The sequence below is a fragment of the Paenibacillus sp. J23TS9 genome (genome assembly GCF_018403225.1).
Classification (GTDB): domain Bacteria; phylum Bacillota; class Bacilli; order Paenibacillales; family Paenibacillaceae; genus Paenibacillus_AQ.
In genome coordinates this window covers 2,589,619-3,050,991 of the sequence record NZ_BOSG01000001.1, presented here as the reverse complement: position 1 = coordinate 3,050,991, position 461,373 = coordinate 2,589,619, and the positions used below count along the sequence as shown (strand labels likewise).

The following is a 461,373-nucleotide window of genomic DNA, read 5'->3' as shown; positions in this document are numbered from 1 at the left end:
TTCCTGGGAATCGAAGGCGTAAAACAAGCATACAGGGGAGGAAGATATGAAAGTATTTGTTGAACGGGTGAGCCGGTTCTTACAATTGGCCCATGCGCAGAGCCGTACCGTTACGATTGACCAAAGCGTAGAACGGGGAGGCGGCAACATGGGTTTTCGCCCCACCGAGCTTTGGCTTGTTGGATTATCGTCATGCTCTGTGATGACACTGCTCCGGTACGCGGAGCAGAAGGAGCTTCTTCTGACGGATGTATCCGTAACGGCTGAGGATACGGTAGATGATCAAGGCGATATATCTGCGATTGATTTTAGAGTGACCTTTGCAGGGGGGCTGACCGCACAGCAGAAAGCAGAACTGCTTTCACATGTCAAAAGCAACTGCAAGGTTTTGCGGACCGTAGGGCCTCATATTGCGATCCGTTATAGAGAGGCTGATCCGGATGCAGCTGTGCATACCGGCACAAGCTGTACATTAGAAGGCGGAAATTGCTGTATGTAATCATAAATCGTCAACACATAAAAAAGAGATGGCTTCTGATCCAGTCAGAAGCCATCTCTTTATTTTTTTAGCGGTGATTCAACGGTCTGTTATTCGATCGGAAACTGATAGAATCCTAGCATCGGCAGATACGTCGCATTATCCAGAGGTAGATGAGCGGCAGGATTCTCCTCAAAGGCACCATGTAAGCAGGCACGGCCTCTCACGCTGCGATTTAGCTGAACTTGGATGGTATTGGAGCCAGTAAGGGTACATTCAGATGCATGGATCAGACCTTCTTCATCCTCCACGGTGAAGACGGGTTGGAGCGGACCGGTTGTCAGGAGATTGCCTTTGACATGATTAAAGGCAATCTCAAGGATTGCTATATCCTGTGATCCTTCCGGAAGCAGCCTTGCGGATTGGATTTCCGGAGCCTGATAGTGAACAGGCATACCATAAACCTCCGACAGGGCAGCACGTGCTAACCGCTCACCGATCAGAAGATTACCCGCCGGGCTATTATGAATTTCATCCGAGAGCGGGCAGTCGAGAGCCGGAATAACCGTCACATGAGGTATTTCGTGAGCGGCCTGACGCTGATGCTCACGTAGCGTTCCCCAGGAAATATCTCCTTCCGTCGACGGATTGGACGAGGTATGACGGTTCAGTTGAACTGTCAGTACCGGCAGAGTATCTTGGCCCAAATCTCTCCGGATCGATTCGACCATCGTACGGAAACGGGATAAATACGTCGGCGACTCCTTGGGTGTACAGTCTGTACAGCCTTGATACCATAGGATGCCGCGAATATCGCCGCCGGTGGACAGGATCGTATCCATCATCACCCGATACAACATGCCATCCTCCTCGGGGTTCCATTTACTAAGCGGAGAACCGCCGTGAGCCACCGGGATTAAACCGATTGGCCAGCCGGTGTCCCTTTTGACGATCCGGGCGAAGGAGAGGAACGGGGAATGACCCGGGTTGGCGTTCTCCCGGTTCTCCATATGAAGGGACTGAGTCGAATCGCTAAAAGGATGCGTCGCCAGATCCCATCGTCCGTTATGACGAAGCAGGTGAATTCCGAGTTCGGGCGGGTCGTTTACGGGACCTCTGCCATAACCTGCGGCATTGCTCTGCCCGGCAATGACCCAGAGATCACCTACTCCGAGGTGATGGACCATGTCGCCGCGCGTAAACCATTCCATTGCAGCCTTGCCGTCCATCTGAAGGGAGGTCTCCAGGCGGTACAAGCCGCCGGCTGGAATATTCACCAGGTGGAGTGACCATGTATGCGATGCCTGATCGGTCAGGGCAGGAGTCCATCCCATCACATTTTCTGAAGAGTCCTCCTTAACAATCCTTACATATACCTGGCCGTAACTACTTCCATCCCCAGGTGGGGTCCAGGCTCCGTTAAGCTCTATAGAAGCAAAGCCTTCTCGCTGCTGAATGATAGTCCACGGCTGGGGTCCCTGCTCAATAGTAACGCCGATTTGATGATGCATCCGTTATGTAACAACTCCTTTATCGCAGCTGCAGCAGCGTTATTCGTTAACCATCTGCTTTTTCTTTCTACTTTGGCTGCCGGATTCCTGCTTGATAGAACCAAACCATCCCGTCGAAAATAGATTCATTCTACCATGCGACAATTTCCCCGGAAATATTTAGCGAATATGGTTTGATTAACGAGAGTGTTCCGTCATTCTTATATTTTAGAAATAAGAAGGAAGTTGTCGAAATCAACAAAATGTCTGGAAAATTTTGCTTGTATTAGAGAAAAAGAGAGGTCATGAAATTGAAAAAGACATTATTATTTTTTTTCGGACTGATTAGCTTACTTTGTGGATTCAGTTTAATCAATTGGACAACAGGTACAGCCTATGCTGAAGAAAGCCAGCTTCAGATTAAAGACATTGCTGGGAAGGATACCTATTTAATGAGTGATGGTTCGATGTGGTCCACGGTCGACGGGTCTCGAATCGTCCACACACCCGGAGCCATAGCTACAATTAGTGGCAATGTGTATCATGGTAGGGGAATAACCCAGGATGGACGGTTGATTTCATGGGAATTCGGTGCTCCGGATGTTCTCGAAGGCAAGACAGGGGTGAAGCAGGTTTCAGGAAGCTACTGGCTGAAGACGGACGGTACAGTATGGTCCGGAGACAAGCCAATGAAAAATCTAAACAGCATATTACTCATTGCTGATGGCGATAAGAGTTTTGCGGCGTTGTCTTCAAATGGAGATGTGCTCTTTGAAGAACCTTACAAACCAGGGCAGTTCAAAAAGCTTGGCATGGTGGAGCAAGCATCTTCGATCAAGTCTATGGCGGTTCATGATGGTCGTGTTGCCTTGCTATATGACAGCGGTAAAGTTGTTGTCTATGAAACATCCAATTTTGATGATAACGGCCGTATTATTCCAGTCACGGTCACACAGGATGCTATTCATATCGTGTATGTTTCAAGATATCCTACGGATGCCCTCATTGTTACGCTTAAGGATGGTACCGTGTGGGTGACGGGAGAATATAAGGATCGCTGGAAGCTTAAGGACCCAATAGCCGGTCTTAGCGGAATCGTAAAAACGGCTGTGGATTCGTATAAAGATGATCTGTCCGAAGGGATTTACGCTCAGCATAGCGACGGGAGCTGGGTCTTGTACAAAAATGGTGAAATTTCACCGGTCGATGTGCCGGTCGTTACGGACTTGGCGGTTTCAATATCCGATACAAAGCCTTTTGTAGGGGACAGCTTGAAGGTAGACATCCAGGAAACCTATTCGAACAAAGCAAAGATTAAGGTTCCGGTTAGTGATGCCAAAGTGGATGTCGAAAAACCATACCTGGTGAAATTGCAGCCGGATGGAACGCTGAAAGCGGCTGGAGTTGGCAAGACACAGGTCACGGTAACTTCAAGTGGAGTATCCAGTACAGTGACGATATCCACCAGTCTCCGTAATAATCTGAAATATGCTAAGCAGGTAAATAGCAATGTATTTGTTCCAGCCAAAGCCGTTATCCAAGCGCTGGGAGGCACGGTTTCAGGTGGAAGCGAAGGCATGGATGCAAAGTTCGGTGAGACGGCGATCTCATTCAAAGCGGGCAGCAGTCAAGCTTCACTTAACGGAAATATGATCCGGTTAAAGGCTTCTCCTATCCTTGATAAGGGAGAACTTCTCATCCCTGCTTCGATGTTGACCGACGCGCTGGGAGCAAGTGTGAGCTGGGATGCCAAATGGAAGCAAGCGCAGATTTCCTTTGGAGATGCCAGTATGACCATCGTTTCCTCGGAAACGGCGGGATTAATCAAAAAAGCGATGCAGGGCAGCCTAGCCAAATTTATCGGTAAGACCTATTGGGTGAATGATTTTGAGGGCTGGGAACGTTTCTCTAAAATTACGGTAACCGATGTGCTGCCTGACGACAAAGGAGAGTTCTCCATTGTATTCAAATCGGGTGGGGGTCAAACACTGCGAAGCTACCCCATGAACTCGTCCGAAGTCATGCAGTTGTTTGCGGACCGATCTTCGTTATTAAATTACGACCCTTATCAAAAATTCAAATGGTCCGCATCCGTCTGGAAACAGATCAAAGCAGGCAGCGTTTCTCTCGGGATGACCAAAGAACAAGTACAGCTCTCCTGGGGGAATCCTGTGGCCAAGGATATTACGACTGGTGGCGGCAAAACCATCGAAACATGGGGTTACTCTAATTTCGACGTTGTTTCTTTCGTGGATGGAAAAGTGATATTGATTATTATGTAATGGACAGTATACACCCTTCATAACATGTATTTAAAATTAAATCGCCCTTTGCTGGAATGGATGATCCTTCGCACCATTCCTGCAAAAGGCGATTTTTTTGCTTGTTTAATCACTTTATTTATTACACTTCTTCATACATCCCCTTCAAAAAAGCAATGCTTTCTTCCAGATGTATCTCGGGAGTGCTTTCCAGAATGCCTTGAATATGAGGGCGCTGATATTTCATATAACGAAGAATCGGTGCGAAATGAAGCCAGCCCTGACCTACGGGGACGATGTGAATGCGGCCTTCCTTCATCATAAAATCTTTGAGATGGATCACGGCAATCCGGTTGCCCAGAATCTCAAGTGCTTCCTCGATCACAGATTCCTGCTCCAAGTAATTGTCTGGACTCATGAGGTTGGCACAGTCCAGAATAACCTGCAGATTAGGTGAAGGGACCAAATCGAGAAGCCTGCGAGTCAATGGAGCCGTATGCAAAGGATGATTCAAGCCGGCTTCGATACCCACCGTCATGCCAAAACGCTCGGCTTCGGCAACCATGACCCTCACAGAAGCAACAACCTTCTGAAATGCATCCTCTGTAAAGTTGTCTGACGTATAGCCATTTCCCACACTGCCCGTTTCCGTTCCTACCAGACTGGCGCCAAAATCTCTTGCCAGACGTAAATGGATGTTGAAATCAGACAATGCCTCCTCACGCTTATGTGGATCGGAGTCCACAATATTGACATAACATCCAAGCACCGCAATCCGAATTCCCGCCTGCCGGAATGCTTCACCATAGTGAGCGGCCGTACCTGGGCTTAGGGCAGACAGACGGGGAACACTTTCGGGAAAGGATTTTTTTAAGGCGAACTGAATATGTGAAAATTCATATTTTTGAAGCTTTAAAGTCAGCTCATGCAACGGGATCTGCCCAAAATCATGTGCACGGATGCCCAAATGAAGCGGAATACTCATCATTTAAGCCTCCTTCACACGGAGCTTTCTATGCAGATGAGACAATGCACTGGACTGTGCAATTGCCTGTACCACAAGCCCGGCTATACGCTGCGCGCCTTCTTCTGAAAAGTGGGTATCATCCGAAATGCCCTCGGGATAGTTGGGATGCATCTTCTCTGGTAAATGCATGAACAATTCCTGTGATCCTGTATGTCCTAAATCTCGATAAAGCTGTTGTGATGCTGCGAAAATATCAAGCAGGGGGGTCCCGGATTCCTTCGCAACCTCTCGCATGGCAGAGGGGTAAAGCCCAACGGCAGCAGGATCCGGAAACCCATCGCTGGTGAAACGGCGCCGGCTGACGGAGGTCAGCAGTACGGGAATGCCCCCGCAGCGGCGGGTCGATTCAATATAATGCAGCAGATTGTAACGATACTCCGCAGCAGGATCGGTATACCGCAAAGGGTCTTCCTTTTTCTCATCATTGTGCCCGAATTGAATGAAGACGTAATCTCCAGGCTGAAGCTCTTGCTCTATGGCAGCATAGTGACCTTCCGAAAGAAAGGACTTGGTACTGCGACCGTTGATCGCCCGGTTGTCTACACGAATGGACGGGTCCAAGTATCCCTGGAGATATTCTCCCCAGCCGGCCATCGGTTTCTTGGAACCTTCCTTTCGAGCTGCGGTGGAATCGCCGGCAATAAACAGGGAATGTGTCATTTAGATTCCCTGCTTAACAAAGTGATGTTGTTGCAGCCAATTCGCACAGCAGCCAAGCCATTGCTGGCAATGGGCGTTGTCTTCTGAAAGCCCAAGGCCATGACGGCCATCCTCAAACACATGCAGTTCAAAAGGAACTCCCGCTTTGGACAGTGCGCCGGCGAACAGCAGGCTGTTCTCCACCGGAACGCCTGCGTCATTGGCCGTTGTCCATATAAAGGTTGGCGGTGACGAGGAGTCTGCTTGCCGATCGGAAGAAAAGGTGTGAAGCTTCTCCGGTTCCGGATGCTCACCCAAGAAGTTCAGCCGGCTCCCTTGATGGGTATAAGGGTCTTCGAAAGTAATGACTGGGTATCCGAGTAGTAATAAATCCGGCTTTACAGTTCCAGTAACGGCAGTGATCGAAGCTAAATGTCCGCCGGCCGAGAATCCAATCATACCGACCTGCTGCGGGTTAATCGCCCACTCCTCAGGAGCTTGCCGGGCCCAGGTGATTGCATCCTGCACGTCTTGAATCAAGGCAGCAGGTTCGAATTTTCCAAGCTGATAATGGAGCACACCTGCATGAATACCGAGTCCGTTTAACCACCTAGCAACCGGCTCGCCTTCATGTTCAGCCAAGTTTTGGTACCCGCCGCCAGGCAGAACGAGTATAAAGGGGAGAATTTCTCCATTAGTCTCACCAACCGGATAAAGAGTGAGAAGAGAGGAGCTTCGGGAAACAGATTCTTCCGATGCTCCTTCTGTGAAATGACATACCTGCAGCATATTTGTATTCCTCCTTAATCAGCGGATTGAAATCCAAAGTACTCCGAAGCGTTGTGATATGCGATACTTTCTACCATCCGACCGAGCAGTTCCATGTCGTCGGGTGCTTCGCCGCGTTCTGTCCATTCACCGATCAGCTCGCATAATACCCGGCGGAAATACTCATGGCGCGTATAAGACAGAAAGCTGCGGGAATCCGTAAGCATACCTACGAATCGGGCGAGTAGGCTGTTGTCGGCAAATAGGGTTAATTGCTGGCGCATGCCGTTTCGGGTATCGTTATACCACCAGCCAGAGCCTAATTGCAGCTTACCTGGCGTGTCTTTTTGATAGCAGCCCATTAATGCCAGCAGCGAAGGATAATCGTTAGGATTTAAAGAATAGAGAATGGTTTTGGGCAGCCCCTGCCCGCTTTCGGCGCGGTCGAGCAGTTGTGATAATGACCCGGTCAGCGGCAAATCATTCAAACCATCGTAGCCTGTATCCGGTCCCAGCCGATTAAACATCGGAGTATTGTTGTTGCGGTAAGCATGCAGATGCAGCTGCATCGTCCAGTCCTTTTCATGATAGAATCCGATCAGCGTGTTTAAGAGCTCGGTTTTGTAGATGGTAACCTCTTCTTGGGATAATCCCTCCTCTGCAAGTCTTTTAGCAAAAATCTTCTCCACAGCTTCGGAATCACCTGCTTGATAGCGCAAAGTATCCAGCGCATGATCGGAGAGCCGGCAGCCTTGTTCATGAAAAAAGTCCACCCGCTGCTTTAAAATATCGACGAGGGATGCGTAGGAAAGGACCTCTTTTCCGGCAGCCTGTTCTAAACGCCGCAGCCAGTCGGTGAAGCCAGGGGCATCGATGCCTAGCGCTTTGTCCGGACGAAACGCGGGAAGTACCTGGAAATCCTGCTCTTCTTTTTTCAGAAGCTGGTGATATTCAAGGGAATCCGCGGGATCGTCTGTGGTGCAAACGATTTTGACATTGGCATTCTTAATGATGTTTCGGCGCTGAAATGCAGATGTGGCAAGCTTGGCATTTACTTCCTCCCAAATGCGTGGTGCCGATTCCTCATTTAACAGCTCATCGATACCAAAAAAACGGCGGAGTTCCAGATGCGTCCAGCTGTATAGGGGGTTGCCTACCGTCTTGGGGACGGTTACCGCCCACGCCATAAACTTATCGTAATCTGAAGCGTCGCCTGTAATATGTGACTCCGGAATGCCATTGGCACGCATGAGCCGCCATTTGTAATGATCCCCGGAGAGCCAGGCCTCGCACAGATTGCGGAAATGCTTATTTTCATAAATTTCTTTCGGATCCAGATGGCAGTGATAATCAATAATAGGCATATCCTTGGCATATTGATGGAACAGGGTGCGAGCTGTGTCAGTAGATAATAAAAAGTCATCGTTTAAAAACATATGGAAGGCTCCTTTGCATGATGGGATTTTAGGATTGCAAAAATGAGCATAGCGGTCTGTCTGCGATGAGAGCACGGTTAGATATTCCTTTACAGAGTAACTCCGGTTTTGAAGATAGCCAGCTCGCGGACTTCATTATGTTCATTTCGGGTCTTCCGGCCGCTGGCGACCTCAATAATGTAAGCTATAAATTGCTCCAGAACCTCGGTCATCGGTTTTTCCAGCAGCGGACCGGCATTGAAATCCATCCAGTGGCCTTTTTTGGCGAACAGCTCATTGTTGGTCGCGATCTTCACCGTTGGGACAAAGCTGCCAAAAGGCGTGCCGCGTCCGGTTGTAAACAAAACCAGATGGCAATCGGATGCCGCAAGTGCGGAAGAGGCTACGAGATCATTGCCTGGAGCTTGGAGCAGGCTGAGCCCCTTTTTGCGGAGCTTCTCGCCGTATTGCAGCACGTCGACTACCGGCGCGCTGCCAGCCTTTTGTGTGCAGCCCAGCGATTTGTCCTCCAGGGTGCTGATGCCGCCTGCTTTATTGCCCGGGGAAGGGTTCTCATAAACCGGTTCGCCATACGACAGGAAATATTGCTTAAAATCATTAATCAAAGAAACAATGTCATGATAAACCTCTTGGCTTTGCGCGCGTGCCATCAGCATCTTTTCGGCACCGAACATCTCAGGAACCTCGGTTAAGATCGTTGATCCACCTTGAGAGATGAGAAAGTCGGAAAAAGCGCCGAGCAGCGGATTGGCCGTAATGCCGGAAAATCCATCGGAACCGCCGCATTTCAGACCTACATTTAATTCACTCACGGGAACCGGCTCACGATGATCGCCTTGTGCGGTCACGTAGAGCTCTTCCAGCAGGTTCAGCCCCGCCTCGATTTCATCGCCAACCTCCTGCGCCACCAAAAATTTCACGCGTTCCTCATCGTAATCTCCCAGCATGGTGCGAAATTCAGTTACGATATTGTTCTCGCAGCCAAGCCCGAAGACCAATACACCGCCGGCGTTAGGGTGGTTCACCGCATCGAGCAGTATGCTGCGGGTCTGGCGATGATCGTCGCCGAGCTGTGAGCAGCCGTATGGATGCTTGAGGATTGTGATATTATCAAAAGCCCCAAAATCTGGATGCCGTGCTTTGAATTCCTGGAGGATCTGCTCGGCTATGCCATTTACGCATCCAACTGTCGGAACAATGTACAGATCGTTCCGGATACCGACTTTGCCGCTGGCCCGGCGATACCCCTCAAAGGTTAAGCTGCGGACCGGATAGGTAACCGGGTGCAGCTCCGGCTGGTATTCATACGCTTCTTCTCCTGCCAGATTGGTTGCGATGTTATGTGTATGCACCCACTCACCGGGCTCAATGGCAGCCGTTGCATGACCGATCGGGTAACCGTATTTGGTAATCATTTCTCCGGGTACAAAGCGGATCAGCGCAATTTTATGACCTTGCGGAATGTCCGAAGCGATAGTAAGTGCTTGGTCATCGACAATCATTTGTTCCCCGGCTTCAATAGGTCGTAAGGCAACGGCGACCGTATCCCGGGGGTTCATTTTCAGCCATGGTTTCATATGAATCCTCCCTAAACCCGTTGTTGCAGAGCAGCACGGCTGCCTGCGTGATCCAGCTGATGGATATGCTCACCGATCACCTGGACAAGATGTGGAACTGTCGACAAGTCTTCTCCCCACAGACTTTCCTCTTTCAAAATTGTAGTGACGAAGGAGGAAGGGGTGCTCCAAGCTTTATCAAAGATCGCAAGTACATCGGGAACATCCTGCCGGGTCAATCGGTCTCCCCGGTAGCTAAGCAGTAATGCGGCAAAGGAGAGGCTGATGAGGGGAGGGAGCTCTCCTTTTACCCGCTGATAACGGAGAAGAATCGGCAGCAGACGCGCTTTGAACTTGGAAATGCTGTTCAGCGAGATCGACGTTAATTCATGCCGGATAAAGGGATTTTTAAAGCGCTCCTGAATGTCCTTGGCGTAAGAGAGAACATTCTCCCGCGGCATATCCAGCATGGGAGCAAGCTCGTTCTCCATGAGCTCTTGCACATAACGGGAAAAGCATTCATCCTGCATGATCTCCTCAACGGTTTCGAGTCCTGCTAACAGGCCAAGGGGCACCATAGCCGTATGGGGGCCGTTTAACAGGTGAACCTTTCGCTCCCGGTAAGGCGTCATATCATCGGTGAATATCACGCTCAGCCCCGTCTTATGAAGAGGAAGTCGTTCGGACATCCATTCGGGACCTTCAATGACCCATAAGAGATAAGGCTCGGCAGTGACCATTAGTTCATCCAGGTACCCCAGCTTGATTTCCAGTTCCTTGGCGGTATTTCGCGGATAGCCAGGAACAATCCGGTCCACGAGGCTGCAGCAAAAGGTATTTTCCTCATCAAGCCAGATTGAAAAAGCTTCCCCAAGCTGCCATTCCTGCGCATACTGCTGTACAAGGTGCTTCAATTTTTCGCCGTTACGGTCAATCAGTTCACAGGGGATGATCACAAATCCCTTTTTTTTAAGTTCGAACCGCCTAAAAAGCAGCGCCGTTAATTTGCCTGGAAAGCTATTAGGAGGCATATCTCCCGATCGGTCCCCGGCATGATAGGAAATCCCGGCTTCGGTGGTGTTGGATGTAATAAACTCCAGCCCGTCGTCTTCAGCCAATGCCAAGTAATCATCATATTGGGTATAGGGATTAATAACACGACTGATGCTGGTCACAATTTCATGGGAACTCACGGGCTCGCCCTGGAAAATGCCGTTTAAAAGCACGGTAAACAGACAATCCTGCTTGGCCATCAGCCCGCTAAGCCCATGTTCGGTCGGCTGCACGACAACGGCGCTGCCTTGAAAAAGTCCCTGATCGTTCATCTGCTGCAGCTGCCAGTCTACAAAGGCACGCATGAAATTCCCGCCTCCAAATTGAATGATGCGCTCCGGATAAGAGGGGAATTGGGGATAAGTGCTTTTAGAAAGTTGTTGCGACATCCTGCATAATCTCCTTTTCATGAAGTTATGGTAATTTGCACACGTTAACATTTTTGTATAAAAAAAGAGGGGTTCCTCTTTTTCAGATAAGAACTTGGTGTTATACCGAGGCCACGCTTTGACGCACCATTAACGCCGTTTTGACAAACAGCTGCTCAGTAACGGCAGACGGCTCTTGCATGAGCTCGATCAACTTCGTCGTCCCCAGCTTGCTGATATCGGCAACCGGTTTATGAACGGTCGTAAGAGCGGGATTCGTGTAACGGGCAAATAAAATATCATCGAATCCGATCAGCGACAGCTGTGCGGGAATCGTAATTCCCTTGGCATAGCAAGCGTTCATGGCACCAATCGCCATGTCATCATTTGCACAGAACACGAGCGAGGGAGGCTCTGGCAGAGCGAGTAAAGTGCACATCGCCGAATAGCCGCTCTCTACACCATAATCCCCTGCTGCAAAATATTCAGGCACGAGCGGAAGGCGGTGGGCAATTAAGCTGTCCATAAAGCCTTGCTTGCGTTCCGTTGATGATTTGAAACCGGCTTTCCCCTCAATGATTGCAAAACGACGGTGACCCTGCGTGATTGCATAATCCAGGGCTTCTTTCACGCCAGCGCGGTCATTGGCCACGACATTCATAATGCCCGGATCCTCCAAATGACGGTTCAATACGACGAGTGGAATGCCCATTTTTTTGACGTGATAAATAAAGGCATTATCCGCGTCACTTTGGCTCATGACCAGAATTCCATCAAAGCGCTGGGGCAGAATCGCATCGAAATGATGAATCCCGTCTATCCCATGAACCGTCAAGCTGTAGTTTTCATCCAGGACAAGATGGATCCCCTTAATGACGTCGACGAGAAAGCTGGCGGAGGTTCCCTGATCAATACTGGAGAAGAACAATCCGATCGTATACGATTTTTTCATCACAAGACTTTTGGCGCTGTAATTAGGGATGTAATTCATTTCGGCAGCAATTTTTTCGATTTTGTCCCGGGTTTCCTTCTTGATGAGCGGGTTGCCGTTTAGCGCTCTGGACACGGTTGTGTGGGAAACTCCGGCGACGCGTGCAATATCTTTTATCGTAATCATCTTGACCTCTTGTAAGGAATAATGTTGTTCACGATTTTAGTTTAAGTTCTGATTTTTCCGAAGTCAAGAAATTCCAAGAAAAATGCACACGTGAAAAATGTTTGTCAACTTCACAATGTAAACGCTATAATTGGATAATGATAACGGGTTAAAGGAGCATTTCTGATGAAAAAAGGGCGCATGTTTTACAAAACCTTCATTCCTATTCTTGTACTTGGAATCGGACTTGTCGTCAGTTTCGGAAGCTATATTTATCTGAATACCACCCATTCGGTCATCGACCGGGTCGCGAACAGCAAGCAAAGCTTTATATCCCAAACGAAGAATACCCTGGAACAAAAAATCCAAACGATTGAGTACGCCTTCAATACATACAGCACCACCAGCTCGTTTGAGTCCGTGGTAAAGAACCCGATTACAGAACAGGATTTTGAAGCCTATCGTAATGTGAATACACAGCTGAACTATATCGCAACCATGGGTCTTGAGGGAACGGAATATTCGCTCATCAGCTTGGATCAGAACTGGCAAATATCGGACGGCAAGCTGTCTTATTTGACAGACAATGACCGTAAGAACTTATATGAAACCTATATTAACGGTCAGGACCGGGGATTATTTTGGATGAAAACGAATAATGGCATCCGTTTTGTGAACACATTGCCTGTGTTTTCAAAGAAAAAGCAGGCGATTGCATTATCGGATATTTCACTGCAAACTCTTGACCATACGCTCAAAACGGAAGAGAACACCCCCGTTTTCATTCTGAACAAGCAGGGAGAGCTGATGTATGAAACAGGACCAGACGATAACCGGCTAACCCGGGAGCAGCTCCAAGGCATCTTGGCTTCGATCGGCACAGAGCACCGGACAGGCATGGTGACGATCAGCAACCCCAAATCCCAGTCGGTCAAAGCCATCTACTCCAGATCCACTTATAACAACTGGATTTATGTCACGTTACTGGATCAGAAGGAAATTTCGGGAGCGCTTGTAACGACCAAATACGGTTTGATCTTGATGGGACTTGTCATCACGGTATTCATTATTGTGATCGCTTATTTGATCTCCGTTTATTTTAATAAACCCATACAACAGATTCAGCGGAGCCTGCCCAAAAATTCGCATTCATCCTTTAAAAATGAAGTCGAGTGGATTCTTCACTCCATCGATACGATCGTCACCGAGAAAGAAAATCTGGAGAGCCTCATTGAAGCTGAGCTGCCGCAGCTGGAAACCCAATTGATTCTGAATCTGTTCCGGAACCGGATTTCACCCGAAGAGCTGGAGCGGATCATGCCGCGTTTCGGTTATGAGAAAATCAGGGATCCCCGTTATGTAACAATGCTGATCCAAATGGACAGTTATGGTGACCGTGAAGCGTCGGATAAGGATCTGCTGCTTTTGGCCATTAACAAAATGATAGAAGAAATCGTACCAAAAGAGTCGCGGCTGCTGCCGATTATTTTGAATGACAAAACGCAAGCGACCATCCTGGTGTTCGCGGGAAGCAATGAACAGGAGATCCGAAAGCAGGTTCTGGATGATGCCAAGGCGATTATGAAGACTGTGAGGGAATACCTGAAGGTATCCGTCAGTTTTGGCATCAGTCAAACGTACGAGCATCTGTGGGAAAGCAAGGAAGCCTGCGAAATGAGCAAGCAAGCACTGCATCACCGTTTAAACTTAGGCAAGGAATCCATTATATTCTATGAAGATATTTCGATGGTCGTGTCCGGTCCGGTACTGCTCCATTATCCGGCTGAGCTGGAGTCCCAATTGTTTGATGCGATCCGGTTAGGGGACGAAGAACAGGTTCCGCGATTTCTCTATCCCTTACTGGCTCAAATGATGACGAAGAACAAAAACTCCATGAACTTTGAAGTGGCGCTGGTGCGTTTTGTGAATAATCTGATTCAATTGGAGCAGCTTCTGGGTGTAGAAGTGCTGATGACGCAGGATAATCATGCCTTATACCACCGGCTGCTCGATATTCGTAATCCGGAGGAAATTGAACGCATATTGGTGCAGGAAGTCATTTTGCCGATGGTCAAAAGCATGAAAGAAAAGACCAATCAGCAGTTCCGTTCCCTTTCAGAAAAAATAGCTGCCATCGTCCGAGCGGAATACGATCAGGAGCTTTCGCTGGAGTGGATCGCTGACCGCCTCCATTACAATCCCAACTATTTGAGCAGTATTTTCAAGAAAGAGTTTGGCATGACGTTCAGTGAATATGTGATGAACTACCGGCTTGAAATGGCCAAGAAATGGCTGATTGAGACGGATATGACTATAAAGGATATCGCCGAACGTTTGCAGTACCATAACTCCCAAAATTTTATCCGGTCATTCCGCAAGAAGGAGCAGGTTACTCCCGGCTCTTACCGCAAAGTGAAGCAGGCCCAGTAGGAGAGCAATGATTCAAGAGCGGTGAAGGATTATCCCTCTGACCGATAACGCTTTTGTTACTTCAGTACGATTCCGCTCTCTCCATTTAGAACGAATCCCCATGTCCTTGAGCCGGATAACGAAGAAGTCTTGTTTTCTGCAGAAAAAGACTGCGGAAACAAGACCTCTTTGTTTTTAAAGGGTTTAACCTTTGACCGAGCCAAGCAGTGCTCCTTTGACGAAGTGTTTTTGTACAAAAGGATAGGCGATCAGCATCGGAAGCGTTGCGACCATGATGACCGCCATTTTAATGGTTTGGGCAGGAGGCACCACATCGACGGATGTGCTCTCTGCCTGCATGCCGCTGGAGACAATAACGATTTGACGGAGCAGAACCTGAATTGGCCATTTGTTTGAGTCTGTAATATAGAGAATAGCATTCATATAGGTGTTCCAGTAAGCCACACCATAGAAAAGAGAGATGGTGGCAATCGATGGCAGCGCCAGCGGCAGCATGATTTTAAAGAACACTCCAAAATCATTGCAGCCGTCAATTTTGGCGGATTCCTCCAAGCTGTCCGGCAGAGCCTGGAAGAAGTTTCTCATGATGATCATATTGAAGGCATTAATCGCGACAGGAAGTATTAAGGACCAATAGGAATCGATCAATCCCATGCTTTTGACAACCAAAAATGTAGGGATCATTCCGCCGCTGAAAAGCATCGAGAATACGACAATAAAGTTGACCGCAGTTCTTCCATATAGATACCGGCGTGATAAACCATAGGCCATGAGAGCTGTTAAAAACATACTCACGAGCGTACCTGCTAAGGTAACTCCAATCGAAACTCCCAATCCTTTAAAAATCGTCGGCGTCGAGAGAATATACCGGTAAGCATCCAAAGAGAAAGTGGTAGGAAACAATATGAACTTTTTGGCCACCACTTCCTGGGTTGAAGCAAACGAGCTGGCCAGTACATTGATGAAGGGCAAGAGACAAGCCAGGGCTATCAGGATCAATAACGTGGTATTTACAATGGTAAATAGAATACTGCCTACGGATTCTTTTTTTCGTAAGGATTGTGGCATATGTTTGTCCTCCTTGTAGTCGAATACATGGCAACTTTATCAAGGAGAAGGAGTTACGTATATAATCACATTCTGAGGTGTTGGCAATCGGGCAAATCCGAGGATGAAATCTGTAAATAAGGAACATAATCATTATCTTGTATCGTGATCATTACATGAGATGAGGATGCGATAAACGGCGTGGTTATGCCGTTTTGTAATCGCTATCATGAAATGATTATGTACGGAATATTCAAAACCGCCTAAGCTAGGAATCGTACAGAACAACAAGGAGGTCGACTTGGTGAAGGATACAAGTACTGCCGCAGTGAACATGAACATTAAACCCGCGAAAAAGGAACGTTTAACACATCTGGAAGGGCTAAAACGGAATAAGCTGCTGTATCTTATGATTCTGCCTGGCGTGCTTTATTTTATGATCTTCAAATATTTGCCGATGGGAGGACTCGTGATCGCCTTTCAGGATTACCAGCCCTATCAAGGAATTACAGGCAGCCCGTGGGTGGGATTCAAGCATTTCATCCGATTGTTTACAGAACCAACCTTCTTCATGCTGCTGAGCAACACATTAGTTCTATTTGCACTGAATATTGTCATCTTCTTTCCGCTTCCGATTATTCTGGCTTTGATGCTGAACGAAGTCAGGCACAAGCTGTTTAAAAATGCGATTCAAACGATCATCTACATTCCTCACTTTATGTCATGGGTCATCATCGTTTCGATCACCTACGTATTCATGACGGTGGACGGCGGATTGTTGAATGAAGCGCTTGCCGCACTCGGCTTTCACAAGATCAGCTTTCTGACTTCACCCGAATGGCTGCGGACCGTATATATCGGACAAGTCATATGGAAGGAGCTGGGATGGTCAACGATCATTTATCTGGCGGCCATCACGGTCGTAGATACACAGCTATATGAAGCCTCAGAGATGGATGGCGCAGGGCGACTGCGAAAAACCTGGCATGTGACACTGCCTGCGATCCGTCCAGTTATCATTACGCTCCTCATTCTGAAGATCGGCAGCACGCTTGATCTGGGATTTGAACATATGTATCTGCTGCTCAATTCCTTAAACCGCGAGGTTGCGGAAATCTTTGATACCTACATCTACACAGCCGGTCTGAGGAATGGCCAGTTAAGCTTCAGTACGACTGTGGGTCTCTTCAAAGGCGTGGTGGGCCTGATTCTGGTGATGGCCTCCAATAAGCTTGCCAAGAAACTTGGGGAAGACGGCGTGTACTAATGACTGGATTCACTTTGCTTCACATAAAAAGGATTTTGCAAAATCCTGAGAAAAGGGGAAATGTAAATGAAACTCATGGTAAAGAAAATGGCAGCGCTCACAATCTGCTGCGGACTGCTGCTAACTGCTTGTGGAGATAAGGGTAAAACGGGTGAGGCTTCCGGCAATGCCGCCGATCCCAACGTAAAAGCAAACATCTCTTGGCTGAACATTCTACATACCGCTTCACCCCCGACAGACACAGTCATTAAAAAAATTGAGGAAAAGACAAACGCTGAAGTTAAGTTCTCCTGGGTTCCGGATGCTTCCAAAGAGGAACGTATCAATACGTCGCTGGCTTCGGATTCCCTTGCAGATATTGTTACATTGACCATACTCGATAATTCCTCGGTGAGAAATGCTTTGAAGTCAGGCATGTTCTGGGAAGTTGAGTCTTATCTCGATGAGTTTCCTAACCTGGCAAAAATATCGCAGGATACCCGGACATCCGCTTCCATTGGCGGCAAATTGTACGGAGTACCATTCCAAAAGGATCTGGCACGGAATGGGGTAGTCATCCGGAAGGATTGGCTGGATAAGCTTGGCCTTGCCGTCCCCAAAACTACAGATGAGCTGATGGCGGTAGCCAAGGCATTTACCGAACAGGATCCCGACGGCAACGGTAAAAAGGATACAACCGGCTTCATGGACCGCAGCGATTTGATTTATGGCGCTTTCAAAACCTTAAGTTCATACTTCGGCACACCAAACAACTGGAAAGTCAGTGACGACGGTAAAATGACGCCGGAGTTTGACACCGAGGAATATGTAAAAACGATGGACTACATGAAGCAGCTGTACGATAACGGCTACATCAATCAGGACTTTGCCGTTACTGCGAAGACAGATCAGCAGCAGAAATTTGCGCAGGGCAAAGCCGGAATTTACGTTGGAGCCTTGTTTGACAGCAAAAACCTAAAAAACATGGCCAAAGGCGTTCAAGATAACATGGAGCTGGTATTGGTCAATAACATTACCCCTACCGGCAATGAGGCTGACCGTGCGATCTGGGCTGCCAACAATGGAATCGGAGGCCTGCTGGCTTTCCCGAAATCCGAGGTGAAGGACGAAGCGGAGCTGAAGCGGGTTCTGAAATTCGTAAACGATTTGATGGATGATGATATGTATGCCCTGTTGACGTACGGCATTGAAGGAGTTCACTATTCTGTGGACGCGAATGACGCGGCAACGATCACCAACCAGGATTTGTGGCAGCAGGAAGTACAGCCGTTTGCTTCTTCCCGTCCAAACGAAACCGGCTATAAGATTCATGATGCGGATCCGTTAAAAGCAGAGTCGGATAAGCTCATCAAGGAAAATGCAGAACATGCGGTTCTCAACCCGGCCTATTCCCTGGAATCGGAAACCTACACAACCCAAGGCTCGGAGCTGCAAAAGATCATTACCGACGCTACGTATAAATACATTCTCGGCAAAATCAAAATCGATGATTTCAAGGCAGCGGTGGAAAACTGGAAGAAATCCGGCGGCAGCAAAATCATCTCCGAATATGAAGCTGCTTACCAAGCCGTGAAGAAGTAAGAGGAAAATGGAGCAGTCACTATTACTTATATCAAATTAGAAAATACGGTCCTATCCGCCTGGCTTGGGGTTAGGACCTATTTATTCACTCAGGAGGTCATCATGGAAAAAACAAGCTGGGCCCTCAGAGCGGCCGAATCCATTATGGAACGCACACCCAAGCTATACGAGGACAGAGGTTATCAAGGCAAATGGTCTTATGATTACGGAGTGGTGCTCAAAGGCTTTGAGCTGCTGTGGAATCAAACCGGCGATCGCAGATACTTCCAGTTTATCCAGGACAACATGGACTATTTTGTTCAGGAAGACGGCATGATCAAGGGCTACCGCCTGGATGAATATAATATCGATCATATCAATAACGGGAAAATGCTGTTTGTCTTGTACAACGAAACGAAGCAGGAGAAATATAAGCAGGCGGCCGTCCTGTTAAGGAGTCAGCTGCAGTCGCATCCCCGGACATCGGAAGGGGCGTTTTGGCATAAGCAAATCTATCCATACCAAATCTGGCTGGATGGTCTTTACATGGGTTCACCGTTCTATCTGGAGTATGTGCTCGCCTTTGAAGATGGCAAGAATGCGGAGGATGTCACGAGGCAATTCATCCTTTGTGAACAGCATACGAAGGATGCGGAAACAGGACTGCTGTTTCACGCATGGGATGAGAAGCGGGCTCAGCCGTGGTGTCATCCGGAAACGGGACTGTCGGAGAATTTCTGGGGGCGTTCCTTGGGCTGGTTTGTCATGGCGCTGGTGGATGTGTTAGCACTGCTGCCGGAGAGCCATCAGGATTATAAGGAGCTGTCTCGTATATTGAATGATACGTTGACCGCAATCCGCAAATACCAGGATGCTGACAGTGGTGTCTGGTATCAGGTGCTAAATCAAGGGAGCCGTAAAGGAAACTACCTGGAGGCTTCCGCTTCCAGCATGATCGTGTATGCCTTAGCCAAAGGTATCCGCTTGGGTGTGCTTGATGACAGCTGGTATGAAACATTGGACCGGGCATATCACGGATTGATTGCGGAATTTGTACTCGAAACGAAAGAAGGCTGGGTGAATCTGAATAAAAACTGCCAGGTGGCAGGTTTGGGCGGTGCTGATCAGCGGGATGGCACCTATGCCTATTATATTAGCGAGCCTATCGTGACCAATGATCAAAAGGGTCTGGGAGCTTTCCTGCAGGCATGCGGTGAATATGAAGCGCTGAAACGATAAAACGATTGTCATGGATGAATTCTGAGGAAGAGGAGGAACGGGCATGCATTTTTACAATATTACGGATTTCGGCGCTCGAAGAGACAGTACGGAGCCTGTCACGGAGGCCATTGCGGCGGCGATTGCAGCGGCAAGCGAAGCAGGGGGCGGTACTGTATACATTCCGGCGGGCACCTACCACACAGGAGCTATTCTCTTGAAAGATCATATTGAACTCCATCTGAGTCCAGGCGCGGTGCTTTCCTTCAGCTCGAATCCTGAGGACTATCCCGTTGTGGAATCCCGGTGGGAAGGCGTACTGCAGGAAGTGCATGCTTCCTGTATTTACGGTAAGGGCCTGGAAAACGTATCGATTACCGGAAGCGGCACTCTGAATGGGAACGGCCAGCCGTGGTGGGATAAGAAACGGAACCGGCCGGAGGAGCTGCGTTATCCAAGACCTAAATTAATCAGTCTGGATCACTGCAGCCGGATCACAATCAAGGATGTGACATTGAAGAATTCCCCGAGCTGGACCGTGAATCCGATCTGCTGCAGCAATGTCACAATTGATAATATATCGATTCTGAATCCCGCCGATTCACCGAATACAGATGGCATCGACCCGGAATCCTGCAGCCATGTCCGTATCAGCAACTGTCACATCGATGTAGGAGACGACTGCATTGCCATAAAGGCAGGAACCGAGGATACAGTGGAACGCATCCCTTGCGAGAATATTACGATTACCAACTGTACCATGGTCCACGGGCACGGCGGCGTTGTGATGGGAAGCGAAATGAGCGGAGATATCCGTAATGTCACGATCAGCAACTGCATTTTCAAGCAAACCGACCGCGGTATCCGATTGAAGTCCAGACGCGGCCGCGGAGGAATCGTCGAGGATATCCGGATCAGCAATATCGTGATGGAAGACGTCATTTGCCCGTTTATCCTGAACCTTTACTATTTCTGCGGACCCCGCGGCAAAGACAAATATGTCTGGGATAAGCATCCATATCCGGTTACCGATGAGACTCCGGCGTTTCGGCGGATCCATTTTGCTAATATAACGGCACGTAATGTCCATGCGGCAGCGGGCTTCATTTATGGATTGGCTGAGCAATACATTTCTGAAATCACGTTTTCGGATATTGATATTTCGATGGCGAAGAATGCGATTCCGGGACGTCCAGCGATGATGTCAGGCATTCAGGACATGAAGAACCGGGGCTTTTATTTAGGCAATGTGCGGGATGTGGGATTCCGGCAGGTGACGGTTGAGAATCACGAGGGTCCGGCTTTCTATATCGAAAATGGGGAAGCTGTCGAGGTTATGCAATGCCGTTCGAGGAACACGCGCAGGGCTGAAACACTCGTGGAACGGGTTACGATGGCTCCTTCAGACGAAGATCTGAGTGAACAGGAAGCTTAAATGATGGAACAGGATCAGCTTAAGAAGCTATTAGGCGAACAGCCGGAAGACAGCCCCATTTCAGCAGAGCTGCTGAAGCGGGAAGAATACGACGGATACCTGTTGGAATCTCTGCTGCTGGATCTAAACGGTATTGAGCGGGTACCGGCGTATTTCGCCAAGCCGCAATCAGGCACAGGACCTTTTCCATTAGTTGTTTTTAATCATTCCCATGGAGGGAATTACACGAATGGACGTAAGGAAATGCTTCATGGCAGCTCATATCTGCAGCAGCCTTCCTTTGCCAAAGTGTTAACGGATATGGGGTATGCCGTCTGCTGCATCGACATGTGGGGCTTTAACGAACGCGGCGGCAAGACGGAGAGTGAGCTGGTGAAGGAGATGCTGTGGCAGGGCCAAGTCATGTGGGGCATGATGCTGTATGACAACCGCCGTATGGTCGATTATATGTGTTCACGGGACGACATCGATGCTTCACGGATCGCGACCCTGGGCATGTCCATGGGCGGACTCATGGCATGGTGGCTGGCAGCATTAGACGCGCGGATTCAGGTCACGATCGATATATGTGGACAGGTGGACGCCCATACTCTAATTGCCAAAAGGGGATTGGACCATCATGGCTTCTATTCCTATGTTCCGGGACTGCTCAAGCATTTTACAACGCTGGATATTCAGGCTAGAATTGCGCCCCGTCCACGGATGAGTCTGGTCGGACGAAGTGACCGGATGTGCCCCATTGACGGTGTAAAACATTTGGCGGACGGATTGCATGAAGCTTATCAGGCTGCAGGGAAAACGGAGCATTGGCAGCCTGTGATCGCCACTGGTGGACACATGGAAACCTTGGAGATGCGGACGAAGTGGCAGCAATTTTTAGCAAAGCATCTGTAAAGTCCGAAACATTACCGATGAGTGATTAAGGTAAAAGAAAGGAACCAACAAGCCATGCTCGTAGGAAAAGAAGCCTATTGCGATTTTCATACGATCCAGGAGGCAGTAGATGCACTGGAGCGGCTGCCTTCCGGTGTTACAGAAACATTGTTCATCTTATCTGGCGTATATAAAGAGGCGGTACGGATCTATCGTTCAAATCTGCGGATCCTCGGCATTGGACTGGTTGAAATCACCATGAACCGTTACGCCAAGGAGAAGGATGAAAAGGGCGAAGAAATCGGGACATTTGCGACGCCTACCTTATTTCTGGGCGGCAGCCGGCTGGTTCTGGAAAATCTCGTGATCGCAAATACAGCGGGGCAGGGAGATCAAGTAGGTCAGGCGGTTGCGGTATATGCGCACTGCGACGAAACTATTTTTCGCAGCTGCAGCTTCAAAGGACATCAGGATACCTTGTTTACAGGTCCGCTGCCTCCGGCGCCCAAAGAGAGGAAGACATTTGGCGGAGTTCCTATAAAAGAAAGCCATGTCCAATACCGCCAGCTGTACCAAAATTGCTGTATCGAAGGAACGGTCGATTTTATATTCGGCGGAGCAACAGCATATTTTGATCAATGTGAAATCCGCAGTCTACGCCATAAAAATAATCATAGCGCAGGATATATTACAGCGGCATCTACACCCCGTGGGGAAGAGTTTGGTTATGTGTTCAGGGATTGCTGTCTGACAGCGGAGCAGGGCGTGACCAACGTTTACCTGGGACGCCCATGGCGTGAGCATGCCAAAACGGATTTCGTGAACTGCCGATTGGGCAGGCATATTCATCCGCTTGGCTGGGATAATTGGAATCATCCGGGCAATGAACAAACGGTTCGTTACAGGGAATATGGTGTTCATGTCACAGGAGCTGTACAGGAGAAGCGTGTTTCGTGGGTGGTATGCTCGGATTCAGAAGATGTACCATTAGATAAAGGGCATGTGTTTTCCGGCACGGATTTTTGGAAATGGGGAGGACAGTAGACCATGGCAGTTATAACAAAAAGCGGTATGATTCAGAACCCGATCCTGAAAGGTTTTAATCCGGATCCATGTATATTGCGTGTAGAAGACATCTACTATATCGTAGTGTCTTCGTTTGAATGGCTCCCGGGTTTGCGGGTATATCAGTCACAGGATTTGGCGCATTGGGAGCACTGCACGGATCTTCTGACCGAACAGGTCGATTTGCGGGGGAATCCGAAAAATTGCAGCATCTGGGCACCGCAGCTCAGCTTTCATGATGATTTATTTTATCTGGTCTATACGGATGTAAAAAGCACCAAGCGTCCGTTTAAGGATGTACATAATTACGTGATGACGGCGCCAACCATACAAGGGCCTTGGTCAGAGCCTGTTTACTTGAACAGCAGCGGGTTTGACCCTTCCTTGTTTCATGATGAAGATGGACGCAAATGGCTGCTGAATGCATTATGGGATTACCGCATAACGGAAGGCAACAAATCCAGCGGCATTGTCATCCAGGAATATGACCCCGATCTTCAGTGCCTCGTAGGCGAGCCGCAGAAGCTGTTTGATTGTACATGGCTTAAGAAAACAGAAGCACCCCATATCTATAGGCAAAACGGGTACTATTATCTGATTACAGCAGAAGGCGGGACCAGTTCGGGGCATGCCGTGACTGTCGCCCGTTCGAAAAAATTGCTGGGAACGTATGAGGTAGATCCGCAGAATCCGATGCTAACCTCCCGGGACCAGCCGGACCTGATGCTTCAATGCGCGGGACATGGCAGTCTCGTACAGACTCCGGGCGGTGAATGGTACATGGCACATTTATGCACGCGTCCCATTGAAGGCCAATACGCCATTTTGGGACGGGAGACGGCTTTGCAGCAGGTGTACTGGAATGAAGACGGCTGGCTGCGTTTAACCTCTGGTGGCCATGAACCGCAGTTGAAAGTGCCTGCGCCGCTTGAAATCCAGGATGTGGAGAATGCGGACCCGGTAACCGTTTTTGAGGATATATTCGGCGGATTAGAGCTTAGAAGAACTGGAATACGCTGCGGATCCTGGCGGATGACAGCTGGTGCTCGCTCCGCGCGCGGCCAGGACATCTGCGAATCATGGCCGGGGAATCACCTCAAAGCCTGTTCCGCCATCATCTCGTGGCGATCCGGCAGACGGACATGCGATTCAGGGCGGAGACAGCTCTGGAATATGCACCCGCAAGCTATTTGCAGCTGGCCGGTCTGCTGCTGTATTTGAATGAAGACAATTATGTATATGCCTATATCAGCCATGATGAGGGACAGGGTAAAGTACTGCGAATGATGCGGTGTGCAGCGGATGAGTTCGTTCTGCTGCCTGAGATGACACCGCTTGAAAACAATGTGCCAGTGCATCTGGCGGTCGACGTTGACGGAACGAAGGCACAGTTTCATTACCGCATGTCCAATGAAGAGGGTTGGAGACCGCTGCAGGAAACGCAAAATATCAGCTTCCTGTGTGGAGGCTTTACGGGGAACTTCGTAGGAATTGCAGCCCATGACATGAATCAGTACCGGGGAAGCCATGCCGATTTCTCCTATTTCCGTTATGAGGGTACAGAGTAATAGATGAAGAGAAGCGAATGACAATTCCAACCGTCAAGCACATCGAACCGGATGTGCTTTTTTTGCATTTGCGTGAATGAATATTAAAAATGACAAAATAGTAATTTTTCCTGCAAATCCATATTACAGGAATAAAAAGGACTAAGGGCCTATGTTTAACCATAAATTGGAGCGGTATTACGCGAAAAAAGCCCTATGAAAACATGTTTCAGCTTTGAGATAATGAGGGACATAGAACGGTAGCTATCCTGCTTGTGGCAGAGGTATATCTACTTGGTTACAAAATTGTAATTTTTAAGGAGGAACAACATGATTAACATCAAGAAAAGCCTGCTCGGCTGCCTGGCGATTACCGCAGCGGTGTCGGCAGCCCTCATTCTTCCATCCCCCTCTCACGCAGCAGCCTCCAAGGCAGTCGTACAATCGGCTTCGACTTCGCAAACGGGCGTTATTCAAGCAACGGTAAGATTAAGAGACAAGCCTTCCTTGTCCAGCCATGTTCTCGGCTACGTCAAAGCTGGCGAACAGGTGAAAATACTGGAGAAGAGCACCTCTTATTTTTATAAAATCAAAACCGCGGCCGGCAAAACCGGATATATCAGTACGGCCGATAAATATATTCGCGTCGGAAAGGCATCTTCAGGTTCATCGTCTTCGAACTCGTCTTCAGGATCTTCGAATTCGCAAAATAACGGCTCTTCGTCTGCGTCCAAACCTGCTCAATCTGCTTCGGCAGTCATTGAAAAAGTGATCCAAAAAGGGATGAAATACTTGGGAACGCCGTATGAATTCGGATCGGACCGCAATACGACAACGACCTTCGACTGCTCCGATTTCATCCGGCAAATCTTTAAAGAAGGCGCGAGCCTTACGCTTCCTGCCGATTCCCGTCAGCAGGGCTCTTGGATCAAGGAAAAAAGCAGCCCCGTGTATTCCACGAACCAGCTGAAGCGCGGCGATCTCGTCTTCTTCATGAGCTACAAAGGTTCCAGCAGCTCCGCATACAAAGGTATCGACAAATCCAAGCAGCGGATCACGCATGTGGCTCTCTATTTGGGGGATGGTAAGCTCCTGCATACATATTCCAAGAAAGCCGGCGGCGTCGTCATAACGGACTTTACGAATTCGTGGAAGTATCGCTTCTTATATGGAGGCAGCGTGCTGAAGTAATTTCGAAAGTAAAGGGACCTGGGGAAACCCCGGTTCTTTTTTTGCCATGTGTGGAGCTGCATCGTTCTAGTACATAATGGAACTGAAGTACACTTGCATAAAAGATTATACTGCCCCTATAATTGAAATCTGGCATGATATCGCTTACAAATCACTAAAATTCAGTCTGCAGCAAGTCAAAGGGAGCGAGTACGATGGGAAACCTGAAAAAAACATGGAGCCGTTTGAATTCGATCCGTAATAAGATCTTCTTCTCCATACTGCTGTTTCTGATTATCCCCTTTCTACTAACCTTCTATTTTATGGATAAGCCTCTGGAAAAGGTCATTGAAAGTAAAATCGGCCGCTCTGCCCAAGACGCGCTGTATCTGGTGAATTTCAACGTCCAGCTGTTTCTGGAAGAGATGCTGCAATCCTCCGTTAATATTACGATCAATCCGAGTATCACAAAGCTGCTTAAGGATCCTGAATCCTACAGTAAATATGAAAAGCTCCGTTTGAATGACACCGTACTGAACCGGCTGTTCAGCTCTTATTTTTCCAATACGTATGTCACTCTTTTTGACCGGGAAGGCAACTGGATCAGTACAAGCTACATGTTTGATCCGCTGCTGCATGGTTATTTAGACTCGAAATGGTATCAGGACATGATGGGAAAGCCATATCAACTGAAATGGATGTTTAACAATAAGGAATTGATGTATGCCGACCGGAAGCCGCTCATTACGCTGGTGAAGACCATTACCGAGCTTCAAACCAACAAAAATACCGGCATGATCGTGTTCAGCGTAAGGGAGGAGGACATCCACAAGTATCTAACCGGACTTGAAGGGGATACCTATTTGGTGGACAGCAGCGGAACGATCGTCTCCAGTCCGAATAAGAATCAAATTGGGCAAAGCTTGTTGCAGGAAGCTTATATGCCGAAAGTGTGGAGGTCCACACGGGGGCAGCAAATTATCGAAAAAAAAGGGCAGAAGTGGATTGTCAACTACGATACGGTACGAATCAACGGCTGGAAGATCATTCAGATTGTGCCTTATGACACGGTATTTAAAGAGATCTTTGATATCCGTAAAGCGAACATACTGATCTTTTTTGCGATCTTTGTCGTCTTTTCATTCATCACGATTTCGATTGCGTACAGCATATCCAAACCTTTAAAGCTGCTTCGAAAGAAAATGAGGGAATTGGAGGACAAAGAATTTTACTCGAACATTGCTGTTACCGGTCCGCAGGAGATTTCATCTCTGATCGAGACATACAACAAAATGGTCAAAAAAATACGCGGACTGCTGGGACGGGTCAAGGAGGAATACGAGCAGAAGGAAGACATGCGCTTCCGAGCGCTCCAAGCCCAGATCAATCCCCATTTTCTGCTGAATACGTTGAACAATATCAAATGGATGGCGTATATACGCAACGACAAGGATGTGGGTGATATGCTCTCGAACCTGGGAGGCATCCTGGAAGGAAGCATTGGCAGGGGAGGCAGCCTGATCATGCTGCGGCAGGAGCTCGATTATATCGAGAATTATATGGCTTTGATGAGAATGAGCCACCCTGATACAATATCCCTTAATATCAATGTTCCCGACGAGCTGATGGATCAGGAAGTCATCAATATTATGCTGCAGCCGATTATTGAAAACTGCCTGGTACACGGATTGCAGAACATGACGGGAATGGGCTTGATCACGATCCAGGCATGGCATGACGGGGACGATTTCGTGCTCCGGGTTGCGGATAACGGCACCGGGATTCAACCGGAGAAGCTGGAGGAGATCCGCGGCAGGCTCGAAGCCGGCTCGGCGGATCCCCTGCCGGAGCGGATCGGCGTCAAAAATGTCCATGACCGGATCCGGCTCCAGTATGGAGATACCTATGGCGTACGTCTAGATAGCGAACAAGGCGAAGGAACGACCGTTGAGTACAGGCTGCCGATAAGAAAAGTTCAGAAGGGGATTGGCGATGACACTTAAAGTGATGCTGGTTGATGATGAACTGCTGGTCCGTTTAGGAATCAAATCGTTAATCGATTGGGAAAAGCATGATTTCGAATTTATCGGGGACGCTCCCGATGGGGAAAAGGCACTGGAGCTGATCGAGCAGAACGTGCCCGACATTCTGCTTACGGATATCGTGATGCCGCGGATGAACGGGCTTCAGCTGATCGAACAGGTGAGGGACAAATACCCGAGAATGCTAATCATCGTACTGAGCAGCCACAACGAGTTCGATTACGTGCGAAGCGCGATGAAGCTCGGCGTCGAGGACTACATGCTGAAAACCTCCATGAAGCCGGATGAGCTGCTGAACCTCTTAGTGGAATCTGCCGGGAAAATCGGACGCGGCAGCGGAAAGGCGAAGCCAGATGCCGCTTATGCCGCCGAAAGTCTGAATTTACGCTCGGATGAGGTAACAGAATGTGTTCGCGGCTTTCTGGCAGGGAATCCGGCGGATGTCGCCGTGCCTGCGAGTCTTCAGCTTCGGCCGCAAGGCATGCTCCTGCTGCTGCATGTGCTCAATACGCGCGACGGGGGTCCGGAAGCATCCGCCATGAAGCTGCTTGAGCATCTGGTCCAAACCGAGCTGGAAGCCCTGCTGGACAGCCACCCGCTTGCAATGGACAACCGCGACATCGCCGCGCTGCTGGCGGTGCCGGAAGAGCAGCTGCCGGATTTGGGAAGGCAGATTAGCGGGCTGGTGAGCTCCGCGCAGGTGCTGCTCGGCATTACGCTCCGGGCAGAAACAGCGGGGCCTCTCACGGCATGGGAGGAGCTTCCCGCCGCCTACAATAGGGCAAAATCCGGCATATTGGAACAGGGCATGCAGCTGACATCCCGCGAGGATATCAATTCGCTGCTGACCTATCTCAAGGACAATCTGACCCGGGATATTTCGCTGAAGGAGGCGGCCGAACGGATCAACATCAGCGAAACCTACCTGAGCACGATTTTCAAGAAAGAAACGGGCATGGGGTTTACCGACTGGATCAACACGATGCGCATTGATCAGGCGACGAGCCTGCTTATGGAAACAAGCCTTCCAAGCTATCTGATTGCCGAGCAGGTAGGCTACGAGAACATCAATTATTTCGGGCGTATCTTCAAAAAGCTCAAGGGCGTGAGCCCGCAAAAATACCGCTCCCAGTTCCAGAAAACGAAAGCATAGCGCGCTTATCTGACCCTCCTGCATCCGCAGGAGGATTTGTTTTTTCTCACCTATCCAAAAATAGTGAACATCCTTTCCTAAAAAAATGAATGTGTGCGTCACCTCCATGTAAGCGTTTTAAAAATCTTGAATATAAAGCTGATAATTTTGTTCCTGTTTGTTCGTTTTCTTCACGGCTATACTTTTCCTATAAGCCTTTCACCTCAAGGCAGGACCTTGAAAGGCCTTAACTCAGCCAGAAGGAGGAATCCCGCAGCATGATCGTCGGATCGTTAGAGCATTGGGCAAAGGAACGAGAATTCGCGCATCCGGTACTTCGAAAGGCGATTGATTACCTGCAAGAGACGGATTACAGCATTCTCGAAGAAGGAAAATATCCGATTTGGGGACAAGACATGTTTGCCATCATTTCGAGAATCCAAACCAAGCCGGCTTCGATGCAATTCGCAGAGAAACATGAGTGCTTCCTCGACATTCATTATGTGATTGAGGGTGAGGAAACAATCGGTTGGCAGCTGCAGAATGATCGAACCGAGCCGTTTGAGAGCAGTCCGGAAGAAGATTATTCCTTGTTTACGGAGCTGGAAACCGAATCCATGATCAGGCTGAAGCCAGGTATGTACACCGTCCTGTTTCCGGAGGATATACACCGGCCGGGCTTGACCGATGCCGAGCCATCCGATGTCAGAAAGGTCATCATCAAGATCAATCGGAACTTATTTTAAAGTCTAATACACTTAAACGACAAAGATTTAAAGGGGGCATTATTCGATGTTAAAAAAACGTATGTTATCGGCAACAACAGCATTGCTGGTTGTGATGTCGCTTCTTGCTGGATGCTCTGGCGGCGGACAAAAAGATGCAGACAGCAGCAGCGGGGACAGCTCCTCCGGCAAAAAAGATAAAGTAGAGCTGAATCTGTGGCTGACTCCGCAGTGGAAGGGCGTTATGGATGCTTCGGAGCAAAACGCGGATTATGACAGCTTTTTCAAATATGCGGCAGACAAATTCTCGAAGCAGTATGACAAGCATGACGTGAAGGTGAATGTTCAGGTCATCGCCGGAGATCAGCGTGATGAAATGCTGAACGTAAACCTGAATGGCGGAACGCCGCCGGACATCTTCTTTGAAAGCGTATTCGCTATGGGCGATTACGTGCATCGTGGAGCGCTGGAGCCGCTCGATGATATCGTCGACGACGCAGCGAAGAAGGATATCGACCAGAAGTACTGGGACAACGTAACCTTCGGCGACAAGGTGTACTTCTATCCGTTCGCCCATAATCCGGGCACGCTGGCTTACAATGCGGATATGTTCAAGGCTGCGGGCCTCGACAGCTACGTAGGTGACACGAATGCGATCCAGACGTGGACGATGGACGATTACGACAAGATCCTGAAGACCTTGAAAGAAAAGCTGCCGAAAGGCTCATACCCAATGGGGCTGTACGCGCTGAACAATCAGGGCGATACTTGGAACCTGGCTTATCTGCGGATGTTCGGCAACAAGTTCTTTGATGACCAGGGCAACATCACCGTAGATGACGAGAATGGCATCAAGGCGGCCGAATGGCTGAAAAAGGTCTACAGCGAAGGTTACACGAACCCGGGTGCGGAATCCGTATCCTCGAACGATGCCAATGCGATGTTCCAGAACCAGCAGCTTGCGATCAGCTTCACCAATCCGGTGCTGTTCAACAACTCAAAGGCAGATATGGAAGCTGGAAAAGCACCAAAATTTGATATCCGTCTTGCGAACATTCCGTCCTCAAGCGGATCGCCGCTTTCCTTCACTTATGTCATTGGTGCATCTGTATTCAAAACTGGGGATGCAGTGAAAACCCAGGTGGCCAAAGATTTCGTGAAATTCTTCTCCACCGATCCAGAGCTCGTGAAATCTTCCAAGAACAGTATTCCTGTAAGAAGTTCTGTGGCAGCTGAATTCAAAGATAAATACCCACTGTTTGCCGCGTATGATGCCAATGCTTCCAACCTGTTCAACTTCACGGGCAATGTACCTGGCTACAGCGAACTGAGACAAGTGCTGTATCCGGAGCTGCAAGCGATGTACATTGGTGAAAAAACACCTGCCCAAGCGATCAAGGATTACCAGACGAAAGGCAACGCAGTCATCCAGAAGGCCAAAGAAAGCTCTGTTATTTTCAAAAAGTAACTTAGTAAAATGTAAACAACCATATCCAGACATATAAACAAGATTCGGTCCCTGCCGCTTACCAGCAAAGGCTGCGGCGGCAGAGGAAACCGGATTGGAAAGGTAACGGATAACCATGAAACTGAGAAACTATCACTGGAAAGAAAATGTGACCGGCTATCTGTTCATTTTGCCACAATTCTTGATGTTCCTGATTTTTATCGTATATCCAATCATTGAAGGCATCAGGCTCAGTTTGTACAAGGTTCAATTCAATCAGGAAACGTTCGTCGGTTTCGACAACTACGTGACGTTGTTCCATGATCCCGTATTTTTCAAGTCGATTTACAACACGGTTATATTTGTCGTCTTCATTGTTCTTCTAACAGTCGCTTTTTCGATATTCGTTGCTTCCTCCGTATTCGATAAAAACGCGAAATACGTTTCGTTTATCCGGGGAAGTTATTACATCCCTGTCATGGTTTCCATGGTCGTCATGAGTATGGTTTGGGGATTCCTGCTGAATCCGGCTAACGGTCTCATCTCATATGCGGCAAGGGAAATGGATTTTTCGATCGTCAATTTGCTTGGAAATAAACACACGGTTCTGCCGGTGATCATATTTGTAACATTTGCAACCAACGTCGGTCAGGCGATCATTCTATACATTGCGGCGATGATTGGCGTGCCGAAAGATTTGTTCGAAGCAGCCGAGGTGGACGGGGCGAGCCGGGTTCGGATTATTTTCCAAATCCTGATTCCGCTGGTCAAGCCGACCACGATCTACATCACGATCATCAATATCATCGCTGTGCTGAAAATCTTCGTCGTTATCCAGCTGCTGACGGGCGGGGGCCCGAACAACGCTTCCGTCACCATGATGTATTATCTCTACAACAACGCGTTCAAGTATAACCAGCTGGGCGTTGCTTCCGCGGTGGGCGTCATCATGTTCCTGATTACGATGCTTTTGTCCATTCCGCAGCTCAGAGCAATGTTCAAGGGGAAGTGAGGGATAAATCATGCTTCAAACGAAAGAGAAGAAAAAGCGAGAGAAGTACGATGTTGTCTCGAATGTCATCATTATCGTCTTCGCCCTGCTGAATTTGTTTCCTCTGTACTGGTTGTTTACCAGCTCGCTCAAAAACAGTTCCGATGTCATCAAAATGCCGCCGGACTGGTGGCCGAAAACATTCTCGTTCAGCAATTACATTGATGTTTTCAATAATCAGCCGGCTCTGCGCTGGACGCTGAACAGCCTGTTCGTTGCCGGAGTCAGCACCATTCTGGTCGTCATAGCCAGTTCGATGGCCGCATATGCATTCTCCAAGCTGAATTTCTTCGGTAAAAACATGTTGTTCGTTGTCTTTATCTCAAGCTTGATGGTTCCAAAAGAGGTTATGATCGTTCCTCTGTTCCGGATTACGCAGGATCTTGGCATGGTGAACTCGCTTTGGGGCATGATCTGGCCCAACGTCGCCACGGCTTTTGGCGTGTTCCTGCTCAAAGGCTTCTTCGACAGCGTGCCGGACGCGCTCCGGGAAGCGGCCCGAATCGACGGCGCCGGCGAAGTGAGGACATTCCTGCAAATCTTGCTTCCGATCGTCAAGCCGGGCATTGGCGCCTTGTTCATTCTGAACTTCGTTCAGGTATGGAATGATTATCTGTGGCAGCTGGTTATCGGTCAGGATAAAAACGTCAAAACGCTGATGGTCGGCATTGCCACGCTGATGCAGGATTTGAATCCGAACTTTGCTTATAAAATGGCAGGTGCAACCGTAGCGGCCGTACCGATGCTTCTGATATTCCTCTTGTTCCAGAGATACTTTACAAGAGGGATTGCCGGCGGGGCCGTGAAGGAATAAGGATACAAGCGGGGTTAAAAGGATGGAGCAAGTCATAGGAATTGATGTGGGCGGTACAGAGATCAAGGCAGCCGTATTCGGCCCGGATGCGCAAATTATTTATCATCAAAAGGTTCCGACGCCTGCAGGGGAAGCCAATATCCGGATACCCGAAGCCGTGTTCGGCATCATGAACAATCTGATGAGCCAATACGGGGATATCCGTGGAGTGGGGATCAGTACGGCAGGGGTCGTGGATACGTGCAGCGGTGAAATTATTTTTGCGGGCGGGACCATTCCTTCCTACAAGGGCACGAATTTGAAAAAGCTGATCGAGGAGCGTTATGGAATTTCCGTAGCTATTGCTAATGATGTGAATGCCGCAGCACGCGGCGAATGGTGGAAGGGCGCTGCCCGCGGCAGCGATCACTTTTTCTGCATGACGCTTGGCACGGGCATCGGAGGCTGCATGTTCAGCAGCGGCGAGCTCGTGCTGGGAGCTCACTACAGAGCTGGTGAAATTGGGCACAGCTTATATGACAAGAGCACGGGCACTACGTATGAGCAACGGGCATCGATGTCCGCTTTGATGAAAAGAGCATCGCAGGAGATCGAAGGCTTTACGGGAGACGGCTTTGAGCTGTTCGAGCGGGCCCGGAAGGGCGACAAGGCAAGCGGTTTTCTGATCGACAGCTGGACGGAGGAAATCGCGAGAGGCATCGCGGAAATGATTTTGTACGCGGATCCTTCGATCATTGTCATCGGCGGAGGCGTATCGGAGCAAAAAGAATTTTTACTGGATCAAATCAACGCGCATTTGGCCGCCTATTTGCCGCCGGGCTTTTCGCAAACGAAGCTTGTCGTGGCGGAACTTGGCAATAAAGCGGCATTATACGGCGCGGTTTATCCTTACTTTGAATAAGAGATGGAGTGCATACCCATGACGACAGACATTGTTTCTCAATACCAAGGCATTTATATCGCCATGTATTCGGCTTACGACGAAGCAGGCAACGTGGATCAGGACCGCGTAAGAAAGCTCGCAAGATATTATGTAGGCAAAGGCGTCAAAGGGTTGTATGTTGGAGGCAGCTCCGGCGAAGGCATTTTGCAGAACGTGGAAGAGCGCAAGCAGGTGCTTGAAGCGGTCATGGAAGAAGTGAAGGGCGAGCTGACTATCATCGTGCATGTCGGAGCGAACTCGACCCGGGAAGCCGTTGAGCTTTCGAAGCATGCGGAGAAGTTTGGCGCGGATATCATTTCGGCGGTGCCTTCGATTTACTACCGTCTGCCTGAGACGGCGGTGGAAACCCACTGGCAGCACATGATCGACAGCACGAACTTGCCGTTTATCATCTACAATATTCCCCAGACGACGGGCTTCACGCTCAGCACAAGCCTGCTTGCCAAGCTGGCGAAACAGGACAAGGTCATCGGCGTAAAAATGTCCGGGGAAAGCACCTTCGAGCTGCAGCAGTACAAGGAAACCGGCGGCAGTCAGTTCATTGTGTTCAACGGACCGGATGAGCAGTTTCTTGCGGGCCGCATCATGGGAGCAGACGGCGGCATCGGCGGAACTTATGGCGTTATGCCGGAGCTGTTCGTGAAGCTGAACAGCCTGTTCATCGGCAATCGCATCGAAGAAGCACAAGTGCTGCAGACGAAGATCAACGGCATCATCAAAAAGCTGCTGGGCTATCCATCCCTGTACGGAGCCTGCAAATATATCCTTAGTCTCCGCGGCATCGAGACAGGAGCACCTCGTCTTCCGCTGCTGCCGGTCCGTCCGGAACATCATGCTTCCCTGGCCGAGCTGAACAAGGAGATTGAGGAAACGGTTGCCCATTACACGGGAGTATAGAGGAGGCAAGCAGCAATGATTGAACAAATTAAAGGCGGGCTTGTGGTATCATGCCAGGCGTTGGATCAAGAGCCCCTGCACAGCTCGTTTATTATGTCGAAGCTGGCATTGGCGGCCATGGAAGGCGGCGCAGTCGGCATTCGGGCCAACAGCAAGGAAGACATTATCGCGATTAAGCAGGAGGTGCCGCTGCCGGTCATCGGTATCTTAAAACGCGATTATCCGGATAGCGAAGTGTTCATTACGGCGACGAAAAAGGAAATCGGCGAGCTGCTCGAAAGCGGCTGTGAGATGATTGCGCTGGATTGCACGAAACGCGACCGTCCGAACGGAGAAACAATCGCCGGCCTGGTTGCCTACTGCCGGGAGCAAAATCCGGCCGTGGAGCTGATGGCGGATATTTCGACGGTTGAGGAGGCGATCCTCGCGCAGGAGCTAGGCTTTGACTGCGTATCCACGACGTTGCATGGGTATACGCCGTACACGTCGGCAACGAAGCTGTACGACAACGACTTTGAATTTCTGAAGTCGGTGCTCCGCGAAGTGGACATTCCCGTCATTGCCGAAGGCAATGTCATCACACCGGAAATGTACAGCCGCTGCCTGGAGCTGGGAGCTTATTCTGCCGTCGTAGGCGGCGCGATTACGAGACCGAAGGAAATCACGGCACGTTTCGTGCAGGCTGCCGCGAAATAGAGATCGGAATGATAGGCTGCCGGAGTCGGATATCCATCAGCAAGTACCCCTTGGACGGGGGATCATGACGGGTTCATCGGACATGTGGAACATTGAAAAGCCGCTGACACAGGTAATGTGTCAGCGGCTTTTTTACAATACGTCCCGCTCCAATGCCTCCACGTATTCCTTGGCTTCCTTGAGGCCCATAGGACGAGCTTCCCGAAGCTCCTTGATGGCTTTAATCTTTTGACCGGATCGAAGCAGGTAGAGGAGCCTTTCATCCAGATCTGAAGAGCCGGAGGTTTCCTGCTTTTCAGAGGGAGGAGGGGAGGTTACAGCCGAGGCAGGAACGGACGGTGAACCGGCCCGGTTCCGCATCCATTCCAGATCGGCTTTGAGGTTATTCATCTGGCTTTGCAAGCTCATGACTTTGATGAAGAGAAAAAGAGAAAAAACAATGGCAATAACCGCTAGTATTCCGCTCGTTTCCATCAAGAATCAACTCCTCTTTTCAATAAATCTGTGCCGCTAACGAAGTAATAACACCGAGGCGGAGTCACCTAATCATAGCATAATCATCTTCGCCTAATAACCTCAGCCTTTCAGCCGTGAAAAAGCCAGCGCTGTCAATTTGGGCGAATAGAGCCAGGCCAATTCGGCATATCCATTATGGATTCAAGAAGACTGGAGAGGATGCTGGCGGGCGTCGCCGTCGATCATATTCAGGTTAACCTCCATGACCGCTCCCTTCATTATCCGGATTTCCCAGATCGTTTATTTCGAAGGATCGCTGGCGTCCTACCGTCCAGACGTCGGTCCTTAAGAAAAGAGGTGCTAGCCTTGTACCCTTCCTATCCGTATTACGGTTCAGAAGTGCAGTGCAAAAACGTCCCGCTGTCGTTTCCGCCACAGCATCAATCGCGGCAGCCGGGCATGGAGTATTTGATGGTGCCCAGACCCATATCAGAAAATCCGGCATATCGGGGCTCGGGCAAGCTGCAAGGCAAGGTGGCGCTGGTGACGGGCGGAGACAGCGGCATCGGACGCGCCGTGTCGATCGCTTTTGCCAAGGAAGGCGCGGACGTAGTGATCGTTTATCTGGAAGAGCGGCAGGATGCGGCGGAGACCAAGCAGCGGATCGAGCAGCTGGGACGGCGCTGCCTGAATATCGCCATCGATATGAGGAACGAAGAGTCACCCGCCTGGGTCATGCAAAAAACGTTGGAAACCTTCGGCAAGCTGGATGTGCTCGTCAACAATCATGGCGTCCAATATCCGCAGGAGAGCATTTTGGACATTTCGAACGAGCAGCTGCTGAATACGTTCCAGACGAACATATTGTCTTACTTCCGCATGGTCAAGGCGGCTCTGCCGCATCTTCCGGCGGGAAGCTCCATCATCAATACCGCATCGGTCACGGCCTATCAAGGGGAAAAGACGCTGCTGGACTACTCCTCCACCAAAGGCGCGGTCGTGACCTTTACGCGATCGCTGTCCTTGAATCTGGTGGACCGGAACATTCGCGTGAACGGGGTGGCGCCGGGACCGATCTGGACGCCGCTCATTCCGTCGAGCTTCGACGCGGAACGGGTCAAGACGTTCGGCACGGACGTACCGATGAAGCGGGCCGGGCAGCCGTTTGAGCTTGCGCCGACCTACGTATATCTGGCCTCCGACGATTCGGGTTACGTCACGGGCCAAATTCTCCACGTGAATGGCGGCACGATGGTGGATTCCTGAAGAAGGCCCCTATAATCTTAAGCATCTAGGCATTGTCATCGCTATGAGGGGAAAGTGGGCTGCATCGCTCTGCTTTGGATCAGCTCGATAAAATGCTGCGCGGCCGCCGATAAATGATGGCCTTTTAGCGATATCAATCCCGTCGCGCCCGTCAGATCGTCATCCGCAATGCGGAGGGCATGAATGCCCGTACCCGCAAGCCGGGAGAGAACGGTCTTTGGCACGATCGCAGAGCCGAAGCCGGAGGATACCAATTGCAGTAGCAGCGGAACGTCCGAGCATTCGGCGATGATGTTCGGCTTGAAGTGCCGGGCGGAAAATGCCATTTGAATCGTGTAGTGAACCCCAAGGCCTTCGGTGCTCGGAAGCATCAGCGGGGTGTCCTTCAGCTCGGAGAGGGCCGTTTCGGAGCGGGCTGCGAATGACTCCTGCGCGGTGATGAAATAAAACGGCTCGGTCCGCAGGTGAAGCACGGAGAATTCGTCCAGCTCCAGCGGCAGCCGGATGATCGCAAGCTCCAGCACCCGGCTTTTGACCAGCTCGCACAAGCGTGAGGACTCATTTTGCTGGATTTTATAGGTCACGTGAGGATACCGCAGTTTGAACTGATGGAGCAGACCCGGAAGCTCGGGCGAGGACAAGGTGTTGATGCCGAGATTCAGGCTGCCCTTCACGCCGTTCCCCACTTCCTTGACCTCGGATACGGCTTCCTCCATCAGCTGCGTCATCTGCAGCGCATAGCGGTACAAGGCTTTTCCCGACTCGGTCAATTCGAGGAGCTTCCCGGTCCGCTCAAGCAAGAGAGTTCCAAGTTCGTCTTCCATCGCTTTCAGCTGCTGGCTGAGCGGCGGCTGGGACATATGAAGCCTTTGGGCCGCTGCCGAAATTTTTCGCTCTTCCGCAATGGCAATGAAATACCGCAGCTGACGAATGTCCATAAATTTCTTTCCTCCTTGTATATGATAAACCTTAGCGAATGCAACGATATTAATATTTTTCATATAGACATCCCCATGGTAGCATACTCTATACGGAGTCTCAAAGACTCATTGTTCACGCACCTACCATGGAGAGGAGACGAGGAAAAAACATGCAGAATTACTGGTTAACCGATGTCAGGCTGGAGACAGGCTATCGCTATGAAAACGGAGCCGTGTCCGGCACGGAAACAGGGCTTTTTCATATCCGGATCACGGATGGGAAAATCGCGGACATAACGGCCGCCTCTGCCGCATTGGAAGATACGCTGCCCAAGAAAGCGATGCACGGCCGATTGATGCTCCCTTCGTTTCGCGATATGCACATTCATTTGGACAAGACTTATTACGGTGGACCATGGAGGGCTCCATCGGTCCCGGCCAACGGCATTTTTACGAGATTCGAAGAAGAACGCGAACTCCTTCCAAGGCTGCTGCCGGTGGCGCGGGAGAGAGCGGGCAAGCTGATCGAACTGCTGCTTCGGGCCGGCACGACGCGCATCCGCAGCCATGTGAACATCGATCCCGTCATCGGTCTGCGAAACCTGGAAGAGACGCTGAAAGCGGCAGAGGACTATCGGGACAGGGCCGAGATCGAGCTCGTCGCTTTCCCGCAGCATGGGCTGCTGGGAGGTCAAACCGTATCGATGATGAGGGAAGCCTTGCGAAACGGTGCTTCCTTGGTTGGGGGCGTGGATCCGGCGACGGTCGACGGCGATATCGAAAAATCGCTTTGCACCATCATGGACCTCGCCGTGGAGGCGGACGCGAATATTGACATCCATCTCCATGACGGAGGCCATTTGGGCTTGTTCACGATCCAGCGTTTGGCGGATTTGACCGAGCAGGCGGGCTGGCAGAAGCGGGTCACCGTAAGCCACGCGCTCGCGCTGGCCGATCTCGCGCCGGAGAAAGCGGCCGAGACGGCAGACCGTCTGGCGCAGCTGGGCATTTCGATTGCCTCTTCGGTTCCGCTCGGTCGGACCATACCGATTCCGCTGCTGCAGGCGCGTGGTGTGGAAGTGATGCTTGGCGATGACAGCATCATGGATCACTGGTCCCCGTTCGGCAAAGGAGACATGCTGGAGAAGGCAGGCATTCTGGCAGAGCGCTTTGGCCTTTCAAACGAAAGGGCGCTTGGCCAGGCGCTTGGATACATTACCGGAGGCATCACCCCGCTGAACGGCGAGGGCGAGCAGGCATGGCCGCGGATCGGCGACGAAGCCAGCGCAGTCTTAGTCGAAGCGAGCTGTTCGGCCGAGGCGGTTGCCCGAAGATCGGAACGCCAGGCGGTCCTGTTCCGGGGGAATCTCGTGTCGGGATCGCTGGATCCGAAGTAAAACAAAGAAAGGGAGATGCAGGATGAAACAACGCTTTTGGCTTATCAATGCCCGCCTCGAATGCGGGTACCGGCTGCAGCAGGACGTGATTACCGGAACGGAAACCGAAATCAAACATTTGCTTATTGAGGATGGGAATATTACGAAAATCATTCCGGCCGACCAGCCGATAGGTGATCAGCTGCCGCAGATGGACGCGGGGAATCGGCTCGTGCTGCCATCTTTCGTGGAGAAGCACTGCCACCTGGACAAGACGCTGCTCGGCGGGAGCTGGAGGGCGGTGACGCCGGTAAGCTCCATTATGGGCAGATTGGAGGAGGAGAAAGGCTTCGATCCTTCCCGTTCCTTGCCGATTCGGGAAAGCGCGGCTCATTATTTGCAAGCGTCGCTCAGATCAGGGGCGACGCATATCCGAACCCATGTGGATATTTTCCCGGAAGTGGGACTGTCGCATCTGGATGAGGTTCAGGAGGCGCTGCGAGCGTATGAAGGCAAGCTTTCCCATGAAATTGTCGCTTTTCCTCAACAGGGTTTGCTGCGCTCTGGCTCGGAGCAGCTGGTGAGGGAGGCAATCCGCAAGGGTGCGGGTCTGGTCGGCGGGGTGGACCCGGCGACCGTTGACGGGGACCTGGAGAAGTCGCTGCAGGCCATGGTGCGGATTGCGGCTGAGGAGAATGCCGGGATCGATCTGCATCTGCATGATCCGGACCGTCTTGGCATATTCACAATCAAACGGCTGGCAGAGCTGGCCGTGGAAGCCGGGCTGCAGGGAAGGGTGTCCGTCAGCCATGCATTCAGCCTCGGGGACATCGCGCCGCAGCAGGCGGCAGAAATGGCCGACCTGTTGGCGGAAGCCGACATGACCATCATTACGAGTGTTCCAATGGGACGGAAGTTCCCGCCTGTGCGGCTGCTGCATGACCACGGGGTGTCCGTCGCCGTCGGATGCGATAACGTCTATGATATTTGGTCGCCGTTCGGGAACGGGGATATCCTGGAACGCGCCGGACGGCTCGCGGAAATCTCCCATTGGGCGGACGAGCGCTCCCTGGGGCAGACGCTTGGGTACATCACGGACGGGCTGACTCCGCTGGACCCAACAGGCGTCCAGGTCTGGCCGAAGCCCGGCGACGAGGCCAGCCTTGTGCTCGTGGAAGCTTCATGTTCGGCCGAAGCCGTAGCCCGAAGAGCTACACGGTCGGCTACTCTGTACAAAGGGCAAGTGGTTGCCGGTTCGCTTGCGAGCCCGGCGGAATAAACCGCACGAAGCCGCTTGATATCATAACAAAAGCCGCATGATGCTATGACGTCATGCGGCTTTTGTTGCGACCGGAAGCTTGAAAATGACGGAGCCAGGTCGTGACGGCTATTTACTGCAGGAATGGCGAGCGATGAAGACAGACTAGCTCGATACGAACACATCGTTCCTGTTTAATGAACTGAGAAGAGATCGATATGCGCCCTAGTCCTCCGTCTCGGAGAAGCTCAAGCTGACTTTATGGAGCAATTGCAGCAGCTGCTCTTCCTCGTCCGGGCTTAAATGGATTGCCATGCGTTTATTGGCGTCGTCCAAAATGGTTTGGAGTACGGGCTCGAACGCCTTGGCCTTATTCGTCGGATACAGCAGCAGCGACCGGCGGTCCTCCGGATCTGGAATCCGCTCGATATAGCCGGCATGCTCCAGCTGCTTTACGGAGCGGGCCGTGGTAGCTTTGTCGAACTTCAGCTCCTGCGTCAGCCGGTCCTGATTGACACCGGGATTGTGCAGGACGTTTTTGAGGAAACTGTGCTGGCCGCCGCTGCCGATCCCGTACGGGGCAAGCTCTTTGGCGAGCATTTTTTGATTGGAACGCTGAATATAAGAAATCAATTTGCCGATAGGTTCCTTTTTCACGAGGTGCACCTCTTTTATAGGTTGGATAAGCAATAGGGCAAACAGGGAAAGTAAGATATAAATCTTTCGCTCCGGGACGGATCCCTGACGTAAATAGTGGATGCGCAAAGGCATAAAAATATCTTATCTCAATACGGTTGCGCACGCAACTAATATGCGTTACACTGGTTACGATCTTTAGTTGCAGGCGCAACTAAAACCACTTCGAGATCAGGAGGTTGCCATGAGTGCTTCTTTTGCATCGTATCAAGAGGATGCCGCGATTCAGAAAAAACGCTGGCTGATTCTTGTTGTACTTAATTTATTCACCTTTATGTCGACGCTGGATGGCAGTATCGTCAATATTGCGCTGCCCGTGCTGTCCAAGCAGCTTGGGCTGCCGATCGCCCAGATCGAATGGGTGACGACCGGCTATCTGATGGCGATCTGCACGGTCATCCTGTTTTTCGGCAAGCTGGGGGACATGGTCGGGAAAATCCGCGTGTTCCGCCTAGGCACTTATATTTTCATCTTCGGCTCCTTGTTATGCGGGTTCAGCAGCTCGCTGCCGTTCTTGATCGTTTCCCGAGTCATACAGGCGCTGGGAGCATCGATGACGATGGCGAACAGCCAAGGCATCATCACCGATATTTTCCCCGCGAAGGAGCGGGGCAAGGCACTGGGCCTCATCGGCACGTTCGTGTCGCTCGGCAGCATCGCAGGGCCAAGCGTCGGAGGCATTATCATTTCCTCGCTCGGCTGGGAATATATTTTCTGGGTGAACGTGCCGATCGGCCTGATTGCCGTGTTCATCGGATGGAAGGTCCTTCCGGCGGATCTGGTCAAGGTCAAAGCGAAGGTGGATGCGCCCGGCAGCCTGCTGTTCGCCGTGTTCATCGTTGCGTTGTTCTCCGGCTTGCTTCTGGGGCAGCAGGCAGGCTACGGCAATCTCTGGATCATCCTGTCGCTGGTACTAGCCGCCGCGGCGTTTATCCTGTTCCTCCGCGTGGAGACGAAACGCGAGCAGCCGCTGCTGGAGCTGTCGCTGTTCAAAAATCCGCTGTTTTCGGTCAGCATTTTATGCGGCTTCCTCGTCTTTTCGGCGAACTTTTGCTTTAATATCATCGCGCCGTTTTATGCCCAGAACATGCTGAACCTTTCGCCGTTCTCGGCCGGCTTCCTGCTGATGCTATTCCCGATCTGCATGGTCGTCGTGGCACCGATCAGCGGCGCCCTTTCGGATAAGTTGGGCTCCGAACCGCTGACCTTTGCGGGGCTCATCGTCATGGTCATTGCGCAGTTTGGCTTAGCCGCGCTTCATGACGGCAGCTCGCTCTGGGTCGTGGGGACATGGATCGGGATGCTCGGCATCGGCAGCGGCCTGTTCCAATCCCCGAACAATTCGCTCGTGATGTCGCAGGTTCCGCGCACCCAGCTGGGTTCGGCGGGCAGCGTCAATTCGCTCGTCCGCAACGTCGGAATGGTCGTGGGGATCACGATCGCGACGACGACGCTGTTCCATGTGATGAGCAGCAAGGCCGGGCACCGAGTCACCGGACTCGTTTCGGGACATCCGGAAATTTTCCTCAGCGGGATGCATACGGTGTTCACGGTATCTTCCTGCATCTGCCTGGCCGCCGCGCTGCTGACGGGCTGGCGGATGTACCATGCTTATGCGGTCCGGCACAAACAGGCGGCTTCCAAAGGATAAAGCCTGACTCAAACCGGTTTGGACAATTCCGACCATATAGGTATACAATGAAGGAATGAAAGCTGCAGAGGGGAGAGTTGCCGCATGAATTCCATCCTTACGGATCCGTTTGTACGAACGGAGCGCGAAGCGGATATCGCCGCCCGTTCCGACCGGCTTGCCGTGACGTTTGCTGAGCGTGCCGCCGAGCATGACCGCGACGGATCGTTTCCATTTGAAAATTTCGATGACCTGCGGGAGGCCGGATATTTGAAGTTGACCGTTCAGGCCAGCTACGGGGGAGAGGAAGCCTCGCTGTACGAAATGCTGCTCGCGCAGGAGCGGCTCGCCAAGGGAGACGGCTCGACGGCCCTGGCGGTCGGCTGGCATGTCAGCCAGGTGCTGCAGCTGCGCATGAAGCAGTCGTGGCCGCCAAAGCTGTACGAGGAGTTTTGCAGACGGGCCGTGGACGAAGGGGCGATGATCAACCAGTTCGCGAGCGAGCCATCGACCGGCAGTCCGAGCCGCGGGGGGCGTCCGCAGACGACTGCGGTCAGAACGGAGGGCGGCTACCTGCTGACCGGACGCAAAACCTTCAGCTCGCTGCTTCCGGTGCTGGACCAGTTTACGGTTACCGCCTATGTGGAGGACGAGGAGAAAATTGGTACCTTCTACGTCCGCAAAGGACCCGGGGTGGGCATGGAAGAGACATGGAACACGCTGGGTATGCGGGCGACGGGAAGCCATGATCTGCTGCTGGAAGACGTGTTCGTGCCGGAAGAGGAGCGCCTCGACCGATGGGAAGGCAGTGACGGGTCCGCCCTTGGATCAGGGATGTCCGACCATGGCGGCGCTCTGCTCCATATTCCGGCCTGCTACCTTGGCATCGCGTGGGCTGCGCGCGACTTCGCGGTGAAATTCGCCGCGGAATACCGCCCGAGCAGCCTGCCGGGGCCGATCGCCGATCTGCCGCATATCCGGCACAAAATTGGCGAGATGGAATCGGAGCGGATCACGGCGCGGACGCTGTTGTACAGCGTGGCCGACCGCTGGGACCGGCTGCCCGATGCGCGTCCGTCGATGAAGCCGGAGCTCGGGCTCGCCAAAACGGTGGCGACCAACGCGGCTGTGCGCATCGTCGACCTCGCGATGCGGATCGTGGGCGGATCGAGTCTGTCGCGCACCCTGCCGCTGGAGCGGATGTACCGCGACGTCCGCGCAGGGCTGCATAATCCGCCGATGGAGGACGCGGTCGGCGCGATGCTGGCGCAGCGGGCGATCGGGGAAGCGACTAGCGTCTAAGCATGCTATAAAAGACAGAGAAAAACACCGGATGCTTTTGATCCGGTGTTTTTTGTTATCGTCCTCCAAGATGGCATTCACAGAATCCGGCCCGCATGATAAGATATACATTTCTCGGCGGGTTCCGGATATGCATGAGGCTTGCTGATTGATTTTGACGGAAAGGACAAGGTTTTACGGATATGCTGACTGCCATCATTCACGGTATTCTGCTTGCGCTGGGGCTTATTTTGCCTTTGGGCGCGCAAAATGTGTTTATTTTTAACCAAGGGGCCTCGCAGCCCAAATTCAAAGGGGCCATTCCGGTCATCGTCACGGCAGCCTGCTGCGATATGCTGCTAATCCTGCTTGCAGTACTGGGCGTGTCGGTCGTAGTGTTCACGATTCCCGCGCTGCAGACAACGATTTTCATCATTGGCCTGGCATTTTTGTTATATATGGGCTGGTCCATCTGGAAGAGCAAGCCAGCGAAACTGGACCGGCGCAAGGCGTCGCTGCCCGCGAAGAAGCAGATCATGTTCGCCATGTCGGTGTCGCTTCTGAACCCGCATGCGATTTTGGATACGATCGGCGTCATCGGCACGAGCTCGCTCGGCTACACAGGAATGAACAAGCTGGCGTTTACGGTCTCCACGATGGCTGTCTCCTGGATCTGGTTCTTCGCCCTTGGCTATGCCGGCAAAAAAGTCGGAGACGCGGACCGTGGCGGCAGGGTGCTAGGCATCATCAACAAGCTGTCCGCTCTTGTCATTTGGGGCGTGGCTGTCTATATTGCGCTGAAACTGTTTCATGTGGCTTAACACTAAGGGATGAGGAGGGATCGATCCGATGAGAGATCCGAAAAAACAGCTGCTGCTGAATCTCTTCGCCTGCTCGCCGATCCTTGCCTTGGCATGGGCCGTCGCCGCAACGCAGATGGAGGATGATTCCCTCATAGATATGGGGCCTTTCGTTCCCGCCGTACTCGTTTTTCTCGTATTGTTTCCTTACTATATTTGTTTAAGCCTGCTGCATCATGGAGTCATGCGGTTATTTCGCAGCACAGCGGTTGTTGTGGCGGTCATGAATACGGCCGGACTGCTGTTTTCAGGGATCGTCGGCATGTTCATTTTCAAAGATGCCTTTTGGCCGCTATACTCTGGCGTTTTCCTGTTTTCCGCGGTCACACTGAACGGATTTTTGCGCTGACGGGGAATTGGGAAATTATACTCTTTCTACGTTCATATTATATTAAAGCAAACGGTCTGATGAAAGCATCAGGGCCGTTTTTTTGCGTTCAGCGACTACCACAATCACGGCGGGCGATTCATTTCAGCTTGGTCAACACCACGCCTCCAATGATCACCGCAAGTCCAAGCCATGTTTTCCAGGACGGAATTTCTTTTAGAAACAAAAAGCCCATCGCGATGAAGATGAAGATCTCCAGGCATTTGGCCGCGATCAGGACGAAGCTCAGCTGGCCCGACGCTTTGAAGCCGAAGCGGATGCCATAGCCGATGCTTAAGTTCGCGGCCAGCATAAGTGGAAGCATCAGCAGCTGGAACTTGAACGTGGACCAGAATTGGGGATCGATATGCTTGCTTTGGTAGGAGAACACGACTATTTGACGATCGACAAGCCGCCGATCAGCAGTGATAGGCAGTATACATAGAACATGGCAGCCTCCGTCAAAAGAATCGGTATGTACCTTTATGTTTCGCAAGGCCAACAATTTTATACGGAGTAAAAATAAGGCGAACGCTCAGAATCTACTCCAGAAAAGGGTTTGGCGAACCCATTGGCCTGCCACTTGGGTATATTTGTATATTTTTTTTTGACATATGTTTATAGTGACTTAACAGAGGGATAATCTTGTGTTTACAAAAGTTAATATAATTAACAATGTCGGCTGAGTCTGTGTGCGGATTCAGTTGGTACAACGACGAGGAACTCTTCATTGGCCGTGCTCGCTGGAGGCATGCTGCTGCTGCAGGACCGGATCGCGCTGGGAGCTATTGGTCAGCCGAAATCTCTTGCCGCCGCCATCGATGAAGACAACGACATGCAAGTGGCCACGATCGAGGTATCTGCAGCCGGATTCACCCCGGCAAACACTGACTTTGAGGCGAAGAAAATGATCAAGGTTGTCGTTGACGTGAAGCCCAGAGCCGGCACCGGATTAAAGCTCGTATCCCAAAACCTGAACGTTGATGCAGATTTGAAGGAAGGCGAAAACATATTTCTGCTGAGCAACCCGCAGCCGGGCACGTACGATATTGCGATTCCCTCCAAAAATTTCAATGGGACGCTTACAGTGAAGGCAGCCCATTAGCTGCTTTTGACACTGAGCGTCTTTTTTTTATTTTCTGCTGACCGGAAGTATTGCGAAAAAATAGGGATGTATGATATATTTAACTCACTTTTTTAAAGCAACTGATATAAAATAACTGAGTGGATATTGATTGAAAAAACATACATAAGGGAGATATTATCATGAGCCAGTTTCAGGAGCTCGTCCAAGCCAGAAGATCCGCCAATAAGTTCCAAACCGACGTTAATATTAGCGAGCAGGAGCTCGCCGAAATGTTCGGCCTCGTGAAGTTCGCTCCTTCCGCCTTCAATTTGCAGCACACCCACTACGTCGCGGTGACGGAGAAGGAGCTGAAGGAAAAGGTGTACGAGGCGGCTTTCAAGCAATATAAAGTGCTGACAAGCTCTGCGGTGATCGTCGTGCTGGGAGATTTGGATGCCTATCACAACATTGGTCCGATCAACGAAGGTTTGCTGAATCTCGGAGTCATCGACCGGCGCGAATTCGACGAAACAGTCAGCAGCGTCATCGGCATGTACGAAGATGGAGGCGATGCGTTCAAAAGGGACGAAGCCATTCGCAACGCAAGCTTGTCCGCGATGCTGTTCATGCTGATCGCCAAGGACAAAGGTTGGGATACCTGCCCGATGATCGGCTTCGATCCCGAGCAGCTTCGCCGGGCGTTGAACATTCCGGACCGCTACGTACCCGCAATGCTGATTACGATCGGCAAAGAGGACACCGGCAAGCAAAGACCCCGCGGTTACCGCAAGCCCGTAGGGGAGTTCGTGACGTTTAACGGTTTTTAAGCGTAGACAACGCCATTGAATCGTAGTCGAAAGATAATTGCGTGTAGAGGACGGCCTGATGAGCAGGCCGTTTTTTGTGCATGTTTTCAGGAGCTCAGCATCCCTTATCGCCTAATGACCGGAATATTGGAGATCCAGCTCCGAATTTGTTACGATGATAAGCAAATCATTTCAGCCGGAAGGAGTGAGTATTTTTATGCCAAGATGGAACCCATGGATTACGGCAGCCTTGATCTGCGGGCTGTTGTCCGGCTGCACGGCAGACGGGCAGGCGGACAAGCAGGCAAGCGGAGCCGCAAACGAACCTATGGAACCGCAAGAGCAGGCGAAATCCGGTCAGCAGGTGTCCGGTGGCGAGAGCTCCATTCAGACGTATTTCGTTCAAAACGGAGATCATCCGGAGCAGGCCATCACTGGCTTGATCAACGATGCCAAGAGCACGCTTGACGTTGCGATATACAGCTTGAATTACGACCCGATCGTCGACGCAATCGCGGGCGCCGCCGGCAGGGGAGTTCGCGTGCGTCTCATCACGGATCAGGAGCATGCGGAGGGGAAGGAGAAGCAGCAGGATGCGCTCAAACAGATCATGAAAGCAGGCGTTCCGGTCAAGGTTAGCAGCCATAAGGGAAAAATGCATCTTAAAATGCTCATCGCGGACGGAAAAAGCGTGGAGGCCGGCTCGTTCAATTACCTGAAGTCCTCCGTGAAGGAGAACGACGATGTCGCTTTGATCATCCATGATGCTGCGGTCGTTCGGACTTTCGAGGATACCTTTAACCGGATGTGGGACGACAAGGACCGTTACCAGAACTATGAATCTCGATAAAGCGAGGGAATAATGCGCCTTCCATTGGCTAATCCTAACTTCAAACGCATGAAAAATATACCAGGGCTGGATATGGATCGTGGAAAGGGGCTATGCGATGAAATGGCGTACATGGAGGCTTACATGGATAGCAAAAGGGCTGCTGGCTGCGGTATTGGTTGGCGGGGCCTTGTCCGGCGGCTTATCAACTGCTTTTGCGGATTCGTATATTGAAAAGCTCGGACATGAGCCGACGGCAGAGCTGCCTCATCGGGCACAGGCACAGACCGGCATGGGAGCGCCAGAACTCGAACAGCTGGCTTATTCACTTGGCGTACAGGCATATATATACGGCTATCCACTCGTCGTGATGGAACAAACAAAGGAAAAAATACTGAGGACGAGAGCACCGCTCAATCAGTTTTACTACTCCACTACGCTGGCTTCACCGGCGTATAAAGACATCGTCACACCCAATAGCTCCACGCTTTATTTTACCGCCTGGCTGGATCTCTCCAAGGGGCCTGTAGTACTGAAAGTGCCGGCAAACCCTGACAACCGCTATTACACCGTCCAAATGCTGGATGCCTATACGAACACCTTCCAAAATGTATCTAACCGCACGACCATGGATAAGGCAGGAAAAGTTGTCATTGCCGGTCCATCATGGCATTGGAAAACGAGTTACCCGAAAATCCTTGCGCCAACGAATACGGTCTGGTTGGTCGGGCGCGTTGAGGTGAACGGCAAGGAGGATGAAGCAAAGGCAGCTGCGTTTGAACAGCTATTTACGCTCAACTCCTTGTCTCATCAGCCGTTGAAGGCAGAGCAGCCAGGAGTCTCTTTACCTCAATTAGAGAGCCACCCCTTAGCATTTTTCAAAATCATGACAGATGCCATGAAGAAAAATCCGCCTCCGTCAAGCGAACAGGTTCTGCTGGATCAATTCAAGCTCATCGGAATCGATGCAGCGAAGGGATTTGATGCAAAAGGGCTGGATCCGGCCACCATCGCCGGGTTGGAACGGGCGGCGCGTGATGGACGGAATATCATTGAAAAAGCGGGCTTTTGGGTTCCCAAAGAAAACGGCTGGGTTGTCGGTTACGACGTTGGCATGAATGGGGATCATTTTCTTGTGCGCGCTTTAGTTGCATATTCCGGTCTCGCCGCCAATGTTCCGTCTGAAGAGCTGTATGCCCGCACCTTTGAAGATGGAAATGGGAAGCCATTAACCGGCTCGCGTGAGTACATGCTTCATTTTGACAAGGATCAGATCCCAGCTGCGGACGGCTTTTGGGCGCTGACCATGTACGGAGCTGATTTTTACCTGGTGCCTAACCCGATACAGAGATATGCCATTGGTGATCTGACGAAAGGACTGCAGTATAACCCGGACGGATCATTGGATATTTATATTCAACAAACTCCACCGCAGGGCAAGCAGTCAAACTGGCTTCCAGCACCTGACGGTAACTTTAATCTGGTTCTGCGGGTATTTGCCCCCAAACCGGAAATGCTGGAGAAGCGATATCAAGTGCCTCCAGTCATGCCTGAAAATTAGATATGCGATAATCGTTTGACATCTACCATGAGTTTTGTTTTAACTATATTAAATAGACCTCTTATTATAGGAGCAATAAGCTATAGCAAACTCTCATGGAGATTGGAGTTAAACCATTGTACCGGAATCTAGAAGAATGTATAACAGACCTTGAACAACATGGACATTTGGTTCGCATAAAAGAAGAAGTAGATCCCTATCTGGAGATGGCTGCTATACATCTGAAAGTTTATGAAGCTGGCGGCCCTGCTTTGTTATTTGAAAATGTGAAAGGCTCGAAGTTCAAAGCGGTCTCCAACCTTTTTGGCGATATCGAGCGCAGCAAGTTTATTTTCCGGAGCACCTGGGACAGAACACAGAGCATTATCGCCCTGCGCGACGACCCGATGAAGGCGGTTAAGCATCCTTTTCAAAATATCGGCAGCGGATTTGGGGCTATTAAGGCTCTGCCGATGAAAAAACCGGGGCGCGTTCCCAGTGCATTTCAAGAAATTCAGATTTCGGATTTGCCGCAAATTCAGCATTGGCCTATGGATGGGGGCGCTTTTATTACCCTGCCGCAGGTATATTCGGAGGATCCGGAAAAGCCGGGACTGATGAATTCCAATCTGGGGATGTACCGTATTCAGCTCAGCGGCAATGAGTATGAAATGAATAAAGAAATCGGATTGCATTATCAGATCCACCGCGGTATCGGCGTGCATCAAGCGAAGGCGAGTAAGAAAGGCGAGCCGTTAAAAGTAAGTATCTTTATTGGCGGACCTCCTGCCCATACGCTTTCGGCCATTATGCCTTTGCCGGAAGGACTGAGTGAGATGCTCTTTGCCGGATTGCTATCCGGACGCCGGTTCCGGTACAGCTATGTTGATGGATATTGTATCAGCCATGATGCTGATTTTGTGATTACGGGTGAAATTCACCCGGATGCAACCAAACCGGAGGGACCTTTTGGCGATCATTTGGGCTATTACAGCCTGACGCATCCTTTTCCGGTTATGAAGGTTCATAAAGTGTACGCGAAGAAAAATGCGATCTGGCCTTTTACCGTCGTCGGGCGTCCACCTCAAGAGGATACCTCATTCGGAGAGCTTATTCATGAGCTAACGGGCGATGCCATCAAGCAGGAAATTCCAGGTGTCAAGGAAGTTCATGCCGTGGATGCTGCAGGGGTACATCCCTTGCTGTTTGCCATCGGCAGTGAACGCTATACACCCTATCAGCGGGTGAAGCAGCCGACCGAGATTCTGACACTGGCTAACCGGATCCTGGGAACGGGACAGCTGAGTCTCGCCAAATATTTGTTTATTACGGCCGAAGAGAGCCAAGCGCTGGATTCCCATGATATCGTTGGTTTTATGAACTATATTCTGGAGCGGATGGATCTTCGCCGGGATATTCACTTTTATACGAATACGACAATCGATACCCTGGATTATTCAGGCACGGGGCTTAACAGCGGCAGTAAAGTCGTCTTGGCGGCTTATGGGGACAAGAAGCGGGAATTATGCCGCGAGGTGCCGGAAGTGCTGAAGGAATTACGCGGATTTAAGAATGCCCGTCTGGTCATGCCGGGAGTCGTAGCGATTCAAGGCTCTGCATTTGCAGATTACGAAACGGCGCAGCAGGAGCTGAAAGGATTAAGTGAAGCCATTGCTGAAAAAGGGCCGCTCGAGACATGCCCGATGATCATTTTATGTGATGATAGCACCTTCCTTAGTGAAACGATCCATAATTTCCTATGGGCTACCTTCACGCGGAGCAATCCTTCACATGATATTTATGGTGTGAACAGCAGCTACGAGAACAAGCATTGGGCTTGCGATAATATGATGATCGATGCCCGGATCAAACCGCACCAAGCTCCGCCTCTGATTCCCGATCCGGCAGTGGAAAAGAATATAGAGCGAGTTTTTGCTAAAGGCGGCAGTTTAAGCGGCGTAAAATTGAAGTGATTTCATAACATAGGCGAAGGGAAGATTCCATGGAGGTTAAACTCCATGGAATCTTTTTTTTGGATATCCGAAAGTATAGCGGCGTTTTTTACGTTCATGAAACAAAAGAACTCCTCTCCATTAACATTCAGCCGGAACAAAATTAACATTTGGTCTTTAAGCTAGAAGAGTACAAGCGAGGTAAGGGGGCTAAGACAACATGACAGTTCATCATCACTAATTTGGTATCGATACCAATGATGGGCGTGCTCGGCTTTTTTGAAAACAAGAAATCATTATTGTGCAAATTGGTATCGATACCAATTTGGATTCCGGAGGTGACGTTTGTTGAGTTGGTATTTTAAAAGGCTGGGAAGCCGAAAAATCATAGAGTTTATCATTTTTGCCCTATTTATTTTCTTTTTTCTTGGGCCACTGATCAATCTGGCTTTGCTGGCCTTTTCAGGGAAATGGCAGTTTCCTGCCGCACTTCCCCAAAGCTGGTCCTTGACTTGGTGGAAGTACGTCTTATCCCAGCCCGAAATTCTGAAATCGATCAGTTTGTCCTTTCTGATTGCGATTGTGGTTACAGCATTGTCGATTATTATCTGTGTGCCGGCAGCTTATGCTTTTGCGCGTATACGGTTTCCGCTGAGCCGATGGTTCCTGTTCTCGTTCCTGCTGACGAACGCTTTTCCCAAAATGGGCTTATATGTTGCCATTGCGGTGCTCTTTTTCAAAGTCGGCTTGATGAACACCTTTATGGGTGTTGTCCTGATTCATATCGTTAACACGCTGATGTATATGACATGGATTCCGGCTGCCTCGTTCAAAAGCGTGCATAAAGCACAGGAGGAAGCTGCGAGGGATGCAGGCGCCGGACCGCTGCGCGTATTTTGGAATGTTACGCTGCCAATGGCGCTGCCAGGCATTATCGTTGCTTCGATCTTTACGTTCCTTTCTTCGCTTGATGAAGCACAGGGGACATTTATGGTCGGTATGCCCGATTATAAAACGATGCCGCTGATCATGTATGGGGCTGTACAGGATTATCCGGCAACAGCGGGGGCGGTGTTCTCGATCCTGCTCACGCTGCCAACCATTATTCTGCTGTTCGTATCACGGCGTTTTGTCAGCGCGGACGTCATGTCCAGCGGCTTCACCATGAAATAGCAAGGGGGCAAGGGAATGACTGCACAAGTTCAATTATCGATCCAAAATTTAACGAAGCGTTATAAAACAGGCGATGGCGTGAGCGGGATATCGCTGGATATCGCCCATGGAGAGCTCGTAACGCTGCTGGGGCCTTCCGGCTGCGGCAAGACGACGGTGCTCCGTTCGGTCGGAGGCTTTCTGGAGCCGGATTCGGGTGATATTCAAATCGCAGGCAAAAGTGTGCTGCATCTTCCGCCGGAGAAACGACCGACGGCGATGGTATTTCAAAGCTATAATCTCTGGCCGCATATGACCGTTTTTGAAAATTTGGCCTTTGGCCTCAAGATCCGGCGCCAGAGTAAGGAACAGATCCTGGAAGCCGTGGACCGGGCACTTCGTCTGGTACGGCTTCCAGGATCGGAGAAGAAACGTCCCGGCGAGCTGTCCGGCGGGCAGCAGCAGCGGGTGGCCGTAGCCCGGGCATTGCTGCTGGAGCCGGCGGTGCTCTTGCTTGACGAGCCGTTCTCCGCGCTGGATGCCAAGCTGCGCAGCGAGCTTCGCGAGGAACTGCGCGAAATTCAGTCTGCTGCGAAATTGACGATGATGTTCGTGACGCATGACCAGGAAGAGGCGCTATCGCTGTCGGACCGGATCATCGTCATGAACCGGGGAAATATCGAGCAGTCTGCATCCCCGCAGGAAATCTACGACGCGCCCCAATCACTTTTCGTGGCCAATTTTATCGGACGCATGAACATGCTGAATGGTAATGCAGACGAAAGCGGTATCCGGCTGAACCATCTCGAAATGTCCAATCCGAAGGAGCTGCGGGGAGAGGTCGTTGTTGCGGTACGCCCTGAGGATATCAGATGGAATGATGCTTCTCTTCCCGGTCTGGCCGCTGTGGTCAAGCAGGTTATGATCTTGGGGCACTACGCAGAGATTACGCTGCTGACGGAAGCCGGTTTGGTCAGAATGTTCCTGCCCCGTGAGGAGTCGGACCAGTTATCCGGAGGACAATCGGTTTCTTTAACCTTCGCCAAACACACTGCATATTCGAAATCATCCATATAAACGAGCGATTAGGAGGAATACACATGAGTATTAACCGTGGATTCAAACATAAAGGGAAAACGCTGCTTCTCACCTCATTGGCTGTCTTTACAATTCTTGCCGGCTGTTCTTCAGGTGCGGGGAAAAGTGATCCGAACGCCTCAGCAGCAGGGGATACGGCAGGCGGCAGCGCCAGCGGCCAGACGGAAATTGCTTTCTATTTCAGCGGTTCCCAGAATGTGCAGGAGCTGTGGGAGCATTTGAAGGAAATGTATGAAAAGGAACAAGATAAAGTGAAGGTTAAGCTGGTGTATATACCTTCCGGTCAAGGGGAGCAGGCGACGATGAACCGTATCGTTGCAGCTAAACGTGCGGGTAAGGACAGTGTCGATGTGGATTTGTATGAGGCAAACGGAGGCTCTGATATGGCTGCTGATAAGAAAGACGGAGTCTTTGAGTCACTGAGTGAGCAGCAAATTCCGAATCTTAGTTTGATGGATCCTGTAAACATGAAGGATCTGAACAATAAAGCCATACCTTACCGTTCTTCATCCGTTCTTCTCGCATATAACAGTGAGAAAGTACCTGCACCTCCTAAAACACTGGATGACCTGTACACATGGATCCATGAGCATCCGGGGCGGTTTGCCTATAATGACCCTTCAACCGGAGGTTCCGGAGAATCCTTTGTGCTGACCACGTTGTATAAATCCTTGCCGGATGATGCGATCCACAATCAGGATAAAAGCATCATGCAGCAATGGGATCAAGGATTCGAACAGCTGAAGGCTTTGAGCAAAGACATGTACCAGCAGGGCGTGTATCCGAAGAAAAACCAGGGAACGCTGGATCTTCTCTCGAACGGAGAAGTGGATATGGTCCCTGCCTGGTCTGATATGGCGCTGGAGCAAATCAACAAAAAGCTTCTGCCTGAAACGACCAAGCTGGCCCAGATAGAGCCTGCTTTTACCGGAGGACCGGGACTTCTTACTGTTCCAAGCATGTCCAAGCATAAAGAGGCGGCTTATGATTTTATTAATTTCGTGCTCAGCCCGGATGCCCAGGCGGAAGTGGTTAACAAAATTTATGGATTCCCGGGTATTGAATGGTCTCATATGCCTAGCGAGCTGCAGGATAAATTCAAAGGTGTTTCCGTGAGCTACCGTTCCTTTAATCTTGGGGAGCTGGAGTCCGAAGCGATGAAACGCTGGCAGAGGGAAGTAGCAGGTCAATGAGCGGACAAGGATTAAGTCCATCTCTGGAAACGCGCAAACCGCTGAAATCGGCCTGGAACAGCCGCGGAGTCAAGCACTCCGCGCTGGGCCTGCTGATGGTGATCCCTTCATTTTTATTGCTGTTATTTATGATTGTTGTCCCGATAGCTACTTCGGTTCAAGAGAGCCTGACTGGAAATGACGGACAGTTCACCTGGGATCATTACAAGTATTTATTCACCGATCCCGCGATGAAGGCGAACATCATGTACACACTGAACTTGACTGTGGTGTCATCGGTGATCGTGCTGTTTATCGCATATTTACTGGCTGTATTCCTGAGATTTTCTACCGGCAAGCTTGCAAAATGGATCGAGAAGCTGTATTACATTCCGATGTTCATTCCTTCGGTGATCGCAACGTACGGCATGATCAATATGTATGGCAATCATGGCTGGCTGGCACGCATTATGCTGCATTTTACGGATGCGCCATTCATGAAGATACTCTACGATTACAAGGGACTTCTGCTGGCCAATTTGTGGTTTAATATCCCTTTTGCGGCCATGCTGCTGAGCTCGGCCCTGTCGGGGATTCCGAATGCCGTCATCGAAAGCGCCAAGGATATCGGAGCAGGTAAAATCCAGATTTTCTTCCGCATTATCTTCCCGTTATCCTTTAAATCCATGCTCGTTGCGGCAACTTTTGTCGTCATGGGTGTGATCGGCAGCTTCACGGCGCCATTCCTTATCGGGCCGAATGCGCCGCAGGTGCTCGGCGTAGCGATGCAGCAGCAGTTCTCGGTTTACTTTGAAACCGGGATTGCAAGCGCCTGTGCCGTATTTATGTTTGCCATCTGCTCTCTTGTAGGATATTTCTACATTCGCAACATGATGAAGGATGAAAGATAGAAAGGTGGAATGAACATGAGGGAACTGTTGACTGTTGCAGGCAAATTGACGCCGCTTAGCTCCAAGACTCATATCACATACCAATTGTATATTCCCGAAGGGATAAATGCCCTGCACATTGAGTTTGAATACGGTCCGAAAACCTTGGATGATCGGGATGACTCAAAACAGATGATTGAGGAAGCGATTCGCAAATACGTGAATCCGGCGCTTCAAAACGTGTATCTAGAACATTGGGAGAAATTTCATCCCTTGCAAAACCTGCTGACGCTCTCCGTCGATGACCCGGATGGATTCAGGGGTTCTGCGCACCGCCATCCCAATCATCAGCAGCACATCCTATCACGGCATGAGAGCTCCCCGGGGTTCTTCTCCGGGCCGATTCGAAATGGCGTATGGAAAGTGACGATAAGCGTTCATTGCATTGTGACACAAGAATGCGAGTATCAACTGCGTATCCGGGAAGGAGAAGTGGATCATGAGATGGCTTCCGTTTGAACTGCATACTCATACGCCGCATAGTGACGGCACGCATACGCTGTTCGAGATGTGCATGAAGGCCAGGGAACTGGGACTCTCCGGCATCGCGCTGACCGATCATAATACGACCTCCGGCATGGCTGATGCGGCTGCTGTCACGGAGGAAACCGGAATTTCTATTATCCCAGGTTTGGAATGGACGACTTTTTACGGCCATATGCTGACCCTTGGCGTGCCTTATTCCGAATGGCGGGATTTGGGACCTTCTGATATTCATAAAGGCATCAATAGGGTGCATGAGCAGGGGGGGATTGTCGGGATCGCACATCCGTTCAGTCTGGGGAGCCCGATATGCACCGGATGCCACTGGGAATATGTCGTCGAGGATTGGAACGATATCGATTACATGGAGGTATGGCATGAGACGCTGCCACCCATGCGGAATCATAACGCACCTGCGTTTGAACAGTGGACCAGCCTGTTAAATCAGGGATATCGGATATCGGCTACGGCGGGCCGGGACTGGCACCGTTCGAGCGAGGAAGATGATCTACCGGCATATACCTACCTTGGGCTGGAGAATGAAGAGGGTATGCCGAATACGGAATCTGTGGTAAATGCGATTTCTTCCGGCAGGATCTGTGTAAGCATGGGACCGCGGCTAGAGCTTCAGGTTGAGCGAGGTGTAAACAGGTACGGGATTGGAGACATCGTAGAAGTGGGAACCCCGGGTGAGAACGGAAACTGCGAGATGACTGTGCGAGTGATTCCATCCCATCATCCGGATCGGCAATTAGAAACGGATGAACAAGGGCTGATGATCATCATCGAATCGAACCTTGGAGAATTGACGCGCTATTCTTTAGCGGAAGAGCAAGATGAAATCCAATATTCATTTCGGGCGGACGGACTTCTCTGGATGCGGGTCCGTCTTTATGGGATGCTGAATGGGGCCTTGTCGACACTTGCTTTTACTAATCCGGTTTATTTTAAGGAGGCGATCCATTGAAACAGCCGCTGATCATTGCCCATACGGGCTGCGAGGGCACGCCGGACAACACACTGGAATCATGCCTGGCCGGGAAAAATGCAGGATGCGACATTTTGGAGGTGGATGTCCAGACAATGAAAGACGGGGTATGTGTACTATTCCATGATGATCACCAGGCATTTTCATCATTCACGTATGAGGAGCTCATGCAGCAGAATCCGCTGCAGCTTGAGGCGGGAAAACATCTCGAAAGGCTGGAGAACGTACTGCTCGAGTGGAAGGGGAATCCGGTATCATTCAACCTGGATATCAAAAATGACGACGCTGCCCTTCCTGCTTTAGAGCTGCTTAAGTCTTTGAATATGTGGGATCAAATCTATTTTACCGGAGCGACAGACCTGATTATGGCTACACCATTTCACTCCAGAATCATGTGGAATACCCCATCGGAGCTGGGGAAGATGGAGTCAGCTCAGTACGAAGCTGCAGTACAGGACATATGTGCAAGGGTGAAGCAGGCAGGCTGCGCAGGAATTAATGTGGATTATTCTTCCTGCCGCGCATCTCTGGTGCGAATTGCACATGAACATGATTTGCAGGTATGGATTTATACCCTGCCGGATGGAACGGGCTTCGAGACTTTCGCCGATATGAACGTCGATGCGGTGTCGACGTTAGATGTATCGGGACTGGTTGCACTCCGAATTCAGATGCAGCAGGATCAACAATAACAATCTTTTATTACTGAGGAAGTTACCATTATGGGTGTGGAAATATGGGTGTGAAAATTAAAGATGTGGCACGGGCAGCAGGAGTTTCCGTGACCAGCGTCTCGCGTGTCCTGAACAAAAGCGAGCATATAAGCGAGAAGCTGGAGAAGAAAGTGCTTAGGGCGATCGAGGAGCTAAACTACTCGCCAAGTCTAATCGCGAAAAGTCTAAAAAGGAATAAAACGTATTTAATCGGTGTCATCATTCCGGACATTACGTCCAATTTCCAGGCGATGATTCTAAGCAGGATTGAGGAGATCGCAGGCCGGAGAGGCTATAACCTACTTGTATCCAATATCGTGGAAGATACCGGGAAAGTCGTAAAATATTTAAATATATATCAGGAAATGCGTGTGGACGGCATTGTCCTGATGCATGAAAAATTAAATCAGGATATCGGACTTTTCTTGGACAAAACGCAGATTCCGCTTGTCGTTCATGCCGATTTGGGCATGAATCTCTCCACGGTCATTATTGATGACTTTAAAGCAGGCTATGATGCGACCAGCTATCTGATCTCACAAGGCCATCGGAGAATTGCGATGATTGCCGGAGATAAGAGGGACTTATGCGCGGGGCTGAAACGGCTTGAGGGATATACTGCCGCATGCATGGATCATGGAATAGAGGTCAATGAAGCAATAATCCGGTATGGCGATTATAAGCTGGCCAGCGGTTACAGGCTGATGAGTGAGCTGCTGAGGGAGGCGCGGGAGGAATTCACCGCCGTCTTTGCGGCCAGTGATGATATGGCGGCTGGGGCTGTGAACTGTATCCAGGACCATCAGCTGCATGTTCCCGGGGATCTATCCGTCATCGGGTTTGACGGCAGTCAGATTGCTGACATTGTACGGCCCAAACTCACGACAATCAAGCAGCCGGTGGATCGGATCAGCGAGTGCACCGTCGATTTGCTGCTGGAAATGATCGAGGCGAATGAACAATCATCAAGTACGCACACGATGAGAACGATTGTGCTGGAACATGAACTTGTGGAGCAAGGCAGCTGTCGCGCGTACGAGCCTTGAAGAGTCTCTTCTAAAATCGAAGGCGGGCTTAATGGATAAACAACAACAGGACAAACCCTTAACTTTACTAGGACTCACTTGGCCCATCTTTCTGGAACAATTTTTACAGACCATTATTTTAAATATCGATACCCTGATGCTCAGCAAATATGCAGACAGTGCGGTGGCTGCCGTGGGTGTTGCGAATCAAATCATTACTGCGGCATACTTCCTGTTCGGATTTGTGAATGTAGGACTCAGTGTACTGATTTCCCAGCTTCTTGGAGCGGGCAAAGACAAGGAAGCGGCCCAAATTGCCTCATTATCCATCGGATTGAATATGATTATGGGAGTGGTAGTCAGTATCATATTGGTTGTATTCGCCAAGCCGCTCCTGCATATGCTGAAGCTGCCCCCGGAACTGATGGCGGACGGTGTTACCTTCCTGACCATGATCGGGATGTTTTCTTTTACCGCTGCGTTTATCAGTACGGCAGATACCATCCTGCGGATGCATGGTTTCGTGAAGCAAATGTTAACGCTGACCTTTACGGTCATTTTACTGAATATTTTCATGAATTACTTATTTTTGTACGGTCCTTTCGGGATTCCAGTCCTTGGCGTAAAAGGAGTTGCGATTGCCACGGATATCAGCAGGTTGATCGGAGTGGTTATTGCAGTATATATGCTGGTCAAAATCATGCGCTATCCATTGTCTATACGGAACATGATCCGTATGCGCCTGAAAGCCGCATGGGACCTGCTCCGGATCGGGATTCCTTCTGCCGGGGAGAACATTTCGTATAATGTGTCCCAAATTTTCATCACATATTTGGTGACCCTATTAGGGACGTCTGCGCTAACAACTAAAATTTATACGCAGAATATCACCACATTCGTATTCCTCTTCTCGATATCCATCGGACAAGCCACATCCATACTGATCGGACGTTTGATCGGAGCGGGGAGGCAGGATGAAGCCTATCATGCCTGCTTCCGTAATCTTTGGATTGGACTGGTGATTACGTCCGGAGTTGGCTGTATACTTGTTATCTTCTCCAAGCCGCTTCTGGGACTGTTCACATCCGATCCTGCCGTGATTCATCTCGGTCAGACTTTGATGCTGTTGTCTCTTGTTCTGGAAGCGGCCAGGGCATGCAATGTCATTGTTATCGGGGCTCTCAATGCAGCGGGGGATGTTAAATTTCCGGTGTATGCCGGAGTGATCTCCATGTGGGGAATCAGTATTCCGCTTGCCTATCTGCTTGGAATTGTTTGTCATCTCGGTATTCCCGGCATTTGGCTGGCCTTTATAGCAGATGAGTGGCTGCGGGGAATCGCCATGGTGCTGCGCTGGCGTTCACAAAAGTGGAGGCGAATCCGGTATGCGATTGTTAACGGCGACGCCTCGATATAGGAGAAGACGGTTTTCCAAGTTCTGAAACGGGTATGGCGACGAAATCAAATAGAAGTGATGTATACGAACTAACGCAGCCTATTGGGCCGCGTTTTTTTACTTAACGACAGGCCATTTTTCCTTACGCAGTGCATGAAGCAGTTCAGGACTCGCATGCAGATTATCTTGGACAAGCTGGCGCGGAGTGAGCGCCATCCACTGATTTAAGGAAACATCGACAAACCGGTCGCTTTTGAACATCTCCAGGAACCATAAAGTCTCCGTGCCTGTATTCTGAATGTAATGACCAGAGGCAAACGGTACATAACCTACATCTCCGGCTCTGTAATTAAAGGTTCGTGCCGCCCCATTACCGGAAAAAACAGTCATTCGGCCCTGACCCGTCAGATAATACTGCCATTCATCCTGATTGGGATGCCAATGCATCTCTCTCATGCCGCCAGGCTTGATTTCAACCAAAGCGGCAGCAATGGTTTTGGCGATGGGGAAGTTCGAGGAATCAACAATCCGCACACTTCCTCCAGGCGTTACAATAGGTGCTTGTGCCAGCAGCCGGTGCTTGAAGCTGAGCGGAACGGTGCCATAAGGGGAGTCCACATGCTGACTTGCCAGGGAACCGGGGACAGTAGCCTGAAACATATAAACCTGATGATCCGGCAGGCTGTTAAAAGCATCCGCTGGAACGCCGAAATTGGCGGAAAGCACGTCTTTGGGCGTGTGTGCTAACCAATCCGAAATCGATAGTGTGTTCATTTCAGAAAAACTTCCGTCATCGAAAACAAGCAGGAATTCACAGCCTTCCGCGAGCCCTTGGATGGAATGCGGCAGCCCCGCGGGGAAATACCATAGATCTCCCGGACCAATATCGGCTATGAAATTGCGGCCATTTTGGTCCACAGAAGTGACCCGGGCTTCACCTCGGATCATATAAGACCATTCCGCCTGCTGATGCCAATGCATTTCACGGACTCCTCCCGGTGCCAGGTACATATTGACGCCGGAGAGCGTTTTCGCAACCGGAAGCTCCAGCACAGTGATCTCTCTAGACCAACCGCCCTGATTAAGCTTCATATGGGTATCGGAGAAAGAAAATTTGAGGTTTGGCAATAATCCCGAATCGGTGGCAGGCGGAACGAACATGTCCGGATTTTCCATATCCCGCAGCACATCACGAGGACCCCAGTCCACACCACCTGCACCGTCGCTGCGGATAGGTTGGGGGATATTTAAGGGATTCTCTTCATGATCCCTGGGAATGCTTTTCATCGAATTGATTCCTCCATATTTGAAATGTGCCTACTATATGCAGGGCATATTTAAAGATATGTATGAGTCTAAGCTTGGTTTTTATGATGTACATTAACGATGCTGTCAGGAGTTTGGCATTTCTCCAATAAACTATCCTTTGCAAAATCCGGCAATTGATGGCATCATTACGATAATCAAACTTTCAGGATAGGAGGTGGACGAACCATGGAAGAAACGAAGATGTGCGTTAATGAAGTCATGGTACAGCCTGAGGAATGGGGCTCGGAGAAAAGTATCGAGTACTATGCTCGCAATGGAGCCGGTGAGAATCTGCTGCTCAGACCATGGACGAAAGCCCCTAATGAAGTGATTAGGCGACCGCTGCCTAAGTGAATTCCTCCGCATTATGACCGTTTTGAAATAGATCCGAAAAATATAAACCTTGCGAAGGATGTGCTCCGGAATGTTCCCGAAAATCGAGACGGAAAGATTAGTTTTAAGAGAGATTACGCAGGAAGATACGGAAAGTATCTTTGCTTGTTTCTCCAATGATGAAGCTATGCGGTATTATGGCCAGGAGGCATTTGAGAATATCGAACAGGCTGAAAAACTCGTATCATTCTTTGCAGACAGCTATCGTGAGAATCGTGGAATCCGGTGGGGAATAGAGCGGAAGGGAAAGCCTGGATTAATAGGCACGATGGGATTTAATGCCTGGTCCCCCAAGCATCAAAGAGCTGAAATCGGATACGAAATTCATCCGGAGCATTGGCGTAAAGGATATGCTACAGAAGCGGCGGCAAGCATTCTGACGTATGGGTTTGAATTTATGAATCTGGCCCGCATTGGCGCCATTGTATTCACAGAAAATGATGGTTCCAATGAGATGCTGATCAAGCTTGGCTTTCAGAAGGAAGGCGTCCTGCGGAATTATATGGTTCAATCGGGTGTATCTCATCATACTCATATGTATTCAATCCTGAAAATGCGTGGCAGGTAGCCTCACGTAACGGAAAATGAAAATAAAAGCACCCTCCGGAAATCCGGCGGTTCAGCCTTGATGGTTGAGCCGCCATTTTCCGTATGGGTGCTTTTTATTTAGTTAAACAAAGCTTACTTATTATTCTGAGCTCCCCACTCATCGAGCTGTTTTAATACGGATGCATCCGGATCAGCTCGACCAGATTGCGGGCGGCTGCACTTAGCGGCTCATCCTTGCGAGTGCAGATGGCGATCACATTCCGGAGCTCGATGCCCTTCACATATACGCGGCATAACTCGCCACGGGATACGTATTCGCGGACGACTAGGGAGGAAACAAAGTTGGCTCCGTAGCCGGCAATTACGGCTGTAATGGCTTCATGCAATCCATTAAATTGCAAGGCGATCTTTGGTGCGGTCGCATTATACGTCCGGCACAGTGCGAATAGCCTTTCTCTTGTAGAGCTGCCTTCCTCACGCATGACAAAAGGCTCCTTCATCATTTCTTCCAGCGAAACATGCTGATTCGCATACTTGTGACTGGGGGCAACGACAAACCACAGCTCATCTTGAAATAATTCCTCGGTCTGCACCGTATCCGGATACGCCTCCGGCAGTCCGCCATAAATCGCCAAATCCACATCCACATTCAAAAGCTGTTTCAGTGCTCCGCTGGAGTTGGTTGTCGTGATGGACATTTCGACATGTTCATACTGCTGTTTGAACTTGGCCAGCCAGGATGGAAGGAGAAAATGTGCCGGCAGATAGGTCGCTGCAAGGCGGATAAGACCATAGGCTCCGTGGCCGTAGTCGTTTGCGAACTGCTCGATCTGCTGCTCGACTGCAAATAAACGTTTGGCAAGCACAGCGATTTGCTCCCCCGCATCAGTCAATGCAATTCCTCGGCCTTGAGGCATAAGGAGCGGCAAAGAGATTTCCTTTTCGAATTTCTTGATCTGGGCCGTAATGGCTGGTTGACTGATATTCAGCAGCTCTGAGGCACGGGTTACACTGCCGGTAGAGGCAATCACATGGAACAGACGCAGGGCATGTAAGTTCATCGGTTTCGCTCCTTGAGTAATTCATATATTTTATATATGAATTACGAATAAAGATATATTATTAATATCATTATAATCCAACTACAATAGAACCAGAAACATCAATACCAAATAAGGAGTGAATTGAAATGAAACAAACCTGGGAACAAGTTGATGAGTATATTACGGATCTGCTTTGCCCGAATGACCCTATCCTTGATGACGTGCTGACAGCGAACCGGAAAGCGGATTTACCGGAGATTGATGTCACTGCGAACCAAGGCAAGCTACTGCAGCTGCTCGTTCAAATGAAAGGCGCCAAGCGGGTTCTGGAAATCGGAACGCTCGGTGGCTACAGCACCATCTGGATGGCCAGAGGCCTGCCTGCAGATGGAAAAATCATTACACTGGAGCTTGATTCCCATCATGCAGATGTTGCAAAGGCTAATATCGCTCATGCCGGCTTGGAGCATATGATCGAGGTTCGGACCGGTGATGCCTTGGGGCAGCTGGCCATGATGGCAGAAGAGGAGATGGAACCATTCGATCTGATTTTTATCGATGCGGATAAGCCGAATAACCCGCATTACCTGAACTGGGCCTTGCAATTTTCCCGCCCCGGAACCGTCATTATCGGAGATAATGTGATCCGTGAAGGGGAGATCATAAACAAACACAGCACGGATCCCCGCATACAGGGTGTAAGAAAATTTAATGAGATGATTACAGGTAATCCCAAAATATCGGCAACCGCCATTCAAACGGTGGGCAGCAAGGGATATGACGGCTTTATGATCGGGATTGTAAAGGGATAGGAATGAAGAGCAGAAACGGAAGTCCTTGTTCGACTATGCGAACGCGGAACCCCGGAACTTTCGGGGATCCGCGTTTATTTGTGGTTCATGATAGAACCATGTTCATGATCCGCGGCTTAAGACCCATCGCTTGCTTTTCGTTATTTTTGCATCGAGACAAAAACCCGTTCAATCGGCATACGTATTTATGAAATTAGAGGGATAGGAATCCAAACCGATTCCATCGATAATTGGAATATATTGTTACGAAGCCAGTATCGATGTAAATACGGGAGGAGAATACCAGTGTCCAGAATACGATCACGCCTACTGTCTTTAATCATTGCGCTTATGATAGCGCTCACCGTACAAGCCGGAACGACTCACGGGGAAGGCGCCCCGCTGCCTGATATCGATTGGTCGAAGGAATATGGAGCCTGGTCTGCGGGCGAAGGGGTCATTCCGACGTCGGATGGAGGATATTTGGCTTTGGGAAGCCTGACGGAGCAGGAGATGAGGGGGGACTGGGAGTCCTATTCCCAGAAGGCCTATATCGTCAAGCTGGATGCGGAAGGAACGGCCGATTGGGAGCAGAAGCTGGACCATGCAGGCTCCGAGACGAATGCGGCCTACCAGGCGATCGAAACTAAAGACGGGGGATACTTCGTGATCGGTTCCACGACGAGCACCTCGGGTCAGCCGTTCAGCCAGCTGCTTATGATCAGGCTTGATGGTTCTGGCCGGGTATTGTGGGAGCAGACGAAAGAAGAGGACGGGATTCACAGCACTCCACAGGCGGTGATCGAAGCGGAGAACGGCGATTTTTTAATAGGCGGAAAAGGGATCTCTAACATGAGTTACAGCACAGCCTATATTCTAAAAGTGGATGGAAGCGGGCAAGAGATGTGGTACAAAAAATACCGCTTTGGCGACAGCCAATACATCAACGATCTCATACCCGCGGTAGATGGCGGATATATTGCCGTCGGGGGCATTGACAGCCCCGATTATGAGCCGGGTGACCAAGATGCGCTCCTGATGATGAAAATCGGTGACGAAGGCGAACAGCTCTGGATGAAACAAATCGGCGATCCGGGCACCGATTGGGGAGCGTTCGCGGTGACGCCCTCCGGTGACGGCGGCTATGTAGTCGGAAGTCAAAAGGTGATCAACCAGCAACGGATCACGGTGCTGACGAAAACCGATGCGGACGGGCAGGTGCTGTGGCAAAAAACGTATACGGCCGGCGCCGACGTCGAAGTGTTCAACCGTCTCGTCAAAACGGGAGACGGATACGCCCTCCTCGGAGGAAATGCTTCCGGGGACTATCTGAACCGGAAAACCCAATACGACTTGCTAAGCGTTAATGGCTCGGGAGAAGAGCCGCAGCGCACGCTTTTCAAAGGCGCGCAAATTTCCCGTTATGGTAAGGGAAGTGCTGCACATGATGGAGGGTTTATTTTTCCGGGGACGGTGAAGCTCGGGGAAAAGACGAAGCTTCAGCTGATGAAGCTGGCTCCGGTGGGCAACCAGCCTGCGGCGGGAGAAAAGAGCCTCACGGGTATCGCTTTCTCGGAACAGGCGAAAATGCTCAAGGAAGGCACGAGCGTACCGACGGTGCTGCAGGCGGTATACACCGATGGATCGAAAGAGGACTTGTCGAGCGCAGCAGCTTACCGTTCCGAAAATCCGGATGTAGCAACCGTGGACGCGACAGGACGGATCACGGCCCATTCACCGGGGGAGACCAATATTGCTGCGAGTTACCAAGACCGGAGCGCATCGTTGAAGGTGACCATTCTCCCGGAAAATTCCGAGGAATTCGAGCCGGCATACGGCCGGATCCAGTTTGATTCAAAAGAGTACTCGCTTGCGGCCGGTGCCCTGATTGATGTCCATCTGATTTTTAAGGATGATGTCTCAGGAAAGGAAACGAATGTGACCGAGAAGGCATCGTTCCGCAGCGATCATCCCGATATCGCCGATGTGGACGCAGAAGGGAATCTGACAGGGTACCGCGCCGGGACGACCCGGATTTATGCCTCGTATAAAGGCAAGTCCGTGTCGGCGAACGTACAGGTTATGCGGGCATCGAGTCCGAAGCCGGGTGAGCGAGAAAGCTCGCCGGCCTCCGATGCCAAGGGCACAGCCCCTGATGCGAAATAATGGATGATCGTTATCATAGGATTGTTGGAACACAAAGAGCAGCCGAAAGGCTGCTCTTTGTCATGTCCCGGACCCGAAGCCAGTCTGGGCCAAACGACGGTAGACGGGGGCTTCAGCCCTTTTTGCATCCTCAGACAGGTAAGACGCCAGAAATTTCTTTAAAAACAAATTGACAAAGAAGAAGTATTCGCATATATTGAGGTTAGTTACTTGAGTAATTAACCAGTTGGGTGGTGAAGACGTGGGGCCGATTATGGATGATGGGCGTCCTATTTTTATACAAATCGCGGAGAAGATCGAAGACGACATCATTGGGGAAGGCATGCCAGAGGAAACCCAGGTCCCTTCGACCAATCAGTTTGCATCCTTTTATCAGATTAATCCGGCGACAGCAGCGAAGGGAGTCAATCTTCTGGTTGATCAAGGCATTCTGTACAAGAAGAGAGGGATCGGCATGTTTGTCGCGTCTGGGGCAAGAGAAAAGCTGGTGGAGAAGCGGAAGGAACAATTCTACGAGCAGTATGTCATCACGATGATCCACGAAGCGAAGAAGCTGGGGATTACGACCGACCAATTAACGGACATGGTCCGGAGAGGGGATGGCTTGAAATGAATCCGATCGTCGAAGTGAATCGGCTGAATAAAACCTATGGCAAGGATACGGTGATCCGGGATGTCAGCTTTGTCATCGAGCAGAACAAAATTTATGGCTTGCTTGGCAGAAATGGCGCAGGCAAAACGACCATCATGCATATACTCACGGCCCAGCTGTTCCCGACAAGCGGTGACATGCTGGTGTTCGGGGAGAAGCCTTACGAAAATAACCGGGTGCTCAGCCAGCTGTGCTTCATCAAAGAGAGCCAGAAGTATCCGGATAGCTTTCGAATCGTGGATGTTTTGGCGGTCGCCGCGTCCATTTACCCGAACTGGGATCAAAAGTATGCGCTGCAGCTCGTGGAGGATTTTCGCCTTCCGCTGAAAAGAAGAATGAAGAAGCTGTCCAGAGGGATGCTCTCTTCCGTGGGTGTTATCGTCGGGCTGGCCAGCCGAGCACCGCTGACGATTTTCGATGAGCCTTACCTGGGCCTCGATGCGGTCGCCAGAAATCTGTTCTATAAAAAATTGATCGAAGATTACGCGGAGTATCCAAGGACGTTCATTTTATCCACGCATTTGATCGATGAGGTCAGCAATCTGCTGGAGCATGTCATCCTGATAGACGACGGAAAGATTCTAATTGACGAGGATGCCGATGAGATCCGGGAAAAAGCTTATACGGCCGTTGGCGCGGCACAACACGTCAGCAAGCTTACGGCAGGCAAAACAATCATTCACCAGGAATCCATTGGCGGCATGATGACCACGACGGTGCTCGAGCGCTTGAATGGAGCGCAAAGACGCGAAGCGGAGGCGCTGGGTATCGAAATTGCGCCAGTGTCCCTGCAGAAGCTCATTGTTCATCTAACAGGTAACAAAGGAAACGGAAAGGTGGCTGAATGCTGATGAATCGGACAACAGGCGTATTAAAAATGCATTGGCGCGATAAATGGGTTTGGATTTATGTGCCGTGGGTCGTATTATTGTTCAGTTTCGCCATAAACGTGATCATCGGAATCTTGATGAACGGACAGGAGCATATTAACTCGGGCGGCATTGCCTCTATCTATGTATATATGTTTATCGCCATTCTCATCGTACAGGCGCAGACATTCCCTTTTTCGCTCGGAATGAGCATCCGCAGAATGGATTACTTCATAGGCACGTCCTTGATGTGCATCCTTGTCAGCGCTGGCTCGAGCGCGATATTATTTTTGCTTTCGGTGGTGGAGGACCTGTCGGACGGCTGGGGTGTGAACCTCGGTTACTTCTACATGCCGTTTATGAGCGACCTATCCCCGATCGCGCGGTTTGGAATTTACTTCGTCGTCATGATGCAGATGTTCTTTCTCGGGTTCGCTATTTCAAGTATTCACCGCAGATTCGGGAAAAACGGCTTGTACGTATTTTTTACCGTCTTGCTGCTGCTCAGCAGCATCGGCAGCTTTGCGATGACTTATTATGAGCGGTGGATGGACCTGTTCATCTGGATTTCGCATCATTACATGGAACTGTTCGTCTGGATGATTCCGTTGATCGCGGTCTATGCGCTGCTGTCCTACAGTATGCTCCGCAGGTCCACGGTGTCGTAAGGAATCCGAAGTATGTCGTTATTTCATGCATGTTTAGGGTCCCAGTTTCTTGGTCGTGACCGAGAAATTGGGATTTTTTTGTGGAATAAAAGGCCTATGAAGCAGTCCTAATCATGTTCTCCAATTTATGAAAGCGCTTCAAAAAAAGTTCTTGCCAATGGGTATCTCCCTTGTTATAATCGCTTTGAAAAGGTTTTCTTGCAAAGGAAGTTTTAAACTATGAAGCCAACAATTAGAGATGTTGCCAAAATGGCGGAGGTATCCATCAGCACCGTATCGCGGGTGATGAATGCGCCTGAATCGGTCATCGAGAGCAAGCGGGTTCGCGTTTTGGAGGCAGTTGAGAAGCTTCAATACCAGCCTAACTCGTTTGCGCGCGGGCTGATTTACAAGAAATCCTTTACCCTGGGGCTGCTTATTCCGGATATCGAGAATTTTTACTACACCGGAATTATCCGGGGAATGCAGGATGCGTGCATTAAGCTGGGGTACAGTTTGATGATCTGCAACACCGACAGGGACAAGAACAGGCTTCTCTCGTACATTGACGCATTTCATGAGAAGCAGGTGGATGGAATTGTGTTTGCAAGCGACATCATGTTTCCTGAATACTACGAGAAGCTGGTCCGCTGCAGAATTCCATTCGTGCTTCTGTCGACGCATTCCGATGAGTACGATGTTCCAAGCGTGGAGATTGATGATGAAGCAGCGGCGTACGATGCGGTGAAATTTCTGATTGATCTCGGTCACGAGGAGATTGGAATGATCGGCTTCAATCATGAAAACTCCATTTCCGGACCGCCCCGGTACCAGGGGTTTATCAGAGCTTTGAACGAGGCCGGACTTGAGCATAACGGGAATAAAGTCAAGAATGCTACCCACAGATTCGAGCATGCTTACCATGCGGCTCATGATTTGTTTACGGATTATCCCGAGATAACGGCGGTGTTTTGCGTTGCCGATGAATTCGCCATGGGGGTGATTTCCTATCTGAAGGATCGCAATGTTCTGGTTCCGGGTCAAGTATCGGTTGTTGGTTTTGACAACTTGCGAATTGCGAATATGTTCATTCCGAAGCTGACGACCATTGCTCAACCGATGTATGATATGGGATACCGTGCGGCAGAAAAGCTGCATGAATGGCTGACGACAGGCTCCGTCGAGGTTCTAAGGGAGCGAATGGCGCATAAATTGATTGTCAGGGAGTCCTCGCGTCAAAGATGAGAATTCATCTTCCGGTATTTTGAAAAGCTTTTCAGATTGTGTCCAATGGTTTGCTTAGAAGCAGCTATGGGTAATGAATTAAATTCATATAACAACAAGAAATCAAACTAATATAGAATATTAGCCTGTTTTTGAAAACGCTGTATTTTGAATAAAAGCTTGATTCTGTAAGGAGGTGATCCGCACACCCGCTGAAACCGTTGATTGGTGTTTGTTGGGACGAAATGAACTTTTTTAATCATTATAAAAAAAGGGGATGTATATGTATGACAAAAGCACGCAAAGTCAGAACATCATTGCTGCTCTCGCTGTGCCTGTCCTTTACCATGATGCTCAGCGCTTGCGGCGGATCGGGTGATGCAGGTCCTACGAAAGAGCCTGCGGCTTCCGGAGGCGACACCAAAGAAACAACCGCGACAACCACACCAGCCGATGACAATTCCGGCTCTCCGCTGGAACTCGCTATGAAGGGCAAGTATAAAGGGACCAAAGTAACGATGTTTGGACCATTCGTGGATGCCGACCAGAAGAAATTCGAGGACAGCATTAAGGAATTCGAAGATAAGACCGGGATTGATATTCAATATGAGGGCTCCAAAGAGTTCGAAGCGACAATCAACGTGCGAGTGGATGGCGGAAGCGCTCCGGATATTGCCGACTTCCCGCAGCCGGGTCTGCTGGCTTCCATCGCCAAGACCGGGAAAGTGGTGGATCTGACCAAGGTTCTGGATCAGGATAAACTGAAGAAAAACTACAACCAGAGCTGGCTCGACATGGGTACGATGGACGGCAAGGACGGCAAAATCATGGCCGGCATCTGGAACCGCAGCAACGTGAAGAGTCTGGTGTGGTATCCGAAAAAGCAATTTGATGAGGCCGGTTATAAAGTGCCTGAAACTTGGGATGACATGATGGCGCTGACCGAGCAAATCGCCAAGGACGGCGATCCTGCCTGGGCCATCGGCATTGAGAGCGGCGCGGCAACAGGTTGGCCTGCAACTGACTGGGTTGAAAACATCATGCTGCGTACCACAACACCTGAGAACTATGACAAATGGGTAAAAGGCGAGCTTCCATTTACATCGCCTGAAGTAAAAAACGCGGTTGAAATCATGTCCAAGATCTGGATGAACAAAGACTATGTATACGGTGGAACCAAGTCGATCGTAACGACTGCTTTCGGTGATGCACCTAGGCCTATGTTCGATAATCCACCGAAGGCCTGGTTCAACCTGACGGGCAACTTCATTACAAGCTTCTTCCCTGAAACAGCGAAGGTGGATCAGGACTATGACTGGTTCTACCTGCCGTCCATTGATGAGAAGTATGGTAAGCCTGTTCTGGTAGCCGGCGACATTTATGCTATGTTTAATGACCGTCCTGAGGTTCGTGCAGTCATGGAATTCTTCACCACAGGTGAATCCATTAAGAAGTGGGTGCAATCCGGTGGTGTCATCGCACCAATGAATGATGCATCGCTTGACTGGTACAATTCCGAATCCGACAAACGGATGGCGAAGCTGGTTCAGGACGCTACAACGCTCCGCTTTGACGGCTCCGACCTGATGCCGGGTAAAGTCGGCGCAGGTTCCTTCTGGAAAGGCATGACTGACTATGTCAGTGGAACGGTGAAGCTGGACGATGCGCTGCAGCAGATCCAAAAAGGCTGGGATAACTAAAAAAGTTCTTGAATTGATTATATAGGCTGAGAAAGAGGCAGTGCCGAGAACCTGCACTGCCTCTTTTTTCAGATATTGAAGGGTAGGGATTACCTATGGATACACAAGCTAAAACCAAATCCGGTTTCACAGCGGTGCTGATCTTTCTCGTTGTGCTGGTGTTTAACCTTATCGTTCATGGATTAATCTTCATGTTCTTCCGGGATTCCACGCTCAATCCGCTGGTGACAGCGCTGGCTGCGGTCATATGGGGAGTTGTGGGCGTTTATTTTCTGTATCTTTCATTCAGCTGGGCAGTGGAACAGTTTCCGCAGCAGATCAGCCGAAAGATTCTTCCGTATATTTTTATTGGGCCAGCGGTTCTTTTACTTGGCTGGTTGTTGGTACTGCCAGCGCTGCGGACATTATATTTAAGTTTCTTCAATGCATCTTCTGATAAGTTCGTCGGTCTTGGGAACTATCTTGCAATCTTCAGCGACCGGCTGCTCGCGACCGCTCTGCGTAACAATCTGCTGTGGGTTTTCGTCGGTACACTGGCTTGTGTGGCTTTCGGGCTGCTGATTGCCATTCTTGCAGACCGGAGCAGTTATGAGCGGATCGCAAAATCCATCATTTTCATGCCGATGGCCATTTCGTTCGTGGCCGCGGGCGTCATTTGGAAGTTCGTGTACTACTACCAGCCTGGAACCGAGCAGATTGGCCTGCTGAATGCAATCGTCATTGCACTTGGAGGAGAACCGCAGGCCTGGGTGACCATGCTGCAGCCGTGGAACAATTTTTTTCTCATATTAATACTAATTTGGATGCAAACAGGCTTTGCGATGGTCATTTTTTCGGCAGCAATCAAGGGCGTTCCGGAGGATATTCTGGAGGCTGCACGAGTTGACGGCGCCGGAGAAATCCGTATCTTTTTCCGTATTATCATACCGTTCATTTCGACGACATTGCTGACCGTTACCACAACGATTATTGTGTTCACACTGAAAATATTCGATGTCGTTATGGTCATGACGGGCGGCCAATACGATACCGAGGTTGTCGCGACACAATTCTACCGGCAGTTCTTCATGTACCGCAACTTTGGGTACGGCTCTACGCTGGCGATTGTGCTGCTGATTGCGGTCCTGCCTGTGATCTATTTTAATCTTCGTCAAATCCGCAAGCAGGGGGGATTCTAATGGCCGGAAGAAAAAGAAAAAAAGGGAAAAAGTGGATCGTTAATCTTGTATTGGGCGTCATTTGCTTCATATGGCTGATACCAACTGTAGGACTGCTGGTTTCATCCTTCAGGCCTGCTGCGGATATACTGCAGACCGGTTGGTGGAAAGTATTTCCACATCAGGAATGGAAGGCAGCGGATACGATCAAGCTGTCCAAGGATGTAGATTTACGCCAGCCGATTGAGGTGAAGGGCAAGACGTATACTGATGACCAGCTGAAAGCCGGCGTGAAGGCGGGCGATGACCGCCTGATCTGGGAAAATCGCAGAAACCGGGAGATTAGCGTCCAAGAGCAAGGCTGGGTTGCCAGCTCCACACTGACGCTGGACAACTACAAGAATGTTATCTCGGGTAAGGAATACACGTTGAAAGGGGCAGACGGCAGCGAAACGAAGGAAAAGGGCACAGGTCTCTCGCAAGCTTTCTGGAACACGCTGACCATTGCTATACCGGCCACGGTCATTCCTATTCTGATCGCATCCTTTGCCGCTTATGCTTTTGCTTGGCTTCGTTTTCCGGGAAGAAAAACATTATTCGTCGTTATTATTGCGATGCTGGTCGTTCCGCTTCAGGTTGCACTGATTCCGGTGCTCAAAGATTTTACTTCGCTTGGACTGAACGGAAGTTATCTCGGCATCTGGCTTGCGCACTCAGCTTTTGGACTTCCGCTGGTCACCTATTTTATGTATAACTTTATCAGCCAGCTGCCGAAGGATCTGTTCGAGTCCGCCTTTATGGACGGAGCAAGCCATTTTACCATCTTCAGTAAATTGATTTTACCGCTTTCGGTGCCAGCGCTAGCCTCCATCGGGATCTTCCAGTTCCTGTGGGTATGGAATGATTACCTGGTATCCCTGATCTTTATCGGCAACCAGCCTGGTGTACAGGTAATGTCGATGAAAATTGCCGATCTCGTGGGTTCGCGCGGAAACGACTGGCATTTGCTCACATCCGCTGCATTTATCTCCATGCTGATGCCGCTCGCCATTTTCTTCCTGCTGCAAAAGTATTTCGTCAGAGGATTGATGGGTGGATCGGTCAAAGGTTAATATGCACTCCATATTCAAGTGCCCTTTTTAGATAGGAGGACAAGACAGATGAAAATGAAAGCATACCAGCGTCCAGAGGCACTGTATCCTTTCCAGGCATGGAGCCTGGCTGAGGAAGCCTATGATGATGAAAATAATCAAAGAAGTGAGAGCGTATTCGCTCTGGGGAATGGATATATCGGAATGCGCGGCAATTTTGAGGAAGGTTATCAGGGAGTAAAGGGCAAATCCGTCACAGGCAATTACATCAACGGATTCTACGATTCCAAACCGATTGTTTATCCGGAAGGAGCCTACGGCTATCCTTCCCGGAATCAATCCATGCTGAACGTGACCAACGCACAGTGTGTCGGGGTGCTGGTTGGGAATGATCCCTTTCATCTCCATTCGGGAAACGTGATCTTGTATAAGCGGGAATTGGATATGAAACGTGGCTTTCTGCAGCGGCAAGTGGAATGGGAGTCCCCTTCAGGGGGGCATGTGCTGCTAAGCTTCAAGCGCCTGGTTTCACTGCCGCATAAGCATCTGGCTGCGATACAGGTTGAAATCGAATCTATCAGCTATACGGGGGATATCCGCCTGAACTCTATCATGGACGGAAAAATCGAGGAAGCGGAAGTAACGGATGATCCTCGTCTTGGTTCTGGAGGCGGTGAGCCAAGTCTAATCCTTGAGCAGTTGGCGCATGTCAGTGATTTGTCACTGCTGAAGCAGAGAACCCGTCATACAGGCTTTGAGCTGCTTACCGCCATCAGTCATCAGTTAGCGGGTGCAGCCTTTGAGACCGAGAATATGATGGGCGAGGAAAAAATCGGAACCAGCTTCACAGTCAAACTGTCTCCTGGTGAAAAAGTATCCTTAACCAAGTATATTTCTTATCACACCTCAAGGGATGAGGCAGGCGGGGATCTTGAGAAGCTGGCTGCCGAGACACATCTTTTGGCCTCCAGTCTGGGCTTTGAGAGACTTTTGGCCGAGCAGGAGAAGTATTTGGACGCTTTCTGGCAGCATGCCGATGTGGAAATCGAGGGAGATCCCGCACTACAGCAGGGAATTCGCTTCAATGCCTTCCAGCTGCTGCAGTCGGTGGGGCGGGACGGTAAGACGAACATCGGTGCCAAGGGTTTGACCGGCGAAGGATATGAAGGGCATTATTTCTGGGATACGGAAATGTATATGATGCCGTTCTTCACTTACACCCAGCCTCAGATTGCCCGTTCGCTGATGGAATTTCGTTATGCCACGCTGGATAAAGCGCGCAGCCGCGCGGCCGTGATGTCCCAAAAAGGGGCACTGTATCCGTGGCGTACGATTGATGGCGAGGAGAATTCGGCTTATTTCCCGGCGGGAACGGCACAGATGCATATCAATGCGGATATCGCATACGCGATCAGACAGTACGTTCAGGCTACGGGAGATGAGGAGTTTCTGGTCAGCAAGGGAGCTGAAATCCTGTTTGAGACTTCAAGATTCTGGTTTGATCTTGGTTACTTTAATGATGCCAGAGATGGTGCCTTCTGCATCGATGGTGTCACAGGCCCGGATGAGTACACGGCTATCGTCAATAACAATACCTACACGAACCTGATGGTGCAAAGCCAGCTGAGATATGCAGCAGAAACTGCAAATCTTCTGCGCCGGGATTATCCGGCAGAATATGAGAGGATCCAGCAGGCCATCGGCCTGGATGAGGCCGAAATAGAGGGCTGGCAAGAAGCTGCCTCCCGTATGTTTGTGCCTTATGATGAACGGATGGAGATTTATGCGCAGGACGACACCTTTTTAATGAAGAAAAAGTGGGATTTTGAAAATACGCCGGATGACAAGTATCCGCTGCTGCTTCATTATCACCCGCTCGTCATTTACCGGCATCAGGTGCTTAAACAGGCGGATACGGTAATGGTGATGTTCCTGCTCAGCGAGCTGTTCACTCTGGAGGAGAAGATCAGAAACTATCAATATTACGAACCGCTGACCACCCATGATTCATCGTTGTCTCCTTGTATACACAGCATTGTATGTGCGGAAATCGGTGATCTGGAGGGCGCATATGCCTACTTCGACCGGACCGTTCGAATGGATCTGGATGACATTAATCGTAATGCCAAGGACGGCTTGCATACCGCTGCGATGGCAGGCTCATGGATGTCGATCGTCCATGGCTTTGCAGGCATGCGTCTGACGGATGGCTCGCTCAGCTTTAGTCCTGTGCTTCCGGAACAGTGGGATAGCTGCAGCTTCAAAGTGATGTACCAAGGACAGCTGCTCAAGGTCAGCATGGGACGGCAGAATACAAGCTACACCTTGCTTTCAGAGGACTCCGTTTCGTTCAGGCACAGAGGAGTAGTCATAACTCTATCATCGAAGGAAACCATCGTAGTAGAATCATAGAATTCGTTTTAGAGAAAAGATAAGAACGGCATGGCCATTAGTGCTGCAAAACTGCAGTCGTAAACGGGCCTGTGCCGTTTTTTTTCAAGCGGAAGAGGTCATTTGTCATCTTTAAAACTTTTTTTGTGAAAATGCTTGACGCTAACTAGCTTGCCATGGTAAGATCTATCTTGTCGCCGCGAAAGAGTGCTTTCGCAAAAGACATTCGCCAATATGCGGTCGTGGCGGAATTGGCAGACGCGCACGGTTCAGGTCCGTGTGGGCTAACCCCCGTGGAGGTTCGAGTCCTCTCGACCGCATAACATGATTTACAAGACTGTCGTATCCAATAGGATACGGCAGTTTTTGTTATTAAACTTAGAATTCTTATGAGAGGAGCCGGAGCAAGTTCACGGCTGTTTATAAACATAGTAATAAAACAAACGGGGCATCTCTTCAGGATCTAAGTGATCTGAGGAGAATGCCCTTTATTTATTGAATCGGTATTTACAAATTGACGCACATATTGTTTGAACTGTTCCCGGAGCGGAGAGCGCGGCTGGTCTTCTGCATACGCGAGTACACCATGCACGGCCGGTTCGGGTTGTCCGGGCAGCGGCAGCGACTTAAGAACAGCGGTTGCGAGTTCTTGCTGTATGCCAGATGCCGGGAAGATACTGATAAAATCACCGGATTGCACAATGCTTTTAATAATCTCCGGAGAATCGGAGACCGCCCGCTCCCATAGATGAATGTTGCAGGCAGCTGCATAGGAGCGTGCATACTCCATCATAAACGATCCTTCGCCATGCTGAACGAAAAACTGCTGGGCTATCAGCTGCTGCGTCAGCGATTTGAGACCGCCAAAGGCATGGGTTCCGGAAAAAATTACGGCTATATCTTCTTTTATAATTGTTTCTTCGGTTAATGCCTTTACCGCTTCCGTTGGGGATTGCCCTGAATAATAGAAAGCCAAATCGACTTCCTGGCCCAGCAGCAGCTCCCGGATCCTACGGGTAGGCTTGATGCTGAGCTCGATCTGAATGCCCGGATACTGGCTGCAGAAGCCGCTGATCAAAGGGGGAAGGATATAAGTACCCATCATGCTGTCTGCCCCGATATGCAGATGCCCCTTGTTCAGATCCGTGTAATCCTGTACGGCTTTTCTGGCCTCAGCAGCCATGGCAGTCATCTTAACCGCGTAAGGATACAACGCTTTGCCGGCCTCCGTTAACAAAATTCTGCCTCTTTTTGCCTCAAACAGCGCGACTCCGAGATCTTCCTCCAGGCTTTTCATATGAAAGGTTACGGTGGGCTGCTTCATATTCAGTTCTCTTGCCACATCCGTGACCTTTTTAAGCTTCTCTATGAATACAAGAATCTGTAGTTTTAACAAATTCAATGATATTCCCTCCTTAAATCACGTCCTATACCTTAATTATAGAATTAATCTATGTTTATATAAACATTTTGTATAGATTTTTATTTTTAAGTTAACAAAACACGTCATTTTACAAAATGATAGAGAACTACAATGAATTTGTCGGTAACGTAATAGAGTTGCCATGACAAACACAGAACAGGGGGAAACAAAAGATTATGAAACTCAAAAAACCATTACTTATGATTTGTACGTTGGCACTGGTGGTTATGCTGGCAGCCTGTGGTAGCAAGAATACCCAAGAGGACAGCAGCGCTTCGGGAACGGCGAATAACGATAAATCTTCTGAGCTTAGCGGCTCTGTATTGGCAGTAGGCTCGACGGCGCTTCAACCACTGGTTGAACAAGCGGCACAAAAGTTCATGGCTGAATCCCAGTATTCCAAAATTCAAGTGCAAGTGCAAGGCGGCGGCAGCGGTACTGGCTTGACTCAAGTATCCGGCGGCCAAGCTGACATCGGTAACTCCGACGTATTTGCAGAAGAGAAGCTGAAGGATGAAGCGAAAGATCTGGTTGATCATCAAGTAGCTGTCGTGGCTATGGCTGCGGTGACCAATCCGGATGCAGGCGTGGATAACCTGACGAAACAACAGCTGGTAGATATTTTCACAGGTAAAGTGACGAACTGGAAAGAAGTTGGCGGTAAAGACGAAGCGATCGTGATCGTAAACCGTCCATCGAGCTCCGGCACCCGTAAAACTTTTGAGAAATACGCCCTGGGTGCATCGACAGAAGATCTGAAGGGTTCTATTCAAGAAGAGTCTTCCGGTACGGTTAAGAAAATCGTGTCTGAAAGTCCTGGCGCAATCGGATACCTGGCACTGTCCTACCTTGATGATAAAGTTAAAGTCGTAAAATACGATGGTGTGGAAGCTACTGTCGAAAATGTAACATCCGGCAAATATCCGGTATGGGCTTACGAGCACATGTATACAAAAGGCGAGCCTAAGCCAGCCGTAAAAGCATTCCTTGACTACATCGCTTCGGATGCCGTTCAAAATGGTGACGTGGTTGAGCTTGGATATATCCCGGTTTCCAAAATGGAAGTTAAACGTGACGTAGACGGCAACGTTTCGAAATAAGCCTTAAGTGAACTTCTAAATAAGCTTGAAAGAGGCGGAGTAGTATTCTGCCTCTATTTTCACTTTAGAAAGAAGGACAACGATGAAAGTTATAGATGAAGGGCCTGTTCAGGTTCAACCAGCACGTTCTGCCCGCTGGAAAAAACATCATGCTGAAGATCTTGCGGGCCGGAGCTATACGTTTATTTGTGTGGCTTTGCTCATTGTCATCATCATATCTATTATATATTTTGTCGCGTCCAAGGGACTGGCGACATTCTTTCGTGATGGCGTTAGTCTTGGCGATTTTCTATTTGGTACCACATGGGACCCGGAGGGCAATCAGGGAGAGCCGCAATACGGCGTACTGCCATTTATCTTTGGTTCCTTTGCCACATCGCTGCTGGCTGCTCTGATCGCAAGTCCGCTCAGCATCTGTGCTTCACTTTTTATGACCGAGATTGTTCCCGGCTGGGGGAAAAAGCTTCTGCAGCCTGTCATTGAGCTGCTTGCAGGTATCCCGTCGGTTGTATACGGCTTTATCGGATTGACAGTCGTTGTGCCCTTCATGCGCAATGTGTTCCCGGGACAAGGGATCGGGATTGCAGCGGGAGCGCTTGTGCTCTCTGTCATGATCCTGCCAACGATTACGAGCGTGGCTTCGGATGCTTTGTCATCGCTGCCGCGTGGCCTGAAGGAATCTTCGTTTGCACTCGGTGCTACACGCTGGCAAACGATCTCCAGAGTTATTTTGCCAACTGTTCTGCCTTCTATTCTTACCGGTGTTGTTCTAGGGATGGCGCGGGCGTTTGGTGAAGCGCTGGCCGTACAGATGGTTATCGGGAATGCGCCGCATATTCCTCGGTCTCTGTTCGAATCTGCTTCGACGCTGACCAGTGTCATCACATTGGATATGGGTAACACGGTTTCGGGCTCCGTGCACAGCAATGCGCTGTGGAGTATGGCGCTCGCACTGATGTTTATGACCTTTATCTTTGTACTCATCGTTAGGCTCTTGGAAAGGAGACATCGGATTTGAAAGCGAAACTGACCGACAAAATTGCAACCTTCCTCATCGTGGTGCTTTCTTTACTCATCGTAGCCGTGCTTGTGGGACTCATCGGATTTATTCTGGTGCGGGGTTTGAGCCATATTAACTGGTCGTTCCTGACATCAGTGCCTCAAACGATTCGCGCGGGAGGCGGCATCGGGCCGCAATTGTTCAACTCCTTGTTTTTGCTGGTTCTGACATTAATCATTACGATTCCACTGGGACTTGGCGCCGGCATTTATATGGCTGAGTATGCGAAACCCGGCAAAATTACCGGCACCATCCGTCTCGTCGTTGAAGTGCTGTCTTCATTTCCGTCGATCGTCGTTGGCCTTTTCGGCCTGCTGCTAATCGTGAATACATTCGGCTTTGGCTTCTCGCTCTTTTCCGGTGCATTGGTCCTGACGATATTTAATCTTCCTTTGATGGTACGTATTACGGAGCAGGCATTCCGCAGCGTTCCGAAGGAGCAAAAGGAAGCGGGGCTTGCGCTCGGACTTACCAAGTGGAAGATTATTTCCTCAGTCCTGTTCCCTGTTGCGCTGCCAAGTATTGTGACAGGCACAGTTCTGGCGGCAGGCAGAGTGTTCGGCGAAGCTGCTGCACTGCTCTTTACAGCAGGAATGTCCACACCGCGTCTTGATTTTACAAACTGGAATCCGCTCAGCCCGACTTCACCAATCAATCCATTCCGTCCAGCGGAAACGCTCGCGGTGCATATCTGGAAAATCAACAGTGAAGGTCTCGCCCCGGATGCCGCGCAAATCGCAGCTGGAGCTTCGGCTGTACTCGTGATTCTGGTGCTGCTGTTCAACCTGTTCGCCAGATGGATCGGCGGCGTGCTGTACAGAGCCATGACAGCTTCCAAACGTATGGGATAGGGGGATATCAATATGCAAACAACATCGTTTCGTACAGAGCATCTCAGTGTGTTTTACGGACAATATGAAGCGGTTAAAAATATCAGCCTCAACTTTCCGGAGCAGAGCGTAACGGCCCTGATCGGTCCATCCGGATGCGGCAAATCAACATTTCTGCGCTCGCTCAACCGGATGAATGATGAGATCTCGCAAGCCAAAATTAAGGGGCGTATCTGGATAGAAGGGGAAGATATCAATGACCCGTCCACTGATGTCATCCAGCTCCGGCAAAAAATCGGAATGGTATGGCAGAAGCCGAATCCGTTCTATAAATCCATTTACGAAAATATCGCCTTTGGACCTAAGTATCATGGGATCAGGGATAAAAAACAGCTTGATGAAATCGTCGAGTCCAGCCTGCGCAAAGCGGCTCTGTGGGATGAGGTCAAGGACCGTCTGAAGCAGTCCGCGTTGTCTCTTTCCGGCGGCCAGCAGCAGCGCCTATGCATCGCGCGTGCCCTATCGGTAAAGCCGCGCATTCTGCTTCTGGATGAGCCTGCATCGGCGCTTGATCCGGTATCGAGCTCCAAGGTCGAGGAACTGATTGTCGAGCTGAAGAAGGAACTGAGCATTGTTATCGTAACGCATAATATGCAGCAGGCGGCACGCATCTCGGATTACACCGCTTATTTCTACCTTGGCACTCTGATGGAGCATAATGAAACGGAGATCATCTTCACCAATCCCGAGAACGTGATGACCCAGGAGTACATTTCTGGACGGTTTGGCTGAATCCATATGGGTAAACAGCTGCCGGATGATCAGGTCTTGCTGCACAAAAGAAAAAGGGTATCCTCAAAGGTTCATTCAACCTTTAGGGATACCCTTTTTAGTTACGTTTTATAATCAATTATCTGACAATCATAACCGGACAATGGGCATGCTGCACGACACCGTGACTGACACTGCCGATCAATAGCTCGGACATGAGTCCGATGCCGCGGCTTCCCATTATAATGAGATCCACATGCTGTTCCTCTGCAGTTTTGCAGATAGCAGAGGAGGGATCTCCCGTCTTGCTGAAGGTCTGATAGGAGACGCCAAGCTTGGAGAGAGCTTCCGTAGCTGGAGCCAGGATTTTCTCACCCTCTTCCCGAATGCGTTCCTCCAGATCTATGCCAACTGGGGGCTCGTTAATCGAAATAGAGGGATTTACATGCAGTACCGCTAGCTCCGGTTCATTTTTTAAGCTTTGAATCAGGGCTACGGCTGCATCTAGAGCACGCTGGGCGTGCGTGGACCCATCGACTGGAACAAGAATTCGGTTATACATTTTGTTTACCTCCTTAGTGGCCTTCCGCTTTGTCTATATGAGTAAGATGACGGCGGCGGACAAGCAATGTAACTACACCTAGAAATACCATCAATGCGCCAAAATAAAACGGTGTTTCTGCATGATACCATTCTGACAGCTTACCTGCGAGCCAGGGAGAGACCGCGCCGCCAAGGAAACGGACGAAGCTGTATGCTGCCGAAGCCACAGAGCGTTCAACGGGAGCCGCCTGCATCACTGCTGTGGTGATCAGAGTGTTATTGATACCCAGGAAGATACCGGCCACGATTACGCTAATAATGACGGTTTTTGGTGAGTGGTTGTAGGTTCCGATACCCATGATGATCAGTACAATGGTAAACAAGGTGAGTACGGTACAAATCGATTTAACGACACTGAAACGCTTCTGAAGTCTTGGTGCAACGAATACGGACGTGAAGGCAAGCAGAATGCCCCAGCCGAAGAAGACATAACCCAGTCCATGTTCATCCAGATTCATTACATACGGTGAATAAGCCATCAATGTAAAGAAGCCGAAGTTATAAAGAAATGCAGTAATACCAAGGGTCAGCAGTGCCGGATACGATAAAGCCTTGAACGGATCAGCAAGCGTACTGGCTTTTTTAGGCTTAGGAACAGAAGGAAGCATGAAGATGACAAAGATAAATCCGATCGCCATCAATACGGCGACACCGAAGAAAGGTCCGCGCCAGCTGATGGAACCAAGCTCACCGCCAAGTAAAGGTCCAACGGAAATGCCAAGGCCCAGTGCGGCTTCATACAAAATAATGGCCTTGGCTGTACCGGAAGTGGACAAGCCTACAATAGCGGACAAGGCAGTTGCGATAAAGAGCGCATTACCCAAGCCCCAGCCGCCGCGGAAGCCGACAATTTGGCCAATAGAGCCGGACATGCCCCCAAGCGCAGCGAAGACAATAATCAGAAGAATACCGGCAAGCAGTGTTTTCTTAATGCCAATCCGGCTGGAAATGACGCCGGTAATGAGCATCGCGATACCAGTAACCAGGTTATAGCTGGTGAACAACAGCGATACCTGGCTTTTAGTGGCGTTCAGCTGTTCAGCAATAGCCGGAAGGATCGGGTCAACGAGGCCGAGACCCATAAAGGAAATAACGCAGGCAAAGGCAATAGCCCATACGGCCTTGGGCTGCGACAACAGCCCTGAATTCCTTTGTTCAAGTTCTAGGGGTTGCGAAGCTGGGGATTTCATAAAATTAATTACCTCCACTTGTGTAAGTTATTTTCATTTTTTCAAGACTGCCCATCAAAAATACGCCCGTCCTAGTTCATTCGTGGCGGTGAAAGACATCGTTATGATTGTGAGTCCGTATTTTAATCGGTTGAGGCAGCTTCTTCGTCAAACTTTTGAATGAAACCTTTCAGTCGGACTCGGGTATTTTCAAGCTCGCTTTGCATGGTTTTCATTCTTTCGATCTTGGTATAGATCATCTCAATTTGCTCATCCAGCATCTGCTCCATGTGCGTAAGCTTGTTTTTCTGCTCTTCACGGCTTTTCACGTCGTGATAAGCTTGGTGATTCAACTTGTACGCATCAGAAACGGACAGATACTGTACAAGCTCCTGCAAGCTGAAGCCGAGGATTTCTTTGGCGGTGACGATTTTCTTCAGGTAATCGATATGCTCCCGGGTATAAATCCGGATACCGCCTTCGCTCCGATCAGGGGCAGGAAAGACGCCGAGCTCTTCATAATACCGTATCGTTCTCTTAGTCAAGCCGCATTCCCGGGCTACGTCGTCGATTTTGTATTCATCCATGTCTTTCCTCCCTTGCTTATATTTTTTGAAAGATAAAATGATATATTTCTGCGAAAGAACGTCCACCGGACGTCATTCTTATGACATACACTATTCTATTCCTGTTTAACGTTAACGTCAACGTTAACTTTGAGATAAATTATTCACTTTTCATAAGTACAGCAGCAGTTATTCCCGCTGTTGCCCCGGCTGCTCCGCCAATACTCACTGTACAAATCAGTGAAAAGGGCTCTAAGCCCAACAGAAATGCGATCCCGCTTGCCATCGTTGTTCCTGCCAGCATTCCAAGCGCAAGTCCAATGTCTTTTCCCATTCTCATACCGGCACATCTGCCTCCATTGTGATTGGTTATTGATACAGGCTGATGCTTACTATGCCCAAAATAAAACAGCTCTATAAGCCGGATCAGTACCGGATCATAGAGCTGTTTGCCATGTTATGGCTTATGGAGCAGGATGCAGATAAATCATGAATCATGAAGAATGCAATCCGCGAACAGGATGAATTTTGGGATACGGAAAAAGAGCTCTGCCCGGTCCTGAAAGCTTGGTGAAGGCAGGGTTCCCTGGTGCAGCCACTTTCGGAAAGTTCCGGGATGGATATGCATCCATTCACTCACATCGCTTACTGACAGATCATGCACCATGCAAAGACCGGTCAGGATCTTGTTATCTACAGGCGAACGTGTCAATGTTCTGCGCATAAACCGGGATGATGACGGCTGGCAAATGATCGGACTGTTTGCTGTAACGGTGCGGTTAAAGAGAATATGATGCGGATAGCCGAGGAACTGGCAAACCTTATCGAGATTCTTTTTGCCGGGAACCCGTCCCTCATAGACCCAAGCGCTGACACTCCGTGATGAAACGCCGAGCTCCTCGGCCAGTTGAGAAAGCTTGATATCATTTGCCATCAATACTGCTAATAATACCCGGTTGCGGATCTGGCAGCGGGAAGGCTTGCGAAAGCGCTTGACACGTATACCTTTACCCAAATATTTGCGGTTGATCAGAGACCACGCCTGAATTGAATGCTGTTCTTGTTGTCTAGGCATATTTCCTCCGAAGTTTTTCTTAAAATTCTACATTTTTATAGCTCTTATTTCAATAGTAACTATCGCCCATTTATCCACCTTTACTCCTAGCAAAATGCAGGTTACAACGCAGAAACCAGGCTGTTTGGCATAGGCCACCCCCTATCATTCTCCTTTATATCCTTAAATTACCGAATAGGTTACAAAAATGGTTACTGAATTGAAATTGAAACGGCTCCCGGATTCAAGGTACAATGCAATGGAACTATTATAAATTGATATAAAGCATAGAGTAGACCATCTCGTAGAAAACAAAACGGATTATGATGATCATAGAACAAGCTTTATTTCATTTTATACTAGATTACTAGATTCTATTGAATAGATTTGATAGGGAAAAGAGGAGAAGGTTTTCTCTTCCGGCAAATCTATGCAAAATACGCAGAAAAAGGTTGGTAGATGAGATTGAGAAAGTTATTGCAATGCTCCAAATGGATTTTATCGTTTGTACTTATCTTCGGCTGCGTGCTTTCCACAGGGGAAAACAACGCAACTGCAGAAGGAAGCTCGGCGGATTCGGCTAAATATTCCGTATTTGCTGCCGTAAATGACAACCTTGTCACTTATCCGATGTCACCGGTCATACATAAAGGCACTTTATATGTTCCTATCGTTCAAACAGCGGCAGCCATGAATGTAACCGTGCAGTATGCGAAAGGAAATGTCACACTGACGCATAGCGGAGGACAGTCTGTAACACTGGCGGCTGATGGCAAGAATACATTTGTGAAAAACGGCAGAACGTTCATCTCGTTCCGTGTGATTAGCGAGAAATTCGGATTCCAGTTATCCTATCTTCCCAAGCAAAATGTATATCGCGCCTTGAACGGCGGAGCGTCGTTGTCAGATGCGCAGTTTGCTGATAAATACAGCAGCTACATCAAGGAGCACAAGGCTCAAACGCCGACGTCATCCAAGCCGAATGCCGGCTCCAAAACGATATATATTACTTTTGACGACGGCCCGTCTCCATATACACCGCAGCTTCTGAATGTGCTGGATCAGTATAAGGTGAAGGCAACGTTCTTCATGCTCGGCAACCAGATCGCAAGCCATCCTGCCTCGGTAGCACGTATCGTTCAAGACGGGCATGGTGCAGGTCTACATGGCATGACACATCAGAAGAACAAGTTCTACGCATCGCCATATTCGGCGCTGAATGAGATGAATATGGATAACAACAAGCTGCATGATGCAGCCAAGGTATATACGAAGCTGATACGCGTGCCATACGGCAGCAAGCCTTATTTTACAAAAGCTTACCGTGATCAGACCGCGGCTTACGGATACCATCTGTGGGACTGGAACATTGACTCTAATGACTGGAGATATCAGAACAGCCCGCAAACGATTTATAATAATGTAATGAGAGATATTAAAAATATGGAGAAAAAAGGAATCACACCGATTGTCCTTTTCCATGATCAAAAAGCAACGGTTACCATTCTTCCCAAGCTGATCAAAGCAATTCAGGCGGAAGGCTATACGTTCAAGCCGATTACGAATGAAATGACACCGAAGAATTTTTGGGAAGACGAGCGTTAAAAGAGGTGATTCCAAGGCCCCGGATTCCGGGGCCTTTTTTACATAGCTGCTTCAACTCTATGAAATGGGCTTCAAACGGGTGACGTCCGGCTTCGCCGTCTTGTTTATCCTTTCATACTATGAAATCAGAAAGGTATGAAGGGGGAGCAGATAATGAATTCACCTGTAGCAAGCGGTATAAGTGCCCTCACCGGAGGTTTTATCACAATAGCGTTTGGAAAATGGGATCAACTGTTGTGGGTTTTTCTCTTCACTATCGTTATCGATTATGCAACAGGTGTACTCGCCTCGATCAAGGAAGGAACCGGACTGAAAAGTGAAATTGGATTTTGGGGTCTGACACGTAAGGCGCTCATGCTTGTGGTTATTGTGCTGGCTCACCAAATGGATCTGCTGTTTAGCGGCGGTACAGATGTGATTAAATCGGGTGCCATATACTTTTACATGTCCAACGAGCTGATTTCAATCACGGAAAACTACGGACGGCTGGGCCTGCCCATGCCCGCGAAATTGCGCCGGATGATCGCTGTCTTGCAAAATAAAGATAAATCGGACGACAAGCCGGAGAGCTAGATAATATACTTCTCTTTTCCTGTGCGGATGGATATGGTATATTTTTTTTGTAACCTTACGAGTTGGACAAGGAGAATGTATGCCATGATTAAACATATTGTCTTCATTAAATTAAAAGACAGAAGTCCGGAAAGCATTGACAAGACTGCAGCGGTACTGCGCGCTATGGAAGGTCGGATTCCACAGCTGATTGCCATCGAGGTTGGCGTGGATGTGATTCATTCGGAGCGTTCATTTGATATTGCTCTTGTAACCGAGGTATCTTCTCTGGAAGATTTGCAGGCTTATCAGGTGCATCCTGTTCATCAGGAAGTCGTTCTTCATTTGAACGAAGTGAAAGAGTTATCCGTTAGCGTTGATTACGAAATCTAGCAGATAGGAAGACTGATTATGAGCGATTTGGAATACCCAATGGAAACATTGACTTTGCTTGTCGTGTTTATCGTGGCTATTTTTGTGATGTTTTTCTGGTTGAAACGCCGCGGTAAAAGAGGCAAATAATATCTGCAGCTTGGAGGAACAGGCCTTGTATTATGTAAATCAGGAACAGATTCAACACCGGCTGGATGCGATTCCGCAAATCGTCCAAGGCTTAACGGAAGCAGCCGAGTCTTGGGATGGAGGCGTCGCGCTCGGTATGGTGCAGGAGCGGGCACTTCATTTGGCGATTGAGGTCGTAACAGATGTAGGGAGCTATTTGATCGACGGCTTTATTATGCGTGACGCCAGCAGTTATGAGGATATCATGGAGATCAATCATGAAGAAAAGGTGTTTGACGGGGAGATTTACAGCGTGCTTCTTGAGCTGGTGAGTCTTCGCAAGCCTTTGGCACAGGAGTATTATTCGTGGAACCGAAGTGAACTTCATCGGCTGACACCGGTTCTTCCCGATATACTGAACAAGTTTGCAGTCCAGGTTCGGGAATATATCCAGCAAGAGCTCCTATTGTAATTTTTAATTGAATCTCAGGTTTGTTCAATCTGTAAGCCCATCCTGAATGTCGGATTGGGCTTGTTGTTTTTTTTTGGCGTGCTCATATTCATAAAAAAATAAAATGCTGTCCTTTGTGTCAGGACAAGCTCCCCCTGCTTATAATATCCTACAAATAGGCATTAGCCCGTAAGGGTGAAGGGAGTGACACACCATGGCGGAATGGGGCGCTGTATTAATCGCTTGCGGATTTATCATGTTTGCCGCTGTAGCAATGATTCTTCTACATACATTGAGAAGAGTGCTGCTGCGGACAGAAGACGTACTTGGGAAAGCTGGACTTGAGATATCGCAGCTGGCTTCCGAATCCAAAGAGCTGCTCGTGCAGGCTTCGGCGACATTGTCGCTGCTTCAGGACAGAGTGGAGGAAGTGGAGCCGTTCTGCGAATCGCTAAGACTGGCAGGAGCAAGTCTGTCGAATACGCTGCAGCGGGCCGATTCCATTACACAGGTCGTAACCGACTCCGCCATGGAACGCTTGGAAAGAGCCCACCGGGAGAATGAGCTCCGCTTTGCGGAGGCTTTCCGGTGGCTGGATGCCGGAATATCGGTATGGCATTCCTTCAAGCGTCAGTCTGGGCCCTCTGCGGACGATCATGCCTGAGCCGAAGGAGAGATGAGCGATGAAGGAAAAGAACAAAAGCTTGTTGTGGGGCGCTTTGATCGGTAGTGTGGTAGGTTCGGTAACAGCTCTGCTGCTGGCGCCGAAATCCGGCAAGGAGCTTCGTCAGGATATCGCTGAAGGCGCGAAGACGGTTGGCAGTAAAACGACAGAGCTGGCAGGTAAGGTCGGAGAACAGAGTGTCATTTTGATTGAAAAGGTCAAAGATACGGCCGGCAGCGTGATTCAGGATATCCGCGGCTGGCGCAAGTCGGAAGCAGACCAAGAGGATAGCGATGAAGCCTTCGAGATGGCTCAAATTTCTTCGTTCGGGGACGACGGGGAACAGGATTTGTTCTTTGAAAAGGACTCCAAGCAGGATGCAGGAGATTTGTAAAACGCAACTTTAATCCGGCGGGCTCTTATTCCTCTTAGGAGGAAGACAGGGCCTGCTTTTGCGCGTATAAATTCAGGCTTCGGTCATTGATAGCCGTGTGGAATTGGTTTAACATGTGAGGTACGTTTGATCTTGATTTTTCATATATTAGCAAAAGAGAGAGCATAAATCGACAAGAAGGAAGCGGTGTGTTCGTGCAGCAAGCAATCGCAATATTAGACTCGGGTGTAGGGGGCTTAACCGTTGTCAAAGAAGTAATGAGACAGCTCCCACGGGAGAAAATCATCTATTTTGGAGACACTGCCCGCACACCTTACGGACCCCGTACGTCCGAAGAAGTGAGAAGATTTACGGAACAGATCGTGGATTTTCTGGCCCAATTCAATCCAAAAGCCATTGTGATCGCCTGCAATACAGCAACGGCGGCAGCACTGGATTATATTTCAGAGAAGGTGTCCATTCCGGTTATAGGTGTGATTCATCCGGGAGCGAGGGCGGCAATCAGCGCGACGAAGACCGGAAATATCGGTGTCATCGGTACTATTGGCACGATCGGCAGCGGGGCATACACGGCAGCTCTTCAGCAGCTCTCGCCTTATGTGCATGTGGTGAGTGAGGCTTGTCCGGCATTGGTTCCTCTGGTGGAGCAGGGGCAGTTTCGATCGGAGGAAACGACGGCTGTGGTTGAAGATTCTCTCCGCGGCATGAGAAACTCCTCCATTGACTGCCTGATCTTGGGTTGCACCCACTATCCGTTTTTAAAAGACACGATTCAAGCGGTTATCGGTGAAAAGGTGAAGCTGATCAGCTCGGCAGATGAAACTGCGCGGGAAGTGAGTACAATCCTGTACGACAAGGGACAGCTGGCCAGCGGTAATGAAAGCCCGGTCCATCAATTTTTTTGCAGCGGAGACGCGGATATGTTCCAAAGAATAGCCAAGACTTGGCTTGGAGAGCAAATTCAACGTACTCCGGTGGTATGGCAGGTTTCCAGATTTGTTGAAACATAATGTAAGTGGGACTCCGGATGGATCGGGGTTCTTTTTTTTCGCATGGGCCAAGGCATCGGCATCATAGAATCTTCAAAAGAGCAACGTTTAGCAGCGGTCGATGTTTGAGCCGCGGGAAAGGAAGACGCCATGCAGCAATATACCGTATGTAAAGGGGATACCCTGGAGCGGATCGCCGCAAGCAGGGGATTGTCCCGGGCCCATATTATCAATGCCAATCCTTGGGCAGGAGAGCAGCCGTATCTGGTGCCGGGACAGATTATTTTTTTACCGTCCTCCCCGAGAAGAAGATATGTTATACAGGCTGGTGACAATCTGGATAGGGTAGCAGCAGCTTTTCATGTCAGTGAAACTTCATTGCTTGAAATGAACCCGGGTCTATCCGCAAGTTATTTCCCTGAAGGGCGAGTGCTGGTGCTGCCCCATGCCGAGAGGGACCGGATCGTGTACCCCGAGGGTGAATATGGATACCAACATTTAAGTCATGACATCAGCTTGTTGACGCAGTCTCATCCGCAGATTACGGCGGGTATGATTGGAGAAAGTGTACTGGGCAAGCCGATTCCATATCTGAGGATAGGTGAGGGCGGCAGAAACATTCATGTGAACGCTTCCATTCATGCCAATGAATGGATAACCACCCCTTGTATTATGCGTTTTGTCGAAGAATACGCCTGCGCTCTTAAGGAAGGCAAACGCTGGAACGGTTATGATCCAAGACTTTGGTTTGCCCAGTGTACACTATGGATCGTACCGATGGTAAACCCGGATGGCGTTGAGCTTGTGCAGGAAGGTGTCCAGCCGAATAACCCATACTATGACCAGCTGACGGAATGGAATGGAGGACGCAGTGATTACCGCCACTGGAAGGCCAATATCAACGGGGTGGACTTGGGGGACCAGTTCCCGGCACATTGGGATGAAGAGGTGCAGCGCCGAGGAAAAAAAAGCCCGGGGCCAAGAGATTATGCGGGAACTTCGCCGCTCAGTGAACCTGAAGCGGCTGCGCTCGCAGCATTTACCGTGAAGACATCACCGGATGCAGCGATTTCTCTCCATAGCCAGGGGCAGGAGATATATTGGAACTACCGCAATTACGAGCCGAAGGAAAGCCGGGAATGGTCGCGTAGGCTGGGCCAGGCAAGCGGATACCGTCCCGTTAAGCTGGAGGGCAGTGATGCGGGGTACAAGGATTGGTTCATTCAGGAATTTCGGCGCCCGGGCTTTACGGTCGAGATTGGTCTAGGCAAGAATCCGCTGCCTCTGGATGATTTTGAGAATGTAAGCCTTGAGACAGGACTTGTGGTGGCTGAACTGTTATCGTTATGAAAACACTTTGAAACATTTTCTGTAAATATACGTATAATACAATAGAGGAACGGCCGTCGAATTCATTTCACGATCGTTTCCTCTTTTCACGAAAATTTCATATTTGAATGACAGGAAGGAAGTGGATGTGCATGAAATGGAGAAGATTGCTTTCGATCCGGCGCTGGTCACAGATGACAGGCCAATTGTGGCTTTATCTCAAATCCTCACAAGTTTCCATTGGGGACAAGCTTCTTTTTCTGGTTCCAGTGCTGCTGTACTGGGTTTTACCGGATGTCATGCCCTTTGTTCCGATTGATGATATAGGAGTCACGCTGATCGTTATGGGATGGTTCGTTTCCCGTATGGAAAAGAAATATCCTTCTTTGTCTGCACCGAGCCTGCCTGCATCCCCAAAGGGGAGAAACAAATAAAGCTGTCTTGCGAAGCGCTGCGGGTTTCTTTACAATAAAAGGAGCTTTTATATAAAGTGAACTGAAACGAAGGATTTACAGAAATCCTAATCACTTAAAACAGGAGATGTAGTTGCATATGAAATGCAAAATTACACGTAATGCTGCCAAGGTGCTCCAAAAAGAATTGGATAAAGAAGAAAACCGCGATTTGAAGCTGCGTGTGCTGGTCACTCATGCACATGGAGATCATGCCCATTATGGTCTGGACATGGACAAGCCCGGTGAAAATGATGAGATTGTAAGCACGGACAAGGGTATCGATGTTCTTCTGGACCGGGGCGAACCGCTGCTGGACGGAGTGAAAGTCGATTATTTGTATTTTCCTAATGAGGGCTTCGTCATCACGAACCCTTCCCAAGGGAATCACGGGGACCACTAACCGTTTTTCGGACATTTGAAGAAAAGGGTGCGACTTATGGCCAATGATATCCGTATATGTGACAAGTGTAACCATATAAAGCTGAAAAGCATTGTTCCGAAGCTGCAGAAAATGGCCCCGGATACCGAAATCAAGATCGGATGCAAATCATACTGCGGTCCCTGCGGCAAAAGAGCGTTTATTTATGTGAACGGGCGTTATGTCAGTGCGCCGACGGAATCGGAAGTGCTCACGAAGATGGAGCCTTTTATCAAGTCCTAGGTGACATTTGGAAAATGCTTACGGAATACCCGTGCATAGATCCTTACAGGAAGCTCCATCCTACAAGGTGGATAGGAACTTTCGAGTAAAGGAGAGAGCAGCCCATGGTATCCAGATATGATTCCAGTCTGCAATCGCAAAATCCGATTTCCCAAGCACAAAATTCGGTGGAAAAGCTGCATTACGCGGTTTCACAGGCTTTGTCTCATCCCAATGAGCAAATGTTGCAGCAGGCCAAGAGCCGGCTCGCCCGTACGGAACAAGCAGTACAACAAGCTGGTGAAAGCTTGAATGTACAAGCCGTCGAATTGGCAGAAGAAATGCTGGCAGAGGAGAAGGGCCGTTTGGCTTCCCTAACCTCTGACTCGGATGGAGAACTAACGAAATAAGTGACCTGTCTAATCCTGCAAAGAGCCCCTCTTTGCAGGATTTTTTGCATGATTGCAGGAGGGGCTTTTTTGGGAATTATTCCTCACTATGCTATAATGGACATGCTTTCTTTATCATGCATCTCATTATACATGGAAGGTTGTGAAGAACATGAAACATATTACAGATTGCACCATTCTGAACAACGGAGTTACCATGCCATGGCTTGGTTTCGGTACATACCAGGCGAAAGGCAATGAAGTGTATGAAGCCGTCAAGGTTGCGCTCGAGACAGGCTACCGCAGTATCGATACCGCTGCCGTGTATGGCAATGAACAGGAAGTAGGCAAGGCAATTGCCGAAAGCGGCATCGCCCGAAATGAAATTTTCGTCACGACCAAAGTATGGAACGATGATCAGGGTTTTGATTCCACGCTGCGTGCTTTTGAAGAAAGCCAGAAACGCCTTGGACTCAATGTCATTGATCTTTATTTGATTCACTGGCCGGGAAAAGATAAATTTAAGGATACATGGAAGGCGATGGAGCGGCTGTATGATGAAGGCAGCATCCGCGCGATTGGCGTCAGCAATTTTCATGTGCATCATCTGAAGGAACTCATGAGCGGCAGCAATGTGGTGCCGGCTGTGGACCAGGTAGAACTGCATCCCGGAATGATTCAACAGGAGCTGCAGGATTATTGCGGTGCGCAGGGCATCCAGATCGAGGCTTGGAGCCCTCTCATGAAAGGGAAATTAACTGATAATACCACACTCCTCGGCATTGCCCAGAAGTACGGAAAAACGCCGACACAAGTCATTTTGCGTTGGGACATTCAGAACAAAATCGTTACTATTCCGAAATCCGTAACGCCTTCGCGAATTCGTGAGAATGCAGGAATTTTTGATTTTGAATTAACCCAGGATGAGCTCAAGCAAATCGATGCGCTTAATGGCAACAAGCGGGTCGGTACGGATCCTGATAAGCTGATATTTTAAATTCAAAAAACCCGGTTTGCCAGGTATGGCGAGCCGGGTTTTTCTTATACAAATTTGGGGTGTTTGCAATCATATTATCGTTTGCGCGGAGGAAGAGGTCCCAAGAACTGCAAATATTGGCACTCAATTCGTCCATTGTAAAGCTTACGTCTTTTATCCGCTTTCCGTCCAAAATAATGCTCGAACTGCTTGGTCGGGCTAATCGCAAAAAAGGACCAGGTTGGAAGCTGCGCAGCAGTATTTCCTAATTGGCGGATCAGCTTCTCGACTTCGTTTTTCTCGCTCAGACGTTCCCCGTATGGCGGATTTGTAATTAAGCAGCCATATTCGCCTTCAGGCTTGGCTTTGGCGGCAGGCAGGACGTTGAAAGTGATTTCCCGTCCGAAGCCGGCGCTTTTGGCAGCCGCTTTGGCAACTTCAATGGCCTGCGGGTCGATATCACTGCCTGTAAGCTGCAGGGGTTCGTCATCCTGAACCGAGTCAAAAGCCTCCTCGCGCGCTTCAGCCCAAAAATTTTCGGGAATAATACGCCAATGCTCGGAAGGAAAAGAGCGGCGCAGACCCGGTGCAATATTCCAGCCCATCAAAGCCGCTTCGATCAGAATGGTGCCTGAACCGCAGCATGGATCATATAGTGGACGCGAGGCATTCCAGCGGCTGAGCTGAAGCATCGCAGCGGCCATTGTTTCCTTGATCGGCGCTTCCGTCACGAGTTTGCGGTAGCCACGCTTATGCAAGGCAGGACCCGTCGTATCCAGTGTAAGCAGAGCCATATCTTTATGAAGATTAACCTCGATGACATAACGTGCGCCAATTTCCTGAAACCAATCCGTGTGATAGCTTTGCTTCAGCTTTTCCACAATGGCTTTCTTCACGATCCCTTGGCAGGCAGGAACACTGCTTAGCTGGGAATGATGCGAGCGTCCTTCAACAGGGAATTCCCCGTCTGCGGGAATCCAGTCCTCCCAAGGTAGGGCCTTGGTTCCTTCAAACAATTCATCAAAGGTTTTGGCCGGGAACTCTCCGATTTTCACGAGTATCCGGTCCGAGGTGCGCAGCCACAGGTTGCAGCGGCAGATATCTTTGAGATCTCCTGCAAAAGTGACTCTGCCGTTCTCAACCTCCAGGTCGTTGTATCCTAAATCTTTAAGTTCACGCGCGACGATGGCCTCAAGGCCCATCGGTGCGGTTGCTATCAATTGCAAGCGGGACATAAGTAGTTTCAACTCCATTTTCAGCCTTTATTTCAGTTTGTACGATTATAGGTTAACATCTGCTTAGTGTTTGACAAGATCTGAAGGCAGCGGAGGGGACGGAATCGATCGGAAGAACGATCCTTAACCATAGCAGTCTCGCCGCATTATTGTCATGGACTAATACTAATGTTGTGCCTCTTTTTAACAAATGGATTGAAGCTCGAATAAGTCTTCAATTCATTCTATAATAGTATAGGTGAATGTGAGTTCAGAAACAAACCAAAAGTTAACACCATCAATCATTAAATGATGAGGAATGTAAAGGGGAGTCAAATGATGAGTCCTGAAGAATATGCGGACCATTTTCTCGAAAATGACGGGCTGCTTGCCCGGGTACAACAAAATATTGTCGATAAGGGTATGCCCGAGATATCCATCGCACCGGGTTATGGCCGTCTGCTGACGATGCTGGTGGCGGCAACCAAAGCATCACAGGTGCTGGAAATCGGTGCGCTTGGCGGCTACAGCGGCATTTGTCTGGCCAGAGGCTTGACATCCGAAGGTCTTCTAACATCACTCGAGCTTAAACAGGAGTTCGCGGATGTGGCGCTCGAGCATCTGACCGAGGCCGGATTTGGAGATCAGGTGAAATACATGATTGGCCAGGCGGCGGACAATTTGGAAAAGCTCAAGCTCGAAGGCCGGAAGTTTGATTTCTTTTTTATCGATGCGGACAAGGAGAACTATCCGGTTTACCTCGAATATGCGATAGAGCTTGCGAATCCTGGAGCCATGATTGCAGGAGATAATACATTTTTGCGGGGGAGAACCCTCAATCCGGACAAAAATGGACCTTCGGTCCAGGCGATCCGCCGTTTTAACGAACAGATGGCGACCGATGAACGTTTGATCGGAACAATTTTGCCGGCTTACGACGGACTGGCTGTAGCGATGGTTAAGCCGCAGGGGAAGTGAGTCCCGGCTCAAAAAAAGGTGGCACAGGATTTGATCCTGCCCACCTTTTTTGCTTTATAGCCTATGAATCTCCGGGGTCCCCGCAGAGAACCTGAATGGACTTCGGGGCATGGCTCCACTTTGGAGGGTTATTGTGCGGTTTAACGGAATTGTGGAGCCTTACGGTTTTTGTACAGCTTGAGCCGCACCCACACCATATTCAGCAGGAGCAGGCAGCCGGAAATGATAAACAATCCCTCGATGCCGATAAAGCCGGATAAAAATCCGCCGACGAGTGCACCCAGCATATTACCTAGTGCAAGCGTACTTGTATTGAAGCCGAAGGCTCTGCTTTCCATGCCGTCTGGCGTATAGGAGCGGATAAGTGCATTGACGCTGGGCAGCAAGCCGCCCATGAAGACGCCCATCAGAAAACGTATAATAATGAGCTGCCAGACCGACTGCACGAAAGCCTGCGGAATCAGCATCAATCCGGCCCCAATCAAGGCAAAGGTCAAAATACGATGCGCCCCGACCTTATCGCTTACTTTTCCGAGAATCGGTGAGGTAATCATATTGGACAAGCCGGTGACGGCGCTCACCATGCCAGCCCAGAAGGCGATGTTAACCGAAGAGGCATGCAGCTTCTCGACATAGAGCGGCAGCAGCGACATCGGACTCATCATGGCAAACTGCAGCAGAAAAGTCACAGCGAAGAGAGCTGGAAGCTGAGGAATCTGTGTCAGCTCTTTGAACCCCGCAAGCACGGAAATTTGCGGCGTTTTGGCTGCTTCTTCGCGATTGAAGTTCTCTTTAACCATGAACAGTGCAAGAAGCGAGGCTGCAAAGATCAAGATCCCGATGATGTAGAAAATAGGGCGGAAACCGAATAAATCCGCGAGTCCGCCACCAATAAGCGGTCCGAGGATCGTCCCTGCCACGGAGCCGGACTGCATGATACCCATCGCAAAACCCATCTTCTCTTTCGGGGTTGTGCTGGATACCAGCGAGATCGAAGCAGGGTTAAAGCCGGAAATTGTACCGTTCAGCAGCCGGAGCAGCAGAAGCTCCCAGGGACTGCGGGCGAAGCCCATCAGCGTAATGACAATCGCCATACCGAAGCCGGAGCGCAGCAGCATAATTTTGCGCCCGTATCGGTCAGAGAGTTTGCCCCAAAGGGGCTGGAAAATAAATGAGGTCAGGAAGTTCGCTGCAAATATCAATCCTGCCCACATACCGATCTGATGCTCACCCTGAACTCCCAGATCCTTTGCCAGATACAGGGACAGGAACGGAGTGATCATCGTCATTCCGGAGTTAACCAGAAATTGGCCAACCCAAAGCACAATTAAATTCACTTTCCACGATTTCAATGTGCTTTTCACTTCCTTTCTTGTGACTGAAATAGCATGATGAAAAACACAGATTACACCAGTATAACATATTTACCCAAGCCCTCTGATCAGCAGATGTCATACTATTGTCATGGGATGTAAGGGGCAGCCAGTTGTTACTTACTTTTAAAAAGGGCATAATATAGATTAGAGAAATTCTAAAAAACATTGGAGGCCTCTTCATGACCTACAACGATACACTCATACGAGCCAGCTATAAACAGAAAGTGGATCATCTTCCGGTCTGGTATATGAGACAAGCGGGCAGGTACGACCCTGAATACCGCAAAATCAAAGAAAAATATACGCTTCTTGAAATTTGCCGGCAGCCGGAGCTTGCAGCGGAAATCACCATGATGCCGGTGCGCAAGCTGGGTGTGGATGCGGCTATCCTGTATTCGGATATAATGAATCCGGTGGCATCGCTTGGTGTGGATTTTGATATCGTCAAAAATATCGGACCTGTGATCGATAACCCGCTCCGCAGTAAAGCCGATATAGAGAAGCTGCGTCCGATTGACATCGACAAGGACCTGTCCCATATTATGGAGACGATCCGCATTTTGGACCGCGAGCTGGAGGTTCCGCTGATTACATTTGCGGGAGCGCCATTTACGATTGCCAGCTATCTGATTGAAGGACGCCCTTCCAAAAGCTATATTTTGACAAAGACGCTAATGTACAGCGAACCCGAGGTTTGGAACCTGCTGATGGACAAGCTGGGCGACATGGTCATTACATATGTTCGTGCCCATATCCAGAACGGCGGCAAAGCATTCCAACTCTTTGACAGCTGGGTCGGGGCACTTGCGCCGAAGGATTTTCAGAAATATGTGCTGCCAACCATTACCCGTATCTTTGCCGAACTTTCAGATTTGAATGTACCCAAAATATATTTCCCAGGCGTAAGCTCCGGCGAGCTCCTACCGACACTCACACAGCTTCAGACTGACGTTATTGGCCTGGACTGGAGAGTTTCCATTGCAGAGGGACGCAAGCGTACAGGCGGCAAATTTGCGGTACAGGGGAATCTCGATCCGTATATTTTGACGGCTCCGATGGATATCATCAAGCAGTATGCCAAAGACATCATAGATGAAGGCATTCAGGAGCCTGGATTTATTTTTAATCTGGGTCATGGTTTGTTCCCTGAAGCATCGCTGGACAAGCTGAAGGAGCTCACGGCCTATATCCATGAATATTCGGCCACTGCATTGAACAACGGGAAATAATAAAGAACAAAAAGCCAAGACCAACACTTATAATGAGGTGATCGTTTCGTGAAAACAAAAGTAGGCGTGCTCGTTATGTCCTATGGAACTCCTGAAAGCATTGAAGGCGTTGAAGCGTATTATACGCATATCCGCCGCGGAAACGCTCCATCTCCAGAGCAGCTCGAAGAGCTGGTTGACCGATATAAAGCTATCGTAGGCGGTGTTTTCCCACTGCGTGAAAATACAAATCATCAGGTAGACAGCCTGCAAAAGGCGCTGAATGATGATACCCGTCTGCCTGATGTTGAGTTTGTCTGCTACCAGGGGCTGAAGCACGCAAGTCCGTTCATTGAAGATGGTGTGGAGGAAATGGCTAAAGACGGCATCAAAAAGGCAGTCGGCATCGTGCTGGCTCCCCACTACTCGACGATGAGCGTAGAAAGTTACGTAAAACGTGCTCAGGCCAAGGCCGATGAACAGGGGATCGAATTCACCTTCGTGAAGAGCTACCACCTGCATCCGCAGCTGGTCGAAGCGCTCACTAGCCGGGTTAATGCGAAGCTTGACCTCTTTAAGGAATCCGGGGCGGAGCGTGATGAGGTGCGCGTATTATTCAGTGCACACAGTCTCCCGGAAAAAATTCTGGAGCTTGGTGATCCGTATCCTGAGCAGCTGCTGGAAACCTCTCGTGCGATTGCCGAGAAGGCCGGAATTACCTCTTGGCAGTTTGCTTGGCAAAGCGCCGGCCGCACGTCAGTACCTTGGCTCGGTCCGGATATTCTGGATACGCTCCGTAACCTCAGCAAGGAGCAGGTCAAGAATGTATTAGTGGCTCCTATCGGCTTTGTCTCCGACCATCTTGAAGTGCTCTACGATCTCGATATTGAAGCTCAGGAAGTTGCGAAGGAACTTGATATGCGCCTGATGCGAATCGACATGTTGAACAGTGACCCGTTGTATATGGAGACGCTGTGTGATACTGTCATTGATCAGCTCCAAAAATCAAATATGGCTTAAGATCCGGCCATTTACCAATAGAACTCCCCGCGGCAGCGGGGGGTTCTATTTGCTTGTGATAAGCTGATATAATAGTATGGATTCTGGAAAGGAATCTACTAAAATATGAAAATCATTAAGGAGGAACGATGTATCCGCCGAGATCACAGAAAAAACGTTCCGGTCAGAAGAACCGGAAATTAAGGCAAAGGCGTCTGTGGCTGACCATGAATGCCGCATTGCTTTTGTTAATCGTCATTTTACTCTCTTATTATTTTATCAACGACCAACAAAATGCAGCGGGGGTTCAGCCGCCAAATCCGGCTCCTGCTGATATAGAGAACAACGTGAACAAATCGCAAGATCAAGGCATGACTCCTGATTCTTCCACACTGCCGGACGGTAAGGGGACTGGAGAGAATCAATCGAAACAAGAGCCGGTAAAGGAACCCACAAAAGAACCTGAGAAATCAGGCGTTGATACCAAGGAGCAGGGTTCGAATGAGAACGGAAAGATGGAAGTCCCTGACGGGACCAAGGATCAACCCCCGGCCAAAGAAAAAGAAGATGGAAATACGGCAGAAGGCAACAAGATGGAGGACTCGGAGAGTCCAGATGATCATAGTATAGCTTCAGATAACGGTAAGGCAGTCACCATTAATTTCGTGGGTGACATGATCTTCTCGGGCAAGGTGGAAACTTTGCTGGAGAAGAAAGGCTATTCATATCCTTTTACTTATTTGGGAGATACCTTCAAGAAGGATGACCTTACGCTCGGAAACCTTGAAACTCCGGTTACAACGGGTGGCATAGGCGCACAGAACAAGCAGTATGTCTTTAAGTCTTCGCCGAAAGCTCTCGAGGCGTTGCGCGCAGCTGGCATGGATGTGGTCAATTTGGGCAATAACCATATACTCGATCAGGGCGAAGTAGGATTGCTTGATACGATCAAACATCTGGATCAAAGCGGCATTCAGTATGTAGGCGCAGGTAAAAATGCGGCACGCGCTTATGAGCCGCTGTTTATCAAGCGGGGAGGCATGACCATTGCCGTGGTCGGGTGCAGCCGGGTATATCCTGAACCTGGTTGGGCTGCTGGAGATAATAAGCCTGGTGTAGCAAGTGCGTATAACGGAGGGGGATACCGTGATCGTGTCCTTTCCACAATTACAAACGCCCGTAAGAAGGCGGATCTGGTCATTGTTATGACCCATTGGGGCATTGAACGCTCCCTTACACCGGATGGCAATCAGAAAAAGCTGGCACATGATTTTGTTGATGCCGGAGCAGATTTGATTATCGGCGGACATCCGCATGTCCTGCAGGGTCTGGAACAGTATAAAGGTAAATGGATCGCATACAGCACAGGGAATTTCATTTTCACAAAATCAAGCACCCAATCCACTTGGAAAACGGCTGTATTCCAGGCAACCTGTAAACCAAAAACCGGCTGCAGCATGAAGCTGGTGCCGTACCATGCAGAGCTAGGGCAGCCCGTGCCAATGAATGCACAGGATGGCGGCCAGCTGATGAAAGAGCTGCAGAGCCTGTCCGTCGGCGGTGTGAAGATTTCCGGTGATGGTTTAGTTACACCTGGCTCTTAAACGATAATAATAAAAATAACGATCATTCTAAAGTTTGGGGGAGAAGGATGAATAATCTATGTGTGGCGCATCGCGGTTTTTCCGGGAAAGCCCCGGAAAATACGATGGCAGCTTTTCGAATGGCCATAGCTGAACCTTTTGTGCAGTGGATGGAAATTGATACGCAGCTTACCGCAGACGGGATTCCTGTGGTCATACATGATTTTAGTCTGGATCGAACGACGAACGGTAGCGGCAAGGTCAAGGATCATACCTGGCAGCAGATTCACCGACTGGATGCGGGAAGCTGGAAGAGCAGAGACTTTCTTGGGGAGCGTGTCCCCTCATTGGAAGAGGTGCTCCGTCTTAGCTGCGGCCGCGTGCGCCTGAACATTGAGCTTAAAACATCGGGGAATATGTACCCTGGTCTTGAAAAGGCGGTCATTGACCGGGTCGTTTCTTATCATATGGAGCAGGATGTCGTTCTGACTTCATTTGACTCGGGAGCGCTGATCAAGGTAAAAGAAATTAATCCGGATATCAAAACAGGCCTGATTATTGATGCACGGCCAAAGGATTTGGTGGAGCGGCTGCAGTCGCTGCAATGCTCATTCTTGTCGATTGGACATCTTAATCTGGATCATGATCTTGCCGAAAAGCTGAAAGCGGCAGGAATGACAGTTATGGGCTGGACGGTGGATGATGCCAGACGGATGAAACGACTGGCCGATATTTCGCCGGAAATTTTGATTTGTACCAACCGTCCCGATGTGTGGGGAAAAACATTCATGCGCAGCAACAGCATACTAAACGACAAAAGGATGAGATGACTTATGATTCATAACGTATATTGTGTTGGCCGTAACTACAAACTTCATGCAGCTGAACTTGGAAATGACGTACCCGAAGAACCGATGATTTTTATGAAGCCGTCCCATGCGGCTGTTGAACTTGGGGGGCAGACCCTAAACCTTCCGCAGGAGAAGGGGGAGGTTCATTATGAGGGAGAACTGGTTCTGCGCGTGGGCCGTTCCTATGAACCGGGAACCAAGGTGGAAGATTTGGTCAATCAAATGGCGTTAGGCATCGATTTTACCTTGCGTGATGTACAGACGGTGATCAAGAAAAAAGGCCATCCATGGACAGCTGCCAAGGGCTTCAAGAATTCTGCACCAATATCCGAATTTATCCAATTTCCCGGCGTAGAGGCAGCAGGGACTCAAGACTTTACGGTACATAAAAACGGATCAGAGGTACAGCGCGGAAATATAAAGGATATGATTTTTCCGCTGCAGGAGATTGTCGACTATATCGGTATGAACTACGGCCTCGGTGAAGGCGACATCATTTTCACGGGTACACCTGCCGGTGTGGGTCCATGCGTTCAAGGGGACGAGTTTAAACTCTACTGGGGAGAACGGCTTATGGGAAGCTGCGTGATCGGCTGATTATGGCCTGGCTCATCGGTGGATTATGTGGCCTGATTGTCGCCGGAGGGGCGTACTGGAAACGTTCGCTTACCATTTCAGGAGCGGCAGCAGCTTTCATCATGGGTACGATCTACTTTGGCGCGGGAAATTTGCTATGGTTTGGTATTCTGCTTGTATTTTTCATCAGCTCTTCGCTGCTGTCGAAGTTCAAGCAGGCGAATAAGTCAGAGCTAGAGAAGTCCTATGCCAAAACGGGTACGCGGGACGCCGGCCAGGTTTTCGCGAATGGCGGAGCCGGGATGCTTTTATGTATCCTGAACGCGGTGTGGCCGCATCCGGGATGGGTGTACGCTTTTGTTGGCGTGATGGCGGCTGTAACCGCTGATACTTGGGCAACCGAATGGGGAGGACTCAGCCGCAGACAGCCGCGGTCCGTGCTTACGGGGAAGGTGGTACCACCGGGAACCTCCGGGGGCGTCACAATGCTTGGAAGTACAGCAGCAGGGCTCGGAGGGCTCATGATTGCGTTGTTTGGATGGTTGTTTGCAGATTTAACAGGGATGGAGAATCTGTTTGTTGCGTTCGTACTGGCAGGCATCGCCGGGGGACTTGTTGGCGCATTTGCCGACTCCTTTCTGGGAGCGACCTTGCAGGTTATGTACAGATGCGATGCATGCGGCAAGGATGTCGAAGTGCTGACACATTGCGGACAGCCTACCCGGCGTATCCGGGGGTTGCGCTGGATGAATAATGACGCGGTGAATTTCTTGTCGTCATGCGTAGGCGGGCTTGCTGCTTGGGCATTGGCTCTTTTAGCCTGAATTTATAAGAAGAGCGCTTAGTCGGAAGATGTATTCATGTCAGTAGGAGGGGATACCATGGGCAGTATACATAGGGACAAGCACGAAGCCATTCTCGATGCGGGCTATACGCTTTTTGGAACCCAAGGCTTCTATGAGACGAAAATGTCCGATATCGCCGAGTTTGCGGGCATCGCCAAAGGTACGTTGTATTTGTATTTCAACAGCAAGGAAGACCTGTTCCTGGCCGTCACGCGCAGGGATTGCGATGAGTTTCTGGATCGGCTGCAAGCGGGGCTTCATCGCTTAGACACTGTCCAGGAGCAGCTGGAATGCGTGTCTGCCCATCATTTGGAATACTATTACCGCTGCAAGCAGCATACCAAGTTGTTTTTTATGGCACCCAACAATCATGCCGAGCTGAATGAGTATCTGAAGCAGTTTATGGAAATGTACACCCGAATGGTCGCCGCTATCCTGGAAACGGTTAGCAGTGAGGATACGATGCTTTTCGCTCAGACTTACATCGGAATGCTGGACCGGCTAAAAATGGATATTTTATACGATACGAATTTTAAAGAGGATGATTTGAGAAAAAGAATCCGTTTCGCTTCAAGTCTTTTCATCCATGGATTTATGTCTGCCAAGCCTGCGAATGAGGTCTAGCTTGAAGAAATCATGATTATTAAAACCGTCTATTGCAGACGGTTTTTTTGTTTGAAACGGGTTGCTTTGAATCTTAACACGCCTCTGCTTGTTTATATTGAACCGGGCCATATGCTAAAATAGTATTAAGCATTCCAATTCAGATAGATAAGTAGGGAAAACACATATGAACATTATGACAGTTGAACATATATCCAAAAGCTACGGCGAAAAAATCCTGTTCGAAGATGCATCCTTCGGTATGGAGGATCAAGACAAAATCGGCATTATTGGTGTAAACGGGACGGGGAAATCCACGTTTTTACGCGTCATTGCCGGTTTGGAGCAGCCTGATGGAGGCGGAATTTCGATCGGAAATCAGGTTAGAGTCCGTTTTCTGTCGCAAAATCCGGAGTATAATCCCGGGAATACGGTGCTGCAGCAGGTGTTTGAGGGGAATGATCCCAAGCTGAAGGCGGTAAGGGATTACACCGAGACCATGGAGCTGATTGAACTGAACCCCGGGGATACCGGGCTGCAGGAGAAGCTGCTGAAGCTGAATCAGCAAATGGATACTTTGCAGGCTTGGCAGATGGAGAGCGAAGCCAAAATTATTTTATCCAAGCTCGGGATAGTCAACTTTGAGGCAGTCATGGACACGTTATCAGGAGGACAGCGCAAACGCGTTGCCCTGGCACAGGCTTTGATCGAGCCCTGCGAGCTGCTGATTCTCGATGAGCCTACAAACCATATTGACAATGATTCTGTCATTTGGCTTGAGCAGTACCTGCAAAAGCGCCGTGGGGCGCTGCTGATGATTACACATGATCGATATTTTCTGGACCGGGTAGCGAATGTGATGCTGGAGCTGGATCAGGGCAGATTGTTCCGATACGAGGCCAATTATTCCAGATTTCTTGAGCTGAAGGCGGAGAGAGAAGAGCGTGAAGAGGCATCCGAGCAAAAAAGGCAGAACTTGCTGCGCAATGAGCTGGCGTGGATCCGCCGTGGAGCGAAAGCCAGATCCACCAAGCAGAAGGCGCGTATCGACCGTTTCGAATCACTGAAGGACCAGCAGGGACCGACACGGAGCGGTACTGTTGATATGTCAGCAGCCTCCTCGCGTTTGGGACGAAAAATTGTTGAGCTTGAGCATCTCGGTAAAAAGGCTGGAGACAAGATATTGATCCATGATCTCAACTATATTAGTGTTCCCGGAGACCGAGTCGGCATTGCTGGCCCGAACGGAAGCGGGAAATCAACGCTGCTGAATATGATTTCCGGAAGACTGGAGCCGGATGAAGGAGAGGTTATCACAGGTACAACAGTGAAAATCGGCTACTTCACCCAGGAGCATCAGGATATGGACGGCAGCATGCGGGTGATTGAATACATCAAGGAAGAGGCTGAAGTCATTCGTTCCGAAGACGGCAGCAGTTATACAGCTTCTCAAATGCTGGAACGATTTTTGTTTCCGCCGGCTGCGCAGTGGACGCCGATTTCCAGACTCTCCGGAGGCGAAAAACGCCGACTGTATTTACTGCGTGTATTAATGTCTGCACCCAATGTCCTTCTGCTCGATGAACCGACCAATGACCTTGATATCCAGACACTTTCCGTCCTGGAGGATTACCTCGATGATTTTCCGGGTGTCGTCTTTGTGGTATCCCATGATCGTTACTTCCTGGACCGGACTGTCGATAAAATCATGTCCTTTGAGGGTGAAGGACGCATACGTGTTCATGTCGGTAATTACACGGAATACAGCGAATGGATGGCTAAAAACATGGAGCCCGCAGTCCAGGTTCGGATGTCTGAGAAGTCGGCACAGGCTCCACAGACCTCAACTGATGCAGCTCCGCGTGAAAAGCTGAAATTCAGCTATAAGGAACAACGTGAGTATGAGCAAATTGACGCCATGATTGAGGCTTGCGAAAATAAACTGGCCGGTATACAGACCAAGATGGAGGAATCGTTCAGCGATTCGGCGCTTCTGCAGGAGCTGATGCTCAAGCAGCAGGAAGGCGAGCAGGAACTGGAGCATCTGATGGAGCGCTGGACGTATTTGAACGAGCTGGCAGAGAAAATTGAAGCAAGCAAAAATTAAGAATATGCGAATGGGTATTACTAAAACACGCTGAATCTGCAGATTCAGCGTGTTTTTATTACTCTGAAGCTTCAGACAGAATCAGAAAAATAGACCCATGCTTGGTTGACATACGAGATTACATATGTAATATTAGATGCGTGGATTACAACTGTAATCAAAAGGGGGAATACGTTTGAATAAACTGCCCGTCATTTCCGAGGCGGAGTGGGAAGTAATGAAAATACTATGGCAGAGCTCTCCGATGACAGCCAATGAAGTCATTGATGCGCTCGCTTCCCATATGGACTGGAGTCCGAAGACCGTACGGACTTTGCTGAACCGTCTGGTTGCTAAAGAAGCCATTGCCTATCATCCCGATAGCCGGCCTTATTCCTATTTTGCATTGATTACCGAGGTGGAGTGCCAGAAGGCAGAGACCAAGAGCTTTTTGAAACGGATCTACAGCGGTTCATTCAAACCGCTTATGGTGAATTTTTTGAAAGAGGAAGAGCTGTCTTCTGCCGATATCGAAGAGCTTAGGAAGCTGCTGGATGAAAAGTCGGATCCGAAAAGGAGGGGATAGGCATGCAGATGCTCTCTGACCCTTCGTTGAACATTTTTTTTGATTGGGTAATTAAAACAACCCTGCTTGCCAGTATCATGACCGGTCTTATACTGGTGATTAAGGCGGTTCTGAAAAATCGGCTGAAGCCAGGCTGGCATTATGCCTTATGGCTCCTTTTGATGTTGAGACTGCTCATTCCAGCCGGACCGCAAACTGCTTTTAGCATTTATAATCTATTTTCGTGGACGGAAACCGCTTCAGAAAACGCAGCTGTTCCGCTGCTAAACACCGCAGGGAGTGATACTGCAGCATCTTCCAAACATACGGAATTATCGTCCATTGATTCGGAAAATTCCGGAACGTTAACGGTGTATCCGGATCAAAGCAAAGGCAGTGCATGGTCTATTAAACAGGTGCTTATAGGGATCTGGATGGTTGTGGCTGTCCTGCTACTGATCCGCCTCCTGGCTGTGAATATCCGTTTTTCTATGAAGCTCCGCACATACGCGGTTGCTGCGAAGCGGGCGGATGTCATTTTACTAGCACAGGCAAGAAGAAGGATGGGAGTTAAACGGCGGGTACGGCTCAGCTTCTCCTCTGCCGTATCCACACCGACGTTGTTTGGCTGGATTCGCCCCCATTTGATTATGCCCACAAGCAGTAGAGAACTCGATGTAGACCGTCAGAATCACATTTACCTGCATGAGCTTGCACACATGAAGCATGCCGACATTCTTGTGAATTGGCTGATGCATCTGCTGCTCGTTTTGCATTGGTTCAACCCGCTGCTCTGGTACGCTCTATACAAAATGAGGGAAGATCAGGAGCTTTCAGCGGATGCACTTGCACTTCGGAAGATTCATCCTTCGCAGGTATCCGAGTACGGGTACACCATCATTACACTTCTGGAAAGAACCAAGCTTAGAGCATATGTTCCGGGTGCTGCAGGATTGTCTGGTTCCAAGCAGCAGCTGAAAAGGAGGATTCTTATGATTAAAAACTTCAAACGTAAATCCATAGGCTGGACAATGGTTGGGCTTGCCTTAGTGGTGGCATTAAGCGGATGTGCGCTTACCAATGGGAAAACAGCATCTGACGGTAATTCATCCACTCCTGCTGCCGGAGAGACGACTCCTGCAGAATCGGTAACACCGGATACTGCCGGGCCAAATAACGCCGGAGATAAGTCCGGAGACACCGTATCAAACGATGATACGAAGAACGGATCCGAAACAGGCGTGAATAATACAGCTTCCACGGATTCCAATACGAAGTCCCAACCGTCTGACCGCAACAAAGGTGGCAGTTCTTCGGGAAGCTCTGCACAAGCTTCCGTAAACGTGACTGAAACCAAAGGACATGAACAGCAAATCAAAGATATTGCAGCGCTGGCCAAGAAAGGGAAAGTGAAAGGTGCCGATTTCGTGGCAGGCAAGACGATTATCGATGACATTCACGCTTCCTGGGGTGAACCTGACCGTCCTTGGCAGCCATCAGACAGCTACGCATATGATTCATACTCGCCTGGAGCAGGTAGAGGCACATATGCCTTTGGTATCGGCCGAGGAGAGGTCGTCTACGATATCCGCTACTTTGGTTCTCCAATGGATGAAAACCAGGCTTTTAATCAGATCAGCTTTGCGGAGATCAAAAAAACGCTTGGTAAACCAAGCTCCATAAAGACAAACAATACGGATGATATATTGACCTACAAGCTGGGGGAATACGAGCTAAAATTCGTTGGCCCGCATAAAACACAGCGGCTTGATCATATTTCGGTATACTCACCAAAAGCAGCAGCTCCAATGGGAGGCTCGGTGAAATAATCAGTAGATGAATAAAAACAGCTATCCCGGTCATAGTGACCAGGATAGCTGTTTTTTTGGAAATATGATCCGTAGGTGAATGCTATACTCTGATTATGCTCTTACGTATGCTGCAAGAAGCTTGGTTGTGTTGAATACGGCCTGTTTATGGGTACGCTCCATGGCATGGGAAGCGTGAACTCCGGGTCCGATCAGGGCGGCACGGATGTTGTTTCCGGCAGATAATGCTGCAGAGGCGTCGGAACCGTAATGCGGGTAGACATCAACTGCAAATGGAATGTTCTCCGCTTTGGCCAGATCGATTAATTTGCTGGTCATATCGTAATCATAAGGTCCGGAAGAATCCTTGGCGCAGATCGAAACATCGGTTTCCTTGCAGCTGAGGTCATCACCTATGCAGCCCATATCCACAGCGATCATTTCATCAATGTCAGATGGGATGTAGGCAGCGCCATGTCCGACTTCCTCGTAATTCGAGATCAGGAACTTGAGCTTTGTTTTGGGCTTCCAGTTTTCGCGCTTCATGGACTCCAGCAGACCGAAGAGGGCTGCAACACTTGCCTTGTCATCAATATGGCGTGATTTTACAAAGCCGCTCTCAGTAATAACCGCGCGGGAATCGAACGAGACGAAGTCACCGACGGCAATGCCGAGCTTCAGCACATCTTCCTTGGAATGAACCAGCTCGTCGATACGGACCTCCATATGGTCCTCCTGGCGCTTGAAATCACGGGCATCACTGTATACATGAACCGAAGGGTGGGTGCTTAGGATGGTACCTGTATACGTTCTACCGCTGCGTGTATGGATGATGCAGTATTCATTTTCGATGCTGTTCATCATAAATCCGCCAACGGATGTAAGCCGCAGCGTGCCTTCGGATTTCACTGCTCGGACCATGGCACCTAGCGTATCCACATGAGCGCTTAGTCCAATGGTACGTGAGTTATCTTCGCCCTCGACCTCCAGAATTGCACCACCCTTTTGGTTCCATGACAGCGAAACACCGAGGGAAGAGGCTTCCTGTTCAACGAGCTTCATCACCTGTGCGGTAAAACCGCTCGGGCTTGGAGTATCGAGAAGCTTTTTCATAAAAGTTAATATGTATTCTTCATTGGGTTGTATTGACATGATCATGTCCTCCTTGCAGCATTAAGTTGGTAGTTGACCGTTTTCTTCGGAATCGTTGACACTTGCTTCTGCCGGTACAGGTGCTACATAGCCTGTTTCGTTCTGGATATGAGTGAGCTGTGCGGAAAGAAGCTTGATCTGTTTCTGCAGCTTGTATTGTCTGAAGATACCGTAAGACCCGACAATGATTCCACCGATGAGCGTACAGCCGACAATCAGCAGAATCAGCGGGATATTAACTTCACTGAACATAAAATTTACCTTCACGGGATCCACGTTAATGACAGCAAATATCGCAGTCAAAAGCGCAAATACCAGTCCGGCAATAAGTGACCACTGGATTTTCATACGGACACCTCCTCTACAGACAGTATAAAATCCCCTGACCGACGCGGACAAGGGATTTTATACCACTTCACTGCATTATTTCGTCAATTGTTCCAATTGTTCAATTACATTTTCGAAAACGCTCATCGCTTCACGAATTGGCTGAGGCGAAGACATGTCAACGCCGGCCTTTTTCAGGATATTAATGGAGAAGTCGCTGCCACCGCTCTTCAAGAAGCCGAGGTAACGGTCAACCGCAGGCTGGCCTTCTTCAAGAATCTGCTTGGAGAAGCTGGTCGCTGCCGAGAATCCGGTCGCGTACTTATACACATAGAAACTGTTGTAGAAGTGAGGGATCCGAGCCCATTCCATTTCAATATCCTGATCCACAGCCATTCCTTTGCCGTGGTATTTTACGTTCAAATCATAATAGATTTCCGACAAAGCTTGTGGTGTCAATGCTTCACCTTGTTCGGCACGCTCATGGATGAGCTTCTCAAACTCGGCGAACATGGTCTGACGGAACACGGTTGTACGGAACTGGTCTGCGTAGTAGGTAAGCAGATACATTTTTTCCTTCGGATCCGTCGATTTCTTCAGCAAGTAATCCATCAGCAGTGCTTCGTTCGTCGTTGATGCGACTTCTGCAAGGAAAATGGTGTACTGTGCATCCCGGTAAGGAAGCGTGTTGTCCGAGTAGTAGGAATGCAGGGCGTGGCCCATTTCATGCGCAAGCGTAAACATGCTGTTCAGGTTGTCCTTATGGTTCAGCAGCACAAATGGATGCGTGCCAAAGGCTCCCCAGCTGTATGCGCCTGTTCGTTTGTTTTCATTTTCATATACATCGATCCATTTGTTGTCAAAGCCTTCCTGCAGGGACTTCAGATAGTCCTGGCCCAAAGGCTTGAGTCCATCGGAGACCGTTTGCTTCGCTTGATCATACGTGATATCCATTTTGTATTCATCCACAAGCGGAGCAAACAGATCATACATATGCAGCTCGTCGACGCCCAGCAGCTTCTTCCGCAGGTTCATGTATCTGTGGAGAAGCGGCAGACTCTCGTGAATTGTGTCAATCAGGTTCGTGTACACTTCCTGCGGAATATTGTCGCCATAGAGGGACATCTCCAGTACGGAAGGGTATTTTCGCACATTCGCATAGAATATGTTTTTATTGACGTTAGCATTTAGTGTTGCGGCAATGGTGTTCTTTTGCTTGGCGTAGGTAGCGTATACCGCTTTGAAAGCGCGCTCCCGTACTTCACGGTTCGGGCTCTCCAGGAACTGGATATAGTTGCCGTGCGTCAGCTCGACTTCCTTGCCTTCTTCGTTTTTGATCTTCGGAAACTTAAAATCGGCATTATTGAGCATACCGAAAATCGTCTGTGGTGCTTGGGCAAGGTTTCCGACCTGAGCAAGCAGCGCTTCTTCGTTTTTGGAAAGAATATGCGCTTTCTCTCGCTTCATTTCGGTCAGAGTGAATTTATAAGCGGCAAGCTCAGGATCGGCAATGAACGCATCCAGCTTGTCGTCAGGCAGGGACAAAATTTCCGGCGTAACAAAGGATAGTGCCTCGCCGATTTGTACGCTCATTTTTTTTGCCTTTTGAGAAAGAGCCTGATATGTAGGGTTTGCTGTATCTTCGTCGTGATGCAAATGCGCGTAAACATAAAGACGTTCGGTTTTGAGAGAAATATCATCCTCTAGGGTGAAGCAAGCTTTTACAGATTTCGCATTATCAAGCTTGCCCTGGAATTCAGCCATTTTCTTCACTTCCTGCTGAAGATCGGCATAAGTCTGGTCCCAGGCTTTCTGGCCGTCGAACAAGTCCTCCACATTCCATTTGTTCTCTTCTGCTACTTCAGAGCGCTTCAATAATTGTTCCATGGGAATCCTCCTTAAATTGTGGGATGAATACGAATGGGTTCCATTTGACGAAACCGCCGGAGGAAAGAGGGAAACCGCACCCACGGTGAACGTGAACACGATGGCAAGTTTGAACGTCTTGTTGAAGTTCACAAGCAGGGACTCCTTTTTTAAAAAATAGAATGTATAGGCTTTCAGCGAAGCTGAACAATTCTATATTTCGCAAGAAAAACATCCGCTAAACATGGTCCATCTTCTGTGAAGATCCTTTTATGGACGTTTTTCTTAAGGAAATATCCCCCTTAGTATGAACTTTTCCCCGAAAGAATATTTATTCTTTCCCTCAAGGGCTGGAACCCATGGTGAAGAGACTGTATAGAATAAGAAAAAAGGCAAACAGGATCATGACGACAGCAATGCTCGCAAGACCCCGTTTCAGCTTCTGCGGAACCGAGTTTCTCATCATGATGAGAACGGCTCCGAGACAGAAGGCCGAAATGATAAAAATTAGAGTGCTGTTGTATTCCATTGGATGGATTATACTCCTTTAAAAGCGGCCATGATTGAGCGCCATTCTTCCATATTATCTTCGTATTCTTCCTTGGGAAAGCGTGTAGTTGCCCACTGCATGAGAGCCGGGCGGCTCATGAATGTGTGGGTTTCCTCGCCCCATTGATCGGAGATTTCCCGAAGGACGATATATCTTCCTTGTACCTCGACAGTCATCATGTTCCATTTGTCTTTTTTGTATATTTCATGTTTTTTGATCATATGCATTCTCCGTTTAGTCTTTTGGTAAAATGATACCCTAGAGGCAGCTCCAAAAGCAAATGAAAAGATGGATTTCGCCCAAAAGAGCGATTGCATTGTCAAATGGCATGAAGTATAATGTACTTATTCGCCACATATGGCGGTATTTTTAGGAGGTTGTTCATTTGAAAGGTACAGTTAAATGGTTTAACGCAGAAAAAGGCTATGGCTTTATTCAAGTTGAAGGCGGCGAGGACGTATTCGTACATTTCTCCGCAATTCAAGGAGACGGCTTCAAAACTTTGGACGAAGGTCAAGAAGTTGAATTCGAAATCACTGAAGGCAACCGTGGACCTCAAGCTGCAAACGTAACTAAATTATAAGATCGACTCCGTTAACGGATTTCTTATAGCTTTGGTTAATTAAAAAGCCTATAAAAGCACAGTTCTCGATGAGAACTGTGCTTTTTTGTATCTTTTTTGAAGAGCTGCAATTATGTATGAAGCTCCGTTCTTCCTTCGTTCCCCAAGTCAGAAATCGCGGGCTTATTCCGGATACTGCTTGCAATCAGAAACTGAGCAGAATAATAGGTTGTCATGATCAGAATGCCTGAATATGAGATATCTGAGATAAACATATTCCAGGACAAAATGGAGTCGGAGGCGATGAAGAGGAGAGCGCCGCAGCTGGCCAACAGATTGCCTGACATGACGGCAAAGAACCCCATCAATGAGATCACAATCAAATACATTAAGACAGGAACAGCCATAGCTGCATTACTGCCGTTCTCGAGTCCCTGAAGCAGCCTCCAGCCCATAAAGCCTGCAAAACAAGCAACGGGGATGATAGAGTACAAACGGATGGAGGAGAACTTCCACCGGGTGATAAAGGCGGAAAGGTAAAATAGATGTCCTATGAGAAAAGCGGAGAGACCAATCAAAAACCAGTGTAAGAGGCCGTCTCCCAGCATACAGAAGAAGAGCCCTGCCAATACCAGCAAAGCGTGTCTCTTTTTGGAGGCAGGCATTTGCAAATAAGCATAAATTAGAATCAAACACATTGGGATAAGCTTGAACAACATGCTGTGCAGCAGGAAAATATACAGCAGTCCCATGATCAGAATAATGATGGGCAGCAGCCGTTTTATCATACTTTAGGCCTCCTTGAGCTCTAATCTGTCAAAATTTAAATATATTCTAGAAGAAGAGAAAAGAATCCTTTTTTTATTTATGAGAACGCTTACACGCAGGTTCTAGGGGAATGTAAACCCTTTCTTAATAATGTATTACAGGCTTAGACCTTCCATAACGTGATCTAGTTTATTTGTGCTATTTTATGGTCCATATTATAATAAGGAGCATTAGGATAGATACAAGTAGACAACAATGTGGAGGCACCGTCTTGAATGAAAATGGGCAAAGTCAATATCAAGTTCCCCGGAACCCTATAAGCTTAATGGGACGAGTGTATAAGCATATTCTGCCTGAAGTACGGAAGGCATTGGACGGATGGCGCAGGGCGGCAGCCCAGATTCCTGATCCAGAGCTTCGAAAGCAGGCACTTGCCAGCATTGAAACCAAGCAGTTTCATTGTGAAGGCGGGGGTATATATGCTGCTGTCCCTTTGCCGGACAGGCTTGTTCTGATCAAGCTGATTGTTGCCTATCAGACGATCAGCGACTATCTGGATAATTTATGCGATCGCAGTACCTCCATGGATCAAGATGATTTCAGGCTTCTTCATCAATCCATGCTGGATGCCACCGATCCGGATGCAGAGCCGGTAAATTATTATGCGCTGCGTGAGGAGCAAAATGACGGAGGTTATCTCAGAAACCTGGTGATAACCTGCCAGAGCTGTATCCGTCAGCTTCCAGGCTATTCAGCTGCTATGCCTTACATCCGGGATTTAGCGGGCCTGTATACCGACCTGCAGGTCTACAAGCATATTAAGCCCGAACGAAGGGAGCAGGCGCTGCTGGATTGGTGGGAGCTTCACCGTGAACGGACGCCCCATCTCCAGTGGAATGAATTCGCTGCGGCCACAGGCTCGACACTGGGCGTATTTATGCTGTTCCTTGCCGCGAGTGACAGGCACTTGAACGATACGGCTGCGGCCTCCATTCATGCGTCATATTTTCCACATGTTTGCTGTCTGCACATTATGCTGGATTACCTGATTGATCAGGAAGAGGATCGGCTTGGCGGAGACCTTAATTTTTGCAATTATTATGAATCTCCCGAAGTCATGCTGGACCGGATTGCCTTGATTGTGGAATCGGCGCGCAAGGATGTATTATCCATTCCCGTGCCGCCGTTTCACCGGATGATCATTGAGGGACTACTGGCAATCTATTTGTCCGATCCGAAAGTCAGCGAGCAGCAGGAAGTTCGCTCCGTATCCAGACGCTTGATGAAGGGAAGCCCGCTGACTAGGCTCTTCTTTTTCGTCAACAGCCGCTGGATCCGCAAACATTTGTATGAGTGATTACGAGGAGGAATTTTTCATGACAGTGAAAAAGATTGCAGTACTAACCAGTGGCGGGGATTCCCAAGGGATGAACGCGGCGGTTCGCGCGGTTGTTCGCAGCGGACTTTATTTCGGCCTTGAAGTATATGGCATTCAGCGTGGTTACCAAGGACTTTTAAATGATGATATTTTCTCTATGGATCTGCGCAGTGTAGGTGATATCATCCAGCGCGGGGGAACGGTTTTACAGTCGGCTCGCTGCAAGGAGTTCATGACTTCAGAGGGTCAGGAAAAGGGTGCTGAGATTTTGCGCAAGCATGGTATCGACGGCCTTGTTGTTATTGGCGGCGATGGTTCCTACCATGGTGCGAATAAGCTGAGCAAACTCGGGATTAAGACCATGGCGCTGCCTGGAACGATTGACAATGACATTTCTTTTACGGACTTTACGATTGGCTTTGATACTGCCGTAAGCATTGTCGTGGATGCAGTGAACAAGCTTCGCGATACGATGTCCTCTCATGAACGTTCCTCAATCGTTGAGGTTATGGGTAGACACTGCGGTGATATTGCTCTCTATGCAGGTCTCGCTTCCGGAGCGGAGACGATTCTCGTGCCTGAGGTTCCGCATGACATGGACGAGATTACAGAACGGATGAAACAGAATTTTGCACTGGGCAAACGCCATAGTATCGTTATTGTTGCTGAAGGTGTAGGAAGCGGTGAAGATGTGGCCAAAGCACTCACAGACCGCTGTCCGACGCTCGAGCCGCGTGTTACGGTGCTCGGTCATATCCAGCGCGGCGGTACGCCGACGCCTGCTGACCGGAATCTTGCCAGCCGTCTTGGAGATTTTGCAGTGCGCAAGCTTATTGAAGGCGAGTCTGATAAAGCATGCGGCATCATTAAAGGCGAGCTTGTTCTTACGGATATTGACAAGGTGGTTAACAGTAAAAAAGCGTTTAATATGGAAATCTATGAATTGGCATCCCGGCTTTCGCAATAATCAGGTGCCCTCATAAGTTAAAGCAAAAGCCATGCAGAGAAATTCTCTGCATGGCTTTTTATGGTTTAACATTCTATAGCTGCTGAGTCAGATACACTTTGATTCTTCCGCTGGACTTTAACCAGTCTTCCGAGAAGAAGTGTCGCACCGACTGCAAGTCCGGTGATCAGCCCGATCCAGAATCCATAAGCATCAAGCGGTGTGCTGGTGGCCAGCAGATATCCTACAGGAAGGCCGATGACCCAATAAGAAATAAAGGTAATGATAAAGGCCGGATTTACGTCTTTGTATCCACGCAGGGCACCTTGAACGGGCGTCGCAATGGCATCGGATATTTGGAAGAATATCGCATAGATCAGAAAATGCTGTGTCAGTGTGATGACGCTGCTTTCGTCTGAGTAGAGACCTGCCACGTATTTGCCCGCCACGAGCAATACGACAGCCGTCACAAGTGATAAAGCCACTGCGGACAGGATGCCAAGAATGCTGTACTGCCGCGCATCCTTCAGCCGGCCCGAGCCCTTTTCAAAGCCAACGAGTATGGTCAACGCCATGCTGATGCTAAGCGGAATCATGTACAGCGTTGTGGCGAAATTCATGGCTGCCTGATGCGCAGCGATGGTGAGCGTATCGAAGCGGCTCATCAGCAGTGTAACGGCTGCAAAGACGGCTGTTTCAAAGAAAATGGAAAAGCCGATCGGTACTCCAATTTTCAGAAGATCCTTCCATACCTTTAAGGAAACACCGTGAAAAGCTCGGAAAAGACCGAAGTCTGCAAAGCGCTTGAGCCGTGTGACGAAGACGACCGCAATCATAAAAACGCACCAATAGGTGATGGCGGAAGCAATGCCTGCACCGGCGCCGCCCAGACGCGGAAATCCCCAGTTGCCGAAGATGAGCAGGTAGTTCAAAAAGATATTGATCGGCAGCGATATCAGCGTAACCAACATGGAAATCCTCGTTTGACCAAGAGCGTCAATATAGCTTCGAAGTACCGTATATCCGAACATCGGAATAATGCCAATCGACAGATAACTCAGAAAGCGGAATGCAATGGTACGGACACCCGCTTCCAGATTCATGCTGTCCAGAATTGTTGGAAGAAGTAGACTTCCCAGCGCAAGAATAGCTACGGCCAGCAGGAGTGCAAGCCATAATCCCTGCATGACATGGTAAGCTACTTTTTTCGTCTGGCCACCGCCCATTAGATGGGAAACAATGGGGGTCATGCCCATCAGTATTCCACTTAGTCCAGTTTGCAGTGGTATCCACAGGCTGGAGCCTATGGCGACGCCGGCCAGATCTGTGGAGCTGGCTTTACCCGACATGTTCGTATCAAAAAAGGTAATTGCAGAAAGGGCAATCTGGGTAATCAGAATGGGCAGTAGAATAACCAGAAACTGTTTTGATTTCTGTTGCAGCGTTAAGGTTGGTTTCATAGCAGGCAGGCCTCGCAGTATTTGAATTCTCACATCAAATGTGACAGTAGTCTATTGTAGAATATAAGCTCGCATTTGAACAGGGATAACTCCAGAAAACCTTTCAATGCATGTGAAAATGCGATTATCGCTTCTTCTTTTGTGACACAAGAAACCCCGGCTTTGTCAGCCGGGGTTTCATATGGTGGTTGCAGAAATTCGGTTATTTGTAATTTACACCCTGGGAGTAGCGATTGGTTGCATTCCATAGCAGGTATTCATCGATATTCATATCCTTTAATGCACGGATCTGCTCTTCGACTTCAGCCTTACCGTATTTGACGTAGTGCCCGCTGCCAAGCCAACTGGCGGTAAAGTCCTGAATCCACGGACGCACAATCGGTTTTTGATCCGCGAGCGGAGTCAATTTCTTAAAAGTATCGGTCATCGAGCCTTTGATCGTTTTATAAGGCTCTTTATCCGGATCCTTTGCTCCGAACCAGCCTGTGGTGTAGTGGCTCGGATAAACCATCGGGCTGATGACATCCACGTTTTCAGAAATTTTATTAAAGTCTTGTCCAATTCCCTCAGCCGCCGGTACGGATGCCGCATAACCGAAAATATCAACCGATACGCGTATCCCGAGTGGTGACAGCTGTTTACGGGCATATTGGACGAATTCGGCAACAGTATCTACACGGGATTTGCCGTTCTTGATGTATTTCAGCGAATCGGCACGTTTCTCAAATCCTTCCGGAAAGCGAACGTAATCGAATTGGATTTCCTTAAACCCAAGCTTGGCCGCTTCTTTGGCAATTTCAATGTTGTAATCCCAAACTTCTTTACTGAACGGATTCACAAAGCTATCGCCTTTGCCGTTTTTCCATACGGTTCCATCGCTTTTAACAAATGAAAGATCAGGACGTTTTTTGGCAAGAACCGTATCTTTAAATACGACGACGCGTGCAATCGGATAAACATTATGTTTTTTCAGACGGTCCATTAGTCCGTTAATGTCATGGATGAAGGGTTGTGGATTACCCTTTTTGATCAAGTCGGGGTTGTCCGTCTTATAAGTTATGTATCCGGCGTCATCCTTAATATCGATAACCATCGAGTTCAGGTCCGTGTTGTCCAGCAAATCGAGAAGCTGGGTCATCCGGGAGCCTCCGGCACTGTATGCAGTCACGTACACACCTTTTACCTTGGGAGCGGTCACCTGGGGATCTACTTTGGCGGGCGGATTATCCGCACTCACGGCCACGTCTTTTTGCTGAGAAGCGATGATGGCTGAATTAATGGAAGACTCGATAATTTTTGCAACATGATGATTGTCGTTCTGCGGATGATGAGCCGCACTGCTGCCCAGAATCATCAGCAGAGCCCAGATGATATTCATAAACATTTCTCTCCCTTGTTAGCGTTCACATTATGATTATATAAGAACAAATTAGCTTAAAAACAACAGGTTTGTAACAATTTGGCGGAATTCTGCGAATAGTGACAACCCTCCTTGTCTTTAAACGGATCGATGCATTATTAAACCCGTTATATATGATGTAGCTTTGCCTGTATGCCAGGTAAATACATATACATCAAGGGATTGGCAAGATTTTTACAATTTTGCGAACATAGGAAGAAACAAAAATGCCGCCTGCTTTTCAGTATGAACCAGGGACTGAAAAACGGACGGCATGATTAATCATTGTGTTACCAAGCAACGTTCATTATTGGAGAGGCGCAGAGCTTTGATGTTCACAGATACTGTACTGAATAATCTCCATGGCATCATTTTGTTCCAGAATACCGAGTCCGTCCCGTAGTACAATGAGTGAATTCAACTCATTGTTCTTTAAGAAAGGCATCATATCGGGAAACCACTTCATGACGATTTGGGACAATTTTACCGTTTCCATTTCCACAAAAATCACCCTTTCCTCTCGAGATTCTTTATAAGACGAATACTCTAAAGCCAAGGAGAATCGGAAAAGCGTTTAAGTGCTAGGAAAAACCGGATCAATCCTAATCTCATGGAACTAATGTAGGAACCGCGCACCATTAATATACCACAAAACACATCTTTTTTACACAGCGGTCCTAAAAATCAGCTTCTGCGGAAGGAGCCCATTACGCCGACCGTTTCGACGATGTTGACGAAAGCCTTCGGGTCCGTCTGCTTGATGATCCGTTTCAGCTCCTGAAGATCATAACGGGTGGTCACCGTCATGAGCATATCTTTTTCCTCATGGGAGAATGCACCTTCGGTTTTGATTTTGGTTACGCCGCGGGGCCGTTCGAGCAGTTGGGCAAGAATTGCTTCAGTTTCATTGGTGATAATGTATACCGTTACCTTGAAATGGCTGACATGAATCATGTCGACGACTTTGCCCGTCACAAAAATCGATACCATGGAGGCCAAGGCGAGATTCCAGTCATTCTGCATATAGCCTGCTGCGAGGATGACGAGTCCGTTCATTGCAACAAGCACGTTGCCGACAGGAAAATCACGATAACGTGTAACGATGGAGCCAGCGATGTCAAAACCGCCTGATGATCCTCCTGCCCTGAAAGAAATGCCTGCTCCGACACCGACCAGGACACCTCCAAACACGGACGCCAATAGCGAATCCGAGGCCAGAGCATTTACCGGAACGATGGCGATAAACCATGTGGTTGCCACAACCGACAAAATGCTGAGCACAATAAAACGTTTGCCCAGCATGAACCAGCCCGCAGCCAGTATAGGTACATTAAACACAAAGTACAGAATACTGAGATCCACGGGTGTAAAATAATTCACTAGCATGGACAGGCCGGATACGCCGCCGCTGAGGAGCTGATGGGGAACCAGAAAAAGATTGAACCCGCAAGCGATTAAAGCGGCGCCTAGGATGACTACAAGATATTTCCAGATATTGTTGAGCCGCAAAATGCTACACCTCTATTTCATATGTAATGTCGTTTATTAAAAAGAGAATTCACCTTTGTTTCTAAGTCGCTGGTTTTTGTATTTTGATTTGTGATATAATGTATTAGATGTTCTTGAGTAGGCTTGTACAATAGTATTATTCTAACATTGTTTCAGGAGAAAAATTACCGTTTACTAAAATCTGTAGGCTGTTTTTGCCCTGGATAAACGCTATAGAGAATATAAGCCATGCAATTATTTTTGAAGATTGGCTAACCTATATAATGTTTACCGCTACTTAAGAATACAGACAAGATTGTGGAATGTCCACTATATAGAAGGAGTATGAATATTTTGAAAAATTTCGCAGAATTAGGCCTTGAACCAAAGGTTCTCCAGGCCATCACAGAGCTTGGATTTGAGGAAGCAACACCGATCCAGGCGCAGTCGATTCCGATTGCCATGTCCGGACGCGATATGATCGGCCAGGCACAGACCGGTACAGGTAAGACTGCAGCTTTTGGTATCCCTTTGATCAACAAAATTTCCAAGGATACGGATAAAATTGTAGCGCTGATTATGACACCAACCCGTGAGCTTGCCATCCAGGTTGCAGAAGAGATCGGAAAGCTGACACGCTTCAAGGGTATTGGCTCGCTTCCAATCTACGGTGGTCAGGATATCGGCCGTCAAATTCGCGCTTTGAAGAAAAAGCCACAAATCATCATCGGTACACCGGGTCGTTTGCTTGACCATATTAACCGCAAAACCATTCGCCTTGACGACGTCGAAACAGTTATCTTGGACGAAGCTGATGAAATGCTGGACATGGGCTTTATGGAGGATATCCAATCCATCCTGAAGCTGGTTCCGGAAGAACGCCAAACGATGCTCTTCTCCGCAACAATGCCGCCAAACATTCAAAGACTGGCTCAGCAATTTTTGAAAAATCCAGAACATGTATCTGTTGTACCTAAACAGGTTAGCGCACCGCTAATTGACCAAGCATATATTGAAGTGCCTGAACGTCAAAAATTCGAAGCCCTTTGCCGTCTGATCGATATGGAATCTCCTGAGCTTGCGATCGTGTTCGGACGTACGAAGCGCCGTGTAGATGAGCTTTCCGAAGCCTTGCAAAAACGCGGATATTCCGCTGACGGCCTTCATGGTGACTTGTCTCAGAACCAGCGTGATACTGTAATGCGCAAATTCCGTGACGGAAGCATTGATGTCTTGGTAGCAACCGACGTGGCTGCACGTGGTCTCGACGTATCCGGCGTGACTCACGTTGTGAACTTTGACCTTCCACAGGATCCTGAGAGCTATGTTCACCGTATCGGCCGTACAGGCCGCGCGGGTAAAGAAGGTACTGCATGGTCCTTCGTAACGCCTCGTGAAATAGATCATTTGCACCTGATTGAACGTGTTACGCGTCACCGTATTACACGCAAACCGCTTCCTACACTGGCTGAGGCTATTGAAGGAAAACAACGGATTATTGCTGAACGTCTGATGGAGACGATTGAATCTGGCGAGCTTAACGAATATAAAGGCCTTGCAATCCAGCTTCTTGAACAATACGATTCCGTACAACTTCTTTCTGCTGCGATGAAAATGCTGACTGGCGAAAAACGCGATTCCGAGATCCAGCTGACTCCAGAGGATCCGATTCGTGTGAAACGTCGCTACAACAATGGCGGTAAACCTGATCTGCGCAACGGTCGCAAGCCTTCCGGCAACTACGGTGGATTCCGCGGCGGTAACAGCAGTGGTGGTAGCGGAAGAGGCGGATATAACCGTGACCGTGATAACGGTGGACGTGGCGGATACAACCGCAGCACCAGCGGCGGCCGCAGTGAATCTTCATCGTCGTCATCATCATCTTCTTACGGAGACCGCAAGCCCCGCACGAACAGCGGTGAAGGAAGACGTCCTTCCAAGCGTGATGATTCCTACAATAAATAAACGATTGAATAGATGAAAAGAGACGAAGTGAGCCCAGCGCACACTTCGTCTCTTTTTTATGCATAAGATGAACCTAATTCTCTAGATGGCATGTTGAGCTTCGTTTCTTCAATTAGAAAATGAATGCGCGGGTGATGATGACCAGCAAGATGAACAATACCAGTATCGCTCCAGTGGAACCCCACATACCCATACCAGCACCATAACCGTATCCGCCAACGTTAGACATTTAGAATTACCTCCTTAAGTGTTTGTTTCCTTTGGGTTACTGTGTATCTTATGAGGAGAGATGACTGGCGGTATAGACCTTTACCCATATCCCGGAAATTAGGCTCTGGCAATCTAAGGCTAAAATGCGGTATATTATTATGTACAGGCATGAAAGTGGAGGAGGAGGCTTTTTCTTGGAATTTAAAGGTGCAATGGGCGGTATTTACAGAATTACAGAATGGATTACCCGCTTTGCTTACAGTAACATCCTCTGGATGTTATGTTCGTCCCCGTTTTTCTTTTTCCTGGTAACCAAAATGCTGGTAACCGGTGCAAATGAATCGCTTCAGATGAACTGGGCCATGGGTATCGTGGCACCGTTTACATTGTTCCCGGCTACGGCCGCACTTTTTGCGGTTGTACGCAAATGGGTGATGGGCGATACCGACGTGAAAATCTTCAGTTTGTTTTTCAGGTCCTATAAGGAAAATTACAAGCAAAGCATGATCGGCGGCGTATTCTACGTCCTTCTGCTGGTTATCATGCTGGTCGATTATACCGTTTATATGACGCAGTTCAGCAATCTGCAGATCATCGGTATTGTGATGTTGATTTTGCTGATTGTACTGTTCATATCATTATTTAATTTCTTTTCGATGATTGTGCATTATCATATGGGAATCCTGCAGATCCTGAAAAACGCGGTCCTGATCACAATTATACGGCCGCTGCGCGTCATTACGACGGTTCTCGGAAGTGCTGTCGTGCTGTTTGTAGGCTCCAAGTATCCGGCATTGATCTTCTTCTTTGGCGGTAGTTTGATCGCCTTCTGGGCGTTCTTCAACTTCTACGCAACGTTCACCAAGATGCAGGAGCAGGCCGAACGTATCAAGCAGAAGGAACTGGAGGAGCAGGAAGCGGCTGCGCTTGAAGGGGATTCGCAAGATGATCCGGATGATGATTCATGGAATAAGGAAGCGGTTAAAAAAGGCTAACAGGATATCCAATCATTGTGGAATATTCTCCAGCAACATTTACATTCTGATAAAATGGGTCTATAATAAGACTACATCCTGCGATGTTCGCCACGGTTAATCGTTGTTTTGAACCAATGATAATGTCTAGGGAGATCATTACGAAGCGCAGCTGAAAAGCCCTGTCTATATGACATGGGGACTTCAAAAGCGCATCCGAGGTCACCCACCTGCTCAAGCAGGTTCAGAAGACAATTTAATCGGACGGCATAGGCGGGTTTCCTTATCAAATTTACATGACACTCCATTTTCGGAAGATCTCCGGAATTTGGGGTGTTTTTTGTCTATAACGGGACATTTTACCCTACTTACTCTTTTGTTCTGCCCCTAACAATGATACACTGTTAAGTATTGATGATGCTTACTACAAAGGGGGAAAGGTCTTGTCGTTAAAGAGAGTTCTAGTGGGGATCGTTCGTAGCCAGGAGGGTACAAGCGACCGGGCGAAAGATCCTAAGATGAAGACGCGCTATTACAATTTATCGAAAGACAAGGCATGGGAGGAAATATCCTCGACACTGAAGAAGATTCCCGGATATAAGGTGCTTCATGAGGTTTCTTCCGTCGGAGAGATTACGCTGGAGAAAAGAACGTCTTTCGGACGCACGGTAGATATCACGGTATCCGTGTTGTCGGTTGGTCCGGTACGCAGCGCAGTTGACATGTACTCGGCCTCCAGAGGCTCTATGGGTGATCTAGGTGCGAACTACCGCATTATAATGAATCTGTTTTCAGCACTCGACAAGAAATTGGCTAAATACAAAACGAACCAATAATATGAATGGAAAAGCGAGAGAAAGGACAAGGCTCTTTCTCCCGCTTTTTTTAAGGAATCAGAAAGCTATACGCTTCATGGAGCAGCTTCCTTGATCTCTTGATAAAATTTTCAGTTTGATTTTGTTAAAGCGGTTTAAAGCATATACTACAGATAGGAACCAAGTAAACGGTTCTAGAGCAGTTCCTTTACAGCGGTTACCGCTTTTTCATAATCCGGATGTTCTGTCATTTCAGGCAGATACTCCACGTAAGTAATTTTGTCGTTTTTATCGACAACGAAAATGGAGCGCATGTCCAGACGGAATTCCTTGATCAGGACTCCGTAGGCCTGTCCGAAGGACATATCCTTGTGATCGGAGAGAGTGACCACGCGGTCTACACCGGCTGCACCGCACCAGCGTGCCTGCGCAAACGGAAGATCGGCGCTGATGGTCAACACGATGACATCGTCTCCCAGAGCTCCTGCTTCTTCGTTAAAGCGGCGTGTCTGTGCGTCACATACGCCGGTATCGAGGGAAGGAACCACGCTAATCAATTTGATTTTGCCTGCAAAATCCTGAAGAGATGCTTGTTCAACCAAGTTTTTGCTGACGGTAAAATCCGGAGCCTGGTCGCCTGCTTGAAGCTGTGGTCCCACCAAGGTAAGCGGATTGCCTTTAAAAGTAGCAACACCTGTACGTTCTTGTGCCATGATGATTCTCCTTTCGGTAATTGGAAATTGGTGAATCGTGCCAAGGATCATTATAATCTTTTTAAAAAGGCATTGTCCAATCTGTTTGCTTGGTTTACCAGAGGCTTTTGCAAAAATAAGGTGAGCGATCATTCGAGATTGGCGCAAATCCTGACTAGGTAAAGCAAAGGAAGTGTAACATGTTATTTGTACGTTATGAAAACTGGAAAAGTTATTTAAGATATTATCCCATTACGACGATATTATTTGTGGCTAATATCATTATGTTTCTTGTCCTGGCTTTTAATGGGGGCGCCTCTAACAATCAAACGCTCGTCAAGTTCGGGGCTCTGACCAATGTTGATGGCTACAACGAGTGGTGGAGGTATGTATCATCCATGTTCCTGCATGGGGGCTTTTCGCATCTTTTGTTTAATGATTTTGCGATCCTTGTGTTTGCCCCACCCCTGGAGCGGCTTCTGGGAGCCTGGAGATATGCATTATTGTATCTGCTCAGCGGCGTAATTGGCAATATCCTGTCCGTGGCGCATTACAACCGGATTGGAGAGACGTTGATTACGATCGGAGCGTCAGGAGCAATCTACGGCGTCTACGGGGCGTTTCTGTATATTGCCTTGCTGCAGCGAAATTGGATGGATGATTCCTCGCGAAAAACGGTGTATGCCCTTCTGATGTTTGGTATTATCTTCTCTCTGGTATCACCGGGGATGAACATCAACTGGATGGCCCATCTGGGCGGACTCGTCGGTGGATTCTTTATTTATGGTTTAATGGCAAGAATTGTGAAGAAACGGGTTAAAAGGTCGTAACGACATAAATTGAACTAAAGAATGAGTGAAGTCATCTCCTGTATTCTAATGAATGCAGGGAGAAGGAAGATTAAACTTTAGTTCATTTTATACAGCGGATAGCGTAAAAGCAGAATGGAGCGAGTAACAGGTGGAATTAAGACAGTTGCAGTATTTTTTGAAGGTAGCGCAGAAAGAGCATGTCACCCAGGCGGCGGAAGAGCTGCATGTGGCCCAGTCGGCGGTTAGCCGCCAGATTCATCAGTTGGAGGAAGAGCTGGGAGTTCAATTGTTTATGCAAAAGGGCAGAAACCTGCAGCTGACGCCAGTAGGACAATTGTTCTGTAAACGGGTGGACAGCATTCTGAAGGATCTGGATAAGGCTGTCTTAGAGGTTCATGAATTTTTGGACCCGGAGCAGGGAGAGATTCGGATTGGTTTTCCGCACAGTTTGGGTATCCATCTTATCCCGTCTGTCGTTGCTGAGTTCAAGCGGCGGTATCCGAACGTGAAATTCAGATTCAAGCAAGGCATGTTTCCTTCGTTAATTCGGGATGTGATCTCCGCGGAGGTTGATCTAGCTTTTATTTCCCCGTTCCCGGAGAAGCATGAGCAGGTCGAGGGCGAAATTATGCTGACAGAGGAGCTGTACGCGATTCTGCCTCCGAATCATCCGCTTGCAGGGGAAGAGAGCATTACCTTGAATCAGCTGAAGGAAGACAAATTCGTTCTGTTCAGCAAAGGATATTCCTTGCGGCCGATCGTGTGGCATGCCTGTCTTGAAGCCGGGTTTACGCCGAAAATCGCTTTTGAAGGGGAGGAGACAGATACCATCCGCGGGCTGGTGGCTGCCGGTATGGGCGTCAGTATTTTACCGGAGATGGCTTTGTTCCAGACGAACCCCTTGCAGCCGGCGAGAGTAAGTATCTCGGAACCGAAGGTGACACGCACCATTGGACTAATACACCGTTCTGATGACAAGCTGCCGCGGGTTGCACAAGCCTTTCGCTCCTTTCTGCTTAGCTATTTCGGACTGCAACAACAAAATGGAAATCAAAAAAACACCCCGGTCGGTTCTTAACCGATCAGGGTGTTTTTCTTTATGTGAAGCTTAGTCGCGATTGCTGTTCGTAAAGATCATAATGTAGCGCAGCAGCTCCAGAACGGAGATCAGTGCGGCAGCCACATAGGTAAGCGCGGCAGCGTTCAGAACCTTGGCTACGCCTCTTTCCTCATCATTGGAGATATAACCTTCGGATACCATGATGTCCCTTGCACGATTGCTTGCATTAAACTCGACAGGCAGTGTAATGAGCTGGAAGGCTACGGCGACGGAGAAGAAGATAATCCCGATACCAAGCAGCCCCATCCATTGAAACAAAAAGCCTGCGATAATCAGCAGAGGTGCGATTCCTGAAGCGAAATTCACGACTGGGAAGATCCGGTGGCGGAGCACGAGCATTGGATAATGCTGCTTATGCTGGATTGCGTGTCCGATCTCGTGGCAGGCTACCGAGATGGCTGAAATTGAGCTTTCGTAGTAGACCGGCTCAGACAATCGGACAACCCGGTTGATCGGATCGTAGTGATCGGATAATGCGCCTCGCACCGGTTCGATCGGAATATCATGCAGGCCGTTGCTGTCGAGCATATGCCGCGCTGCATCATAACCGGTCATACCGCTGGTTGCCGGTACCTCAGACCACTTTTTAAATGTTCCCTGGACCCGGAATTGAGCCCACAAGGAAAATCCGAATGCAATAATAATTAGAATATACATTCCCATGTTACACCCTCCTGCTTGTCATAAAATGATACCTGTTATGATGAGGCCTGCTAAAGTGTAGGCCCCTGCTCAAGGAAGAGTCTGATTGCTTCTATGCATGCCGCTCCCTGTGGCAGCAAATTCAGCAGCAGATGGCGAGCTTGCCCGGGTTTCATCTTTTGGATAAGGGGGCTGAGCTCATTTACCTCGCGTTCAAGCTGCTGCATATGCAGTTCCAGGTAGGTAAGCTTGTCGGAAACCTGATGGACTTCAGGTCCCGCATCCCACTTGTCAAGCGTTTGCCGTATCTCTTCCAGAGTATATTTCTCTTGTTTCAAATCATTAATACGTTGGAGACGAAGTAAGGTTTCATGGCTGTACAAACGATAATTTTTAAGAGTCCGCTTTTCAGGAGAAATGAGCCCCAATTTGGTGTAATAATCAATCGTGCGTTCGCTGACACCTCCAGCTTTAGCCAATTCACCGATACGATACAGCTTTATATCCCCATCTAAAATCACCTCACCGGAAAATGTACGATTTTGTATAGAGTGAACTAAAGACCTAAGACAACTACAGTTCAATCTATGTAACTCATTTTAATATGAGATTTATGAAAATATGATACATGAAGTTTAACCATACAGTCAAACGTCACGCTTTATTATATTACAATTGATGTAAAGTTAAATTACATTATATAATTTTACGAAAAAACTCTTGTCATTTCTGTCCCTTTTTGCTTATAATGTGATTAATAATTTCGTTATGTGTTAGATAAACTGACATTAAAGAGGAGTGGGATTATGAAAAGAAAGTGGTTTGGTGGTGCTTTGGCATTTCTTGCATTAATGGCTTTTCCGGCTACGGTGTTTGCGGATGATGGGCCGACGAATGTACAGCTGCAAGCGGGACTCAATACCTTCTTTGTATTCATGGCAGCCATGCTCGTATTTTTTATGCAGGCAGGTTTCGCGTTACTGGAAGCCGGTTCGGTGCGGATGAAGAATGCAGGTCATATTGCGGGTAAGACCGTATTGACGCTGGGAATATCCATTATCGTATTCTGGGCTTTCGGATTCGGGCTTGGGTTCGGTAATGGTAACAGTCTGTTCGGAACAACCGGCTTTTTCATGACGGGTGATTCCATGGCCCAATCATTTGATGCCTTGTCAGCATCAGATGTATCCCTTTCAGTTAAGTTTTTATTCCAGCTTTCTTTCGCGGCAGTATCACTTGCGATTGCCTGCGGCGGGATGGCCGAACGTGCCAAGCTGAGTGTATATATCGTTTTCGGTGCATTGTTTATGATGGTGATCTATCCGGTTGTAGCGCATTGGGTATGGGGCGGCGGCTGGCTTGGACAACTGGGAATGCAGGACTTTGCGGGATCTACAGTTGTACATCTGACTGGAGCTACAGCAGCCCTGGTAATTACCTATATGCTCAAACCGCGGCTTGGTAAATACAATAAGGATGGAAAGCCCAACAGCATTCCGGGGCACAATCAGGTCCTCTCGGTCCTTGGCGTCTTTATTCTCTGGATTGGCTGGTTCGGATTTAACCCTGGAAGCACGCTGTCGGCCATGATGGATGGTTTCTTCGGTTATGTAGCACTTACGACCAATATTGCGGTTGCGGCAGGGGCTATCGCTGCCCTGTTGATTTCCTGGGCTGTATTCGGCAAGGCAGATATTCCAAGTATGCTGAATGGCGTATTGGCTGCACTCGTGGCCATTACAGGCTCTTGTGCTTTCGTGGACGCATGGGCTGCCGTTGTCATCGGCGCAGTAGCAGGTATTGTAACCTTCTTTACTGCACAATGGTTTGAAAGAGCTGGAATTGACGATCCGATTTACGCTTTCTCCGTTCACGGTATTGCAGGAATCTGGGGTGCCATCTCCACGGGCTTGTTTGCAACTCCTAAACTGGTAGAAACAACAGGGGTAGGTAAACCAGGGCTCTTCTATGGAGGCGGACTGGAACAGCTTGGTGTTCAGCTTCTGGGTGTACTGGGAGCATTCGTCTTCGTTTTCGTTATCTCATTCATTATTATCGGTATTATGAAAGTAACGATGGGGATCCGCGTTTCGGAGGAAGAGGAAATGATGGGTCTGGATATCAGTGAGCACGGCACATACGGTTATCCGGAGCAAATGAAGCTGATTGCCGATGCTGCTTCAGCAAAGACTGGACCTGAGCTCTCATCCGTCAAACCCGCAGTTGGAACAAACGAATCGTTTTAATTGAGAATATCCCAATATACTACATTAAATCATAAGCTCCAGCAGCGGTTTGACAGGGAGGTGCAGCGATGGAGCCGATGAAATACGCCGAAAGTGAGCCGGATTTGGAAGGCATCAGATATGCAGCTTCGCGTGAACAATTGAAAAATAAACGACAGGAATGCCAAACGCAGCTGGAGCATCTGTATACACTGCTGCCGATTGAGGCATGGACCTCGCTTGTGAATGACATGCATGATGATGTTGCAGCCAGAGCGGCGGCATTATGTGAATATGAACTGGAAGCGGCGGGTTACGGCCCGCCCCCTGTTCCTTATGCTTTTGTGGTGTTTGGAAGCTCTGGACGCCGTGAATCCACACTTTGGAGCGACCAGGATAACGGGCTGATCCTCAGTGACGAAGTCCATGAAGAAAAAGAGATGTACTTCCACACATTTGGACGTCATCTGTCCAATTTGCTGGAATATTTGGGATACGAAAAATGCAAAGGGAAAGTCATGTGCTCCGAGCCGCTATGGCGCAAAACGCTAGCGGAGTGGAAGGGGCAAATGACAAGCTGGCATCAGGATTTCAGCTGGGAGCCTGTCCGCAACCTGATGATAGCTTCGGATATGCGATTTATTTCGGGGGAACGTCCGCTTGTCGTGGCATGGAAACAGTTTTTTGAACGCAGCATGAATGAATCTCCTGAGATGGCGACAGCTATTTTGAGGAATACCGTCAGGCATAAGGCGACGCTGAATGTTCTTGGACAGGTAGTAACCGAACGTTTTGGAGAGCATGCCGGGGATTTTGATGTGAAATATGGTGTGTATATCCCGCTGGTGAACAGTATCCGGTACATGGCTTTACAAGAAGGGATTGGCGAGACATCCACGCTGAAGCGTCTGGAAAAATTATCTTTGCTTGATGGGGGGAACATGCTGTTTGAAAACTGCCAGCGTGCTTTTCTGACAGCTTTGACGCTTCGCGCAGCGGCTTCCTTTACTGTGAAGAACGGCGTTTACTCCAGCAGTGGATACCTGCCGCAATCCGAATTGAAGAAAAAACCGCTGCTCTATAAGCTTCGTGATAGCCTTACGACCGTGAGGCGCACCCACCGGGCACTGCAGAGACGTCTGCGGTTTGCTGAGAGGAGAAGGTCATGAAAACCCCGGAGCGCGGAAATGGCGGCTTCTGGAGCATGCTGCGCCAGGGAGGAGTACCATCTGCTATATCATCCGTAATGGGAGGTACTTCAGCTCAGCAGATGGCCTTTATCCGCTCTCTGATGCGGGAACAGCGCAGACCGGAAACGCTTCATACACCACTGCATAAGCTTAAAACGGTCATTTTCGACTTGGAAACCACCGGGTTTCATGTTCAGCAAGGGGATGAAATACTATCTATTGGGGCGCTGAAGGCAGACGGCGAATACATCATGGAAGAAGAACAATTTTACACGCTGGTTCAAGCCAAACGGCCGGTACCCGGGCATATCACCGAGCTGACAGGCATTACGCAGCCGATGATTGATCAGGCGCCGCCCCTCATTAGCGGTCTGCATGATTTCATGAATTTTATCGGAGACAGGGTGTTGGTAGCTCATGCCAGTGCGCATGATAAATCATTTCTGAATGCAGCTCTCTGGAAAACATCCAAGGTTAATCTCAGTCATCGCCTCATTGATACGATGATGATCGCACGATGGCTGGACCCTAACCGTCAGAGCTATTCGCTGGACTCGTTGTTGTCAGGGAAGGGCATTCCGATTGAAGGAAGACATCATGCGCTAGAAGATGCGAAGATGACGGCTCAGCTCTGGACTTCATATCTTAAGGAAATTGCAGAGAGCAGAATGGCCGATACGCTGGGTGATCTATATGCCTGTCTCAGCCATGCTTAACAATTGCAGGCTGCAGCGTGTACAGACCATCCATTCCTTTCAAGATAGAATACCCGTTTAACTGCACTTTCTCATTCGTCTCGTCCGGACTGCCGATCATATAGACCCTGAGCAGATCCGCGAATAGAGGCAGCTGCTGCAGATCCTCTTCGGAGGGAACAGGCAGCGAGTGGGGATGGGAATGGAAAAGGCCGACGAGGCCATCACCCCGCAAGCATTCTCTTACCCAGTCTTCGGGATGTAGGACAAAACGGTGCAGCGGGTCAGGCGCTACGTTGCGCATTGGAACGAAGGTATCGATCCGCATGCCGCCCGCTGTAGCTTTACCCCGCAATACACCGCAGGCTTCATATGGTAATCGGAGAAACAGATGCTCGGCTATCTGCCTTCCGCACAAGGCGCTGAGCGAAATTTCTTGCCTGGTTCCATGAGGCTCTGTCAACCGTAGTTCTCCCCTCTCGTATGGCCTCTGCTAAGTAGCAGAGGCATTTTTTTGTGATTATTCCTGAACGTTACAAAGTCACTGAAATAGATCTTCGGTGTGTAATTTTCTTTTTATAGGGTTATTTTGTTCTTTTTGCAAATTTCCTGCAAACCATTTGTAAGTTACGGTGAAAAGAGGGTACAATACAGGATAGAAACTCTATGAAAAGGAACGAAAACAACCATGAAGCGTAATCTATATATTCTTCTTGGCGTGATCGTATTAATCGGTATCGCGGTTTATCAAAATGCGGGACCCGGCATCCAGTCGGTATTCCAGCATGAAAAGGCGATGCCGACCGAGACGGGACCCAAGGCGGGGCTGCTAGCCCCGGCGTTTACAGCACAAGGTCTGGACGGAAATGATTATCATGTCGGCGGACAGCAGGATAAGGCAATTTTGCTCAATTTTTGGGCGTCCTGGTGTAGTCCATGTCAGCAGGAAGCTCCTGAGCTGAACGCTCTTGCCGAGAAATATAAGGACAGCCTAAACATCTACGGCGTTAACGTTACCAAATACGATAATAAAAAGAATGCCCAAAAATTTATCGAAAAATATAGCGTGAATTTCCCGGTGATGCTGGACTTGAAAGCTGATATTTACGAAACACAGTATAAGGGGATCGCCTTTCCAACTAATGTGCTGATCGACAAGCGCGGAGTCGTCCAGGAAGTTGTGCTTGGTATTTTGCCGCCCAAAGATTTGGAGAAGAAATTGAAGCATTTGATTAAATCATGACCTCATGAAAAAACCTCGGTGTCCTGACAGGACATCCGAGGTTTTTTTGAGGTTACTAATTAATGATTGACGAGACCCCGGTGTTCCGCAGACGGCCCATCCAAGTCACGTTCATTGCTCAGGATTTGCCCGAGCAAAGCATACCGCATACTGTCCACAAGCGCTTCCCAGCTTGCTTCGATGACATTTTCGGATACCCCGACCGTATTCCAGGAATTGTTAATATCCCGTGATTCGATCAATACACGTACTTTGGCCGCTGTTGCGTCCTTTTCGTCCAGCACACGAACCTTGTAGTCGGACAAATGCATTTCCTTAATGGTTGGGAAATATTGAACCAGGGCTTTCCGCAGCGCATTATCCAGAGCGTTGACCGGACCGTTGCCCTCAGCGGCAGTGTAAACATTGTTGCCCGCTACATTTAGCTTCACAAAGGCTTCGGAGACAACCGGCCGCCCAGCTGTTTTTTCAACCAGCATTTTAAAGGATTCAAAGGTAAAGAGCTCTTTCATTTCTTCACCAGTTTCGCGCAGCAGCAGCTCAAGGGAGGCATCCGCGGCCTCAAAAGTATAACCTTGATGCTCAAGATCCTTGATCTTGTCAATGACCTTGCGGGATGATTCATTCGTGGAATCGAAGTCCAGACCCATGTCATGTGCCTTGGAGACAATGTTGCTCTGCCCGGCCAGATCCGATACCAGCACCCGCTGCTTGTTGCCAACCCATTCAGGAACGATATGCTCGTAGGTTCTGGAATCCCGGAGAATTGCAGATACGTGGATACCGCCTTTATGGGCGAAAGCCGCATTTCCGACATACGGTTGATTCACCGGCATGTTTACGTTTGCAATTTCACTAACATAACGCGCGGTGTTGGTCAGCTGCTTCAGGCGTTCCTCGCCGATACACTCATATCCGAGCTTGAGCTGCAGATTCGGGATAATCGAGCAGAGGTTAGCGTTGCCGCAGCGCTCTCCGTAGCCGTTGATGGTTCCCTGTACCTGACGGGCACCGGCCTGTACCGCGCTAAGCGTGTTGGCAACCGCGAGCTCGCAGTCGTTATGGGTGTGTATGCCGAGATTTGCTTGCGGCAGACCCGTATGAAGGGTGGTGACGATGCCGCTGATTTCATGTGGGAGCGTTCCACCGTTGGTGTCGCACATAACGAGCCAATCCGCTCCGGCTTCATGTGCTTTTTTCAATACGGAGACTGCATACTCGGGATTATTTTTGTATCCGTCGAAGAAATGCTCTGCATCGAAAATCACCTCAAGACCCTGCTGCTTCAGATAAGCGATGGAATCATAAATCATAGCCAGATTTTCTTCAAGCGTTGTTTGAAGTGCGGTATGCACATGAAAATCCCATGATTTGCCGACCAACGTTGCGGCTTGGGCACCGGACTCGATCATCCGCTTCAGGTTCGCGTCTTGGTCTGCCTGGCTGTCTTTACGTCTTGTGCTTCCAAATGCCGTGATTTTGGCGCTGAGTCCGAGCTGCTGCACTCTTTTGAAAAATTCAATGTCTTTGCTGTTGCTTCCCGGAATCCCACCTTCAATATATTGAACACCAAGATCATCGAGCTTTTTGGCAATTTTGAGTTTATCGTCCGCCGACAAGCTGACTCCTTCGCCTTGGGTGCCGTCGCGCAGGGTAGTGTCGAAGATGGATATGGACTTAGACATGAAGCGTCCTCCTTTGGAAGTCTTATGAATTCGATTATTTATAGTAAATTATTATAGCATTTTTACGCGGGAATGTAACAAAGAATTCCGTGAATTACCGGCATGCTGTTTTCTTGACCTCCTTTTCAAGGAACGTTATGCTGGAAATAATGAAATTTTGCGAAGGTGTGAAGGATTCATGAAGACTGACATTGACGCTTATTATCCATCGAACGGCAGGGTCATTTTACATGTGGATATGAATGCATTTTACTGTTCGGTCCATGAGGCGGAAGAACCGGAAAAATACCGAGGCAAGCCAACGGCGGTGGCTGGAAGCATTGAGCTGCGCAAAGGAATCATTGTGACCTGCTCCTATGCTGCCAGGCAGATCGGAATATCCACCGGAATGCATGTGAACCGGGCGTTGAAGCTGTGTCCGGATCTGATTATCATTCAGCCTGATTTCCATTTATATCGTAAATACTCGTCCGCATTTATGAAAATAGCGTATTCCTATACACCGCTCATGCAGGCAACTTCCATTGACGAATGCTACCTGGACATATCTGGTTCGAGGCAGTTCGGGACGCCGCAGCAGATCGCGGAGGAAATCCAGCGGAGAATTGAAGAGGAGCTGGCTTTGCCATGCTCGGTGGGGATCGCACCCAATAAGCTGCTTGCCAAGATGGCATCGGATATGAAAAAGCCGCGGGGGATCTCTGTCCTTCGTATCCGCGATGTGCCCCGTATATTATGGGATCGCCCATGCGGTGAACTGTTTGGCATCGGAGGCAAAACAGCTGAAAAGCTGCGCAAGCTCGGAATTTACACGATCGGGCAGCTGGCAAAAACCGAGGAAGAGATACTCATTCGGGTCTTCGGTGTAGTCGGTGCTTGGATGAAGCAGGCGGCCAACGGTATCGATCACTCCCCCGTCCTGGAAGAGCGAGAGCAGAACAAATCGATCGGCCATACAACGACGCTTCCGACCGACATTCAGGCCCGTGAGGATGTAAACCGGGTCCTGCTGAACATCAGTGATCAGGTCGCACGGAGGCTGCGGCGTCAGGAACTTGTAGCGGGCGGGGTACAGATTACGATCCGCACACCGGATATGAAAACCATTACCCGCAGCCATGCGCTGGCTACACCTACTGAGAATGCGGCTGATATCTATGAAGAAGCCCGCCGTCTGTATGTGGAGCACTGGAGCTGGGATAAGCCAGTGAGGCTCCTGGGAATAACGCTCCAGCATTTGATTCCGAAGAGCGAAGCGGCGATTCAGCTGGATCTTTTCGAATATGAAAAGCATCCCAAAAAGGAGTCATTAACGCAAACGATGGATATGCTCCGCAACAAGTTCGGAGAAAATGCAGTGGTCACTGCAGGCATGCTGGGAGATGATCCATCGGTTTTGCTTCGTAATCACAAGGTAAGAGGAACCTCACTGCAAATGGATTTTGTAAACAAAGAAGGCCTTGATCTTCCTTAATCATTCAATATATACAGGCTGAACATGAAGTATAAGTGATTTTTGTCATAGGCTTCTAACGGGTAGATGCTATACGATTAGGCTTGCGGCCATATCATGGCCGGATGAAATACTCGTTACTTGCAATAGGAGGTAGAGAGAACATCATGGCAAAATACTGCTGGGTTGATAAGGATACATGCATCTCCTGCGGGGCATGCGGTGCTACGGCGCCAGATATTTACGACTATGATGACGAGGGGCTTGCGGAAGTCGTGTATGATGGTGACGACAACCGGGGCGTAACCGAGATCCCGGAGGAAATGTTTGATGATCTCCAGGATGCGGCAGACGGCTGCCCGACGGATTCCATCCAGATTGCAGATACTCCTTTTCAGGTCGTAGTTGAACAATAGAGAGAAACCAAGAAGACATCCTTACATCGGATAGGCCCGATGGAGGATGTTTTTTTGTTCTTCTTCAACCGATATATATAGAAAAAGACAATTGTAATGATGGAGGATCCCGTGGCAAATTCGCATTACCTTAAAAAATATGTGCAGATGCACCCGGATAATAAAATGGGCTGGTATTTGCTTGGCAAGGAATATGAAAAAGCCGGGCAGCACGGCAAGGCGAACTACTGCTTTAATCAATCCGGTGGCATATTTGAGGCTTTTGAAACCAGTAAAATGCCTTCAGATATTTGGAAAGAGTATGAATCCAAGCTGCTGCAGCAGGCCCAGGAAAAAGACCGCAGATCTGTTCGAATGCGCCGTGCGCTCATCGTATTCATGCTGCTGCTGCTTGCATTGGTTCCGTCGGTGGATGCGCCGGGCCAGAGCAAGAAGGCAGAGGAAGCTCCGCTTAATAATGATCCGGAAAGAGCGACTGCGAAAGATCAACAACAGGATGCCGGGAATCAAGGCAGCGGGCATGCAACGCTGGATGAAGATCTGGTTATGTTTACGGCGGCGCAGGAAGGCGGCTTTGGAGCAGGTGATCAGCAGATTGAACCGGGCCCTTTTACCCATATGCAACTTTTGCAGGGCAAGCTTGCTGTACTGGAGCTGAAAAAACAGGGGAAATGGTTGATGTGGAACAGGGAAATGCCCCTGAGTTATACACTGAAAAATAACGGTTCTGGCGCTTTAGCCTACCAGTCTTATAATCCCAAAACATGCAATTGCCAGCCTCCGGATGGAAGCAAGCTGTCGGGAGCTGCGTTCGCCTGGACGGGGGAACAAGAAGAGCAGGCACTGTTATACAGCGCAATTAAAGCATATAAGAACAATACCGGCGAATTTCCTGAAAAGATGAGTGATCTGCTTCGCCCATTTCCGGGTAACTGGGTATCGGGTACGACGGAAGGCATGAAGGAAGCTTTTCAGCCGCTGCTGCAAAGAGTGAAGTCAGAAACCGCGGGTCAGGAGCCATCGGCTGCGAATGAAGCAGCAGACAGCGCAAAAGGGAAAGGGGCATTTTCGAAAACATGGGGCAACAGACCGTTTTTTGAAGAGCCGCTGAAAATTGTCGTGGATAAAAGCAATCACCGGCTGGCAGTTGTCAGCGGGCGTATTATTTTACGGAATTATAAGGTGGGACTTGGAGGCATACGCACGCCGGAAGGCAATTACGTAATCACTGATAAAGTGATGAATCCGAATGGTCACTCAGACGGGGAATTCGGAAGCAGGGGTATGCAGCTTTCCGGAACAAATTATGCCATCCACGGAACAAATGAACCCGCCAGTGTAGGTGCCGACGAGTCCCAGGGCTGCGTACGCATGAGTAAAACAGATGTCGAGGAGCTGTTTGACCTGGTACCGATGGGAACCCCAGTACTCATTAGTAAAGGGGCTTTGCCTGATGAAGTGCTCGTTCCGAAGGAAAGATTCCATACGAACCGGGAACAGGATCAGACAAACCCCCAAAAGACGTACCACTGGCTGTAATCAGGTGTTAAAGATAATCAGCACGACAATCAGCAGAATGAGAAGCAATAAACTGAGGCCGGACCAAAAAATAGCCTTTCTGTTCACTTCTTCCTTTTTTTGCTGAAGTGTCGGAGGCTTGCGCTTGGTTGCCATAGAGTTCAACCCTCTTTCTATCAAATTCAGTGGATACCTCAATTGTAATGGGTTTATCCCTAAAATACCAGCAGGACAAGGGAAAGAAACACGTACCAGGACAAGGTAAAAAACTTTCCTTTTACACCGGAAAAGGATAAACTTAAGGTTAGAGAACACAACTGTGGATAGAGAGGAAGAGTATCAAGTGCTGTACCGAAATGTGGCAAAACCGTTTTTCTTTAAGATGGACCCGGAAAAAGCGCACCATATGGTGATCGGAGGTTTACATACAGCCGGATCCCTGCCGGGAGGCTCCAGCCTCTTGCAGAGTATGTACGGCGTGAGCGAAACGCCGGATTTGGCAGTCGATTTATTCGGACTTCATTTTCCAACCCCCGTTGGATTGGCGGCAGGACTGGATAAAAACGCGGCAGCGGTTGAAGGCTTTTCCTCTATCGGATTCGGATTCATGGAAGTTGGGACCGTCACACCGAAGGGACAACCCGGTAATGACCAGCCCCGCTTATTTCGTCTGCCTCCGGATGAGGCACTATTAAACCGGATGGGATTTAACAATGAAGGTGCGGAAGCTATGGCACAGAAGCTGTCCCGCCTGAAATCAAGATCGATTCCTGTGGCTGTCAATATCGGAAAAAACAAAGTGACTCCCAACGAGGAAGCTTATAATGATTATTTGGAATGTATTCGGAAGCTGTATCCTTACGGCGATTTTTTTGTCGTGAATATTAGCTCGCCGAATACCCCGGACCTAAGGAATTTACAGTATGGCAGCGAGCTTTCCTCGCTGATCGCGCATATCATGAATGAAATGCAACAACAGGCCCGAATACATGGTGAATCCAAGCATATTCTGGTTAAAATTGCTCCGGATGTAAGTAATGAGGAGCTTGAGATGATGATAGACGCCCTCTCTGCGAGCGGGATTTCTGGAATTATCGCGACGAATACAACGATTGGGAGGGATGGCCTAACCCACCCGAATAAGAAAGAAACAGGTGGAATCAGCGGCAGGCCGCTGCGGGCACGATCAACGGAGGTTGTTTCCCGCGTGTACAAACAGACCGGCGGGAGGCTGCCGATCATCGGATCCGGGGGCATATTTACCGCTGAGGATGCTTACGAGAAAATTCGGGCCGGAGCAAGTCTGGTCGAAATTTATACTGCACTTATATACGAAGGGCCCGAAGTGAACCGCCGGCTTCACGCCGGCCTCAGGGAGCTTCTGCGCCGTGACGGATTATCACATATTTCCGAAGCCGTAGGGGCAGACCATCGCTGAGGGTGACAGACAGGAGGCATGTGAATGGACGGCAGGGATTGGGGATTGTTTTTACTTCCGTACGAGCAAACCGTTGAAGAACTTAAAGTCAAATTCAAAACCATGCGTGCGGAGCTGAAGAAACGCGAAGAGTACGCGCCCATCGAATTTGTGACGGGCCGTGTGAAACGGATATCCAGCATTTTGGAGAAAGCAAAACGATTAAACGTGCCGATGGACCAGCTGGAAACGGGAATTGAGGATATCGCCGGAATACGCATCATGTGCCAGTTTGTGGAGGATATCCGGCGTGTAGCTGAGTACATTCGCAAGCGTAAAGACCTGAAGCTTTTATATGAAAAAGACTACATTACGAATTACAAGGAAAGCGGATACCGCAGCTTTCATATGATTGTGGAATACCCTGTGCAAACCGCACTCGGTCAAAAGCAGGTGCTCGCTGAAATTCAAATCCGGACGCTTGCAATGAACTTCTGGGCAACGATTGAGCATTCCTTAAGCTATAAATACCGCGAAAGTCTGCCGGATGAAATGCGCAGACGGCTGCAGAAGGCAGCCGAAGCCGCCGCGGTGCTGGATAACGAGATGTCCAGCATACGCGAAGAAATCCTGATAGCCCAGAAACAATTCGAAGATGATTCAAACGTGACTTCCCGGGTACTGATCTTGATTCATCAGCTTTATTTTTACCATCTTGTCAATGAGGCGATGGAATTCCAGGAACGGTTTAACCGGATCTGGGCCAATCAGGGTGCCCAGCGTGACATGGAGGAAATGAAGGAGCTGCTGGAAGATGTCCAACAGATGATGGCGGCTTACCGCAAGGAAGATTCACACGAAGATTAGATATTATAGAAGTTCAGCCTGCCGTCTAATGGACAGCAGGCTGGTTTTTATTTATCAGATTTCACTAAGTGTGTTAAAATGGACGAACTCACTTTATTCGAGACAGAACAGGATGATGAATAACATGGCACTGCAGCTGCCGGCAGCTTTTGAGGAGCGTATGAAGTCGCTTTTACAGGAGCATTACGATCGCTTCGTCGCTTCATACGACCATAATCCATACAGTGGAATCAGGGTCAATACATTGAAAATTTCCGTGGAGGACATGCTTGCATTAAGTCCGTGGCCATTGAAGCCGATACCTTGGTGCCCTACGGGATTTTATACGGAAACAGGTGAAAGACCGGGAAGACATCCGTATTATCATGCCGGTCTTTATTATATACAAGAACCTAGTGCGATGGCTCCGGTCGAATTACTGGATGTTCAGCCGGGTGAACGGGTATTGGACCTATGCGCGGCTCCTGGCGGAAAATCAACCCAGATTGCGGCCAAGCTTAAAGGTCAAGGTATGTTGATCAGCAATGATTTGAATTCAGAGCGGACGAAAGCACTTGCCAAAAATTTGGAGCTGTATGGTGTGCGAAACGGGATCGTGCTTCAGGAGCACCCGGACCGAATTGCCGGCAAATTTCCTTCCTTTTTCGATAAAATCCTCGTGGATGCTCCATGCTCCGGCGAGGGCATGTTCCGCAAAGATGAGGATATGATCCGTCAATGGACCGTTGATTCGCCCACCAAGTATGCCGCTATGCAGCGTGATATTCTGAAATCGGCGGCTGCCATGCTGAAACCAGGAGGTCGGATGGTATATTCCACTTGTACCTTCTCTCCGGAAGAAAACGAAGCAATTATTGCTGAATTCCTCACGAGTCACGAGCATTTCCATGTTATTGCACCTGTACAAGACGGACTTTTTGCCAAAGGAGAAACGGCTTGGGTTCGGGAAAATGCAGAGATAACCCAGCCAATTCCGGAGAAAATTTGGGAGCAGACAGAGCACACAGCACGCTTGTGGCCGCATCTTATTGAAGGCGAAGGACATTACCTTGCGGTGCTTCAGCATGATGGTATAGAGGAGAATGAGTCCCGCGTTCTGCCGATTACTTCTGCATCTGGGGATTCGCAAGAAGGGCGTCTGCGCAGCAAGGATAACACACGCTCTGAACGAGTGCGCAGCGGCGGTAAAAAAGGTAAAGCTCCTTCAAAATCTTCCATGGTGGATCAGACGACGGGACAGCTTGAGGCGTACGAGCAGTTTATCAACAGCCATCTGTCTTTTAAGCCGGCAGGATACACGATTGTGTATGGTCAGCATATATATCAATCTCCGCTTCCTTCTGATGCGCTGGACGGGCTGAAGGTTGTGCGTCCAGGCTGGTATACAGGGGACGCGAAGAACGGGCGCTTTATTCCTAGCCATCCGTTAGCCACCGCTCTGAAATCTCATGAGTTTTGCCGTGTACTCCATTTATCAACGGAAACGGGTGAGGCAGTACACTACTTAAAAGGTGAGACACTGAACGTGGATTCTGAACGCATCGTATGTTTCGAAGGCATAAACGTCAAGGGATATGTGCTTGTGTGCATCAATGGATATTCTGCAGGCTTTGGAACATGGCAGGACGGATTTCTGAAAAACGATTACCCGGCAGGGTGGAGGTGGACCTCGGTATGAGCGGGAAAGGAAGAACAACCCTGAGACTGGATAAGGTGCTGACCCATATGGGGTACGGCAGCCGTAGCGAAATTAAGAAGTACGTCAAACAGGGATTGATTATGGTAAATGATATACGCGTAAAAGACAGCGGGCTGCATGTTCATCCGGAAACGGATATGATCTTAATCGACGGGGAGCAGGTCATCTACAAAGAGTTTATTTATGTGATGCTTCACAAGCCCCCAGGGGTGGTTTCGGCTACCGAAGATAATCGTGACCGGACGGTGCTGGATCTGCTGCCACCGGAGCTTTTGGCGTTTGAACCCTTTCCGGTCGGACGTTTGGACAAAGATACGGAAGGACTGCTGCTGCTGACCAATGACGGCAAGCTGTCGCATGAATTGTTATCTCCTAGGCGGCATGTGCCCAAGACTTATTTGGCGCTGGTCTCCGGTGATGTTAACAGGGAGGATATAGAACAGTTTGCCAAGGGAGTCACGCTGGATGACGGCTATGTGACGCTTCCCGGCGAGCTCGTTATTCTGGAGCAGGAGCGGCAGGAGGATGAGGTACTGTCCCGGATAGAGCTGACAATTCATGAAGGCAAATTTCATCAGGTTAAGCGGATGTTCGAGTCGGTTGGCAAAAAGGTCATTTATTTGAAAAGGCTCCGCATGGGCAGCCTGAATCTGGATGCATCTCTGAAACTGGGCGAATACCGTGAATTAACGGATGATGAGCTTGGCTTACTGCAGCGAAACGAATAATCTTGAAATAAAAATACTGCTTACACGTTGATAACAATTATGGGTTACAATAATCGGAAGTAACTTTATTATAGCTCAAATTATAGATAAAATGACTCAAAGGATGGATGGAGAAGTGAAATACAAACTGATTGCTCTGGATGTTGACGGAACCCTGCTGAATGACAACCATGAATTAAGCGAACAAACAAAGAAGACCATACAGGAAGTATCCCGCAGTGGAGCCGAAATTGTACTTTGCACCGGTAGAGGTCCGCAGAATTCGATTCCGTTTATGGAAGAGATCGGATTGACAGGCTATGTTATCAGCCATAATGGAGCGGTAACCGTGGATGTGGTAACGAAGGAAGTTGTTCACCAGTATGCTATGAACACCCAAGCGATGTTACCTTACATGGATTATTTCCGCGAGCAGCGCGTTCATTTTGACGTAAACACGGCTTTTAACATGTATGTCGACAGCGTAGATGGTATGGCTGTTGAGGTGCGCAGCATGTATGAAAACTTTTTGATGCTGCCTGTAAACCTGCCGCCCATTCAGGAATTCAGCGAACCCATTGTCAAAGTAACCGCATTTGATCACGCTGACGTGCTGGACAAAGTTCATGAGGAGATTGGGAAGTGGACTCCGGAATTCAATATTCTGCGCAGTGGCGAGTATTTCGTGGATCTAATGCATCCGGATGCTTCAAAAGGCAACGCCCTTAAGCAGTTGGCCAAGCGCCGCGGAGTGCAGTCGGAAGAGGTGCTTGCAATCGGCAATTATTTTAATGATATCACGATGCTCACTTTTGCCGGTCTGGGTATTGCCATGGACAATTCTCCACTGGAAGTTAAGGCGGCTGCAAACGAAGTGACAGCATCCAATAATGAGGATGGCGTCCACGCTGCACTGCTTAAATACTGCTTATCGTAAAAAATGAATAAGGGTACTCTGATCAGCATTCGACCAGGGTACCCTTTTTTGCGTAAAAATGAATTTGCCTTCTGTGATTATTAGAATTGACGAAGCCCTTTGGGGACGTGATTTTTAAGCTGGCCTCCGCTTGCTTTGCCCCAGCCGAGAGGCAGGCCATCAACGGTTACCAGCGTCCATCCGCGAAGAGTGGAATCCACTGGCAGCGTTTCGCCGCGCAGATAAGCTTCTACCTGCGGGTTATCTATCTCGAGCCGGACATGCTGCTTGGCTTGTTCTGGTGTGAGTGACATCGCCAGGGCATGAGCAGGCTCAATGCGGTTTTTCTTCAAATGCGCTAGATGGAGCCCGGCTCTAGGGATTTTGAGTCCGCTGATTTGAAGGGGTTCCTGAGTAGGAAGCAGATACAAAGATTCCCCGAACAGAATAGGGATGCCTGAAGGCAAAGTGTACCCGGGAAGATCCAGTGCGGACCACACCACAAAATCTTGGAGCGCAGCCTGTTCAGCTTTATTCTTGCTCTTATCCTGCTGTTTGCTGGAGCGCTTCTTATGTTCCTTGTGTTCCAGACTCTCTTTCTTGTGCAGCAGAGCTACGAAATGTCCTTCCCCAGACTCCTGATGAGGCCATAGCCGTTTCATTTGGACAATCTCCACGTCCGGATAGACCCGGACAAATTGTTCCATCATATCTTCATTTTCGCTGCGGTTGAAGGTGCATGTCGAATAAGCCATCATGCCTCCAGGCTTCAGCATCAGATAGGCATGGTCAAGAATATCGGCTTGACGGACTGCACACATATCAACCATAGAAGGAGACCATTCTTCCAAAGCCTTGGGATCCTTGCGAAACATGCCTTCACCTGAGCAAGGAGCATCCAGCATGATCCGGTCAAAGGCTTCGGGAAACCTTCGCGAGAGCTCATCGGGTGCAGCACAGGTGACAAGCGTGTTGGATATGCCCATCCGCTCTATATTCTCAGCAAGGATTTTAGCGCGCTCGGGATGTATTTCATTGGAAACCAGAAGACCTTGGCTGTTCATTTTGGAAGCGATGTGCGTGCTTTTACCTCCAGGGGCGGCCGCCAGATCTAGAATGGTCTCACCTGGCTTCGGATCAAGCAGCTCAACCGCTGACATAGCTGAAGGCTCTTGAATGTAGTAGAGTCCGGCCTGATGGTAAGGATGCTTGCCTGGTCTCGATCCTTCAGCATAATAATAGCCGTTAGGACACCAGGGAACAGGTTTCAGGTCGAACATAGAAATGACAGCTTGCTTAAGTTCAGGCGTGGATTTCAGCTCATTAAATCGAAGTCCCTGGGTCCGTGGAAGATCATAGCTGTGCAAAAAGGCGGGGAGGTCCCCGCCCAGAATAGATTTCATTTGCTCAATGTACGCGGAAGGCAGCATTTCTTTGCCCATGATTCAAACTCCTTTATAGATCATTTATGACGGGATTTATGCAATCCTCATGTAGTAAGTTTTATAAAACTTATGTAGGGTGTCTTACTGCTAGGTTCCTGTTTCTTCCGCTTCTTTTTTCGCGGACGGCGTATGGTAAGGGGATACCTTATTTTTGCCTGTCGTTTTGGAGCGGTACATGGCCTGGTCGGCCTGTGATACCAGCTCTTCAGCGGTGACGTTCTTGCGCAGAGAGCTGTATCCGACACTTATGGTCACGATGGATTCTTCAGCTACCCGGGCACGAATGCGTTCTGCAATTTGAGCCGCCTTGGCCCGCTTGTCCACAACGAGCGCTACAAGTTCTTCTCCGCCAAATCTTCCACTGAGGCCGACATCCGATACTTCTTCCTCAATAATGGCTGCAACCTGCTTCAATACCAGATCTGCGCGATGATGCCCCTGCGTATCGTTAAGCTTTTTGAAATTGTCTATATCGCAAAATATCATTGACACCTTAACACCCTGTTCCACATAGCGGTTAAGCTGTTTTGTGAAGAAACGGCGGTTGTACAAATTCGTCAATCCATCTGTGATGGAAGAACGGTAAATCGACTGCATCAGCTCGACAATCCGCTCGAACAAGATCAGAAACACGATCGTGTAGTAAAGAAGCGGCATCCATATCAGCGCCGTATCGATCCATGCTCCATGCTGGTTTGCATAATGTGCCAGAATTCCGAGCGCCATATAGACAAGGTAAATGCAGATTCCCGTAAAATACTTCACGCGCTGTCCGATCCGCGGCAAGATAAAGGAAACGCCTGCGTATAGGATGCCAAGTGGATAGAGATCCAAGTAAAGCTCTTGCCAGCCTGTCCCTCCAAATGGAATGATATCTGCAATCAGCGGTACCAAAAGCAGCAGTATCAGAATCGCAAATATCGTATAGGAAGCCTTATTCATACGCCTATAAAGCTGATAAACCGAGAGGTTTAGAAGCAGGAGAGAAAAAGTCTGCAAATAGGCGGTCCATCCGAGGTCGCCGGCTGAATCTTTTGCTGGCGAAAAGGCGAAATGGATGTTCAGACTTTCATATGTCATAATGAAAAGAAAGGCAGCTACCATCGACAAATACGCTTTTTTTCGCTGCTTGCTGAACATAATGAGGCACATCAGTGTCATGATGAGTATGATGTAAAGATTGCAAGCGGATGCTATACCCGCCTGAATGGCAGATGATGATCCAGACACATAAGGCATAATCATATATCGGCTCCCGAAAATGGTTTTCCTTTACTGAAACATATGTTCCAATATATCATATTTTTAAAGATCCTGAAATCAGAGGGATTTGCAAAATCCTGGACAAAAAGAGAATACGGAAAGGGGCGGTTCTCCAAATGAGATTACTGCAAGCACTCTTTTTTCCACCTGAACAACCAGGTGGTGTTTCCTCGATGATTCCATATATGCAGGAGCGTTTTCAATCATCGAGGTGGGATATGGAGATGTTCTGGCTGCCCAAGCGCATCCGCAACAAAGGTCATGAAGAAATCCATTTTCAAACCTTCGACTGGACGCAATACGGGGATAGCCCTACAGTCCAGAAATATATTCAAACCTACAGAGATTACTTATGGTGGACAAAGCTCCGAATTCAAAAGCCTTATGACCTGATCCATGCACATCATCCAATTGCTGGGCTGGCCATGAAGCAGGTATTTCCGGATGTGCCGCTCATCCAGACCATTCACTCCAGCTATGAAAAAGAGCTGATTTTAAATGGGAGGATTGAATCTGGCGGATTGGAGCACCGTTTTCTAGTTTCCCTGTACCGGGAGCTTGAATACCGCAGTGAACGCATGCTGACCGTGTCCCGATCATTCGCTGATTATCTGGGGGCCTATGTGGACTCTCCGGAAAATATAGTTGTGACGCCAAACGGATTTGATGAAAAACGTTTTAAGCCTGTTCCCCATGAAAATGAGGTGCCGCAGCTGATCACCGTTTGTCGGCTGGTGCCTGCCAAGGGACTCGATATATTGCTTAAAGCCTGCGCGGAACTCAAGAAGAACGGTATGGATTATGTGCTTCATATCATTGGCGACGGCCCTTTCCGCACAGAGCTTGAAACGCTGGCCAAGCAGCTTGGCATTTATAATGAAACTATTTTTTATGGATATACCCTTCATCCCGAGGAGTTTATGCCTTTCTTTGATATATTCGTTCTGCCTTCCCGAGCGGAGGCATTTGGCTCCGTATTTGCCGAGGCTGCGCTGAGCTGTCTGGCATTGGTCGGAACGGATGTCGGGGGGATTTCCGAGCAGATTGAGGATGGCGTCAATGGCCTCTTGGTGCCTTCAGAGGATTATATAGCGCTCAGTGAAGCGCTGGAGAAGGTTATTACGGATCCTCTTTACCGCTATGACCTGGCACGTACGGCATGGGATAAGGCGAAGAGCCACTATTCCCTGACCTATGCAGTCAATGAACTTAAGAAATTATACTTACAATATTCTTCATGAAAGAGTGATTGAATGGTTTCCTTTAAGTTCATTCATACAGCGGATCTCCATCTCGACAGCCAGTTCAAGGGGATCAGCGGCCTGTCGGATGGTATCCGATCCTTTTTGCGCGAATCTACTTTTACTTCTCTCGACCGGCTGGTTGAGCTGGCTGTTTCGGAGCAGGTGGACTTCATGGTAATCAGCGGGGATGTATACGATGCACAGGATTCGTCGCTGCAGGCGCAGCTGCGTTTTTATGAAGCGCTGGAGCGGCTGGGTAAGCATGGCATTAGCGTGTATGTCATTCATGGGAATCATGATCCGCTGGACAGTCCTCGCATGAAAACCGGGAAAAGGGAGCATGTGCATGTGTTTGGTCCTGAGTTTGAGCGGGTGACCGTATACCGGAGGCAGGATCAAAGAGCGGCGGCTGTTATCGGCGGCATTTCATACCCGACAGCAAAAGTCATTGAAAACACATCACTGCGGTTTCAGAGGGACACGGATAATTCCTTGTTCCATATTGCGCTTCTTCATGCGAATATTGACGGCGACCCTGCCCATGAAACCTATTCTCCGTGCACCCGGCAGGATTTGATTGCAAGCGGCTATGATTATTGGGCACTTGGACATATCCATAAAAGGCAGATATTGCATGAGCTTCCCCACATCGTCTATCCGGGCAATATTCAAGGCCGAAGCATCCGCGAAACCGGAGTGAAAGGATGTTATGTGGTACAGGTAGCTGAAGATGGGGGCGTAAACATGAGGTTCCATGAACTGGATACGGTTCGCTGGTTTCATGAAACGGTCCCTATCGATGGCATTGAAGGCGAAGAAGCATTTCAAACGCAGGTGGAGGAAAGGATGCAGGAAATCCGCCGCTTATGTCCCGGCAAAATGAGCATCGTCAGATTCGTCCTTACTGGACGGGGCAGCCTGCATGAGAAGCTGGAAGAAGGAAAGATTGCAGTGGAGCTGCTGAATGAGCTTCACCGCAGAGCGATCCGATCGGCTTCGGAGCCAAGTGGATTGGCTGGTCTTATATGGGTGGAAAGCTTCGATGTCCGTTCAGGCCCATGGATTGATCGTGAGGCCCTGCTGAAAGAAGATAGCTTTCTCGGTGAGCTGCTGCGTTATGGGCAGCAGGCGAGAGAAGACATGACTACCCGAGCTGAAGTGCTCCGAAGTGCACTGAATCCCTTGATGGCTAATCGTGAACTGCGCACGCTCCTCAATGAAACGGATGATGAGGAATGTGCAGGATGGCTGCATCGTGCCGAAGAAATGGCTGTGCTTTTACTAGCTGGAGAAGGGGGAGGCGAAAGAACGGATGAAGATTGAGCGCCTGCAAATTCATGGCTTCGGCCGGATTAAGGAGCAGGAAATACAGTTCAATGCCCCCATAACCGTGTTGGCTGGTCCGAATGAAGCCGGAAAAAGCACCATCCTTCAGTTTGTAAGGTCTATGCTTTATGGCATACCGAGCCGGGCTTATCCGTCTGAGCGGTATGAACCACCCGGAGGCGGCCGTCACGGCGGTGTGCTAACCGCGAAGGCAGCTGACGGCTCCAAATGGACCATCACAAGATATGCCGCTTCAGAGCAGCGTACAGGTGCCGGACGCAGCGAGCAGTTATCCATTGTAAAAACGGATATGCAAGGAACCGCCGTACATATGACTCAAAATGATTTGGAAAGAGAGCTTCTGGGCGGCCTTTCACGGGATATGTTCAAGCAGCTGTTTGCGGTTACCCTGACGGAGCTGCAGGAAATCCGGACGCTGCAATCCGAGGAAATGGGCAGTTATCTTTTCCACGCGGGTTTTGGTGGCGGAGGAGAAATCATGCGCGCCGAACGGAAGCTCATTCAGGACATGGATAAGCTGTACAAGCCGCGTGGACGTGTACAGGAAAGTGCCAAGGTACTGCATGCGATGGAGCAGCTGCAGCGTGAGATATCGGAAAGCCGATCTTATCTCTCAAAATATATGGATGCTGAGTCCAAGCTTCAAGAGATACAGCACAGAATATCCGAAGCGGAACAGAACAGAACTGCCTTATCCGCTCAGCTAGTTGTGCTGCACAAGGCGCTGCAGATACATCCGCAATGGCTTGAGTGGAAAGAAGCATCCGCGGAACGCGCCGGACTTCCAGGCAGCATATCGTTTCCCGAAGAAGGCATCCAGCGCTGGGAAAGGCTGCGGGCTGAACAGGACCGGATACTTCTTCGACTGCAGGAGCTTGAGCGTGCTTCAGAGGAATGGAATAAGCAATTGGATCTGATACAGACAGATGAGCAGCTCATACATCAGGGGCCACACATTGAAAGGCTGGCAAACCGACGTGAGTATGTGGAAATGAGGATGAAAGAGCTTCAGGAGTTTTCCGGTGAGAAGGCAGCCGTAGGACAGCAGCTTCAGCGGCTCCTTAGGCAGATTCATTCCGGATGGACAAGATCCGAGCTGAGAGCATTTTCCGGAGCGGTCTCGGAAAGAGAAGCGGTTCGGCGTTATGCTGCTGGCTTTGCAGGATATGACCGCCGTATGGAAGGGCTGGCGTTTGAGAGGGAGCAGAAGAGCAGACAGCTGGAATCGGCTGAATACGAGCTTAGAAGGTCAGAAGTCACTTTTAAAGAGCGCAAGGACTCAGGTTTCAGCCGTTTCGGTATGATCATCCCGCAAACCAAGTCTGAGCTGCTGTCTGTCTGGAATGATCTTCAATCGGAAGCGGAACGGTGGCGTGAGACCAGGCTGGACAGACTTTCGCTTAAGGGTCTGGAAGAACGTGAGGCTGTGGTAAGCGGACGGATGAAGGCTCTGTACCGTAAGCTTCTCTGGGGAAGTGCTGCTGTTACCTTGATACTTCCAGCCATCTTATGGTTGCTGCAATCTGCCTGGGGCGCCTTGTCCGTGTTCTTGATCTTCATCATTGTTGACGTGATGTTATGGCGCGGAAGCTCGGCTTCAACGGTCAGCAGCCGTTCCCTGAGACAGAAGGAACGATTTATACATGATCCTGCCGACGAGGAAGACCGTTTATCCCTTCTGATGACTTCTTTGATTTCCGATCCACTTACGGCATCAGCGGCTGCATCAGGCAAGCGTCGCAACTCTTTCTCGGAGCAAGACATGGAGTCTTCGCTGCGTGAGCTGCGGAAACTGGTTGAGGCATGGCTGCTGTGGCAGGACGAGCTGGAACGTTCAAAATCCGAGGTAGCGGGAGCAAGGCAGCGGGTCGAAACACTGCAGCATGAAGTGTCAGCCGTAACCCGCAAAATGGATGGGGAGCAGGGTGTTTTTGAACAGCTTGATGCGGAGTGGCAGCTCTGGCTGACAGAGCGTGGGATCGAGGCAGGCACCTCGCCCGAGACGGTAATGGATATGTTTGGTTTCGCAGAACAGGGGATGGAGCTGGTCCGGCGCTTGGATGCGCTTGAACACAAGCAGCAGACGCTGGAGCAGGAAATTGAAGTGTTTGAGAAGGAATGCCGTATGATATTGGCTGTGGATGAGGGAGTGCATGGTATCCGTATCCTGTCCCAGCTGGAAAATAGGAAACTAGCATGGGCAGAGCAGCAGCAGCTTCTTCGAGAAAAGGAAGCAATCCATTTGAAGCTGGAACCGGTTAAAGAAGAGATCTTCAAGCTGAGCAGGGAAATGAATCAGATTTCCAAGGCTGTACAGTCTCTGCTTGATGAAGGGCAGACTGCTGATGGTGAAGCTTTTTTGCGTTTGGGTGCCGTATCGGAACGCGTACAGGAACTGAATCGCCGCATCCGGCATCTGGAAGTAAGCATGTTCAGCGGATGGTCTGGTGAGCGCGAGATAGCATTACGGGACATTCTAAATCATCATGACGCCGCTGCGCTGGATAAAGCATGCCGGGAAGCTGAGGAAAAATCGGAGAAGGCTGAGAAGCAGTGGGATGAGCTGCAGCTGCAGCAAGGCAGGCTTCTGCAGGAAAGAGATCAATTGGTGCGATTTTGTTCGCATGACACGGCGCTGCAGCAGCTGGAGGAGCAAAAAGCATCGCTGAAAGAAATTGCTGCAGAGTATGCGGTACTTTCGATCTGCGCTGAGATGATTACTAGAACCCGCAGTATATACGAAAAGGAAAAACAGCCTCAGGTACTGAAGCTGGCTTCAACCTATTTTCAGGAGCTTACCAGGGGAACCTACAACCGGATTGTCATGAAAATAGGTGAAAAAAAGCTGCTGGCAGAGCATCGCGATGCAGGGTTGATCGATAGCTCACTGTTAAGCCGCGGAACGGCAGAACAGCTTTATCTCGCCATGCGGTTCGCTTTGGCCGGAAGCATGAAAAGCAAGGCTGTGGTACCCATGCTGTTTGATGATCTATTTGTCAATTTTGATGAGGATCGCATGTGCTCTGCTCTAAATCTGGCAGGCAGCCTGGCAGCAGACAGGCAAATCATTATGCTCACCTGCCACCGGTATTTGCTGGATCATATTCAGGCTAGCATTCCACAAGCTGAGATCATTCGGATTTAAGCACCAGCTTTACGGCCCAGATGATGCTCAGACAACCGAACACCGGATACAGGATGGACAAGAGTGAGCTGAATCCGAACTGACTGAGCATGAAGCAAATGAACATGACCATGACTGAAATGAGCTTTGGAGATAACTTGATATGCTGCTGCAGCTGAAGTGTAACTCCATATATATCAGCAACAAATGTACTGAATATTTCCATGAAGATAAGCACCACATAAATGGTCTGGACGACTGCACCGAGATGGGAGGCTATGCTTCCCATAGGAATTTCATACTGCCGGATGCCCGGCATATGTGCGGAGATCGCGATATGGGCAGACAGCAGCATTAGCCCGACGCCGATACCTCCCACAATACCGCCCCATTTTACTGCCGTTTTGCTCTCCGTCTTACTTCCGAGGGGTACAAGCACCGCTTGAGCCATCACAAGGTTAAAGGCGGTATAGACAATGGGAGAAAACCAGACTGCAACCATGTTATGATCTGTTGAGAGGCTAAGGAAGCGGTCTGCCGTGGGCAGCTTGATCGTATTCATAACAACAAGAACAGAAAGGGTTAGCATCATAGGTACAACGATACTGTTGATCTGCATGATGGCATGAATACCGCGCTTCAGCAGCAGATAGGTGCCAATGATCGTTAACAGAAGGCCTGTCTGATAGTGCATGTTGAGATGCTCCATAAATACCGAGCCCGCACCGGCAAGCATAACACTGTTCACTCCGATCAGCACAACCAGCATAACAAGACTAATGACAGCGCCTGCTTTTTGTCCGAAGAGATGTTTGTTCAAATCTTCATAGGACCGGGCTGAAATTCGTTGTGACATCAGCATCATTTTCGTTCCGAGCCAGATAAACAGGGCCGTAGCGACCATAATGGTCAGGGCACCCCATTTGCCGTATTGGGTGAAAAATTGGATGATTTCCTGTCCGGTGGCGAACCCGGCTCCGACGATGGTACCGATGTATGTAAAAGCGATTTGAAAGATACGTATCCCGGTTTTCATATGATCCTCCCTGCTTTAAAGCGGCGCTATTGTGTACTTCGCTTAGTACAGGTTATGATGGGGACAGGAAGGACATGACTCTACATGTCCAAAAAAACGGTTAGACCTCGCGTGAGAAAAGACAAACCGCAGAACCGCAAGAGAAAAGAGAGGTATAACGCTTGACAGAAATTATGATTTACCTGACACAATACGGTTACATCGCACTGTTTGTGCTGCTGGCTTTAGGTATTTTGGGAATTCCTGTTCCGGATGAGACGTTGATCGCAACCTTCGGCGGAATGATTGCGCAGGGACATTTCCACTTTGCAGGAGCGCTTGCGGTTACATTTTTGGGCAGTATGACAGGTATGATGCTCAGTTACACACTGGGCCGGAAACTAGGAAAACCGCTTCTGGACCGCTACGGCAAATGGATCCGAATGACACCGACCCGCCTGCAGTCCACGGAAGCTTGGTTTAAGCGCTACGGTTCCTGGAGTATTGTACTTGGTTATTTTGTTCCAGGACTTCGTCATTTGTCCTCCTATATGGCTGGGATATCCAAAGTGCCGTTCGGTCGTTACCTACTCTATGCGGCGTCAGGTGCACTGCTGTTCTGCACAACTTTCTTGCTGATTGGTCATGCTGTCGGGTACCACTGGAATGAGATTGCTGTCATGATGGAGCGCTCGACCCTACGGGTTGGTATTTCCATAATCACATTGATCGTTCTTGTAAGTGCGGGTATCATCTGGTGGAAAAAACGATGATTAAAAACATTCGTGAATGTGTTATTTATTCTTGATATGTGAACAAGGGTTATGTTATTTTTACGTCAAAAAGTAGAAGTGCCGTCTTGGGGGTTGATGGAATGGATAAATTAAAGCAAAGAATTATCGAAGAGAGCTCCGTCATGTCGGAGCAGGTGCTAAATCTGGACGGACTGCTGAATCATCAGGTCGATCCTGAGCTGACCATGGAGATGGGCCGTGAATTTGCCGCCCGTTACGCAGACATGGGCGTTACCCGGGTGATTACGGTAGAATCCTCCGGCATTGCGGTCGCATTTGCCACGGCGCTGGAACTGGGTGTACCCTTGGTGTTCGCTCGCCGCAAAAAAACGCTCCTGGCTGATCCAGACGCCTTATGTGAGCGTGTTCCGTCCTTTACCAAAGGAATAGTCACCGATATTATGCTTTCGCGTAAATACATCCAAGAACAGGATAAAGTATTGTTTATCGACGATATTATCGCCAACGGGGATGCAGCGAGAGGGCTCGTGAAGATTATCGGCCGTTCAGGTGCTGAACTGGTTGGACTTGGCATCGTTGTGGAGAAATGCTTCCAGGCTGGTGCACGTGCCATACGTGAACAAGGCATCCGGCTTGAATCGCTGGTACGGATTGAGTCTCTGGATAACGGCGCTATAACTTTTGCAGACTAATCGTCCAAATATAAACAATTCCTTTCAAGTAGCGTTATTTTCGCTTATAATATACTTGAGATCACGAAGAGGGGAGGCAGTACAATGGGGAAAGAACCGGTAACCGAGCAGTATTTTGTCGATAAACTGGCTGCAGCTAAGGATCATTTTGAACGCGCTTTGGATTGTAAACATACGGAGTTCGATGATCTTTATCCCTATATTATGGAGCATCCTCAATTTTTCTGGTACAAACGCTATGTCGCCTGGTCAGAGCTGCTGACCATCGTGCGTATGTGTGATGAGCTTGACTTTTCCTGGAAGGAATTGTTTAACCCTCATCAAGTGGAGTATGTAGAAAAACGGGTGATGTCTTCGACCGTTCTCGATTTTTGGTTTGAGAAAAATGACAGCAGAGAACATGCGCAACGTTAATTTGCCGTTTAGATAATAATTCAGGCAGGAATCTGCTGCAAAAGATATGACCTAAATGGGCCCATTTAGGTCTTTTTTTGTGAGTAAAGGAAAGGAGATGGGGATGATGATTACCGATGAGCAGTTAAACCAGTACCGACTTTCCGGAGAGATGGTTAGGGTGGTTCGCGATAATATGGAAGCCAATGATGTCAAAGGGATTGTGGTCGCCTGGAACGAAGAGCAGGTGATGATCCGCCGCCGCAACCGGAAGGTGGTTAAGCTTGACCGCAGCTACATCTATGAGCCAGTGGACGAGCCTCGCTCGAATCCTGAAGCTTAATGAAGCTCGCTCCAAGGGGAGTGACCGACCAGGAAATGATAGTGACAAATTCGATCCATATAAAGCTCGAACAGCCGCTTTGTCCACTCAGGCCTCGCTTGATGGTTAAGCGGCTTTTTTGAGTGCTGACCATCTTTACGTAGGAGAAATGGTGAATGTGGAATGAGGTTCTGGCGCATAACCAATTGGCTCAGAAGAAGGCTGTAGGCCTAAATAAGCTTTCATTCTGGCGAGCATCTCACTGCGAAAAGCTGGCCATAAAATATTCATTTCTCCTGTATATCCTCTGCATACATATTCGGCCTCAATTCCACGCTCATTCTGTGCGACTTGGTACACTCGAATTCTGCGGTTTTTAAATTCACGTTTGACCTCGGTCAGAAGCATCAAGGTTTGACGGTCACCCTTAGCGAGTACTTCCATGTACAGCTCCGGGGTTTTAAACACACCACTTTCCTTCATAATTCGAAGGTCCCGCTCAAATACTTTATGAATGAACTGCAGGAGCAGGAAGCTTTTGATTAGCGACAATTCTTCACGTGTTATGCCTGGAGCAGTCAATGAAATCACCGCCTTATACGAACTTGTGTTCTTATTTTACCCGTTATACTGTATTTTAATCAATACTTTTTTGATTGGTATTTTTCTCCCAAATCATCCACTAATCATTTTTTCGAAGAAAAGTGTTGACTATGTTTTATTGGTGTGATAAGATATATCTTGTCGCCGCGAATGAGTTTGAAACGACAAAGCGACATAATACATATGCGGTCGTGGCGGAATTGGCAGACGCGCACGGTTCAGGTCCGTGTGGGCTAACCCCCGTGGAGGTTCGAGTCCTCTCGACCGCATCCTATAAAAGACGTTTTGGACATAAGTCCAAAACGTCTTTTTTCATGTGAATACATATTTACTCCTGCTTTCTCAAACAATGAGGTAAACGATAAACGTTGCAACAAGAAGGAGGAAGAAAGGCTTGAAATCACGGAATATATACGAATGGAGCGTCTGTATTAAGGCGGCAGGACTGGCTTTGCTCCTCATATCCGCATCGGTATCTCCGGCATTTGCCGAACTTTCCGAATCAGATAAGTACAGTGTGAACATTGGAATACCTTCAGGGGAAGAACAGAACTCGCCAAGTCAACAAAGTCCTGCGAAGAAGGAAAAAAGAATAGCTGTTATTATTGATGATTTTGGAAACGGACAAGGTGGGACGGAAGAGATGTTGTCTATGCCCATTAAGCTGACTGTAGCGATCATGCCTTTTCTGCCCACAACTCGCAGTGATGCTGAGCTTGCCCATAAGAAAGGCTATGATGTTATTGTTCATATGCCGATGGAACCCAAGCAGGGCAATCCCAAGTGGCTGGGTCCAGGAGCAATCACAGCCAATATGAGTGATGATGAAGTACGCAGGAAGGTTGAGGACGCCATCGATAACGTTCCATATGCCATTGGTATGAATAACCACATGGGGTCGAAAATTACAGGCGACGAACGGATCATGTCTATTGTGCTTAAAGTGTGCAGGGAGAGAGGTCTCTTTTTCGTTGACAGCAAAACGAACTACCACTCAATTGTAGGCAAGCTTGCTGTGAATATGGGAATGCCGCCGGTTGCCAATCATATTTTCCTTGATGATTTCCATACTGCCAGTCATATCAGCAAGCAAATGAGGGCAGTGGAGGATTTTGCCAAAGAGCATGATAACTGCGTGACCATCGGGCATGTTGGAACCCAAGGCAAAAAAACGGCCGAGGTATTGAGAAGCAGTGCAGCCAGCATGCAGGGCCGTGTGACCTTTGTGGGCATCAGTGACCTGGTGCGGGATATCTGGGGCTGGCAGCCTTCTCCTATATTACCGTCAAATAATAACTGATTCCATTTGCAATGGCCTTGGCAATCTTCAGTTGTTCTCTACGGTCTGTCAACATATTGCGATCCTCGGCATTGCTCAGAAAACCGGTTTCGACAATGACTGCCGGATCGGCTACCTGGTTAAGCAGGTAAAAGGGTCTTCCATGTTTGATGGAACCTTTATTCCCGTAAAGCTGATCCAGCTGCTGCTGAATGGCTGAAGCAAGCAGGACGCTGCGACCTTCATCCTGAAAGAGGACAAGTCCGCCGCGCTTGGATGTATTTCGTCCCCAGTTTACATGCAGACTCACGACAACCAGCGTAGGAATCTGCTGGCTAAGCTCCTTCCTCTGGGCCAGATCACGTTGATGTCTGGATCGGCTGTTTAACCAGTGATTATCATCGCTGAGGGCATAATCACCTGTCCGATTTAATACAGCATGATAACCTTGACTGCGCAGCAGCATGAATACCTTTTGCGCGATCGCAAGATTGATATCCTTTTCCAGAATGTTCTGAAACGAGGTTCCTCCGTCAATACCGCCATGACCTGCATCAACAATGATGACATCCCGCGGGAATGCAGGATGTTCTTTTACCTCTTCGGACGGGCCGGACTTCGCCATGGCCTGTACGGGAAAAGTTAGGACAAGAGATGCCGCAATAAGGGCGGAGATGGTCAGCTGCAGAAGCTTATTCATACGTAAAGGCCATCCTTTCATGGATTAAAGTTCTTATTTAAAGGTGCTGATTTTTCCAATAAACTCTAGTACAGCTTTATAATGTGCAAAAATCGGAAATAAATGCATTTAACGGAACTTAAAAAATAAAGAAGTGCCAGAGGAATAGAGGATATGCGTCCAAAGTACGGTTCGTTTAAAAAGCTGCGGATTTGCACAAGCTATAAGCATCAAAACTTCGGGGGGATGCACAATGGCCAGCGGAGATGAACTTGTAAAATACATTACCGAGCGTGTCGTGACATTCATCGAGACACCTAAGGAAGAGCGGCTTCGGCACACCAAGCCGAGGGAGCCTTGGGGTGAAAAATGGTTTGGTATGATACCGTTAGGATTGACGCTGATGAAGCGGCAACCTAGAAAGAAAAAGAAAATATAGGGCAAATCAAAAAGACGCCAAGACCGTATTTCAAACCGGCCCTGGTGTCTTTTTTAATTTGTTACATATGGGATAAGTTCATACTGCGAAATTCGCCATGCGAAAGGAGTGCGGAAGCCGGTAAATAACGGGTGCCGGCCGCTCCTGATGCAGCATAGAGTACAATTCCTTTATTTTCTGTTACCGACCAAGAGTGGAGACCGGTGATGGCAAAAGGCGCGCCATAATTCGCATTATGGCCTGGGGAAGTGAACACAAGACTGCTTTGCTCCGATTTGACAGCCTGCATCAGGTCATTCGTTCCCTTCAATGAAAGCTTAGGCGATTTGAGCCATAATAGGTTGTCGTATGGATCGCTGTCCCGCTGCTGTTCAGGCAGAATTGTGCTTGTGAGGTGAATTCCAGGATGGGGAGTCAGGCCGTCGTTTTCCATATCCGCAGCAGGGGCTGTTTCTAAAGGCAGCTCCTCAGCGATTATTCCATGAATATAAACCGCCTTTTTGCCTGGTACTGAGACTTTCCATACCGGCAGCAGTGTAGAATACTGGGCATCGATACTTGTACCTGCCGGGAGCTTGGAACCTGCGGTCAGGATGCCAAGCTGCTTCAAACGGCTATAAAGGGCCTGGGAGTTATACGGCATGGATTCATCCCGGCCGTACTCACTCAACATATAGTTCCCATCGTCAGTCGAAGTCAGAATTAAATAACCGATGGGTTTGCCATTTTGGCTTACCGTAGCCAGCCAGCTGCGTGTGCCCGGGCCCAGAGGGTCATAAGAGATACTCGCATTTTTCCACATGCCAAACGAATCCTGCCCGGATAATTCATTAACCACATCCTTCGTAAAGCTTTGCAGTGAGGAAGGGACAGCGGCCTTCTTTTGATCGAACACCATATTTTTCAGAGCAGATGCTGTATTTATAGAGATACTTTGCTTGACAGATGTGACTTTGCCCGATGCTTCCGCTGTACTCATGCCATTCGATAGAAGGCACTCTGCAAGGAGAAGGACTATAGCGGCTTTCGTGGTGAAGGAGAGAATATTCATTCAATTCACCTTTCTTGTGTTTCAAAGTTAATTTTAATTGTAGGGGACAAGCTCTGAAAAGGCTGTTGCAAGCTGTCGCGCAGCCATATGATTATCCGGTTCTATTTTTGCCTTCTTTTAGCGAGGAAGGTCTAATAGCATCTAGCGGGCAGACCGAAGGTGAAACAGACCGCAGGTTATGGCGGACAAATGTACCTTGGGCTCGTATTGCCATGTCGTTTCACTGCGTCTGTTGCCGTATTGCTCACGGATCCCTACCAACTTTTCCTCATCCGGCTCTTTGAGCAGATCCTCATAATAGATGTCGATCACAGCAAGCTCTTCACTCAGACGTTCTTTGGCTTGCTCAGCCCAACCATAATCCATGTCTGCAAGCAACCGGGTCATATAGGCTTCCAGCGAGCTGGAAGCCTGGGATAGTGATATCGACGCTGGCTGTATATGGATGTTCTCGGGCAGACGGGGGCTCATGGTCAGACCTTTTAACCGTTCAGGAAAATGGGAGATGATCCTGCCCGAGACAAGCGAAATTCCGACAAAATGAAGCTCTTCCTTTTTCACATCGCAGGCCATTTCGGCTTTGAAGCATACCCCGAGCCATGGCTCATAGGCGGCAGAGAAGAGCGTTTCACGCTGCAGAGCAGCGGGCTGCTCGAAGAGATAAAGAGCGGAGCCTTCCTGCCGGGCGGCGTTCCAGATTTGCTGGAGCCTGCTGCTGCCATATGTCACATCCTCACGCTGGATTCGTCCCGGACCGATTCGCGGCACCATAGGCGCCGTACCGAAATAACGGGATAGAATACTGTCCTGCTGAGGCTGCGATTGTGGATCGCTATGGGTCTGTTCGTTTTTGTCGTATTGCTCGGGGTCAAAGACGAAGGTGAAAGAAAGAGTCTCCGGTTCAACGCCGGTTCTTTCAACAAATCCCCAGTAATAAGGACGGTTAGTCAGCTGCTTGTCCGCCTGCGGTGACAGCTTGACTGTCACATGGAACGGGGACTTTTCGATGATCTGGCATTCCGTACTTTCAAGATAAGTCATCATGTGCTCTTGAACCTGCTGTGGTGACATGCTCATGCTAAGCTTCTTCCTCCCTGATTGCTTCGGCTTCGTAAACGACCTGGCGCTTGATCTGATCCAGTGTTTGGCCGAGCGTACTTACCTTCTGCCGGATTTCATCATTGGAATCAGATTCAAGGAACAACTTGTACAGGCTTTTTTCCAGGGATTCCTGTTTTTCAAAACGCTCGAGAATGACATCGAGACCGCCAATGACCATTTCGAACATATTGATTTTTTCATGGAGTAAATGCAGGATATGCTCTTCGATCGTTCCGGAAGTAGAAAGGTTGTAAATTTGCACATCCTTCTGTTGACCGAGACGGTGAACACGTCCAATTCGCTGCTCCACGCGCATGGGATTCCATGGCAGGTCGAAGTTGATCATATGGTGGCAGAATTGAAGATTGATGCCCTCGCCGCCTGCCTCGGTTGCAATCATAACCTGGGCGCGTCCTCTGAAAAGGTCCATCATCCAGTCTTTTTTACCCCGGTTCATGCCGCCGCGATAAGGAACACAGGTCAGGCCATGTGTCTGAAAATACTGAAGCAGGTATTCCTGAGTGGCCCGGTATTCGGTGAACACGATGACCTTTTCATTCATCTGCTTGATCAGCTCAATCGTTTTCTCGGCCTTGGTATTCGCTTTAATAGCCTTAATGGCGGTCACCAGCTCCCATACCTTGGCCGTGAGCGGCGACTCATCCGGGATTTTTTTCGATAGGTTCACGAGGGTGAGGAACACGGCGTCACGGCTGCTGCATACCTCACGCTGCAGGGTCACGAGCGACAGCATACTGCTTAGATTCCCCCCGGAAGCCTTATACTGGTCTTTGACAAAGGCGGTCACACCGTCATATAACGCTTGTTCTTCGGGCGAAAGCTGTAGGCTGACATTACTCACATTCCGCTTGGTAAAATGAACGGGTCCCTCGCCCCGACGATTGCGGATCATGACCTTGGCGAGCTCGTCTTTGAGCTGATCCTGATTCTTGGGCTGGCGTTTGCCGACCACGAAATTGGTAGCGAAGTCGCCTTGGCGGCCAAGCTGTCCGGGCTTCAGCAAGGTGATGAGATTGAACAGCTCACTCATATCGTTTTGCACTGGAGTGGCTGTCAGCAGGAGACAGTATTTTTTGCGAAGCTTCTGAATGAACTGGTAGTTTGTCGTTTTCTTGTTTTTCAGCTTATGGGCCTCGTCGATGATCAGCATGTCATATTCCTGCTCCAGCAGAAATTCCTTATGAGGATCGCGTTTGGCCGTATCTATGGAAGCCACCACGACATCGGAATGCCAGGTATACGCCTTTTTTTGAGCTACGGCTGGAATGCCGAATTTGCTGCTTAGCTCCCGCACCCACTGCAATACCAGCGATGCCGGGACGAGGATCAGCACTTTGGATACAAGCCCGCGGATCATATATTCTTTTAAAATCATTCCGGCTTCTATTGTTTTACCAAGTCCGACCTCATCGGCCAAAATAGCTCTGCCGGACATTTCGAACAGTACCTTGTGCGCAGTGTCCAGTTGATGGGGAAGCGGGGACAGACCCTGCAAATGCTTCAGGCATTGCAACTCATCAAAGCTGGTCACCAGGCGTGCTTCTTCTCCCTGGATTGCCAGCTGTGCGAGCCGCCAGTCTCCCCAGGGGCCGCCTTTTTCTAGGCGATTATTCAGCTGCTCAAGCCAGCCGCGGTCGATGTGCAAGGGAACCGGAAGGTCCTGAGACTGTCCGCTTCCACTGATTTGGGAAGTATTCATGCCCGTACCTCCTTCATTTTTCGTATACATACGTATGTGTAGTATGCACGTAAACGAAAGAGTTCATAACAGGGCTGAAATGAATGGTAACCGTAAGAACAGGAAAGTTTTTCATGAATATTTTCAAAGACCCGTTGTCAAAAAAGTGAGATTGATGGAGAAAAAATGAGGTTGTCCGTTATTGAAGAGCTTACATGCCTTAAATTTCAAGGCAGCTTTGTAGTGTTACAATATGTGGTATAGTATAATGAGTAGCGAACACAATATATTGTACGTGATGACCGAAAAATCGATTAAATGCCTTATATTTAGTTTATGGAATAATACCAATTATTTTATGGGAGGTTGTTTCATTTGGGTATGATTCAGCAAAAACAAAAGCTCGAGGGATTGAGTGAAAAAATCTTTTTGGACCGCTATGCCTGGAAGGACCCGGATACCAGCCATGCGAAGGTTGGGGACGTTGTCCTCGTGCTGACCAAGGACGATCCGAAGTTTCCTACCAAGGAAGTCGGCGAGATCGTGAACCGTGAAGGCAGCATCGTGACGGTCAAAACCCGTAGGGGTGAGCTGGTCGAATCTCATGTGGATAAATTGACTTTAAATATAGAGAAAACACCGGAAGAGATGTGGGACCGTTTGGCGGGAGCGATGGCATCCGTGGAGGAAACCCCAGAGCTTCAAGAAGAATGGCAGGAGAAATTCCGTTACATTCTGGACGACTGGAAGCTGGTTCCGGGCGGCCGTATTGCTGCGGGCGCAGGCGCGAGCGAGGAACTGACGCTGTTTAACTGTTACGTCATTCCTTCGCCAAAAGACAGCCGCGGCGGGATCATGTCCACACTGTCCGAGATGACAGAAATTATGGCGCGCGGTGGGGGCGTTGGCATTAACCTGTCTTCTTTGCGTCCGCGCAGAGCGGTCGTGAAGGGGGTTAACGGTTCCTCCAGTGGCTCAGTATCCTGGGGAGGCCTGTTCAGCTACACGACTGGACTCATTGAGCAGGGCGGAAGCCGCAGAGGCGCGTTGATGCTGATGATCAATGATTGGCACCCGGATGTGCTGGATTTCATCACCGTCAAGCAGACGATGGGACAGGTCACCAATGCAAACTTGTCCGTTTGCGTGAGCAATGATTTTATGAAGGCAGTTAAAGAGGATCTCGACTGGGATCTGGTCTTCCCGGATACAACAGAGCCGGATTACAACGAAGTATGGGACGGCGATCTCGACAAATGGAAGAAGGAAGGTCGCAGCGTAATTCATTACCGCACCGTCAAGGCGCGCGAAATTTGGCATACGATTATTGAATCGGCATGGAAATCCGCAGAACCGGGTGTCGTATTCATGGAATATTACAATCAGATGTCCAACAGCTGGTACTTCAATCCGATCATCTGCACGAATCCATGTGGTGAGCAAGGATTGCCTGCATGGGGTGTCTGCAACCTGTCGGCCATGAATCTGTCCAAATTCTATAATGAAGAAAAGCATGATGTGGCTTGGGATGATCTGGCTCTGACAACACGTTATTCCGTACGTTTCCTGGATAATGTCATTAGCAAGACGCCGTACCATTTTGAAGAAAATGAAGAGAACCAAAAGAATGAGCGCCGCGTTGGCCTTGGCACGATGGGTCTGGCTGAGCTGATGATCAAGCTGAATATCCGTTACGGCAGCCCGGAATCCATGGAATTCCTGGATAAGCTGTATGGATTTATTGCCCGTGAAGCCTATTTGGCATCGGCTGAAATTGCAGGGGAGAAGGGTTCCTTCCCGGCGTTCGACGCGGAACTGTATCTCCAAAGCGGCTTTATGAAAAATATGACCGAGGTGTATCCTGAGGTAGAAGCAGCCGTTCGGGAAACCGGTATGCGCAACGTTACGGTTATTACTCAGGCGCCAACGGGCAGCACGGGAACCATGGTAGGCACATCAACAGGTATCGAGCCGTATTTTGCCTTCAAATACTTCCGCCAGAGCCGCCTGGGCTTTGACGAACAGTTCGTGCCGATTGCCCAGGACTGGCTGGACGCGCATCCTGGCGAAGAACTGCCGGATTACTACGTAACCGCAATGGATCTGTCCGCAGAGGATCATATCCGTGCTCAAGCAGCAATCCAGCGCTGGGTAGACAGCTCCATCTCCAAGACTGCGAACTGTCCGGCAGATTTCACCGTCGAAGAAACAGGGCGTCTCTATGAGTTGGCATTCGATCTTGGCTGCAAAGGCGTAACCATTTATCGTGACGGCAGCCGCGACGTGCAGGTGCTGCAAACAGAGAAGAAGGAAGATAAGCAGCCGGAGACAGCCCTCAATGAAGCGGCCAGCACGAAAGAAGCAGAATATGCGGAGCCCGCAGCCGCTAAGACACTGCCGGCTGTTCTGAATGAGTCTGGTACAAAAGTCGTTGACAAGCAGTATAAGCGCCGCCCACAAGTGCTGCGCGGGGCAACATACAAGATTAATACGCCATTTGGCATGGCATATATCACAATTAATGATTTGGACGGTATTCCAAGTGAGATTTTTCTGAACGTGGGCAAAGCCGGTTCTGATGTGTTTGCGATGGCGGAAGCCTTGGGGCGTGTGTGCTCCCTGTTCTTGCGATACGGAGATCACGGTCAGAAGGTCGAGCTGCTGATCAAGCATCTGAAAGGAATCGGAGGTTCCGGTGCGATCGGCTTTGGCGCCAACCGTGTCGAATCCATCGCAGATGCTGTGGCGAAGGCGCTTGAAACCCATGTGCAGTCAGGCTACGAGGAGGATCACAACCCGGCACCGGTTGCTGCAACATTGGCACCAGAAACCGTAGATCACGGCGGCGGACATGATCACCGCTACGATGATCCACAAGCTTCGCGAGATCTTTGCCCGTCCTGCGGATCCGCGACGCTGATTAATATCGAGGGCTGCAAAACCTGCGGCAACTGCGGTTACAGTAAGTGCTCGTAAGGAAGCTGCAGTGATGGACTTTAAGAGATGATATACGTGTGTGGGAGCTAATTGTCGACCGTCGAGCAGATTGAGATAACATTCAAAACGGTTGAGACAAAAAAACAATAAAATCCGTGTTGTATTTAGGGGCTGTTTCAAAAACATTGAGACAGTCCTTTTTTGTAACATTTTTGCCACAGTTTTATTTCAAAAAAATCGAGATAGATATTTTCAAAGATATTGCGATATGTTTTATAAACAATGAATTTATCATTCGCAAAATCGTGTTTAAAATGGTCCTATCATCAATGTAATACTTCAAAAGGTTTGCAAAAATGATAATAAAGTTTGGAATGTAGGCTAGTTAAACATGCGCCACGACTGGTTTTTGTTGATATTAACGCTAAAATAATTTCCAACCCACTGAAATTTTAGTGGGTTGCTTTTTAATTGGTTGTTGGATGTAGTTTCGGTTTTTTTATTCATACGCTGTTTGAACAGATGCTGGGTATGTAAATTTATTGTTAGGGAAAAATTATAAATATTACCTACAATCTTCTTCGGAGGCATGGTCTTATGAAAAAGTGGGTATTACTTTTGCTTGTTGTGGTTTATGGGTTATTTTTCCAAATAGATATTACAAATGCAGATTTTCAATTACAGAAACCGTTACTAACACGAGAGGATATTTTATCTGTTAAAGTAAACGGTTTATACGGTCGTTCTCGCTTATTTAGAGAAAATGATGGGTATGAAGAAGTAATCATCTATAAGATTATCAACTGGATAAATACATTAAACCTTTCCGTTGGACCGACTGAATTTGAGCTTAATAAAACCTCTACTCTCCCGAATTTGAGAATAAACATGAAAAACGGAAATGTTTCAGTTATTGAACCTGCATATAATTGTTTATCTTCATCCAAAACAAAGATATGCACGCTAGCGGAAGGTGAGGTTATATACACCTGGAACAGTAAAAAGGTTCGATTGCAATCCAGAGAACTGTTCGACTGGCTATTAGTCGGGTGGAAATATGAAAGTGTAGGAGCTTCTAAAGACGAGCTGCTTGAAGAGACTTTATACTCCAGATACTATCCTTATTTCGATAAAACTTACTCGAATTTTATCATGTGTCCCCGAATAGATAAAATTGAAAGAATAAACGGGGATACAAGAAGACATATTGTTCATGTGAGTGCGTTAAATTATAGTGCACATCATGGTGATATTCCCTACGATAGAATCCATGTTACGTTGAGTGACACTCCAGAAAATGGTGTTAAAATAATTAAAGTTGGAATAGAAAAGGATTTATCTAAAAAGGAAAGTGCCGGACAATGTAGACGAGAAAATTAAAGAGTCGAATTATTAACCTTCAAAGGTTGGCTATCACTTATTTGGTACAAACATAACATTTAATTTATAACTGGGATGGAGAAGAGCATGAGAGTTGGGTACATAACCTAGTCCATCATCATCACTCCTGTGCGTTGTCATAATAAGTGAGAAATCTATATTTATTCATAAGTATGCATTTCTCTATTGGGATTTAGCTTACATGGACTTTAGAGGGGAATCATGATCTTTAACTGACCAGAGAACTGGGCTTACGATTGGGAAAATCAAGAACAAAGAGAATGTTACTACAGTTTTTTTGTTTACTAATCCTAGTTTCATTTAATGTGGATAAAAACTAGAATTTTAGCGTTCGCAGAATTCGTTGAATCAATTACGACCAAAGAAAAAAGAGGTCGAACCAGTAAGTTCTGGTGACCTCAAATACGATCCATTAGGTCGTTAATTCAGGAGAGAGATAACCGGGCTAAAGAACAGGGAATCTTGCTATGCCTGATAGACAGCCAATGCAAGTTACGATCTATTTTTTTGTGCTAAGTGACAACAAGTGTTTTAGATTATCATCAATAAATTGATTATCGGTACTGTTGATTCCACGACCGGCAAAATGACCCCAAAGCGATTGTATTGGGTTAAAGGTAGCATTAGGAATACGCTCCGCTTCATATTCATTATCTTCCGCTGTGCAGAAGAGGTCTGTGCTCCCTGGCATGATGCAGGCAAGAGCCTTTATGCTCTTAAGCGCTTTATCAAAATCTCCGTTATAGGAGGGGTTGTCACTAATATCTGCATGCTGGCCTGTCCATAGCATGGACAGAACATTATGCGGATCCATATTCATAAAGCTATTTTCCCAGACACCAGCTACAAAATCCTCCAATGATTCAAAACCCATCTCATGATAAAGTTCCTCTCTATAAAACGCATGGGATAATCCCCATCCCGCATAGACCCGGCCAACGGGGCGCATATCTGCAGAAGTTAATTGATTTAGTTTACTTGAGTCGAAACCGACTGCAGATAGCAGTGAAGCTTTTACACCTTCCAGCACCACATAGGTGTGAGGCCATGGTTTGGCGATTCCTCCGAAAGGTGCAATTCGTTCGACCATCTCTGGGTAACTTGCACCCCATTGAAATGCTTGAATGCCGCCCATGGACCACCCTACGACGAGAGCAATCTTTTGGATACCGAATTTCTCGGTCAGCAGTTGGTGCTGTAATTGAACATTGTCATAGATGGTTACCTGTGGAAAGTTAGCTCGATCGAATGGATGAGGCGTGTTACTGGGAGAGGAAGAGAGTCCATTGCCGAGCAAATTTGGAACGATAATAAAGTATTTCTCTGGGTCCAGCGCCATCCCGTCGCCAATTAACCATTCATTTTGAACATGCTGATCTCCAAAAGCCGTAGGATAGACAATAACATTATCTTTCTGTTCATTTAATTTTCCATAAGTTTTATAAGCGATAAAAGCGTTTGGTAACGTCACTCCTGATTGTAAAATGACATCACCCAATTTAAAAATTTCATAATCCATCGTATGGTCGCCCCCTTCAAAATGAAAAACCACATGTTCAGTGTGATCTCTTGTGCTTAGTATAAAGCCGTGGTACTCTCAATAAAAGTGAATATAATTCAAGATAGCATTCAATAAAATTGAAAGATAAAGGAGAGCATCGGATGGAATTGCGCCAACTGAATACATTTTGCACGGTTGCAGCAACATTAAATTTCACGAGGGCAGCAGAAGTGCTGAGCTACGTTCCTTCCAACGTCACGATGCAAATTAAAGCATTGGAAGATGAGTTGGGTGTTCGCCTCTTTGATCGGTTGGGCAAGCAACTCGCTCTTACAACTGCGGGCAAACGATTTTTAACGCATGCCCAAGGCGTACTCGAAAAATTGGACGAAGCTCGTAGTGTTGTCCATGACAATGAAAAACTAAGTGGTACCCTAACGATAAGTGCGAATGAGGTTATCTGCTCCTATCGGCTTCCTCCTGTCTTCCAACGGTTTCGTTCGCAACATCCGGGAGTTCGCCTAATCTTTCGCTCAGTTCCTAATCAAGTGCTCAAGCAAACGTTATTTGAGGGAACCACGGATATCGTTTATATGCTAGACGAACCTATTCGCTCAAGCGGACTTGTCGTGGAATCACTTGTAGAAGAAAATTTCCGTTTGTTAGCAGCTCCAGATCACCCACTTGCTAAGCGAAATACGCTGCAGTTGGAAGATTTTCATGAAGAAGTGTTCCTGACCAATGAAAAGGGTTGTCCATATCGAACGATGTTTGACCGGTCATTTGAGAAAGAGGGCATTGATAGCATCACGTATCTAGAGTTTCAAAGTGCTGAAGCCATTAAACAATGTGCGATCTCGGGAATTGGTATCGGTTTTCTTCCTGAAATTGTTGTACAATCCGAAGTTGAACGCGGAGAACTCGTTGTTCTTCCATGGCTAATTCCGGACTTACAGGTTTATACACAGATGTTGTGGCACAAAGACAAGTGGCTTTCACCCATCATGTTATCTTTCATAGAATCAACAAGGGACGTTTTTCGTTTACAGAATGAGAAATAGCTTATGTACAAAATAAAGAACATCCTGTATGACGCCATTGTAATTGGTGGTGGATTATCTATCAATATGATCGGAAAATTATAAGTAATAAAGCCCTGGGTGATAAGCCTAGGGCTATTTTCATGTTTACAACACCCTGATATATTCGTCGTTGATTATATAAGTAATTCATTATATAGTTATATCAGTAAATATTGGACTCAACCATACAAACGCTAGGAGGTGCTACATATGGAACAAAAGATACAGGAAATGGCGGAGGCTTATAAGTTATTAGCTGATAAAACGAGGCTGACAATTGTAGCACTGCTTAAAGAGCAGGAGCTCTGTGTATGCGACATTACCGACATTATTGGTATGTCGCAGCCCAATGCCAGCCAGCATCTGCGAAAACTAAAATCAGCTGGTCTTCTGAATGAAAGGAAAAAAGGTCAGTGGGTATATTATTCGTTAAATCCCGCAGCAGAAGCTTATGTGCAGTGCATTTATGAACACTTGCCATCTATGAAAGACAAAGTAGCTTGTCTTAATAACAACTGCTGCAGTCCTCAGGAGGAAGTATGACAGTTATAGCCGTTTTAATTTTTTTACTTACGCTTACTTTTGTGATTTGGCAGCCGAAAGGGCTCAATATCGGTTGGTCGGCATCCGCAGGAGCTGTTCTTGCACTCATCTTTGGAGTCGTAAGTTTCTCTGATGTAGGTACAGTTACAGGGATTGTATGGAATGCCACGCTTGCTTTTGTTGCCATTATTTTGATTTCACTCATTTTAGATGAAATCGGCTTTTTTGAATGGGCAGCGCTGCATATGGCGAGGCTTGCACGAGGTAAAGGTAAGCTAATGTTCGTGTACGTCGTTCTCCTTGGAGCAGCCGTGGCAGCTTTCTTTGCCAATGATGGCGCCGCGCTTATTTTAACACCAATTGTGCTAGCGATGGTGCGAGCGCTCAAATTCGATCAGAAAATGATTTTGCCCTTTATTATGGCAAGTGGTTTTATAGCGGATACGACATCACTTCCGCTTGTCGTCAGTAACCTTGTTAATATTGTGTCTGCTGATTATTTCGGTATTGGTTTTGTCGAATATGCCAGCCGGATGATCATTCCGAACTTCTTTTCACTATTGGCGAGCCTTTTGGTCTTGTTTATCTTCTTCCGTAAAAGCATTCCAGGTAACTACGACTTAAAACAGCTTAAAAAACCGGCAGAAGCCATCAAAGACAAGAAGCTGTTCCAAATTTCGTGGGTCATCTTAGCTGTTTTACTTGTTGCCTATCTGGTGAGCCAGTTTATAAAAGTTCCGGTTTCTGTGATTGCTGGTGTGGTTGCCATCCTCTTTATCCTGGCGGCACGCAAAAGTCCTGCTATTCATACATGGAAGCTGGTTAAAGGGGCTCCGTGGGCAGTTGTTATCTTCTCCATTGGCATGTATGTCGTTGTGCACGGTCTTCGTAATGTGGGGCTGACCGATGAGCTGGGGAAAGTCATTGAAGCTGTTTCTGAACAGGGGCTGTATGTCTCAACGGTAGGTATGGGCTTTTTAGCCGCTGTATTGTCATCGATTATGAACAATATGCCTACGGTTATGATTGATGCGCTTGCCATTAAAGGAACAGAGACGCAAGGCATAATTCGGGAGTCGCTCGTATATGCCAATGTGATCGGCAGTGACTTGGGACCGAAAATCACGCCGATCGGATCGCTTGCTACCCTGTTGTGGCTACACGTCTTGTCACGTAAGGATATTAAAATTACATGGGGCAGTTATTTTAAAACCGGTATTCTACTCACGGTTCCGACATTGTTTATCACATTAACAAGCTTATATATTTGGCTATACGTTATTGATTCAACAAGCATCAATGTTTGGGTTTTAATTGCTGCTGTAATTATCGTACTTGCTGTAATCGCCCTGCTTGTGAAAGCTCTGGTTAGCTCGAAAATAGACAAGGCAAAGTTTCAAGAAGAGACAGTTAAGATAAGCCAAAAAGAAAATAAAGGAGATCGTTAAATCATGAACAACAAACCACTCGTTTACTTTTTGTGTACCGGAAATTCTTGCAGAAGCCAAATCGCTGATGGATTTTTAAAGGCACTTGGAAGCGATAAGTATGAAGTGAAAAGCGCAGGCCTAGAAGCTCACGGCTTAAATCCACGGGCTGTTCAAACGATGAAAGAAGTGGGAATTGATATTTCGAATCACACTTCGGATGTCATTGATCCTGAAATTTTAAAACAAGCTGATTATATTATCACGCTTTGTGGTCATGCCAACGATAATTGTCCGGTCGTTCGTAACGATAAAGCAGAAAGATGGCACTGGGGCTTTGATGACCCAGCAAAAGCGACGGGTACAGAAGAAGAAATTACAGCTAAGTTTGCAGAAGTTCGTGATTCAATTAAAAATCGAATTGAGCAATTTTTGAAAGAGGGCAAGTAAGATGCAAAAGGAATTATTGCAGCAAATTTACGCAAAATAACATTAAATTATAAGCAAAAACCGGGAATGAAAGTGCTTTCCGGTTTTTTGTTTCTACTTTTTTATATTCAAAACCATCTGCTGCTATCTGTGCAGAGAGTTTTTCTGAACTAGGGGTTGTGCTTTTAACTAAGTCTGAGAAACTTTCAGTTTGATCCATTTGGATATTGGCTATTTCTTTTCTTTGAAGAAATCATACTTGATCACAAAATCAAAGAGAGCCGTAATTGCAATTGCTCCAAGTGGAATCATTAAGTATGCCCATGGCGGATTATTTGGAGCTTCACCAGGGGGGGCTTCAATTAAAAACTCACCAAGGACTAAACAATAAATTATGGCCACTACAATACCTGTTACGTTTCTATTTTTCATAGCTGTTTTCACCCCGGATTCACAGAAATTCAAAATATTGTATTTTCGCCTAAGAATATTATAACACTGCGCACAACAAATAGAAGAATCTTTCTCCCCTTTTTCAACCCTATTTAAAACTCTGTAATATCGATTGCAAGCATAATAGATTTTGTGAACTTTAGAGTAATATCACAGCATTCCTCTTTTGCAGCCTCATAAATCAAAAAACTACCCTCACGCTTCCGGTTATACCTAAGTTCCCGAAAGTCCATTGCAGATGCCACAGTTGCCGAACCGTCTTGACGTCTGTCACATGGCCCGGAAGCTTTCGGTAGTGATTCTATATCGGTTCCAATCCTATTTATAATAATTATAAATAAGTATTGACTTTAAAATGATAAATGTTATCATTTATATATGACCTCATTAAATTTTTCGGTCTACGATCATCAACTCGGCATGAGCCGCATGGATCGAGGCGCGAACGAATGAATGGAAAGGGTGATCAGGGATGACGCTGCATCAAAGTGTATGCCCCGTGTGCCACCAGCCAATTAAAAATTTGAAGCATACGATCATTTGCGGCTGTGGGAGCAAAATCAAAACTAAAATCAAACTCAAAGTTTCCTGACGGGACGACGGATTGGATAGAGCAAGAACGGTGGATGCCGGAAATCTGAAGCACGCGGAAGAAATCGAAGGAGAGCCTGTAAAAAGGCTCTCCTTTATTTTATCTACTCAGAAATCAGATATAAAAGAGTTGAACTATTGACTTAAAATAGAAGTTTACCATATAGTAGGTATAATAATAACTACTATGAGGTTGCCTATGGATGATATCTATAAAGAGCTGCAAAAGCTCGGATTTTCCCAATACGAATGCAAAGCCTACATCGGATTGTTAAAGCACTCGCCGATCACGGGCTATGAAATCAGCAAACGCTCGGGCGTGCCGCGCTCCATGATCTACGAGGTCATCGGCAAACTGCTCGACAAAGGGGCGGTCCATACCGTTCCTTCCGAGCCGGTCACGTACGTGCCCTTGCCGGCGAAGGACTTGATCGGAAGACTTCGCGACAACTTCGAGCAATCCTTCGATTATCTGGAAAAAAAGCTGACCGCGCTGGAAAGCGAGCAGGAGGTCGACGTCATCCGCCGCATCAGCAGCGATGAGCACGTCCTCATGGAAATCAACGAGATGATCGAAAACGCGAAGGAAGAGCTCTGGCTGTCCGTATGGGAGCCCCAGGTCGCTTTTATCCGGGAGCGGATTGATCGACGCGCGGAGGAGGGAATTCCCGTCTTTTCCGTGCTGTTCGGAAAGGCGGAAACGCAGGTGGGGACCACCTACCATCACGATTACATGGCTCCGGAAGTCGCTGAAGAGCGCATGGGCGGTCATCTGACCATCGTGGCGCGGGACAAGGAAGAAGTCTTGATCGCGAACTTCGGGCCGAATCGGGAAGCTTGGGCAGTCAAAACCCAGGACCCGGCACTCGTCCTTGTAGCCATCGAATACATCCGCCATGACATCATGTTTGCCGAGGTAACCAAGGAGCTTGGCCCGGAAAAGGTCGAAGCCCTGTGGAGAAACAAGCCGGATCTTTATCATGTGGTCACGGGAAAGCGGTTCATGCAGACGTGAACCGTTTTTCTTTCTTGTTTTTTATAGTCGTTATTTATCTAACATCTAAATAGACAAAGCGGAGAAGAGGGAAAAGAGTGAGTCAGGAAGAGCTTCAGGTAAAAACATCTGCGACTCCAGGGGAAGTAAGCGGCTTTATGCAGGGGGTGAAGGATTGCATCCCCACCCTGCTCGGGTACTTGAGCATCGGATTTGCAGCGGGTGTATTGGAAAAGACCGCAGGTATGAGCATCATGGAGATCATCCTCCTGAGTGTATTGGTGTATGCAGGCTCTGCACAGTTTATCGCTGCCGGAATGATTGCCACAGGGAGTTCGCTGACGGCGATCGTGATTACGATTTTCTTCGTGAACTTGCGGCATATCCTCCTCAGTGCGGCGCTGTCACCTTATTTTCGGCAGCTTACCCCGTTCAAAAATATGCTGGTAGGCTCGCTTTTGACGGATGAGACCTTTGGCGTTGCCATCCATGAAGCGGCGAAAAGAAAACAGATCCATGAAAAATGGATGCACGGGTTGAATCTGACGGCATATCTGAATTGGATTATCGCCAATATTGCGGGCGCTTATCTGGGGCAATGGATTTCGGACCCGGAAAAGTACGGACTTGATTTTGCCCTGCCTGCCATGTTCATCGGCTTGTTGATCCTGGCGATCGTCAGCCGAAAAAAATTGAAGCTCGATATCATCGTGGCCGTTTGCGCGATCGTCATTGCGGTGGCCGTCGCGATCGTTTATCCGGGAAACGTGGGGGTTATTATCGCTACGGTCGTCGCTTCAACGATAGGGATGGTGATCGATAAATGGAAGTAAGATGGGATGTCTTTTTGATCATTTTCGGATCTGCCTTGGTGACGTTCCTGCCGCGGGTATTGCCTCTGATGGTCTTGAGCCGGATGGAGCTTCCGGAATGGGCCATTCGCTGGCTGGACTATGTTCCTATTTCCGTCATGGCGGCATTGGTCGGGCAGGAGCTATTCGTGCAGGACGGACGCTTTTCCCTGCTAAATAATGTCGAGCTGCTGGCGGCCATACCGACGGTTCTCGTTGCTATGAGAACGAAAAGCTTGCTCGGAACGGTCGTGACGGGGATGGTTTCGATCATGGCTTTGCGCTTCTTCTTGTAGAGGCCGGGGGTAGCGAAAGATAGATTCTATCCAATTGCATGCGAAGAAAAAAAGTAGGAAGAGATTGGGTCCGGCTCTCTATATTTCGTCTATTCGGGTTCCCCGATCCTATCATAGTATGAATCATCTGATAGGAAAGGAGTGAACAGGATGAGCATTCAGTTTATAGATATGAGAATCTCGCTCGACGGCATGCAGGATACGCCGGGAGTAGAGATCACGTCTTCTTCACAGCCCTATGTTTTTGGAGATATCGGTTTGCAAACAGCGAGCGTTTTACCGGCCAACGCCGGCTTGGTGCGTGTCACGTTAAATGCGTACGCACGCTTGCAAATGGGGATTACCGCTGCTCCGACCCTCGTTCCCAATGCCACATTTACGATCTCTCGTAACGGGAATCCGATATTCACCACGACGTATCAGAAAGCGGTGAGCCAAACCGAGATAAGCTACGAAATGGCCGCGATCACGGCGGTGGATTTTCCCACGGCCGCTGAAGTGCTGAGCGGATTGATTCATTACACGATCAGCGTAATAACAAATTATGATGTGACGATCGGGGCGCGGAGTTTCAGCGGAATCGCCGCTGCCGGCAGCAGCTTCTAAGCAATGACAATCTACGTACACAGCGTTCCGCAGGCTGCCCGAGAATACTCGGCAGCTATTTTTTATGATATGAATTCCATTCGATACTGCGTTAATGATATAAATTTAGTAGAAAAACATAGGATATTCATTCTATCAACCTGTTGATATAATTAGCTTTAATTTATTGAATTCAATGGACAGAAGTCTCCAAGGACAAAGGGGCGATAAGACATCATGTATAAAGTGCTGGTAGTGGACGATGAAAAGAACATAAGAGATCGATTAGCGAACACCTTCCCATGGCATGAGGTCGGATTCCGGGTCATCGGTGCAGCCAGCGATGGATTGGAAGCGCTTCAATTCATTAGGGAGGATCCGCCTCATGTGGTGATGACCGATATTATGATGCCGGAAATGGATGGCCTGGAGCTGGCGAAGAAGCTTCAATCCGCATACCCAGAGATCCAAACGATCATTCTCTCGGCCTATGATGATTTCAAATATGCGCAGGAGGCGATCCGGTACGGCATCAAAGGATATCTGCTGAAGCCGCTGGTGAAGGATGAGTTTCTCGGTTTATTGAGCGGATTGGCGATCGAGCTGAAGAAAGATGAGGAACTGGAGAGCGATCGAACGAAAGGGGTCTCCGGTGCTCGTGAGGAATCGGTATGGATTGGGTTGATTAAAGGAGAGCTTACATATCAGAACGAAGCGCCGCGGCTTCGTGATTATATCAGGGTAATCGTGTGTTCCTTTTCGAAGGCTTTTGAAAAGGATCTGGGCTTATCTACCCGGCAGTTCATTCAAGACGCGACGACGGAATATTGGAAGGAAAGCGAGGTTCCCGTCCTGTTTTACGGCAATCGTCTGGTCCTGTTCGCGCACCACGCCAAACCGCTCAGCAAATATGACCTGCAGGCCCAGCTTACGCGGTACTCCGATTTTTTAAGGTCTTCGCTATCGGAAGCCTTCGGCAAAGAATACGGATTTTCCATTGCCGTCGGCAATATGGTGAAGGATCAGGCAGATATTCATACGTCTTTTAATCAAGCGGTGTATGCCAACGCTTATACATTTTCCGGGGATCAACATTCCATCGTTTATTATCAGGATATATCCGCGCCGCGCGAACGCGATGAGTCCAGGCTCCATGAACATGTGAACAGCCTGATGGACCAATTGGCGGAGGCGGTCCTCACCCGTCGTAAGGATGATATCACTCATGGCCTACGAGGCTTCATGGACGCGTTGACGCAGGGGAATCGATTGAGCCTGGACGAGATTCAAATGGCCTTTTCGGAATTTATGCTGTATCTCCTGCTCAAAGCGAGAGAAAAAGGAATCTCTCTGCCCACCTTGGATAAAAAAGCGGCACTCGAACAAATTCACGGCGCAGAATCCTTCGGCGAATTGAAAAGATGGATGGCTCAAACCATCGACGAGATATTGAACGCTCCGGAAGAAGAAAGGGATGGCAACCGTTACGTGCTGTTGGCTAAGGAACATATCCATCACCATTTTTCGGAGAAAGTGACGCTGGAGGATCTGGCGGGGCAGTTATTTATTCATCCGGCGTATTTCAGCTCGATTTTCAAAAAGGAAACCGGTCAAAATTTTATTGATTACGTGAATGAGGTCCGGGTTCAAAAGGCGATGGAGCTGCTGAAAAACCCGGATTATCGGATTAAGGATGTATCGATTCTGGCCGGTTTCCACAATCATTCTTACTTTAATAAGGTGTTTAAAAAAGTGACGGGCATGAAGCCTGCCGTATTCCGTTCGATTCATTGAAGGAGGATGCCATATGCGAATGCTGAATGGATTCGGCAAGATTTCGTTCCGGAATTTTCTGATGCTGTTTTCCCTGGGAGTCATGCTGGTGTTACTGCTGCTTCTAAGCAGCTTTTTGTTTTTTAAAGTCAAGCATTTCATCGATGATAAGAAGCAGTTCATCATCAACACCCGGTTGAATCAGATTTCTTTTGAAATCAGCACAAGCTTCAGCAATGTGTACTATACGTTAAACAACTTGAAGACGAACGGGCAGTTGATCAGCGATGTCCAGAAACTTGGCGACAGCCGCACGGACAATCTGGAGAAATACCGCACTACACTGGATTTGGATAACTTATTGTATAATGTCAGGCAGGAAAATGCATATATCGATTCGGTATTAGTGGTCACGCCGACCAATCAATTCAGCGCGGACGATACCTATTTGGACTTCAGCGTGAATGGGATGCGCGCCTCAAGCAAGCTGGAGAAGAAGCTGAGTCTCGTGCTGCCCGGGGAGGCGGCGGAAAGTCTCGATTTTCCGGATCTGGGCTCCTCCGGGGGCGGGTTATCCAAAGCGGTGAACAGCTTGAACCAAAGGTTGTTTTTTGCCGCTAATATAACGGACGATAACGGCTCCCAACTGGGGGTGATCCTGATCCTGCTAAATTCCGATTACTATAAAAACAACATCTCCTATAATGATAATATTTCACTCATGGACGCCAATCGCTATCTGATTTTTAGCGGGGGAGAGATGGATCCTGTCGTTATGGACGAATTGAAAAATAATATCACCCGGGAAGAAGGAAGCTTTTTTCTCCCGAGTCATGATATTGAAGCGCATTACATCACGATCCCATTCCATCAATTCCGCTTGATCTATGTGGATCGGGTCGGATTTTACCGCGAACAGGTCCTCCTGATGATTCGGCTGCTCGCAGTCATTTTTATGGTGGGCGTTCTGGTCACCTTCGTCTCTTCGCGGATCATTTCCAGCAAAGTGTTGCTTCCCGTGTATAAGCTCATTAAATTATTCAGCATGTACGATATTACGGAGGATCAACATCAGAGGTACAAGGAGCTGCTCGCCAAGAAAAGCCGGTTTAATTTGCGTGACCGTTTTTTGGTGTACTTCATTGTAACGATTTTTTTGCCTTTTATCGTGTATATGGCTATTTTTTATTGGCAATCCTCCAAAATCGTCGCTGATGATTTGAAGGAGACCCATTATTCGTTGTTTGAAAAAACGGCGAGCCAGCTGGAACATAATATTAATCAAATCGAAGTGCTGATGTCCCGGATTTCGCTGGATAGAGCAGTTCAGGCAGACATGCTGGCGAAGGATCCGGACAAGCTGGAGGAAAAACTGCTCGATGAGAACCATCTGCTGGGGTTGAACCAGCAATCGGTACGAATCTATGACCGCTTCGGAACGTTGATGTTTTCAAACCGGTATAAGCAAATCGGGAAAATGGAGGCGACTTTTTATAATCGGATGAAATCCTCAGGCAGATTGATCAGTTATAATCTGACGAAGGATGATCTGGGGAAAACCTCCGTGGTTCTCGGTATGCCCATCATGTCCATGGATAAATTCCCCGAGGTTATAGGGTTCATTACGGTGGAAATGCCCAGCGAAGAGCTATCCAATTTATATGCCGAATTCAAGCAGAATGGCAGTGAAGCCTTTATTGTCGATGCCGATCGCCGGATCGTCTCCCATCCGGTGATCGGCCAAATCGGAAAGTCCATGGATTTATCGATTCCTGAAGGAAATTTACAGCAGGCAGGACCCTTTGGGGGACAATATTTTGTTTCTGCCAAGAAAATCGGCGGGGTTCCTTGGAGGTTTGTTTCCAGCTATAACTATTCGGATGTGAAGACGCAGGTCATCAATCTATTTTTGAGCGATTCGTATCTGATCTTTCTGATTTTTCTGCTCATGCTTGTTTTCGCTTATTTTATGTCGCAAGGAATGCTGAAGCCGCTCAGCCGGCTGAGTCAAGGACTGAATGAATACGAGCTTGGGAAAAGCGATCTGATGATCCTGAAAACGGCGTCCGGAATCGACGAAGTCGATTTATTGGGGCGCAACTTCAACCAGATGATCCGCAGGATGGATGATCTGATGCAAGAGTCGCTGATGGCCAACAAAGAAAGAATCAAGCTCGAATACGAGAAGAAGGAAATTCAAATGATTGCCCTTCAATCGCAAATTAATCCCCATTTCCTGTACAATACCCTGGAAAATCTGACATACCTCGTCGAAATGCATGAAGTCGATAAAGCGGTCGGCATGATCAGTTCGCTAAGCCGGCTGTTCCGTTATATTACGAACAGGGAACAGATTATTCAAATGCGGGATGAAATACAGTACGCCAAAACTTACGTGGGGATTATGTCTTCAAGGTATGATAACTTTCAATGTATTTGGCATACCGACGAGGATGTGCTGGAGTGCGCCACCACGAAGCTTATATTGCAGCCCGTCATTGAAAACGCCATCCATCATGGGGCAAGGATGACGAAACAGCAGGTAACCATTGAAATATCCTGTCAGCGGCAAGGCGATGTGATCCGTGTGGTTGTAAAGGATAACGCGCTCGGCATGAAGGACGAGGATCTGCTGGAGGTCAGGAAGCAGCTGGACAATCCCGAAATCAAAAAGGTCGGCATTTTCAATGTGAACGCGAGGATTAAATTGAACTTTGGAGAGGATTTCGGCTTAAGCATCGACAGCAAGGTTGGGGAAGGCACCGTCGTTACCTTGCTGCTTCCCGCCAATGCGAGCAGATGATCTCAAGATGAGGAGCTAAAATGAAGGCTGCCCCCGCGTCTTTCGGGCAGCCTTCATTTTCGTATGCAGGAAACATCTAAAGATAATGATACAACACCTAAAGATCGTATCACTTTTCGGATGTCCGCTTTTCTATAATAGCGATGAAAGCGTTTCCTATTATTGATGAAAGGAGTGGATGACATCACGATGAGCACCGTGACTCCGCTTGCAGAACGGCCATCCGTCCGCAAAACCAACGAAAACTGGGTTCGGGCCAAGAGAATGAAGGCATTGTATCTGATGATGCTGGTGCCCATGATTTTGCTTTTTATTTTTCACTATGTTCCGATGTACGGCATCATGGTGGCTTTCAAAAAATTTTCTCCGGGTCTTGGCATCTGGAACAGCCCCTGGAATCATTTCGAGCATTTCAAAGGTCTGTTCCATGATTTTCTGTTTACCCGGGCTTTAAGGAATACCCTCATCATTAGTATTTTGAAACTGGCTATATCTTTTCCGGCTCCGATCGTGCTGGCGGTACTGCTGAACGAGATTAAGAACGGGATGTTCAAAAGAGTCGCGCAGTCGATTTCGTATCTGCCCCATTTTATGTCATGGGTTATTCTCGCTTCGATGGTGGGCGAGGTTCTTTCCCCGCAACGAGGCGTGGTGAATTACGTCATCCAGCTGTTCGGCGGACAGCCGATCAATTTTTTGTCGGATACCCATTTCTTTATTCCGGTGTTGGTCCTGACGGATGTCTGGAAGGAGATCGGTTGGGGGGCGATCATTTATCTCGCGGCGATCTCTTCGATCAATACGGATATGTATGAAGCGGCAGACGTGGACGGGGCGGGGCGTTTTAAGAAGATGCTGCATATCACGATCCCATCGCTGATTCCGATGATTGTCATCATGTTTATTCTAAGCCTCGGCAATATACTGAACGCGGGATTTGACCAAATCCTGAATCTGTACAATCCGATGGTTTACGGTGTTGCGGACATCATCGATACGTACGTCTACCGCAGAGGTATCGAGCAATTTCAACTGGACTACGCCACTGCCGTTGGACTGTTCAAAAACGTTGTCGGCGTCATTCTGATCATTGGCGCGAACACGATCATCCGCAGACGCAGCGAGCATGGCATTTGGTAGGAAAGGAGGCAGGAGAAGCATGTCTAAAAAACGGATGACTCTATTTGATGTTTTAAACGTATTTTTGATCGGTTCATTTTCGATTGCCGTCCTGTATCCATTCTGGCAAACCGTCGTGCTTTCGTTCTCCGGACCCAGCAGCGCATCTAGTCTAGGCGTGCATCTGTGGCCGGATCATTGGATGCCGGATGCTTACAAGTTCGTATTTTCTTATCAAGATATCGCTGCCGCTTATCTGAATACGATTTTACGGACCGTGGTCGGTACCGTGATCATCGTCTGTACCACGCTGCTGGTGTCTTACCCGCTGTCGAAGCGGGATCTGCCATACCGGAATTATTTTACGATCTTTTTCTTGATCGCGATGTTTTTCTCCGGTGGAATGATCCCCGACTACTTGTTGATTAAAAACCTGGGGCTGCTCGATAACCGGCTTGCGTTGATTTTGCCGGGGGCGGTCAATGTGTTCTCGATCATTATCATGCGCAACTACATGATGACGATTGACAAAGGCATCGAAGAATCTGCCCTGATTGACGGCGCAGGGTACTTTACGATCCTGGGCAAAATCATGATCCCGTTAGCCAAGCCCGTGATCGCAACGGTGGCCCTTTGGGCTGCGGTAGGACACTGGAATGCGTGGTTTGATGCCATGATCTATATTCGTGACCCTTCCAAGACGGTTCTGCAAATGGTGGTCCGCAGCATGATGGTCGATATGGATTTGTCCCAGACGCAGTTCGGTGGAGGCGGAGGCATGACCAATGCCAATTTGCTTCTCAGCAACGTCCGGGCGGCGACGGTCATGATCTCGATCGGTCCGATCATTCTGATCTATCCGTTTGCGCAGAAATATTTTATCAAAGGCATCATGATTGGTTCGTTAAAAGGCTGAGGATATCATTTTTAACCCGAAAAAATTTAGAGGAGGCCCGTTTCATGAACAAGCGTTTGAAAATGTTATGCCCGGTCCTATTGGCTGGAGCCCTATCCTTTGGCATGGTGGGATGCAGCGGCAGTAATACGTCGGAGTCCGGCACCTCTGCCACGACACAAGGGAAGGCGTCAAGCGAATTGCCAGCGCCGGGGGATTTCTCTAGCCCGCTTGAGTTGAAGCTGTCGGGATCCTTCACAAGAGGAAAAGTCGAGGATGGGAACTGGGTTCAGAAGAAGCTGGAGGAAAAGTACAATATCAAAATCAACAACGTCAAGGTCGATACATGGAACAAGGATCAGGTACAGCTTATGATCGCATCTGGTGATCTGCCGGATACCTTCTCTTTCACCGCAGCCAGCATGACATCGAAGGAGTTTTACGATAACGGGCTGACACGGACCATCCCGAAGGAAATGCTTGAAAAATATGCGCCGCGTTATTCGAAGATGCTGAATGATAATCCACCGGGCTGGGAAGAGAATCTGGCTCCGGGAACAAAGGATCAATACCTGCAGCTTCTGGGATATGAAGGGCATACCAATGCGTTGGTGTGGGCTCCGACATTCCGTCTGGATTGGCTCGAAAAGCTTGGCATCAAACCTCCGGGAGACATCAAGCCCGTCGGAACGTCCGGCGGCAAAGAGCGGATCTTTTTTACGGATAAAGCCTACACGCTGGAAGAAACCGAAAATATCTTGAAAGCATTCACTTTTAACGATCCGGACGGAAACGGTAAAAACGACACGTATGGTCTGCTGCCGTTCAACAACAATCTTTCCTGGGCGAGCACGCTGATGGGATCATACGGGGTAGCGAGCGGATATAACCTCGAGGAAAACGGGAAGCTGACGGCGGCGGAAATATCCGATAGCTACAAGGAGTTTCTCAAGCTCATGGCCAAATGGAATAAGGAAGGCCTCGTCGATCCGGAGTGGACGACGATTGACGTAAACAAGAGCTGGGATAAATATTTGCTGGGCAAAACAGGCTATTATCCCGCGCAGCCTGCTTATGTCGGCATGGATGATTGGACCAAAGGGCGAGCTCCGCAGAATTTGGTCGTGAAGGATGCGAATGTAAAGCTGCTCGTTACCGCGCCCGAGATTGGACCGGATGGCCGCCAAGGGGAAGGCTCCTTTGAGCCGGTGAACTTGCTGGGGGATGCATTTTACGTTTCCAAAAAAGTAACCGATGAGCAGCTTGCCCGCATTTTGCAGGTTTTCGATTACATCAATTTTGACGATGACGCGATCTGGACCTTATATGGGGACATCGATACTCATTCCTATTGGGAAGGCACGCCGGAGAAATCGGCGCTCAAGATCAAACCGGAATATCCGGAAACGGAGGGCAATATGGGTTTCTGGGCGTACAATTTCAGAACCTATGATTCTAAGAGAGCATCGCTCTTGTCGTCGGAGGATACGGTGAAGCTGAAGACCGACTTTTTCGGAAGAGCCGACGTCCTGGAAAAGATGCAGATCAAGCCGTTTAAATACGATCTGTTGAACCAGACGAATTCCTCCGAGTTAAACAACAAATACAGCGGCCAGTTGAACACGATCGTCAGCGAATTCCGCATGAAGGCCATAGCCGGACAGATCGATATCGATAAGGAATGGGACAAATACGTGCAAAGTTATTTGAATAACGGAGGGAAAGAAATACTGGCCGAGCTCGACAAAGCCCCGAAAGTCGCGGACTTGTTGAATCAAAAGTAATAACTTCATCACATATCCCGCAGAGGACTGGCGGCGAATTGCCGCCAGCGCCCCCTTAAGCTGAGTAGAAATGATACAGAGAGGGGAAATCACGTTGGAGCAGTTAGGAAAAATCGTGCTGGATTTACCTCCCGCCAGTGGAAACCCAAGAAACAGCGAAGGAGCTTTTTTGGAGCTGGAAGACGGTCGGTTGCTTTTTGCTTACAGCCGATTTATGGGAGAATCTTATGATGATACTGCGAAGGCCTGCATCGCTGTCTGTTATTCGGCAGACGAAGGGAGTACCTGGTCGGAGCCCCGCGTTATTGCCCGTCCGGAAGACCACGACGCGATGAATATCATGAGCACCTCCCTTTTGCATATGCAAAAGGGCGACATTGGGCTGTTTTACCTGATTCGGTATGGCTGGCATGATCTCCGCCTGCATTTACGGAGATCTTCAGATGCAGGCGACACCTGGAGCGATCCGATCTGCTGTATACCTGGTATGGGTTACTTCGTGACCAACAACGATCGGGTCGTGCGTTTGTCTTCTGGCAGGCTCATCGTTCCCGCAGGTTATCACAAACTGAAGGGGGAAAGCATGACGGACTGGAAATCTTTTGACGGAAGAGCCATCACCTGCTTCTTTCTGTCCGATGATGACGGGCTGACATGGCGGGAATCCAGAAATTTCTGTGCCCTGATTTCCCCGCATTCTCATAGCGGCCTTCAGGAACCGGGTCTGATCGAGCTGCGGAAAGACGTCTTGTGGGCCTGGGCCAGAACCGATATGGGCCGCCAATACGAAATGTTCTCCTTTGACGGGGGAGAGACGTGGAGCGAGGCTGGAGCGTCCGGCTTTACCTCGCCGAATTCGCCGTTATCGATGAAACGCATACCGGGCTGCGATTGTCTGATGGCGGTATGGAATCCGATTCCGAATTACGCGACGAGGCCCCTTGAGAAGCATTCGTGGGGGCGTACCCCGCTCATCGGTGCCATCAGCAAGGATAACGGACGGACTTGGGAGCGGCATTTTGCCCTTGAACGGGAGGAGAACCACGGGGGTTATTGTTACACCGCCATCCACTTCACGGGGGCTTCGGTTCTTCTCGCCTATTGTGCAGGTGAACCTGAAGATGGCATATGCCTCAGCAGGCTGAAGGTTAGAAAAATCCCGTTGGCGTCCATCCTTGTGGAGACGGGGTGTGATTCAAGCGAACAGACTGGGAAAAAGGAGGCTGTTTTACATGTCGATACAGCATTTTACCGTTAGCCGGGATGACGCGATTTATGAGGCGTTTCCCGCGCTTGTCTTAACGGAGAAGGGGAAGCTGATCTGCGTATTTACCGAATGTACGAGTCATACCGACAGATCCTATACCCGCGTCGTATACAAGGAGAGTCTTGATCGCGGAAGGACCTGGGGGGAGAAAATCCCTTTGACTGAGAACACCGCCGGACTCGATTATTATTATGATTGCTGCAGTATTTCGCGGCTGAAGGATAACAGGCTCGTGATAGTTACGAATAAGGTATTCCGCTGCAATGATACGGATCAGGGTTATTTCCATGAATCCGTCAGCGAAATGTATATCGGTACGCCGGAGGGCGATGAATGGGAGGACCCCATTCCTACTCCAGTCCGGGGGCTTGTTCCGGATACCTTATGCGAGCTGCCGTCGGGCAGGTGGTTGTTGTCCGCCCACTGGAAGAGCATATCGCATGGGTATCTGGAACAATTGCTTTGGTACACGGATAACCATGGACAGGATTGGTGCGGACCGGTTACCGTTGCCAGCCAGCAAGGGCTCCATCTGTGCGAAGGATCGATCGTGGCACTGCCGGACCATTCGCTCGTGGCTTTTTTAAGGGAGAACTCGAACCAGGGATATGACGGGTACAAAGTGATTTCCAGGGATCAAGGCGAAACTTGGGAGGGCCCGTACCGCATGCCGCTGCCTGGCTGTCACCGGCCTGTTGCGCGGATGTTGAAGAGCGGAATGCTCATGATGACCCATCGCTTCTATCAGGGAGGTCCGGTCGGTTATGGAAGCAATCAAAATTTGTTTGCCGCCTGGATGGATGCAGAAACCGTTCTGGAAACGGATTATCAAAAACAATGGATCCGCGTTTTGCCGATCGACTATGACCGCTCTCCGCTCGCAGATAACGGATATTCTGGTTGGGTCCAATTTGACGATGGCGAAATCTATATCGTTCAATACATCGCGGACGATGCTCCAAACTGCCAAATCCGCGGATATGCCTTGAACGAAGAAGCATTTCTAATCAGGACATGAAGTAACAAGATCAGAAGGCCTGCGTTCATGCAGAAAGAAGTCCATTACAAAGGAGTGCATTCGGTTTTGGCAATCTATGATCCGGAACAGTTTAAGGGCATCATTGTTGCGATGTATGCTTGTTATGATTCTCTCGGAAATGTGAGTCCGGAAGCAGCGAGGGGACTAGCACGTTATTACGCCAATGCCGGAGTAAAAGGGCTGTATGTCGGAGGAAGCTCCGGGGAGGGCATGCTTCAGTCGCTTGAGGAGCGCAAACTAACGCTGGAAGCGGTCATTGAAGAAGTAGGTGATGAGCTCACGATTATTGCTCACATCGGGGCACCCGCGACTCGAGATAGTGTGGAATTGGCAAAGCATGCAGAGATGGCAGGCGCTCATGCCATTTCTGCAGTACCTTCTATTTATTATCGTTTATCACCCCAAAGTGTTCGGCATCATTGGCAGGCGATTATTGACAGTTGTTCTCTTCCATTTATCATTTATCATATTCCACAAACGACAGGCTTTCATTTGTCCAAAGAACTGTTGATCGAGATGGCTGCTCAAGAAAAGGTCATTGGCGTGAAAATCTCCGCTGAGAGTACGTTCGAATTGCAGCAGTTTAAAGCGGCAGGTGGTGAAGACTTTCTCGTTTTTAACGGACCGGACGAGCAATATTTGGCGGGACGGAGCATTGGAGCTGATGGAGGAATTGGAGGAACCTACGGTATTATGCCAGAGCTGTTCCTGAAAATAGAAAGCTGTTTCGTCGAAGGCCGTATGGCCGAGGCGAGGGAGTGGCAGTTCAAAGTGAATGAAATCATTATCGAACTGCTGACAATGCCTTCACTCTATGGAGGATGTAAAGCGATACTGAGATTACGAGGTCTGGATTGCGGAGAGGCCAGGTTGCCGCTATTGCCTGTCCCGAATTCGGAAATGAACCGGATTGTTCAACTGAATGATAAAATTTTGCAATTAGTTGAACTTACTCACGTATAGGGGGAATTAAAATGAACATCAAGAACGATTCATTCACTAAAATGGAGCCTGTCACGGTATTTGCGCCAGGGATGTTTGGTTCGGCTGCATATCGTATTCCATCGCTATTAACAACACGAAAAGGGACCATCATTGCGGGTATCGATGTAAGGTGGGCCGGAACCCAAGATAATCCAAATCACATCTCGCTCGCTATTCGGCGCAGTACCGATGAAGGGGAAACCTGGCGTGATATTCAACTGCTTGTCGAATATCCGGGCGAAGGGGCAGACGGAGCGGCAGCGATCGATTCGGCACTCCTGGAAGATCGGGTAACGGGAACGCTCTGGATGCTTTATTCTCATACGCCGGGCGGGATAGGCTTATGGGCGTCACAGCAGTCTCTCGGTTTTAACGAGGATGGGCTCCGTCTCTTGTACGACGAATCAGGCCAAGAATATATTCTGAATGTGAACGGGGAAGTTACGGATAAGACAGGTGCTAACACAAATTATGCCGTGAAGGATAATGGCGATGTGTTGTTTAACGGGGAATACAGCGGAAACATCTACTTGAAGGAGGATATACAACCCCGGAGCTTGCTTGAGGCAAGAACATCCTTTTTACAAGTGATTAAAAGTGAGGATGATGGAATAACATGGTCGAAACCCATTGAACTGAATGCACAGGTGAAAAAATCATGGATGAAATTTATCGGAGCCGGACCGGGAAGAGGACTCCAACTTACAGCGGATAGACATCGCGGACGGCTTGTATTCCCCGTTTATTTTACGAATCAGGATACGTTTATGTCTTATTCGATCATCTACAGTGATGACCATGGGCAAACTTGGCAGATGGGGGAATCCCCAAATGACGGGAGAATGTGGGAGGGAGAGATGCTGTCGGCAGAAAGAATGAAATCTTCCTCCGCACAATTGACAGAGTCTCAAGTCGTTGAAATGGATAACGGGGACTTAAAGATTTTCATGCGGAATCATGCGGCAACGAAGAGAACAGCTGTTGCCGTAAGCAAGGATGGAGGACAATCATGGGGGGAGGTCTCTTTTGCTTCCGAATTGATCGATCCCATCTGTCAGGCGACGGTGATTAATTATCCGGATCTTGGAGACGGAAAACAGCGTCTGATCTGGGCTAATCCTGCAGATCCGGATAACAGAATCCTTGGAACGGTAAGGCTGAGTGAAGATGGCGGTCACACATGGACATATTCAAGAACTGTGAATGCTGGCCCTTATTGCTACTCTTGTTTGACCGTTTTACCAAGCGGTGAACTCGGATTGTTATATGAGGGAGACGAGTTCCATATTTATTTCATAAAGTTTAGCATCGACTGGATCAAAGGGATGTAATCGTTTGCATTAGCAACAAGCGAAGAAGCGCAGCCATAGGGCTGCGCTTCTTTGTTTGTTGACGAATCGAATTTTCTTCAAGACAGATGCTGGCTTCAATGATCAATTATATATAGAAGCAATCGAAGCCATTCGACTCTACATAACCACTCATTTAAGTTGTCAGCATAGGGTTTATGAAGAAGTTTTGCCGCGCGTCTTGGAGCTTAGATATTCAATTTGTTCTTCGAGGACGGAGCTTGCTTTTCCTAAAAACTCGGTAATGAGCGTTAGCTCTTCGGGTGTATAGGAGGAGACCAGGTTAATCATCGCAGTGTGAAGCGGAAGGTACGTATTGCTGATTTCTTCCTTTGATTCATACTCAGGGACAATAATCACCCGGCGTCGGTCACTCGGGTCATTTTCCCTGCGGACATAGCCTACTTTTTCAAGACGGTCAATTAATGCGGTAACGCTGCCCGTAGCAAGGCCGGTTAATTTTGAGAGCTCCCCAGCGGTAATCGGTCCGGTTTCGTTCAGAATATCCACAGATTTCAAATCATTATTGTACATGCCAAGTGAAGCAGCTACATTTTGCTGATATAATATCGTACGTGTTCCTAATCCACGCATGAGTGAGACGAAACGTTCTTTCGGATCTGTAGTTTGGTCTTGTTGTTCGCTTGACAAACGACAAACCTCCTTTTAAAATATCAATATCTTGAATATCGAGATATTTGATAGACATGTAAATTAATTAATTTCATTCTATCGAAATCATTAATAATTTGTAAAGGGGTTCACTGATGGAGGCTGCAAAAAGTAATATAAAGCTGGTAGTGGCAGGCTTATTGCTTGCCATTTTTATGTCAGCCATTGACAATACCATTGTTGCGACAGCAATGGGTACGATTGTATCCCAGCTTGGAGGAATGGATAAATTTGTCTGGGTCACGTCCGCATATATGGTCACGACGATGGCCGGTATGCCGATCTTCGGCAAACTGTCCGATATGTACGGCAGAAAGAGATTTTTTATTTTTGGTTTAACCGTCTTCCTGATCGGCTCGGCGCTATGCGGTTTTGCGCAATCCATTGAGCAGCTCAGTATGTACCGGGCGATTCAGGGGATTGGCGGCGGTGCATTGCTGCCGATTGCATTCACTATTATTTTTGATATCTTCCCGCCGCAGAAACGCGGTAAAATGACCGGCCTTCTTGGCGCCGTATTCGGTGCAGCAAGCGTGGTTGGTCCTCTGCTCGGCGCATATATCACGGACTACGTTGGCTGGGAATGGGTGTTTTATATTAACGTTCCGATCGGGATCGTTTCTTTTGCGCTCATTATGAAGAATTATAAGGAATCGCCGGTCCATACGAAACAGAAGATCGACTGGTGGGGTGCATCGACCCTCGTCATCGCTGTGATCAGCCTGATGTTCGCGTTGGAGCTTGGCGGCAAGCAATACGACTGGAATTCGTCGCTGATTATTTCATTGTTTGTCAGCTTTGCGGTCTTCTTTATCGTGTTCTTCTTCGTAGAACTGCGGGCCAAGGAACCCATCCTCCCGTTCTTCTTGTTTAAGCGCCGTTTGTTTGCATCATCACAAATCTTAGCCTTCTTGTATGGAGGTACCTTTATTATTTTGACCGTATACATTCCTATTTTTGTTCAGGCGGTATATGGGGGCTCGGCAACCAATGCCGGACTTATCCTGACACCGATGATGCTAGGATCCGTTGCGGGCAGCGCCATTGGCGGTATTTTCGTAGCGAAGACAAGCTATCGTAATCTGATGATTATTTCGGTTATTGCCTATATCGCAGGCATGTTCATGCTCAGCACATTGACCCCGGATTCAGCACGGATTCTCCTTACGCTGTTTATGATTATCGTAGGTTTTGGTATGGGCTTCTCGTTCTCGCTGCTGCCGACGGCTTCCCAGCATAATCTGGAGCCTCGCTTCCGTGGTACGGCCAATTCGACCAACCAATTCCTCCGTTCGCTGGGAATGACGATGGGGATTACGATTTTTGGCACGATTCAAAATAATGTGTTTGCCAATAAACTGGCTGAAGGCTTCAAAGGGATGGGCGGCAATGCGGATTCTGCAATGTCCAATATTGGCGATACCAGACAGATCTTTGAACCAAGCGTGCGTGCAAAAATTCCGGCAGCGATTCTTGAAAAAATCGTTAATGCGATGTCCAGCTCGATTACACATGTGTTCCTCATCGCAGTCATTCCGATCGCCATCGCTATCATTTTCGTGATCATGATGGGGAATTCCCGGGTTGCCATGACTCAAAAAGAAAATAGCCCAGACGCTTAATCCAAGCATTCCATATCAAACAAATCGCAGCGTATGCCGATAATCAATCGGTGTGCGCTGTTTGTTTTTTGGTACCACAAGCGATGATTTGCGGGATTTACGGTAATAAAAAATGACTTCCCTTAAACAGGAAGCCATTATGAACACAGTAGATTAATCCTTATAGGGTAAATTGAGAATCGGAACATCTAAAAAATGGCTTATCGCCAGTGCGCATGCACCTAAGACACAAGATTTTTTTCCAATAGTGGATAGGGTGAGTTCACGGTAATGGCTGATTTGAGAATGCAGATTTTGATGGATTTTATTTAAGGAATCCGGATAGATTCGCAGCAGCTCGCTATCAATGACAACGACATCAGGATTATATATATTAATCATGTTATTTAAACCGATCGAAAGGTAATAAATAAATTGCTCCATGATTTCATATACATCTGAGTCGTCTTCATTCATCCATTGTTGAATTTGCTCATATCTAATATTAATCATGCTTTTGGTTTCGGACAGATATTCAAAAACGCTGGTTTCAGAAGCGTATTTTTCCCAGCAGCCTTTATTGCCGCAAGTGCAGGGTTTGCCTCCAGGTACGATAATCATATGGCCGATTTCACCAGCGAACCCGTCATATCCGCGAAAAAACTTGTTGTTCATCATCATTCCAAGTCCTATGCCGGAATACAGCGTTGTGCATAACAGATTATCTGTTTCATGGTGAATAAATACTCTCTCTGCAAAAGAGCTGAGATTAGCATTGTTCTCCAAATGAATTTCGACGCCGACTGCTTTTTCCAGATCACTTTTCAGATTGACGTTTTTCCAATGGAAACGGGGCACATATTGAATAAATTCATCATTAGAGACCAGACCATGAATGGCAACAACAATCCCTACAATTCCATAACGGCTATCCGAGAATTCTTGTTGGTATTTTGTAATATTTAGTATGAGAAGCTCAAGAATTTCTGCGTAGTTGTTCGTATGAATACGGATGATTTCCGAAGATACCGGACTTCCCAATAGATTGGAGAGTGTAAAAGAAACTTGTCCAAAATCAAGGTCAATACCGAGAGCATACCCTGCATGACCGTTCAGAGAGAGCATGATCGGCTTTCTTCCCACAGAATTATGCTCAAGCTGCGTCTCAACGACAAGTTCTTCTTCCAGTAAATCAGCCACCTGTGCCGAAATGGTAGCTCTCGTTAAGGCTGTAATCTTGGAAAGATCCGCCCTTGATATCATTTCTTCTCTTAAAATCTCACGGATGATTAAAGAGCGATTGATTTTTTTTATATATGAGGCATCACCAGTAATCATCTAAATCCTCCAATGTAAACGAATATAAAATCACGGTTCATTATATCATTTTATCACTAGAATGAACGGCTATACGGTTATACGATCGTTAATTGACAAAATATAATGAAATTGATAAGTTACTCTTGTGTTAGTTAGTTCATTAAACAAATTAAATATACGTAACAATTTACAGAGAGTCAACATTCATTTAGGAGGAGATACCGAATGAAAAAATTTATGGATAACCACTTTCTATTGAATACCGATACGGCGATCAGATTATATGAGGATACGGCAAAAGACTTACCGATTTTCGATTTTCATTGTCACCTGGACCCCAAAGAGGTATGGGAGAACAAGCCTTACAAAAATATTACCCAGTTATGGCTCGGCGGAGACCATTATAAATGGCGCACGATGCGGATGCATGGAATCGGCGAGAGATTCATTACGGGAGATGCCGAGGACTGGGAGAAATTCATGGCTTGGGCTGAAACGGTACCTTATTTAATTGGTAATCCTCTGTATCACTGGACTCATCTGGAACTTAAAAATGTATTCGGCATTGAAAAAATACTCAGTCCGGCCACAGCACGTGAAATCTGGGATGAATGTAACGAAAAATTACAAAAGCCTGAGTTCCTGCCACGCGCCTTAATTGAAAGATCTAATGTCCAGTTTATCGGCACAACCGATGACCCCTTGTCCACACTGGAATATCATCAGCTGCTAAACCGGGATAATTCCTTCAAGTCAATCATTGCGCCTACGTTTCGTCCGGATGGAGCCCTTTTCATTGAGCGTCCTGCCTTTGTAAGCTGGATTGAAAAGCTGGAAGTGGTATCGGGCCAGAAAATAAATTCGTTCGACGTCTTTTTAAGCGCATTGAGCAGCAGAGTAGACTTCTTTCATGAAAATGGCGGTCGTGCATCTGATCATGATATTCCGAATATGGAGGAAATTGAATCAACAAAAGAAGAAATATCCGGAATTTTTAGCAAAAGACTTCAGGATGAACAGCTTTCAGGCGCTGACATTGCTGCCTACCGCTCGTATTTACTCAAAGAGCTGGGAAAGATGTACGCCGGGAAACAGTGGGTCATGCAGCTGCATATGGGCGCGCTTCGCAATAACAATACCCAGATGAAAAACCTTATAGGTACGGATACTGGTTTTGATTCCGTCGGCGAAACGAATTTAGCGGCAGGATTATCTCGCTTTCTTGACGCTTTAAATCAAGAAGACACACTGCCAAGGACTGTATTGTTTAATCTCAATCCCAAGGATAACGCCGTTCTTGCCGGTATGATGGGGAATTTCTATGAGGAAGATGTGCCGGGCAAGATCCAATTCGGTTCCGGATGGTGGTTTAACGATCATATTGACGGAATGGAGAAACAAATGCGGGATTTGGCGAATGTCGGTCTTCTAAGCCACTTTATAGGAATGCTGACTGACTCTCGGAGCTTTCTCTCCTATGCCCGTCACGAATACTTCCGCCGTATTTTATGCAATATTTTAGGCGATTGGGTGGAAAATGGACTCATTACGAATGATATGAAGTTTCTCGAGCAAATGGTTAAAAATATTGGCTACTATAATGCCGAAAAATTTTTCTTGCATAGATAATTCTTAAATAGGAGCAGTTCATTCATTTGTAATCAGCAAAATACGAAAAGGAGTGAATGAAAGTATGGGAATTCTTCAGGAACTGTTAAAGGATATTCCGATCCCGAAGATGGCCAAAGTGAAAGTGAATTTCGAAAATAACATGATCGATGACCTTGGCAGTGAACTTGGGGCTAAGCTGCAGCAGGCGCATATTCAAGAAACGATCAAGCCTGGCATGAAAGTTGCCATCGCGGTCGGCAGCAGAGGGCTTGATCGCATCGTGGAATTAACGGCAGTAACCGTAAAGGCACTGAAGGATGCCGGAGCGGAGCCCTTCATTGTCCCGAGCATGGGCAGCCATGGAGGCGCAACAGCAGAAGGGCAGCGTGAAGTGCTTGCACATCTTGGCATCACCGAGGCAAGCGCCGGCTGCGAGATTCGTTCTTCCATGGAAGTCGTTCAGCTGGGAGAATTGCCTAACGGACTTCCCGTCTATTTGGACAAATACGCCGCAGCGGCAGACGGCATTGTCGTCATTAATCGCGTGAAGCCGCATACGGCTTTTAGAGGGCCTGTTGAAAGCGGCATCATGAAGATGATCAGCATCGGCCTGGGCAAGCAAAGAGGGGCGGAGGCCTGTCATCAGCTGGGGTTTAAATATATGGCGGAAAATGTTCCGGCCATGGCCAGGATGATCATGGATCAGAAGCCTGTGCTGTTTGGCGTCGCTACTGTGGAGAATGCTTTTGACAAAGTAGCTGTCGTTGAAGTGCTTACACCTGAAGAGATTATCGAAAAAGAACCGGACCTGCAGATGAAAGCCAAAGAGCTGCTGCCTAAGCTGTTTTTTGATCAGCTCGAGGTGCTTGTCATTGATGAAATCGGCAAAAACATCAGCGGCGACGGCATGGATCCCAACATCACGGGGCGTTATCCAACACCGTACGCGCACGGTGGGCCGGATGTAAATAAAATGGTGGTCCTGGACTTGACTCCCCAAACCGAAGGAAATGCCAACGGCGTGGGAACGGCGGATTTTACGACGCAGCGGCTGGTGGATAAGATGGACCTGGAAGTCACGTATGCCAATGGTTTGACATCGACTGTCGTCGCGCCGACCAAGATCGCAACAACGCTGCCAAATGACCGCGAAGCGATTCAAGCCGCCATTAAAACAAGCAATGTTCTGGATTTTAACCAGGCCAAAATGGTACGCATCAAAAACACGTTGGTACTAAGTGAAATTGAAGTTTCGGAGGCATTGTTCGAATACGTGAAGCAGCATCCGCAGATGGAGCTGTGTTCCGAACCGTATGATTTTTCCTTTAATGAACATGGGAATTTAACATAAACCAAGGGAGAGCTGATACATGACGAATTTATTTGATTTGACGGGGAAAACAGCGGTAGCTATTGGAGGAAACAGCGTGCTGGGTTCCTCTATCGCAGCCGGCTTCGCTGAGCAGGGGGCAAGAGTAGCGATTGTGGGCCGCAATCTCGACAAGGCACAGGATGTTGTAAACAGCATTCAAAGCAAAGGCGGAGAGGCGAAAGCCTTTCAGGCAGATGTGAGTTCGCGGGATTCGCTCATCCAGGTGGCTTCGGAAATTGAGGAATGGTCCGGTGGCTGGGATATTCTCTTAAATGCTCCCGGCAAAAACAGTTCCACGCCATTCTTCGACCTGGGTATGGAAGAGTGGGATGACATTATGGATGTGAACTTAAAAGGCATTGTGATAACCTGCCAAATTTTTTCCAAGCGCATGATTGAACAAAAACGAAACGGAAGCATCATCAATATTTCTTCTGTTTCTTCTACGACACCATTATCCAAGGTCTTTACCTATTCCGTTTCCAAAGCAGGGCTCAACAGTGTAACCCAGTTTTTAGCCCGGGAATTCGCGCCTGCAGGAATTCGTGTTAATGCCATTATCCCCGGGTTCTTCCCGGCTGAACAAAATCAAAAAATACTAAGTCCGGACCGCATTGAATCAATCATGAAGCATACCCCGATGAACCGGTTTGGTACACCCGAAGAGCTGAAGGGAGCCGCTATTTTGCTGGCTTCGGAAAAAGCCTCCAGCTTTATCACAGGTACATTGCTTCGGGTTGACGGCGGATTTGGAAGTATGACGATCTAAGAATGCTACGCAGATTAGCAAATGAACGTATTATGAGGGGGAAAAGACAATGCAGACCGAAAAATATGAAAAATTACAGTCGATCCTTCGAGACATGAACTCTGTCGTTGTGGCATTCTCAGGAGGGGTAGATAGTACATTTTTATTAAAAGCTGCAGTGGACACATTAGGGGCTGACCATGTGCTTGCGGTAACGGCCGATTCGGAAACCTATCCCTCAACAGAGCTTGAAGAAGCCATCGAGCTGGCTGAATTAATTGGTGCAAAACATCAGGTCATTGAAACTTCTGAGCTCGCAATCCCAGGCTATGCGGAAAACACCAAAAATCGATGCTATTTCTGTAAAAGCAGCTTGTTTGACCATTTGGTGCCTGTATTAAACGAAAAAGCTTTCGAAAATATTGTATACGGTGTCATAGCTGATGATATGAATGAATTCCGCCCGGGAATGCAGGCAGCAAAGGAGCGGGGCATACGCGGACCTCTTTTGGAAGCCGGTTTATATAAAGAGGAGATCAGGGAGCTGTCAAAAGAATTTGGACTGCCTACATGGGAAAAGCCATCCTTTGCTTGTCTGTCCTCAAGAATTGCTTATGGTGATTTTATCACCAAAGAAAAGCTGAACAAGGTGGAAAAAGCGGAAGCCTATTTAAAATCCCTTCATATCCGCCAAGTCCGGGTTCGTACACATCAGGAAACGGCAAGAATCGAAGTGGAGCCGAAGGATATGAACATCATTTTGGAGAATCATGAATTGATCGTAAGCAAGCTTCAGGACTATGGATATAAATACGTGACCCTTGATTTACTTGGATATCAAAGCGGCAGCATGAATAAAGTTCTTTCTATATAATTATAATTTTTCACGGATAAGTGTTTAACAAGCGCAAGACCAAATCTTTCATATGATTTATTACTTATGGCTAAATGTAAAGGAAGATGAAGCATGTCAAGAGAGCTTGTCATTGGACTGGACATCGGAACGACAAGCGTGAAAGCTTGTGTGTTTAACATTCATGGGAATTTAATCGCGGAAGCCGAGGAAATGAACTCTTTTCATTATCCGCAGCAAGGATGGGTCGAGCAGGATCCGGCTGCCATAGAGAGATCCGCTGTGCTGGCGATCAGGGAAGCGGTCCGAAAAGCGGGAATTGTCAAAAACGAGCTGATCTCACTCGGTTTTTCTGCTGCCATGCATTCACTTGCGATTGTGGATGAGCAAGGCAAACCGTTATCTCCTGCGTTGATATGGGCCGACGGAAGAAGCTCCGATCAGGCGGATCGGGTTAGCGAAAGCAAGGGAAGAGAAATTTATGCAAGAACTGGAACACCCATTCACCCGATGACTCCATTTTTGAAAATATTATGGATGAAAGAAACCCGTTATGCACCCTACCTGCATGCCGCATACTTGATGTCGATTAAGGAGTATTTAATATATTGCTGGTTCGGGGAGAGAATGATTGATTATTCGATGGCATCTGCAACCGGATTATTTAACCCAACAACGCTGAGCTGGGATGAGGAATTGCTGCAAATGACGGGTATCTCCGAGGATCAGCTGTCAACCATTGTTCCTCCGACAACGATACTCCGTGGAATCAAAAAGGATATTGCGGAACAAATGGGACTCCAAGAAGACATTCCTTTTGCGATCGGTGCTGCAGACGGACAGCTGGCCAATTTGGGAATTGGTGCGATACTCCCTGGTGAAGTTGCAGTTTCCGTGGGTACGAGCGGGGCGATCCGGCAATTAACAAGCCATATTCAGGTGAGTGAAAATCAAGAAACATTCTGCTACTCTTTCACCAAGGACACAGCCATTATCGGAGGGCCGACGAATAACGGCGGCATCGCCCTGCAATGGTTGAAGGATTTATTGAATGATCAAGGGAGTTTTGAACAATTTCTGAAGGCGGCTGGACATGTTGAACCGGGCTCTGAAGGTCTTCTTTTTCTTCCTTATATAAATGGTGAGCGAGCCCCTATCTGGAATCAACGAGCCAAGGGGAATTTTTATGGTATTGCGGTGACACATCAAAAAGAGCATTTCATCCGTGCCGTGCTGGAGGGCATCACTTTTAATCTCTATCAAATCGGTAAAGCTTTGGAAAAAATAGCGGGGGAACCCAAGAAAATATATGTGAATGGCGGCCTGTCCAGATCTTCGGAATGGCTGCAAATGATGGCGGATGTATTTGAAGCAGAGATTTATATTTCAGAGAACCATCATAGCGCCGCATGGGGTGCGGCATGGACGGCTTTGGTGGCCACGGGGAGAGTAGATTCCTTCGAAGAAATTAAACGGAATATCCCCATGGGAACACCCGTCATTCCAAATCCGGAAAACAGCAAACGATATAAACGGATCTATGACAGCTATGAAAAACTGGTTAAAAAAATCGTTGAATTATTTTAATTCCAGTTTGAAATTGAGGGGTTGAAATGAATGCTTGATGAAATTTTGGAGCAGGTTCAAAAAGGGACTCTGAGTGTTGCGGAAGCAAAGATGAAATTAGCTACTTTTGAAGACTTGGGTTTTGCAAAAGTGGATCATCACCGAAAAAAAAGGCAGGGATTTCCCGAGATCGTGTATGGAGAAGGCAAAACAGCCGGGCAAATCATTTCTATAGCGCAAGCTTTGCAAGCGAAGCGCAACAGCGTTCTGGTTACGAGAATTTCAAGGGACAAGGCTGAGATCGTCCAAAATTCTTGTCCGGATTTTAGCTATGACGAGACAGCACAGATTTTATTTTGGAAAGAGGAGACAGGCAGCGAAGAGAATTTCAAGGGGTATATCGCTGTCATTGCCGCAGGGACCTCTGATCTTAGAGTAGCGGAGGAAGCAGCGGTCACCGCAGAAGTGTTAGGGAGCAGGGTACACCGAATCTATGATGTGGGCGTTGCTGGGATTCATCGACTGTTAAGCCATGCGGAAGAGATACAGAATGCAACGGTCTCTGTTGTGGTTGCCGGAATGGAAGGAGCTCTGCCAAGCGTCGTTGGCGGACTGGTCTCCCATCCTGTGATCGCTGTCCCGACAAGCATCGGATATGGGGCAAGCTTTCATGGCCTTTCGGCCTTATTGACGATGTTAAATTCATGCGCATCAGGCATCAGTGTTGTCAATATTGATAACGGATTCGGCGGAGGGTATAACGCTGCCCTGATTCACCGGCTTGTACAAAAGGGGGAGAAAAGAATTGAAGACACTTTATCTTGACTGCTTTTCCGGTATCAGCGGGGATATGTTTATCGGTGCTCTTATAGATGCAGGTGCTGATCCCGACAAGTTAAAGGAGGAACTGAAAAAGCTTCATATTGAGGAAGAGTATGATTTGAAGTGGGGGAATGTCAATAAGAACGGAATCACTGCAACCAAATTCGACGTGCTGTTAAAAGTTGAAGATTCCCGCACGCATGAACATCACCCTGAACATAGCCATAGTCACGATCATAGTCATAAACACGACCATGATCACAGCCATGAGCACGATCATGATCACGGTCACAGCCACGGTCATAGTCATGATCATGAGCATAGCCACAGTCACGAGCATGTGTCTCATACGCATGAGCATAGTTATAGCCATGGTGGGCACACGCATCATCATGATCACGATCATCGATCTTATAAAGATATCGTTCATATGATTGAGGGAGCTGGATTTGAGGACCCGGTAAAAGATATTGCGCTTAAGATTTTCAAGAAAATCGGAGAAGCGGAAGGGCGGATTCATGGCGTTCCTTTAGAGAAAGTACATTTTCATGAGGTGGGCGCAGTAGATTCGATTATTGACATTGTGGGTGCCGCCATCCTGATTCATCAAATGGACATCGCTGTAATCAAGTCATCGCCCGTACCGGTGGGAAAAGGAAAAATACGTATTGATCATGGCATTTATCCGGTTCCTGCACCTGCCACACTTGAGATATTAAAAGGAACGCCTCTTGAACAATCGGATGTCAGAGCGGAACTGACGACTCCAACAGGAGCAGCGATTGTCTCCGTGCTAGCGGAAGAGTTCGGGCCGATTCCTTCTATTAAAGTTGAGTCCATTGGATATGGGGCCGGAACCAAAACCTTTCCGGATCATCCGAATGTGCTGCGGGTCATTATTGGTGAATAGCCTGTGCATAATGAAGTTACATTAGAATAACAAAATTCCCTTCATAGGAGAGGAGCATGCATCATGGATTCCCGTTTTCCTCCGAATCATGAACATCTGGATCATGACATGGTGAAAATGGAAGTGAATTTTGATGATATTCCCGGAGAATGGCTCGGACACGTCATGGACCTGCTTTTGGAAAGCGGAGCAAACGATGTATATTATACTCCCATTTATATGAAAAAAAACAGACCGGGAACGATGCTGCAATTGCTTTGTTCCCAAGAAAATGTAGACCGGATGAAAGCGATTGTTTTCAGGGAGACCACAACCTTGGGCATACGGTATTATCCTCTGACTGTACATCGGCTGGAGAGAATCTTTGAACAGGTACCGACGGAATGGGGACCGGTAACCGTGAAAAAGGGAATATACGGCGGGAAAGCCGTTCAATGGGCTCCGGAGTTTGAGGACTGCAAGCGTATCGCCCTGCAGCATGATATCCCCTTGAAAAAGGTCTATGAGCAGGTGTGGAAATCAGCAGGAGAGTAACCCACTGTATAAGATTGCAGCTAGATAAGTTAGGAGGAGTAAGGAGTGGCCGTGAGTTTTATTACGTAAAAAACAGAGACTGCGTCTTGGGCGGCCTTGATGATGAAAAAGCAAACAATCACCAAAATACCTAATTTCCGATAAAGGAAATGGGTATTTTTGTTTCTAATAGGCCATTTTCGCGTCAGTCCGCACTTTGTTGAAGAAACTCTTTTGTCCATTTTCCAAAAAAAGTTTTGCCTTCATGCTCTAGTGCACTTATATTTATAGTACCATTAATGTTTAATGTTCGTATTTGGACATTGAAGTTATTGAATATCACGTTTGAGAAAGGTGACTCTGCTTTGAAAAAATCCATTTTTCAGTTAAACACAAGAACTGTGGTGACCATAGGCATCGGTGCGGCCCTGTATGGAGCCACCAGCTTTATTGGAATTCCTGTGGGACCCGATACCTCGCTGCGTCCGGCGATTGCTCTGCTGGCGATTTTTGGCGCCCTGTTCGGCCCGGTTGTCGGGTTTATTGCCGGGTTGATCGGCCACGTGCTCAATGATCTGTTGACCAGCGGCACGGTATGGTGGGGTTGGGCCCTCGGCTCAGGCATTACCGCCGCATTTATGGGACTTATCTATTTGTCCAAAGGATTTGACCCGCAGAATGGTATTTATAAAGGGAAGCATATCGGTTTGTTCGTTATTTACGGCATTGTCGGCATCATTTTATCGCTGCTGTTCTCCGGATGGTTTGATATTGCCTTCATGGGAGAGCCGTCTGACAAATTGGTTGTACAGGTAACTGCAGCTTCGATTTCGAATATGATCGTGTTTCTGGTGCTTGGCGTTCCGGCCGTGATCGGCTTCGCGAAGAGAAACGCCAAAGTCAGCAATTTGAGCGTCAACGAGTAAGTGTGGAGAGCACTGAATGGATAGGAGTTTTAAACGTTATGCAGCCAATCATCTCGTTTCAACATTATGGATTTAAATATAAAAATCAGTCAGAGCCTACGCTAAAAGAGATTACGCTGGATATTTATCCGGGGGAGAAGATCTGGATTGCAGGACCCAGCGGATCTGGCAAATCGACATTGGCCCATTGTATCAATGGGCTTATTCCTTTTACATACGGGGGAGAAGCCACAGGCAGCTTAAAGATTGCCGGTCAAAACCCTTCGGACTTAAGCATTTTTGAATTGAGCCGCACGGTTGGGACGATCCTGCAGGATCAGGATTCCCAGTTCGTGGGGCTTACGGTTGCCGAGGATACAGCCTTTGTCTTGGAAAACAAAATGATGCCGCGCCAGCAGATGAAGCAGAAGGTAGCGGCCTCACTGAATATGGTCGACATGCTCGAATATATCGAGCATAGCCCGTATGAACTGTCGGGAGGGCAAAAGCAACATGTCTCCTTGGCGGGTGTTCTATCCACCGATGCAGATGTGCTTCTATTCGATGAGCCTCTGGCGAATCTTGATCCGGCCAGCGGGCGTAAGGCTATGCAGCTCATCGACGATATTCACCGGGAGAGCGGCAAGACGATTATCATTATCGAGCACCGTGTCGAGGACGTGCTGCAGCAAGCGGTGGATCGTATCGTGCTGATGAATGAAGGACGGATTGCAGCCATGAGTACACCGGATGAAGTTTTATCATCCGGTATCCTCCGCAGCTACGGCCTCAGACCGCCGCTTTATGTAGAAGCCCTTGAACATGCAGGCATTCCGATTAGGGATGTAAAAGGACTGAGTTTTCCCCGGCCGCTGGATATTCCCGGATTGAAACCCAAGCTTGATACGTGGAGCGAACAAACGGGAGTCAAGCAGGAACGTGAGTATTCGCATGCATTACTGGAGGTCAGCGGGATTACGTTTGGTTATGATCCGAAGCATCTGGTCATTCAGGATGTTTCTCTGCAAATCGGAGCGGGTGAAATTGTTGCACTGCTTGGTAATAATGGAGCCGGCAAATCTACGCTGTCGCAGTTGATTACGGGTATTCTGAAGCCGCATTCCGGCAGGATGTTCTATGACGGACAGGATATCAGCACTTGGTCCATCCGCCGCCGGGGCGAAGCCATCGGGTATGTGATGCAGAATCCGAACCGGATGATTACGCAGCATATGATTGCGGAAGAGGTTGGACTAGGGCTGAAAGTCAGGGGTATACCCGCTGCAGAAATCAAGGAACGTGTTGAAAACGCGCTGAGGATTTGCGGGCTGTACCCGTTCCGCAATTGGCCGGTCTCCGCGCTCAGTTATGGGCAGAAGAAACGGCTCAGTATCGCCTCCATACTCGTATTGGAGCCGAAAATCATCATTCTGGATGAGCCAACCGCCGGACAAGATTATCATCATTATAAAGAATTTATGGATTTTATCGAATCCTTATCCAGCCGCGGCATGGGATTTCTCTTGATTACCCATGACATGTACCTGGCGCTCGAGTATGCTGCCCGGGCAATCGTTCTAAGCGGAGGCCGGGTGATTGCCGAGGATTCGGTTACGGCTGTTCTAAGCAGTCCGGAGATTACCGAAGCTGCCCACCTGAAGGAGACCTCGCTGTCCTTGTTTGCCAAAGCGAACGGGCTGGCATCCCCGGAGCGGTTCGTGCAGGCATTTATTAACGAAGAGAAAAAGGGGAAAGGCCATGAATAGAACGGGAAGCCTCTATGTGACGGGGAGCTCGCTGTTTCACCGGCTGGATGGAGCTGTCAAGCTGGTGTTGTTTATGGCCTGGACGGTCATGACTTACATGTTTTTGGATTTGCGTGTGTTTGTGCCGATGCTTATCGTTGGCATTACGCTGCTTGTTACTGCCGGTATTCCATTTAAGCGGATGGCCTTTTTGTTCTGGCTGATGATTATTTTTACTGTGCTGAACGGAATCTTCATCCTGCTTATTACACCGACGTTTGGAACCAGGCTCACCGGTACGAACACGCCCGTCATCCCGCTCGGTTATAATACGATCAATACGGAAACGTTGTTTTATGTTTTGACTTTGTCGGCGAAGTACTTGACGCTGCTGCCGATAACGATCCTGTGTATTTTCACCACGCAGCCCAGCGCTTTTGCCAGCAGTCTGAACCGGATCGGCATTCCATATAAAATCGCATATGCGGTCAGCATTGCACTGCGGTATATCCCGGATCTGACGGAAGAGTTCCGCAGCACCCTGAATTCGATGCAAGCACGCGGAATGGGGATATCCAAAGAGGATGGCAGCATTATGCAGCGTCTTCGCAATTTAGCGGCAGTCGTCGTTCCTGTTCTACAGTCAGCCCTTCACCGGATCGATTCCGTCACCAATGCGATGGAACTGCGCGGATTTGGCACGCAGAAGCGCCGTACCTGGTACAACGGCAAAGACATGGAACCCATGGACTGGATATTTGCTGTCCTCGGTGTCGTTTTGCTTGGGGGGGGCATCTGGTTGAAGGTCAAAGTGCTCAAGAATTTTTGGTATCCATTTTCATAAGATTTCAAACGATGTTATTAGAATACGAGAAGCCGGAGCAAACATACCTGGTTTCTCTTTTTTATGTTAGCTCGACTAAACCGGCCGTTCGTTTAAGAAGAAATGCTGGTATATGTTACAATAAGCGAGTCAGAATAGAAGAAAAAGGAGGTAAGCCCTTGAAAGCCTTGGTGTTTGATCAGTTCGGTGGACCGGAAGTGTTAGAATACAGGGATATCCCAGATCCGGAGATCTCTGCCGGGCATGTTATCGTCAAGATGAAGGCGATTGGTCTTAATTTTGCTGATATTTACCGTAGAAAAGGTAATTATCATTTAACAGGAATGCCTCCATATATTCTTGGCTATGAAGGTGCAGGTGTGATTGAGCAGGTGGGGCCGGGTGTCAGCGGCTTGCATATAGGCGACCGGGTTGCTTTTGCAGATGTTCCATTGGCAAATGCGGAGCGGGTGTCCGTTCCCGATGAGAAAATAATACCCCTACCTGATGATATATCGTTTGAACAGGCTTCTTCCTTGCTATTGCAGGGATTAACTGCACATTATCTTGCGAATGACAGTTACCGGGTGCAGGCTGGGGATGAGGTTCTTATACATGCTGTGGCAGGCGGGGTAGGCCAGCTGCTGACACAATTATGCAAAGCTAAAGGTGCCCGGGTGTTCGGATTGACCTCAACCGACGCTAAGAAAAAGGTGGCATTGGAAGCAGGTGCGGACGAAGTTATGCTGTATCAGGAAGCTTGGACAAAAGCAGTTCCAGCCTGGTCATCCGATGGAGATGGCGTTCGTGTTGCATATGATTCTGTCGGCTCAACGCTGATGGACAGCTTTGCGGTTGTCCGTACCAAAGGAGCGGTTGTATTCTACGGCATGTCAGGCGGTGACCCGCAGCCCGTTGATCCAAGAATGCTGATGGATACTTCCAAAACGCTAACGGGAGGGGATCTGTGGAATCATGTCACCACAAAGAGTGAACGAATCCATCGTGCTGAATCCCTGTTCTCTGAGGTGAGAAAAGGACGGCTGATATTGGGAGAGCCGGCTGTTTTCAGACTGCATGAAGGTGCAGAGGCGCACCGGTTTTTAGAAAGCCGCAAGAGTACGGGCAAGATTTTACTGATACCTTAAAAAATAAACAAGCTTCAACCAGTACAAAGGCGCCGCTTAACGGCGCTTTTTTGTCATTTACGGACATCTTATGTTAAGTTGGTAATGGAGGGGATGAAATGAATCGTATTACGATTTTAATCGCAGACGATGAACAAGAAATTGCGGGATTGATAGAATTACATTTGAAAAAAGAAGGTTATCACTGCATTACAGTACATAACGGGCAGGATGCCATCCAGGCTGTTCATACGCAGCCCATTGATCTGGCGATTTTGGATATTATGATGCCCAAATTTGATGGTTATGAAGTAACAAGACAGATCCGGGAACAATATTATATGCCGATCATATTTTTGAGCGCTAAAGCATCAGATTTAGATAAGATCGAGGGGCTGGTTCGCGGGGCGGATGACTACATGACCAAGCCGTTTAATCCAATGGAGCTGGTTGCCCGCGTGAACGCCCATCTACGGCGGATCATGCAGCTGACCCAATTGGCTCCGGCAAGCAAACCGGTTATTGAGGTAGGGGGATTGGTCATTTATCCCGAACAGCGGACTGTGGACCTGTATGGGGATACCATTGAACTCACACCTAAGGAATTTGATATTTTGTACCTGATGGCCAGACATCCCAAGAAAGTGTTCAGCGCTGAAAATATATTTGAGCAGGTATGGGGCGAGGACTACTTCGAAGGCGGAAATACAGTAATGGTGCATATCCGTACCTTACGGAAAAAGCTCGGCGAAGATAAGAACAAATTTATTAAAACGGTGTGGGGGGTAGGCTATACGCTCCATGGGTAAGATATTATTCAGCTTTCGGACACGTATGATTCTGCTGCTGATGGGCAGCATGCTGATATCCGGCAGTATCACCTTTGCGATCTATAAAATACTTCAGCATTACTACCGGTCAGAGGTTCGCTTCGAGAATCCGCTGACAAAAATACGGTATGTTATGAGAGACATTGGCGATGTAAATTCCTTTCTGATCATTTTTATCCCGCTGGCCATTTTGTTTTTTTTCTTGCTTACCAAGTCCTACGCTTCATATTTCAAAAAAATTTCCAAAGGGATTCACCAGCTGGCGGCGGGGGAGTTTACCCATGAGGTCCGGATTTCATCCAAGGATGAATTCGGAGCCATCGGAGCCGACATTAATCTGGCAATGAAAAAGCTCCAGGAAGCGGTAGAGAGAGGGGATTATGCGGAGAACAGCAAGGATCAGCTGGTTCTGAACCTGGCTCATGATCTTCGTACACCCCTGACCTCAGTCATCGGGTATCTGGATTTTATTCTGAAGGACAATGAAATGTCAGCGGAACAGGCCAGGCACTATACCACGATTGCTTATACCAAGTCGCAGCGTTTGCAAAAGCTGATCGATGAATTGTTTGAAATTGCCCGGATGAACTACGGCCGGTTGAATCTTGATAAAAAGCCGTTTGATCTCAGTGAGCTGCTGATGCAGTTAAATGAAGAGTTTTACCCTGTTTTCGAGAAAAATGATGTAACAGCGAAATTGTCTGTGGATCGGGAGTTGAACATTTGCGGGGATGGTGAGCTGCTGGCTCGCGTGTTCGAGAATCTCCTAACGAATGCGATTCGCTATGGAAGTGAAGGCGGGTTTATTGACATCCATGGTTTTGTAGATATGAAAGATGTAGTTGTACAGGTCATCAATTACGGAGCTTGTATTGACCCGAAGGATCTGCCGCATATTTTTGATATGTTATATACCGGCGATCAAGCCCGAACGCATCCATCGGGAAGCACAGGTATTGGCCTGTTTATCACCAAAAACATTGTGGAGCAGCATGAAGGGACGGTAACCGTTCAAAGCAGCCACATCCGGACGCTATTTGAAGTGAGATTGCCCTTGGATACGCAGACAGGTACGGATCAGTGAGTTCTGTCATTTCAGACTAACGTAAATTCTCATGGAGTTCTCATACAAAGCATGTATGGTTAGGAAAATGCTGAGATACATGAGGAGGATTAGCGAATGAATGATGTTAGTCTTAAAAAGGACAATCTGCTGCTGGGCAAGGTACCGCAAGTAACGATTTTTTTCTGGATTATTAAAATTATGGCTACCACGGTAGGGGAGACAGCTGCTGACTTTTTGAATTTCAATCTGAATTGGGGTTTATCAAGTACATCCCTATTAATGGCAGTACTGCTCTTGCTGGTGCTATTCTTCCAGATCAGGTGTGAAAAGTATATCCCGTCACTATATTGGCTGGCGGTTGTTCTGATCAGCGTGGTCGGCACATTGGTTACCGATAACCTGGTCGACAATCTGGGCATGGCGCTCTCAACAGCCACGATTATTTTCGCGATTGCTCTGTTAGCAACCTTTGCAGCTTGGTACGCAAGTGAAAAGACACTTTCCATTCACTCGATAAACACACGTAAACGTGAGCTTTTTTATTGGCTGACTATCCTGTTCACCTTTGCACTAGGTACTGCTGCCGGGGATCTCATGGCAGAGGGTTTGAACCTGGGTTACGCGTTATCGGCCATTATTTTTGCAGCTCTGATTGGAGCTGTTACCCTTGCCTTTTTCCGGTTTAAGCTAAATGGGGTATTTGCCTTTTGGTTTGGATATGTTCTGACCCGGCCTTTCGGAGCTTCCATTGGCGATTACTTATCCCAGCCTCAAGACGAAGGTGGACTGGGACTCGGAACTACTGTGACGAGTATGGCATTCCTTATGATCATTCTGTGTCTGGTCATCTACCTGACGAAGTCCCGGGTGGACGAGCTGAAGATTCCTCAGAACCCTGATTTATGATACATTAATAGTAAGTTCGATAGATCGGGGTTGGAAGACGTTGTTGCATAAATTCGGATTTTCCCAGTATGAAAGCAAAGTCTATGAAGCACTTGCTGCTACAATGCAGCCTATGGACGCCACGATGATTGTGAAGCATTCCGGCGTGCCAAAAGCGAAGATTTACGAAGTCATTTCCCGCATGGTAGAGAAAGGGATGGTGATGGAGTCGATTTCGGAAAAGAAAAAGCTGTATACGGCTTTGGCTCTGCCGCTGGTTATCGAAAAGCTGACTGCAGAGTTCCAGTCCGATATCAAGGAGCTGGAGCAGCAAAAGCTGCAGAAAGAGATTGTAGATGACCGGGTATGGAGCCTGAAAGCGGATACCTCCATTGATTCGCAGATCAAGCAGATGATGCTTGACGCCAATACCACGATCAGGTACTCGTCCTGGAAGGATGATTTTCACAAATATCTGCCCATTCTTGAGGAGAAGGAGCGGGAAGGGATTTCTGTAGAAGCGCTGGCAGTCGGAGAAATCCGGAGCGGATTGAATCATTTGGTAATCATGGAACCGAACGAGGAGCATGTTTCTCTGGAACGTTTCAGGCTGCTTATTGTTGATGATGCCGAGGTGATATTTGCCGGAGTGGAAAATAACGAATGGCAGGCCATTAAAACGAGATCGCAACCGTTTGTGCGAGTGTTTACGGATTATTTCTATCATGATGTGCTTCTCAGCAAAATTACAACCAAATATAACGATGTCTTAATGAAGGACAAGGAGATTATGGCGCAGCTCCTGCAGCTGCGGTATTAAAATTAGGGCTGTTTGCTTGGCGGATAGAGGGTACTCTGTCCGTTTTTTTGTGCCTGAAATTTCTGCTTGATGATGAGTTGTTTATAAGTTACTATTACGGTAGTAACCAAAAAGACACATGGATGACATCACAGAGAAGGGAGCACAACGAAGCATATGAATTTTAAAATTTACATTTTGGCGATTGCCTGTTTTGTGACAGGCATGGTAGAGCTGATTGTAGGCGGCATTCTCGATTTGATCTCAAGAGATCTTCATATTTCTTTAAGCACAGCGGGTCAGCTTATTACGCTGTATTCTATTATTTTCGCTCTGTCGGGTCCGCTGCTCCTTACGGCAACCGCCCGGATGGAACGGAAAAGACTGTACCAATATGCATTGCTAGTATTCATTATCGGTAATGTGCTATCTTCGTTAAGTCCTAATTTTATGATCATGGTCATTGCACGGATTTTGTCGGCTGCAAGCAGCGCGCTGATTACGGTCATGTCGATTACCATGGCTTCGCGAATGGCGGAAGAACAATATAAGGCCAGAGCGATCGGAGTGATCTTCATGGGCGTAAGCGGATCGCTCGTGCTCGGCGTTCCATTCGGAATGATGCTGGGGAATGCTTTCGGCTGGCGTGCTCCGTTTATCATGATTACGGCATTGTCGGTCCTTTCGTTAATCGCTATTCAGATTTTCATACCCAAGACACAGCCGGAGGCCGCGATTCCGCTTCGTCAGCAGCTGGCCTCTTTGAAAAACGGGAAAATCATATTTGGACAGCTTATTTCGGTTCTGATGCTCACGGGCCATTTAACGTTATATGCTTATTTGACACCTTTTCTGCAGGATACTTTGCATCTGGGAGCTTCGGCACTGAGCTTGTTTTATTTGATCTTCGGCATTGCTGCGGTCATGGGCGGCGGCCTTGGAGGCTGGGTTACAGATAAATTCGGAGCAGAGAAGAGCATTCTGGCAATCGTGAGTGTATTTGCCGTTGTCATGTTCCTCATGCCGCTGTCAACGGTTTCTGTTTATGTCTGCCTGATCGTTATGATCGTGTGGAGCGCTTTGAGCTGGTCCATCTCTCCGTCTTTGCAGAGCTATCTGATTAAATCGGCGCCGGAGTCGGCTAATATCCAGCAAAGCTTGAACAGTTCAGCATCGCATATCGGCATTGCGCTGGGTTCCGCGATCGGCGGTATTGTCATTGAAAACTCATCTGTTTATTACAACGGTTGGGTCGGAGTTATTTTCGTTGTGTTAGCGCTGGGGTCTGCACTGATGTCGATCAAATGGAAGGCACGCAGTAAAGCATCCAATGATGCGGCAGCTCATACTTTACAGTAAATGCGGGGAGGGATTGCTGTTACGAAAGTAACGGTGCTGTTATGAATGGAGCCTATCTTTTTGAATCAGCCAAATGCATGGCGTTGACGCTTCAGTTGATGCAGGGCAGCCCAGTGCAGGATCCAACGGATGAACCGGATATTGGCAATAATGCTGTGGTGAATGAATATAAATCGGAAGCGAAATACAAACAAAACTTGGTGGACCCGAAGAATGCAGAAGCAGCCATCAGTCGGGACTCGCTGCTCGATTTCTATGGAAAATTAACACTTCTCCGGAAAGATGCGCTCATTAATGGAATGCTGGCTCACGGGGAATTTAAGCTCGCCGCGCCTGACCATACTCAAGTTTTCGCTTATGAGCGAAGTTTGGATGGGAAACGTTTTTTGATTGTGTCCAATTGGAGCAAGGAATCTCTCGATTTTGACTTGAACCCTGACTTCTTAGATGGAGACTTGCGGGTGTCTGTATATCCGGAGATCATATTATCGAATAAAATGATGCTGCGGCCTTATGAAGCTTTTGCAATTTTACTATGATAACAACAGAATGATCCAATAAAAAAGACTGCCAGGCTATGATGAGCCCGGCAGTCTTTTTTTTAGACAAAGAATGTTCCGAAGAACTTTACTGTTATCGTATATTTATCTCTAGGAAAAGCTAACAAAGTATATTATAATATTAATAAGAATACTTAATTGATCAAGAAAAGGAAAAACAAATATTTGTAAACTCAGTCCTGTAGAGAGGGGAGAGCCAGCCGATGCAATCCATCTACATGGAATGAATGACAGACAGGGAGGATAGAGGCATGGGAACAGAGCATTGGAGTGCCAATTGGATATGGGCGCCGGACACGGCTTCCGCTAACAATGTTTATGTGGAGGCGAGAACAACCTTTAAAATCAATCAGCCGGTTGAATCCGCGATGCTGCGTGTAAGCGCCAACCAATCCTATAAGCTATATATCAACGGCATGGAGGTTGGCAGGGGGCCAGCACCTGCAGATTTGAAATGGATGTCCTATGACACTTATGATGCTGCCAATGATTTACGTGAAGGCGTGAATGTAATTGCGCTGGTCGCTCATAACTTCGGCAAAGATCCGATTGTAACCCATCAGCTGCAGGGTCCAGGCGGTCTGATCTGCCAGCTTGACCTGAACGAAGAGGATGCCTCTCAAGGAATCGTGACCCGGAGCATCGCAAGCGGTTCAGATTGGAAATGCAGACGTTCCCCGCGCTGGAAGGAAGGCGTCAGCCGGCTTCACTTATGGGGTGGATACCGGGAAATGATTGATATGGCGGAGGATGACGGTTGGGAGGAGCCGGAGTATGATGATTCGGCGTGGCCGTTTGCTGTCACGGTCTCAGAGGCGGAGCATCCGGAGTCGGTATGGCCCCGGTTACTTCCGCGTGAAATACCGTTTTTACAGGAGACGTGGATAAGCCCGGAGGCAGTTGTGGCTGCGGAGTCTTACTTTGGAGGCATACTATCGCCAGAAGGTCTGTTAGCTGAGAAACGAAAGTATGGGATGAAGGCTGTCGAGGTGGATGCGTCGGTACCGGGTTCGTACCCGCAAATCACATATGATTTCGGAAAAGAAGTGGTGGGATATCCGGAGCTTGAAGTCTATGCTGAGCAGGGTGGTGTCCTGCAGCTGTATTACGGCGAGTCGCTCGAGCTGGCTCTGGCGGATACGTTTCTGCTGCGAAAAGGCCGCAACAAGCTTACTCCTCTAGGGAGAAGAGCGTTCCGATTCATGAAGGCGGCAGTGATGGCAACGCCGGTTCCGCTGCAAATTGAACGGCTTGAGCTTCGGTTTGTACATTATCCGTACAGCGGGGGCGGTGAATTCCGCTGCAGTGATGAGCGGCTTAACCGCATTTGGGAGACGGGAAGGTATACCACCATCGTCAACAGTCAAAATCATTTCGAGGATTGCCCGCATAGAGAAGCAGCGCTATGGGTTGCCGATTCAGTCATTATGGCAAAGGTGGTCTATCAAACCTTCAGCGATACGGAACTGATCCGCAAATCGCTGATGCAGGCAGCAAGGATTCAGAACCCTGACGGCTCCATTGCAGGTACAGGTCCGCAGCGTAACCCCTTTCTGCTGCCTGATTTTTGCGCACATTGGCTCTTTGGTGTCTCGGAGTATTACTTATATACGCAAGATAAAGCCTTTTTACATGAAGTATGGCCTTATGTGGAAAAGCTTGTCTCCTGGTTTAAAGCTCAGGAGGACGAATCCGGTCTGTTTGCAAATGCGAATCGGGACAGCTGGTGGTGTTTTATCGATTGGACAGATGATATTGAACGAAAGGACAGGGTGACAGCCGTATCCTGCTTCTATTATAAGTTCTTGATTACGGCTGCTCTGATGGCAGCGGAGCTGAGTGAATCCGGAACTGCGGCAGTTTTCTTGGAGCAAGCGGCAGCCCTGCGTCTATCCATCCGTCATCGGCTGCGCGTGCCGGGAACATTCGTTTTCGCGGATTGCTTGACAGATGAAGGACTATCGACCAGCATAACTGCACAGACGAATTTCGCAGCCGCCTGGTCGGGAGTGATGGAAGACGGGGAGGCGGAAGCTTTTATCAGGGATTATTACCTTCAGGAACAGCTACCGCCGATCCGCGGCGCATTTTTTCAATTTATCGTACTTGAAACCTTGTTCAGCTATGGATTTGCGGAGCAAGCAATCACTCAGATTCGAAGTTACTGGGGAGAGATGCTGGACCGGGGAGCGACGACCTGGTGGGAAACATTCGATCCATCGCTTCCGTTTGTCACGACGCCAAGTCCGTACCTTGGTCACACGCCAACCTATTTGCAGGATTCTATACCGGTAAGTCTCTCTCATGGATGGGGAGCATCGCCTACCTATCTGTTGAGCAGAGAACTGGTTGGCATTGATATGTCTGAGGCCGGCACAGGAGCAATCGCATTTCACCCGACGATCGTTGAAGGTATCGACTGGGCGGAAGCTACAGTGCCGAGTGCATATGGAGAAATCCATGCCCGATGGGAGAGAGAAGCGGATGGACGAATCCTTTTCAAGGCTGTACTTCCTGCCGATGTTACCTGGAGCACGCCGGACTTAGATCATATGGATTTGGTTCAAAAGGAAGGCAAAGTATGTATTTCAGGAAAAATTCCGATTTGCATCAACGGGAATGCAGATAAGATCGCCATCCGTGAAGGAAAGTAACTCTCATTGATTCCGTAATCGTCACGACGGATACTTTAAGGCAGCTTAAGCCCATAGGGCATATGCTGCCTTTTTATTTTCAGAGAGAATAAACCAACGAATAAACTTTGAAAGGGTATGACAGCGCAAATCTATTCTTTAGCCGAAGACTCCATGAAAAAACGGTTTAAACTTGCGGAAAACGGCACCTTAAAGTATACTTAACTCATTCTGTAGGGAGTGATATTAGTATGGTCATGGAAAAATCGGATAAGACGCCGATGTATCAATATATTATGAATGATATTAAACGCAAGATTGAGAACGGGGAATTGAAGCCGCATGATCCCCTACCGACACAAATTGATATGGCTAAAGAGTATAACACCAGTGAGATTACATCTCGTCGTGCTCTTTCCGATCTGGTGCAAGAGGGCTATATATACCGGATACGGGGAAAGGGAAGCTTCGTGAATGAGAATGTCGCGGCACCGGCTTCACAGGTGATCCGGACCATTTATTTTGCTCATAAAAATCAGGAGGTAAGCACCTTCAATCATCCGTTTTTCACGGATATGTTCAAGGGGATCCAGGAGGTATGCGAGGAGAACGGGATTGAATTCTACCTCTGGAATTTCGGGGAAAATTATGAGCTGCCGGATGACCCGCAGGCGGGAATTATTTTGCTGACAACTAATCATTCATTTGATATTTCGCATCTCACAGCGTGGCAGGAAGAGAAGCGGCGTATCGTGACCGTTCATTTCTATTATCCGCATCTGGGCATTCCGTATGTCATTGTTGATAATTTGACTGGCGGATATCTGGCTACACAGCATTTGATATCGCTGGGACATCGTAATATCGGGGTGATCCTGACAGGGAACTCGATCCTGGAATTGAATCAGGAATTCTCATTACGCCTGCAGGGTTACCGTCTGGCATTGGCTCAGCACCAGATTCCGTTTAATCAGGATCTGATTGCCGTTATTCAAGGCGAAGATGAGCGGGGAGACATGGGCTATCGTGGGTTCATGTCGCTGATGGCCTTGAAGGAGCCTCCTACAGCCGTATTTGCAACAAGTGACTTCAAGGCGATTGGAGCTATGAATGCTGCGAGGGACATGGGCATCCGGATCCCGGAAGATGTCAGCATTATGGGCTATGATGATGTGGAGATCAGTGAATTTACGTACCCTAGACTTTCGACGGTAAATCAAAATACGCGGAAGCTGGGACAACGCGCAGCCGAGATTCTCTTGTTCGAGCTTAAGGATCAAGAAGATGGATCGGTCAGGGATGAAATTGTTCCGACCGTGATTTTGAGGGACACGACTGCGGCGCCCGTACCGCCGAAGCCTTCCAAAAAGTAAATTGCATATTGGAATAAATGGAGCTCCCTGCGTTGCGGGGAGTTTTTTGATAAATTGCAGGCATTGAGGGATTCTCCGTCGACAAGTTTATACAATAAGTATACTCTACTGGCATGCTTACATATCAGGAAGGGCTTAATTCGGGTCTGAAATGGAAAAAATGATTGCGTTGGGCTAAAGTATACCGTATACTTAATTATGAAAAGTATACAAAGAAATAATATTTATACTTTAACTATGACTGGGTTCATCTTAGCGAAGACATGAATGCGCTTTATTCTCATTCTTTTATTTTATTCCAGAGGGGGATTCAGGTGAACAAAAGAAAAGGTATGACTGTTTTTGTCGGTGTCCTTATGTTGGTGTCCATGCTCACTGCCTGCGGCAAGAGTGGGACCACGGATACCGGTTCGGTGGTAGATCCGGGGACGAAGCCCGCTGAAACAAAAACTGAAGAGAAAACGGATGAACCGGCGGCTTCCAAGCTGAGCGGGAAAATTATCATTTCTCTTCCTAATGCTTCGTCTACGGTGTGGAATGCGGTTGCGGATGCTTATATGAAGAAAAATCCTGATGTCACCGTCAAGGTCGACCACAAACCGGCTGACGGTTATACCGAATGGCTCACGGCACAATTTGCGGCAGGTCAACCGGATGTGGACCTTGTAGCGAACAACTCCGTAGCTGCGCTTCAATCAAGCGGCAAGTTTATGGATTATCTTCCTTATTTCGAAAAGACCAATCCATACACCAATAAAGCCTGGAAGGATTCGCTGGATCTTAAGGCCATGGGTACCAATATTGAAGCCATGGGCGCCGAGGATCATATTTGGACGTTGAATTTTGAGTCGGTTCAAATTGTATGGGCTTACAATAAGGAAATTTTCCAAAAGGTAGGCATTTCCGAAGTTCCCAAAACCTTTAATGAAATGATGGATGATTTTAAAAAGCTGAAGGAAGCGGGATATACGCCGCTTGCGCTCGGTGGAGATTCCCAGTCCATGTGGAGCGGTCAGGCCGGATGGCTGGTGCGGGTATACGCGGATCAATTCCTGCGTGATTATGTGAATATCGTTCGTTCGCAGGATCAGGATTACACATACCTGCCGGAGGTTGACGACAAATGGAAATATGATCTGTCAGATCCGTATAACGATGCCAACAGCAACGTAACCAAGGATCCGCTTCGCCAATGGAAGGCAGTCAAGGAAAAGGAAGGTCCGTACAAAATTGCGGGCAACCCGCAATGGAAAGCATATGCGGATAACCTGAAGCAGCTGTTCCAATACACTCCCGAAGGATTTTTCGGCGTGAAGGAAGAACAGGCCTATAAATTATTCCTCACAGGAAAAGCAGCGACAATGCTCGGCACTCCAGCGTCTTATTGGCAGCTGCCTAAAGATTTCGCGGATGGCACGAAGTCCGGTACCCAAGGCGGGGTTAAGCCGTTTGAATACGGATTTTTCAATATGCCAACGATGGAAGGCGCTGAAGTCATGGCTCCTGCCCGTACCATTCAGATTCCAATCGGTTTCTACGGATTTGTATCCAAAGATGCTGAACAAAATGCGCTTGATGCTGACTTCATGATGTATTTGACAAGTCCGGAAGGATACAAGGTATATGCTGAAGCCATCCAAAACAGCAAGGATGCTTCCTTGTCCGGCTCTCCGGCCCTGAAGGATATTACCCTTCCGGATGAGATGACGAAAGCTTTTGCTGATTTCAAACCAATTGGTAACACAGAGGGAATCGATATGCCGGGGAACATACTGGCCCGCGGCTTGTGGGATTATCAACCTTCCGTACAGGAGTGGGTAGGATCCGTACAAAAATTCTTTGCAGGCAAAATTACGACAGATGAGTATTTAAAGCAGCTTCAATCGAATATAGACAAAAACTTCGAGGCCGCACTTAAAGAGAAGAAATTCGAATTGAGTGATCTGGAACATCCGGACCGACGTCCACCTGAGCGCAAATAAAAGAAGGCATTCCAGTTGGCGCAAGCGGATGTTTGCGCTGACTGGAATTCATTGCTTTATGACTTGGAAGCTTACGTAGGCAGGAAAGGATAGTGAGGCCGGATATGAGAAGAACCTTTAGAATGTTTTTAATGCTGACGATGATTCTTGGACTCCTTCCGCAGGCTGCATTGGCAAAAGACAAGTGGTCTATAGACGGTGCTGGTGATATCACCTCCATATCCATCGCACAGGATGGCAGCAGGCTCGCCATCGGCAGTCATGGAGCCAAGGCTAATGTGTACAGCAGCGATGGCGAACCCATCTTCGGTTTTGACGCCAAAAATGTTGTTACCGGGGTCCAGCTTATGAAAAATGGAGACTTAATTGTGTCATCGGATGATCGTCATCTCTATGCTTTTGATGCGAAAGGCACCAAGCTCTGGGACAAAAATATGAAATTGCAGATCAAGGGCATATCCGCTTCCTTGGACGGCTTGGTTACGGCTGTTTTTACCCAGCGCAGCGAAAATGTGGTTTTTATAGACCCGGCCACCGGAGACCCCAAGAACGAGGCGGAGACTGGAGCAATCATTAAAGCGATTAAGGTATCGCCAAATGGAAAATGGATAGCTGCAGCATCATCAGATCAGTACATTCATCTCATGAATGAGCAAGGCGAGGTTCTTCGGAAGTTCGGGGCTAGCGGCCAAATCATGTCGATTGCCGTATCCGATCAAGGAGAGACAGCGGTGGGCACGGAATCAAAAAGGGTCGAATGGTTTGATCAAGATGGCAAGAGACAGCATTCCATCTCAACAAGGGATTCGGCTACGCATATTTCTTATACGGCAGATGGGAAATTTTTGGCGGCATCGGATTTATCCGGTTATTTCTATTTGCTGGACAATAAAGGAAAACAATTGTGGGAAACCAAAATCAATGGTCAAGGCAGAAATGTGGAACTAGATACAGAAGGCAAGATCCTCTATGCAGGTACAGGGGATGGACAGGTTCTGAAGTATGACGTAGGTGCGATCGTCAGTCAGGCCCAAAAAGAGGGCAAAGTCAGGATGGGCCTTTGGGCTGCTGCCAGCTTGGTTGTTATTGCCGCGATATGGCTTGGTCTGCGAATGATGAAGAAGCGGAACCGGCTTGGTGTGTTCCACGACATCTGGAAATCCAAATGGGTGTATCTCGGACTTGCTCCAACATTCATTTTGCTGCTTACCTTTCTGTATTTTCCCGCATTCTCGGGACTATTTCATTCCTTATATAAATGGCAGCCTGGCGCAAGAACGACGTTTATCGGTTTCGATAATTTCCGGCGTATGTTCCATGACCCTTATGTCGTCCATGGAATCGGCAATTTGCTGATTCTGATCATTACCGGACTTGTGAAGACGATTATTCCTCCGCTCATTGTCGCGGAATTAATATATCACTTACGCAGCAAAAGGATGCAGTATGGATTCCGTACGGCATTTACGGCATCGATGGTTATTCCGGGAGTTGCGATGCTGCTGGTGTGGCAGAACCTGTATGATCCCAACTTGGGTTTGTTTAATAATTTTCTGGAACTGATCGGTCTTGGATCATGGGCCCATGGCTGGCTTGGTGATCCGAAAACAGCACTTTGGGCGCTCATTTTCATGGGCTTTCCGTTTGTTGGTATTTTACAGCTGCTGGTCTTCTATGCGGGGCTTTTATCCATCCCGGTTGAACTGGTCGAATCAGCCAAAATAGACGGCGCCGGTCTGCCGCGGATTATCCGCTCCATTCATTTGCCGCTCCTTGCCGGGCAATTCAAGTTTCTGATTATTTTGGCACTGATCGGCATCGTACAGGACTTTAATGGAATCCTGATTGTCACCGGCGGTGGACCGATGGATTCAACATATGTACCGGCCTTGCAGATGTATTATGCAGCGACCAAATTCAATGATCTGGGTTATGCGTCTGCGCTTGGTGTTTCCATGTTTGTGGTCATCATGATCATCACAATCATCAACTTGAAATTTATCCGGACGGAAAATGATTGAGGAGGGGAAAACATGTATTCGAGCCCGGCTGATGACACTTTAAACGTAAGAAGCGAATCCAAACAAGGCAATAAATGGGGTCTTAAAGCGAAGATTTCCCAAATCATCATCATCGTTCTGCTCGGATTGCTGGTATTTCTGACGCTGGTTCCCATTCTGTTTATGCTTTTCAGCTCTTTAAAAAGCAATTCGCAAATTATGGGCAATTTCTGGGGGATGCCTGCACCGATAAAATGGAGCAATTACAGTGAAGCCTTTTTAACCGTATGGCGTTTTATGCTGAATTCCGTAGGATATGCTGTCGCAGCCAGTATCCTCGTTATGATGCTCTCTGCTATTTCGGGATATATCTTTGCGAAAAAAACTTTTCCGGGAAAAGAGCTGCTGTTTCTGCTCATGCTTGGCATGATGATGGTTCCCGGTGTACTTACGCTTATTCCCTCTTACGTTCTTTACGATAGTATGGGGCTGACGAACACGCCATGGGTCATTATCATTGCAGGTGCCGCCGGAGGACAAATCTTCGGAACATTTCTCTGCCGAAGTTATATGGCCGGTCTTCCCGGTGAGTTATTTGAAGCAGCGCGGATTGACGGGTCAACTGAGGTCGGTGTTTTTTTCAAGATTGTAATTCCGTTGTCGCTGCCGATTCTGGCCACTTTGTTCATCATGCAATCGGTGGGTGTATATAATGATTACATTTGGCCGCTTCTTACGATACAGGACCGGGACCTGCAGGTCATAGCGGTAGGACTGACTTCCTTTACCAAACAGTTCGGCGTTGTGGATATGGGCATGCAATTTTCTGCATACGCCATCTCCTCCGTGCCACTGCTTCTCATCTTCTCCTTTGGTATGAAATATTACATTCAGGGAATGACACAGGGAGCACTCAAGATGTAAAGAGACGAATGAGGAGGAGGCAGTCAACATATGAATGAACTTTTAACGAAAATTCCGAAGTGGATTTGGCATCAAGACCGTGAAAACATACAGCAGTTTGAGCTTGTTAAGAGCTTCGTGCTGGAAAAAGCGGTCGAGAATGCTAAATTTAATATGGCTCTGACGGGTGAGGTCGAAATCGAGCTGGACGGAAGGGTTATTGGCGTGCTCGGAGAAAGTGCGGCAAATATATGTGCTTTTCAACGAATTGCAGCCTTCCCGGCTCGTCTTGACGCGGGGGAGCATACTCTTCGTCTTCGCATTCATTGCAAATCGGTCATGCCGATCGTGCCGATCAATATTCATTTGAAAGGGCGGCTTGCCGGCTGTATTGCTTACTTGTCTGCAGAACCGTTTTGGCTCTGTACGGATGATTCCTGGTTTACCGGTGACGGGCAGACGGCATCGTCCGTTTGCCTGCTCGGTGAGGAACCGTACGGGGATCTGGAAGGAGGGCCGGAATGGTTTGTTGCCGGGGGGTTCGGAGATATTCAAACATCCCTTTTGCATGAGACATCCCTGTTGACGGCAAACCGTACAGAAGTAACTCTTCAGGACGGCAGGGTTCATATGAAAGGCAATGCTCGCGGAACCGTTCCCATTCCGGTACCGGAGCGGGCTGCCAAGTATATTTTCTACCATGTGCGCAAACAGACTGAATGGCGGGATGCCAATCTTTTGCTGCAGCAGACGGAACTGTCTAATATGCCTTTTGTCGTGCTGGATTTGGGCAAGGAATACAATATGCGTTTTCGTCTTGAAAACCGAACCGGCAGCGGACTTGAGATGGTGTGGAATGGAGCAGAGTCCCTATATGAGCTGGAGAACTATGAAGGGCTGATGACGGAAATCGTTGCTCTGCCAGCAGGTGAAACGAAATTCACGCTGCCGCAGGGTGTCCGCTATGTCCGCATGTATGTGCTGGCAGAGGAAGGCTCGCCTTTTGAGCTTATATGGCAGGCTGAAGAGGTATCCGTGCCAATGAAGCAAACCGGATATTTCCAAACCGATTCCGCGCTGCTTAAGCAAGTTTTTGATATTTCCCTGCATACCAACCAGATCTGCCATCAGATCGGATTATGGGACGGGATTAAGCGCGACAGACTGAACTGGACTTATGATTTTTATCTTGCTGCCAAGGCGGATTATGTATTATATGGGGATTTGTCTGTGCTCCGCCGGTCGATGGAGGAACTGGGACGCGGAACACCCGAGGGCTATTGGATGAATGATCTTGCCTCTTATACGCTCTGGTGGCTGAATAATGTATGGGAGTATTACCTGCACACCGGAGACCAGGCATTCGTATTATCTTTGAATGATGAAATCCTAAGGCATACCCGCCAAGTAGAGAGTCTCATTGATCCGGTATCTCATGCGCTGTCAAACATCCAGTCCAACCTGATTGAATGGGTTCCAATGGAGCAAGGCGAGAGCGAGCTCTGCATGCAGGCCTTGTTCCGGATGACAGGAAACAACCTACGCAGGCTCAAAAGCTATATTCCGGAGCTATCGTTGCCGGGTATATCCAAATGGGGGCATCCGCAAATGGATGCGGCTGCTTTCCTGTCCGGAAAGCAGCTGATTACGAAGCTGCTGGGAATTATGGGTGGATATGTCGGAGAGCAGGAGGCTGTATTGTTTCTGGAGAATTACAAACCTGAGGATCCGATCACGCCGTTGTCAGCCTATTGGCTTGCAGAGTGCTGTTCCCAGCTTGGCCTTACAGAAAAGGCTTGGGCAGCCGTATCCGCCGTATGGGGGAAGATGCTGGATGAAGATGCGACGACCTGCTGGGAGAGTGTAACGCTTCAGCACGAGGGCGATTTTCATGATGCGCTGACAACGTATACGAATTATGACTCCTACCGGATCAGTCTTTGCCACAGCTGGGCCGGCACGCCGATCCACTGGATCATGTCGCGTGTGATTGGCGTTCAGCCGGTCGAGCCCGGTTACCGCAAGGTGAGCTTTCGTCCTCAGCATTTGAACGGTATCAGTACTTGCAAGGCATCCTTACCAACGCCGTTTGGCCAGATTGAAGCAGGCTGGGATTATGGCCGGGATTTTATCCGACTGCCCAAGGGCATAACGCTGGCAGAGTAAGGCGGTCTAAACCGCGTGAGGAATTGCAGCAGGACAATAATTCATGACAGGAGTCATCGACATGAACAATTATCTGGCCGTTGACATCGGCGCCTCCAGCGGGAGGGTAATCTGGGGGACCCTTCAGGAAGGCGTCCTTAGGCTGCAGGAGATTCATCGTTTCAACAATGGATTTATTGAAAAGGAAGGACATTATTACTGGGATATTGAAAATCTTTTAAGTCAAATCATTCAGGGGTTGCAGCAGGCGAAAAGACTCGGTGTCGAAGAATGCACACTCGGCATCGACACCTGGGCTGTGGACTATGTACTGGTCGGCAGCAGCGGAGAGCGGATTGGAGAAGTGTACTCTTACCGGGACTCTCGAACGGATCGCGCTGCAAATCTTCTCCACCAGAAAATCTCCTTCCAGGAGCTGTATGCGAAGACAGGTATTCAGCAATTATCCTTTAATACGCTTTATCAGCTGTCGGTGCATGAGCATGAGGAATTGAGAAAAGCTGAACAAATTATGCTTGTGCCGGATTATTTGCATTACCGGCTGACCGGTATCTCCAAGAGTGAGGTTACTAACGCTTCGACAACGCAGATGCTGAATTTGCATACGCAAGACTATGACGTTGATCTGCTTGCGCTGCTCGGACTTCAAAGAAATCAGTTCCCGGAACTGGTTCAGCCCGGATTCCGTCTCGGGCCGATCCGGGAGGAGCTGGTTCAGGCTTATCATCTTCCGCAATGTGAGCTGATATGTGCTGCCACCCATGATACAGCTTCGGCTGTGCTGGGAGTTCCGGCACGAGGAGAATCCTGGGGATACCTGAGCAGCGGAACCTGGTCGCTTATCGGCGTGGAGCGGAAGCAGCCGCTCACCAGCCATTTGGCGATGGAGAGTAATTATACCAATGAATGGGGCGCTTGCGGTACATACCGGTTCCTGAAAAATGTGATGGGCATGTGGTTGATACAGCAGGTTCGCAAGGAATATGATAACGCTTACTCGTTTGCTGAATTTGCGGATTTGGCAACCGCTGCCGAACCTTTCCGCTCGCTTATTCCTTGCAATGACGACCGGTTTCTGAATCCGCCGAATATGACGGAGGCAATCCGAAGCTTCTGCGCCCAAACGGGGCAGCCGGTGCCGGATACGCCGGGAGAAATTGCCCGCTGCATTTTCGACAGCCTGGCTCTTTCCTATGACGCCTATGTTCGTGAAATCAAAAAGATAACGGGAGAGAGCCTCGAACAGCTGCATATTGTCGGCGGCGGATCGAATAATGAATTTTTATGCCAGCTAAGTGCTGATCTGCTTGGCATGGATATTGAAGCGGGGCCAACGGAATCAACCATTCTCGGCAACCTCGCGATTCAGATGATCGCGGATGGAGCGATCCGGGATATTCAGGAGGCGCGGGATATCATCCGGCATTCCTTTGCCATTCGAACTTACAAGCCTCAGCCCGTGGATCCGGAAATGCTGTCAGAGCTGCGTGCAAAATTTCATTCGCTCCATTTTAATAGAATAAACTGAAGGATTCAGAAGAGCAGCCTTGAGTTCCATAAACCATGTTGGAGGAGGAAGGGGTAACAGATGGATACGAGCGTTCAAAACAGCTATAACGAAGCTAAAAAGCTTTATGAAAAGCATGGTGTAGATGTAGAGGATGTACTTGAACGGCTTTCCCGCATCAAGATTTCACTGCATTGCTGGCAGGGAGATGATGTGAGGGGCTTTTTGAATAAAGGGCAGGAGCTGGGCGGCGGTATTGCTGTTACAGGCAGCTATCCAGGCCGTGCAGGCACTCCGGATCAACTGAGACAGGATTTGGAGAAGGCATTCGAATTCATACCTGGAGAGCATAAAGTCAACCTCCATGCGATTTATGCAGACACAGAGGAGCTCATTGATTTGGATGAGCTTGAGCCTAGGCATTTTGAGAACTGGGTAAGCTGGGCCAAGGAAAAGGGATATGGCCTGGATTTTAATCCAACCTGCTTTTCGCATGATAAAGCCAAGGATGGTTTTACGCTCAGCCATTCCAATCCTGAGATTCGGGAATTTTGGATCAAGCATTGTAAGGCTTCCCGCAAAATCGCGGAATCCTTTGGCAGGGAACTGGGGCAGCCGTGCGTAACGAATTTCTGGATTCCGGACGGTTACAAGGATACGCCGATCGATCGTATGTCTCCGCGCGTCAGGCTTATGGAGTCACTTGATGATATTTTCAGCGAGCCGATCAGCGAGGAATATAATATCGATGCCGTGGAGAGTAAGCTGTTTGGTATCGGTTCTGAAAGTTATGTGGTCGGCTCGCATGAGTTTTATATGGGATATGCTCTGACGCGCGGTAAAACGGTATGCTTTGATTCGGGACATTTCCACCCGACAGAAACCATCTCCAATAAACTTTCATCATGGCTGTTGTTCGGAGATCAATTGCTCCTGCATGTCAGCCGTCCAGTACGTTGGGACAGCGATCATGTGGTGACGATGGATGATGAGCTGCTGGATATTGCGCGGGAGCTCGTTCGCGGAGAACTGCTTGATAAAACACATATCGGTCTTGATTTCTTCGATGGAAGCATCAATCATGTTGCAGCCTGGGTCATTGGAACAAGAAATACCTTGAAGGCGCTGATGCGGGCGATGCTTGAGCCTGTCGATAAACTGAAAGAGATTGAGCTCAAGGGGGATTTCACCTCCCGACTGGCACTCGTGGAGGAATTCAAGTCCTATCCGTTCGGAGCGATATGGGATTATTACTGTGCCAAGGCGGATACGCCGGTAAGAGAAGATTGGCTGGCCGAGGTCAAGCATTACGAGCAGGAAGTACTCTTTAAGAGATGAGATTATTGATATGAAAAGACCGCATTCTCTCCAAAGGGGATGCGGTCTTTTCATGAATATATAGAATTGAACAATCCGGCTATCTTGCCATCCATCCGCCATCCACGCAAAGGACATGTCCATTAACATAATCCGAAGCGGATGATGCCAAGAAGATGGCTGCACCCTGCAGATCCTCCGGCGTTCCCCAGCGTCCGGCAGGGATACGTTCCGTAATGGAGGCCATGCGTTTCTCGTCAGCTTGAATTTGGGCTGTATTATCGGTAATCATGTAACCGGGAGCGATGCCGTTGACCTGAACCCCGCTGGTGGCCCATTCATTGGCGAATGCTTTGGTCAGACCGGCTACACCATGCTTGCTGGCTGTATATCCCGGAACATTGATGCCGCCTTGATAAGATAGCATGGAGCAGATATTGATGATCTTCCCGCTGCCGCGCTCAATCATATGTCTGCCGGCAATCTGCGAAAGCAAAAAGACGCTGTTCAGGTTCAAGTCAATGACATCGAACCAATCCTTTTCACTGTGGTCCTTGGCAGGTGTCCGCCGGATCGTGCCGGCATTATTGACGAGAATATCAATCTGTCCTGTTAATGACAGGGCTTGCTCGAACACCTTCTGCAGTCCAGCTGCATCGCTTAGGTCTGCTTCAATCGCCTTGCCCTTACGTCCTAATGCCTCAGCTTGGGTCACTGCCTCCTGGGAAGAGCTGCGTGCAACACAAACCACATCGGCTCCTGCTTCGGCCAGGCCGATGGCTATGCCTTGACCCAGTCCGCCGGAAGTTCCGGTAATCAGAGCCGTTTTACCTTTCAGATTAAACAGATTCATGTAATCATCCGCCCCTTATATACAATAGGGATCAATGTTCTCCGCTCAGCTCAACCGGAATATTGGCTTGACGGTACTCCGATAGAACCGCTTCCGGCAGCCCATTGTCCGTAATCAGACTATTCAGCTCATGCAGCTTCGCGAAGGTGCGAAGTGCAGTCTGTCCAAACTTATGATGGTCGATCACCGCGATGATTTCCCGGGCGGTGTCGATAAGAGCACGCTTGAATGCAATGAGTTCACCGGTATAGATGGAAAGTCCATGCTCCAGATGTATACCCGTAGCCGATATAAACGCTTTCTGAATGTTCAGTTCCTTCACATACGCTACGGCTTCTGGTCCAGTCAGACTATTGCGGACCCGATAGCCGCCAGGAACAACGAGATTGATTTTATCTTTTTTGGAAAGCTCGCTGATGATATATACATCATTGGTGATGACCGTGAGCTGGTGATTAGGCAAAAGCCTGGCGATTTCCAGCGTGGTGCTGCCGCCGTCAAGTGCGATGATATCACTCGGGTGAATTCTTGTCAGGGCTGCTGCCGCAATGCTCCTTTTTATCTCCAAGTGTCTGGAAATCGGTTCTTTCGATGGCAGAATGCCAAATTGATCCGATTGAGCAAGCACGGCGCCGCCATGGATGCGGCGAATCAGTCCCTGTTCCTCCAGCCGGGTCAGGTCTTCACGGATGGTTTTGCCCGTAACTTTTAATGTATCGCTCAAATCCGTCACGGTGACCTCTTTGTTTGTCAGCAGTACTTCCATAATCTTCTCGTGCCGCAGTATCGGGTTCATAAACAAGCCTCATTTCAAATCAGGAAAATATAAATCACTATTCTCTATAATAATTCCTTCATATTGACGGGGTCCATATCGGAATAGATTTTGTTATCGCCGGCCATCCCCCAGATAAATGTATAATTGCTCGTACCGACGCCACTGTGAATGGACCAGCTTGGAGAGATGACAGCCTGTTCGTTTCGCATGATGATATGGCGTGTTTCGCTTGGTTCACCCATCAAATGAATGGCAACCGCATCCTCAGGCAGATCAAAATACATATAAGCTTCCATCCGGCGTGGATGTACATGGGCTGGCATCGTATTCCACATATTACCCGTTTTAAGCAGAGTCATACCCATGACAAGCTGCGAGCTCTGAATGCCATTTTGATGGATGAACCGATAGATGGTCCGGTCGTTGGAATTCTCGATCGAACCCAGATCCGCCGATTCGGCTTCGGCAAGGGTGGCTTTTTGCGTCGGATACGACTGGTGGGCCGTTGCCGAATTCAGATAGAATTTTGCAGGGCTTTCCGTATCCAGACTTTTGAAGATAACCTCCCGGTTGCCCATGCCGACAAACAGGCATTCCTTATGATCAAGCTCGTGCTCCTGGCCTTCCACGACGACGACACCTTTTCCGCCTACGTTAATGATACCGATTTCACGGCGCTCCAGAAAAAAGCTGACCCCGAGCTCTTTTAAATCCATATCCAGCTTGATCTCTTCCGCGATCGGAAAAGCCCCGCCAATGATGAGCCGGTCTTCGTGAGTCAGCACGAGCTCCAGATGATTCGGGATAAAGAGCTTAGGAATATGAAATTCTTCACGCAGGCGTGCAGTATCAAACTGTTTTACTTCCCGTGGATGTGAGGCATATCTTCTTTCCAAGACAAACACTCCCTTAAGGTTCATTTATGTTCATTACGTTCATATAGGTTCACCTTATATCTTTTTTGAACTTTTGGCAACCACTTTCTGGTCTAAAAAATGATAGCAGAAGGGACACGTTCTTAACCGCTAAAGGCCTAAGTTGGGTCTTTTTGTATATAAAAAACAGAAGTGCTTATCTTATTGATAAGCCTGTTTTGCATGGATTCTAAAAATTTTATGTATTTCAGTGTCCTTGGTGGATGTACAAATCAATTAAAAGATGCTACATTGAAGATAAATAATCTCTTGTATAGTAAGGGTTTTTAATATTATTAATGTCCTCTATAGAAGGACACTTGTATATTTGGGAGGGATTCGCCATGTCTAGTCATTCACTCGATCAGTTTTTAACGGAGAATATCGAGGATTTAAAGAGCAAGGGCTTATACAACGTCATTGATCCTCTGCAGGGACCGAACGGACCAACCATTCTTATTGAAGGAAAAAACCTGATTAATTTGTCTTCCAACAATTATTTGGGATTGGCTACGGATGAACGGCTGGTCGAAGCTTCTGTCCAGGCGACGAAAAAATACGGCGCAGGCGCCGGTGCTGTGAGAACGATTAACGGAACGCTGGATCTGCATCTGGAATTGGAACGGAAGCTGGCTGAATTCAAACACACCGAGGCCGTAATTACCTACCAATCGGGATTCAACTGTAACATGGCTGCCATTTCTGCGGTTATGGACAAAAATGACGCCATTTTATCCGATGAGCTGAATCATGCTTCCATCATTGACGGATGCCGTTTGTCCAGAGCCAAAACCATCCGTTTCAAGCATTCGGATATGGAGGATCTAAAAGCGCAGGCCAAAGCCGCCAAAGAATCAGGTCTGTACAATAAAATCATGGTCATTACCGACGGGGTGTTCTCCATGGATGGTGATATCGCGAAGCTGCCGGAAATCGTGGAGATTGCAGAAGAGTTTGATCTTATTACTTATGTGGATGATGCACATGGATCAGGGGTTCTTGGTGGTGGAGCCGGAACAGTGAAGCATTTTGGATTGTCCGACCGGATCGACTTTCAAATTGGTACGCTTTCCAAAGCCATCGGCGTCGTTGGCGGATATGTGGCCGGCACGAAGAAGCTCATTGAATGGTTGAAGCTGAGAAGCCGTCCGTTCCTGTTCTCGACAGCAATGCCGCCAGCCTCGGTGGCTGCATGTATCGCTTCGGTGGATATTTTGATGAATGACAAAACGTTGATCAAAAAGCTTTGGGAAAACGGAGATTTCCTGAAGAGCGAGCTGAAAAAGCTTGGATTTAACGTCGGCCACAGCGAAACGCCAATTACCCCATGCATTATCGGGGATGAAGTGAAGACACAGGAATTCAGCAAGCGTTTGTATGAAGAAGGCGTATATGCCAAAGCGATCGTATTCCCAACGGTCCCTAAAGGAACCGGGCGGATTCGTAATATGCCTACGGCTGCCCACAGCAAAGAAATGCTTGAGCAGGTTGTTTCTACTTACGAAAAGGTAGGCAAGGAATTGTCAATTATCTAAAGCCGCCTGCCGGGGGAAGCCAAATGGGGAGGAATAACGATGAAAAGAATTTTGGTGACGGGAGCACTAGGCCAGATAGGATCGGAGCTGGTCGCCAAACTGAGACATATTTATGGTGCTGACCAAGTTATTGCCACCGATGTGAGAATGTCGGGGCATGAAATTACAAGATCAGGCCCATTTGAAACGTTGGATGTGACGAATGATAAAGCCATGTTTGAGATTGCCAAACGGCATCAGGTGGACACCGTCATCCACTTGGCGGCACTTCTGTCCGCAACAGCCGAAGAGAAGCCGCTTTTGGCTTGGAATCTGAATATGGGCGGGCTGGTCAATGCGCTTGAAGTGTCGAGAGAACTGGGCTGCCAGTTCTTTACGCCAAGCTCTATCGGCGCATTTGGGCCGTCGACGCCAAAAGACAATACGCCGCAGGACACGATTCAGCGTCCGACCACAATGTACGGTGTGAATAAAGTGTCCGGTGAGCTTCTATGCGACTATTATTTTCATAAATATGGCCTGGATACCAGAGGTATCCGTTTTCCGGGCCTCATCTCCTATGTGACTCCACCCGGAGGAGGTACGACGGATTACGCTGTCGAGATATATTACGCAGCAGTCAGCAAAGGCCGTTATGCTTCGTTTATTGATAAAGGCACCTATATGGATATGATGTATATGCCGGATGCATTGGATGGAATCGTTCAGCTGATGGAGGCAGACGCATCCAAGCTCATACACCGAAATGCGTTTAACGTGACCGCGATGAGCATAGATCCGGAAGCAATCGCTGCTTCTATACGCAAAAACATGCCGTCCTTCGTCCTGGAATACCAGGTGGATCCGAAGAGACAGGCTATTGCCGAAAGCTGGCCGGATTTCATTGATGCCTCTGCCGCCGCTGCGGAATGGGGCTTCAAGGCAAAATATGATTTGGATGCAATGACATCAGATATGCTGAGCCAGCTGAGTTCCAAGGAAGTTCTTGCTAAGAAGGCTTAAAGGAAAACGGAATATTATATCTGCAATTTATGTTATAGGCTGTCCGTGTTGTCCAAATTTGGATGATGGCGGACAGTCTATTTTTAATGAATACTTCCCTCTAGTCTCATCAAAGATTGGATGAGCAGTGATGTTTTCTCGTACCCTAAAACGGGTCATGGATACAGAGGGTGAACTATAATGAAGAATGACCGCCCCCAATCAGTTATGATAGGTGATTATTATATCCTATCATTTCGAGCCGGATTATCAATTTGGTATATTAGTTTGCATAATCGAACTTTGATTTGGTATAATCAATTCGTGTATGTGAATAAAGGGACAGACTGGAAGTGAGTATAATGCAGTCAAACCAAAAACCATTGTATGTAGTCATCATGGAAGATTTGAAAGAAAAGATACTATCCGGTGAATATAAAGAAGAACAGCAGCTTCCAACCGAAGTGGAGCTTGCAGAGCAGTCCGGCGTCAGCCGCATTACTTCCAAAAGAGCCTTGATTGAGCTTGAACGGGAAGGGTTGATATACCGTAAGCGGGGCAGCGGGAGTTATGTTAAAAAACAGGAGCAAAGAGGCGGCCCGGGCGAAATGGGCGCGAACACGTCCACTCCGATTATTTCAATGATTCTGCCTTATATGGCTACAAGCGAACTGGATTTCATCAAGGGAGCCACGGATTATCTGGATACCAAAGGATATTATTTGAGCATCCATAACAGCAACTGGAGCAAGGAGCGTGAGCGTGAGTTTCTGCTGCGTATTCCCAAAAACGGCTCGAACGGGATTATTCTCTATCCCATTAGTACGATCAGTAACATTGATGTGCTAAACGTGCTCTACTGGAACGATTATCCACTCGTCATGATTGATCAGTACGTGGAAAGCCTTCCGGTAACAAGCGTGGTATCCGACAATTTCAATGGCGGTTATATGATTGCCAAGCAGATGATTGAGCTGGGGCATGAACGGATCGCTTTTATATCCAGCATTGCTATTGAGTTTCGGAGCTCGGTGCGCGACCGGTATCAGGGATACTGCAAAGCGCTGAGGGATCACGGACTTCCCGTCGATCCGGAGCTCACCATTGTTGATTTTTACCGTGAAGCGGACATGGACACGAGCAATATGTTTTATAAAAATATGATCAGCAGGATTATGGAACTCGGAGTGACGGCGATCCAGGCCGAGCATGATCATCTTGCTGTTGATCTTCTGCGCAGCGCACTGGATATGGGAGTTCAGGTTCCGGGACAGCTGTCGATTGCTGGATTCGATGATCACATGATATCCAGCCTTGTTGAAGTCCCACTGACCACGATTGCCCAGGACTACAGCGAAATCGGTCGCAAGGCGGCCGAACTGATTGTCAGCCAGATCGAGGAGCGCGACAAAAGTCCCGAGCGTGTCCTGACACCGGTCCGGCTCGTTGAAAGAGCGTCAACATCGGCATTATCCGATGAATATACCGCCCAAGAGCAAATTTGAATCTCAAGACTTATAAAGACTGGCCCAAGAAGGGGCCGGTCTTTTTGCTTTGTTTTTACGCATATGTCCATCTCGTTTGCTTACAGTCTGGGTCTCAAGTAAGTCTCCATGTTAGATATAATTAATAGATCATAACAAATAATAAGATATATTCACTATTTACAAAATATAGGCTCCAGATTATAATAACTCGTGTAAGCGGTATATAAGATATATCTAATATGATATATGAAGCGGCAGATCCTGATTGTTATCCTCAGGATGCAAGGCATATCGCTTATTGTTTTAAAGACATTATGTAAGCGCATTCTTTTTGCGTAATTCCGCGAATGACAGAGGGGTGATCGGTTTTATTGCTTTAGGTTTCATTGGTCTTTTCTGTATTCAGGTTCAACAATTCTAATCCGAAACGGAAAATGGGGGATGAACGCGTGAAGAAGATGAAGGTACTCTCCATGCTGCTCGTAATCATGATATTTGTTTTCACCATTGCAGGCTGCGCAGGCGGCGGCACCAAAGAAGGCAGTTCCAATGAAAGCAATAAAGCCACGCAGGAAGAACCTGCGAAAGAGGCGGAGAAAGAGCCTGAGAAAGAGCAGGCGGCTGCGCCTGAAGAGCAAAAGACTGATTTGGGCGGAGACACGATCAAGATTGGCGTCTGGTATGATGATGCCGATCCGAGACAGGTCAAGGAAAAAGGTCCTGCGGAAGAAGAGCAGATCAAGCTGATTGAAGAAGTCGAAAAGAAATACAACTGCAAGATCGAATTTGTGAAATTCGGCGATTACGGCAAATACGTAGAAAACTTCACCACGACATCCCTCTCCGGCACACCATTTGCCGATATTGTTCTCCTCGAGCTGTTCTGGGCCTTCCCGACGCTCGCCAACAAAGATTTTATACAACCAGTAGACGACAAACTTGATTTGAATGATCCCAAATATATCAGCTGGATGAAAAAGGGCGGCAGCTTTAAAGGCAAGCAGTACGGCATGACCGACTCTTCCCCTTCACCATACGGTATTTTTTACAACAAAACGCTCGTGAAGAAGCTGGGTCTCGAAGATCCGTATGAACTCCAGCAAAAAGGCGAATGGACTTGGGATAAATTCCGCGACTTCGCTAAAAAGGCAACCAAAGACACCAACGGCGACGGTAAAACAGATATTTACGGCATTGCCGGCGCTTACGGAAAAATCAATTCTTTCACGGAGCAGTTGATCTACTCCAATAAAGGCTCGGTTGACAAGGATGCCGAAGGCAATATCAAATTCTCGCTGAACAGTGAAAATTCGATGGAGGCACTGCAGTTCGTTTCCGATCTGTACAACAAAGACAAATCCATCATGCAGCCGATTCCGGAAGATGCGAACAAGGAATTTGTGGCGGGCAAAGGCGTCATGTACGGCGGCTTCAGCTGGGAGCTGGGCGGACTGCTCGACAATATGAAAAACCAGGAAATCGGGTATGTGTTCTTCCCGAAAGGTCCGAAATCGGATAAATACGTCTCCTATACGCCTTTTGGCAACATGTTCATGGTAGCCAAGTATTCGAAGCATGCGGATGTAGCGGCAAAGATTATGGATGAGATCAGCCTGCATGATGTCGGCAGAAATTTGTCACAGCAATCTTGGGAAAGCTCTTATCCAAACAAGGAATCCCTCGATACTCGCAAGCAAATGTCTGAAAGTATTGACTACATTTCCTATTACGCGATCCCTGATGGCGGAAAAATGTTTGAAGGTGTCGTTAAGGATATCACAACCGGGAAAATCTCACCTTCCACCGCCGTGGATAAGGTTAAGCCACAGTTTGAAGCCAACATTAATAAATTGCTTCAGGACAGCAAATAACCGACCGGCAGTATAGTAACTCTGACGCGTACCCCTGTTCCTTTGAGCAAAGGGATAGGGGTACTGCTAAGAGAAAAGGGGGAGCCCATGCACAGACCGATAATCAAGGCAGCGTCCATGCTGCTTCTGGTGTCACTCGCCGCAGGTATTCTTTCAGCTGCGCAGGGACCATCTTCCCGCGAGGCTTCAGCCTCGGCCGTGCAAACGCCGGAAAAACTGGACCTCAGCGGTATCAAAAAATCAATGAAAGCCGGAGGATACGAAGAGTATCTGTCCAAACATGAAGGCGCAACTTCTCCTTCCGAGGATGTTGTGATCGAAGGTGATCACTACAGCCAAGCCGAAGGAATGAACGTGTCCGTGCTGCAAAACTATGAGGGCATGCAGGGCAAATCCATTCTCACACAGGATGCCGGCAGCGTGACATGGGATTTTGATATCAAGCAAGCAGGGCTGTACAACATACGGCTAAATGTATATACCGAACCGGGCAAGGATTCCGATATTGAGCGTGAGATCGCTATTGATGGCGCCGTTCCTTTTACGGAAGCAAAAAACCTTGTGTTCAACCGGGTATGGAAAAACGCAAAGGAATCCTTTGATCAGGATGAACGCGGCAATGATCTGACACCCAACCAGGTCGAGGAGCATTTGTGGCAGGATATTGCCTTGAAAGACAGTACCGGGGCTTACGAAGATCCGTTTCAATTTTATTTTTCCGCAGGCAAACACAGCCTGTCACTGACTTCGGTCAAAGAGCCGCTAGTCATCCGGCAGATTAAGCTGTCGGCACCGGATGTTTTACCCTCATACAGCGAAATGGCTGCCCAATATTCACAAGAAGGGCTGAAGCCGGTTTCGGATGTATCCATGAAAGTGCAGGCAGAGCAGGTTCTGTATAAATCTTCACCAAGTCTTCTTCCGTACAACGACCGATCCAATCCGGCAGTGGAACCTTATCATGTATCCAAGCTGCGCAACAACGCCATGGGCGGTTATGCCTGGAGACTTCCGGGACAGTGGATGGAATGGGAAGTTGATGTGCCGCAGGATGGTTTATACCAGATTGCACTTAAAAATCGGCAAAACTATCTGCGGGGCCTATCCGTGCTTCGTTCGATTTACATAGACGGAAAACTGCCATTTAAGGAAATGCAGACCGTCACGTTTCCATACAGCAGCGCGTGGCAGATGAAAACGATTGGTCCCGGCGGCAGCGAGCCCTATCTTTTTCATCTGACCAAAGGGAAGCATCGGATCCGGATGGAGGTTACGCTCGGGGATATCGCACCAATCCTGCGCTCCGTCGAATCCAGCATTCTGGACTTGAATGCAATGTACCGCAAAATCATCAGCTACACCGGTACGGTTCCGGATACCTTCCGTGACTACAACCTGGAGCAGCGGATTCCGGAGATGACCAAGGTGTTCCGGGAGTCCAGCGAACAGCTGTACAGTATTGCAAAAGCGATTGAAGGCCCTTCCGGTCAAAGTGATGAGCGAACATCGATCATTAATACGGTTGCATACCAGTTGAAAGATATGGCGGATAATCCGGAGACTGTACCGTCTCGTATAGAAGCCTTCAAAACTAACGTAGGTGCGCTGAGCTCGTGGATGCTGACGGTAAACGAGCAGCCTCTCTCGCTCGATTACTTAATCGTGAGCTCACCGGGCAGCAAGCTGCCGCAGCCAGAGGCCGGTGCATGGACGAAGATGGTATCCGGTACGGAATCCTTCTTCGCCTCCTTCTATGAGAATTATGATGATTTTTCTAGTGAAAATGATAGCAAAGAAAGCATTTCCGTGTGGGTCACCTCTGCGCGTGACCAGGCACAGGTCATTAAAAGGCTGATCGATGATCAGTTTACAACCACAACAGGGATCCATGTGAACCTGAAGCTGGTGGCATCGGATGTCATTCTACCTTCTACCGTAGCAGGCAAGGGACCTGATGTGGCCCTGCAGATCGGGAATGATCTCCCTGTGAATTATGCCAGCCGCAGCGCGCTGCAGGATCTGTCGTCTTTTCCGGATTTTAATACGGTGAAAGATCAATTTAATGCAAGCGCCCTTGTCCCTTATGAATACGGCGGATCCTATTACGCGCTGCCGGAGCAGCAGACCTTCCCGATGCTCTTTTACCGGAAGGACATCCTGGAGGATGAGCTGCATCTGAAAGTGCCGCAAAGCTGGGATGATGTGTATGACATGCTCCCTGTGCTGCAAAAGCATAACCTGCAGTTCGGATTGCCACAGCGGTCACTCGATGCCTTAGGCAATGAATCGTCAACCAACAATATCGCCACAATGCCGCCAAGTCCGGGCTTCGCGATGTTCTTATACCAGAATCAGGGACAGTTTTACAAGGATGGAGGCAAGGCCGTTGATTTGGATTCTGAAACGGGGATACAGGAATTCAAGCAGTGGACAGACTTTTATGTCAATTATAAGATTCCGATCGCTGTTGATTTTGCCAACCGTTTCCGGACTGGCGAAATGCCGATCGGCATAGTCGACTACACCATGTACAACAAGCTCAGCGTATTTGCACCGGAAATCAAAGGCCTGTGGTCCTTTGCGCCGGTACCGGGAACGCTTGGCAGTGACGGCAAGCTCCACCATGAGGTGGGCAGCAGCGGCTCGGCGACCGTCATGTTCAAGCATACGATCAATAAAGATGCAGCATGGGAATTCATGAAATGGTGGACCAGTAAAGATACGCAGATCGCTTATGGACGGCAAATGGAAATCCGCATGGGGGCTTCTGCCCGCTATCCGACCGCCAACAAGGATGCTCTCTCCCAGCTGCCATGGCCAACTCAGGATCTTCACAAGCTGCAGGCTCAGATGCAGTGGGTAAGGGGAATTCCGGAGGTTCCAGGGGGGTATTTGACAGGACGGAATATTGATAATGCGTTCCGCCGGGTGGTTGTACAGGGCGAAGACCCGCGTGAGACGATGGACAATTATGTGAGAGCCATGAATGAGGAAATCACGATCAAGCGAAAAGAATTTAATCTCGAGGTCGAGAAATGAGGGACCTTCCATGAAACAGCAGATTGCAGAACGTCCCGTCATGACGGGTGCGAAAATGCCTGGCAGCGGCACACCGGGGCATATGTTCCGAAAAAAAATCGCCAGAACATGGCCGGAAATGAAAAAGAACAAGCATGCTTATGTGCTGATGGCACCGTACTTTATCATTTTTTGCACGTTTACAGTCATTCCTGTGCTATTATCCTTTTTCTTAAGTTTCACGAATTTCAATCTCCTGGAGACGCCCCGATTTATCGGCTGGCAGAATTACGCGAGATTGTTCGTGCAGGATGATATTTTTATGATCGCTTTGAAAAATACATTGTTGTTTGCAGCCATCACAGGTCCGATCAGCTATATCGCCTGTTTTATGTTCGCCTGGCTCATTAATGAACTGCCGCCGAAGCTGCGGGCGCTGCTCACACTGGTGCTGTATGCCCCTTCGATTTCGGGAAATACGTATTTGATCTGGACGCTGCTCTTTGCAGGCGACTCATACGGATATGCGAACTCTTTTCTCATGAAGTGGGGCTTTACTATGGAGCCGATCCAGTGGCTTCAGGATTCCAGATATGTGCTGATGATTCTGATTCTGGTACAGCTGTGGCTGAGCCTTGGCACATCCTTTCTGGCTTTTATCGCCGGTTTGCAGAACGTGGACCGGACGATGTATGAAGCAGGCAGCATCGATGGAATACGCAACCGCTGGCAGGAGCTGTGGTTTATTACACTCCCTGCCATGCGGCCGCAGCTGATGTTCGGCGCGGTCATTCAGATTGCATCGGCCTTTTCGGTCGCTGAAATTTCGATTTATCTCATCGGCTTCCCGAGCGTGGATTATGCCGCGCATACGATCGTAACCCATCTGGTTGACTATGGTTCGATCCGCTTTGAAATGGGATACGCATCGGCGATCGCCACCGTATTGTTCACGATTATGCTTACCGTGAACCTGGTGACCCAGAAGCTTCTTGGAAAAGTAGGTGAGTAAAGGATGAAACTCGTACTTAAAATGCCGAAAAGACTGAACCGATCCTGGGGTGTCGATCTGCTGCTGTTCGTACTGCTAGGGGGTGTAGCCTGCTTTATGGCTCTGCCGCTGGTATTCACTATCAGCAATGCATTCAAGCCGATCGATGAAATCTTTACTTTTCCGCCCAAGCTGTTTGTCCGGAACCCGACCCTTAAAAACTTCACGGACCTTGTCGGCATCTTCAGTGATTCCTGGGTACCCTTTTCGAGGTATGTGTTCAACACGTTTTTCATTGCCATTTTCGGAACGGTGGGGCATGTGATCTTGGCTTCCGCAGCGGCTTATCCGCTTGCAAAGCTCCGTTTTCCGGGCAAAAAGCTTTTGTTCAATATTGTGGTGCTTTCACTCATGTTTACGGTTTATGTGACCCAGGTTCCGAACTATATGATCATTTCGTATCTGGGTCTGATCAACACCTACTGGGCTATACTGCTGCCCGCTTTCGGCATGACGCTGGGTCTCTATCTGATGAAGCAGTTCATGGAGCAAATTCCCGATGCGCTGCTTGAAGCGGGGAAAATTGACGGAGCCAGCGAGTACCGCATTTACTGGCAGATTGTGATGCCTATTGTGAGACCTGCCTGGCTGACGCTGATTATCTTTTCCTTGCAGAACCTCTGGACCAATGGTTCCGTAACCAGCCATAAATATATTTACAGCGAACAGCTGAAAACAGTGGATTATGTATTCGGGCAAATCGCAAATGGCGGTCTGGTGCGCACAGGCCCGGTCGCAGCTGTTACGCTTTTAATGATGATTGTACCGATTACCGTGTTCATCGTGACGCAGAGCAGCATCATCCAAACGATGTCCACATCGGGCTTGAAGGAATAACAGGGGGGCATGCAGATGAAGAGATGGTTTGCTTTATTCATAATAGTGCTGCTTCTGGCTTCCGGCACCGCTGCGGCTCCGGTATCGGCGGATGACACCTATAACTATTCCTACTGGGGAACTCCGGTTCCCGCTCCGGATCCTTATTCGCTGGAGCAGGTCATTTCCGGTAGCGACTGGAGCCAAGGTGCATTGTCCTCTCCGCAGGATATGTATACAGGTCAAGATGGAAGGCTGTACATTGCGGATACAGGTAACAGCCGGATCGTCATATTGAACAGGGACCTCCAGCTTGAGAAAACCATCGGGGAGTTCGGGCTTGATGGAAAGAAAGACAGCCTGAATCATCCGCAGGGTGTTTTCGTTGATTCGGATCAGCATATCTATGTCGCCGATACGGATAACCGCCGCATTGTCGAGTTCGATCAGAATGGACAGCCGGTGCGGGTCATGAATGAGCCGAAGTCGACACTGCTCCGGGAGGGATTTCAGTATCAGCCGGTCAAGCTGGTCGTTGATAAGGCCAAGCGCTTATATGTGATCAGCCAGGGATGCTACGAAGGAATTATGGAATTTGATTCGGACGGGGGATTTAACGGATTTATCGGCACCAACCGCGTCAAATTCAGTCCGGTGGATCTGTTCTGGAAGCGTATTTCCACCAAGGCACAGCGCGAGCAGATGCAGCAGTTTATCCCTATTGAATTCAACAACCTGGATGTGGATGACAGCGGCTTTATCTATACCTCCACCTCGGAGGAAAATTCCGAGCAGCCGTTGAAACGCCTTAATCCTTCCGGCACGGATATTTTACGCAGCAAAGGATATTTTCCACCCAAAGGCGATGTGGGAAATCTCGAGGGTGGGAGCTTGCCCGGAAGCTCCATATTCGTGGACATTATTCCCGATCAGGGCGGGATGTACAGTGCATTGGATTCAAAGAGGGGGCGTATTTTCACCTATGACAAGGACGGTAACCTGCTCTATGAATTCGGCGGCCTCGGCAGCCAGCAAGGGAATTTCCGCACGCCGGTAGCCATTGAGATGCTCGGTGAACGGATGCTAGTCCTTGACAAGGATAACAACCGCCTGTCGGTATTCAATCCGACCCCTTACGGCGATTTGATCCGCAGTGCAGTGGCCGCGCTCAGCGAAGGCAAGTCGGAGCAGTCTACTTCCGATTGGAGAAGGGTACTCCAGCTCAATGCCAACTTCGATGTAGCCTACATCGGTATCGGTAAATCGCTGCTGAAGCAAGGCGATAACCGGGAGGCCATGAACTACTTCAAGCTGGGCAACAGCCGTGAGTATTATTCGGAAGCCTTCAAGCGCTACCGTAAGGAAGTGGTATTCGACCATTTCGGTATGATCGTGCTGTTCATAGTTTTGGGGATTGCAGTCATTGTTGCAGGTGTCAAACTCGCAAACCGGAAAACCAAGGGGCAATTCTATCGGGAGTTCGGGATCATTCGGAATCCGTTTTACACGCTGCTGCATCCTTTTAACGGGTTTTGGGAGATGAAATATGAACGCAAAGGCAGGCTCAGCGTGGCCTTCGTCATCATGGTGCTGCTTGTGATCGCCACGATCGTCAAACGCCAGTTCAACGGCTTCGTCATTAACTTCAACAATCCGGAGCAGTTGAACAGCCTAGATGAACTTAAATTTATTGTGCTCCCGTTCCTACTTTGGTGCGTGGCAAATTGGTCGCTTACGACATTGATGGATGGTGAGGGAAAGTTCACCGAAATTATGATTGCAACGGCATATTCCTTGCTGCCGCTCGTACTGATCTATTTTCCGCAGATGCTGTACAGCAACGTCATCACCGCGGATGAGAGCTCATTTTACTATTTGCTGAACACGATCGCGATGATTTGGTTTGTATGGCTCCTGTTTACCGGGACCATGACGGTGCATCAATATTCTGCCGGGAAAACCATCGTGACGATGCTGCTGACACTCGTAGTTATGGGTATCATCATTTTCCTGGGTGTCCTGTTCTTCAGTATGCTGCAGCAGATGATCAATTTCGTGAGCTCCATCTATAAGGAAATTTCATTCAGGATGTAGCCGCCAAAAGGAGGGATGGTACGTGGGCATAAGCAAAAAACAAGCCGCAGGCATCCTGTGCGCACTGCTCCTGACAGCGGGGATCACGGGAGCTGGCTTCGGCGGATTTCTGGGACTAGAAGCAGATGCTTCCGAAGCCGGAGTCACGGAGCCGGCAGCTGCAAAATCGGAGACGGATCAGGCTTCGCTTAAGATAATCACAACGTCAGCGGAACCACAGCATGATCAAGTGAGTAAGAACACTTCGCAGGAGCTTGAAGCGCTGGGCACAATGGAGAAAGCGGCGGATAATGACCAGCTCAGCCTCTACGTGAACAAGGAAACAGCAGAGATTGCTGTGCAGGAAAAGCAGAACGGATTTGTTTGGTTCTCCAATCCGGTTCTGCGCAGTCAAGACGCTCAGGCCTCGCCGCTGTACAAATCGGAGCTGTCTGCACAAGTACTGCTCACTTACTATAACGATAAAGGGCAGATTAACGCTTTTAACAGCTTTGATGACAGCGTGGCCAAAAAGCAGTTTAAAATCACAACAGCAAATCAAGGCATCCGCGTAGTCTATCAAATGGGAAACGTGGCGCAGTCTTTTGCCAACATACCGAAAATCATCAGCAAGGAACGCTTTGAAAAGAACATTCTGGATAAAATCAAAGATGCAAATCAGCGGGATAACGTCAAATACAAATTCCGTCTGGATGAGCAAAAACAAGTTTATGAAGTACGCAAACTGCAGGATTACGTAGCTGAAGAGCTGTCAGCAGTTCTGGAGGCAGCCGGCTATACGGCTGAAGATGCGGCGCAGGATAACAAGGAGAACGGAGCAGGTGAAGCAGCGGCTTCCGAAGACGCCGAATTTACCGTGCCGGTTGTGTATACCCTCGATGGTGGCAGCCTGGTAGTGTCCATTCCCGCCAAGGAACTGAAATCGAACAAGGCCTATCCAATCGCATCCTTACAGGTTCTGAAGTTCTTCGGCGCGGCGGACACGGGCAAGCAGGGATATATTTTCGTTCCCGACGGCGCAGGCGCTTTGATTCATCTGAATAATAAAAAGCTGAACGCGGAGCCTTACAGCCTGCCGGTCTATGGCAACGACGGAACCTTTGACATCAAAGAAAAAATTCAGACGAACGAGGTTTCACGCCTGCCGGTATTCGGGCTCAAGCAAAACGATCATGCGCTGGTTGGCTTCATTGAGGACGGAGAAGCAGGGGCCAGCATTGCAGCCGATGTGAGTGGGCGGAATGATTCCTATAATTCGGTCAGCAGCAAATTTCAGGTGACGGCCATGGACTATTACACCTTGTCATCCGGCAGCAAGACAAGTGCGGTTCCTATGTTCCAGACCGGAAAATACCAGGGAAATCTACAGGTAAGATATGCATTCTTATCTGGAGCTTCCGCGGATTATACCGGCATGGCAGCGGCATACAGGGGTTATCTGGCGGATAAATACCAGCTGAAGCTGCTTGAGACTTCCGATGCCCCATTTGTACTGGAGCTTGCAGGCGCATTCCGTAAGAACAAATCGATTCTCGGCATTCCCTATCAATCGACGGAATCGTTAACCACTTTTGAGGAGGCAGAATCGATTCTGGGCAAGCTTAAGGCTGCGGGAGTGAGTGACATCGATCTGCGGATGGTGGGCTGGTTCAACGGAGGCATCCGCCACTCTTCTCCATCGGATCTGTCTATCGCCGGAGTTCTGGGAGGCAAGAAGGGATTTCTCCATTTAGCGGACTACATGAAGCAGAACGGGTTTGGATTTTATCCGGATACTGCCTTTTTGGAGAAATTCAAAGGTTCATCAGGAGCCGCTACCTTACTAGACCGCAGTAAGGCGGAAGTGTATGCCTATAATCCGGTCACGTATGCGAAGGATGTAAGCAAATTTTCACATTATGTTCTCTCGCCGCGCAAGCTGCCAAAGCAGGTGGATGGATTTTTACAGGATTACACCAAGCTTGGCATATCCGGGCTTTCCCTGCGGGATCTGGGCAAGGAGGTTAATTCGGACTTTGATCCTTCCCATCCGGTGAGCCGCGAGGATTCGCTCCTGGCCTCCGTGAAAGAGCTGGGGCTTTTGCAAAAAAAGACGGGTTCACTTATGGTCGACGGAGGCAACGCCTACAGTCTGCCATTCGCTGATCTGATCGTCAATGCACCTGTGCGCAGCAGCCGGTTGAACATCACGGATGAAGAGATTCCGTTTTACCAGATTGCACTTCATGGATATTTTGATATTTCTGGCGCTCCTTACAATATGAATGAACTCCAGAATCCGCGCTTGTCCATGCTGAAGTCGCTTGAAACCGGATCCAACGTGTATTATCAGTGGTTTGCAAGCGATGCTTCCAAGGTCAAGGATACGGATTATAACGGTTTATACGCGCTGAACTACCAGGATTGGTTTGATGAAGCTGTGCAGCTGTATCAGGAATCGAATGCGATTTTGTCCAAAGTCCGTGGTCAGGTCATCACTGCTCACAGCATGCTTGCTCCGGGCGTTGTCAGAACCATATATCAAAACGGTATTAACGTAACGATCAATTACAACCATACGGCGGTAGCCGTGGACGGCCTGCAGCTTCAGCCGCAGAGCTATCACGTAGGCGGTGAATAATATGTTCAGAAAACCTCTCACCTTGTCCCAAAAAAAGCAATGGTATGGCGTATTGTTCGTAACACCGCTCATTTTGGGACTTGTCATCTTGTTTCTGCTGCCGCTGATCCAGTCGTTCCGGTTCAGTCTAAGCTCCATACATCTGGTTGAAGGCGGATTTGCCGTCGATTATAAAGGCTGGTCCAACTACAGCAATCTGTTTACGACCAATCCGGATTATCCGAGAAGGCTGACGGAATCGGTCACGAACATGATCGTGAATGTACCGATCATCATTATTTTCAGTCTGTTCGCCGCGGTGCTGCTCAACCAGAAATTCCGTGGAAGAGCGCTCGCGAGGGCGATATTTTTCCTGCCGGTTATTCTGGCATCGGCAGCCATCGCGAATCTGGATATCAGCAGCTTTGTCGGAGGCTCCACCATGTCCGGGGGAGAAGGAAACGGTGGACTGATGCAGAGCTTCGAGTTGAAGAAAATGCTGACCGAATCGGGGCTAGCCCCGATGTTCGTCGATTACATTACGGGTGCGGTGGACCGGATATACGAGATCATCAGCTCCTCGGGCGTTCAAATTCTGATCTTCCTGGCCGGGCTGCAATCCGTCTCGCCTGCTTTATATGAGGCCTCGCGGATCGAAGGGGCGACGGGTTATGAAATCTTCTGGAAGGTCACGTTTCCCATGATGACGCCACTCATTTTAACGAATATGGTTTACTCGATTATCGATTCATTCAGCCATAATTCGATCAACTCGCTGATTTCCGAGACCGCGTTCAAATCATTCGAATTTGGCCAAAGCGCGGCGATGTCCTGGGTTTATTTTGCAGTCGTTACCGCTATCCTGGGCATTTCGACGGCGATCATTTCCAGAAAGGTATTCTACTACGACTGATAAGGAGGAGAAGGCTATGAAATCGCCTGCCGCATACGCGGATATCATCCAGTACCGATTTAACCCTCTGGAAAAATCCAAGCTTTGGCTGTGGAAACTTGTGCGCACAATCTTGATTGCCGGGTTCTGCTTTATCATTTTGTTCCCGTTATTTCTGCGCTTGTCGGTAGCCTTCCGCAGCAAAGTCGATATTTACGACCCGACCGTGCTTTGGATTCCGCGGCATTTTACGCTCGATAATATCAAAATCGCCATGGAGGCCACCCATTATTTCTCGGCGCTGCTCAATACTTTTCTGATTTCGGCGGGGACGACGATTATTCAGCTTGCTTCCTGCGCTCTGGCGGCCTATGCATTTGCCCGTTTGAAGTTTAAGGGGAGCGGTCTGTTGTTCGGTCTCGTGATTTTCACGATTGTGGTGCCGCCACAGACCATTATGATCCCCTTGTACCTCACGTACCGGTATTTCGATTTATTTGGTCTGGTGAAGCTGCTTTCCGGCAAATCCAGCGTGAATCTCATTGACACCTTCTGGCCTTTTCTCATTTCTTCAGCTACTGCGATGGGATTGAAAAATGGTTTGTACATCTATATTTTCCGGCAGTTTTTCCGGGGGATTCCGAAGGAGATCGAAGAGTCGGCATTTGTGGATGGTGCAGGGGTCCTGAAGACCTTTTACCGGATTATGCTGCCGAATGCAGTGCCTGCGATCGTGACCGTTCTTCTGTTCTCATTCGTCTGGCAGTGGAATGACAGCTATTACGTCTCGCTCTTCCTGAGCAAGGTCAAGGTTCTTTCCACGCAGCTGATGGATATGGGCTCGGCACTTGGTAAGGAACCGGATCTGGTATACCAGTCCATGCTGCTCAACACAGGGGTACTGCTGTTGACCGCCCCGCTGATTATTCTGTATCTGTTTGTGCAGAGATACTTTGTGGAAAGCGTTGAACGAACGGGCATTGTCGGATAATGCAGAAGCCCGGGAGCCGATAACATGGGGGATAGGACAATAGAAACTTTATGCGGCATTCATATGCGGTTCAGTGATCATGATGACATTGGGAATTTACAAAGAGTGATCACATTCCCCGGGAAATTATTTTATGTGACTGGAATAATGACAAGCTGGATCAATATCCGTCCGTTGGGCATCTGCAGGGTAAAGGGTTTACGGTCTGGCCTTCGTCCTTGAATATGCCGGAGGCGGCACTGGATTTGCTGGAGCAATCCTACCGGCAGGCCAAAGAGCTGAAAGCTGAGGAATGGATGCCTGGAATGCTTGTAACCGGATGGAATGCAACAGGTAAAAACACTGGCGGCTGCACTTCTTGGGAAGAGTGCTCTTGGTGAAATTAAAGGAAACATCAAGGGCATTGCCGAGATCTTGCGAGCAGTGATGAATCGGCTTGAAATCGCCAAGTAGATGCTTGCAGCTGCTCTAGACAAATAACCTGGCGAGAATGGGGAGCAGAATATTGACACAATCAAAGACCGTACATATCATTTCACACACACACTGGGACCGGGAATGGTATCTGCCTTATGAGAAGCATCATGTGCGTTTGATCAAGCTGATGGACACTTTGCTCACAACGCTTCATGATGATCCGGATTTCAAAAGCTTCCATCTCGACGGCCAGACGATCATGCTGGATGACTACTTGCAAATTCGTCCGGAAAAGCGGCCGTTGCTGGAAGAATACGTCCGTGAAGGGCGTATCCATATCGGTCCTTGGTACATTTTGCAGGATGAATTTTTGACCAGCAGCGAAGCCAACGTCCGCAACTTGCTTTATGGACATCAGGATGCGGAGCGGTTCGGTGCGGTGAGCAAGACCGGATATTTTCCCGATTCCTTCGGGAATATGGGGCAGGCGCCACAGCTGCTCCGGCAGGCTGGTATTGGCAATGCGGTGTTCGGCCGCGGGGTGAAGCCGACCGGCTTCAACAATGAGGTGAGCGAGTCGGCAGCCTATGAGTCTCCATATTCCGAAATGATCTGGGAGGCTCCTGACGGGTCGCATGTGCTGGGCATTCTTTTTGCCAACTGGTACAGCAACGGCAATGAGATTCCGGTGGATCCCAAGCAAGCGCAGAAATATTGGGAACGGAAACTGAAGGAAGTGGATACGTATGCATCAACGCCGCATGTATTGATGATGAACGGATGCGACCATCAGCCGGTACAGCAGAATATATCTGAAGCGATCAAGGTGGCGCAAAGACTGTTACCAGAGCATCGTTTTGTCCATTCCAATTTCACGGATTATATCGAAGCAGCGGCTGCGAGCGTGCCGGATCATCTGTCTACCGTGCGCGGAGAGCTTCGCAGCCAGCATACGGACGGCTGGTCCACACTGGTCAATACCGCGTCCTCCCGGATTTATCTGAAGCAGCTTAACAGCCAAGGGCAGGCCTTGCTGGAACAAGCAGCTGAGCCGCTTGCTGTATTTGCCCATTTGACAGGCAAAGCGCCATATCCGCATCATCTGTTCGAGTATGCCTGGAAAACACTGATGCAAAACCATCCGCATGACAGCATCTGCGGGTGCAGTGTGGATGAGGTGCATGATGAAATGGTCACCCGTTTTGCCAAGAGCAGGCATGTGGGTGAAGCTATCGTGGAGGACAGCGTGGCCGCAATAACCGATGACATCGATACCCGTTCGTTTGCTGATTTTCTTCGGGAAGGTGAAAATGGATATCCACTCGCAGTATTTAACACGACGGGTTGGAAGCGTTCCGGCGTGATTACAGTGGAGCTGGAGCTGGAACGGATCTGTTTTGGGAGCGGTATGGGCTTTGCGGATATGAAAAAAAAGCTGCGTTTGCTGCCGCTTGAGCATCTGGTTCTTCTCGATCCGGGGGGAAGCGAAATACCGTTCAGCTGGGAGGATCAGGGTGTTGGATTTGGCTATGATCTGCCGGAGGACCGTTTCCGCCAGCCATTTTTCACAAGACGCATCCAAGTTCGCTTCGAAGCAGAGGATGTACCGGCACTGGGCTATAAAGTTTATGCACTTATTCAAGGGAAGCAGGAGAACAGCAGTCAGGAGAGTGGTGTCGATGTCTCAGGAGGATCCTCCACGAATAAGCTGATCCAGAAGCAGCAGTCTTCCCTTGTGACCGGAAAACGAAGTATGGAAAATGAATTTCTGGCGGTAACGATTGAGGCTAATGGCTCCGTAACTCTGCAGGATAAAGGTACAGGCCGAATTTTTAGAAATCTGTGTATCTATGAGGATTCAGGTGACATTGGCAACGAGTACATGTACAAACAGCCGGATGGGGATGTACCTGTAACAACACGAAACAGTATCGCGAGTATTACTCTTGCCGAAGATGAGGCATTCCGGGCTTCCTTTGACATTATGCATACGATGCGCATTCCGAAGTCTGCTGACGACAACCTCAGCCGAGAACAGAAAGAGCTGATTTGGTTTACTGGCAGAAAAGCGTCCCGCTCTTCCTCACTCATGGATCTTCATGTTCATACCCGGATTACTCTGGAGCGCAGTGGAAGAGGGCTTCAGGTGAAAACGACGTTCCACAATGAAGCGGATGATCATAGATTGCGTATTCTTTTTGAGTCGGGAATCTCTTCTCAGAGCCATAAGGCGGATTCCATATTTGAAACGGCGGAACGAAACAATAAGCCCGCAGCAGAATGGTTGAACCCGAGCAACTGCCAACATCAGCAGGCTTTTGTCTCGATTCGCGATGAAAGACAAGGTCTGACGATTGCCAACCAGGGGCTCCCTGAATACGAGATTATCCAGGAAGATGCGGCAGTCATTGCAGTGACGCTATTAAGGGCCGTGGGCGAAATGGGAGACTGGGGATACTTTCCAACGCCTGGAGCACAATGTCATGGGAAGCATACCACTCGGCTTGAGATTATTCCTTTTGACCCGGCAGCTGCGGAACAGGGGTCAATTCACATGGGAGAAACCGGATCGATGATCCAAGCCCGGCAGTTCCAGGTGCCATGGACAGTGAAGCAGGCAGATGTTCACACGGGCAGCATCCCGCTCATTCACTCCTTTCTTTCTTGGACGGGAAAAGATCTTTTCTTCTCTGCTCTTAAAATGTCCAAGGATACTGGCAGCATCATTGCTCGCTGGTATAACGCTGCCCATTCTGAACGTTCACTGTCTGCGCAGCCAGCTTTTGAGATCAAAGAAGCGAGGCACAGCAATATTTTAGAGAATGCGCTGGATATGACCGTTTTGAACGGGGTTGCTGTAAGACCAGCTGAAATTGTAACGTTTAGTCTTCATTTACCGGATTGAAATGCTTTTGAATGATCATATACAGCCGTTGAACCGCTGCTGGAAGGCATGTCTTCCACTGCGGTTTTTCTCTGTTTTATTCGGAAACTTTCTGTTGTTTTGACATGAACTTCCAAACCTCCGGGCGCAGATCATTATTCCGGTCCCCGTTGACTGATTTCGACATGCGCAGGTATTGTATAGTTACTACCGGGACTTCAGCTGCCATCGCCCGGATCAATGACATTATGCATAAAGGTGATAAGGATGCGTATGAATTCACTATATTCCCTGATCAAAAGCAAATCTTTCGTGCTGCGGCGGCTGTCAATCAAGAACAGGCTGCTGGCAGCCTTCATCATCACCTCGCTTCTTCCGGTTGTATTCGTGAGCGTGTACTCGAATATGAAATACGAAAACTCGATTACGAATAAAATCAGTGCCTACTCCATGCAGATTCTGGATGAGCTGTCTCAGAATGCAACGCGTGAGCTTGAGCAGTATGAAACCTTGAGCGAGAACATTATCATCAACCATTTTATCCAAAATGGGCTGCCGCAGTTTGACGCCATGAGCGATTACGAGAAAAACCAGCTGCAAACCCAAATCGGGGATGAAATGGGACAGCAAATATTTCAACTTGGCAATATCAGTAATGTGATGATTCTGACCAACAGCGGGGAGTCATTTTTTGACCTTGGCTTTGAGCTGTACCCGGCGAAACAAATTCAATCGATGCTGGAAGAGACGAAGCAGTCCTTTGGAAACGCTTACTGGACGTACCTCCGTTCCAGCCGCGGGACCAATACGATTGCCCTCAGCCGCAGAATATATGCCGAGGATAAGCTGAACAAGCAGCTGGGCTATCTGATTATCTTTATCGATGAAAAGGTATTTTCACGCAATATTTATAAATTTGTGAACCTCGGATCGGGCAGCAGCATTTACATATCCGATGCAAATGGAATGGTGATATCGTCCTTGTCGGATGACATTCCGAAAGGAGGCCATTTTGCGGACAAGGAAGTATTCAGTCCCATTGATAGACAGTTTAACCGTGAGGGAAATCTGACCGCTTTCCATACGGATGTGGGCAAGCACCAGTTTCTTGTGGCGAGCTCGTATATCCGTTCGGCAAATTGGTTTTTTGTCGGGATGATTCCGCAAAAATTCATTGTCTCGGAGCTGTCAGACATGCGGAGAAATATCGTGTACATTTGCCTGGTGATTCTTCTACTGTCCGGTATGATTTCGATGTGGATTTATTTTACGATCAGTAATCCCATGCGCTCGCTTCTGCTGTATGCCAAGCAGGTCCGGATGGGGCGGCTTGAGGCAACGACGAGCACCCGTTCCGCGTATCCGGATGAAATGGATAAATTGACGGAAACGATCGACGGGATGGTGGAGCAGCTCAAGCAGCTGATCGGACAGGTGCAGTCGGAGCAGCAGGCGAAGCGTGATGCGGAGTTGAAGATGCTCCAGGCCCAGATCAATCCGCATTTTCTCTTTAATACCCTGAATTCCCTGAAATGGAGCGCCATGCTGGGAGGGAACGAGTCGGTTACGAATGGCATCGAATCATTGTCAGAGCTGCTGCGCAGCACGATCATGGTGAAGGATGAGTTCATTCCATTACAAACGGAGATTGAGAATTTGATTCATTATGCCAACATACAGCGTATACGTTATGGTGATTCTTTTGTGCTGAATACGGAAGTGGATGAAGAGATGGCCGTTAATTTGGTTCCAAAATTTATTTTACAGCCGATTGTAGAGAATTCCATTCTTCACGGAGTCGGTGATGATGAAAGAAGGGTCGGCATTTGGGTGAAGGCAACCCGGCAAAACCATGTGCTGACCATCCGCATAACCGATAATGGAAAGGGCTTTGATATGGAACATGTCAAAGAAAAGCGCGAATCCCATTCCAAGCTGTCAGGCCTCGGGATTGCCAATGTGGATGAGAGAATCAAGCTGCATTTCGGCGCAGTCTTTGGTCTAGTCACATCCAGTGTTGTCGGTGAGGGTACCGAGACGGTCATTACACTTCCGGTCTATACAAGCGAGGAGGATTTAGAGCGATATGTATAAAGTGCTGATTATTGATGATGAAATGATTGTGCGACATGCGGTTAAAACGCTGATTCAGTGGGAAGGCAGCAAGTTTGTCTACTCAGGCTCAGCGTCAAATGGCACATCGGCGCTTAAAATGATGCAGGAACAGCCTGCAGATATTGTGATCACGGACATTAAAATGCCGGAAATGGACGGAATCGAGCTGATCAAGCAGCTAATGGCATCCGGCTTTGACGGGGAGATACTAGTCCTCAGTAACTTTAATGATTTTGAACTGGTGCGTGAGGCACTGAAATACGGAGCGCATGATTATATGCTGAAGCTAACATTGAAAAGCGAAAATTTCATGCAGATCCTGAATGAAATCGCTCTAAAGCTTGATACGAAGAAGAAGAAGCCTGAATTACTTGCCGAATCGGTACAGTCTGAGAAAACGGATCACATTCAAGATATTCTGACTTCCCTTATATCTTCCGAGGAAGGCTCAGGTGAGCTAAGTCCGGAGGCTGATCAGGAATTATTTCCTCCGGATCACTTGGTGCATATCTTTGGCGTGCAGGTGGATACCGTGGGGGAGAAGAGGGAATCACTTTCTCTGAAGCATTCGCTCAGCCAGCTGTGGAGCGATGTTTACCCGGGAAGTGCCTGGCAGTGTACCGTGGCAGAAGAAGATCAAAGATTTATGTTTGCAGCAGCTTACCCGGAAGCGTCAGAAATGACGGAGCCTGCAGAGATGGCCGGAAGAATCAGCAGTCTTGCTGCCATGTACTACAGTTTGAAAGTAGATATAATTTACGGGAATGCGGCTTTATCAGGGAAAGAGCTGGTGGAGGAAATCCGTTTGATCCGGGAAGCCCAGATGCTGCTCTTCTATAAATCTGCGGGCCCTGTATGTCTGTCCTGCCATGTTGAAGCAGCAGATGAGGATCCAAGCTACCAGCAGCTGGAGGCGGATTGGATGGAGGAAATTCGCAAAGGCCAGCACGGATTTATCTTGAGCTGGGAGAACAGAGCTCTGCAGATCATTCAGGAAGGCGCGAAGCGACAGCTGTATCCGCGGATCGTCAAACGGGTCGTTTGCGAGGGGATGTGGACCTTGAGCCGCAAGCTGGGACTGGAGCAGCAGCGCAGTTTCGATCATTCGCTCTGGCTGGAGCGTATTACCGGAGCCGGAACGGATACGGAAATGATGATGATTGTGGAGGAGCTGGCATATGACGTGCTGGAGCATGCGGGAAGTGGGGCAGGCGTACGGGCTACCCGGCCGGAAGTCCGCAAGGCGCTTGTCTACCTGGAAGAAAATTATCCGAGAGCAGTAACGATCCATGATGTGGCTCTGCATGTCAATCTGTCGGAAACCTATCTATGCCAGATTTTCAAGACGGATACCGGCAAAAGTATGATGACCTTCCTCAATGAGCTGCGTATGGCCAAAGCATACGAGATGCTGTCTTCCGGACAGTTACTGGTTAAGGAGGTTGCCGCAGAAGTGGGCATTCATGATCCCTTTTATTTCAACCGTCTGTTCAAAAAGCATTACGGCGTACCTCCAAAACTGGTCAAGTCGCAAGAAACTCCAGCTTTGAAACAGAAATAAACAGAAAACTGCATAATTTTAAGCAGGGAACATAAGATTGTCCATTTCAGCTGCAAACGCTTTCGCTAACCGCATAAAATCGTCCATGACATTCATCGGGTTTATCCATTTGGCAGCGCCTTCAGCAGAGGTATAATGACAACAAATATAGGGGAGGTCATGAAATGAAATGGCATAAGATTCTATCGGCTGTAAGCGCTTGCGCTTTGAGTGTATCCCTGCTTGCCGGATGCGGCAACAGCAGCAGCTCGGATTCGGGCAGTTCGGATACTGCAGGAACAAGTGATGGAGGCTCCAAAAAGGTTGCAAACGGTGAACTGAATATCGCGGTATTCCAGGGCGGATATGGACGGGAGTACTGGGATCAGATCTCGGATGAATTCATGAAGGATCATCCGGACACCAAAATCAATATTACGGCCAGTCCCAAAATTGCTGAGCTCGTGCGGCCTAAAATCGTAGCGGGCAACCCGCCGGATTTGATGTACATAGCAGGTGGGGACAATCTTCCGATTCTGGACGGACTTATTAAAGATAAAGCGCTGACGGATCTCAGCGACATTTTCAATACCGATGAAGGCAGTGGCGCCCTGAAGGATAAGATGCTCCCGGGTGTTTTGGAGTCCCGTTCCATGGCACCGTACGGTGACGGTAAAATTTATCTGGCACCTTTCAACTTCGGGGTACTCGGACTGTGGTATAACAAAACTCTCTTTGACCAAAAGAGCATCCAGACGCCAAAAACCTGGGACGAGCTGTTTGCCATGAATGCCACGGCCAAGGATAACGGCAGAGCATTATTCACCTACCAAGGTCTCTATCCTGGATACCTGGACGAAGTCATTATTCCTTCCATTTATGATTTGGGTGGACAAAAAGCGCTGGATCAATTTTTCGACTATGATCCTGAGTTTTGGAAAAGTGATGTTTTCAAACAGGTATGGGGCAATATCCAGAAGTTCGCAAATGAAGACAATGGTCTGATGAAAGGTACGGTCGCTTTGAACCATACCCAGGCGCAGACCTCATTTATGCAAGGCAAGGCCATGTTCATACCAAACGGAACCTGGTTTGAGGATGAAATGAAGGACGCACCGCGTGAGGAAGGCTTCCAGTTCGGCTTCCTCGGTATTCCTTCGTTTAATTCAGGAAGCAGCGTGAAAGCCATGAGCCAAATTGAGCAAATCGTCATTCCGGCCAAAGCGAAAAATCCTGAGCTTGCCGCTGAATTCTTGAAATATATTTATACCGACAAGAGCATCAAGCTGAATGCGGAGAAGTCCAAGGCTGTTATGGCCGTCAAGGACGCAGCGGATCTGGCGAAGCCATTCATTTCAGAAACGACGTATAACGTATATAAAGCCGTAGACAACGGTATGGAACTTGTTAACGGGACCTTCAAGACGGTAGCCAAAGGCAGCAGATACAGTCCGAAGGATGAAGTTTATAAAACGATCTCTTCCTTGATGAACAAGCAGATGACTCTGGATCAGTACAGTGACAAGATGTACAAGATGTACTCGGAAGTCAGCAAGGAGCTGAAAGACTCGGCAGAGTAATTCTCACACCCATCATACGGAAACTTGAAAGGCAGACAAATGAGGTTGGAAGAGCCTGCTTGGCATAAGCTGATGCAGGCTTTGCACAATCCAGAACCAAAGTGAAGGAAGTGGAGAGAATGACTTTAAAAGCACGGCGGCGCTTCTTCATGGCCGCCTGTCTTATTCCCGGCCTTATCATGTTCATACTGTTCAAGCTGTACCCGGCAATGCAGGTGTTTTATAAATCATTTTTCCTGTGGACGGGAATCGGGGATAAGCCCAAATTCATCGGTCTGAAAAACTTTGTAGACATGTTCCATGATGATGTGTTTCTGCTGGCTCTCCGGAATACCGGATTTCTCATTGTCATTGTCCCTGTCTTTACACTGCTCATCGCCTTGGTCAATGCGTCAATTCTGACACGAACGAAGCTCAAGGAAAAGGGGATTTACCGCACCTTGTTCTTCTTCCCAAGTATCCTGTCCTTTGTCGTGATTGCGATCCTTTGGTCGTTCATTTATCATCCGACCATTGGCTTCCTGAATTCGGGGATGGAGCTGCTGGGACTTGGGGATTATGCGATGGCTTGGCTCGGAGATTCCAGGACCGTGCTGTGGGCGCTGGCCGTCACGCTGATCTGGCAGGCTGCCGGATACTACATGGTTATTTACATGGCTGGGATCGACAGTATTTCGCCGGATCTGTATGAAGCAGCTGGCATAGACGGAGCGACTCCGTTCGAGCAGTTCATTCATATCACGATTCCCATGTTGTGGGAGATTATCCGCATCACGATTATTTTCAGCATCAACGGCGTCCTGACGATCAGCTTTGTAATCGTAACGATCATGACAGCGGGCGGACCGGACCGGCACTCGGAAGTGGTCATGACCTATCTGTACCAGCAGGCGTTTACGAATTCGAACTTCGGTTATGCGATGGCAATCGGTGTATTTGTATTCGTCTTCTCCGTAATTCTGTCGCTGATCAGCAACAAACTTACGGAAAGGGGAGTGAGCTGATATGTCACAAATTCAAACCAGCGCGGCTGTTCCTTCCCGTAAAGAGTATAAATCCGTCAAACCGATCATTATCATCCGAAACTGGCTGCTCCGTATCGTTTTGATTATTCAGGCACTGGCGGTTGTTTATCCGCTGCTGTGGAACGTTCTGGCTTCCTTCAAAACCAATGCGGAAGTCATGGAAAGTCCCTGGAGCCTTCCAAAGTCGCTGCATTGGGACAATTACGTCCGGGCATTTACTTCAGCCAAAATCGGCGATTATATGCTGAACTCTGTCATTGTTGTCGTTTTATCCATGGCGATGCTCATTCTGATGGCGGTACCTACCGCTTATGTACTGGGACGGATGCGTTTCCGCGGGCAAAAGCTCATTTCGAACATCTATATGGCGGGATTGTTCATCGGAGCGGTTTATATCATCGTCCCTTTATTCATTCTGATGAACGATCTGCATATGCTTGATAACCGTTTTTGGCTTAGCGCCGTGTATGCGACAGGCACCTTATCCTTCTCGGTCTATCTGCTGACGGGATTCATGAAGTCGATTCCGCCGGACTTTGAAGAGGCGGCAATGATTGACGGTTGCGGCTATTTCTCAACACTTTTCCGGATTATCATGCCTATGGTTCGTCCGGGAATCATTACCATGGTTGTGTTCAGCTTTTTTGATTTCTGGAATGAGTATGTGCTCGCCATGACGCTGGTTACTAGCGATGCGAAGAAGACGATTCCAATCGGCCTCAGCAATCTGATGCAGGTGCAGCAGTTTGCTACGGACTGGGGCTCCTTGTTTGCGGGTCTGGTCATCGTCCTGATTCCTACCGTCATCATTTATGTGCTGCTGCAGAAGAAGCTTACCGAGGGCATGATGCTGGGTGGAGTTAAGGGCTAGAAGGCAAAAATATATTCAAATTATGCTATCCCATTAGCCCTGTTTCTGGCTTATAATAGGCCGGACAGGGCTAATGGCAAGTAAAGGGCCAAAACAGGGCACCGAAAGGGAGAGGTTGAACGTAATGGCAGAGCTTAAGGTTCAAGGAAACGATTTTATGTATGAAGGGAGCCCCCTTCGCATTTTCTCCGGTTCCATTCATTACTTCCGCGTGGTTCCGGAATATTGGCGAGACCGGCTGCTGAAGCTGAAGGCATGCGGATTCAATACGGTTGAAACGTATGTGGCGTGGAATGTTCATGAACCGGAGGAAGGAAACTTCGTATTTGACGGACTTGGTGATATCGAAGAGTTTATCCGGACGGCCGGCGAGTTGGGTCTGCATGTCATTGTGCGTCCAAGCCCATATATTTGCGCCGAGTGGGAATTCGGTGGACTCCCGGCTTGGCTGCTGGCAGACACCTCGATGTATCTTCGCTGTTTTGACCGCGCTTACCTGGATAAGGTAGATCGTTATTTCGATGAGCTGCTGCCGCGACTGAAACCGCTCCTGTGTACAAACGGCGGTCCGATTATTGCCATGCAGATCGAAAACGAGTATGGAAGCTACGGTAACGACAAGCAGTATTTGAACTATCTGAAGGATGGAATGATCAGCCGCGGCATGGATGTGCTGCTGTTCACCTCCGACGGTCCAGAGGATCATATGCTTCAGGGAGGCATGGTGGAAGGGGTATTGGAAACCGTCAATTTTGGATCCCGGGCCCAGGAAGCGTTCGAGAAGCTGCGCGAATATCAGCCTGAAGGCCCTTTGATGTGCATGGAATTCTGGAACGGATGGTTTGATCACTGGATGGAGGAGCATCAGTCTCGTCCGGCGGAAGACGTGGCAGAAGCCCTCGATGAAATGCTTCGGGAAGGGGCTTCGGTGAACTTTTACATGTTCCATGGAGGCACTAATTTCGGCTTCTATAATGGAGCCAATCACATCCAGCGCTATGAGCCCACGGTAACGAGCTATGATTACGATACGCTCCTCAGCGAGTCAGGAGACCCGACACCGAAGTTTTATGCTGTACGTGAAATTCTCTCCCGGTATACGGAACTGCCGGAGCTCGTGCTACCTGAACCGATCCGCAAGAAGGCTTATGGCAAAGTGAACATGACCGAGCAGGCCGGGTTATTCAGCAATCTGGAAAAGCTTGCGCAGCCTATCCGCTACGCCAGCCCTTTACCGATGGAGAAGGTTGGCCAAAGCTACGGCTTTATCTTGTATTCCACACGCATTAGCGGTCCGAGAAAGGGCTTTGAGCTGGTGCTTCAGGATGTGCATGACCGTGCACTTGTGTTTGCGGACGGCAAATATAGAGGGACAGTAGAACGATGGAATCCGGCAGCCATTCCTCTTGATATTCCGGCTGAAGGATTGAAACTGGATGTGCTGGTTGAAAACATGGGGCGAGTCAACTATGGACCGCTGATGAGAGATTCCAAGGGGATTACCGAGGGAATCCGTCTTGGCAACCAGTTCCTGTACGACTGGACGATCCATCCGCTGCCGATGAAGGACTTGTCTGATCTTCATTTTGAGCCATTGCGGGAAGGGGAAGCATCCGCACAAGAGGAAACACCATCATTCTACAGAGGGTTATTTGAGGTAAGCGATAAAGCAGACACCTTTATCCGCCTTGATGGCTGGAAAAAAGGCGTTGTGTATGTGAACGGCTTCAACCTGGGACGCTATTGGGAAGCGGGTCCGCAAAAAACGCTGTATATTCCCGCTCCTCTTCTGAAGGACGGCAGCAACGAGCTGGTCATCTTCGAACTTCACGGAACAAGCGAGCCGGTTGTCAGCCTGGTGGATACTCCGGATCTGGGATAAACATAAGTAGGGGATGTTCCTTAGGTCACATTCAATGACCTGGGAACATCCCCTTTATTTTGCTGTAAATTATTTTGCTCTAATTTAATTTCGATGTTCCGGGTTGGTCCTTGTTAATTGCGATGATGCCATACTTGTCCTTCTCATCAGCTGATGCGCCAAACCAGATTTCACCGTTGCCAGCCATGACACCTTGGTAATTGACGAACAACGTATTGAGCTTTTGATCCGCCAGTGCCTTTTTGACGGAGTCGGTCATAATGTTATCGTAGTCGGCGAGAAAAGCTGATTTATCCTTAACATTTTTACTTTTGCCGTTTTCGTTGACACGGAGCGGGAAAAGAACATATTCTGCGACCTGTTCCTTGCTCCCCGATGCGACAGCCGTCTGCACGGCCTTGAAAATCTCGTTAAACTTATCCGGATTATCTATGCCTGCGACCTCATAAGGATTCGCCCCGCTCGATGGCGTCTGGGGATTATCCGGCGTCTCGACTTTGGGTGTGGTCACCGGCCCCGTTGTTTCCTTGCTGTCAGTAGCTGCGCCGTTATCCGGTGCGGTCTTGGAATCATTGACGCTGTTTTCTATCGGCTGACCAGACCCCGTATCGGCAGCTTTTGTGGAGGCGTCCGAAACTTTATTACTGTCGCCGCATGCGGATAGGGCGATACTTAAGCTAAGTACAACCGCGGTGGACCATATTTTTACAGGAAGCTTTTTACGGCGTTCATTGAAATTCATAGGGATCATCCTCTCTAAACCTGATGTTGACGACTACAGTAAAACTTAACCCATCGTCCATATTTTAAACAAAAAGAGAGATGGGCTTTCAAGTTCATTGCTCCTGCTCGCCATCTTCGTACCATGGATTTAGGTGAACCATGACATCTCCGACCAGCTTCATCCGCTGCATGATCGTTTTTTTGACCTCCCGGCTCACATCATGGCCTTCTTTAACCGTCAACTGATTGGGTACACTCACCTTTACATCTACAATAATGGCATTTCCCAGCTCTCTGGCGCGGATGCTATCCACCCGTTTAACATTCGGAACAGAATAGATGATAGAGCTTAGCTCGGCCAACTGCTCATTCGTAATATTTTTGTCCATTAAAATATCGATGGCTTCGCGGCCCATTTTAAAGCCCAACCGGATTACGAGATAAGATACGATAATACCCGCGGCAGAGTCACCATATTCGGTATAGGCTAAATGGAAATGATCTCCGATCAAGGAGATGCCGATACCGACAAAAGCGGCTGCAGACGCATACACATCGGCAATATGATCATAGGCGGTTGCGATCAGACTGCGGCTGTTCTCCGCTCTGCCGATCCGGATACAGTACATATACAGCGCCTGTTTCCAGATTAAAGAGATCAAAGCCGCGACAAGCGATATCCAGCTGGCTGCGGCAGGCGGCTCGAAAAAGGACTCCACAGACTTATAGACCATGAGAAGGGCAGCCATGATCAAAATAATGGCTACGATGCCGGAGGCGATGGCCTCTGCTTTTCCATGTCCGTAAGGGTGATCCTCATCCGCCGGTTTTCTGCTAACAAGCGCAGAGGTCAGGGCGGCAATGGTAGCCACAACGTCACCAGCATTATGTATACCGTCTGCCACGAGCACCTTACTATTGAAAATAAGACCGGTAACAATTTTTAAAATCGTCAACAGAACATTGCTGATCAAACTGACCCATACTGCAAAAATGGATTTATTCGCCACGTAAATATTCTCCTTGGGTGAAATATGATTTCATTCTAATAACATAACCTTTTTAAGATGTCTTTTAACAAAAGATGGGTGTATTTCCTCAAGTTAAAAGTATTCAGCATAAGAATAAAATATATTCATGAAGGTTGAAGTGGCGGCCTATTTTTCGACTCAAAACCAAAAAACTCCCCAAAGCGCTGCAAATTCCTTCATGACTTAGAAAGAAAATGCTGTTTTACGCTGGGGAGTTGATTCAGATAAGCAGTAATGATTACTGACTGGCCGGATATCCGATTTTGATCAGGGTGGGAGCTCCGTCCGCAGAACCAACCAGCAGGGCAGAATCCTTATGATCCGGATTATTCAAAGGCTGTACGATAAGTCCGCTGTTAAAAGTTGTCCGGTTGATGACTTTATTCCATTCCGTATCTCCGGTTCTGCCAAGCTTCCATACAAACTGCTTCGAGACCGTACCATGCCAATCTTGGCTGACCGTTCCGGTTGCCAGGAAACCGCCTCCGGGAGCAGGCTGGATATCGTTTAGCATACTCCGGTCCAGAGAAGGATCCGGCTTATGTATCCACTGCAGAGAACCATCATGCTGAATACCCATGACATAACCTGTTGTTAAATAGCGATATCCGCCATCCGGATTCGGATGATTATAGTAGCCGGCAAGCGCCATATCGCCGCGGCTTCCTTCGGACAAGGCAGTAATCCATAAGTTTTCAGTATCCTCCGCAGGATCGAAGCGCTTCTGCCAGATTGATTTCAGATTCTTATCCCATTTTGCGACGAAAATCTGTTCATTGTTATTGTCAGCTACTGATTCTGCAGATATCACAAAACCCCCGTCCGATAACGCGGTCAACGTATCCACATTGTCGAAAGTAACACCGGAAAGCTCTTGTTCCTTTATAAACTTACCGTTCTCGGAAAGATGAACCAACCGAAGCGTACTAGCATTAGGCGTTTGTGCAGGTGCAGTGACAGCGGCAATGTAGCTTTTGTCCTTTAGCTGAACGGCATAGCGGACGAGGCTGGCCGGGACAGCGGAAGAGAAAGCATAATCCCACTCCAGCTTTCCTGATGGGCCTAGCTTCATCATATAACTTCCACCGGCAATCAGGGAACCATGGTCGTGGGTCCAATGAAATGAAGAGATATATTCGAGCTTTTGCTTGGAAAACGTGGCAACGGGTTTGATCTGCCCATAGGCTCCGATAGCAGTCACCTGAACCTCTCCATCCCGTATAGCGGCAAAGGCCAACTGGTTATCATCATGCTCAAATACTGCGCCATCAGGTAACTGAATGGTCGTATATGAGAGCATTTCAGGCGGGACTTGCATTGAAGGCTCAGCCTGCACATGGGCTGAAAGGGGAAGAAGTAAGACGGCTGATACAGCAGCCAGCAACAGATTTCTGGTTCGTCTCGCTGACCTTGTTGTCTTGCGTTTATACATCTCTGATCACTCGCTTCATATCAGTTTTGTCCGGGCTCATTCTATTATGGGCGCCGGCAAAACCGCCTTCAAGCGCAATTAGTCTTGACTTGCACAAACTCTGTATCGACCGAACGGACCGGTAAGATGGAACTAACCATCCTATGCGAGGGGCAGTTTGAACGACTTATTGAATAGCGGATAGAGCCATTTGACACCATTTGGCGTAAGCGTATCAGCAATCAGATGCGAAGCATATCCGGCCGTTGCCACCAGCATGATACCTTCAATCTGCAGCTGATTCTGAAGACCCGAACCGATAGCGGCCCATAGTCCTAGTGCCCAGATTGTGTGTGTCATTCCGCGGTGCTTCAACCATGGGGCAGCAGCTACAAAAATGCCGAAGCCTACGAGCCACATCATATGATGAGACCAGCCGTTATACAGCAGCAGGCATCCAATGGCGCTGACAAGGATGTTCCGTAAGAGACCGTCTTTGATAATCAGGCCGAGCAGAAACAGGCTGAGCGCTGCCAGGGAATACTCCAGGACGAAATAATGCGCCGTGAAATACAACCAGGCAAGAATCACGATGAGAAGCAGGCCGGACCAATACAGCATTTCCCGCAGCCATTTGGAAAACTGACCGATCCTCGAACTCAGCATGCTTGGACCATCCAGATCGGCACTAAGCGCAGAGAGAGCGGAAACAGCGACATAAAGGGCAGCGTGTTTCAGGGTGAATGGATAGTGGGCGGCCGCGGCCGCTCCGATGGCTACGCCGATGGCCAAATGTGTTGAACCTTTCATTGTTCCTCCTCTGACTGACTAAGATGTTTTTTAGGCAAACATATGTTTGCTACCATATTATACATGCTGAACCTGCATTTGTACAAAGCTTCAATGAAAAATGATTCATGCAGAGTATGTATGACTTAGCTGCAGCTTTATGGTTCTGAAAATTTCGGCTCGGGGTCTACTGAAGCCTTGGGCAAGTCTCTCCTTCCCAGTAAGTAATCAATGGATACCTGAAACAGATCCGCAAGTCGGTTAAGAGTCTCATAATCCGGCTTTCTTCGGTTTTTTTCGTAATGAGACAATGCGGCTCTGCTGATTCCAATCGAAGCGGATAATTCCTCTTGTGTCCAGCCCTTCTGTTCACGAAGCTCCGCAATCCGGTGACCGTACTTCATTCGTTCCCACCCTCCGTATTCGATTCCAAGACCAATTAAATAACGCTTGACATGATACAAAATGTATCGTAAATTAACAGTGTCGTCAATAGTTAATATGCATTTTGGAACCATTTTCCTAAAAAATCAGGTTCCAAGCTCCCTTGATTACCCTTGGGATTTGCCTAATGGTGCAAGTTTTGGCTGTAATTCCAACTCTCATCAAGTCCCTTCAGATTTCGCTCTCCATCAACAATAAATGCTGTCGATATTACCTGCAATGATACATATTGTTACAAAAGTTCTGAAGAAACAGGTGCCGATAAGATGATTGATACCCATTGCCACATCATTCCCGGTGTAGATGACGGTCCGAGCTCCACCGAGGGTGCGCTTCGCATGGCTGCGGCGGCCGTGAAGGAGGGAATGCATACGATTATTGCTACACCGCATCATGCCACCAAAAGATACATCAACACAGCCCGGAAAATTCAGCGGAGAGTGGAAGCTCTGAACAGCAAGCTGAAGAAAAACAATATCCCGCTGAAGATTTATCCAGGGCAGGAATTCCGCCTGACAGATGCCTTCCGGTCAGAACATCAGGCTGGTCGGATTCAAACACTTGCTGAAAGCTCTTATCTGCTGGTTGAACTGCCATCCCGCGGCATACCCGATTATTTCCACAAATTTTTGGCTTACATAAAACAACACGGTATTCACGCTGTGATCGCGCATCCCGAAAGGAACCTTGGCATCATACGAAATCCGGATCAGGTGATTGCATGGATCGAACAGCATGGCGTAAGACTGCAGGTGACAACCCAGTCGCTTATCGGCTTTTTCGGTGAGGAGGTACAAAACACTGCTTCATATCTATGTAGAAAACGTTGGATTCATTTGATCGGAAGCGATGCCCACAGTACCATCCGGAGGAGTTTTTACACAAAGGAAGGACATGAAGTGCTTGAGCGGCTGTGCGGGCCAGCCTATCTGCAAGCTTTGCAGCAGCATGCGGCCCAATTAGTCCTAGGAGGAAAGATTGGCGATCTGCATACCTAGTTCCGGGAAAATAGCCACCCGGGTTCAAATCGTACAAGAGTTGGGGGAGTCCTAATGGAACTGAAGTTAATGATACAGATGCTTAGAAAAAGGTTATGGCTGATTGTTGCCTTTGTGATGATATGCACCGCGGGAGCCGGACTGTACAGCAAATATATGATCACGCCGATGTATGAGGCTTCAAGCACGCTGATCGTGAATAAGATGAATTTGGATCAGGAGGGAGCCAGGGGACTGGATTTGAATGAAATTACATCCAATATTATGCTGATTAATTCCTACAAAGTGATTATTACATCAGCATCCATTATGGACAAGGTTGTGCAGCAGCATCCCGACATGCAGGTTACCTCAACAGAGCTGATCGATAAGCTGCAAGTTATCACGGCCCAGAACTCCCAAGTTATTACGCTTAAAATGAGAGACCCGTCCTACGACCACGCCATGAATATCGTCAATGCCGTATCGAAGGTATTTAAGGAAGAAATTCCGCGGATTATGAAGGTCGATAACATTACTATTCTGGACAACGCCAAGCCGCAGAAAAATCCGGTGCCCGTTAGTCCGAAGCTTAAAGTGAATGTCGCCCTTGCTTTTGCCGCTTCCTTTCTGTTGGCTGTGGGCATCGTGCTTATGCTTGAATACCTTGATGATACGGTGAGAAACGAGTACGACGTAGAACGGTATCTGGAACTGACTACGCTTGGGGCGATCCGGAAAATGAAAAAGAGAGATCTTAAAACACGCTCCTCCGCCCGATCCAAAAAACAGGCAGGTGAAAAATATGCGCCGCTCAGTCAATAAGAACAAGCTGATTATGAATACCAATCGCAGGTCCAACATCTCCGAAGGCTACCGAAACCTCCGCACCAATATTCAGTTTTCCGGCTGGAACCACAAGCTGCAGGTCATGGCTGTCACTTCTACCCAGGCAGGTGAAGGCAAGACCACGACCATCAGCAATTTGGCGGTTGCCTATGCCCATGAGGGAAAAAAGGTGCTCTTGATTGATGCTGATTTGAGACATCCTTCACTGCAAAGCGTATTCAATGTCTCCAATCGGGTAGGTTTATCCAATATTTTGGCAAACCAGTGCTCTTATGGCGAGATTTTGCATCAGACGACCATTGATAACTTATCCCTTGTCACAGCGGGTCCTGTTCCACCCAATCCAACAGAGCTGCTGTCATCGGATAAATTAAAGGAAATCATCAATTTATGGAAAGAGGAATACGATATCATCCTGATTGACACTTCGCCGGTGATGGCGGTAGCAGATGGCCTGATTGTGGCTTCCATCAGCGACGGAGTCATTCTAGTTATATACGCAGGTAAGGTGAAACGGGAGTTTATCAAGAAAACCAAGGAAAAGTTGGAGCTCGCCAAGGCCAACATTCTCGGTGTGGTTCTGAACAATAAAAAGTACAGCAAGTCAGAAGCGAACCAGTATTACTATTACGGTCTTCCCGAATAGTTATTCGATGTCGGCTGTGCAGCCGAAGGTTATGTCTACTGTACCTTTATCATGGTAGGCACTCGATCATGCTGTGGGTATGCAAATACCTTAGACGTAAATCGTCGGGAGTGTGGTGTGAGGCCGGGTTAGATGCCCGTTTCATACTTCGGTTGAAGTATGAGCTATGTGAGGCCGGACATACAGCTCATACTTTAATTCAGTTATCAACAAAGAGAATGGAATACCAAAAGGGGGATGAAAGCAGTGAACAAAGTCAGAAAGGCGATTATTCCGGCAGCGGGCCTGGGCACACGCTTTCTGCCGGCAACCAAGGCGATGCCTAAGGAAATGCTTCCAATCGTCGATAAGCCGACCATTCAGTATATTGTGGAGGAGGCAATAGCTGCAGGCATTGAGGATATTATTATCGTGACGGGAAAAGGGAAACGATCTATTGAGGATCACTTCGATCATTCGTTTGAACTCGAACTGAATTTGCTGCAGAAGGGCAAGCTGGAGGTTCTCGAATCGGTACGCCGATCTTCGGAGGTTGAAATTCATTATATCCGCCAAAAGGAAGCTAAAGGACTGGGGCATGCCATATGGTGTGCGCGGAATTTCATCGGTAATGAGCCATTTGCCGTGCTGCTCGGTGATGACATCGTGAGGTCAGAAGTGCCATGTATAGGACAGTTAGTAGAACAATACGAAACCTATGGACTCTCCGTTGTGGGGGTAGGTGCTGTACCAGTCGACCAGACACACCGTTATGGGGTCATTGATCCGTTACATACGCTGGATCATGCGGGCACAGCCTATGCACTCCGCAGGGTTGTGGAAAAGCCAAGCCCCGGCGAAGCCCCGTCTAACCTGGCTATCATCGGACGTTATGTGCTGACGCCGGAAATATTCAGTTATCTGGAACGTCAGGAGGCGGGATACGGCGGAGAAATACAGCTTACTGACGCCATCCAGCAGCTGATTGTGGAAAAGGGCTGTATCGGATATACCTTTGAGGGAGAGCGTTTTGATGTTGGAGAGAAGCTTGGCTATATTCTGACCACCATTGATTTTGCGCTGCATCAGGAGGATTTGAGACTTTCCCTTCTGGCGGCAATGGATCGTATTTTGCAGGCGGAAAAGCAGGGAAAGGTATTGTTTTGATTTCCTTCAATTTTATTATAAGGCAGGGGCTCAAATGGTGAAGAAAGTGTGTGTAATGGGACTTGGTTATATCGGACTTCCGACTGCCAGTCTGCTGGCGATGAATGGTTTTTACGTACATGGCGTTGACGTTAACATACATACAGTTGATCGGATTAATCAAGGAGAGGTTCATATCACGGAGCCAGATCTGGACCTCGCCGTACAGAGCGCTGTACAGAGCGGATTTTTGCGTGCTTCTACAGCTCCTGCAGAGGCGGATATCTTTATTTTGGCCGTACCGACTCCTTTTAAGGAAAACAACAAACCCGACTTGACCTATGTAGAGCAGGCGGCAAAGGCAATCATTCCTTTCCTAAGGCCGGGAAACCTTGTTATCCTTGAATCAACCAGCCCGGTGGGTACGACAGAGCAGATTGCTGACTGGATCGTAGCAGCGAGAGAGGATCTGAGTATTTCGGAATCGCTTCATGCCGCTTACAACCGGATTTTTGTTTCCTACTGTCCGGAGCGGGTCCTTCCAGGACAGATTTTAAGGGAACTGGTGGAGAATGACCGCATTATTGGAGGAATTGATGAGGCTTCCACACATGGGACCGCTGATTTCTATAGGCATTTTGTCAAAGGAGCAATTCTTGAAACGAATGCCCGTACTGCCGAAATGGCTAAGCTGACGGAAAATTCCTTCAGAGATGTGAATATTGCATTTGCGAATGAGCTGTCATTGATATGCGATCACTTGGATATCGATGTCTGGGAGCTGATCCGCTTGGCTAACCATCATCCACGTGTCAATATCCTCCAGCCGGGGCCTGGGGTGGGAGGACACTGCATTGCAGTCGACCCCTGGTTCCTGGTCGATGCTGCTCCTGAGCAGGCTAAGTTAATTCATACCGCCCGAATCGTAAATGACCAGAAGCCCTGGTATGTGGTGGAGAAAGTACTGCAGCTTGCTGCGAAGCTGAGATCGCCTGTCATTGCCTGTCTGGGACTTGCCTTCAAGGCGAATATTGATGATTTGCGTGAAAGTCCGTCGATGGCGATTGTGGAGCATCTGGCTAAGACGGGATTAGCCACGATGCATGTTGTGGAGCCTCATATTGAGCAGCTGCCTGACAATTTGCGAAATGAAAATGTATTCCTGTCAGACGCGGAAGAGGCGGTGCGCAAGGCGGATATTGTATTGCTGCTGGTGAACCATGAAGCTTTCCGTTCCATAAGCCCGGATCAATTGCAGGAAAAGATCGTTGTGGATACCAGAGGATTTTTCCTCCTGGCTCCCCGTGTGGAAGTGGGAGTGTAAAGAATGTCCTCAGTTCAAACCAAAATTAGGCGCCTGAAGGAAATGCCTTTTCGGGCTGCGATGAAGAAAATCGCCGGCAAAGCGATACAGGAGGCGCGTTTCGCATACAGACAATACCGGATAAGCCGCTCGCCCATTACGCTTCGGCCGGAGTTGTTTCGATCATTTGAAACGACAAGCACATTTCTCTTTGATCCGCTCAGCCGGGAACATTATGTGAACGTACTGGAATCAGAGAGGGTGGATCAGGAGATCATCCATGATGCGGAACGGATCTGCGCGCATGTTTTTGATCTTCTTGGTTCAGGCGAAACAAGTCTTGGACCTTCCTTGCCTTGGCATGAGGATTTCAAAACGGGGTTCCGGTGGGATAATAAATTTTATAAATGGATTAAAATTGTTGATCTGGATAATGCTGCGGACGTCAAGGTTCCCTGGGAGCTTTCGCGTTTTCAGCATTTTTTCACCTTGGGGAAGGCCTACTGGCTGACTGAGGACGAGAAATACGCCCTTGAATTTCAGGCACAGCTTGAAGATTGGATGATACAGAATCCGGTTGAGATGTCAGTCAACTGGACTTGTGCCATGGATGTTGCTATCCGTTCGGCCAATTGGATTGCCGTCGTTCCTTTTTTTCGAAAAAGTCCATCCATACCCGAGTCCTTTTGGGAAAGTTTCCATGCCTCATTATATCTGCATGGTGTCTTTATTCGCGGTAACCTGGAGAATACCGGGGAACATACAGGAAATCATTATACGGCTGATTTGGCTGGCCTGATTGCTCTTGGAATTTATTTTGGCAGCTTTAACATACAGGGGAATCAGCCTCAATTAGGTAATCCTGCAGACTGGCTGACCTTCGGTATGAATGAAATGGAGAAGGAGCTGTTTGTACAGGTCAATGAGGATGGAACCAACTATGAAGCATCCACCTCTTATCACCGGCTTGTCGCTGAAATGTTTCTGCTAACAACGATGTGGTGCTCAAGGAATGGACTCCATTTCTCGGATGCATATATGCGTCGTCTTGAGAAAATGCATGAGTTTATGCTGCATATCATGAAACCGGATGGATTGACGCCACTGATTGGCGATGCTGATGATGGAAGATATCTCATTGTCTCTCGATACAGCAGATGGGTACGTAGCGATTTCCGCCATCTGTTGGCTGTAGCCGGTGAATTCTTTGAACGGGATGATTTTCGGGAAGCCGGCATCAGCAGCTGGGAAGACGCATTGTGGATTGCTGGCGGAAATAAGCCGAGCCGGATACCGGAGCTTGATGAACCAAGATCTGTGGCTTTTCCGGATGGCGGCTACTATGTGCTCCGCAGCCCGGAGATATACTGTCTAATCCGCTGCGGAGAGCTTTCCTTTCACGGACATGGGGCACACAGTCATAACGACCAACTGAGCTTTGAGCTGAATGTTAAGGGTAAGGATATAATTGTGGATCCGGGTACTTTTATCTACTCGGCCGATTATCGGGCAAGAAACCTTTTTCGTAGTACAACTGTTCATAACACGCTGCAGGTTGGAGATATGGAACAAAATGATATGGAGGATAGAAACTTGTTTTTGCTGCGGGAACAAACTTATGCGAAATGCGAGTTGTTCTCTTACGAGTATTTTGCCGGGAATCACCGCGGCTTTGAGAAAAAGAGCGGAATCATTCATAGACGTGAAATTATGCTGAAGGACTCGGGGCTGGTCATCATCGATAAACTTGAGCACGCGACTCCTGCACAAAGTGAAGTACTCCCGGCTTCAGCAGCATTTATGCTGGCTACAGGGATAAGAGTGTATGCGGACAAGAGGAACTTAATACTGCAAGCGGAGGGATTCAAGGCTATCGTTGCCTTTGAAAATGCCACCGATGTGCAGATACAAAAAGGATGGATATCTAAGGATTACGGTGTCCGTGAACCGAGTCAATTACTGCGTGTGTATACCCATCATCAATATCTGCGAACTACAATTCACTGGGATTAAAACGGGGGAGCTACTACTAATGAATCAGGTAATTATTAGACAAGGAAATGCTGTGGTTGAACAAATTCCGGCACCCGAAATCCAAAAGGGAACCGTGCTGGTTCAGGTGAATCATTCCTGTATATCGATAGGAACCGAGCTTAGCGGACTTAAAAGCAGCGGAGTTCCGCTATGGAAACGCGCGGTTCAGCAGCCTGAAAACGTACGGAAGTTGATGAATATAGCCGCTTCACAAGGGTTATCCCATACTCGGAATATGCTTAAATTGAAAGCCGGTGCTGGACAACCATCTGGCTATTCGGCGGCCGGAACCGTTATTGAGGTCGGTGATGGGGTCTCGGACCTGAAGGAGGGTGACCTTGTCGCATGCGCGGGAGCACAGTTTGCCCATCATGCGGAAGTCATCCGGGTTCCAAGGAATTTGGTTACACCGGTACCCGATGGCTTGGGCTTGGCAGAGGCCAGTACAGTGACGCTCGGAGCAATCGCCATGCAGGGGTTACGGCGTGCTGCACCAACTCTTGGGGAGACATTTATTGTGATCGGGCTAGGCATTCTGGGGCAACTTACGGTACAACTGCTGAAGGCAAACGGATGCAGGGTCATTGGTACTGACCTGGATTCCGGGCGAATTGCACTGGCAAAAAGCTTAGGCATGGAGTTGGCTATACAGCCCCAGGAAGAGAGCGGTGTTGAAGCAGCACTCCGGCTCACGGATGGTATGGGGGCGGATGGCGTCATCATAACAGCAGCAGCGCGATCAAGTGTAATACTCTCCGAGGCCTTTCGGATGACACGGAAGAAAGGGCGTGTCGTCGTTGTAGGCGATGTGGGTCTCGAGATTAATCGATCCGACATCTACGAAAAGGAGCTGGATTTCTATATTTCTACATCTTATGGGCCGGGACGCTACGACCGGAACTATGAGGAGAAAGGGCAGGACTACCCGCTTGGATATGTACGATGGACGGAAAACCGGAATATGAGGGAGTTCTTGAGGCTGGCAGCGGAAGGAAAAGTGAGGCTTGAACCGATGATTTCCCGCATATTCCCGGTTGGAGAAGCGTCGGAAGCCTATGAATATATCCAACATGCGGAGAAAAAACCGATGATGGTGCTGCTTTCTTATCCGGAACAAACCGAAGTCCGCAGTTTGTCCCATAAGGTAATAATAAATACCCGGCCTCATACCATTCAGAGAACGGACAAGAAAGTACATATCGGATTGATCGGAGCAGGTGAATTTGCCAAAAACATGCATCTTCCGAATATTAATGCTTTATCCGCCAAATTTGAGCTGCAAGCGATCATGAGCCAAACCGGCCACAATGCAGCCGAGACAGCCAAACAATTCGGAGCAGTATATGCGGCTACAAGCTACCGGCTGCTTCTTCAGGACCCGGATATTGACGCAGTGCTTATTGCAACACGTCATGATACACATGCATCAATCGTTCTGGATGCACTACGGGCTGACAAGCATGTATTTGTGGAGAAGCCGCTGGCTCTGACCATGTCTGAGCTAGGGGAAATAGAACGGTTTTATGACGACATCTCTGAAGGAAAGCCAGCTCCGGTGCTGGTTACCGGCTTCAACCGCAGATTCTCACCCTACGCGTTGAAGATCAAGGAAATGCTCGAACAGCGAAGCAATCCCATGATTCTGAATTATAGAATGAATGCCGGATACCTCCCGCTGGATCATTGGACCCAGACGGAAGAAGGCGGAGGGCGAAACCGCGGGGAATGCTGTCATATTTATGACCTATTTACTTATTTGACAGGGAGCAAAGTACAGCGGATTCATGTATCTCATCTGCAACCCTCGACAAAGCATTACTCACACACGGATAATTTTGTCGCGACGATGGAGTTCGCGGACGGTTCCGTTGCCACAGTGACATACACCGCGCTTGGATCAAAATTATATCCCAAAGAGCAGATGGATATATACGTAGATGGGAAAAACATTTTTCTTGATGATTACCGCAGGCTGTCGATTGCAGGCAGTAAAGTGAAAGGAATGGAAACGAAGATCAGCAATAAAGGACAGCGGGAGACGCTGGAACGGTTTGCCGATGCGGTTCAGGGACAAAGCGATTGGCCAATTCCGCTATGGGAGCAAATTCAGGCGATGGAGATCGCGCTAGAAGTAGAACGATCATTATCAAAAGGAATGATGAACCTATGAATATAACCAAAGTAGCCGCCAAGCAAATTTTATCTTATCTCCCGTTTCGGTACGTGAACGTTGGCAGAGAGTTTCATCTGTGGCTGAACAAGTTAGAGAAAATGAAAAGCATGGAATACGAACAAATCCGCGAGGCTCAGCTTCAATCCTTGAAAGATATGATAACGCTGGCTTATGAACATACAAAGTTTTACAGACAGCTATATGACGCACACGGCTTTCACCCGGATATGCTTCAGGATTTCAGTGACATGGAGCGTATTCCTGTGATTCATAAAGAGGATGTGCGGATGCACGGCCATGATATGGTGGTGTCCAAATATACGCCGGAAAAGCTGAAAAAATTAGGAACCAGTGGCACAACAGGCACATCGCTTACCCTTTATTCGAACCGAGCGGTTGAAGAGCGGGAATGGGCTGCGATCTGTTACCTGTGGGCTAATGTCGGCTATAAGCCGGGAGATGGGCGAGTGGAATTCAGGGGAGCGCTGCCGAGCAATAAGCTTTATATTCTGGATAAGTATTCCAGGACCTTGAAAATAAACACCACAGCCATCACGGAACGCAACATCAGGGACATAGTGAACGCAATCCTGGCGTCGGGTTATGAATATCTGTACGGTTTTCCTTCTGCACTGGCGATGTTCACCAAATTTCTGGTCGATCATCAGCTCACTGAATTATATCAGCCTAAAGCCATTTTGCTCGCCTGCGAAATGGTACATGATTATCAGGTATATCTTATCAGCAGCGTGTTTTCCAGCTCCCGCATATTTGCTCATTACGGACAGACGGAGAAAGTGGCATTAGGCGGCTGGCTTGATGACTCCCATTCTTACTACTTCCTGCCTTTATACAGCTATGTAGAGCAAAATCAGGAGACGAGCGCGATCATCGGCACTTCTTTTTTGAACGATGTGATGCCTATGATTCGCTATGAATTGACCGATGCCGCCGCGCGTTTTGACCAGCAGCCGCAAAAAGGAAAGGAGCATCTTTTTCCGGTTATCCGCTCCATCGACGGCCGCATGGGTGAGATCATGTACAAGCCGAACGGGGATATGCTCCCCTCGCCGCTGATCGCCATAGCCCTCCGTGGGACCAAAACGTTCAGCGCCTGCAAGCTGATTCAGCACCGCTATGATCTGATTGAGATCATGGTCGAATCGACGCAGCAGGAGGAAGTTGTGCAGGAGGAAATTAAAATGGTGGTCGAGAAGCTGGAAAAGCTGTTCACCATCGGCATGAATTTTAACATCACGATCGTCCCCCATATTGCCCGGACGGAAACCGGAAAATTCAAAAATGTGGAGGTCCTAGTTGGAAAGGAACCGTTGATCATATGAAACTGATTCTGGTGGGACCGGTTCCTCCGCCGATTGGGGGCATATCTATTCATATTCAAAGACTGGGCGAGGTCTTGCGTGAAAGGCAGGCGGACTTCTTCATTTATAATGAAGCGAACGTTGCCGACGCGGAGCGGCAAATACTGCCAATGGGCAGCTACAAAACATTTTTATTGAAGATCCCATTTATCCAAGGGGATCTTTTTCATTTTCATTCTATAGATCTGCGAATTCGAATTCTTCTTGGCGTGTATAAGGTCTTAGGCAAAAGAATCATGCTTACGGTTCATGGCGATAGTCTGTCGCAGCAGCTTCAGCAATCTAGTCCTTTAACCAAAAAGCTGCTGCTGGGAAGCCTGAGGCGGTTGGACTATATCATATGCGTCAGTGAAACAACGACGCAGATGTTGTTGCAGCTTGGTTTCCAACCGGATCGAGTGCGTACTATTCCGGCATACATTCATCCTGTGGAGTGCATTGATGATGCATTGAAGATTCCGCCAGAAGTCCACCGGTTCATGGAACAAGCCGATTTCCTGATCGCAGCGAACGGTTTCGTCCGGCCGCTGCAGGACGGCGACTTGTACGGTATCGATCTTTTGGTGGAAATGATGAAGGAACTGGTGGACGACGGGGTGTCGGTTCGACTCCTGTTTGCCATGCTGGGCGCAGCAGATCAAAGCGCGGAAGAGCGGGCGTATTACGATCGGCTTAAACGCAGGATTGCGGATGATGGCCTCTCGGAAAGGATACTTTTCTATGAAGCCGTAGATACCGAGTTGTACCCTCTATTAAAAAAGAGCCATCTGTTTATCCGGCCTACCCGCCTGGATGGGTTTGGGGTATCGATCGCCGAAGCTGTTCATTTTAACGTTCCTGCAATTGCTAGCGACGTATGCAGAAGACCTGAGGGAACCATTCTGTTTGAATCGGGTGATCTGCCGGGGCTGGTAAGGCAGGTGCGGCAGGTCATGCATAACTACAATACCTGTAAGGAGGCAGTCACAGGCATCATGACAGGGGACTACGCGGCCGATTTGATCGGAATCTATGACAAATTGTCAGGCGAAAAGATGCCTGCGGAAAGTAAAGGGATAGCCCGTGCCAACCGATAACCGGAAAATGCTGTCCAGCGGCGCCGTATATCTCTGCTCCTCGATCCTGACGCAGCTCGTTAATCTGCTGCTTATTCCGCTCTACACCCGGAATCTGTCTCAGGAGCAGTTCGGCCAGTATGACCTGATCATCAGCGTCCAAATGCTGCTGTCTTTGATGATTACCCTCGGAGTCCACTCTGGAATGGTCCGCTTCTTTAACGAATTCGAGAACAGACGGGAGCTGCGGAATACGGCACTGACCTTTGCGCTCGTATGGGGTACTATCTGTATTGGAGGTGCATGGGCGCTCGGTCCCTTGGTGTCCCCATTCGTGTTTAACGCGGCTGAAGGCTCCGGCTTGTACATTCCTTACGTGGTGATGATTTCGGTCTTCTCCTGCCTGAACCTGATTTATTCGAGTTCTTATTCCATGCAGTTTAAAGCGCTAAAGTCGAGCTCCATCCAGTTTTCGGTCGTTTTGTCGACGCTATTTTTTGCATTATATTTTTTTCTCTCCAGGGATATGGGCATCGTCGGCATATTAACGGCTCAGCTATTCAGCAACGTGCTGGTGTTTATCGTGCTGTTTGTGCTGAATCTCGGCACGTACCGTTTTATCATCAAGCGCGATCCGATCCGCCAAATGCTGGGCTATGGCTCTGGCCTCCTGCTCGGGGACATTTCCGCCTGGGTTCTCAGCTTAAGCGACCGTTTTTTGATCAAAGGGTATATGAACTTATCCTCAGTTGCCGTATATTCTATCGGGTATAAGATCGGTATGCTGATCAATCCGGCCTTCATCACCCCGTTCATGTCCGTTTTTACGGCTTTCAAGTTCAAAGCATACAAGGATGAGGATGGGCCCGAGAAAATACGGAAGATGTTCCGCCTCTATAATTTCGTGGGCTGGTTATGCGTACTGGGATTGACGCTGTTCGCCCATATGGCGGTCCGAATCGTGGCGACGGAAGAATACAGCAGCGCGGGCACTTTGGTACCACTCATCTCGTTCTCGTATTTTTTGTCTGGCAGTCTTGCTTTTTACTCCCTGGGACTTCATATCGCGAATAAAATGCGCATCAACTACCTGATTTCCTTGTTGGCAGCCCTTATTAACGTCGCCTGTAACATCGTATTGATTCCATGGCTCGGGATTTACGGCTCGGCTTTGGCAACGGTTATCTCGTATGCGGTCACGAGCGCCGTTTTTTATCATTACGGTTCCAAATATTATCCGCTCGGTCTCAGTATTTTTTATCCTTATAAATATCTTGCTATTTATTTGCCAGCTTATGCCTTGCATGCGGTTTTCATGCGGATCGAGCACTCCTTACTGATTGAGATTGCGCTGAACGTACTGCTTGTGGCAGCCTTTATTGCCTGCAGTCTGATCTTCAAATTCGTATCCATCCGGGAACTGACCGGGGACCTGCTGCTGGCACTGAACCGCAAATCCAAAAACCTACTCATGGAAGGAGTGAAGTCGGAGTCATGAATACCAAAATCATCACCGACATGGACGGGTTCCTCTCGATCCGGGAGGATTGGGAAAGACTGGCCGACCAGGATCCGGATGCGACCTATTACAGCACGTTTGAGTTCAACTTTTCCTGGTGGCAGACGTTCGGAGGCGAGAAAAACAAGGAACTGTTCATCCTCTGCCATTACCGGGACAACGTGATGGTAGCCATTGCACCGCTGATGATTCGCGTCATCGACAAGAAAATCGTCAAATGCAGGGTGCTGAGCTTCCTTGGAAAGGGAGACTATTTCAATTTTATTATCGATTCCAGCAAGTTCAAGTCATCTGCGATCATCCGGGAATTGATGAATACGGTAGAGGAACATTCGGGAAGATGGGACAAAGTCGAGCTGACCCATTTGCGAATGGATACGCAGCTTCTCAAGTACTTGATGCGGCATGACCGGTATAGCAAGCATACCGAATACCTGACCTCCTGTGCCCGGATCAACAGCGATGATTATTGCTCGTATGCCGATTTTGAGAAAGAAATGTTGAGTACCAAGCTTCGCCGCAAACGGGTAAAGCTGCAGGACGACACGGGGTACAGGTTCAGAGTCGTCACCGGCAGCCAAAGTGAGGATATGTACGATAAAATCGCCCACATTCACCAGCTTGAAAAAAAATACCTGAACGAGGTGAAGGGCAGACATGAACGGGGAAGCCTGTTTGAAGACAAGAACAACGAGCATTTTCTGAAAAGGTTGTTCAAAGGTAATGATAAGATTTTGTTTTTTTACCTCGAATCCGAAGACGGCGAAATTATCATTTACAAGTGCTGCTACTTGTACCGGAACGTATTGTACGGCTGGAACACGGGATATTCGCCCAAGTTCTCCCACTACCACGGCATTTCGGACGTGCTTCTGATGGAGATGGTCGAAAGTCTGTTCCACAGCAGCTGCACGAAGCAGATTGATTTCGGAGCGGGCACGTATTCGTGGAAATTCCGCTGGACGAACCGGTTCTCGGTGAGTTATTCCTTCAACATGTGGAATGAATCCAGCCAGCAATCCAAGCTGCTGCGGCTGTTGATTCAATCCAGGGAAATCGTGCGGGCCTTCAAGGGACTCAAAAACGCGTTATGAATAAAAACATGGAGTGAATACGAGACATGAAAACGGTAGTGATTCGGTGTCTGGAAGAGCTGTGCCGATGGGAACGACCTTGGAAGGAATTGACGGAGAACTTGGAGTATCCAGAAATTTTCAGCACGTGGGAATGGCTGCAATCTTACGTGTCCCATATGTTCAGCCCAAACCGACAGCTTTTTGTCGTCCTGGTCATCGACCAGGACCGATGCATCGCAGCCGCTCCGATGTGCATCGTCCAACAGCCTATCAAATGGATGAGAATCAGATCCCTGCAGTTCATTCTTTCCGGAACGGGGGAGACCAACAGCTTCTACATACATAAATATGTTCACTACATGAAGGCATTAAAAGAAATATTCAACGTACTGCATGCCCATCGGCAGGAATGGGACTGTATCGATCTGCATAATATCCATTCGCTGGATCCCGTGACGGGTCTGATCGGGCAGGCATGCGGAAGCGATTATGATGTATTCAGCCATTCCAGGTCCATTACCCCGTACGTGAACTTGGAACGGTTTCATCAAGGGAAGTTAGCCCGAAGTCGTATCAAGGCGATCGAGCGCAAAGAGCGGAAGCTGCGGAATGATCTTGAGACAAGGCTGGAAATCCATGTGCTTATCGAGGAAAGGACATGGGAGAACCTGATTGACATGCACAAGGAGCGGTGGGCACAGAGCCTGTTTGGCGTTCAGGAGACGATGCGCTTCTACGGCGACATCATCTCCAAGTTTCATGAGCTGGATGGGGCGCATATTTCCTATATCGAAATTAACGGCAGCGTTGCCTCAGCAATGCTGACCTTTAGCCATAAAAGCAAGGTATATCTTTACATCACGTCCTTCTCCCAACAATACATGGAATACGGAGTGGGCCTGATTCTCCTCAACAAAGTCATGGAGCATTACTTGCAGAGCGGGATTACGGAAATCGATTTGATGAGCGGCACCCAGGAATACAAATTTTTTTGGTCGGATACAGTTCGCGTAAACAACCATATCCGCATGATTGAAAGACAGAGCGGGAAGACATGGCTGAAAGCATACACCCTGCTTCAGGTGAACAAGGATCATCTGAAATCACTCTTATTCGAGAAAGCGCAGCACCGCCGGGTAAGGCGATGATGAATTAAGGAGAATGCTTCATGCAGATTGAACGATGCAAATGGTATAACAACGCTCGCTCACCGGTTTTGTTCATGATCGATGACCTGGCAAACGCTTGGGTGGATACGAGTGGCAACGGAATCGTGGACGAAGGCGAGGACTGGGGATTCTTCAGGGATGAGGAACGGTCCTCGTTCCGTTTTTTGCAGGAACGGGTTTTGGCTGATCATCCCGAAGTTAAGGTTACCTTTTTCGTACCGGTGGGAGAGAGAGTAGGTATGATCCGGAATCCGGTATGCAGCATGTACTCAAAACCTATCAATGCGGACGAGGCGAGCCGTGATTTTTTTCGACAGGTGCATCAGCATCCGAGTTTTGAGCTGGCTTATCATGGAACAACACATGGAGTTGTGGGTGAAGAAGCTAAGGATTTTGTTCAGGAATGGGCTTCTTTCAGCAGTTTAAACGAAGCGCTCGTCCGCATCGGCGAGGGGCTGGATATATTCATGGACGCCGTAGGTACGAGGCCTATGGGCGGTAAATACTGCGGGTACACGAGCAACACATTTTCGGATGAGAGCATCGATGAATCGGGCTTTGAGTGGTGGTGCAGATACTGGAACCGCGGGAAGACCGAGAGTTCGAACGACCCGTCCTGCGGGACGGACTCAGATCCCGTTACCAACTACGACGTCAAGCGTTTCGGAAAAAGCGGCGTTCTAGACATTCCTTCCACCGTGAATGGAGCGCTGTTGAACAGCGTTTATCACGGAAGGAATACGATCAAGGACATCGTCAAGCAGACGTTCAAAAAATCCTTCATACGCTGGAAGCTTCGCGAAATCGACGGTCTGCTGAAGCGGCGGCTGGTGATCAGCGTACAGGAGCATATCGCACCTTCGCGCGATGACGGAAAGAGACAGAGCCCTAACATTTTTGATGACCGCGAGAGCTTGCTCCAAATCTTTCGGCATATCCGAGGGAAAAAGGTGTGGTACTGTACCTGCTCGGAACTGGCCGATTACGTGAATCTTCGCGATCATGTGCAGATAGAGCATCGGGATCAACACCATTTTGAGCTGCGCCATGAAGCTCAGTACCGGAAGAAGCTGTTGTCGCTGTGGTTTGGAGAAAAGCGGCCTTTCCGGATTATGCTTCCCGACAGAAGCGCCTTGAATGTGGTCGATGGCGTAGCCAACCTTCCGGTTCTGGAAGGGATATATTCGATCGTGGATTGATTAGCGTCAGTTAAAGGGGAGGTTAACAATATGAAGGTACTTTACCAAACCAGGTATAATATCTTCACGCGCAAAGGCGGAGATACGGTTCAAATCCTTAAAACCAAGGAATTCATCGAAGGCAGATCCCCGAATATACAAATAGACATTAACAGCGACCCTAAGGCTGACTTGTCCTCATATGACCTCGTACATATATTTAATATGCTGCGCCCACAGGAAACCATTCTGTTTCTGGAAAATGCTAAGGCCCAAAATAAAAAGGTCGTATTGTCCACCATTTTCTGGAGAAGCACGGAATTTGAGAGACAGGGGCAGATGGGTCTGCGGAAAATGGTTAATCGGCTGATCAGTTACGATGGAATGGAAAGATTAAGGGGGCTATACCGCTATTATATTGACGGGGAAAAGCATGAAGGGACTTCCAGGCTGATCCGGAAGGGTTATACGAGATTGCAGCGTGAGATTCTTGAACAGGCGGATCTCCTTCTTCCGAATGGAGAGGGTGAGATGGAACTCATTCAAAGTATCTTTGAGCCCCGGATGAGCTTGAATTATTTGGTAGTTCCGAATGCCATAGATGCAGGGATTTTCAAATATGATGCAGATGCGCAGCGGGATATCGTTCTATGCGTAGGAAGATTTGAGCCACGTAAAAACCAACTGAACCTGATCAAGGCTTTCAATGGACTTCCTTTCAAGCTGGTATTAGCGGGGCGGGCCCATGAAACGCAGCAAAAGTATTTGAAGGCAATGCAAATGGCCATTCAAAACAATAACGTTGAAATTGTGGATGAGGTAGATCACGGTGAGCTGCAAAAGCTGTACAGCCGTGCCAGGGTACATGTCCTGCCCAGTTGGTATGACACACCAGGATTAGTATCGCTTGAAGCAGCGGTCAGCGGGTGCAACATTGTGGTTACGACGAGGGGAACGACAAGGGAATACTTTGGAGACGATGCTTATTATTGTGAGCCAGGGAATATCGAAAGCATCCGAAAGGCAATTATTGACGCCTATAACGCGCCTTACAATCAGCGGCTGGAGACTAGAATTATTTCCGATTTCACTTGGGAGCAAGCGGCGGAACGAACCGTAGATGGCTACAGGCTGCTGCTGAGCCGGGAAGAGCAGGAGGTGGGCGCTGGATGAGGGAGACCCTTATTGTCATCTCGGATTACGTGGAGGGTGAGCCGGTGGTTGCATCGGTCAGGTTCGCGGGACTTATGGAATTTTTCAAGGAAAGATATGAGTTGATCGTCATTAATGACAGGAATCATGGAATCCATGCTAGTGAATTTTCTGAAGAGAATTATAAATATGAAACCGTAGAAAGCGTCTTTACCCAAACAATGAGAAGCGGGGCTATGGCGACCAAGTGGGGCGTCCGCCAGCTTGTGGAGAATCTACTTCGCAACCCATGGACTTTATCCGCATGGAGAAATTACAAATACAGCAAATTCAAGTTTGACCGAAAAAATGAAGCCCTGTATGCGAAACTCGACGATCTTCTTGCAAGTCGGGAGATCGCTGCTGTCTTTGTTACCGTGCCGGATGTTTATGCTTTATACATTCTCGATTATATCAAACGCAAGTCGCCGCATATGCAGGCGGTCATTGAAATCCGCGATATCATCAATCACAGCATCGGCAAAGGCAACCCGAAGTATGTATTCAGGCAAGCCGAACAGATGATAAGCAGGCTTGCGGACGGTATCATTGCCGTTTCAGAAGGGATTTACCAGTATTACCGGATACGGAATCCGCAGAAGGAAATGGAGCTTATCACAAACGGTTATGATGAGAATTTATTCAAAGATTCCGATTTTATGCGTTTAACACGTACATCTGAACCCATTTCGTTAGTACATATCGGATCAATTTATAAAGGAAGAAATATTGGAGCTTTGATGGAAGGCCTGGAGTTATTTTATCGGCAGACAGGTATTGCCGTTACGCTTCATATCGCGGGGCTGCTTGACCATCAGGCTGTAGTGGATATCGACCGTGCGGAGTACTCAGGGCCGGGGGTTCGGATGCACATTTATGGAAGTATGGAACACCACAACGCCGTAAAACTGCTGAAAGCAGCAAATGTTGCCGTAATTCTCACGCATACCCGTGGAAGCGGCTTTGCCATCCCGGGTAAAACCTTCGAATATATCGGTGCTTGTAAGCCAATTCTTGCCGTGACCGAAGATCAGGAACTGATATCACTGGTTCAGGACCGTTATGGAGAATGCGCCGGGCATGATCCGAAGGCGATCGCAGCCTCACTCGGACAACTGATCAAGAACAGCTATGATTTCTCAGGCAGGCACAAGTATTCGAGAAAATTACAGGCAGAGCGTATTCTTGAGTTTCTGGGCCATATTACGCTGGACGGTGGAATTAATATGATAGGCAAAGAGGTTTGAACATGCTGATTTTAATGCTTATATTCATACCGGTGATGCTGGCGGGACTGGTTGTAGCCGTGAACATTCTACCGAATAAAAGGAAGACTGTTATGCCGGTCTGCCTTTTGATGTTAGCGATGGTAAGCAGTATACAGCTGAGTCTCGGCTATCAGGACGTCTATCTGGATGTGACGGTTTTCGTTCTGTTCAGCGTGGATTTGTCGCTGCTGGTACATTTAGTGTTCAAGAGCAAATACCAGTCTATTAAAAAAGACAATGAAATCCGAAACAGATTTCAACTTGTGATAATTTCGTTTGCTGTCATCCTATTGTTGATTACAATACAAGGTTCAACCCTTGAAATCACGGAGATCGGTCTGTATATCTATTATATCAATCTGTACTTGAATCTGCTGCTTCTGACGTTATTATTTTATTTACTCAGTAAGCTTGAAGCTCAAACATCTACGATTTTACTCTGCGTCGTTGGTTTTTCGGTCTGTAATTCCTTACTTGGGCTGCTTCAATATGCTACGAACAAATCGCTTCTTTTATTTTCGGCGGAGGACTCGATCAATTATTACGAGGGAGTCAGAATCGCCAAGCGTGTCGTGGGCTTTGTTGGAGCGAGCAACGGTGCCGGCAACCTCGGCGCGATTTTGTTCCCTGTTCTGCTGTACTATTTCATACAGAAAAAAAGCTTGTTCAGCTTGACAGCGGTATTACTGAACACCGTTTTCCTGTTCCTTACCTTTACCCGCATCGGCTATCTATCCGTTAGCATACAGTTCCTGATATTTCTTTTTTATGTGAGGATGGGAACCCGTTACCGGCTGCTTAAGAAACTGGGGACGATCTTCGTCGCGGCTTTCGCGGCCGTGCTGGCGTACCAAATCTTTTATGATCAGCTGTTCCGAATCTTATTCCTGGACCGGGGAGATACCGAGTCCCACCGGTTCGTCCAATTTAATATGGCTTTCCGGTTGCTGAAAGAGCATGCTTGGTTCGGACTTGGCGCAGGCCAGTATGTTCCTTACATGCAGACGTATCATGGCATTGACGATATTGCCCTGCATTCACAGTTTATCAATGTTCTTGTTGAACAGGGAATCTTCGGCTTTATCACGTTTTTTCTCGTGTATGCAGCCCTATTTATATGGAGTCTTGGAAAATACAAAGGGGAGAGATGGTTTCCGGCTGCGCTGTTTCTCGGCAACTTTATCGTTGTCAATTTTAATCCGAACCAATATTACAGCCTCTGTACCTACACCTTTTTTATGATTGCTTTAGGACTTGTTTTTACCCGGAGAGATACTTTTTCACGGTATTCGATTGAGGAAAATAGACCTTTGGAGACGGCAAATTACCCGAAGCCAAATGACCATGGCATCAATATAATGCAAGTGAATAAGGGGGCATGATAATCCGGAAAAAGGAGGTGCCTTTGATGGCTGATATCACAGGTGCAAATGTAAGGCTTTATGGGGCCAAAGGGGATGGATTGGCAGATGATACGCAGGCCTTTCAGAAAGCGCTAAACAGTATCTCGCAGACAGGCGGAACGCTTGTTATTCCTGATGGGACTTATAATGCGAATATTACAATCACTACCTCGAATGTGTATATAACCGGGACAGGAACTCTGAATGGATGCATTAACCTGTATGGCACTCCTACCGCTAATACCGACAGGTTCGCAGGCACGGGCAATGTGAAAATAGACGGGATTACCATTCTGGGAGCAAAAACGAGAAACGGGATAAACTGCAGATGGTACTACGGCGTTCTCATTACGAGTGTCCGTTTCATCAACTGTCTCAAGGCCATTTATTTTGAAAAAGTGAACAAAACGCAGCACTGTTCGCGTTACACGATAACGGGCAATCAGCTGATTGATTGCAATTACGGTCTTTACGTCGATTATACGGCTCCTGACGATGGTGGCACGCATGTGGTCGGGGACGTCAACTTTTCTAACAATATGTATGAGTCCAGAACCGATGTCCCGGGCTCATTCAGCAACATCTTTCATATTTGGGCCAAAGGAATTGACGGACTCGTATGTAAAGGAAACACATTCTTTTTTGGTCATACGGGGTTTGAGAAGACGAATATTTATATTGAAAATTTTAACTGGGTCATTATAGAAGGCAACCATCTGTTTGAAGCTGTGGACAGTGCAGTGATGGCAAAGGATGGATTTAATCTGGTTATTGCCAATAACAACGTAGCCTGGTCCAAAAGATATGGCGTTTTTATCTCGGGGGTCGTTGGAGGCATTGTGAACGGCAATAATCTGACATGGAAATCGGGCGAGGATATTCAATCTACCGGCATCTATATCGAGAATAGCCCTTATTTCATCGGCAACATTTCCAGCAACAACATCTTTTTTCCGGGAATTTATGCGATTCAGATTAAGAACAGCTCCCTAATCAATATTACTGGCAATAACGCCCGGAGCCAATATGGTAAAAATCAGCCTGTAAAAATCGACTCGCCGGCCAGCTGCTCCTCTGTCAGCGTGACTTCAAACCAATTCACGAATTATCCCGAATCCTCATTAAATACAGATTATTATTCCGTTAATCCGGTCAGTACAAATTATTTCAGCGGCAACACGGAGGGCGTACCTTCGGTTCCGATCAAAGGCGTTTTGTCGCAGGAGTATACGGCATTTACGAATAATGCTTCCGCGGTCGATATTTCCAATCTTACGCTAGCCGTATTTGCCTATTCTAAATCAACCGTTATCACTCAATTGACGAAGGAAAACCTGTCCGAGTCTTTGCCGCGGATCGTCGTCATCTATTCCTACACAGGTAATTTGAAAATATCGAGGCAAATCCCCAACGTTAAATTAAAGGGGAGCAGCTCTTACGTGACCTTTCCAGCAGAATCCAGCATGACCCTGTTGGTATACGGATCGCAAATCATCGAGATTTCGCGGAATTTCAGCGTATAAAATGACATGTAAACACCGGATTAATCGGACCCTGTTGGGTCTTTTTTTTCGGTAAATGCTTTTCTTTACAAGACAATTCATGGAAGAGGTAAGAGAAATGACAAAGCATATATTTATTATTGGTTCCAAAGGAATCCCTGCCCGGTATGGCGGTTTCGAAACCTTTGTTGAGCAGCTGACAGCGAGAAGAATGAATAAGGAGATCCGTTACCACGTTGCCTGCCTTTCGGATCAAAGCGGGGAGTTCGAACATAACGGCGCCCGCTGCTTTCAGGTCCAAGTGCCGAAGGTAGGCAGTGCCCGTGCCGTTCTGTACGACCTTCAAAGTTTAAAAATCTGCATTCGATACATAGAGCAGCATCAGCTGACAGATTGCGTGATTTATATATTAGCCTGCCGAATCGGGCCTTTTTTTTATCCGTATAAACGAAGGCTTGAACGAATGGGAGTCACCGTATTGATAAATCCGGACGGGCATGAATGGAAGCGAGGCAAATGGAATACGTGGATCAAGCGATACTGGAGGTTATCGGAGAGGCTCATGGTCAAACATGCTGACCTTCTTGTCTGTGATTCCAGAGGCATCGAGACATATATTCAGAGTGATTATGCAAAATATCGCCCGAGAACGACATTCATTGCCTATGGCGCAGATCTCACACCATCGACAACGAGCTCAAGAGACCTTGATTTATTGTTATGGATGGAGACACATGGCATTAAGCCGGGCGAGTATTACCTGGTCATAGGGAGATTCGTACCCGAGAACAATTACGAACTGATCATCAATGAGTTCATGGCGTCCGATACGACAAAGGATCTGGTGATCATCACTGGTGTCGAACAAAATTCTTATTTTGAAGAGTTGCTTCAAAAATGCCATTTTGATCTGGATGCCCGGATTAAATTCGTGGGAACCGTATATCAAGAACAGCTCCTGAAGAAAATCAGGGAACTTGCATATGGTTACTGCCACGGGCATGAAGTGGGAGGGACCAACCCCTCTTTGCTTGAAGCCCTGGCGTCAACCAAGCTGAACCTGCTGTATGACGTGGTATTTAACCGTGAAGTCGGAGGAGATGGTGCGGTGTATTTTTCGGCCGATCCTGGTTCGCTGGCAGCCCGGATCCACGAGCTTGACCAATATGATGATATCAGGATGAAAATACTGGAGACCAAAGCCAAGGCAAGAATATCCATGGAATATACCTGGGAGAGGATCGTTAAAATGTATGAACATTTATTCCAATCTTTTGAGTTGTTTCAAAAGAAGCCGCAGCGTGTGCGAAGCTTTACAGGATATTTCAGGGAGAAGGTGAAGCAAAGCCAGTGAACGGTTGGAATGCGATAAAGAATAGAACTATGAATATGGGGTAAGTGAATTCATATGGAAATCATATTTGCTATGGTTTATGTGCTGCATCAGGGAATTACGGCTAACCTGGATTTGTTCTATTTCTTGTCGATTATTCTGATCTTGAGGGATATCATCCAGCGCAGAAAACTGACATTGAAAACAGCCGGATATGTCTATTTCGTCATTCTTTATGCATTTCTGCAAATTGTCGTAAACGATCAAATTGATATGGGACGGCTCGCAATCAACCTCGCCAAGCTTTTTCTGAACGTGATGCTATTCCTCCAAGTAAGAGAAATGAAAATGAACATGAGCTCCTTCAAAAAGATCGTCTATTCCGCATCCATCATCAATCTGGCATTGCTGTGCATCGGTATGGTTCATAAGACGAAGCTGCTGTGGCGTTTAGATGATGATGTTAATCTGTATCAGAAGGTCCGATTGGCTCTATTTTATGCAGAACCAAGCGAAGCGTCTTTTCATGTATGCATTCTGCTCGTGATTTTGGGCATGTTTGTATTGAATGAAACCCGCCTCAGACACAATCTTGTGAATCTTTTTTTTATGCTGACCAATGCTTTAATCGTTATTGTCTCCGCAGGAATGGGCGGTATGCTCAGTCTCGGGCTGGCTTTCATGGTGATGTACCTCTGCTATTTATGCGATAGAGTAAGTATCCAGAAGCTCCTCCTGACGATACTGCTTATCTTGACAGGCACGTTGGCAGCGGTTTGGTTTGTGATGAGCAATAACAGCTTCTATATGCGGTTAAACGATATTCTAAGTGGAACGGACGGCTCCGTATTTTACCGTTTCAACGTTAGTGCCCGGATTATGGAGCAGATTCTTGTTCATTCGAGCTACATTGGAACCGGGCTGGGGAACTTGAATACGGATGCGGTCCAGAATGCTTACTATAGCCAGGGACTGGTGGGGGTTATTGCCAATTCTTTTATGTACGTTATCGCCGAAGGCGGTATAGGGGTGATAGTCCTGCTTTTAGTATTCCATACCATGTTGGTGATGAGAATTCAAAGGCACGAGATAATTTTCAAAGCAGGACTGCTGACTTTCATCCTCGTTTATCAGGTCGCTGGCGGTTATTTCACCAATCCAGTGAACTGGATTCTTTATGGCTTGGTTGCCAATCAAACGCTCCTTCGAAAGCAAACTGCGGTAAAGCCGAATATCTTCAACCCGCCTATCCCTAAAATTAATCAGAATGACTACAGCAAACAAGAAATCGTCTGAATAGTGTAGTAATGCTATAAGACTTCACAAGTTGATGATGGATTGGACAGGGAGGTTGAATAAAATGGCTGACAGTATCCCGTTTGTTACGGTAACGGACCCAGCGAGGCTCGGGGATGAGGTGGCAAAAATGAAATTATCCGGGGGAGGAGTCCTTGTTCTTCCGGGCGGAACCTATCCAGTAAATTCGGACCTGACCATTGACCCGAATATTATGCTGAATTTCATGAATGGAGCCAAGCTCAATATTGCGGCAGGGAGAACGGTGAACTTTAACGGAAAAATCGAAGCCGGAATAACACAGATTTTTGCCGGTGACGGCCAAATTAAGGGTACTCCTCAGGTCAAGGAATTCTATCCGCAGTGGTTCGGTGCGCTGGGAAATGGGAAAAATGATGACACGAAGGGCATTCAAAACGCGATCAATATCGCAACTTCTGTTGGCGGAACGGTCGTTTTTCCCCAGGCATCCTATACCGCAGGTACCATTAATTTGAAGTCCAGCGTGCGGCTTTCCGGTGAAAAAGGGGCCGTACTGCAAAGCGCATCTTCTTTTCCGGATACGCTATTTACAGGCAGCGGCATTTCGTCTTTTGAAATTGAAAACCTGGAAGGGAAAATCAGCTTTGACATCAGTTCAAGCTCGGATTTTATTATCCAGCAGCTGCATGTGTCTGAAAATGCCGGGAACTGGGCCTTTACTGCATGCACTAACGGCATGATTCTGAACAACCAGATCCTGAACACCAAAAATGTAACCGAACGGATCATTTATTTAAGCGGATGCACGGATATGCTTGCTCAAGGCAACCGGCTCAAGAATAAAACGCTGTTCAACAATGTGGAAGGAAATTTAAACACCGGTATCAATGCATCTTCTTCAAAATATTGCCGCATCATGAACAACCATATTGAAAACTGCGGCGGACAAGGCATTACGTTTGATACGAATATCGGCATTACCTCGGCTGCCGACCGGAAATGTTTTAGTAACCTGGCATCAGGAAATATCGTCATCGGAAATGGACAGGAAGGGATAACCGCGTTTTCCTCAAATCAGTTCGAGACGTACGACATTACGATATCGGGCAATATTTGTATCAATAACCGTTATGACGGCATCGAAATATGGGGTGTAAGGCAGTGCATTGTGGAAAGCAACAGCATAAGTGCGCCAGCCATCAAGGATTACAGCTTCGGGGCTATTAATATTTATGCTTCCAAGGATATTATCGTCAGCGGGAATGCAATCGACAATGTGCCCACCTCAGGCATCGCCACCGTGAATGGTTCGAATTATCCGGAACAGAAATGCTCGAACATTATTTTGACTAATAACCGCATTCAAAACTGGAATTACCAGGATATGAACCCGGCAACAAACCATGATCAGATCTGCGGCATCAATTTGTTTGGAGCGGATTTTACCATTGTACAAGGCAATCTGTTTCTCGATACCCGCGCAGGCAGGAAGTATGGGGTCAAAGCCATATCGGTTGTACAAGGACGCCATCACATCCAAGGTAATGTCAATCCTAACAATCTTCCTATTGATGACCATGTTGAAGCTGATATGACTTGGGCAGGAAGACAGATTGCCGAGAGACTGCCCATGCTGAGAATGTCTCAGCTGCAGGGGGATATAAACAATGGCAGCCTATCTGGCATAGACCCGGGCTCCGTGTGGTATAACGCCAACAAATTCGCGCTTTTCTTCAAAGGATATGAAAAAGCCATGCTGACCCCGATGATCATTGATGAAAGCAGTACCTCCGGATTTCCATCCGCGGATTATGCTCCGGGATATATGCAGTATCAATTGCAGACCGGGCGTCTCTTTTTCCGCGGCAAAGCAAGCAGTTCAAGCGGTAAATATACCGAGGTAGTTTTGAAGGATAAGTTCATTAATTTAAAGAGAACGACTGAAGTAACAAAAAAACCGGTAGAAGGCGACACGTATTATGATCCGACGAAGAAAAAACCGGTATTTTTCGACGGAACGAATTGGAGGGATTACGCAGGCAACATCGTCAGCGTGAATCCGTAGATTATGAGGTCTTGAATTGATACAGAGAGCTTGCTGAGTTGCTCCTGCTGATGTCAGTTCTTTTTTTTTGTCTGCACTTTGCAGCATTATAAATTGATAAGAAGGTGGCGTACCATCCATGAAAAAAACCATGACCGGGCTTGTCAAAGAGCATCGCGCTCCCGGCGCAGTATATAAAGAAGTACCTATACCTGAGATCGGTCCGGATGAAGTTCTTGTAAAGGTGAAAGCAAGCTCCATCTGCGGCACCGATGTACATATCTATAACTGGGATAAATGGGCTGAGAAGTCGGTTGTGACCGGAAACGTATTCGGTCATGAATTTGCCGGTATCGTCGTGGAGTCCGGGGAACAGGTCGAAAAGATACGGATCGGAGACCATGTATCCGCCGAAGGTCATATGGTATGCGGTACCTGCAAAGCCTGCCGTACGGGAAATGCGCATGTCTGCCATCATACCCGCAGCTTCGGAATCACCGCACCGGGATGCTTCGCAGAGTATGCGGTCGTTAAGGCAGGCAGCATTATTCAAAACGATCCGGATATGCCTTATGAGCTGGCTTGTCTGCAGGATCCTTTAGGCAATGCCGTACATACGGTTCTTTCCGGAGACATTGTTGGCAAATCCGTGCTGATCGTTGGAGCGGGACTGATTGGACTTATGGCCATTTCGGTAGCCAAAGCCTGTGGTGCCGGTTTGGTCATGGCTGCGGATATTCATCCTTACCGGCTTCATATGGCCCACCAGATGGGGGCGGATATTGTCATCAACAGTATCAACGCAAACTTGCCGCAGGTAGTACGTGATATTACGGGGGGAGAGGGGGCGGAAGTCGTGCTGGAAATGTCGGGTCATCCGGAAGCGATCCGGGATGGTTTTGAAGCGGCAGCTCGTGCAGCCCGTGTCTCGCTGCTCGGTATTCCTACCCGCGATGTGCCGATGGATCTCGGGCAGATCATCTTCAAAGGCATCCGGGTGGAAGGGATTACCGGTCGCCGAATGTACGAAACATGGTACCAGATGAAGGGGCTTTTGCGCAGCGGAAATCTGGGGCTGGACAAACTGGTGACACATACCTGTTCGCTGGACCGTTTCGAGGAAGCTTTTGAACTGATGAAAAGCGGCGCTTGCGGCAAAATTGTGTTTCTGAATGAGCTCAGCAACCATTTCGAGCCTGTGCAAGGGAATCCTTTTCATCAAAAGCTGCTGCATGTGTGACGAAAAAAAAGGGAGCGTGCTGCAAAGATCTCATGATCATTGGCACGTTCCCTACGTATTGAATAAACCGTTATTATTTTGATCGGATTATAGCCGCTAAAAGCTACTCCGCGAACAAATCAATCCTTCTATCGCTGTTGTCCCCGAGACTCCTGAATGTATTAACGGGCGAATTTCGGGGACAAGGGTGACCGCTGCCGTATTGTATGGAATTGAATGGTCAGCTCCCTCAATAAACCCGGTGGATGACATCCTCGAAATCAGGCTCCTCCATATGAATATCCGCTACCTCGCCCCAGCCGCTGACCAGCCGCAGGATGTCCATCGCTTTGACCTGCTGTCTATTTGCTTCGATATGTAACTCACGGTTGTTTGCTTCAACGATACGGAATACATGGTCTGCATCGAGAGCGACTTCAATCGGAAGTCCGAGACCATCTGGAGTAGGGAGTTGATAGGCTCCATTGAACGTAACCCTAATGAGCGTAGGCAATCCGATCCTATCCCGCAGGTTTTCAATCGTTCCCTCGTAGCTGAGTTCCCCATGATTGATGACCATTACCCGTTCGCACAGCTGCTCGATGTCATCCATATCATGGGTGGTGAGCAGGATGGTTTTCCCATACTCGCTGTTCAGCTTTTTTAAAAATCCGCGTATGCTGCGTTTGGCTGTCACATCAAGGCCTATGGTCGGCTCATCCAGAAAAAGAACATCCGGATCATGCAGCATAGAGGCTGCGATATCGGCGCGCATACGCTGTCCCAGGGAGAGTTTACGGACCGGCGTAAGCCAAAACTCCTTCAGATCCAGCAATTCCCCGAGCTCATCGAGCCGCTTTTCCTTATCCTGCGCAGTTACTTTATACATAAGGGCGAGAATATCATAAGAATCTTTTACCGGCAGGTCCCACCACAGCTGGCTCCGCTGGCCGAAGACGACTCCGAGCCGTTTGGCAACCTGGCGCCTCTGTTGATGTGGATTGACTCCGTTTATTTTCACTTCTCCTGAAGAAGGATGAAGAATGCCGGTAAGCATTTTGATCGTGGTAGATTTGCCGGCCCCATTCGGGCCGATATACCCGACGAAATCTCCTTTATGAATCGTGAAGCTGATATCCTTCACTGCTTCCTTCATCCGGTATTCCCGGGTAAATAATGTACGGAGACCGGCGAAGCGGCCCTCTTTGACTACAGGCGTCCGAAATTGTTTGTTCAGTCCGCTGACCTCAATCATGGGTTGTGCATAACTCATTTCCTTCATATCCCCTTTCATTCTAGCTTCCTGTACTTTGATAGCGGGTCAGTCCGAACTTCCAAAACTTCAAGCCCAGGTAGAGAAAGAGACCGGCTAGCGGCGCAATGCCATACACCAACCATGAACCGTATTCACCACGCAGAATGAACAGGGAAGGAACGTAATTAACGAACCCGACCGGAATCATAACGAGCAGGATGGAACGCAGCCAGGAAGGATAGAGTATAAGCGGGTAACGGACCGCTGTTTGCGCTGCATCCTCCGTAAGGGTTTGAAGCTCGTTAATCCGCGTGATCCAGAAACCAACCGTAGCTGTCACGAGACCGATGGAGAAAAGGATTATGGCTCCGGTGAAAATAACAAACGCCGTATAGGGAAGGGCGATCCAATGAATCTGACCGCTCGACATGAGTCCATACAAAGCCCAGTAGAGAATCGCCCCTCCCTGGAGCAGTTCACCCGGCATCAGACGGATGTTTTGCGACATGAGGGCCATCAGTATTGGGACCGGACGGGTCAGCAGCTGATCCAGCTCACCAGTCGTCAAGTAGTTCTCCAGATGGTGGACATCGCTTGCAAAGGTGCGATACAGCGTTTTGGACAGAGTCATGACGGCAAAAAGATACCCCACTTCATAGAGTGACCAGCCTTTGACCGCGCCGAATTTGTTCAAGACGATCGCAATCATCAGAAATTCCGCAATCTGAATGACAGCAGCGAGTACTGTGCCCAACATGAAATTCAGCTTGTACTGCATCCGGCTCCGGATACTTGAACGGATGAGTACAGCATATAGATCGAGCCAATATCTGATGCTCATCCGCCCTGCACCTCCACTTTTCGTCTAACGATGACGGTTACGAGCAGGCAGAGCAGTGTGAAGACGATGCACCATGCAAAGGAACCTATCAGACTGGCCGACTGTTCGTAACCGAGATAGATCCGGGTTGGTACATACAGGAGATAGGGATAGGGAGACATCCAGCTGATCGTCTGCAGCCAAGACGGCAGCCATTCCACCGGAATAAAAAAACCGGCGAGAAGATTGATAAGCGCGTGATTAACCCAGTACAGCCAGCTTGATTCGGTTGTCCAAAGTGAAGTGGCACCAATGATGTAATTCATGCAGATGGACATATAGGCAGCAGCGGCCAGGGCGATCAATGAACACAGCAGAGTTGTCCAGTGGGTTGGCAGGGAAAGTGAGAACAGAAGCATATACAAGAGATAGATAGGAAGAGACTTGTATACAAATTGATAGGCGATCTGCCCCCATTCCCTGCACATGCATAGAACAAACAAATGGACAGGACGCATTAAATCCAGCGAGATTTGTCCTGTCCTGACTGCTTGCGGAATACCGAGCCCATTGGTAATAAAGCCGGATATCCACAGTGAAGCCTGTGTAAAAGCAATATAGCCGATCATGCCGTGCACTCCATACTCGCCAAGCGGGCGATCTTGACCAATACCGATCCAAATACAGGCGTAAAGATAGCCAAAAAGAGCGCTTGCGATGTTGTGCAGCATATGCGCGCCGCGATAATGCAGATTGCGGGCATACGCTTTTGAAGCCAAAGTGAAATAGAGCATTGTACACCTCCGATAAGTTCTGTGGTGACGAAATCCGTCAACTTCAGTCAAGGCGAACGAGTGAGAAGGGTTTCATCATACCAAAATCTGGTTGCAACCGCAATCAAATTTTTCGAAGGATATACATGCTCTATATCGATACTACTACTTACGCAGAGGCTAGCTGGGTTTTGGCGTTTTGTAGGATGGTGCTGATCTGATTTTCCAGTGTGAGAATCTTTTGTTTTTGGGATTGAATTTGACGGAGCTGGGAGACCAAGGTATTCAGGTCATTATTAATTTTCTTAGCATCCCCGACCTTTATGGACTGGGTTACGCCTTTCCACATTGGGCTGACATTTTTATTTAAAATGGTTGCCGTGCTTTTTTCAGCCTTGATTTTAATACGGAGCGGGTCGGCACCCGCGAGGATTGCCCGGATTTTTTTCTGCGATGCCGTTTTTTTGGTTTTGGCGGAAGCAAGCGCCTGCTCCTTGTTTTTAATATCCGCTTTTGCAATTTGAACAGCAATTTTCATCGTATCGGCTTGAGCTTTCAGGACGGAGGTTAGCTGCTTGTTCTTGAGTTTGTTGGCTGTTGTGATCTGCTGGTTGAGCGCTGTGTACATGGAGAGAAGAGGTTTGTACTTGTCTTTGGCCTGTTTGACCGCCTGCTCAAGCTTCGCGATCTTGTCCGCATCAATCACTTTGATCTGTTTGGTCAACGATGATTGCGCATCCTCATTCTTGTAATGAAGTGAACTAATGCTCTGATCTGCCTGCTGAAGCTGGGATTGAAGGCTTGTAAAGGTACTGTACAAAGACCCCAGCTTGCTGCGGAGTGCGGCATCCGAGGCTGAGGCATGATCAACGGCGGCTTGCTGCGATGCAGACCATTGCATGGAGGCTGCTGCGTCTGCTGGAATGGAAAGAGTTAGAGACAGAGCGAAAATGAAAGGCAAGACGGCGGGGGTAAAGCATTTGAATGTTTTCATGGGAATTCTCCTTTACGCGAAAGTGGGCTGAACTGATTAATGGATGACGTAGAACGCAAAAAACACCCGAAAAAGAAAGGCATGTACAGCCTTCTCTTACGAGTGCTTCAACGTAAGCGGATCATCGATTAAATTGAACATAATATATCGAATATGTCTATAACTGTCAATCCTGAAATCATTATCTCATAGAAAGTGATCAGAAGTGATAGGTCAACATTCATAAACGGACATAAAAAGTACAAAAACAAAAATAAAACAATATTATAATCTTTGTTTATGTTGACTACAAGCAGAGTCCGCTGTACGATGAGGGTGTAAAATACAGATTACACAAAAGGAGAGGCTTGCTGTGAGCACTTCAATGATGGAAATGACCGGGGATGTGCCAGCGCTTGAAATACCGTTTATCCGTGAGATGGCTGAAATCACGTATCATATGTGGAAGTTCGGCTGGGATGAACGCAACGGTGGAAATATCAGCCGTATATTGGATGAAGCGGAGGTCAGCCCTCATATAGATCTGAAAGGAACAGGCCGCGTCATCACGTTGTCTTTTCCGGTTCCTGAGCTTGCGGGCAAAATCTTTGTCGTGACCGGATCGGGCAAGTATTTCAGAAATGTGATTTCCGATCCGGGTATGAACCTGGGTGTTATTCGCGTGACAGCCGACGGAGAGCATGTCGATGTACTATGGGGCTTTAGCGGCAACACCTTCCCTACGAGCGAGCTGGCATCTCATTTCATGAGCCATATTGAACGCCTGAAAGTGGATCCCAATCATCGGATCGTCATGCACACCCATGCTACAAATGTGATCGCTATGACGTTTGTCCATGACTTGGATGAGAAAAAATTCACAAAAACACTTTGGCAAATGTGCACCGAATGCATTGTTGTTTTCCCGGAAGGTGTTGGCGTATTGCCATGGATGGTACCGGGAAGCGCAGAGATCGGCCGGAAGACAGCGGAGAAAATGAAGGACCGGCGGGTTGTGATCTGGCCGCATCATGGCATCTTCGGCAGCGGCTCCACGATGGATGAAACCTTCGGGTTGATAGAAACGGTTGAGAAGGCAGCTCAGGTGTATATGCTCACAGCAGGTCACGGCATCAAGCAGACGATAACCGACCAAGAGCTTGCAGATCTAGCAAAGGCGTTCGGCGTAACACCCGCACCGCAAATTCTTGAAGTTTGACTCACATCATATAGTTCTTGAAAACTAAATTCATGGCATAACGAAGCGGAGCTGCGCAGCAATTGCGAGGCTCCGTTTTTTATGCCGGTCAAGTCTTCCTGATCCGTGACTATGACCCTAAAATATAACGTTTTCGGTGTCCTATTTCTACGTGAAGTCCCACAATTTTTTTTGTGAATCAAGGCTGGCTCAGCGTATTGACTTGGGTACCTTTGCGAGTAGAATGTTGAGCAAAGAGAAGAAAAAGTTGGCATAAAAAGAGAAAGAAATGATTCATTTATTTAACTGTAGCTTCAAAGGAGAGTACATCATGATTTCATTTAGATCGAGGCAGCAGTATCAGCGAAAGACGTCGGTGCAGAGGAAAAACTTGAGAATCGCCACCATGGAGGGTGTTCCCGCGGTAATGTTCCAAACCCTGCTCGGCGGACAGTTCCTCACCGGCTTTCTGCTGTATCTCGGTGCGAACTCCAGCCAGCTGGGATTTGTACTCGCGATAACTACGTTTGTGAATATCGCCCAGCTTTTCGCCGCCTTTTTGATTCAACGGCTGAAGAGCCGCAAATGGACGCTTGTACTGTTTGTGGCGTTTCACCGGATTTTATGGGGAGGTACGGGACTGATCCCATTTCTGTTCCCCAAGCCGTACTGGGTGACGGCATTTATTATTCTATATACGCTTGCGTTCATGTTCAACACCGTTGGAGGCATCCTGTGGAACTCGCTCATCAGCGATATCGTTCCGGCACGAGTGAGGGGACGTTATTTCGGGATCCGCAACACGATGCTGAACGCTTTGGGCACACTCGTGATGTATGCGGGTGGTGTCATACTTGACTATGAACCTGGCGGAAAGGGCTTTTTGATCCTGTACATCATTGTATGGGTATGTATTGCCGCCAACATCACGATGTTTTTCTTTTATCCGGATATGCCGTTTGAACGGTCTTCCGAAAGCCGGTTTGTACCGATGCTGAAGAAACCGCTGAGAGACAGCTCCTTCCTGAAGGCTACCTTATTTTTGGGAGGCTTTCTGTTTTTGCAAAATCTGGTGGTACCGCTGTATTCTTATGTCATGCTGCAGCTGCTGCATATCAACTATCAGACGCTGTCACTGCTGAATGTTGCGCAGACGGTATTTATGATGGGCAGCTTCTATATCTGGGGTAATCTGAATGCACGCTTCAGCAATCGGCGCCTGCTGTTCTGGACATTGCCGATTATCGCACTTTCCTGCCTGTTATGGGGTCTATTGTCGGTCCTGCCGATGCTGCTTGTGCTGGCAGCTGCCCATATTATTTTCGGTATTGGGGTAGGGGGCTTTAACCAGCTGGCCTTCAATTTTATGATCGGGGATACGCCCAAGGGTGAACGTCCCATGTACATGGCAATGTATGCTGCCATCACAGGGGTTGCAGCCTTTTTCGGACCGCTCATTGGAGGCAATGTGCATGGGCTGATCCAACATTGGCCGGTATGGACACAGATCTATGGAATGCAGCTGATTGTGGGCGTGTCCATGATTGCGGTGACCTTGACCTTTGGACGGCGGATTTTGAAGGATGCATAGAATAGAGGTATACTAAAATAGAACCGACTTCACAACTCTCTGGCCGGGCCAGGGAGTTTTTTGATGTGATTACCCGGATTAAGGGTATATTTGTAGAGTAGAGTAGAGTAGAGTAGCTCAGCAAAGAAAGGGTGACTTAAGGGATGTATATCCAGAAAATGTATATAAATGGTGAGTGGGAGGAAAGTCCGGAGAAAATTGAGGTGCGGAACCCGGCGACCATGGAGATCATCGGATCGATTCCCAATGGTGGTGCTAAGGAAGCCTCGAGTGCGGTCGATGCAGCGTACGCCGCTTTGAAATCCTGGTCAGCGCTGACGGCGAATGAACGGGGCATGCTGATGATGAAATGGCATGCGTTAATAGAAGAGCATACACAGGAGCTTGCAGAAATTATGACCACAGAGCAGGGCAAACCGCTGAAGGAATCGGCTGGGGAAATCGCGTATGCCAATAGCTTCATCTCGTGGTATGCGGAGGAAGGTAAACGGGTCTATGGGCAAACGATACCTGCGTCTTCTCCGAATAAAAGAATTTGGGTGCAAAAGCAGCCAGTAGGCGTCATCGCGGCAATTACGCCTTGGAATTTCCCGGCATCGATGATTACGCGCAAAATGGCACCTGCGCTTGCTGCAGGCTGCACTGTCGTGCTGAAGCCGTCGGAAGAAACACCATTCACCGCTTTGAAGCTGGCTGAGCTGGCGGAGCATGCAGGTATTCCGGCTGGGGTCATTAATGTGGTAACGGGTGTTGCGGCTCCGATTGCCGAAGCCTGGCAGAAGGATGAGCGGGTCCGGAAGATTTCCTTCACGGGATCAACCGCAGTAGGTAAAAAGCTGATGCAGGGAGCCGCGGAAACCGTCAAAAAAATCTCTTTGGAACTGGGCGGGCATGCGCCGTTTATTGTCACCGCAAACGCTGACTTGAACAAGGCCGTGGAGGGTCTCATCGCTTCCAAATTCCGTAATGGCGGCCAAACCTGCGTATGTACCAACCGGGTGTACGTTCAGGAGTCCATCGCAGAGGAATTCGCTAAACGGGCTGCACAGCGCACGGCCGAGCTCAAAGTCGGCAATGGCATGGACGAGGGAGTAGACATCGGCCCTTTGATCAATGCAAAGGCTGTAGAAAAGGTGCAGCGGCAGATCGAGGATGCAAAGGCCAAGGGTGGCCAAATCCTGACAGGCGGGGAAGCACTTGGGGATGGTAAAGGCCACTTCATGAAGCCAACCGTCATCATGAACGCTACAGACGAAATGGAGTGCATGATCGAGGAAACCTTCGGGCCGCTGGCTCCCATTACCACGTTCCGTTCGATCGAAGAAGCGGTAGAGCGTGCGAACCACAGCCCTTATGGTCTTGCAGCTTATGTATTTACGGAACAGATCAAAGAGGCTTTGTATGTTGCGGAAACACTGGAATATGGAATTGTCGGCGTAAATGACCCGCTTCCTTCCACAGCGCAGGCGCCGTTTGGCGGATTTAAACAAAGTGGTCTCGGACGTGAAGGCGGCCATTTCGGTATTGAGGAATATCTGGAGATCAAATATATTTCACTCGGACTATAAGCTATAGATGAACTCGCAATAAAAAAACGGATGCATCCCAATCATGGGTGCATCCGTTTCTTTACATATTATTTGCTGCCGTCTGTTGTAGAGGTGTCCGTTTTGCTTGCGTCAGCGTCTTTTTTCTTTTGATCTTCTTCAAGATTGTTCGTGATTTTTGCTTTCGCTTTAATGTCAGAGAGCCATGTAGGAGCTTTGGTCATGATAGCTTGGTAGATCAGCTGCTCCTTGATATCGGCTTTTTTCTCTTCCAGGGTTGCGGTGTGAGCTGCTTTGTAGCCAGTTCTCTTAATGATATGGTAGCCTGCGTCGGTTTTAATCACGCCGCTCAGCTCGCCATCCTTCAGCCTAAATGCTTCATCTTCAAATTCTTTGTACATCTGGTTGCGTCCGAAGTATCCAAGATCACCACCGTTGGCTTTTGAGCCTGGATCTGTGGATTTTTCCTTAGCCAGCGTTGCGAAATCCGCGCCGTCTTTCAGCTGTTTCAGGATCGCATCAGCTTCTTCTTTGGTAGCAACCAGAATGTGGGAGGCTTTCACCTGCTCCGGCGTATCAAAGGTAGCTTTGTTTTCTTCAAAATATTTCTTCACGTCATCATCAGAGACTTTTACATCAGGCTCGATCAGCTTACGCAGTTTAACCTGCATATCCATTTGTTTGTTGAACTCTTCTTTGGAGAGGTTGTTTTGTTGCAGTGCAGCTTCGAATTCTGCATCCGAACCGTAGTTTTTCTTAATAAATGCCGTTTCTTTATCAATATCGGCTTGCGTTACCTTAATACCTTTTTTATCGGCTTCCTGATTTACCAGTGTTTCAGAAATCATACCGTCGAGTGTTTGCGTACCTCCGGCACTAACCAGTTCACCGTAGAGCTTGTCCTTGGTAATTTTGTCGCCGTTTACTGTAGCAACCGCCTCGTTGTCTCCACCTTTGGCAAATGGAGGCTTGATCAACACGATGACCAGCACAATCGCCAGTACAAGGGATACGATCATCCATACTTTACTTCCCATTCCCGTTGCTGGGGATGGTGTCGGCGGTACTGCAGCTGATTTGGCTGGTGCTGCGCTGTTTTTAGCAAGCATGGTAGGCACCGGAGATTCCTTCTCTGTTTCTACAAAAGGCTCGTCCGATTTGTTTTGGTCTATTGGCTGTTTGTTTTGCTCTTGGATGTCCCCCGATTGTTCTTCCGGTGTGAGGCCTTCTTCATTATTCAATGTGTCTCTTTCTTTGTCTGACATTAAATCTAACTCCTCCTTTGATATGAACAATAACACTTATGCGTTTCACTTTACCAGATTCAGCACAAATAATCCTTAAGAAGAAATAAATTGTGGAGAAAAATTTTTAATGCAGTTTTAAGAATCAACAAAAAACAGGCTGTCTCCCAACAGGAAGAAGGGAACAGCCGTGTTTTTTGATATTCAGACGTTTTTTCTTATTTTTCGCGTTCGATCGATACCGCATGGGCAATACAAGGGATGGTCTCATTTTGCTGAAATGAAAGCGGGGAGAGCAAAGCGCCTGTTGCAACGACCAGAATCCGGTTAAGCTCGCCCCGGCGCATACGGTTCAGCAGATGGCCATAGGTGACGACTGCTGAACATGCGCAGCCGCTGGCTCCGGACTGAACGTTCTGGGTCTCGTAGTCGTATATCATCATCCCGCAGTCGGAATACGTTGTTTGATGCATCGGTACATTATGCTTCTTGAGCAGATCACAGGCGATTTCATATCCGACCTTCGACAGGTCCCCGGTTACGATCAGATCGTAATAGCCAGGTTCAATCTGAAGATCACGGAAGTGGGCCTCCATGGTGTCGACCGCTGCTGGTGCCATGGCTGCACCCATGTTGAAAGGATCCTTGATACCCATATCTACGACGCGTCCGATGGTGGCGGATGTAACAAAAGGACCCTCTCCTTCCTGACCAATCACAGCCGCACCGGCCCCGGTAACCGTGTACTGAGCCGTTGGCGGTTTCTGAGAGCCGTATTCGGTCGGATACCGGAACTGCTTCTCCACGCTGCTGTTATGACTGCAGGTCGCTGCCAAGGTATGCTTGGCACCTCCGGAGTTGACAATATAGGCAGCCAAGGCGAGGCTCTCCATTGAGGTAGAGCAGGCTCCAAACAGGCCCAGATAAGGGATCGTCAGCGTACGGGCGGCAAAACTGCTGGAGATGATCTGATTCATCAGATCACCGCCGAAATGGAATTGAATCTGCCCTTCGGTCAATCCGGCATGCTGGATTGCCATTTTGGCCGCTTCTTCAAGGAAAGCCTTCTCGGCTTTTTCCCAGCTGTCCTGCCCGAGATATAGCTCTCCATGCACGATATCAAAGTCTTCAGCCAGCGGGCCTCTTCCTTCAAAAGGTCCGACCGAAGTAGCAGCGGAGACGATAGTAGGCTTATTTTCAAACAACCAGCTTTGATGGCCTTTCAGCATATTCGGTTCAACCTCCTACAATATTGGGATCAAAGATAACGTAGGCGATGCCGACGGCAAACGCCGCGATCGTGCCGAATACAATGACCGGACCGGCGACCTTGAAAATGCTGCCTCCCAATCCGAGCACGATCCCGTCGCGCCGGTATTCGATGGCTGCAGAGGCCATGGCGTTAGCAAACCCGGTAACTGGCACAGCCGTTCCGGCTCCTGCCCATTGGGCGATTTTATCGTAAACCCCAAAGCATGTCAGGATGACCGAGATGAGAATCATAACGCCAACGGTCGGACTTGCAGCTTCCTTGACGCTGTAGCCTCCAAAATGGACGAACATTTGCTGTACGGCTTCTCCCACAAGACAAATCAGCCCTCCGGTAAGAAAAGCCCTGTACAGATTTTTAAAGGTGAACTTGCTAGGCTCGCGTTTTTTAGCGAGTGCTTGATACTCCTGCTGAACAGGAGTGAGCTTCTTTTTCGTTTTACTGACCATGAAATCCAATCCCTCCTAACGCGTTAGTAACGGCTTGACGTCAGAGATGACCTGCTCGAGCGAGATGGAGCACTGCTCATACAAGGCTTTAGCCTCAGGCCGGTTTGTGGACAGTCCGAACATTTCAAGATCAGCCTGCAATTTTTTTAATTCAGCATACAGGGTCACTTTCTGCTGCGGCTGCGGTACTTTAATCTTGTCATCAAATAAATCGACGTAGAGCTGTCCATAGGCATCAACCTGCCCGACATACACGTTATCAAGCGATACGCCAATCTTCTCCAGCTCGGTATGGATCCATCGGCGGTTTAATCCCCGGGTCGCCAGTGGCTCATCCATCACTTTTCCATCGAGGATGACCGTTTGCGGTTCTGACTCAGGGCCTACCTTGATACCGAGATGAGTAGGCGTGAACGGCTGATTTTCTTTTTTTAGCAGCACGTTGATTTCGCCGTTTGGCTCCATGATCGCAAATTCCACTTCGGCAACTTTAAAAGCACTCTTACTGCGCAGCTGCTCCAGAAGCTCTTCATTGGTGAGACGTTCCTTCTTTAAATTGTCCTCCAGAATTTTACCGTCTTTGATAAGGATCGTGCTTTTACTGTCGATAAAGTCGCGTGCTCTTTTGCTTTTAAGCTGCAGAAACTCAATTCCGAGCGATACGAGTACCCACACGGACAGTGAGATAATACCCAAATACCAGGTTCCTTTCACGTCTAGTGAAATGGTTGCCGCCAAGTCCCCGATCGTAATGCCCGTTATATATTCGAAGAAGGACAACTGGGAAATTTGTCTTTTGCCAAGCAGCCTGGTCAGTGCAAACAGCACAACAACGGATGCCAATGTACGGGTAATGACCTCAACCCATTCCGGCATTTTGCATAACCTCCATTTCAGTCTTAATAATCAAATTATTTACTTTCTCCAAGAATTTTATGAATTTTTTCATTCCATGCAGGTTAGATTAATTTTCGTACGCAAAGGAGGTGAGAACTTATATGACAGTATCATCCCAGGTTAAAACAACCCTCGCTTCTTTGAAGAGTGCTCAAGCCAGCTTGGAAACTTTTGCGCTCAGCACACAAAACCAAGATGCCAAGAACCTGTTTACAAATGCAGCACAGCAAACCCAGCAAATCGTGCAGCAAGTAGAAAGCAGAGTTCAGCAATTGGAAACAGAAGAGCCGCAATACAAAGGATTCTAGTTTCGACGAGGGTCTTGTTACATACAAGACATGACTCAGGTAAAGCATCGGCGCTGCCGGTGCTTTTTCCTTTACATATAACTGTGCCCTAAGGCGTGACAAAAGAAAGGGGTTTGTGGATAATAGGGAAGGATCAAAAACTTTATCCAATAGTTGGGAGGACATTTCACATTATGGATTTACAGCATCGCCGGTTAAAAAAGCTGGCAATGACCAGCCTGATTCTTGGCATTTTATTTGTAATCGTAACGACATTAATTGTAACAAACCATATTGCCTGGTTTGACAATGCAGTCATTTCGGCGGTTCAAGGACTGGAGACTAACTGGCTTACCTCGGTTATGAAGTTCTTCACTTTCATCGGCTCCTCGCTGATGGCCACCATCTTGTCTGTGCTCGCTTTTCTCTTTCTGATGGTCGTCATGAAGCATCGCCGCGAGCTGATCATGTTTCTGGTTGCAGTAGGAGGATCCGAGATCTGGAATGTGGTTCTCAAGAATATTATTCATCGTGCAAGACCCAATACGCACCGTCTGATCGAAATATCCGGCTACAGCTTCCCCAGCGGGCATTCGATGGCGGCATTTTCCTTGTACGGTGCGATTACCTTTCTGCTGTGGAGACATATTCCGTCATTTGCAGGCAGAGTGGTCATGATCATTGTGGGTGTCGTTCTGACACTTTTGATCGGGATCAGCCGGATTTATCTGGGTGTGCACTATCCGAGTGATGTATTTGGAGGATACCTTGCCAGCGCGACCTGGCTCATGATTTCCATCGCTTTATTCGAAAAATATTGGAGACAACCAGGAATTGTGAAATAATTCGCTTTGAAAGGCCATAAAACTTGCATGAAAATGGTATGCTCGCGTAATATGATGTCATAGAGGATTTTACAGCATACTGTAGAGAAATTTTGGAGATAAAAGGAGTCTGGTTGCGAAACAATGACGTCTATGAAAGATTTTTTTCAGCATTCCGCCGTAAAAAAAGGCGTGGTACTCGTTCTGCTTGTCCTGGTTCTGTACCTGTTCAGAAGTATGATGAATCTGATCCTGATCACATTTATACTTACATACCTTGTAAACCGGCTTCATTCGTCCATAACCCGTCGGTTAACAAACCGGATGGGCATCAGCAGGAAAATTGCGCTCATTCTGATATACGCTCTGTTTGTGGCAGCACTGTCGATCGGGACATATCAGTATGCGCCCAAGCTCATTGCGGAGTTGAACGTTCTGATCAAGCAGGTGATTTATTTCTACAGCAATCCCCTGGTGCTCACAGATAATAAAATAATGAATTATATTCTGGATTACATACACAAAATTGATTTCGCCGCCTATATCAAGCAGGGCTATGGTCTGCTGTCCAACACCATTTCGAATGTCGGCAAATTCAGTTTGAATATTGCCCTGGCGATCATCATGAGCTTGTTCTTTATGCTTGAAAAGGAAAAGGTGACAAACTTCACGGAAAAATTCAGAACGAGCAAGTTATCCTATGTATACGATGAGCTCGCTTACTTCGGGAAAAAATTTACCTTCTCCTTTGGTAAGGTCATCGAGGTGCAGTTCTTGATTTCCGTAATTAACGCCGGCTTTTCTACACTGTTCTTGTGGATCATGGGTTTTCCGAATCTGTTTGCACTTGGACTGATGATTTTCCTGCTCGGACTCATTCCGGTTATGGGCGTCATCGTCTCGCTGGTTCCGCTGTGCGCTATCGCTTTTGGCATCGGAGGCATTCCCAAGGTCATTTATATCTTAATCATGGTAGCTGTTCTGCACGCGTTTGAGGCGTATGTGATGAATCCTAAGTTTATGTCCGACAAGACGCATTTGCCGATTTTTTATACCTTTGCGGTTTTGATTGTTTCCGAGCACTTCTTCGGAGTATGGGGACTAATTCTCGGAGTACCGGTGTTTATGTTTCTGCTGGATCTGCTCGATGTGCCTGTCTCCAACCCGCCGAAGAATCCGCCGCCCGCTCAGCAGCAGGAGACGAAGCCTACAAGCGGGTAAGACACATTCCGGATGAAAAAAATCCGCATAATAAAATCCTAACGCTGCCGTTAGGATTTTATTATGCGGTAATAGGCTTTTCTAAATTTCCGAATGGGCTGCAGGCAATCTGCGATCCTGACGCGGATGGTATACATGCTGCGTGAAGCGTTTGAGGGAATCAGGCAGTTTTTTCTTCATCTGATCCGCCTGCTGCTGTGTCATTTTACCGGCTTTGACCGCATTGTCGATTTTAGCGCTTTGGATAACAGTAAGCTTTTGCACGAAGACTTCAGCGTCCCAGTTCTTTTTCTCCTTGGCGATCTGCTGGAGTGATTTGCCCTGCTTCCATTCTTTCTTAAGATCCTGCTCTGTCATGTCAAGCAGAGTGGCCGCATCCTTGAAGAGCACGAATTTTCTGCCATGATGGCCATGGCGTCTATGACGGCTTTCATCCTGCTGATCCTTCTCGGTTGGAGGAGTTACCTCGGCAGGTGTTATCACATTGGTTTCAGAAGCGGCACCGGCTGTATGCGCAAAGGAGAACCCTCCTGCAGTCAGGATACAGGAGAGGGCTCCCGCCATTAAAGTTTTTCTGAAATTGTTCATCTGGTCACCTCTTTGATGTTATGGTTATTCTTTCATATTCTGTATTTATTATGGGCCTAATTGGATAAATCATACTTCTTTTTTCAAAACAGCCTCTTTGAGCCGCTTGTATCATTAAGACTGACAACGGGTAATATTCCGTATGTAGGAAGAAAACAGCAGCGGCCTGATTCGCACTAACTTATTAATCATGATGATAGAGATAGGAGGAGATGCAGCCGTGACATTCGGGGCGCGTATGCTGAAGACGGGAATCGCCGTCACGCTCGCACTATATATCAGCCAGTGGCTACATTTATCCTCGCCGGTTATATCGGCTGTAGCAGCCATATTTGCAATGCAGCCGTCCATTTATCGTTCCTGGCGATATTTCCTGGATCAGCTCCAAACCAATACACTCGGCGCCGTGCTGGCATTGATTGCTGGTTCCGTCTTTTCCAATGAACCTATAGCAGTCGGACTTGTCTGTATTATCGTCATTATGATTTGTTTGAAGCTGAAGATGGGAGACACCATTGGTCTGACTTTGGTAACAGTGATCATTGTCATGGAAGCATCAGGACAATGGCAATTTGCCCTGACCCGCTTTTCGCTGAGTTTGATCGGCATCGTGTCCGCGTTCCTGATCAATATTTTGCTCTTTCCACCGAAACCGAAAATGCAGTTTACGGGACAAATCCAGTCGACCTTCAACCAGATGTCACTCCTGATGCGAACTGCGATTTCCGATGAGATTAAAGAGAATATTTTTCGGGATAAGAAAAGGGCATTAGAGGATTCAATCAAGTCGTTGTCGGATAAGTACAAGCTGCTGGAAGAAGAGCAGAAGAAGCTGAAGCGTGCCAAATTCAGCCAGACACGGCATCTTGTCGTGTACAAGCAAATGCTGAATACGCTGCGTAAAGGGCGGGAAGTGCTGGATGCGGTAGAGGAGCATTATTTCCAGTCTGAGCGATCACCGGAGCTCGATACGTATTTCGATCATCAGCTGGAGAAGCTGATTAAACTGCATGAGCATGTACTGCTTAAGTTCGACGATAACCTGAAGCCAAGCAGCTTGGATTCCTGCATGCTGCTGGAAGAAAGCGATGATTTTATCAAGCAGGTGCTGGAATATGCGGCTGAGCAGCCGGAGAACAGACTTCGTCTTTCGATCGTTGCATCCACCATGTATGACTATGGATATCAGCTGGAGCGGCTGAGCCGTCTGGTGGAGCATTACCACAAAACAGATGATGAAGCATTGTGGTTATCCTGGCTGAAGCGTTAAATAAAAGAGGCTGTCCCAAAGGTCTGAAAATAGACTTTAGGGACAGCCTCTTATGGTTTACTACTGTGTAAGATCACTTATTGAAGCGGCAGACGGACGATAAATTCGGTCTGCTGGGGATTGCTGACGGCTTCAATACTTCCCTCATGGAGCTCGATGATACTTTTGACGATTGCGAGGCCAAGCCCTGCGCCTCCCGTATCGATGGAACGGGATTTTTCCACGCGATAGAAACGGTCGAAAATATAAGGCAGATCCATAGATGGAATCGGGGCCCCGAAGTTGATGATTTTGACGACCGCCTGTTTGCCTTCCCTCTGGATTTGTACCTGGATCCGTTTGCCCTCCATTCCGTAGCGCATGGCGTTTGTGATCAGGTTTTCGAAAGCCTGCATGATTTTATCCCCGTCTCCGTTAATCAATAATTTCTCCTGTGGTGGAACGAGTTCGATTTCCATTTTGTGATTTTGGATCTGGAGTTTGAATTCTGCAGTCAGTTGTCCGATGAGCTGCACGAGATCAATGGAAGTGCGGTTTAATGGAATCTGGCCAAAGCCCATTCGTGTATAGTCGAATAAGTCTGTCACAAGCCGGTTCATGCGCTTGGATTTTTCATAGGCAATATTGACGTAATACCTCAGCTCAACCTCATCCTTATATTTATCCTCTTCAATTAATCTCAGATAGCCGATAATGGATGTCAATGGAGTCCGCAGATCATGGGATACATTGGTAATGAGCTCGTTTTTGGCCTGCGTAGCCATTCGTTCCTCTTGAATGGAGGTTTGCAGATGCTTCGCCATCGTATTGATTTGGTCCGCAAGCATGCCAATTTCGTCATTCGATTGTACTTGGATCCGTTCGTCCATATTACCATCCGCCATCCGTTTAACGCCGGTGATAATACGAGTCAATTTTCGTGTTGTGCCCCAACTGAGCAACAAGACGTAAAAGATAAACAGGAAAATGACCAGAACCGACTGCCACAACGAAAAGCCGACAATGTTGTTTAGGCTGATGATTTTATCAACAAGAGGATACAGCTGCTTGAAATTCGAATAATACAGGTTGCTCAGCACGGAACGTAAAACAAAAAGTGTACCAAAGGTCAGGGCAACACTCAGAAAGAACATCAGGATTATCTTCCATTGCAATTTATTAAAGATACTACGCATCGATTTTATAACCTACTCCCCACACGGTTTGAATCAGCTTGTAGCCGAGCTCCTTCTCCAGCTTGTCGCGCAGATTGCTGATATGTACCATGACCGTATTGTTGGACACATAATATTTTTCCTTCCATACCTGCTGAAAGATCTCCTCTGCACTGTAGACACGACCCGGATGTGAGGCAAGCAGTCCAAGGATATCGAATTCCCGGCTGGTCAACTGAACATCTTTACCGTCGGCTGTAACGCGATGAGTGCTGCGGTTAATCTCTACACTTTGGATTCGGAGCACTGAATCATCGGCGGGACGGGATTCCGTATTGTATTGAAAGGTGCGTCGCAGCAATGTTTTGACCCTCACCGTAAGCTCCAGTGGATTAAAGGGTTTGATCATATAATCATCCGCACCGGTCATCAGCCCGAGAATTTTGTCCATATCTTCGGTTTTAGCGCTCAGCATCAGAATCGGGATCACAGAGGCTGTGTCACGTACTTGCCGGCATACCTCCAGCCCGTCCACTTTGGGCATCATGATGTCCAGTACAATGAGATCAAACGCTGCTCCGGGACTATTAAGCAGCTGTAGTGCTTCTTCGCCGTCATGGGCGCAGATAATATTAAAACCTTCGTTTTTTAAATAAATGGAGATCAGATTTGCTATTTCCTTGTCGTCATCTACGACTAATATATTTCTCATGAATTATCCTCCAAGCAGAACTGTTGTTAACGGAATATAAGTGCCGCCCGGTTCAGCCATCTGCCCATACCGGATCCTCCGTTGTTGTCGAAACCGTAGTTGAACATTTTGGCAGCATCCTCAAAGCGCTTACCGGTATTGCTTGCTCCCATAACCACCGCAATGAAGCGTTTGCCATTCCGTTCAGTCGTCCCCGTGAAGCAGTAGCCCGCCCTTTGGGTATATCCCGTTTTGAAGCCGTCATTGCCGCTGTAAGAAAATGCTTCACCTGGCAGCATCGAGTTGGTTGTATGCAGTGTCAGCTGCTTTTCAGGAATGTACAAATCCGTTTTTTCGGTTGTTTTTAATATTTCCGGGTAAGTACGAATCAAATAACGTGCCATCTTGGCCAGATCTTTGGCTGTCATTTCAGTCTCGCCATCGGCTGAGGCCGATTTAAAGGCTTGCAGATCGGCTGAGGATAAGCCGGTAGCATTGGCAAATACAGAGTGGGAGGATAGGCCGATCTGATCCGCCATCGCATTCATTTGTTCTACGAATGCTCTTTCATTACCCCCGATATGCTCTGCAAGGGCGATTGCAGCGTCATTGGCCGAGTGAATAACCATAGCTTCGAACATCGTCCGGAGCGGCAGCGTTTCACCGGGACGAAGTCCGATTTTGGCGCCGGTCACCTGGGCAGCATAACGGCTTGCCGTGACCGGTTCATCCCAGGAATTATGTCCTTCATTTACGTTTTTCAGCACCAGCAGCTCAGTCATCATTTTAGACATACTGGCCGGCGGCAACGCCGCGGAAGCGTTATGTTCATAATATACTTTTCCCGTCTTTACATCCATAAGAACGGCAGCGGACGCGTCGATCTTAAACATTGGAAAGCGTACAAGGGTCACAGATACAGCAATGACCGCGACGAATATCAGCGTTAGCAGGAGAACAGGCTTCTTTTTCCTTTTCTTTTTAATCACTCTCATCAACATCATACCCCGTTCGTAATATTATCGTTTATTAACCACTATTAACATCATAACCATGACTTTTTAAGTGCCTACTAAGAAAATCTTAAGAACTATAAAGATTTGATTTTCATTCCTGACCGGTTGTATGATGGTTGAACTAAGCAAGACGTGGCAAGCTAAGAATGGGTATAGAGAGATGGAGGGTTTACATGAAAACAGCAGCATGGGGGAGACGTCCTCTCGCGGATTGTGTGCCGGAATTGGTTGCAGCCGCACGTGGAGATAAAAAAGCAACGCTGGTGATCCAAAATGTCAAATTGGTTAATGTGGTATCCGGAGAAATATTGCCGGGGATGTCCATTGCAGTAAAGGACGCGAGAATTGCATATGTGGGTAAGGATGTCAGCCATGCGATAGGAGAAGAAACTCAAATTATTGATGCTGGAGGAAAATATGCTGCTCCCGGTTTGTTGGACGGACACTGTCATATCGAAAGCACGCAGATGACGGCAACGGAATTTGCCAGAGCTGTGCTTCCGCTCGGAACGACGGGAGGATTCTTTGATGCGCATGAAATTTCCAATGTGTTAGGTCTGGATGGACTACGGTTTATGCTGGAGGAAGCCAGATCGACGCCGCTGGCAGCGTATTTGCAGGTTGCCTCTTGCGTGCCATCGACCCATCCGGGGCTTGAGACGACAGGCGCTTTTATCGGTCCGGAAGAAGTCGCTGAGGCCCTGAGCTGGGGAGAGGATATGATCGGGCTTGGAGAGGTCATGAACTTCCCGGGCGTGGTTTACGGTGACGATAAAATGATTGGAGAAATCCAGGCGACACTGCGGGCAGGCAAATATGCCGACGGACATTTTACCTGGAAATCAGATGATTGGCGTCTGCCTGTTTATGCTGCAAGCGGTGTTAACGGTGATCATGAGTGTGTCACTGCAGAGGATGTTATTGAGCGCGTCCGGCTTGGTATGTATGCTAAAATGCGTCAAGGCTCGGCATGGCATGATGTTGCAGCTACCATCAAGGCACACACGGAAGGCGGCCTGGATACGCGGCGGATGATTCTGGTTACCGATGACCGCAGCTCGGAATCCCTGATGAATGAGGGGCATATGAACTTCGTTGTGCGTCATGCGATTGCGCAAGGTGTCAAGCCGGTCACTGCCTTTCAGATGGCTACGATCAATACGGCTGAACGGTTCGGAGTGTCGCGGGACATCGGCGCAATCATCCCGGGCGCATATGCGGATGTGATTCTGCTGGATGGAAATTTGGCGGATGTGAATGTAGTCATGACGATTGCCGCAGGAAAAGTGGTCGCAGAGCATGGGAGAATGACCGCAGATTGGGAACGCTATGATATCCCGGAACTTGCTTTTAATACGGTCAAATTAGGCCGCAAGCTGAGTGCCGATGATTTTGCGATTGCCGCACCGATTGAAACGGGGAAAGCTGAGGTCCGCGCGATTGAAGTCGTGGAAAACCATGTCGAAACTATTGAAAGACAGGTTTGGGTGGATGTGGTAAACAACAAGGTTAACCTTGATCCTGCAAACGGCCTTTGTAAGATGGCGGTTTTCGAGCGCCATGGCAAAGGAGGGGGTCAGGCACTGGGAGTTCTGACTGGGATCGGATTTAATAAACCGGCGGCCATCGCAATGACGGTATCCCATGACAGCCATAATCTGACGGTTATCGGCAATGATGATGAGCTCATGGCTCTTGCGGGCAATATGGTAGCCGATATGCAGGGTGGCGTCGTGATGCTGACCGAGGATGAGGTATCAGAGTTCCCACTTACCGTTGGCGGTATTATGTCGAATGAGCCGTTTGAAACGGTCGCACGCCAATCCGAAGGCATCAGCCAAGCGTTGATCCAGGCCGGATGCCCGCTGAACAATGCATTTATGACTTTGTCGCTGCTCGCGCTGGTCGTCATACCGGAAATCCGTTTGTCCGACAAAGGACTGGTGCGGATATCTGCCGATGGTATTGATATTGTGCCTTTGTTTACCGGAAAATGAGACTTATGCAATTGCAGAACATAAACTTCTTTACATGTGTATAACATAAAACTTGATGACAATAGAAAAGGGGAGCCGTCGGCTCCCCTTAAAATGTTTGATTTTCATGTGCATTATTGATAAAATAGATCATACGGCCCTGAGAAAGGGACAATGTTCATAGCGATTCCTTTTCTATTATAACACTTAGGAAAGAGAATGTCAAATATATAAAGGGGATGAAGACAGGCATGGACTTGAAAGATCAGGATTGGCAGCACGAACAGCAGCGGGTCGACAGCGTAACCGGAAAAATTGCTGCCCGCAAGGGAACGCTTGAAGCGGAAGTGGGCCTGGTTCGGGGCGATGTGGTTGAGCTGCGCAAGGATTTCTGGGATGAAGTCAGAGTCAACTTCAGCAGCTCCGATGATCTGGGAGAAACGTCCACCAGCTTGCGTCAGCAGTCCCAAGTGCTATCTGAGCGGGAACATGCACATTTACAGGCCTCGGAGACACTGAAAAAATTGAAGCTGTTGGTCAAATCGCCTTACTTCGGGCGGATCGATTTTACCGAAGAGGGGCAGGAAGGGAAGGAAACGATCTATTTGGGGATCGCTTCCTTTCTAGATGATGATCAGGAGACTTTTTTGGTATATGACTGGCGTGCGCCGGTATCAAGCCTTTATTATGACGGTGCTCCTGGTGCTGCAGCTTATCAGACGCCAAGCGGTGAGATCAGCGGTACGATGGAGCTGAAGCGACAGTTTGTGATCAGAGACGGAAAAATCAAGGTTATGTTTGATACAGGCGTCACGATCGGAGACGAACTATTGCAGCAGGTGCTCAGCCATTCCTCGGATAACCAGATGAAGAGCATCGTAGCGACGATCCAGAAGGAACAAAATGCGGTAATCCGCAATGACAAGAGCCGGATGCTTGTGGTCCAGGGAGCGGCGGGCAGCGGTAAAACCTCGGCAGCGCTCCAGCGGGTCGCATATTTATTGTACAAATACAGGGGGACTCTGAAAGCAGATCAGGTCCTTCTCTTTTCTCCGAACCCGATGTTCAACAGCTATGTTTCGACGGTGCTGCCTGAGCTTGGGGAAGAGAATATGCTGCAGACAACTTTTCAGGCCTACCTGGAACACCGCATCGGCAGGGAATTCGATCTGGAGGACGTGTTTTCCCAAATGGAATCGATTCTAAAAGCCGAGGAAGGCCCATGGTTAACGGTCAAACGGGCATCCATCGCCTATAAATCCTCAACACTATTTCTGGAAACCATCCGCCGGTTGAAGGATCATCTGGAGCAAAGCGGCATGAAATTCAAGCCGATTCGTTTCAAAGGCCGTTTGATCGTATCGGAACAAGTCATGCTGGAGAAGTTTTATAGTTATGATTCCTCCTTGCGCTTGGCCAACCGGGTTGAATTGATACGTGACTGGCTGCTTAAGGAGCTGGCCCAGTTTGCCAAAAATGAACGTCAGGCTCCTTGGGTGGATGAGCAAATTGAACTTCTTGATCCGGATGAATACCAGAAGGCTTACACACGCATCCGGCGCAAGCAGTCGGCGAAGAAAAGGGATACCTTTGACCAATTCGACCAGGAACGGAGCCTACTGGCTAAAATGGTTGTGAACGAATGGCTGAAGCCGGTACGCAAGTGGATCAAACGGATGCGGTTTGTGGATGTTAAGACGATGTATGAAGAACTTTTAACCGACAAAGAGTTATTCCTAAGTGTTAGCGGCGATCAGGGGCTCCCGGATGAATGGGAGGAAATGGGCATTCAATCGGTTCAGATGATGAAAGAGGGAAAACTGGCATATGAAGACGTCACCCCTTATTTGTATCTGCAGGATTTATTGAAAGGCTTCCAGATAAACAGCGTGATCCGCCATGTCTTTATCGATGAAGTTCAGGATTACTCTCCGTTTCAGCTGGAATATGTGAAAAGAATCTTCCCCCGTGCCCGTATGACAGCACTCGGAGATTTGAACCAGGGGATTTATGCGCACACGGATGTACTCGGTGGCAGTCTGGAGTCGCTGAAGCAGCTGTATGGGGCAGACGATACCGAGGTCATCTCGCTGACCCGCAGCTACCGCTCCACCCTGGAAATCGTTGATTTTACACGCAACATGATGCCTGGGGGCGAATCGATCATTCCTTTTAACCGTTACGGAGAAAAGCCGCTTGTTTGCCTGGCAAACAGCAGGGAGAAGCTGCACAGCAGCATTGTGGAGGATATTCGCCGCTTGAATGAGCAGGGCTATGAGCATACTGCGATTATTTGCAAAACCGCAGAAGAATGCGAGTATGTTTATCATGCGCTTAAAGATGAGCTTCCACTGAAGAGAATCGCCAAAACAACACCTTCATTTGTGACGGGTACGCTGGTCATTCCATCCTACTTAGCAAAAGGTGTCGAGTTTGATGCGGTTGTCATTTATGATGCTTCGCAGGAAGCCTACAGCAGGGAATCCGAACGCAAGCTGTTCTATACAGCTTGTACCCGTGCCATGCATCAGCTTCACATCTACAGTCTGGGAGCACCATGCAGATTTATTGAAGATGTAAGTGAGGATAAGTATACACTGCAGTCATAGCTGTATTCTGCAGACGAGCAACAAACCCCAGGGACAATGAGTCTCTGGGGTTTTTAGCTTAATCTTTCTCATCGAATGGAGCCGGCTCGGTTAGGATGACTGCCACCTTTTCGTTAAAAGGCTTTCGGTACCTAGAGGGAGTGCAGCCTTTCATCTGTTTAAACACAGTGATAAAATAGCTCAAATTGTCAAACCCGCTTTCCATGGCAATATCCACGATTTTCATTCCGCTGTTTTCGAGCAATTTACAAGCTTTTAATATCCGGTAATGATTGATGTATTCCACTGGACTTTTCTGGGTGAGCTGTTTAAAAAAACGGCAAAAATGACCTTCACTCATGCTGATTAATCCAGCTAAGTCCTTCAGCCTCAGTGGCTCTGAATAATGGTCGTGGATGAAATTCAAAACCGTTTTAAGCCGCTCGACCTTATCCGGGCTTCCTGACGGAAGATGCTGTCTGTGGTCTGAGTTCTGTGGATGTATGAACATCCTTGCGAAAATCAAATATAGATGAGCCTTGGTGGACAGCTCATACGCGGGCAGCCGCTGCTCATTGTCTTCAAGGATGCGGTTCAGTGCTGCCAGCACTTCCTTTTCCCATATGCGTTCACCCTTGATCAGAGGCTCGGGCTGAAAGCTTTTATCCAATAGCGGACCGATATATTTTTCCTGGATGACGTCAAAGTCAGGACTTGTGAGCAAATCAGGGCTGAAAACAACAGCGGAGAATACGCAGGGGGAATTACCATCAAGAACACCTGCATGAAGCTGCCCGCTGTTCACAAAAATGGCCTGCCCTTCATGTGCTTCAACATATGTCATATCAAGCTGAAACACCGCATGACCTTTACGGATCACGATAAATTCCATTTCATCATGCCAGTGGCAGTCCAGAATACTATTTCCGTTTCGCTGCTCGATATTAGGATATATACTGACCGGATACATGGGATGGCCATGAACACGATCTTCCCGGAGCATTTCACGATTCATGGAAAGCACCTCCCTGTTATATTTGAAGTGTTTGTTGTTCGTAATATCAAAATACTGATATATATTATCAAAATATCATGAGAATTACTCTGCGAATATCAATATTATCATATTATAAACAATGAAGCTGGAGGGATCCAAATGAAATTTACGGACGGATATTGGCAGACCCGCGAAGGATATGAATTGCAAAATCCGGCGGAAATCCGGGATATTACACAATCAGGCGATACCCTGACGGTCTATGCGGCAACCAAAGTCATCGCGACCAAAGGTGATACGCTGAACGGCACGCTGCTAAAAGCAAGCTTCAGTTCTCCGATGCCGGATGTCATTAAGGTCAAGCTGAATCACCACAAAGGTAAAGTGAATTCAGGTCCGGCCTTTGGCATCCATGAACTGGAGACACAGGTGAACATTGAGATTGGGGAAGATCAGGCAGAGCTTTCCAGCGGAAACTTAAGTGTCACCGTTAACCGCAAGCAGGGCTGGAGTGTGGATTTCCGCTTTGACGGCAAACGGATTACAGGCAGCGGATGGAGAGCGCCGGCTTATATCAAGGACCTGGATAAAAAAGCGTATTATCGAGAGCAGCTGGACCTTGGTGTAGGCGAATATATTTACGGACTTGGAGAACGTTTCACGCCATTTGTGAAAAACGGACAAATCGTGGAGATCTGGAATGAAGACGGCGGAACGAGCAGCGAGCAGTCTTACAAAAATATCCCATTTTACTTATCGAGCAAAGGTTATGGCGTGTTTGTCAATCACCCGGAAAAGGTGTCCTATGAGATTGCCTCCGAGAATGTCTCCCGTGTCCAGTTCAGTGTGGAGGGTGAAAGCCTTGAGTACTTCATTATCGGCGGAGGCAGTCCGAAAGCGGTGCTCGACAACTATACCAAGCTGACAGGCAAGCCTGCGCTTCCTCCGGCATGGACCTTTGGTCTCTGGCTGACGACCTCTTTTACTACCGACTATGATGAAGCCACCGTAAACCACTTCGTGGATGGTATGGCTGAACGTGATCTGCCTTTGGCCGTTTTCCATTTTGACTGCTTCTGGATGAAGGAATATCAATGGTGTGATTTCCAGTGGGACAAGGATATGTTCCCTGATCCCGAAGGGATGCTGCGGCGCCTGAAAGATAAAGGGTTGAAAATATGCGCGTGGATCAATCCGTATATCGCTGAAAAGTCCTATCTTTTTGATGAGGGAATGGATAACGGATATCTCGTAAAAACAGCAGACGGCAGTGTCTGGCAGTGGGATATGTGGCAGGCAGGCATGGCGCTTGTGGATTTCACGAACCCGGCTGCGGTTGCCTGGTATAAAGGGAAGCTGGAGACATTGATCGACCAAGGGGTAGACTGCTTCAAGACAGATTTCGGCGAAAGAATTCCGACTGACGTGGTTTATTACGACGGCTCCGATCCGCAGAAAATGCATAACTATTACACCTTCTTATACAACAAGGCCGTGTTTGAAGTGCTGGAAGAGAAGTTGGGAAAAGGTGAAGCGGCCCTGTTTGCCCGCTCGGCAACCGTGGGAGGCCAGCAGTTCCCGGTTCATTGGGGCGGTGACTGTTCAGCAACCTATGAATCGATGGCAGAAACACTTCGCGGCGGCTTGTCGCTTGGGCTGTCCGGTTTTGGATTCTGGAGCCACGATATCAGTGGCTTTGAGAACACGGCACCCCCGGATATTTACAAGCGCTGGGTGCAGTTTGGGCTGCTGTCTTCGCACAGTCGTCTACATGGAAGCACGTCATACCGAGTGCCTTGGCTGTTTGATGAAGAAGCGGTGGATGTGGTCCGTGTATTCACGAAGCTGAAGTGCCGCCTCATGCCCTATCTTTTCCGTTCTGCCGTTGAGTCCACAGAGCTTGGGCTGCCGATGATGCGTGCCATGATGCTTGAATTCCCTGAAGACCGGACCTGTACAGCGCTGGACACCCAGTATATGTTAGGTGATTCGATTCTGGTCGCTCCAATCTTTAATAAGGAAGGCGATGTGGAGTATTATCTGCCTGAAGGCAAATGGACGAACTTTCTCACAAATGAAATGCGGGAGGGGGGACGCTGGCATCAGGAGCAGCATGGATACATGACGCTGCCAATGATGATCAAGCCGGGCAGCATCATAGCGTTTGGCAGAGAAGACAGCCGCACCGATTATGATTTTGCCAATGATGTTTCATTCCATCTGTTTGAGCTTGCTGATGGATCGTCTGCTTCTGCGGAGATTGTGAGTATGAAGGGTGAGAAGGAAATGACTGCTGCAGCCGTACGCTCCGGTGATGTCATTGAACTGACGACGAAAGGAAGCAGCAAGCCCTGGTCGTTTGTGATGAGAGGATTAACCCAAGTGGCTGCGGTGGAAGGCGGTCATGCCGAGCCTTGTGAATGGGGCGTGAAGATCATTCCGGAAAAAAGCATCAGGACCCTCCGTGTGACATTGTAATAAGAGAATGTTTTAGTATAGACTCAACCATAGTAACCGGGTCAAACCCTTCATACGTAAGTTTGAAGCGTTGGCCCGGTTTTTGTAATTGAACATATGGGGTGGGTTAAGATGTCGTCGTCCAAAGAAAATCAAATTTCCAGTCTTTATGCACCGGTAACGCATGAACAAATTTTGTCGATCGCACGGGATACCTTTGGTGAAGGCTGCAAAGTAAAGCAAATCTCGCTGCTCAAGGGAGGGCAATTCAATACAACCTATGTGTTTGAAACGGAGTCACCGCAGGGGAAGTGGGTTTTACGGCTGGCTCCGGTTGAGCATGCGCACTTGTACTCTTTCGAAAAAAAGATGATGGCAGTAGAGCCTTACATTTACGGGTTGCTTCAAGCAGAGGATATTCCCAGCTCACGCGTCATCCGGTATGATGAAACAGGCAATTTGATTGCCAGACCGTACTTATTGATCGAATTCATCGAGAGTGTACAACTGAATGATCCATCTATTTCTCCGGCGGAGTACAGCCGCCTGAAGGAAGAGCTTGGCGAGCATACACGGCAATTACATGCGATTACATCCGATTGTTTCGGATGGCCGCAGCCGGACGGATCAATCCGTGGCTATGAAAAGTGGAGCGGTATGCTGGTGGAGCTGGCTGCGGAAGTGGCTGAAAGATGCAGGGAGCATCACGTTTTTGAGGACCAAGTCTTAAATGAGTTCACAGCCGTTTTTCGTGATAACCGTTCGTTGTTTGATGACATTACAGTGCCCTCGCTCGTACATAATGATTTGTGGGATCCCAATGTGCTGGTCAGCCGGGATGAAGACGGAGAACTGCATATCGCTGCACTAATTGATGCGGACCGGGCTGTATATGCGGATCGTGAATATGAATTTATTGTTTATGAAAATCAGCCGGACTTTTTGAAGGGGTATGGCTACGAGCTGTCCATGGAGGTTCGCCCGCGGGCCCGGCGTGTTGCTTATCAGGTCATGATGGCTTTTTTATGCGCATTTGTATACGAGGTTCAGATCGTCAAACCGGATAATGCAGACTGGTGCAAGCAAAATGGCTTGCAGCAATTGAAAGCATTTCATGAGATTTGGAGCGAAAGAAACGCTTAACATTTAAAACCTGCATAGTTGCGTGCAAAAGAAACCACAATATAACGAGTTATTATTGAACGCAAAGGTGGTTTTGTCATGGAAGACAAAAAGTGGGATTTAGCGGCGCTTGCATCAATTCCTTTGATCATGACGCTTGGCAACTCCATGCTGATTCCCATTTTGCCGCAAATATCGCAGCAGCTTCATGTCAGCGCTTTTCAGGTCAGCATGCTCATAACTGTTTACGCGGTGGTGGCCATTCTTTTGATACCGATTGCAGGCTACTTATCTGACCGCTTTGGGCGAAAAACCGTAATCATCCCGAGTCTCATTATCGCGGCTGCCGGAGGAGCGTTGTCCGGCGTGGCTGCCTGGATGACGGATGGGCTTGCCGCTTACTGGATTATACTTGGCGGGCGTTTCCTTCAAGGAATCGGCGCTGCAGGTGCTTTCCCGATCGTTCTCCCGCTCGTCGGGGATATGTTCAAGGAAGAAGATGATGTCAGCAAAAGTCTTGGGATCATCGAAACCTCCAATACGTTCGGCAAGGTGCTGAGTCCCATACTCGGAGCAGCCTTAGCAAGCGTGCTTTGGTATTTGCCGTTTTTGAGCATTCCGGTGCTATGCGTCATATCCCTGCTGCTGGTCTTGTTTTTTGTTAAGACCCCGAAAAAGAAAAACAAAAACGATAACTCCATCCGGCAATTTCTTTCTGACACTAAAAGTATACTGAAGGAAAAAGGAAGATGGCTATACGCGATCTTTACCGTCGGCGGAATCAGTATGTTTATTTTATTCGGTGTTCTTTTTTACTTATCCGAGACGCTGGAAAGCAAATATGGCCTGCATGGAGTTATAAAGGGTCTGGTGCTTGCGATTCCGCTGGCAGTGCTTTGTCTGGCTTCTTTTGTTGCCGGTAAAATCATCGGGAAGAACAAAAAGCGGATGAAGTGGACCGGATTTATAGGAATGGCCCTTCTGACCATCGGTCTTGTCATTACCGGATTCAGCAGCCAGATTTATTTTGTGGTTACATTTTTTTCACTCTGCGGTGCCGGGATCGGCACAGCGCTTCCATGTATGGATGCACTTATTACCGAAGGAATCGAGCAGAAGCAGAGAGGAACCATTACGTCTCTGTATAGCAGCATGCGTTTTATCGGCGTATCATTGGGACCTCCAGCGGTATCCCTGCTGATGAAGACCAACCACTGGGTACTATTCGGTATTATGGCGGTTATAGGGGCTGTTGGCGGTCTACTGACGTTGTTTGCAGTAAAGCCTGATGAGAATAAGACGGATAAGCCGACAGAACACAAAGCCAAGCCGCAGGCAGGCATATTGATGAAGCGTGCGAAAGCCCGCTAATAAACTGCATATGAAAAAGATTGTCATGTCTGAATGCTTAATCCTATACAATATAGTGATGTCCCTGTCCCTTGCGCCATTGTTTCTCGGATTGCTGCCCAAGCTGAGGAACGCCGCCCGAAGCTCCTTGGCCGGAAACCTGTCATTCGTTTAACGTTTAAATTACTTTGCATGCTGCAGCCGCTGCTTTTTTAGTACATTGCCTTAGCTGTCGCTGAAATATCTGCTTTAAACAATGTATCAACATTTACTGCCGGTGAATGCAGCAATCGTTAATGATGACTCGCTTCCGCTGTTCCAAGGGGAGGGACATCTTCGATCGAGCGAAAGCCCCAATGAGAATTTGGGGCTTTTTGGTATATTCTTATCTCCTTTTAAGGTAAGGTTAAGACTCTTTCCCTACAATCAGCTCTATGAATCCAAGTAACAGAGTTGGGAGAGATATGAGTGATGAAAAAAGTCCGTAAAATTCATTATTGGATCGGCATTATTGCTACTGTTTTTCTGCTGATCGAATCGGCAACCGGTATGATCATGTATTTTGAGGAAGGAGGAAAACGATCAGGGATTGAGAGATCCGGCGGGATGAACACATTCAGAAATTTTAATGGTAGCGGTGGAATTGAGCAGGGGACATCGAATGCAACATCCCCTTCCGCGGGTACGGATTCAGGCACTTCTTCTGGACAAGCAAAAGGAAGTATGGGGACTTCGTATCAGGGTGGCTTTGCTGCGTCGGGCCGTTCGGGAGAATTTCAGCGCCCGGGGGACTCCGGCAGTCTAGGGATAAGCGTTCGAAGCCTGCATCAAGGCGTTATCGGGTTGATCAGCGGCTTGGCCATGTTTATTCTGACCGGAACCGGGGTGGCTATGTCGCTGATGATTTGGAGATCAAACCGTAAGAAAAAGAACCGGGGTCTGGTTTCGAAAACAGCGGCTCCTCCGGGTAATATTCTGTAACTCCATGGATCTGAAATAGGCTTTTTCAAGAGACCGCAGCTGCTGCGGTCTTTTTTTATCTTTTAAAATTTTAAAAAATAGGTATAAAAACAAAAAAATATCTGATATAATCAAATAAATTCAATCAAAAACAAATATAAACAAATAAAAACAAACAAAGCGGGAGGCAAATCATTCATGGTAAAAAGCCAGTGGAATAACGAAGAAGCATCCAAACAGCAAGCGGGGGTAGACGAACTGGTATATCGCTCTAATCTAATCGGCAGCGACCGGAGCGTATGCAACTGGGGCGGAGGCAACACCTCGCTCAAGACTATTGAAAAAGATTTCCGTGGTCGTGATGTGGAAGTCATGTGGGTCAAAGGCAGCGGTTCCGATCTGGCAACGATGAAGGCGCAGCATTTTACCGGACTTCGTCTGGAAGATATCAAGCCGCTGATCGAGCGCACTGAAATGCCTGACGAGGAGATGGTCGCGTATTTGTCGCACTGCATGATGGACAGCAAGCATCCGAGAGCATCTATTGAAACACTGCTGCATGCATTCCTTCCATATCCGCATGTGGATCATACACATCCGGATGCGATTATCAGTCTTTGCTGCGCCGATAATGGTAAAGAGATAGCAAAAGAGATTTATGGCGACACTTTTGTATGGGTGCCTTATATCCGTCCGGGCTTTACGTTGTCCAAAATGATCGCTGAAGGCGTACGCAATAATCCAAATGCCCAACTCGTACTTATGGAAAAGCATGGTCTGGTTACATGGGGCGAAACTTCGGAAGCATGCTACAATCAGACGATTGCCATGATCCAGAAGGCGGAGCAGTACATTAACGACCGCATTCAGGAGCCTCAGGTTTTTGGCGGCAGCCGGGTGGAAACGCTCGCAGAAGAGCAGCGTAAAGCGATTCTCGCGGAAGTTATGCCTGTCATACGTGGCGCGGTCAGCGACGTCAAGAAAATGATTTGTACTTATGATGCCGGGGATGATGTGCTTCAGTTCGTGAACAGCAATAATGCCAAGGAGCTTTCTCAGGTAGGGGCAGCCTGCCCGGATCATCTGGTACATACGAAACGGACTCCGCTCTTTGTGGATTGGACACCATCCGCTGAAGGGGCAGTAGAACTCAAGGAAGCCGTCCGCCAAGGCATTGAAGCATATAAAGCTGAATATAAAGCTTACTTCGACCGCAACAAGCATGAGGGTGATGTGATGTTCGAAGCAGCGCCGCGTGTGATCCTGATTCCAGGGATCGGTATGGTTAACACCGGAAAAAGCCTTGCCATGGCAGGAGTAAGCGGTGCACTGTACCACCGGGCGATTGCGGTTATGAAGGGCTCAACAGCTCTTGGTGAATTTGTGTCCCTAAACGAAAATGAATCCTATAATGTAGAATATTGGCCGCTGGAGCTTTACAAGCTGACATTGGCACCTGCAGAGGCGGAATTCTCCCGCAAAATCGCTTTTATTACTGGCGGCGCAGGTGGAATCGGCAGTGAAACGGCCCGCCGCTTTGTCTCCGAAGGGGCTCATGTCGTTCTGGCAGACCTCAATTTGGAGGGGGCCGAGAAAATCGCGGCCGAAATTAACGCACAATACGGCGAAGGCCGGGCCAAAGCAGTTAAGATGGATGTGACGAGCGAGGACATGGTTTTGGCAGCAATGGCAGAAACAGCAATAACCTATGGCGGCGTGGACATTATTGTCAACAATGCAGGGCTTGCGACATCCAGCCCATTTGATGAGACTTCACTGAAGGAATGGAATCTGAACATGAACGTTCTGGGGACCGGCTATTTCCTCGTAGCCCGTGAAGCGTTCAAGCAAATGAAGGAACAGGGTCTCGGAGGCAGCATGATTTTCGTAGCTTCGAAAAACTCGGTATATGCAGGCAAAAACGTAACAGCTTACAGCTCTGTCAAAGCGCTTGAAGCACATTTGGCCCGCTGTATTGCCGCCGAGGGCGGTGAGCATGGCATTCGCGTTAACACGATTTTGCCGGACGCCATTCTTCAGGGTTCAGCAATCTGGAACTCGGGATGGCGCAATGAACGTGCGGCTGCTTACGGTATCGAACCAGATCAGCTTGAGGAGCACTACCGCAACAGAACGACACTTTTGGTTAACATCTATCCGAAGGATGTCGCTGAAGGCATCGCCTTCTTCGCATCTTCCAAGGCTGAGAAAACGACTGGCTGCATGCTGACGATTGATGGCGGTGTACCGGCAGCATTTACGCGCTAATATTTAATATAAAGAATTTGCAATCATCCGATTCTTTGGAAGGAAACAATCCCCGTCATATTCAATGATTGGGGATTGATTTCTTCTTGTATAGACATGGAGGCAAAAGGAGGAGAAGCTTGAGATGAAAGTATCACTCTTTATTACCTGCATCAGTGATGCGCTGTTCCCGCCGATTGGGGAAGCCATGGCCGGTCTGTTGGCCCGGTACGGAGTCCGTCTTCATTTTCCTGAAGTGCAGACTTGCTGTGGGCAGCCGGCCTTTAACAGCGGTTATTGGGATGAGGCGAGAGCCTCGGCCAAAACGATTTTGGAAGCGTTTGACGACAGTGATTTCGTGATCGTGCCTTCGGGCTCCTGTACGGGCATGGTTCATCATTATTATCCTAAACTGTTTGAAAACGACGCGGTATTATTTGAGAAGAGCAATCGTCTGAAAGAAAAAACATATGAGTTCACACAGTTTCTCGTTCAGGTGCTGGGCGTGACGGATGTCGGTGCGTATTTTCCGCACAAGGTGACATATCATCCTTCCTGTCATGGCTCAAGACTTTTGGGTATCAAGGAAGAGCCGATGCAGCTGATGAGCCATGTAGCAGGAATGGAATTTGTTCCGCTTCCCTATGCTGAAGATTGCTGCGGCTTTGGGGGCACCTTTGCCATTAAGATGAGTGAAATCTCCGGAGCCATGGTAGAGGAGAAAAGCCAGCATGTGCTGGAAACGGAGGCTGAAGTCCTGGTTGGCCTAGATATGGGCTGTCTGCTCAATATCGGCGGCAATCTGAAATTTCAGGATAAGCCGGTTCGCGTATTGCATCTGGCGGAACTTCTGTATGAAGGGGTGAAGAACCGTGAGCAAACCGCAGGGGTCTAACGTCAAAGAACGCGCCAAGTCAGCCCTCAAGGATGAATTTTTGATTGATGCCGTCAAATTTACGACGGAAAAGCTGAAAAACGGCAAAAAGGCTGCAACCGAAGAGCATGGCAACTGGGAGGAATGGCGGGAACGCGGCCGACTAATTCGGGCGCATACCATCTCTCATCTAGATTACTATTTGAGCAAATTCATAGAAAATGCCCGTGCGCAAGGGGTACATGTTCATTTTGCGCCGGATGCGAAGGATGCTGCCCGGATCGCCATTGAAATTGCGGAGCACCGGGGAGCCAAGTCTGTCGTGAAATCCAAATCGATGGTATCGGAAGAGGTCCATATTAATGAGGCCTTTGAAGAGCTCGGGATCGAGTCGATCGAAAGTGATCTGGGTGAATATATTATTCAGCTGGCCAATGAACCCCCTTCCCATATTATTATTCCGGCTATTCACAAGAATCGCTACCAGATTGCCGACCTGCTGTCCAAGGAAGCAGGGGAGACACTGCCGCCGGAGACCAAGATTTTGGCGGGCTTTGCCAGACGGAAGCTGCGTGATAAGTTTCTTGAAGCAGATATCGGGCTTACAGGCTGTAATTTCGGAATCGCTGAAACGGGAAGCGTCGTAATATTCGAGAATGAAGGCAATGCCCGGATGGTCAGCACCGTTCCTAAAACACAGATTACGTTAATGGGTATGGAGCGCCTCATTCCTTCCTGGGATGATCTTGAGGTCATGGCAACGCTTCTTCCAAGATCGGCTACAGGACAGAAGCTGACGGTCTATATGTCTGGCATTACGGGACCAAGACGCGAGCATGACGGAGACGGCCCGGAGGAAATGCATATTATCATTGTAGATAACGGGCGTTCACTGCAGCTGGGAGATCCGGAATTTCAGGAACTGCTGAACTGTATCCGCTGCGGAGCCTGCCTGAACGCTTGCCCGGTGTATCGTCATATTGGAGGACATTCCTATCCAGGAACCTACAGCGGCCCAATCGGTGCGGTGCTCACGCCGGCATTGAATAAGAATACGCAGGAATGGCATGATGTTGCCAATGCATCCAGTCTTTGCGGTGCCTGTTATGAGGCTTGTCCCGTCAAAATTCCTCTGCATGATATGCTCGTCTATTTGCGCAACCGCAAAGTAGAACGGGGATATACAGCAGCTGGCGAGAAAATGGCGATGAAGGGCTTCAAAATGCTGATGGGGAGCCATAAGCTGTTCCGGAAAGCGGTAAAGGCAGGTCAAATTGGACAAAAGCTTATTGTACGGGATGGTTATATCCGCTCACAGCTCGGTCCGCTGAAGGGCTGGACAGCATACCGGCATATTCCAGCACTGCCGAAGCGTTCATTCCGTGAGCAGTGGCCCGGTCTGTCGGCCGAGATCGAAAGATCGATTCAGCCTATGCCATCTGAAATGGAAGCGCGAATGGAAGAGATAGTTCAGGCGCGTAAGAAGGGAGGAGGTCACGCATGAGTAAATCCGATCCGGAATTTCTGTCGAAGCTAAGCAGAGAATCGCAGGCGGCAGAGAAGCTGTTTATCGGGAATATTGCCACCAGGCTGGGGCGTTCCGCCATCAGCCCGGCTCCGGAGCATCCGTTTCGGGGAGCGCCGGAGTTCTGGACCTCTTACGAGCTTGGACGTGAGGAGCAAATCGCCCGCTTTATGGACAACTGGCAAGCAGCCGGAGGTTTTACCGAAAGGTTAGCCGCGATGTCTGATTTGCCTGAAGTGATTGCCCGTATTCTCAGAGAACTGAATGCGGGGTCCACGATCCGGCAGAACCTGCCTGAGCTGGAGCAGCTCGGTTTGGAGGAGCAGCTGCCAGAACTGCGGGATGCTGCCTGGGATGGTCTGGAAGCTGAAGATTCCTTGCGGACAGCCGAACAGGCGGATGCCGGAATTGTCTTGGCAGATTTCGCCGTAGCCTATACGGGGTCGATTGTCGTTACCTCCTCTTCCGAAAAGGGTCGGTCGGTCTCGCTGCTGCCTAATATTCTGATTGCCGTCATTCAGGCAGATCGCATGCACACCCGTCTTGGGGAGGTCATGAGCCGTATCGCTTCGGTACCCGGCGAGCAGTTTCCCGCAGGCGTTCATTTCATATCGGGTCCAAGCCGGTCATCGGATATTGAGAATGATTTGACTATCGGTGTTCACGGTCCGGGCGTGGCATTTGCCCTGATCGTCGGATAAAGGGTTCTGCCCGCTGTATTTGGCGCCAGGCGCCGACAGCGGGCTCTTTTTACTTAAACGGTCTGAATCTTGAGAAATACGTCGATAAAAATTTTTCTTTAGATAACAGGAAGCATGTACATCTGAGATATACATCCTGTTATCGCAAGAAAATTTTCATCTAAATGCGGTCTGACATCTGAGAATTTACGTCGATAACAATTTTTCTTATAATGGGAATATACCGGCTGGCAGATGAAAGGCTGGCTATGAAAGAGGGTAGCTATGTTAGTTGCGGAAAGATACGATAAAATCGTGGGACTTGTGAATGAGCGGGGAAGTATCCGTGTCTCCGAGCTCAGCGAGCTGTGCGGAGTAACCGAAGAGACGATCCGCCGCGACCTGGACCGCTTGGAGCAGCAGGGCAAGGTTCGCCGCAGCCATGGCGGTGCCGTCAGTGTTAAAGAGGCGCAGGCGGAAACGCCTTATTTTGAGCGTGAAGTGATGCATCAGGAGGAGAAGAAGCGGATCGCGAGAGCGGCGGTTGCATTAATCGAGCCATATGACCGGATTGCGCTGGATGCCAGCTCGACGGCTTGGTATATGGCCTCTATACTGCCGGATATTCCACTTACGGTTTTGACCAATTCCATTAAGGTCGCGCTGGAGCTATCATCGAAGGAGAAGATAGAAGTAATCTCGACCGGGGGCAGCTTGGCTTCCAAATCCCTCTCTTATGTCGGGCCGATGGCTGAGCGAAGCCTGGAAGCCTATTATGTCGATAAAGCTTTCGTATCCTGCAAAGGTGTTCATCCGGAGCGGGGGATTAGTGAATCGAACGAGCTGCAGGCGATGGTCAAGCATAAGCTGATCAAGCAGGCCGCCAGCGTGTATATATTAGCCGATGCCAGTAAAATCGGGGTACAGGCCTTTACCCATGTTGCCGGATGGGAAGAGATTGATGTCGTGATTACGGACAGCCATATCGGTGCTGGAGATGCCAGGCTGCTGCGGGAGAAGGAGCTCAAGCTCATCGTAGCCGAAGAGCTTTAAGCAAGACAGGAGACTAAAAAGCCTCAGACATCCCTCGAAAGGATGCCTGAGGCTTTTATTGTGCTAATTAGCGTTTTGGCAGCAGCTTGACGTATTCGTCGGAAAGCTTCATTTGTGCCAGATTATAGTCATAATCCTTCTTATACTTGGTGAAATCGGTGACAGGCTCAAGCGTATCCAGATTGACAGCACTGCCTTCTTCAAATGTCTTGCCCGGAACATACATAATCTCATTGTTAAAGAAAGAGCCGGTTGGCAGATAATAACGGCTGCCTACAATGTTGTTGTCAATGTTGAGCAGGTCATGGCCAAAAGCGGTAAATTTCTCGTCTTTCAGCGAAATTCCCAGCAGGTTGGCAAGTGTAGGCATGATATCAACCTGGCCGCCGACCTGTTTCACTTCTTGACCCTTTTCACCTGGAACATGAATCAGCAGCGGAATATTGAAGCGTGTGACGCGAGGATCATATTTAATGCCAAGCGCCTTGCTGACCATATCCGGATCATTATCCTGCGGCTGAAGACCGAAGTGGTCACCGTATATGACCAGCACGGTATCATCGTACATACCGTTCTGTTTCAGCTGGTCGATTAAGGTTCCGATCGCATAGTCCGTATAATTGACAGCAGCCAGATAGCTGCCGAGCTGCGTATCCTTCAGGTTAGCCGGAATTTTTATTTTCATGCGGTCTTCCGGTACATTAAATGGAAAATGACTGGATACCGTGACGAACTGCGCATAAAACGGTTTTTTTTCTTGGTGAAGCTTGGATAATGTCTTGATCCCGAATTTGTACAATTCTTCGTCAGAAGCACCAAATTCATTAAAGTGATCATTTTTATAATTGGGCTTATCGTAGTAGTGAGTAAAATTCAAAGCCGGATAGAGCTTGTTCCGATCCCAAAACTTGACATCGTTCACGTGAAAGGTATCTGCCTCATAGTTTTCTTTCTCCAACAGCCGCGGCATACTCGGAAGCTCACGGTCGCCGTATCCGGTAGACATTGCAATTGCAGCCGTCGGATAGATGGAGGTATTGCTCATAAACTCCGCATCCGAGGTATTACCCTGACCGATTTGCTGGAATACACGCGAGAAATAAAAGCTGTCTTTTGCCAGGTTGTTCAGCACAGGCGTAAGCTCCTGATTATCGACAGACAGGTGAATCGGGAAGTTCTGGAATGCCTCCATTTGAATCACAATGACGTTTTTGCCTTTGGCTGCACCAAAAAACTCGGGCTTGTCCTGTGGATTTTCTTGATATTTAAAGGTTTCTTCCTTCGAATTAATCTTGTCCACGGTTTCCTCGATATTGCCTGAGGCGACGATATCCGCTTCCTCTTTGGCTTTGATGCCCGCAGCGACCTGATAATTAAAGAAGCCAAGATGCTCTGCCTGCAGCACCTCATTGGCTATCGTACGATCCTGACGGATAAAGAAAATAGACGTTGCCAGAGCGATAATACCGATAACAGCTGGCCATCTTTTGCGCAGTGATGTGGACATGCTCGGCTTGCGTTTCATAAGCTTGCCGCCAATCCAGACCACGGCGAGGATCACCACATCAACGAAAAAGAGATAGTTGGCTGGTTCGATCGTAGATTGCACACTGTCCTTGATCCCCGCGACCTGCTTGAGTTCGGACAGCGCCGTGTAGGTCGGCAAGGTGTTGAAGTGCTGAAAATACAGGGCCGAAGCGAAAAAGATGAACGAGCATAGCAAATTGAAAATCCAATACACGATCCCCTTCGCCCTAGCAGGTGTTACCAGCTCGATCAGCGCAAGCAGCACGAGCACAGAGGCGGCATCCGCCGCAACGCGGCTCCACATGATTTCGCCGAAGAAAAAATAGCGCAGAAGCAGCAGCTTCAGCAGCAAAAGAATAAAGATCCCAATGACGGGTGTCTTTGAATGTGATGAACGTATGGATAAGTCTTTCATTCTGACTCCTTTCAAACCATCTGTTAATTTTTTCCTGAAGTATTGCTATCCACTACTATATAAGTTTTTTTACACAATGAAAATACTAAATTAACATAGTTTTAACAATCTGTTAATCACTTTTGGGACTCTGGACCACAAATACCATAAAAAAATACCTGAACCATCTCTTCAACAAGCTTATCCTGGTTGGCACTATACTGGGTTGACTCCAGCAGACGGTGGGAAGAGTCGTTCAGCATATTTAGATATAAAATCACCGTTTCAGTGGAGATGCCTTCCGAAATTTCTCCGCTCGCTTTGCTTTTGGTAATGAGCTCGACCATCATGGGGACGCCCCGTTCCTCATAATTTTGTTGTACGAAATCCCGTATTTCCGGATCATCCTGCATCAGCTCCGCAATCACAGATGGATGAAAGGAGTGGGAGGTTTGCTTCTTTTGGAAAATAATATACTCAATCTTTTCTTTCAATGAAGAATTCCCGCGAACAACCTCTTCAAATTCGTCCATATTCTTTTGAAAGTAATCCCGGAATACCTCACGGATCAAGGCTTCCTTGCTGCCAAAATAATTATATATGGTCACCTGGGAGACTCCGGCTTCCCCGGCGATGTCTGCGATACGGATTTGCTTCACACTGCATGTTGAAAGCATCTTCAGCGTGTTCTCCTTGATTCTATCCTTAATCTCCTGTGCCCTGCGTTCAAAACCATTCATTTAGCTGTCAACTCCATCTCACGGCACCTGCCGGCTAATAATGAAATTATATCATAACGATATTTCATAATTCTATTGACGAGGTAAATCCTCCGGCGTATGATCTATTTATGAAATATTTATCATATTATATTTCATAATTATGTTCCCAAGCGGGAGGCGCAGAGCATGCTTACAGTGTCTCATGTAACAAAGGTATTTCCGGGCGGTAAAGGGATATTTGATGTATCGTTTACCGTTGAGAAAGGGGAAGTGTTCGGATTCCTCGGACCAAATGGTGCGGGTAAATCAACGACGATCCGCCACATTATGGGCTTCATGAAGCCAGCGAAGGGTTACGTCCAGATTAAGGGTTATGATACATGGAAGGATCAAGGTCAATTTCAAAAGCAGATCGGTTACTTGCCCGGAGAAATTGCTTTTATGGAGGGAATGACCGGGAAGTCTTTTCTGGATTTTATGTCGAGTTTGCGGGGAGGCGTGAATCAGCAGCGCAGAGCCGAACTCGTGAAAAGGCTGCAGTTCGATGACCGCACACCCATTCGTAAAATGTCCAAGGGCATGAAGCAAAAGGTGGGGATCGTGGCTGCATTCATGCATGAGCCTGAAGTTATTATTTTGGATGAGCCAACGTCAGGATTGGACCCGCTGATGCAGAAGGTGTTCATCGAGCTGGTTCTCGAGGAAAAGGCGAAAGGAACCACATTTTTGATGTCATCGCATAGTTTCCCTGAAATTGAACGTACCTGTGACCGGGCGGCCATCATTAAGGATGGAAGAATCATCGCCGTCAAGAACATTCATGAACTGCAGGCGGTTCAGCGGAAGCTGTTTGAGGTGACTTTTGTGAATGAAGCAGATCGGGATGCTTTTCTCGGCAGTGGTCTGAGGATCGACTCCTTTAAAGATAAACAGGTACGTGTCTCCGTTCAGGGGGATTATGACCGTTTCACGCAAGAGGCTGCCAAATACCGGATTCGGAGCATCGATGTGTTTACGCTGAATCTGGAGGATATTTTTATGGATTACTACGACCGGGAAGGGAGAGACTGACATGAATATGCCTTTATACGGACAAATGCTGAAAAACCATATGCGGACGATGACGAGCTACGCGTTTGGATCGGCTTTCTATATTTTGCTGATGTTCTGGATATACCCGAGCATGGCTACGCAGTCAGAGAGCCTGAACGCGCTCATTGAATCCATGCCTGAGGGACTTGGCAGGGCGTTTGGTTTGGAAAATGGCTTTGGGAGCATTGACGCTTTCATTTCTGGCGAATATTACGGGCTGTTGTTCATTCTGATACTCTCTATATTCAGCATCATGACTTCCACCCAGCTCATGGCACGCCTCGTTGATCAAGGATCGATGGGCTACCTGCTGTCTGCGCCTACGACCCGTATTAAGGTGGCTGTAACGCAGGCTGTTGTCCTGCTTACAGGCTTGCTGATGATTACGTTGGTGACTACCTTGGCGGGATATGGAGGATATGCCTGGTTCATTGGAAATTTAAGCGATTTTGACTCCAATGGCTTTTTGCTGCTGAACCTCGGTGCGTTTCTGCTCTTTTTCGCCGTATGCGGCATCAGTTTTCTCATCTCTGCCGTCTCGAATGATGAGAAAAGGGCACTGGGCACAGCCGGTATCGTGGTATTCGGCTTTTTCAGCTTGAACCTGGTGGGTAAGATCAGCGATCAATTGTCATGGATGCAGCATATTTCCTTGTTTTCGCTCTTTAATCCTGCCGGTATTGTCAAAGGTACGGTGAGCTGGACTCCGGTTGTCATTATTTTGCTTGCCATCGGAATGGCAGGGTTTATTGCAGGAATAACTATATTCAGAAAAAGGAGCTTGCTGCTGTAAATCAAGCTATACTAGGGAGCAGGAGAACTATTGTACAGGAGGCCCCTATGAAAGCACTCATTCTAACCGCGGGTTACGCGACAAGGCTCTATCCGCTGACCCGTGACATGCCGAAATCCCTGCTCCCTTTAGGTGATGGAACCATTTTGGACCTGATCATACGGAAGATGGAAGTTGTGGCTTCTATTTCGGAAATCATCATTGTGTCCAATGCCAAATTTTATACAGCGTTTGAGGAATGGGCTAAATCCCGGTCATTCCGCAAGGCCGTCAAGATCATCAATGATGGCTCTACGTCAGAACTTAACCGGCTGGGAGCCATCGGCGACATTCAGTTTGCGATTGAAAGCGAAGGAATTGAGGAAGATTTGCTGGTTGCCGCCGGTGATAACGTATTTACGTTTGATTTAACCTCATATGTGGATTTTTTTCTGGAGCAGCAGAAGGACTGTATCCTTGTCCAGCGCTTGCAGAATATCCATGAACTGAAAAGAGTAGGTGTGGTGGAGCTTGATGATTCGCAGCGGGTGTTGTCTTTTGAGGAAAAGCCTGAGTATCCCAAGACCGATATCGGGGTATTTGCTGTCTACTTGTACCGGAAAGAGACACTGGCTTTATTCAGGGAATATTTGCTCGCGGGGCATCATTCGGACGCACCCGGGTATTTTCCCGAATGGTTGTCCCGTGTGAAAGAGCTGAAGGCTTATTTCGCGGAGGGTGTCAGCTATGATATGGGCACACACGAAGCTTACCGGCACCTGCAGGAGCTGGTGAAAAGCAAATGGTTATAGGCAAACAAACGTTCTTGTTTTGCATAGAGTGAAATGGTATAATTAGGAATGAATTGAGACATACCATTTTGGAAGATATAAAGGAGAATCTTTAATGAATACGAAGCAGGAAAAGCTGGAAGCCTTTGCCGAACTTATCGGATTCGCCGAGTCGCTGGAACGTTTATCAGAGGAGCAATGGTCGGGCCCGATTGCAGAAGGAAAATGGTCGCCGCGCGACATTATCAGCCACATCATGCTGTGGGACAAATACTTTCTGGAGCATGCAGTCCGTCCAATGGCCGAGCATCAGCCGCTGACCCTGAAGAACCTGGATTTTGACGAATTCAACCGCAATGCGGCAGACTATGGGTTAACGCAGAGCAAGCCGTTTTTGATTGGCGAGACCGTGAGGATGCGCAGGCAGCTGCTTGAACTTATGCAAAGCATTCCGGAGACGGAATACAGCCACAAGCATGACGGGATCATGTCCATTGACGAGTATCTTGTGGATTTTTATGAGCATGACCGGCATCATATGGCACAGATCAACACATACATAGCAGGTCTATCATGAATATATTCAAACAAGGGGAACTGGCAGTCAGATCCCTAAGGGAAGAGGATGCCGCACTGCTTTTGAAATGGCTCAGCGACTCGCGCGTTCTGGAATTTTATGGAGGTCGTGACCGGCCTTATGATATGCAGCTGGTGTTCGAGCATTTTTACCGGGAAGATAGTGATTCTGTCCGTAACATCGTTGTATACCAGGATGTGCCTATCGGGTATATTCAATATTATGAGATTGAGGCAGAGGAGCGGGTGCTCTATGGATATGAGGAGCCCCTGGAACGAATCTTCGGAATGGACCAGTTTATCGGCGAGCCCGGCTGCTGGGACCGGGGGATCGGTACAGCGCTGATTCAAGCGATGGTATCATACCTGCATGAGGAAATGCAGGCAGAGCGGATTGTGATGGATCCGCAGACATGGAATCATCGTGCGATCCATGTATATGAGAAATGCGGTTTTGTGAAGAAAAGGCTGCTGCCACAGCATGAGTGGCATGAAGGTGCCTACCGGGACTGCTGGCTGATTGAGCTCGCGTGAAGCCGCCGAAGCAGGATAAACACCATAAAGGGTTGTTCCTAAAGGTCAGATATAATGACTTTGGAACAGCCCTTTTTTTATAAGATACTTTCCTTGCATGAATCAATCTGCCAGCCGGATCGTTAAAATGAATCTATTTTAATGCGCTTGTTTAAGGTTCGGTTAAGTTTGGGCTCTCATAATAACCTCCATAAGGAATCCATACACCGAATATGGAGACAGGAGGAAGCCCATGGGCATCACTAAATCTAAAAATAGAATCGATGTCGTTCTTGTTATTGCGATTTTACTCGCCGTATTTTTCAGCGTATTCGGAATTTGGGACGACCAGTATGTGAATGCCTACTATACATCTGCAGTTAAAAGCATGCTTCAGAGCTTTCATAATTTCTTTTATGCATCGTTTGATCCCGGGGGCTACGTCACGGTGGACAAACCGCCCGTTGCTTTCTGGCTGCAGACGATCAGCGCCATGATTTTCGGCTTACATGGCTGGAGCGTTATTTTGCCGCAGGCTCTGGCCTATATTGGATCAACGCTTTTGGTCTATTTTCTTGTTAAACCGACGTTTAGTATCTGGGCAGCTAGATTAGCCAGCCTTGCCATGGCTTGCACGCCGGTGGCTGCGGCCGTGGCCAGAACTAATAATGTTGACAGCTTGCTTGTGTTCACACTGCTGCTTGGCACATGGATGCTCTTCCAGGGGATACGGCTGAAGAAGGCCTGGTGGATTCTGGGAGCTTTCGCCATGATTGGTGTAGGCTTCAATATTAAGATGCTGCAAGCCTATATGGTGGTTCCGGCCTTTTACCTGTTCTATCTGCTGGCCTTCAAAACCGGCTGGAAGAAAAAGTGGATTACGCTAGCGGGGGCGACGATTACGCTGGTGGTAGTGTCGGTTTCCTGGGCCGTGGTTGTCGATTCTGTTCCAGCAGCAGATCGGCCTTATATCGGCAGCAGCCAGACCAATTCCGTATTGGAACTTGCCTTCGGGTATAACGGAGTATCGCGGCTGACCGGAAACCGGGGAACAGGCGGGGGTAATCCGGGAGCAGGGGGAATGGATTTCAGGCAAAATGCCCGCACTGAGCAAAGTAGTACGGACAGAGGCCGTCAGATCGGCAGCAGCGGATCGGAACAGGTTCCTAGCAACAGCTCCAGCGGCAATGCACCAAGCGGTAGATCCGATGGAAATGCATCTGCCGGGTCTGGCTTTAATGGGAACGCACCAGGTGGCTCCTTCCCTGGAGGACAGGGCGGCGGATTGCCGCCAGGCATGAATGGACGCAGCGGCGGCGGTGGCGGAATGTTCAATACCGGCACACCTGGCGTATTTCGTCTCTTCCAGCAGGAATTGTCGGGACAGGCAAGCTGGATGCTTCCTTTTGCCCTGATGGGCAGCGTTGGACTCCTCGCAGGCTGGCGCTGGCGTAAAAGTATGACCGATGGCCAGAAGGAGACTCTGTTCTGGCTGGCCTGGCTGATCCCGGTCATGGGATTCTTCAGCATCGCCGGATTTTTCCATCAGTATTACCTGGTCATGATGGGGCCGCCGATTGCGGCGCTTACCGGTGCTGGCTGGAGCCGGATGTGGAAGGACTACCGGAACGCCGACGGATGGAAAAGCTGGATGCTTCCGGCAGCTGTGATCGTTGCGACAGGCTTTGAAGCCTTTATCCTTCGATCGTACACGAGTCAAATCGGCTCAGCACTGACAATCATCGCTCTGGTAACAGGGGTTGGATCAGCAACACTTCTGGCAGTTTTACGGAATAAGGAAGGCAGAACTTTAACCTTGGCAGTCATTGGACTTATCGTACTCTTGATTGCTCCGGCTTATTGGTCTGCGACACCGATCATTTATGGGCAATCCAGCCAGCTGCCGGCCGCAGGCCCTGGAGAATCGAGTGGCGGGGGGCGCATGAACGGAACGGTGAATGAAAGCCTGCTAAGTTATGTCACTCAGAATAATACCGGGGAAAAATATCTCTTTGCTACAAGCAGCGCGATGACGGCAGCTCCTTATATTATCCGTACCGGCAATGCGGTTATGGCAATGGGCGGTTATTCCGGTTCAGATCCGATTTTGACGTTGGATGGTGTTAAAAAGCTGGTTCAGGAAGGGAAAGTCAAATTCTTTCTTCTATCTGGTCAAGGGGGCATGGGACGTGGTGAAAGCTCGGAGGTAACCGAGTGGATCAAGGCGAATGCGACCGAAGTGCCGCAGGAGGATTGGCAGGGCAGCTCGGAAAGCAGCCAATCGGGATCAGGCAAAAGCTCCGGCGATGGTTCATTCCGGGGCGGTATGGAAGGCAGTACAACACTTTATGAAATCCAATCAGAAGCGAAAGGAGAGTGAGTCCGGTGATTCATTTAAGCGCGGTCCGATATTCTGTCGTTATTCCGGTGTATAACGAGGAAGAGGTTATACAGGAAACGTATTGGCGCTTAAAAAACGTCATGGACTCGACCGGTGAGAGTTATGAGCTGCTCTTTGTTAATGACGGCAGCCGAGACAGAACTGCTGAGCTGATTCTGGGCATCGGGGAGAAGGATCCGAGTGTCACGCTCATCCAGTTTTCCCGCAATTTCGGACACCAGGTGGCGATTACCGCCGGTATGGATTATGCCAAGGGTGAAGCGGTAATCGTGATTGATGCCGATCTGCAGGACCCTCCTGAGCTGATGCTTGAGATGATCGCCAAGTGGAAGGAAGGCTATGACGTCGTCTATGCCAAGCGTTCGGAACGTAAAGGGGAGTCACTGTTCAAACGGCAGACGGCGAGCATTTTTTACCGCGTTTTAAAGCGGATGACCGAGATTGATATTCCGCTGGATACGGGGGATTTCAGACTCCTGGACCGGAAAGTTTGCGATGAAATGAGGCGGCTGCCGGAGAAGAACCGCTATGTGCGGGGATTGGTCAGCTGGGTAGGTTTCCGGCAGACGGCAGTGGAGTATGTACGGGATGAACGATATGCGGGTGAATCCAAATATCCGTTGAAGAAAATGCTGAAGTTGTCCATGGACGGAATGACGTCCTTCTCCTCCAAACCCTTGAAGGCAGCAGGAATTATGGGCATTTTGATAGCTGCCGCCGGCTTCATCTACTTATTGGTGGTGCTGATTGAAAAATGGTTCACTGACGTTACGGTACCCGGGTGGTCATCACTCATCGCCCTTCAGATCTTATTCAGCGGCTGTATTCTGATGTTTCTCGGCGTGATCGGCGAATATTTGGGACGTATATACGATGAGGTCAAACAACGGCCGCTCTATATCGTCAGCGCCGTCCACACCAAAAAGCCTGAGGACCAGCAAGTGTTAAGGAGATGAGCAGCTTATGAAAATCAGAAAAGCAATAATACCCGCGGCAGGTCTTGGAACCCGGTTCCTTCCGGCAACGAAAGCACAGCCCAAGGAAATGCTTCCGATTGTCGACAAGCCTGCCATTCAATATATCGTTGAGGAAGCCGTTGAGGCAGGCATTGAAAACATCCTTATTGTAACGGGCCGAAACAAGAAATCGATCGAGGATCATTTTGACCGTTCCGTTGAACTGGAGCAGCTGCTTGCTGAGAAAGGCAAATGGGATCTGCTCAGTGAAGTGATGAATATCAGTGAAATGGTGAACATCCATTATATCCGCCAAAAGGAACCGCTTGGGCTGGGCCATGCCATTTTATGCGCCCGGCAGTTTATCGATAATGAACCTTTTGCCGTATTGCTGGGGGATGATATTATGATGTCGGACCCTCCCGCGCTCAAACAGATGATGCATGCGTATGAAAAGCACGAGAAGCAGATTGTAGGCGTTCAGAGGGTACCCCGCAGCGAAACGGGCAAATACGGCATTATTACGTATGATAAGTACGGAGACCGGATTTACCAGGTCACAGATCTTGTGGAAAAGCCGGATCCGGCTGAAGCTCCAAGTGATATTGCGGTGATGGGCAGATACATTCTGAATCCTTCCATTTTCCCTGAACTCGAAAAAATCGAGAAAGGCACGGGCGGAGAGTATCAGCTGACCGACGCCCTGCGCAGATTAGTTAGCAGCGAAGGAATTTGCGCACTGGAGCTTGAAGGTAAGCGGTTTGATATCGGTGACAAAATCGGCTACGTTCATGCAGTATTGGAAATGAGCTTGCAGCGTGAGGAACTGCGTTTGCCGGTGCTCAATTATTTATCCGATTTGATGGAACGGCAAGAATTTAAATAAGATGTAAGTGAAATATACAAAAGCTCCGGAGATTCTCCGGGGCTTCTTGGCATGAAACCGGACAGCCGGATCGTAAACTGTTAATGGAAACATATATTTAGGCAAGAGGAGGTCCAGCATGAAAAGAGAGGACCAGCTTGGAGATTCGCCAAGACTCGAACTAACGGAATCACTTCATTTATGCAGGGCGGTATCTGCAGAGTGGGAGAGGTACTGCTCCGTTTATTATCATCAGGCTGTGATTGGTTTCTTCCGGCAGGCAGGCTTCCCATCCCTCCTTCCTGCGGGATTCATACCCTTTTGGATTGAAAGCGATGGAGTGCTTGCAGGAGGTGCGGCAATTTCTTCAGGCGCCATCCACTACCTATTCGCCATTCCGCCTTTTCACATGGATTCGGGGCTGGTCAAGCAGCTTACCCATTCGATACGCCAGCTTGCAGGAGGAGACCAGACATTTCATGCTTATGAGATTCTATCGGATCAAGAGGATGTCTATATCAGAGCTGGATTTCGTCCCGACCCTCATCGATTCCGCTGGATGCAGCGGCCTGCTGCCGTATTCAACCATTTTTTCAATGATAATATAACGTTCCGCTCTCTGGAGACTTTTGAGGAGAATGGCGAGCGCAGGCTTCTTCTGGAGCGCGAAATCGGATTGTTCCTGTTCAAATATGCTGACGAAGGAGCAGGAGGAGCGCAGGAGGTATTTCCCTTTGCAGAGGTACTGATCAAGCTACGGCAGTATGCAGCTGGCAGCTCGGAGGATGTCCTGGCGGCTTCAAGTCTTGTATATGATGCCAGTACACGAGCATTAATCGGCGTATGTCTTATCGGTCTAGAGGGCTGCTGCCCGTCCATTAAGGAGCTCGCCGTACTGCCGTCATACAGAAATAGGGGCCTGGCAACAGGTATGCTGCGGAGGGCACTTACCATTTTGAAAAAGCGAGATGAGCCTTTATTACGTATCAGGGTCATGCATGGACATCCGCTTGAAGCCTTGTGTAATCAGCTTGGTTTTATGCCCGGTCCCTTGTTTTCCTCTATGAAGGCAAACTAACCCCTGAGCATGGGAGAAGTTTTCTTTTTATGCTGTGACAATATATATAGTGCCAATTATGATATTTTAATACTATATATAGTGTTGTAAGGCGTTGTCGCCTTGCATGAACACGGTGAAGGAGGAAATAATGATGAACGATTTAAACTCAGGAACCCGTCAGCTTTGGCATTCCTTTCATGATATGATCCACGCCAGCAACCTGGATTTGCTGCAGGAGAACGCCAACGTGGACGGAAAGTCACCGATGGGGTTGATGGGCAAATTCGGAAGCGAGAGTGCCAGGCTGTATGCGTATGACAATCTGTTGTCACCGGAAACAAGAGAGGCCATGGAGCAAAATATTCTCTACCCTCATGATCTTGATTTTTATGCGGCAGGGACGACGACTTGCTGTCAAATTCCACTTGGAAAGCTCCTGAGTGGAGGCTTTAACACCGGACACGGCCACATGCGCGAGCCCAAGGATATCAAGAGCGCTATGGCACTGTCGTCCATCATTTTGCAGGCAAATCAGAACCAACAGCATGGCGGACAGGCTTTTCCAATGTTGGATGCGGATCTTGCACCTTATGTTCAGAAAACCTATGATCAAAAGCTGCGTATGCTCGAGGAACTGCCTCTGGACGAAGATTTCGACCGTGAACAGGAAGCCTGGCGCATGACCGAACGGGATGTATACCAGGCATGCGAGGCTTTTATACATAATGCGAATTCCATGCATTCGCGCGGGGGTGGACAGGTTCCATTTATATCGGTCAATTACGGGACAGACACATCGGTATGCGGCAGAATGCTGATCAGGCAGCTTCTTCTGGCTACGCAGCGGGGGCTTGGGAATGGGGAAACGCCGATTTTTCCCATTCAAATATTCAAAGTGAAATCAGGCGTGAATTTCCAGCCGGATGATCCGAACTATGATTTGTACAAGCTGGCCCTGGAGACAACGGCACGCCGGATGTTTCCGAATTTCGCTTTTTTGGATACCGGGTTTAACAAGATGTACGATCTGGGGACGCGTGAAAGCGAGGTTTGTTATATGGGTTGCCGTACGCGCGTCATGGGGAATGTAAACGGAGAGGAAAACGCAATTGGGCGGGGAAACCTTTCCTTTACCACCATTAATTTGGTCCGACTGGCGCTGATATCCAGTTCTTCCGTAGAATTTGACCGGCTGCTCGAGGAGACCATGGATTCGGCAGTCAAACAGCTTCTTGAACGTTATGAGTACCAGGCCGGCAGGCAGGCAGGGAACTTTCGCTTTCTGTATTCACAGGGCGTATGGCGAGATGGAGAATATCTGCGGTCCCATGATCATTTGGAGGATGTACTCAGGCAGGGTACGCTGAGCATTGGATTTATCGGTTTAGCCGAAGCGCTGACTGCTCTTTACGGGGAGCATCACGGACAGAATGCCGAGCTTCAGCAGCGAGGGTTGGAAATAATCGGCATGATGCGCAAACGCATGGATCGCGAAATGGAGGAAAGAGGATTGAATTTCTCCCTTATTGCCACACCAGCCGAAGGATTATCCGGCAAATTTGTTAAAAAGGACCGGGATCAGTTTGGAAGCATACCCGGCGTAACTGACAGGGATTACTACACCAATTCATTCCATGTCCCGGTTTATTATTCCATCAAGGCAGCCGAGAAAATCAGCATAGAGGCGCCCTATCATGAGCTGTGCAATGCAGGTCATATCACCTATGTGGAGGTGGATGGGTCTGTCATTCATAACACGGCAGCCTTGGACCGAATCATCCGCTGCATGGCGGAAAATCAGATCGGGTACGGCTCTATCAATCATCCGGTTGATCGCTGCAAATCTTGCGGATATAACGGAATTATTGACCAGGATTGCCCGGTCTGCGGCGGTTCGGATGAGCAGATCGAACGAATCCGGCGCATTACCGGCTATTTGGTGGGGGACATGGAGAAATGGAATCCGGCCAAACGCGCGGAGGAAGCCGACCGTATCATACATGGAAAGTAAGGAGCGTGGAGCTTGTGATGGGCATGTGTGATAAAACTGCGTTCAAGCTAAACGAAAAGGGGGTGTGGATTATGGATATCGTCCATGATAGCGTGGTGGATGGGGAGGGTTTGCGTTCAGTTATTTTTTGCGCGGGCTGTTCGCATCACTGTGCAGGATGCCATAATCCGGAGTCCTGGAGTATGCGCAGCGGCAAACTCCGCAGCATCGGGGATATTGTACGTGAAGCCGGAAGCAACCCGCTCACAGATATCACACTATCCGGCGGAGATCCTTTCCTTCAGGCAGAAGGGATGAGTCAGGTCGCTATTGAGCTGAAGCGGCAGGGAAAACATATCTGGGCCTATACGGGGTATACCCTTGAAGAACTTCAGAGCAGCCTTGACGGTAATAAAAGGAAGCTGCTGGCCTGCTGCGATGTGCTCGTGGATGGAAGATTCGAGCTGCAGCAGCGGGATCTGTCCCTTCCTTTCCGCGGCAGCAGCAACCAACTCATTTGGGAAAACAAGTATGGCGCATGGAAGAAGCACGACTTATGCTGCTCTGCTTGATACCTGGCAGTTACTTTATTATGTTAACGTAGCTCATTGACGCTCGCTGAATAATGTTTTAGAATTTCATTTTGAAAGGTTCAAATCAACTTCGAGATAGCGCAGCACCCGTTTATAAACTCCGATTCGTTCGTGAGTGGCGAAATTTTAACGAAGGCTATATATGTCATCGGTTTCGTTCGCCCCCTGTCCTAACAGACGGGGGGCTTTTTGGTTGTTTGCGCAAAAACAGCTTCAGGAGGAATTAACTTGAACAAACTGAAATACTCGCTACTGATATTGATTGGAGCATGCAGTTATGGCGTGCTGTCCTCTATTATGAAGGTCGGCATGAATGAAGGCTTTACGGTCAGCCAGATGCTCGGCGGCCAATATGTTTTTGGCTGGCTGCTTCTGCTTCTGCTCATGCTTCTTTTTTCCCGGAAAAAGTTGGCTCCCAAGCAGTGGTTATCGCTGCTGGCAGTTGGAATCACCATGAGCGGAACGTCTGTCTTTTACGGTAAGGCTGTTGAGCGTTTGCCTGCATCGATTGCTGTTGTCCTGTTGTTTCAATTCACCTGGATTGGTGTTCTCATGGAAGCAGCAGCGGACCGCCGTATTCCAAGCCGAAGCAAAATTATATCCATTGTTATTCTGATTATGGGAACCTTGCTTGCAGGAGGCGTCATTGGTGAAAGCACCGGACCGCTGGATATGAAAGGTGTGGTGTACGGTCTTCTGGCCGCTTTTACGTTCGCGCTTTATATGTTTGTTAGTGGGCGTGTGGGAACGACGGTCCCTGTGTTTAATAAAAGCTTCTTTATGACGACGGGCTCAGGGGTCATTGTTTTATCCGTATTTTCTCCCGCCTTCTTGTGGGATGGCGCACTTGGAGCGGGACTATGGAAATATGCAGTCATCTTGGGCATCCTAGGGATTCTGATTCCTGTTCTGTTCTTCGCGATCGGAATGCCGAAGGTAGGGTCCGGGACGGGAGCCATTCTGGGAGCCGCCGAGCTGCCGGCTGCGGTTGTGGCATCGGTGCTTCTGGTCCATGAGCATGTAAGCAGCTTGCAATGGTTTGGGATTGTGCTTATTTTTATCGGCATTGCCGTTCCGCAAATCCGTTTTTCACGAAGAAAAAGGGTACCCGGTATCGAGCCTCAAGAAACACCCGCGCATCTTTAGTTTTTATTTCCGGATCGAGATTGATCTTCACGCTACAGGGTAATGTAACGGTGTAGACTTCTCTTCTTATTTCAGCCTCGGCCGCTTTAGCCGCAGGCTGTTTTTTTTGTATAATAGGATAAAGTGCGCGTACTGTACAATTGGAAAAAAAAGATGACTGAATTTCCAATATGAGGTAATCTAAGGGAGTTGAAATTCCAAGTATATGGGGGAAAATAGCAAAATGATCTTTAGACAGATGCAAGTCACCGAGTCCGGACTGCTCCGGCAAATCGACAGGTCGGAAACGATCGGTAAAATTTATAAAATGAATGACGGAGAACTTGAGGCAGTAGCGGCCGGACATGAATGCCCGACTTGGGATGAGGCACACTCGGTAGAATTAATTGAGCGTTTTGAAAAGGAGATTGCAGGCGGAGGCTTTGCCTACGGAGCTTTTGACGGTGAAACGCTTGCGGGCTTTGGAGTGCTTGGACACCGTTTCCGCGGTACCAATCTGGACCAGCTTCAAGTGGATCTGATGTATGTAAGCCGTTCATACCGAAGACAAGGTATTGGAACACGTATTATGATGGAACTTGGCAAGGAAGCGAAGGAACGCGGCGCATCCTATTTGTACATATCATCCACAGAGACGGAGTCGGCGGTTAACTTCTACATGTCCAGCGGCGGTGAAATTACCAGTCAGGTCGATGAAGAGCTGTTCCAGCTGGAACCCGAAGATATTCATATGTTGAAAAAGCTGTAACATGATCCAATGTTGATGTAATTGATAAATGAAATGGATGAAGGTGAAGAGTTGATTGTCTATATCGGATATGTATTGGGAGTATTGATTCTTGCAGCTTCCGGTATACTTGCCTGGAGAAATTCGAGGATTATAAAACATGACCGAAAAACAAAGGGGGCCATACCGGCAGTTTCCTCTTATACGGTACAGGTTACCCGCCAGTCTAAACTAGAGGAATCCGTCAATATGACTGCGCTCCTCGAAGCAACTTATCAGGAACCGGAAGGAATAGTGCGTGTCTGCTTGTGCCGGATGAATGGAACAGTCAGCGAGCTAAAGCTAAATCATGCCGTTCAGATCATGGAGCATACCTGTTCTGAATTCGCGGACAAAGGAGCAGCCCTCAACGTGGCTTCCTATCACAAAGCATTGCAAAATGAAGATGAAAAGTCAGCGCTAATCCGAATTGAGCAAGCTCTTCAGAAACAGTAGGGAGGTTCCACATGACAATTCATGTACAGCAAGGCGAGATCGATGGTGTGCTGTTTGATTTTGACGGGACGCTTGCGGATACGCTGCCTCTATCTTTTCACGCATTTAAGGAAGTATTCCGGAAGTATACAGGAAGAGATTATACCAATGAGGAGCTGGTAAGTCTCTTTGGTCCGACTGAAGATGGCATCATATCAGGCGTGTTAAAGGATGAATTTCTATCGGCTGAAGCCTGTGCTGCGTATTACCGTCTGTATGATGAGCACCATGAGGAAATGCTGAAGCTGTCCGCGGAAATCCGAATGATGCTGGAGGAGCTGGCGGAATATCATATTCCAATGGGGATCATTACAGGAAAAAGCCGCCGCAGTTTGGATATTTCACTCGATAAGCTCGGAATGAGGCATTATTTTGATGTTCAATTCGCGGGAGATGAGCTGAAGCGCCCGAAGCCGGACCGTGAAGGCATTGACCGGGCGATGGAAGCTCTCGGTATCCATCCGCAAGCAACCCTGTTCATTGGCGACAGTAATGCGGATATGACTGCTGGCCGGGCTGCGGGTACACGGATCGGTGGCGCTCATTGGTTTGAAGAGGTACAGAATGTATCCCTTACACCGGAGCCAGACTATCTCTTTCGCTCTCCAGCAGAAGTTGGATGGCTGGTATTGAAGAATAGAAGGGGTTAGAGATGCGGTATTGCCTAATCCTCATTACATATGATAGCTGCCACTCGGATCATTCATCACCCATTCGAGCATGCTGATCATGTCTTCCAATCGCAGCAGCTGCGCCGTCAAAGAATCATGCACTGTGCTGTCAGGACGTGCTGCTTCGAGTTGTCATCATATGTCTGATTATAGCAGGTTATAGGCAGGAACCATAACAATCCCTTGTGTATGAACTTAAATCTCATTAGAGGAGCGTGGAGTGGATGAACCTGAAACAACTGGCCGCGGAAAAAGCAGTGGAATATGTCAAGGACGGCATGAGCATTGGACTTGGAACAGGATCAACGGCTTATTGGGCAATCCGGAAGATAGGTGAGCGTGTCCGTGAAGGACTGAAGATTCAGGCAGTGGCAACCTCCAAGGCTTCGGAAAAGCTCGCGCAGGAGCAGGGTATTCCTTTAATCCCGTTTGACAGGCTTAAGGGACTTGACCTAACTATTGATGGTGCTGATGAGCTGGACCGGGAGCTTCACTTAATAAAGGGCGGCGGCGGGGCGCTGCTGCGGGAGAAGATTGTCGCTTTTCATAGTAAGGAATTGATCATTATTGCGGATGAAAGCAAATTCGTGGACAAGCTCGGCACTTTTCCGCTGCCAGTCGAGATCGTTCCTTTTGCAAAAGAATGGACGATGGCCTCACTGGAGGAGATGGGAGCGAGGCCCATGCTGAGAACGGAGGATGAGCATATTTTTGTGACGGATAACGGCAATTATATTGCTGACTGCCGTTTTGGTGCTATTGAGAATCCGAAGGAGCTTCACCGTGCGCTGCTGGCACTGCCGGGCGTAGTAGACAACGGTCTTTTTATCGGACTTGCGACCCGCGCCGTCATTGGTCGAAGTGACGGGACCGTGACTGTGGTGGAGAGCGAAGGATAAGTCAGAGAAGCCTTCATCCGGCGTTATAACATAATGGAGATTGACAATTTCGCAGCTTTAGATTATCTTTGCATTAAGATAGTACGTTTGGAGGTTTCCTGTATGGCAGATAAAACGAACAATGACGACATGTCCCTGGAATTATTTATTGTACTCGCACGCGCCTATAATTCGGTAGTAGCCCACTCCACCCGCGATATTCAAAGTCATGGTCTGAATACCACCGAATTTGGCGTGCTGGATCTGCTGTATCATAAAGGCCCGCAGCCTTTGCAAAAGATAGGGGAGAAGGTGCTGATCTCCAGCGGAAACATTACCTATGTAGCCGATAAGCTCCAGAAAAAAAATCTGCTTGTCCGAAAAGCATCCCCGGATGACCGCCGTGTAATATTCGCGGATTTGACGAATGAAGGCCGGGCATTCTTCGAGCAGATTTTCCCGCATCATCAGCAGGTGCTTGTTCATGCCGTCGAAGGCCTTAGTATGGATGAGAAGAAGCAGGCCGCAGAGCTTCTGAAAAAGCTGGGACTCTCCGCCGAAGAAAGCTTCAAGATGGGCCCCATCGATTAGAAATAGACAGTTTTCTATATTTGAGCATGTGCATCAAATCCAAAACAGCCCTGTGACCATCCAAGCGGATAACAGGGCTGTTTTTCGTATTTGTTCTATAGCTTGAAACGCTGCACCTGATCCTCTTGTCCTTCCTGGAACAGAATCTCCTTTTGCCTTGGTCCAATGAGATCAAAATGAGGAAAGGGATAGCGGTTGTGTATATAACGGGAGGGCAGATCATGCTGTTCACACCATAATATCAGACGCTGCAGATCCGAACATCCAACCTTGGTTACGGTCGTGATGCCGGGAAATCGCGGATCCAGCCAGTAATGGGTTAAATACGCGATTTCCCCCCGTTCGACTGTCTTTTTCCACTCATTAAGTTCCTGCCGGTTAATGCCAAACGCCATGGTTCATCCTCCCCAAGTTATTAGTTTACGGAATCCGCTGTTTTACTCATCAGCTGTTTGAGCTTGGCTTCTGTTGAAGAGCCTGCCGCAGGTGTATAAATACTGCAGCGGAGGTCAGCACTGCCCTGAACCTGCAACGAAGTCAAATCGAAAAGCATCTTTCCCATTTTGGCATGCCGGAATTCGATGACAACCTCGGGTGCGCTGCTCACCTGACAATGCTTCCATAAAGGCAGAAATTCATGATCAACCTGTTCCATTTCGCGTAAAAACTGTTCATACCAGGCATCCTCCACATATTGTCCGTAATAGGAGCGGAAAATGGAGAGAAAGCCCATCACAAAATGCTCCCAGTTAACGGCTAATCGGCGGAACTCCTTACGGGTAAAGAGGAGACGGATCATATTCCGCTGCTCTGCGGGAATCCGGTCGAATTCAAGAAATACATGGGATGCGGCCTGGTTCCATCCTACAATCTGACAGTGACGGTCGGAAATGATCGTAGGGCAGTAATGAAGCTCGTCCACAATTTTTTGCAAGGAAGCGCTGATCTGAGGTTCTTCCAGCTGAATCAGTCCCGCTCCAGAAGGAGCCTCCATGGCGAGTGAAAATAAATACTTCCTTTCATCAGAGGTCAGCCGGAGCGCCGAGGCGATACAATCCAGCACAGAGGATGATACATTGATATCCCTTCCTTGTTCCAGCCAGGTATACCAAGTATTGCTGACTCCAGCGAGCTGGGCAACTTCCTCTCTGCGAAGCCCGGGTGTGCGCCTGCGGCCTCCGGGGGGCAGGCCAACAGATTCTGGTTGGATTTTGGCGCGCTGGGATGTGAGAAAAGTGGAAAGCGCCTGTAAGCGGGTATCGCGGTTCATGAAATATGGCCACCTTTCCTTCTGAAAATAAACCGAATGCTCAGCATAGTATTCATTATACTAGGATAAACAACAACTTGTAATAGGATAACAGCTATGAAAAGATATTACCATATCAGAAATGTAAAGGGAGGAACAAGATTATGGAGAGAGTTGTGATTACAGGCACGGGGTTGGTCTCGCCGCTGGGCAACGATGTTTCAACCTTTTGGAATGCGATGCTGCAGGGAAAGTCAGGGATCTCACGGATTGATTCCTGGGATACTTCTCATATGAAAACGCATATGGCAGGTGTGGTACGTGATTTTGATGCGGACGGACGTTTCGGCAGAAAAGAGGCCCGGCGCATGGATCGCTTCTGCCATTTTGCAATGGCTGCAGCTGAAGATGCAATTCAGAATGCAGGTCTTGCTCTTGATCAGGTGGACAAAGAAAGAATGGGTGTATATGTCGGCTCCGGCATCGGTGGAATCTCCACATTGATGGAACAAGGAGAGCTGCTGCGCACACGGGGGGCATCCCGGATCAGCCCTCTGCTCGTGCCGATGATGATCTCCAATATGGCTGCTTCGATGATCAGCATCCATACAGGCGCGCAAGGCCCGACTCTTTCGCCGGTAACGGCATGTTCAATCGGCAATACGGCGATCGGGGAAGCGTTCAGGCTCATCCGCTCCGGCGGAGCCGATGTCATTATCGCGGGGGGAGCCGAAGCGGCAATCACGGAAATTTCGATGGCCAGCTTCGGGAATGCTACCGCACTCTCCACTTGGGATGGAGATCCTGCGCTGGCCAGCCGTCCTTTCGATGCAGGCCGTGAAGGTTTTGTAATGGCAGAAGGTGCCGGTATCCTTGTATTGGAGAGCTTGACCCATGCAAGAAAACGTGGAGCCCGTATTTATGCGGAGGTGACCGGATACGGTGCTTCATCCGATGCCTATCATATGGTTGCTTCCCATCCTGAAGGAAGAGGAGCATATCAGGCAATGAAGCTGGCGCTCCAGGAAGCGGGTGTTGAGCCTGAACAGGTGGATGTTATCAGTGCGCATGCGACGAGCACACAGGTTGGTGACCGTTCTGAAATGGTGGCCATCAAGAGGCTGTTTGGAGAAGATGCCTACCGTATCCCGGTAACGGCTAACAAATCAATGCTGGGTCATATGTTTGGAGCTGCCGGCGGAGCGGAAGCCATCGCGCTGGTACAGATGATTCAGGAAGGACGAATTCCTCCAACCATCAACCAGGAGGTGCGTGATCCGGAATGCGATCTGGATGTTGTACCGAACGTAGCCCGGGAGAAAGATATTAACATCGCCATATCCAATTCCTTTGGTTTTGGGGGACATAACGCCGTCATTGTCCTGCAGAAATTTAAGCAGTAGTGATACACCCCTCCTGCCAGACAAAGTCAATAATAGCTTTGGTCATTCTATTTTCATAAGGAAAGCATCTCTTATGAAGCAGTCTGTCTTCTGCGTTATTATACGGATATAGCTTTTTCTTATATAATAAAGGGAATGAATGGAAGTTGGGAGGGGAAACCAATGTCTGTGAAGATATGTCCTCACTGCGGCGAATCCAATCCGGAGACAGCCGAAATCTGCGGAGTATGCGGAGCTTCACTGAAGCAGGTCAGGACGGTTCAGACCTTGAAATCCAGCACGCGTCCGGACACGGAAGATAAAAAAATAGAAGCATCGAGCCACGAGTATTCTCAGCCTGTAACCCGCTTTTCGATCTTAAACGGATACGGCTGGCTTATGACGATGCTGTTGATAGCGACGATTCTGTATCCCTTTGTCGGAATGATCGTCGGTGGGGTTATAGCATTCAGCGAAGATAAGGACAAGCGTGAAACCGGAAAATTCATTCTGCTCGTCAGTTTGATTATTTGGGCGATCCGGGTGCTGTTTATTCCTTTATTGTCCCATTAAAATCTGGAAATTGGGTTCAGCGTATTTCGCGATTGAATTGTCCTTCAAAATGGGTATATCTCTAGTAGTCTATAACGGATGGCCAGGAGGTATGCATATGAATAGCGAACATTTTGAAGCGGCAAGAAAGTCAGAAGCCGACTATCATCAGCGCTTTTACGAGGATAATGATGTTTTTGAAGATGGAACCTGGATGTCGGAACCGGGACCGGTAGTCATGGAAATGCTGGAGCGCTTGCTTTTGCATAAGGAGGATTTGATGGTACTGGACCTGGGCTGTGGTGTAGGCCGCAACACGATTCCGGTAGCTGAACGATTGAAAGGTTCTTTAAGCAAGGTAAAAGGAGTGGATCTGCTGGAGGATGCGGCAGACATGTTGAAGAGCAACGCTGCTGAATTCGGTGTTGATCATTTGGTTGAAGCGGAAGCAGCAGATGTGGAGCATTTTGCTATAGCAGAGGATGCTTATGATTATATTCTTGCCTGCTCCTGTCTCGAGCACACTTCATCCATGGCAGCGCTGGAGGATACGTTAACGGCTATGAGAAAAGGTACCAAGCTGGGTGGAATCCACTGTATTACGATGAGCACCGACGTGGAAGAAGTGGACCGGAAGACCGGTAAAAGCACTGAGGGCTTAATCGAACTGAATATTCCGCAAAAGCAAGCCATGGAGCTGCTCGATCGAAGCTATGAGGAGTGGAATGTCCTCATCAAGCAAGTCGTTCCGCAAAGCATAGAAGAGGAAAAGGACGGGCGCCATATTGACTTCAGATGCAATCTGATCACCTTTGTCGCTCAAAAAATACAATAAGCATGTGCAAAAGCAGCCCTTAGGTGTTATTAATTGACAATGTTTACGACTTAAAGTTATGCAAAACACAATATTGGATATGATGTGACACAATTAATAGCCCCTCAGAACTTATCGATCGTTCTGAGGGGCTATTGCGGTTCATCCATTAAGCTAACGTGCCGTTTAGTTTAAATGCTTCACGAATAACTCCAAGTATGGAATTATTTGCGAGGTTCGCAAATTAAATTAATCAATATACACAATTACACAAACACCTGAAACCATTTTTAAACATAATCGTAGCATATTGTAAATAAATTGCATTGAGGTGAAGTATGAAAGCTTTTGATTACTTAAGAAGAGCCTATTATAGGCTTAGTTATTATTATCAGAAATTTCAATTCATTGTAATGTCTCTAGTAGTTGCTGGAATAGTTGATTATTTTTTTATTTACGAGATTTTCGTTTCATTATCAGCATTAGTTCCTGTTTTTATTTTAGAAATTGCTCCAGTCATTATTATCATTTTATCAATAATTATGATTCGAGGAATCGTTAAATTTATAAAGAAGATGAAAGAAAACAAACACTTACTATTTTTATTCTAACTTCACGCTTCTGTTCATTGGATTCTCTCCATAGCATTTCGACGATTTAAGTTAGTTTTTCAAAACTAACGACGGCAGTTGAATGGGGAAATGAAAGAGAATATTGACACTGATTTTTCGCGAGTTTCAGGTTATTTTTGCCACCAAAAAGCAAAGAGTGGTGTCGATCACTAAATTTCTTTATCGAGTACATGCTGCGATTTTTTAATTGTAAAACCAATTCGATTATAGAATTGGACGGCTTCTGATCTAGTCTGATTGGTACGCACCCTAATTTTTGTGAATCCGGATTCTGCTGCCCATTGCTCACATGCTTGTACTAATTGTTTGCCAATCCCATTTCCTCGAAAGGCAATGTCTACGACAAGTCCAGCAATCTCAACAAATGGTGGCGATTCGATTAAGAATCGTACATTTGCATGAATCCATCCGGACAAAACATGGTTTGATTCCATCACATAAACAATATGGTCGTTGTGGTTAGACATATATTGGAGTCTCTCTTCAAGTTGGGAGACATTCACTGGATAGCCCAATTGCCTTGAAAGCCTAGCGATCTCTTGGGAATCGCTTAGAAACGCTTTTCTAATCAAAATAACAACACCCTCTCGATGAAAGATATCAAATTGAATTTATCCATAGATGTGTAATAAGTATATAGGAGTACATGTGTCCATACCATATCCCTCAACGTTACATTAGAGTAAGCGTTGAAGATGTAGGAAGCCAAAGTAATACATTCAAGGTACTTGACTATGACGTTAGGTCATAGTGCATAATTCTCACTATAAACGACTAGGAGTATCAAAAAGTTGCCCAAGCTTCGCCCGAGGAAAAGCTTGTATTATTCAGAAACGAAATGATGGCTCCTTTTATGAAACAATGGCAAATTCAACAGATCCCTTTTAGAGCTGAAGAGGCGAATGGTTTTGACGTTGTTTTACGTTTAATAGTATCATGCATCGATCCCCTGATCAGATTACCCAGCAGATTTCACCTGAGGTAGAGTTGATTTCGTCAGATTCTTTTTGGTTAGAGTGTGAGCACGCTGTAAGGAAAAGCCTTCGTCTATTTATAGAACATGAAATAAGTCTCCCCGTATCTGAATATTTGTTTACCATTCAACTAGGGAATCCGGAAAACCGTGCCTTAACTATAAACTAAGGATATAGCGGCTTTGGAGGCATTCCCGGGTTTATCTGGGGTACACTCTTGCCAAATGAGTATACGATTCCTCGAATGAAGGCTGCGCTGGCGCATGAATGCAACCATAATGTGCGATATCAATTTATTCAGTGGGATCACACCGTTAATTTAGGTGAGCTCATTGTAATTGAAGGATTAGCTGAAAACTTTGCTACGTTCATGTTTGGAGAAGAATGGCTTGGCCCTTGGATAACGAAAACAAATGCAGAAACACTTAACAGGCGCATTAAGCCCGTGCTCCGAGAGCAATTGCAATTAACGGGGGTTGATCAATTTGCCCCGTATCTTTACGGTGACGAAATCGCAGAACTTCAGAACTTTAAACCGGTCAATATGCCTTACAGCGCCGGCTACGCTTGCGGATATTATATAATCCAATATTACTTAAGAAAAACAGGAAAAACGATCTTTGATGCCACAATAACCCCTGCGGCTCAAATACTAGACGAAGTTAAAGGATTTTGGGTTAAAGATATTGTTCAGATAACAGGCATTACAGCTCGTACCTTGCATTATTACGATAGAATCGACTTATTTAAACCGACACATCTGACGAAAAAAGGGTATCGCCTATATGATCGAAGCAGTTTGGAAAAACTCCAAACCATTTTATTCTTAGGGGAATTGGATTTTTCATTAAAAGAAATTGAGGACATTTAAAAGCTGACCAAGCAAGAACAGAAACAAATATTAAAGAAGCAGAGACAAAATTTATTACTTAAAAAACAAAGACTGGAAAACATCATGACTGCTCTCGATGAATACGTTTCGGGGAATGATATTAGTAATTTGCACATGTTTAACCATTCTTCCGTTTTGCCATTGAAAGAACAGTATGCCAATGAGGCTAGATTCATTTATGGCGAAACAGAGGCGTACAAAGTGTATAATGAAACGATGGAAAATTTATCAGTAGATGAAAAAGAGAAACGATTTTCCGATATTGAAGAAATATATAAACAAATATCGTCTTGTATCCATCAGGATCCTTCCTCCGATGATGTGCAGCGATTAATCGAAGAGTGGAAAGAAAAGAAAATCTAATGCAATTCATGCCATGCGATGCAGAGTTACTGGCTTGCATTGCCCATACCTACAAATTCGATGCACGGTTCAAAAGCTACTTTAATCAATATGGCAATGAGGATTTAGCAGACTTTCTGTACAGCGCAATTATGCAAAATATCAATCGGTAATCATCTCAATAGAGAGATTTTTTATGGGATCTCAATAGATCATATAAACAAGGGTTACACGACTCAAGCGGCAAAAGGGTTAATTAAGTATTTGTTTGAAAATGCCAATGTCGAGGAACTCATCGCAATAGCTCAGATACGTAACGTTGCATCGAATAAAGTGATGCAAAAATGTGGTTTTGAATTTCAAAATAATATGGAGATTGAACATAGGGAATACAATTACTACAAATTGAAAAGGGATATTTGAATAACCAACCATTAATGAGCAGGCTACCGCAGTCTGCTTGTTTTTATTATGATAAGGGCAGTTTAGTTGAGCAAATTATGTTATCCGACAATGTGAAGCGTCTGATAATTAAAGTAATTAATTTTAAGCAGCAGGAAAAGAAGGTGTAATATGGAACTTCTTCTATTACATATTTTAAGGAGGTTAACAAATGAGTTTTAATGAGTCGTTTCAAGAATTTCCTTCTATTGAAACAGAACGTTTATTATTACGGGAGCTTCAATCAGATGATGCAGAAGATTACTATAATTATTTTTCTGACCATGAGGTAACAAGGTTTTGGGGATATGATAGTCCAAAGGATGTAAAAACAGTTGCAAGTACCTTTGCTCGATTTAGCAATGCTTTTAAGAGGAAAGAAAGAATTGTTTGGGGAATCTCTTCCAAGGAAACTGAAAAGATTATCGGAACATGCATATTGGGGGATTTTGTTAGAGGTTCAATGGCAAATATCAGCTACAACTTATCAAAAGAACATTGGAAAAAAGGCATAATGACTGAAGCGGTAAGAGAAATAATTCCATTTGGTTTTAAAAATCTGGGATTGAATCGTATTCAAGCCATGGTAATGCCTGAGAATAACGCGTCAATCCGTTTATTGGAAAAATGTAATTTTAAGAAGGAGGGTCTATTAAGGGCATACTCTTTTGGCACATTATTTACCGATACCCTAATTTATTCTCTTTTAGCTGAAGAGTTTAATTAAATCGTTTTTCTGATTTTTCGCCCGTTGCTTTTTAATCATATCGAAATTAATATTGGGAATAGAATATACACTGTTTATTTTGAAAGAGAGGTCTCAGATTATGTGTAAATCTACGATCAGCTCCATGCAAAGTCTTGATCTATAAACAACGGCGGTTGTTTGTATGGAGCGAACAGGATTTATATTACCGCCTTAATATCAGCGTTTTTCGATAATTGTTTATAGGATAGGCTTTGCCAACCTTAAATTAAAATAATTTTAAGGAGCAGAGCTATTATGAAGTATGTAAACGCCGATATCATTTTTCCAGAAGAACTATTAAAGGAAATACAGAAATATATCCACGGCAGCATGATTTACGTCCCAACTCCTGAAGGGAAACGGAAGAAATGGGGCGAAAATTCAGGTAGTCGAAAACATTTGCGCCAAAGAAACGAAGCAATACGTCAACAATATATCGATGGTGCAACGATAGAAGAACTCTCAGATCAATTCTGTCTTTCCAACGATAGTATTAAAAAGATCATTTATTCAAAAATATAAGTCATCGAAATCACATCAAATCTGATGTGGTTTTTTTGTGTAATAATTGATTCTGAATTATCTTTTATATATTTTTCAAACTGTTTCCTTTGCTATGATTGAATCAACAATTTCAGGGAGGACATTAGGATGTCATTACAAGTTCGTCCATATTGCACTGAATTAGAGGATACAGTTAAAAACTTAAGTCACAAAGCATGGATACTTTTTAAGTACAATAAAGATTATGATCATCAGAGGATGAGGTGTGTATTTAACGAGGACGGTCATTTAATTAGTGTGGGATACTTACGACATGGAATAGCTGATGATCATGATATATTCGAAATCGAAATGCCCACTAATGAATTAGCTTTAAATCGTATGAATGAGCTGAGAAAGGCTCTTTACCCAATATTCATAAATATGTGTCAAAAGCTCCGAAATCCAAACAAGAAATCAAAGCTGGTTGCGTGGAAAGACTTTTATGGTGACAGAGAGTTTTACGAAGAATTGGGCTTTATCCCTTATCAAACTTATTATTATGCTCAACGTTCACTTGAAAAACCCATGCCTGAAGTCAGAATGCCTGTTGGAGTTCATGTCAATTTTCACCCGATGGAATCCAAAGAGGAAAGAATCAAATATACAGAATTAGAAAATCAATTTTATCAAGGCGTTGTTTACAGAAGTGTAAATATGTTGGAATGGATGATGGGCGGTCCAGAGTTACATACCATTTCTGCATTTGAAGGCGATGAACTTGTTGGCAGTGTTATGTGTTGGCAAACTGGTGCAGTTGAAAGATTATTCGTAGTTCCTCGATGGCGTAATAAAGGACTAGGTAAGTTTCTCATAACGAAGGGTTTTGAATATCACATGAAGAATGGCCGGAACCAAGTTGAGACGCTGGTTAATGAACAGGATAAGGAAGCTATGATGTTGTTAGAGACAATGGGGTATACCTTTCCTGTAAGAATGGAACTCAAGGCGTTGGACGTGTAACAAAGTGAGCCCATCTGGAAGTGGATTATACAACGCAAGGGAGTTTATTTCTAGTGTACTGGTACAAGTTCTTGTCCCGAGTCAGAGGACAAGAACTTATTCCGATTTATTGATCAAAAACGATTTAAAGAGGCTGCGTAATATTTTTTGATGAATGCTTATGCTGCTGCTTTTTGACGATGAAGCCGTGCCAACAGTAAAGAGAGCAGCAAAGCGGTGGTCAGGAAACAGGCAATCATGCCGACTACGCCATGCCAGCCGAATGAACTCCAAAAGATGCCGCCAAGTGTACCGCCGACGCTGGAGCCAGCATAGTAGAAGAACAGATACAGCGAGGAAGCTTGTGCTTTTTCATGTACAGCCCGGATACCGATCCAGGAGCTGGCGATGGAATGTGAGCCGAAGAATCCAAACGTGAAAATGATGATACCGGCGATTTTAATCACAAGCTGCGGACTAAGCGTCAGCAGGGTACCACAGAGAAAGATCATCAGACCAATCCAGAGCATAAGAGGTCTGCCGTGAGTGTCTGCCATTCTCCCCATCCAGGTAGAGCTGAAGGTGCCTGCAATATAAACGATAAATATAAAACCGACCAGTGTCTGACTCAGGGAATACGGCGGAGCGATCAGCTGGTATCCAATATAGTTGTAAAGCGATACGAAGCTTCCCATCAGCAGGAATCCCAGCCCATATAGAATGAGCAGCCCGGGGTCCTTGAACTGGTTACCGAGTGAGCGCAGCAAGGACTTGAACCGGAGTGGACGCGCCTCAAAATGACGTGATGGCGGCAGCAGGATCATGAAAACGATGCTAAAGATCAGTCCGAGAAAACCAATGGCCGCAATGGCTATTCGCCAGTTCCACAGGTCGGTTAGCGCGCCGGTAATGACTCTTCCGCCCATGCCTCCGATAGAATTGCCGCTGATATAGAGACCCATGACGGCTCCAAGACTGGCTGGAGCAATTTCTTCGCCGAGATAGGCCATGGCGATGGCGGGCAGACCGGCCAATACAGCGCCAAGGATGATCCGGAAAACAAGCAGGGTATGGAAATTCGGAGCAAAGGCGGTGATCAGCGTCAAAACCGAAGCCGTAACCATGGCGACAGTCATGATTGGCTTGCGTCCCCAGGATTCACTTAGAGAGCCCACAATGATCATACTGATGGCCAGAATCAGTGTGGTCAGCGACAGCGAAAGGCTGGCTGTAACCGGAGATATCCCGAATTCCTTGGAGAATTCGGGCATCAGGGGCTGGGTATAGTATAAAATGGCAAACGTGTTAAAGCCTCCCGCGAACAGAGCCAAACTCGTTTTGCGGAAAGCGGATGTTCCGTGCTGAATATAACTCATGATGTGATGCCTCTTTCTTTGAAAAAGTTTGAAAACAGAGCATTTTCTTTCTTATTCCAAGTGTACGCCTATCTGTAAACTTTTTTCAATATCGGTATGGCATATCATTCATGCCCGGAACCTATGAGTTCGAATAAAAGTTGAATTTTCTCGCCTAAAAGGTTAAAGTAACGAAACGAAAACTTGTATGAGCAAGATGATGTGGAGGTTATAGACATGCTGTTGAATATTAAATCGTACATACGTAAACCAGAGGTTGCCGAGCTGTTTTCCTATGCGGTATTCCCGGATGACCATTCGGTTGAGAAGACCGTCAGTGAATATGAAAATAATGAAGCCTGGCAGCTGTACGGCTATGAAGACGGAGAACTGCTGGTTGGATTGACCGGATATGAAAAGGCTGGGAGTGATCTGATTCTGCATCATATTGCGGTTATTCCGGAAAACCGTGGGCTTGGCTACGGCAGAGGGATGATCTTGGAGATCATGACAAAGGAAAAGCCGGAAAAGGTCATTGCGGAAACGGATGAGGAGTCGGTGGATTTTTACCGGAACCTCGGTTTCGTTGTCAACAGTCTGGGAGAACAGTATCCCGGTGTAGAACGGTTCCGATGCGTGTATGAGGTTGAAGAAGAAGCGGAAGAGGATTGAGAAATACGGTTCCTTTAAGTGAACCTATATCATAAGAACGGCTTCCTAATGGAAGCTGTTTTTTTTGTATTTTTATCAATAATGCAACCAAACGGCGTTTGGACGCATCATTATAGGAGGGGGGAGGGAAGGCAGACTGGATATCTTACCTGGATTGAAACAAAAAAATGAGGAAGCGCTTGGGCTGTTGATGGGGATGTATGGAGATGATCTGCTGCGAACTGCATTTTTACTGCTCCGGGACCGGCATGAAGCAGAGGAAGCTGTGCAGGACAGCTTTATCCTTGCTTTTGAACGGATCGAGCAGCTGCGGGATGATACCAAGCTGAAAAGCTGGCTGATCCGTATTGTCGTGAACCGATGCCGTATGAGACAGAGAACCTGGAGCTTCAGGAATTTGTTCCCATCGTCCCATACGGAGAGGTGGCTGGCAAAGGAAGAGCAGCCGGGTCCCGAAGAACAGCTGATGGAGCAGTTGAGAAATGGAAGACTTACCAGGGCTATACATAGTTTGAGCTATATCTACCGGGAAGTGATTACACTTCATTATTTTCAGGAAATGAGCGTTGCGGAAATGGCGGATCATTTACAGCTTAACAGCAATACCATCAAAGCCAGGCTGGCCCGGGGGCGGCATTATCTTAGACAGACGCTGGAGAAAGAGGGGGATTTCGATTGGATCAAGAGCAGTCAAGATTAAAACAGGAGCTGGACCGAGAGCTCTCCGATCTGAAGTTCAGCAAACAGGCGGAAGTGATCGGAAGAACGCATCCAACGACTCTGCGCGGCCGTTTGCGAGCCTTATGGAATAAAGAACTGGAGCTGCCTGTGATCCCGCTTGGTACCGCTTTTGCGCTTCTGTTTACGGCAGCATTTCTATATCATGGGGGACGACAGCCGAAATCACATCCTGAACCCATACCCGGCGGAACGCCGGAGCAGCGGATGTTGATCGAGACGGGAGGAAGTATTTATTGGAAGGACGAAATCGAAAGGAGATTGTCCCAACATGAAAATCCGAATCAAGGTTAAACACCTGGCATACATTCTAGGTCTGCTTACTGTTCTCGTTATTGCTTTTAATGTCGGTGCCCCGCCAAGCCATAAGCTGGCTGAAGCAGAACAGGGCGCTGTGCAGGCTGAGTCAAAAGAACAAGTGCTGAATAAGATCGACACAGCAAAGCCGGATAACAAGCTGAAGCTGATCGAGGAATATATGCTCAAGGAAAGTGATACCGTTCTGGCTCATGCATATGAGGCCTATATCGGCTCAAGCGGCTCCATGTTTAGTGGATCTATGGAACACAGAACCAAGCCAGCCTTTAATTTGAAGGAAAAGGTTCCATATTTGGAGCAGTATGTGAAGGCCGGCCGCTCGGATCCGGATGTCGGTAAAGCCGCTGAACTGCTGGCCTACTATTACGAAGGTTCCGAACAGTGGGAAAAAGCATCGCAAATACTGACCAATGCCTTAAAGAAGCTGCATTTTACAGAGTACAGTTATGCGCGGCAGGAGCTTCTATTCATGAAGGCAAAGCTGGCGGCAGATATGAAACAGTACGGAGAGCTGATTCAACTGTGTGAGGAGTTGACACAAGGGAATAAGAACCCGAATCTTGATTTAAACATCCGAATTTCCAATTTACTCGCGCAGTATGCCATTGCTGAAGGCAAAGTACCTGAAGAGCTGAAACGAATTCAGGCTGAGATGAAGAAGCAGAAAGAGCTCAACGAAGGAAATCAACGGGTAGCCCAATTGCAAATAGATCAGCTTCAGATGATCGAGGACCGTTTGAAAAAGATGGATTCTATCGGCTTAGAGAGAATGACAGACGTGTCTGGTACGATTACCAAATCCGATGGAGAACCGGTAGCTTATGCTGGTGTTTTCCTGCGGAGGCAGGATGACCTCTACCACAGCATTAGGGAGAATGAACCCTATCAGACAATGACCAATGAAAAAGGGGAATACTCGTTTAAAGGAGTTGTTCCAGGCAGCTATAAGCTGTCCCTCGGTTTGGATCTGAACCAAATCAGTGGCTGGACCTGGCCCGTATCAGGCGATGCCGACTGGATTGATCTGAGAGGTCAACAATCATTGGTGCAGGATGTCGTATTCCAGCCGCTGATGAAGCTGAAATCACCTGTTAACGAAGCGGTTGTGAAAGGGAAAAAAATCACCTTTGAGTGGGAGCCTGCCGCGGGGGCTGCTTATTATAATTTGAATCTAGGTTTGAAATTGCAAAGCGGGTCCTCGAGCAGACCGATCATGCAGGGTATTCACAGTTCCCGCATAGAGATTGACGCAGAGGAGCTGTACTATGAAATCTCAGGTGTTTCCTCATCTTCCAATGGATCTGATGAAGAAAAGCTTGACCCTTTATCCTTACTCGGGTATGCGAACACCGACAATCAGTATATGTGGAGTGTCGAAGCCTACAATGCGAACGGCGAACTTCTGACCCGAAGCGACGGATACCGTCTGGGCAATGATTTGACGGGCCAGCTTCCTTTCTTTTATTTGAAGGAACGGACAATGACTGATGCTGATCGTGCTCTGCTGGCAGGCCACTTGGAGGATGCGGATGCCAGATATAAAGCCTTATTCCGAAGCAATCCGGAGGATGCTCATAGTTTGAAAATGATGTTTACATTGCTGGAAGGCAAATTGATGCTGCTGCATGGAGAAGATGCGAATACCGAAATGAAAAAGGCCATTCAGGAGGAGCAGACAGGGCTGCTGAAACAGCTGGTGAAGCTTCATCCTACGGCCGATTATTATGCTCGGTTGGCTGATTATTATCTGAAGAAGGAGAGCTGGAATGAATATAACCGCTATTATGCGCTTGCCGGATCATTAAGCAAGAATACAGACACCAGCTATACGGATGCGACCCACGCCATTGCATTAATGAAACAAGGGAAATGGGATGAGGCAGAAAATTATTTTAAACAATCGATAGAGAATGACAAGAGCCATCGCTTCGTCGGCGTTTATATTGCCTTGGGTCTTTATCGTGGCGGTTCATTGGACCAAGCGATACAATTGGCTGCAATGTATCCTGATCGGATGATGTATAATAATCCGCTCCGTTGGGAGGATCTGCTGCTTGAGATGAAGAGAGAATCCAAAGGTGTAACTGATTATACCGGCATCCTGCAAGAGAAGATCGGACTTTATATCAAAGGGAAGGATCAAGAGCTGAAGCAGTGGCAACCGTCAGCAGGAGCATATGATACAGCCATGAAGAAATTTATTGATGGATTACTGAACGTGGGTTGAATTCGGGCTTAGGCATATACTGAATTTCACAGCTCTCAAACTCCACCCTGAGCTTTGTCCCTTTCATATTCCTGAATCGATTCATACACTGTTATGGATGAGTAAAGGAAAACTGAGAGGAGGCGAAGGTTGTGGCGATCCCATACACGGCAGTCGGTGACTCGCTGACGGTTGGATTTGGCGCCATGCCGGGTAACGGTTTTGTTCCAGTCTACCGGGGCATGGCGGAACGGAGAGTCGGAGAGTTTGTATCGTATGAGAACCTGGGAATTAACGGGCTGACTTCTTCTGAGTTGTACGCAAATATGAAGCGCAGCTCTCAGTTTCGAAATTCGCTGAAGGAAGCCCAAATCATTACGATCTCTATAGGGGGCAATGATCTGATTCGTGCCGCGAAAAGCGCATCTTCCCATAATATCGCTCAACATTTTAACAAAGCGTTATCGCAGTGCCAATCCAATTTCTCCGGAATTATGCAGACACTTAACCAACTCAAATCAGGCAGCAGAGCTCCTTATATCGTGAGGGCTGTTGGCTTGTACAATCCCTTCCCGCAGGTGGACGCTGCCACACAGTGGGTTCAACAGTTTAACCGCTATATTAACGGATATTGGGGTGGAAGCTACGCGGCTGCAGAAATTTTCTCGGCTTTCTACGGCCGTGAGCATGAGCTGCTGTCTTTCGACCATCTTCATCCGAATGGCAGAGGATACAAAGTAATTGCAGAGCAGCTCAACCGGCTCGGATATTACCCGCTGGCTTAAATGATCCATTTTGGAGAAGTTAAAAACAAAACAGACCTGCAGAGGTCTGTTTTTTGTATAATAAATAATGAAAAATATTCCATTATCCGTTTGACTGTAAAGGAGGCGACAGGTTGAAAAAGGCGTTCATCTTTACAGGTCTGATATTGGCGCTTGCAGGGCTGATGTTCTTTTTTGGAGTAGACCGCAATGTGGTCAAAATAAACAAATCCTTTGAAGGCTTCAATTACATGCTTGATGGCCCGGAGGCTTCCGCTGCTTCCCGGATCGAATTGCAAGGCGCTTACTATAAACGTGAGAGAGCATACGAGGGACGCTTGATCATCAATGATACTGTCTATGAAAAATGTGTGATCATATCAGGGATATCCGCCATTTATTATGTAAAAGAAAAGAGAAATATACTGGGACAGGTCTTTTTTGACGAAGACATGCAGCATATTTCTCTTAAAATGCCCCTTCCGGTAAGCTTGACGACGGAAAGGGAATTTTATCAGGTTATCAGTGCCCCCGCAAAATCGCAAGCAGAAGCGGCTGATGTTTATCGCAGGCTGCAGCAAACGGCTCCATAAACAGCCGCCTGTAATGGAGTTATTTTTTCATCATGCTAAGAACGGCCCATTTCCGCTCCTGACGCTTTTTATATTTTGGTAATGAGCGATAGATGTTTATCGATTCCTGAAATGCTGCCCGGGCTTCATCCTTGCGGTCGAGATCCTTGTACATCATGCCAAGCAGGTAATAGCCTTCGCAGGAAGAGGATTGAATCTCCTGGAAACGATGCACATAATCCACCGCTTTGTCGCGGTCGCTGTTCTTATACACATCTGCCAGACGCAAGTAAGGTCGTCCATACTTAACTCGCGGATTCAACTCGAGTGCTTTGAGAACACAGGTCTCGCCTTTTTGAGTATTGCCCTGTCGCAAATATACGGTTCCGAGGTCATCCCAGAATTCGGCGGAATCCTCGGATTGTGCTTTTATGGACTCCAGCAGCTTCATGGCTTCGGCATCTTTTTTGCGGTCGATCAGAAGTCTTGCGAGCTCATGCTTTGATGAAATATCGTTCGGATTCATGCTGATTTGGGTGCGCAGTCTGGAGATTTGCCCCATTCGCTTAAACGGCTTGGTTAAGCTTGGAAATACGCCGACAAAACGCCGGTCCAATAAATAAACGATTACCAATATGACGAGTATGGCTAAGAAAGGGTTTCCCAGCAGTCGCCATAACAGAATAAATCCGAAAATCTTCCCCATTGATGCCCTCCTGTAATCATGTTCTCTTTTATTTATTAAATAGAAAATATTAAACTACGTTGATAATGCACTGCGGACACTAAGTATATATTTCGATTGGTCAAGGGGATTCACGCCGTGACGCTTCCTCGCGGCATGAACATCCGGCGGACATTCCTGATACCCGGAGAATGAGGAAGCCATCACACCCCTGCCCCCGGTCATGGAACGGAGTCTTACCGGATATTCCAGTGAAGTGGCCGCAGGGATGATACCTTCAATTATACATCTTCCATGCATGATTGAAGGAGCTTCAAATTCTGCTCTCATCAGTATCAGCTCACTTAATATTTTACCCCCGAATTCCTCCGGTACGGTGATGCGGAAATGGAGCATGGGCTCAAGCAGAGTAGTTCCCGTGCTCGCCAGACCATTCATGATGCCCATCGGCGTGGCAACGACAAAATCCAGTGGATGGGTATGCCACACATGATGTTCACCCTCAATCAAGGTCACTTTCAGATCAGTGACTTCCCATCCCAGCAGTCCCTGCTGAAGTGCTTCGGGCACACGCCGCTGCACTTCGTTCTGATAGCTGGAAAGAAGATGCTCGCTTCGCACGACTGAGCTGTAGATCAGCCCGCTGCCCCGAGGCAAGGGTTCAATGGCAAAGCGAAGGATAGCCCAGCAGGGCTTCGGCATCGTATAGGCGATGAACCCCTCACCCTCTAGTGCTGGCGTTTCCTTGTAGATGACGGACGGCTGGCCAAAGTCTGCCTCCAGCCCAAACCGGGTTAGCAGCAGACTAGACAGAATCTCCAATTGAATGGCACCCATGACCTTGACATGCAGCTCACGCTCGGATTGAAGCCACTGCAGATCCAGAAGCGGGTCCTCTTCGGTGAGCTCCTGCAGAGCTTGCACGAGCTCCTGATAGCGAGACTGATCTTTTGCCTGAACCTGTACGGTCAGGAGGGGAACAGCCAAGGAAGGGGAAGGCGGTATGCCGGCGGAGCTTCCCAGAATGTCACCGATCTGTGACTGGCTGAGCCCGTACACGGCAGCAATATCACCAGCGTACAGTTGACCCAGGTCGGTGTATTTTTGCCCGTTGATTTTACGGATTTGGGTCACTTTTTCTTGAACATCACGGGTGAGGTTAGTGATAGCATCCCTGTTCTTCAGAGATCCCCGGTACAAACGCACGAATGCTGTGCGTCCCATCAGCTTGTCACGCTCGATTTTAAATACGATGCCTGACAAATCCTCTGCGTCTCCTCCTGACGGGGCAGGAAGATATTCCACAGCCGCATCCAATAGCTCTTGAATGCCAACCCCACGCTGAGATGAGCCGAAGCAAACCGGAAAGAGCCTCGCCTCCCGGCTGAGTTTTTTCAGCTTTTCCTGTAGCTCTTGGGTTGGGATCTCTTCGCCGTCAATGATCCGGTTCAACAGCTCATCATCCAGATCGGCAATCGTCTCCAGTACAAGACGACGGGTTAAACCAAAGCCGTTTTCATCATTCATGTCAGCATTCCATACCGGCGTAATTCCTGCGAAATGCTCGCCTTCCCCTGCAGGGACCTGTAAAGGTGCGATATGAACGGATAACAGCCGTTTGATTTCCTGTATGACCTGAATGACGGAAACGCCAAGACGGTCCATTTTATTGACATAGATTAATGTAGGAATACCCATGGTCCGTAAGGCATGCCATACCGTTTCGGTCTGGGATTGCACACCTTCAGCGGCGGAGATAATCAGGATTGCACCGTCCATAACCCGCATGGAACGTTCAACTTCCGAAAGAAAATCGACGTGGCCTGGTGTGTCTACCAAATTGATATGAATCCCGTTCCATACGAGGGAAGTGGCCGCAGAGCGGACAGAAATCCCGCGTTCCCGTTCGACCTCCAGTGAGTCGGTCTGAGCTGTCCCCAGATCCACGCTTCCAAGCGATCGAATGGCTCCGCTCTCATACAGCATATGTTCTGTAGTTGTCGTCTTGCCTGCATCTACATGCGCGAAGATGCCTATATTTCTTAGTGGTTTAGCTGTCATATGCTTATGTAACACTCCATTACTTTTTTTCGGGATTATAGAATTAAAAGTTTCAGGCGGAGCTTAGCAAATCTGTAATCGCGAGAGAGACTTCCCAAATATGTCGGTGGAAGTTTTTATTCATTATAGCATGGAGAATCAAGCTGGGATGAAGTATCCGTTTCATATCACAAGAAATAGTCCACATAGAACTATAGTCTATTTTGTTAAATTATGCCATATTTTATTTCGTTCTAACAGGATCAGGTTTATATTGTCCCCCTTAAACGTTAATATCGTTTATCGTTTTTAAGATATAGCAGGAGTAGTATAAAAAGGGAAAACCAAACGGAAAGTACTTCTTAGGAGAAGGGAGCGGTTATCATGGAACAAGCCTTTTGGAAAGAAGCAGTTGTGTATCAAATATATCCTCGCAGCTTCAAGGACAGTAATGGTGACGGCATTGGGGATCTTCAGGGTATTCTATCGAAACTGGATTATTTAAAGGAATTAGGCGTAGACGTCATCTGGTTGTCTCCAGTATACAAATCCCCTAATGATGATAACGGATACGATATCAGTGATTACTATGACATTATGGATGAATTTGGAACACTGAAGGATTGGGAGGAACTGCTTGCAGGACTGCATAACCGCGGAATGAAGCTGATGATGGACCTGGTGGTCAATCACTCCTCGGACGAGCATGCGTGGTTCATGGAGTCCCGTTCGTCGAAGGACAATCCTTACCGCGATTACTACATCTGGCGTCCCGGCCATGAAGACGGAAGCGAACCTAACAACTGGACCTCCTTTTTCAGCGGCTCGGCATGGCAGTATGACGATACGACTGCGGAGTACTATCTGCATCTGTTCACGAAAAAGCAGCCGGATCTGAACTGGGAAAATCCAAAGCTGCGCCAGTCCATTTACGATATGATGACATTTTGGCTGGATCAAGGTGTGGACGGTTTCCGGATGGATGTGATCAATTTAATCTCGAAGGCTCCGGGACTTCCGGATGATGGAAAAGAAGGACTTAGTGACGGCAGCCCTTATTATATGAATGGACCGCGTATCCATGAATTTTTGCGAGAAATGAATGAGCAGGTTCTGTCCAAATACGAAGTCATGACTGTTGGTGAGGCTCCGGGAGCAACGGTGGAAGAAGCAATCAAATATACTGGGAAAGATCGTCATGAGCTGCAAATGGTATTTCAGTTCGAGCATATGGACGTAGACTCGGGAGCAGAGGGTAAATGGGATTTGGTACCTTGGACGCTGCCGAAGCTGCGCGAGGTTTTGCATAAATGGCAGACAGGCCTGGCAGAGGATGGCTGGAACAGCCTCTATCTGAACAACCATGACCAGCCGCGGATGGTATCCCGGTTCGGTAATGATCAGGAATATCGCGGTGAATCGGCAAAAATGCTGGCTACTTTGCTTCATACGCTGAAGGGAACCCCGTATATTTATCAGGGTGAAGAGCTGGGCATGACGAATGTGAAGTTCACCAGCATTGAAGAATACCGGGATGTAGAAATCCATAATATGTACAATGAAAAGGTCGTGCAGGGCGGAGCCGACCCGGGCACCATTATGCAGGCGATCGAAACCAAGGGCCGTGATAATGCCCGTACCCCGATGCAGTGGAACACGGAAGCCAATGCAGGGTTTACGACAGGAACCCCTTGGATCGGTGTGAACCCGAATTACACCGAGATCAATGCCGAAGCTGCCGTTGCCGATCCCCAGTCTATTTTCCACTATTACCGCAAGCTGATTGCCCTCCGCAAACAGAATCCGGTTATGGTGTACGGTGATTATGAGCTGATCATGCAGGATCATGAGCAAATTTATGCTTACACACGTACGTTGAATCAGGAAAAATGGCTGATTGTTCTGAATTTTACGGGTGAATCGGTCATGCTTGATCTTCCGGATGGCCTCCGTACAGAGGGTGGCAGAATGATTATTACCAACTATCCTGAAGATGGAATGAATGCCGGTGAACTCCGGCCATACGAAGCAAGAGTATACAGCTTAAAAGTATAGAAACAGGAAAAAATGCTGCATCCCTCTGAGGATTGCGGCATCTTTTTTTGCGCCCTGGAGACCTGCAAGGCTATACTTAATATGAAGGTGAATCCAGCCCCTTCTCCACAATTATTACACACAAGGAAAAGCATGGCTGGCGCATGGAGTGACCTCTGACCGGGTGCTCGCCCGAATCCGCTTCTTGTAGGCAGAGCTGCCGGATGTTTATACGCTTGTTTCCGGATTGATTCACGATGCGGTTGATAAGGGATATTTATTACCTTAGTGAGCTCAAAAGAGAGCCTAACTGACTATATATTATTTCCGATCAAGGAAAATGTATTTATTTACCATGATTAACAAGGGTCTTTCGAACTATTTGTGTAATTGGGATGAAAAGAAGCAGGCCATCCGCCGATAAATTAGTTGAGGTGATACGGATGGCCAAAAAGGGACAGACTTTCTGCTCTTACAGTTTGGATACCAAGAAGAGGGCTGTGGACATGCGTCTTCAAGGGATGACCAAAAAGGAAGTGGCCGAAGCGTTGGGAATTGCTGATATCGGCCGTTTAAAGGTATGGATGAGAAAATACCGAGAGCTGGGGGATTCCGGATTAATAGACCAGCGGGGACGATCCAAAGAAACGCTTCATGTGTAAGCATTGCAATGATGATTAGCCTGAATACAATGAAGGGGAAGGAAGCCTGTTAATAGGGCTTCTTTTTTTTATGGGGACAATAACCGGTAACAAGCGCATATTTTTGATGAAGAAGGGAGGATCGTCCATGCAGGACTGCTACCCCTATACATAATTATAGTTGTGAGGATATTCAAAACCTGATGCAGTTTAAAAGGTTACAACATGGAGGTGGCTGCTGTGCAAAGCCGAAGCGATAATCATGCCAAAGGTATCGATGTATCTCATTGGCAGGGAGTGATCGACTGGAAGCAAGTCAAGAATGCAGGCTATTCCTTTGTGTTTATGAAAGCAACCGAAGGAACGAAGCTGGTGGATGACCGATTCAGGGTAAACGCTCAAGGCGCCAGATCAGCAGGATTGCTGACGGGAGCATACCATTTGACACGGGCTAAGAAGCCGGATGATGTCAAGGTGGAGCTGGAGCATTTCGTACAGGTTGTCGAAAGTGCTGGAGGTTTGGGCGCATACAAGCTGCCATTTGTGCTGGATATTGAGACGAAGGAAGGCGGAACGCGCGCGAATATTTCGGCAGTCGTACATGAATGGATCAAGCAATTTAAGCTGCGGACAGGCCGAACGCTTATGATGTACACCTTTCCCAGCTTTATAGACACCTCCCTCGACAGTACATTCGGAAGTGTTCCGTTATGGTATGCCTATTACAACAGTGGTACCCCGGCCAATAAAGGCGGATGGACTTCATGGGAGTTTATTCAATACACGAATAAGGGCCGGGTCCCCGGTATTAGCGGCAGTGTGGATTTGGATGAATATAAAGGAAGTGAGGCGGAATTAATGGCTGCATATAACTCTCCTCAGCCTGAGTCACAGCCGAAAATTCCTGCTTGGAAAGAGGCGGGAAGACAGTGGCTGGTTGATCATGCGGGAATCAGTACGGACTGGAAGGCTGACGATCAACTGGATATCGGCACACTTGGGGCAATTTTGTCCAAATATACGGAGGCTGTTGTTAACAAGAAGAGTGAATAAGACAGGCAGATGCTCATGAAAATAGGCTCCTTTTCAAACATGAAATGGGGAGGAGTCTATGCCAAATGTCCCGAGATCCACATATTTTAGAGTATGTTACAGGGAAGGAGGGAATGGAATGAGCGGAGTTGTTGGCGGAGTTGGTTGTTACAATCCTTTCGCTTCTACAGGTGCCATTTTGGTTCTCTTTATATTGCTGGTTATTATCACGCGTTCTTTCTGGTTGTAATCGATTAGATACTCCCATAGATCGCAGCTTTCCCGAAATCGCCTGCCCGCGGCATCATAAATCCGCGGCAGGTGGTTTTTCTTGTCTGCTGATTCATTTCATTTAGAAGGGGTATTCTTATCCAAGAGGTGAAACAACATGGAAAAGAAGGAACCTGTCCACGAACCGGTAAACCGTCCGGAAGAGCATGAACAGAAGCATATGGATCACCCTGAACAATACTTAACGGAAAAAGAAAGTTTGTTTGACCGTTTTGAAAGTGAACGCAACGTTGACCCTATCCCGGTTGAAGAATTAAATGAGAAGGTTAAGGACGAGAGCAACAAGGATCATACCAAAGATACATCGTCCACTGAGAAAAAATATAGCGCCGATTATTAATTGAAAAAAGGGGGATCCCGTCTTCGAGACCGGGACCTCCCTTTTTTCTGTGAAACTTGCGCGGTACACAGGTGAATGGACGCCCCTGTTGGCTAACAGAAACTATACCCCTTACTAAGAAAGGTGACCCTGACCGTTAATCCTTTGCAGATAAGGTAATCAAATTCAGGAGAACCGTTACTCCGCCCAAAATGATACTGCTCCACATGACATTGGATTCGACGGTATAAACAAACGGAAAAACGATAAACCAAGCGCCGGCGAGCAGTGAAATCCAATTTTGCCAGGAGCCCCAGCCCGACCCGGAAAAAGCCCATAGCGATACGACTAGCTGAACAGCTCCCACAATGACACTCGTCCATAAAGCTCCCTTGTCATCTGAGTACCCTGCAATCCAGGGTGCCATAATAAACCAGATACCGATCAATGCGACAATGGTATTATCGACGCTTCTTAACTTCATCCACACACCTCCGTTTAAAATCAATGCCAACATGAGGGTACGTAAAAATCATATGCGATAAAATAGGGATCATTACAAGAATATGTAAATGTGGACATGATATATATCCAAAAAGCGACTTGAATCAACGATTAATAAATCAGATCGAAAGTTGAAAACTCCTGTTATGGATCAAAATTTTGACTTATCCAAACAAAAAAAGAAGGCAGATCAGCGCTGCCTTCGGATGATTCCTAAGATCTTGAACGTCTGTTTACGCCTCTGGGTCCACCACCGTGATGGCCGCCACCGCCGCCAGGTCCTCCCGGTCCACCTGGCCCGCCTGGTCCCCAAGGTCCGCCGCCGTGATGACCGGGCCCTCCTGGACCACCCGGGCCGGGTCCGCCATGATATCCGCCTGGAAAGCCGCCTGGATAATTAAAGTACCACCATGGGTAAGGAGTGGGGTAAGGGTACGGATAAAAAGGATATGGATATGGGTAAGGGGAGGGATAGAAAGAAGAGGACGGGCTGTATGGATTGTAAGACATTCGCATTCCTCCTGTAAGTTACGATTTATATCAGAGTATGCTGTGTCCGCAAATCATGATCATAGCCCGGAAAAAATGGGCATTCGCTGAACGGAATACATTTTTAACAAAAATTAATGCTGGAATAAGGAATCTTTCATGTTTCATTAGGCTTGGTTCTGTATATTTATATGTATAACCCCCTTTGATATAAATGTACGGATTTGACCCTGCCGATGAGAAATCTGCAGGGTTCTTTTTTATACCTGTTTTCCCGCCATACAGAGGAATAGTTCGATAAATGGGAAAACGGATACACCCCAATGGGACGTATCCGTTTGTTAGTCATCTGCTATTTTTGATATGCTCTCAATTTTAATTGGTCTCTGTGGAGAAGCGACTTGTATAGATGCGGATGGATTTTGTACCAGGTTGCATGTTTGAAGATGTCGGCATAGTTTTCCACAGGAATCTTCAGTATGTCTTGCCCCTTTTGCATATCCGCACGGTTAATCGCAATTCTGACCAGTTCTTTAGTGACAGGTTTCCCGTTTGCTGGCTTCGGATCACCAAGCAGGCAAATTTCCACCGTGCCAATCCCTTTGTTCTCAAACAGCATTCCGCTATAAGCCAATAGCGTTCCAGCTGCGTCCGACATCAATTGATCCGGATCTGTGATTTCATGATTCAGATTCACAGTTACCGTTTTGTTGTTGGCTCCCTGGAGCTGTATGTCCTTGGTTTGATTAATTCCGATGACTCCATCGCCGGATATGCCGGCGAGAACAAGCTTAACGCTCTCGCGGGTGACTTCAGCATTGGACCAGACATCCTTTTTCTGCGCAACGTTAACCTTGGCTGGCTCAGAATTACGTGAACAGGAAGCCAGCAGGAAACATGCGGCAATCATCATGCATATAACCTTAAAAGGCGATCTGGGCTGCAACTTCATCCCCCTTTCTTTAAAGCATGATATAAAAAAGTCTATCAGAACGCAAACAAGAATGGAATACATAAGCCATTTATGACAAATTAGACAAAATACCGTTACAAAATTTTAAACTCTCTAGTCTACTAATGCCATGAAGGAGGCAGCTATTTATGAAGAGAAACTATATTATGGATAAAATATTCATTTTTGTGTAAAATGGTGTACATATTCTCCTCGCAGTCATATAATACCAATAATACTTGAGGAGTATGCTAATTTATGCTCCAAACGAATAATGTATAGCCTGCCTTCGTATTTTTGTAAGCGTTTAACCATGAGACACTACTAAATACTTCATTTTAGGAATGAAAATGGGACAGGAGCGATGAACCATGTTTGATTTGATCATATTCGGCGGCGGATTAGGAGGCTGTGCAGCAGCTATGGCGGCCTGTTCGCAAGGGCTTAAGGTGCTCATGACGGAAGAAACGGACTGGATCGGCGGCCAGAGCACTTCCCAAGCTGTGCCTCCGGATGAGCATCCATGGATAGAGGAGTTTGGCTGCACGGCGAAGTACCGTCAATACCGCGAAGATATTCGTACATATTATTTGAAAAATATGCCGGTTGCCGGTGCCGCGAGCAGGGAAGGCTTCAATCCTGGAGGGGCGATAGTAAGCAACATCTCGCATGATCCGCGGGTGTCCGTGCATGTCCTGAACGAAATGCTGAGTCCTTATTTGCTGACCGGAAGGCTTACCCTTTTGCTGGAAACGGCTGCCGTTTCGGTGACTAGAACGGAAAGGTCGCTTCAATGTGCTGAATTGATGTCTTTGAGAACCGGTGAGCGCATGACGGTAGAAGGAAGTTATTTTATCGATGCCACCGAAACGGGGGATATACTGCCCATGGCTTCGATGGAATATGTCACAGGCTCTGAAAGCCGTGAAGAAACCGGTGAACCGCATGCGACAGAGAAGGCTGATCCGAACAATATTCAAGGCTTTACGTATGTACTCGCCTTTGAATATGACGAGAACGGAAGTCATGTGATTCCTAAACCTGAAATGTACGACTTCTGGAAAGAGTATCAACCAGCCCATTGGCCTGATAAAATGCTTAGTTTAGTCGGTCCGCATCCGGTTACGCTGGAACGCCGGGAATATGCCTTGTTTGCGGATGGAAGCAAATTCCCTTTGTGGAAATACCGCAGGGTGTATTCCAAGGAACAGTATGATGTCGCAGATGCCAATGAGGTCACACTGCTGAACTGGCCGCAAAACGATTATTTTATCGGGAATATTTACGAGGTGTCTGAGGAGGACAAGAAGAAGCATCTGCATGGTGCACAGCAGTTAAGTCTCTCCCTTTTGTATTGGCTGCAGACAGAAGCGCCGAGACCCGATGGAGGCAGCGGATACCCCGGACTGCGGTTAAGAGGCGATGTGGTAGGAACACCGACAGGCTTTGCCAAAGCACCTTACATTCGCGAGTCCAGAAGGATCAGGGGTTTATACACGATTACAGAGCAGGATGTATCGCCAGCAAGTCAGACTGCTAGATCCGCTAAAAAGTATGAGGACCGGGTCGGTCTGGGATCTTACAGTATTGATCTTCATCCGAGCTTTACAGGCGTCAGCTATGTGGATATCCCAGCTCTGCCTTATCATATTCCGCTTGGAGCTCTCATCCCGCGGGATATGGATAATTTGCTTGCCGGGAACAAAAACATCGGAACAACGCATATAACGAACGGCTGCTACCGCCTTCATCCGACGGAATGGAATATCGGCGAGGTATGCGGAGAACTGGCGGCCTACTGTATTCAGCATGACTGTCAGCCAGCGGAGGTCAGGGGAAATACGAACACGCTGCATGATTTCCAGCAAACCCTCCGAGAGGCAGGCGTACAGTTGGAATGGCCGGATGAATTTTATGAGCAACGCTAAGGAATAAGCATTTCAAATCTGCAGCCGCCCGGCTTATTACGGGGAACGGCTGCTGTTTTTTTGCCTGGAGACTTTGCATAGGAAAGGAGCGCTTGGGGAACCTTATCATGGAAAATAATTTTGTCGGAGGTGAAATGACCATGAGAAGAAAAGCTGTGGTGCTGCTGCTGTCTGCAAGCATCTGCCTGACTCTGGCTGTACCCGCGTGGGCTGAAGGGGATTACAACATGCATCACCAGATGAACGGTGTTAATCAGACGAATGATGTAAATCAGTCTCATACAGTGACCGAAAATGTGAGAGATCTAAAGCATGATCTGAAACGGGATACCATCCGCACCAATTCCTTCGATGATACCGGGGTTAACCGAACCAACTGGGGCTTTCTCGGTTTGTTCGGATTGCTTGGCCTTGCCGGCTTGATGAAGCGGAGCCGAGATCCTAGACGTTGATTGGATTTATAATACTCTGCTTGAAAATGCAAAAAGGCAGCTCGCAGCGCTTAACGCCTGACCTGCCTTTTTTGTGTGCGTATGAATCAATGCGCACGTATCCAGTCGAACATCCTCTCAATCGCTCGCATATGCATTTCCGGAGGCATATGATGCCCGTAGTTCTCATACCAGTGCATATCAACATCTGCGCCTACTTCCTTCAGACGGTTATACATTTGAAGTCCATGGCTGGAATGAACCTGTTCGTCATCGCTTCCTTGAACGATAAGTACCGGACAGTGGAAGCGTTCAGCCATATGAACGGGAGAACGTGCCTGATATGCTTCGGGAACTTTTGCCGGATTACCGACAACCCTCTTTAGCATCCGCCTTAGGTCAACCCGTTCCTCATAGGTTTTGGCAAGATCGGATACACCGCCCCAAAGGACAAGCTGCCGGATATAATCTGTCTCGGATGCCGCATAAGCAGCATTCACCGAACCCCGGGAGAATCCCATTGCGGACATGCGCTGAGTATCGATAAAAGGAAGGCTTGAGAGCAGGCGGCAGGCTGCCGGAACATCCTCCATATCCCCGCCCCCGAACTCATCCCGGCCTTCTCCCCCTTCAGTACCGCGATACACCGGTGCAAATACGATAAATCCGTTTCGTGAAAAGCGCTCAAGCCATTCGGTCTTCACCTGGCCCACTCTGCCGATCCCTCCCCGGCAATAAATGAGAACAGGCCACTTCCGTTCGTTAATATCTTGCTGTTCTTCTTTAATATTGTTAGCGATTACCGTCATAGGCATTTCCGCCGGACCGTATACCTGATGGACCTGCGCATTCAATTCGTCAAGATCAAGTTTATAGCCATATGGCAGCGAAAGATATCCTTTCACTTTGTATTCACCTGAGAGATAAGTCATATGGATCATCATGGTTATCACTGCCTTTTTAGATTACTTCTATAAAAGTTTGTTAGATGATTGTACTATTGCATCGACGAAAAGAGAAGCTAACCGGCAACGGATAGTCTAGTAAATGACCTGATGAAACTAAATTGGTCATGTGCAATAAAGTTTGGCATGTACTTGTTTTTATGAGGCCGGACAAAACTGTTTCTCTAGACCCACACAAAAACCTTGATGTAAGATGATTTAGCATTTAATAAATTCAAGGCAGGTATAAGGGTCAATGTATAGGAAAAAGACAGAGTTAGCAGTAATGATTAGTCTCATCAGTAATTTGGTCTTAACTGGATTGAAAATTGTGGTGGGACTATTATTCAAAAGCCAAGTTCTGATAGCAGATGGAATACATAATGCCGGTGATGTGGTAGCATCCTTTGCAGCACTAACTTCCACTAGAATTTCGAAAAAGCCGGCGGACGAAGATCATCCGTATGGTCATGGAAAAGCGGAGGTCATCGCATCAGCCGTTGTCGCCATTATTTTAGCTTTGGCAGCTATGTTCATGGTCTACAAATCAATAGAGGCTCTTTTTCAACCAGCCGCTGAAGCAAGCGTGATTGCCTTCGCTGCGGCTTTGATCTCTCTCATTTGGAAGCAATGGTTATATGTACACTGCATGCGCATTGGGAGAGCTGAAAACAGTAAAAGCTTAATAGCGACGGCATACGATCATGTTGCTGACGTGTATGCTTCTGTCGCAGCCGCCTTTGGCATCGGGATCGCTTTGGTCGGCGATCACTATAATATTCCTTTTACCCAATATGGTGATCCCATAGCAGGCATTATCGTATCTTATTTTGTCGGTCGCCTGGCATATAAGATGGCGAGGGAATCCGTAGATATACTTATGGAAAAGAACATTTCCGAGGCTGAACTGGAACAATTAAAAGAAATCGTCGGCACGGTTCCAAACGTCAAGCGGATTGATAAAATTCGCGCGCGTGAGCTGGGAAATTATATTATTGTTGATGTCAGAGTGAGCATTCCTAATGAATTGACGGTACAGCAGGGTCATGATGTTAGTAAGGAAATAAAGAATTCCATTAAAGGTCAAATTGGTTTGGTTGAAGAGGTATTGGTTCACATCAATCCATGGTACCAAGAAGATGAATGAACATTGAACAATAAGAAGGTCATTAAAAATAAAATCGGGCGCCCCTTTCGGGGCGCCCTTTCATGGGAGAGGAGAAACCGGACGAAGAGCTTATGGGGAAACGTAAGCTTTCCGCGGTTGTCTACGACATTCGTTTGATGTCGATAGTTAAAGCATTCCCCGGATAAACCGTTTTATACATCCTTTGCCAAAAAAGATAGCCAAGGTTTCATTTTTCAAATTCGGGATGGTTGTGGTACGATATCGTCAGAAATAGACAGCATTGGATCATAGATTTTTATATGTAGAATGGGTGATCATAACGTGAGAGTGGTAGCGGGTAGCGCTAAAGGAAGACCGCTTAAAGCGGTACCGGGCATGGGCACAAGGCCGACAACCGATAAAGTGAAAGAAGCGATTTTTAGCATGATCGGTCCCTTTTTTGACGGGGGAACAGCTCTGGATTTGTTTGCCGGAACCGGCGGACTGGCGATCGAAGCGCTGAGCAGGGGCATAGACAAGGCCGTATTTATTGATATGGATCCGAAAAGCATTGAAACCGTCCGCGCCAACTTGAAGGCTACCAAGCTGGAGGGACAGGCCGAGGTTTATAGAAATGAAGCGGAACGTGCGCTCAAGGTGCTTGAAAAACGGGGAATATCTTTGGATGTTGTATTTCTGGATCCGCCATACCGTATGAAAAACGGGGACAAGCTTATGCAATTGATGCATGAAAAAAGCATGCTGAAAAGCGGGGCAACGATTGTTCTCGAGCATGATTCCGGATATGAATATCCTGGCGAATTCGGCCACTTTTCCTGCATTCGTCATGCCGTGTACGGGGAAACGGCTGTTTCCATATATAAATATAACGAAAATGAAGCGGCCTTGTCCGAAGATGAAGCCGCTGGGGAGGCCGAGCATGATATCGACGAATAGACGAGTAGCAGTATACCCGGGCAGTTTTGATCCGGTCACGATGGGGCATCTGGATATCATTCAGCGTGCGGCAAGGCAGTTTGACGTTCTTGTCGTTGCAGTGCTTAACAATCGGAGCAAAAATCCGCTCTTTAGCATTGAAGAACGGATGGACTTGATCCGCCAGGTTACGGCTCATCTTCCCAACGTAGAGGTGGACAGCTTCCGGGATTTGACAGCGAATTATGTAAGGCTCCGGAATGCGCAGGCGATTGTCCGCGGGGTGCGGTCCGTAACGGATTTTGAATATGAACTGCAAATGGCGTCCACCAACCACAAGCTGAATCCGGATGCCGAAACGGTATTTATGATGACAAATCCGAAATACTCTTATTTAAGCTCAAGCATTGTGAAAGAAATAGCCGCGTTCCACGGAGATGTGAAGGATTTGGTGCCTCTTGAAGTGGAGAAAGCCATGCGGAACAAATATACAGAATAACGGTTAACGCGTGCTTTTTCGACGATAAACCTGCAGCAGCATGAACAAAAGGGAAATCCCAAGCATTAGAGCCAGCAGGATGCCCTGCCATTGCAGGAGCTGCGGGATGACCCGCCATAAGCTGAAAACTCCACTTAAATCTGTCTGGAGCTGCCCTCTGTTATTGAATACCGAGCTGGCATTTTCCGGCAGGAACCGAATGAGCGGCCAGGTGAGCCAGGTTGCAGTGAAAGCAAGAATTCCATGTAGAAGACGAACGGAGGTAAAGCGCAGCCAATGCATGCCGGTTTTTCTTAAGACCGACATCGATTGCACCAGGGCGCTAATACCGCTAAAGCCGAGCAGAGCGGAGACTACGGACCACTGCAATCTGCCTGAGTCAAATGCAGCTGTGCTGACGTCTTTGGCCCCGAGATGCACTTCAAACAGGCCGGACAGCCAATATTCAGGGAAGCTATCGGGGATGAGCCGGCTTGCTATTTGGATGATAACCGCAAAAATAATGATATATCCGCCGACCATCATCAAGGTTTGAACGGCATGTGTAACCGAATCTCCCAGCATTCTGCCGAAGCTGCGGCCGTCCTTGGCATGGGCCTGCTTGGCTGAATGCAGGGATCGATAGAACAAGGATCGGTTTTTTTTGCCTTTGGCTTCCTTGCCGGAAATGTTTTGGATGGACTCCTCACCTGGATGTCCCATGCTTCTGTTGAGGAGCAGGAAGGCCAGGATCCCGGCTATCCAGTGAACCCCTAGAACGATATATCCTGCCGCCGGTTCATGCATCAGACCTGTAGCAATCACGACCAGAATCAGCATTGGATTGCAGAAATGCGAGAGAGCAGCGAGCCTATTCGAATCCTTGGCGCTCAAATCGCCCTGATCGTACAGTTGACGAGCAGCCTGGGCACCTCCGGGAAAGCCGGTAGTCATTCCCATCGCGAGTACCCAGCCTCCGATACCAGGAAGCTTGAAGAGCCGGTTCATCAGCGGTTCAAGCCATGCCCCGAGGGCATGAATCCAGCCGTATGCGATCAGCATTTCAGACAGCACTAGAAAAGGAAGCAGCGCCGGGAATACAATCTGCCACCACAACTGAAGACCCTGCAAAGATGCCTGAAAGGCAGGAGCGGGGGAACTGACAACGGCAGCCACCAGCGCAAGCGCACCCGTACCAAGCAAAAAAGTAGCGGAAGCGGGCTTGAAGCGGAGAGGGGCTTTTTTTTTCATGATTTTCACCTCTTCTGAGTAAACATAGCTAGTACCCAATCTATGCGGGTGAGACAACCATAAGACCAGGGAGCAGGATGGGAATGAGAGAAGGAAATAAGATGCAGTACAAGAAAAGACGCGAAGGACTACGCCTGGTCCTTTACCTTTTTATGGTGGCATTGCTGGTATACGTCACGGTTTATATGCCAACGCCGTATATCATTTACCAGCCGGGAAGCGCGGATGTGGTTAAGCCTATGCTTTCGGTTCAAAAAGGGGATCATGAGGAAAAAGGTACATTCATGATGACGACGGTGTCAGCCAGCTACGCCAATCTGGTTATGCTCGTTGTTTCGGCTTTTAATCCGAATGCCGAGATCGATCAGAAGCAAGCCAGACTGGGTGACAAAAGCGAAGATGAATATGCAGCCGAGCAGGTGTATCTCATGAGTGATTCGCAATCCTCCGCAGTGGAAGCAGCATACCATGAGGCTGATGTACCATACAGCATCGTTCCCCAGTATTTATTTATTTTTTCGACGCCTGAGGGAGACGAAGCGCGGAAAAATTTCAAGCCTGGTGACCGCCTTTCCGAAGTGGATGGACAACCCGTAACCAATAACGACAGCTTAAGCAGTCTCCTTAAAACAAAGAAGGTTGGAGACGTGGTTACCGTGAAGCTGATCCGCGGCGGCAAGCCGCTGGAGGAAAAGGTGAATCTTATCGAGCTTAAGGACAAGGACACGAACAAGACTCGTCCGGGGCTGGGTGTAACCATAGCGACGATGCAGAAGGTGGAATCCAAGGATCCGGGGCTTCGGGTGAATTTTGCGAATACCCGCGTCGGAGGACCGTCAGCGGGGCTTATGTTTACCATGGAGATTTACAACCAGCTGACAGAGGGAGATTTGACCAAAGGTTATCAGGTAGCCGGAACGGGAACCATTGATAAGGACGGCAAGGTGGGTCCGATCGGCGGAGTTCAACATAAAATTGTCGCCGCCGACCGGAAGCATGCTGAATTTTTCTTTGTTCCAAAGGATAATTATGCCGAAGCAAAAGCCAAAGCCGATAAAATAAAAACCGGCATGAAGCTCGTGCCAGTGAATACACTCGAAGACGCCATCAAGTATATGGATGCCCTCCAAGCTAAATCTTAATGGAATAGACGGATAGGACCCTCCAGATAATCTCTGAAGATGTCACGGACTTCAGGTCTTGGGAAGGCATTGGCATAGGCCGCAGATGTTCGCAGATCCAGCTCCAGCTGGGGATGCTCGATGGAAGACGGTTTGACGATGACCGGCAAGGTTGCCGTCTTCTTCATCTGCTTCAGGAGCTTTTGCCCTGCGCTGCTAAACCCAAGTACACGCAGATATCCGGGACCCTGGGAGAGCATGGACGGAGACATTTCTTCTTTGGTATGACGCAGCAAAATATGGGCAAGCATCCGCTGCAGCTTCGTATGCGTGTAGCGCTTGGTCTTGAGAGCCTGCAGCAGCTCGTCCACATGCGGTTCCTTCAGGGAATAGATGAGACGCTTCAGACGGTGCTCAAGCCCTTCTGTGACCTCATGAAGGCTTTCCAAATATTGCGGAGAACTGGTGAGGAGCAGATGCATCAGCGTTCCGCGGAAGGATTCCCAGGTCACAGGTCCGCGCCCTTCGTCAAATTCACGGGAGAGAATGCTAAGCGTTGATTCCGGTAAATAAGGTGCCGCAGCGTTCAGATCCTGTGTAAGCAGCATGCGGCGTACAGCCGTCGCGCTTGCAACCGCCGAGTGGGCAGGCATTTCATCATGATAGCCCGCATGGATTCTTGGAATGGTAAACGGGCGGATGGAGCTATTTAGACGGTTCAGAGCAATCAGATAATGAAGACCGAGCGTGTGATTGGGCTTCTGAAGTACATGGAGAAGCTCGCTTTCTTCGCCCGGAAATCCCATTACAGCAGCAGCGGCCCTGCTATAGGCTGCCGGATAGTTCATTCCTGCGCTCAGATGAAAGCTGATTTGCTCCTGAAGCTCCGGGCTTTCTTCAGCGAGTATGCGCGAGAGAGGAAGCAGCAGATCAAGCGTGCCGCTCTCCGTCCCGAAGCAGAGGCTGTCCACGACACCAGTGGCATGGAGAAGAGCAGCACCGCCATAAGCGAACCATTCCGCGGGCTGGACGGCATAGGAAGCTGGCAGCTCGATCACAAGATCGACCCCCATGGCCAATGCCATTTCAGTTCGGGCGAACTTACTGATGATCCCCGGCTCACCGCGCTGAAGAAAGGGACCGCTAAGGATAGCCACGGAATAATCTGCACCCGAAATTTCCTTGGCTCTGGTATAATGATGAACATGGCCGTTATGTAAAGGGTTGTATTCGACAATTAATCCGACGACAGACACAGAAAGTTCAACTCCATCCGTATGTTGATTCATATAAAATATATCATAAAAGCTTATCATCCCTGCAACAATAACTATTGCAGCTTCTTTACAGCAGGATGGCGGCTTTAAAACGATGTTTTGCTTATGTGAATATGGGGAGAAAGTCCAAACTTTTATATATCACTTAAAAGTAAAGTAAAGGTCAAACTATTGACAAAGCTTCCTGGAAATCGGTATAATAATTTTTGTTTGTTTGGAGTGATATTGATGCACTTTCAATTTAGAAAAATGGCAGCCAGCAGCGAGCCGCTGCAGGTGCGTCTGCAAGTGGATGTAAGTCGTTTAGTTCAAGGCACTGGCGATATCAAGATTCCTCAGCCGCTTTTAGCGGAGCTGAAGGCAGCTTATGTCGGTGAAGATACGGTAGATGTTCAAGGAAAGCTCTCAGTAGAGCTGGACATGTCATGCTCCCGCTGCTTGAAACCTGTGCACCAGCATCTGGACATTCCATTCCACGAGCAGTTTAAGCTTGTGAAGCAGCCTGAAGAGGTTCAGGATGAGAATGATGATACCAACTACGTGAATGATGAAAATGTGGATCTTGTTCCGTACGTGGAGGAATCATTTGTGCTTCATATCCCGATGACTGCAGTTTGCAAGGAGACTTGCAAGGGCCTTTGCCCGAGCTGTGGAGCGGACTTGAATGAAGGCACCTGCGACTGCGACACGGAAGTGGTCGATCCAAGGCTTGCGGCGCTAAAAGATTTTTTCGAATGAGCATTCAAGCATTTTGCCGGGGCTATAAGCTCTCGGTTGATTGAAATAAGGAGGTGGGAACATGGCAGTACCTCAACGGAGAACGTCCAAAACACGTCGCGACAAGCGTCGTACTCACTTTAAACTGGCAGTGCCGGGCATGGTGAAATGTGAACAATGCGGAGAATTGAAGCTTGCTCACCACGTATGCAAAGTGTGCGGAACGTATAAATCAAGAGAAATTATTTCGCAATAATGCGAGAGATCAAGTAGTACTTCATCTATGGTGAGGTGCTATTTTTTTTGTCTGCTCTTCCTTTTTGGCTTAGCATGCTTTATACTGTTTTAGTACCAGGTTCTAAAATGATTCGGAAAAATAGCTGTATACTATATGATATTCATAACGGCTTGAGAAAGCCGGTTTTATAATAAGGTGAAGCATAGGAGGTGCCTCTGATCGAACGGTTGCCCAAGAAACAGCGACATCAGCATCTATTGAAACTTATTGAAGAAAATCCGTTTGTGACGGACCGCGAATTGACCCGAGAGCTGAAGGTCAGCATTCAAACCATACGTCTGGATCGAATGGAACTTGGAATACCGGAGCTGCGGGAGCGCATGAAGCAGATGGCTGAGCACTCGTATGACCAGGTGCGTTCGCTGCCGCTGGACGAAGTGGTCGGCGAGGTTGTGGACCTGCAGCTGGATAAGAGCGGCATCTCCATTTTTGAAATCCGCGATGAGCATGTATTTTCGCGGACGCAAATTGCTCGTGGACATTATGTTTTTGCACAGGCCAACTCTCTCGCGGTAGCCCTCATCAATGATGAGATTGCGCTAACCGCATCGGCGGACATCCGGTTTTTGCGACAGGTGCACATGGGGGAGAAATGCATCGCCAAAGCCTATGTCAGATCGATGAACGGGCATAAGGGAAAGGCGAAGGTGGAAGTATTCACTTACGTAGGCGAGGAAATGGTGTTCCAGGGCAATTTTGTCATTTACCGGTCAACAGGGGAAGAAAACTTTGAAGGAGGAATGTAGTATGCGGATCGCCATTGATGCCATGGGAGGCGACAACGCTCCTGAATGCAATGTCGAGGGGGCACTGGCCGCAGCTGCGGAATGGAAGGACACCCATATTGTCTTAGTGGGGGATGAATCCAAAATTCAACCGCTGCTCAGTAAACACGGTGGACAGGTTCCCTCCAATCTCAGTGTTCACCATGCAGGAGAGGTCATCGGGCCAGAAGATGAGCCTGTTAAGGCGGTGCGACGCAAAAAGGATGCATCCATGGTCGTGGCTGGACGCATGCTGAAAGATAAAGAAGCTGATGCAATGATATCAGCCGGCAACACGGGCGCACTGATGACAACGGGTCTTCTGATCGTCGGCCGGATGGAAGGGATTGAACGGCCGGCTCTTGCTCCAATGATTCCGACGCTGGACGGCTCGGGGGTACTGGCACTGGATCTTGGCGCCAATATGGATGCAAAGCCGGAGCATCTAGCGCAATATGCGCTGATGGGCAGCTTGTATCGGCAAAAGGTAATGGGCGTTGAGCGTCCGCGTGTGGGTCTGCTCAATGTAGGTACCGAGCCTGGCAAAGGGAATGAGCTGACGAAGCATACCTTCCCTCTGCTGGAGCAGATGCCGATTCATTTTGTCGGTAACGTGGAGGCGCGCGACATCATGAACGGTACCTGTGATGTTTTGGTTTGTGATGGCTTTGCGGGCAATATCCTGCTTAAGTCGATTGAGGGTACTGCAGGAGCTATGTTCAAGCTTTTAAAGGAACAGTTCTCCCAGAATATCAAAAGCAAACTGGGTGCAGCGATGCTGATGCCTCAGCTTCGCGGCCTTAAGGATAAATTGGATTACAAGGAACACGGCGGAGCCCCTCTCCTTGGTCTTAGTGGACTTGTTGTCAAAAGTCACGGATCGGCAGATGGTAACGCGATCAAGAATTCCGTACGCCAAGCCAGAATCGCAATTCAAAGTCAATTGGTTGAAAGCATTTCAAACGAAATCAGCGGGAAGAGAGTGACGTTATGAGTAATTTACGGCCAGTAGGGATTATCGGCACAGGAATGTATGTCCCAGAGAAGATTCTGACCAATGCCGACCTGGAAAAAATGGTAGAAACGAATGATGAATGGATCGTATCACGTACTGGGATTCGCGAACGTCATATTGCGGCAGAAGACCAGGCAACATCCGATCTGTGTTATGAAGCTGCTGTAAAGGCACTCGCTTCTGCAGGGATGACGGCGGATCAACTCGATTTGATTATCATTGCTACCGTTACGCCGGATACGTTTTTTCCATCCACCGCTTGTATTTTGCAGGATAAGCTGGGCGCTAAAAAGGCTGCGGCATTCGATCTGTCAGCTGCATGCTCTGGATTCGTTTATGGTCTTGCAACCGCAAGAAACTTTATCACCACAGGCATGTATAACAATGCACTGGTAATTGGCGCTGATAGTTTGTCACGGATCACCGACTATACTGACCGCAATACATGCGTCCTGTTCGGAGATGGTGCGGGTGCTGTCATTCTTGGCGAAGTACCTGAAGGCCGGGGGTTCCAATCCTTCGATCTTGGAGCGGAGGGCGCAGGAGGAAACTTGCTGAAGCTCGAAGCAGGGGGCTCAAGACTTCCATCCTCGGTAGAAACCGTTGAAGGCAAAAAGCATTATATCTACATGAACGGACGCGAAGTATTCAAATTTGCAGTCCGCGTAATGAATACGGCAACGGAAACCGTTCTGAAGAAGGCGGGCAAGACCAAGGAAGATATCGACTTGTTCGTGCCTCATCAGGCCAATATCCGCATTATTCAATCCGCAATGGAGCGGCTTGATGTGTCCGCAGACAAATGCGTTATCAATGTTGATAAATATGCCAATACATCCGCAGCCTCCATACCGCTGGCTCTGGTGGAAGCGGCTGAACAGGGAAGAATGAAGGAAGGCGACTGTGTGCTAATGGTCGGCTTCGGCGGAGGCCTGACCTGGGGAGCATCCGTACTAATCTGGTAATCATTATATATTCCTTTGAATCATGGCAATGAGAGGAGCCGGAAAATGGGTAAAACGGCATTTGTATTTCCCGGGCAGGGAGCCCAATCTGTAGGAATGGGGAAAGATTTTTATGAGGCGGTTCCTGCCTCACGTGATATCATAGACCGCGCGGACAACGCGCTGGGATTCTCACTGTCTTCACTGATGTTTGAAGGACCTGACAGCGAGTTGAAGAAAACTTACAATACGCAGCCTGCTCTGCTTACTGCAAGCACTGCTGCACTCGCGGCTCTCCGTGAGAAAGGCATTACCCCGGATTATGTGGCTGGCCACAGTCTGGGCGAATACAGCGCTCTGGTTGCTTCGGATGTTCTCAGCTTTGAGGATGCGGTAGCAATCGTGCGTGCACGGGGTGAATACATGGAAGCTGCCGTTCCTGGGGGACAGGGAGCCATGGCTGCGGTGCTGGGTGCAGACCGTGCAGCGCTTAAGGAACTCTGCCGCAGCATTACCGAGAACGGACAGCTGGTTGAATTGGCCAACATCAACTGCCCTGGGCAGATTGTGGTTTCCGGCTCCAAGGAAGGCGTTGCCGCCGCAGGCGAGCGCGTCAAAGAAGCGGGCGGCAAAAGAGCGATTCCGCTTGAGGTCAGCGGACCTTTTCACTCATCCCTGATGAAAGAAGCCGCGCAGCGGCTGGCGGACAAGCTGGGTGCCGTATCTTTTCAGGAGCCTTCGATCCCGGTTGTGGCCAATGTCACCGCCCGCCCTGCAGAAAGCGCTGAGAATATCCGCGGACTTCTGGTGGAGCAGGTTTATTCTCCTGTACTTTGGGAGGACACGGTTGCTTATCTGATCGCAGAAGGTGTCGACACATTTGTTGAGATTGGTCCGGGTAACGTCTTGACCGGCTTGATCAAAAAAATGGATAAGACCGTAAAGCTCATCAATGTGAATACACTGGAGAGTCTTTCCGAAAGCTTCTAAGCCTTCATGATGGTAACCCGTATACCAAGAAGAAAGGAGAATAATGCATGTCTAAACCATTGCAAGGACAAGCTGCGCTGGTGACTGGTGCTTCCCGCGGAATCGGCCGCAGCATCGCACTGGCTCTGGCAGAGGCTGGAGCCAACGTAGCCGTCAATTACTCGGGCAGTGAAGCTGCAGCCCAGTCGGTAGTTGATGAGATCAAACAGCTTGGTGTTGAAGCGTTTGCCATTCAGGCGAATGTGGGTCAATCTGACCAGGCCGAGCAGCTGATCAAAGAAGTGAATCATGTTTTTGGCCGTATTGATATTCTAGTGAATAACGCTGGCATTACCAGAGACAATCTGATTATGCGTATGAAAGAGGAAGAGTTTGATCAAGTGATTGAAACCAACCTCAAGGGCGTATTTAACTGCCTCAAATCGGTCAGTCGTCCGATGATGAAGCAGCGCTATGGCCGCATTATCAATATATCGTCTGTTGTTGGAGTGCTCGGTAATGCGGGTCAGGCCAATTACGTCGCCGCGAAAGCGGGAGTGATTGGCCTGACGAAATCCTCTGCGCGAGAGCTTGCCTCCCGCGGCATTACAGTGAACTGCGTGGCTCCGGGCTTCATTGATACTGACATGACCCGCGAGCTTTCGGAAGAGCTGAGAGGGAAGATGATACAGGATATTCCGCTCGCCCGTCTTGGACAGCCGGAGGAAATTGCCAAGGTTGTGGTTTTCCTGGCTTCCGAAGGGGCATCCTATATGACAGGACAGACTCTTCATGTAGACGGCGGCATGTATATGTAACATCCAAAACAGGCCGAAAGCCTGAAAGAGAACCGTTTTCATCGCCTCTGGCATTTTGAAAACTTTTCTCGTATAATACCAAGGAGGAGGTGAACCGGATGTCCGATGTATTGGAGCGTGTAAAGCGCATCGTCGTGGATCGTTTGGGTGCTGACGAAGCTGAGGTAACACTGGAAGCATCTTTTAAAGATGATCTAGGTGCTGATTCTCTCGACGTTGTTGAACTAGTCATGGAATTGGAAGACGAATTTGATCTGGAAATCTCTGATGAAGATGCAGAGAAAATTACGACCGTAGGTGAAGTTGTAAATTACATACAATCTCATACCTAAGTCATTTTGATAAGTCCCGTACTGCTCTACAGGCGGGACTTCTCCTCATTTTTGAAAGTGAAAACAGCAATAACATGAATATAATTGCATTGGAACAATGGTTCATTGGTACATGCAGTCGATATAGAGGTGAGAGTATTTGAATCATAGAGTGGTTGTAACCGGAATGGGCGTAATGACGTCGCTCGGCCATGACCTGGATACGTTTTGGAACAACTTAATGACCGGTAAATCCGGTGTCTCCCGGATCGAATCCTTTGATGTCAGTGAATACCCTACACAAATAGCTGCTTCGATAAAGGACTTTAACCCTGAAGACTTTATGGACCGTAAGGATGCGCGTAAAATGGACCGTTTTGTCCAGCTTGCCGTGACTGCCGGGAAAGCAGCGCTTGAACACAGCGGCCTTGACATCCAAAAGGATGCTGACCCCAACCGTGTGGGAATTTCCATTGGATCGGGTATTGGCGGACTTGGAACATGGGAAGACCAGCATAATATTTTGCTCGAAAAAGGTCCTAAACGGGTTAGCCCGTTCTTTATTCCGATGATGATTGCCAACATGGCTTCCGGCCAGCTGTCAATCATGCTCGGTGCAAAAGGTCCAAACACTACGCCGGTGACGGCTTGTGCGACTGGATCACATGCAATTGGCGATTCATATAAGCTGATTCAGCGCGGGGATGCCGATGTCATGATCTGCGGTGGTGCGGAAGCAACGATTCGTCCAACAGGGATGGCAGGCTTCTGTGCGATGCGGGCGATGTCCACACGCAATGATGAACCCGAGAAGGCAAGCCGTCCATTTGATGTGGATCGCGATGGATTCATTATGGGCGAAGGTGCTGGCATTCTGGTCATCGAGTCGCTTGAGCATGCGCAAAAACGCGGAGCTCACATTATCGCGGAAGTGCTTGGCTACGGCCTCAGCGGAGATGCGCATCATATGACTGAGCCTGATCCGGACGGCCCGGCACGCTGCATGGCGATGGCGATACGCGACGCGGGAATCCAGCCGGAAGATGTGGACTACATTAATGCTCATGGAACTTCAACACCGGTAGGTGACCGTTCCGAGACGATTGCGATCAAGAAGGCTCTGGGAGAGCATGCCTACAAGGTAGCTGTGAGTTCCACTAAATCGATGACCGGCCATCTGCTTGGCGCCGCTGGCGGTGTTGAAGCCGTCATTTGTGGTTTGTCGCTGCAGAATCAAAGAATCGCGCCGACCATCAATCTTGACAACCAGGATCCGGAATGTGATCTGGACTATGTGCCGAACCATGCACGCGATGCCAAGCTTGACATTGTTATGTCCAACTCTTTTGGTTTTGGCGGCCATAACGCCACGATTATTTTAAAAAAATTCGATGAGTAAGGGGACGATTTGTTGAGTGGAGATCTGAAGCAGTTACAGCAGAAACTTCATATCCAATTTCACAATCGGCTGCTTCTGAAACAGGCCTTTACCCACGCTTCTTATGTCAACGAACACCGCTTTAGCCAGCAGCAGGATAATGAACGTCTGGAGTTTCTGGGCGACGCTGTGCTGGAGCTGACGGTATCCGAATATTTGTATCAACTTTTTCCGAACCGTCCGGAGGGTGAGCTGACAAAGCTGCGCGCGGCCATTGTCTGCGAGCCGTCACTCGTGAAGTTTGCGGAGAGCCTGGAATTCGGGCAGTATGTGCTGCTTGGCAAAGGTGAAGAGCTTACTGGCGGGCGTACCCGCCCGGCCTTGCTTGCAGATGTGTTTGAATCGTTTGTTGGAGCCTTGTACCTCGATCAGGGGCTGGAAGCAGCCCGTTCATTTTTGGAAGCATATATTTTTCCGCTGGTCGAAGCGGGTGGCAACCTTCAGATGAGCGATTTCAAAACAGAACTGCAGGAATTGACGCAGCATCATAATATGGGCGCTCTGGAATACCGGATTGTGGAAGAACGGGGTCCGGCGCATGAGCGTGAGTTTGTCTCCGAGGTTTATATGGGGAATGAGCGTGTGGGAAGAGGATCGGGCCGCTCCAAAAAAGAAGCCGAGCAGCAGGCTGCTGCAGTCGCTTTAAAGCAGCTGAAGCTGGCTGAAATTTGACGGCTCCCTGTAAATAGTCAAGGACAAACAAAGAGCAAAGAGCAGTCGCTAAAGATGAATGGCAGTAGCCTTCAGACTGCTTTTTGCTCTTTCTTCGTTGTTCAACCGGCTAAACTCCTACATAGCGCGGGGTTATGGTATTATAAGGTTTAGAGGTGATTTGGGAAATATGTTTTTGAAGCGGATTGAATTAGCGGGTTTTAAATCGTTTGCCGACAAGACTGAAATGGAGTTTGTCCGCGGCATCACAGCGGTCGTAGGTCCGAATGGCAGCGGCAAAAGCAACATTTCCGACGGCATCCGCTGGGTTCTTGGAGAACAAAGCGCCAAATCGCTGCGCGGAGGAAAGATGGAGGACATTATTTTTGCAGGAAGCGATGCGCGCAAAGCTGTTAATTTCGGCGAAGTGTCGCTGACGCTGGATAATGAAGACCATGCTTTGTCTCTGGACTTTAACGAGGTCACAGTTACACGCCGTGTGCATCGCAGCGGGGACAGCGAATATTTTATCAACAAGCAGTCCTGCAGGCTTAAAGATATAACGGAACTGTTCATGGATACCGGCATTGGCAAGGAAGCATACTCCATTATTGGACAAGGCCGGATTGAGGAAATATTAAGTACGCGGTCAGAGGATCGCAGAGGAATTTTTGAAGAAGCTTCTGGAATTGTAAAATATAAGTCCCGGAAAAAGGATGCGGTTCGCAAGCTTGATGAAACCGAGCAGAATCTGCTTCGTATCCATGACCTGGTGACTGAACTGGAGGATCAGATTGGTCCGCTCAAGGAACAGTCGGAAAAGGCGATCCACTATAAACAGCTGCGCGAGCAGCTCAAGAATAAAGAAATTTCACTTTATGTCTACCAAATTGAACAGATCCATGCGGCTTGGAGCGAAGCAAACGCCAAGTTATCCGTTTTGCAGGAGGAACAGCTGCAGCTATCCACCGTTGTATCAGCTCATGATGCCAAGCTGGAGAGTGACCGCGCAGCCCTGCGAAAGCTGGAGACAGAAGTCGAGACGCTGCAGGGTGAGCTGCTGCAATATAGCGAAGCTTATGAAAAAAGTGAAGGCTACGCGGAAGTGCTGCGTGAACGCAAACGTAATCTGGAAGCAAACCGGGAACAACTTGCAGGATCGCTAAATACCGGTGATGAGAGGTTTGAAGACAGAAAAGCGGAAATCGCGCTGCTGAAAACCAAGCTGGAGGCTTCCCAGGAGGAACTGAAGCAGCTGCGGGATCAGCTTTCTGTTGAAGAAGCCAAACTCGTTGGCATAACCGGGGGAATCAGCCAGCAGCAGGAGGAAAGCCTGAAGGGCAATCTCCTCGAGCTGATGAACCAAATGGCTCAGGCCAGGAACGAAATCCGTTATACGGATCAGCAGCAGGAATCACTCGCCCGCCGGATGAACCGTGCTGATGAGGAAACCGGCAAATGGGAAGGTAAGAAGGAAGAGCTGATGGGCCGCAAACAGCAGTTGGATGCGACTGTTGAAAAGCTCGGCCAGGAGATCCGCGATCTTCGCGGCAGCTACATAACCGAAAGCGAACGCTATCAGTCCATGCAGCGACTGCTTGATGAAAGTCAGGGCATGCTTCGTAAGTGGGAACAAAAGCGGGAAGCTCAAATCTCCCGCCGCGACACCATGAAGGAAATGGCGGATGATTTCGACGGCTTCATGCTGGGCGTTAAGGAAGTGCTGAAGGCTGCACGTAAATCCGTACTGAACGGTGTTCACGGAGCAGTCGCCGACTTGGTCCGGGTTCCGGAACGTCTGGAGCTCGCTGTGGAAACTGCGCTTGGGGCATCGCTTCAGCATGTGGTTATGGACAATGAGGCGGTATCGCGCCAAGCGATTGCCTTCTTGAAGCAGCGTCAGCTCGGCCGAGCAACCTTTCTGCCGCTGGATGTCATCCGTGCCCGGAATATTTCTTCCGGCGATAGTTCCATGGTAGAAGGTGTCGAAGGCTTTGTCGGTATCGCAGCCGATCTCGTCCAATATGATAACAAGTATGCTCCGGTTGTCGGAAGCCTGCTTGGCAATGTCATCCTGGCTGAAAGTCTGGAAGTTGCGAATAAAATCGCAGCCCGCTGCCAGTACCGCTACCGTGTTGTAACACTCGAAGGCGATGTGGTCAATGCAGGTGGTTCGATGACGGGTGGCAGTCAGCATAAGAAGAATAGCAGCCTGCTCGGACGCAAGCGCCAGCTCGACCAGCTGGATCAGGAGATTTCGGATACGGAAGCCCAGCTTCGCAAGCTGATTCAAAGCATCCAGGATGTGAAGTCCCAGCTGACCGAGACACAGGAGAAGCTGGACGAGCTTCGTCAATCCGGAGATGAAAAGCGGATCGAAGAACAGTCCCTGTCCGGCGATCTAAAGCAGCTGGAGCATGAGCTTCGGCATGTTCTTGAACAAGTGGAAACTGCAGGGCAGGAGAAAAGTGGCTTTAATGAGGAAAGTCAGGAGCTTCAGAAGACACGCGATGATGCGGTGAAGAAGCTTGCGCAGCTTGAAGAAGAAGAGAAATCGACGCATCAGGCGATACAGGCTGCCGAGTTCGCCCGCAAGGCAAGCGAGTCGGCTAAGGAGGAGCTCCAAACCCAACTTACCCAGCTCAAAGTACGCGAAGGCAAGCTGGATCAGGAATGCTTCTCTTGGGAAGAACAGCTGCGGCGGATGCAAAGCGATTTCAGCTCTCAGGATAAAGAATTGCGGCAGTCGAAGACTTTGCTGGCATCCATTGAAGCTGATCTGGAAACCAACGCGAAGGAATCCATCCAGCAAATTGAGGATCTTAACCGGTACAAGCTGAAGAAGGAGCAAGCCTCCGAACAGCTGGATTTCAAACGTGCTGCCCGTATGCAGCTTTCGAAGAAGCTGGAACAGGATGAAAGTGAAACGAAAGAGCAGCGTACCCGGCTCAAAGCCGTGGAAGATCAGCTTCGGCAAACGGAGATCGGGGTGAACCGGCTCGATGTGGAGCTGGAGAACATACTCAGGAAGCTGAGCGAGGATTACGAGCTGAGCTATGAGCTGGCCAAGATGAGATATCCGATTCCGGATGATGTTCCTGGCGTGCAGGCTGAAGTCCGTGAACTGAAGCGGGGCATCACTGCTTTGGGCGATGTGAACCTGGGAGCTATAGAGGAGTATCAGCGTGTCAACGAGCGTTACCTGTTCCTCAGTGAGCAAAAAGAGGATCTGGTTGAAGCCAAAACGACGCTGTATGAAGTCATACGGGAAATGGACGATGAAATGTCCAAGCGTTTCAAGGTCACCTTTGATGCCATCCGTCATGAATTCGGTACCGTATTTGTGAAGCTTTTCGGCGGCGGACGCGCCGATTTGGTGCTGCTTGATCCGGATCATCTGCTTGAGACGGGCATCGATATCGTCGCACAACCGCCAGGCAAAAAGCTTCAGAACTTGCAGCTGTTGTCCGGCGGTGAACGGGCTTTGACTGCCATGGCGCTTCTTTTCGCCATTCTTCAGGTCAAGCCGGTGCCGTTCTGTGTACTGGATGAAGTCGAAGCGGCTCTAGATGAAGCTAACGTCGTTCGATTTGCCCAATATTTACGGGAATTTTCCGAGCAAACGCAGTTTATCGTCGTTACACACCGTAAGGGCACGATGGAAGAAGCGGATGTTCTGTATGGAGTCACGATGGAAGAAGGCGGGGTATCCAAGCTGGTATCCGTCCGACTGGAAAATGAAGAAGCTGAAATAGCCTAACGGCAAAAATGCGATAGAGATGGAGGAGACATATGAGCTTTTTTAAAAAGCTGAAAGAGAGCATTTCCAGCAAAACAGAATCCGTCACGAACAAGTTCCGTGATGGACTGGAGAAAACCCGTAAAGGGTTTGTCGAGAAGGTGACCGACCTCATGGTTCGCCGTAAAAAGATCGACGAGGAATTTTACGAGGAACTTGAGGAGATTTTGATTGGTGCCGACGTGGGCGTGAACACGGTGATGGAGCTGATCGAAGATCTGCGCGCTGAAGTGAAAAAGCAGCGGATCGAAAATGCGGCTGAGCTGCAGCCTATTCTCTCCCAAAAGCTGATGGAATTGCTGCGCGGCGATGACGACAATGAAATTCGCATGAACCCGGATGGCATCACTGTTATCCTGTTCGTTGGCGTTAATGGCGTCGGGAAAACAACGACGATCGGCAAGCTTGCACACCGTTTCAAGCAGGAGGGCAAAAAGGTTCTGCTTGCTGCCGGCGACACCTTCCGAGCAGGGGCCATTGAGCAGCTCGAGGTATGGGGTGAACGTGCAGGCGTTGAGGTTATTAAGCAGCATGCAGGATCGGATCCTGCTGCAGTCATGTTCGATGCTGTGCAAGCTGCAAAGCAGCGCCAAGCGGATATCCTGATCTGTGATACGGCAGGACGCCTGCAGAATAAATCCAACCTGATGGAAGAACTCAATAAAATCTTCCGCGTCATCCAGCGTGAAATTCCGGGTGCGCCGCATGAAGTACTGATGGTGCTGGATGCAACCACTGGACAAAATGCACTGAATCAAGCAAAACTCTTTGGTGAGAAGAGTGGTGTTACAGGACTCGTGCTTACGAAGCTGGATGGTACAGCCAAAGGTGGTATTGTGGTAGCCATCCGCCAAGAGCTGAATCTACCGGTGAAATTTGTGGGCCTCGGCGAGAAAATGGAAGATCTGCAGCCGTTTGATTCCCAGCAATTCGTGCATGCTCTCTTTGCCGGGTTGATCCAGGAAGAAGAGCTGATTCCTGAGACCGAGAATCAGGATGAGCAGGAACAATAGGCAGCGAATTATACAAGACTTTGCCCATAGAGAAGCTCGTTTTCCATCATGGAGAACCGCTCTGCTGGTGCAAAGTCTTTTTTTGAACAGTTCCGGCTATTCTACTGTATGAGCAGGAGCATCCTGATCTCATTCTTTTTCTTTATGGAGAGTGGGAAACACCGAGTGAAGCCGGTATTTGAGTATTCTGAAAAGTCTATGGAAACACAAAAAGGATGGCAGGAATGCCATCCTTTTGTTCAATCGGTCAATACCCGTACAAACTCTATCGAACGAAGCGGAATAAGAGCAATTTCCCCCGGAGGACCGTACATAATGGGAGGTATTTTCATCATCAGGGAAGCCTTATTAACAGAAATCAGTGTACCGACGATCAGATCCCCCGATGTCATGATTTCAACCTCCGACCCTGTATAGCCCCGAACTAACTCTTTAAAATCCATGAACTGTTAACCTCCTTACTGAACCGAATTAATGTGGCTGAACGGGATGATCACCAGATCGCCGTTTGCTTCCCGAAGCTCAACCGCATCCGCAGCTACAGCGAGAATGATTCCCTGCAAAGATGTTCCGGTCGTTTCAATCCGAACCTTCATTCCGATTTTATGCTTAAGAAAAGTCTCAAGCTCCGGATTTTCCGTCAGCCCGGTGAGGAGCTGATCTTCCAGTTTTTCAACGCGAAGCTCAAGTGTCTCCAGTTTCTTGACCTTTTCTGAGAGCAGAAGAATCTGTTCCTTCAGGTAATGCAGCTGCTGAAGCCCCTCCTGAACATGATGCAGCTGTTTTTTCAGATGCTGGACTTCATGCTCCAAATGGTGAACCTGATGCTCAAGCTCCCGGATTGATTTGTATACATGACTGTTCTTCCAAAAGAACCACATCCACATATCTCCTCCTTATCGATTAATGGCTTTTGCTTTACTAAAAAGCTTCTATTTCTTTTTTGAGCGCTGCAAGCTGCCGCAAGCTGTCAAGCTCAGCTGATCGGATCGAGGCAGCCTGCAGTTTCACTTGGGAAGCACCATGCGCCAAAAATTCATCCACCCGGTTTTTGATTGTCTCAAAAGGCAGCAGATAGTCGCAGAAGTACTTTTCCATGCCAAAGGACTCGAGTAAACTCCAAACCTTATTCATCTTGCTCAGTGCAAAAACCGGTTTGCCTGCACGCAATGCTGCAATGGCGGGATGAAGCTTGTACGTGATCAAATAGTCCACATGCTGGATATAGTTATAGGTCAAGTCGAGCTCCATTAGCATTGGAAGCGTCTCGGCAGAGGCCTTGGGATTTAGCTCCTTGATCCGGGAGAGCAGCTTTTGACAGGTTGAGAGGTCTGAATACATGTTGGTAGGATGATTAATGACGGGGATAAAAAGCAAATGATACCCTTTTTTCAGCAAATGCTGTGAGAGCCGGACCATGTTTTCAAAAGGGAATGACGGGTAGGAGAACACGCATATCCCGATTGTAGGACGATTGGAATAAGCACGGACAGGGTAATCTTGTTCATCATAAGCAAACACAATATCCTGCGCATGCTGGACATGGGAATGAAACTTTGCTTTGGTCGCGATATCGGCTGACCTCTTGTCACGGAAAACGGCTCTGTTCGCCCTGCTGATATAGTCTCTGTAACGGTCGACCTGTTCTTTAGGCCATGTTTCTTCCGGATATTGATCTACGATGCCCACACCATAAACCCAAAGCGGATGATGGATAAGCTCCTTCGGAAAATAATAGGAATTGAAGGAATAAGGCGTAATCAAGTCCCCGCCTCCGACAATTACCCGGTTCACCTCGGATGGATTCATATAACCGTTCCACGGAAAGACGGTATGGTTATCGAAGATTTGCTGTAGGGTTCGCAAGAAAAGATCATCGCCGAAGTTACCCATACCGTAGTACCCGCAAACTGCAATCTTCACGGATTCATTCCTCCTTTTGTTTCTAAGCTTTAGAGTCCTTTCTGTTTCAGGACCTCCATAATAACGTTATGGGCGGCTTCGCCCCGGTCCAGCCAGCGATTAACGCGGGCAAACGACACTCTCTCCTCACGTAATGCCCGATCATCCGGACGGGAAAGCATGCCCCCGAGCTTCTCAATAAAATCAGCATGTGTTGTTGCGGTCGTGACGTAAGGCTCCATACGGATACATTCCGGCAGAGCGGTTGATAATACAGGCACACCTGCTGCCAGATATTCATAAGCTTTAACAGGATTTGTTGCGAGGGTAATGGGATGATATTGAAAAGGGATGATGGCCACATCAATATGCTGCAAATACTTCTTCAGCTCCTGATGGGGTTTTTCGCCCAGAATATGCACATTGGACAGACGCTTATAATCTGGGATATCACCATAAGACGCCCCGATGGATACGAACTGTACATCCGGAAAGGCCATTGCTGCTTTGGCCATCAATTCGTGATCCAGCCAGTAGGCCCAGGCACCGATATATGCAACGATTTTTCCGGAAGGCAAATCCTGCGGCCGTCCTGCTACAGGAATGTTGAAGAATCCTTCATCAGCGCCGTTCGGAATTAATGTCAGCGGCTTATCCGGATAGGCCAGAGAGAGTCTCATGCGGATATTCTCAGCTGTACATACCAAATGATCCGCGGCATCGACCATTTTAGGCTCATATTTAGCCCATTGCGGAAATTCATCACAACAGTCATAGACCACAGCATCGGGACTGTACAAGGAAGCAAGCCTTGTCCGTTGTCTGGCCCAGGTCGTCCACCCGATTACCGGCTGTGACTTCCTGAGATGGCGAAGCTTCTGTCTGACGAAGGCATGATGATCAGTGAACAAGAACACATTGGGCTCGGCTTCCACGAATTCCCGGTCCAGCGGCGCAAGATTTTCAAAGAAAACCTGATGCCCTTTGGCTCCCAGCTGAGTAAGAAGCTGCTGCGGTCGCTGCCTCATATAGGTCCAGTTCATCGTTTTGGGGTAGATAATGATTGCCACCGTATACATACCTCCTTTCTTGACATATCAGAAAATATAAATTCTGGGGTCCCCGCAAAGTACCTGAACAGACCTTCAGAGCAAGGCATCACTTTGTGGGGTGATCTTGTGAGTCATTGAACAATATATGTTCTGATGCTCGATTAGCTTGGATATAGTGACCATTTTTAATAGATTTAGTGATCAGCCTGTACAGAATATCCTGCTTTTGACCTTCTATCAGACATCCTGGAGCAGCTGGATTTGCGAGAGTGGAAAAGGAAGGGGAGGAAAGGTTATAATGTTAAGAAAAGAAACAATGAGAGGATTACTCATGGCAAATACACATACCTACAGTCGTAGGGAAGAAGTAGCCAATGCCATTACCCACGGAATCGGAGCGTTGCTCAGCGTAGTCGCGCTTGTGCTGCTTGTTGTCTTTTCGACGATGAAAGGAACGGCTTGGCATGTTGTCAGCTTTTCGGTCTATGGAACAACCATGCTGATTCTGTATCTGAATTCCACGTTGGTTCACAGTTTTAAAGAGGGCAAGGTTAAGGATTTGTTTGAAATTTTTGACCATTCCTCGATTTATCTGTATATTGCGGGTACGTATACGCCGTTTATGCTGGTTGCTGTACGCAGCCCGCTCGGATGGACCCTGTTTGGAACGGTCTGGGGCATCGCGATATTGGGCTGTTTATTCAAAGCCTTTTTTACAAAACGCTTCCTGTTCATGTCGACGATTTTTTATCTTTTGATGGGATGGATGATTGTCATCGTCTGGGGACCGTTGAATGCGGCGATCGCACCAGGCGGCATTGCTCTTCTTGCCGTAGGCGGTCTTTTATATACGCTGGGTACCATTTTTTACGTGTGGAGGGGATTCCCGTACCATCATGCGATCTGGCATTTGTTCGTCCTGGCTGGAAGCATCGTCCATTTTTTTGCGGTACTGATTTATCTGCTGCCATGGTCATAACAGCTTGATCTTGAAGCAGCGAAACGGCCGAAAGAGGACGTTGAAAAAAACAAAGGGAAGATGACAAGGATAAATGCTTGACATCTTTCTTTGTTTTTTGTATGATAATGAACGTTAATGAAGTGTAAAGTGTTTTTCCTTGACGAAGGGAGTGCCCCTGAATGAGTCAGGAGAATAGGCTCGAGAAAACGAACCGAATCAATCAGTTATTTGACTTTTATGAACTTTTGTTGACAGAGAAGCAGCAGACGTTCCTTAAATATTACTTTCATGATGATTTTTCCCTTGGGGAAATTGCGGCCGAGTTTGAAATCAGTCGGCAGGCAGTATATGAACACATTAAACGCGCCGAGCAAGTGCTTGAGCTGTATGAGGAAAAGCTCGGGCTATTAAAAAAGCATGACCGGCGTATACAAGAGCTGGCAAAGCTGCGTGGGCTGGTGAATGCCAGCGGTATGGAACAAGATAAGAAAACGAGCATAAATGAAATTGTAGATGTATTAGGAGCATGGGAATAAAGCAAATGAAGGAGGTGGCGGTCCATGGCATTTGAAGGATTGACTAGCAGGCTGCAGAATGTGTTCAGCAAGCTGCGCGGCAAGGGTAAGGTATCCGAAGATGATGTAAACGAGGCAATGCGCGAGGTGCGTCTTGCTCTCCTGGAAGCCGACGTCAACTTTAAAGTCGTCAAGGATTTCGTTGCCAAGGTGAAGGAGAAAGCCATCGGTACGGATGTGATGGAGAGCTTCACGCCTGGCATGGTGATCATTGACATTGTCAACAAGGAGCTCACCGAGCTCATGGGTGGAAGCCAGGCGAAGCTGGCAAAGGCGAACAAGCCGCCAACCGTGATTATGATGGTCGGTCTGCAGGGTGCAGGTAAGACCACAACTTCCGGCAAGCTGGCGAAGATGCTGCAGAAGCAGAACCATCGTCCGCTGCTCGTCGCAGGCGATATTTACCGCCCGGCAGCCATCAAGCAGCTTCAGGTGCTAGGTGAACAGATTAACGTGCCTGTATTCTCGCTGGGTGACAAGACAAGCCCGGTTGAAATTGCCAAGCAGAGCTTGCAGCATGCAAAAGACAACGGCCATGATTATCTGATTGTGGATACTGCCGGCCGGCTTCATGTCGATGAAGAGCTGATGGAAGAGCTGCGTCAGATTCACAGCGAGGTCAAGCCGGATGAAGTGCTGCTCGTTGTCGATGCGATGACAGGTCAGGATGCCGTCAACGTAGCGGATACGTTTAACAAACAGCTTGAGCTTTCCGGCGTGGTACTCACCAAGCTGGATGGCGACACTCGTGGCGGTGCGGCGTTGTCCGTCAAGGCCGTCACCGGCTGCCCGATCAAATTCGCTGCTCTTGGCGAGAAGATCGATGCGCTGGAACCTTTCCATCCGGAACGGATGGCTTCACGGATACTCGGAATGGGCGATATGCTGTCCCTGATCGAAAAGGCACAGTCTAACATTGACACCGAGAAAGCGAAGGAAATGGAGCGCAAAATGCGCAACGCCGAATTTACGTTCGACGATTTCCTGGAGCAGATGGAGCAGGTTAAAAAGCTCGGCCCAATCGATCAGATTATGGATATGATCCCCGGTATGGGCAAGCTGAAGCAAGCGAAGGACCTGAAGGTCGACGAGAAGCAAATGGGACGTATTGAAGCCATTGTTCACTCGATGACCAAGGCAGAAAAGCAGAGTCCGGACATCATCAACCATAACCGCCGCAAGCGGATTGCCACAGGCAGCGGTACCTCGCTGGCCGAGGTTAACCGCCTGATCAAGCAATTCGATGAAATGCGCCGGATGATGAAGCAGTTCTCGGATATGATGGGTCCAAAAGGACCAAAAGGTAAAGCTTTAAAACAGCTAAAAGGATTAGCCGGCAAAGGCGGAATGAAATTCCCGTTCCGTTAATGCCTGGGAATAGATGATATTATTTATTTTATTGAAGGAGGTGAATTTCGTGGCAGTACGTATTCGTCTGAAACGCATAGGTGCTCATAAGGCTCCTTTCTACCGCATCGTGGTATCGGATTCCCGTTCCCCGCGTGACGGTCGTTTTATCGAAGAAATCGGTTACTACAACCCGGTTCAACAACCGGCTGAAGTTAAAATCGATGAAGATAAAGCTCTTGCATGGCTCCAAAATGGTGCACAAGCATCCGACACCGTTCGCAACTTGCTTAGCAAAGCGGGCGTAATGAAGAAGTTCCATGAGCTTAAGCAACAGAAATAATGACTGATTGTGAGGGTTATCTATGGAAGAATTAGTTGGAGTTATTGCTAAGGCTTTAGTGGATCATCCCGAAGATGTCATCGTGAAGAAGGTGGAGAAAGACCACCTGGTTGTATATGAACTGACCGTGCATCCTGATGATGTGGGTAAGGTTATCGGCAAACAGGGCCGGATCGCCAAAGCGCTTCGCACGGTTGTCACTTCAGCAGCAGTCAAAATGGATAAACGCGTAACCGTGGATATTATATCTTAAAGGTATACGGAGGGGGTTAGGATGCATTTCCTAGCCCTTTTTTGATATATTAAGAAAGGGATATAAGCTTGCCCGGTCTTATATATTCAGAGGAAAACGCATGCCGCACCCGGGAAGGGCGTGGAGCGTTTTCTTTTCCGAACCTGAAGGTTTGGATATAGCAACGAATGCCAGGAGGAAGATATGCCGCAAATACTTATGAATGTAGGCAAAATTGTCAACACACATGGAATTAAAGGGGAGATTAAGGTGCTCCCCCACACGGACTTTCCGGAGGTTCGCTTCGCAGAGGGGAATGAACTTCTGTTAGTGACCGCTGATGGAAAGGCACCGATGCCCGTAATCGTTCAATCTTCCAGATTTCATAAGAACATGTACATCGTCAAGCTGGAAGGGTACGATAATATTAATGAAGTTGAGAAATTCAAGGGAAGCATGCTGAAGGTTACCCAGGAAGATGTAGTGGAGCTGCCTGAAAACGAGTACTATTTCCACCAAATTATTGGCTGCAAGGTTGTTACGGATGAAGGTAAAGAGCTTGGTGTCATTACCGACATTCTAATACCTGGAGCAAATGATGTTTGGGTGGTGCAGCCGACTAGCGGCAAAAGCATCCTTATTCCCGTCATTGATGACGTCGTTCTGGATGTCAACGTGAAGGAGCAGAAAGTGCTCGTTCACATTATGGAAGGGCTGCTGTAGCATGATGAAGGTGGATGTGCTGACTCTTTTTCCGGAAATGCTGGACGGCGTGTTCCGCTCAAGCATTCTGGGAAAAGCGCAGGAAAAGGACATTGTAAGCCTGAATGCGGTTAACTTCCGGGATTATTCGGGGAACAAGCATGGTACGGTGGATGATACTCCATACGGTGGTGGAGGCGGCATGGTGTTAAAGCCTGATCCGATTTTTTCCGCGGTCGAGGATTTGCTGTCCCAAACCTCCGCGCCGCCCCGGATCATTCTCATGTGCCCTCAAGGAGAGACCTTTACCCAACAGAAGGCAGAAGAGCTATCCGCGGAAGAGCATCTCATCTTCATCTGCGGTCATTATGAGGGCTATGATGAACGGATCCGCGAGCATTTGGTCACGGATGAGCTGTCGATCGGCGATTATGTGCTCACTGGCGGTGAATTGCCGGCGATGGTTGTCATTGATTCCGTCGTACGTCTGCTGCCGGGCGTGCTAGGAAATGAAACTTCTGCCGTAACGGATTCGTTCAGCACGGGGCTGCTCGAATATCCACACTATACCAGGCCTGCAGAATTCAGGGGTTGGAAAGTGCCGGATATCCTGCTGAGCGGCCATCATGCCAATATTGAGATTTGGCGCCACGAGCAGGCATTGAAGCGTACGCTGCAGCGCCGACCTGATCTGCTGGACAAAATCATACTTAGTGATCAGGACCGTAAGGTCATCAAGCGTTTGCAGCAGGAACAGCAGGAAAGCCGAAGTTAAACGGAGCTTTCCCGCTGTATTTTTGATATTACCATTTAAGGAGGATACCCATGGATTACAAAGGTTATTTTCAGGACAATAGAGACAAGCATTTGAATGAACTGAAGGAATGGTTATCCATTCCAAGCATTTCGGCTCTTTCCGAACACAAACCGGATGTCAAAAAGGCGGCAGATTGGCTTGCCGATACAATGACCCGCGCTGGACTTGAAAATGTCAAAATTCACGAAACCAAAGGACATCCGATTGTGTATGCCGACTATCAGCATGCCGAAGGCAAACCGACCGTCCTTGTATATGGACACTACGATGTACAGCCGGTGGATCCGCTGAATTTGTGGGAAACGCCGCCTTTTGAGCCGGCTATCCGCGACGGAAAGCTGTTTGCCAGAGGAGCAACAGACGACAAGGGTCAGCTATTCCTACATATCAAAGCAGTGGAGGCCATTCTTTCGCAGGAAAAGGAACTGCCTGTTAACATCAAGTTCTGCATCGAAGGTGAAGAAGAAGTATCGAGTCCGAATCTGCCGAGTTTCCTTGAAGCCAACCAGGACATGCTCCAGGCGGATGTAGTGCTCATCTCCGATACCTCGCTGCTTGAAAAAGGAAGACCGGCCATTTGTACGGGTCTCCGCGGTCTTTGCTCTCTGGAAGTTGCCTTGCACACGGCTAACACCGACCTGCACTCGGGAAGCTACGGCGGTGGCGTGCCCAATGCTCTGCATGCCCTGATCAGCCTGCTGAATTCCTTGCATGATGAAAAGGGTCGGGTAAGCGTTGAAGGCTTTTATAAAGGTGTGCTTGAATTGACACCGGAAGACCGGGAAGAATTCAAAAAGCAGTCCACCGATGAAAACAAGCTGAAGAAGGATCTGGGTTTGGACGAGCTGTTTGGCGAGGAAGGCTTCACCTTTGTGGAAAGAACCGGTGCCCGTCCTACGCTCGAGCTTAACGGCGTCTATGGCGGCTTCCAGGGCGAAGGCAGCAAAACCGTCATTCCGAAGGAAGCACATGCCAAAATTACCTGCCGTCTGGTTGGACATCAGGACCCGCAGGACATTCTCGACAAAATTGAGAAGCATATCAACAGCCATGTGCCAACGGGTGCAAAGGTGACTGTAGTGCAAATGGAAAAAGGAAATCCGTTTACCATTGATCCTTCCACGCCGATTCTCCAGAAGGCTGCTGATGCCTATGAGCAGGTGTATGGAACACGTCCCGTATTCACCCGCGACGGCGGATCCATTCCGATTGTTGAGACGTTCTCACGCGTGCTTGAAGCTCCTGTCGTCTGCATGGGCTTTGGTCTCCCGGATGAGAACCTCCACGCGCCTAACGAGCATTTTAACCTGGAGAACTTCGACCAAGGTCTTTTGACCATCGTAGATTTCCTCAAAAGAGTATAATATTGAAGGCAGACAAACTGCCGGCTTGCAAGGGGACTCCTTTGCTGCCGGCAGTTTGCTTTTTTGTTAATTTCTCTTAAATGGTTGATGCCGCTTCATATTTAAAATATAATTTCGGTATATGAAATAAAATTTTAAGTTTTTATTACTACTTTGAAATATTTATTCTAACTTCTGGAGGGACTTAACATGAACATGATTCCATTGGATGAGAAATGGCTTGAACCTATGTGTGAGCTTTGGAATGAGGAGCTCGGAGATCATTTCCCAATGCGCGAACAGCTTATGCGGCAAAATACATTTCAGGATGAGAACGTTTACTTGGACGGTTCCAAGCTTGCGGTCAGCGAAGATGGTGAGCTTATAGGATTCGTTATCGCGAAAAAATGGCAGGAGCAGCAGCGTGAAATGCGCTTAGGCGACGGCGGTGGCTGGATTCAGGCTATTCTGGTACGGAGCGATGCCAGAGGACAAGGAATCGGCAGCAGCTTGCTGGAGCAGGCAGAGAGAGCCCTCCGTGATGCAGGGGCAGAGCTGGCTTACATTGGAAGAGATCCATGGCATTATATTCCGGGGATACCGAAAGCCCTGCCTGACGCAAAGGCCTGGTTCGAGCGCAAGGGCTATGAGGTGTTGTATGAAGTATTTGACCTTGTAAATCAAACAAGCAAAGAAAACGGGCAGCGGCAGGAATACGTGGAAGGTGCATATTCACGGCTGCTGGAAGAAAAGGACAAGGAAGAGATGCTCCGCTTTTTCAAACGCTGCTTTCCTGGACGCTGGTATTATGAGGCGCAGTGTTACTGGGAACGCGGCGGACAAGGCCGGGAGTTCATGGGTCTATTTGCAGGCGATGAAATGATCGGCTTTTGCAGAGTGAATGATGCTGAATCCCCTCTGATTGCCCAAAACACATATTGGGCGCCTCTCTTTGACAGTCCTCTTGGAGGAATCGGGCCGCTTGGCGTGGATGATCGTTTCCGGGGAAAGGGTTATGGTCTTGCCATTGTTAAAGACGGCGTGGCGGAGCTGACAAATCGCGGCATGAAGCATCTGGTGATCGACTGGACTGAGCTTGTTGATTTTTACGCTAAGCTGGGCTTTTCGGTTTGGAAAGGGTATGATCTTGCCAAGAAAACATTATAATAGTCGTTTTTAGCGCTAAAGGAGGTAGAGTAATGGGATTTCTAAAATCAATTTGGAGATTTTTTGTCCCCAGAGAGAGAACGCTCATCTTCACTTCTTTTCAGCAGGATGATTATGCGAGAGCCAAGAACCGGCTGCAGCAAAGTGGCATTCCCCACCGATCGCGTATTGTAAACTGGGACGGCGGCCGTGGATTCTCGCATACAAGAAGGATGCAGTATTCCATATATGTGGCCAAAGCAGATGAAAACGCTGCAGTGGAAACGACAGGATCAAAATAATGTAAAGCAGCAAAAAAAAATCCCTGGGTGAATTAGCCCGGGGATTTTTTTGGATTATGCTGGTTCAATTATCTAACGTTTTGGCAATGGTTGTGAAAATATCGTATTTTAACTGATCAGGACTTTTGCGCTTTTGATTCTCATCCAAAAAATGATTAATCCGCTCAAAAAAACTTTTGGCTTCCTCCTCCGTCAAATAGACTTCGGAATGGGTCAGGTTGCCGAAAGGCTTCTCGCTGCTTTGAGCTTTTATAAAGTTCTTTTTGTTCTCATCATACAGATCGGAAAGCAGCTTTTGCGTTTCCGACAAAAATATCTTCTTCGCAGCTTCGTCCGCGCCATCATCACGCTTGATCCGTACTGCACCTTTAAATGACTCATAATATTTGGCGTTAATGCCGTTGATTTCCTTCGTGCGTACCAAAGTTATCAGGCCAATACTTTCAAGCTTCTTAGCATGGTAATAAACCTTTGCGGGAACCTCGCCCATGTCATCGGCAATTTCTTTAATCGTAGCCGGGTGGTCCATCCGCTGGAAATGGTTTAATATTTTCATCCGGTAGGGATCAGAATATATCCGTATTTCTTCTATCGTGCTCAGTTCCTTCGTTTCCAATACAAACGCACCTCATCATTTCCTGCATTTTCAATAAGCCTATTATAAAGCTCGAAGTGATAAAGCACAAAGAATGTTTATTTTTAAAACTATTCAGACGCTCCTATCACACGCTCATAAAGCTTTTTTGTGTCAGAAGAATTAGACCCGGAATGATCATTAAAATACCAAAGACCAGAAATAGAACATCCACGCTGAACCATGCTCCGGCAAAGCCGGCAATCAATCCGCCGAGCGGCATGGCACTGGTGCTGATCATGCTGGATAATGCACCAACACGCCCAAGCATATCATGCGGCGTGACTTCCATCATGTAAGTAGAGACCGGTGTATTGACAAAAGAGATGGCGAGACCCATGCCAAAGCAGAATAGCGTTGCTGTATAAAGTGGGTACAAGGTGACCAACGATGGAATATAGAGGAGCGCATAGTTGACTCCTAGCAATAGGTATCCAAAAACAATCAGTGTACTCTTTTTGTATTTAGACCCTTGCTGGCTGACCCATAAACCGCTGAGGATCATCCCGATAACCAGGCTGATTCCCAGCAGGCTTAGTCCAAATGGGCCGGCATGCAGGATTTCTTTGACATACACGGGCTCCAGTACATTGTAAGGCGTGAGACAGAAATTGACGAAAGCAGCAGCGAGCATGGTTAGAAGGATCATTTTTTGTCCTTTAACAAATAGCAGGCCGGATTTAAATTCGGACCAATAGGTTTTTTTAGGCTTTTGTTCTGTTTTTACATGATGAGAGACTTCAGAGGGTTCCTCTTCAAATTTAGGACGGACCCAGAAAAAGAGAAGCGCTGCAACCAAAAAGGTGAGAGCATCCGTAATCATAGCTCCGGATACTCCAATCAGGGCGATCAGTCCTCCTGCTGCTGCCAGTCCGGCGAGTTCAGCGGTACGGGCAGCTGAGGAAGTTAACGAATTACCGCTAAGCAGCAGCTCCTTAGGGAGAATACGCGGCACAAGTGACATTTCTGCGGGTGTGGAGAAGCATTCAAAGGAGGAATTGATAAAAGTGAAGATAAACAAATGCCATGGCTGCAGATAACCTAAAAAATAAAGCAGTGCGGTCAGCAATACCATGATACCCCGGCCTGTGTTCGCGAGAATCACGATCTTTTTCTTGGACCAGCGGTCTACCAATACGCCCGTAAACAGGCTGAACGCAATTCCGGGGATGAAGTTGAGGGAAAAAAGTGTCCCCATGAGCACTTCAGAGCCTGTCAGCACATAAACCATCCAGCTATAGGCGATCGAATCGATCGAATCTCCAAAGCGCGATATGATTTTCGCTGCCATCATAATCAGATAAGACCTGTGTGCGCTTAGCGCACGAATACCTTGCTGTGGTTGCGGTTGAACCAGAACCGTTTCACTCATTGGGGACAACTCCATTCAACATTTGTTAACGTTAAAATAATTTTGACGTTAAATTTATTTTATTCATTTCCGGATAAATTGCAAGAGGTTTCTTGCGATTTTTTTAAAGCTATGAATTTTAGGCCTGTCCGCCAATTCCCGGCAGATTCGGATAGATAAACAAAGCTTCATATAGGAGAGGAAAATCAAGACTCAACAGGTGGCTTGGCAAATTGATCTGCTCCATTCAACAGCCTTGTTTCCATATCTATAGGCTCGTTCAGTTTGTTGTTGCAAACTATAATAAGGGTGTGTTACAATTAACGCTGTTGTGTGGAATACGGTGGTCCGCTGCGGATGATGAAGGAGAACGGATGGTTTTCCGGAAGAGGCAAGAACACCTGTACGGAAGGAGGGAGTCCTAGATGAATATCCTACAAGCGATCACTCAAGAACAGCTTCGTAAAGATATCCCAAGTTTTCGTCCTGGTGACACTTTAAAAGTGCACGTTAAGGTAATCGAGGGATCTCGCGAACGTATTCAGTTGTTCGAGGGTGTTGTAATTAAACGTCGCGGTGGCGGAATCAGTGAGACTTTTACAGTTCGTAAAATTTCTTACGGTGTTGGTGTGGAAAGAACTTTCCCGATCAACTCGCCTAAAATTGAGAAAATCGAAGTGGCTCGCCGTGGTAAAGTGCGTCGTGCGAAGCTTTATTATCTTCGTGAACTACGCGGTAAAGCAGCGAGAATTAAAGAAATTCGCCGTTAATAAACGGACAACGACAGAGGGCTTGATTTCAAGCCCTTTTCGTTTTAGGATAAGAAATGTTACGGCTCCGTATAGGAGCTTTTCTTTTCGGCAAAAAATGAAAATGCGTGGGACGCATTCAAATGTTTTCAAGGTGAGGACGGTGAAGTATGCAGCAGGACATTCAGAATGATGGGGTGGAACTTGGGGAGCAGGATCGAAAACCACCCAAAAAAGCGAAAAATGAAGTAGTGGAATGGCTTAAAGCGATTGTGATTGCTCTAATTCTGGTGGCTCTCATCCGCTGGCTTCTCTTTAAACCGTTTATTGTGGACGGACCTTCGATGCAACCTAATTTCCATACAGGCGAGCGGCTCATCGTCAATGAAATTCTGTATGATATCCGGGCTCCGCACCGCGGGGAAGTCATTGTATTCCATGTTCCTTCCGAAGGAAAAGACTTCATCAAACGGGTTATCGCTGTTGCAGGCGATACGGTGAAGGTAGAAGGCGACACCGTATTGGTGAACGGCAAACCAGTCAATGAAACCTACATACAGGGCGCTATGGATACGAGTCATAAAGCAGGTCAACTGTATAACGACAAAGACTTCCCGAACAGCGCATTTCCTGATGGTAAAGTGCCTGAAGGCCATATATTTGTCATGGGTGATAACCGTTCAGACAGTACGGACAGCCGTATGATTGGATACGTGCCGCTTGGCGACATCGTAGGACGTGCAGATTTGATTTTCTGGCCGGTCAAGGATGTACATTTAATTAAACATTAAACAATCCACCGATGCAGCGGCTGGTTGTAGGCAAAAATGAGGTGATGACGGTGACGATTCAATGGTTTCCTGGTCATATGACAAGAGCGCGCCGCCAAATACAGGAAAAGCTGAAGCTGATTGACGTGGTCATCGAGCTGATCGATGCCCGTCTTCCGCTGTCCAGCCGCAATCCGATGATTGACGAAATATTGCAGGGCAAGCCGCGGCTTATCATTATGAATAAAGCGGATCTTGCGGATCCCGCGGTCACAAAGCAGTGGCAGGATTATTTTAAGGAGCAGGGCCATACGGCATTTCCAGTGGATGCATCCACAGGGACCGGAGTGAAGGATATTCCGGGTCAGCTGAAACTACTCCTGAAAGAAAAGATAGACCGGCAAATTGCCAAAGGTATGAATCCGAGAGCTATTCGGGCACTGATTGTCGGTATTCCGAATGTCGGCAAATCCACCCTGATTAACCGCTTGGCCGGACGCAGCATCGCTGCAACAGGCGACCGTCCGGGTGTTACCAAAGGTCAGCAATGGATCAGGGTAGGCGGCGAGATCGAGCTCTTGGATACACCCGGTATTCTCTGGCCGAAATTTGAAGACCAGAATGTGGGCTACAAGTTGGCGGTGACGGGAGCAATTAAGGAAGAGATCCTTAATGTGGAGGATATTGCCTTTTTCGCGGTGAAATATCTGATCAGCTACTATTGGGACTCATTCCGGGACCGGTTTGAGCTGGAAGACAGCACTCCGCATAATCCGGATGATAGTGATGAAATCGTAGCGATCATGGAAGCGGTTGGCCGTAAACGGGGCTGTTTGATCAGTGGAGGAAGGGTTGACCTTGAAAAAGCTTCCCGTACGCTGCTGCGAGACCTTCGTGCCGGTAAGATGGGTCGGTTCTCCATGGAGTCCCCTTATTAATTGGCGAACGAAACTAAAGTGAATAAAAGTTATAAGAAAGCCGCCGAAAGGCGGCTTTTTTGTTGTTTGAAGCATATTCTGTAACATGTAGAAGGAAATGGATGTAAACTATATTAAGATATGGTAATCTCGAATGGAATAAACTAGAATCATTTTTCTATAGTAACGGTCCACCTTTTGAAATGGTTATTCATTGTTTGAAATATCCTATACCGTTTGGAAGATTCAGATTTAAAGAATAAGGGGAGAAGAGTTTGAAGCGGAAATGGCTGATGGCGACGGGCGCTGGTTTATTATTGACGGCAGCTGTAAGTGAAATGATAATCATGGGATCGGCACCCGCAGTGTATTCTTCCAAACAGCCGATTGAAATGAAAATGGTGGTTCCTAATCAGCCGGTAAGTCATGAAAATACAGCTATACAACCCCCGAAAAATGAGAAAACGGGTGAAGATCCGGGCATTAGTGGATTGCAGACTGGATCAGCGATGCCTGGCAAAGCCAAATCTCTTCAGGATACATCATTTCAAAATGAAAAGCCGGGCCAGATTTATTATCGCAACAAGGTTATTACCCTGATGTACCACGAGGTGACGCCAGGTCAGAAGAACAAGCAAAGCCTGAATACAGGTAAGTTTGAGCGGCAGCTGAACCTGATGAAAGACAACGATTTTCAATGGATTACGATGAACCAATATGTCGATTTTGTCCGGCATGCCAAGCCCGTGCCCCCCAATGCGGTACTGATGACGTTTGATGATGGGTATGAGTCCTTTTATGAATATGTCTATCCGGTGCTGCTCAAATATCATGTACCGGCCACCAGTTTTCTGATTGTAAATACAATCGATAATCCCAAGCACATCGGGATTCCTAAACTGAGCTGGGAACAGATACAAACCATGCATGAGAACGGGGTGGACTTTTACAGCCATTCTTTTGATTCTCATGTTTACGCACCTCTGGACGCGGCGGGGAACCGCTCCAAGGCTGTGCTGAAGGGGCCGGTTTATGTGAAGAATCTGGGGCGGAAAGAAACGAGTGGAGAATACCTCGCTCGCGTGCGCAGTGACTTGGAGCAGGCCAACTCTATTCTCAAGGAAAAGCTTGGAAATACCATGAATGTCATCGCGTTCCCGTATGGTGCATTTTCTCCGGCTTTGCTGCGGGTATGCAAGGAGCTGGACACACCCGTTTCCTTCACTGTACTCTCAGGCATAAACAGACCTGGCGGTCTGAACGGTTACCGTGTGAATGCCGGCGGCGCGGGTAATGATCCGGAAGCATTGATTACTTTAATGAAAAATAACGCGGTTCCTACGGGTAAAAAGCTGAATACAGGAAAAGCGGGGTCAGGACCAGGTCCGGTTATTAAACCCGAGCCGCCTTCGTCCAATAGAAGTACATCGAGTATTGTTGCCGAATAGCAGAAACTACTGGAAAAGCCATGCAGTGAAGCCCCGGATCAAGTATAATGTTCAGAGCAGAAGCTATACGGACAGGGGAAAATGAGGTCCGGGGAGAGCAAGGGGGAACAACATGACAGACTTGTTGAAGTACGAGAAGGAGTGCTGGGCACAGACCTATCAATATATAGCAGGCATAGATGAAGTAGGACGTGGATGTTTATTCGGAGATGTGGTAGCCGCCGCGGTCATCCTACCGGTTGGCCTGGTGCTTGAGGGCGTCGATGATTCTAAAAAGCTGAGTGAGAAGAAGCGTGAAGCATTGTATGACCTCATCATGGAGCATGCCGTTGCCATTTCTGTCGGCTATGTCGATGCGGAGACGATTGACAGGATCAATATTAAACAGGCGGCAAGGCTGGCGATGAAAAAGGCGGTATTGGGGCTGCCGGAAGCTGCGGATTATCTTCTGGTAGACGCGGAAAAGGTGGATGTGGAGCTTCCGCAGCTGTCTATTATCAAAGGAGATGCGACCAGCCAGTCCATCGCCGCAGCGTCCATAATTGCCAAGGTAACGCGGGACAGGCTTTGCATGGGTGAATGGGAAGCCAAATATCCCGAATACGGAATTGCGATACATAAAGGATATGCAACCAAGCTGCATCGTGAGCAGATCACCGCGATGGGACCTACCCCGATGCACCGCAGAAGCTTTCTGAAGAATCTGGAGGTCGTCCAGCAAACCTTGTTCTGATCATGTTTATTCACTGGCGGGATGCTGGTGCCGATAAATAGGGATAAGGGTTCGCTTCGATTGAAGGAGGAAGAGACGTGAATATCGGTTCGATGATTCGTGGCCTGTTGGGTGAGACGAAGGCGGGTGACGCGAAGCAGCTGGATATGAAGACCGGCCAGGTGGTTAGAGGCGTGGTGCTCAGCGTCTCGGAGGACGGTCAGGAGGCCGTGGTACAGATCCAGGGCGTCAAGGTAAGGGCGGCGCTGGAGACCCCTATGCAGGCTGGTCAAGCCACGCTGCTGCAAGTACAGCCGCCTGCTGAGAACGGGATGATGGTGCTCAAGCCGCTTGCGGAATCACCGTATCTGGCCCTGCCAACCCAGTCATTGGCGGATGTGTTGAGCTCATTAGGGCTGGCGGATACGGATGAGAGCCGGACATTGGTTCAGGCGATGCAATCCAGCGGGGTACCGCTTACGAAAGAAAATGCGGAGCTGTTCAGTCGTATGATGCTGCAAAAGCCAGCATCGGTTCCAGCTGAGCAGTGGATTCAGTCCGCTGCAATCGCCTTGCAGCGTGGATTGCCGGTAACGGCGGAAAGTATACGCGGACTTCAGCAGGCTGTTTTTGGCGCGCCGATTCATGAGCTGTTGGCTGTGCTCGATGAGCATCTAGAGACAGCTCAGATGATGCTCATACCGACTAAACCTGCAGGAGAAAGCAGAGGAGCAGGCGAAGCTGTCCCAATGAACCGGCCAGTGCTGAATGGTGCTGTTCAAGTCGGAGCTTCGGCTCAGGCAGAAGTGAGCAAACAGCTGGAAGCTGCAGTGAAGGGAGCTGCAGCCGAAACAGGGAGCGCGGCAGCTGCAAACCCCGCAATGGCGGCTGACGATGCAGGCGGGCTGCAGCCGCTGATGGCGAAGCTGCAGCAGGTGCTGCAGCAGCTCCGCACCGCGCCGCTTGCGGGCACGCCTGCCCTGGCTTCGCCGCAGGGCAGCGCTGCAACGGCCGGCTCCGAAGCGTCGCCGGCCGCATTAACGCCGCCGCAGGGAACGGCGGCGCAGGCAGGCTCTGGCAGCCCGGCGGCGCCAGAGCCAAATCCGCCCCAAACCCACGCCGCGGAGCCGTGGGTGGGGCGGATTCTGAAGCTGCTCGGTGCGGAGCACGAGCAGCAGGGGGTGCGCGGGGCCGGCATGCCGCCCGCGCCAGTGCCTGAAGCCGCGGCGGGGAACGCGCGGCCAACAGCGGCTGCACCGGCCATCGGCCAGGGTGCAGCGCAGCAGGCAGCGGGCCAGGCGGAGCCGGGGCCCGCAACCTTGAGCGGCGGCGGTACGGCTGAAGCCGCCTCAGCCGCCGCAGCCGCTGCGCGGACGGCCGCGCCTTCGTCTGCGGGCGGCTCAGGCCCGCAGCCACCGGCCGTGGAATTCGCGGCCGGACATGATCTGCCGGCACGCGCATTGCATGCTGCCGGTATTCATGCGGCAGCCGCCTCGCTCCCGGATGCAGATACAGCCGGGATGCGCATGGAGCATGAACAGCATCATACGAGTCCGCAGGACACGCTTAAAGGTATTTTGCTGCAGCTTGTGAACCATGATGAAGCACCGCAAGCGCTGAAGGAAGCGGCACAGCAGCTAATTTCCCATCTGACGGGTCAGCAGCTGCTGCTCAATACGGACCGGACCGCACCGTTTGCACAGGTCACGTTATTCCTGCCGCTGAACGGCCCGGATGGTCAGGAAACCGCCTCTGTCCAGATCCAATCCCGCCGTGGTCCCAAAGGGGAACTGGATGCTTCCAACTGCCGCCTGTGGTTTGATTTGCAGATGAAACATCTGGGCCAAACGCTGGTGGATGTGCAGGTTGTGGACCGGATTGTCAGCTTAAAGGTGCACAATGATAATGATTGGGCCGGAGAACTGCTGGTGAACCACAGGGAGGAAATATCCGGAGCGATGGAATCACTCGGTTACCAGCTGCTGACATTGAAGACAGAGCCATTACCTGAGAAAGCAGCGGATTCGAAGCAAGGTCCAGCAGCGGCTGCTTCGGTTAATGTTTATGTACCCCAGAGCTATAAAGGGGTGGATTTCAAGGTATGAGTGATAAAGCAAAGGAACCGACGTTGTCGATGAAAAAGGCGGTTGCTCTCAAATATGCGCCAGGTGAAGCCGAAGCGCCCATAGTGGCCGCCAAGGGCCGGGGCAGAATCGCCGAGTCGATACTTGAAAAGGCAAAGGAGCATGGAGTTCCTGTCCAGGAAGACGCTGCCCTGGTAGAGGTGTTGTCGAAGCTTGATCTGGATCAGCAGATTCCACCCGAGCTCTACCAGCTCGTAGCGGAGGTACTAAGCTATATTTACCGTGCGGACCGGTTGGTACGGGAAAGGGAGAATGAATGGTAGAACGGATGAATAGGGAAAAGGATAACCGCCGCCAGAAAGGTGCGGTGGCAGAACAAGCTGCCTGCGACTATCTGGCTTCCCGGGGGTATACCATTAAAGAGCGTAATTGGCGCTGTCGCAGCGGTGAACTCGATATCGTCGCTGAGTTTGGGCGCATATTGGTTATCGTAGAGGTTCGGAGCCGGAGTATCGGTACACGTTACGGAACCGCTGCGGAATCCGTCGATTACCGTAAGGTCAGACAGGTACGGAGCACGGCCTTAGCCTACCTTCACTATAGACAGGAGGGGGAAAGGGAGCTTCGTTTTGATGTTGTGGCGATTGAACTGGATGGTGGTCTGAATACAGCGAACCTTCAGCATATCGAAGCGGCTTTTTAGTAACGGAATTTTGAAGCATCAGTAAGAAGAATAGTAAAATCTTATAAGAGTGACAGAATAGTTGAGAAAAGGCTTCCCAAGCAGTAACAGGAAGTCTTTTATGTGTGGTATGGATTTTATATATACATAGTTTTTTTGCAAAGCGGGAGCCCGCCAAAACAGTCCCCATGATTCCCGGCAATGATTAATCAATTGTCCATATAGAGGGGAATAGGAATATGTTTTTTTCTAGAAAGACACCTAAAATTAGCAGCAGCTCCCGATCGGTTTCATGTCTTGAAAAGATACAAATTGGCGGTACGGAGCAGTGGCTCTTAATGAGAGGGAAAAGCGTCAGATTGCCTGTAATGCTGTGGCTGCATGGCGGGCCGGGTTCTGCGCAGATCGGCTTTGCTCCGTATTTCCAGCGGGAACTGGAGCAGTATTTTGTGGTGGTAAACTGGGATCAGCGCGGAGCAGGCCTCTCATACCGTAATAATGCAAGCACAGACAAGATGAGCATAGAACAATTTATTGCTGATGCCCGCGAGGTAACGGAATACCTTCAGGACAAATTCCGCCAGAACAAAATTTTTATCGTGGGCCATTCATGGGGCAGCATTTTAGGCATTAAACTGGCTGAGCGCTATCCGGAGTCATACCATGCTTATATCGGGGTTGGTCAGGTCGTTCATATGGTGAAAGGCGAGCGGTTGTCATACGAATATACGCTCCGTGAAGCCAAAGAGGCCGGTCATGCGGAAGCAGAGCGGGAGCTCACGGCGCTGGGAGAGGATTCCTTCTATGATTACCGAAAGCTTGCCACTCAGCGCAAATGGCTTGGACGCTTCAAGGGTGTCATGTATCGGCAGCCTATGGAAAAAGTCATTGTTCCTCGGATGATCCGTTCATCAGAATACAACCTGATGGATATGATCCGGTTTATAAAGGGATCTCAATTTTCCCTTAAACATATGTGGGCGGAAATATGTAATCTCAACCTCGAAGAAGTCACCCATCTGCAGATTCCGGTATTTCTATGCATGGGCAGGCATGATTACAATACACCGTTTGAATTGGCTGAGGCATTTTTCAATAATCTGGAGGCACCCCTTAAGACATGGGAGTGGTTCGAGGAATCGGCTCATTGTCCGAATTTTGAAGAGCCCGAGAAATTTAACAAGCATTTAATCTATTTACTGCGTCATGAAATAGATGGATTGTCTGCTATGAATACTGCAGATCACAAGATGAGGACTCGATGAGCCCTCATCTTGTTTGCTCGGTCAAAACGTTAACCTTTAAGAAGAATTATCAACATCAGGCGAAGGTCTCCACCTGCGGCCGGTCCAGGTTCCGGTATTGAATAGCCTCCGCGACATGGATAGACTTGATCTCTTCATGTCCATCCAGATCTGCAATAGTGCGTGCAAGCTTTAAGATACGATCATAGGCCCTCATACTGAGTCCCAATGCTTCGATGGTCTGATGGAGCATGTCGGAAGTGCCTGAGTCCAGTTTGGCAAAACGCCGGAGCGCGCTGCCCGTCAGCTCACTGTTCCAGCCGGTATGAGGAAGTTTAATGTAACGCCTCAGCTGTCTTGCATGGGCTTCAAGCACCTGTGCGCGCATGTCTGCGGAAGAAAGGCTGAATTTCTCCCTCGTCCATTCCTTAGGCCGGGGAACGTCGACCTGAAGATCAATCCGGTCCAGCAGCGGACCGGAGATTTTGGAACGGTACTGTGCTATCCGTGTAGGACTGCAGGTACAGTGATGACCCGGATGATCGCTTCCGAGATATCCGCACGGACAAGGATTCATCGAGGCTGCAAGCATGAACCGTGCCGGGAAAGTATGAACCGCTCTCGCTCGGCTGATGGTGACAGACTTATCTTCAAGCGGCTGCCGCAGCACTTCGAGCACCTGGCGGTTAAACTCCGGCAGCTCGTCCAGAAACAGGATTCCGCGGTGGGCAAGACTGACCTCGCCCGGCTTCGGAATGGTTCCGCCGCCGATAAGGCCGCCGGCAGAAATTGTATGATGCGGCGAACGGAAAGGTCTGGTCCGCAGCAGCCCCGCTCCGGGCTCTTTCAATTTGCCGGCGGCGCTGAATATTTTTGTGGTTTCCAGCGCTTCCTGTTCTGTCATAGGAGGGAGAATGGTCGGGAGTCGCTTGATCAGCATCGTCTTTCCGGTTCCTGGGGGACCCATAAGCAGGATATTATGCATTCCGGCCGCAGCAATGGTTAGGGCACGCTTGACATGCTGCTGCCCGAGCACATCGGCATAATCCTCAATTTGATAAGCTTCCTGAGCTGCGTAATGGGAAGAAGTCAGCTGCAGACCATCAAAGGATGAAATGCGGAGCGGGCTGCTTTTTTCCCTGGAGACAAGTCCAGCCTCCTGTTGCCCGAGTGCGAAAAGCTCATTTAAATGACTGATTGCATAAATATTCATATTCTCGATCAAGGCTGCTTCAGCTGCATTTTCCTTTGGCAGCAGAACAGCAGAGAAGCCCTCGCGTTTGGCGCGGTCCACCATCGACAGGACACCGGTGACCGGCCGCAGGCTCCCATCCAGAGCCATTTCGCCGATGAGAAGAAGCTTCTCCTCCTGAGGAAGGATGAGCTGTCCGCTTGTGCACAATATGCCAAGGGCAATAGCGAGATCGAAGGCGGAGCCTTCCTTTCTTAGATCGGCAGGCGCCAGATTGATGGTCGTCCGCTGCAGAGGAAAGGTGAAGCCGCAGTTTTTGATCCCTGCCCGAACGCGCTCTACAGCTTCACGGATCGCTGAATCCGGAAGACCGATAATGGAAGTCTGGGGAAGACCATTGGAGATGTCTACCTCAACTTGGATCAGCACCCCATCAATTCCGTATAAACATGCGCTGTACATTTTTCCGTACATACAATAAAAGCACCCTTTCTCCCGGAATCAAGTCAGCGGCTGCAGCATGGCAGTGCTTTCCTTCCGATCGAAAAAAGGTGCTTCCTTATTTTCGTATTGTGTTTTTACAAAATTGTAAGATTGCGGATGTCAAATGTCAAGGTTCAGTTGATTTCTTACGAATGAAATACGGATTTGTTGAATTGCTGTTTGAAATGGCGGAAATAGTTGTAAAGTAAAGAAAAGCCTGCAATTGAATTGCAGGCAGATAACTTGGGAATGTTTAATATTTCTCGGTCCATGTGATAATATTAGCAAATGAAGGCAGGTGATGGAAGTAACATGAAATCGAAGGAAATCGTTCCTCAGCTTCAACTGGAGAACCAACTGTGCTTTGCTGTATATGCTTGCTCACGTGAAATCACGAAAATGTACCAGCCGCATCTTGAGAAGCTGGGAGTTACGTATTCACAATATTTGGTGCTTATGGTGCTATGGGAGAAAAAGCAATGTACGGTGAAGGAGCTTGGTGAAGCTCTGTTTTTGGACTCGGGTACGCTGACTCCTCTTTTAAAACGACTTCAAGCTGCCGGCTTGATCAACAGAGAGCGCTCCGTCCAAGATGAGCGGAAGGTCATTATTACGCTTACTGAAGAAGGTGTGCTTCTAAGAGATAAAGCGATTGATGTACCGGGATCCATGCAAAATGATGTCTGTATGAACGCCGACGAGTTTAACCGGTTGCTTGGAGAATTCAAGGGACTATTGGAGCGGGTTCACAATATTAATGTGCAGCGGGATGGGAAAAACAGCTGATTTAAGCGACTGCAATTACCATAAAATTCCAAGCATTCTCTCAAACGGATTATATCGATATCAAAAAGCTGTCGATGTTAACACAGTTTGTTAAGGTAAGCGTTTTAAAAACATGGTACAATAGTTTGGGTTTATATTATTTTCCAAGAGAATAACCCGCCTTGTAGCAGTCATGTTGATAGGAGGATTCCGTAAATGAATATCCATGAATATCAAGGAAAACAGGTATTGAAACAGTATGGAGTTGCCGTTCCGAACGGAAAGGTTGCTTATACGGTGGAAGAAGCTGTCGAAGCCGCAAAATCGCTGAACAGCCAGGTTACGGTTGTAAAAGCGCAAATTCATGCAGGTGGACGCGGTAAAGCGGGCGGCGTTAAGGTTGCTAAAAATCTTGACGAAGTACGCGCATATGCCGAAGAGATTCTCGGTAAAGTGCTTGTCACACATCAAACCGGTCCGGAAGGCAAACAAGTCAAACGCCTCCTGATCGAAGAAGGCTGCGATATCCGCAAAGAATATTATGTGGGTGTTGTTGTCGACCGTGCTACCGGCTGCGTCGTTATGATGGGTTCGGAAGAAGGCGGTACGGAAATTGAGGAAGTGGCTGCAGCGACTCCCGAGAAAATTTTCAAAGAAGTTGTTGATCCGGCAGTAGGATTGCAGGTTTTCCAAGCCCGCAGACTTGCTTATGCCATCAACATTCCTAAAGAACTGGTAAATAAGGCTGCTCAATTTATGATGGCCCTTTATACAGCTTTTGTGGACAAAGATTGTTCGATCGCTGAAATTAACCCTCTGGTTGTAACGGGTGACGGTAACGTCATGGCGCTGGATGCCAAGCTTAACTTTGACTCCAATGCATTGTTCCGCCATAAGGACATTCAGGAGCTGCGCGATCTGGACGAAGAGGACGAGAAGGAAATCGAAGCATCCAAGTACGACCTGAGCTATGTGGCTCTGGACGGCAATATCGGCTGCATGGTTAATGGCGCAGGCCTGGCTATGGCAACGATGGATATCATCAAACACTATGGCGGCGACCCGGCCAACTTCCTTGACGTAGGGGGCGGTGCGACGACAGAGAAGGTAACCGAAGCGTTCAAAATCATTCTCTCCGACAAGCAGGTTAAAGGCATTTTCGTCAATATTTTTGGCGGTATTATGCGTTGCGACGTGATCGCTGAGGGTGTTGTTGAAGCAGCGAAGCAGCTTGGCCTTACGCGGCCGCTGGTTGTGCGTCTGGAAGGAACTAACGTGGATCTCGGGAAGAAAATTCTGGCTGAATCCGGCCTGAATATCGTTCCTGCCGATTCCATGGCCGACGGTGCACAAAAAATTGTCTCGCTCGTAAAATAGGTACCTTTAAAATCGAACAGGGGATGTGAACGAATCGTGAGTATTTTGGTTGATAAAAATACAAAAGTGATTACCCAGGGCATCACCGGGAAAACCGCCCTTTTCCATGCAAAAGGCGCCCTTGATTACGGAACGCAAATGGTGGGAGGTACTTCCCCCGGCAAAGGCGGCACAACCGTGGATATTGAGCTTGAAAACGGCAGCTCTGTGAGCCTTCCTGTTTTCAACACCGTGGTAGAAGCCAAAAATGCTACAGGCGCTACAGCGAGCGTTATTTACGTTCCGCCAGCCTTTGCAGCAGACTCGATCCTGGAAGCCGTTGAGGCCGAAATGGAATTGGTTATCTGCATCACTGAAGGCATTCCGGTGCTTGATATGGTCAAAGTAGCCCGTTATATGGAAGGCAAAAAGACCGTTCTGATCGGACCAAACTGTCCGGGTGTCATCACGCCGGGCGAATGCAAAATCGGTATTATGCCTGGATATATACATACGCCAGGACATGTAGGCGTAGTATCCCGAAGCGGAACGCTGACTTATGAAGCTGTGCATCAGCTGACTACCCGCGGCATTGGACAATCCACTGCGGTAGGTATCGGCGGGGACCCTGTAAAAGGAACAGAGTTCATCGATGTTCTGAAACGCTTCAACGAAGATCCTAACACCTATGCGGTGATCATGATCGGTGAAATCGGCGGTACAGCTGAAGAAGATGCTGCTGAATGGATCCGTGACAACATGACCAAGCCGGTCGTAGGCTTTATCGGCGGGGTAACTGCTCCTCCAGGAAAACGTATGGGCCATGCAGGCGCTATTATCTCCGGCGGTAAAGGTACTGCCAAAGAGAAAATCGCCAAAATGGAAGAATGCGGCATCAAAGTCGCTCCAACTCCTTCCGACATGGGCTCCACGCTGGTTAGCGTTCTTGAGGAACGCGGCATGCTGGAGAAATGCTTGACACATTAATCCGATTTCGGGTTATTATAGTTTCAAAGGTAAGCAACCTTTTATTTCCTCCAGTAGGGAATAAGAGGTTGCTTTTTTGTGTTTTCAATAAACTGTGGATTTGAGAGGTGAGTCAAATGGATATTCGCTGGCTGCTTATTGCACTGCATGAAACGAAAGGCGTTGGCAGAAAGGGCATTGCTCGTTTGATGGTGGAAGGAATGTTGACAGAGGAAGCCATGCTTTATAAAGGAAGGGATTGGGAGGCTTATGGTTTTTCTGCGGATATTTCGGAGCGGTTGGATCACAATCTCACTGCATCAGTCCTTCAGCAGAAAATAGAAGATAGAGAGCTTGATCCGTTCATTCAGACAATGACCATTTTAGACAGCAGCTATCCTGCAATATTAAAAGAAAGCCCTGATCCGCCCCTTGTTTTATATGTCAGGGGAAATCCCGACTTATTGACTCGGCCTGGTATCGCAATGGTGGGGACCAGAGTCCCGACAGCCTATGGCCGTAAAATGGGGGGAGAACTGGCACAAGGACTATGTTCGGGAGGATTGAGCGTCATAAGCGGATTAGCCAGAGGAATCGACAGTATTTGCCATGAGGCTGCGTTATCATGCGGAGGAGGAACCATTGCCGTGATGGCCACGGGAATGGATGTTATATATCCTCCCGAGAATAGAGCATTGTTCGCCAGGATCATCCAGGACGGCTTAATCGTAACGGAGTACCCACCGGGCACAAAGCCCCATCCGGGTTTATTTCCGCAGCGGAATCGTATTATTGCTGGATTGTCGCTTGGTACGCTCGTTGTGGAGGCGGATGAGCGCAGCGGATCGTTGATTACAGCAGATGCGGCTCTGGATGCGGGAAGAGATGTCTTTGCTGTTCCGGGTCAGGTAACCTCACCGAAAAGCCGAGGGGCGCTTAATTTGATCCGTCAGGGCGCTAAAATGGTATGTGGAGCCGCGGACATACTCGAGGAATATGTTTCATGGTTGCCAAAGGGGTACGAGAATACATACAATAGGGAAGTTCAGGTAAAAAAGATCCAATCGAATGGAGAAGGTCATTTGACAACGGATGAACTTCGACTATACCATATACTGGAGCAGGGACCGTTCACACTGGATGAGCTGCTGCAGCACAGCCGGTGGGATTTTGGACATTTGCATTCAGTTCTGTTATCTTTAATCATAAAAAAGCAGATTACCCAATTACCTGGTGCTATATATAAGACAATATAAGAAAAATGTTTATCGATTTTATTACCCGGAGAAACCAGACCGCGTTTAGCGGAATTTTTTCTTACGATTAAAGAATCGACCAGCTCCGTTGAAAATTTCAGATTTTTTAATCTTAATGTAGCTTTTGATTGTAGGAGAGGAGGATGAACCGATGGCTGATTCACTGGTGATCGTGGAATCGCCCGCAAAGGCGAAGACGATCGGAAAGTATTTAGGCAGCAAATATATCGTAAAGGCTTCCATGGGCCATGTTCGCGATTTGCCAAAGAGCCAAATCGGGGTTGAAGTAGAAAACGAATTCAATCCGAAGTATATTACCATCCGCGGAAAAGGTTCCGTGTTAAAAGAATTGAAGGATGCCAGCAAAAAAGTGAAAAAGGTTTATCTCGCAGCTGACCCCGATCGTGAAGGGGAGGCTATTGCTTGGCATTTGGCTCATGCCTTGGAGCTGGATAATACGGAAAGCTGCCGGGTCGTGTTCAACGAAATTACGAAGCAAGCCGTTAAGGATGCTTTTAAAACACCGCGCAAAATTAATATGGATCTGGTTAATGCCCAGCAAGCCAGACGAATTTTGGACCGGCTGGTAGGTTACAAGATCAGCCCTTTATTATGGAAGAAAGTTAAAAAGGGATTGTCAGCAGGGCGTGTTCAATCGGTTGCTGTCAAGATTATTCTAGACCGTGAAAATGAAATTGACGCTTTCGTTCCTGAAGAATACTGGTCAATCACAGCCAAGCTAGCCAAGGGCAGCTCCGTGTTTGAAGCAAAGTTTCATCAGCTGGACGGACAGAAGAAAGAGCTTTCCAAGGAAGAAGACGTCCAGGAAGTTTTGAAGGCCATCAAGGGAGCGACCTTTAAGGTTGCAGAATTGAAGGAGAAGGAACGTCAGCGGCATCCTTCGCCGCCGTTTACCACGAGTTCCCTGCAGCAGGAGGCGGCGCGGAAGCTGAATTTCCGGGCAGCGAAAACGATGTCTGTTGCTCAGCAGCTGTATGAAGGTGTTGAACTTGGCAAGGAAGGTACTGTCGGTCTGATTACTTACATGCGTACCGACTCCACTCGAATTGCCGTTTCTGCACAGGAAGAAGCCAAAGAATTTATCGATGGGAAATACGGCAGCCCGTTTGTGCCTGAAACACCGCGTGAGTATTCGAAGAAAGCAGCGAATGCTCAGGATGCGCATGAAGCTATTCGTCCAACTTCAGTGCTCCGTGATCCGGAGTCGGTAAAGTCCTTCATGAGTCGAGACCAGTTCAGATTATATAAGCTGGTATGGGAGCGTTTTGTAGCAAGTCAAATGTCATCGGCTCTACTGGATACCCTCTCGGTGGATATCACTGCCGGCAGCGCAGTATTCCGTGCTACGGGTTCGAAAGTGCGCTTTCCGGGCTTTATGAAAGTGTACGTTGAAGGAAACGATGACGGAACGACAGAGGAAGAGAAATTTCTGCCGGCGTTGTCTCCCGGAGACAAGCTGAAAAAGGAAGAGATTGATCCGAAGCAGCATTTTACCCAACCGCCACCGCGTTATACCGAGGCTCGCCTTGTGCGCACGATGGAGGAACTTGGGATTGGACGGCCAAGTACTTATGCTCCGACGCTGGAGACCATTCAAAAGCGGGGCTATGTAGCAATTGAGGAAAAGAAATTTATGCCGACCGAGCTTGGCGAGCTAGTCATCGAGCAAATGGAGCAGTTCTTTCCTGAAATTCTTGACGCTGAGTTTACCGCACATATGGAAGAAGACCTTGACCATGTCGAGGAAGGCTCTGAAGATTGGGTAAAGGTTCTGAAGGAATTCTATGATTCATTTGAGAAGCGTTTGGAAGTTGCTGAAGAAGAAATGAAGGAAATCGAAATCGAAGATGAGGTTTCCGATGAAATTTGTGAGAAATGCGGGAAGCCGATGGTCTATAAACTCGGCCGTTTTGGTAAGTTTCTGGCCTGTTCAGGATTTCCGGATTGCCGGAATACCAAGCCCATCGTGAAGGATATCGGTGTAACCTGTCCGAAATGCAAAGAAGGTCATGTGGTGGAACGCCGGAGTAAAAAGGGACGGATCTTTTATGGATGCGACCGTTATCCGGAATGCGATTTTGTTTCATGGGACCGTCCTTCAAGCAAACCTTGCCCGAAATGCGGCTCATGGATGGTAGAGAAACGGAATAAGCAGGGAGCAAGACTTCAGTGCACATCCTGTGACCATGTAGAGGAAATAGAAGAAAATGAAGACAATGACGAGATTGTATAACAGCATGTTGCTAGAAGCTTAGGAGGTAATGGATTTGACAGAAATAAAACAGGTAACCGTCATCGGTGCCGGTCTGGCGGGCAGCGAAGCTGCCTGGCAGATCGCAAGCCGCGGCGTTCCCGTGAAATTATATGAAATGCGCCCTGTTGTAAAAACACCTGCCCATCACACGGACAAGTTCGCTGAGCTGGTGTGCACGAATTCACTGAGAGCCAACGGATTGACGAATGCTGTTGGTGTGCTTAAAGAAGAAATGCGAATGCTGAATTCCATTATCCTGGGATCAGCTGATAAAAATGCGGTTCCCGCGGGGGGCGCCCTCGCTGTAGATCGTGATGGATTTTCGGGGGATATCACCGATATTCTTCATAACCATCCATTGATTGAGGTTGTAAATGAGGAAATTCAGCATATACCTGAAGATGGGATTGTTGTCATCGCGACGGGTCCTCTGACTTCACCTTCACTCTCCGCGGAGATCAAAGCATTGATGGGAGAGGAATACTTCTATTTTTATGACGCAGCCGCGCCGATCGTGGAAAAAGATTCGATCGATATGAGCAAGGTATATTTGGCGTCCCGTTATGATAAGGGCGAGGCGGCTTACTTGAACTGCCCGATGAATGAAGAAGAGTTCGATGCATTTTATGAAGCACTCGTATCGGCCGAAGTGGCCCAGCTGAAGGAATTCGAAAAAGAGGTTTACTTCGAAGGCTGCATGCCGATTGAAGTCATGATGCAACGCGGCAAGCAGACCGCGCTTTTTGGCCCGATGAAGCCTGTAGGCCTGGTGAATCCGCACACAGGTACGCTTCCGTACGCAGTTGTTCAGCTTCGTCAGGATAACGCAGCCGGAACGCTGTACAACCTGGTTGGCTTCCAGACTCATCTCAAGTGGGGTGAACAGAAACGTGTATTCTCCATGATTCCAGGCCTTGAAAATGCCGAGTACGTTCGTTACGGAGTTATGCACCGGAATACATTTATTAATTCGCCGCGACTGCTGAAGCCTACATACCAGCTGAAAACGAATGAGAACCTGTTCTTTGCCGGTCAAATGACGGGTGTGGAAGGATATGTCGAATCGGCAGCATCCGGGCTCATAGCGGGAATTAATGCCGCTAGAAAGGCCAAGGGAGAGGAACTTGTCGTTCTTCCCGAAACCAGTACGATCGGCAGCATGGCACATTATGTCACGAATGCAGATCCGGAACATTTCCAACCTATGAATGCGAACTTCGGTTTGCTGCCGGGACTTGAAAAGAAAATCCGCAACAAAAAAGAGAAAAATGAGGCACTCGCTAACCGTGCTTTGGCAAGCATCACTGAATTTGTAGATTCGTTTGGTGTATCTGCAGTACAGGCAGGAAGTCTAGATTAGGAGGCTTGACAGGTATGGAGATGTCATTTCATGCAACGACGATTTGCGCCGTTCGCCACAATGGAAAGGCGGCTATCGCCGGCGATGGCCAGGTGACGTTCGGTGAGAATATGATCATGAAGCAGACCGCCAAAAAGGTTCGCCGGCTCTATAGAGGCCAGGTCGTCGCCGGCTTTGCCGGTTCTGTGGCGGATGCCATCACGCTGTTTGAGAAGTTCGAAGGCAAGCTGGAGGAGCATCATGGCAATTTGCAGCGTGCCGCTGTGGAGCTTGCCAAGGATTGGAGATCAGACCGCGTCCTGCGCAAGCTGGAAGCCCTGATGATTGTCATGGATAAAAGCGGAATGCTGCTGATCTCCGGCGGCGGCGAAATTATTGAGCCTGATGATGATGTTCTGGCGATTGGATCCGGGGGCAATTTTGCTCTGTCTGCCGGTCGTGCGCTTAAACGTCATGCGCAGGATCTCGAAGCGAAGGATATCGCACGTGAAGCCCTGAAAATCGCTTCCGAAATTTGTGTTTACACCAACGGAAATATCATCGTGGAAGAGCTGTAAAAGCGAGGGGGATGCAAATGGATAACCAGAACTTGACTCCGAGACAGGTTGTTGCCGAATTGGATAAGTATATCGTCGGTCAAAAACAGGCGAAGAAATCCGTAGCCGTTGCTCTACGCAACCGCTATCGCCGGAATCTCCTTCCAGATGATGATCGCGATGAAATCGTACCTAAAAATATTCTTATGATCGGGCCAACAGGTGTCGGTAAGACCGAGATTGCCAGACGTCTGGCGAAACTGGTAAACGCGCCGTTTGTCAAAATTGAGGCTACCAAATTTACGGAAGTCGGATATGTTGGCCGTGATGTGGAGTCGATGGTCCGTGATTTGATCGAAACCTCCATACGTATGGTGAAAACGGAACGCACGGAAAAAGTGAAGGACCGTGCGGAAGAGCTTGCGAATGAGCGGATTGTTCACATTCTCGTTCCATCAGGCGGAAAAAACAAGAATCAGCGGAATCCGTTTGAAATGATTTTCGGAGGCGGCAACAATAATCAACAGGAGCCGGAAGAAGACAAAGAGCAGGACAGCTCAATCGTCGAACGCCGCCGCCAAATCAAATTCAAGCTGCTGTCGGGCGGCTTGGAGGATGACCTGATTGAGATTGACGTAGAGGATAACACGCCGAACATGATGGATATGCTTGCCGGCCAGGGCAATGACCAAATGGGCATGAATATGCAGGAAATGTTCGGAAGTCTGCTTCCAAAACGGACCAAAAAGCGCAAGCTGCCAATCAAGGAAGCCCGTAAAGTACTGACTCAGGATGAAGCCACCAAGCTGATTGATATGGATGATGTTATTGCAGAATCCATTTACCGTGCTGAGCAATCCGGTATTATCTTTATCGATGAGATCGACAAGGTAGCGAGCCAAGGCAAAGGATCGGGCCCTGACGTGTCCAGGGAGGGCGTGCAGAGGGATATTCTGCCAATTGTCGAAGGATCCACTGTGATGACCAAATACGGCCCAGTAAAGACGGATTTCATTCTGTTTATTGCGGCCGGTGCATTTCATGTCGCCAAGCCTTCGGATTTGATTCCGGAGCTTCAGGGACGATTCCCGATCCGTGTCGAATTGACCAGTCTTTCACTGGATGATTTTGTCTCGATTTTAACGGAGCCGAAAAACGCGATTACGAAGCAGTATAAAGATCTGCTCAAGACCGAAAATATTGAAATTGAATTTTCACAGGATGCAATTAAGGAAATTGCCAAGATTGCCGCTTCCGTCAATGACAGTATGGAAAACATCGGAGCCCGCAGACTTCATACCATTCTGGAGAAGCTGCTTGAGGATCTCTCCTTTGAGGCACCTGAGCTGACACTGGAACAGATGACCATTACTCCGGAATATGTGCGTGAGAAGCTCGCTGGAATCGCCCAGGATCGGGATTTGAGCCAATATATCCTATAAGATTAAACTCAATGCTTGTATTTTCACGATACAGACTGAGTTTGGTTGCAGTTTGTTTTGCATGATAAACACAAATAGCCCGATCAGAAGCCTAAAGGCATACATTCTGATCGGGTTATTTAGCTAAAAAGGCGGAAATTTGAAAATAATTTTATAAAGACAGAGTGATTTCATGATAATTGCTTTCGCAAATCTGAAAAACCGGGACTATTAGGATTTGGTTTTGGCGAAAAGTGGCGATGCGAAAGCCCGATATGAACCTCTAATCCCTTATCCCGAGCAGTTTTAGGAATATCTTAACAGAAAATAAGAAAAAAGCCCTCCTTTTACCCAAAAGATAGGGCTTTTTTCTTATTGTAATATGACCCAATCTTTAAGAAACTTAGGATATATGACAAGATAGTAAAATTTTCTACTTAAGACCTAGAAATATTGTTGATTTTGATTTCTTTTGTCGAAAAAAACAAGATTTAGAAAACCGCAGTATAAAAATCTTTATATAATATATGGAAAAGGGGGACAGCAAAATGGATCTGTTGAACAGTACCAGTTTTCAGCGTATGGAGACTGGCCTGCAAGCGGCAAACCTCAGGCAGAACGTCATTTCCAACAACATCGCGAATGAAGAAACACCTTATTTTAAACGGTCGGAAGTGTCGTTTGAAAATCTGCTGCAGCAGGAAATGAATGGAAACACGCCCCAACTGCGGGGGAAGGTTACAAATCCCCGGCATTTTGTTATAGGTCCTATGAGCTCGATACCTGAGCCGGTCGTTACTGTGGATCAATCCACAGCTATGAATAATAACCTTAACAATGTTGATGTCGACAGTGAAATGGCCAATCTGGCAGCGAATCAAATTCAGTATAATTCTTACATCCAGCAAATGAATGAACAAATCAAAATGATGCGTGTAGCCGTAGAGGGGAGATAAGGTTAAATGAATTTGAACAGCAGCTTTGGCATCAGCGCATCAGGTCTGACAGCTCAAAGACTCAGAATGGATGTTATTTCTTCTAATATAGCCAATGCCGAAACGACGAGAGCGTCAGTGGTTAATGGACAAGCCGTTCCTTACCGACGTAAAATGGTCGTTTTTTCTCCGAATGAATCCAATTTCGCCAACATGCTGCAGGCACAAATGGGCGGCGAAAATACTTCTCCGGCCCGTGGCGTAAAAGTAACGGCGATCCAAGAAGATTCAACTCCCTTAAAACCTGTATATAACCCAAACCATCCAGACGCAAATGCTGAAGGATATGTATATATGCCCAATGTAGACCTCACCAAAGAAATGGTAGATATGATATCTGCTTCTCACTCTTATAACGCCAACGTAACTGCATTGAACGCTTCGAAAGCCATGGTCATGAAGGCTCTGGAAATAGGACGTTAGTTCCTTTTATTTAAATTAAAAATATGCTAGGAGGGACATTAATGATTCAAAACACCATGTTTTCCACTCAAGCTACACAACCGCTGAAGATGCTGGAAGGCAGCAAAAGCAGCGAGGCAACACCTTCTGAATCGCTTAGCAAATTTGGTTCTTACCTGGAAGATGCCATCAGCCAGATTGCGGATCAAGAAAAAGCGTCCGAAGAGATGAGCAACAAATTCATGCTCGGACAGGTAGACGTTGACCAGGTAATGATTTCCTCAGAAAAAGCGCTTTTGAGTCTGCAGCTTACGTCTCAAGTCCGCAATAAGGTCATCGAGGCCTATCAGGAAATCATGCGTACGCAAGTATAACCGTAGATTGCTAAGATTCGGGTAGGGTGGGTGACGTTGTGAATGAAAGAATCGCCCAATATAAGGACAAGATCGTCCAATATTGGAATCAGTTCAGCAAAAAACAAAAAACAATATTTTTCTCTACACTTGCTCTAATCATCATTGCTATTGTGGTGCTGACCATGCAGCTTTCCAAAACGGAATATGAGGTCGCGTTCAAGGATTTAAATTCCAGCGACTCTGCAGGCATCATGAATTATTTAGATACGAACAACATTCCGTATAAGCTGGGTTCCGATGGTAAAACGATCTCTGTACCGAGTACGCAAGCCGCCCGCATCAAAGTGGATGTTGGCTCCCAAGGAATTGTTCAGAATGGTTCGATTGGATTCCGGGCTTTTGACTCTTCTTCATCAATAGGAACAACAGACAGTGAGTTCAATGTCAAATACAACAACGCCTTGAACGGTGAAGTTGAACAGCTCCTTACACGGATGAACGGTATTTTGGAAGCAAAGGTTCTCGTAACGCTGCCCAAAGAAAGTGTGTTTGCCGGAACGGATGATCAGGAAAAAGGGAATGCTTCCGTCGTGCTGAAATTTAAGCCGGGATATCATCCGAATCAGGAAACAGTCGATGGATATTTCAACCTCGTCAAAACAGCAGTGCCGAATTTGCCGATTGAGAATATCACGATGATGGAGGGCGACACTGAGCTGCTACCGTCATCAAGAGGCGGGCAAGGTACATTAAGCAGTTCAGTAGAAGAAAACTTCGCGCTGCAAAAGAAATTCGAAAATGAGGTTCGCCAAAATGTAAGACAGTTTCTGGCTCAGTTCATGGGTCCGAATAAGGTAGACGTCCTGGTTGTCTCCAAACTGAATTTTGATAAAGTTCAAAGCAAAGAAAACATGGTTACCCCTGTGGATGCCGAAAATATGAAAGGCATCGAAATCAGCGTGCAGGAAATTTCCAAGAATTATACAGGTAAGGCTAATCCGGACAGTGGTGTGGCAGGCACAGGACAATCCCAAGTTCCAACCTATCCAAGCGGTTCATCGACCGGTGATGTGACTTCCGAGGATCTGTCGAAGACAGTGAATTACGAAGTGAATCACATAACTAAGGATATTATATCCAGCCCTTATTCTGTAAAAGATTTAACCATTAATGTGGCCGTTGAACCACCTACCGGACAAAAAACGGTAGATCAAACAACAAAAGATGCCATTCAAAATATTTTGGTGAATATTGTCAGAGCGTCCCTTGCAGATTCAGGTGCTACATATACAGACGCTGACCTGGCTAAAAAAGTTTCGGTTTATTCGCAACCATTTGGTGGAGAAGTAACCCAAACGAAAGGTTTGAATCTTTCCAAAGGAGTTCTTTGGGGCATCGGTATTGCCGCGCTCGCACTGCTTGCAGGCGGCGGGTTCCTGATATTCCGCCGACGCAAACAAAGAGAAGAGATGGAAGAGGATCTTCCATTGCCGGCTCCAACAGAGTTCCCATCCATTAGTTTGGAAAGTGTGACGAACGAGAGTCAGGTACGCAAACAGCTCGAAACGCTGGCGAAGAAAAAGCCGGAGGAATTTGTCAATCTACTGCGTACATGGCTTGCTGACGAATAGAGGTGAATCCAATGGTAAAACCAAACAGCCAGGGTTTAAGCGGGCGGCAAAAAGCGGCGATCCTGCTCATTACCCTGGGTCCGGAAGTTTCGGCTCAAATTTTCAAACATCTTAGAGATGAGGAGATTGAGCAGCTGACCCTGGAAATTGCAAATGTCCGTAAAGTAGATAGTGTGGAAAAAGAAATGATCCTGTCAGAGTTTCATCAAATCTGCCTGGCTCAGGAATATATATCGCAGGGCGGCATTAATTACGCCAAGGAAATATTGGAGAAGGCCCTTGGATCTCAGAAAGCGCTCGAGGTTATTAACAGGTTGACAGCAACACTGCAGGTTAGACCTTTTGATTTTGCTCGTAAAGCGGATCCAAACCAGATCTTGAACTTTATCCAGAATGAGAATGCACAAACTATTGCGCTCGTTCTGTCCTATCTGCAGTTTGAACAAGCAGCGGCCATATTGTCTTCCCTTCCTCAAGATAAACAGGCGGATGTGGCAAGAAGGATTGCTGTGATGGACAGTACATCGCCTGAGGTCATTTCACAGGTAGAGAAGGTGCTGGAACAAAAACTGTCAGCTACAGTAACTCAAGACTACACCAATGCAGGCGGTATCGAGTCGATCGTTCAAATTCTGAATGGCGTCGACCGCGGTACCGAGCGTACGATCCTCGATTCGCTCGAGATTCAGGATCCGGAGCTTGCTGAAGAAATCAAAAAACGGATGTTTGTGTTCGAAGATATTGTCAATGTGGACAACCGTTCGATTCAGCGGATCATCCGCGATGTGGAAAGCGCAGATCTGCAGCTTGCTTTGAAAGTGGCAAGCGAGGAAGTGCGGGATGTTATTTTCCGGAATATGTCCAAGCGCATGTCCGAAACCTTCAAGGAAGAAATGGAATTTATGGGACCGGTACGGCTGCGTGATGTTGAAGAGGCACAGACCCGCATCGTAGGCACGATCCGCAGACTGGAAGAAGCTGGTGAGATTATTATTGCTCGCGGCGGAGGGGATGACATCATTGTCTAATTTGATTAAATCTTCCCAGTATGTGCCTGTTGAAATGTTGAAAAAGCTGGATTTAGGGCATCGATATGCTTCTTCTGACGAGAATGAGGAGTTGGAAGAAGAGAACGCAGAAGAATTCAAAGAAATTCAAGCGGATGAGGAATCCAAACGTCTTAGCAAAGAAATGCTTGAGGATGCGCGTGAATTTGCTGAACGCCAGGTACGTGAGGCTTCTGATGAAGCGGAACGTATTTTGATGGAAGCAAATGAACAAATTGACGGCTGGTGGCAAGAACGCAGACTGCAGGATGAGCATCTGGTGGAAGCTCTAAAATCTGAAGGATATGACACGGGATATCGTGAAGGATCCGAGAAGGTTCTTGCAGATTTACAGGAACAGATTTCTCAGATGATGGAAGAGGCTCAGACAGTACTAAAACAGGCGTATCTGATGAAAGAACAAATTATTCAGGAAGCCGAGCCGTTTCTGGTTGAACTAAGCTGTGCTATTGCCGAGAAGGTCATTGATAAGCAGCTGACTTTAGAATCGGATTACGTCATCGACTTGATCAAGAGCAATTTATTGCGCAAGCGGGAACAAGGTGTGATTACCCTGTGCGTGGCTCCAAAGTATTTCTCATTTGTTCAGGCAGCCAGAGAGGAGCTCGGGGCTGCGATCGATTCTCAGGCTGAGCTGCAGATAATACCTGATTCCACGGTTCATGATCGTGGCTGCGTCATCCGATCTTCTTTTGGAAGCGTGGATGCAAGAGTTGATACGCAGCTGACCGAGATTAAGAAGGAGCTAATCCGGATCGCACTGGATGACGAGGAGCGTAGAGACCAGGATGAAGATGCTTAACAGCGGACGATACATGGAGCATCTGCGGAACATAGATCCCGTTAGAGTGAACGGCAAAGTGACCCAGGTCATTGGGCTGATGGTTGAGTCTGAGGGGCCTGACGCGAGTGTTGGCGATGTATGCTACATTTATCCGACAAAAGGCGCAAAGCCGCTGCAAGCCGAGGTAGTCGGGTTTCGGGACAATAAAGTACTGCTGATGCCGCTTGGTGAGCTGCAATCCATTGGCCCGGGCTGCGATGTGGTGGGTACTGGCAAGCCGCTGAGTGTTCAGGTGGGCTCCGAGCTTTTGGGTAAAGTACTTGATGGACTTGGAAAACCGCTTGATGGATCACTGATTCCGACGCGGATGCCTTACAGCTCCACATATAATGAACCTTCCAATCCCTTGAATAGGCCGCGAGTGAAGGAACCCATCAGCATCGGAGTAAGAGCTATCGATGGTTTGCTAACGATTGGCAAAGGACAGCGGGTTGGTATTTTCGCAGGTTCCGGTGTTGGCAAAAGTACACTTATGGGCATGATTGCCCGGAATACGTCTGCAGATGTTAATGTAATCGCACTGATTGGTGAACGTGGACGAGAGGTGCTGGATTTTATCGAGAGAGATCTTGGACCGGAAGGGTTGCAGCGCTCCGTAGTTATTGTCGCAACATCGGACCAGCCGGCGCTGGTGAGAATTAAAGGGGCTTTGATCGCAACGACCATCGCGGAGTATTTCCGCGACAGGGGCATGAACGTCATGCTAATGATGGACTCGGTAACCCGCTATGCCATGGCGCAGCGCGAGGTAGGGCTTGCTGTTGGAGAGCCGCCAGCGATGAGAGGTTATACGCCTTCGGTATTCGCGAGTTTGCCCAAGCTGCTGGAACGTGCCGGAACAGGACCAACGGGTTCTATTACCGCTTTTTATACGGTCTTGGTAGATGGTGATGATATGAACGAGCCGATTGCCGATGCCGTCCGCGGGATATTAGACGGACATATCGTGCTTAACCGTAACATTGCCAACAAGGGACATTTTCCCGCAATTGATGTTCTCGCAAGCATTAGTCGGGTGATGAAAGACATTGCACCGGAAGAACAAATTGAAGCCGCCGATAATTTGAAACGTCTGATGGCGATTTATAAAGACTCGGAGGATCTAATCAATATCGGCGCATATCAACAAGGCTCCAACGAACAAATCGACGAGTCGATCGATAACATTCAGCAAATCTGGGAATTTACCAAACAAAAGGTGAATGAAAAGGTGACACTGGAACAGGTGCAAGAACGTTTGATTTCCGAATTTTCAAGGAGATGACCTTAAGGTATGAAATTTCAATATGCGTTCCAAAAAATCGTGGACTTGAAAAGTAACGAGAAAACACAGGCTGAGTGGATGCTATCAAGCGCAATCGGAAGATTGCAAGCCGAGGAGAAGTCACTTGGCGAGCTCATGGATAACAGGGAACGGATGGCGAACGAGCTTCAAGAGGCCGCTGAGCAAAAAGTTCCGGTTTCGAAAATTCGGGAATTTCAAATGTATGTGGAGCATCTGGAACAGTGCATCGAGAAAAAGCATACCGATGTGCAGCATGCAAACGTCAATGTTGAAATGAAAAAGGATCAGCTTTCCCATAAGGTACTGGATGAAAAGGTTTGGCTCAAGGCGAAGGATAAAGCCAAAGATTCTTTTCAGCAAAGTATGCTCCTGAGGGAACAGAATGAATTGGATGAAATGGCAACAGTAAGGTTCGCCATGAAAGCTAGATAGATGAACCGGATAGAAACCAAGCTGTTGCCTCGGGGGTGGATTGATTTTGGCAGAGAATGATTTTGAGGTAGAGAAGGAGTCTGCAGGGGGATTTGAGAGGTTTCTATTCTTCATGATACCGATCATTTTTACGATAGTCCTACTCGGGGTTCTTCTGACCTTGTTTAATGTAAATGTCCGTAACAATATGCTGGAATGGGCCCAAAAAATTCCAATCGTCAAAACCATGGTACCAGATCCTGTTAAGGATCCTGAGAAAACCAAGCTTCAGGATGCTAAGGATCAGGTCAAGAGCGCAAATGCCACGATTGATGAGCTAAAAAGCAAGCTGGCATCCCAGGAAGCAAACCTTCAGAAGGCGAAGGAAGAGAAGACGCAGCAGGAGCAGAAGCTTAAGGGTGTTCAGGAACAGCTGGATTCTGCGCAAAAATCAGCAGAAGAAGCAGCTGCTAAAGGAACGGAGACTGACGCAGACCCTTATGAGAAGCAAATCAAGGATCTTGCCAAAATGTACGCCGACATGAGCCCGAGCAAAGCAGCGCCGATCATGCAGAATATGACGACAGAAGAAATGGTTCAACTGCTTAGTGTGATGAAGAACGATAACAGAATGGCGATTTTGGCTAAAATGGATCCCAAGGTTGCTGCTGATGTGAGTATGAAGCTCAAAGATGCGGTTTCCTCGAGTGATTTGGCTATTGCGGCTTTGCAGTCGCGCATAGATAAGGATACGGGAGATAAGCAGGCGGCTTCAGCCTCTGGACTGGACAAGACTCAGATCAGCCAAACCTTCGCGAGTATGCCGGCCAAGAGTGCCGCGGGTCTGCTGTTATCGACTTATAAAATTTCACCGGAAAAAGTATTGACTATTCTTAATTCCGTGGATGATTCTACCCGATCTGGAATACTTGATGCCATGAGTACACAGGATGCCAAAACGACCGCTATTATTTTAAACAAACTGATGAGCAAATAGTATTTTAGCCGATCTTCTATTGAAAGGAGGTGAAAAAATATGAGTCTGTTATTTCAGAATATTGCAGGAGCAAGCGGTGCAGGCAGCAAGACAACGGCTGCAGGCGGTAAACAAGCAGCCGGAACAGCTGCTGCGTCAGACGCAAGTGCTTTGGTAGGGACAGGTACATTCAACCAGTCGCTGACCCAAATGATGACCGGTGACGGAACACAGCAAAATGCTGCCGCCATCATTGGTGCAGGTACGCTGCTGGAAGGCTTGATGAAGCTTGCTGCGTTAAGTACATCTTCTTCTGGAGAAGAGGGCAATGGTGATGGACAGGATGCGTTGAACATTCTGCAAAGCATGCTGGGCGATACAGATAAACTGGATGAGGCTGTTGCGACAGACCCGGGCCTGCTTGCAGCGCTTCAGGGCTGGCTTGGGCAAATTCAGAATCTTCTGAACCAGGATACTTCAGCGGGCAGCGAGGCATTGACGGCGAATGGAGAAGCATTAACAGGTCCACTTACCGAAAATCCGGCAACGATCCGCTTTGTAGTACAGGACGGTTTAGCCCAGCTTGTTTCCATGCTGCAAAAGACGGATGGAACCGGCGATGCTCCGCTCGAGGCTATGAAGCTATTACAGTCGTTCCAGGATATTCTGGGTAATGCATTTCCTGCACAACCGAAACAAACTGCCTCCGGACAAGCAAATGAGGTTTCGCAGGTAAGCCAAGCGAAATCGGATTCTTCTTTATCTGGAACCGAAGTGAAGCGTTTAAGCACGTTACTGGATTTCATACAGCAAAACGAGAACACAACGGTCATTAAGAACATCCAGACGACGCCTTCTCTTCTATCCAAAAGCACTGTATCCGAGGCTTCCGTAAGCACGCTGTTTAAAGGCGAGCAGGGGACAGCCGGCGGAGAGCAAGCAGCAGCTGTGGACAAGCAGGAACCCGTTAATGATATCTTCGGTACACAAAACACGATGACGGCAGGCCAACTGGCGATGAGGCAAGGAATTAATTCATCTGTGAAAACAGCCGCGGCTCCAGTACCCGTTGAGAAGTTTTCCGAGGAAATGACTGGATTTGTCGTGAGTAAGCTGGATTTCGTTAAGCAGCAGGGAGTGTCTGAGGCACGCATAACGCTATACCCTGAAAATCTGGGGCAAGTGGACGTCAAGCTGACAATGCAAAATGGACAGCTCGTCGCTCAGTTTACGACAGAACATGCAGCGACTAAGGATTTGCTTGAACAACAGATGAGCCAGCTGCGCTCTTCACTGCAAACGCAGGGAGTACAGGTCGAAAAGCTTGTAGTCAGTCAAAACCAGTCGCTTCAATCGCAAATGTATCATGATGGCCGTCAGCCAAACTCCGGTCAACAGCAGCAGTCAAACCGCCGCTCCAAGGAAAGAGAAGCACAATCAGATGATGCTCTGAAGATCGCTGAGATCGGAGAAGAGCTGAACGATTGGCTGGCTGGACGACAAGAAGAGGCGCAAGACGGAAATTCATTTATGGCAAAAGCTTAAAATGGAGGTGAAAAAAGATGGCTGATACTTTTTCAACATCGAATATTTGGCCTAACTACTCGGCTTCAAACGTTGCCAAAGCAAGCACGAAAACACAGAGCTTGGGTAAAGACCAGTTTCTCAGCATTTTGATAACGCAGCTGCAGAATCAGGATCCGATGCAGCCAATGGAAGACAAAGAGTTTATCGCTCAGATGGCTCAATTCTCATCCGTAGAGCAGCTCATGAATATTTCGAATCAGATTACCGCCATGGGCCAATCGCTCGGTAATGTTTCAGGATTGATCGGTAAAGAGATTACCTGGAAGGATGAGGGCGATGCGGAGAACGGCGGTACGGCACAGCTGAAATCAGGAATTGTAGACTCCATACTGGTCAAAGACGGTGTCCAATATGCGTCAGTAGGTTCAGTAGCGATTCCTTTGACCAAAATCCTTGAAATCAAGGAAGCGTCAAAAGAAGAAACGGTTCCACCTGCGGATGAAACTAATCCTGCAGAGAATCAAAATACGATTCCTGTTCAAGACCCGGCTGGAAACAGTGCTGAGGGGAACACAGGTAGCGCAGGAACGGATGGAACTGGAAGCGGTGAATCTATATGAGCGAACGTTTGACCATCGGGCAGCTGTATCCCTCTAAGATCCACCCGGCAGCTCAGAATGCAGCCCAGCGGAGTTCGCAGCAGGAATCATCACAAACCTCTTTTAACCAGATTTTTAAGGACGAGCTGCTAAAGTTCAGCAATCATGCAGCCAAGAGGCTCGAACAAAGAGGAATAGAACTAAAGGGCGAACAGTTAGCCCGGATCCAGAGTGCGGTTGACAAGGCTGCCGCCAAAGGAAGTAAAGAGTCGCTGATATTAATGAAGGATATGGCGCTTATCGTAAATGTGGCAAACCGTACGGTTGTGACGGCAATGGATGGAAATTCCATGAAGGATAATGTATTTACTCAAATTGATAGTGCGGTTGTCATTTCTTGACCTGGCTGGCCCGACAGGAGAGCCAGTGGACTGCTGATCGACAGATGCGGTCCATGACCTATAGAGGAGGATATAATCAATGTTAAGATCCATGTATTCAGGCGTTTCGGGTATGCGCGGTTTTCAGACCAAGCTTGACGTTATTGGCAATAACATCGCAAACGTGAATACAACCGGTTTTAAATCCGGCCGTGTAATGTTCAAGGACGTGATGAGTCAGACGGTTTCAGGGGTTACTGCACCCAATGGTACCGAACAAGGCGGCGTGAATTCCAAGCAAATTGGTCTTGGTGTTTCGGTTGGATCCATCGATACGGTACATCTTGGAGGAAGTGCGTTGACAACCAATAATCCGACGGATGTTCGGATTGATGGAGACGGCTTCTTTCTAGTAAAACTAAACGATGCCCAGGAAACACCATTCTTGACGCGTGCCGGTGATTTTCATGTCGATGCAGCTAAAAATCTATTAACTTCAGATGGCTTGTATGTATGTGATTCCGGCGGAGAACCGATCACGCTTGGGGAAGATACAACATCATTCTCCATTTCACAGGACGGATCCATTGTACAGAAGCTGGCCGATGGTTCGACTGATAATGCAGTGAAGTTGGGTGTAGGTAAAGTGATCAACCCGGAAGGCCTCGAGAAAATCGGCGGTAGTCTGTACCGTATGACCATCAACGCCAATCCAGATGGGGCGCTTGATGCTACGACAGCGAACAATGCCGTAGATGGAACAGGCGCTATCGTTTCCGGTCAGCTCGAAATGTCCAATGTTGATTTGACGGGCGAATTTACGGAAATGATCGTTGCTCAGCGCGGGTTCCAGGCTAACTCGCGTATTATCACCACTTCTGATGAAGTACTTCAGGAGATTGTAAATCTGAAGCGTTAATAGATTGAACCCGCGGGAGAGGCCTGCCTCTCCCGAATTTCCATAGGAGGCCTGCTATGATTTCTGTTACCCGGTTAAACGGTTCACCATTATGGCTGAACGCTCTGCTTATCGAAACAGTGGAAGAAACGCCAGACACATATATTACATTGGTCACGGGCAAACGCATGATTGTTTTGGAGAAAGCAGCTGAGGTCATTTCCTTGGTGAAACAATACAATCAGGAAATCGGCGTTAACAACGCTACAATCAAAGTGCAACAAATGGAGGAAAACTCATGAAAAAAATGCTGCCTTGGCTGATAACTATACTTCTGGCTATTACACTAATCGTAGTTGCAGTGGTTTTGCTTACGCCTCAGCTGCTCGGAAAAAACAACAGCAATCCGAACACTGCGGCCCAGGCGATCGAGGTTCAAAAATTATCGGCGGATGAACTTGTGGAAATGACGTCTGAAATTACGGATATCAAAACCAATCTTGCAGATCAGGATTATATCGTATTGATGAATTTTGCGTTCCAATTGAACGATAAGAAGTCCAAAGAAGAATTCGACAAGATCAAGGAGTTCAAAATCAAACCGATTATTATCAAAACGCTTGCCGATACCAAGCCGGATGAGCTCAGAGGCTCAGGCGGCAAGGACCAATTAAGCGCAAAATTGATCAATTTGATCAATAAAACTCTGACTGAAGGAAAACTGACTCAAATCGAAATAACAAATTATATTCTAACATCGCTCTAAGATAAGGATTTCTGCAAAAACTTGTGAACCCAATACAATCCTTTAAGGGGGTGAGATGATTGGTTGAAGTATTATCGCAAAATGAGATCGATGCCCTACTGGCCGCGCTTTCGTCTGGTGAAATGGATGCGGAGGAACTGAAAAAAGAGGATACGCAGAAAAAAGTCCGCTCCTATGACTTTAAACGTGCGGTCCGTTTTTCAAAGGATCATATCCGCAGCTTAACCCGTATTCACGAGAATTTTGCACGGTATTTGACGACGTATTTCTCTGCGCAGCTCAGGACCTTTGTGCAAATCAGCGTGGTTCAGGTTGAACAGCTTCCATATGATGAATTTATACGATCCATTCCCAAAATGACGATCCTTAACATTTTCGAAGCTGAGCCTTTAAAAGGAAGAATGGTGCTGGAAGTCCACCCCAACGTAGCATATGCCATGCTGGATCGTCTGTTGGGAGGTATGGGCAATGCTCCTGCGAAGATCAATACGCTTACCGAAATTGAGACGACTATTATAGAACGGATTTTTAGCCGTGCTTTCGAGAGTCTCGCAGATGCATGGAAGACGGTTTTGGATATCTCGCCTCGATTAGAAGCAATGGAAACGAATCCGCAGTTTATGCAGATCGTATCACCCAATGAAACGATTGCGCTCATATCACTGAGTACAAAAATTGGGGACACCACCGGGATGATCAATCTTTGTATACCACATGTTGTGCTGGAGCCGATCATGTCCAAGCTGTCAACACACCAGTGGTTTGTTTCAGAAAAGAAATCCAGTGTGCCAGAGGAAGCTGAATCTTTGAAATACCGGATCAGCCAAGCCAAGTTAGACATTATCGCTGAGCTTGGAGATTCGAAAATTTCCATTTCTGAATTTTTGGGTCTGGCTGTAGGAGATGTGATCAGCCTAAACAAAACAGTAGATAACGGGCTGTCGATCAAGGTAGGAGACCGCCTCAAATTCATTGGAAGCCCAGGCACACTCAAAGATCGGGTGGCTGTTCAAATCGACGAGATTGTCAGTGAAGGAGTTGAGGAATTTGACGAGTAATGATTATTTATCACAAGAAGAAATTGATGCTCTGCTAAAACAGTCCGAGGCGGGGGCCAGTACCACAAGCGGATCGACAGTTGACGACTATTTGACTCCCTTGGAGCAGGATGCTCTGGGCGAGATCGGAAATATCACATTCGGAAGCGCAGCTACGGCTCTATCTACACTGCTGGGCAAGAAAGTGGAGATTACTACACCGAAAGTTTCGATCATTACACGCCAACAGTTCGAATCCGAATTTCCCAAGCCCCATGTGGCTGTTCATGTTACGTATGTAGACGGCTTCGAAGGCATCAATTCGCTCGTTATCAAGACGCGTGACGCACAGGTGATCGCAGACCTGATGTTGGGCGGAGAAGGCAATCCGGAAGATCAGGAGCTGAATGAAATTCATATCAGCGCTGTGCAGGAAGCGATGAACCAGATGATGGGATCATCTGCCACTTCCATGTCTACGATCTTTAACCGGTTTGTGAATATCTCACCCCCTGGAATCGATATCCTGGACATGGCCAGTGGTGATGGAGTCAACAGTCTTCCGGAACAGCAAACGCTCATCAAAATTTCTTTCCGGCTGACGATCGGGACTTTGATAGATTCTACCATTATGCAGCTGCTGCCGATCCAGTTTGCCAAAGATATGGTGAATATGCTGATTCACGGGACTGAACCGGTGGAACAAAGTGCTCAAGAGACAGCAGCAGCTCAGGCGCCTGAAATGCCGGCAGCGGCTGCACAGCCAGCTCCGGTACAACAGCAGCCGACTTCGCCAAATCAGCAGCCGCAGGCTTTTCCTGCGGGGTATGGAGCCCCGGGACAAGGGATTCCTGCCGATATGCCGGCCTATGATCCGAACCAGCAAATGCCACCTTACGGCATGCCACAGCATTACGGAACACCGCATAACCGCAACGTGAATGTACAGCCTGTGCAGTTCTCAAATCTGCAATCAGGGACGTTCGGGTCAGTCGATCAAAATAATTTAAACTTATTGATGGACATTCCTCTTAAAGTCACCGTAGAATTAGGAAGGACCCAAAAGCAAATTAAGGATATCTTGGAAATGTCTCAAGGTTCCATTATCGAACTGGACAAGCTTGCTGGCGAGCCGGTGGATATCCTCGTTAACAATAAACTCATCGCCAAAGGCGAGGTTGTTGTTATCGATGAGAACTTTGGTGTACGAGTCACAGACATTCTCAGCCAATGGGACCGAATACAAAAATTACAATAAGCAAAATTTAGGGAGGATTTTTAATCAATGGCTAACCGTATACTTATCGTGGATGATGCAGCTTTTATGAGAATGATGATCCGTGATATTTTATCTAAGAATGGTTTTGAAGTCGTAGGAGAGGCTCAGGATGGTTCACAGGCAATCGAGAAATTCAAAGAGCTTCGCCCGGATCTGATCACGATGGATATCACTATGCCTGAAATGGACGGGATTGCCGCTCTGAAAGAGATTAAGAAGCTTGATCCAAGCGCAAAGGTCATTATGTGTTCTGCGATGGGACAACAGGCAATGGTTATCGATGCGATCCAGGCAGGCGCTAAGGACTTTATCGTAAAGCCGTTCCAAACGGACCGCGTTATCGAAGCAATTAACAAAACTCTGGGCATTTAGGATTCCTATGATAATTGCCGACGGGGAAACGATTAATAGCCCGGGAAATTATTCCTTGTATCTGGTTTATGTCATTGTAGTTCTAGCCGTCATTGTTGCTCTGATCATTCTTTTAATCCGTTTTCTGGGCAAAAAAAACAAGACATGGTTTACCAGTCGTGCTGTTCGGACCTTGGGTGCTGTTGGACTCGGTCCGAACAAATCCCTTCAAGTCATAGAAATCGGCAGCAGCCTGTATCTGGTCGGTGTAGGGGAAGATATTCGTCTTGTGGATAAGATTACGGATCAAGATGAAGTCAGAATTATTATGGAGGCTTTTGAGCAGGAAGCGAATGCCCAGACGGGTGCTTTCTCGCCTTTACTTGAGAAGCTGGCTTCCAAACTGCGTAAACAAGGTCCGGTATCGGAGGATATCGAACTGGAGGATACATCATCATTTCACGAGGTCTTTGATGAGAAGCTGCGTAAAATGTCGAACCGCAAGGAAAAGATGGAGGAGCTTCTTCGCGAAGATAATACTACAGATCGGTTGAGGGATCCATGAAAAAGAAGGTTTTGCTAGCTTGCATCGTATTATCGGTTATTAGTTTGCTTGCAATAACAGCAGCTTTTGCTGATCCCATTCCCAATATTGATATCAAGGTGGGCGATTCAGGAGGTAAACCGAGCACCAGCTCATTATCGATTTTGCTCCTGGTTACTGTCATCAGCATCGCGCCGGCACTGCTGGTGCTGATGACAAGCTTCACCCGGATCGTGGTCGTTCTGGGATTCGTGAGAACATCGCTAGGAACACAGCAGATGCCACCCAATCAGGTGCTGATCGGTTTAGCCCTGTTTCTGACCCTTTTTGTGATGACACCAACGTTTTCATCGATTAATGATGTTGCCTTGCAGCCCTATCTGAAGGGTGAAATAACACAGACACAAGCTCTGGACAAAGCGGCAGAGCCGATGAAAAAGTTCATGTTTTCGCAAACGCGAGAAAAAGATCTGCTGTTATTTATGAAATACACGAAGACGGAAAAGCCAAAAACCTACAAAGATATTCCGCTGACTGTCATGGTGCCTGCTTTTGCGATCAGCGAGTTGAAGACGGCGTTTCAAATGGGCTTCATGATATTCATACCTTTTCTCATAATAGATATTGTCGTCGCCAGTACACTGATGGCCATGGGGATGATGATGCTTCCTCCGGTCATGATTTCGCTGCCTTTTAAAATTCTGCTGTTTGTGCTTGTCGATGGATGGTATCTGATCGTCAAATCACTGCTGATGAGTTTTAATACATGACGTATGATGAAGGCGAAGGAGGCCGGCCATGAATTCTGATTTTATTATCGGACTCGCGGGACAGGCAGTTTATACCGTGCTGAAGGTCAGTGCACCCATGCTGCTGCTCGGTCTGATTGTAGGTCTGATCGTGAGTATTTTTCAGGCCACAACACAGATCCAGGAACAGACCTTGGCATTCATTCCGAAAATTGTGGCGGTGCTGCTGGCAATTTTGCTGTTTGGTCCTTGGATATTGACGACATTGGTGGATTTCACCTTTAATATTTTTGACAATCTATACAAATATATCGGGTAGGCGGAACTGTCTATGAACATGTTGCTGGAAAGCCTGCCGGTCTTTATGCTTATTTTTTGTCGAATTACCTCTTTTTTTGTTGTAGCACCAGTGCTTTCCTCTAAAGGAGTACCGAATATCTTTAAGATCGGCATGTGCTTTTTTCTTTCGGTGCTTGTGTTTCTGACCAATGGAGTGCATCAGCAGCTTCCGGCTGACCTGACATACATTCTCTTGATTATCCGGGAAGTTCTCATCGGACTGTTGTTGGGCTTTGTAGCTTATCTGCTGTTCATGGTCATTCAAACGGCTGGAGCTTTTATGGATATTCAAATTGGTTTTGGCATAGCCAATGTCATTGATCCGATGACCGGAGCATCTTCGCCGGTGCTGGGTAACTTCAAGTATATGTTTGCCGTACTGCTTTTTCTAACGATGAACGGACATCATTACTTGCTGGATGGCATTATACGGAGCTATGACTGGGTGCCTTTATCCAATGATTTTTTCATTAAACTTTATAATGGAAGCATTTCGGAGTTTCTAGTGAAAACATTCGGCCAATCTTTTGTACTGGCCTTTCAAATGTCGGCACCGATTGTCACCGCGTTATTTCTTACGGATTTAGGTCTCGGGTTTCTTGCCCGTACAGCTCCGCAGTTTAACGTATTTGTGATCGGAATGCCGCTTAAAGTGATCGTAGGCTTGGTTGTACTGATGCTGCTCGTACCCACGTTTTCTTATATATTCGGAGATTTATTCAACATTATGTTTGAATCCATGCAGAAGCTGCTTGGGATTATGGGGCACAGGCCGACATAGCGGGATGGGGGACGACAGGAGTGTCCTACAGGTATCCACTGGATTTACAGTTGTTTGCCGGTGAGAAAACAGAAAAAGCGACGCCCAAGAAGCGGCAGGATACCCGTAAAAAAGGACAAGTCGCCAAAAGTCAGGAACTTTCAGGTTCCGTCGTGCTGCTTGCCTCCTTTTTAAGCTTGTTGATGTTTGGCGGGTTTATAAAAGAACATTTGGTCGACATGTTTAAAGATGTGTTTGTTAATCGTCTGAACACAACCGTTTCCATTGGAAACGTGATGAACATGGCGATGCAGTATGTCATTCAGATTTTAATTCTGCTTGCACCACTATTTGCTACCACTGTCGTTATTGCTCTGGTCGCCAATGTGGCGCAGGTGGGCTTCATGCTGTCAGGGGAAACCATCAAGCCCAAGTTCAGCAAGCTGAACCCGATCAAAGGGTTTAAAAACATATTTTCGGTCAGATCCTTAGTAGAATTTTTGAAATCGATTTTCAAAATTACGATTATCGGACTGCTGGTTTACCAGACCTTATCAGGTGCTCTGCCACAGATCGGCAAGCTCTCAGAGATGAATATTGAGAAAACCTTTCATTTCATAGCAAGCTTGACGATGAATCTGGGGCTCAAAATTGGAGCAGCGCTGTTCGTCATGGCAATTCTGGATTATTTATATCAACGCTTTGAATTCGAAAAGAGTATAAAGATGTCCAAGCAGGACATCAAGGATGAGTACAAAAAAATGGAGGGTGATCCGCTGATTAAAGGAAAGATCAGGGAACGCCAGCGCAGAATGGCCATGCAGCGCATGATGCAGGAGGTACCTAAAGCGGATGTGGTTATTACGAACCCGACTCACTTCGCTGTGGCTCTGAAATATGACGGGTCACAAATGGAAGCTCCGCAGATTGTGGCTAAGGGTCAGGACTTTGTAGCTCTGCGCATCAAAGAAATCGCCAAAGAAAACGGCGTAATTACAATGGAAAACAGACCTCTCGCCCGTGCCTTGTATCAGAGAGGGGAGATCGGGGATGCGATTCCCGCCGATCTGTTCCAGGCTGTGGCTGAAGTATTGGCATATGTATACAAGTTAAAAGGCAAGGTTAAATAACCCCTGGGATCGGAGGCAAAGAAGCCATTGAAAATAAAAGAGCTTACGGTTTTACTAGGTGTCATCGGCATCGTTCTCATGATGATTCTTCCGATCCCGACATGGCTTTTGGACATACTGCTTGTCATTAACATCTCGCTGGCCCTACTCATTTTGCTCGTGGCCATGAATACCAAGGAAGCGCTGCAATTTTCCATTTTCCCATCTTTGCTATTAATTACTACCCTGTTTCGCCTGGCGCTAAACTTATCGACAACCAAGCTGATCTTGTACAATCATAATGCCGGTGAAGTGGTCGCTACCTTCGGGAGCTGGATTGCCCGGGGACAGATTGCCATCGGATTTATCGTCTTCTTGATTCTGGTGGTCGTACAGTTTCTCGTCATCACGAAAGGCTCGGAGCGGGTTGCGGAAGTGGCTGCACGCTTTACGCTGGACGCGATGCCGGGCAAACAGATGAGCATTGATGCCGACTTGAACGCGGGCCTAATCAATGAACAGCAGGCGCGGGAGCGCCGCAGAAAGGTCGAACGCGAGGCCGATTACTACGGGGCCATGGACGGTGCGACCAAATTCGTTAAAGGGGATGCGATAGCGAGTATCATCATCCTCATCATCAACCTGATTGGCGGTTTCATTATCGGAATGACGATGCACGGCATGGCGTTCCAGGACGCATTGTCTACGTACTCCGTCCTGACGATCGGTGACGGTCTGGTCTCCCAAATTCCGGCTCTGTTGATCTCGACAGCTTCAGGTCTGATCGTTACCCGCTCTTCCTCGGAAGGGAATTTGGCCAGCGATCTGACGGAGCAGCTGATGTCTTATCCAAAGCTGCTGTATATCGTAGGGGGAACCATTGCCCTGCTCGGATTTTTCACTCCGATCCATATCATCTCAACCCTGCCGCTCGCTTTGATTCTGCTCTATGCGGCGTACAATATGCAGAAGAATATGGACCGCAAACAGATTGAGGTGGAGCAGCAGGAGGAGGAGCAGCAGATCGAAGAGGTCAGAAGTCCCGAAAGTGTTATTAATTTGCTGCAGGTGGATCCGATCGAATTCGAATTCGGGTATGGCCTTATCCCGCTAGCGGATGTTCAGCAGGGTGGGGACCTTCTTGACCGGATCATTATGATCCGCAGACAGTGTGCTTTAGAGCTTGGTCTTGTCGTCCCCGTCATCCGAATTCGCGACAATATTCAACTAAAACCGAATGAATATGTCATAAAAATTAAAGGTAATAATGTCGGCGGCGGTGAATTATTACTTAATCACTACTTGGCGATGAGTCCTGGGTATGAAGACGAAAGTATATCCGGGATTGAAACGCTGGAGCCGGCCTTTGGTCTCCCTGCTTTATGGATCGACGAAACAACCAAAGAACGAGCCGAGCTTTCGGGTTATACAGTTGTAGATCCGCCATCCGTGGTGGCAACGCATTTGACGGAGCTTATCAAGAAGCATGCTCACGAGCTTATTGGACGTCAGGAAACGAAAACACTGGTCGACAATTTACGCGAAAATTATCCGGTTCTTGTCGACGAGCTCATTCCGGGTGTGCTTTCAATCGGGGATGTGCAGAAGGTGTTAGCTAAGCTGCTCCGCGAGAAAATTTCCATCCGTGACCTAGTCACAATCTTTGAGACTTTGGCAGACTACGGCCATTATACCAAAGATCCGGATGTACTCACGGAATACGTAAGGCAAGCGCTCTCCAGACAGATAACCCAGCAATTCTCCCAAGAAGGGGAGACGCTGAAAGTGATTACGGTTGGACCAACACTGGAGAAAAAAATCGCCGAAAGTGTACAGCAATCGGATCAAGGGAGCTATTTGGCTATGGATCCGATGTCTACTCAGACGGTCTATCAAAAGCTCAGCGAGCAGGTTAACCGTTTGTTGCAGTCCGGACAGCAGCCAATTCTGCTGACTTCGCCTACGATACGCATGTACTTGCGCCAAGTGATCGAACGGACGATGCAGGACATTCCGGTGCTTTCATACAGCGAGCTCGAGCCGAATGTTGAAATTCAAAGTGTCGGAGTGGTGAATTTATGAGAGTGAAGCGATATCTGGTCGATACGATGCCTGAAGCTATGCTCCAGATCCGCAATGACCTTGGCGGCGATGCCGTAATACTCAGTACGAAGGAGACCAAGATAGGCGGTTTCCTCGGCATGTTCAGACAAAAGAAAATTGAAGTCATTGCGGCTGTGGAGAATGAGGAGCAGGCTAAGGCGAAAAAACCGCCGTCTCCTCCGGTCCGTCCTCCGATGGCAGTGCCGCAAAAGGCTGTGCCACAGGCTTATAAAAAAACAGTTGAAGTAACCTCCTCAGCCGTGAACAGCAGTTCAGTCCAATCGGCCTCGGAGCAGGCAGCCGCGGCTGCCGAGATCCTTGATCCGAGGAATTCTGTGGAACCGACGGAGCATGCAGCATCAATAAATCCTATGAATTCCGATCCTATCAAAGCTTTATTGACCGATCGGGAGGCTGAAGTGCTTCATGCAAGAAGAGAGAGCGAGCAGACATCAGTGAAGCCGGCGATCGAAAGGGATGTCCCGAAGGAAAGTAACACGCTTTCGGCAGAGGATAAGCTGCTGGAGGAGCTGCGAGAAATGAAGGCATGGATGGCCAAGATTTCCCGCCAGTCGGCCCTGCAGCAGACCCTTCCGGAAGGATTGCAAAAGCTTCAGGACCGTCTGCTCGAGCAGGACATTGAATCTGAGATTATTCAGGAATGGATCGAAGCTGCATATCAGCATTGGGAAGAGAACGGAAAGGCGTCTGATGAAGCTGCATTGGAAGATTTTATTCGCAATCAAATCCATTTGTTCCTGACAAATCGATTTGGCGGCGGAATATCCAGTGACACCAGAATGGTTTATATAGCAGGTCCGACCGGGGTCGGGAAAACAACAACGATTGCCAAAATGGCAGCCGAGCAGCTTTTCAGATACCACCGCAAAGTGGGATTTATCACATCGGATACGTACCGGATTTCAGCCGTTGAACAGCTAAGAACATACGCATCGATTTTAAATGTTCCACTTGAAGTGGTTCAGTCTCCAGGAGACATCCAGCGTGCGGTCCAGCGTCTCAATTATTGTGATCTCATCTTGATGGATACCGCAGGCCGCAATTACCGAAATGAGCTGCTGGTCTCGGAGCTCCAAAGCTTGTTCTCACCAGTAGAAAAGAGTGAAACCTATCTGGTGCTCAGCTTGACCTCGAAGACACAGGATATGAAGAAAATCACCGAGCATTTCAGCAAGTATGGGCTGGAAAAAGTGATTTTCACCAAGCTGGATGAGACAGGCAGTTACGGATCCATCATTAATCTAATCCATGAGTACCCTCTTCAACTTTCATATATGACGAATGGTCAAAACGTTCCTGATGATTTGCTTCTTCCGGGAAACCGGATGCTTAGCAGTCTGCTGCTGGGAGAAGAAAATACATGACAGACCAGGCACAGACGTTAAGAAATTTAGTGATGAAGCATGAGCAAGAACGTACCGCACAGACGGCAAGTGATGTTCTGAATCGGACCGCGAAGCTGATCACGGTAACAAGCGGGAAGGGAGGTGTAGGCAAGTCCAACTTCACGTTGAACTTTGCACTTACACTGCAGTCCATGGGAAAACGGGTGCTGGTTTTTGATGCCGATATTGGCATGGCTAATATTGACGTTCTCATGGGCATTACCGCCAAATACAATCTGTATCATCTTTTACGGCGAGAGAAAAGAATCGATGAAATCATCGAACGGGGTCCAGGCTCTCTTTCTTTTATCGCAGGAGGGTCAGGGATGTCGGATTTGTTCTCTCTATCGCAGCATGATCTGGACTATTTCACGGAACAAATTGAAAGTGTCGCTGGCGAGATGGACTATATTATTTTTGATACCGGTGCCGGATTGTCCAAAGAGAACTTTAGTTTTATACATTCGGCGGACGAATGCCTGGTCGTAACGACACCGGAGCCAACGTCAATCACCGATGCGTATGCTCTGATTAAAGTGGTCAGCGGCAAGGAGCATGACACCTCCTTCAGGCTCATTGTGAACCGGGCGGGGGATGAGAAGGAGGCTGTCCAAACGGCCGATAAAATTATGATGGCTGCGCAGAGATTCCTGAACGTCAAAGTATCCATGCTCGGATACATCAGCGAAGACCACCATGTTGTACAGTCAGTGAAAAAACAAGTTCCTTTTTCCATGGCTTTTCCGAATTGCATTGCGGCACGGGATATACAGCGAATAGCTGATCATTACATGCTCGTCCCGGCCTCCCCGGAACCAGGCGCCTTGACAGGAATCAAAGGATTTATGCAAAAGTGGCTTCGTCGTACAAAATGATTCTTTTGTAATAAGGAACAGGGGTGGAAATGGCATGACGCCATATAAAGTCATAGTGGTAGATGACTCGGCATTTATGCGGAAAATATTTTCGGATTTGATCGAAAAGGATCCCGCATTTCAGGTCATAGACACAGCCGCGAATGGACGGGAAGCTGTTGAAAAAATAACAAGGCAAAAGCCTGATGTTGTTACAATGGATGTGGAAATGCCTGAAATGAACGGGCTAGAGGCACTAAAGCTGATTATGGCAGAGCATCCGATACCGGTCATTATGCTCTCAGGTATCAATGAAGAAGGAATGAAGGAAACGATCATTGCTCTGGAATCCGGAGCATTTGATTTTATCCGAAAGCCATCTTTAACCTACTCACAGCATATTGAACAGGTTGGGGATGCGCTGCTCGATCAGTTGAAGGCGGCCATGAGTGCGCGCGAACGAAGAGCGGCATTCCGGGCGGAGGAGGAGAAGAGGCAGCAGCAGAAGATGGAATCCTTCCAGCCATTACCTAGTCCATCGAATGCGGCGAAGCTGCGTAAGCCAAAGACAGAACAGCCTAAGCGTCAAGCTGCTACTCCTAAAAAGTCAGAAATTGTAATGAAGAAACCGGAAAGCCGGATCGAACCGAAGAAGGAAAAAAACGGTTTAATTCTGCCTAAGCCCAATCATGAGGCTGCTGCCAGTCAAAAAATTACCGCCTCTGCAGCATCAACGGTCAATTCTAACGAACAGACGGATGGCTTTAATCAAATCGTGGCAATCGGCTGTTCTACAGGAGGTCCAAGGGCTCTAAAAGCCGTACTTGAGAAGATCCCTGGTGATTTGCCCGCTCCGGTAGTTATTGTGCAGCATATGCCCCCGAACTTTACCAAATCACTCGCTCAGCGCCTGAATTCCTTCAGTTCATTGGAGGTCATGGAGGCAGAGCATGGGATGGGGCTGAAAGCGGGCTGTGCCTACATTGCACCAGGAGGCAAGCACATGCGGGTTGCACAGGGACCAGGTGGCCGGTTTTCGCTGATTCTTTCCGAGGATGAGCCGCTTAATGGTCACAGACCGTCTGTTGATGTGCTGTTTGAATCTTTGCTGCCTCTGGAAGCCCTCAAGCGTCATGCAGTTCTGATGACAGGGATGGGCAGCGATGGGGCACGCATGATGAAACGCCTGTATGATTCGGGTGTATGCAGCACCTTTGCCGAAAGCGAAGAAACATGTATTGTGTACGGCATGCCGCGCTCAGCGGTTGAGCTGAATTGTGTAAGCCATGTTTTACCACTTCAAGAAATCGCAGCCGGTGTGGTCCGTGCTGTGAAGTAACGGAAAGTGAACCTATAAAGGAGGTGTCTCACAATGGACATGAACCAATACCTATCCATGTTTATTGATGAGTCCAACGATCATCTGCAGTCATTGAATGAGAATATGCTTCTGCTTGAAGGTAGCCCGAGTGATCTCTCGATTGTACAAGTTATTTTCCGTTCAGCACACACATTAAAAGGGATGGCTGCGACGATGGGATTTGAGGATCTCGCTGCACTTACCCACCAAATGGAGAATGTGCTGGATTTGGTCCGCAACGAAAAGCTGGCTATGCAGGATTTTATTTTTGACACGCTGTTTAAAGGTCTGGACGCTTTGGAATCCATGGTACAGGATATTACCGAAGGCGGCGAGGGTAAAGCAGACGTGACTGGCATCGTAGCATCGCTGCAGGCAATCGTGAGAGGCGAGGACTTGTCAGCAACAGGCGCAGGAGCCGAGGCTAAGACTTCCACATCCGATCCAAGTGCTAACACAGCTATTCAGCTGGACGAATTCCAATACTCCGTCTTGAACCAATCTATCGCAGACGGACATCGAGTACTGTATGTGGATGTGCATATCCGTGAAAATTGTCAGCTGAAGGCCGTACGTGCATACATGGTCTTTGATTTATTGGAAAGATCGGGCGAGGTTATCAAGTCCTCACCATCCGTGCAGGACATTGAGCAGGAAAAGTTTGAGCACAGTTTCTCTCTCTATTACATAACACTGAAGGATCCTGCCGAACTGGAACAGCAGATTTTAAACGTGTCCGAGATTGATAAGGTCACTGTCATGGAGCTTGATCAGGAATCATTGCAGCAAATGAACGAAATGGGTATGGCATCACAAGAAGCAGCTGCGGTTGCTGAGGCACCTTCTAAAGAGGAAGCCCCTGAGACAACAGCACCATCAGCAGCGCCGGAGCAAGCCGTACAAAAACAAACACCGCAATCCTCTGCGGCAAAAACACCTGCCAAATCCAGTGGAGGCACGCCTTCGCGTACGATCCGGGTAGATATTGAACGGCTTGATGTGCTGATGAATCTATTCAGTGAGTTGTTGATTGACCGGGTTCGTCTGGAGCAGCTTGCCAGTGAGGTTCAGAATCATGCACTGACGGAGACAGTAGAACATATGAGCCGTGTCAGTTCCGATTTGCAAGATATTGTCATGAAACTTCGAATGGTTCCAGTCGATACAGTCTTCAACCGTTTTCCTCGAATGGTCCGTGATTTGGCCAAATCGCTGGATAAAAAGGTGGATTTGATCATCACCGGCGCAGAAACGGAGCTTGACCGTACGGTTATCGATGAAATTGGTGATCCTCTTGTCCATCTTCTGAGAAATGCAGTAGATCACGGGATCGAACCGATCGCCGACCGGATCAACGCTGGCAAGTCGGAGACAGGAACCGTAAATCTTCGTGCCTTCCACAGCGGCAATCATGTTTTCATTGAAATTGAAGAAGACGGACGCGGTATTTACCGCGAGAATATCCTTAAAACCGCCCTTAAGAAAGGGGTGGTCACTCAGGACCAGGCAGCAGCAATGTCTGATGACGAAGTGAATCAGCTTCTGTTCGCTCCGGGTTTCAGTACAGCGGAGAAAATATCCGATGTTTCTGGACGCGGTGTAGGTTTGGATGTGGTCAAAGCAAAAATCACCTCGCTTGGCGGGCAAGTCACCATTTATTCGACGCCGGGCAAAGGAACTAATTTTTCGGTACAGCTGCCTCTGACGTTGTCGATTATCGCGGCTATGATGGTGAAAATGGGCTCCGAAAAATATGCGATCCCACTATCTTCTATTGTAGAAACAGCCATTGTGCGCAAAGAGCAAATTCGGACAGTACATGGCAATAAAATGGTAGAGTTCCGCGGACAGCATATTCCACTTATCTCACTAAGCCGGATTTTTAATATTAAGGATTTCAATGAGAATGAAGAGAATGAAACCGAAATTATCGTTATCCATAAAGGTGAACGCCTGGCCGCGCTCGCAATCGATGAGTTTATCGGACAGAACGAGATTGTACTAAAAGGTCTGGGTAAATATTTGCCGCAAATCAAAGGAATTTCAGGTGCCACTATTCTTGGCGATGGACAGGTTGCGCTCATTCTTGATCCAAATGTGTTTATAAAATAGATAAGACAAGCTTTTGCCGCACCCGAGCCTGTATTCATAAAAGGAGGTTTTTCTCATGGGAGAAGAAATCAAAGTCATCGTATTTAAACTGGGCAGCGAGGAATACGGAATTGAAGTGGACAAGGTTCAAACGATTGAACGCATGCTTCCCATTACCAGAGTTCCCAAGACCTACACATTTGTAAGAGGCGTCATCAATCTGCGTGGCGTGGTCATTCCGGTTATTGATCTGCGCGGGCGTTTCGGGCTGGAAGAAGGGGAATACACCGATCAGACCCGGATCATTATCGTTGCGGTGAATGACATGGAAGTCGGCTTTATTGTTGACTCCGCAAATGATGTTATCGATCTGCATACAGACCGTATTGAGACACCTCCTGAAGTGGTAGGCGGAATCAAGGCGAAGTATCTGGATGGGGTTGCGAAAATCGGCGATGATCGTCTGCTTATTATGTTGAACCTTGCCGAAGTACTTAATAAAAGTGAAATTATCCAACTGGAAAGCTTAGAGGAGTAGCCTGTGGAGGTCTTTAAACATTTTAAAGAATTTAAAATGGATGTTTTGAAGGAAGTAGGAAATATTGGCGCTGGCAATGCTGCAACAGCATTATCCCGGCTTCTGGACAAACCGGTAGATATGGCGGTACCCAAAGTGCAGCTTCTATCCTTTGAAGAAATTTCGGAAAAGGTAGGAGGTGCCGAGAAGGTTGTGATCGCTATCTTCCTCCGAGTAGAGGGAGATGCGCCGGGTAATCTTTTCTTCATCTTAAGTCCGGAGGCTGCCAAAAGCCTGCTAAAAAGGCTGGTCGGCATTCCTCCCGAGAAAGACGACGGATTATTCAATGAAATGGAGCTGTCGGCTCTGAGTGAAATCGGCAATATTTTGGCGGGATCCTATTTATCCTCATTGGCTGATTTTACGCAATTGTCCATGTCGCCTACCGTTCCGGCGCTGGCGATGGATATGGCTGGTGCAATATTGAGCTATGGTTTGCTGCAGTTCGGACAAATGGGAGACGATGCCCTTTTGATCGATACAACGTTTCTTGAGGGCGATCATGAGGTGGAGGGACAATTTTTCCTGATCCCTGATCCAGACTCGTTCGCCAAGATTTTTCAATCACTGGGAGTGCCTGTGGATCATGATTGAAGAGCAAAGCATTGTAAAAGTAGGTATGGCCGACCTGAATGTTGTGCAGCGTTCCGGAGTTATCCGGACGGTCGGTCTGGGTTCATGCGTCGGACTTACGATGTATGACCCACAGCTGAAAGTGGCCGGGATGGCGCATGTCATGCTTCCTTCATCGGATATAGCCCGTGAAGGACAGCTGAACATCGCGAAGTATGCGGACACAGCTTTGCCTGCTCTTCTAGACAAGCTATTGAAGTTAGGTGCTTCCCCCTCGCGCATCGTCGCCAAAATGGCAGGAGGCTCGCAGATGTTCGTATTTGCTGGCACAGGGGACACCATGAGAATCGGACCGCGGAATGTGGAGTCCTGCAAATTAAAACTGGCAGAACTTCATATTCCGCTCATTGCTGAAGACACTGGCGGAAACTACGGGCGTACAATCGAACTGGATGCAAGTACGGGAATATTGTATATCCGCAGTGTACAAACAGGTGTAAAGGAAATGTAGCCATGAAGGGAAATCTGCTGTTTAATCTGGTATTTGGCGTTATAGGGTTTATTTTGACCCTGTTGTTTTCTCTGACAAACAATTTGTTCATGACAAGTGTAATACGAGGGGCGGTATCATTTGTTGTATGGTTTCTCCTGGCATTTCTGCTGAGATGGACGTGGACTGTAATAAGTGCCCCCCAGGAAGATACTGCGCCAAAGGGCGGGGAGGACGAGTTAACGGGCAACCGCTTTGACTTGACGACTCCTGATGAAAGTGACGAGCTGAATGAGCTGTTAAAACAAAAACCCGACCTTTCCAATGAACGGGGTAATGATTTTACACCACTCAATCCGCCGAAACTGGTCTCGACAAAGGATCCTGAAGAATTGGCCAAAGCGGTTCGTCACCTGACAGAAAAATAAGGAGGGTGAGGGTAGTGAACGAGCGTAAAACTTCTCATCTGAATCACGCCGAGCTTTGGGAACAGTGGAAAGAACATGGAAGTCTGGAAGCTAAAAAGAAATTGATCGAGAACTATCTTCACATCGTTGATTATGTATCCAGCCGCCTGGCTATCGGACTTCCTAAGAATGTATCGAAGGATGATCTGGCCAGCAACGGTGTAATGGGATTGATAGATGCGGTAGACAAGTTTGATTACAAACGTGGTCTTCAGTTCGAGACTTATGCATCCTTCCGGGTGAGAGGGGCTATCTTGGATTCTCTTCGTCAAGGAGACTGGGTGCCTCGATCGGTCCGTGAAAAGGCTAAAAAAATCGAAGATGCTTATCAGCAATTGGAACAAAAACATCTTCGCTCGGTATCGGATACCGAAATGAGTGACTTTATGAATATTTCGGTGAATGAATTTCAGCATATGCTGCAGGAAGTGGCTGTCATGTCGCTGTGTTCACTAGAGGATCCCATTCGTGAGGAAGAGTCCGAAACAAGGCTCTCCATTATGGTGGATGATAAGGCTAGGAATCCTGATTATAAGGTCAATGAGTTCTATTTAAAGGAATCATTAATTAAGGGGCTGGAAAAGCTCACTGAAAAAGAACGTACCGTTGTATCATTATTATATTATGAAGATTTATCACTTAGCGAGATTGCCGAAGTTATGTCTCTTTCGCCTTCGAGAATTTCTCAACTGCATTCCAAAGCGATATTGCGTCTGCGTGGAACGCTGGAAAAACATCGTGATTTGCTGATGCAAAACGATTAAACCGCTGTAGAAATAGAGGGGAGGAAAAGGATTGACAGCTAAATTAGCACTGGATACCTTTTTAAGTGTTACATTTTCAGATGATAAAAGCGTTGCTTATATACAATTTTCAAAGCGTGAAGAGGGCTTCAAGTGCACAGAAGACGAATTGATGCTGTTTTTGCGCAGCCAACAGATTCAATATGGCATTGAGCGGGATATTATCAGCCGGATTGCGAGCCATCCCGAAGAATATATGTTCAGCCGTACGCCGGTAGCGATGGGAGTACAGCCTGTCAGCGGCAAAGATGGCTATATCGAGTATGCGTTCAACCTTCGCGACGAGCGGGAGCAGAAGCCGCTTGAAACCGAGGACGGCAAGGTGGATTACAAGGAACTGCTAAGCCTGAACAATGTGATCAAAGGACAGCTGATTGCCAAGAAGATTCCACCTCAGCCAGGGATACCCGGTACGTCGGTAACCGGTGAGATCATCGCATTCAAACCGGGTAAAGAGGCATATTTCAAGGTTGGGAAAAATGTGGTCCTTGATGCGGAACAAGCAGCTATGTATGCCGCAATTGACGGTCTGATTGCAACAACCGATAAAGGTAAAATCAACGTATTTCCCGTCTATGAGGTCAATGGTGACGTCGATTACAGCATCGGAAATATCGACTTTGTGGGAACGGTCGTCATCCGGGGAAATGTACTGACCGGATTCCGGATTAAAGCAGCCGGAGATATCCGTGTCGTAGGCGGAGTTGAAGGCGCAGAACTGGATGCTGACGGCTCGATTGAAATTACAAGCGGTATTATCGGTTATAACAAAGGCTACGTAAAAGCGGGCAGAAACGTCAAAAGCTCATTTATCCAGGACGGAAATGTCATAGCCGGTGAGGACGTCATCGTGTCTCAAAGCATTATGCACTCGAATATTCGGGCAAGCAAAAATGTGATTTGCAACGGGACCAAAGGACTGATTGTCGGAGGCAGTATCCAGGCAGGAGAGAGGGTTACGGCGCGGACAATCGGTAACAGCATGTCCACCATGACCTCCATTGAAGTGGGCGTACAGCCGGAGCTTCGTAACGAGCTTAACGAGCTGCGGGTACAAACAAAGCAATTAAAGGAAGCGCTTGATAAAACGGACAAGGCTCTTCATCTCCTGAATCAGCTGGCTTCCACAGGTCAGTTGACACCTGATAAGGTTGCGCTCAGGGTGAAGCTGAATGCTACCCAAAAGTCTAGCCAACGAGAGCAGATAGCAGCCAGAGAACGGATACTTGAAATTGAGAAAACTCTTGAAGATACGGTTAAAGCCAGAGTTGACGTCATAAAAATGATTTATGGAGGATCTAAAATCGTCATCGGAAGATACACGCGATTTATCAAGGATCCCGCAGAACGTGTCTCTCTTTACTATCATGAAGGCGACATTTCGATGGTTCCATATATCTAGATGACTACATTGAGCTCTTAACGCTCGGATATCCTCTAAGGCAGGTGAATATTCGTGAGTATGAAAGCGGTAGAGATGCAAATTGCCATACCCCGCACCACGGAAGCGGGTAAAATACAAAACGATGTTCATCATAGATCTTCACAAGAACAGCAGTTTCTAGCGGGACAGCAGCTGAAGGAAAGTCAGGAGCTCCGCCAGCGAAGCACGGGTATTGACGAAACAGCAAATGCTGCAGTGCGGGATGATGGGAATCAGCATTCCTCCAGAAAAGACGAATCCCACCCCCATCAGTCCAAGCAGGAGCCTGAAGAGCATCATGATGCAGAGCATCCTTATAAGGGGCATCATCTTGATGTTTCACTCTAGGCGAGCGACCATCAAAGATCTGCAGTTATGAAAATAAGCAATTAAAGGAGAACTAAAGGTTTGAAACCGTGGATGATTGTCGTTATTTTAGGCGCTGCCGCCATAGTCTATGCTCTCATGCTGCCTAAACGGCAAGTCGATAAGTCTTCTTCTGATAAAGATAAAATGGTTCAAGAAGTAGAAGCGACATTGGAGCATTACATGGCAGATATTGAAAGAGAAAATGAAGAGCTGGTTGAGCTGATCAGCCAAATGAAGCAGGAGACCGCATCCAGGCAGCTTGCCCAACAGGAACAGTTAACAGAAATGAGGCAGCGGCTGTTACTATTGGAGCAGCAGTCACTTCAGTATGAAGCACGTTTGCATGCCGCAGAGCAAGGAAGCCACCAGACTGCCTCTGTATTGCTGTCGCAGGCTCAGGAAACCGCAGCGGCACAGATGAGTATACTTCACCAGGAAGAGCCGCTAGTGGAGGATGTCCTCCCGGAGACGAAAGAACCGTCGATACGACAACGCTATCCCGAGCTGTTTGAATTATATGCTCACGGCAAATCCGTGGATGGCATCGCGAAAGTGATCGGCATGCAGAGTGGCGAGGTGCAGCTGATCTTGCAGTTGGCTAAACAGGAGGGATCGCTGTGATCAAAAATCGTTCATTTATGATCGGTCTGGGCAGCGGTCTGCTGGCGGGAGCCCTTCTGCTGCAGCTGATGAATGTGGGCGCAGGACAGCAGGTACTTTCGGAAACAACGGTAGTGGACAAACTGACCAAGGAACAGCTGCAGGAACAGGCAGAAGCCATGAATCTGAAAGTAGTTGAAGCTGAAGATAAGCGGATGACTGAAGATGAATGGAAACAACAGATGATCGATAAGAGCTCCAAACCTCAAGGCAGCGGAGTTAAGACTCCTGAGGCCGGAAACAAGACGGAGACGCCAAAGACACCCGAGCAGCCAACGACTCCTGATTCCAAAGATGGAGGTCAGACACCAAAGACGGAGGCTCCTGCAACTGGAAAAAGTCCAACAACACCCGAGACTCCATCTGTAAAAGTGAAAATCGCGAGTGGAAGCAATTTGACTGATGTTGCCGCCAAGCTGAAGCAGTCGGGAGTTATTTCCGACATGGCCTCTTTTGTGGAGAAAGGGAGAAGCCAGAAAATGAGCACTAAAATTCAGTACGGCACATATGAGTTTAGTCCAGGAGAAGATTTTAACAGTATCATTACTAAAATCACGACAAAACCGCCTAGCTGATGGGACATACACAGCCGGACGGTTTTTTTGCTGTGGTGCATCCCGCTTTGTAATCTCAACGAACTCATTCAGGCTATAGTGAGAAGGATATTGATAGATGTTTTTTCTTAAGGATGAAAAACCCTTGAATAGGCGTTGCATCAGTCATTCACTTATGGTATATTAAATGACGGTGTTAAAACACACGCTGTCGGATTTCGTAAAGGGTGCTTTCCTGATGGAGAGTCTTGACGGAAAATGAAAACAGCGGAGGACACAAAAAACCAAATTTAGGAGGTGTGTGAAGATGGCAGTAATCTCCATGAAACAGCTTCTCGAAGCTGGTGTTCACTTCGGTCACCAAACTCGTCGTTGGAACCCGAAAATGGATAAATATATCTTCACTGAAAGAAACGGTATCTACATTATCGACCTGCAAAAAACAGTTAAAAAGGTCGAAGAAGCTTTTAACTTCGTTAAGAGCGTGTCTGAAGAAAACGGAACAATCCTTTTCGTAGGCACTAAAAAACAAGCTCAAGACTCCGTGAAAGAAGAAGCAGAACGTTGCGGTATGTACTACATCAACCAACGTTGGCTCGGCGGAACTTTGACTAACTTCGAAACCATCCAAAAACGTATCAATCGTTTGAAAGAGCTTGAGAAGTGGGAAGAAGACGGCACTTTTGCTGTCCTGCCTAAAAAAGAAGTTATCCTTCTCCGCAAAGAGAAAGATCGTCTTGAAAAATTCCTTGGCGGTATCAAAAACATGAAAGGCCTTCCTAGCGCCCTCTTCATCATTGATCCTCGCAAAGAGCGTATCGCAGTTGCCGAAGCCCGCAAATTGGGTATCCCAATTGTAGGTATCGTTGATACAAACTGTGATCCGGACGAAATCGACTACGTTATTCCTGGTAATGACGATGCGATCCGTGCCGTTAAACTGTTGACAGGCAAAATGGCTGACGCAGTGGTGGAAGCACACCAAGGCGAAGAAACAACTGCCTAAGTTCAGCAGCAAAGCAGTATAGACATGAATTAAATGAAAAGGGTGGTTGGTAGGTGTATAACCTCTCACTGCCCTTTTTTTAAGATATAAGAAAGATGAACTCCGAGAATTTGGCTTCCTTATATCGTAACAAAACTACCGCTGAACGCGGTCTGACAAACTAAAAATTAATGAACAACTTTTTGGAGGGAATATTCCATGGCAGTTAATGCTAGTTCGGTAAAAGAGCTTCGTGAAAAAACAGGCGCAGGTATGCTGGATTGCAAAAAAGCGCTCGAAGAAGCAAACGGTGATATCAGTAAAGCGATTGAAGTTCTTCGTGAAAAAGGTCTTGCAGCAGCAGCTAATAAAGCTGGACGCGTAGCAACTGAAGGCGTTGTTGAATCTTACATTCACGGCGGCGGACGTATCGGAGTTCTGGTTGAAATCAACTGCGAAACTGACTTCGTAGGTAAAACAGACCAGTTCAAAGAATTCGCTCGTGACATTGCAATGCATATCGCAGCTTCCAATCCTCGTTATGTAGCACGTGAAGAAGTGCCGCAAGAAGAACTCGAGAAGGAAAAAGAAATTTTGAAGGCTCAAGCCCTGAACGAAGGCAAGCCTGAGAAAATCGTTGAAAAAATGGTTGAAGGCCGTATCGGTAAATACTATGAAGAGTTCTGCTTGCTTGAGCAGTCTTTCATTAAAGACCCGGACAAAACCATCGCTACCCTGCTGAAAGAAAAAATCAGCACCATTGGCGAAAACATCTCAATCCGTCGTTTTGTTCGTTACGAGCTGGGCGAAGGCATGGAGAAAAAAGTGGATAACTTCGTTGAAGAAGTTATGGCTCAAGTTAAGAACTAAGCATCCAACCGGCGTGATGAGCGCTTGAATACACATGTACGATAAAGAGCGGAACACGCCAGTGTTCCCTCTTTTTTCAGAGATCAGAGAGTATCGCTTTCCGTGAAATGCCTGCTGATCTCGTAAGAAAAACATCCGCTGCGTGAATAAGTTCATGCCTCGGAAGTTTTTCTTTAGAGTATGAGAATGACATCAATTCTGGTATGCTCTGCTTATGGCAGAGCAGGAAGCAAAGACGGTTTTTTAAACTGGCACCAGTCAGGTGCTGTCTTAAAGTGGAGGGTAAACATTTTGAAAGAGCCTATTTTTAAACGAGTTGTCTTAAAGGTCAGCGGGGAATCTCTCGCAGGCCAAAACGGATACGGCATTGATGCGGTGACAATCGCCTCCATTGCTGAACAAGTGAAGGAAGTTGTGGAACTGGGTGTTCAAGTCGCAATTGTATGCGGCGGCGGCAATATTTGGCGCGGCATCGCGGGCAGCTCGAGCGGTATCGACCGTGCAACGGCCGACTACATGGGAATGCTTGCAACGGTCATGAACTCGCTCGCATTGCAGGATGCACTGGAACAAATTGAGGTTCCTACACGTGTACAGACTTCAATTGCCATGCAGCAGATCGCCGAGCCTTATATTCGCCGTAGAGCTATTCGCCACCTGGAAAAGGGTCGCGTTGTAATCTTTGCAGCAGGAACTGGCAACCCGTTCTTCTCGACAGATACGACGGCTGCACTCCGTGCAGCTGAAATTGAAGCCGAAGTGATTTTGATGGCCAAAAACAAAGTGGACGGCGTATATTCCGCTGATCCTTTCAAAGACAGCACGGCAGAAAAATACGAGCAGTTGACATATTTGGATGTGTTGAATAAAAATCTGGGTGTGATGGACTCCACAGCATCCTCCCTATGTATGGACAATAACATTCCGCTTATCGTATTTGCGATTACCGAGCAAGGAAACATCAAACGGGTCGTTCAGGGTGAAAAAATCGGAACGATCGTTAAAGGGAGTGTAGATTAATGCCTCAAACGGTGAAAAAACACGCGGAAGAGCGCATGGATAAGGCGATCTCCGCTTTGAAAAGAGACCTGGCAACGCTTCGTGCCGGACGTGCAACTCCGGCCCTGCTGGACCGGATTCAACTGGAATACTACGGAGCAATGACTCCTCTGAACCAATTGGCTAACATTAATTCTCCGGATTCACGCACGCTGATGATTCAGCCATGGGATAAATCTTCCCTGGCGGATATCGAAAGAGCAATCTTGAAATCCGATCTTGGACTGACTCCTGCAAATGACGGAAGTACAATTCGTCTTGTTATTCCTCCGCTGACCGAGGAGCGCCGTAATGAGCTGGTCAAAATGACCAAGAAGTTCGGCGAAGAAGCGAAAGTGGCCATCCGTAATATCCGCCGCGACGCAAATGACGATATTAAAAAAATGGAAAAAACCGATATATCTGAAGATGAATCCCGTCGCCACCAGGACGACATCCAGAAAACGACGGATAAATTCATCGCGGAAGTCGACAAAGTGCTCGTTGCTAAAGAAAAAGAGATCATGGAAGTATAAGAGACTTGCGGCCCCTCCTATTATGGTGGGGTTTGTGTCTTTTTTTGCAGAAACCCGCATGGAGGAACTAGAATGATCAAACGAGTTCGATCGTGGTGGACACGGAAAGACAAAGTACAGCCGCCAGAGAGATCAATGGACAATGTTCCTGAGCATGTCGCCATCATTATGGACGGTAACGGACGCTGGGCGAAAAGCCATGGACTGCCGCGCTTTATCGGGCATCAAAATGGAATGAAGGCCGTGAAACGGACCACGATTGCTGCAGATAAGCTAGGAATCAAGTATTTGACGCTGTATGCCTTTTCGACAGAAAATTGGAAGCGTCCGAAGGACGAAGTCGATTTTCTTATGCGTCTGCCGCAGGAGTTTCTGGCTATTGAGCTGGATGAACTGATCGAGAAGAACGTTCAGGTTCGGATGATGGGTGACAGGGAAGGTTTGCCTTCCTATACACTTAAGGCCATGGAAGAAGCTGTCCGTCTAACGGCGGGCAATGACGGTTTGGTCCTGAATTTTGCACTTAATTACGGTAGTCGTAAAGAGATCACTGACTGCATGCGTGAATTGGGACGGGAAATCCAGTCTGGCACGCTAAGCCCGGACAACATTACACCGGAATTACTGGATCAACATATGCTGTCCAGCGGGATTCCGGACCCGGATTTGATCATACGTACCAGCGGAGAGATGCGGATCAGCAACTTTATGCTGTGGCAGATGGCTTATAGCGAAATGTGGTTCACCGATATTTACTGGCCTGATTTCAATGAACAATATTTATATGAAGCGGTCGCTGAATACCAGCGCAGGACGCGGAGATACGGCGGCCTGACTTAGCCTGATGGAGGATGGAGATCGTTGAAACAACGACTGATTACCGGAATTATAGCTGGAGTTGTTTTTTTGGGACTTTGCCTGCTTGGAGGGCTTCCGTACCATCTCATCGTTTTGGC

428 protein-coding genes, 2 tRNA genes, 1 other RNA gene and 5 pseudogenes (2 of these 436 cut by a window edge) are annotated in these 461,373 nt (G+C 48.2%); 342 read left to right on the top strand and 94 right to left on the bottom strand.

The window, feature by feature from the left end; all coding sequences use genetic code 11:
* Positions 1-22, top strand: partial view of an ABC transporter permease gene (locus KJS65_RS14320; RefSeq protein ID WP_213650386.1) — the final stretch only. Its footprint begins 725 nt before the window's first position; the window shows 22 of its 747 coding nt (coding positions 726-747); its start codon lies beyond the left edge, outside the window; the stop codon is at positions 20-22.
* 24 nt (positions 23-46) lie between these two features.
* The gene (locus tag KJS65_RS14315) at positions 47-499 is read left to right on the top strand and encodes an OsmC family protein (RefSeq protein ID WP_213650385.1); all 453 of its coding nucleotides are present in this window, start codon (positions 47-49) and stop codon (positions 497-499) included.
* A gap of 89 nt (positions 500-588) precedes the next feature.
* Here the strand turns inward: KJS65_RS14315 and KJS65_RS14310 are convergent, their stop codons facing one another.
* On the bottom strand, positions 589-1,989 hold the full coding sequence (locus KJS65_RS14310; protein ID WP_213650384.1) for a sialate O-acetylesterase: 1,401 nt from the start codon (positions 1,987-1,989) through the stop codon (positions 589-591).
* Positions 1,990-2,279: 290 nt separating this feature from the next.
* Here KJS65_RS14310 and KJS65_RS14305 point away from each other — a divergent pair, with 290 nt between their 5' ends.
* Entirely contained in the window at positions 2,280-4,250 is a 1,971-nt protein-coding gene (locus KJS65_RS14305) for a stalk domain-containing protein (protein WP_213650383.1), read from the top strand.
* 121 nt (positions 4,251-4,371) lie between these two features.
* Here KJS65_RS14305 and KJS65_RS14300 read toward each other — a convergent pair whose 3' ends face one another.
* The 7 genes from KJS65_RS14300 to KJS65_RS14275 form a co-directional block, all read right to left on the bottom strand.
* Positions 4,372-5,217, bottom strand: coding sequence for a sugar phosphate isomerase/epimerase family protein (locus KJS65_RS14300; protein WP_244864520.1), 846 nt, complete (start codon positions 5,215-5,217; stop codon positions 4,372-4,374).
* Positions 5,218-5,916, bottom strand: a complete 699-nt coding sequence (locus KJS65_RS29855; RefSeq protein WP_244864519.1) for a rhamnogalacturonan acetylesterase — start codon at positions 5,914-5,916, stop codon at positions 5,218-5,220.
* The gene (locus tag KJS65_RS29850) at positions 5,917-6,684 is read right to left on the bottom strand and encodes an alpha/beta hydrolase (RefSeq protein ID WP_244864518.1); all 768 of its coding nucleotides are present in this window, start codon (positions 6,682-6,684) and stop codon (positions 5,917-5,919) included.
* 14 nt (positions 6,685-6,698) lie between these two features.
* Complete coding sequence (uxaC, locus tag KJS65_RS14290) at positions 6,699-8,099, bottom strand: glucuronate isomerase (protein ID WP_213650382.1); 1,401 nt, start codon at positions 8,097-8,099, stop codon at positions 6,699-6,701.
* Between the two features lie 89 nt (positions 8,100-8,188).
* Complete coding sequence (locus KJS65_RS14285) at positions 8,189-9,676, bottom strand: UxaA family hydrolase (RefSeq protein ID WP_213650381.1); 1,488 nt, start codon at positions 9,674-9,676, stop codon at positions 8,189-8,191.
* A gap of 11 nt (positions 9,677-9,687) precedes the next feature.
* Positions 9,688-11,097, bottom strand: a complete 1,410-nt coding sequence (locus tag KJS65_RS14280) for a tagaturonate reductase (protein WP_213650380.1) — start codon at positions 11,095-11,097, stop codon at positions 9,688-9,690.
* 100 nt (positions 11,098-11,197) lie between these two features.
* Positions 11,198-12,193 carry a LacI family DNA-binding transcriptional regulator gene (locus tag KJS65_RS14275; RefSeq protein ID WP_213650379.1) on the bottom strand — a complete coding sequence of 332 codons (996 nt, stop codon included), beginning with the start codon at positions 12,191-12,193 and terminating at the stop codon, positions 11,198-11,200.
* A 165-nt stretch (positions 12,194-12,358) separates the two neighbouring features.
* On the opposite strand from KJS65_RS14275, the gene KJS65_RS14270 reads away from it, so the two are divergent.
* Positions 12,359-14,602, top strand: a complete 2,244-nt coding sequence (locus KJS65_RS14270) for a helix-turn-helix domain-containing protein (RefSeq protein ID WP_213650378.1) — start codon at positions 12,359-12,361, stop codon at positions 14,600-14,602.
* 183 nt (positions 14,603-14,785) lie between these two features.
* Here KJS65_RS14270 and KJS65_RS14265 read toward each other — a convergent pair whose 3' ends face one another.
* Positions 14,786-15,670, bottom strand: coding sequence for a carbohydrate ABC transporter permease (locus KJS65_RS14265; protein ID WP_213650377.1), 885 nt, complete (start codon positions 15,668-15,670; stop codon positions 14,786-14,788).
* 313 nt (positions 15,671-15,983) lie between these two features.
* Here KJS65_RS14265 and KJS65_RS14260 point away from each other — a divergent pair, with 313 nt between their 5' ends.
* The 17 genes and pseudogenes from KJS65_RS14260 (at position 15,984) to KJS65_RS14180 (ending at position 35,531) form a co-directional block, all read left to right on the top strand.
* The gene (locus KJS65_RS14260) at positions 15,984-16,916 is read left to right on the top strand and encodes an ABC transporter permease (protein ID WP_213650817.1); all 933 of its coding nucleotides are present in this window, start codon (positions 15,984-15,986) and stop codon (positions 16,914-16,916) included.
* Between the two features lie 66 nt (positions 16,917-16,982).
* Complete coding sequence (locus tag KJS65_RS14255; protein ID WP_213650376.1) at positions 16,983-18,497, top strand: extracellular solute-binding protein; 1,515 nt, start codon at positions 16,983-16,985, stop codon at positions 18,495-18,497.
* A 102-nt stretch (positions 18,498-18,599) separates the two neighbouring features.
* Complete coding sequence (locus tag KJS65_RS14250; RefSeq protein WP_213650375.1) at positions 18,600-19,715, top strand: glycoside hydrolase family 88/105 protein; 1,116 nt, start codon at positions 18,600-18,602, stop codon at positions 19,713-19,715.
* Between the two features lie 43 nt (positions 19,716-19,758).
* The gene (locus KJS65_RS14245; RefSeq protein ID WP_213650374.1) at positions 19,759-21,129 is read left to right on the top strand and encodes a glycoside hydrolase family 28 protein; all 1,371 of its coding nucleotides are present in this window, start codon (positions 19,759-19,761) and stop codon (positions 21,127-21,129) included.
* 3 nt (positions 21,130-21,132) lie between these two features.
* Positions 21,133-22,023: a dienelactone hydrolase family protein gene (locus KJS65_RS14240; RefSeq protein WP_374706189.1), complete on the top strand. Its 891-nt coding sequence runs from the start codon at positions 21,133-21,135 to the stop codon at positions 22,021-22,023.
* A 54-nt stretch (positions 22,024-22,077) separates the two neighbouring features.
* Positions 22,078-23,046 (top strand): pectinesterase family protein, encoded by a 969-nt coding sequence (locus tag KJS65_RS14235; protein WP_213650372.1) that lies wholly within the window; start codon positions 22,078-22,080, stop codon positions 23,044-23,046.
* A 27-nt stretch (positions 23,047-23,073) separates the two neighbouring features.
* A pseudogene (locus KJS65_RS14230) lies at positions 23,074-24,635 on the top strand (glycoside hydrolase family 43 protein).
* 309 nt (positions 24,636-24,944) lie between these two features.
* Positions 24,945-25,805, top strand: a complete 861-nt coding sequence (locus KJS65_RS14225; protein WP_213650371.1) for a C40 family peptidase — start codon at positions 24,945-24,947, stop codon at positions 25,803-25,805.
* A gap of 194 nt (positions 25,806-25,999) precedes the next feature.
* Positions 26,000-27,787, top strand: a complete 1,788-nt coding sequence (locus KJS65_RS14220) for a sensor histidine kinase (RefSeq protein ID WP_244864517.1) — start codon at positions 26,000-26,002, stop codon at positions 27,785-27,787.
* The gene (locus KJS65_RS14215; protein ID WP_213650370.1) at positions 27,777-28,979 is read left to right on the top strand and encodes a response regulator transcription factor; all 1,203 of its coding nucleotides are present in this window, start codon (positions 27,777-27,779) and stop codon (positions 28,977-28,979) included. Before KJS65_RS14220 ends, KJS65_RS14215 begins: the two co-directional genes overlap by 11 nt.
* A 257-nt stretch (positions 28,980-29,236) precedes the next feature.
* Positions 29,237-29,704 carry a NanQ anomerase/TabA/YiaL family protein gene (locus KJS65_RS14210; RefSeq protein WP_213650369.1) on the top strand — a complete coding sequence of 156 codons (468 nt, stop codon included), beginning with the start codon at positions 29,237-29,239 and terminating at the stop codon, positions 29,702-29,704.
* 46 nt (positions 29,705-29,750) lie between these two features.
* On the top strand, positions 29,751-31,151 hold the full coding sequence (locus KJS65_RS14205) for an ABC transporter substrate-binding protein (RefSeq protein WP_213650368.1): 1,401 nt from the start codon (positions 29,751-29,753) through the stop codon (positions 31,149-31,151).
* Positions 31,152-31,266: 115 nt separating this feature from the next.
* Positions 31,267-32,142 carry a carbohydrate ABC transporter permease gene (locus tag KJS65_RS14200; RefSeq protein ID WP_213650367.1) on the top strand — a complete coding sequence of 292 codons (876 nt, stop codon included), beginning with the start codon at positions 31,267-31,269 and terminating at the stop codon, positions 32,140-32,142.
* A gap of 10 nt (positions 32,143-32,152) precedes the next feature.
* Complete coding sequence (locus KJS65_RS14195) at positions 32,153-32,995, top strand: carbohydrate ABC transporter permease (RefSeq protein ID WP_213650366.1); 843 nt, start codon at positions 32,153-32,155, stop codon at positions 32,993-32,995.
* A gap of 22 nt (positions 32,996-33,017) precedes the next feature.
* Positions 33,018-33,896: an ROK family protein gene (locus KJS65_RS14190; RefSeq protein ID WP_213650365.1), complete on the top strand. Its 879-nt coding sequence runs from the start codon at positions 33,018-33,020 to the stop codon at positions 33,894-33,896.
* An 18-nt stretch (positions 33,897-33,914) separates the two neighbouring features.
* Positions 33,915-34,835 (top strand): dihydrodipicolinate synthase family protein, encoded by a 921-nt coding sequence (locus KJS65_RS14185; protein WP_213650364.1) that lies wholly within the window; start codon positions 33,915-33,917, stop codon positions 34,833-34,835.
* Positions 34,836-34,850: 15 nt separating this feature from the next.
* On the top strand, positions 34,851-35,531 hold the full coding sequence (locus KJS65_RS14180; protein WP_213650363.1) for an N-acetylmannosamine-6-phosphate 2-epimerase: 681 nt from the start codon (positions 34,851-34,853) through the stop codon (positions 35,529-35,531).
* A 132-nt stretch (positions 35,532-35,663) separates the two neighbouring features.
* On the opposite strand, the gene KJS65_RS14175 is transcribed toward KJS65_RS14180, so the two are convergent.
* A complete protein-coding gene (locus KJS65_RS14175; protein ID WP_213650362.1) occupies positions 35,664-36,005 on the bottom strand; it encodes a ribosomal protein L7/L12 in 342 nt (113 codons plus the stop codon).
* Positions 36,006-36,353: 348 nt separating this feature from the next.
* Between KJS65_RS14175 and KJS65_RS14170 the strand changes: the two genes are divergently transcribed.
* A complete protein-coding gene (locus KJS65_RS14170) occupies positions 36,354-37,253 on the top strand; it encodes an SDR family oxidoreductase (RefSeq protein ID WP_213650815.1) in 900 nt (299 codons plus the stop codon).
* Positions 37,254-37,294: 41 nt separating this feature from the next.
* Here KJS65_RS14170 and KJS65_RS14165 read toward each other — a convergent pair whose 3' ends face one another.
* The gene (locus KJS65_RS14165) at positions 37,295-38,191 is read right to left on the bottom strand and encodes a LysR family transcriptional regulator (RefSeq protein ID WP_213650361.1); all 897 of its coding nucleotides are present in this window, start codon (positions 38,189-38,191) and stop codon (positions 37,295-37,297) included.
* Between the two features lie 152 nt (positions 38,192-38,343).
* On the opposite strand from KJS65_RS14165, the gene KJS65_RS14160 reads away from it, so the two are divergent.
* Both KJS65_RS14160 and KJS65_RS14155 read left to right on the top strand, forming a co-directional pair.
* On the top strand, positions 38,344-39,570 hold the full coding sequence (locus tag KJS65_RS14160; RefSeq protein ID WP_213650360.1) for an amidohydrolase family protein: 1,227 nt from the start codon (positions 38,344-38,346) through the stop codon (positions 39,568-39,570).
* Between the two features lie 22 nt (positions 39,571-39,592).
* Positions 39,593-40,828 (top strand): amidohydrolase, encoded by a 1,236-nt coding sequence (locus KJS65_RS14155; protein WP_213650359.1) that lies wholly within the window; start codon positions 39,593-39,595, stop codon positions 40,826-40,828.
* Between the two features lie 204 nt (positions 40,829-41,032).
* Here the strand turns inward: KJS65_RS14155 and KJS65_RS14150 are convergent, their stop codons facing one another.
* Positions 41,033-41,464: a MarR family winged helix-turn-helix transcriptional regulator gene (locus KJS65_RS14150; protein WP_213650358.1), complete on the bottom strand. Its 432-nt coding sequence runs from the start codon at positions 41,462-41,464 to the stop codon at positions 41,033-41,035.
* 223 nt (positions 41,465-41,687) lie between these two features.
* On the opposite strand from KJS65_RS14150, the gene KJS65_RS14145 reads away from it, so the two are divergent.
* From KJS65_RS14145 to KJS65_RS14130, 4 genes are all read left to right on the top strand, one after another.
* Positions 41,688-43,154: an MFS transporter gene (locus KJS65_RS14145; protein WP_213650357.1), complete on the top strand. Its 1,467-nt coding sequence runs from the start codon at positions 41,688-41,690 to the stop codon at positions 43,152-43,154.
* Positions 43,155-43,238: 84 nt separating this feature from the next.
* Positions 43,239-44,435 carry an acyl-CoA dehydrogenase family protein gene (locus KJS65_RS14140; RefSeq protein WP_213650356.1) on the top strand — a complete coding sequence of 399 codons (1,197 nt, stop codon included), beginning with the start codon at positions 43,239-43,241 and terminating at the stop codon, positions 44,433-44,435.
* A 182-nt stretch (positions 44,436-44,617) separates the two neighbouring features.
* The gene (locus KJS65_RS14135) at positions 44,618-45,235 is read left to right on the top strand and encodes a LysE/ArgO family amino acid transporter (RefSeq protein WP_213650355.1); all 618 of its coding nucleotides are present in this window, start codon (positions 44,618-44,620) and stop codon (positions 45,233-45,235) included.
* A 28-nt stretch (positions 45,236-45,263) separates the two neighbouring features.
* Positions 45,264-45,623 carry a hypothetical protein gene (locus KJS65_RS14130; RefSeq protein ID WP_213650354.1) on the top strand — a complete coding sequence of 120 codons (360 nt, stop codon included), beginning with the start codon at positions 45,264-45,266 and terminating at the stop codon, positions 45,621-45,623.
* A 118-nt stretch (positions 45,624-45,741) separates the two neighbouring features.
* Here the strand turns inward: KJS65_RS14130 and KJS65_RS14125 are convergent, their stop codons facing one another.
* Positions 45,742-46,137, bottom strand: a complete 396-nt coding sequence (locus tag KJS65_RS14125) for a DMT family transporter (protein ID WP_306432974.1) — start codon at positions 46,135-46,137, stop codon at positions 45,742-45,744.
* Between the two features lie 240 nt (positions 46,138-46,377).
* Between KJS65_RS14125 and KJS65_RS14120 the strand changes: the two genes are divergently transcribed.
* The 14 genes from KJS65_RS14120 to KJS65_RS14055 all read left to right on the top strand — a co-directional run bounded on the left by KJS65_RS14120 (position 46,378) and on the right by KJS65_RS14055 (position 60,832).
* Complete coding sequence (locus KJS65_RS14120; RefSeq protein ID WP_244864581.1) at positions 46,378-46,746, top strand: cupredoxin domain-containing protein; 369 nt, start codon at positions 46,378-46,380, stop codon at positions 46,744-46,746.
* 161 nt (positions 46,747-46,907) lie between these two features.
* Entirely contained in the window at positions 46,908-47,534 is a 627-nt protein-coding gene (locus KJS65_RS14115; RefSeq protein ID WP_213650352.1) for a nitroreductase family protein, read from the top strand.
* Positions 47,535-47,730: 196 nt separating this feature from the next.
* Positions 47,731-48,363, top strand: a complete 633-nt coding sequence (locus KJS65_RS14110; RefSeq protein ID WP_213650351.1) for a phospholipase D-like domain-containing protein — start codon at positions 47,731-47,733, stop codon at positions 48,361-48,363.
* Positions 48,364-48,460: 97 nt separating this feature from the next.
* Positions 48,461-49,903 carry a DUF1254 domain-containing protein gene (locus tag KJS65_RS14105; RefSeq protein ID WP_213650350.1) on the top strand — a complete coding sequence of 481 codons (1,443 nt, stop codon included), beginning with the start codon at positions 48,461-48,463 and terminating at the stop codon, positions 49,901-49,903.
* 116 nt (positions 49,904-50,019) lie between these two features.
* Positions 50,020-51,855, top strand: coding sequence for a UbiD family decarboxylase (locus KJS65_RS14100; protein WP_213650349.1), 1,836 nt, complete (start codon positions 50,020-50,022; stop codon positions 51,853-51,855).
* Between the two features lie 327 nt (positions 51,856-52,182).
* Complete coding sequence (locus KJS65_RS14095) at positions 52,183-53,007, top strand: ABC transporter permease (RefSeq protein WP_213650348.1); 825 nt, start codon at positions 52,183-52,185, stop codon at positions 53,005-53,007.
* Between the two features lie 15 nt (positions 53,008-53,022).
* The gene (locus tag KJS65_RS14090) at positions 53,023-54,063 is read left to right on the top strand and encodes an ABC transporter ATP-binding protein (RefSeq protein WP_213650347.1); all 1,041 of its coding nucleotides are present in this window, start codon (positions 53,023-53,025) and stop codon (positions 54,061-54,063) included.
* Positions 54,064-54,086: 23 nt separating this feature from the next.
* A complete protein-coding gene (locus KJS65_RS14085) occupies positions 54,087-55,277 on the top strand; it encodes an extracellular solute-binding protein (protein ID WP_213650346.1) in 1,191 nt (396 codons plus the stop codon).
* Positions 55,274-56,167, top strand: a complete 894-nt coding sequence (locus KJS65_RS14080; protein WP_213650345.1) for an ABC transporter permease — start codon at positions 55,274-55,276, stop codon at positions 56,165-56,167. The genes KJS65_RS14085 and KJS65_RS14080 overlap by 4 nt, the downstream gene beginning before the upstream one ends.
* A 15-nt stretch (positions 56,168-56,182) precedes the next feature.
* The gene (locus KJS65_RS14075) at positions 56,183-56,665 is read left to right on the top strand and encodes a hypothetical protein (RefSeq protein WP_213650344.1); all 483 of its coding nucleotides are present in this window, start codon (positions 56,183-56,185) and stop codon (positions 56,663-56,665) included.
* A complete protein-coding gene (locus KJS65_RS14070; RefSeq protein WP_213650343.1) occupies positions 56,646-57,656 on the top strand; it encodes a CehA/McbA family metallohydrolase in 1,011 nt (336 codons plus the stop codon). Before KJS65_RS14075 ends, KJS65_RS14070 begins: the two co-directional genes overlap by 20 nt.
* The gene (locus tag KJS65_RS14065) at positions 57,653-58,369 is read left to right on the top strand and encodes a glycerophosphodiester phosphodiesterase (RefSeq protein WP_213650342.1); all 717 of its coding nucleotides are present in this window, start codon (positions 57,653-57,655) and stop codon (positions 58,367-58,369) included. Before KJS65_RS14070 ends, KJS65_RS14065 begins: the two co-directional genes overlap by 4 nt.
* Positions 58,370-58,413: 44 nt before the next feature.
* Positions 58,414-59,436 (top strand): LacI family DNA-binding transcriptional regulator, encoded by a 1,023-nt coding sequence (locus KJS65_RS14060; protein ID WP_213650341.1) that lies wholly within the window; start codon positions 58,414-58,416, stop codon positions 59,434-59,436.
* Between the two features lie 31 nt (positions 59,437-59,467).
* Positions 59,468-60,832, top strand: a complete 1,365-nt coding sequence (locus KJS65_RS14055) for an MATE family efflux transporter (RefSeq protein ID WP_213650340.1) — start codon at positions 59,468-59,470, stop codon at positions 60,830-60,832.
* 96 nt (positions 60,833-60,928) lie between these two features.
* On the opposite strand, the gene KJS65_RS14050 is transcribed toward KJS65_RS14055, so the two are convergent.
* Positions 60,929-62,098 (bottom strand): oxalate decarboxylase family bicupin, encoded by a 1,170-nt coding sequence (locus KJS65_RS14050; protein ID WP_213650339.1) that lies wholly within the window; start codon positions 62,096-62,098, stop codon positions 60,929-60,931.
* Between the two features lie 207 nt (positions 62,099-62,305).
* Here KJS65_RS14050 and KJS65_RS14045 point away from each other — a divergent pair, with 207 nt between their 5' ends.
* Entirely contained in the window at positions 62,306-62,473 is a 168-nt protein-coding gene (locus KJS65_RS14045) for a hypothetical protein (protein WP_213650338.1), read from the top strand.
* A gap of 70 nt (positions 62,474-62,543) precedes the next feature.
* Positions 62,544-63,080: a GNAT family N-acetyltransferase gene (locus tag KJS65_RS14040; protein ID WP_213650337.1), complete on the top strand. Its 537-nt coding sequence runs from the start codon at positions 62,544-62,546 to the stop codon at positions 63,078-63,080.
* Between the two features lie 151 nt (positions 63,081-63,231).
* Here KJS65_RS14040 and KJS65_RS14035 read toward each other — a convergent pair whose 3' ends face one another.
* Positions 63,232-64,122, bottom strand: a complete 891-nt coding sequence (locus KJS65_RS14035; RefSeq protein WP_213650336.1) for a LysR family transcriptional regulator — start codon at positions 64,120-64,122, stop codon at positions 63,232-63,234.
* Positions 64,123-64,250: 128 nt separating this feature from the next.
* Between KJS65_RS14035 and KJS65_RS14030 the strand changes: the two genes are divergently transcribed.
* The 11 genes from KJS65_RS14030 (at position 64,251) to KJS65_RS13980 (ending at position 77,112) form a co-directional block, all read left to right on the top strand.
* The gene (locus KJS65_RS14030; RefSeq protein ID WP_213650335.1) at positions 64,251-64,916 is read left to right on the top strand and encodes an O-methyltransferase; all 666 of its coding nucleotides are present in this window, start codon (positions 64,251-64,253) and stop codon (positions 64,914-64,916) included.
* 285 nt (positions 64,917-65,201) lie between these two features.
* The gene (locus KJS65_RS14025) at positions 65,202-67,061 is read left to right on the top strand and encodes an Ig-like domain-containing protein (RefSeq protein WP_213650334.1); all 1,860 of its coding nucleotides are present in this window, start codon (positions 65,202-65,204) and stop codon (positions 67,059-67,061) included.
* Positions 67,062-67,314: 253 nt separating this feature from the next.
* Entirely contained in the window at positions 67,315-67,674 is a 360-nt protein-coding gene (locus KJS65_RS14020) for a GntR family transcriptional regulator (RefSeq protein WP_374706187.1), read from the top strand.
* Positions 67,671-68,564, top strand: a complete 894-nt coding sequence (locus KJS65_RS14015) for an ABC transporter ATP-binding protein (RefSeq protein ID WP_213650333.1) — start codon at positions 67,671-67,673, stop codon at positions 68,562-68,564. Before KJS65_RS14020 ends, KJS65_RS14015 begins: the two co-directional genes overlap by 4 nt.
* The gene (locus KJS65_RS14010; protein WP_213650332.1) at positions 68,564-69,250 is read left to right on the top strand and encodes a hypothetical protein; all 687 of its coding nucleotides are present in this window, start codon (positions 68,564-68,566) and stop codon (positions 69,248-69,250) included. The genes KJS65_RS14015 and KJS65_RS14010 overlap by 1 nt, the downstream gene beginning before the upstream one ends.
* Positions 69,251-69,469: 219 nt before the next feature.
* Positions 69,470-70,474, top strand: a complete 1,005-nt coding sequence (locus tag KJS65_RS14005; RefSeq protein WP_213650331.1) for a LacI family DNA-binding transcriptional regulator — start codon at positions 69,470-69,472, stop codon at positions 70,472-70,474.
* A gap of 266 nt (positions 70,475-70,740) precedes the next feature.
* A complete protein-coding gene (locus KJS65_RS14000) occupies positions 70,741-72,153 on the top strand; it encodes an ABC transporter substrate-binding protein (protein ID WP_213650330.1) in 1,413 nt (470 codons plus the stop codon).
* A 95-nt stretch (positions 72,154-72,248) separates the two neighbouring features.
* Positions 72,249-73,331, top strand: a complete 1,083-nt coding sequence (locus KJS65_RS13995) for a carbohydrate ABC transporter permease (protein ID WP_213650329.1) — start codon at positions 72,249-72,251, stop codon at positions 73,329-73,331.
* Complete coding sequence (locus KJS65_RS13990; RefSeq protein WP_213650328.1) at positions 73,331-74,422, top strand: carbohydrate ABC transporter permease; 1,092 nt, start codon at positions 73,331-73,333, stop codon at positions 74,420-74,422. Before KJS65_RS13995 ends, KJS65_RS13990 begins: the two co-directional genes overlap by 1 nt.
* Before the next feature lie 48 nt (positions 74,423-74,470).
* Positions 74,471-76,813, top strand: coding sequence for a glycoside hydrolase family 65 protein (locus tag KJS65_RS13985; RefSeq protein ID WP_213650327.1), 2,343 nt, complete (start codon positions 74,471-74,473; stop codon positions 76,811-76,813).
* 215 nt (positions 76,814-77,028) lie between these two features.
* Positions 77,029-77,112: transfer RNA gene (locus tag KJS65_RS13980), tRNA-Leu, on the top strand.
* Positions 77,113-77,255: 143 nt separating this feature from the next.
* On the opposite strand, the gene KJS65_RS13975 is transcribed toward KJS65_RS13980, so the two are convergent.
* The gene (locus KJS65_RS13975) at positions 77,256-78,194 is read right to left on the bottom strand and encodes a LysR family transcriptional regulator (protein ID WP_213650326.1); all 939 of its coding nucleotides are present in this window, start codon (positions 78,192-78,194) and stop codon (positions 77,256-77,258) included.
* Between the two features lie 197 nt (positions 78,195-78,391).
* Here KJS65_RS13975 and KJS65_RS13970 point away from each other — a divergent pair, with 197 nt between their 5' ends.
* The 4 genes from KJS65_RS13970 to pstB all read left to right on the top strand — a co-directional run bounded on the left by KJS65_RS13970 (position 78,392) and on the right by pstB (position 81,997).
* Entirely contained in the window at positions 78,392-79,315 is a 924-nt protein-coding gene (locus KJS65_RS13970) for a phosphate ABC transporter substrate-binding protein (protein ID WP_213650325.1), read from the top strand.
* Between the two features lie 82 nt (positions 79,316-79,397).
* Positions 79,398-80,333, top strand: coding sequence for a phosphate ABC transporter permease subunit PstC (gene pstC, locus KJS65_RS13965; RefSeq protein WP_136604342.1), 936 nt, complete (start codon positions 79,398-79,400; stop codon positions 80,331-80,333).
* Entirely contained in the window at positions 80,330-81,226 is an 897-nt protein-coding gene (gene pstA, locus KJS65_RS13960; protein ID WP_213650324.1) for a phosphate ABC transporter permease PstA, read from the top strand. The genes pstC and pstA overlap by 4 nt, the downstream gene beginning before the upstream one ends.
* Before the next feature lie 12 nt (positions 81,227-81,238).
* On the top strand, positions 81,239-81,997 hold the full coding sequence (pstB, locus tag KJS65_RS13955; protein ID WP_213650323.1) for a phosphate ABC transporter ATP-binding protein PstB: 759 nt from the start codon (positions 81,239-81,241) through the stop codon (positions 81,995-81,997).
* Between the two features lie 118 nt (positions 81,998-82,115).
* Here the strand turns inward: pstB and KJS65_RS13950 are convergent, their stop codons facing one another.
* The 5 genes from KJS65_RS13950 to KJS65_RS13930 all read right to left on the bottom strand — a co-directional run bounded on the left by KJS65_RS13950 (position 82,116) and on the right by KJS65_RS13930 (position 85,389).
* Positions 82,116-82,538, bottom strand: a complete 423-nt coding sequence (locus tag KJS65_RS13950; RefSeq protein WP_213650322.1) for a universal stress protein — start codon at positions 82,536-82,538, stop codon at positions 82,116-82,118.
* 13 nt (positions 82,539-82,551) lie between these two features.
* Positions 82,552-83,769: an MFS transporter gene (locus KJS65_RS13945; protein ID WP_213650321.1), complete on the bottom strand. Its 1,218-nt coding sequence runs from the start codon at positions 83,767-83,769 to the stop codon at positions 82,552-82,554.
* A 122-nt stretch (positions 83,770-83,891) separates the two neighbouring features.
* Positions 83,892-84,335, bottom strand: coding sequence for a MerR family transcriptional regulator (locus tag KJS65_RS13940; protein WP_213650320.1), 444 nt, complete (start codon positions 84,333-84,335; stop codon positions 83,892-83,894).
* 139 nt (positions 84,336-84,474) lie between these two features.
* Entirely contained in the window at positions 84,475-84,654 is a 180-nt protein-coding gene (locus KJS65_RS13935; protein ID WP_213650319.1) for a hypothetical protein, read from the bottom strand.
* Between the two features lie 147 nt (positions 84,655-84,801).
* Positions 84,802-85,389 (bottom strand): helix-turn-helix domain-containing protein, encoded by a 588-nt coding sequence (locus KJS65_RS13930; protein ID WP_136604349.1) that lies wholly within the window; start codon positions 85,387-85,389, stop codon positions 84,802-84,804.
* A 444-nt stretch (positions 85,390-85,833) separates the two neighbouring features.
* Here KJS65_RS13930 and KJS65_RS13925 point away from each other — a divergent pair, with 444 nt between their 5' ends.
* From KJS65_RS13925 to KJS65_RS13865, 13 genes are all read left to right on the top strand, one after another.
* A complete protein-coding gene (locus KJS65_RS13925) occupies positions 85,834-86,973 on the top strand; it encodes a polysaccharide deacetylase family protein (RefSeq protein WP_213650318.1) in 1,140 nt (379 codons plus the stop codon).
* A gap of 153 nt (positions 86,974-87,126) precedes the next feature.
* Positions 87,127-87,546 carry a phage holin family protein gene (locus KJS65_RS13920; RefSeq protein WP_213650317.1) on the top strand — a complete coding sequence of 140 codons (420 nt, stop codon included), beginning with the start codon at positions 87,127-87,129 and terminating at the stop codon, positions 87,544-87,546.
* Between the two features lie 84 nt (positions 87,547-87,630).
* On the top strand, positions 87,631-87,918 hold the full coding sequence (locus KJS65_RS13915) for a Dabb family protein (protein WP_213650316.1): 288 nt from the start codon (positions 87,631-87,633) through the stop codon (positions 87,916-87,918).
* Positions 87,919-88,072: 154 nt separating this feature from the next.
* Positions 88,073-88,498, top strand: a complete 426-nt coding sequence (locus KJS65_RS13910; RefSeq protein WP_213650315.1) for a DUF86 domain-containing protein — start codon at positions 88,073-88,075, stop codon at positions 88,496-88,498.
* A 193-nt stretch (positions 88,499-88,691) separates the two neighbouring features.
* Positions 88,692-89,141 (top strand): DUF948 domain-containing protein, encoded by a 450-nt coding sequence (locus KJS65_RS13905; RefSeq protein WP_136604354.1) that lies wholly within the window; start codon positions 88,692-88,694, stop codon positions 89,139-89,141.
* Positions 89,142-89,160: 19 nt separating this feature from the next.
* A complete protein-coding gene (locus KJS65_RS13900; protein ID WP_213650314.1) occupies positions 89,161-89,535 on the top strand; it encodes a YtxH domain-containing protein in 375 nt (124 codons plus the stop codon).
* Positions 89,536-89,729: 194 nt separating this feature from the next.
* On the top strand, positions 89,730-90,545 hold the full coding sequence (gene racE, locus KJS65_RS13895) for a glutamate racemase (protein WP_280531316.1): 816 nt from the start codon (positions 89,730-89,732) through the stop codon (positions 90,543-90,545).
* Between the two features lie 129 nt (positions 90,546-90,674).
* Complete coding sequence (locus KJS65_RS13890) at positions 90,675-91,874, top strand: M14 family metallopeptidase (protein ID WP_213650312.1); 1,200 nt, start codon at positions 90,675-90,677, stop codon at positions 91,872-91,874.
* 131 nt (positions 91,875-92,005) lie between these two features.
* Positions 92,006-92,287, top strand: coding sequence for a hypothetical protein (locus tag KJS65_RS13885; protein WP_136604358.1), 282 nt, complete (start codon positions 92,006-92,008; stop codon positions 92,285-92,287).
* A gap of 118 nt (positions 92,288-92,405) precedes the next feature.
* Positions 92,406-92,708, top strand: coding sequence for an iron-sulfur cluster assembly accessory protein (locus tag KJS65_RS13880; RefSeq protein WP_213650311.1), 303 nt, complete (start codon positions 92,406-92,408; stop codon positions 92,706-92,708).
* A gap of 36 nt (positions 92,709-92,744) precedes the next feature.
* Positions 92,745-92,969 carry a YuzB family protein gene (locus KJS65_RS13875; RefSeq protein ID WP_136604360.1) on the top strand — a complete coding sequence of 75 codons (225 nt, stop codon included), beginning with the start codon at positions 92,745-92,747 and terminating at the stop codon, positions 92,967-92,969.
* A gap of 104 nt (positions 92,970-93,073) precedes the next feature.
* Positions 93,074-93,358, top strand: coding sequence for a hypothetical protein (locus KJS65_RS13870; RefSeq protein ID WP_136604361.1), 285 nt, complete (start codon positions 93,074-93,076; stop codon positions 93,356-93,358).
* A gap of 151 nt (positions 93,359-93,509) precedes the next feature.
* On the top strand, positions 93,510-94,334 hold the full coding sequence (locus tag KJS65_RS13865) for an aldo/keto reductase (RefSeq protein WP_136604362.1): 825 nt from the start codon (positions 93,510-93,512) through the stop codon (positions 94,332-94,334).
* A gap of 74 nt (positions 94,335-94,408) precedes the next feature.
* Here the strand turns inward: KJS65_RS13865 and KJS65_RS13860 are convergent, their stop codons facing one another.
* On the bottom strand, positions 94,409-95,548 hold the full coding sequence (locus KJS65_RS13860) for a THUMP domain-containing class I SAM-dependent RNA methyltransferase (protein ID WP_213650310.1): 1,140 nt from the start codon (positions 95,546-95,548) through the stop codon (positions 94,409-94,411).
* 315 nt (positions 95,549-95,863) lie between these two features.
* Between KJS65_RS13860 and KJS65_RS13855 the strand changes: the two genes are divergently transcribed.
* The gene (locus KJS65_RS13855) at positions 95,864-96,505 is read left to right on the top strand and encodes an O-methyltransferase (protein WP_213650309.1); all 642 of its coding nucleotides are present in this window, start codon (positions 95,864-95,866) and stop codon (positions 96,503-96,505) included.
* 140 nt (positions 96,506-96,645) lie between these two features.
* Here the strand turns inward: KJS65_RS13855 and KJS65_RS13850 are convergent, their stop codons facing one another.
* The gene (locus tag KJS65_RS13850; RefSeq protein WP_483874576.1) at positions 96,646-97,869 is read right to left on the bottom strand and encodes an MFS transporter; all 1,224 of its coding nucleotides are present in this window, start codon (positions 97,867-97,869) and stop codon (positions 96,646-96,648) included.
* 191 nt (positions 97,870-98,060) lie between these two features.
* On the opposite strand from KJS65_RS13850, the gene hemE reads away from it, so the two are divergent.
* The 10 genes from hemE (at position 98,061) to KJS65_RS13800 (ending at position 109,026) form a co-directional block, all read left to right on the top strand.
* Positions 98,061-99,110, top strand: coding sequence for a uroporphyrinogen decarboxylase (hemE, locus tag KJS65_RS13845; protein ID WP_213650307.1), 1,050 nt, complete (start codon positions 98,061-98,063; stop codon positions 99,108-99,110).
* 48 nt (positions 99,111-99,158) lie between these two features.
* A complete protein-coding gene (hemH, locus tag KJS65_RS13840; protein WP_213650306.1) occupies positions 99,159-100,109 on the top strand; it encodes a ferrochelatase in 951 nt (316 codons plus the stop codon).
* Positions 100,110-100,237: 128 nt separating this feature from the next.
* Positions 100,238-101,692 carry a CapA family protein gene (locus KJS65_RS13835; protein WP_213650305.1) on the top strand — a complete coding sequence of 485 codons (1,455 nt, stop codon included), beginning with the start codon at positions 100,238-100,240 and terminating at the stop codon, positions 101,690-101,692.
* A 47-nt stretch (positions 101,693-101,739) separates the two neighbouring features.
* A complete protein-coding gene (locus KJS65_RS13830; RefSeq protein ID WP_213650304.1) occupies positions 101,740-102,501 on the top strand; it encodes a glycerophosphodiester phosphodiesterase in 762 nt (253 codons plus the stop codon).
* A 3-nt stretch (positions 102,502-102,504) separates the two neighbouring features.
* Positions 102,505-103,119: a fumarylacetoacetate hydrolase family protein gene (locus KJS65_RS13825; protein WP_213650303.1), complete on the top strand. Its 615-nt coding sequence runs from the start codon at positions 102,505-102,507 to the stop codon at positions 103,117-103,119.
* Positions 103,120-103,121: 2 nt separating this feature from the next.
* Positions 103,122-103,922, top strand: coding sequence for a DUF92 domain-containing protein (locus KJS65_RS13820; protein ID WP_213650302.1), 801 nt, complete (start codon positions 103,122-103,124; stop codon positions 103,920-103,922).
* Positions 103,923-103,979: 57 nt separating this feature from the next.
* On the top strand, positions 103,980-104,567 hold the full coding sequence (locus KJS65_RS13815) for a TetR/AcrR family transcriptional regulator (protein ID WP_213650301.1): 588 nt from the start codon (positions 103,980-103,982) through the stop codon (positions 104,565-104,567).
* A gap of 166 nt (positions 104,568-104,733) precedes the next feature.
* Positions 104,734-106,653, top strand: a complete 1,920-nt coding sequence (locus KJS65_RS13810) for an ABC-F family ATP-binding cassette domain-containing protein (protein ID WP_213650300.1) — start codon at positions 104,734-104,736, stop codon at positions 106,651-106,653.
* Positions 106,654-106,828: 175 nt separating this feature from the next.
* A complete protein-coding gene (locus KJS65_RS13805) occupies positions 106,829-107,218 on the top strand; it encodes a BlaI/MecI/CopY family transcriptional regulator (protein ID WP_136604374.1) in 390 nt (129 codons plus the stop codon).
* A gap of 2 nt (positions 107,219-107,220) precedes the next feature.
* Positions 107,221-109,026: a M56 family metallopeptidase gene (locus tag KJS65_RS13800; protein ID WP_213650299.1), complete on the top strand. Its 1,806-nt coding sequence runs from the start codon at positions 107,221-107,223 to the stop codon at positions 109,024-109,026.
* 93 nt (positions 109,027-109,119) lie between these two features.
* Here KJS65_RS13800 and KJS65_RS13795 read toward each other — a convergent pair whose 3' ends face one another.
* The 5 genes from KJS65_RS13795 to KJS65_RS13775 all read right to left on the bottom strand — a co-directional run bounded on the left by KJS65_RS13795 (position 109,120) and on the right by KJS65_RS13775 (position 113,121).
* Positions 109,120-110,157 carry a M42 family metallopeptidase gene (locus tag KJS65_RS13795; RefSeq protein ID WP_213650298.1) on the bottom strand — a complete coding sequence of 346 codons (1,038 nt, stop codon included), beginning with the start codon at positions 110,155-110,157 and terminating at the stop codon, positions 109,120-109,122.
* 21 nt (positions 110,158-110,178) lie between these two features.
* The gene (locus KJS65_RS13790; RefSeq protein ID WP_213650297.1) at positions 110,179-110,505 is read right to left on the bottom strand and encodes a LapA family protein; all 327 of its coding nucleotides are present in this window, start codon (positions 110,503-110,505) and stop codon (positions 110,179-110,181) included.
* A 75-nt stretch (positions 110,506-110,580) separates the two neighbouring features.
* Positions 110,581-112,371 (bottom strand): oligoendopeptidase F, encoded by a 1,791-nt coding sequence (gene pepF, locus KJS65_RS13785; RefSeq protein WP_213650296.1) that lies wholly within the window; start codon positions 112,369-112,371, stop codon positions 110,581-110,583.
* A gap of 322 nt (positions 112,372-112,693) precedes the next feature.
* Positions 112,694-112,879 (bottom strand): hypothetical protein, encoded by a 186-nt coding sequence (locus KJS65_RS13780; protein ID WP_136604379.1) that lies wholly within the window; start codon positions 112,877-112,879, stop codon positions 112,694-112,696.
* An 8-nt stretch (positions 112,880-112,887) separates the two neighbouring features.
* On the bottom strand, positions 112,888-113,121 hold the full coding sequence (locus KJS65_RS13775) for a hypothetical protein (RefSeq protein ID WP_136604380.1): 234 nt from the start codon (positions 113,119-113,121) through the stop codon (positions 112,888-112,890).
* A 164-nt stretch (positions 113,122-113,285) separates the two neighbouring features.
* Here KJS65_RS13775 and KJS65_RS13770 point away from each other — a divergent pair, with 164 nt between their 5' ends.
* Complete coding sequence (locus tag KJS65_RS13770) at positions 113,286-113,483, top strand: cold shock domain-containing protein (protein ID WP_127599896.1); 198 nt, start codon at positions 113,286-113,288, stop codon at positions 113,481-113,483.
* A 110-nt stretch (positions 113,484-113,593) separates the two neighbouring features.
* Here the strand turns inward: KJS65_RS13770 and KJS65_RS13765 are convergent, their stop codons facing one another.
* Positions 113,594-114,250, bottom strand: a complete 657-nt coding sequence (locus KJS65_RS13765) for a lysoplasmalogenase (RefSeq protein ID WP_213650295.1) — start codon at positions 114,248-114,250, stop codon at positions 113,594-113,596.
* Positions 114,251-114,555: 305 nt separating this feature from the next.
* Here KJS65_RS13765 and KJS65_RS13760 point away from each other — a divergent pair, with 305 nt between their 5' ends.
* Positions 114,556-115,587, top strand: a complete 1,032-nt coding sequence (locus KJS65_RS13760; protein WP_374706186.1) for a tetraprenyl-beta-curcumene synthase family protein — start codon at positions 114,556-114,558, stop codon at positions 115,585-115,587.
* A 19-nt stretch (positions 115,588-115,606) separates the two neighbouring features.
* A complete protein-coding gene (gene pfkA / locus KJS65_RS13755; protein WP_213650293.1) occupies positions 115,607-116,575 on the top strand; it encodes a 6-phosphofructokinase in 969 nt (322 codons plus the stop codon).
* 65 nt (positions 116,576-116,640) lie between these two features.
* On the opposite strand, the gene KJS65_RS13750 is transcribed toward pfkA, so the two are convergent.
* From KJS65_RS13750 to KJS65_RS13735, 4 genes are all read right to left on the bottom strand, one after another.
* Positions 116,641-118,014: an MATE family efflux transporter gene (locus KJS65_RS13750; protein WP_213650292.1), complete on the bottom strand. Its 1,374-nt coding sequence runs from the start codon at positions 118,012-118,014 to the stop codon at positions 116,641-116,643.
* 202 nt (positions 118,015-118,216) lie between these two features.
* The gene (locus KJS65_RS13745) at positions 118,217-119,392 is read right to left on the bottom strand and encodes a putative glycoside hydrolase (RefSeq protein ID WP_213650291.1); all 1,176 of its coding nucleotides are present in this window, start codon (positions 119,390-119,392) and stop codon (positions 118,217-118,219) included.
* Positions 119,393-119,720: 328 nt separating this feature from the next.
* Positions 119,721-119,915 (bottom strand): hypothetical protein, encoded by a 195-nt coding sequence (locus KJS65_RS13740; RefSeq protein ID WP_213650290.1) that lies wholly within the window; start codon positions 119,913-119,915, stop codon positions 119,721-119,723.
* Positions 119,916-120,097: 182 nt separating this feature from the next.
* On the bottom strand, positions 120,098-120,922 hold the full coding sequence (locus KJS65_RS13735; RefSeq protein WP_244864516.1) for a YitT family protein: 825 nt from the start codon (positions 120,920-120,922) through the stop codon (positions 120,098-120,100).
* Positions 120,923-121,255: 333 nt separating this feature from the next.
* On the opposite strand from KJS65_RS13735, the gene cshA reads away from it, so the two are divergent.
* Positions 121,256-122,866 carry a degradosome RNA helicase CshA gene (gene cshA, locus KJS65_RS13730; RefSeq protein WP_244864515.1) on the top strand — a complete coding sequence of 537 codons (1,611 nt, stop codon included), beginning with the start codon at positions 121,256-121,258 and terminating at the stop codon, positions 122,864-122,866.
* Positions 122,867-122,978: 112 nt separating this feature from the next.
* Here cshA and KJS65_RS13725 read toward each other — a convergent pair whose 3' ends face one another.
* A complete protein-coding gene (locus KJS65_RS13725) occupies positions 122,979-123,095 on the bottom strand; it encodes a sporulation protein YjcZ (protein WP_136604387.1) in 117 nt (38 codons plus the stop codon).
* 175 nt (positions 123,096-123,270) lie between these two features.
* On the opposite strand from KJS65_RS13725, the gene KJS65_RS13720 reads away from it, so the two are divergent.
* The 3 genes from KJS65_RS13720 (at position 123,271) to KJS65_RS13710 (ending at position 124,886) form a co-directional block, all read left to right on the top strand.
* The gene (locus KJS65_RS13720; RefSeq protein ID WP_213650288.1) at positions 123,271-124,071 is read left to right on the top strand and encodes a YesL family protein; all 801 of its coding nucleotides are present in this window, start codon (positions 123,271-123,273) and stop codon (positions 124,069-124,071) included.
* Between the two features lie 72 nt (positions 124,072-124,143).
* A non-coding RNA gene (gene ssrS, locus KJS65_RS13715) (6S RNA) lies at positions 124,144-124,334 on the top strand.
* A 159-nt stretch (positions 124,335-124,493) separates the two neighbouring features.
* On the top strand, positions 124,494-124,886 hold the full coding sequence (locus KJS65_RS13710; RefSeq protein ID WP_213650287.1) for a DUF1499 domain-containing protein: 393 nt from the start codon (positions 124,494-124,496) through the stop codon (positions 124,884-124,886).
* 173 nt (positions 124,887-125,059) lie between these two features.
* On the opposite strand, the gene tpx is transcribed toward KJS65_RS13710, so the two are convergent.
* Positions 125,060-125,578: a thiol peroxidase gene (gene tpx, locus KJS65_RS13705; RefSeq protein ID WP_213650286.1), complete on the bottom strand. Its 519-nt coding sequence runs from the start codon at positions 125,576-125,578 to the stop codon at positions 125,060-125,062.
* Positions 125,579-125,757: 179 nt separating this feature from the next.
* Between tpx and KJS65_RS13700 the strand changes: the two genes are divergently transcribed.
* Positions 125,758-126,387 (top strand): rhomboid family intramembrane serine protease, encoded by a 630-nt coding sequence (locus tag KJS65_RS13700; RefSeq protein WP_213650285.1) that lies wholly within the window; start codon positions 125,758-125,760, stop codon positions 126,385-126,387.
* A gap of 130 nt (positions 126,388-126,517) precedes the next feature.
* Positions 126,518-127,447: a glutamate biosynthesis transcriptional regulator GltC gene (gene gltC, locus KJS65_RS13695; RefSeq protein ID WP_213650284.1), complete on the top strand. Its 930-nt coding sequence runs from the start codon at positions 126,518-126,520 to the stop codon at positions 127,445-127,447.
* A 30-nt stretch (positions 127,448-127,477) separates the two neighbouring features.
* Here gltC and KJS65_RS13690 read toward each other — a convergent pair whose 3' ends face one another.
* Together KJS65_RS13690 and KJS65_RS13685 are read right to left on the bottom strand one after the other, a co-directional pair.
* Positions 127,478-128,152 (bottom strand): zinc metallopeptidase, encoded by a 675-nt coding sequence (locus KJS65_RS13690; RefSeq protein ID WP_213650283.1) that lies wholly within the window; start codon positions 128,150-128,152, stop codon positions 127,478-127,480.
* 50 nt (positions 128,153-128,202) lie between these two features.
* Positions 128,203-128,634, bottom strand: a complete 432-nt coding sequence (locus KJS65_RS13685; protein WP_136606827.1) for a MerR family transcriptional regulator — start codon at positions 128,632-128,634, stop codon at positions 128,203-128,205.
* A gap of 303 nt (positions 128,635-128,937) precedes the next feature.
* Between KJS65_RS13685 and KJS65_RS13680 the strand changes: the two genes are divergently transcribed.
* From KJS65_RS13680 to KJS65_RS13670, 3 genes are all read left to right on the top strand, one after another.
* Positions 128,938-130,377 (top strand): ammonium transporter, encoded by a 1,440-nt coding sequence (locus KJS65_RS13680; protein WP_213650282.1) that lies wholly within the window; start codon positions 128,938-128,940, stop codon positions 130,375-130,377.
* A 68-nt stretch (positions 130,378-130,445) separates the two neighbouring features.
* Positions 130,446-131,525, top strand: a complete 1,080-nt coding sequence (locus tag KJS65_RS13675) for a DUF294 nucleotidyltransferase-like domain-containing protein (RefSeq protein ID WP_213650281.1) — start codon at positions 130,446-130,448, stop codon at positions 131,523-131,525.
* On the top strand, positions 131,522-132,262 hold the full coding sequence (locus KJS65_RS13670) for an exonuclease domain-containing protein (protein WP_213650280.1): 741 nt from the start codon (positions 131,522-131,524) through the stop codon (positions 132,260-132,262). Before KJS65_RS13675 ends, KJS65_RS13670 begins: the two co-directional genes overlap by 4 nt.
* Here KJS65_RS13670 and KJS65_RS13665 read toward each other — a convergent pair.
* A complete protein-coding gene (locus tag KJS65_RS13665) occupies positions 132,249-132,704 on the bottom strand; it encodes a M67 family metallopeptidase (protein ID WP_213650279.1) in 456 nt (151 codons plus the stop codon). The genes KJS65_RS13670 and KJS65_RS13665 overlap by 14 nt on opposite strands.
* Before the next feature lie 225 nt (positions 132,705-132,929).
* Between KJS65_RS13665 and KJS65_RS13660 the strand changes: the two genes are divergently transcribed.
* A complete protein-coding gene (locus tag KJS65_RS13660; RefSeq protein ID WP_213650278.1) occupies positions 132,930-133,484 on the top strand; it encodes a TlpA family protein disulfide reductase in 555 nt (184 codons plus the stop codon).
* A gap of 59 nt (positions 133,485-133,543) precedes the next feature.
* Here the strand turns inward: KJS65_RS13660 and cimA are convergent, their stop codons facing one another.
* Positions 133,544-135,169, bottom strand: coding sequence for a citramalate synthase (gene cimA / locus KJS65_RS13655; RefSeq protein WP_213650277.1), 1,626 nt, complete (start codon positions 135,167-135,169; stop codon positions 133,544-133,546).
* A gap of 178 nt (positions 135,170-135,347) precedes the next feature.
* On the opposite strand from cimA, the gene KJS65_RS13650 reads away from it, so the two are divergent.
* The 3 genes from KJS65_RS13650 to KJS65_RS13640 all read left to right on the top strand — a co-directional run bounded on the left by KJS65_RS13650 (position 135,348) and on the right by KJS65_RS13640 (position 138,577).
* Positions 135,348-136,643, top strand: a complete 1,296-nt coding sequence (locus KJS65_RS13650) for a DNA polymerase IV (protein ID WP_213650276.1) — start codon at positions 135,348-135,350, stop codon at positions 136,641-136,643.
* Between the two features lie 146 nt (positions 136,644-136,789).
* The gene (locus tag KJS65_RS13645; protein ID WP_213650275.1) at positions 136,790-137,038 is read left to right on the top strand and encodes a ferredoxin; all 249 of its coding nucleotides are present in this window, start codon (positions 136,790-136,792) and stop codon (positions 137,036-137,038) included.
* A gap of 111 nt (positions 137,039-137,149) precedes the next feature.
* Positions 137,150-138,577, top strand: coding sequence for a L,D-transpeptidase (locus KJS65_RS13640; RefSeq protein WP_213650274.1), 1,428 nt, complete (start codon positions 137,150-137,152; stop codon positions 138,575-138,577).
* Here KJS65_RS13640 and KJS65_RS30090 read toward each other — a convergent pair whose 3' ends face one another.
* The gene (locus KJS65_RS30090; protein ID WP_272914970.1) at positions 138,578-138,712 is read right to left on the bottom strand and encodes a hypothetical protein; all 135 of its coding nucleotides are present in this window, start codon (positions 138,710-138,712) and stop codon (positions 138,578-138,580) included.
* A gap of 187 nt (positions 138,713-138,899) precedes the next feature.
* Here KJS65_RS30090 and KJS65_RS13635 point away from each other — a divergent pair, with 187 nt between their 5' ends.
* The 5 genes from KJS65_RS13635 to KJS65_RS13615 all read left to right on the top strand — a co-directional run bounded on the left by KJS65_RS13635 (position 138,900) and on the right by KJS65_RS13615 (position 144,183).
* Positions 138,900-139,994, top strand: coding sequence for a quinone-dependent dihydroorotate dehydrogenase (locus KJS65_RS13635; RefSeq protein ID WP_213650813.1), 1,095 nt, complete (start codon positions 138,900-138,902; stop codon positions 139,992-139,994).
* Positions 139,995-140,018: 24 nt separating this feature from the next.
* Positions 140,019-140,840, top strand: a complete 822-nt coding sequence (yjbM, locus tag KJS65_RS13630) for a GTP diphosphokinase (protein WP_213650273.1) — start codon at positions 140,019-140,021, stop codon at positions 140,838-140,840.
* 124 nt (positions 140,841-140,964) lie between these two features.
* On the top strand, positions 140,965-142,518 hold the full coding sequence (locus KJS65_RS13625) for an RsmB/NOP family class I SAM-dependent RNA methyltransferase (protein WP_213650272.1): 1,554 nt from the start codon (positions 140,965-140,967) through the stop codon (positions 142,516-142,518).
* Positions 142,515-143,267 (top strand): pseudouridine synthase, encoded by a 753-nt coding sequence (locus tag KJS65_RS13620; protein ID WP_213650271.1) that lies wholly within the window; start codon positions 142,515-142,517, stop codon positions 143,265-143,267. Before KJS65_RS13625 ends, KJS65_RS13620 begins: the two co-directional genes overlap by 4 nt.
* 115 nt (positions 143,268-143,382) lie before the next feature.
* The gene (locus KJS65_RS13615; protein WP_213650270.1) at positions 143,383-144,183 is read left to right on the top strand and encodes a Cof-type HAD-IIB family hydrolase; all 801 of its coding nucleotides are present in this window, start codon (positions 143,383-143,385) and stop codon (positions 144,181-144,183) included.
* 80 nt (positions 144,184-144,263) lie between these two features.
* On the opposite strand, the gene KJS65_RS13610 is transcribed toward KJS65_RS13615, so the two are convergent.
* Together KJS65_RS13610 and KJS65_RS13605 are read right to left on the bottom strand one after the other, a co-directional pair.
* On the bottom strand, positions 144,264-145,604 hold the full coding sequence (locus tag KJS65_RS13610; RefSeq protein WP_213650269.1) for an RsmB/NOP family class I SAM-dependent RNA methyltransferase: 1,341 nt from the start codon (positions 145,602-145,604) through the stop codon (positions 144,264-144,266).
* Between the two features lie 90 nt (positions 145,605-145,694).
* A complete protein-coding gene (locus tag KJS65_RS13605) occupies positions 145,695-146,852 on the bottom strand; it encodes a GGDEF domain-containing protein (protein ID WP_306432973.1) in 1,158 nt (385 codons plus the stop codon).
* Between the two features lie 134 nt (positions 146,853-146,986).
* On the opposite strand from KJS65_RS13605, the gene KJS65_RS13600 reads away from it, so the two are divergent.
* The 3 genes from KJS65_RS13600 to KJS65_RS13590 are packed head-to-tail and all read left to right on the top strand — an operon-like array spanning position 146,987 to position 152,606.
* Positions 146,987-148,111, top strand: coding sequence for a glycosyltransferase family 4 protein (locus KJS65_RS13600; RefSeq protein WP_213650268.1), 1,125 nt, complete (start codon positions 146,987-146,989; stop codon positions 148,109-148,111).
* Between the two features lie 12 nt (positions 148,112-148,123).
* On the top strand, positions 148,124-149,437 hold the full coding sequence (locus KJS65_RS13595; RefSeq protein ID WP_213650267.1) for a metallophosphoesterase family protein: 1,314 nt from the start codon (positions 148,124-148,126) through the stop codon (positions 149,435-149,437).
* The gene (locus KJS65_RS13590; protein WP_213650266.1) at positions 149,427-152,606 is read left to right on the top strand and encodes an AAA family ATPase; all 3,180 of its coding nucleotides are present in this window, start codon (positions 149,427-149,429) and stop codon (positions 152,604-152,606) included. Before KJS65_RS13595 ends, KJS65_RS13590 begins: the two co-directional genes overlap by 11 nt.
* On the opposite strand, the gene KJS65_RS13585 is transcribed toward KJS65_RS13590, so the two are convergent.
* Positions 152,593-153,621 carry a YkvI family membrane protein gene (locus KJS65_RS13585; protein WP_213650265.1) on the bottom strand — a complete coding sequence of 343 codons (1,029 nt, stop codon included), beginning with the start codon at positions 153,619-153,621 and terminating at the stop codon, positions 152,593-152,595. The genes KJS65_RS13590 and KJS65_RS13585 overlap by 14 nt on opposite strands.
* Positions 153,622-153,782: 161 nt before the next feature.
* Between KJS65_RS13585 and KJS65_RS13580 the strand changes: the two genes are divergently transcribed.
* The 4 genes from KJS65_RS13580 (at position 153,783) to KJS65_RS13565 (ending at position 155,783) form a co-directional block, all read left to right on the top strand.
* The gene (locus KJS65_RS13580; RefSeq protein ID WP_213650264.1) at positions 153,783-154,373 is read left to right on the top strand and encodes a DedA family protein; all 591 of its coding nucleotides are present in this window, start codon (positions 153,783-153,785) and stop codon (positions 154,371-154,373) included.
* Positions 154,374-154,474: 101 nt separating this feature from the next.
* Positions 154,475-155,047 (top strand): xanthine phosphoribosyltransferase, encoded by a 573-nt coding sequence (locus tag KJS65_RS13575; protein WP_213650263.1) that lies wholly within the window; start codon positions 154,475-154,477, stop codon positions 155,045-155,047.
* Positions 155,048-155,131: 84 nt separating this feature from the next.
* Positions 155,132-155,461 (top strand): hypothetical protein, encoded by a 330-nt coding sequence (locus tag KJS65_RS13570; RefSeq protein ID WP_136604414.1) that lies wholly within the window; start codon positions 155,132-155,134, stop codon positions 155,459-155,461.
* A gap of 106 nt (positions 155,462-155,567) precedes the next feature.
* Positions 155,568-155,783, top strand: coding sequence for a hypothetical protein (locus KJS65_RS13565; protein ID WP_213650811.1), 216 nt, complete (start codon positions 155,568-155,570; stop codon positions 155,781-155,783).
* A 135-nt stretch (positions 155,784-155,918) separates the two neighbouring features.
* Here KJS65_RS13565 and KJS65_RS13560 read toward each other — a convergent pair whose 3' ends face one another.
* Positions 155,919-156,353 carry a YhjD family protein gene (locus KJS65_RS13560; RefSeq protein ID WP_374706160.1) on the bottom strand — a complete coding sequence of 145 codons (435 nt, stop codon included), beginning with the start codon at positions 156,351-156,353 and terminating at the stop codon, positions 155,919-155,921.
* 197 nt (positions 156,354-156,550) lie between these two features.
* On the opposite strand from KJS65_RS13560, the gene KJS65_RS13555 reads away from it, so the two are divergent.
* A tRNA-Leu gene (locus KJS65_RS13555) sits at positions 156,551-156,634 on the top strand.
* A gap of 125 nt (positions 156,635-156,759) precedes the next feature.
* Entirely contained in the window at positions 156,760-157,665 is a 906-nt protein-coding gene (locus tag KJS65_RS13550; RefSeq protein ID WP_213650261.1) for a divergent polysaccharide deacetylase family protein, read from the top strand.
* On the opposite strand, the gene KJS65_RS13545 is transcribed toward KJS65_RS13550, so the two are convergent.
* Positions 157,640-158,344 (bottom strand): N-acetylmuramoyl-L-alanine amidase, encoded by a 705-nt coding sequence (locus KJS65_RS13545; protein ID WP_213650260.1) that lies wholly within the window; start codon positions 158,342-158,344, stop codon positions 157,640-157,642. The two genes, KJS65_RS13550 and KJS65_RS13545, sit on opposite strands and share 26 nt — an antisense overlap.
* Positions 158,345-158,576: 232 nt before the next feature.
* Here KJS65_RS13545 and KJS65_RS13540 point away from each other — a divergent pair, with 232 nt between their 5' ends.
* Positions 158,577-158,762: a YqzE family protein gene (locus KJS65_RS13540; RefSeq protein WP_213650259.1), complete on the top strand. Its 186-nt coding sequence runs from the start codon at positions 158,577-158,579 to the stop codon at positions 158,760-158,762.
* A 61-nt stretch (positions 158,763-158,823) separates the two neighbouring features.
* On the opposite strand, the gene KJS65_RS13535 is transcribed toward KJS65_RS13540, so the two are convergent.
* The 3 genes from KJS65_RS13535 to KJS65_RS13525 form a co-directional block, all read right to left on the bottom strand.
* On the bottom strand, positions 158,824-159,813 hold the full coding sequence (locus tag KJS65_RS13535) for a hypothetical protein (RefSeq protein ID WP_213650258.1): 990 nt from the start codon (positions 159,811-159,813) through the stop codon (positions 158,824-158,826).
* Between the two features lie 141 nt (positions 159,814-159,954).
* Positions 159,955-160,890, bottom strand: a complete 936-nt coding sequence (locus KJS65_RS13530; RefSeq protein ID WP_213650257.1) for a YqhG family protein — start codon at positions 160,888-160,890, stop codon at positions 159,955-159,957.
* A gap of 1 nt (position 160,891) precedes the next feature.
* Complete coding sequence (locus KJS65_RS13525) at positions 160,892-162,634, bottom strand: DEAD/DEAH box helicase (protein WP_213650256.1); 1,743 nt, start codon at positions 162,632-162,634, stop codon at positions 160,892-160,894.
* A gap of 360 nt (positions 162,635-162,994) precedes the next feature.
* On the opposite strand from KJS65_RS13525, the gene KJS65_RS13520 reads away from it, so the two are divergent.
* Together KJS65_RS13520 and KJS65_RS13515 are read left to right on the top strand one after the other, a co-directional pair.
* The gene (locus KJS65_RS13520; protein ID WP_213650810.1) at positions 162,995-165,589 is read left to right on the top strand and encodes an adenosylcobalamin-dependent ribonucleoside-diphosphate reductase; all 2,595 of its coding nucleotides are present in this window, start codon (positions 162,995-162,997) and stop codon (positions 165,587-165,589) included.
* Positions 165,590-166,147: 558 nt separating this feature from the next.
* The gene (locus KJS65_RS13515) at positions 166,148-166,930 is read left to right on the top strand and encodes a hypothetical protein (protein WP_213650255.1); all 783 of its coding nucleotides are present in this window, start codon (positions 166,148-166,150) and stop codon (positions 166,928-166,930) included.
* 520 nt (positions 166,931-167,450) lie between these two features.
* Here KJS65_RS13515 and KJS65_RS13510 read toward each other — a convergent pair.
* A complete protein-coding gene (locus KJS65_RS13510) occupies positions 167,451-168,470 on the bottom strand; it encodes an alpha/beta fold hydrolase (protein WP_213650254.1) in 1,020 nt (339 codons plus the stop codon).
* Positions 168,471-168,613: 143 nt separating this feature from the next.
* Between KJS65_RS13510 and KJS65_RS13505 the strand changes: the two genes are divergently transcribed.
* From KJS65_RS13505 to arsC, 4 genes are all read left to right on the top strand, one after another.
* Positions 168,614-169,513 carry a LysR family transcriptional regulator gene (locus KJS65_RS13505; protein ID WP_213650253.1) on the top strand — a complete coding sequence of 300 codons (900 nt, stop codon included), beginning with the start codon at positions 168,614-168,616 and terminating at the stop codon, positions 169,511-169,513.
* Between the two features lie 231 nt (positions 169,514-169,744).
* The gene (locus KJS65_RS13500) at positions 169,745-170,077 is read left to right on the top strand and encodes an ArsR/SmtB family transcription factor (protein WP_136604424.1); all 333 of its coding nucleotides are present in this window, start codon (positions 169,745-169,747) and stop codon (positions 170,075-170,077) included.
* Positions 170,074-171,525 (top strand): arsenic transporter, encoded by a 1,452-nt coding sequence (locus KJS65_RS13495; RefSeq protein ID WP_213650252.1) that lies wholly within the window; start codon positions 170,074-170,076, stop codon positions 171,523-171,525. The genes KJS65_RS13500 and KJS65_RS13495 overlap by 4 nt, the downstream gene beginning before the upstream one ends.
* A gap of 3 nt (positions 171,526-171,528) precedes the next feature.
* The gene (gene arsC, locus KJS65_RS13490) at positions 171,529-171,954 is read left to right on the top strand and encodes an arsenate reductase (thioredoxin) (RefSeq protein ID WP_211146967.1); all 426 of its coding nucleotides are present in this window, start codon (positions 171,529-171,531) and stop codon (positions 171,952-171,954) included.
* A 210-nt stretch (positions 171,955-172,164) separates the two neighbouring features.
* Here the strand turns inward: arsC and KJS65_RS13485 are convergent, their stop codons facing one another.
* Complete coding sequence (locus tag KJS65_RS13485; RefSeq protein WP_213650251.1) at positions 172,165-172,365, bottom strand: hypothetical protein; 201 nt, start codon at positions 172,363-172,365, stop codon at positions 172,165-172,167.
* 811 nt (positions 172,366-173,176) lie between these two features.
* Here KJS65_RS13485 and KJS65_RS13480 point away from each other — a divergent pair.
* The 13 genes from KJS65_RS13480 (at position 173,177) to KJS65_RS13420 (ending at position 188,698) form a co-directional block, all read left to right on the top strand.
* Complete coding sequence (locus KJS65_RS13480; RefSeq protein ID WP_213650809.1) at positions 173,177-173,992, top strand: TrmB family transcriptional regulator; 816 nt, start codon at positions 173,177-173,179, stop codon at positions 173,990-173,992.
* 137 nt (positions 173,993-174,129) lie between these two features.
* The gene (locus KJS65_RS13475) at positions 174,130-174,804 is read left to right on the top strand and encodes an AzlC family ABC transporter permease (protein WP_213650808.1); all 675 of its coding nucleotides are present in this window, start codon (positions 174,130-174,132) and stop codon (positions 174,802-174,804) included.
* Positions 174,795-175,118 (top strand): AzlD domain-containing protein, encoded by a 324-nt coding sequence (locus KJS65_RS13470; RefSeq protein WP_213650250.1) that lies wholly within the window; start codon positions 174,795-174,797, stop codon positions 175,116-175,118. The genes KJS65_RS13475 and KJS65_RS13470 overlap by 10 nt, the downstream gene beginning before the upstream one ends.
* Before the next feature lie 150 nt (positions 175,119-175,268).
* Positions 175,269-175,724 carry a hypothetical protein gene (locus KJS65_RS13465; protein ID WP_213650249.1) on the top strand — a complete coding sequence of 152 codons (456 nt, stop codon included), beginning with the start codon at positions 175,269-175,271 and terminating at the stop codon, positions 175,722-175,724.
* A 216-nt stretch (positions 175,725-175,940) separates the two neighbouring features.
* Positions 175,941-177,497, top strand: a complete 1,557-nt coding sequence (locus KJS65_RS13460) for a response regulator (protein WP_213650248.1) — start codon at positions 175,941-175,943, stop codon at positions 177,495-177,497.
* 13 nt (positions 177,498-177,510) lie between these two features.
* On the top strand, positions 177,511-180,279 hold the full coding sequence (locus KJS65_RS13455; protein WP_213650247.1) for a sensor histidine kinase: 2,769 nt from the start codon (positions 177,511-177,513) through the stop codon (positions 180,277-180,279).
* A gap of 189 nt (positions 180,280-180,468) precedes the next feature.
* Positions 180,469-181,419, top strand: coding sequence for an ABC transporter permease (locus KJS65_RS13450; RefSeq protein WP_213650246.1), 951 nt, complete (start codon positions 180,469-180,471; stop codon positions 181,417-181,419).
* A 19-nt stretch (positions 181,420-181,438) separates the two neighbouring features.
* Positions 181,439-182,314: a carbohydrate ABC transporter permease gene (locus KJS65_RS13445; RefSeq protein ID WP_213650245.1), complete on the top strand. Its 876-nt coding sequence runs from the start codon at positions 181,439-181,441 to the stop codon at positions 182,312-182,314.
* A gap of 44 nt (positions 182,315-182,358) precedes the next feature.
* The gene (locus tag KJS65_RS13440; protein ID WP_213650244.1) at positions 182,359-184,077 is read left to right on the top strand and encodes a type 2 periplasmic-binding domain-containing protein; all 1,719 of its coding nucleotides are present in this window, start codon (positions 182,359-182,361) and stop codon (positions 184,075-184,077) included.
* A gap of 94 nt (positions 184,078-184,171) precedes the next feature.
* Positions 184,172-185,335, top strand: a complete 1,164-nt coding sequence (locus tag KJS65_RS13435) for a sialidase family protein (protein WP_213650243.1) — start codon at positions 184,172-184,174, stop codon at positions 185,333-185,335.
* The gene (locus KJS65_RS13430; RefSeq protein WP_213650242.1) at positions 185,310-186,362 is read left to right on the top strand and encodes a sialidase family protein; all 1,053 of its coding nucleotides are present in this window, start codon (positions 185,310-185,312) and stop codon (positions 186,360-186,362) included. Before KJS65_RS13435 ends, KJS65_RS13430 begins: the two co-directional genes overlap by 26 nt.
* Before the next feature lie 27 nt (positions 186,363-186,389).
* Positions 186,390-187,346 (top strand): dihydrodipicolinate synthase family protein, encoded by a 957-nt coding sequence (locus KJS65_RS13425; protein WP_213650241.1) that lies wholly within the window; start codon positions 186,390-186,392, stop codon positions 187,344-187,346.
* 11 nt (positions 187,347-187,357) lie between these two features.
* Complete coding sequence (locus KJS65_RS13420; protein WP_213650240.1) at positions 187,358-188,698, top strand: sialidase family protein; 1,341 nt, start codon at positions 187,358-187,360, stop codon at positions 188,696-188,698.
* A gap of 174 nt (positions 188,699-188,872) precedes the next feature.
* On the opposite strand, the gene KJS65_RS13415 is transcribed toward KJS65_RS13420, so the two are convergent.
* Positions 188,873-189,310, bottom strand: a complete 438-nt coding sequence (locus tag KJS65_RS13415) for a MarR family winged helix-turn-helix transcriptional regulator (protein ID WP_213650807.1) — start codon at positions 189,308-189,310, stop codon at positions 188,873-188,875.
* A 173-nt stretch (positions 189,311-189,483) separates the two neighbouring features.
* On the opposite strand from KJS65_RS13415, the gene KJS65_RS13410 reads away from it, so the two are divergent.
* Positions 189,484-191,010: an MDR family MFS transporter gene (locus tag KJS65_RS13410; protein ID WP_213650239.1), complete on the top strand. Its 1,527-nt coding sequence runs from the start codon at positions 189,484-189,486 to the stop codon at positions 191,008-191,010.
* Positions 191,011-191,163: 153 nt separating this feature from the next.
* On the opposite strand, the gene KJS65_RS13405 is transcribed toward KJS65_RS13410, so the two are convergent.
* The gene (locus KJS65_RS13405) at positions 191,164-192,327 is read right to left on the bottom strand and encodes an ROK family transcriptional regulator (RefSeq protein ID WP_213650238.1); all 1,164 of its coding nucleotides are present in this window, start codon (positions 192,325-192,327) and stop codon (positions 191,164-191,166) included.
* A 207-nt stretch (positions 192,328-192,534) separates the two neighbouring features.
* Between KJS65_RS13405 and uxaC (KJS65_RS13400) the strand changes: the two genes are divergently transcribed.
* The 25 genes and pseudogenes from uxaC (KJS65_RS13400) (at position 192,535) to rhaA (ending at position 224,705) form a co-directional block, all read left to right on the top strand.
* Positions 192,535-193,938, top strand: coding sequence for a glucuronate isomerase (gene uxaC / locus KJS65_RS13400; RefSeq protein WP_213650237.1), 1,404 nt, complete (start codon positions 192,535-192,537; stop codon positions 193,936-193,938).
* 64 nt (positions 193,939-194,002) lie between these two features.
* Positions 194,003-195,271, top strand: coding sequence for a nickel pincer cofactor-dependent isomerase, group 22 (locus tag KJS65_RS13395; RefSeq protein ID WP_213650236.1), 1,269 nt, complete (start codon positions 194,003-194,005; stop codon positions 195,269-195,271).
* Between the two features lie 19 nt (positions 195,272-195,290).
* Positions 195,291-196,061: an SDR family oxidoreductase gene (locus tag KJS65_RS13390; RefSeq protein WP_213650235.1), complete on the top strand. Its 771-nt coding sequence runs from the start codon at positions 195,291-195,293 to the stop codon at positions 196,059-196,061.
* A gap of 49 nt (positions 196,062-196,110) precedes the next feature.
* Complete coding sequence (gene larE, locus KJS65_RS13385) at positions 196,111-196,914, top strand: ATP-dependent sacrificial sulfur transferase LarE (RefSeq protein ID WP_213650234.1); 804 nt, start codon at positions 196,111-196,113, stop codon at positions 196,912-196,914.
* Between the two features lie 93 nt (positions 196,915-197,007).
* Positions 197,008-198,480, top strand: coding sequence for a gluconokinase (locus tag KJS65_RS13380; RefSeq protein WP_213650233.1), 1,473 nt, complete (start codon positions 197,008-197,010; stop codon positions 198,478-198,480).
* Positions 198,481-198,510: 30 nt separating this feature from the next.
* Positions 198,511-199,284, top strand: a complete 774-nt coding sequence (gene larB / locus KJS65_RS13375; RefSeq protein WP_213650232.1) for a nickel pincer cofactor biosynthesis protein LarB — start codon at positions 198,511-198,513, stop codon at positions 199,282-199,284.
* Positions 199,285-199,309: 25 nt separating this feature from the next.
* Positions 199,310-200,725 (top strand): annotated as a pseudogene (gene larC, locus KJS65_RS29845) (nickel pincer cofactor biosynthesis protein LarC).
* A 344-nt stretch (positions 200,726-201,069) separates the two neighbouring features.
* Positions 201,070-201,630 carry an ECF-type riboflavin transporter substrate-binding protein gene (locus tag KJS65_RS13360; protein WP_244864514.1) on the top strand — a complete coding sequence of 187 codons (561 nt, stop codon included), beginning with the start codon at positions 201,070-201,072 and terminating at the stop codon, positions 201,628-201,630.
* 38 nt (positions 201,631-201,668) lie between these two features.
* Positions 201,669-203,375 (top strand): ABC transporter ATP-binding protein, encoded by a 1,707-nt coding sequence (locus tag KJS65_RS13355; RefSeq protein ID WP_213650228.1) that lies wholly within the window; start codon positions 201,669-201,671, stop codon positions 203,373-203,375.
* The gene (locus KJS65_RS13350) at positions 203,368-204,198 is read left to right on the top strand and encodes an energy-coupling factor transporter transmembrane component T family protein (protein WP_213650227.1); all 831 of its coding nucleotides are present in this window, start codon (positions 203,368-203,370) and stop codon (positions 204,196-204,198) included. The genes KJS65_RS13355 and KJS65_RS13350 overlap by 8 nt, the downstream gene beginning before the upstream one ends.
* A gap of 158 nt (positions 204,199-204,356) precedes the next feature.
* On the top strand, positions 204,357-205,325 hold the full coding sequence (locus tag KJS65_RS13345) for a quinone oxidoreductase family protein (protein WP_213650226.1): 969 nt from the start codon (positions 204,357-204,359) through the stop codon (positions 205,323-205,325).
* 98 nt (positions 205,326-205,423) lie between these two features.
* Positions 205,424-206,113 carry a response regulator transcription factor gene (locus KJS65_RS13340; protein WP_213650225.1) on the top strand — a complete coding sequence of 230 codons (690 nt, stop codon included), beginning with the start codon at positions 205,424-205,426 and terminating at the stop codon, positions 206,111-206,113.
* On the top strand, positions 206,106-207,218 hold the full coding sequence (locus KJS65_RS13335; protein ID WP_213650224.1) for a sensor histidine kinase: 1,113 nt from the start codon (positions 206,106-206,108) through the stop codon (positions 207,216-207,218). The genes KJS65_RS13340 and KJS65_RS13335 overlap by 8 nt, the downstream gene beginning before the upstream one ends.
* Positions 207,219-207,314: 96 nt before the next feature.
* Entirely contained in the window at positions 207,315-208,106 is a 792-nt protein-coding gene (locus KJS65_RS13330; RefSeq protein ID WP_213650223.1) for a COG4705 family protein, read from the top strand.
* Between the two features lie 40 nt (positions 208,107-208,146).
* Positions 208,147-208,905 carry a TrmB family transcriptional regulator gene (locus KJS65_RS13325; protein ID WP_213650222.1) on the top strand — a complete coding sequence of 253 codons (759 nt, stop codon included), beginning with the start codon at positions 208,147-208,149 and terminating at the stop codon, positions 208,903-208,905.
* 156 nt (positions 208,906-209,061) lie between these two features.
* Entirely contained in the window at positions 209,062-210,243 is a 1,182-nt protein-coding gene (locus KJS65_RS13320) for an MFS transporter (RefSeq protein ID WP_213650221.1), read from the top strand.
* 77 nt (positions 210,244-210,320) lie between these two features.
* On the top strand, positions 210,321-210,782 hold the full coding sequence (locus tag KJS65_RS13315) for an alpha-glucosidase C-terminal domain-containing protein (RefSeq protein ID WP_213650220.1): 462 nt from the start codon (positions 210,321-210,323) through the stop codon (positions 210,780-210,782).
* A gap of 272 nt (positions 210,783-211,054) precedes the next feature.
* A complete protein-coding gene (locus tag KJS65_RS13310; RefSeq protein WP_213650219.1) occupies positions 211,055-213,457 on the top strand; it encodes an alpha-L-rhamnosidase-related protein in 2,403 nt (800 codons plus the stop codon).
* A 230-nt stretch (positions 213,458-213,687) separates the two neighbouring features.
* Positions 213,688-214,809, top strand: a complete 1,122-nt coding sequence (locus tag KJS65_RS13305; protein ID WP_213650218.1) for a GntR family transcriptional regulator — start codon at positions 213,688-213,690, stop codon at positions 214,807-214,809.
* A gap of 314 nt (positions 214,810-215,123) precedes the next feature.
* Positions 215,124-216,791, top strand: coding sequence for an ABC transporter substrate-binding protein (locus tag KJS65_RS13300; protein ID WP_244864513.1), 1,668 nt, complete (start codon positions 215,124-215,126; stop codon positions 216,789-216,791).
* A 104-nt stretch (positions 216,792-216,895) separates the two neighbouring features.
* Positions 216,896-218,812, top strand: coding sequence for a DUF5711 family protein (locus tag KJS65_RS13295; protein ID WP_213650217.1), 1,917 nt, complete (start codon positions 216,896-216,898; stop codon positions 218,810-218,812).
* Between the two features lie 12 nt (positions 218,813-218,824).
* Positions 218,825-219,715 carry a carbohydrate ABC transporter permease gene (locus KJS65_RS13290; RefSeq protein ID WP_213650216.1) on the top strand — a complete coding sequence of 297 codons (891 nt, stop codon included), beginning with the start codon at positions 218,825-218,827 and terminating at the stop codon, positions 219,713-219,715.
* Positions 219,716-219,745: 30 nt separating this feature from the next.
* The gene (locus KJS65_RS13285; RefSeq protein WP_213650215.1) at positions 219,746-221,860 is read left to right on the top strand and encodes an alpha-L-rhamnosidase C-terminal domain-containing protein; all 2,115 of its coding nucleotides are present in this window, start codon (positions 219,746-219,748) and stop codon (positions 221,858-221,860) included.
* A gap of 61 nt (positions 221,861-221,921) precedes the next feature.
* Positions 221,922-223,388, top strand: coding sequence for a rhamnulokinase (rhaB, locus tag KJS65_RS13280; protein WP_213650214.1), 1,467 nt, complete (start codon positions 221,922-221,924; stop codon positions 223,386-223,388).
* Between the two features lie 60 nt (positions 223,389-223,448).
* Positions 223,449-224,705, top strand: coding sequence for an L-rhamnose isomerase (gene rhaA / locus KJS65_RS13275; RefSeq protein ID WP_213650213.1), 1,257 nt, complete (start codon positions 223,449-223,451; stop codon positions 224,703-224,705).
* 79 nt (positions 224,706-224,784) lie between these two features.
* Here rhaA and kduD read toward each other — a convergent pair whose 3' ends face one another.
* The 3 genes from kduD to kduI are packed head-to-tail and all read right to left on the bottom strand — an operon-like array spanning position 224,785 to position 227,211.
* The gene (kduD, locus tag KJS65_RS13270; RefSeq protein WP_213650212.1) at positions 224,785-225,537 is read right to left on the bottom strand and encodes a 2-dehydro-3-deoxy-D-gluconate 5-dehydrogenase KduD; all 753 of its coding nucleotides are present in this window, start codon (positions 225,535-225,537) and stop codon (positions 224,785-224,787) included.
* 31 nt (positions 225,538-225,568) lie between these two features.
* Positions 225,569-226,333 carry a DeoR/GlpR family DNA-binding transcription regulator gene (locus KJS65_RS13265; RefSeq protein ID WP_213650211.1) on the bottom strand — a complete coding sequence of 255 codons (765 nt, stop codon included), beginning with the start codon at positions 226,331-226,333 and terminating at the stop codon, positions 225,569-225,571.
* 44 nt (positions 226,334-226,377) lie between these two features.
* Positions 226,378-227,211 (bottom strand): 5-dehydro-4-deoxy-D-glucuronate isomerase, encoded by an 834-nt coding sequence (gene kduI / locus KJS65_RS13260; RefSeq protein WP_213650210.1) that lies wholly within the window; start codon positions 227,209-227,211, stop codon positions 226,378-226,380.
* Between the two features lie 362 nt (positions 227,212-227,573).
* Here kduI and KJS65_RS13255 point away from each other — a divergent pair, with 362 nt between their 5' ends.
* From KJS65_RS13255 to KJS65_RS13165, 19 genes are all read left to right on the top strand, one after another.
* Positions 227,574-228,764, top strand: coding sequence for a glycine C-acetyltransferase (locus KJS65_RS13255; protein ID WP_136604475.1), 1,191 nt, complete (start codon positions 227,574-227,576; stop codon positions 228,762-228,764).
* A 39-nt stretch (positions 228,765-228,803) separates the two neighbouring features.
* Entirely contained in the window at positions 228,804-229,766 is a 963-nt protein-coding gene (locus KJS65_RS13250) for an L-threonine 3-dehydrogenase (RefSeq protein ID WP_213650209.1), read from the top strand.
* Between the two features lie 341 nt (positions 229,767-230,107).
* Positions 230,108-231,250, top strand: coding sequence for a GntR family transcriptional regulator (locus KJS65_RS13245; RefSeq protein WP_213650208.1), 1,143 nt, complete (start codon positions 230,108-230,110; stop codon positions 231,248-231,250).
* 440 nt (positions 231,251-231,690) lie between these two features.
* On the top strand, positions 231,691-233,103 hold the full coding sequence (locus tag KJS65_RS13240; RefSeq protein ID WP_244864579.1) for an ABC transporter substrate-binding protein: 1,413 nt from the start codon (positions 231,691-231,693) through the stop codon (positions 233,101-233,103).
* Between the two features lie 87 nt (positions 233,104-233,190).
* Positions 233,191-236,142, top strand: coding sequence for an extracellular solute-binding protein (locus KJS65_RS13235; RefSeq protein WP_213650206.1), 2,952 nt, complete (start codon positions 233,191-233,193; stop codon positions 236,140-236,142).
* Between the two features lie 82 nt (positions 236,143-236,224).
* Positions 236,225-237,133, top strand: coding sequence for a carbohydrate ABC transporter permease (locus KJS65_RS13230; RefSeq protein ID WP_213650805.1), 909 nt, complete (start codon positions 236,225-236,227; stop codon positions 237,131-237,133).
* Positions 237,134-237,136: 3 nt separating this feature from the next.
* The gene (locus KJS65_RS13225; protein WP_136604483.1) at positions 237,137-238,009 is read left to right on the top strand and encodes a carbohydrate ABC transporter permease; all 873 of its coding nucleotides are present in this window, start codon (positions 237,137-237,139) and stop codon (positions 238,007-238,009) included.
* 15 nt (positions 238,010-238,024) lie between these two features.
* Entirely contained in the window at positions 238,025-240,082 is a 2,058-nt protein-coding gene (locus KJS65_RS13220; RefSeq protein WP_213650205.1) for a YIP1 family protein, read from the top strand.
* A gap of 22 nt (positions 240,083-240,104) precedes the next feature.
* Positions 240,105-242,702: a DUF5696 domain-containing protein gene (locus KJS65_RS13215; protein WP_213650204.1), complete on the top strand. Its 2,598-nt coding sequence runs from the start codon at positions 240,105-240,107 to the stop codon at positions 242,700-242,702.
* 1 nt (position 242,703) lies between these two features.
* Positions 242,704-243,594: a carbohydrate ABC transporter permease gene (locus tag KJS65_RS13210; protein WP_213650203.1), complete on the top strand. Its 891-nt coding sequence runs from the start codon at positions 242,704-242,706 to the stop codon at positions 243,592-243,594.
* Positions 243,595-243,610: 16 nt separating this feature from the next.
* Entirely contained in the window at positions 243,611-244,564 is a 954-nt protein-coding gene (locus KJS65_RS13205; protein ID WP_213650202.1) for a carbohydrate ABC transporter permease, read from the top strand.
* A 218-nt stretch (positions 244,565-244,782) separates the two neighbouring features.
* Positions 244,783-244,944, top strand: a complete 162-nt coding sequence (locus KJS65_RS13200; RefSeq protein WP_213650201.1) for a hypothetical protein — start codon at positions 244,783-244,785, stop codon at positions 244,942-244,944.
* A gap of 125 nt (positions 244,945-245,069) precedes the next feature.
* Positions 245,070-247,886, top strand: a complete 2,817-nt coding sequence (locus tag KJS65_RS13195; RefSeq protein WP_213650200.1) for an alpha-mannosidase — start codon at positions 245,070-245,072, stop codon at positions 247,884-247,886.
* A gap of 252 nt (positions 247,887-248,138) precedes the next feature.
* A complete protein-coding gene (locus KJS65_RS13190) occupies positions 248,139-249,959 on the top strand; it encodes a sensor histidine kinase (protein ID WP_213650199.1) in 1,821 nt (606 codons plus the stop codon).
* Positions 249,952-251,541, top strand: a complete 1,590-nt coding sequence (locus KJS65_RS13185; RefSeq protein ID WP_213650198.1) for a response regulator — start codon at positions 249,952-249,954, stop codon at positions 251,539-251,541. Before KJS65_RS13190 ends, KJS65_RS13185 begins: the two co-directional genes overlap by 8 nt.
* Positions 251,542-251,705: 164 nt before the next feature.
* Complete coding sequence (locus tag KJS65_RS13180) at positions 251,706-253,100, top strand: carbohydrate ABC transporter substrate-binding protein (RefSeq protein ID WP_213650197.1); 1,395 nt, start codon at positions 251,706-251,708, stop codon at positions 253,098-253,100.
* A 119-nt stretch (positions 253,101-253,219) separates the two neighbouring features.
* On the top strand, positions 253,220-254,104 hold the full coding sequence (locus KJS65_RS13175; protein ID WP_213650196.1) for a carbohydrate ABC transporter permease: 885 nt from the start codon (positions 253,220-253,222) through the stop codon (positions 254,102-254,104).
* Position 254,105: 1 nt separating this feature from the next.
* Entirely contained in the window at positions 254,106-254,996 is an 891-nt protein-coding gene (locus KJS65_RS13170) for a carbohydrate ABC transporter permease (protein WP_213650195.1), read from the top strand.
* Positions 254,997-255,120: 124 nt separating this feature from the next.
* Positions 255,121-256,878 (top strand): glycoside hydrolase family 35 protein, encoded by a 1,758-nt coding sequence (locus KJS65_RS13165; protein WP_213650194.1) that lies wholly within the window; start codon positions 255,121-255,123, stop codon positions 256,876-256,878.
* Between the two features lie 79 nt (positions 256,879-256,957).
* On the opposite strand, the gene KJS65_RS13160 is transcribed toward KJS65_RS13165, so the two are convergent.
* The 5 genes and pseudogenes from KJS65_RS13160 to KJS65_RS13140 all read right to left on the bottom strand — a co-directional run.
* Positions 256,958-257,620 carry a hypothetical protein gene (locus tag KJS65_RS13160; RefSeq protein ID WP_213650193.1) on the bottom strand — a complete coding sequence of 221 codons (663 nt, stop codon included), beginning with the start codon at positions 257,618-257,620 and terminating at the stop codon, positions 256,958-256,960.
* A gap of 94 nt (positions 257,621-257,714) precedes the next feature.
* Positions 257,715-258,611: a cation diffusion facilitator family transporter gene (locus tag KJS65_RS13155; protein WP_374706159.1), complete on the bottom strand. Its 897-nt coding sequence runs from the start codon at positions 258,609-258,611 to the stop codon at positions 257,715-257,717.
* Between the two features lie 259 nt (positions 258,612-258,870).
* Positions 258,871-259,950: a hypothetical protein gene (locus KJS65_RS13150; RefSeq protein WP_213650192.1), complete on the bottom strand. Its 1,080-nt coding sequence runs from the start codon at positions 259,948-259,950 to the stop codon at positions 258,871-258,873.
* 255 nt (positions 259,951-260,205) lie between these two features.
* On the bottom strand, positions 260,206-260,853 hold the full coding sequence (locus tag KJS65_RS13145; RefSeq protein WP_213650191.1) for a metal-dependent hydrolase: 648 nt from the start codon (positions 260,851-260,853) through the stop codon (positions 260,206-260,208).
* 158 nt (positions 260,854-261,011) lie between these two features.
* A pseudogene (locus KJS65_RS13140) lies at positions 261,012-261,236 on the bottom strand (helix-turn-helix domain-containing protein); the annotation flags it as partial.
* A gap of 306 nt (positions 261,237-261,542) precedes the next feature.
* Here KJS65_RS13140 and KJS65_RS13135 point away from each other — a divergent pair.
* From KJS65_RS13135 to tdh, 21 genes are all read left to right on the top strand, one after another.
* Positions 261,543-262,274 (top strand): tyrosine-protein phosphatase, encoded by a 732-nt coding sequence (locus KJS65_RS13135; protein WP_213650189.1) that lies wholly within the window; start codon positions 261,543-261,545, stop codon positions 262,272-262,274.
* 54 nt (positions 262,275-262,328) lie between these two features.
* On the top strand, positions 262,329-263,078 hold the full coding sequence (locus KJS65_RS13130) for a YveK family protein (RefSeq protein ID WP_213650188.1): 750 nt from the start codon (positions 262,329-262,331) through the stop codon (positions 263,076-263,078).
* Positions 263,059-263,748, top strand: coding sequence for a CpsD/CapB family tyrosine-protein kinase (locus KJS65_RS13125; RefSeq protein ID WP_213650187.1), 690 nt, complete (start codon positions 263,059-263,061; stop codon positions 263,746-263,748). The genes KJS65_RS13130 and KJS65_RS13125 overlap by 20 nt, the downstream gene beginning before the upstream one ends.
* A 246-nt stretch (positions 263,749-263,994) precedes the next feature.
* The gene (galU, locus tag KJS65_RS13120; protein WP_213650186.1) at positions 263,995-264,894 is read left to right on the top strand and encodes a UTP--glucose-1-phosphate uridylyltransferase GalU; all 900 of its coding nucleotides are present in this window, start codon (positions 263,995-263,997) and stop codon (positions 264,892-264,894) included.
* Positions 264,895-264,928: 34 nt separating this feature from the next.
* Entirely contained in the window at positions 264,929-266,197 is a 1,269-nt protein-coding gene (wecC, locus tag KJS65_RS13115) for a UDP-N-acetyl-D-mannosamine dehydrogenase (protein ID WP_213650185.1), read from the top strand.
* Between the two features lie 3 nt (positions 266,198-266,200).
* On the top strand, positions 266,201-268,189 hold the full coding sequence (locus KJS65_RS13110) for an alginate lyase family protein (protein WP_213650184.1): 1,989 nt from the start codon (positions 266,201-266,203) through the stop codon (positions 268,187-268,189).
* 19 nt (positions 268,190-268,208) lie between these two features.
* The gene (locus tag KJS65_RS13105; protein WP_213650183.1) at positions 268,209-270,380 is read left to right on the top strand and encodes a bi-domain-containing oxidoreductase; all 2,172 of its coding nucleotides are present in this window, start codon (positions 268,209-268,211) and stop codon (positions 270,378-270,380) included.
* On the top strand, positions 270,377-271,726 hold the full coding sequence (locus tag KJS65_RS13100; protein ID WP_213650182.1) for a hypothetical protein: 1,350 nt from the start codon (positions 270,377-270,379) through the stop codon (positions 271,724-271,726). The genes KJS65_RS13105 and KJS65_RS13100 overlap by 4 nt, the downstream gene beginning before the upstream one ends.
* Positions 271,723-272,841 carry a glycosyltransferase family 4 protein gene (locus KJS65_RS13095; RefSeq protein WP_213650181.1) on the top strand — a complete coding sequence of 373 codons (1,119 nt, stop codon included), beginning with the start codon at positions 271,723-271,725 and terminating at the stop codon, positions 272,839-272,841. Before KJS65_RS13100 ends, KJS65_RS13095 begins: the two co-directional genes overlap by 4 nt.
* Complete coding sequence (locus KJS65_RS13090) at positions 272,828-274,318, top strand: lipopolysaccharide biosynthesis protein (protein ID WP_213650180.1); 1,491 nt, start codon at positions 272,828-272,830, stop codon at positions 274,316-274,318. The genes KJS65_RS13095 and KJS65_RS13090 overlap by 14 nt, the downstream gene beginning before the upstream one ends.
* Positions 274,315-275,433 (top strand): GNAT family N-acetyltransferase, encoded by a 1,119-nt coding sequence (locus KJS65_RS13085; protein ID WP_213650179.1) that lies wholly within the window; start codon positions 274,315-274,317, stop codon positions 275,431-275,433. The genes KJS65_RS13090 and KJS65_RS13085 overlap by 4 nt, the downstream gene beginning before the upstream one ends.
* 26 nt (positions 275,434-275,459) lie before the next feature.
* Positions 275,460-276,563 (top strand): GNAT family N-acetyltransferase, encoded by a 1,104-nt coding sequence (locus KJS65_RS13080; protein WP_213650178.1) that lies wholly within the window; start codon positions 275,460-275,462, stop codon positions 276,561-276,563.
* Positions 276,564-276,583: 20 nt separating this feature from the next.
* Positions 276,584-277,783 (top strand): hypothetical protein, encoded by a 1,200-nt coding sequence (locus KJS65_RS13075; RefSeq protein WP_213650177.1) that lies wholly within the window; start codon positions 276,584-276,586, stop codon positions 277,781-277,783.
* A 30-nt stretch (positions 277,784-277,813) separates the two neighbouring features.
* Positions 277,814-278,935, top strand: a complete 1,122-nt coding sequence (locus KJS65_RS13070) for a glycosyltransferase (RefSeq protein WP_213650176.1) — start codon at positions 277,814-277,816, stop codon at positions 278,933-278,935.
* Positions 278,932-280,200, top strand: a complete 1,269-nt coding sequence (locus KJS65_RS13065) for a glycosyltransferase family protein (RefSeq protein WP_213650175.1) — start codon at positions 278,932-278,934, stop codon at positions 280,198-280,200. Before KJS65_RS13070 ends, KJS65_RS13065 begins: the two co-directional genes overlap by 4 nt.
* A 2-nt stretch (positions 280,201-280,202) precedes the next feature.
* Complete coding sequence (locus tag KJS65_RS13060; RefSeq protein WP_213650174.1) at positions 280,203-281,603, top strand: O-antigen ligase family protein; 1,401 nt, start codon at positions 280,203-280,205, stop codon at positions 281,601-281,603.
* A 26-nt stretch (positions 281,604-281,629) separates the two neighbouring features.
* On the top strand, positions 281,630-283,147 hold the full coding sequence (locus KJS65_RS13055) for a glycosyl hydrolase family 28-related protein (RefSeq protein ID WP_213650173.1): 1,518 nt from the start codon (positions 281,630-281,632) through the stop codon (positions 283,145-283,147).
* 97 nt (positions 283,148-283,244) lie between these two features.
* Entirely contained in the window at positions 283,245-284,480 is a 1,236-nt protein-coding gene (gene cps2T / locus KJS65_RS13050) for a beta 1-4 rhamnosyltransferase Cps2T (RefSeq protein WP_213650172.1), read from the top strand.
* 54 nt (positions 284,481-284,534) lie between these two features.
* Positions 284,535-285,755, top strand: coding sequence for a hypothetical protein (locus tag KJS65_RS13045; protein WP_213650171.1), 1,221 nt, complete (start codon positions 284,535-284,537; stop codon positions 285,753-285,755).
* A gap of 64 nt (positions 285,756-285,819) precedes the next feature.
* Positions 285,820-287,802, top strand: a complete 1,983-nt coding sequence (locus KJS65_RS13040) for a right-handed parallel beta-helix repeat-containing protein (RefSeq protein ID WP_213650170.1) — start codon at positions 285,820-285,822, stop codon at positions 287,800-287,802.
* Positions 287,803-287,920: 118 nt separating this feature from the next.
* Entirely contained in the window at positions 287,921-289,021 is a 1,101-nt protein-coding gene (gene tdh / locus KJS65_RS13035) for an L-threonine 3-dehydrogenase (protein ID WP_213650169.1), read from the top strand.
* A gap of 229 nt (positions 289,022-289,250) precedes the next feature.
* On the opposite strand, the gene KJS65_RS13030 is transcribed toward tdh, so the two are convergent.
* From KJS65_RS13030 to KJS65_RS13015, 4 genes are all read right to left on the bottom strand, one after another.
* The gene (locus KJS65_RS13030) at positions 289,251-290,255 is read right to left on the bottom strand and encodes an ABC transporter ATP-binding protein (RefSeq protein WP_213650804.1); all 1,005 of its coding nucleotides are present in this window, start codon (positions 290,253-290,255) and stop codon (positions 289,251-289,253) included.
* 40 nt (positions 290,256-290,295) lie between these two features.
* Entirely contained in the window at positions 290,296-291,096 is an 801-nt protein-coding gene (locus tag KJS65_RS13025; RefSeq protein WP_213650168.1) for an ABC transporter permease, read from the bottom strand.
* Positions 291,093-291,869 carry an ABC transporter permease gene (locus KJS65_RS13020; protein WP_213650167.1) on the bottom strand — a complete coding sequence of 259 codons (777 nt, stop codon included), beginning with the start codon at positions 291,867-291,869 and terminating at the stop codon, positions 291,093-291,095. The genes KJS65_RS13025 and KJS65_RS13020 overlap by 4 nt, the downstream gene beginning before the upstream one ends.
* A 148-nt stretch (positions 291,870-292,017) precedes the next feature.
* Positions 292,018-292,842, bottom strand: coding sequence for a hypothetical protein (locus tag KJS65_RS13015; RefSeq protein ID WP_213650166.1), 825 nt, complete (start codon positions 292,840-292,842; stop codon positions 292,018-292,020).
* A 373-nt stretch (positions 292,843-293,215) separates the two neighbouring features.
* Here KJS65_RS13015 and rhaD point away from each other — a divergent pair, with 373 nt between their 5' ends.
* From rhaD to KJS65_RS13000, 3 genes are all read left to right on the top strand, one after another.
* Positions 293,216-294,040, top strand: coding sequence for a rhamnulose-1-phosphate aldolase (gene rhaD / locus KJS65_RS13010; protein WP_374706185.1), 825 nt, complete (start codon positions 293,216-293,218; stop codon positions 294,038-294,040).
* 310 nt (positions 294,041-294,350) lie between these two features.
* A complete protein-coding gene (locus KJS65_RS13005) occupies positions 294,351-295,610 on the top strand; it encodes an MFS transporter (RefSeq protein WP_213650165.1) in 1,260 nt (419 codons plus the stop codon).
* 143 nt (positions 295,611-295,753) lie between these two features.
* The gene (locus KJS65_RS13000) at positions 295,754-297,178 is read left to right on the top strand and encodes an NAD-dependent succinate-semialdehyde dehydrogenase (RefSeq protein ID WP_213650164.1); all 1,425 of its coding nucleotides are present in this window, start codon (positions 295,754-295,756) and stop codon (positions 297,176-297,178) included.
* Positions 297,179-297,246: 68 nt separating this feature from the next.
* On the opposite strand, the gene KJS65_RS12995 is transcribed toward KJS65_RS13000, so the two are convergent.
* The 4 genes from KJS65_RS12995 to KJS65_RS12980 form a co-directional block, all read right to left on the bottom strand.
* On the bottom strand, positions 297,247-298,422 hold the full coding sequence (locus KJS65_RS12995; RefSeq protein ID WP_213650163.1) for a foldase protein PrsA: 1,176 nt from the start codon (positions 298,420-298,422) through the stop codon (positions 297,247-297,249).
* A 197-nt stretch (positions 298,423-298,619) separates the two neighbouring features.
* Complete coding sequence (gene spoVAD, locus KJS65_RS12990) at positions 298,620-299,630, bottom strand: stage V sporulation protein AD (RefSeq protein WP_213650162.1); 1,011 nt, start codon at positions 299,628-299,630, stop codon at positions 298,620-298,622.
* A gap of 7 nt (positions 299,631-299,637) precedes the next feature.
* On the bottom strand, positions 299,638-300,120 hold the full coding sequence (gene spoVAC, locus KJS65_RS12985; RefSeq protein WP_213650161.1) for a stage V sporulation protein AC: 483 nt from the start codon (positions 300,118-300,120) through the stop codon (positions 299,638-299,640).
* 15 nt (positions 300,121-300,135) lie between these two features.
* Positions 300,136-300,996 (bottom strand): DUF421 domain-containing protein, encoded by an 861-nt coding sequence (locus KJS65_RS12980; RefSeq protein WP_213650160.1) that lies wholly within the window; start codon positions 300,994-300,996, stop codon positions 300,136-300,138.
* 122 nt (positions 300,997-301,118) lie between these two features.
* Between KJS65_RS12980 and KJS65_RS12975 the strand changes: the two genes are divergently transcribed.
* The 3 genes from KJS65_RS12975 (at position 301,119) to KJS65_RS12965 (ending at position 303,349) form a co-directional block, all read left to right on the top strand.
* A complete protein-coding gene (locus KJS65_RS12975; protein WP_136604529.1) occupies positions 301,119-301,325 on the top strand; it encodes a DUF1657 domain-containing protein in 207 nt (68 codons plus the stop codon).
* A 173-nt stretch (positions 301,326-301,498) separates the two neighbouring features.
* Positions 301,499-302,149 (top strand): phosphatase PAP2 family protein, encoded by a 651-nt coding sequence (locus KJS65_RS12970; protein WP_244864512.1) that lies wholly within the window; start codon positions 301,499-301,501, stop codon positions 302,147-302,149.
* A gap of 123 nt (positions 302,150-302,272) precedes the next feature.
* Positions 302,273-303,349 carry an AI-2E family transporter gene (locus tag KJS65_RS12965; protein ID WP_213650159.1) on the top strand — a complete coding sequence of 359 codons (1,077 nt, stop codon included), beginning with the start codon at positions 302,273-302,275 and terminating at the stop codon, positions 303,347-303,349.
* An 81-nt stretch (positions 303,350-303,430) separates the two neighbouring features.
* Here KJS65_RS12965 and KJS65_RS12960 read toward each other — a convergent pair whose 3' ends face one another.
* Complete coding sequence (locus KJS65_RS12960) at positions 303,431-303,937, bottom strand: hypothetical protein (RefSeq protein WP_213650158.1); 507 nt, start codon at positions 303,935-303,937, stop codon at positions 303,431-303,433.
* Positions 303,938-304,157: 220 nt separating this feature from the next.
* Here KJS65_RS12960 and KJS65_RS12955 point away from each other — a divergent pair, with 220 nt between their 5' ends.
* Positions 304,158-305,207, top strand: coding sequence for an aromatic acid exporter family protein (locus tag KJS65_RS12955; RefSeq protein ID WP_213650157.1), 1,050 nt, complete (start codon positions 304,158-304,160; stop codon positions 305,205-305,207).
* A 77-nt stretch (positions 305,208-305,284) separates the two neighbouring features.
* Here KJS65_RS12955 and KJS65_RS12950 read toward each other — a convergent pair whose 3' ends face one another.
* From KJS65_RS12950 to KJS65_RS12940, 3 genes are read right to left on the bottom strand one after another with little or no spacing between them, the layout of a single operon-like run.
* A complete protein-coding gene (locus KJS65_RS12950; protein WP_244864511.1) occupies positions 305,285-306,340 on the bottom strand; it encodes a sensor histidine kinase in 1,056 nt (351 codons plus the stop codon).
* A gap of 34 nt (positions 306,341-306,374) precedes the next feature.
* Complete coding sequence (locus tag KJS65_RS12945) at positions 306,375-307,073, bottom strand: response regulator transcription factor (protein WP_136604533.1); 699 nt, start codon at positions 307,071-307,073, stop codon at positions 306,375-306,377.
* Between the two features lie 26 nt (positions 307,074-307,099).
* Positions 307,100-308,047, bottom strand: coding sequence for a D-alanyl-D-alanine carboxypeptidase family protein (locus tag KJS65_RS12940; RefSeq protein WP_213650155.1), 948 nt, complete (start codon positions 308,045-308,047; stop codon positions 307,100-307,102).
* 194 nt (positions 308,048-308,241) lie between these two features.
* On the opposite strand from KJS65_RS12940, the gene KJS65_RS12935 reads away from it, so the two are divergent.
* Both KJS65_RS12935 and helD read left to right on the top strand, forming a co-directional pair.
* Complete coding sequence (locus KJS65_RS12935) at positions 308,242-310,065, top strand: adenine deaminase (RefSeq protein ID WP_213650154.1); 1,824 nt, start codon at positions 308,242-308,244, stop codon at positions 310,063-310,065.
* Positions 310,066-310,295: 230 nt separating this feature from the next.
* Entirely contained in the window at positions 310,296-312,653 is a 2,358-nt protein-coding gene (gene helD / locus KJS65_RS12930) for an RNA polymerase recycling motor HelD (RefSeq protein ID WP_213650153.1), read from the top strand.
* Between the two features lie 58 nt (positions 312,654-312,711).
* Here helD and KJS65_RS12925 read toward each other — a convergent pair whose 3' ends face one another.
* Positions 312,712-313,647 (bottom strand): AraC family transcriptional regulator, encoded by a 936-nt coding sequence (locus KJS65_RS12925; protein ID WP_213650152.1) that lies wholly within the window; start codon positions 313,645-313,647, stop codon positions 312,712-312,714.
* A 141-nt stretch (positions 313,648-313,788) separates the two neighbouring features.
* On the opposite strand from KJS65_RS12925, the gene yicI reads away from it, so the two are divergent.
* From yicI to KJS65_RS12880, 9 genes are all read left to right on the top strand, one after another.
* The gene (gene yicI / locus KJS65_RS12920) at positions 313,789-316,107 is read left to right on the top strand and encodes an alpha-xylosidase (protein WP_213650151.1); all 2,319 of its coding nucleotides are present in this window, start codon (positions 313,789-313,791) and stop codon (positions 316,105-316,107) included.
* Positions 316,108-316,218: 111 nt separating this feature from the next.
* Positions 316,219-317,229, top strand: a complete 1,011-nt coding sequence (locus KJS65_RS12915) for a phosphotransferase family protein (protein ID WP_213650150.1) — start codon at positions 316,219-316,221, stop codon at positions 317,227-317,229.
* A 78-nt stretch (positions 317,230-317,307) separates the two neighbouring features.
* A complete protein-coding gene (gene bcbE / locus KJS65_RS12910) occupies positions 317,308-318,579 on the top strand; it encodes a bacillibactin exporter BcbE (RefSeq protein WP_213650149.1) in 1,272 nt (423 codons plus the stop codon).
* A gap of 447 nt (positions 318,580-319,026) precedes the next feature.
* A complete protein-coding gene (locus KJS65_RS12905) occupies positions 319,027-319,539 on the top strand; it encodes a hypothetical protein (protein WP_213650148.1) in 513 nt (170 codons plus the stop codon).
* 177 nt (positions 319,540-319,716) lie between these two features.
* The gene (locus KJS65_RS12900) at positions 319,717-321,786 is read left to right on the top strand and encodes a bifunctional aldolase/short-chain dehydrogenase (RefSeq protein ID WP_213650147.1); all 2,070 of its coding nucleotides are present in this window, start codon (positions 319,717-319,719) and stop codon (positions 321,784-321,786) included.
* 124 nt (positions 321,787-321,910) lie between these two features.
* On the top strand, positions 321,911-322,660 hold the full coding sequence (locus KJS65_RS12895; protein ID WP_213650146.1) for a (Fe-S)-binding protein: 750 nt from the start codon (positions 321,911-321,913) through the stop codon (positions 322,658-322,660).
* On the top strand, positions 322,638-324,143 hold the full coding sequence (locus tag KJS65_RS12890) for a LutB/LldF family L-lactate oxidation iron-sulfur protein (RefSeq protein ID WP_213650145.1): 1,506 nt from the start codon (positions 322,638-322,640) through the stop codon (positions 324,141-324,143). Before KJS65_RS12895 ends, KJS65_RS12890 begins: the two co-directional genes overlap by 23 nt.
* Positions 324,140-324,865, top strand: coding sequence for a LutC/YkgG family protein (locus tag KJS65_RS12885; RefSeq protein WP_213650144.1), 726 nt, complete (start codon positions 324,140-324,142; stop codon positions 324,863-324,865). The genes KJS65_RS12890 and KJS65_RS12885 overlap by 4 nt, the downstream gene beginning before the upstream one ends.
* A 264-nt stretch (positions 324,866-325,129) precedes the next feature.
* A complete protein-coding gene (locus KJS65_RS12880; RefSeq protein WP_213650143.1) occupies positions 325,130-325,897 on the top strand; it encodes a DeoR/GlpR family DNA-binding transcription regulator in 768 nt (255 codons plus the stop codon).
* Between the two features lie 67 nt (positions 325,898-325,964).
* Here the strand turns inward: KJS65_RS12880 and KJS65_RS12875 are convergent, their stop codons facing one another.
* Positions 325,965-327,839, bottom strand: a complete 1,875-nt coding sequence (locus tag KJS65_RS12875; protein ID WP_213650142.1) for an LTA synthase family protein — start codon at positions 327,837-327,839, stop codon at positions 325,965-325,967.
* 116 nt (positions 327,840-327,955) lie between these two features.
* Complete coding sequence (locus KJS65_RS12870) at positions 327,956-328,558, bottom strand: TetR/AcrR family transcriptional regulator (RefSeq protein ID WP_213650141.1); 603 nt, start codon at positions 328,556-328,558, stop codon at positions 327,956-327,958.
* 168 nt (positions 328,559-328,726) lie between these two features.
* Here KJS65_RS12870 and KJS65_RS12865 point away from each other — a divergent pair, with 168 nt between their 5' ends.
* The 17 genes from KJS65_RS12865 to KJS65_RS12785 all read left to right on the top strand — a co-directional run bounded on the left by KJS65_RS12865 (position 328,727) and on the right by KJS65_RS12785 (position 344,696).
* Positions 328,727-329,611 carry an ABC transporter ATP-binding protein gene (locus KJS65_RS12865; protein ID WP_213650140.1) on the top strand — a complete coding sequence of 295 codons (885 nt, stop codon included), beginning with the start codon at positions 328,727-328,729 and terminating at the stop codon, positions 329,609-329,611.
* A 1-nt stretch (position 329,612) separates the two neighbouring features.
* Positions 329,613-330,425, top strand: a complete 813-nt coding sequence (locus KJS65_RS12860; RefSeq protein ID WP_213650139.1) for an ABC transporter permease subunit — start codon at positions 329,613-329,615, stop codon at positions 330,423-330,425.
* 47 nt (positions 330,426-330,472) lie between these two features.
* Entirely contained in the window at positions 330,473-331,216 is a 744-nt protein-coding gene (locus KJS65_RS12855) for a nucleotidyltransferase family protein (protein ID WP_213650138.1), read from the top strand.
* 94 nt (positions 331,217-331,310) lie between these two features.
* A complete protein-coding gene (locus KJS65_RS12850; protein WP_213650137.1) occupies positions 331,311-331,772 on the top strand; it encodes a DinB family protein in 462 nt (153 codons plus the stop codon).
* The gene (locus KJS65_RS12845; RefSeq protein WP_213650136.1) at positions 331,769-332,305 is read left to right on the top strand and encodes a GNAT family N-acetyltransferase; all 537 of its coding nucleotides are present in this window, start codon (positions 331,769-331,771) and stop codon (positions 332,303-332,305) included. The genes KJS65_RS12850 and KJS65_RS12845 overlap by 4 nt, the downstream gene beginning before the upstream one ends.
* A 238-nt stretch (positions 332,306-332,543) precedes the next feature.
* The gene (locus KJS65_RS12840; RefSeq protein ID WP_374706184.1) at positions 332,544-334,664 is read left to right on the top strand and encodes a glycosyltransferase family 39 protein; all 2,121 of its coding nucleotides are present in this window, start codon (positions 332,544-332,546) and stop codon (positions 334,662-334,664) included.
* Positions 334,665-334,669: 5 nt separating this feature from the next.
* Entirely contained in the window at positions 334,670-335,641 is a 972-nt protein-coding gene (locus KJS65_RS12835; protein ID WP_374706158.1) for a glycosyltransferase family 2 protein, read from the top strand.
* 7 nt (positions 335,642-335,648) lie between these two features.
* Complete coding sequence (gene galU / locus KJS65_RS12830; protein ID WP_213650134.1) at positions 335,649-336,527, top strand: UTP--glucose-1-phosphate uridylyltransferase GalU; 879 nt, start codon at positions 335,649-335,651, stop codon at positions 336,525-336,527.
* Positions 336,528-336,645: 118 nt separating this feature from the next.
* Complete coding sequence (locus KJS65_RS12825; RefSeq protein ID WP_213650133.1) at positions 336,646-337,584, top strand: GNAT family N-acetyltransferase; 939 nt, start codon at positions 336,646-336,648, stop codon at positions 337,582-337,584.
* A 184-nt stretch (positions 337,585-337,768) separates the two neighbouring features.
* Positions 337,769-339,577 (top strand): anaerobic ribonucleoside triphosphate reductase, encoded by a 1,809-nt coding sequence (locus KJS65_RS12820; protein WP_374706183.1) that lies wholly within the window; start codon positions 337,769-337,771, stop codon positions 339,575-339,577.
* 71 nt (positions 339,578-339,648) lie between these two features.
* The gene (gene nrdG, locus KJS65_RS12815) at positions 339,649-340,128 is read left to right on the top strand and encodes an anaerobic ribonucleoside-triphosphate reductase activating protein (RefSeq protein WP_374706157.1); all 480 of its coding nucleotides are present in this window, start codon (positions 339,649-339,651) and stop codon (positions 340,126-340,128) included.
* 249 nt (positions 340,129-340,377) lie between these two features.
* Positions 340,378-341,295: an EamA family transporter gene (locus tag KJS65_RS12810; protein WP_213650132.1), complete on the top strand. Its 918-nt coding sequence runs from the start codon at positions 340,378-340,380 to the stop codon at positions 341,293-341,295.
* A 223-nt stretch (positions 341,296-341,518) separates the two neighbouring features.
* On the top strand, positions 341,519-342,043 hold the full coding sequence (locus tag KJS65_RS12805; RefSeq protein ID WP_213650131.1) for a GNAT family N-acetyltransferase: 525 nt from the start codon (positions 341,519-341,521) through the stop codon (positions 342,041-342,043).
* Between the two features lie 21 nt (positions 342,044-342,064).
* Positions 342,065-342,517, top strand: coding sequence for a hypothetical protein (locus KJS65_RS12800; protein ID WP_213650130.1), 453 nt, complete (start codon positions 342,065-342,067; stop codon positions 342,515-342,517).
* 11 nt (positions 342,518-342,528) lie between these two features.
* The gene (locus KJS65_RS12795) at positions 342,529-343,206 is read left to right on the top strand and encodes an HAD family hydrolase (RefSeq protein WP_213650129.1); all 678 of its coding nucleotides are present in this window, start codon (positions 342,529-342,531) and stop codon (positions 343,204-343,206) included.
* Between the two features lie 245 nt (positions 343,207-343,451).
* A complete protein-coding gene (gene rpiA / locus KJS65_RS12790; RefSeq protein ID WP_213650128.1) occupies positions 343,452-344,126 on the top strand; it encodes a ribose-5-phosphate isomerase RpiA in 675 nt (224 codons plus the stop codon).
* Between the two features lie 102 nt (positions 344,127-344,228).
* Positions 344,229-344,696: a MarR family winged helix-turn-helix transcriptional regulator gene (locus tag KJS65_RS12785; protein ID WP_213650127.1), complete on the top strand. Its 468-nt coding sequence runs from the start codon at positions 344,229-344,231 to the stop codon at positions 344,694-344,696.
* Between the two features lie 95 nt (positions 344,697-344,791).
* Here KJS65_RS12785 and KJS65_RS12780 read toward each other — a convergent pair whose 3' ends face one another.
* Complete coding sequence (locus KJS65_RS12780) at positions 344,792-345,091, bottom strand: hypothetical protein (protein ID WP_213650126.1); 300 nt, start codon at positions 345,089-345,091, stop codon at positions 344,792-344,794.
* A gap of 20 nt (positions 345,092-345,111) precedes the next feature.
* Positions 345,112-345,966: a helix-turn-helix transcriptional regulator gene (locus KJS65_RS12775; RefSeq protein WP_213650125.1), complete on the bottom strand. Its 855-nt coding sequence runs from the start codon at positions 345,964-345,966 to the stop codon at positions 345,112-345,114.
* Positions 345,967-346,109: 143 nt separating this feature from the next.
* Between KJS65_RS12775 and fabF (KJS65_RS12770) the strand changes: the two genes are divergently transcribed.
* The 3 genes from fabF (KJS65_RS12770) to KJS65_RS12760 all read left to right on the top strand — a co-directional run bounded on the left by fabF (KJS65_RS12770) (position 346,110) and on the right by KJS65_RS12760 (position 348,714).
* A complete protein-coding gene (gene fabF / locus KJS65_RS12770; RefSeq protein WP_213650124.1) occupies positions 346,110-347,348 on the top strand; it encodes a beta-ketoacyl-ACP synthase II in 1,239 nt (412 codons plus the stop codon).
* Between the two features lie 162 nt (positions 347,349-347,510).
* Positions 347,511-347,900, top strand: coding sequence for a zinc ribbon domain-containing protein (locus tag KJS65_RS12765; protein ID WP_213650123.1), 390 nt, complete (start codon positions 347,511-347,513; stop codon positions 347,898-347,900).
* A gap of 97 nt (positions 347,901-347,997) precedes the next feature.
* Positions 347,998-348,714 (top strand): class I SAM-dependent methyltransferase, encoded by a 717-nt coding sequence (locus tag KJS65_RS12760; RefSeq protein WP_213650122.1) that lies wholly within the window; start codon positions 347,998-348,000, stop codon positions 348,712-348,714.
* Between the two features lie 760 nt (positions 348,715-349,474).
* Here the strand turns inward: KJS65_RS12760 and KJS65_RS12755 are convergent.
* On the bottom strand, positions 349,475-349,897 hold the full coding sequence (locus tag KJS65_RS12755; protein WP_244864510.1) for a GNAT family N-acetyltransferase: 423 nt from the start codon (positions 349,895-349,897) through the stop codon (positions 349,475-349,477).
* 209 nt (positions 349,898-350,106) lie between these two features.
* Here KJS65_RS12755 and KJS65_RS12750 point away from each other — a divergent pair.
* The 6 genes and pseudogenes from KJS65_RS12750 to KJS65_RS12725 all read left to right on the top strand — a co-directional run.
* Positions 350,107-350,990: pseudogene (locus KJS65_RS12750) on the top strand (DUF2268 domain-containing putative Zn-dependent protease); the annotation flags it as partial.
* Positions 350,985-351,706 (top strand): annotated as a pseudogene (locus KJS65_RS29840) (MerR family transcriptional regulator). The pseudogenes KJS65_RS12750 and KJS65_RS29840, both read left to right, overlap by 6 nt.
* Positions 351,693-351,956: a GNAT family N-acetyltransferase gene (locus KJS65_RS12740; RefSeq protein WP_213650797.1), complete on the top strand. Its 264-nt coding sequence runs from the start codon at positions 351,693-351,695 to the stop codon at positions 351,954-351,956. Before KJS65_RS29840 ends, KJS65_RS12740 begins: the two are co-directional and overlap by 14 nt.
* 190 nt (positions 351,957-352,146) lie before the next feature.
* Entirely contained in the window at positions 352,147-352,701 is a 555-nt protein-coding gene (locus KJS65_RS12735; RefSeq protein WP_213650121.1) for a GNAT family N-acetyltransferase, read from the top strand.
* Positions 352,702-352,977: 276 nt separating this feature from the next.
* A complete protein-coding gene (locus KJS65_RS12730; RefSeq protein ID WP_213650120.1) occupies positions 352,978-353,244 on the top strand; it encodes a CD3324 family protein in 267 nt (88 codons plus the stop codon).
* A gap of 129 nt (positions 353,245-353,373) precedes the next feature.
* The gene (locus tag KJS65_RS12725) at positions 353,374-354,228 is read left to right on the top strand and encodes a GNAT family N-acetyltransferase (RefSeq protein ID WP_213650119.1); all 855 of its coding nucleotides are present in this window, start codon (positions 353,374-353,376) and stop codon (positions 354,226-354,228) included.
* A 158-nt stretch (positions 354,229-354,386) separates the two neighbouring features.
* Here KJS65_RS12725 and KJS65_RS12720 read toward each other — a convergent pair whose 3' ends face one another.
* Positions 354,387-355,583, bottom strand: a complete 1,197-nt coding sequence (locus KJS65_RS12720; RefSeq protein ID WP_213650118.1) for an MFS transporter — start codon at positions 355,581-355,583, stop codon at positions 354,387-354,389.
* Between the two features lie 216 nt (positions 355,584-355,799).
* On the opposite strand from KJS65_RS12720, the gene KJS65_RS12715 reads away from it, so the two are divergent.
* From KJS65_RS12715 to KJS65_RS12690, 6 genes are all read left to right on the top strand, one after another.
* Positions 355,800-356,234 (top strand): GNAT family N-acetyltransferase, encoded by a 435-nt coding sequence (locus KJS65_RS12715; RefSeq protein ID WP_213650117.1) that lies wholly within the window; start codon positions 355,800-355,802, stop codon positions 356,232-356,234.
* A gap of 154 nt (positions 356,235-356,388) precedes the next feature.
* Positions 356,389-356,934: a sigma-70 family RNA polymerase sigma factor gene (locus tag KJS65_RS12710; protein WP_244864509.1), complete on the top strand. Its 546-nt coding sequence runs from the start codon at positions 356,389-356,391 to the stop codon at positions 356,932-356,934.
* On the top strand, positions 356,910-357,266 hold the full coding sequence (locus KJS65_RS12705; RefSeq protein ID WP_213650116.1) for a hypothetical protein: 357 nt from the start codon (positions 356,910-356,912) through the stop codon (positions 357,264-357,266). The genes KJS65_RS12710 and KJS65_RS12705 overlap by 25 nt, the downstream gene beginning before the upstream one ends.
* The gene (locus KJS65_RS12700; RefSeq protein ID WP_213650115.1) at positions 357,244-359,517 is read left to right on the top strand and encodes a carboxypeptidase regulatory-like domain-containing protein; all 2,274 of its coding nucleotides are present in this window, start codon (positions 357,244-357,246) and stop codon (positions 359,515-359,517) included. The genes KJS65_RS12705 and KJS65_RS12700 overlap by 23 nt, the downstream gene beginning before the upstream one ends.
* Positions 359,518-359,648: 131 nt before the next feature.
* A complete protein-coding gene (locus KJS65_RS12695; protein ID WP_213650114.1) occupies positions 359,649-360,281 on the top strand; it encodes a GDSL-type esterase/lipase family protein in 633 nt (210 codons plus the stop codon).
* A 113-nt stretch (positions 360,282-360,394) separates the two neighbouring features.
* Complete coding sequence (locus tag KJS65_RS12690) at positions 360,395-360,853, top strand: hypothetical protein (RefSeq protein ID WP_213650113.1); 459 nt, start codon at positions 360,395-360,397, stop codon at positions 360,851-360,853.
* A gap of 19 nt (positions 360,854-360,872) precedes the next feature.
* Here the strand turns inward: KJS65_RS12690 and KJS65_RS12685 are convergent, their stop codons facing one another.
* Positions 360,873-361,538, bottom strand: coding sequence for a tetratricopeptide repeat protein (locus KJS65_RS12685; RefSeq protein WP_213650112.1), 666 nt, complete (start codon positions 361,536-361,538; stop codon positions 360,873-360,875).
* A 54-nt stretch (positions 361,539-361,592) separates the two neighbouring features.
* Positions 361,593-363,578: a GTP-binding protein gene (locus tag KJS65_RS12680; protein WP_213650111.1), complete on the bottom strand. Its 1,986-nt coding sequence runs from the start codon at positions 363,576-363,578 to the stop codon at positions 361,593-361,595.
* A gap of 363 nt (positions 363,579-363,941) precedes the next feature.
* On the opposite strand from KJS65_RS12680, the gene KJS65_RS12675 reads away from it, so the two are divergent.
* From KJS65_RS12675 to KJS65_RS12655, 5 genes are all read left to right on the top strand, one after another.
* The gene (locus KJS65_RS12675) at positions 363,942-365,612 is read left to right on the top strand and encodes a glycoside hydrolase family 13 protein (RefSeq protein ID WP_213650110.1); all 1,671 of its coding nucleotides are present in this window, start codon (positions 363,942-363,944) and stop codon (positions 365,610-365,612) included.
* 422 nt (positions 365,613-366,034) lie between these two features.
* Positions 366,035-366,253 carry a helix-turn-helix domain-containing protein gene (locus KJS65_RS12670; RefSeq protein ID WP_136606845.1) on the top strand — a complete coding sequence of 73 codons (219 nt, stop codon included), beginning with the start codon at positions 366,035-366,037 and terminating at the stop codon, positions 366,251-366,253.
* Positions 366,254-366,472: 219 nt separating this feature from the next.
* Positions 366,473-367,285, top strand: coding sequence for a glycoside hydrolase family 25 protein (locus KJS65_RS12665; protein ID WP_213650109.1), 813 nt, complete (start codon positions 366,473-366,475; stop codon positions 367,283-367,285).
* Positions 367,286-367,403: 118 nt separating this feature from the next.
* A complete protein-coding gene (locus KJS65_RS12660; protein WP_201452276.1) occupies positions 367,404-367,514 on the top strand; it encodes a sporulation protein YjcZ in 111 nt (36 codons plus the stop codon).
* Positions 367,515-367,652: 138 nt separating this feature from the next.
* Positions 367,653-367,895, top strand: coding sequence for a hypothetical protein (locus tag KJS65_RS12655; protein ID WP_244864508.1), 243 nt, complete (start codon positions 367,653-367,655; stop codon positions 367,893-367,895).
* A gap of 136 nt (positions 367,896-368,031) precedes the next feature.
* Here KJS65_RS12655 and KJS65_RS12650 read toward each other — a convergent pair whose 3' ends face one another.
* From KJS65_RS12650 to KJS65_RS12640, 3 genes are all read right to left on the bottom strand, one after another.
* The gene (locus KJS65_RS12650) at positions 368,032-368,358 is read right to left on the bottom strand and encodes an SPW repeat protein (protein WP_213650108.1); all 327 of its coding nucleotides are present in this window, start codon (positions 368,356-368,358) and stop codon (positions 368,032-368,034) included.
* 233 nt (positions 368,359-368,591) lie between these two features.
* Complete coding sequence (locus KJS65_RS12645) at positions 368,592-368,888, bottom strand: hypothetical protein (protein WP_213650847.1); 297 nt, start codon at positions 368,886-368,888, stop codon at positions 368,592-368,594.
* Positions 368,889-369,219: 331 nt separating this feature from the next.
* Positions 369,220-369,813 carry a hypothetical protein gene (locus KJS65_RS12640; RefSeq protein WP_213650107.1) on the bottom strand — a complete coding sequence of 198 codons (594 nt, stop codon included), beginning with the start codon at positions 369,811-369,813 and terminating at the stop codon, positions 369,220-369,222.
* Positions 369,814-370,190: 377 nt separating this feature from the next.
* On the opposite strand from KJS65_RS12640, the gene KJS65_RS12635 reads away from it, so the two are divergent.
* Positions 370,191-371,747: an FAD-dependent oxidoreductase gene (locus KJS65_RS12635; protein WP_213650106.1), complete on the top strand. Its 1,557-nt coding sequence runs from the start codon at positions 370,191-370,193 to the stop codon at positions 371,745-371,747.
* A 107-nt stretch (positions 371,748-371,854) separates the two neighbouring features.
* Complete coding sequence (locus KJS65_RS12630) at positions 371,855-372,199, top strand: WGxxGxxG family protein (protein WP_244864507.1); 345 nt, start codon at positions 371,855-371,857, stop codon at positions 372,197-372,199.
* Positions 372,200-372,285: 86 nt separating this feature from the next.
* Here KJS65_RS12630 and KJS65_RS12625 read toward each other — a convergent pair whose 3' ends face one another.
* Positions 372,286-373,122, bottom strand: a complete 837-nt coding sequence (locus KJS65_RS12625) for an alpha/beta hydrolase family protein (protein ID WP_213650105.1) — start codon at positions 373,120-373,122, stop codon at positions 372,286-372,288.
* Positions 373,123-373,378: 256 nt separating this feature from the next.
* On the opposite strand from KJS65_RS12625, the gene KJS65_RS12620 reads away from it, so the two are divergent.
* The 3 genes from KJS65_RS12620 (at position 373,379) to coaD (ending at position 375,665) form a co-directional block, all read left to right on the top strand.
* Positions 373,379-374,269: a cation diffusion facilitator family transporter gene (locus KJS65_RS12620; RefSeq protein WP_213650104.1), complete on the top strand. Its 891-nt coding sequence runs from the start codon at positions 373,379-373,381 to the stop codon at positions 374,267-374,269.
* Between the two features lie 303 nt (positions 374,270-374,572).
* A complete protein-coding gene (gene rsmD / locus KJS65_RS12615) occupies positions 374,573-375,187 on the top strand; it encodes a 16S rRNA (guanine(966)-N(2))-methyltransferase RsmD (RefSeq protein WP_213650103.1) in 615 nt (204 codons plus the stop codon).
* Positions 375,171-375,665 (top strand): pantetheine-phosphate adenylyltransferase, encoded by a 495-nt coding sequence (gene coaD, locus KJS65_RS12610; RefSeq protein ID WP_213650102.1) that lies wholly within the window; start codon positions 375,171-375,173, stop codon positions 375,663-375,665. The genes rsmD and coaD overlap by 17 nt, the downstream gene beginning before the upstream one ends.
* 3 nt (positions 375,666-375,668) lie before the next feature.
* On the opposite strand, the gene KJS65_RS12605 is transcribed toward coaD, so the two are convergent.
* Positions 375,669-376,895, bottom strand: a complete 1,227-nt coding sequence (locus tag KJS65_RS12605) for a nucleoside recognition domain-containing protein (protein WP_213650101.1) — start codon at positions 376,893-376,895, stop codon at positions 375,669-375,671.
* 101 nt (positions 376,896-376,996) lie between these two features.
* On the opposite strand from KJS65_RS12605, the gene KJS65_RS12600 reads away from it, so the two are divergent.
* The gene (locus KJS65_RS12600; protein WP_213650793.1) at positions 376,997-378,037 is read left to right on the top strand and encodes a SepM family pheromone-processing serine protease; all 1,041 of its coding nucleotides are present in this window, start codon (positions 376,997-376,999) and stop codon (positions 378,035-378,037) included.
* On the opposite strand, the gene KJS65_RS12595 is transcribed toward KJS65_RS12600, so the two are convergent.
* Positions 378,034-379,272 carry a nucleotidyltransferase gene (locus KJS65_RS12595; protein ID WP_213650792.1) on the bottom strand — a complete coding sequence of 413 codons (1,239 nt, stop codon included), beginning with the start codon at positions 379,270-379,272 and terminating at the stop codon, positions 378,034-378,036. The two genes, KJS65_RS12600 and KJS65_RS12595, sit on opposite strands and share 4 nt — an antisense overlap.
* Positions 379,273-379,521: 249 nt before the next feature.
* Here KJS65_RS12595 and KJS65_RS12590 point away from each other — a divergent pair, with 249 nt between their 5' ends.
* From KJS65_RS12590 to ftsY, 12 genes are all read left to right on the top strand, one after another.
* Entirely contained in the window at positions 379,522-380,031 is a 510-nt protein-coding gene (locus KJS65_RS12590) for a YceD family protein (protein WP_213650100.1), read from the top strand.
* 61 nt (positions 380,032-380,092) lie between these two features.
* Positions 380,093-380,266 (top strand): 50S ribosomal protein L32, encoded by a 174-nt coding sequence (gene rpmF / locus KJS65_RS12585; RefSeq protein WP_036645943.1) that lies wholly within the window; start codon positions 380,093-380,095, stop codon positions 380,264-380,266.
* Positions 380,267-380,475: 209 nt separating this feature from the next.
* A complete protein-coding gene (fapR, locus tag KJS65_RS12580; protein ID WP_136604589.1) occupies positions 380,476-381,054 on the top strand; it encodes a transcription factor FapR in 579 nt (192 codons plus the stop codon).
* A gap of 1 nt (position 381,055) precedes the next feature.
* Positions 381,056-382,066, top strand: coding sequence for a phosphate acyltransferase PlsX (plsX, locus tag KJS65_RS12575; protein WP_213650099.1), 1,011 nt, complete (start codon positions 381,056-381,058; stop codon positions 382,064-382,066).
* Positions 382,063-383,052 (top strand): beta-ketoacyl-ACP synthase III, encoded by a 990-nt coding sequence (locus KJS65_RS12570; RefSeq protein ID WP_213650098.1) that lies wholly within the window; start codon positions 382,063-382,065, stop codon positions 383,050-383,052. The genes plsX and KJS65_RS12570 overlap by 4 nt, the downstream gene beginning before the upstream one ends.
* A 45-nt stretch (positions 383,053-383,097) precedes the next feature.
* On the top strand, positions 383,098-384,021 hold the full coding sequence (fabD, locus tag KJS65_RS12565) for an ACP S-malonyltransferase (protein ID WP_213650097.1): 924 nt from the start codon (positions 383,098-383,100) through the stop codon (positions 384,019-384,021).
* Positions 384,022-384,068: 47 nt separating this feature from the next.
* Entirely contained in the window at positions 384,069-384,818 is a 750-nt protein-coding gene (fabG, locus tag KJS65_RS12560; protein WP_213650096.1) for a 3-oxoacyl-[acyl-carrier-protein] reductase, read from the top strand.
* A gap of 98 nt (positions 384,819-384,916) precedes the next feature.
* Positions 384,917-385,150, top strand: coding sequence for an acyl carrier protein (gene acpP / locus KJS65_RS12555; RefSeq protein WP_019638123.1), 234 nt, complete (start codon positions 384,917-384,919; stop codon positions 385,148-385,150).
* Between the two features lie 139 nt (positions 385,151-385,289).
* On the top strand, positions 385,290-386,528 hold the full coding sequence (gene fabF, locus KJS65_RS12550) for a beta-ketoacyl-ACP synthase II (RefSeq protein WP_213650095.1): 1,239 nt from the start codon (positions 385,290-385,292) through the stop codon (positions 386,526-386,528).
* A 12-nt stretch (positions 386,529-386,540) separates the two neighbouring features.
* Positions 386,541-387,239, top strand: a complete 699-nt coding sequence (gene rnc, locus KJS65_RS12545; protein WP_136604595.1) for a ribonuclease III — start codon at positions 386,541-386,543, stop codon at positions 387,237-387,239.
* 169 nt (positions 387,240-387,408) lie between these two features.
* Positions 387,409-390,978 (top strand): chromosome segregation protein SMC, encoded by a 3,570-nt coding sequence (gene smc, locus KJS65_RS12540; RefSeq protein ID WP_213650094.1) that lies wholly within the window; start codon positions 387,409-387,411, stop codon positions 390,976-390,978.
* Between the two features lie 32 nt (positions 390,979-391,010).
* A complete protein-coding gene (gene ftsY, locus KJS65_RS12535; protein ID WP_213650093.1) occupies positions 391,011-392,030 on the top strand; it encodes a signal recognition particle-docking protein FtsY in 1,020 nt (339 codons plus the stop codon).
* 239 nt (positions 392,031-392,269) lie between these two features.
* Here ftsY and KJS65_RS12530 read toward each other — a convergent pair whose 3' ends face one another.
* Genes KJS65_RS12530 through KJS65_RS12515 form a run of 4 tightly spaced genes read right to left on the bottom strand, consistent with a single transcriptional unit; the run spans position 392,270 to position 395,002 of the window.
* A complete protein-coding gene (locus tag KJS65_RS12530) occupies positions 392,270-392,473 on the bottom strand; it encodes a hypothetical protein (RefSeq protein ID WP_213650092.1) in 204 nt (67 codons plus the stop codon).
* 15 nt (positions 392,474-392,488) lie between these two features.
* Positions 392,489-392,911, bottom strand: a complete 423-nt coding sequence (locus tag KJS65_RS12525; RefSeq protein ID WP_244864505.1) for a hypothetical protein — start codon at positions 392,909-392,911, stop codon at positions 392,489-392,491.
* Between the two features lie 40 nt (positions 392,912-392,951).
* Positions 392,952-393,953 (bottom strand): polysaccharide pyruvyl transferase family protein, encoded by a 1,002-nt coding sequence (locus tag KJS65_RS12520; RefSeq protein ID WP_213650091.1) that lies wholly within the window; start codon positions 393,951-393,953, stop codon positions 392,952-392,954.
* A 29-nt stretch (positions 393,954-393,982) separates the two neighbouring features.
* Positions 393,983-395,002: a glycosyltransferase gene (locus KJS65_RS12515; RefSeq protein ID WP_213650090.1), complete on the bottom strand. Its 1,020-nt coding sequence runs from the start codon at positions 395,000-395,002 to the stop codon at positions 393,983-393,985.
* Between the two features lie 313 nt (positions 395,003-395,315).
* Here KJS65_RS12515 and trhA point away from each other — a divergent pair, with 313 nt between their 5' ends.
* The 10 genes from trhA to KJS65_RS12465 all read left to right on the top strand — a co-directional run bounded on the left by trhA (position 395,316) and on the right by KJS65_RS12465 (position 402,752).
* The gene (gene trhA / locus KJS65_RS12510) at positions 395,316-395,963 is read left to right on the top strand and encodes a PAQR family membrane homeostasis protein TrhA (RefSeq protein ID WP_213650089.1); all 648 of its coding nucleotides are present in this window, start codon (positions 395,316-395,318) and stop codon (positions 395,961-395,963) included.
* Positions 395,964-396,124: 161 nt separating this feature from the next.
* Complete coding sequence (locus tag KJS65_RS12505) at positions 396,125-396,481, top strand: putative DNA-binding protein (RefSeq protein WP_213650088.1); 357 nt, start codon at positions 396,125-396,127, stop codon at positions 396,479-396,481.
* A gap of 24 nt (positions 396,482-396,505) precedes the next feature.
* Complete coding sequence (ffh, locus tag KJS65_RS12500) at positions 396,506-397,888, top strand: signal recognition particle protein (protein WP_213650087.1); 1,383 nt, start codon at positions 396,506-396,508, stop codon at positions 397,886-397,888.
* A 49-nt stretch (positions 397,889-397,937) separates the two neighbouring features.
* The gene (gene rpsP, locus KJS65_RS12495; RefSeq protein ID WP_136604604.1) at positions 397,938-398,210 is read left to right on the top strand and encodes a 30S ribosomal protein S16; all 273 of its coding nucleotides are present in this window, start codon (positions 397,938-397,940) and stop codon (positions 398,208-398,210) included.
* A 22-nt stretch (positions 398,211-398,232) separates the two neighbouring features.
* On the top strand, positions 398,233-398,463 hold the full coding sequence (locus KJS65_RS12490; RefSeq protein WP_160497070.1) for a KH domain-containing protein: 231 nt from the start codon (positions 398,233-398,235) through the stop codon (positions 398,461-398,463).
* Between the two features lie 183 nt (positions 398,464-398,646).
* Positions 398,647-399,165, top strand: a complete 519-nt coding sequence (gene rimM / locus KJS65_RS12485; RefSeq protein ID WP_213650086.1) for a ribosome maturation factor RimM — start codon at positions 398,647-398,649, stop codon at positions 399,163-399,165.
* 4 nt (positions 399,166-399,169) lie between these two features.
* Positions 399,170-399,919, top strand: a complete 750-nt coding sequence (trmD, locus tag KJS65_RS12480) for a tRNA (guanosine(37)-N1)-methyltransferase TrmD (protein WP_213650790.1) — start codon at positions 399,170-399,172, stop codon at positions 399,917-399,919.
* Between the two features lie 50 nt (positions 399,920-399,969).
* Positions 399,970-401,325 carry a dipeptidase gene (locus KJS65_RS12475; protein ID WP_213650085.1) on the top strand — a complete coding sequence of 452 codons (1,356 nt, stop codon included), beginning with the start codon at positions 399,970-399,972 and terminating at the stop codon, positions 401,323-401,325.
* Between the two features lie 189 nt (positions 401,326-401,514).
* Positions 401,515-402,471, top strand: a complete 957-nt coding sequence (locus KJS65_RS12470) for a GNAT family N-acetyltransferase (RefSeq protein ID WP_213650084.1) — start codon at positions 401,515-401,517, stop codon at positions 402,469-402,471.
* A gap of 32 nt (positions 402,472-402,503) precedes the next feature.
* Positions 402,504-402,752 (top strand): hypothetical protein, encoded by a 249-nt coding sequence (locus tag KJS65_RS12465; protein ID WP_213650083.1) that lies wholly within the window; start codon positions 402,504-402,506, stop codon positions 402,750-402,752.
* A 64-nt stretch (positions 402,753-402,816) separates the two neighbouring features.
* On the opposite strand, the gene KJS65_RS12460 is transcribed toward KJS65_RS12465, so the two are convergent.
* Both KJS65_RS12460 and KJS65_RS12455 read right to left on the bottom strand, forming a co-directional pair.
* Positions 402,817-403,368: a winged helix-turn-helix domain-containing protein gene (locus tag KJS65_RS12460; RefSeq protein ID WP_244864504.1), complete on the bottom strand. Its 552-nt coding sequence runs from the start codon at positions 403,366-403,368 to the stop codon at positions 402,817-402,819.
* 106 nt (positions 403,369-403,474) lie between these two features.
* Positions 403,475-404,758, bottom strand: a complete 1,284-nt coding sequence (locus KJS65_RS12455; protein ID WP_213650082.1) for an MFS transporter — start codon at positions 404,756-404,758, stop codon at positions 403,475-403,477.
* A 404-nt stretch (positions 404,759-405,162) separates the two neighbouring features.
* On the opposite strand from KJS65_RS12455, the gene rplS reads away from it, so the two are divergent.
* From rplS to KJS65_RS12410, 9 genes are all read left to right on the top strand, one after another.
* Positions 405,163-405,507, top strand: coding sequence for a 50S ribosomal protein L19 (rplS, locus tag KJS65_RS12450; protein WP_127599436.1), 345 nt, complete (start codon positions 405,163-405,165; stop codon positions 405,505-405,507).
* 149 nt (positions 405,508-405,656) lie between these two features.
* Positions 405,657-406,277: a signal peptidase I gene (gene lepB / locus KJS65_RS12445; RefSeq protein WP_136604611.1), complete on the top strand. Its 621-nt coding sequence runs from the start codon at positions 405,657-405,659 to the stop codon at positions 406,275-406,277.
* Between the two features lie 50 nt (positions 406,278-406,327).
* Positions 406,328-407,194, top strand: coding sequence for a ribosome biogenesis GTPase YlqF (ylqF, locus tag KJS65_RS12440; RefSeq protein ID WP_213650081.1), 867 nt, complete (start codon positions 406,328-406,330; stop codon positions 407,192-407,194).
* Between the two features lie 254 nt (positions 407,195-407,448).
* The gene (locus KJS65_RS12435; RefSeq protein WP_213650080.1) at positions 407,449-408,621 is read left to right on the top strand and encodes a polysaccharide deacetylase family protein; all 1,173 of its coding nucleotides are present in this window, start codon (positions 407,449-407,451) and stop codon (positions 408,619-408,621) included.
* 112 nt (positions 408,622-408,733) lie between these two features.
* Entirely contained in the window at positions 408,734-409,354 is a 621-nt protein-coding gene (locus tag KJS65_RS12430) for a ribonuclease HII (protein WP_213650079.1), read from the top strand.
* A 77-nt stretch (positions 409,355-409,431) separates the two neighbouring features.
* Positions 409,432-411,438 (top strand): hypothetical protein, encoded by a 2,007-nt coding sequence (locus tag KJS65_RS12425; RefSeq protein ID WP_213650078.1) that lies wholly within the window; start codon positions 409,432-409,434, stop codon positions 411,436-411,438.
* A complete protein-coding gene (locus KJS65_RS12420; RefSeq protein WP_213650077.1) occupies positions 411,435-411,740 on the top strand; it encodes an EscU/YscU/HrcU family type III secretion system export apparatus switch protein in 306 nt (101 codons plus the stop codon). Before KJS65_RS12425 ends, KJS65_RS12420 begins: the two co-directional genes overlap by 4 nt.
* Entirely contained in the window at positions 411,734-412,120 is a 387-nt protein-coding gene (locus KJS65_RS12415; protein WP_213650076.1) for a YraN family protein, read from the top strand. Before KJS65_RS12420 ends, KJS65_RS12415 begins: the two co-directional genes overlap by 7 nt.
* 218 nt (positions 412,121-412,338) lie before the next feature.
* The gene (locus KJS65_RS12410) at positions 412,339-413,364 is read left to right on the top strand and encodes an alpha/beta fold hydrolase (RefSeq protein ID WP_213650075.1); all 1,026 of its coding nucleotides are present in this window, start codon (positions 412,339-412,341) and stop codon (positions 413,362-413,364) included.
* 55 nt (positions 413,365-413,419) lie between these two features.
* On the opposite strand, the gene KJS65_RS12405 is transcribed toward KJS65_RS12410, so the two are convergent.
* Complete coding sequence (locus KJS65_RS12405; protein WP_213650074.1) at positions 413,420-415,009, bottom strand: YifB family Mg chelatase-like AAA ATPase; 1,590 nt, start codon at positions 415,007-415,009, stop codon at positions 413,420-413,422.
* 321 nt (positions 415,010-415,330) lie between these two features.
* Here KJS65_RS12405 and KJS65_RS12400 point away from each other — a divergent pair, with 321 nt between their 5' ends.
* The 51 genes from KJS65_RS12400 to KJS65_RS12150 all read left to right on the top strand — a co-directional run.
* Positions 415,331-415,804, top strand: coding sequence for a MarR family winged helix-turn-helix transcriptional regulator (locus KJS65_RS12400; RefSeq protein ID WP_213650073.1), 474 nt, complete (start codon positions 415,331-415,333; stop codon positions 415,802-415,804).
* A gap of 195 nt (positions 415,805-415,999) precedes the next feature.
* Positions 416,000-417,160, top strand: coding sequence for an ADP-forming succinate--CoA ligase subunit beta (gene sucC, locus KJS65_RS12395; RefSeq protein WP_136604691.1), 1,161 nt, complete (start codon positions 416,000-416,002; stop codon positions 417,158-417,160).
* 36 nt (positions 417,161-417,196) lie between these two features.
* Positions 417,197-418,126, top strand: coding sequence for a succinate--CoA ligase subunit alpha (gene sucD, locus KJS65_RS12390; protein ID WP_136604692.1), 930 nt, complete (start codon positions 417,197-417,199; stop codon positions 418,124-418,126).
* Between the two features lie 116 nt (positions 418,127-418,242).
* Positions 418,243-419,361, top strand: a complete 1,119-nt coding sequence (gene dprA / locus KJS65_RS12385; protein ID WP_213650072.1) for a DNA-processing protein DprA — start codon at positions 418,243-418,245, stop codon at positions 419,359-419,361.
* Between the two features lie 151 nt (positions 419,362-419,512).
* Positions 419,513-421,615, top strand: a complete 2,103-nt coding sequence (gene topA / locus KJS65_RS12380) for a type I DNA topoisomerase (protein WP_213650071.1) — start codon at positions 419,513-419,515, stop codon at positions 421,613-421,615.
* Between the two features lie 34 nt (positions 421,616-421,649).
* On the top strand, positions 421,650-422,996 hold the full coding sequence (gene trmFO, locus KJS65_RS12375; RefSeq protein ID WP_213650070.1) for an FADH(2)-oxidizing methylenetetrahydrofolate--tRNA-(uracil(54)-C(5))-methyltransferase TrmFO: 1,347 nt from the start codon (positions 421,650-421,652) through the stop codon (positions 422,994-422,996).
* Positions 422,997-423,010: 14 nt separating this feature from the next.
* Complete coding sequence (hslV, locus tag KJS65_RS12370) at positions 423,011-423,553, top strand: ATP-dependent protease subunit HslV (protein WP_136604695.1); 543 nt, start codon at positions 423,011-423,013, stop codon at positions 423,551-423,553.
* Positions 423,554-423,570: 17 nt separating this feature from the next.
* Positions 423,571-424,974, top strand: coding sequence for an ATP-dependent protease ATPase subunit HslU (hslU, locus tag KJS65_RS12365; protein WP_213650069.1), 1,404 nt, complete (start codon positions 423,571-423,573; stop codon positions 424,972-424,974).
* 527 nt (positions 424,975-425,501) lie between these two features.
* Positions 425,502-425,909, top strand: a complete 408-nt coding sequence (gene flgB, locus KJS65_RS12360; protein ID WP_136604697.1) for a flagellar basal body rod protein FlgB — start codon at positions 425,502-425,504, stop codon at positions 425,907-425,909.
* 6 nt (positions 425,910-425,915) lie between these two features.
* Entirely contained in the window at positions 425,916-426,371 is a 456-nt protein-coding gene (gene flgC / locus KJS65_RS12355) for a flagellar basal body rod protein FlgC (RefSeq protein ID WP_213650068.1), read from the top strand.
* A gap of 41 nt (positions 426,372-426,412) precedes the next feature.
* Positions 426,413-426,724 (top strand): flagellar hook-basal body complex protein FliE, encoded by a 312-nt coding sequence (gene fliE, locus KJS65_RS12350; RefSeq protein WP_213650067.1) that lies wholly within the window; start codon positions 426,413-426,415, stop codon positions 426,722-426,724.
* A gap of 38 nt (positions 426,725-426,762) precedes the next feature.
* Positions 426,763-428,337, top strand: coding sequence for a flagellar basal-body MS-ring/collar protein FliF (gene fliF / locus KJS65_RS12345; RefSeq protein WP_213650066.1), 1,575 nt, complete (start codon positions 426,763-426,765; stop codon positions 428,335-428,337).
* 11 nt (positions 428,338-428,348) lie between these two features.
* Positions 428,349-429,365, top strand: a complete 1,017-nt coding sequence (fliG, locus tag KJS65_RS12340) for a flagellar motor switch protein FliG (protein WP_136604701.1) — start codon at positions 428,349-428,351, stop codon at positions 429,363-429,365.
* Positions 429,358-430,206 (top strand): FliH/SctL family protein, encoded by an 849-nt coding sequence (locus tag KJS65_RS12335; protein WP_213650065.1) that lies wholly within the window; start codon positions 429,358-429,360, stop codon positions 430,204-430,206. Before fliG ends, KJS65_RS12335 begins: the two co-directional genes overlap by 8 nt.
* The gene (gene fliI / locus KJS65_RS12330) at positions 430,193-431,512 is read left to right on the top strand and encodes a flagellar protein export ATPase FliI (RefSeq protein WP_213650064.1); all 1,320 of its coding nucleotides are present in this window, start codon (positions 430,193-430,195) and stop codon (positions 431,510-431,512) included. The genes KJS65_RS12335 and fliI overlap by 14 nt, the downstream gene beginning before the upstream one ends.
* Positions 431,513-431,521: 9 nt before the next feature.
* Entirely contained in the window at positions 431,522-431,965 is a 444-nt protein-coding gene (gene fliJ / locus KJS65_RS12325) for a flagellar export protein FliJ (protein WP_213650063.1), read from the top strand.
* 46 nt (positions 431,966-432,011) lie between these two features.
* Positions 432,012-432,941 (top strand): MotE family protein, encoded by a 930-nt coding sequence (locus tag KJS65_RS12320; RefSeq protein WP_374706155.1) that lies wholly within the window; start codon positions 432,012-432,014, stop codon positions 432,939-432,941.
* Positions 432,942-432,980: 39 nt separating this feature from the next.
* On the top strand, positions 432,981-434,465 hold the full coding sequence (locus KJS65_RS12315) for a flagellar hook-length control protein FliK (protein WP_213650062.1): 1,485 nt from the start codon (positions 432,981-432,983) through the stop codon (positions 434,463-434,465).
* 17 nt (positions 434,466-434,482) lie between these two features.
* Positions 434,483-435,067 carry a flagellar hook capping FlgD N-terminal domain-containing protein gene (locus KJS65_RS12310; RefSeq protein WP_213650061.1) on the top strand — a complete coding sequence of 195 codons (585 nt, stop codon included), beginning with the start codon at positions 434,483-434,485 and terminating at the stop codon, positions 435,065-435,067.
* Positions 435,064-435,447 (top strand): TIGR02530 family flagellar biosynthesis protein, encoded by a 384-nt coding sequence (locus KJS65_RS12305; RefSeq protein WP_213650060.1) that lies wholly within the window; start codon positions 435,064-435,066, stop codon positions 435,445-435,447. The genes KJS65_RS12310 and KJS65_RS12305 overlap by 4 nt, the downstream gene beginning before the upstream one ends.
* A gap of 79 nt (positions 435,448-435,526) precedes the next feature.
* The gene (gene flgG / locus KJS65_RS12300; RefSeq protein WP_213650059.1) at positions 435,527-436,345 is read left to right on the top strand and encodes a flagellar basal body rod protein FlgG; all 819 of its coding nucleotides are present in this window, start codon (positions 435,527-435,529) and stop codon (positions 436,343-436,345) included.
* A gap of 56 nt (positions 436,346-436,401) precedes the next feature.
* Positions 436,402-436,626: a flagellar FlbD family protein gene (locus KJS65_RS12295; protein ID WP_213650058.1), complete on the top strand. Its 225-nt coding sequence runs from the start codon at positions 436,402-436,404 to the stop codon at positions 436,624-436,626.
* Positions 436,623-437,090, top strand: coding sequence for a flagellar basal body-associated FliL family protein (locus tag KJS65_RS12290; RefSeq protein WP_213650057.1), 468 nt, complete (start codon positions 436,623-436,625; stop codon positions 437,088-437,090). Before KJS65_RS12295 ends, KJS65_RS12290 begins: the two co-directional genes overlap by 4 nt.
* 59 nt (positions 437,091-437,149) lie before the next feature.
* Positions 437,150-438,148 (top strand): flagellar motor switch protein FliM, encoded by a 999-nt coding sequence (gene fliM, locus KJS65_RS12285; RefSeq protein ID WP_213650056.1) that lies wholly within the window; start codon positions 437,150-437,152, stop codon positions 438,146-438,148.
* On the top strand, positions 438,138-439,385 hold the full coding sequence (gene fliY / locus KJS65_RS12280; RefSeq protein WP_213650055.1) for a flagellar motor switch phosphatase FliY: 1,248 nt from the start codon (positions 438,138-438,140) through the stop codon (positions 439,383-439,385). The genes fliM and fliY overlap by 11 nt, the downstream gene beginning before the upstream one ends.
* Positions 439,386-439,412: 27 nt before the next feature.
* Complete coding sequence (locus KJS65_RS12275) at positions 439,413-439,778, top strand: response regulator (protein WP_136604713.1); 366 nt, start codon at positions 439,413-439,415, stop codon at positions 439,776-439,778.
* Positions 439,779-439,785: 7 nt separating this feature from the next.
* Positions 439,786-440,322 carry a flagellar biosynthetic protein FliO gene (locus KJS65_RS12270; RefSeq protein WP_213650054.1) on the top strand — a complete coding sequence of 179 codons (537 nt, stop codon included), beginning with the start codon at positions 439,786-439,788 and terminating at the stop codon, positions 440,320-440,322.
* A complete protein-coding gene (gene fliP, locus KJS65_RS12265; RefSeq protein WP_136604715.1) occupies positions 440,319-441,071 on the top strand; it encodes a flagellar type III secretion system pore protein FliP in 753 nt (250 codons plus the stop codon). Before KJS65_RS12270 ends, fliP begins: the two co-directional genes overlap by 4 nt.
* Positions 441,072-441,099: 28 nt before the next feature.
* Positions 441,100-441,369 carry a flagellar biosynthesis protein FliQ gene (gene fliQ / locus KJS65_RS12260; RefSeq protein ID WP_136604716.1) on the top strand — a complete coding sequence of 90 codons (270 nt, stop codon included), beginning with the start codon at positions 441,100-441,102 and terminating at the stop codon, positions 441,367-441,369.
* Positions 441,370-441,381: 12 nt separating this feature from the next.
* Positions 441,382-442,170 (top strand): flagellar biosynthetic protein FliR, encoded by a 789-nt coding sequence (fliR, locus tag KJS65_RS12255; protein ID WP_136604717.1) that lies wholly within the window; start codon positions 441,382-441,384, stop codon positions 442,168-442,170.
* Between the two features lie 20 nt (positions 442,171-442,190).
* A complete protein-coding gene (gene flhB, locus KJS65_RS12250) occupies positions 442,191-443,279 on the top strand; it encodes a flagellar biosynthesis protein FlhB (protein WP_136604718.1) in 1,089 nt (362 codons plus the stop codon).
* Between the two features lie 27 nt (positions 443,280-443,306).
* Positions 443,307-445,340 (top strand): flagellar biosynthesis protein FlhA, encoded by a 2,034-nt coding sequence (flhA, locus tag KJS65_RS12245; RefSeq protein ID WP_213650053.1) that lies wholly within the window; start codon positions 443,307-443,309, stop codon positions 445,338-445,340.
* Positions 445,337-446,746, top strand: coding sequence for a flagellar biosynthesis GTPase FlhF (gene flhF, locus KJS65_RS12240; RefSeq protein ID WP_213650052.1), 1,410 nt, complete (start codon positions 445,337-445,339; stop codon positions 446,744-446,746). The genes flhA and flhF overlap by 4 nt, the downstream gene beginning before the upstream one ends.
* Positions 446,743-447,642 (top strand): MinD/ParA family protein, encoded by a 900-nt coding sequence (locus tag KJS65_RS12235; protein WP_213650051.1) that lies wholly within the window; start codon positions 446,743-446,745, stop codon positions 447,640-447,642. The genes flhF and KJS65_RS12235 overlap by 4 nt, the downstream gene beginning before the upstream one ends.
* 34 nt (positions 447,643-447,676) lie before the next feature.
* Positions 447,677-448,960, top strand: a complete 1,284-nt coding sequence (locus KJS65_RS12230) for a protein-glutamate methylesterase/protein-glutamine glutaminase (RefSeq protein WP_213650050.1) — start codon at positions 447,677-447,679, stop codon at positions 448,958-448,960.
* Positions 448,961-448,993: 33 nt separating this feature from the next.
* On the top strand, positions 448,994-451,093 hold the full coding sequence (locus tag KJS65_RS12225; protein ID WP_213650049.1) for a chemotaxis protein CheA: 2,100 nt from the start codon (positions 448,994-448,996) through the stop codon (positions 451,091-451,093).
* 55 nt (positions 451,094-451,148) lie between these two features.
* Entirely contained in the window at positions 451,149-451,610 is a 462-nt protein-coding gene (locus KJS65_RS12220; protein WP_136604724.1) for a chemotaxis protein CheW, read from the top strand.
* A gap of 36 nt (positions 451,611-451,646) precedes the next feature.
* Positions 451,647-452,243: a chemotaxis protein CheC gene (locus KJS65_RS12215; protein WP_374706182.1), complete on the top strand. Its 597-nt coding sequence runs from the start codon at positions 451,647-451,649 to the stop codon at positions 452,241-452,243.
* Entirely contained in the window at positions 452,236-452,733 is a 498-nt protein-coding gene (locus KJS65_RS12210; protein ID WP_213650047.1) for a chemotaxis protein CheD, read from the top strand. The genes KJS65_RS12215 and KJS65_RS12210 overlap by 8 nt, the downstream gene beginning before the upstream one ends.
* A gap of 2 nt (positions 452,734-452,735) precedes the next feature.
* A complete protein-coding gene (locus KJS65_RS12205; RefSeq protein ID WP_213650046.1) occupies positions 452,736-453,140 on the top strand; it encodes a hypothetical protein in 405 nt (134 codons plus the stop codon).
* A 14-nt stretch (positions 453,141-453,154) separates the two neighbouring features.
* Positions 453,155-453,943: a FliA/WhiG family RNA polymerase sigma factor gene (locus KJS65_RS12200; RefSeq protein WP_213650045.1), complete on the top strand. Its 789-nt coding sequence runs from the start codon at positions 453,155-453,157 to the stop codon at positions 453,941-453,943.
* 31 nt (positions 453,944-453,974) lie between these two features.
* Positions 453,975-455,384, top strand: a complete 1,410-nt coding sequence (locus tag KJS65_RS12195) for a flagellar assembly protein A (RefSeq protein ID WP_213650044.1) — start codon at positions 453,975-453,977, stop codon at positions 455,382-455,384.
* A gap of 60 nt (positions 455,385-455,444) precedes the next feature.
* A complete protein-coding gene (locus KJS65_RS12190; RefSeq protein ID WP_306432980.1) occupies positions 455,445-455,753 on the top strand; it encodes a hypothetical protein in 309 nt (102 codons plus the stop codon).
* 60 nt (positions 455,754-455,813) lie between these two features.
* Positions 455,814-456,395, top strand: a complete 582-nt coding sequence (locus tag KJS65_RS12185; RefSeq protein WP_244864503.1) for a hypothetical protein — start codon at positions 455,814-455,816, stop codon at positions 456,393-456,395.
* Complete coding sequence (locus tag KJS65_RS12180; protein WP_213650042.1) at positions 456,392-457,009, top strand: endolytic transglycosylase MltG; 618 nt, start codon at positions 456,392-456,394, stop codon at positions 457,007-457,009. Before KJS65_RS12185 ends, KJS65_RS12180 begins: the two co-directional genes overlap by 4 nt.
* Positions 457,010-457,295: 286 nt before the next feature.
* Complete coding sequence (gene rpsB, locus KJS65_RS12175) at positions 457,296-457,994, top strand: 30S ribosomal protein S2 (RefSeq protein WP_136604732.1); 699 nt, start codon at positions 457,296-457,298, stop codon at positions 457,992-457,994.
* Between the two features lie 198 nt (positions 457,995-458,192).
* Positions 458,193-458,843: a translation elongation factor Ts gene (tsf, locus tag KJS65_RS12170; protein WP_213650041.1), complete on the top strand. Its 651-nt coding sequence runs from the start codon at positions 458,193-458,195 to the stop codon at positions 458,841-458,843.
* Between the two features lie 291 nt (positions 458,844-459,134).
* Positions 459,135-459,863 carry a UMP kinase gene (gene pyrH / locus KJS65_RS12165; RefSeq protein WP_136604734.1) on the top strand — a complete coding sequence of 243 codons (729 nt, stop codon included), beginning with the start codon at positions 459,135-459,137 and terminating at the stop codon, positions 459,861-459,863.
* Positions 459,863-460,417, top strand: a complete 555-nt coding sequence (frr, locus tag KJS65_RS12160) for a ribosome recycling factor (protein WP_213650040.1) — start codon at positions 459,863-459,865, stop codon at positions 460,415-460,417. Before pyrH ends, frr begins: the two co-directional genes overlap by 1 nt.
* 72 nt (positions 460,418-460,489) lie before the next feature.
* The gene (locus KJS65_RS12155) at positions 460,490-461,257 is read left to right on the top strand and encodes an undecaprenyl pyrophosphate synthase (protein ID WP_213650039.1); all 768 of its coding nucleotides are present in this window, start codon (positions 460,490-460,492) and stop codon (positions 461,255-461,257) included.
* Between the two features lie 21 nt (positions 461,258-461,278).
* A protein-coding gene (locus KJS65_RS12150; RefSeq protein WP_213650038.1) for a phosphatidate cytidylyltransferase crosses the window boundary here: on the top strand, positions 461,279-461,373 show its 5' end (the start). Its footprint extends 706 nt past the window's final position; 95 of the gene's 801 nt are visible here — the first part of the coding sequence; the start codon lies at positions 461,279-461,281; its stop codon lies beyond the right edge, outside the window.

Coding starts and splice junctions, on each gene's coding strand:
- KJS65_RS14315 (WP_213650385.1), top strand. CDS start 47: ATGAAAGTATTTGTTGAACGGGTGAGCCGGTTCTTACAATTGGCCCAT.
- KJS65_RS14310 (WP_213650384.1), bottom strand. CDS start 1,989: ATGCATCATCAAATCGGCGTTACTATTGAGCAGGGACCCCAGCCGTGG.
- KJS65_RS14300 (WP_244864520.1), bottom strand. CDS start 5,217: ATGATGAGTATTCCGCTTCATTTGGGCATCCGTGCACATGATTTTGGG.
- KJS65_RS29855 (WP_244864519.1), bottom strand. CDS start 5,916: ATGACACATTCCCTGTTTATTGCCGGCGATTCCACCGCAGCTCGAAAG.
- KJS65_RS29850 (WP_244864518.1), bottom strand. CDS start 6,684: ATGCTGCAGGTATGTCATTTCACAGAAGGAGCATCGGAAGAATCTGTT.
- uxaC (WP_213650382.1), bottom strand. CDS start 8,099: ATGTTTTTAAACGATGACTTTTTATTATCTACTGACACAGCTCGCACC.
- KJS65_RS14285 (WP_213650381.1), bottom strand. CDS start 9,676: ATGAAACCATGGCTGAAAATGAACCCCCGGGATACGGTCGCCGTTGCC.
- KJS65_RS14280 (WP_213650380.1), bottom strand. CDS start 11,097: ATGTCGCAACAACTTTCTAAAAGCACTTATCCCCAATTCCCCTCTTAT.
- KJS65_RS14275 (WP_213650379.1), bottom strand. CDS start 12,193: ATGATTACGATAAAAGATATTGCACGCGTCGCCGGAGTTTCCCACACA.
- KJS65_RS14270 (WP_213650378.1), top strand. CDS start 12,359: ATGAAAAAAGGGCGCATGTTTTACAAAACCTTCATTCCTATTCTTGTA.
- KJS65_RS14265 (WP_213650377.1), bottom strand. CDS start 15,670: ATGCCACAATCCTTACGAAAAAAAGAATCCGTAGGCAGTATTCTATTT.
- KJS65_RS14260 (WP_213650817.1), top strand. CDS start 15,984: ATGAACATTAAACCCGCGAAAAAGGAACGTTTAACACATCTGGAAGGG.
- KJS65_RS14255 (WP_213650376.1), top strand. CDS start 16,983: ATGAAACTCATGGTAAAGAAAATGGCAGCGCTCACAATCTGCTGCGGA.
- KJS65_RS14250 (WP_213650375.1), top strand. CDS start 18,600: ATGGAAAAAACAAGCTGGGCCCTCAGAGCGGCCGAATCCATTATGGAA.
- KJS65_RS14245 (WP_213650374.1), top strand. CDS start 19,759: ATGCATTTTTACAATATTACGGATTTCGGCGCTCGAAGAGACAGTACG.
- KJS65_RS14240 (WP_374706189.1), top strand. CDS start 21,133: ATGGAACAGGATCAGCTTAAGAAGCTATTAGGCGAACAGCCGGAAGAC.
- KJS65_RS14235 (WP_213650372.1), top strand. CDS start 22,078: ATGCTCGTAGGAAAAGAAGCCTATTGCGATTTTCATACGATCCAGGAG.
- KJS65_RS14225 (WP_213650371.1), top strand. CDS start 24,945: ATGATTAACATCAAGAAAAGCCTGCTCGGCTGCCTGGCGATTACCGCA.
- KJS65_RS14220 (WP_244864517.1), top strand. CDS start 26,000: ATGGGAAACCTGAAAAAAACATGGAGCCGTTTGAATTCGATCCGTAAT.
- KJS65_RS14215 (WP_213650370.1), top strand. CDS start 27,777: ATGACACTTAAAGTGATGCTGGTTGATGATGAACTGCTGGTCCGTTTA.
- KJS65_RS14210 (WP_213650369.1), top strand. CDS start 29,237: ATGATCGTCGGATCGTTAGAGCATTGGGCAAAGGAACGAGAATTCGCG.
- KJS65_RS14205 (WP_213650368.1), top strand. CDS start 29,751: ATGTTAAAAAAACGTATGTTATCGGCAACAACAGCATTGCTGGTTGTG.
- KJS65_RS14200 (WP_213650367.1), top strand. CDS start 31,267: ATGAAACTGAGAAACTATCACTGGAAAGAAAATGTGACCGGCTATCTG.
- KJS65_RS14195 (WP_213650366.1), top strand. CDS start 32,153: ATGCTTCAAACGAAAGAGAAGAAAAAGCGAGAGAAGTACGATGTTGTC.
- KJS65_RS14190 (WP_213650365.1), top strand. CDS start 33,018: ATGGAGCAAGTCATAGGAATTGATGTGGGCGGTACAGAGATCAAGGCA.
- KJS65_RS14185 (WP_213650364.1), top strand. CDS start 33,915: ATGACGACAGACATTGTTTCTCAATACCAAGGCATTTATATCGCCATG.
- KJS65_RS14180 (WP_213650363.1), top strand. CDS start 34,851: ATGATTGAACAAATTAAAGGCGGGCTTGTGGTATCATGCCAGGCGTTG.
- KJS65_RS14175 (WP_213650362.1), bottom strand. CDS start 36,005: ATGGAAACGAGCGGAATACTAGCGGTTATTGCCATTGTTTTTTCTCTT.
- KJS65_RS14165 (WP_213650361.1), bottom strand. CDS start 38,191: ATGGACATTCGTCAGCTGCGGTATTTCATTGCCATTGCGGAAGAGCGA.
- KJS65_RS14160 (WP_213650360.1), top strand. CDS start 38,344: ATGCAGAATTACTGGTTAACCGATGTCAGGCTGGAGACAGGCTATCGC.
- KJS65_RS14155 (WP_213650359.1), top strand. CDS start 39,593: ATGAAACAACGCTTTTGGCTTATCAATGCCCGCCTCGAATGCGGGTAC.
- KJS65_RS14145 (WP_213650357.1), top strand. CDS start 41,688: ATGAGTGCTTCTTTTGCATCGTATCAAGAGGATGCCGCGATTCAGAAA.
- KJS65_RS14140 (WP_213650356.1), top strand. CDS start 43,239: ATGAATTCCATCCTTACGGATCCGTTTGTACGAACGGAGCGCGAAGCG.
- KJS65_RS14135 (WP_213650355.1), top strand. CDS start 44,618: ATGCTGACTGCCATCATTCACGGTATTCTGCTTGCGCTGGGGCTTATT.
- KJS65_RS14130 (WP_213650354.1), top strand. CDS start 45,264: ATGAGAGATCCGAAAAAACAGCTGCTGCTGAATCTCTTCGCCTGCTCG.
- KJS65_RS14115 (WP_213650352.1), top strand. CDS start 46,908: ATGAGCCAGTTTCAGGAGCTCGTCCAAGCCAGAAGATCCGCCAATAAG.
- KJS65_RS14110 (WP_213650351.1), top strand. CDS start 47,731: ATGCCAAGATGGAACCCATGGATTACGGCAGCCTTGATCTGCGGGCTG.
- KJS65_RS14105 (WP_213650350.1), top strand. CDS start 48,461: ATGAAATGGCGTACATGGAGGCTTACATGGATAGCAAAAGGGCTGCTG.
- KJS65_RS14090 (WP_213650347.1), top strand. CDS start 53,023: ATGACTGCACAAGTTCAATTATCGATCCAAAATTTAACGAAGCGTTAT.
- KJS65_RS14085 (WP_213650346.1), top strand. CDS start 54,087: ATGAGTATTAACCGTGGATTCAAACATAAAGGGAAAACGCTGCTTCTC.
- KJS65_RS14080 (WP_213650345.1), top strand. CDS start 55,274: ATGAGCGGACAAGGATTAAGTCCATCTCTGGAAACGCGCAAACCGCTG.
- KJS65_RS14075 (WP_213650344.1), top strand. CDS start 56,183: ATGAGGGAACTGTTGACTGTTGCAGGCAAATTGACGCCGCTTAGCTCC.
- KJS65_RS14070 (WP_213650343.1), top strand. CDS start 56,646: ATGAGATGGCTTCCGTTTGAACTGCATACTCATACGCCGCATAGTGAC.
- KJS65_RS14060 (WP_213650341.1), top strand. CDS start 58,414: ATGGGTGTGAAAATTAAAGATGTGGCACGGGCAGCAGGAGTTTCCGTG.
- KJS65_RS14055 (WP_213650340.1), top strand. CDS start 59,468: ATGGATAAACAACAACAGGACAAACCCTTAACTTTACTAGGACTCACT.
- KJS65_RS14050 (WP_213650339.1), bottom strand. CDS start 62,098: ATGAAAAGCATTCCCAGGGATCATGAAGAGAATCCCTTAAATATCCCC.
- KJS65_RS14045 (WP_213650338.1), top strand. CDS start 62,306: ATGGAAGAAACGAAGATGTGCGTTAATGAAGTCATGGTACAGCCTGAG.
- KJS65_RS14040 (WP_213650337.1), top strand. CDS start 62,544: ATGTTCCCGAAAATCGAGACGGAAAGATTAGTTTTAAGAGAGATTACG.
- KJS65_RS14035 (WP_213650336.1), bottom strand. CDS start 64,122: ATGAACTTACATGCCCTGCGTCTGTTCCATGTGATTGCCTCTACCGGC.
- KJS65_RS14030 (WP_213650335.1), top strand. CDS start 64,251: ATGAAACAAACCTGGGAACAAGTTGATGAGTATATTACGGATCTGCTT.
- KJS65_RS14020 (WP_374706187.1), top strand. CDS start 67,315: ATGGATGATGGGCGTCCTATTTTTATACAAATCGCGGAGAAGATCGAA.
- KJS65_RS14015 (WP_213650333.1), top strand. CDS start 67,671: ATGAATCCGATCGTCGAAGTGAATCGGCTGAATAAAACCTATGGCAAG.
- KJS65_RS14010 (WP_213650332.1), top strand. CDS start 68,564: ATGAATCGGACAACAGGCGTATTAAAAATGCATTGGCGCGATAAATGG.
- KJS65_RS14005 (WP_213650331.1), top strand. CDS start 69,470: ATGAAGCCAACAATTAGAGATGTTGCCAAAATGGCGGAGGTATCCATC.
- KJS65_RS14000 (WP_213650330.1), top strand. CDS start 70,741: ATGACAAAAGCACGCAAAGTCAGAACATCATTGCTGCTCTCGCTGTGC.
- KJS65_RS13995 (WP_213650329.1), top strand. CDS start 72,249: ATGGATACACAAGCTAAAACCAAATCCGGTTTCACAGCGGTGCTGATC.
- KJS65_RS13990 (WP_213650328.1), top strand. CDS start 73,331: ATGGCCGGAAGAAAAAGAAAAAAAGGGAAAAAGTGGATCGTTAATCTT.
- KJS65_RS13985 (WP_213650327.1), top strand. CDS start 74,471: ATGAAAATGAAAGCATACCAGCGTCCAGAGGCACTGTATCCTTTCCAG.
- KJS65_RS13970 (WP_213650325.1), top strand. CDS start 78,392: ATGAAACTCAAAAAACCATTACTTATGATTTGTACGTTGGCACTGGTG.
- pstC (WP_136604342.1), top strand. CDS start 79,398: ATGAAAGTTATAGATGAAGGGCCTGTTCAGGTTCAACCAGCACGTTCT.
- pstB (WP_213650323.1), top strand. CDS start 81,239: ATGCAAACAACATCGTTTCGTACAGAGCATCTCAGTGTGTTTTACGGA.
- KJS65_RS13950 (WP_213650322.1), bottom strand. CDS start 82,538: ATGTATAACCGAATTCTTGTTCCAGTCGATGGGTCCACGCACGCCCAG.
- KJS65_RS13945 (WP_213650321.1), bottom strand. CDS start 83,769: ATGAAATCCCCAGCTTCGCAACCCCTAGAACTTGAACAAAGGAATTCA.
- KJS65_RS13940 (WP_213650320.1), bottom strand. CDS start 84,335: ATGGATGAATACAAAATCGACGACGTAGCCCGGGAATGCGGCTTGACT.
- KJS65_RS13935 (WP_213650319.1), bottom strand. CDS start 84,654: ATGAGAATGGGAAAAGACATTGGACTTGCGCTTGGAATGCTGGCAGGA.
- KJS65_RS13930 (WP_136604349.1), bottom strand. CDS start 85,389: ATGCCTAGACAACAAGAACAGCATTCAATTCAGGCGTGGTCTCTGATC.
- KJS65_RS13920 (WP_213650317.1), top strand. CDS start 87,127: ATGAATTCACCTGTAGCAAGCGGTATAAGTGCCCTCACCGGAGGTTTT.
- KJS65_RS13915 (WP_213650316.1), top strand. CDS start 87,631: ATGATTAAACATATTGTCTTCATTAAATTAAAAGACAGAAGTCCGGAA.
- KJS65_RS13905 (WP_136604354.1), top strand. CDS start 88,692: ATGGCGGAATGGGGCGCTGTATTAATCGCTTGCGGATTTATCATGTTT.
- KJS65_RS13900 (WP_213650314.1), top strand. CDS start 89,161: ATGAAGGAAAAGAACAAAAGCTTGTTGTGGGGCGCTTTGATCGGTAGT.
- KJS65_RS13890 (WP_213650312.1), top strand. CDS start 90,675: ATGCAGCAATATACCGTATGTAAAGGGGATACCCTGGAGCGGATCGCC.
- KJS65_RS13885 (WP_136604358.1), top strand. CDS start 92,006: ATGAAATGGAGAAGATTGCTTTCGATCCGGCGCTGGTCACAGATGACA.
- KJS65_RS13880 (WP_213650311.1), top strand. CDS start 92,406: ATGAAATGCAAAATTACACGTAATGCTGCCAAGGTGCTCCAAAAAGAA.
- KJS65_RS13875 (WP_136604360.1), top strand. CDS start 92,745: ATGGCCAATGATATCCGTATATGTGACAAGTGTAACCATATAAAGCTG.
- KJS65_RS13870 (WP_136604361.1), top strand. CDS start 93,074: ATGGTATCCAGATATGATTCCAGTCTGCAATCGCAAAATCCGATTTCC.
- KJS65_RS13865 (WP_136604362.1), top strand. CDS start 93,510: ATGAAACATATTACAGATTGCACCATTCTGAACAACGGAGTTACCATG.
- KJS65_RS13860 (WP_213650310.1), bottom strand. CDS start 95,548: ATGTCCCGCTTGCAATTGATAGCAACCGCACCGATGGGCCTTGAGGCC.
- KJS65_RS13855 (WP_213650309.1), top strand. CDS start 95,864: ATGATGAGTCCTGAAGAATATGCGGACCATTTTCTCGAAAATGACGGG.
- hemE (WP_213650307.1), top strand. CDS start 98,061: ATGACCTACAACGATACACTCATACGAGCCAGCTATAAACAGAAAGTG.
- KJS65_RS13835 (WP_213650305.1), top strand. CDS start 100,238: ATGTATCCGCCGAGATCACAGAAAAAACGTTCCGGTCAGAAGAACCGG.
- KJS65_RS13830 (WP_213650304.1), top strand. CDS start 101,740: ATGAATAATCTATGTGTGGCGCATCGCGGTTTTTCCGGGAAAGCCCCG.
- KJS65_RS13825 (WP_213650303.1), top strand. CDS start 102,505: ATGATTCATAACGTATATTGTGTTGGCCGTAACTACAAACTTCATGCA.
- KJS65_RS13820 (WP_213650302.1), top strand. CDS start 103,122: ATGGCCTGGCTCATCGGTGGATTATGTGGCCTGATTGTCGCCGGAGGG.
- KJS65_RS13815 (WP_213650301.1), top strand. CDS start 103,980: ATGGGCAGTATACATAGGGACAAGCACGAAGCCATTCTCGATGCGGGC.
- KJS65_RS13810 (WP_213650300.1), top strand. CDS start 104,734: ATGAACATTATGACAGTTGAACATATATCCAAAAGCTACGGCGAAAAA.
- KJS65_RS13800 (WP_213650299.1), top strand. CDS start 107,221: ATGCAGATGCTCTCTGACCCTTCGTTGAACATTTTTTTTGATTGGGTA.
- KJS65_RS13795 (WP_213650298.1), bottom strand. CDS start 110,157: ATGTCAATACAACCCAATGAAGAATACATATTAACTTTTATGAAAAAG.
- KJS65_RS13790 (WP_213650297.1), bottom strand. CDS start 110,505: ATGAAAATCCAGTGGTCACTTATTGCCGGACTGGTATTTGCGCTTTTG.
- pepF (WP_213650296.1), bottom strand. CDS start 112,371: ATGGAACAATTATTGAAGCGCTCTGAAGTAGCAGAAGAGAACAAATGG.
- KJS65_RS13780 (WP_136604379.1), bottom strand. CDS start 112,879: ATGGAATACAACAGCACTCTAATTTTTATCATTTCGGCCTTCTGTCTC.
- KJS65_RS13775 (WP_136604380.1), bottom strand. CDS start 113,121: ATGATCAAAAAACATGAAATATACAAAAAAGACAAATGGAACATGATG.
- KJS65_RS13765 (WP_213650295.1), bottom strand. CDS start 114,250: ATGATAAAACGGCTGCTGCCCATCATTATTCTGATCATGGGACTGCTG.
- KJS65_RS13760 (WP_374706186.1), top strand. CDS start 114,556: ATGGGACGAGTGTATAAGCATATTCTGCCTGAAGTACGGAAGGCATTG.
- pfkA (WP_213650293.1), top strand. CDS start 115,607: ATGACAGTGAAAAAGATTGCAGTACTAACCAGTGGCGGGGATTCCCAA.
- KJS65_RS13750 (WP_213650292.1), bottom strand. CDS start 118,014: ATGAAACCAACCTTAACGCTGCAACAGAAATCAAAACAGTTTCTGGTT.
- KJS65_RS13745 (WP_213650291.1), bottom strand. CDS start 119,392: ATGAATATCATCTGGGCTCTGCTGATGATTCTGGGCAGCAGTGCGGCT.
- KJS65_RS13725 (WP_136604387.1), bottom strand. CDS start 123,095: ATGTCTAACGTTGGCGGATACGGTTATGGTGCTGGTATGGGTATGTGG.
- tpx (WP_213650286.1), bottom strand. CDS start 125,578: ATGGCACAAGAACGTACAGGTGTTGCTACTTTTAAAGGCAATCCGCTT.
- KJS65_RS13700 (WP_213650285.1), top strand. CDS start 125,758: ATGTTATTTGTACGTTATGAAAACTGGAAAAGTTATTTAAGATATTAT.
- KJS65_RS13690 (WP_213650283.1), bottom strand. CDS start 128,152: ATGGGAATGTATATTCTAATTATTATTGCATTCGGATTTTCCTTGTGG.
- KJS65_RS13680 (WP_213650282.1), top strand. CDS start 128,938: ATGAAAAGAAAGTGGTTTGGTGGTGCTTTGGCATTTCTTGCATTAATG.
- KJS65_RS13675 (WP_213650281.1), top strand. CDS start 130,446: ATGGAGCCGATGAAATACGCCGAAAGTGAGCCGGATTTGGAAGGCATC.
- KJS65_RS13670 (WP_213650280.1), top strand. CDS start 131,522: ATGAAAACCCCGGAGCGCGGAAATGGCGGCTTCTGGAGCATGCTGCGC.
- KJS65_RS13660 (WP_213650278.1), top strand. CDS start 132,930: ATGAAGCGTAATCTATATATTCTTCTTGGCGTGATCGTATTAATCGGT.
- cimA (WP_213650277.1), bottom strand. CDS start 135,169: ATGTCTAAGTCCATATCCATCTTCGACACTACCCTGCGCGACGGCACC.
- KJS65_RS13650 (WP_213650276.1), top strand. CDS start 135,348: ATGAAGACTGACATTGACGCTTATTATCCATCGAACGGCAGGGTCATT.
- KJS65_RS13645 (WP_213650275.1), top strand. CDS start 136,790: ATGGCAAAATACTGCTGGGTTGATAAGGATACATGCATCTCCTGCGGG.
- KJS65_RS30090 (WP_272914970.1), bottom strand. CDS start 138,712: ATGGCAACCAAGCGCAAGCCTCCGACACTTCAGCAAAAAAAGGAAGAA.
- yjbM (WP_213650273.1), top strand. CDS start 140,019: ATGGACGGCAGGGATTGGGGATTGTTTTTACTTCCGTACGAGCAAACC.
- KJS65_RS13625 (WP_213650272.1), top strand. CDS start 140,965: ATGGCACTGCAGCTGCCGGCAGCTTTTGAGGAGCGTATGAAGTCGCTT.
- KJS65_RS13620 (WP_213650271.1), top strand. CDS start 142,515: ATGAGCGGGAAAGGAAGAACAACCCTGAGACTGGATAAGGTGCTGACC.
- KJS65_RS13610 (WP_213650269.1), bottom strand. CDS start 145,604: ATGGGCAAAGAAATGCTGCCTTCCGCGTACATTGAGCAAATGAAATCT.
- KJS65_RS13605 (WP_306432973.1), bottom strand. CDS start 146,852: ATGATTATGCCTTATGTGTCTGGATCATCATCTGCCATTCAGGCGGGT.
- KJS65_RS13600 (WP_213650268.1), top strand. CDS start 146,987: ATGAGATTACTGCAAGCACTCTTTTTTCCACCTGAACAACCAGGTGGT.
- KJS65_RS13595 (WP_213650267.1), top strand. CDS start 148,124: ATGGTTTCCTTTAAGTTCATTCATACAGCGGATCTCCATCTCGACAGC.
- KJS65_RS13590 (WP_213650266.1), top strand. CDS start 149,427: ATGAAGATTGAGCGCCTGCAAATTCATGGCTTCGGCCGGATTAAGGAG.
- KJS65_RS13585 (WP_213650265.1), bottom strand. CDS start 153,621: ATGAAAACCGGGATACGTATCTTTCAAATCGCTTTTACATACATCGGT.
- KJS65_RS13575 (WP_213650263.1), top strand. CDS start 154,475: ATGGATAAATTAAAGCAAAGAATTATCGAAGAGAGCTCCGTCATGTCG.
- KJS65_RS13570 (WP_136604414.1), top strand. CDS start 155,132: ATGGGGAAAGAACCGGTAACCGAGCAGTATTTTGTCGATAAACTGGCT.
- KJS65_RS13565 (WP_213650811.1), top strand. CDS start 155,568: ATGATTACCGATGAGCAGTTAAACCAGTACCGACTTTCCGGAGAGATG.
- KJS65_RS13545 (WP_213650260.1), bottom strand. CDS start 158,344: ATGAATAAGCTTCTGCAGCTGACCATCTCCGCCCTTATTGCGGCATCT.
- KJS65_RS13540 (WP_213650259.1), top strand. CDS start 158,577: ATGGCCAGCGGAGATGAACTTGTAAAATACATTACCGAGCGTGTCGTG.
- KJS65_RS13535 (WP_213650258.1), bottom strand. CDS start 159,813: ATGAATATTCTCTCCTTCACCACGAAAGCCGCTATAGTCCTTCTCCTT.
- KJS65_RS13530 (WP_213650257.1), bottom strand. CDS start 160,890: ATGAGCATGTCACCACAGCAGGTTCAAGAGCACATGATGACTTATCTT.
- KJS65_RS13525 (WP_213650256.1), bottom strand. CDS start 162,634: ATGAATACTTCCCAAATCAGTGGAAGCGGACAGTCTCAGGACCTTCCG.
- KJS65_RS13520 (WP_213650810.1), top strand. CDS start 162,995: ATGATTCAGCAAAAACAAAAGCTCGAGGGATTGAGTGAAAAAATCTTT.
- KJS65_RS13515 (WP_213650255.1), top strand. CDS start 166,148: ATGAAAAAGTGGGTATTACTTTTGCTTGTTGTGGTTTATGGGTTATTT.
- KJS65_RS13510 (WP_213650254.1), bottom strand. CDS start 168,470: ATGGATTATGAAATTTTTAAATTGGGTGATGTCATTTTACAATCAGGA.
- KJS65_RS13505 (WP_213650253.1), top strand. CDS start 168,614: ATGGAATTGCGCCAACTGAATACATTTTGCACGGTTGCAGCAACATTA.
- KJS65_RS13500 (WP_136604424.1), top strand. CDS start 169,745: ATGGAACAAAAGATACAGGAAATGGCGGAGGCTTATAAGTTATTAGCT.
- KJS65_RS13495 (WP_213650252.1), top strand. CDS start 170,074: ATGACAGTTATAGCCGTTTTAATTTTTTTACTTACGCTTACTTTTGTG.
- arsC (WP_211146967.1), top strand. CDS start 171,529: ATGAACAACAAACCACTCGTTTACTTTTTGTGTACCGGAAATTCTTGC.
- KJS65_RS13485 (WP_213650251.1), bottom strand. CDS start 172,365: ATGAAAAATAGAAACGTAACAGGTATTGTAGTGGCCATAATTTATTGT.
- KJS65_RS13480 (WP_213650809.1), top strand. CDS start 173,177: ATGGATGATATCTATAAAGAGCTGCAAAAGCTCGGATTTTCCCAATAC.
- KJS65_RS13475 (WP_213650808.1), top strand. CDS start 174,130: ATGCAGGGGGTGAAGGATTGCATCCCCACCCTGCTCGGGTACTTGAGC.
- KJS65_RS13470 (WP_213650250.1), top strand. CDS start 174,795: ATGGAAGTAAGATGGGATGTCTTTTTGATCATTTTCGGATCTGCCTTG.
- KJS65_RS13465 (WP_213650249.1), top strand. CDS start 175,269: ATGAGCATTCAGTTTATAGATATGAGAATCTCGCTCGACGGCATGCAG.
- KJS65_RS13460 (WP_213650248.1), top strand. CDS start 175,941: ATGTATAAAGTGCTGGTAGTGGACGATGAAAAGAACATAAGAGATCGA.
- KJS65_RS13455 (WP_213650247.1), top strand. CDS start 177,511: ATGCGAATGCTGAATGGATTCGGCAAGATTTCGTTCCGGAATTTTCTG.
- KJS65_RS13450 (WP_213650246.1), top strand. CDS start 180,469: ATGAGCACCGTGACTCCGCTTGCAGAACGGCCATCCGTCCGCAAAACC.
- KJS65_RS13445 (WP_213650245.1), top strand. CDS start 181,439: ATGTCTAAAAAACGGATGACTCTATTTGATGTTTTAAACGTATTTTTG.
- KJS65_RS13440 (WP_213650244.1), top strand. CDS start 182,359: ATGAACAAGCGTTTGAAAATGTTATGCCCGGTCCTATTGGCTGGAGCC.
- KJS65_RS13430 (WP_213650242.1), top strand. CDS start 185,310: ATGTCGATACAGCATTTTACCGTTAGCCGGGATGACGCGATTTATGAG.
- KJS65_RS13425 (WP_213650241.1), top strand. CDS start 186,390: ATGCAGAAAGAAGTCCATTACAAAGGAGTGCATTCGGTTTTGGCAATC.
- KJS65_RS13420 (WP_213650240.1), top strand. CDS start 187,358: ATGAACATCAAGAACGATTCATTCACTAAAATGGAGCCTGTCACGGTA.
- KJS65_RS13415 (WP_213650807.1), bottom strand. CDS start 189,310: ATGCGTGGATTAGGAACACGTACGATATTATATCAGCAAAATGTAGCT.
- KJS65_RS13410 (WP_213650239.1), top strand. CDS start 189,484: ATGGAGGCTGCAAAAAGTAATATAAAGCTGGTAGTGGCAGGCTTATTG.
- KJS65_RS13405 (WP_213650238.1), bottom strand. CDS start 192,327: ATGATTACTGGTGATGCCTCATATATAAAAAAAATCAATCGCTCTTTA.
- uxaC (WP_213650237.1), top strand. CDS start 192,535: ATGAAAAAATTTATGGATAACCACTTTCTATTGAATACCGATACGGCG.
- KJS65_RS13395 (WP_213650236.1), top strand. CDS start 194,003: ATGGGAATTCTTCAGGAACTGTTAAAGGATATTCCGATCCCGAAGATG.
- KJS65_RS13390 (WP_213650235.1), top strand. CDS start 195,291: ATGACGAATTTATTTGATTTGACGGGGAAAACAGCGGTAGCTATTGGA.
- larE (WP_213650234.1), top strand. CDS start 196,111: ATGCAGACCGAAAAATATGAAAAATTACAGTCGATCCTTCGAGACATG.
- KJS65_RS13380 (WP_213650233.1), top strand. CDS start 197,008: ATGTCAAGAGAGCTTGTCATTGGACTGGACATCGGAACGACAAGCGTG.
- larB (WP_213650232.1), top strand. CDS start 198,511: ATGCTTGATGAAATTTTGGAGCAGGTTCAAAAAGGGACTCTGAGTGTT.
- KJS65_RS13355 (WP_213650228.1), top strand. CDS start 201,669: ATGCAGCCAATCATCTCGTTTCAACATTATGGATTTAAATATAAAAAT.
- KJS65_RS13350 (WP_213650227.1), top strand. CDS start 203,368: ATGAATAGAACGGGAAGCCTCTATGTGACGGGGAGCTCGCTGTTTCAC.
- KJS65_RS13340 (WP_213650225.1), top strand. CDS start 205,424: ATGAATCGTATTACGATTTTAATCGCAGACGATGAACAAGAAATTGCG.
- KJS65_RS13335 (WP_213650224.1), top strand. CDS start 206,106: ATGGGTAAGATATTATTCAGCTTTCGGACACGTATGATTCTGCTGCTG.
- KJS65_RS13330 (WP_213650223.1), top strand. CDS start 207,315: ATGAATGATGTTAGTCTTAAAAAGGACAATCTGCTGCTGGGCAAGGTA.
- KJS65_RS13320 (WP_213650221.1), top strand. CDS start 209,062: ATGAATTTTAAAATTTACATTTTGGCGATTGCCTGTTTTGTGACAGGC.
- KJS65_RS13315 (WP_213650220.1), top strand. CDS start 210,321: ATGGCGTTGACGCTTCAGTTGATGCAGGGCAGCCCAGTGCAGGATCCA.
- KJS65_RS13310 (WP_213650219.1), top strand. CDS start 211,055: ATGGGAACAGAGCATTGGAGTGCCAATTGGATATGGGCGCCGGACACG.
- KJS65_RS13305 (WP_213650218.1), top strand. CDS start 213,688: ATGGTCATGGAAAAATCGGATAAGACGCCGATGTATCAATATATTATG.
- KJS65_RS13295 (WP_213650217.1), top strand. CDS start 216,896: ATGAGAAGAACCTTTAGAATGTTTTTAATGCTGACGATGATTCTTGGA.
- KJS65_RS13290 (WP_213650216.1), top strand. CDS start 218,825: ATGTATTCGAGCCCGGCTGATGACACTTTAAACGTAAGAAGCGAATCC.
- KJS65_RS13285 (WP_213650215.1), top strand. CDS start 219,746: ATGAATGAACTTTTAACGAAAATTCCGAAGTGGATTTGGCATCAAGAC.
- rhaB (WP_213650214.1), top strand. CDS start 221,922: ATGAACAATTATCTGGCCGTTGACATCGGCGCCTCCAGCGGGAGGGTA.
- rhaA (WP_213650213.1), top strand. CDS start 223,449: ATGGATACGAGCGTTCAAAACAGCTATAACGAAGCTAAAAAGCTTTAT.
- kduD (WP_213650212.1), bottom strand. CDS start 225,537: ATGAATCTGTTTAATCTGAAAGGTAAAACGGCTCTGATTACCGGAACT.
- KJS65_RS13265 (WP_213650211.1), bottom strand. CDS start 226,333: ATGAACCCGATACTGCGGCACGAGAAGATTATGGAAGTACTGCTGACA.
- KJS65_RS13255 (WP_136604475.1), top strand. CDS start 227,574: ATGTCTAGTCATTCACTCGATCAGTTTTTAACGGAGAATATCGAGGAT.
- KJS65_RS13250 (WP_213650209.1), top strand. CDS start 228,804: ATGAAAAGAATTTTGGTGACGGGAGCACTAGGCCAGATAGGATCGGAG.
- KJS65_RS13245 (WP_213650208.1), top strand. CDS start 230,108: ATGCAGTCAAACCAAAAACCATTGTATGTAGTCATCATGGAAGATTTG.
- KJS65_RS13240 (WP_244864579.1), top strand. CDS start 231,691: ATGAAGGTACTCTCCATGCTGCTCGTAATCATGATATTTGTTTTCACC.
- KJS65_RS13235 (WP_213650206.1), top strand. CDS start 233,191: ATGCACAGACCGATAATCAAGGCAGCGTCCATGCTGCTTCTGGTGTCA.
- KJS65_RS13230 (WP_213650805.1), top strand. CDS start 236,225: ATGTTCCGAAAAAAAATCGCCAGAACATGGCCGGAAATGAAAAAGAAC.
- KJS65_RS13225 (WP_136604483.1), top strand. CDS start 237,137: ATGAAACTCGTACTTAAAATGCCGAAAAGACTGAACCGATCCTGGGGT.
- KJS65_RS13220 (WP_213650205.1), top strand. CDS start 238,025: ATGAAGAGATGGTTTGCTTTATTCATAATAGTGCTGCTTCTGGCTTCC.
- KJS65_RS13210 (WP_213650203.1), top strand. CDS start 242,704: ATGTTCAGAAAACCTCTCACCTTGTCCCAAAAAAAGCAATGGTATGGC.
- KJS65_RS13205 (WP_213650202.1), top strand. CDS start 243,611: ATGAAATCGCCTGCCGCATACGCGGATATCATCCAGTACCGATTTAAC.
- KJS65_RS13190 (WP_213650199.1), top strand. CDS start 248,139: ATGAATTCACTATATTCCCTGATCAAAAGCAAATCTTTCGTGCTGCGG.
- KJS65_RS13185 (WP_213650198.1), top strand. CDS start 249,952: ATGTATAAAGTGCTGATTATTGATGATGAAATGATTGTGCGACATGCG.
- KJS65_RS13180 (WP_213650197.1), top strand. CDS start 251,706: ATGAAATGGCATAAGATTCTATCGGCTGTAAGCGCTTGCGCTTTGAGT.
- KJS65_RS13175 (WP_213650196.1), top strand. CDS start 253,220: ATGACTTTAAAAGCACGGCGGCGCTTCTTCATGGCCGCCTGTCTTATT.
- KJS65_RS13170 (WP_213650195.1), top strand. CDS start 254,106: ATGTCACAAATTCAAACCAGCGCGGCTGTTCCTTCCCGTAAAGAGTAT.
- KJS65_RS13165 (WP_213650194.1), top strand. CDS start 255,121: ATGGCAGAGCTTAAGGTTCAAGGAAACGATTTTATGTATGAAGGGAGC.
- KJS65_RS13160 (WP_213650193.1), bottom strand. CDS start 257,620: ATGAATTTCAATGAACGCCGTAAAAAGCTTCCTGTAAAAATATGGTCC.
- KJS65_RS13150 (WP_213650192.1), bottom strand. CDS start 259,950: ATGCAAGTCCCGCCTGAAATGCTCTCATATACGACCATTCAGTTACCT.
- KJS65_RS13145 (WP_213650191.1), bottom strand. CDS start 260,853: ATGAAAGGTTCAACACATTTGGCCATCGGCGTAGCCATCGGAGCGGCC.
- KJS65_RS13135 (WP_213650189.1), top strand. CDS start 261,543: ATGATTGATACCCATTGCCACATCATTCCCGGTGTAGATGACGGTCCG.
- KJS65_RS13130 (WP_213650188.1), top strand. CDS start 262,329: ATGGAACTGAAGTTAATGATACAGATGCTTAGAAAAAGGTTATGGCTG.
- KJS65_RS13125 (WP_213650187.1), top strand. CDS start 263,059: ATGCGCCGCTCAGTCAATAAGAACAAGCTGATTATGAATACCAATCGC.
- wecC (WP_213650185.1), top strand. CDS start 264,929: ATGGTGAAGAAAGTGTGTGTAATGGGACTTGGTTATATCGGACTTCCG.
- KJS65_RS13110 (WP_213650184.1), top strand. CDS start 266,201: ATGTCCTCAGTTCAAACCAAAATTAGGCGCCTGAAGGAAATGCCTTTT.
- KJS65_RS13105 (WP_213650183.1), top strand. CDS start 268,209: ATGAATCAGGTAATTATTAGACAAGGAAATGCTGTGGTTGAACAAATT.
- KJS65_RS13100 (WP_213650182.1), top strand. CDS start 270,377: ATGAATATAACCAAAGTAGCCGCCAAGCAAATTTTATCTTATCTCCCG.
- KJS65_RS13095 (WP_213650181.1), top strand. CDS start 271,723: ATGAAACTGATTCTGGTGGGACCGGTTCCTCCGCCGATTGGGGGCATA.
- KJS65_RS13085 (WP_213650179.1), top strand. CDS start 274,315: ATGAATACCAAAATCATCACCGACATGGACGGGTTCCTCTCGATCCGG.
- KJS65_RS13080 (WP_213650178.1), top strand. CDS start 275,460: ATGAAAACGGTAGTGATTCGGTGTCTGGAAGAGCTGTGCCGATGGGAA.
- KJS65_RS13075 (WP_213650177.1), top strand. CDS start 276,584: ATGCAGATTGAACGATGCAAATGGTATAACAACGCTCGCTCACCGGTT.
- KJS65_RS13070 (WP_213650176.1), top strand. CDS start 277,814: ATGAAGGTACTTTACCAAACCAGGTATAATATCTTCACGCGCAAAGGC.
- KJS65_RS13065 (WP_213650175.1), top strand. CDS start 278,932: ATGAGGGAGACCCTTATTGTCATCTCGGATTACGTGGAGGGTGAGCCG.
- KJS65_RS13060 (WP_213650174.1), top strand. CDS start 280,203: ATGCTGATTTTAATGCTTATATTCATACCGGTGATGCTGGCGGGACTG.
- KJS65_RS13055 (WP_213650173.1), top strand. CDS start 281,630: ATGGCTGATATCACAGGTGCAAATGTAAGGCTTTATGGGGCCAAAGGG.
- cps2T (WP_213650172.1), top strand. CDS start 283,245: ATGACAAAGCATATATTTATTATTGGTTCCAAAGGAATCCCTGCCCGG.
- KJS65_RS13045 (WP_213650171.1), top strand. CDS start 284,535: ATGGAAATCATATTTGCTATGGTTTATGTGCTGCATCAGGGAATTACG.
- KJS65_RS13040 (WP_213650170.1), top strand. CDS start 285,820: ATGGCTGACAGTATCCCGTTTGTTACGGTAACGGACCCAGCGAGGCTC.
- tdh (WP_213650169.1), top strand. CDS start 287,921: ATGAAAAAAACCATGACCGGGCTTGTCAAAGAGCATCGCGCTCCCGGC.
- KJS65_RS13030 (WP_213650804.1), bottom strand. CDS start 290,255: ATGATTGAGGTCAGCGGACTGAACAAACAATTTCGGACGCCTGTAGTC.
- KJS65_RS13025 (WP_213650168.1), bottom strand. CDS start 291,096: ATGAGCATCAGATATTGGCTCGATCTATATGCTGTACTCATCCGTTCA.
- KJS65_RS13020 (WP_213650167.1), bottom strand. CDS start 291,869: ATGCTCTATTTCACTTTGGCTTCAAAAGCGTATGCCCGCAATCTGCAT.
- KJS65_RS13015 (WP_213650166.1), bottom strand. CDS start 292,842: ATGAAAACATTCAAATGCTTTACCCCCGCCGTCTTGCCTTTCATTTTC.
- rhaD (WP_374706185.1), top strand. CDS start 293,216: ATGACCGGGGATGTGCCAGCGCTTGAAATACCGTTTATCCGTGAGATG.
- KJS65_RS13005 (WP_213650165.1), top strand. CDS start 294,351: ATGATTTCATTTAGATCGAGGCAGCAGTATCAGCGAAAGACGTCGGTG.
- KJS65_RS13000 (WP_213650164.1), top strand. CDS start 295,754: ATGTATATCCAGAAAATGTATATAAATGGTGAGTGGGAGGAAAGTCCG.
- KJS65_RS12995 (WP_213650163.1), bottom strand. CDS start 298,422: ATGTCAGACAAAGAAAGAGACACATTGAATAATGAAGAAGGCCTCACA.
- spoVAD (WP_213650162.1), bottom strand. CDS start 299,630: ATGCTGAAAGGCCATCAAAGCTGGTTGTTTGAAAATAAGCCTACTATC.
- spoVAC (WP_213650161.1), bottom strand. CDS start 300,120: ATGGTCAGTAAAACGAAAAAGAAGCTCACTCCTGTTCAGCAGGAGTAT.
- KJS65_RS12980 (WP_213650160.1), bottom strand. CDS start 300,996: ATGCCGGAATGGGTTGAGGTCATTACCCGTACATTGGCATCCGTTGTT.
- KJS65_RS12975 (WP_136604529.1), top strand. CDS start 301,119: ATGACAGTATCATCCCAGGTTAAAACAACCCTCGCTTCTTTGAAGAGT.
- KJS65_RS12970 (WP_244864512.1), top strand. CDS start 301,499: ATGGATTTACAGCATCGCCGGTTAAAAAAGCTGGCAATGACCAGCCTG.
- KJS65_RS12965 (WP_213650159.1), top strand. CDS start 302,273: ATGACGTCTATGAAAGATTTTTTTCAGCATTCCGCCGTAAAAAAAGGC.
- KJS65_RS12960 (WP_213650158.1), bottom strand. CDS start 303,937: ATGAACAATTTCAGAAAAACTTTAATGGCGGGAGCCCTCTCCTGTATC.
- KJS65_RS12950 (WP_244864511.1), bottom strand. CDS start 306,340: ATGTTCTTTCTGAGTGTTGCCCTGACCTTTGGTACACTTTTTGTTTTA.
- KJS65_RS12945 (WP_136604533.1), bottom strand. CDS start 307,073: ATGAGAAATATATTAGTCGTAGATGACGACAAGGAAATAGCAAATCTG.
- KJS65_RS12940 (WP_213650155.1), bottom strand. CDS start 308,047: ATGAGAGTGATTAAAAAGAAAAGGAAAAAGAAGCCTGTTCTCCTGCTA.
- KJS65_RS12935 (WP_213650154.1), top strand. CDS start 308,242: ATGAAAACAGCAGCATGGGGGAGACGTCCTCTCGCGGATTGTGTGCCG.
- helD (WP_213650153.1), top strand. CDS start 310,296: ATGGACTTGAAAGATCAGGATTGGCAGCACGAACAGCAGCGGGTCGAC.
- KJS65_RS12925 (WP_213650152.1), bottom strand. CDS start 313,647: ATGAATCGTGAAATGCTCCGGGAAGATCGTGTTCATGGCCATCCCATG.
- yicI (WP_213650151.1), top strand. CDS start 313,789: ATGAAATTTACGGACGGATATTGGCAGACCCGCGAAGGATATGAATTG.
- KJS65_RS12915 (WP_213650150.1), top strand. CDS start 316,219: ATGTCGTCGTCCAAAGAAAATCAAATTTCCAGTCTTTATGCACCGGTA.
- bcbE (WP_213650149.1), top strand. CDS start 317,308: ATGGAAGACAAAAAGTGGGATTTAGCGGCGCTTGCATCAATTCCTTTG.
- KJS65_RS12900 (WP_213650147.1), top strand. CDS start 319,717: ATGGTAAAAAGCCAGTGGAATAACGAAGAAGCATCCAAACAGCAAGCG.
- KJS65_RS12895 (WP_213650146.1), top strand. CDS start 321,911: ATGAAAGTATCACTCTTTATTACCTGCATCAGTGATGCGCTGTTCCCG.
- KJS65_RS12885 (WP_213650144.1), top strand. CDS start 324,140: ATGAGTAAATCCGATCCGGAATTTCTGTCGAAGCTAAGCAGAGAATCG.
- KJS65_RS12880 (WP_213650143.1), top strand. CDS start 325,130: ATGTTAGTTGCGGAAAGATACGATAAAATCGTGGGACTTGTGAATGAG.
- KJS65_RS12875 (WP_213650142.1), bottom strand. CDS start 327,839: ATGAAAGACTTATCCATACGTTCATCACATTCAAAGACACCCGTCATT.
- KJS65_RS12870 (WP_213650141.1), bottom strand. CDS start 328,558: ATGAATGGTTTTGAACGCAGGGCACAGGAGATTAAGGATAGAATCAAG.
- KJS65_RS12865 (WP_213650140.1), top strand. CDS start 328,727: ATGCTTACAGTGTCTCATGTAACAAAGGTATTTCCGGGCGGTAAAGGG.
- KJS65_RS12860 (WP_213650139.1), top strand. CDS start 329,613: ATGAATATGCCTTTATACGGACAAATGCTGAAAAACCATATGCGGACG.
- KJS65_RS12855 (WP_213650138.1), top strand. CDS start 330,473: ATGAAAGCACTCATTCTAACCGCGGGTTACGCGACAAGGCTCTATCCG.
- KJS65_RS12850 (WP_213650137.1), top strand. CDS start 331,311: ATGAATACGAAGCAGGAAAAGCTGGAAGCCTTTGCCGAACTTATCGGA.
- KJS65_RS12845 (WP_213650136.1), top strand. CDS start 331,769: ATGAATATATTCAAACAAGGGGAACTGGCAGTCAGATCCCTAAGGGAA.
- galU (WP_213650134.1), top strand. CDS start 335,649: ATGAAAATCAGAAAAGCAATAATACCCGCGGCAGGTCTTGGAACCCGG.
- KJS65_RS12825 (WP_213650133.1), top strand. CDS start 336,646: ATGAAAAGAGAGGACCAGCTTGGAGATTCGCCAAGACTCGAACTAACG.
- KJS65_RS12820 (WP_374706183.1), top strand. CDS start 337,769: ATGATCCACGCCAGCAACCTGGATTTGCTGCAGGAGAACGCCAACGTG.
- nrdG (WP_374706157.1), top strand. CDS start 339,649: ATGGATATCGTCCATGATAGCGTGGTGGATGGGGAGGGTTTGCGTTCA.
- KJS65_RS12805 (WP_213650131.1), top strand. CDS start 341,519: ATGATCTTTAGACAGATGCAAGTCACCGAGTCCGGACTGCTCCGGCAA.
- KJS65_RS12795 (WP_213650129.1), top strand. CDS start 342,529: ATGACAATTCATGTACAGCAAGGCGAGATCGATGGTGTGCTGTTTGAT.
- rpiA (WP_213650128.1), top strand. CDS start 343,452: ATGAACCTGAAACAACTGGCCGCGGAAAAAGCAGTGGAATATGTCAAG.
- KJS65_RS12785 (WP_213650127.1), top strand. CDS start 344,229: ATGGCAGATAAAACGAACAATGACGACATGTCCCTGGAATTATTTATT.
- KJS65_RS12780 (WP_213650126.1), bottom strand. CDS start 345,091: ATGGCGTTTGGCATTAACCGGCAGGAACTTAATGAGTGGAAAAAGACA.
- KJS65_RS12775 (WP_213650125.1), bottom strand. CDS start 345,966: ATGAACCGCGATACCCGCTTACAGGCGCTTTCCACTTTTCTCACATCC.
- fabF (WP_213650124.1), top strand. CDS start 346,110: ATGGAGAGAGTTGTGATTACAGGCACGGGGTTGGTCTCGCCGCTGGGC.
- KJS65_RS12765 (WP_213650123.1), top strand. CDS start 347,511: ATGTCTGTGAAGATATGTCCTCACTGCGGCGAATCCAATCCGGAGACA.
- KJS65_RS12760 (WP_213650122.1), top strand. CDS start 347,998: ATGAATAGCGAACATTTTGAAGCGGCAAGAAAGTCAGAAGCCGACTAT.
- KJS65_RS12735 (WP_213650121.1), top strand. CDS start 352,147: ATGAGTTTTAATGAGTCGTTTCAAGAATTTCCTTCTATTGAAACAGAA.
- KJS65_RS12730 (WP_213650120.1), top strand. CDS start 352,978: ATGAAGTATGTAAACGCCGATATCATTTTTCCAGAAGAACTATTAAAG.
- KJS65_RS12725 (WP_213650119.1), top strand. CDS start 353,374: ATGTCATTACAAGTTCGTCCATATTGCACTGAATTAGAGGATACAGTT.
- KJS65_RS12720 (WP_213650118.1), bottom strand. CDS start 355,583: ATGAGTTATATTCAGCACGGAACATCCGCTTTCCGCAAAACGAGTTTG.
- KJS65_RS12715 (WP_213650117.1), top strand. CDS start 355,800: ATGCTGTTGAATATTAAATCGTACATACGTAAACCAGAGGTTGCCGAG.
- KJS65_RS12700 (WP_213650115.1), top strand. CDS start 357,244: ATGAAAATCCGAATCAAGGTTAAACACCTGGCATACATTCTAGGTCTG.
- KJS65_RS12685 (WP_213650112.1), bottom strand. CDS start 361,538: ATGGGGAAGATTTTCGGATTTATTCTGTTATGGCGACTGCTGGGAAAC.
- KJS65_RS12680 (WP_213650111.1), bottom strand. CDS start 363,578: ATGACAGCTAAACCACTAAGAAATATAGGCATCTTCGCGCATGTAGAT.
- KJS65_RS12675 (WP_213650110.1), top strand. CDS start 363,942: ATGGAACAAGCCTTTTGGAAAGAAGCAGTTGTGTATCAAATATATCCT.
- KJS65_RS12670 (WP_136606845.1), top strand. CDS start 366,035: ATGGCCAAAAAGGGACAGACTTTCTGCTCTTACAGTTTGGATACCAAG.
- KJS65_RS12660 (WP_201452276.1), top strand. CDS start 367,404: ATGAGCGGAGTTGTTGGCGGAGTTGGTTGTTACAATCCTTTCGCTTCT.
- KJS65_RS12655 (WP_244864508.1), top strand. CDS start 367,653: ATGGAAAAGAAGGAACCTGTCCACGAACCGGTAAACCGTCCGGAAGAG.
- KJS65_RS12650 (WP_213650108.1), bottom strand. CDS start 368,358: ATGAAGTTAAGAAGCGTCGATAATACCATTGTCGCATTGATCGGTATC.
- KJS65_RS12645 (WP_213650847.1), bottom strand. CDS start 368,888: ATGTCTTACAATCCATACAGCCCGTCCTCTTCTTTCTATCCCTCCCCT.
- KJS65_RS12635 (WP_213650106.1), top strand. CDS start 370,191: ATGTTTGATTTGATCATATTCGGCGGCGGATTAGGAGGCTGTGCAGCA.
- KJS65_RS12630 (WP_244864507.1), top strand. CDS start 371,855: ATGGAAAATAATTTTGTCGGAGGTGAAATGACCATGAGAAGAAAAGCT.
- KJS65_RS12625 (WP_213650105.1), bottom strand. CDS start 373,122: ATGATGATCCATATGACTTATCTCTCAGGTGAATACAAAGTGAAAGGA.
- KJS65_RS12620 (WP_213650104.1), top strand. CDS start 373,379: ATGTATAGGAAAAAGACAGAGTTAGCAGTAATGATTAGTCTCATCAGT.
- coaD (WP_213650102.1), top strand. CDS start 375,171: ATGATATCGACGAATAGACGAGTAGCAGTATACCCGGGCAGTTTTGAT.
- KJS65_RS12605 (WP_213650101.1), bottom strand. CDS start 376,895: ATGAAAAAAAAAGCCCCTCTCCGCTTCAAGCCCGCTTCCGCTACTTTT.
- KJS65_RS12600 (WP_213650793.1), top strand. CDS start 376,997: ATGCAGTACAAGAAAAGACGCGAAGGACTACGCCTGGTCCTTTACCTT.
- KJS65_RS12590 (WP_213650100.1), top strand. CDS start 379,522: ATGCACTTTCAATTTAGAAAAATGGCAGCCAGCAGCGAGCCGCTGCAG.
- rpmF (WP_036645943.1), top strand. CDS start 380,093: ATGGCAGTACCTCAACGGAGAACGTCCAAAACACGTCGCGACAAGCGT.
- plsX (WP_213650099.1), top strand. CDS start 381,056: ATGCGGATCGCCATTGATGCCATGGGAGGCGACAACGCTCCTGAATGC.
- KJS65_RS12570 (WP_213650098.1), top strand. CDS start 382,063: ATGAGTAATTTACGGCCAGTAGGGATTATCGGCACAGGAATGTATGTC.
- fabD (WP_213650097.1), top strand. CDS start 383,098: ATGGGTAAAACGGCATTTGTATTTCCCGGGCAGGGAGCCCAATCTGTA.
- fabG (WP_213650096.1), top strand. CDS start 384,069: ATGTCTAAACCATTGCAAGGACAAGCTGCGCTGGTGACTGGTGCTTCC.
- acpP (WP_019638123.1), top strand. CDS start 384,917: ATGTCCGATGTATTGGAGCGTGTAAAGCGCATCGTCGTGGATCGTTTG.
- smc (WP_213650094.1), top strand. CDS start 387,409: ATGTTTTTGAAGCGGATTGAATTAGCGGGTTTTAAATCGTTTGCCGAC.
- ftsY (WP_213650093.1), top strand. CDS start 391,011: ATGAGCTTTTTTAAAAAGCTGAAAGAGAGCATTTCCAGCAAAACAGAA.
- KJS65_RS12530 (WP_213650092.1), bottom strand. CDS start 392,473: ATGGATTTTAAAGAGTTAGTTCGGGGCTATACAGGGTCGGAGGTTGAA.
- KJS65_RS12525 (WP_244864505.1), bottom strand. CDS start 392,911: ATGTGGTTCTTTTGGAAGAACAGTCATGTATACAAATCAATCCGGGAG.
- trhA (WP_213650089.1), top strand. CDS start 395,316: ATGGCAAATACACATACCTACAGTCGTAGGGAAGAAGTAGCCAATGCC.
- KJS65_RS12505 (WP_213650088.1), top strand. CDS start 396,125: ATGAGTCAGGAGAATAGGCTCGAGAAAACGAACCGAATCAATCAGTTA.
- ffh (WP_213650087.1), top strand. CDS start 396,506: ATGGCATTTGAAGGATTGACTAGCAGGCTGCAGAATGTGTTCAGCAAG.
- KJS65_RS12490 (WP_160497070.1), top strand. CDS start 398,233: ATGGAAGAATTAGTTGGAGTTATTGCTAAGGCTTTAGTGGATCATCCC.
- rimM (WP_213650086.1), top strand. CDS start 398,647: ATGCCGCAAATACTTATGAATGTAGGCAAAATTGTCAACACACATGGA.
- trmD (WP_213650790.1), top strand. CDS start 399,170: ATGAAGGTGGATGTGCTGACTCTTTTTCCGGAAATGCTGGACGGCGTG.
- KJS65_RS12475 (WP_213650085.1), top strand. CDS start 399,970: ATGGATTACAAAGGTTATTTTCAGGACAATAGAGACAAGCATTTGAAT.
- KJS65_RS12470 (WP_213650084.1), top strand. CDS start 401,515: ATGAACATGATTCCATTGGATGAGAAATGGCTTGAACCTATGTGTGAG.
- KJS65_RS12465 (WP_213650083.1), top strand. CDS start 402,504: ATGGGATTTCTAAAATCAATTTGGAGATTTTTTGTCCCCAGAGAGAGA.
- KJS65_RS12455 (WP_213650082.1), bottom strand. CDS start 404,758: ATGAGTGAAACGGTTCTGGTTCAACCGCAACCACAGCAAGGTATTCGT.
- rplS (WP_127599436.1), top strand. CDS start 405,163: ATGAATATCCTACAAGCGATCACTCAAGAACAGCTTCGTAAAGATATC.
- lepB (WP_136604611.1), top strand. CDS start 405,657: ATGCAGCAGGACATTCAGAATGATGGGGTGGAACTTGGGGAGCAGGAT.
- KJS65_RS12430 (WP_213650079.1), top strand. CDS start 408,734: ATGACAGACTTGTTGAAGTACGAGAAGGAGTGCTGGGCACAGACCTAT.
- KJS65_RS12420 (WP_213650077.1), top strand. CDS start 411,435: ATGAGTGATAAAGCAAAGGAACCGACGTTGTCGATGAAAAAGGCGGTT.
- KJS65_RS12415 (WP_213650076.1), top strand. CDS start 411,734: ATGGTAGAACGGATGAATAGGGAAAAGGATAACCGCCGCCAGAAAGGT.
- KJS65_RS12410 (WP_213650075.1), top strand. CDS start 412,339: ATGTTTTTTTCTAGAAAGACACCTAAAATTAGCAGCAGCTCCCGATCG.
- KJS65_RS12405 (WP_213650074.1), bottom strand. CDS start 415,009: ATGTACGGAAAAATGTACAGCGCATGTTTATACGGAATTGATGGGGTG.
- KJS65_RS12400 (WP_213650073.1), top strand. CDS start 415,331: ATGAAATCGAAGGAAATCGTTCCTCAGCTTCAACTGGAGAACCAACTG.
- sucC (WP_136604691.1), top strand. CDS start 416,000: ATGAATATCCATGAATATCAAGGAAAACAGGTATTGAAACAGTATGGA.
- dprA (WP_213650072.1), top strand. CDS start 418,243: ATGGATATTCGCTGGCTGCTTATTGCACTGCATGAAACGAAAGGCGTT.
- topA (WP_213650071.1), top strand. CDS start 419,513: ATGGCTGATTCACTGGTGATCGTGGAATCGCCCGCAAAGGCGAAGACG.
- hslV (WP_136604695.1), top strand. CDS start 423,011: ATGGAGATGTCATTTCATGCAACGACGATTTGCGCCGTTCGCCACAAT.
- hslU (WP_213650069.1), top strand. CDS start 423,571: ATGGATAACCAGAACTTGACTCCGAGACAGGTTGTTGCCGAATTGGAT.
- flgB (WP_136604697.1), top strand. CDS start 425,502: ATGGATCTGTTGAACAGTACCAGTTTTCAGCGTATGGAGACTGGCCTG.
- flgC (WP_213650068.1), top strand. CDS start 425,916: ATGAATTTGAACAGCAGCTTTGGCATCAGCGCATCAGGTCTGACAGCT.
- fliE (WP_213650067.1), top strand. CDS start 426,413: ATGATTCAAAACACCATGTTTTCCACTCAAGCTACACAACCGCTGAAG.
- fliG (WP_136604701.1), top strand. CDS start 428,349: ATGGTAAAACCAAACAGCCAGGGTTTAAGCGGGCGGCAAAAAGCGGCG.
- fliI (WP_213650064.1), top strand. CDS start 430,193: ATGAAGATGCTTAACAGCGGACGATACATGGAGCATCTGCGGAACATA.
- fliJ (WP_213650063.1), top strand. CDS start 431,522: ATGAAATTTCAATATGCGTTCCAAAAAATCGTGGACTTGAAAAGTAAC.
- KJS65_RS12315 (WP_213650062.1), top strand. CDS start 432,981: ATGAGTCTGTTATTTCAGAATATTGCAGGAGCAAGCGGTGCAGGCAGC.
- KJS65_RS12310 (WP_213650061.1), top strand. CDS start 434,483: ATGGCTGATACTTTTTCAACATCGAATATTTGGCCTAACTACTCGGCT.
- KJS65_RS12305 (WP_213650060.1), top strand. CDS start 435,064: ATGAGCGAACGTTTGACCATCGGGCAGCTGTATCCCTCTAAGATCCAC.
- flgG (WP_213650059.1), top strand. CDS start 435,527: ATGTTAAGATCCATGTATTCAGGCGTTTCGGGTATGCGCGGTTTTCAG.
- KJS65_RS12295 (WP_213650058.1), top strand. CDS start 436,402: ATGATTTCTGTTACCCGGTTAAACGGTTCACCATTATGGCTGAACGCT.
- KJS65_RS12290 (WP_213650057.1), top strand. CDS start 436,623: ATGAAAAAAATGCTGCCTTGGCTGATAACTATACTTCTGGCTATTACA.
- KJS65_RS12275 (WP_136604713.1), top strand. CDS start 439,413: ATGGCTAACCGTATACTTATCGTGGATGATGCAGCTTTTATGAGAATG.
- KJS65_RS12270 (WP_213650054.1), top strand. CDS start 439,786: ATGATAATTGCCGACGGGGAAACGATTAATAGCCCGGGAAATTATTCC.
- fliP (WP_136604715.1), top strand. CDS start 440,319: ATGAAAAAGAAGGTTTTGCTAGCTTGCATCGTATTATCGGTTATTAGT.
- fliQ (WP_136604716.1), top strand. CDS start 441,100: ATGAATTCTGATTTTATTATCGGACTCGCGGGACAGGCAGTTTATACC.
- fliR (WP_136604717.1), top strand. CDS start 441,382: ATGAACATGTTGCTGGAAAGCCTGCCGGTCTTTATGCTTATTTTTTGT.
- flhF (WP_213650052.1), top strand. CDS start 445,337: ATGAGAGTGAAGCGATATCTGGTCGATACGATGCCTGAAGCTATGCTC.
- KJS65_RS12235 (WP_213650051.1), top strand. CDS start 446,743: ATGACAGACCAGGCACAGACGTTAAGAAATTTAGTGATGAAGCATGAG.
- KJS65_RS12230 (WP_213650050.1), top strand. CDS start 447,677: ATGACGCCATATAAAGTCATAGTGGTAGATGACTCGGCATTTATGCGG.
- KJS65_RS12225 (WP_213650049.1), top strand. CDS start 448,994: ATGGACATGAACCAATACCTATCCATGTTTATTGATGAGTCCAACGAT.
- KJS65_RS12220 (WP_136604724.1), top strand. CDS start 451,149: ATGGGAGAAGAAATCAAAGTCATCGTATTTAAACTGGGCAGCGAGGAA.
- KJS65_RS12215 (WP_374706182.1), top strand. CDS start 451,647: ATGGATGTTTTGAAGGAAGTAGGAAATATTGGCGCTGGCAATGCTGCA.
- KJS65_RS12210 (WP_213650047.1), top strand. CDS start 452,236: ATGATTGAAGAGCAAAGCATTGTAAAAGTAGGTATGGCCGACCTGAAT.
- KJS65_RS12205 (WP_213650046.1), top strand. CDS start 452,736: ATGAAGGGAAATCTGCTGTTTAATCTGGTATTTGGCGTTATAGGGTTT.
- KJS65_RS12190 (WP_306432980.1), top strand. CDS start 455,445: ATGAAAGCGGTAGAGATGCAAATTGCCATACCCCGCACCACGGAAGCG.
- rpsB (WP_136604732.1), top strand. CDS start 457,296: ATGGCAGTAATCTCCATGAAACAGCTTCTCGAAGCTGGTGTTCACTTC.
- tsf (WP_213650041.1), top strand. CDS start 458,193: ATGGCAGTTAATGCTAGTTCGGTAAAAGAGCTTCGTGAAAAAACAGGC.
- frr (WP_213650040.1), top strand. CDS start 459,863: ATGCCTCAAACGGTGAAAAAACACGCGGAAGAGCGCATGGATAAGGCG.
- KJS65_RS12155 (WP_213650039.1), top strand. CDS start 460,490: ATGATCAAACGAGTTCGATCGTGGTGGACACGGAAAGACAAAGTACAG.